General features: G+C 46.1%; 330 protein-coding genes, 1 tRNA gene and 4 pseudogenes (1 of these 335 running past the window's edge). 84 read left to right on the forward strand and 251 right to left on the reverse strand.

All coding sequences use genetic code 11. The features are described 5' to 3' along the window. The 20 genes and pseudogenes from MHH92_RS28680 to lspA form a co-directional block, all read right to left on the reverse strand. A protein-coding gene (locus tag MHH92_RS28680) for an ABC transporter substrate-binding protein (protein WP_047840843.1) crosses the window boundary here: on the reverse strand, positions 1-967 show its 5' portion. The gene continues 83 nt to the left of window position 1, outside the view; the window shows 967 of its 1,050 coding nt (coding positions 1-967); its start codon is at positions 965-967; its stop codon lies beyond the left edge, outside the window. Between the two features lie 418 nt (positions 968-1,385). Next, on the reverse strand, positions 1,386-1,598 hold the full coding sequence (locus MHH92_RS28685) for a hypothetical protein (protein ID WP_340907409.1): 213 nt from the start codon (positions 1,596-1,598) through the stop codon (positions 1,386-1,388). 118 nt (positions 1,599-1,716) lie between these two features. Continuing rightward, positions 1,717-2,622, reverse strand: a complete 906-nt coding sequence (locus MHH92_RS28690; protein WP_253504028.1) for an Rpn family recombination-promoting nuclease/putative transposase — start codon at positions 2,620-2,622, stop codon at positions 1,717-1,719. 196 nt (positions 2,623-2,818) lie between these two features. Continuing rightward, positions 2,819-3,466 (reverse strand): helix-turn-helix transcriptional regulator, encoded by a 648-nt coding sequence (locus tag MHH92_RS28695; RefSeq protein WP_081745846.1) that lies wholly within the window; start codon positions 3,464-3,466, stop codon positions 2,819-2,821. 12 nt (positions 3,467-3,478) lie between these two features. Next, positions 3,479-4,366 carry an oxygen-dependent tRNA uridine(34) hydroxylase TrhO gene (gene trhO, locus MHH92_RS28700; RefSeq protein WP_036606654.1) on the reverse strand — a complete coding sequence of 296 codons (888 nt, stop codon included), beginning with the start codon at positions 4,364-4,366 and terminating at the stop codon, positions 3,479-3,481. Positions 4,367-4,605: 239 nt separating this feature from the next. Continuing rightward, complete coding sequence (locus MHH92_RS28705) at positions 4,606-5,712, reverse strand: TolB family protein (protein WP_340907410.1); 1,107 nt, start codon at positions 5,710-5,712, stop codon at positions 4,606-4,608. Positions 5,713-5,772: 60 nt separating this feature from the next. After that, positions 5,773-7,278: a sensor histidine kinase gene (locus MHH92_RS28710; RefSeq protein ID WP_340907411.1), complete on the reverse strand. Its 1,506-nt coding sequence runs from the start codon at positions 7,276-7,278 to the stop codon at positions 5,773-5,775. After that, positions 7,275-7,985, reverse strand: a complete 711-nt coding sequence (locus MHH92_RS28715) for a response regulator transcription factor (RefSeq protein WP_340907412.1) — start codon at positions 7,983-7,985, stop codon at positions 7,275-7,277. Before MHH92_RS28715 ends, MHH92_RS28710 begins: the two co-directional genes overlap by 4 nt. A 396-nt stretch (positions 7,986-8,381) precedes the next feature. Continuing rightward, positions 8,382-9,220: pseudogene (locus MHH92_RS28720) on the reverse strand (Rpn family recombination-promoting nuclease/putative transposase). Positions 9,221-9,305: 85 nt separating this feature from the next. Further along, complete coding sequence (locus MHH92_RS28725) at positions 9,306-10,202, reverse strand: helix-turn-helix transcriptional regulator (RefSeq protein ID WP_084650287.1); 897 nt, start codon at positions 10,200-10,202, stop codon at positions 9,306-9,308. 249 nt (positions 10,203-10,451) lie between these two features. Further along, the gene (locus tag MHH92_RS28730; RefSeq protein WP_036671595.1) at positions 10,452-11,861 is read right to left on the reverse strand and encodes an MATE family efflux transporter; all 1,410 of its coding nucleotides are present in this window, start codon (positions 11,859-11,861) and stop codon (positions 10,452-10,454) included. 236 nt (positions 11,862-12,097) lie between these two features. After that, positions 12,098-12,961, reverse strand: a complete 864-nt coding sequence (locus MHH92_RS28735; RefSeq protein WP_307417033.1) for a carbohydrate ABC transporter permease — start codon at positions 12,959-12,961, stop codon at positions 12,098-12,100. Positions 12,962-13,015: 54 nt separating this feature from the next. Beyond that, entirely contained in the window at positions 13,016-13,897 is an 882-nt protein-coding gene (locus tag MHH92_RS28740; protein ID WP_036606643.1) for a carbohydrate ABC transporter permease, read from the reverse strand. A gap of 38 nt (positions 13,898-13,935) precedes the next feature. After that, on the reverse strand, positions 13,936-15,255 hold the full coding sequence (locus tag MHH92_RS28745) for an extracellular solute-binding protein (RefSeq protein WP_340907413.1): 1,320 nt from the start codon (positions 15,253-15,255) through the stop codon (positions 13,936-13,938). A 114-nt stretch (positions 15,256-15,369) separates the two neighbouring features. Beyond that, the gene (locus MHH92_RS28750; RefSeq protein ID WP_340907414.1) at positions 15,370-16,164 is read right to left on the reverse strand and encodes a response regulator transcription factor; all 795 of its coding nucleotides are present in this window, start codon (positions 16,162-16,164) and stop codon (positions 15,370-15,372) included. Further along, positions 16,154-17,917 (reverse strand): cache domain-containing sensor histidine kinase, encoded by a 1,764-nt coding sequence (locus MHH92_RS28755; protein WP_340907415.1) that lies wholly within the window; start codon positions 17,915-17,917, stop codon positions 16,154-16,156. Before MHH92_RS28755 ends, MHH92_RS28750 begins: the two co-directional genes overlap by 11 nt. A gap of 357 nt (positions 17,918-18,274) precedes the next feature. Continuing rightward, positions 18,275-19,102 (reverse strand): carbohydrate ABC transporter permease, encoded by an 828-nt coding sequence (locus tag MHH92_RS28760; RefSeq protein WP_133386229.1) that lies wholly within the window; start codon positions 19,100-19,102, stop codon positions 18,275-18,277. Then, complete coding sequence (locus MHH92_RS28765; RefSeq protein ID WP_036606633.1) at positions 19,102-19,968, reverse strand: carbohydrate ABC transporter permease; 867 nt, start codon at positions 19,966-19,968, stop codon at positions 19,102-19,104. The genes MHH92_RS28760 and MHH92_RS28765 overlap by 1 nt, the downstream gene beginning before the upstream one ends. Positions 19,969-19,992: 24 nt before the next feature. Then, positions 19,993-21,183, reverse strand: coding sequence for an ABC transporter substrate-binding protein (locus MHH92_RS28770; RefSeq protein WP_425320289.1), 1,191 nt, complete (start codon positions 21,181-21,183; stop codon positions 19,993-19,995). A 310-nt stretch (positions 21,184-21,493) separates the two neighbouring features. Continuing rightward, on the reverse strand, positions 21,494-21,985 hold the full coding sequence (gene lspA / locus MHH92_RS28775) for a signal peptidase II (protein ID WP_036606631.1): 492 nt from the start codon (positions 21,983-21,985) through the stop codon (positions 21,494-21,496). Between the two features lie 178 nt (positions 21,986-22,163). On the opposite strand from lspA, the gene MHH92_RS28780 reads away from it, so the two are divergent. Then, a complete protein-coding gene (locus MHH92_RS28780; protein ID WP_253504051.1) occupies positions 22,164-22,691 on the forward strand; it encodes a heme-degrading domain-containing protein in 528 nt (175 codons plus the stop codon). Positions 22,692-22,768: 77 nt separating this feature from the next. Here the strand turns inward: MHH92_RS28780 and MHH92_RS28785 are convergent, their stop codons facing one another. The 10 genes from MHH92_RS28785 to MHH92_RS28830 all read right to left on the reverse strand — a co-directional run bounded on the left by MHH92_RS28785 (position 22,769) and on the right by MHH92_RS28830 (position 31,553). After that, entirely contained in the window at positions 22,769-23,716 is a 948-nt protein-coding gene (locus MHH92_RS28785) for a nucleoside hydrolase (protein ID WP_253504054.1), read from the reverse strand. A gap of 57 nt (positions 23,717-23,773) precedes the next feature. After that, positions 23,774-24,178 (reverse strand): DUF350 domain-containing protein, encoded by a 405-nt coding sequence (locus MHH92_RS28790; protein WP_017691702.1) that lies wholly within the window; start codon positions 24,176-24,178, stop codon positions 23,774-23,776. Continuing rightward, the gene (locus MHH92_RS28795; protein WP_253504057.1) at positions 24,160-25,560 is read right to left on the reverse strand and encodes a glutathionylspermidine synthase family protein; all 1,401 of its coding nucleotides are present in this window, start codon (positions 25,558-25,560) and stop codon (positions 24,160-24,162) included. Before MHH92_RS28795 ends, MHH92_RS28790 begins: the two co-directional genes overlap by 19 nt. A gap of 4 nt (positions 25,561-25,564) precedes the next feature. Then, positions 25,565-25,849 (reverse strand): hypothetical protein, encoded by a 285-nt coding sequence (locus MHH92_RS28800; RefSeq protein ID WP_036671603.1) that lies wholly within the window; start codon positions 25,847-25,849, stop codon positions 25,565-25,567. Beyond that, complete coding sequence (locus MHH92_RS28805; RefSeq protein ID WP_084650295.1) at positions 25,849-26,316, reverse strand: hypothetical protein; 468 nt, start codon at positions 26,314-26,316, stop codon at positions 25,849-25,851. Before MHH92_RS28805 ends, MHH92_RS28800 begins: the two co-directional genes overlap by 1 nt. 443 nt (positions 26,317-26,759) lie before the next feature. Beyond that, on the reverse strand, positions 26,760-28,841 hold the full coding sequence (gene abc-f, locus MHH92_RS28810) for a ribosomal protection-like ABC-F family protein (RefSeq protein WP_340907416.1): 2,082 nt from the start codon (positions 28,839-28,841) through the stop codon (positions 26,760-26,762). A gap of 98 nt (positions 28,842-28,939) precedes the next feature. Further along, positions 28,940-29,101, reverse strand: coding sequence for a hypothetical protein (locus MHH92_RS28815; RefSeq protein ID WP_017691697.1), 162 nt, complete (start codon positions 29,099-29,101; stop codon positions 28,940-28,942). Between the two features lie 113 nt (positions 29,102-29,214). Continuing rightward, complete coding sequence (locus MHH92_RS28820; RefSeq protein WP_036606621.1) at positions 29,215-29,499, reverse strand: YesK family protein; 285 nt, start codon at positions 29,497-29,499, stop codon at positions 29,215-29,217. A 53-nt stretch (positions 29,500-29,552) separates the two neighbouring features. Further along, positions 29,553-30,551 carry a glycosyltransferase gene (locus MHH92_RS28825; protein ID WP_340907420.1) on the reverse strand — a complete coding sequence of 333 codons (999 nt, stop codon included), beginning with the start codon at positions 30,549-30,551 and terminating at the stop codon, positions 29,553-29,555. 18 nt (positions 30,552-30,569) lie between these two features. Then, positions 30,570-31,553 carry an aminoglycoside phosphotransferase family protein gene (locus tag MHH92_RS28830; RefSeq protein WP_340907422.1) on the reverse strand — a complete coding sequence of 328 codons (984 nt, stop codon included), beginning with the start codon at positions 31,551-31,553 and terminating at the stop codon, positions 30,570-30,572. A 160-nt stretch (positions 31,554-31,713) separates the two neighbouring features. Here MHH92_RS28830 and MHH92_RS28835 point away from each other — a divergent pair, with 160 nt between their 5' ends. Next, on the forward strand, positions 31,714-32,304 hold the full coding sequence (locus MHH92_RS28835; RefSeq protein ID WP_340907424.1) for a TetR/AcrR family transcriptional regulator: 591 nt from the start codon (positions 31,714-31,716) through the stop codon (positions 32,302-32,304). Positions 32,305-32,614: 310 nt separating this feature from the next. Further along, positions 32,615-33,193, forward strand: a complete 579-nt coding sequence (locus tag MHH92_RS28840) for an NAD(P)H-dependent oxidoreductase (protein ID WP_036671608.1) — start codon at positions 32,615-32,617, stop codon at positions 33,191-33,193. A 578-nt stretch (positions 33,194-33,771) separates the two neighbouring features. Here the strand turns inward: MHH92_RS28840 and nikE are convergent. From nikE to MHH92_RS28890, 10 genes and pseudogenes are all read right to left on the reverse strand, one after another. Continuing rightward, positions 33,772-34,572: a nickel import ATP-binding protein NikE gene (gene nikE, locus MHH92_RS28845; RefSeq protein ID WP_340907425.1), complete on the reverse strand. Its 801-nt coding sequence runs from the start codon at positions 34,570-34,572 to the stop codon at positions 33,772-33,774. A gap of 161 nt (positions 34,573-34,733) precedes the next feature. Further along, positions 34,734-35,540 (reverse strand): nickel import ATP-binding protein NikD, encoded by an 807-nt coding sequence (gene nikD, locus MHH92_RS28850; RefSeq protein WP_047840856.1) that lies wholly within the window; start codon positions 35,538-35,540, stop codon positions 34,734-34,736. 39 nt (positions 35,541-35,579) lie between these two features. Next, on the reverse strand, positions 35,580-36,410 hold the full coding sequence (nikC, locus tag MHH92_RS28855) for a nickel ABC transporter permease subunit NikC (protein WP_047840857.1): 831 nt from the start codon (positions 36,408-36,410) through the stop codon (positions 35,580-35,582). Beyond that, entirely contained in the window at positions 36,407-37,351 is a 945-nt protein-coding gene (gene nikB, locus MHH92_RS28860; protein WP_340907427.1) for a nickel ABC transporter permease subunit NikB, read from the reverse strand. Before nikB (MHH92_RS28860) ends, nikC (MHH92_RS28855) begins: the two co-directional genes overlap by 4 nt. A 74-nt stretch (positions 37,352-37,425) precedes the next feature. Then, positions 37,426-39,060 (reverse strand): nickel ABC transporter substrate-binding protein, encoded by a 1,635-nt coding sequence (gene nikA, locus MHH92_RS28865; RefSeq protein WP_340907428.1) that lies wholly within the window; start codon positions 39,058-39,060, stop codon positions 37,426-37,428. Between the two features lie 296 nt (positions 39,061-39,356). Further along, positions 39,357-40,306: pseudogene (locus MHH92_RS28870) on the reverse strand (glycoside hydrolase family 113). Positions 40,307-40,311: 5 nt separating this feature from the next. After that, on the reverse strand, positions 40,312-41,349 hold the full coding sequence (locus MHH92_RS28875) for a glycoside hydrolase family 130 protein (RefSeq protein WP_340907429.1): 1,038 nt from the start codon (positions 41,347-41,349) through the stop codon (positions 40,312-40,314). Positions 41,350-41,578: 229 nt separating this feature from the next. Further along, positions 41,579-42,412 carry a carbohydrate ABC transporter permease gene (locus MHH92_RS28880; protein ID WP_036606605.1) on the reverse strand — a complete coding sequence of 278 codons (834 nt, stop codon included), beginning with the start codon at positions 42,410-42,412 and terminating at the stop codon, positions 41,579-41,581. A 2-nt stretch (positions 42,413-42,414) separates the two neighbouring features. Continuing rightward, positions 42,415-43,302 carry a carbohydrate ABC transporter permease gene (locus MHH92_RS28885; RefSeq protein ID WP_340907430.1) on the reverse strand — a complete coding sequence of 296 codons (888 nt, stop codon included), beginning with the start codon at positions 43,300-43,302 and terminating at the stop codon, positions 42,415-42,417. 189 nt (positions 43,303-43,491) lie between these two features. After that, the gene (locus tag MHH92_RS28890; protein WP_100528225.1) at positions 43,492-44,805 is read right to left on the reverse strand and encodes an ABC transporter substrate-binding protein; all 1,314 of its coding nucleotides are present in this window, start codon (positions 44,803-44,805) and stop codon (positions 43,492-43,494) included. Positions 44,806-45,256: 451 nt separating this feature from the next. Here MHH92_RS28890 and MHH92_RS28895 point away from each other — a divergent pair, with 451 nt between their 5' ends. From MHH92_RS28895 to MHH92_RS28905, 3 genes are all read left to right on the forward strand, one after another. Further along, a complete protein-coding gene (locus MHH92_RS28895; protein WP_340907432.1) occupies positions 45,257-46,447 on the forward strand; it encodes an AGE family epimerase/isomerase in 1,191 nt (396 codons plus the stop codon). Beyond that, positions 46,444-47,628, forward strand: coding sequence for a glycoside hydrolase family 130 protein (locus MHH92_RS28900; protein ID WP_340907433.1), 1,185 nt, complete (start codon positions 46,444-46,446; stop codon positions 47,626-47,628). The genes MHH92_RS28895 and MHH92_RS28900 overlap by 4 nt, the downstream gene beginning before the upstream one ends. A 138-nt stretch (positions 47,629-47,766) precedes the next feature. Beyond that, positions 47,767-48,843 (forward strand): substrate-binding domain-containing protein, encoded by a 1,077-nt coding sequence (locus MHH92_RS28905; RefSeq protein ID WP_340907434.1) that lies wholly within the window; start codon positions 47,767-47,769, stop codon positions 48,841-48,843. A 75-nt stretch (positions 48,844-48,918) separates the two neighbouring features. Here MHH92_RS28905 and MHH92_RS28910 read toward each other — a convergent pair whose 3' ends face one another. Continuing rightward, positions 48,919-49,596 carry a hypothetical protein gene (locus MHH92_RS28910; RefSeq protein ID WP_340907435.1) on the reverse strand — a complete coding sequence of 226 codons (678 nt, stop codon included), beginning with the start codon at positions 49,594-49,596 and terminating at the stop codon, positions 48,919-48,921. Between the two features lie 325 nt (positions 49,597-49,921). Continuing rightward, positions 49,922-51,349: a pectate lyase family protein gene (locus tag MHH92_RS28915; RefSeq protein ID WP_307415667.1), complete on the reverse strand. Its 1,428-nt coding sequence runs from the start codon at positions 51,347-51,349 to the stop codon at positions 49,922-49,924. Between the two features lie 1,123 nt (positions 51,350-52,472). On the opposite strand from MHH92_RS28915, the gene MHH92_RS28920 reads away from it, so the two are divergent. Next, the gene (locus MHH92_RS28920) at positions 52,473-52,625 is read left to right on the forward strand and encodes a hypothetical protein (RefSeq protein ID WP_253504100.1); all 153 of its coding nucleotides are present in this window, start codon (positions 52,473-52,475) and stop codon (positions 52,623-52,625) included. Between the two features lie 571 nt (positions 52,626-53,196). Further along, positions 53,197-53,661, forward strand: coding sequence for a hypothetical protein (locus MHH92_RS28925; RefSeq protein ID WP_253504103.1), 465 nt, complete (start codon positions 53,197-53,199; stop codon positions 53,659-53,661). Between the two features lie 511 nt (positions 53,662-54,172). On the opposite strand, the gene MHH92_RS28930 is transcribed toward MHH92_RS28925, so the two are convergent. Then, positions 54,173-54,640: a hypothetical protein gene (locus MHH92_RS28930; protein WP_340907438.1), complete on the reverse strand. Its 468-nt coding sequence runs from the start codon at positions 54,638-54,640 to the stop codon at positions 54,173-54,175. 366 nt (positions 54,641-55,006) lie between these two features. Next, a complete protein-coding gene (locus MHH92_RS28935) occupies positions 55,007-56,191 on the reverse strand; it encodes an acyltransferase family protein (RefSeq protein ID WP_253504109.1) in 1,185 nt (394 codons plus the stop codon). A gap of 57 nt (positions 56,192-56,248) precedes the next feature. Between MHH92_RS28935 and MHH92_RS30670 the strand changes: the two genes are divergently transcribed. After that, the gene (locus tag MHH92_RS30670; protein WP_354437621.1) at positions 56,249-56,512 is read left to right on the forward strand and encodes a Fic family protein; all 264 of its coding nucleotides are present in this window, start codon (positions 56,249-56,251) and stop codon (positions 56,510-56,512) included. A 284-nt stretch (positions 56,513-56,796) separates the two neighbouring features. Here MHH92_RS30670 and MHH92_RS28940 read toward each other — a convergent pair whose 3' ends face one another. Continuing rightward, positions 56,797-57,312 carry a DUF2179 domain-containing protein gene (locus MHH92_RS28940; protein WP_253504113.1) on the reverse strand — a complete coding sequence of 172 codons (516 nt, stop codon included), beginning with the start codon at positions 57,310-57,312 and terminating at the stop codon, positions 56,797-56,799. A 346-nt stretch (positions 57,313-57,658) separates the two neighbouring features. Between MHH92_RS28940 and MHH92_RS28945 the strand changes: the two genes are divergently transcribed. Beyond that, positions 57,659-58,873 carry a Leu/Phe/Val dehydrogenase gene (locus MHH92_RS28945; protein ID WP_340907440.1) on the forward strand — a complete coding sequence of 405 codons (1,215 nt, stop codon included), beginning with the start codon at positions 57,659-57,661 and terminating at the stop codon, positions 58,871-58,873. Between the two features lie 369 nt (positions 58,874-59,242). Here the strand turns inward: MHH92_RS28945 and MHH92_RS28950 are convergent, their stop codons facing one another. The 10 genes from MHH92_RS28950 to MHH92_RS28995 all read right to left on the reverse strand — a co-directional run bounded on the left by MHH92_RS28950 (position 59,243) and on the right by MHH92_RS28995 (position 70,560). Further along, positions 59,243-60,910, reverse strand: coding sequence for a hypothetical protein (locus MHH92_RS28950; RefSeq protein ID WP_340907441.1), 1,668 nt, complete (start codon positions 60,908-60,910; stop codon positions 59,243-59,245). 1 nt (position 60,911) lies between these two features. Continuing rightward, entirely contained in the window at positions 60,912-61,697 is a 786-nt protein-coding gene (locus MHH92_RS28955) for an ABC transporter ATP-binding protein (RefSeq protein WP_036606587.1), read from the reverse strand. A gap of 232 nt (positions 61,698-61,929) precedes the next feature. Then, positions 61,930-63,438, reverse strand: a complete 1,509-nt coding sequence (locus MHH92_RS28960; RefSeq protein WP_340907442.1) for an RICIN domain-containing protein — start codon at positions 63,436-63,438, stop codon at positions 61,930-61,932. A 361-nt stretch (positions 63,439-63,799) separates the two neighbouring features. Next, on the reverse strand, positions 63,800-64,429 hold the full coding sequence (locus MHH92_RS28965) for a PepSY domain-containing protein (RefSeq protein WP_180361726.1): 630 nt from the start codon (positions 64,427-64,429) through the stop codon (positions 63,800-63,802). A 238-nt stretch (positions 64,430-64,667) separates the two neighbouring features. Continuing rightward, a complete protein-coding gene (locus MHH92_RS28970) occupies positions 64,668-65,468 on the reverse strand; it encodes a PepSY domain-containing protein (protein ID WP_340907443.1) in 801 nt (266 codons plus the stop codon). A gap of 297 nt (positions 65,469-65,765) precedes the next feature. Further along, positions 65,766-67,142, reverse strand: a complete 1,377-nt coding sequence (locus tag MHH92_RS28975) for a sensor histidine kinase (protein ID WP_340907444.1) — start codon at positions 67,140-67,142, stop codon at positions 65,766-65,768. Continuing rightward, positions 67,139-67,891: a response regulator transcription factor gene (locus tag MHH92_RS28980; protein WP_340907445.1), complete on the reverse strand. Its 753-nt coding sequence runs from the start codon at positions 67,889-67,891 to the stop codon at positions 67,139-67,141. Before MHH92_RS28980 ends, MHH92_RS28975 begins: the two co-directional genes overlap by 4 nt. A 55-nt stretch (positions 67,892-67,946) precedes the next feature. After that, positions 67,947-68,591 (reverse strand): SDR family oxidoreductase, encoded by a 645-nt coding sequence (locus MHH92_RS28985; protein WP_340907446.1) that lies wholly within the window; start codon positions 68,589-68,591, stop codon positions 67,947-67,949. A gap of 316 nt (positions 68,592-68,907) precedes the next feature. Further along, the gene (locus MHH92_RS28990) at positions 68,908-70,089 is read right to left on the reverse strand and encodes an NAD(P)/FAD-dependent oxidoreductase (RefSeq protein ID WP_036606574.1); all 1,182 of its coding nucleotides are present in this window, start codon (positions 70,087-70,089) and stop codon (positions 68,908-68,910) included. Positions 70,090-70,113: 24 nt separating this feature from the next. Continuing rightward, a complete protein-coding gene (locus MHH92_RS28995) occupies positions 70,114-70,560 on the reverse strand; it encodes a DUF1641 domain-containing protein (RefSeq protein WP_017691658.1) in 447 nt (148 codons plus the stop codon). A 685-nt stretch (positions 70,561-71,245) separates the two neighbouring features. Here MHH92_RS28995 and MHH92_RS29000 point away from each other — a divergent pair. Beyond that, positions 71,246-71,422: a CsbD family protein gene (locus MHH92_RS29000; protein ID WP_074092719.1), complete on the forward strand. Its 177-nt coding sequence runs from the start codon at positions 71,246-71,248 to the stop codon at positions 71,420-71,422. Between the two features lie 165 nt (positions 71,423-71,587). Here the strand turns inward: MHH92_RS29000 and MHH92_RS29005 are convergent, their stop codons facing one another. Next, positions 71,588-72,589: an NAD-dependent epimerase/dehydratase family protein gene (locus tag MHH92_RS29005; RefSeq protein ID WP_340907448.1), complete on the reverse strand. Its 1,002-nt coding sequence runs from the start codon at positions 72,587-72,589 to the stop codon at positions 71,588-71,590. Positions 72,590-72,741: 152 nt separating this feature from the next. On the opposite strand from MHH92_RS29005, the gene MHH92_RS29010 reads away from it, so the two are divergent. Further along, positions 72,742-73,260 carry a cupin domain-containing protein gene (locus MHH92_RS29010; RefSeq protein ID WP_340907449.1) on the forward strand — a complete coding sequence of 173 codons (519 nt, stop codon included), beginning with the start codon at positions 72,742-72,744 and terminating at the stop codon, positions 73,258-73,260. Between the two features lie 282 nt (positions 73,261-73,542). On the opposite strand, the gene MHH92_RS29015 is transcribed toward MHH92_RS29010, so the two are convergent. From MHH92_RS29015 to MHH92_RS29045, 7 genes are all read right to left on the reverse strand, one after another. Beyond that, complete coding sequence (locus MHH92_RS29015; protein ID WP_076320116.1) at positions 73,543-74,202, reverse strand: TVP38/TMEM64 family protein; 660 nt, start codon at positions 74,200-74,202, stop codon at positions 73,543-73,545. Between the two features lie 267 nt (positions 74,203-74,469). Then, a complete protein-coding gene (locus MHH92_RS30675) occupies positions 74,470-76,116 on the reverse strand; it encodes an HNH endonuclease (protein WP_445744691.1) in 1,647 nt (548 codons plus the stop codon). Positions 76,117-76,498: 382 nt separating this feature from the next. Continuing rightward, a complete protein-coding gene (locus MHH92_RS29025) occupies positions 76,499-77,671 on the reverse strand; it encodes an acyltransferase (RefSeq protein WP_105600407.1) in 1,173 nt (390 codons plus the stop codon). 281 nt (positions 77,672-77,952) lie between these two features. Next, positions 77,953-79,299 carry a cryptochrome/photolyase family protein gene (locus MHH92_RS29030; protein ID WP_340907451.1) on the reverse strand — a complete coding sequence of 449 codons (1,347 nt, stop codon included), beginning with the start codon at positions 79,297-79,299 and terminating at the stop codon, positions 77,953-77,955. A gap of 36 nt (positions 79,300-79,335) precedes the next feature. Then, on the reverse strand, positions 79,336-80,499 hold the full coding sequence (locus MHH92_RS29035; protein WP_340907452.1) for a response regulator: 1,164 nt from the start codon (positions 80,497-80,499) through the stop codon (positions 79,336-79,338). A gap of 99 nt (positions 80,500-80,598) precedes the next feature. After that, a complete protein-coding gene (locus MHH92_RS29040) occupies positions 80,599-83,694 on the reverse strand; it encodes an ATP-binding protein (protein WP_253504154.1) in 3,096 nt (1,031 codons plus the stop codon). A gap of 240 nt (positions 83,695-83,934) precedes the next feature. Then, complete coding sequence (locus MHH92_RS29045) at positions 83,935-84,363, reverse strand: SRPBCC family protein (protein ID WP_253504157.1); 429 nt, start codon at positions 84,361-84,363, stop codon at positions 83,935-83,937. A gap of 227 nt (positions 84,364-84,590) precedes the next feature. Between MHH92_RS29045 and MHH92_RS29050 the strand changes: the two genes are divergently transcribed. Further along, complete coding sequence (locus MHH92_RS29050; protein ID WP_253504161.1) at positions 84,591-85,358, forward strand: class I SAM-dependent methyltransferase; 768 nt, start codon at positions 84,591-84,593, stop codon at positions 85,356-85,358. Positions 85,359-85,635: 277 nt separating this feature from the next. On the opposite strand, the gene MHH92_RS29055 is transcribed toward MHH92_RS29050, so the two are convergent. Both MHH92_RS29055 and MHH92_RS29060 read right to left on the reverse strand, forming a co-directional pair. Further along, on the reverse strand, positions 85,636-86,670 hold the full coding sequence (locus tag MHH92_RS29055; RefSeq protein WP_017691643.1) for an NADH:flavin oxidoreductase/NADH oxidase: 1,035 nt from the start codon (positions 86,668-86,670) through the stop codon (positions 85,636-85,638). Between the two features lie 48 nt (positions 86,671-86,718). Further along, the gene (locus tag MHH92_RS29060) at positions 86,719-86,910 is read right to left on the reverse strand and encodes a tautomerase family protein (RefSeq protein ID WP_017691642.1); all 192 of its coding nucleotides are present in this window, start codon (positions 86,908-86,910) and stop codon (positions 86,719-86,721) included. A 444-nt stretch (positions 86,911-87,354) separates the two neighbouring features. On the opposite strand from MHH92_RS29060, the gene pepT reads away from it, so the two are divergent. Continuing rightward, a complete protein-coding gene (pepT, locus tag MHH92_RS29065) occupies positions 87,355-88,593 on the forward strand; it encodes a peptidase T (protein ID WP_340907454.1) in 1,239 nt (412 codons plus the stop codon). Positions 88,594-88,729: 136 nt separating this feature from the next. Here pepT and MHH92_RS29070 read toward each other — a convergent pair whose 3' ends face one another. Then, a complete protein-coding gene (locus tag MHH92_RS29070; protein ID WP_340907455.1) occupies positions 88,730-89,422 on the reverse strand; it encodes a Crp/Fnr family transcriptional regulator in 693 nt (230 codons plus the stop codon). 663 nt (positions 89,423-90,085) lie between these two features. Between MHH92_RS29070 and MHH92_RS30680 the strand changes: the two genes are divergently transcribed. Next, complete coding sequence (locus MHH92_RS30680) at positions 90,086-90,544, forward strand: methyl-accepting chemotaxis protein (protein WP_445254972.1); 459 nt, start codon at positions 90,086-90,088, stop codon at positions 90,542-90,544. A 146-nt stretch (positions 90,545-90,690) separates the two neighbouring features. Here the strand turns inward: MHH92_RS30680 and MHH92_RS29080 are convergent, their stop codons facing one another. Continuing rightward, positions 90,691-92,127 (reverse strand): alanine/glycine:cation symporter family protein, encoded by a 1,437-nt coding sequence (locus MHH92_RS29080; RefSeq protein WP_076251914.1) that lies wholly within the window; start codon positions 92,125-92,127, stop codon positions 90,691-90,693. A gap of 329 nt (positions 92,128-92,456) precedes the next feature. Between MHH92_RS29080 and MHH92_RS29085 the strand changes: the two genes are divergently transcribed. Then, positions 92,457-93,386 (forward strand): response regulator, encoded by a 930-nt coding sequence (locus MHH92_RS29085; protein ID WP_340907804.1) that lies wholly within the window; start codon positions 92,457-92,459, stop codon positions 93,384-93,386. 173 nt (positions 93,387-93,559) lie between these two features. On the opposite strand, the gene MHH92_RS29090 is transcribed toward MHH92_RS29085, so the two are convergent. Next, entirely contained in the window at positions 93,560-93,736 is a 177-nt protein-coding gene (locus MHH92_RS29090) for an aspartyl-phosphate phosphatase Spo0E family protein (RefSeq protein ID WP_017691636.1), read from the reverse strand. 435 nt (positions 93,737-94,171) lie between these two features. Between MHH92_RS29090 and MHH92_RS29095 the strand changes: the two genes are divergently transcribed. Together MHH92_RS29095 and MHH92_RS29100 are read left to right on the forward strand one after the other, a co-directional pair. Further along, complete coding sequence (locus MHH92_RS29095; protein ID WP_253504178.1) at positions 94,172-94,795, forward strand: acetate uptake transporter; 624 nt, start codon at positions 94,172-94,174, stop codon at positions 94,793-94,795. 402 nt (positions 94,796-95,197) lie between these two features. Next, positions 95,198-95,710, forward strand: coding sequence for an acyl-CoA thioesterase (locus MHH92_RS29100; RefSeq protein ID WP_026081401.1), 513 nt, complete (start codon positions 95,198-95,200; stop codon positions 95,708-95,710). A gap of 39 nt (positions 95,711-95,749) precedes the next feature. Here MHH92_RS29100 and MHH92_RS29105 read toward each other — a convergent pair whose 3' ends face one another. Both MHH92_RS29105 and MHH92_RS29110 read right to left on the reverse strand, forming a co-directional pair. Beyond that, positions 95,750-96,826 (reverse strand): anthranilate phosphoribosyltransferase, encoded by a 1,077-nt coding sequence (locus MHH92_RS29105; RefSeq protein ID WP_253504181.1) that lies wholly within the window; start codon positions 96,824-96,826, stop codon positions 95,750-95,752. Positions 96,827-96,844: 18 nt separating this feature from the next. Then, positions 96,845-97,438 carry an ANTAR domain-containing response regulator gene (locus MHH92_RS29110; protein WP_100528196.1) on the reverse strand — a complete coding sequence of 198 codons (594 nt, stop codon included), beginning with the start codon at positions 97,436-97,438 and terminating at the stop codon, positions 96,845-96,847. 590 nt (positions 97,439-98,028) lie between these two features. On the opposite strand from MHH92_RS29110, the gene nirB reads away from it, so the two are divergent. Genes nirB through cobA form a run of 4 tightly spaced genes read left to right on the forward strand, consistent with a single transcriptional unit; the run spans position 98,029 to position 102,490 of the window. Then, a complete protein-coding gene (gene nirB, locus MHH92_RS29115) occupies positions 98,029-100,470 on the forward strand; it encodes a nitrite reductase large subunit NirB (RefSeq protein ID WP_340907459.1) in 2,442 nt (813 codons plus the stop codon). Positions 100,471-100,486: 16 nt separating this feature from the next. Further along, complete coding sequence (gene nirD, locus MHH92_RS29120) at positions 100,487-100,804, forward strand: nitrite reductase small subunit NirD (protein WP_036612155.1); 318 nt, start codon at positions 100,487-100,489, stop codon at positions 100,802-100,804. A 37-nt stretch (positions 100,805-100,841) separates the two neighbouring features. Beyond that, positions 100,842-101,723, forward strand: coding sequence for a formate/nitrite transporter family protein (locus tag MHH92_RS29125; RefSeq protein WP_340907460.1), 882 nt, complete (start codon positions 100,842-100,844; stop codon positions 101,721-101,723). Beyond that, on the forward strand, positions 101,720-102,490 hold the full coding sequence (cobA, locus tag MHH92_RS29130; protein ID WP_340907461.1) for a uroporphyrinogen-III C-methyltransferase: 771 nt from the start codon (positions 101,720-101,722) through the stop codon (positions 102,488-102,490). Before MHH92_RS29125 ends, cobA begins: the two co-directional genes overlap by 4 nt. 9 nt (positions 102,491-102,499) lie before the next feature. Here the strand turns inward: cobA and MHH92_RS29135 are convergent, their stop codons facing one another. Further along, positions 102,500-103,138, reverse strand: a complete 639-nt coding sequence (locus tag MHH92_RS29135; protein ID WP_100528192.1) for a TetR/AcrR family transcriptional regulator — start codon at positions 103,136-103,138, stop codon at positions 102,500-102,502. A gap of 195 nt (positions 103,139-103,333) precedes the next feature. Between MHH92_RS29135 and MHH92_RS29140 the strand changes: the two genes are divergently transcribed. After that, positions 103,334-104,101 carry an SDR family NAD(P)-dependent oxidoreductase gene (locus tag MHH92_RS29140; RefSeq protein ID WP_036612166.1) on the forward strand — a complete coding sequence of 256 codons (768 nt, stop codon included), beginning with the start codon at positions 103,334-103,336 and terminating at the stop codon, positions 104,099-104,101. A 471-nt stretch (positions 104,102-104,572) separates the two neighbouring features. On the opposite strand, the gene MHH92_RS29145 is transcribed toward MHH92_RS29140, so the two are convergent. From MHH92_RS29145 to MHH92_RS29155, 3 genes are all read right to left on the reverse strand, one after another. Beyond that, on the reverse strand, positions 104,573-104,860 hold the full coding sequence (locus MHH92_RS29145) for a hypothetical protein (RefSeq protein ID WP_445744692.1): 288 nt from the start codon (positions 104,858-104,860) through the stop codon (positions 104,573-104,575). A gap of 138 nt (positions 104,861-104,998) precedes the next feature. Then, positions 104,999-106,348 carry a sensor histidine kinase gene (locus MHH92_RS29150; protein WP_253504195.1) on the reverse strand — a complete coding sequence of 450 codons (1,350 nt, stop codon included), beginning with the start codon at positions 106,346-106,348 and terminating at the stop codon, positions 104,999-105,001. Continuing rightward, positions 106,348-107,025, reverse strand: a complete 678-nt coding sequence (locus MHH92_RS29155) for a response regulator transcription factor (RefSeq protein WP_036612327.1) — start codon at positions 107,023-107,025, stop codon at positions 106,348-106,350. Before MHH92_RS29155 ends, MHH92_RS29150 begins: the two co-directional genes overlap by 1 nt. Before the next feature lie 253 nt (positions 107,026-107,278). Here MHH92_RS29155 and MHH92_RS29160 point away from each other — a divergent pair, with 253 nt between their 5' ends. Genes MHH92_RS29160 through MHH92_RS29170 form a run of 3 tightly spaced genes read left to right on the forward strand, consistent with a single transcriptional unit; the run spans position 107,279 to position 111,113 of the window. Continuing rightward, entirely contained in the window at positions 107,279-108,097 is an 819-nt protein-coding gene (locus tag MHH92_RS29160) for a polyphosphate polymerase domain-containing protein (protein ID WP_253504198.1), read from the forward strand. After that, positions 108,090-108,770 carry a DUF4956 domain-containing protein gene (locus MHH92_RS29165; RefSeq protein WP_253504201.1) on the forward strand — a complete coding sequence of 227 codons (681 nt, stop codon included), beginning with the start codon at positions 108,090-108,092 and terminating at the stop codon, positions 108,768-108,770. The genes MHH92_RS29160 and MHH92_RS29165 overlap by 8 nt, the downstream gene beginning before the upstream one ends. A 27-nt stretch (positions 108,771-108,797) precedes the next feature. Continuing rightward, positions 108,798-111,113 carry a carbohydrate-binding domain-containing protein gene (locus MHH92_RS29170; protein WP_340907462.1) on the forward strand — a complete coding sequence of 772 codons (2,316 nt, stop codon included), beginning with the start codon at positions 108,798-108,800 and terminating at the stop codon, positions 111,111-111,113. 231 nt (positions 111,114-111,344) lie between these two features. Here MHH92_RS29170 and MHH92_RS29175 read toward each other — a convergent pair whose 3' ends face one another. Both MHH92_RS29175 and MHH92_RS29180 read right to left on the reverse strand, forming a co-directional pair. Next, positions 111,345-111,923: a class I SAM-dependent methyltransferase gene (locus tag MHH92_RS29175; RefSeq protein WP_253504208.1), complete on the reverse strand. Its 579-nt coding sequence runs from the start codon at positions 111,921-111,923 to the stop codon at positions 111,345-111,347. Positions 111,924-111,949: 26 nt separating this feature from the next. Beyond that, positions 111,950-112,621, reverse strand: coding sequence for an FHA domain-containing protein (locus MHH92_RS29180; protein ID WP_036671661.1), 672 nt, complete (start codon positions 112,619-112,621; stop codon positions 111,950-111,952). A 233-nt stretch (positions 112,622-112,854) separates the two neighbouring features. Here MHH92_RS29180 and MHH92_RS29185 point away from each other — a divergent pair, with 233 nt between their 5' ends. Then, positions 112,855-113,010 (forward strand): hypothetical protein, encoded by a 156-nt coding sequence (locus MHH92_RS29185; protein ID WP_165980318.1) that lies wholly within the window; start codon positions 112,855-112,857, stop codon positions 113,008-113,010. A gap of 379 nt (positions 113,011-113,389) precedes the next feature. Here the strand turns inward: MHH92_RS29185 and MHH92_RS29190 are convergent, their stop codons facing one another. Continuing rightward, positions 113,390-115,978 carry a DUF2339 domain-containing protein gene (locus MHH92_RS29190; protein ID WP_340907463.1) on the reverse strand — a complete coding sequence of 863 codons (2,589 nt, stop codon included), beginning with the start codon at positions 115,976-115,978 and terminating at the stop codon, positions 113,390-113,392. 189 nt (positions 115,979-116,167) lie between these two features. Beyond that, positions 116,168-117,211, reverse strand: coding sequence for an LCP family protein (locus MHH92_RS29195; protein ID WP_340028094.1), 1,044 nt, complete (start codon positions 117,209-117,211; stop codon positions 116,168-116,170). 295 nt (positions 117,212-117,506) lie between these two features. Here MHH92_RS29195 and MHH92_RS29200 point away from each other — a divergent pair, with 295 nt between their 5' ends. Continuing rightward, a complete protein-coding gene (locus tag MHH92_RS29200; RefSeq protein ID WP_253504216.1) occupies positions 117,507-118,481 on the forward strand; it encodes an aldo/keto reductase in 975 nt (324 codons plus the stop codon). 144 nt (positions 118,482-118,625) lie between these two features. Here the strand turns inward: MHH92_RS29200 and MHH92_RS29205 are convergent, their stop codons facing one another. The 3 genes from MHH92_RS29205 to MHH92_RS29215 all read right to left on the reverse strand — a co-directional run bounded on the left by MHH92_RS29205 (position 118,626) and on the right by MHH92_RS29215 (position 120,289). Beyond that, positions 118,626-119,087 carry a MarR family winged helix-turn-helix transcriptional regulator gene (locus MHH92_RS29205; RefSeq protein ID WP_036612197.1) on the reverse strand — a complete coding sequence of 154 codons (462 nt, stop codon included), beginning with the start codon at positions 119,085-119,087 and terminating at the stop codon, positions 118,626-118,628. A gap of 132 nt (positions 119,088-119,219) precedes the next feature. Further along, positions 119,220-119,897 (reverse strand): TIGR00266 family protein, encoded by a 678-nt coding sequence (locus tag MHH92_RS29210; protein WP_340907464.1) that lies wholly within the window; start codon positions 119,895-119,897, stop codon positions 119,220-119,222. Continuing rightward, on the reverse strand, positions 119,894-120,289 hold the full coding sequence (locus tag MHH92_RS29215) for a winged helix-turn-helix transcriptional regulator (protein ID WP_017691613.1): 396 nt from the start codon (positions 120,287-120,289) through the stop codon (positions 119,894-119,896). The genes MHH92_RS29210 and MHH92_RS29215 overlap by 4 nt, the downstream gene beginning before the upstream one ends. A 164-nt stretch (positions 120,290-120,453) precedes the next feature. Here MHH92_RS29215 and MHH92_RS29220 point away from each other — a divergent pair, with 164 nt between their 5' ends. From MHH92_RS29220 to MHH92_RS29250, 7 genes are all read left to right on the forward strand, one after another. Beyond that, positions 120,454-121,668, forward strand: coding sequence for an MFS transporter (locus tag MHH92_RS29220; protein WP_340907465.1), 1,215 nt, complete (start codon positions 120,454-120,456; stop codon positions 121,666-121,668). A gap of 195 nt (positions 121,669-121,863) precedes the next feature. Beyond that, positions 121,864-122,721: an aldo/keto reductase gene (locus tag MHH92_RS29225; protein WP_340907466.1), complete on the forward strand. Its 858-nt coding sequence runs from the start codon at positions 121,864-121,866 to the stop codon at positions 122,719-122,721. A gap of 574 nt (positions 122,722-123,295) precedes the next feature. Continuing rightward, positions 123,296-124,006, forward strand: coding sequence for a response regulator transcription factor (locus MHH92_RS29230; RefSeq protein WP_221819997.1), 711 nt, complete (start codon positions 123,296-123,298; stop codon positions 124,004-124,006). After that, on the forward strand, positions 124,003-125,004 hold the full coding sequence (locus MHH92_RS29235; RefSeq protein ID WP_221819999.1) for a sensor histidine kinase: 1,002 nt from the start codon (positions 124,003-124,005) through the stop codon (positions 125,002-125,004). The genes MHH92_RS29230 and MHH92_RS29235 overlap by 4 nt, the downstream gene beginning before the upstream one ends. A 97-nt stretch (positions 125,005-125,101) precedes the next feature. Beyond that, complete coding sequence (locus MHH92_RS29240) at positions 125,102-125,872, forward strand: ABC transporter ATP-binding protein (RefSeq protein WP_221820000.1); 771 nt, start codon at positions 125,102-125,104, stop codon at positions 125,870-125,872. Further along, positions 125,847-127,742: an FtsX-like permease family protein gene (locus tag MHH92_RS29245; RefSeq protein ID WP_221820001.1), complete on the forward strand. Its 1,896-nt coding sequence runs from the start codon at positions 125,847-125,849 to the stop codon at positions 127,740-127,742. Before MHH92_RS29240 ends, MHH92_RS29245 begins: the two co-directional genes overlap by 26 nt. A 541-nt stretch (positions 127,743-128,283) precedes the next feature. Next, complete coding sequence (locus tag MHH92_RS29250; protein WP_260632680.1) at positions 128,284-128,856, forward strand: undecaprenyl-diphosphatase; 573 nt, start codon at positions 128,284-128,286, stop codon at positions 128,854-128,856. Between the two features lie 448 nt (positions 128,857-129,304). Here the strand turns inward: MHH92_RS29250 and MHH92_RS29255 are convergent, their stop codons facing one another. The 5 genes from MHH92_RS29255 to MHH92_RS29275 form a co-directional block, all read right to left on the reverse strand. After that, positions 129,305-130,045, reverse strand: coding sequence for an ABC transporter permease (locus MHH92_RS29255; protein ID WP_221820002.1), 741 nt, complete (start codon positions 130,043-130,045; stop codon positions 129,305-129,307). Then, positions 130,042-130,998, reverse strand: a complete 957-nt coding sequence (locus tag MHH92_RS29260; RefSeq protein ID WP_340907469.1) for an ABC transporter ATP-binding protein — start codon at positions 130,996-130,998, stop codon at positions 130,042-130,044. Before MHH92_RS29260 ends, MHH92_RS29255 begins: the two co-directional genes overlap by 4 nt. Before the next feature lie 228 nt (positions 130,999-131,226). Continuing rightward, positions 131,227-133,368: a peptidase domain-containing ABC transporter gene (locus MHH92_RS29265; protein WP_221820004.1), complete on the reverse strand. Its 2,142-nt coding sequence runs from the start codon at positions 133,366-133,368 to the stop codon at positions 131,227-131,229. 31 nt (positions 133,369-133,399) lie between these two features. Further along, entirely contained in the window at positions 133,400-136,483 is a 3,084-nt protein-coding gene (locus MHH92_RS29270) for a type 2 lanthipeptide synthetase LanM family protein (protein ID WP_221820005.1), read from the reverse strand. A gap of 233 nt (positions 136,484-136,716) precedes the next feature. Further along, positions 136,717-136,908: a hypothetical protein gene (locus MHH92_RS29275; protein WP_221820006.1), complete on the reverse strand. Its 192-nt coding sequence runs from the start codon at positions 136,906-136,908 to the stop codon at positions 136,717-136,719. A 323-nt stretch (positions 136,909-137,231) separates the two neighbouring features. Between MHH92_RS29275 and MHH92_RS29280 the strand changes: the two genes are divergently transcribed. Continuing rightward, entirely contained in the window at positions 137,232-137,513 is a 282-nt protein-coding gene (locus MHH92_RS29280) for an HTH domain-containing protein (protein WP_221820007.1), read from the forward strand. Beyond that, positions 137,474-137,679: pseudogene (locus MHH92_RS29285) on the forward strand (IS3 family transposase); the annotation flags it as partial. The gene MHH92_RS29280 and the pseudogene MHH92_RS29285, both read left to right, overlap by 40 nt. Positions 137,680-137,848: 169 nt before the next feature. On the opposite strand, the gene MHH92_RS29290 reads toward MHH92_RS29285, so the two are convergent. From MHH92_RS29290 to MHH92_RS29330, 9 genes are all read right to left on the reverse strand, one after another. Next, positions 137,849-139,948 (reverse strand): glycosyl hydrolase family 18 protein, encoded by a 2,100-nt coding sequence (locus MHH92_RS29290; protein ID WP_340907472.1) that lies wholly within the window; start codon positions 139,946-139,948, stop codon positions 137,849-137,851. Continuing rightward, on the reverse strand, positions 139,949-141,520 hold the full coding sequence (locus MHH92_RS29295; protein ID WP_253504235.1) for a chitinase: 1,572 nt from the start codon (positions 141,518-141,520) through the stop codon (positions 139,949-139,951). It abuts the gene before it with no gap. A 375-nt stretch (positions 141,521-141,895) separates the two neighbouring features. Continuing rightward, complete coding sequence (locus tag MHH92_RS29300; RefSeq protein ID WP_152682962.1) at positions 141,896-142,960, reverse strand: pectinesterase family protein; 1,065 nt, start codon at positions 142,958-142,960, stop codon at positions 141,896-141,898. After that, on the reverse strand, positions 142,957-144,069 hold the full coding sequence (locus MHH92_RS29305; RefSeq protein WP_340907474.1) for a glycoside hydrolase family 88/105 protein: 1,113 nt from the start codon (positions 144,067-144,069) through the stop codon (positions 142,957-142,959). The genes MHH92_RS29300 and MHH92_RS29305 overlap by 4 nt, the downstream gene beginning before the upstream one ends. A gap of 84 nt (positions 144,070-144,153) precedes the next feature. Further along, positions 144,154-145,122, reverse strand: coding sequence for a LacI family DNA-binding transcriptional regulator (locus tag MHH92_RS29310; RefSeq protein WP_340907475.1), 969 nt, complete (start codon positions 145,120-145,122; stop codon positions 144,154-144,156). Between the two features lie 40 nt (positions 145,123-145,162). After that, a complete protein-coding gene (locus MHH92_RS29315) occupies positions 145,163-146,758 on the reverse strand; it encodes an extracellular solute-binding protein (RefSeq protein WP_340907476.1) in 1,596 nt (531 codons plus the stop codon). A gap of 68 nt (positions 146,759-146,826) precedes the next feature. Continuing rightward, a complete protein-coding gene (locus MHH92_RS29320) occupies positions 146,827-147,708 on the reverse strand; it encodes a carbohydrate ABC transporter permease (RefSeq protein WP_036612222.1) in 882 nt (293 codons plus the stop codon). Between the two features lie 29 nt (positions 147,709-147,737). Continuing rightward, entirely contained in the window at positions 147,738-148,643 is a 906-nt protein-coding gene (locus MHH92_RS29325; RefSeq protein WP_340907807.1) for an ABC transporter permease, read from the reverse strand. Positions 148,644-149,012: 369 nt separating this feature from the next. Beyond that, entirely contained in the window at positions 149,013-149,816 is an 804-nt protein-coding gene (locus MHH92_RS29330; protein WP_340907477.1) for an AraC family transcriptional regulator, read from the reverse strand. Between the two features lie 117 nt (positions 149,817-149,933). Between MHH92_RS29330 and MHH92_RS29335 the strand changes: the two genes are divergently transcribed. Next, complete coding sequence (locus tag MHH92_RS29335) at positions 149,934-151,157, forward strand: MFS transporter (protein WP_253504248.1); 1,224 nt, start codon at positions 149,934-149,936, stop codon at positions 151,155-151,157. A gap of 78 nt (positions 151,158-151,235) precedes the next feature. Next, positions 151,236-152,017 (forward strand): annotated as a pseudogene (locus MHH92_RS29340) (ABC transporter ATP-binding protein). A gap of 199 nt (positions 152,018-152,216) precedes the next feature. Here the strand turns inward: MHH92_RS29340 and MHH92_RS29345 are convergent. From MHH92_RS29345 to MHH92_RS29365, 5 genes are all read right to left on the reverse strand, one after another. Continuing rightward, positions 152,217-152,945, reverse strand: coding sequence for a class I SAM-dependent DNA methyltransferase (locus tag MHH92_RS29345; protein ID WP_253504252.1), 729 nt, complete (start codon positions 152,943-152,945; stop codon positions 152,217-152,219). A gap of 146 nt (positions 152,946-153,091) precedes the next feature. Beyond that, a complete protein-coding gene (locus tag MHH92_RS29350; protein WP_036612238.1) occupies positions 153,092-154,387 on the reverse strand; it encodes a glycosyltransferase family 2 protein in 1,296 nt (431 codons plus the stop codon). Between the two features lie 160 nt (positions 154,388-154,547). Beyond that, a complete protein-coding gene (locus tag MHH92_RS29355) occupies positions 154,548-155,423 on the reverse strand; it encodes a diguanylate cyclase domain-containing protein (RefSeq protein ID WP_036612242.1) in 876 nt (291 codons plus the stop codon). A gap of 112 nt (positions 155,424-155,535) precedes the next feature. Further along, complete coding sequence (locus MHH92_RS29360; RefSeq protein WP_340907479.1) at positions 155,536-156,645, reverse strand: glycosyl hydrolase family 8; 1,110 nt, start codon at positions 156,643-156,645, stop codon at positions 155,536-155,538. A gap of 101 nt (positions 156,646-156,746) precedes the next feature. Further along, on the reverse strand, positions 156,747-157,187 hold the full coding sequence (locus tag MHH92_RS29365) for a MarR family winged helix-turn-helix transcriptional regulator (RefSeq protein ID WP_253509335.1): 441 nt from the start codon (positions 157,185-157,187) through the stop codon (positions 156,747-156,749). 212 nt (positions 157,188-157,399) lie between these two features. Here MHH92_RS29365 and MHH92_RS29370 point away from each other — a divergent pair, with 212 nt between their 5' ends. Beyond that, complete coding sequence (locus MHH92_RS29370; RefSeq protein WP_340907480.1) at positions 157,400-157,840, forward strand: GNAT family N-acetyltransferase; 441 nt, start codon at positions 157,400-157,402, stop codon at positions 157,838-157,840. Between the two features lie 169 nt (positions 157,841-158,009). On the opposite strand, the gene rlmN is transcribed toward MHH92_RS29370, so the two are convergent. The 3 genes from rlmN to greA all read right to left on the reverse strand — a co-directional run bounded on the left by rlmN (position 158,010) and on the right by greA (position 161,397). Further along, positions 158,010-159,104: a 23S rRNA (adenine(2503)-C(2))-methyltransferase RlmN gene (gene rlmN / locus MHH92_RS29375; protein WP_339190626.1), complete on the reverse strand. Its 1,095-nt coding sequence runs from the start codon at positions 159,102-159,104 to the stop codon at positions 158,010-158,012. A gap of 179 nt (positions 159,105-159,283) precedes the next feature. Beyond that, positions 159,284-160,639 carry a sodium-dependent transporter gene (locus MHH92_RS29380; protein WP_340907481.1) on the reverse strand — a complete coding sequence of 452 codons (1,356 nt, stop codon included), beginning with the start codon at positions 160,637-160,639 and terminating at the stop codon, positions 159,284-159,286. Positions 160,640-160,920: 281 nt separating this feature from the next. Continuing rightward, the gene (greA, locus tag MHH92_RS29385; RefSeq protein WP_047840913.1) at positions 160,921-161,397 is read right to left on the reverse strand and encodes a transcription elongation factor GreA; all 477 of its coding nucleotides are present in this window, start codon (positions 161,395-161,397) and stop codon (positions 160,921-160,923) included. A 290-nt stretch (positions 161,398-161,687) separates the two neighbouring features. Here greA and MHH92_RS29390 point away from each other — a divergent pair, with 290 nt between their 5' ends. Together MHH92_RS29390 and MHH92_RS29395 are read left to right on the forward strand one after the other, a co-directional pair. Next, positions 161,688-162,560, forward strand: coding sequence for an arylamine N-acetyltransferase family protein (locus MHH92_RS29390; RefSeq protein WP_340907484.1), 873 nt, complete (start codon positions 161,688-161,690; stop codon positions 162,558-162,560). A gap of 160 nt (positions 162,561-162,720) precedes the next feature. Further along, positions 162,721-163,407 carry a 4'-phosphopantetheinyl transferase family protein gene (locus MHH92_RS29395; RefSeq protein ID WP_340907485.1) on the forward strand — a complete coding sequence of 229 codons (687 nt, stop codon included), beginning with the start codon at positions 162,721-162,723 and terminating at the stop codon, positions 163,405-163,407. A 167-nt stretch (positions 163,408-163,574) separates the two neighbouring features. Here the strand turns inward: MHH92_RS29395 and MHH92_RS29400 are convergent, their stop codons facing one another. Together MHH92_RS29400 and MHH92_RS29405 are read right to left on the reverse strand one after the other, a co-directional pair. Continuing rightward, positions 163,575-164,321 carry a Bax inhibitor-1/YccA family protein gene (locus MHH92_RS29400; RefSeq protein ID WP_036612268.1) on the reverse strand — a complete coding sequence of 249 codons (747 nt, stop codon included), beginning with the start codon at positions 164,319-164,321 and terminating at the stop codon, positions 163,575-163,577. Between the two features lie 208 nt (positions 164,322-164,529). After that, positions 164,530-164,886 (reverse strand): nucleotide excision repair endonuclease, encoded by a 357-nt coding sequence (locus MHH92_RS29405; RefSeq protein WP_036612270.1) that lies wholly within the window; start codon positions 164,884-164,886, stop codon positions 164,530-164,532. Between the two features lie 672 nt (positions 164,887-165,558). Between MHH92_RS29405 and pdxR the strand changes: the two genes are divergently transcribed. The 3 genes from pdxR to MHH92_RS29420 are packed head-to-tail and all read left to right on the forward strand — an operon-like array spanning position 165,559 to position 168,398. Continuing rightward, positions 165,559-167,010: a MocR-like pyridoxine biosynthesis transcription factor PdxR gene (gene pdxR / locus MHH92_RS29410; RefSeq protein ID WP_340907486.1), complete on the forward strand. Its 1,452-nt coding sequence runs from the start codon at positions 165,559-165,561 to the stop codon at positions 167,008-167,010. Positions 167,011-167,022: 12 nt separating this feature from the next. Continuing rightward, positions 167,023-167,943 carry a D-alanine--D-alanine ligase gene (locus MHH92_RS29415; RefSeq protein ID WP_340907487.1) on the forward strand — a complete coding sequence of 307 codons (921 nt, stop codon included), beginning with the start codon at positions 167,023-167,025 and terminating at the stop codon, positions 167,941-167,943. Continuing rightward, on the forward strand, positions 167,940-168,398 hold the full coding sequence (locus tag MHH92_RS29420) for a GNAT family N-acetyltransferase (protein WP_235193849.1): 459 nt from the start codon (positions 167,940-167,942) through the stop codon (positions 168,396-168,398). The genes MHH92_RS29415 and MHH92_RS29420 overlap by 4 nt, the downstream gene beginning before the upstream one ends. Before the next feature lie 131 nt (positions 168,399-168,529). On the opposite strand, the gene MHH92_RS29425 is transcribed toward MHH92_RS29420, so the two are convergent. From MHH92_RS29425 to MHH92_RS29440, 4 genes are all read right to left on the reverse strand, one after another. Next, positions 168,530-169,315 carry a glucose 1-dehydrogenase gene (locus tag MHH92_RS29425; protein WP_076251972.1) on the reverse strand — a complete coding sequence of 262 codons (786 nt, stop codon included), beginning with the start codon at positions 169,313-169,315 and terminating at the stop codon, positions 168,530-168,532. Positions 169,316-169,539: 224 nt separating this feature from the next. Then, positions 169,540-171,048 carry a copper amine oxidase N-terminal domain-containing protein gene (locus MHH92_RS29430; protein WP_340907489.1) on the reverse strand — a complete coding sequence of 503 codons (1,509 nt, stop codon included), beginning with the start codon at positions 171,046-171,048 and terminating at the stop codon, positions 169,540-169,542. Positions 171,049-171,256: 208 nt separating this feature from the next. Next, complete coding sequence (locus MHH92_RS29435) at positions 171,257-171,385, reverse strand: hypothetical protein (RefSeq protein WP_017691584.1); 129 nt, start codon at positions 171,383-171,385, stop codon at positions 171,257-171,259. A 136-nt stretch (positions 171,386-171,521) separates the two neighbouring features. Beyond that, positions 171,522-171,989, reverse strand: coding sequence for a YfbM family protein (locus tag MHH92_RS29440; protein ID WP_253504274.1), 468 nt, complete (start codon positions 171,987-171,989; stop codon positions 171,522-171,524). A 96-nt stretch (positions 171,990-172,085) separates the two neighbouring features. Between MHH92_RS29440 and MHH92_RS29445 the strand changes: the two genes are divergently transcribed. Continuing rightward, entirely contained in the window at positions 172,086-172,550 is a 465-nt protein-coding gene (locus tag MHH92_RS29445; protein WP_047840920.1) for a DUF4385 domain-containing protein, read from the forward strand. A gap of 104 nt (positions 172,551-172,654) precedes the next feature. Next, a complete protein-coding gene (locus MHH92_RS29450; protein ID WP_127550249.1) occupies positions 172,655-173,962 on the forward strand; it encodes a VWA domain-containing protein in 1,308 nt (435 codons plus the stop codon). A 22-nt stretch (positions 173,963-173,984) separates the two neighbouring features. On the opposite strand, the gene MHH92_RS29455 is transcribed toward MHH92_RS29450, so the two are convergent. After that, the gene (locus tag MHH92_RS29455; protein ID WP_253504277.1) at positions 173,985-174,800 is read right to left on the reverse strand and encodes an SDR family NAD(P)-dependent oxidoreductase; all 816 of its coding nucleotides are present in this window, start codon (positions 174,798-174,800) and stop codon (positions 173,985-173,987) included. Between the two features lie 249 nt (positions 174,801-175,049). On the opposite strand from MHH92_RS29455, the gene MHH92_RS29460 reads away from it, so the two are divergent. Beyond that, positions 175,050-175,709: a TetR/AcrR family transcriptional regulator gene (locus MHH92_RS29460; protein WP_340907491.1), complete on the forward strand. Its 660-nt coding sequence runs from the start codon at positions 175,050-175,052 to the stop codon at positions 175,707-175,709. Positions 175,710-175,841: 132 nt separating this feature from the next. Here the strand turns inward: MHH92_RS29460 and MHH92_RS29465 are convergent, their stop codons facing one another. From MHH92_RS29465 to MHH92_RS29475, 3 genes are all read right to left on the reverse strand, one after another. Beyond that, positions 175,842-176,903 carry an LLM class flavin-dependent oxidoreductase gene (locus MHH92_RS29465; RefSeq protein ID WP_340907492.1) on the reverse strand — a complete coding sequence of 354 codons (1,062 nt, stop codon included), beginning with the start codon at positions 176,901-176,903 and terminating at the stop codon, positions 175,842-175,844. A gap of 141 nt (positions 176,904-177,044) precedes the next feature. Then, positions 177,045-177,857: a class I SAM-dependent methyltransferase gene (locus MHH92_RS29470; RefSeq protein ID WP_340907493.1), complete on the reverse strand. Its 813-nt coding sequence runs from the start codon at positions 177,855-177,857 to the stop codon at positions 177,045-177,047. A gap of 148 nt (positions 177,858-178,005) precedes the next feature. After that, positions 178,006-178,347: a zinc ribbon domain-containing protein YjdM gene (locus tag MHH92_RS29475; RefSeq protein ID WP_017691576.1), complete on the reverse strand. Its 342-nt coding sequence runs from the start codon at positions 178,345-178,347 to the stop codon at positions 178,006-178,008. A gap of 235 nt (positions 178,348-178,582) precedes the next feature. On the opposite strand from MHH92_RS29475, the gene MHH92_RS29480 reads away from it, so the two are divergent. Next, positions 178,583-179,734: a VanZ family protein gene (locus MHH92_RS29480; protein WP_340907494.1), complete on the forward strand. Its 1,152-nt coding sequence runs from the start codon at positions 178,583-178,585 to the stop codon at positions 179,732-179,734. A 164-nt stretch (positions 179,735-179,898) separates the two neighbouring features. Here the strand turns inward: MHH92_RS29480 and MHH92_RS29485 are convergent, their stop codons facing one another. The 7 genes from MHH92_RS29485 to MHH92_RS29515 form a co-directional block, all read right to left on the reverse strand. Then, the gene (locus MHH92_RS29485) at positions 179,899-181,356 is read right to left on the reverse strand and encodes a carboxylesterase/lipase family protein (RefSeq protein WP_340907496.1); all 1,458 of its coding nucleotides are present in this window, start codon (positions 181,354-181,356) and stop codon (positions 179,899-179,901) included. 288 nt (positions 181,357-181,644) lie between these two features. Continuing rightward, positions 181,645-182,739 (reverse strand): metallophosphoesterase family protein, encoded by a 1,095-nt coding sequence (locus MHH92_RS29490; RefSeq protein WP_340907497.1) that lies wholly within the window; start codon positions 182,737-182,739, stop codon positions 181,645-181,647. Continuing rightward, positions 182,739-183,077: a DMT family transporter gene (locus MHH92_RS29495; RefSeq protein WP_340907498.1), complete on the reverse strand. Its 339-nt coding sequence runs from the start codon at positions 183,075-183,077 to the stop codon at positions 182,739-182,741. The genes MHH92_RS29490 and MHH92_RS29495 overlap by 1 nt, the downstream gene beginning before the upstream one ends. Continuing rightward, the gene (locus tag MHH92_RS29500) at positions 183,074-183,844 is read right to left on the reverse strand and encodes an HAD family hydrolase (RefSeq protein WP_340907499.1); all 771 of its coding nucleotides are present in this window, start codon (positions 183,842-183,844) and stop codon (positions 183,074-183,076) included. The genes MHH92_RS29495 and MHH92_RS29500 overlap by 4 nt, the downstream gene beginning before the upstream one ends. A gap of 160 nt (positions 183,845-184,004) precedes the next feature. Next, positions 184,005-185,378 (reverse strand): ABC transporter substrate-binding protein, encoded by a 1,374-nt coding sequence (locus MHH92_RS29505; RefSeq protein ID WP_340907501.1) that lies wholly within the window; start codon positions 185,376-185,378, stop codon positions 184,005-184,007. Positions 185,379-185,415: 37 nt separating this feature from the next. Further along, on the reverse strand, positions 185,416-186,261 hold the full coding sequence (locus MHH92_RS29510; RefSeq protein ID WP_340907502.1) for a carbohydrate ABC transporter permease: 846 nt from the start codon (positions 186,259-186,261) through the stop codon (positions 185,416-185,418). Between the two features lie 59 nt (positions 186,262-186,320). Next, complete coding sequence (locus tag MHH92_RS29515) at positions 186,321-187,196, reverse strand: carbohydrate ABC transporter permease (protein ID WP_036612319.1); 876 nt, start codon at positions 187,194-187,196, stop codon at positions 186,321-186,323. A 198-nt stretch (positions 187,197-187,394) separates the two neighbouring features. Between MHH92_RS29515 and MHH92_RS29520 the strand changes: the two genes are divergently transcribed. Continuing rightward, positions 187,395-187,967, forward strand: coding sequence for a GbsR/MarR family transcriptional regulator (locus MHH92_RS29520; RefSeq protein ID WP_340907504.1), 573 nt, complete (start codon positions 187,395-187,397; stop codon positions 187,965-187,967). Between the two features lie 238 nt (positions 187,968-188,205). On the opposite strand, the gene MHH92_RS29525 is transcribed toward MHH92_RS29520, so the two are convergent. Both MHH92_RS29525 and MHH92_RS29530 read right to left on the reverse strand, forming a co-directional pair. Continuing rightward, complete coding sequence (locus tag MHH92_RS29525; RefSeq protein WP_340907505.1) at positions 188,206-192,165, reverse strand: DUF4073 domain-containing protein; 3,960 nt, start codon at positions 192,163-192,165, stop codon at positions 188,206-188,208. Between the two features lie 384 nt (positions 192,166-192,549). After that, entirely contained in the window at positions 192,550-193,365 is an 816-nt protein-coding gene (locus MHH92_RS29530; RefSeq protein WP_340907506.1) for an S-layer homology domain-containing protein, read from the reverse strand. 66 nt (positions 193,366-193,431) lie between these two features. Here MHH92_RS29530 and MHH92_RS29535 point away from each other — a divergent pair, with 66 nt between their 5' ends. Both MHH92_RS29535 and MHH92_RS29540 read left to right on the forward strand, forming a co-directional pair. After that, positions 193,432-193,785, forward strand: a complete 354-nt coding sequence (locus tag MHH92_RS29535; protein ID WP_289390695.1) for a winged helix-turn-helix transcriptional regulator — start codon at positions 193,432-193,434, stop codon at positions 193,783-193,785. Between the two features lie 145 nt (positions 193,786-193,930). Further along, on the forward strand, positions 193,931-194,977 hold the full coding sequence (locus MHH92_RS29540) for a CdaR family transcriptional regulator (protein ID WP_340907507.1): 1,047 nt from the start codon (positions 193,931-193,933) through the stop codon (positions 194,975-194,977). 135 nt (positions 194,978-195,112) lie between these two features. Here the strand turns inward: MHH92_RS29540 and MHH92_RS29545 are convergent, their stop codons facing one another. The 3 genes from MHH92_RS29545 to MHH92_RS29555 all read right to left on the reverse strand — a co-directional run bounded on the left by MHH92_RS29545 (position 195,113) and on the right by MHH92_RS29555 (position 198,553). Next, positions 195,113-196,279, reverse strand: coding sequence for a glycerate kinase (locus tag MHH92_RS29545; RefSeq protein ID WP_340907508.1), 1,167 nt, complete (start codon positions 196,277-196,279; stop codon positions 195,113-195,115). A gap of 22 nt (positions 196,280-196,301) precedes the next feature. After that, positions 196,302-197,597, reverse strand: a complete 1,296-nt coding sequence (locus tag MHH92_RS29550) for a GntP family permease (protein ID WP_133386323.1) — start codon at positions 197,595-197,597, stop codon at positions 196,302-196,304. Between the two features lie 521 nt (positions 197,598-198,118). Then, a complete protein-coding gene (locus tag MHH92_RS29555; protein ID WP_340907510.1) occupies positions 198,119-198,553 on the reverse strand; it encodes an Lrp/AsnC family transcriptional regulator in 435 nt (144 codons plus the stop codon). 161 nt (positions 198,554-198,714) lie between these two features. On the opposite strand from MHH92_RS29555, the gene MHH92_RS29560 reads away from it, so the two are divergent. Continuing rightward, the gene (locus tag MHH92_RS29560; RefSeq protein ID WP_340907512.1) at positions 198,715-199,176 is read left to right on the forward strand and encodes a VOC family protein; all 462 of its coding nucleotides are present in this window, start codon (positions 198,715-198,717) and stop codon (positions 199,174-199,176) included. A 90-nt stretch (positions 199,177-199,266) separates the two neighbouring features. Here the strand turns inward: MHH92_RS29560 and MHH92_RS29565 are convergent, their stop codons facing one another. After that, positions 199,267-199,821, reverse strand: a complete 555-nt coding sequence (locus MHH92_RS29565) for a hypothetical protein (RefSeq protein ID WP_133386325.1) — start codon at positions 199,819-199,821, stop codon at positions 199,267-199,269. A gap of 96 nt (positions 199,822-199,917) precedes the next feature. Between MHH92_RS29565 and MHH92_RS29570 the strand changes: the two genes are divergently transcribed. Further along, positions 199,918-200,835: a phosphatidate cytidylyltransferase gene (locus MHH92_RS29570; protein ID WP_076213755.1), complete on the forward strand. Its 918-nt coding sequence runs from the start codon at positions 199,918-199,920 to the stop codon at positions 200,833-200,835. Positions 200,836-200,942: 107 nt separating this feature from the next. Here MHH92_RS29570 and MHH92_RS29575 read toward each other — a convergent pair whose 3' ends face one another. Together MHH92_RS29575 and MHH92_RS29580 are read right to left on the reverse strand one after the other, a co-directional pair. Continuing rightward, entirely contained in the window at positions 200,943-201,515 is a 573-nt protein-coding gene (locus MHH92_RS29575) for a hypothetical protein (RefSeq protein WP_127550223.1), read from the reverse strand. Positions 201,516-201,692: 177 nt separating this feature from the next. Further along, positions 201,693-202,070 carry a LysM peptidoglycan-binding domain-containing protein gene (locus MHH92_RS29580; protein WP_076252012.1) on the reverse strand — a complete coding sequence of 126 codons (378 nt, stop codon included), beginning with the start codon at positions 202,068-202,070 and terminating at the stop codon, positions 201,693-201,695. Between the two features lie 305 nt (positions 202,071-202,375). On the opposite strand from MHH92_RS29580, the gene MHH92_RS29585 reads away from it, so the two are divergent. The 3 genes from MHH92_RS29585 (at position 202,376) to MHH92_RS29595 (ending at position 204,848) form a co-directional block, all read left to right on the forward strand. Next, positions 202,376-203,428: a bifunctional transcriptional activator/DNA repair enzyme AdaA gene (locus MHH92_RS29585; protein WP_340907514.1), complete on the forward strand. Its 1,053-nt coding sequence runs from the start codon at positions 202,376-202,378 to the stop codon at positions 203,426-203,428. Positions 203,429-203,505: 77 nt separating this feature from the next. Continuing rightward, on the forward strand, positions 203,506-204,279 hold the full coding sequence (locus MHH92_RS29590) for an isocitrate lyase/PEP mutase family protein (protein ID WP_340907516.1): 774 nt from the start codon (positions 203,506-203,508) through the stop codon (positions 204,277-204,279). Positions 204,280-204,329: 50 nt separating this feature from the next. Then, positions 204,330-204,848: a hypothetical protein gene (locus MHH92_RS29595; protein WP_340907517.1), complete on the forward strand. Its 519-nt coding sequence runs from the start codon at positions 204,330-204,332 to the stop codon at positions 204,846-204,848. Positions 204,849-205,009: 161 nt separating this feature from the next. Here MHH92_RS29595 and MHH92_RS29600 read toward each other — a convergent pair whose 3' ends face one another. The 7 genes from MHH92_RS29600 to MHH92_RS29630 all read right to left on the reverse strand — a co-directional run bounded on the left by MHH92_RS29600 (position 205,010) and on the right by MHH92_RS29630 (position 211,095). Then, entirely contained in the window at positions 205,010-205,708 is a 699-nt protein-coding gene (locus tag MHH92_RS29600; RefSeq protein ID WP_340907518.1) for a hypothetical protein, read from the reverse strand. Then, positions 205,705-206,580: an ABC transporter ATP-binding protein gene (locus tag MHH92_RS29605; protein WP_339190588.1), complete on the reverse strand. Its 876-nt coding sequence runs from the start codon at positions 206,578-206,580 to the stop codon at positions 205,705-205,707. The genes MHH92_RS29600 and MHH92_RS29605 overlap by 4 nt, the downstream gene beginning before the upstream one ends. After that, positions 206,577-206,957, reverse strand: a complete 381-nt coding sequence (locus MHH92_RS29610) for a GntR family transcriptional regulator (RefSeq protein ID WP_036611682.1) — start codon at positions 206,955-206,957, stop codon at positions 206,577-206,579. Before MHH92_RS29610 ends, MHH92_RS29605 begins: the two co-directional genes overlap by 4 nt. Before the next feature lie 99 nt (positions 206,958-207,056). Then, positions 207,057-207,227 (reverse strand): aspartyl-phosphate phosphatase Spo0E family protein, encoded by a 171-nt coding sequence (locus MHH92_RS29615; protein ID WP_017691550.1) that lies wholly within the window; start codon positions 207,225-207,227, stop codon positions 207,057-207,059. A 257-nt stretch (positions 207,228-207,484) separates the two neighbouring features. Then, positions 207,485-208,867 carry a transcriptional regulator gene (locus tag MHH92_RS29620; RefSeq protein ID WP_253504394.1) on the reverse strand — a complete coding sequence of 461 codons (1,383 nt, stop codon included), beginning with the start codon at positions 208,865-208,867 and terminating at the stop codon, positions 207,485-207,487. 272 nt (positions 208,868-209,139) lie between these two features. Then, positions 209,140-210,057, reverse strand: a complete 918-nt coding sequence (locus MHH92_RS29625) for an aldo/keto reductase (RefSeq protein ID WP_017691548.1) — start codon at positions 210,055-210,057, stop codon at positions 209,140-209,142. A gap of 147 nt (positions 210,058-210,204) precedes the next feature. Then, positions 210,205-211,095 (reverse strand): diacylglycerol/lipid kinase family protein, encoded by an 891-nt coding sequence (locus tag MHH92_RS29630; RefSeq protein WP_340907810.1) that lies wholly within the window; start codon positions 211,093-211,095, stop codon positions 210,205-210,207. A 380-nt stretch (positions 211,096-211,475) separates the two neighbouring features. On the opposite strand from MHH92_RS29630, the gene MHH92_RS29635 reads away from it, so the two are divergent. The 3 genes from MHH92_RS29635 to MHH92_RS29645 all read left to right on the forward strand — a co-directional run bounded on the left by MHH92_RS29635 (position 211,476) and on the right by MHH92_RS29645 (position 216,118). Next, a complete protein-coding gene (locus MHH92_RS29635; protein WP_340907521.1) occupies positions 211,476-212,993 on the forward strand; it encodes a leucine-rich repeat domain-containing protein in 1,518 nt (505 codons plus the stop codon). Between the two features lie 310 nt (positions 212,994-213,303). Then, the gene (locus MHH92_RS29640) at positions 213,304-214,644 is read left to right on the forward strand and encodes a glycoside hydrolase family 30 protein (RefSeq protein WP_340907522.1); all 1,341 of its coding nucleotides are present in this window, start codon (positions 213,304-213,306) and stop codon (positions 214,642-214,644) included. A 313-nt stretch (positions 214,645-214,957) separates the two neighbouring features. Then, on the forward strand, positions 214,958-216,118 hold the full coding sequence (locus MHH92_RS29645) for an MFS transporter (RefSeq protein WP_340907523.1): 1,161 nt from the start codon (positions 214,958-214,960) through the stop codon (positions 216,116-216,118). A gap of 137 nt (positions 216,119-216,255) precedes the next feature. On the opposite strand, the gene MHH92_RS29650 is transcribed toward MHH92_RS29645, so the two are convergent. Then, positions 216,256-217,218: an endo-1,4-beta-xylanase gene (locus tag MHH92_RS29650; RefSeq protein WP_047840948.1), complete on the reverse strand. Its 963-nt coding sequence runs from the start codon at positions 217,216-217,218 to the stop codon at positions 216,256-216,258. 425 nt (positions 217,219-217,643) lie between these two features. Between MHH92_RS29650 and MHH92_RS29655 the strand changes: the two genes are divergently transcribed. Further along, positions 217,644-219,773 (forward strand): 5'-nucleotidase C-terminal domain-containing protein, encoded by a 2,130-nt coding sequence (locus MHH92_RS29655; protein WP_445744724.1) that lies wholly within the window; start codon positions 217,644-217,646, stop codon positions 219,771-219,773. A 144-nt stretch (positions 219,774-219,917) separates the two neighbouring features. On the opposite strand, the gene MHH92_RS29660 is transcribed toward MHH92_RS29655, so the two are convergent. Together MHH92_RS29660 and MHH92_RS29665 are read right to left on the reverse strand one after the other, a co-directional pair. Beyond that, the gene (locus tag MHH92_RS29660) at positions 219,918-220,604 is read right to left on the reverse strand and encodes a hypothetical protein (protein WP_340907525.1); all 687 of its coding nucleotides are present in this window, start codon (positions 220,602-220,604) and stop codon (positions 219,918-219,920) included. Between the two features lie 53 nt (positions 220,605-220,657). Then, on the reverse strand, positions 220,658-221,590 hold the full coding sequence (locus MHH92_RS29665; protein ID WP_340907527.1) for a macrolide 2'-phosphotransferase: 933 nt from the start codon (positions 221,588-221,590) through the stop codon (positions 220,658-220,660). Positions 221,591-222,022: 432 nt separating this feature from the next. Between MHH92_RS29665 and MHH92_RS29670 the strand changes: the two genes are divergently transcribed. Then, on the forward strand, positions 222,023-222,379 hold the full coding sequence (locus tag MHH92_RS29670; protein ID WP_339284834.1) for a hypothetical protein: 357 nt from the start codon (positions 222,023-222,025) through the stop codon (positions 222,377-222,379). A gap of 222 nt (positions 222,380-222,601) precedes the next feature. Then, positions 222,602-224,047, forward strand: coding sequence for a DEAD/DEAH box helicase (locus MHH92_RS29675; protein ID WP_076320241.1), 1,446 nt, complete (start codon positions 222,602-222,604; stop codon positions 224,045-224,047). A gap of 265 nt (positions 224,048-224,312) precedes the next feature. Here MHH92_RS29675 and MHH92_RS29680 read toward each other — a convergent pair whose 3' ends face one another. Further along, a complete protein-coding gene (locus MHH92_RS29680; RefSeq protein WP_340907529.1) occupies positions 224,313-224,552 on the reverse strand; it encodes a hypothetical protein in 240 nt (79 codons plus the stop codon). Positions 224,553-225,012: 460 nt separating this feature from the next. Next, complete coding sequence (locus tag MHH92_RS29685) at positions 225,013-226,425, reverse strand: DKNYY domain-containing protein (protein ID WP_076320242.1); 1,413 nt, start codon at positions 226,423-226,425, stop codon at positions 225,013-225,015. 245 nt (positions 226,426-226,670) lie between these two features. Between MHH92_RS29685 and MHH92_RS29690 the strand changes: the two genes are divergently transcribed. Next, on the forward strand, positions 226,671-228,539 hold the full coding sequence (locus tag MHH92_RS29690; RefSeq protein ID WP_340907530.1) for an AbfB domain-containing protein: 1,869 nt from the start codon (positions 226,671-226,673) through the stop codon (positions 228,537-228,539). Positions 228,540-228,671: 132 nt separating this feature from the next. Here MHH92_RS29690 and MHH92_RS29695 read toward each other — a convergent pair whose 3' ends face one another. Then, entirely contained in the window at positions 228,672-229,286 is a 615-nt protein-coding gene (locus MHH92_RS29695) for a flavin reductase family protein (RefSeq protein WP_445744693.1), read from the reverse strand. A gap of 147 nt (positions 229,287-229,433) precedes the next feature. On the opposite strand from MHH92_RS29695, the gene MHH92_RS29700 reads away from it, so the two are divergent. Next, positions 229,434-229,787 (forward strand): winged helix-turn-helix transcriptional regulator, encoded by a 354-nt coding sequence (locus tag MHH92_RS29700; RefSeq protein WP_253504424.1) that lies wholly within the window; start codon positions 229,434-229,436, stop codon positions 229,785-229,787. A gap of 73 nt (positions 229,788-229,860) precedes the next feature. Here the strand turns inward: MHH92_RS29700 and MHH92_RS29705 are convergent, their stop codons facing one another. From MHH92_RS29705 to MHH92_RS29725, 5 genes are all read right to left on the reverse strand, one after another. Beyond that, positions 229,861-237,006 carry an InlB B-repeat-containing protein gene (locus MHH92_RS29705; RefSeq protein ID WP_340907532.1) on the reverse strand — a complete coding sequence of 2,382 codons (7,146 nt, stop codon included), beginning with the start codon at positions 237,004-237,006 and terminating at the stop codon, positions 229,861-229,863. A 372-nt stretch (positions 237,007-237,378) separates the two neighbouring features. Next, on the reverse strand, positions 237,379-238,188 hold the full coding sequence (gene minD / locus MHH92_RS29710; protein WP_253504430.1) for a septum site-determining protein MinD: 810 nt from the start codon (positions 238,186-238,188) through the stop codon (positions 237,379-237,381). 403 nt (positions 238,189-238,591) lie between these two features. Continuing rightward, on the reverse strand, positions 238,592-239,290 hold the full coding sequence (locus MHH92_RS29715; protein ID WP_253504433.1) for a response regulator transcription factor: 699 nt from the start codon (positions 239,288-239,290) through the stop codon (positions 238,592-238,594). 4 nt (positions 239,291-239,294) lie between these two features. Continuing rightward, positions 239,295-241,442 (reverse strand): ATP-binding protein, encoded by a 2,148-nt coding sequence (locus tag MHH92_RS29720; protein ID WP_340907533.1) that lies wholly within the window; start codon positions 241,440-241,442, stop codon positions 239,295-239,297. Positions 241,443-241,710: 268 nt separating this feature from the next. Then, positions 241,711-242,304 (reverse strand): hypothetical protein, encoded by a 594-nt coding sequence (locus MHH92_RS29725; RefSeq protein ID WP_253504439.1) that lies wholly within the window; start codon positions 242,302-242,304, stop codon positions 241,711-241,713. Positions 242,305-242,572: 268 nt separating this feature from the next. Between MHH92_RS29725 and MHH92_RS29730 the strand changes: the two genes are divergently transcribed. Further along, complete coding sequence (locus MHH92_RS29730; RefSeq protein ID WP_253504441.1) at positions 242,573-243,433, forward strand: GNAT family N-acetyltransferase; 861 nt, start codon at positions 242,573-242,575, stop codon at positions 243,431-243,433. A gap of 47 nt (positions 243,434-243,480) precedes the next feature. Here the strand turns inward: MHH92_RS29730 and MHH92_RS29735 are convergent, their stop codons facing one another. From MHH92_RS29735 to MHH92_RS29750, 4 genes are all read right to left on the reverse strand, one after another. Continuing rightward, positions 243,481-244,035: a hypothetical protein gene (locus MHH92_RS29735; RefSeq protein ID WP_340907535.1), complete on the reverse strand. Its 555-nt coding sequence runs from the start codon at positions 244,033-244,035 to the stop codon at positions 243,481-243,483. A gap of 185 nt (positions 244,036-244,220) precedes the next feature. Then, entirely contained in the window at positions 244,221-244,490 is a 270-nt protein-coding gene (locus MHH92_RS29740) for a CD3324 family protein (protein ID WP_253504449.1), read from the reverse strand. Positions 244,491-244,762: 272 nt separating this feature from the next. Continuing rightward, complete coding sequence (locus tag MHH92_RS29745; RefSeq protein WP_100526694.1) at positions 244,763-245,689, reverse strand: oxidoreductase; 927 nt, start codon at positions 245,687-245,689, stop codon at positions 244,763-244,765. A gap of 60 nt (positions 245,690-245,749) precedes the next feature. After that, entirely contained in the window at positions 245,750-246,658 is a 909-nt protein-coding gene (locus tag MHH92_RS29750; RefSeq protein ID WP_340907537.1) for a helix-turn-helix transcriptional regulator, read from the reverse strand. A 69-nt stretch (positions 246,659-246,727) separates the two neighbouring features. On the opposite strand from MHH92_RS29750, the gene MHH92_RS29755 reads away from it, so the two are divergent. Further along, positions 246,728-247,294, forward strand: a complete 567-nt coding sequence (locus MHH92_RS29755) for a dihydrofolate reductase family protein (RefSeq protein WP_340907538.1) — start codon at positions 246,728-246,730, stop codon at positions 247,292-247,294. A 153-nt stretch (positions 247,295-247,447) separates the two neighbouring features. Here MHH92_RS29755 and MHH92_RS29760 read toward each other — a convergent pair whose 3' ends face one another. Both MHH92_RS29760 and MHH92_RS29765 read right to left on the reverse strand, forming a co-directional pair. Continuing rightward, positions 247,448-248,572, reverse strand: coding sequence for an SGNH/GDSL hydrolase family protein (locus MHH92_RS29760; RefSeq protein ID WP_340907539.1), 1,125 nt, complete (start codon positions 248,570-248,572; stop codon positions 247,448-247,450). 64 nt (positions 248,573-248,636) lie between these two features. Next, positions 248,637-249,005 carry a DUF4180 domain-containing protein gene (locus MHH92_RS29765; protein WP_340907540.1) on the reverse strand — a complete coding sequence of 123 codons (369 nt, stop codon included), beginning with the start codon at positions 249,003-249,005 and terminating at the stop codon, positions 248,637-248,639. 212 nt (positions 249,006-249,217) lie between these two features. Between MHH92_RS29765 and MHH92_RS29770 the strand changes: the two genes are divergently transcribed. Beyond that, positions 249,218-249,835 (forward strand): NUDIX hydrolase, encoded by a 618-nt coding sequence (locus MHH92_RS29770; protein WP_076252058.1) that lies wholly within the window; start codon positions 249,218-249,220, stop codon positions 249,833-249,835. 109 nt (positions 249,836-249,944) lie between these two features. Here the strand turns inward: MHH92_RS29770 and MHH92_RS29775 are convergent, their stop codons facing one another. The 4 genes from MHH92_RS29775 to MHH92_RS29790 form a co-directional block, all read right to left on the reverse strand. Next, positions 249,945-250,838 carry a response regulator gene (locus MHH92_RS29775; protein WP_340907541.1) on the reverse strand — a complete coding sequence of 298 codons (894 nt, stop codon included), beginning with the start codon at positions 250,836-250,838 and terminating at the stop codon, positions 249,945-249,947. Continuing rightward, positions 250,810-252,129, reverse strand: coding sequence for an ATP-binding protein (locus MHH92_RS29780; protein WP_340907542.1), 1,320 nt, complete (start codon positions 252,127-252,129; stop codon positions 250,810-250,812). Before MHH92_RS29780 ends, MHH92_RS29775 begins: the two co-directional genes overlap by 29 nt. Positions 252,130-252,297: 168 nt before the next feature. Next, positions 252,298-255,438, reverse strand: a complete 3,141-nt coding sequence (locus MHH92_RS29785) for a hybrid sensor histidine kinase/response regulator (RefSeq protein WP_340907543.1) — start codon at positions 255,436-255,438, stop codon at positions 252,298-252,300. Continuing rightward, the gene (locus MHH92_RS29790; RefSeq protein ID WP_339787661.1) at positions 255,435-256,598 is read right to left on the reverse strand and encodes a response regulator; all 1,164 of its coding nucleotides are present in this window, start codon (positions 256,596-256,598) and stop codon (positions 255,435-255,437) included. Before MHH92_RS29790 ends, MHH92_RS29785 begins: the two co-directional genes overlap by 4 nt. Positions 256,599-256,773: 175 nt before the next feature. Between MHH92_RS29790 and MHH92_RS29795 the strand changes: the two genes are divergently transcribed. Both MHH92_RS29795 and MHH92_RS29800 read left to right on the forward strand, forming a co-directional pair. Continuing rightward, a complete protein-coding gene (locus MHH92_RS29795; RefSeq protein ID WP_340907544.1) occupies positions 256,774-257,271 on the forward strand; it encodes a DinB family protein in 498 nt (165 codons plus the stop codon). 247 nt (positions 257,272-257,518) lie between these two features. Further along, positions 257,519-258,589 carry an SDR family oxidoreductase gene (locus MHH92_RS29800; protein ID WP_340907545.1) on the forward strand — a complete coding sequence of 357 codons (1,071 nt, stop codon included), beginning with the start codon at positions 257,519-257,521 and terminating at the stop codon, positions 258,587-258,589. A 60-nt stretch (positions 258,590-258,649) separates the two neighbouring features. On the opposite strand, the gene MHH92_RS29805 is transcribed toward MHH92_RS29800, so the two are convergent. The 8 genes from MHH92_RS29805 to MHH92_RS29840 form a co-directional block, all read right to left on the reverse strand. Next, positions 258,650-259,021, reverse strand: coding sequence for a winged helix-turn-helix transcriptional regulator (locus tag MHH92_RS29805; protein WP_340907546.1), 372 nt, complete (start codon positions 259,019-259,021; stop codon positions 258,650-258,652). Positions 259,022-259,075: 54 nt separating this feature from the next. Further along, entirely contained in the window at positions 259,076-260,020 is a 945-nt protein-coding gene (locus MHH92_RS29810; protein ID WP_340907547.1) for an SMI1/KNR4 family protein, read from the reverse strand. Between the two features lie 214 nt (positions 260,021-260,234). Then, entirely contained in the window at positions 260,235-261,092 is an 858-nt protein-coding gene (locus tag MHH92_RS29815; protein WP_340907549.1) for a polysaccharide lyase family protein, read from the reverse strand. Beyond that, positions 261,089-261,859: a rhamnogalacturonan lyase B N-terminal domain-containing protein gene (locus tag MHH92_RS29820; protein WP_340907550.1), complete on the reverse strand. Its 771-nt coding sequence runs from the start codon at positions 261,857-261,859 to the stop codon at positions 261,089-261,091. Before MHH92_RS29820 ends, MHH92_RS29815 begins: the two co-directional genes overlap by 4 nt. 350 nt (positions 261,860-262,209) lie before the next feature. After that, the gene (locus MHH92_RS29825) at positions 262,210-263,082 is read right to left on the reverse strand and encodes an AraC family transcriptional regulator (protein ID WP_340907551.1); all 873 of its coding nucleotides are present in this window, start codon (positions 263,080-263,082) and stop codon (positions 262,210-262,212) included. Between the two features lie 169 nt (positions 263,083-263,251). Continuing rightward, the gene (locus tag MHH92_RS29830; protein WP_253504497.1) at positions 263,252-265,360 is read right to left on the reverse strand and encodes a TerD family protein; all 2,109 of its coding nucleotides are present in this window, start codon (positions 265,358-265,360) and stop codon (positions 263,252-263,254) included. Positions 265,361-265,699: 339 nt separating this feature from the next. Then, the gene (locus tag MHH92_RS29835) at positions 265,700-269,722 is read right to left on the reverse strand and encodes an S-layer homology domain-containing protein (protein WP_340907553.1); all 4,023 of its coding nucleotides are present in this window, start codon (positions 269,720-269,722) and stop codon (positions 265,700-265,702) included. Between the two features lie 177 nt (positions 269,723-269,899). Further along, a complete protein-coding gene (locus MHH92_RS29840; protein ID WP_253504502.1) occupies positions 269,900-271,036 on the reverse strand; it encodes a response regulator in 1,137 nt (378 codons plus the stop codon). 177 nt (positions 271,037-271,213) lie between these two features. Here MHH92_RS29840 and MHH92_RS29845 point away from each other — a divergent pair, with 177 nt between their 5' ends. Then, positions 271,214-274,294, forward strand: a complete 3,081-nt coding sequence (locus tag MHH92_RS29845; protein ID WP_253504505.1) for a hybrid sensor histidine kinase/response regulator — start codon at positions 271,214-271,216, stop codon at positions 274,292-274,294. 247 nt (positions 274,295-274,541) lie between these two features. On the opposite strand, the gene MHH92_RS29850 is transcribed toward MHH92_RS29845, so the two are convergent. The 10 genes from MHH92_RS29850 to MHH92_RS29895 form a co-directional block, all read right to left on the reverse strand. Continuing rightward, positions 274,542-276,047 carry a malate:quinone oxidoreductase gene (locus MHH92_RS29850; RefSeq protein WP_076252082.1) on the reverse strand — a complete coding sequence of 502 codons (1,506 nt, stop codon included), beginning with the start codon at positions 276,045-276,047 and terminating at the stop codon, positions 274,542-274,544. Positions 276,048-276,425: 378 nt separating this feature from the next. Then, a complete protein-coding gene (locus MHH92_RS29855; protein ID WP_340907554.1) occupies positions 276,426-277,397 on the reverse strand; it encodes an ABC transporter ATP-binding protein in 972 nt (323 codons plus the stop codon). After that, a complete protein-coding gene (locus tag MHH92_RS29860; RefSeq protein WP_253504508.1) occupies positions 277,394-278,194 on the reverse strand; it encodes an ABC transporter ATP-binding protein in 801 nt (266 codons plus the stop codon). Before MHH92_RS29860 ends, MHH92_RS29855 begins: the two co-directional genes overlap by 4 nt. Then, positions 278,191-279,045: a nickel transporter permease gene (gene nikC, locus MHH92_RS29865; RefSeq protein WP_036611792.1), complete on the reverse strand. Its 855-nt coding sequence runs from the start codon at positions 279,043-279,045 to the stop codon at positions 278,191-278,193. Before nikC (MHH92_RS29865) ends, MHH92_RS29860 begins: the two co-directional genes overlap by 4 nt. Next, positions 279,042-279,989, reverse strand: coding sequence for a nickel ABC transporter permease (nikB, locus tag MHH92_RS29870; RefSeq protein WP_253504511.1), 948 nt, complete (start codon positions 279,987-279,989; stop codon positions 279,042-279,044). Before nikB (MHH92_RS29870) ends, nikC (MHH92_RS29865) begins: the two co-directional genes overlap by 4 nt. After that, on the reverse strand, positions 279,989-281,539 hold the full coding sequence (gene nikA, locus MHH92_RS29875) for a nickel ABC transporter substrate-binding protein (RefSeq protein ID WP_340907555.1): 1,551 nt from the start codon (positions 281,537-281,539) through the stop codon (positions 279,989-279,991). The genes nikB (MHH92_RS29870) and nikA (MHH92_RS29875) overlap by 1 nt, the downstream gene beginning before the upstream one ends. A gap of 235 nt (positions 281,540-281,774) precedes the next feature. Continuing rightward, entirely contained in the window at positions 281,775-282,296 is a 522-nt protein-coding gene (locus tag MHH92_RS29880; protein WP_340907556.1) for an SUKH-4 family immunity protein, read from the reverse strand. A 4-nt stretch (positions 282,297-282,300) separates the two neighbouring features. Beyond that, positions 282,301-283,569: a WXG100 family type VII secretion target gene (locus MHH92_RS29885; protein ID WP_340907557.1), complete on the reverse strand. Its 1,269-nt coding sequence runs from the start codon at positions 283,567-283,569 to the stop codon at positions 282,301-282,303. Positions 283,570-283,812: 243 nt separating this feature from the next. Then, positions 283,813-284,646, reverse strand: a complete 834-nt coding sequence (locus tag MHH92_RS29890; protein WP_340907558.1) for a hypothetical protein — start codon at positions 284,644-284,646, stop codon at positions 283,813-283,815. Between the two features lie 96 nt (positions 284,647-284,742). After that, positions 284,743-285,549, reverse strand: coding sequence for a DNA-binding protein (locus tag MHH92_RS29895; protein ID WP_340907559.1), 807 nt, complete (start codon positions 285,547-285,549; stop codon positions 284,743-284,745). Between the two features lie 219 nt (positions 285,550-285,768). Here MHH92_RS29895 and MHH92_RS29900 point away from each other — a divergent pair, with 219 nt between their 5' ends. Continuing rightward, positions 285,769-286,119: a helix-turn-helix domain-containing protein gene (locus tag MHH92_RS29900; RefSeq protein ID WP_340907560.1), complete on the forward strand. Its 351-nt coding sequence runs from the start codon at positions 285,769-285,771 to the stop codon at positions 286,117-286,119. A 171-nt stretch (positions 286,120-286,290) separates the two neighbouring features. Here MHH92_RS29900 and MHH92_RS29905 read toward each other — a convergent pair whose 3' ends face one another. The 8 genes from MHH92_RS29905 to MHH92_RS29940 form a co-directional block, all read right to left on the reverse strand. Continuing rightward, positions 286,291-287,343 carry a hypothetical protein gene (locus MHH92_RS29905; RefSeq protein WP_340907561.1) on the reverse strand — a complete coding sequence of 351 codons (1,053 nt, stop codon included), beginning with the start codon at positions 287,341-287,343 and terminating at the stop codon, positions 286,291-286,293. Then, the gene (locus tag MHH92_RS29910; RefSeq protein WP_340907562.1) at positions 287,327-287,836 is read right to left on the reverse strand and encodes a hypothetical protein; all 510 of its coding nucleotides are present in this window, start codon (positions 287,834-287,836) and stop codon (positions 287,327-287,329) included. Before MHH92_RS29910 ends, MHH92_RS29905 begins: the two co-directional genes overlap by 17 nt. A gap of 8 nt (positions 287,837-287,844) precedes the next feature. Beyond that, positions 287,845-289,053 carry a hypothetical protein gene (locus tag MHH92_RS29915; protein ID WP_340907563.1) on the reverse strand — a complete coding sequence of 403 codons (1,209 nt, stop codon included), beginning with the start codon at positions 289,051-289,053 and terminating at the stop codon, positions 287,845-287,847. Between the two features lie 346 nt (positions 289,054-289,399). Continuing rightward, a complete protein-coding gene (locus MHH92_RS29920) occupies positions 289,400-291,088 on the reverse strand; it encodes a histidine kinase N-terminal 7TM domain-containing diguanylate cyclase (protein WP_340907564.1) in 1,689 nt (562 codons plus the stop codon). A 335-nt stretch (positions 291,089-291,423) separates the two neighbouring features. Beyond that, complete coding sequence (locus MHH92_RS29925) at positions 291,424-292,194, reverse strand: AAC(3) family N-acetyltransferase (protein WP_340907565.1); 771 nt, start codon at positions 292,192-292,194, stop codon at positions 291,424-291,426. Between the two features lie 160 nt (positions 292,195-292,354). After that, positions 292,355-293,773 carry an L-arabinose isomerase gene (araA, locus tag MHH92_RS29930; RefSeq protein WP_340907566.1) on the reverse strand — a complete coding sequence of 473 codons (1,419 nt, stop codon included), beginning with the start codon at positions 293,771-293,773 and terminating at the stop codon, positions 292,355-292,357. A 275-nt stretch (positions 293,774-294,048) separates the two neighbouring features. Next, entirely contained in the window at positions 294,049-294,744 is a 696-nt protein-coding gene (locus MHH92_RS29935) for an L-ribulose-5-phosphate 4-epimerase (protein WP_036611813.1), read from the reverse strand. Between the two features lies 1 nt (position 294,745). Continuing rightward, positions 294,746-296,362 carry a xylulokinase gene (locus tag MHH92_RS29940; RefSeq protein WP_340907567.1) on the reverse strand — a complete coding sequence of 539 codons (1,617 nt, stop codon included), beginning with the start codon at positions 296,360-296,362 and terminating at the stop codon, positions 294,746-294,748. A gap of 441 nt (positions 296,363-296,803) precedes the next feature. Between MHH92_RS29940 and MHH92_RS29945 the strand changes: the two genes are divergently transcribed. Continuing rightward, positions 296,804-297,895 (forward strand): GntR family transcriptional regulator, encoded by a 1,092-nt coding sequence (locus MHH92_RS29945; protein WP_340907811.1) that lies wholly within the window; start codon positions 296,804-296,806, stop codon positions 297,893-297,895. Positions 297,896-298,051: 156 nt separating this feature from the next. Here MHH92_RS29945 and MHH92_RS29950 read toward each other — a convergent pair whose 3' ends face one another. From MHH92_RS29950 to MHH92_RS29975, 5 genes are all read right to left on the reverse strand, one after another. Next, on the reverse strand, positions 298,052-298,816 hold the full coding sequence (locus MHH92_RS29950; protein ID WP_340907568.1) for a leucine-rich repeat domain-containing protein: 765 nt from the start codon (positions 298,814-298,816) through the stop codon (positions 298,052-298,054). Positions 298,817-299,382: 566 nt separating this feature from the next. Then, entirely contained in the window at positions 299,383-300,522 is a 1,140-nt protein-coding gene (locus tag MHH92_RS29960; protein WP_340907569.1) for a 5-methyltetrahydropteroyltriglutamate--homocysteine S-methyltransferase, read from the reverse strand. Positions 300,523-300,741: 219 nt separating this feature from the next. Next, entirely contained in the window at positions 300,742-302,595 is a 1,854-nt protein-coding gene (locus MHH92_RS29965; protein ID WP_340907570.1) for a hypothetical protein, read from the reverse strand. Between the two features lie 11 nt (positions 302,596-302,606). Then, a complete protein-coding gene (locus MHH92_RS29970; RefSeq protein WP_340907571.1) occupies positions 302,607-304,898 on the reverse strand; it encodes a glycosyltransferase family 2 protein in 2,292 nt (763 codons plus the stop codon). Continuing rightward, a complete protein-coding gene (locus tag MHH92_RS29975) occupies positions 304,898-305,992 on the reverse strand; it encodes a bifunctional glycosyltransferase family 2/GtrA family protein (protein WP_340907572.1) in 1,095 nt (364 codons plus the stop codon). Before MHH92_RS29975 ends, MHH92_RS29970 begins: the two co-directional genes overlap by 1 nt. Before the next feature lie 452 nt (positions 305,993-306,444). On the opposite strand from MHH92_RS29975, the gene MHH92_RS29980 reads away from it, so the two are divergent. After that, on the forward strand, positions 306,445-307,167 hold the full coding sequence (locus MHH92_RS29980; RefSeq protein ID WP_340907573.1) for a YheC/YheD family protein: 723 nt from the start codon (positions 306,445-306,447) through the stop codon (positions 307,165-307,167). A gap of 83 nt (positions 307,168-307,250) precedes the next feature. Here the strand turns inward: MHH92_RS29980 and MHH92_RS29985 are convergent, their stop codons facing one another. From MHH92_RS29985 to MHH92_RS30025, 9 genes are all read right to left on the reverse strand, one after another. After that, a complete protein-coding gene (locus MHH92_RS29985) occupies positions 307,251-307,592 on the reverse strand; it encodes a hypothetical protein (RefSeq protein WP_047841001.1) in 342 nt (113 codons plus the stop codon). Positions 307,593-307,849: 257 nt separating this feature from the next. After that, the gene (locus tag MHH92_RS29990; protein WP_340907575.1) at positions 307,850-308,410 is read right to left on the reverse strand and encodes a DUF4303 domain-containing protein; all 561 of its coding nucleotides are present in this window, start codon (positions 308,408-308,410) and stop codon (positions 307,850-307,852) included. 28 nt (positions 308,411-308,438) lie between these two features. Beyond that, positions 308,439-308,717 (reverse strand): hypothetical protein, encoded by a 279-nt coding sequence (locus MHH92_RS29995; RefSeq protein ID WP_036611832.1) that lies wholly within the window; start codon positions 308,715-308,717, stop codon positions 308,439-308,441. An 11-nt stretch (positions 308,718-308,728) separates the two neighbouring features. Continuing rightward, complete coding sequence (locus MHH92_RS30000) at positions 308,729-309,346, reverse strand: hypothetical protein (RefSeq protein WP_076329313.1); 618 nt, start codon at positions 309,344-309,346, stop codon at positions 308,729-308,731. A gap of 336 nt (positions 309,347-309,682) precedes the next feature. After that, positions 309,683-310,228, reverse strand: a complete 546-nt coding sequence (locus MHH92_RS30005) for a 50S ribosomal protein L25 (protein WP_340907576.1) — start codon at positions 310,226-310,228, stop codon at positions 309,683-309,685. Between the two features lie 375 nt (positions 310,229-310,603). Next, positions 310,604-311,380 (reverse strand): class B sortase, encoded by a 777-nt coding sequence (gene srtB / locus MHH92_RS30010; RefSeq protein WP_340907577.1) that lies wholly within the window; start codon positions 311,378-311,380, stop codon positions 310,604-310,606. A 23-nt stretch (positions 311,381-311,403) separates the two neighbouring features. Then, a complete protein-coding gene (locus MHH92_RS30015; RefSeq protein ID WP_340907578.1) occupies positions 311,404-317,454 on the reverse strand; it encodes a DUF7601 domain-containing protein in 6,051 nt (2,016 codons plus the stop codon). 386 nt (positions 317,455-317,840) lie between these two features. Beyond that, a complete protein-coding gene (locus MHH92_RS30020; RefSeq protein ID WP_340907579.1) occupies positions 317,841-319,964 on the reverse strand; it encodes a 5'-nucleotidase C-terminal domain-containing protein in 2,124 nt (707 codons plus the stop codon). Between the two features lie 262 nt (positions 319,965-320,226). After that, positions 320,227-322,602 (reverse strand): Ig-like domain-containing protein, encoded by a 2,376-nt coding sequence (locus MHH92_RS30025; protein ID WP_340907580.1) that lies wholly within the window; start codon positions 322,600-322,602, stop codon positions 320,227-320,229. A gap of 484 nt (positions 322,603-323,086) precedes the next feature. On the opposite strand from MHH92_RS30025, the gene MHH92_RS30030 reads away from it, so the two are divergent. Then, positions 323,087-323,713: a hypothetical protein gene (locus MHH92_RS30030; RefSeq protein WP_340907581.1), complete on the forward strand. Its 627-nt coding sequence runs from the start codon at positions 323,087-323,089 to the stop codon at positions 323,711-323,713. A 213-nt stretch (positions 323,714-323,926) separates the two neighbouring features. On the opposite strand, the gene MHH92_RS30035 is transcribed toward MHH92_RS30030, so the two are convergent. Continuing rightward, a complete protein-coding gene (locus MHH92_RS30035) occupies positions 323,927-330,217 on the reverse strand; it encodes an Ig-like domain-containing protein (protein ID WP_340907583.1) in 6,291 nt (2,096 codons plus the stop codon). A 406-nt stretch (positions 330,218-330,623) separates the two neighbouring features. Here MHH92_RS30035 and MHH92_RS30040 point away from each other — a divergent pair, with 406 nt between their 5' ends. Next, positions 330,624-331,589, forward strand: a complete 966-nt coding sequence (locus tag MHH92_RS30040; RefSeq protein ID WP_340907584.1) for a YndJ family transporter — start codon at positions 330,624-330,626, stop codon at positions 331,587-331,589. A gap of 91 nt (positions 331,590-331,680) precedes the next feature. Continuing rightward, a complete protein-coding gene (locus MHH92_RS30045; RefSeq protein ID WP_091035293.1) occupies positions 331,681-332,133 on the forward strand; it encodes a HEAT repeat domain-containing protein in 453 nt (150 codons plus the stop codon). 160 nt (positions 332,134-332,293) lie between these two features. Here the strand turns inward: MHH92_RS30045 and MHH92_RS30050 are convergent, their stop codons facing one another. Beyond that, positions 332,294-333,784 carry an aldehyde dehydrogenase family protein gene (locus MHH92_RS30050; protein ID WP_340907585.1) on the reverse strand — a complete coding sequence of 497 codons (1,491 nt, stop codon included), beginning with the start codon at positions 333,782-333,784 and terminating at the stop codon, positions 332,294-332,296. 29 nt (positions 333,785-333,813) lie between these two features. Next, positions 333,814-334,899: a 5-methyltetrahydropteroyltriglutamate--homocysteine S-methyltransferase gene (locus MHH92_RS30055; protein ID WP_340907586.1), complete on the reverse strand. Its 1,086-nt coding sequence runs from the start codon at positions 334,897-334,899 to the stop codon at positions 333,814-333,816. Positions 334,900-335,099: 200 nt separating this feature from the next. Between MHH92_RS30055 and MHH92_RS30060 the strand changes: the two genes are divergently transcribed. Next, positions 335,100-335,315 (forward strand): SDR family NAD(P)-dependent oxidoreductase, encoded by a 216-nt coding sequence (locus MHH92_RS30060; RefSeq protein ID WP_340907587.1) that lies wholly within the window; start codon positions 335,100-335,102, stop codon positions 335,313-335,315. A gap of 664 nt (positions 335,316-335,979) precedes the next feature. On the opposite strand, the gene MHH92_RS30065 is transcribed toward MHH92_RS30060, so the two are convergent. The 9 genes from MHH92_RS30065 to MHH92_RS30105 all read right to left on the reverse strand — a co-directional run bounded on the left by MHH92_RS30065 (position 335,980) and on the right by MHH92_RS30105 (position 347,616). Then, positions 335,980-339,711, reverse strand: a complete 3,732-nt coding sequence (locus MHH92_RS30065) for a restriction endonuclease (RefSeq protein ID WP_340907588.1) — start codon at positions 339,709-339,711, stop codon at positions 335,980-335,982. 372 nt (positions 339,712-340,083) lie between these two features. Next, positions 340,084-340,569, reverse strand: a complete 486-nt coding sequence (locus tag MHH92_RS30070) for a hypothetical protein (RefSeq protein WP_445744694.1) — start codon at positions 340,567-340,569, stop codon at positions 340,084-340,086. Between the two features lie 129 nt (positions 340,570-340,698). Then, a complete protein-coding gene (locus MHH92_RS30075; protein ID WP_340907589.1) occupies positions 340,699-341,325 on the reverse strand; it encodes a DUF2306 domain-containing protein in 627 nt (208 codons plus the stop codon). A gap of 195 nt (positions 341,326-341,520) precedes the next feature. Further along, positions 341,521-342,480, reverse strand: coding sequence for an SDR family oxidoreductase (locus tag MHH92_RS30080; RefSeq protein ID WP_340907590.1), 960 nt, complete (start codon positions 342,478-342,480; stop codon positions 341,521-341,523). Positions 342,481-342,661: 181 nt separating this feature from the next. Continuing rightward, positions 342,662-343,624 (reverse strand): AraC family transcriptional regulator, encoded by a 963-nt coding sequence (locus MHH92_RS30085; RefSeq protein WP_340907812.1) that lies wholly within the window; start codon positions 343,622-343,624, stop codon positions 342,662-342,664. 196 nt (positions 343,625-343,820) lie between these two features. Next, the gene (gene rlmH, locus MHH92_RS30090; protein WP_017691463.1) at positions 343,821-344,300 is read right to left on the reverse strand and encodes a 23S rRNA (pseudouridine(1915)-N(3))-methyltransferase RlmH; all 480 of its coding nucleotides are present in this window, start codon (positions 344,298-344,300) and stop codon (positions 343,821-343,823) included. A 687-nt stretch (positions 344,301-344,987) separates the two neighbouring features. Further along, complete coding sequence (locus MHH92_RS30095) at positions 344,988-345,155, reverse strand: CxxH/CxxC protein (RefSeq protein ID WP_017691462.1); 168 nt, start codon at positions 345,153-345,155, stop codon at positions 344,988-344,990. 340 nt (positions 345,156-345,495) lie between these two features. After that, positions 345,496-346,020 (reverse strand): hypothetical protein, encoded by a 525-nt coding sequence (locus MHH92_RS30100; RefSeq protein ID WP_340907591.1) that lies wholly within the window; start codon positions 346,018-346,020, stop codon positions 345,496-345,498. A gap of 318 nt (positions 346,021-346,338) precedes the next feature. After that, a complete protein-coding gene (locus MHH92_RS30105; protein ID WP_315938927.1) occupies positions 346,339-347,616 on the reverse strand; it encodes a S1C family serine protease in 1,278 nt (425 codons plus the stop codon). Positions 347,617-348,378: 762 nt separating this feature from the next. Here MHH92_RS30105 and MHH92_RS30110 point away from each other — a divergent pair. Beyond that, complete coding sequence (locus MHH92_RS30110) at positions 348,379-348,591, forward strand: hypothetical protein (RefSeq protein WP_036611899.1); 213 nt, start codon at positions 348,379-348,381, stop codon at positions 348,589-348,591. On the opposite strand, the gene MHH92_RS30115 is transcribed toward MHH92_RS30110, so the two are convergent. From MHH92_RS30115 to rpsF, 27 genes are all read right to left on the reverse strand, one after another. Beyond that, positions 348,560-349,366 (reverse strand): MBL fold metallo-hydrolase, encoded by an 807-nt coding sequence (locus tag MHH92_RS30115; RefSeq protein ID WP_036671861.1) that lies wholly within the window; start codon positions 349,364-349,366, stop codon positions 348,560-348,562. The two genes, MHH92_RS30110 and MHH92_RS30115, sit on opposite strands and share 32 nt — an antisense overlap. Before the next feature lie 6 nt (positions 349,367-349,372). Beyond that, positions 349,373-350,116 (reverse strand): two-component system regulatory protein YycI, encoded by a 744-nt coding sequence (gene yycI / locus MHH92_RS30120; protein ID WP_017691456.1) that lies wholly within the window; start codon positions 350,114-350,116, stop codon positions 349,373-349,375. Positions 350,117-350,389: 273 nt separating this feature from the next. Then, positions 350,390-351,670, reverse strand: coding sequence for a YycH family regulatory protein (locus MHH92_RS30125; RefSeq protein ID WP_091035267.1), 1,281 nt, complete (start codon positions 351,668-351,670; stop codon positions 350,390-350,392). Continuing rightward, complete coding sequence (gene walK / locus MHH92_RS30130; protein ID WP_036671863.1) at positions 351,654-353,504, reverse strand: cell wall metabolism sensor histidine kinase WalK; 1,851 nt, start codon at positions 353,502-353,504, stop codon at positions 351,654-351,656. Before walK ends, MHH92_RS30125 begins: the two co-directional genes overlap by 17 nt. After that, positions 353,504-354,226, reverse strand: a complete 723-nt coding sequence (yycF, locus tag MHH92_RS30135) for a response regulator YycF (protein ID WP_074092884.1) — start codon at positions 354,224-354,226, stop codon at positions 353,504-353,506. Before yycF ends, walK begins: the two co-directional genes overlap by 1 nt. A 247-nt stretch (positions 354,227-354,473) precedes the next feature. Continuing rightward, the gene (locus MHH92_RS30140; protein WP_091035266.1) at positions 354,474-356,006 is read right to left on the reverse strand and encodes a peptidoglycan DD-metalloendopeptidase family protein; all 1,533 of its coding nucleotides are present in this window, start codon (positions 356,004-356,006) and stop codon (positions 354,474-354,476) included. Between the two features lie 486 nt (positions 356,007-356,492). After that, positions 356,493-357,302 (reverse strand): class I SAM-dependent methyltransferase, encoded by an 810-nt coding sequence (locus MHH92_RS30145; RefSeq protein ID WP_256332360.1) that lies wholly within the window; start codon positions 357,300-357,302, stop codon positions 356,493-356,495. 284 nt (positions 357,303-357,586) lie between these two features. Continuing rightward, a complete protein-coding gene (locus MHH92_RS30150; RefSeq protein ID WP_340907594.1) occupies positions 357,587-358,354 on the reverse strand; it encodes a hypothetical protein in 768 nt (255 codons plus the stop codon). A gap of 222 nt (positions 358,355-358,576) precedes the next feature. After that, positions 358,577-359,863 carry an adenylosuccinate synthase gene (locus tag MHH92_RS30155; RefSeq protein WP_036671866.1) on the reverse strand — a complete coding sequence of 429 codons (1,287 nt, stop codon included), beginning with the start codon at positions 359,861-359,863 and terminating at the stop codon, positions 358,577-358,579. A 444-nt stretch (positions 359,864-360,307) separates the two neighbouring features. Beyond that, the gene (gene dnaB / locus MHH92_RS30160; protein ID WP_036611922.1) at positions 360,308-361,669 is read right to left on the reverse strand and encodes a replicative DNA helicase; all 1,362 of its coding nucleotides are present in this window, start codon (positions 361,667-361,669) and stop codon (positions 360,308-360,310) included. A 1-nt stretch (position 361,670) separates the two neighbouring features. Continuing rightward, the gene (rplI, locus tag MHH92_RS30165; protein ID WP_036611925.1) at positions 361,671-362,114 is read right to left on the reverse strand and encodes a 50S ribosomal protein L9; all 444 of its coding nucleotides are present in this window, start codon (positions 362,112-362,114) and stop codon (positions 361,671-361,673) included. After that, positions 362,111-364,102, reverse strand: coding sequence for a DHH family phosphoesterase (locus MHH92_RS30170; protein ID WP_253504618.1), 1,992 nt, complete (start codon positions 364,100-364,102; stop codon positions 362,111-362,113). Before MHH92_RS30170 ends, rplI begins: the two co-directional genes overlap by 4 nt. An 11-nt stretch (positions 364,103-364,113) precedes the next feature. Beyond that, a complete protein-coding gene (locus MHH92_RS30175; protein WP_036612044.1) occupies positions 364,114-365,025 on the reverse strand; it encodes a DUF2232 domain-containing protein in 912 nt (303 codons plus the stop codon). 5 nt (positions 365,026-365,030) lie between these two features. Continuing rightward, positions 365,031-365,333: a MazG-like family protein gene (locus MHH92_RS30180; RefSeq protein WP_036611930.1), complete on the reverse strand. Its 303-nt coding sequence runs from the start codon at positions 365,331-365,333 to the stop codon at positions 365,031-365,033. Positions 365,334-365,598: 265 nt separating this feature from the next. Beyond that, positions 365,599-366,024, reverse strand: a complete 426-nt coding sequence (locus MHH92_RS30185) for a CBS domain-containing protein (RefSeq protein WP_017691444.1) — start codon at positions 366,022-366,024, stop codon at positions 365,599-365,601. A 184-nt stretch (positions 366,025-366,208) separates the two neighbouring features. Further along, the gene (locus tag MHH92_RS30190; RefSeq protein ID WP_036671869.1) at positions 366,209-367,243 is read right to left on the reverse strand and encodes an LCP family protein; all 1,035 of its coding nucleotides are present in this window, start codon (positions 367,241-367,243) and stop codon (positions 366,209-366,211) included. A 242-nt stretch (positions 367,244-367,485) separates the two neighbouring features. Then, entirely contained in the window at positions 367,486-369,072 is a 1,587-nt protein-coding gene (locus MHH92_RS30195; protein ID WP_340907813.1) for an MFS transporter, read from the reverse strand. Positions 369,073-369,323: 251 nt separating this feature from the next. Then, on the reverse strand, positions 369,324-370,229 hold the full coding sequence (locus MHH92_RS30200) for a D-alanyl-D-alanine carboxypeptidase family protein (RefSeq protein WP_340907596.1): 906 nt from the start codon (positions 370,227-370,229) through the stop codon (positions 369,324-369,326). 254 nt (positions 370,230-370,483) lie between these two features. Beyond that, positions 370,484-372,310 (reverse strand): oligopeptide ABC transporter substrate-binding protein, encoded by a 1,827-nt coding sequence (locus tag MHH92_RS30205; RefSeq protein WP_340907597.1) that lies wholly within the window; start codon positions 372,308-372,310, stop codon positions 370,484-370,486. A 19-nt stretch (positions 372,311-372,329) separates the two neighbouring features. Beyond that, a complete protein-coding gene (locus MHH92_RS30210; protein WP_036611941.1) occupies positions 372,330-373,235 on the reverse strand; it encodes an ABC transporter permease in 906 nt (301 codons plus the stop codon). Positions 373,236-373,264: 29 nt separating this feature from the next. Then, positions 373,265-374,227, reverse strand: coding sequence for an oligopeptide ABC transporter permease (gene opp4B / locus MHH92_RS30215; protein ID WP_169482677.1), 963 nt, complete (start codon positions 374,225-374,227; stop codon positions 373,265-373,267). 7 nt (positions 374,228-374,234) lie between these two features. After that, positions 374,235-375,167: an ABC transporter ATP-binding protein gene (locus tag MHH92_RS30220; RefSeq protein ID WP_340907598.1), complete on the reverse strand. Its 933-nt coding sequence runs from the start codon at positions 375,165-375,167 to the stop codon at positions 374,235-374,237. Between the two features lie 14 nt (positions 375,168-375,181). Next, positions 375,182-376,171, reverse strand: coding sequence for an ABC transporter ATP-binding protein (locus MHH92_RS30225; RefSeq protein ID WP_036612047.1), 990 nt, complete (start codon positions 376,169-376,171; stop codon positions 375,182-375,184). Between the two features lie 725 nt (positions 376,172-376,896). Beyond that, a complete protein-coding gene (locus MHH92_RS30230; protein WP_340907599.1) occupies positions 376,897-377,490 on the reverse strand; it encodes a M15 family metallopeptidase in 594 nt (197 codons plus the stop codon). A gap of 228 nt (positions 377,491-377,718) precedes the next feature. Further along, complete coding sequence (gene rpsR, locus MHH92_RS30235) at positions 377,719-377,991, reverse strand: 30S ribosomal protein S18 (protein WP_017691433.1); 273 nt, start codon at positions 377,989-377,991, stop codon at positions 377,719-377,721. Between the two features lie 56 nt (positions 377,992-378,047). Beyond that, positions 378,048-378,533 carry a single-stranded DNA-binding protein gene (ssb, locus tag MHH92_RS30240; protein WP_017691432.1) on the reverse strand — a complete coding sequence of 162 codons (486 nt, stop codon included), beginning with the start codon at positions 378,531-378,533 and terminating at the stop codon, positions 378,048-378,050. Between the two features lie 48 nt (positions 378,534-378,581). Continuing rightward, complete coding sequence (gene rpsF, locus MHH92_RS30245) at positions 378,582-378,875, reverse strand: 30S ribosomal protein S6 (RefSeq protein WP_036611944.1); 294 nt, start codon at positions 378,873-378,875, stop codon at positions 378,582-378,584. 202 nt (positions 378,876-379,077) lie between these two features. On the opposite strand from rpsF, the gene MHH92_RS30250 reads away from it, so the two are divergent. Next, positions 379,078-379,272 carry a YjzC family protein gene (locus MHH92_RS30250; RefSeq protein ID WP_036671877.1) on the forward strand — a complete coding sequence of 65 codons (195 nt, stop codon included), beginning with the start codon at positions 379,078-379,080 and terminating at the stop codon, positions 379,270-379,272. A gap of 438 nt (positions 379,273-379,710) precedes the next feature. Here the strand turns inward: MHH92_RS30250 and MHH92_RS30255 are convergent. The 4 genes from MHH92_RS30255 to MHH92_RS30270 all read right to left on the reverse strand — a co-directional run bounded on the left by MHH92_RS30255 (position 379,711) and on the right by MHH92_RS30270 (position 381,323). Continuing rightward, a tRNA-Ser gene (locus tag MHH92_RS30255) sits at positions 379,711-379,801 on the reverse strand. Between the two features lie 103 nt (positions 379,802-379,904). Then, a complete protein-coding gene (locus tag MHH92_RS30260; protein ID WP_036611950.1) occupies positions 379,905-380,114 on the reverse strand; it encodes a DUF951 domain-containing protein in 210 nt (69 codons plus the stop codon). Continuing rightward, on the reverse strand, positions 380,104-381,045 hold the full coding sequence (locus MHH92_RS30265) for a mechanosensitive ion channel family protein (protein WP_340907601.1): 942 nt from the start codon (positions 381,043-381,045) through the stop codon (positions 380,104-380,106). The genes MHH92_RS30260 and MHH92_RS30265 overlap by 11 nt, the downstream gene beginning before the upstream one ends. 14 nt (positions 381,046-381,059) lie before the next feature. After that, positions 381,060-381,323: a DUF3343 domain-containing protein gene (locus tag MHH92_RS30270; RefSeq protein WP_017691427.1), complete on the reverse strand. Its 264-nt coding sequence runs from the start codon at positions 381,321-381,323 to the stop codon at positions 381,060-381,062. Positions 381,324-381,440: 117 nt separating this feature from the next. Here MHH92_RS30270 and yyaC point away from each other — a divergent pair, with 117 nt between their 5' ends. Further along, complete coding sequence (gene yyaC, locus MHH92_RS30275) at positions 381,441-382,046, forward strand: spore protease YyaC (protein ID WP_036611957.1); 606 nt, start codon at positions 381,441-381,443, stop codon at positions 382,044-382,046. Here the strand turns inward: yyaC and MHH92_RS30280 are convergent. The 12 genes from MHH92_RS30280 to rpmH all read right to left on the reverse strand — a co-directional run bounded on the left by MHH92_RS30280 (position 382,021) and on the right by rpmH (position 394,017). Then, the gene (locus MHH92_RS30280; RefSeq protein WP_036611960.1) at positions 382,021-382,521 is read right to left on the reverse strand and encodes a DUF4446 family protein; all 501 of its coding nucleotides are present in this window, start codon (positions 382,519-382,521) and stop codon (positions 382,021-382,023) included. The genes yyaC and MHH92_RS30280 overlap by 26 nt on opposite strands. A gap of 140 nt (positions 382,522-382,661) precedes the next feature. Further along, the gene (locus MHH92_RS30285; RefSeq protein ID WP_340907602.1) at positions 382,662-383,816 is read right to left on the reverse strand and encodes an aminotransferase class V-fold PLP-dependent enzyme; all 1,155 of its coding nucleotides are present in this window, start codon (positions 383,814-383,816) and stop codon (positions 382,662-382,664) included. A gap of 161 nt (positions 383,817-383,977) precedes the next feature. After that, positions 383,978-384,823 (reverse strand): ParB/RepB/Spo0J family partition protein, encoded by an 846-nt coding sequence (locus MHH92_RS30290; protein WP_036611964.1) that lies wholly within the window; start codon positions 384,821-384,823, stop codon positions 383,978-383,980. Next, positions 384,816-385,577: a ParA family protein gene (locus tag MHH92_RS30295; RefSeq protein WP_036611966.1), complete on the reverse strand. Its 762-nt coding sequence runs from the start codon at positions 385,575-385,577 to the stop codon at positions 384,816-384,818. The genes MHH92_RS30290 and MHH92_RS30295 overlap by 8 nt, the downstream gene beginning before the upstream one ends. A 189-nt stretch (positions 385,578-385,766) precedes the next feature. Continuing rightward, positions 385,767-386,585 carry a nucleoid occlusion protein gene (gene noc, locus MHH92_RS30300; protein ID WP_036611968.1) on the reverse strand — a complete coding sequence of 273 codons (819 nt, stop codon included), beginning with the start codon at positions 386,583-386,585 and terminating at the stop codon, positions 385,767-385,769. 515 nt (positions 386,586-387,100) lie between these two features. Next, positions 387,101-387,823, reverse strand: coding sequence for a 16S rRNA (guanine(527)-N(7))-methyltransferase RsmG (gene rsmG / locus MHH92_RS30305; protein WP_036611970.1), 723 nt, complete (start codon positions 387,821-387,823; stop codon positions 387,101-387,103). Further along, positions 387,823-389,712 carry a tRNA uridine-5-carboxymethylaminomethyl(34) synthesis enzyme MnmG gene (gene mnmG, locus MHH92_RS30310; RefSeq protein ID WP_036611972.1) on the reverse strand — a complete coding sequence of 630 codons (1,890 nt, stop codon included), beginning with the start codon at positions 389,710-389,712 and terminating at the stop codon, positions 387,823-387,825. Before mnmG ends, rsmG begins: the two co-directional genes overlap by 1 nt. 222 nt (positions 389,713-389,934) lie before the next feature. Further along, positions 389,935-391,311 (reverse strand): tRNA uridine-5-carboxymethylaminomethyl(34) synthesis GTPase MnmE, encoded by a 1,377-nt coding sequence (mnmE, locus tag MHH92_RS30315; RefSeq protein WP_036671881.1) that lies wholly within the window; start codon positions 391,309-391,311, stop codon positions 389,935-389,937. Positions 391,312-391,521: 210 nt separating this feature from the next. Then, entirely contained in the window at positions 391,522-392,223 is a 702-nt protein-coding gene (gene jag, locus MHH92_RS30320) for an RNA-binding cell elongation regulator Jag/EloR (protein WP_036611977.1), read from the reverse strand. Further along, entirely contained in the window at positions 392,220-393,098 is an 879-nt protein-coding gene (locus MHH92_RS30325; RefSeq protein ID WP_036611979.1) for a YidC/Oxa1 family membrane protein insertase, read from the reverse strand. The genes jag and MHH92_RS30325 overlap by 4 nt, the downstream gene beginning before the upstream one ends. Positions 393,099-393,173: 75 nt before the next feature. Next, positions 393,174-393,524 carry a ribonuclease P protein component gene (rnpA, locus tag MHH92_RS30330; protein WP_036611981.1) on the reverse strand — a complete coding sequence of 117 codons (351 nt, stop codon included), beginning with the start codon at positions 393,522-393,524 and terminating at the stop codon, positions 393,174-393,176. Positions 393,525-393,882: 358 nt separating this feature from the next. Beyond that, on the reverse strand, positions 393,883-394,017 hold the full coding sequence (rpmH, locus tag MHH92_RS30335; protein WP_017691413.1) for a 50S ribosomal protein L34: 135 nt from the start codon (positions 394,015-394,017) through the stop codon (positions 393,883-393,885). A gap of 576 nt (positions 394,018-394,593) precedes the next feature. On the opposite strand from rpmH, the gene MHH92_RS30340 reads away from it, so the two are divergent. From MHH92_RS30340 to gntK, 3 genes are all read left to right on the forward strand, one after another. Then, positions 394,594-395,268 carry a GntR family transcriptional regulator gene (locus tag MHH92_RS30340; RefSeq protein WP_340907603.1) on the forward strand — a complete coding sequence of 225 codons (675 nt, stop codon included), beginning with the start codon at positions 394,594-394,596 and terminating at the stop codon, positions 395,266-395,268. A 210-nt stretch (positions 395,269-395,478) separates the two neighbouring features. Then, on the forward strand, positions 395,479-396,840 hold the full coding sequence (locus MHH92_RS30345) for a GntT/GntP/DsdX family permease (RefSeq protein ID WP_340907604.1): 1,362 nt from the start codon (positions 395,479-395,481) through the stop codon (positions 396,838-396,840). 66 nt (positions 396,841-396,906) lie between these two features. Continuing rightward, entirely contained in the window at positions 396,907-398,454 is a 1,548-nt protein-coding gene (gntK, locus tag MHH92_RS30350) for a gluconokinase (protein WP_253504621.1), read from the forward strand. The last annotated feature ends 872 nt before the right edge of the window (positions 398,455-399,326 follow it).

Genomic DNA, 399,326 nt, shown 5'->3' on the forward strand with positions numbered 1-399,326 from the left:
TCAGGTTCAGGATCAGATCCAGTTTGTCCGGAACGGTGACTTTCATATCACCAGGTTTTGTACCATTTTTCAGAATGTCCGCGGCCATCTCACCAACCTGATATCCATGGTCATAATATTTGAAGCCAACGGTTGCAAAAGCTCCTTTTTCAACAGTATCCCGATCACTGGAGAAGAACGGAATTTTATTACTGTTTGCCGTTTGGATGATCGTATCCACCGCACTCACGACAGAGTTATCAAGCGTGATGTAGAAGGCGTCTACTTTGCCAACAAGAGAATCCGTAGCCTGTTTTACTTCAGATGTATTCGTAACTGGTGCTTTCACCAGCTTGATATTATGTGTTGCCAGCGCTTTTTCAGCGTTATCTGCCATAACCACCGCATTTGGTTCACCTTCGTTAATGACCAAGCCCACCGTTTTCACATCCGGTAGATTTTTAGCGATAAAGTCAGCCAATTGTACAATAGCCTCCGGATTCGTATCCGATGCACCTGTAACATTGCCGCCCGGCTTGTCCATATCGGTCACCAGTTTGGCACCCAACGGGTCCGTTACCGCTGCGAACAGCAATGGCTTGTCCTTCACTTGTTGAGCCAGAGCCAGCGCAGATGGTGTTGCGATGCCGAGTACGAGATCATTTTTGGAATCACCTGAGATTTTCTGTGCAATGGACAGGTTGTTCGTCGAATCACCTTGCGCGTTATTGTAATCGATTTTGAGGTTCTTGTTCTCTTCAATGCCCGCTTCCTTCAGGGCCGCGATGAATCCTTCACGTGTAGCATCCAGAGATGGATGTTCAACAATCTGCGAGATGGCAATCTGATATGATTTTTCCTCGCTGCCTCCACCTGTTGTAGTCCCTGATCCTTCGGATTCCGAGCCTGTACCGCTGTTATTTCCGCAACCTGCTGCAACGATCATTGAAGCAACCATCATCAGTGACATCCAAAATTTCTTTTTCATGTGTGAGAACCCCTCTCCATCTTATAAAATGTGGTTACCCTTATCGAGATTCCATTGACACGATAGGGCGGGACAAAACAAACGCTTCAACGCATTGTTGCTTTGATCGACAAAAGCAGACAAATATAGACTTTTCTCATGCGACTGAAGTCCATGACCCGTGTTGGTGTTTTATTGTTCCCCTAATATTAAGGGGCGTCCCGATATCCGTCAATGGTTGAACCGCTTCCAATTTACTTTCATCGTATGGTTGTGATAGAAAACATTACATAAAACATAAAAACCACCTACATTGTTCTGTAGATGGTCGCCATGGGTACAGCAAAATAAGGTCCTACTCATGAAAGTGGAGTATGAAGTCTTCTTCTAATCTCGTCCACAAGTATTGTTTTCTCCGCTTCTGATATGGCATCCGCGATCAATTTGCGACCGCAACAAGCTTAATCCAGGGTTCGATATCTGCAAAGCCAATACCGGACAACTTCTCATACTCCTTCATAAAGATGCGAATGCTGGACGCTCTGGTAACATCAAGAACAACCGTCGCTTCATGTGGCAGATGCGGGGGCAGTATGGCGTTGGGTAATTGATCCAACTGGGCAATCACGGCAGCTTTCTCCGCTCCAGACAAGTATTGTGCTTCATCATGAGATTTTTCAAATTTAAAATTTTCAAAAAAAAGAGGCCTCCCTCCCAATGTACTTTGGGTATGGTCGCCTTATATCAATCAAAGGATAGCTCCAGAGTGCTTATTCCTTTTCTTTTTGCAGTTCCTCTAGTTCAGATGGAGTTAGCCCGGTAGCCTTAATAATCGTAGCCTGATCAAGACCTAAAGTGAGCATATTCATTGCGATTTTTCGCTTGCTCTCAGCTTCACCTTCTTTGATCCCTTCTTCGATTCCTTTTTGAATTCCTTCCTCCATGCCTTTCTTGAGACCCTCTTCTCGTGCGCCCTCAATCATGGAAGCTTCGTCCCATAGAAATTTCTGACGGTCGATATATCGTTGACGTGCTTGCTCATCCTGGCTCAGAAACTCCAATACACTCATGGCTTTTTTCAAAGCCGGTTCGGGTTCGTGCATCATTAACGCCTCCCAGCTTGATTTAGTCATTCCTTTCAGAAATAACAGCCAACGCACCAATCCATCCTTTATTTGAATATTTTCATCATTCAGCTTTGGTATTTCCATAAAATGAATCTCTATAACATCCGTCAACGGAATATCAGTATGGTCTTCTCTTAAATGAAATACGTTGTGGTACTGATCATTAGCGAGCATTTTGAAATTAACAATGTTGATCGCTACGCATTTTTTGAGTTGACTATATCTCTGTCCTTCAAGTAATTGTCCGGAATATTGTTTACCCCAATAGAACAAAGTCCTCTTCTCTAAATCATACTGATTAAACAACTGCATTTCAACATTAATTAGCTCACCTTGATCTGTTTTGGCCCGTATGTCCAGTATGGACTGTTTATCTCTCGGTGTATCCTTGTCCAGATAAGGGTTGATTAACACAATCTCGGTCAGTAAAGATTCACCTGCATTTTTGAAGGTATGATTCAGAAAAGCCAAAAGAACATCCTTATTCTCTTCACTTCCAAAGATTCGTTTAAACACATAATCGTTCTTGGGATCAAGCAACTCTGTCATTATTATTCACTCCTACGCGCAAAATGGACAGGATATATCTGCTGAAGTATAAGCAAATATAAGGATGCGAACATGCACTGGATGTTCGTTCCATTATAACACGCATCGCCATACGTAAATAGCGTTTATACGTAATTCATTACCAAAAAAAGAGACTATTTCGACGAATCGAAACAATCTCTTGTGTATAAACCAATTAATTCCCCGACGCTTCGCGAATCTCATACTTGCACCTTTTGCCGCCATCGGCGTAACATTCTGTGCGCTCTACCTCAGCTTGAAGTAGCGAGCGAAACAGTTCCAGTTCACAGCGGCAAGCCTGCTTGTAGACACTCGCGACTTGTACAATCGGGCAGTTCATTTCCGTAATGACGTAAGTTCCATCGTCTTCTCTGGACGCATCCGCCATATATCCGTTGGCATTCTGGATTCGCGCGAGTTCCTCCACCCGTCCGGCCAGATCCTGGCCCTCCATCTGTGGCAATCCGCTACGAAGCAGTTTGTCCCGGCGACTCTCGAACAATGCATCCACCACACCGCTACCGGCAGAGTCAGACAATTCTTCAAGCAATTCCAGCGTAAGGGACGAATATGATTTTGGAAAAAAGCTGTCCCCGCGTACCGTCAATTGGTACACCGAGGACGGACGTCCGGCCGTAGCCCGGGCCTCCCGAACCTCAATCCAGCCGTCCTGCTCCAGTGCCGTCAGATGACGGCGAATGGCCATGCCGGTCAGACCCAGATCAGCTGTCATTTCCCTCGCGGTCAATGTACCTTGCTGCTTCAGCATGAACAAAATCCGTTCACGCGTCGTTCGTTCCTCTTCGCGCTTCACGATCAGCACCTGCTCTCCTGCTTATGCGTGTACCGGTGCTGCCTCCCGGCAGGCATCCGAGCAAAAGCGGTTATGCGTCTCTTCGCAATCCTCACAGCTTACATGCTGCAGGTTGCAGGTTGGACAATTAATATATCGGTCATGTGTCGTTCCACAGTGATAACAGCTAGCAATGACAATATCCTCTTCTGTCCGGTTAATCGGTACAGAGATGCGCTCGTCAAACACGTAACACTTGCCATCGAACAGATGGCCTTGTACTTCCGGATCTTTACCGTACGTGACAATACCGCCGTCCAATTGAGCCACATCCTGGAATCCTTCATTGATCATGAACCCGGTCAGCTTCTCGCAGCGAATGCCGCCAGTACAGTAGGTAATAATCGTTTTGTCTTTCATGTCACCCAGGTTCTCCCGAATCCACTCCGGAAACTCACGGAACGACTCCACATCTGGACGGATGGCCCCGCGGAAATGACCAATTTCGTATTCATAATCATTGCGACCATCGATAACGATAACGTCATCACGTTGTAGATGTTCATGGAACTCTTTCGGCGAAAGGCGTTTGCCGCTAGTCACATTTGGGTCAAGTTCATCTTCCACACGGAAGGTTACCAGCTCTGCTTTGTGACGAACAAAGATTTTTTTGAACGCATGCTCCTCGACATCATCAATCTTGAACACCATGTCGCTGAATAGCGGATTAGCCAGCATGTCTTTCATGTACTGTTCCGTCTGTTCTGGCGTTCCGGATACCGTACCGTTAATGCCTTCGGATGCGATCAGAATACGGCCTTTCACACCAAGGTCCTTACAGTATTGCAGATGCTCTTGTGTAAACGTCTCGGGGTCTTCAATCTTCACGAACTTATAATATAAAAGCACGCGGTACGCGCTGTTACACATGTATATCACCTGTTCCTATTCCATGTTGTTATTAGCCGGATCATCCGGCAAGACGACTACGTTGCACCCTTACTGTTAAAAAGAAAATAAACAGCCGCCCGAAACATCGTCTCGAACTGCTGCCTGACATTCGACTTTTATTCCTGCATTCTAGTTTATCGGAAGCGGAACAGCTTAGTCAATATAAATGTATAGAAAGGCATGAAAGATATGGAACATATCTTTCTGCACCATTCACCCTATTCCGAGATCGTAATGACCGAGGTTACAAAGTGATACGATTCATTCTCCAATACCGCCTGCGATAACAGGATTTTATTTCCTTTCGGGCTCCAGGCGAGTGGGTCAGAAGCGTTGTCCATATCCGCCGAGATCTGGAACTGTTCTGCTGACTCCGTGTTGGAGACAAACAGCCCTTTCTCATTATCATTCTCGGAATTGATCGTATACGCAATCTTGGAATCATCACCCGACCAGCTTGTGCCGAAAATCTGTGTACCTCTGGCAAGCGTGGCCTTCTCATTGCCTTCCAGATCGGTGAGCACCAGCGCCCGTTTGGTATCCGCCGTTCTTTTCACAATCGCAAGCCTTGTTCCATCATTAGATGGGATGACCCACTCCACACTCTTCAGCACCTGTTTTACGTCACCCGTCTTCGCATCGTATGCATTCAACTGGCCGTCTTCGCCCGTAATATAATAGAGCATATCGCCTGACACCTTGATACTCCGTACATTGAAATTACCTGTTTCCACCAGTACCTTTGTTGTACCGTCCACACTTGCCGAGATCAGATCACCCTTCATATTAGGGAAAACGACATGTTCATTATCCAGCCATGCGCCTTCTTGGATAAATCCATCCTCCTTGCCAGCAGGGGTTGTCTCCCCGTTATGCAGGTTCAGGAAGTAGCCTTTGCCCGTATTTTCCTCCGGTTCCCGGTAAAACAGATACTGACCATCCGGTGACACCAGCGGTGCACCCAGACTGGCTTCACTTTCCTTGAGCGGCGTGTCGGTGCCTTTCGTCAGATCATACATATATAAGTTGTGCGGGTATCTTTCCTGACCTTCAACCGTGACGGGTTTCAAGGACTTGTTCTCTTTGTCGGATACAATCCAATCATCACTTAGCCATGCGATCCCGCGCATATTCGGAAATTTATCAATTTTCTCCAGCTTGAAGCTCTGGTACACGGACGTGTTAGTATTATCTTTTACCGTAATATCCGTGCCCGTTTTCCCACCTTGTGCGTTGCCCCCCGGCTCCGTTGTTCCCCCGCATGCCGCTGTCGTTAACAGGGCAATGGCTCCGAACGTGCCCAAAGCTGCTTGTTTCCAATTCATGATGGTCCCCCCTGGTTTCTCTTGCTATAGACCAAGCATACACATCGCATACTTCCAAAGTTATTCAGACTTGTTTCGAACTTGTAAACTTGAATCAGCCAAAGGGAACATGAGCTGGAACGTCACACCTTCCCCATCTTCTGGATCACTCGACAGCAGGGTGATTGTACCGCCCTGTTTTTCAACAAACTGCTTCACGAGAGATAGCCCCAGTCCGGTTCCGCCGGTTTTTCTGGCTCTGTCTTTGTTCACCGTGTAAAAGGGGTCAAAAATCTTCTCCCGCGCCTCTGCCGGAATCGGCGTACCCGAGTTATAGATCCGAATAACCGCTTGACGCTCCTGCATCCGGAGTTCATTCTTCACCCGGATCACACCATCCGGAACGTTATATTTGATGGCATTATCCAGCATATTGATGAAAATATGCATAAGACTCTCCCGATCGCTGCGGATCACCGCCGGTTCAAGATCCAGTTCCATGTTCAGCCCAAATTTCTCGGCTTTCCCCCGCATCCGGCCACAGGCATCCTTCAGCAGAGCGCTGACCTCTACATCTTCGGCCTGGTTCTCGAAGTCATACTTCTCCAGGGCAGATAAATGTAAGACTTTCTCGACCATCTCGTACAGCCGCTCCGTTTCTTTGCCAATGTTACTTGTGGCATCATCAAGCAGTTGCGGATCATCCTTATACATGTCGAGCAGCTCCACATAGGCTTTGATCGACGTCAGTGGTGTCTTGAATTCATGGCTGATGTTACCGATATATTGTTTCTGCTGCTGTTCCAGCGCCTGAAGTTTCTCAATCGCCAGTTGAAGCTTCTGCTGCTCCGCATGCATAGCTGTGATATTTTGTTGGATCGATGTACTCATATAATAGATGCCCTGCCCCAGCTCCCCCAACTCATCCTTGCGTTTTAAAGGAGACTCCGTAATGTAATTCCCTTCGCGAATGGAATCTGCGGATCTCTTCAGTCGGGTAATCGCAACGGCAAACCGATTGTAGAACAGATAACCTAATATGAAGCTCAGCGCAACAACGGTAATTCCTGCCCATATGAACAATTGAAGGATGCGAGTATAGAATTCATGGTAGCTTTGGACCGGATATTGCATCCATACAGCACCCATCTGTCCATCCGGACCGTCCAACGGTGCCGCATAGAGCAAGGTATCCCCTTGTTCATGATAGGCAATTTTATTTTGCAGTGCATAGTTGAGCGTATCCTGAACAATCGCACTCTCCCCAGAGCTGATCGATGAACCGACTTGCTGGCCCTTCATATCATAGAGAGCAATTGGCAATCCGGTAGAGTTGGCCAGTTCCTGTGCAAGCCTACGGCCGTTTTGTTGTAAAAAAACGTCCTGTTCAAGATGAACGGACTCCGTGTAGTAGGACTGTCGCACATTCAGATTCACCAGCCGTGTCTGCTGTGATAAAATACCTTCAATCTGTGACTGTTGATTGCGTTCAATACCACGCAGGACCAGTGAACTAAGCACAACCACCGTTAGGATAAGCAATGCTGCCAGAAAAACACTGAACTTCAGCTTGATGCTGACTCTCATATGGCCCCGCCTGTTTCAGGTGCAGATGCTTTGTAGCCAATCCCGTATACGGTCTGTAATTTTTGCTGATCCGTATCTCCAATTTTTTTACGCAAACGCTGGATGTGAATGTCCACGGTCCGTGTCCCACCCGCATACTCCATGCCCCAGACCCGGTCCAGCAGGTCGTCTCGTGTGTACACACGCTCGGGATTGGACATGAGAATGGTCAGCAGGTCGAACTCTTTTGGTGTCAGATCCAACTTCTCCTCATTCACGGTCACCGTGCGGTGAGCAACATGAATACGCAGTGTGCCATTCACGATGGCCTGATTCTTCGAATTGTCAGGTGGTGGACTGCTTTTCTCGACACGGCGCATCAATGCTTTTACCCTTGCGAGCAGTTCACGGATCTCGAATGGTTTGGTCATGTAATCATCGGCGCCCATTTCCAGGCCAACGATTTTGTCCACGATATCATTTTTGACGGTCAGCAAAATAATGCCGATATCCTCGCGGTCCTCCAGCCTCCGGCATACCCCGTATCCATCGAGCCTGGGCATCATCACGTCCAGAATCATGACCTGTGGGTGAAACGATGCGACCTTAACCAAGGCCTCTTCGCCGTCACTCGCAGTATCTACTTCATATCCTTCGCGCCGCAGCGCGTAAGCAATGGCACTGACAATACTTGATTCGTCATCTACCACGAGCACTTTTTTATTCATAGGGTTCATCCTCTACGTTACACGAGATAACTTCAAGTGCAGTACCGTCTTCTGATCGCTGTTATCCCCAGATTTCTTTAATCCCCTTCTTCCAAAGGGGAAATCCGGTGATAAAGGGCGTAGCATATGCTTCCGAAGTAGCTTTCTGACAGAAAGCTTTGAACTTCGTTTCTTCAGACTGGTTCTGCACTCTTCGTTTTCGTGTAAATATTCAGTTCTTTTTTATTTATGTTAGCAAGGTCTTTGCGATTTAGCTATGGATGAGTTTGCAATTTGTATGAGAAGCTTTCATCCTCTCAGCTTGGACTTGGCTCTACTTTCTTTATACCCCAATGACGACAAAAAGAGCCAACCCGTGATTGGATCAGCCCTTAATCTATAGATTCCCGTTTCATGTTACTGTTTAGGCAATAACTTCTTAATTTCATCTTCAGAGAGTCCAGATGCTTTAACTATAGCAGAGAGATCTACGCCAAGTGTGAGTAACTCACGAGCCATTTCTCTCTTGCCTTCAGCCGCTCCTTCAGCTCGTGCGCCTTCAATCATTGATTTTTCGTCACTCAATGCTTTCATTCGAGCATCGTAGGCCATTCTGGTGGACGCATCCTCACTCAGAAATTCCAGCGTATCCATCGCCTTTTTCAACATCGGTTCATTCATGGCCAGCACCTCCCAGTTTGATGTATCTATTCCTTTAAGGAATAATAACCAATTCACGAGTCCGCCTTTTTCCATCGGAACAGAATACTCATCCAATTTGGTTAGTTCCATCACATGTATTTCGATATCATCCGTCAAACCAATACCTGTATGATCTTCTCGTAAATGAAAAACATTGTGATATCGCTCATTATCCAGACAGGAGTAGTTGAGTATATTAATAGTCACGCATTTTTTGAGTAGACTATAGTTTTCACCCTTTTTTTATCTGATGAAAGTACATCTCACTCCAATAAAACAACGTCCTTTTCTCCATGTTATACGGGTTAAACAGCTGCATTTCAATGTTAATTAGTTTGCCTTCTAACGTCTTTGCTTTAATATCCAGAATGGATTGTTTATCCTCTGGACTATCCTTATCTGTATACGTGTTAACCACAGTGATCTCCGTAAGAGGAGATTCGCCGGTCTCTATAAACGTGCTGCAGAAAAGCTAACAAAACATCTTTGTTTTGCTCACTTCCAAAAATGCGTTTGAACACAAAACCTACTCGTGGATCGAGTAATTCCGTCACTCAGCATCAGCTCCATTCTCACCAGCATTATATCATAATTCCCATATAGCCTCAGCTTGATAATGGATCTGCACTTAAATTGCATTTACTCCTCAAATGACAGATTCAGCGGCTCGTCCGACATCTCGTATTCTGTCTCCATATGTGTCAGCGGTGTGTTCAGATCAACCTCCTCGAAGCGGAAGCTGTCGACCCACACTTTTCCTTTACCGTTCAAAATAACCCCGAATGAGATGACCGCGCTGCCCTCCGGCACATCAAGCACAATACTATACTGATTCCATGGCTGCGTACCCGTAATTGGCCGATCATGCATGTTATCAAATTGAAGTACATCATGCACGTTATTATCCACACGCATCCATAATCCGCAGAACGCATCCACATGCTCGGTCTTCACAAATCCCGATAACTTCATCCGCTTACCCACATACTTGTCCGCTCTGAACTGTTGCATCATTGTTGCAAACTCGTTGGGCTCCATTGGCGTAACGGCCTTCAAATATCCTGATGCTTTTCCCTGATGCACTTCGGCCGGATCAATGCCCATCTCATAATTCTGCGGGTGACTCCCGGTTAACATCCAACCTGTAATTGTTGACGTCTGGTTCATCTGTAATTCTCCTCCTCTGGTTCTTCCTTCGAATAATTTCAGATCGAACAATTTGCGAAAACGTCCTGGTGGCATGCCATATAATTTGCGGAATGCACGGGTGAAGGCTTCCTGACTCTCAAAACCACATGCCAGGGCGATGTCCAAAATGCCCGCATCCGTCGATCGGAGGGTGGTGGACGCCAGACTCATCCGACGGTTTCGGATATAATCCACCACGGTCATGCCCACCTCATTACGGAAAATTCGATGGTAGTGATATGGCGACAACAACGCCTCGGATGCCACTTCTTCCAGCCCAATCTGCTCATGCAGATGAGTCTCAATATAGAACAAACTTTGCTGAATCATTGCACGGTAACGGCTCAACTGAGGTAAAGCCCCCTTCCATATCCTTACTATACGTGAAGGATGTCATCGTCGTTTTGATCATTTTTGCTATCTTCACTTTGGTTGGCCTCTATCCCGAACGAAAAAAAGAGCCAATCACGGATGGAATCCTTTCCGTAATTGACTCTTCTGGGAACCCGCCGCCCTGTGGCTACTCTAGAGCCACTTCATTGATTTACAACAGGTTCATTTATCTATTTGCTTTATCTATTTGCACAACATTCTTCGTCAGACAGCTGGTACCGGCTGTGCACCAACCTCTTCGTCATCATGCTCCACCAGTTCATGTTTCTCCCAAGCTCTACTCTTCCAGCGGAAGTACATAATGACCGCGCGGGTCCACTCATCCGCCGCAATGGCAAGCCATACACCAGCGAGCCCCAGATGAAGCTTGAATATGAGCAGGTATCCCAGTGGCAGACTCATGCAGACCATGGAGATCAGACCCATGTATACCGGGAACTTTGCATCCCCTGCCGCACGCAGGGAACCAATGATCACTATATTGCAGGTACGCCCAGTTTCGAGCAAAAGACTGAGCAAAATCACTTGAGCCCCCAGCTTGATAATTTCCGGATTATCCGTAAATATGCTCATCAGCGGCACACGGAAAAAAATGATGATTACATCAATGATAACCGTGGCCAGAAGGGCCCATTTTACACTGTCAAAAACACGTTTGTACGCATCGTCTTTACGCCGCGCACCCACAAGCCGACCTACAATGATCGATGTCCCCATACCAATCGCCATGCTGAACAAGTAGATATAGCTGGAGATATTACCCGCATACTGCTTGGTTGCCATAGCTTCTGCGCCCAGATAGGTCACATACAGCGTGAACACGAGCTGGCAGGAATGATATACCATGGATTCCATCGCAGACGGAATGCCAATCCGCAGAATTTTGCCAATGAATTTCTTAGACAACTTAATGTAGTATTCAAAATCCACCCGTACCTCGCTCACACGATACAACAACCAGAAGAAGATCAGAAGGCAGATAAAACGGCTTCCCACCGTGGAGATCGCTGCCCCTTCCACCCCAAGCTTCGGCAGGCCGAAGTGTCCAAAGATCAATGCATAGTTACCAACAACGTGAATCACGTTCATGAATACAGCAACATACATCGTTTCTTTGGTGTAACCATGTGTACGAATCGTCGCAGCCAGCGCATTAATGAGCGCCTGAAGGAAGATACCGCCACCAACGATATTTATATACGAACGGGCAAAATCATAAATTTCGCCTTGAATGTTCAGGAGTGATAACAAATGTCCTCCGAACAGAAGGAAGATTCCGCTCAGGACCAGACCTACGATAAGATTCAGTGTGATCGCATTACCCGTAACTTGTGCTGCTTCACTTAACTTTTTGGATCCGATATATTGTGCGACTACAATCGCAGCACCATGTCCAATGACTTCCAATACAAGGATAGCGATAGAAATAATCTGATTGGCTGCTCCAACGCCGGAGACCGCATTATCGGATACCGAGCTGAGCATGAGCGTATCCACGCTCCCCATCAACATAAATAAGAAGAGTTCCAAGAAAATAGGCCATGTAAGTCGAATCAGATTCAGATCCTTGGCATCAGAACGAAGGGACTCTTTGGTTGAGGATATTGCTGTCATTTTCTCACCTTTCCCATGTGGGCTTTAATTCTTAGGGTATGTTAGCACAGGTGGTTTGAAAATGCAGTAGTTTTGCGAAAATAGTTGAAAGTTTTTTGTAATTCCATAAATAGGTATTTTCACTGCTTTCATAAAGCCCCATTTCCGTAAGCTTATCAGAGGTTTCAGAAGACAAAAAAGGCCCCTCCCAACTCGCTTTTAAGCAAGTAATGGAAGGACCTTGGACCCTCAACCTTTTAACCTTTAACAGAACCCGCAGCAATGCCCTCCACAATTCGATTACTCAAGATGAGAAAAGCAATCAGGATTGGCATAATGCTAATCATCAGCGTTGCACCAATGGCTCCCCAATCCGTTGTATATTGACCGATAAAGTTCTGTACACCAACAGTCAGGGTTTTGTACGAATCTGTACTGATGAACGTATTAACAAAGATGAATTCATTCCAGTTATAGATCATGTTGATGATCGCCGTTGTGGAAATGACCGAAGACGTCATTGGCAGCACAATCCGAAAGAAAATCCGATGCACGGAGCAACCATCCATCACTGCGGCTTCTTCCACTTCTCGGGGAAGCGCGTAGTAGAATCCAAGTAGAATCATAATGGTTATTGGCATATTAAAGGCAATATAAGACAAGATGACTGACAAAGGATGATCTGTGAGATGAAGCTTCAGGAACAAGCTGAACAAAGGGATCAACGTGGAGTGTACTGGGATCATCAGACCTACCATAAATAGCCCCAGCACCAGCGAACGACCCTTCCAGCGCATACGTGTAATGGCAAAGGTCACCAGACTGGCAAACAGCACGGTGACCACCACCGAGACCACCGTAATCCATACACTGTTGAAGAAGTACAAGCTGATATTTCCCTCTGTCCATACCTTGACATAGTTTTCCCAACGCGGAGTAGCAGGAAGGGAAAAAGGCGCCATGTCGAATACTTCCTGATTATTTTTAAGCGAGAATAACAGTAGCCATACCAAAGGTAAAATTTGCAGCAAAGCTACCAGGGACAAGAGGAAATACAGCAGAACATATCCGAATCTCCTTAACCACGCCGAACCTCGGCCTGTCCCCGGGTAAGTTGGCAATCTAACGGCCGTATCCGTCTTCACCGGGATAGACCTCCTTTCATTTCACTTACGTCAGGAATACTGGATCGTATCTTTGGATGCCGTCGCTTTACGAAGCAGCCAGGTAACAAGCAGACAGATCAAGAGCAGGAAGAACCCTACAGCACTGCCGTAACCAAAGTCGAAGCTACGGAACGCCTGACGATACATATAGGAGGCCATCACTTCGCTGGAGCCATTCGGTCCGCCATCGGTCATCACGTAGATGAGGTCAAAATACTTGAGTGAGCCCACCACTGCCAGTACCACAGTCACCTTGATGACTTCTGTAATAAGGGGCAGCTTGATTCGAAAAGCGATCTGCCAAGGGCTTGCCCCATCAATCCGGGCTGCTTCCACCAGAGATTCCGGAATATTTTTGAGGGCCGCATAATAGATCAAAATATAGAAGCCTGCATACTGCCATAGAATCGGTACGAATAGTGCATACAACACCAGGGATGGCTCCGCCAGCCAAGCTGGCGGATTGCTGAAGCCGATCGCTTCCAGAAAGGTGTTCAGTACACCATTGCTGGGATGATAGATCTTCAGCCATAACTGGGCGATCGCGACCGAAGACAGCAGCATCGGGATCAAATATATTTTGCGGAACAGATTGGCACCCTTGATCTTGCCTGACAGCACCAAAGCAATCATCAGATAACCGATCAGACTCAGCGCAGAGAACAATGCAAGCAAAAAAGTATGGTTCGCACTCTGCCAGAATGTCCCGTCTTGAAGCAGTCTGGCGTAATTATCCAATCCAATAAAGGTCATTGCACCGATCCCGTCCCATTGCATCAACCCATAATATCCGGTGAGCACGATCGGGATGTAAACCAAGACCAGCAGCAGAAGCAGTGCAGGAAGCACGTACAACGCAGCAACGAGACGGTTGGACATGACTTTGTCCATCACATTATCCTCCCTTCAAGCGTTCAAACGTGTGTACGTCAATTGCCTTTATCAATTGCAGCCTGATGATTCTTCACAAAGTCCTCCGGTGTTACCGCTTTGCCAAACAATGCCTGAATCATGTCCAGATGGGCCTGAGCGGCTGCCGGTTTCATCTGTACGTCTGCAAAGAGCGTAAGGCTGCTGGCCTGATTCAATTCGTTGAGCAGGTCAATATAGAGCTGTGGCAACTGTACTGCCGCCGTATCCACTTTGGTAGCCGGGATGACGCCTGCTTCAGTTACCGAACTTTCACCCCATTTTTCCACAAAGTATTGCACAAACTTCTGCGCTTCTTCCTTCACTTTGGAGTTCTGGGCCACGAACAACCCTACACCTGGACCACCTACCCAGCTGTTAATATCGCTCTTGCCATCTTCCATTGTTGGGAATTTGAAAAATCCGATTTTGTCCTTAAATTCCTGCGGGATGTCCGGGTTAGTCGTGAAGTTTGGCAGTTCCCAGGTGCCCATCAGATACATGGCAGCTTTTTCGTTCATGAATTCGGATTTGCCCTCATCGTTAGACAACCCGTTGAAACCTTTGTTGAAGGCATTCATATCCACCAGTTTTTGTACCTCGGCAGCAGCTTGAGTCAGCGCAGGATCGTCAAACTTGCCAGAGCCATTGATGGCCTTTTCCAATGCATCTCCACCTAACCGATTCGCCAGATACATATACCAGAGCGAGCCAGTCCAGCGGTCTTTATTGCCCAGTGCGATCGGAACCTCACCGTTCTCTGTCAGTGTCTTCAGCACACTCAGGAATTCATCGTACGTTGCTGGCGGCTGCAAGTTATATTTTGCAAAAATGGCTTTGTTATAATAAATGGGGGAGATATTCAACTCGATTGGTAGCGCATATGTTTTGCCGTCTATCGCATAAGCTTCGGTTGTTCCGGCTATGAATTTCTCGCCCAGCGAGTCACTCAGCAGATCATCGACCGGTGCGAACAGGTTCCCCTTCACATAAGGCTCCAGAAATCCGGCAGCCCAAGTTACACCAACATCGGGAAGTTCATTGGATGCCGACAGAATTTTCAATTTGTTCTTATATTGTTCATTCTCCAGCACTTCCTGCTTAATGGTTACATTCGGATGATCCGTCTGATACTGCTTGATGATATCGTTGACCAGTTTGTTTTGCTGTGCGGAACTGCCTGCTGGCCAGAGGTGCATGAATTTGAGGGTTACTTTCCCATCTGTGCCGTTGCTGCCTGTTTCACCCTCTTCATCCGAACTTGAACTGTTACATCCGGATAAAACTACGGCGAGAACCAGCGTCCATGACAGAAGAATGGCCATCGTCTTTTTGCTCATTATTCCAACCCCCTTGGTTTTTTCGGTTAATGTAACCGCTTTAACCAAATTGTAACACGGGCTCATCACACCTATAAGACCAGAACAATTTGGAAAAACTCCACTTTTTTGAGGTTATTTGTTATTTCGTTCAGATAGGGAATGCCGATATTTGCTTGGACTTAGCCCCTCAAGGCTTTTAAATACTGTGATAAAATACTTATCCGTCTGATAACCCACCTGTTCCGCAATCTCCGAGATTGGCATCGTTGTCTGCACAAGCAACTCCTTCGCCCGCTGAATGCGTTTGCGGGTAAGGTATTCACTAAAATTGATGCCGATCTGTTCCTTAAACAATACGCTGAAGTAACTGGAGTTGAGATGGAGTAAATCAGCGATTTCACGCATGGTTACATGTTCACCCAGATGAGTATCCACATAGGTCAAAGCTTCACTGATCTGGCTATTTAGCCTCTGATCCCCTCGCTCCTTAACATCCAGCAGCTTGGGGTCAACCATTTCTTGCATCGTTTGAATACGTCGTTGTTGTTCGCTGAACTTTAGGGCTTTTTCGACGGTCTGCAGCAATTGTTCCTTATCAATCGGTTTCAACATATACTCTACAACACCCAACTTAATGGCCTGCTGGGCGTATTGAAAATCGGCATGCCCCGACATAATCAGGACAACAGGCTTGTTCGAAAAGTGCTGAATGGCTTCAATCAGAGACAAGCCAGAGAATTCCGGCATGCGAACATCCGTTATTAACAGATCTGCCGGCTTTTTCTTGAGCCATTCCACAGCCTCGACGCCACTTTCTGCAGTCTGAATATGATTTCGTCCTGCCGACCATCCTTCCAGTGTTTTGCGAATACCCTCTCTTGTACGCGGCTCATCATCAACGATAAGAATCGTTTTGTCATGAATCATGTGCACCCTCCGTTTCCTTGGGAATCTCAAAGCAAATGACAGTTCCTTGCCCAACCTTACTTGTTATGGAAAGCCTGCAACGTTCGCCAAGTTGGCTGCCAAAGTAAAGCTTCAGTCGCCGATGTACGTTGATTAAACCTACGCCTGTACCCTTGTTAGATACAGCGGGCCCGCCATGTAAAGCATGAATGACAGATTGAAGCCGTAATTCATCCATACCGGGACCATCATCCCGAACCTCAATGCGAACCAGATTTTTCTCGGTCGAAGCATCCACATGGACGCTTATCTTTCCCGGGCCCAGTTTACTTTCAACCCCATGAAGAATCGCATTTTCAACTAAGGGCTGTATAAGCAGTTTCGGTATTGCGACCTTACGCACCGCATCACTCAGCTGAATCTCCCATTGCATTCTCTCTCCCAACCGCATCTGCATAATTTGAAGATAACGCTCGGCGTGTTCCAGCTCGTCGGCAATCGTAACCCATTCATCCTGCTGCGAACTGGAGATGATGTAGCGAAATAATCGGGACATCGCCACCACCATACGTGCCATCTCCTCGTCTCCCTTCTCCTCAAGGGACCAATAGAACGCTTCCAGCGTGTTGAATAGAAAATGGGGATTAATCTGAGATTGCAACGCCTTCAACTCGGCCCGGGACTGCATGACCTCCTTCTCATGAACCACACGGGTCAATTCATTCTGCCTGTAGACCATCTGGTTATATACGTCGTTGAGTTCATTGATCTCCATCGTAGAGCTAACCATTAGATTAGGTCTCATTGCTCCCGGCTGTGCACTGCGCATGGCCCTCATCAGACGTATGAGCGGACGTGTAATCATTGTGGACAGAAAGAAGGACATGATAAGGAACAGAACAACACCAATCATTCCCGAAACGAGCAGCGCCGTTCTCAAGATGGATACACCTTCCGTTGTCTCCCGCAGCGGGGTCAGGACAGCAAGTGTCCATCCCGTTAACTCCGATTTTTGCCGGACGACGATATAGGATTCCTCCCCGTTCTGCACGACTGATCCACTGTCCAATATGGCTTTGGGATCGAGATTGATCTCCAGATCGGAAGTCACCACTTCGCCCACCCCATCCAAGAGCATGATAGAGTCCTGCGAACCATCTGCCCCATTCGAATCATTGAGTTGAAAAAAACTGCGCTGCATCCGCACCACCACATAACCTCCATGTTCAAAAGAATGATCCAGGAGGTTAATCCGTCGAATAGCTAGAAGCACACCCGGATCTTCAGGGTCAGCACCTGCCCATACCAGTCTGCCTTTTCCTTCATCCGCCAGGTTGATCCAGTTGCGCTCCACTCTGAGATCGAGGGATCGGTCATCCATCGGAAAGATGCGGTTATAACCCGTGGTGTATATCTCCATACTCTGCGCTCCGTTGATGAAAGACTGATAACTGCCTGCAATCTGCAAGAGAGCTTGGCGCTGATTAAAGGTTGCCGGGTTGCCTTGCTTCTCATCGCTAAGCAGACGCTGCACGTATGAATCATCCGCCACTTGGGCGGTCAGCGAATTCACTTGTGCAATGAGTGCATCCAATCTGCCACTGGCTTGGACGGCGGTTTGGTGAATATGTTTCTCCGCATTGCTTTTCAGCAAAGCAGCTACCCGATCATAAGCCGTTATGCCTGCGAGCAGCAGAACAACAAGCATCACCATAACAAAACCAATGAAGATCTGATTGCGAAGTGAGTTAAAATGTCCTTTTTTCCCGTGCAACTTCCCCATTCTCCTCTCTTTTTGGCATGTAAAAGAACCCACCACCTTACGCCCGTGCTCTTGAAGACTGGGTACAAACGATGCCGGATTTATCTACGATTCAGTTTTTCTCGTTAAAGCGCTTGCATAATTGAACCTTAATTTTCTTCTCACTATCTTTGTTTACCGATTAAACTAACGACTAAAAAATAGCATAGTTTTACAGGTTAATCAATCCTCCCGAAGAGTTCTCAAACGTTAAATGACAAGGATCAAAAAAAGAGAGGGGACTTTTAAAGTCCACCTCTCTTTGTTCATATTCCTTCACATTTGTCCATTCCTTTTACATCTATCTTTTTCTTCCCCACACAACTTCAGTTATTTCACGGACCCTTGGGTAACCCCGTTGATGATCCACTTCTGTGCAAACAGGTAGATGATAATCATCGGAAGCAACGCGAGCAGGTAGGATGCAAACGCAAGGTTAAATTCAGTATTAAACTGTCCTTGGAATACATACTGTACCAGCGGCAGCGTGTACTGTCCTGGATCACTGATAATAATGAGTGGCAGCAAGAAGTCGTTGTACGTGGACAGACAAGTCAGAATACCAACCGTGGCACTGATGGGTGCCATGAGAGGGAAAATGATTTTCCAGAACGTGCCCCAGGTTGTCGCCCCATCCACAAATGCCGCTTCCTCCAGCGCTACCGGAATGGAACGGATGTATCCAACGTACACAAATACGTTAAATGCCAGGCCATATACCGTGTGCAGCAAGATCAGACCTACCAGATTTGTCATCTCTAGCGATGCTGTCAGCTTAACAATCGGCAGCATGATGATTGGAAATGGGATGAACATCGCACTGACGAAGTAATAATAGAGTCCTTTGAAAAACTTGCGTTTCTCCATATTCCGCGCAATCGCATAGGCCACCATCGAGTTACTGAGCAACGTCAAGAGCACAGTTGATGCGGTAACGATTGCACTGTTACGGAACGATTGGAAGAAGTTTGTCATGTCGATGGCTCTCGCGAAATTCTCCCAGTGAAGTGTCGTCGGAATGGCAAAGACCGATTGGGCCATCTGTTCCGGATTTTTCAAAGCTATTGTAACGGTCATATACAATGGGAACAGGATAAACAGGGTACCCAGCACAACGAGCAGCATAACGAGCCAATTGATTCGTGTACGACCTCTCATTACAGATCCATCTCCCTTCTTTGCAGGAACCGGATTTGCAGAATTGAAATCACCGCAATAACGATGAAGTAAATAACCGAGTTCGCAGATTGATATGCATATTCGCCGCCTTCAAATCCTCCGGTGTAGATCAGATGGGAGATGGACTGCGTCGCCCGTCCGGGACCACCGTTGGTCAAGGCTACGATTTGGTCGAAGACCATAAGCGAGTTTTTCATCGCAAGCACCATATTAATGGTGAAGAAAGGTGCAATCAGCGGGAATGTAATACTCCAGAATTCACGCCATTTGCCTGCACCGTCGAGGTTGGATGCCTCGTATAGTGTCGTTGGTATCGTTTGCAGACCAGCCAAATACAGAATCGTATTCAGGGCCACGGATTGCCATACTGCAACAATGACGATACCAATCCAAGCCAGACTCTCGCTGCCAAGAATGTTGGTGGATAGCGCGTTGATGCCCAGATTTTGTCCCCAGATCGGGAATACGTTGGAGAACAGGTAGTTAAATATGTAACCTACGATCAGCACACTCAGAATATTGGGCAGGAAGTAGATGCCGCGGAAAAAGTTACGGAACTTGATCTTGGCATTCAGCCCGAGTGCAATGAGCAGGCTTAGGATATTGGTCAGGATCGTCACCACGATCGCGAACTTGAACGTAAACCAGTAGGCATTACCTACATTGTCATCCTGGAACAAGTTGAAATAGTTTTTGAAACCAACAAAATCATATTCTTTCCCGAATCCGTTATAATTCGTAAATGAATAATAGATGCCCTGGAGGGCCGGCAGCGTCATAAATACAAAGAACAATACAACCGCCGGAACCGTCATCCAGTAATAGGGTGCGATACGCTTGTTCATACTCCATCCTCCTTCTGACAAGGCTTAGCGCCGATTAGCAACCTTGTCCCATTCTTTGTCGAGTGTATCTAGATAGTTGTCGATGTTTTGGTTCTGCAAAAAGGACTGAACGATGGAATTCAGCTGCACCGCAGCCGGAATATAGTGATCGGGAAAGTCAATAACCTTGCCCTGCTCGATATATGGCATCAATTCCTGTACGGCAGGATCATCCTGCTTCACACCTTCTACCGCAGAGAACAGCGTCTGTTCGTCAATATATCTTCCGATATTTTCAGGCTCTAATAGAAACGCAATAAACGTCTCTGCCTGCTCGCGATTAGGCGTGTCCGCCGCAATGGTAAACAGGGAGTCGATCCCGTTCACCAGCTTGATCTCGCTGGCATCGTTACCCGTAGGGAATGGGAAAAAACCGATATCCACATTTGGATTCGCTTTGCGAATCTCCGAGATGGCCCAGGTTCCCTGGATGTACATAAAGGCTTCACCGTTGGCAAAAGCACGGTTACCGTCCGAATAAGCTTTACCAAAGTTATCGCCGTGACCGTACTTCATGAGTTCCAGCTGCTTCTCGGCTACCTCGCGGTACTTCTCTTTGAACGTCACTTTGTTATCTCGCCGCTCTTGGTAGAAATCAATACCAACCAGATTGGAGGCTAGTGCATTGAACGGCAGGCTCGTCTGCCAGTCATCCTTGTATGTGAAGTAAAATGGAATCTCACCTGCATCCTTAATCTTTTGGGCGGTTGCAATGAGTTCATCCCACGTCTTGGGCACGTCCAATCCCATTTCCTTAAACAGCGTTTTGTTGTACATGATGCCGTTTGCATTAGTCGCGTAAGGAATACCTGTCACTTCGTCCATGCCTGTGAGATCATTCAGCATTTGTATGTAGTTCGGATCAATCGTCTGGAGTAATGTGCTATCCGTCAGATCGGTGAAAATGTCACTCTGAGCCAGAATGGAATAGGTGTCGGTTGCCCCCATGGCCATAATATCCGGAATATCATTTTTGACGACACGCGTCTTCAGTACTGTCTCCGCATCGGGCGGATTCACCTGTGTCACTTGGATATCGTCATGCTCCGCATTAAACGTTTTAATTAATTCATCAAAGGTTGTTTTGGCTTCAGGCTTGTTCTGGAAAAATTCAATCTGCACTTTGCCATTCGCGCTATCTCCACTGGTACAGGAAGATAAAAGTACAGCCATCATTCCACACAGCAACATTGTCCCGAGAGCCTTGGTAAGCGTTGTTCTCATGTTGTACCTCCCTCAGCTTTATACGTAAGAATTTACCCATTCAGATGGTGAAATAACCATTTGGTTAATCCTTCCAATCCGACTTCAATCTGAATGGATGATATACGTCTTTATTATTTCTAAAACGGTTTCGATAAAAATGAATCAAGGCAGTTCTTCCCATGACCTGAATCAGGCATAACAAAAAGGACACTGGATGATATCCAATGCCCCTCATTTTTTCAGCTTATATTCAGCCACTGTAACGCTTTTATCCAACCTATTACGAACGTTCTGCTTTCGGCAAAGCATTACGTAAACGCTTGGCCCGATAACTCTGATATGCACGAATCAACATACCGATGATGATCATGACCACACCGATGTTAATTGCGACATCAGCGAGATTCAAAATCCCGCGTCCTGACGGAAATACGAGGAAATCCGTTACCCGGGCATAAATAAATCGATCGATCGCATTTCCTAAAGCCCCACCGACCATAAAACCCGCGCCTGCTTGCATCCAGAAACCGCGAATCTCACCTTTACTCCGGTAATACAGCATGCCTGCTATGAACAGAACAGCAATCACACCGAACAGACGCGCATTTCCCTGAAACATGCTGCCCGCCATTCCACTGTTCTCGTAATGCTGTAACTGCATGCCCGAGTTACCCAGTCTCATGACGTCGCCAACTTCCATATACATCCTCACTGCAATCTTGGTTCCCTGGTCCACCAAAGTCACCAGCAGTGCTACAAAATAAAACAGCATCGTGCTTCTCCTCCTGCCTACGTAGCAATAACTTATTTTAACTTTAAGAGTTATGTATATTAGGTTCCCTTCACTTTAACACAGCCGATGTACGGTCTCCAAATGAACGGTCTTTAACCACGCAAATAACGTCCACTAACATCGTTCAGACTGCATCCAGAAGGGACTACACCAATCCATGTCGAATGTAGACATCAATCATATACGTAAAGGGGATGCCTGTAATTTGAACCTGACCACGACAGAGAAATTAAAGGAAATGCAACAGGAAGAAAAGGACTTGGTATTTGACACATTTGATTCTGAAACAGCACTCCAACTTGGCCTGCATCTGGTCGAAGAAGCGAAGCGTCGCTCCCAAGCCGTGACCATCGACGTTACCCTAAAGGGACATCGTCTCTTTTTGCATGCGATGGAAGGCACTCATCCCGACAACGAAGACTGGATTCGCCGCAAGAACAACGTGGTGAATCATTTCTCCTCCAGTTCTTGGCATACCGCCCTGCGGTTGAGAAGTGAAAACCAGACACTTGAGCAAGACTTCAATCTGCCTTCATCGGACTATGTCCTGGCCGGTGGCGCTTTCCCGCTGATTCTGAAAAATGAGGGACAAGTCGGCACTATTACAGTATCGGGTTTGCCTGATGAGGAAGACCATGATCTGGTCACGACCGGCATCCACTCGTTTTTGTTGCTGCAAGATTAGATTAAAATGAGCAAAAAAAATCCGTACCTGGGATAGGCACGGATTTTCTTCTTTTTCCTGTAGTTAAATTCCTGCGTTTATTGGATCGCTGAGAGAACGTCCAGCAGCATGGATTTGAATTTTGGCCGATCAATGGCTTCACAGACACGTACATTCGGCTCTTTGCCAAAACGTCCGTTGATATCAACCACACTGTATCCACGTGTCAGTTCTCCTGCCGCTTCCACATCCACATAATATTGACCCGACTTGGTCATGATGGATTCATCTGCCGCAACAGCCATCAGTAACGTATCGGGATGAGTGGTGCCATTGAGTTTATGTACCGACTTGTTGAACTGCATAACCACTTTGTTGATAGCGGTGAAGAAATCGGCACCCGATGTACCCAGAGCCGCAATCTCTGCATGATCGTCATCGTCCATCACTGAATATTGCGTGCACATCTCCCAGCCAACCATCGTAATAGGAATGCCTGCATGCAGTACAATTTTCGCTGCTTCCGGGTCCACGTAGAAGTTATACTCCGCTGCCGGTGTGATATTGCCCAGTGCATTATTCGTTCCGCCCATGATGTACAGGTGAGCAATCTCCGGAATAATCGTGGGGTCTTTCTGGATCGCCATCGCAATATTGGTCAGCGGGGCAATCGCCAGAAGTTCAATTTCACCCGGATGTGCATGCACCTTCTCAATGATAAAATCAACCGCGTGACGGCTCTCGGGACGCTGATCCGCCTTCGGAAAATGCGCGCCGCCCATGCCATCATCGCCATGCACATCTTCCACTGTGCGGTGCTGAGCTTTTCCGTAGGCCATTAGCGGACGCTCGCAACCTTTATACACAGGCACCTTGCCGCCATGTCCAGCAACCTGTACCGTGTACAGGGCATTTTCAACCTCCTGGTCGAATTGTACGTTACCGCCCGTAATGGTGATGCCTTCCACCTGAAAGTGATGCAATGCCGTCAGGATCGCAATCGTATCGTCTCCTGCTGTATCTGTATCGATGATGACTCTTCTCATGATGCCGCGCTCCTTCTTCCTTTTGATAGTAAACTCCATAAAACACTATGTCTTATTTTACATCAAAAACGTACCAATGACGATGGAAACGCCGATGATAATCGAACGCAGCAGCTGGGCTACCGCCATATTGCCTCGTGCAATTTCGTCACACACCCGCATCTTCGGAATCAGGAAATCAAATATAATATAGACCAGGCACAGCACAATAATTCCAAACGCCGACCACAGCAGCATATCCAACCACGAATGCGTCGAGAAAGATACCATGCCCACAATAATACACAGTCCCAGTAATTTGCTGCCCATGTACATGCCTGCCGCCTCGTTACCTTTGGCGATTTCCTCACTATCGTTATACCGGGTCAATTTGCTAAAAGCGAAATATCCACATACCAATACCACCAGCAGAATGCCTACACCCACCGCCACATTCACGAGGTTTAATCCCAAGTTTTCCATTCCTTTTCCTCCTCATCATTCATCCGTTCACGAACTGTAGCCGCGCAATAATAGGCCATATCTCCAGTTACTTTCTCCCCGACCCGTGGTAGCAACCCAGCCAAACGCCCACCGATAACAAACACCCCTGTAAGCAGATAACCACTGTACGCTCCATCTTCCGTCTCGATCACGGCCTGTTCCATCGGAACCAGCTGCTGATAGATTTTGGGCTGATTTTCGTAATAAGCTGTAATTTCTTCATCCTCGTCCGTTGCCCCAGATGCAAGATTGGATTCCAGCGCCTCGTTAAGAGGATGCTCCATATCCTGCTTTCCAAATGCATTGTCCGTTCCACCCTCCAGCAAAAGAGTTCCTCTGCCTTCGCGCCCCCAATAACTCTTGGCTACATATGATATGGCGTTCAGCTCGAAGGGCTCAGATGAAAAATAGGTGGGCAGCAGATATCGGGAAATCACGTCCATCTCTGCTTCATCAAAGAGGGTAAACCCGCAATACTCCGGGGTTTGCTCGTTCCGCTCATAGAGCGACCAGATCGCCGCCATGAAGCCTTTACTCTGCATCAGTACATGCTGAACAGGATTCATCAGGCCCAGTCGTCCTTCACGTACAAGTTCAAGCAGTGCAGCACCAATGTCCACCCCTGTCGTCTCATCCCGATCATCGATCAGATACTCCAGTGGATAAAGGCGATACAATAGGTTAATCTCCCGCCCCCGATGGTAAAGCGCCTCCCCCGGAACAATCTCCAGTTCTTCCAGTGGAGCATAGAAGACTTCGTATCCGGCTTCCTGACAACGTTTCATCAGGTATTCCGTATTTGTTCGATCTTCGACATGTTCGCCAAAAGAAGTGAATGTCACCGGACCCTTTAATCCCTGCTCTGCATAGAATTCGAGCCATATCCTGAAACACTCCCGAATACGTGTATCCATCTCGGCAGATGGTGCAGTTAGCGTAGCATCCTCAGCAATATCGACCAGAATACCTTCCAATGCAGCAGCCTCCGGTATACCCGTTGGGGTGTCCGTATTATTTTCAATACACTTGGGCCCAGCTTCTCCAATAATCCAGTCCTGACGGGTAATGCCTCCAGTTACCAACTCCATACGTGCCGCCGGGATAAGCCCCGGATGGATACCCAACTGATGCTCTAAAAAAGAATCCGGCATATATTGCTGGATAAATCGCATCACTTTACAGTAAATGCCGTCTACCGCCTGGGCTGCGGTACGCAGCTCTTGTACCTCCGAGGGAGAATAAACCGTTAATGCAGGCACACAATATTGTTTCCCATACATTCGATGATATGGAATCTGTTGTTCCGTTTCGCCCTGAAATACCTCTTCGTGACTTAACGGCAGTTGAACCACTTGCCTCATCCGGTTATCCTCCCGAGCTACGGAAGAAGCTACCGAAGCCGCTTGATTTGGACTTGGATTTGCTATAGGAGCTGTTACTATCCTTGTTGCTTCGATAAGACGACCCACCGTAGTAATAGTGCCCACTGCTGGAATCATATTCACATCCGGTATCATACTCCGGGTCACATTCATCATTGTTGCTGCCACAACCGGATAACACGGCAGGAACCGCCAGCATCAGGGAGAAAGCAACCAGCTTTGCTTTTGACCCGGGTTTCGATGCTTGCCCCCGCTCTTGGTCACTCATCACAGATCCACCTCTTTCATATAAAACAACACTTTCTTGCGATCTGCATCCAGCACGGAATACAGGAACTCATACGTCTTGCCACTGCGAACCATGTAATGGTCCAGCAGTTGCTCGGCAAGCTCCATCGTATAGGTGGATGACGCTGTGAGCTCCAACTCCTGAAATGATCTTCCATTCCACAGCATATACTCTGCACTGTACATGGAGGACATTTTGCACATTGCCAGCGCAGCGTCCGCAATCGCCGCACCGTACACATCCGGCATCTGTTGCTCATACGCCGTTACATATACTGCATGTTCCCGCCCATCCTGGCATTCATTGGACAGATGCGCCCAGAGTTTGTTTTTCACCAAGGTGGCATCCACCAGTTTGCGCATGAACAGTTCATCTCGTGTGACTGAAGTCTGTTCCAGCACCCCTGTCTCCGCTTGTCGATCATCCGACCAACTCCGATACGTCAATGAATAATAGATACCGATAACCTCCCTTTTTGCGAGCTCTTAGGTGAGCCGTTTCAATTCATACAAACGTATTTAACGCATCAGAAGGAAAAAAGTTACACTAGTGAATCAATTTCATAGTACCTTTAGCTGCTTCAAATCAAGGCTAGACATAGATCAAAATGGTTTAATTTGTCTATGTCTAGTTACAAAACTTCATTTTTAGTGATTTATGAAATTGATTCTATTCACCATGACATGTAAAAAAGCTACTGTTCGAGGCACTGTTGATGATGCTACATTATGTGGTTTAACTAAAATAGAACAGGTTTTCACGCCCTTTTCTGGATCAACGAAGCTCGGCTAACAAGTGGATTCAACTTTTGGTACGCAATCCAGTTCAAAAAGGCCGGAGAAGATTCTCCGACCTCGTTTGTTCAATCTTATGCTCATGCCATTCGGACTTATAACTCAGCCCACTGAGCCAATACATCATTATATTCAGCGGACAATTGCTCGCGATCATTCCAGATTTGTTCCAGTTCAATCGGATTGTTCTGCACCATTTCCAACTGTTGATCCAGCACCTGAATCTCTGCCTCAAGACGAGCCAACGTCTGTTCCAGCTTCTCCGCAGATTGTTGGTTGCCACTGCCACTTCTATGTTTCGATGCAGTTGCTGCCGAAGGAGTCAACGCCTTACCTGATTCAGTAGAAGCTTTATGATCATGACTTCCACCGGCAGCTACAACAGTGGATCCGTTCATTGTTGAGGTTGCTCCTGGCTTCTTCCCTGATCTGGCAGTCCCGCCGGGCACGGACGTTAACCCTGACTTCATCTCTGACTTGGCGTTCCCACGAGAAGAAACGCCCACGCCTGCTGTAGCCTGAGTTGTCGCCGCCGCACGAGCTTGCAAATCAAGCTTCTTCTCACGATACGCCTCATAGTCTCCCAGATAAGCGGTCATCTGACCGTCCTCCAGTTCCCAGACACGGGAAGCGAGGCGATTGACGAAGTACCGATCATGCGAGATGGCAAGTACAGTTCCTTCAAAATCAACCAAGGACTCTTCCAGCGCTTCTCTGGATGCGATATCCAGATGGTTGGTTGGCTCATCGAGCAACAGTACATTGGGTTTACGTTGCACCAGAAGAGCTAGCCGCAGACGCGTCCATTCCCCGCCAGATAATTGCCCGACAGAGCGGAATACATCCGCTCCATAGAACAAATATCGTGCCAGAATTCCGCGAGCCTCTCCCTCTTCCACGCCTGCTTCTAGACGGAAGTATTCGAGTACATTCAGCTTTGGATTCGTAGGTTCCTCCTGTTGAGCCAGATACCCGACATCCACACGCGCCCCCCACTCCAGCTTGCCCGCATTGGGCTGCTCGTCACCAAGCAACAGCTTGAACAGTGTCGTCTTGCCGGAGCCATTGCGGCCAATGAGTGCAATTTTATCTCCATATTCCAGCAGACCCGAGACCCCGTGCAGGATTTCACGCTCACCATAGCTCTTCTCGACCTGTTCCAATACCGCTACCCGTTTACCCGTTCGATCCGTAGGACGCACATCGAACTCGGCATTTCGGCGCTCCAGTACAGGACGCTTCACCTGTTCCATCCGCTCGATGGCTTTACGCATAGAAGCCGCCCGTCTGAAGAACTTTTCATTCCCACCAACTCGGCCCCACTCCTCTAACTGGCGGATCGTTTCCTTCATTTTTTTGATAAGCTTCTGCTGCTCCTTGAACTCCTCGAATTGCTGCAACAGCCGTTGTTCCTTCACTTTCATATATTCCGTATAACCGCCAGCAGACGTTTCTGCTTCTCCATCCTCCAGCTCCAGTGTTCGATTCACGACCCGATCCAGAAAATAGCGATCATGCGAGATCAGGACAATGGTGCCGGGATATTCACGTAAAAATCCTTCCAGCCACTCGACCCGCTCCAGATCAAGATGGTTTGTCGGCTCATCCAGCAATAACAGGTCGGGTCTTACGATTAGCTGTGAAGCCAGCACCACCCGAGTCTGCTCCCCACCTGACAGGGAACCAAAGCGCCAACCATAATGCACCTTGGCGATATCCAGACCGTCCGCCACCTGATCGATCCGGGCATCCATTTCGTATCCACCCTCACGCTCGAACTGGTCTTGCAGTGCCGCGTAGCGTTTCAGCAGGCGCTCCAATTGATTAGGGTCTGCTGCACATGCCGGATCGGACATCTGCTGCTCCATTTCCTTCATTTGCGTGCGACATATCATGAGCTCCTTGAATCCAAGACTCAATACATCCAGTACGGTATGGTCATCCAATCCTTCTGGGACCTGAGCCACGTAACCCATTCGTGTATCTTTCTTGATCATCAATTGCCCTTCATCCGGCTTGTTCAGTCTTGCCATTAGGCGCATAAGTGTGGTCTTGCCGCTTCCGTTGCGGCCGATCAGGGCGACCTTGTCACCTTCCATAATTTCAAACGTAATGCCGTCCAGCACCAGATGTGCTCCGTGGTATTGAGTCAGTTGTTGCGCGCTAATCATCATCATAATAAGGTTCCTCCTATGGTATGGAAGATCCTGACCGCAACACAAAAAGAGCCGCAGGAGGTTAGCTCCGCGGCCCTTCAGAATTCAAGCAATATCGCTTATCGTCCGAATGAGGTCAAGGCAGGCATCTTCTCGCAAATGTTAACTTCCGTATATTCAAAATTGGACAGACTTCTCCCGTTGGTCAGAAAAGTATGAACAATGCCAGCCATAGCAATCGGCAGCTGGCTAATACGGTTGTTAAGCATCTCGTGATTCACCTGTCTTCACCTCCCTTGTCATAATTAATGTCAATATATCACAGACGAATGCGTTTCCGCAACCATCCCTTCGCCCAATTCAATCATACTGTACAGTAGTTTCATTCTTACGCTTAATTCCTGCCCCGTCGCCGAAGCATTACATCCCTGATTGCCACCGTAATAAGTGTTAACATTCCCGAGGTACCCAGTGATGCGCCGAGCAGGGCATATCCGATGCCGTTCCACCCGCCAATATCGATGCTGATCATGATTACAACGGCACCGCCGAGCAAGGCCACACATGGCAATATATATTGAACCCACGTCATTCGCCGTCCTTGCAATCGGTAAATAAGCCATTCAATCAGCAGCAGCACCGCCCACATTCCCAATGTCCACAAGATCAGTACTTCCATAAGGTTCCCCTCCTGTTGCTGGATGGATTAAGCCCTTTGTTACAGACCTTACGTTACTTCAACCAATCCGAGAAAAAGTGTCGGTACCCTTCTTTCATCTTCGTGCGCGAAAAAGCACCATACGCATACTCCCGGTTGTCTTCTGACACACTGCGCGGCGCAGCCGCAGCCATGTTCACCAGTTCAAACCAGTTATCCTCGTTGCCTGCAAATGCATGCGTGGATCGAATATGACCGTAGCAAGCATGCTCCGGTTTCACGACCATTTTGCCCATTGCCATCGCTTCCGTCAGCGGCATCGCAAACGTATCAAAGGCCGAACAGTTCCAATACACCTTGGATGAGTTCATCAACGTAAATATCTCATCCTGCGTGAGCGCAAACTTCAGCTTCACGTTGGAAGGAATGTCGTACTTCTTCATGGTTTCCTTATAGCGTACACCGCCAAACACCATATATACTTCCTTGTCCTGGTTCTGCCGAGCGTATTCCAGCACCAGATCTGGGCGGCGGTTCGCCTCATCCCGACCGATCCAGAGCACCCGATTATGCACAACCTGACTCGGATCATAGTGCCGGTTCGCCAGCTCTTCGCTAAAGCCAATCGGAATAACATTCACGTCATGTACACCGAAATTGCGACCCAGTTCTGTTTTCAAAAACTCCGTCTGTACAATTGCTTTATCCACCATCGTATAAAATGGCTTCATCATCTCATATCCTGTTAGCGCGGGATCGGGAAAACTGTGCGGGAACAATACACTCTTCGGTAAGAACATCTTCAAAAACGTAAACCCGGATACGGTGTAGATGACATGCTCTATATTTTGGCTATGAATCTGGTCCAGCACGATATCGTAGTTCACCAGGTCACCTTTCTCATGCTCATAACCCGGCAACCAGTCGTATCCGCTGACATGACGCTCCGGCGAGATGAACACGATATCAACACCCAACTCCAGACCAATCTGCTTCAGCCGATCCGCAAATACGCGTGGCCCCTGTGCTTCCGTGAATTGAATTTTACGCATAACAAGTCCGACTTTACGCAAGCTTCTCACCCCTCATTTCTATTCCTCACGCATGTGCCTCATGCACTGTTCCAGCGTCGCTGCCGTCTCATGCCACTGGTTACGCAACTGTTCCTTCGGCCACACACATTTCTCACTTCTCAGGTCACCATCAATCAAACGCAGCATCCAGAGTGAGAATACAATAGCATAGGCGTTGTACCATTCTGCAAAAGAAACCCGTTCAATCTGCACGCCGAGGCTCCCAAGTTTGTCCAAATAAACATCCATGACCCGCTCTCGCAATACAGGCGTAACCGTTCTGGGAAACAGCGGATGCGAGAGATCAACTAGGTGATATATATCCCACAGTGGCGTATTCAGATGGGCATGCTCCCAGTCCAAGATGACCAGTCTGCCGTCCACCTCCGCCATGTTACCTGGATGCAGGTCTCCGTGACACAAAACAGTAGGAAGTTCTTCCTCTGCCGTGAGGATCAACCTGGTGATCTTATCCCAATCGGATGCGGATAGTTGCATATCCAATCTGGATAACAGTTCATCGGTAGATTGCCTATGCATTTGCAACTCATCCAACATTGTGCGAATGGACGGTTTCTGGCCCACGCGAGGCAGCTCACTCCAATCCGTAACAGGCAATGCATGCCATGCTGCCATATGTGCCGCTGCGCCGAGCATCGTCGCTTCTTGCGAATCATGCACCAGTTGCCCCAGATCCTCGTAGATCATCCAGCTCTGTGCTGGAGCAATGGTAAGATCCGACGCTGCAATGAGTTGCGGATAGATTGGTGGTAAGCCAGACATCACACGCTCGTACATCCATCGTTCCCGTCCATGCTGTACAGGATTCGTCAACGGTTTGAAAATATAACTTTCACCGCTAGGAACAGTGAATCGCTCCACATATCGTCCGTTCATTCCTTTATACAACTGTTCACGGCTTGTTATATAGTGATCATTCAGCATTCCTTCGGGCGTCACCCAGCTGTATGCATCCAACTCTTCGTTCACGCTACCCACCATCCATTTCGTTCTTCCTGCTGCTCCGATTATGATTTCTATTCATCATACGTTGCCACTCACAAGCCTGCAAGCTTTGGTCGTAAGCGCTTATTCAGCGTATCAAATCAGAGGTTCAAAAGTGCTTGTTGCATTTTAGTTAGTAATCACTTACTATACAATCATGAAGAACAAATCTCATGTGGATAGCAAAAAGAAAGATATCCTACAAGCGGCGATGCGCTTGTTCGCAACCAAAGGCGTTGACGGCATATCCGTCAAAGAGATCGGTGACGCCGCCGGAGTAACCGATGCGGCGATCTACAAACATTTTAAAAACAAGGATGCCGTTGCCCTAGAAGCCTTCACCCAATACTGTGTCGACTATACTGCACTGATTGACGGGTATGTTCGACAGGAAGGTCCGGTGTTGGAACGCTTCAAGCAACTGGTTACCGAGGTTCTCCATCTGCATGATGAAGATCCCTACGGACTGCTGCTGATTTCACAGAATCATGAAATATTCATTGAAGCCGGAAGCAGCGAGGATTACCGTCAGCCATTGGATGCGTTAATGGATCTGATCGATCAGGGAATGATGCGGGGCGAACTGCCTCAGCAGGATTCACGGCTCACAGCCGTGCTGGTGATCGGTGCAATTACACGTATGGCGGTCTCCAGTATGCAAGGTGAACTACCGGAGCTGTTGGTACCTTATACGGGGGAAACGGTTCACAGACTTGCATCGATGTTAGGGCAGGTACCCAAGGAGTAACAATGGAAATGGGATGAAGCTAGAAATGGATTAGCGGAGCGTAGGGAAAACGACGTGAGCAACTACATTGTTTCCGAAGGAAACAACCTTCGTAAGTTTCCGCTTATCTCAGCTGAATCCCATATTCGATGCGGATGATGCCGCTAGACATGATTCGTAAACAAAAGCGGACTTGTTGAATAACTTCTAAAGAGAATCGTCAGCATACCATTAGGATATACAGATGGATTACCGGGTCATACGTGACCTTTTCTTTTTGCACATGAGGTTAGTGTTCATTAACTAAAATAGTCAGGACGTGTCATCTTCCATGAAGAAAATACTAATTATTCAAGGCAATCCCGTCTCCCCCAGTTACAACGGCGCACTAGCCGAGGCTTACCGTAAAGGTGCTGTGCAGGCTGGTGCTGACGTCCGCATGATCACCCTGAACGAGTTGGCGTTCAACATGAATCTGGAGGGAGGATATCGTAATAAACTTCCACTTGAACCAGATTTGCTACAGGCCCAAGAAGCGATTAAGTGGGCCGAGCATCTCGTATGGGTATTCCCAATTTGGTGGGGAGGACCGCCTGCCCTGCTGAAAGGTTTCGTTGACCGAATCTTCATGCCAGGTTACGCCTTCAAGTATCAAAAAGGAAAACCTTTCCCGGATCAACTGCTCAAAGGCCGCACCGCTCGCATGATCACCACGATGGATGGTCCGAGCTGGTACTTCAAATGGTTCCAAGGTGAGCCTGCACATAAAATGATGAAAATCTCCACATTTGCACTGACTGGCATCAAACCTGTGCGGATAACACCTGTAGATCAAGTTGGTAAAAAGTCAGATGAACAGAGAAAGAATTGGCTTGATAAGATTGAGCAGCTTGGGCGGAAGATGGGGTAAAGATTTCTGCAAGAAAGCCTCATGGGAAGTATATACTTCTCTCCAGATTTTCACGTTTTAAGTTAAATCAAAAATCTGTGGATACGCGCAATTTGAAGGTAGTCCTGTAATCCACGAGTGGTGCAATTGTAATTATAGTCTGACTTATAACAGAAAGCAGAAACGTGCCTATTCCCAGTTACAAAAAAAGGGTTGTCCCCTACGTCTTGAACAAGACGTAGGGGACAACCCTTTTAGTATTCATTATGATCTAACGAACCGTAAACACGCTATTAGCGCCATTTCCGATAAGTCTGAGGTTTAACGAATCGTAGACGCATTATTTCCTCGATCTGTGTATCATTTGGAGGTTTTAAACTAGTTTGCACCGGAATAACTTCACTGAGGTTCGTTACATTTTGCATTCCACGCTAAATCGCCATTTAACACTCACTCGGTTCGTTAGCGACCTGCACTTAGAGAGACAAGTCCACACTACAGGTCAGCTTGATACGCCAATCGCCCGCCTTTGGAAAGTCGACTTCGCAACCAACAGTAATGAAATGGAAACAGCCATCTACAACCATACAAGCAACGCATTACCCAAACGAAATACGATCTGATGGATGCTCAGGCAAAATAGCTGTAACCAACTGCTGCACAGCCGGATGATCCGACTGCATTACGGAATCGCCGGCATCACCGCTATAGACAATCCTGCCCTGATCCATCACGGCAATGCGGTCACAGATCGTCATGGCGGCACGAATATCATGTGTGATAAAAAGGTACGACAACCCGTACGATGCTCTTAACTCAGCCAATAAGGATAGGATTTGTGTCTGGTGCACCATATCCAGGCTGCTAATCGATTCGTCCAGTACGATTAACTTCGGCTTGAGCGCGATGGCTCGTGCGATGTTGACCCTCTGTAATTGGCCACCGCTGAACTGGTGCGGAAGCTTGTTTGCATCCTCTGGTGTAAGTCCGACCTGCTCAAGCAGTTGTCCAACCACAAGAAGTTGTTCTTTTGCCGACAAACGCTCGTAATTATCCAGCGGCTCACCGATGATCTGCGCGGCAGTCATAAGCGGATTCACAGCCGAATAACAGTCCTGGAACACGACCTGCAGATCGCGCCGTAATCCCTTAAGCACGGGTTTGCTGGATCGATAGATATCCTGACCCTGAAATAAAACCTGACCCTGGCTGGGCTTCTCCAGACCAAGAATGATTTTACCCAAGGTACTTTTACCTGCCCCGCTCGTACCCAGGAGCCCCAGACACACACCCTTTTCGATCGTAAGTGAGATATCTGCCAGCACAGGAGGACGCGCTCCCGAACGATCCAGCCAGTTGCGTTTGCCATAGCTATGGCTTACTTCACGTACCTGAAGCATCAGGTCACCCTCCTCTTTTGTACTTGGCAGAAGCAATCTCCGAAGAAGCTGAAATTACACATCACCATGTTCATTCCACCCCTACGCCTACCCACTCAAAACACAGTGTATTCCCGCTCTACACATACACTCACTGAACAATTCAACTCATCTGTCATTCGCTATCGTCCTAAATACATACTGGGTCTGGCATTTAACAACATCCGTGTATACTCATGCTGCGGGTGATCGAACAGTTGGTACACATCCGCCTGCTCCACAATTCGCCCCTTCTGCATGACCGCGACTTCATCCGCCATTTGCGAGATCACGCCCAGATCGTGGGAGATGAGCAAGATGGATGTGCCATACTCCGTACGTAGCCGATCCAATTCCTGAAGCACCTTGAACTGATTCACGACATCCAGTGCCGTCGTTGGTTCATCAGCAATAACCAAAGCCGGTCGCAGGCACATCGATATGGCGATCATCACACGCTGCAACATACCGCCACTCAGTTGGAAGGGATATCGCTTCATCAGTTTAGCTGGTTCGGGTAAGTTCATATCTGCCAAGGCAGCAATGGCCCGCTCCCTGGCAGCTGCTTTGGACATTCCCGTATGCGTACGCAAGGTTTCAATGAATTGAGATCCAATCGTATATACGGGTGTAAAAGCATTCATCGGATTCTGCATAATAAATCCGATTTCCTTGCCGCGGATGCGCCGCATCTCCTCACCTGACAACGAGCCAAGCTCCCGTCCATTCAGGTGGATGCTGCCCGACACTTCCATCCTGCGCGGATCAAGCAGATGGAGCAACGCGTTACATGTAACGGTCTTACCGCTGCCACTCTCACCGACGAGACCGAAGACACGACCTTTTTTTAATTCAAAATCAATGGGCTCCAGTAACGGGACTGAACCCTCCGCTGTTCTTAGATTCACTTGCAGACCACGAACTTCGAGTACCTTCGCTGCATCATCCATCGTTACGTTCACCCCTCATATGCCTTCGATTCCGAACCACTACCTTTTTGCAATGCCATAACGCTCGGATAACGCTTCTCCCAAAATGTTGAACGTAATGACTACGAGCAGAATCAATGCCCCCGGGTAGATCATCAACTCCGGATGACTGCGAATATAACCTGTCCCCTCATGAATCATAGCGCCCCATTCTGCATTCGGTGGTTGAATACCGAGTCCCAGGAAAGACAGAGCAGATATATCCATAATCGCCCACCCCATCTCCAGAGTACCCATCACAACGATCGGACGTTGCACGTTGGGGATGATATGTTTCCGAATAATCGTCCACGAAGAGGAGCCGCTAATCCGCGCCGCTGCGATGAAGTTCCGTTCTTTCAGACTAACGACCATGTTCCGGCAGATACGTGCATAATACACCCACTGTACCATCATGAGTGCTAGAAGCACCTGCATCAAACCTGGACCAAAGATCCCTACAATACCGAGCACCAGCACCAGATTCGGAAACGCCATAATGCCTTCACACAAGCGCATCAACAGACTGTCCACCCAACCACCAAGGTAACCGGAGATTGAACCTATAATGACACCTATGAGCAAAGATGACAGGAAGATCAGGGTAGCAAATCCAAGCGACACTCTCGCTCCATACATCAGCCTAGTGAGATTGTCGCGTCCCAGATGATCCGTTCCGAGCCAATGCTCAAGCGATGGACTCGCCAGCTTCTGCAACAGATTCACCTTCACCGGGTCATGAGGAGCAATCCATGGGGCTAATAACGCGATCACGAAGAAAAGCAATATGATCACCGAGCATATCTGGATGGCTCTCTGCCCTTTAAATACCGCACGCCATTTGTTTATCAATGTTCTGCCCGTCCTTTCGCTGAAATCCGTGGGTCCATAACGAGCTGCACCAGATCAACGAGCAGATTGCATACGATGAACAGGCAGGCCGCCAGGAAGACATAACATTGAATAACGGGAATATCCCGATTAAATATCGCATCGACAAAATAACGTCCGAACCCAGGCCAGGAAAACACCTGCTCTACAATAATGGTGCCTGTGAGCAGCTTGCCCATACTCATCCCCATTCCTGTAATAAGGGGCGATATGGCGATTTTCAGGACATGCTTGAGCATAATCACTCTTTCGCGAATCCCGCGTGTTCTCGCATACTGTACATATGTCTCCTGCAATTGCTCCAGTACACTGGAACGTAACAATCGGGTGTAGACCGCAATAAGAATCAAGGAGAGAGTAATCGTAGGCAGAACCAGATTCTCCCACGATCCACGCCCCTCCACAGGTAGCCAGTCCAGCTTCACCGAGAAAAAGAAGATCAGCAAGTAACCGAGCCAGAATTGCGGAATAGATGCTCCTAAATAGGAAATCGCACGGCTGACCATGTCAATCCAGCTATTCTTATACACCGCGGCCAGTATTCCCAATGGAATACTCACCAAAGCGGATAACAGCATACTCCAGAAGGCTAGTTCAGCCGTAGCGGGAAGCCTTAGTTTCACTTCATCCCATACGGGTTTGTTGGTGAGATATGAGGTGCCAAAGTCGAGCTTGGCAATCTTCTGAATCGTATGCACATACTGGGTTAATAAAGGCTGATCCAGACCGAACTCATGCCGCTTTTGCGCAAGCAGCTCCGGTGTTGGATAGATATGAGCGGCTGTCAGATAAGCCTCGGCCGGATCAACTGGTGAAATATGAATAAGCGCAAAGGTAACGAGTGTAGCGATAAAAACGATAGGAATGATCGCGATCATTCGTTTCCCGATATAACTGATCAACAAACTTCCTCCCTTTTATCAAGCTACATGACCTTGCCAAGGCTTTACCACTCCGAAATTAAAGTAAATACAACTTATTGGTTGCCCAATTCAATGCCTACAAACGGATTCTCATCACGGTTCGCCGGGAAAATAAAGTTGGAAATTTTCTTCTGATATACCGCCGTTTTCTTAACATACGAGATGGGGACAATCGCCGATTGTTCCTGAAGTGTTGTCAGGATAGAGCCATACAGCTCCTGACGTTTCGTCTCATCTGTTGATGATAGTGCGGCATGTACCTGCTCGTCCAGTTCCTTTTTCATCGGCAAGGCACTGAGCGTCTCAGAGATACCAAATCCAGGGCTCGCTACAACGTTAATGAAGGAATGTGGATCATACGGTGCGCCATAGTTGTACCAGAAATACAGGTCAAAATCATTGGCTTTCAAACGTTTGATCTGTACCGTCAGTTCCAGCCCAGTGAGGTTTACCTTAACCCCAAGCTCGCTCCATTCCGCCTGAATGGTCTCAGCCATCGCTTTCTGAATCGGGTCCGTCTTGTCAAAAATCATTTCGAATTCAAGCTGTTGGCCGTCTTTCTCACGAACGCTACCATTCGTAGGCATCTTCCAACCCGCTTCATCCAATAAAGCTTTGGATTGTTCCACATTATATTCGATCGGTTTCAGGTCAACATTGGTGTATGGGTAGTTTTTGGATAGTGCCGTATCTGCCGGTTCTTCCAGACCCAGAGTGATGCCTTCCACCATCGCTTTTTTGTTAAATCCTTGCTGGAGCGCCATCCGTACTCTGAGATCAGACAGCTTCGGATTGGAGGAATTCAGCAGCAGATCTCGCGTACCTACCGGATCAGACAGCTGACTCACATATTTATCGTTGTCACGAAGCTGTTGGAACGCATCCAGACTGATCATACCTTCACCATAGATCAGGTCGAGATCACCTTTTTCAAAAGCAAGCACGCGGGTTTCTGCATCAGGGATGATCTTAACCGTAATCTGATCCACCTTCGGTGCGGTTCCCCAATAATTCGGGTTGCGTTTGAAAACAGCATATTCGTCCTGCTTGTAATCAGCCAGCATCCACGGGCCCGTTCCAACTGGCTCTTTGATGCCTTGGGATGTATCTCCGTCATCCGGGAATCCGGCTTCACCCAGGAAGCGGAAAGGACGAACCACAGACAAATCCTGAAGAACAGGATAATACGGCTCTGTGAGTGTCATGCGGAAAGTCTGATCGTCCACAACCTCGGTCTTGTCGAGCACACCTACAATGCCCAGCCAGCTATGTGTATCTTTATTTTTCATTACAGCATCAAAATTCTTTTTCACAATCTCAGCATTAAATGGTGTACCATCTGAGAATTTCACACCTTGGCGAAGCTTGAATGTATATACTTTGCCGTCATCGGAGATTGTCCATGATTCTGCCAGCGCAGGTTCCAGTTTTCCGTCCTTCTGGTAACTGATCAGTGGCTCATAGAGCATCGATTGGGCAAATAATTGCGAAGGATTGTACGTATGCGGATTCATTGTACCGATATCACGTGGCCATGACATCGTAATCGACTTCGTAGACGTTTGATCCGAAGCAGCAGATGAGGATTCATCTCCACTTCCTGTATTGCTGCAACCCACAATAACGAATAACAACAAGAGCATAGTTGCCAGCGTGAGGGCCGAAGATTTGCGATGTTGTACAGACATGAATGTTGAACCCCTTTTCTCTATTTTATGATAATGATTATCATATTCATCCATTAAGAATAGGCAGGAGCCCACCTTTTGTCAACAAAATTCGACATAGTATGCATCACTACTAAATATGCCAAAAAAGCCCTTCCTGTGGGAGGAAGAGCCTCTCGACCTGCATATGAATCACAACTGCAAAAATAAGTTCCACCATAATCTGTTATTCCTTGCTCACAGCAAGGTAATCACGAAAGTACATATGGAGATATATCACTGAGATTCATCATCACATACGCCTTCTTGTTTCTCGTTTAAACTTCTACAGCGATTCCCTCATAGAACCGACGAATTACCTGCTCCGCTGGCTTGCCGTACACTCCATATCCGTCATCGGTCAGCGCATCCTTCTCCGCGTGTAAATGTGCGCTCCAATCCCATAGACCGAATCCACGTACCCAGTCACGCTGACTGACATGCCGGAACATCGCCTCATAGAAACGCTCTTGTTCCTCCGTATTCACTTCGCCTTCCAGTCCCCAATCGTTTGGTACCTGGGCTGATCCACTGCGGCTGGGACAACCTGCTTCCGCAAAGAAAAAGGGTTTGCCATAGGGAGCAATCACCTGTTCAATTCGATCCAGCTGTGCCTCCCAATCTCCGATGGGATAATAACCACTGGAAGAGATCACGTCCACAGCATCCCACCACTTCACATGATCTTCCTGATATTTGTCCGTGTTGTATGACACCAGTCCCGTATACACTTCACGCACACCAGCGATCACCTCGCGCCACTCTTGATCCCGACGCTCGGATTGCACCATCTCACAGCCAACGATGAACATTTCACACTTTTCCTGCTCTGCAATCGCTGCATAATGCTTCTGAAATGCCGTGTAGCTGCGGAACCAATCCTTCCACTTTGGCTCACACGGCACATCGATATCAAAAAAGTTAATGTGTGCACGCCATGTGCCATCGGTACAGTTGACGGTTGGTTTCAGAATGACACGCAGCCCGAGTGTACGGGCATAACGAATCATGTCCACCAGTTCATCATCATCCACCAGATGTGTGCCCCGATACTTGACCTCTACCGCCTGCGGATGATCCTGATGTGCCGCCAGTGCAAAAATAACATGAGAACTGCCTAACTGCCTGTACGTTCGGCCATCAGGCGCAAAGATTCTTTGGCTTCCGGCTTACGGAAGTCGCCCCTGCCACTCATCCAGCCAAATGTAAATCCCTTGATATAATCCATATGCATTACAGCTTGCCCTCTTCATGGTCTCCTGCGATGACTTCATCCGTCTCGATCACATAGTTCACGATCTCTTCGATGGTCGTGTACGCCACGCCCACATAAGTATCGGCAGCGCCATAATAGATGGCGATACGTCCGGTATCGGCATCATGCAGTGTTGCACACGGGAAGATGACGTTATCAACGAAGCCTTGTTCTTCATACCATTTTTCCGGTGTCAGCACAAAGTTGGAGGAACGATATTTTACTTTGGATGGCTCATCCAGATCCAGAATAACCGCACCCATGCTATATACCAATCCATTACAGGTTCCCGTGACGCCGTGGTAAAACATCAGCCAACCTTCGGACGTTTCGATCGGAGCAGGACCGCCGCCAATTTTGACCGATTGCCACCAGCCTTGGCCGCCTTTGCTCATCACATGACGGTGCTTGCCCCAATACACAAGATCCGGGCTTTCACTCAGGAAGATGTCCCCGAATGGCGTATGTCCACTGTCACTTGGTCTGGACAACATTACATAGTTATCGTTGATTTTGCGTGGAAATAACACTCCATTACGGTTGAATGGCAGCATTGGATTTTCGAGGCGGACAAATGTTTTGAAGTCATCTGTTTTGGCCAGACCCAGTGCTGCACCGTAGAAGTCTGTACACCAGATGATGTAATACGTGTCTTCGACTTTGACCAAACGTGGATCGTACGCATAGTTCGGCATAAACGGATCGCCATTTTCATCTACAAATGCAATGCGTTCCTCTTCAATTGTCCACTCCAGACCATCTTCGCTTGCGCCCATGTGAAGGTGTGGACGTCCATTAACGGTTTCTGCGCGGAATACCCCAATGAATTTTCCTTCATACGGTACAACGGCACTGTTGAAAATGCGGGCAACACCTCTGACCGGGTTACGCGGAACCACCGGGTTGGCCGAATGTCTCCATACCGGGCCTTCCGTTCCCTCCGGTTTGTTCTCCCAAGGCATATTCGGCAAAGCGTCCCCAACAATGTGTACGTTTTTTGTTTCAGCAACTGACATTTTCATTTCTCCCTTCGGTTAGGCTTTATGAAATGAATACTTAAAATTGCACTAGACTACTTTGATGACAGAACAACCTTCCGATCGCCGTTATCCCCAGATTTTTTTTGATCCCCTTATAAAAGGGAAAAATCCGGTTATAAATGCGAACACTCCGTTTCTCCAGCTTTTTTCTGTCCTCTTCGTTCCTGTGTATTCTCATATGCATTTCATATAGCCTTTCGTTTTTTTATTTAACAGAGCCTTGCGCGAAGCCATTGTAGATGTACTTCTGTAACAAAAGGAAGATGATCATCGTTGGAATAATGGCGATCATGATACCGGCGCTGATGACCTCCCACTGCGATCCGAACGGTCCCTTGAATTTGAACAAGGCGGTGGATATGACCTGTAGATCGGTCTTTGGCATGTACAGGAACGGTGTGTAGAAGTCGTTATAGATGTTCACGCCCTTCACGATAATGACCGTTACAATGGCCGGTTTCAGCAGTGGCAGAATGATTTTCCAGTAGATCGTGAAGTACGAAGCGCCGTCCAGCATGGCGGACTCATCTAATGCACTTGAGATGGAGCCCAGGAATTGCAGGAAGATATAAACCGCGATGATATCTGTACCCAGGTACATCACGATGGCCGCCCAGCGTGTGTTAAACAGGTCGAGCGCGTTGATGATCTGGAATGTGGCGACCTGTGTTGTAACACTTGGAATCAGCGTAGCCAGCAGGAATGCCGCGACCATGATTTTCTTGCCCTTGAATTTGAACCGATCCAACACATACGCGATCATGGAGCCCGTTAAGGTCGCTCCTATAATAGAGATGATCAGAATAATAATGGTATTTTTGAAACCAACCAGCATATTGCCATCCACAAAAGCTTTCGCATAGTTCGCAAAATTCAGCCAGTTGGCTGGTGGGGCAAGCGGGCTGCTGGTAGCGTATTCCGCATTCGTTTTGAGAGATGCAAACAGGATGACCACGATGGGTAACAGCGCGATAAACGCCGCAAGCACCAGGGAAGCATATTTAACCACGCTCGCAAGGGTGTATTTGAGTTGTGTCACGTTTATTCCTCCCCTTTCATGGTGACGCGCTGCACAAGCGTAACGAGAATAACGATTAAGAGCAGCACCACAGCCATGGCGGATGCCAGTCCCAGCTTGCCGTATTTAAACGCCAAATGAACCGTCTGGATTACAAATGTCATACTGCCGTTGGAACCATCGGTCATGATATATGGAATATCGAACGCACTAATTGCGCCGCTAATCGCCAAGATCAGGTTGAGCTGCAGGATACGTGTAATGCTTGGCAGGATGATGTGGCGGAATTGCTGCCAGCGATTGGCGCCATCAATATCGGATGCTTCATACACATCCTTTGGAATGGAGGAGATTGCACCCAGGAAAATGATAAAGTTGAAGCCCATGTATCTCCATACCGATGCACCTGCGAGTGACACGTTGATAATATTCGGATTACCGAGCCAGAGCTGCGTGTATTGTCCCAGCCCTACAGCATGCATGAGCATATCGAGTGTACCGTCCGGTTTGAAGAAAAAGAGGAAGATAAAACCGATGGCTACCCCATTCAGCAAATAAGGGAAAAACAGTATGCCTTTGAAAAAGTTTTTGCCTCGGACTTTGAAACTCAGAATCGTGGCAAAGTAAAGCGCCAAGCCCATCTGTACAAACGTAGCCACGAAGTAGTACAAGCTGACAATAAATACTTTGAAGTACTCCGGATCACTGAATATGCGCGTATAGTTCTCAAAGCCAACATAATCAAACCCTTTGCTATATCCGTTCCAATCAGTGAAACTGTATTTGAACATGTTGATGACTGGTAAGTATGCAAACGTGAACAGCAACGCCAGCGGAATAATTGAGAAGGCACAGATGATAAATATGCGTTGCGCTGAGTAACCCCAATTCGAAACCTTTAAGTACTTCATGCTCTCCACACCTCCAAGCGGTTCACCCGCCTATATATCGAAAGACTCCCATCCAATGGAATTCCTGCGGAATAACTGCCGGGGGAAGAGCATGGGCATCCTGCTTTCAAATACCACATGCTCCATTCTTATATGGATTCCTATATCCCCGCAGTCCATTCATCACCTGATCCACTTACGTTAATCCAATTATTTCGTGAGTTCTGCTCTTGCTTTGACCCACTTGTCGTTCAGATCTTTCATGATGTCGTCATACGATTCCTTGCGGTTCCCAATACCTGCTTCGATAATGCGTTTCTTGAAGTCAGGCTGCCAGAGGCCGATTTCGCCTTCGTTATCAATCTTGTCGACCAGACCTTCCTGACCTTCTTTGGCAGGTGTAAGCGTGGAGAATTTCACATCTTTATATTGATCCAAAATCGGTGGCAATTCAGCATTCTTGTCTGCATCCATACCGCCGCCCTGTTCAACTGCGTAGTTCGATTTCGCCAGGAACCAGTCAATCCAGGCTTTGGCAGCAGGTTTGTTCTCACTGTTTACGTTCATGCCGATGTTATAGTCGGCGGAGAGCGGAACCACAACCTCACTAGCATTGGTTGGGAAAGGTAAGAATCCAATGTCGTCCGGGGTATCCGTCATGCCTTGGATCTGTGTGATGGCCCAAGAGCCCAGTGCCATTGTGGCAATTTTGCCTTTGGCAAGATCAGCTTTGGAGCTTTCCCAGTCGGTTGTTGTTGGATCTTTCTCGATTAGACCGTTCTTGGCTGCATCATAGAGGACTTTGTACAGTTCATAGTGCGGCTGACCAGGCACAAAATTCTCATCTGTGTTCGGTTGGTCCACGTTAACGTAATCCACACTGCCTGCAACGGTTGGCAGATCCGATTCCCATTGGGTGAGAGCCCAGCCGGATGCATAGTTGGTGTAGAGCGGAACCGCATCTGTATTGTCTTTGACCAGTTGAAGCGCAGCCTGGAATTGCTCCGGTGTTTTGGGAACTTCCATAATGCCTGCGTCTTTGAAGACCTGTTTGTTATAAATGATTCCGGAGAACGTAATTACGGTAGGAATACCGTACACCTGACCATCCACCATGCGTTCTTCAATAGCGGTGTATTTGTCTTTCAATTCATCGTACGTGCCGAGCGGCTCGAAAAAGTCCGGGATATCTGCGATCGGAACACTGGTCGGGATCATCAGTACGTCACCATAATCCTTGGTGCTCATACGGATTTTCACTTGTCCTTCATAGTCGGCCAGCGCCTGAAAGTTTACTTTTACATCGGGGTATTCCTTGTTGAATTCTGCCGCATAGTCTTTGAACACGGTATCCACAATATCTGTCCGTTGCGTCAGAACGGTTATTTCACCTTTGATATCTGCCGGATCTGTACTGATCTCCTCCCCTGCCTGCGAAGATCCACCTCCGGATGAACATGCAGCAAGTAGTGAAGTGATGAGCAGCATCGTCAGCAACATCATCCAACCTTTGTTTTTTCTCAATTGTTTCGACCCCTCTCTTAAGTTAATTAAGTTATCGTTAAGGTTACAAAATGAATTCTATTATGGTAACGCTTACCTGTCAATTAAATTATTTATAACTTAACAATAAAATTTGCGATGCATTTCGTTGACATCTGTTTTTCAGAGCACTAATATTATTTAATAAAGTTACCGTTAACTTAACTATATATATTGATTAAACATTTACACGAAACGTAGAGGACAGAAAGAACCTGAAGAAGCGGAGCGTTCGTCTAAAAGCTTTCTGAAAGAAAGCTACATCGGAAGCATACGCTATCACCGGAATTTCACCTTTGAAAAAGGGAATCAAAAAAATCTGGGGATAACAGCGATCGGAAGGTTATTCTGTCATCGGAGTGGCCAGTGTAAATATTCTTTAGTTCAATTTATATATTAAGATTTATGTAACACGTTGAAGGAGCGCTCACTTATGAATACAAAAACAACCGAACTTCAATCTGAAATTAAGGCGCATTGGGAAAAGCAGATTTTACCCTTCTGGTCCAACCTTAAAGATACAACCCACGGTGGATTCTACGGCTGGGTTGGCAATGATCTTCAAGTGAATCAACAGGCGCCCAAAGGCGGGATCGCCACGGCACGGCAACTTTGGTCTTTTGCAGCAGCCTATCGGGTAACCGGAAACGAAAGATGGCGCAATCACGCGGAGCACGCCTATCGTTTTCTCGCTGACCATGTGGTGGATACCGAATATGGCGGTATGTACTGGATGGTAGATTACACAGGGGAAGCGCTGGACACGAGCAAACATGTGTATACGCAATCATTCGGCGTGTATTCACTCAGTGAGTACTATCGTGCAACCAGGGATGCTTCTGCATTGGAACTTGCGAAAACGCTTTTTGCTCTAATCGAGGATAAAGGTTTGGATGCCGAACTACCTGCGTACAAGGAACAATTTGATCGCACATGGAGGGAACAGCCTAATGAAATGCTGAGCGAAAACGGGGTGATTGCGGATTACACAATGAATACGCATATCCATGTGCTGGAGGCCTACACCACGCTCTATCGCGTGTGGCCGGATCAACAAGTGAAGGCGGCGCTGGAACGCCTGCTCGGGATTTTATATGAACGGGTGTATGACCAAGACACCAAGTTTCTCGGGGTATTTTTCAACAAACATTGGGAATCCATCATTGACCTGCGCTCGTTCGGACATGACATTGAAGCCAGCTGGCTGATCGACGAAGCACTGAAAGTTCTAGGGCTGGAACAACATCCGGAGTATGCGGCGATGGTAACGGATATTGCCTATAACATCTCCAATGTAGCCGTGAATGCGGATGGTTCCCTGTTAAATGAACAAGAAGGTGAACATATCGATGAGAAGCGAATTTGGTGGGTTCAAGCTGAGGCGATGGTCGGTTTCTATAATGCATATCAGCGTACAGGTGATCCACTGTTTCTGGAGAGAGTGGAACGCTTGTGGACCTATACAAAAGAAAACATCATTGATCAGCGCGCTGGTGGGGAATGGTACTGGTCGGTTGATGGAAACGGAACACCGGACCAGAGCGAGATTGCTGGACCGTGGAAATGCCCGTATCACAATAGCAGATTCTGTATTGAACTAATTGAGAGGATGGGATCAGAATGATACACCCGAAATACAAGGAGTTACTGGAAAAACAGGAGCAGCTGCTTACTCGCCCTAATGAGATCAATTCTTCCTTCTACAACGGCGTATATGACCGGTATCAATATCCGGTAATCACTCGCCATCACGTACCACTGCATTGGAGATTCGATCTGAATGAGACGACCAACCCGCATTTCATGGAACGCCTGGGCATTAACGCAACACTGAATCCGGGAGCCATCTATTTCAATGGCAAATACATCATGGTCATCCGTACGGAAGGATTGGATCGCAAATCAATCTTTGCACTCGCCGAGAGTGACAATGGAATTGACGGGTTCCGTTTCACGGGTAAACCATTGGTCTGGAATGATATCGATGCGGATGAAACCAATCAGTATGATATGCGCCTTGTTCAACATGAGGATGGCTGGATCTATGGCATCTATTGCTCGGAACGCAAAGACCCGGAGGCTCCTGCATTTGATACATCCAGCGCAGTTGCACAGGCAGGACTGGTTCGTACACGGGATCTTACAAGCTGGGAACGGTTGCCCAACATCACAACGAATTCCCCTCAACAGCGCAATGTCGTATTGCACCCGGAATTCGTGGATGGAAAGTATGCCTTCTACACCCGTCCACAAGACGGATTCATCTCAACAGGTAGCGGCGGCGGAATCGCCTTCGGTGTGTGTGAGGATATCTTGAACCCGGTCATTCATGAAGAGACCATTATCGACGAACGGCAATATCATACGGTATATGAGGTCAAAAACGGTCAAGGCCCTGCTCCGCTCAAGACGGATCGTGGCTGGATTCACATTGCTCATGGAGTTCGGAACACCGCAGCAGGCCTGCGTTACGTGTTATACACCTTCGCTACGGATCTGAATGATCCGGCGCGTATGATCGCCAAGCCGGGCGGCCACTTCATTGCCCCTTATGACGACGAGCGTGTAGGCGATGTGTCCAATGTTATTTTCTGCAACGGTGCTGTGGTCAATGAGCAGGAAGAAGTCTTTATCTATTACGCTTCCAGTGATACCCGCTGTCATGTGGCAACAACCACGCTGGAAAAACTAGTTGATTATACGTTTAATACACCGGCTGATCCATATCGTTCCTTGGACTGTGCCAGCCAGCGGGGTCAGCTGATAGAACAGAATGAGAAGCTTTTACAGAAACAATTGACATAACATCGGTAGAGCGTCCTCTCATGCAAGCCTGAAATATGCTGAAAATAGCGAACAACAGCCAGAATTGCTTTATTCCAAGTTGGTAACGATGTATACTGATATGGATTGTTATTATGTGCGGAGAAAGCGCTCATCATAATGACAGCACATTGTGCCTATACCGGCTTGAAGGAGGCGACCATACTGAAGAACAATATCACCATGCGGGATATCGCCGACAGGCTCGGGGTCAGCAGTGTGACCGTCTCGAAAGCATTGAATGATAAAGATGGCGTGAGTGGCGAATTAAAGGAAAAAATTAAAGTGCTTGCTGTTGAAATGGGCTATCGGTATAATGCTGCTGCCCGTTCCATGAAGGAAGGCTTAACCCATAATATTGGCGTAATTATCCCGGAGCGTTTTACCGGGCCTACGCAGTCGTTCTATGTACGCGTGTTCCAGCGCATCACCAAACATCTGGAGGAACAGGGCTACTACGGTATTCTGCACATTCTGAATGTGGAGGATGAGGAAGAATTAACGTTGCCCAAGCTGTACAGTGACAACAAGGTCGATGGTTTCATCGTGCTCGGACAGATCAGCAAAGAGTATATTGAACTGGTGCGATCGATGGAAGTTCCCAAAATGTTTCTCGACTTCTACGATGAACATTCGGACATCGATTCCGTTGTTACCGATAACTTTTACGCTGCCTATGAGCTGACGAACTATCTGGTTCAGCAGGGTCACCGTAACATTGCTTATGTAGGGAACCTGTATTCCACGAGCAGCATCCAGGACCGATTCCTCGGGTACTACAAATCCTTGCTGGAACATCGCTTGCCGATGAATCCGGATATGGTTCTGAATGATCGGGATGAACGGGGTACGTTTATTGAGATTGATCTGCCGGAACAGCTGCCAACCGCTTTTGTATGCAACTGTGATCAGGTCGCTCATCTGCTCGTTCAGAAACTGACTTCCATGGATATTCAGGTGCCTGGCCAATGCTCTGTTGTTGGTTTTGATAATGATATCTATGCGATGCTCTCCGATCCCAAGCTCACAACTGTTGAAGTGGATGTGGAACAGATGGCACGCACGGCAGTTCAGTCCATGCTCAAAAAGGTCGACAACCCAAACCGCAGTTTCGGCCGTGTACACGTGAAAGGCAACATCATCTATCGTGAATCGGTAAGTGCTGTGTCTGCCTCATCAGATACTATGGATATCTGAATTAAAAAATGAAATAAACGAACACAGATGACTGGCCTTTATCTTACTGGCCAGTCTTTTCTGATGCATTGGAGCTTAACGACAGCGATGATCTGTTGAATTTTTCAAAAATGTAGTCGTTCTCCAAATCGAGAGGATGAGGATCAGCTCATACACATTGGTTAAAGTACCGGTTTCCACTGGCAGGGAGATTAACTGCCCTACAAACAACAAGGCAGTTCCAACAAACAGCCAAACCCATTTATGTTTGAAAAGAACGACCAGGCTAACAAATAACAGAACAAGCCCCACGATGATCACCATCATCGGCGGACCTCCATGAGCTTCTGCCATATATCTCAGTACTCCATACTCTTCTATAACCTTGAGATTTTTAACCTCGGATAAAGTAAAACCTACAATCTGGTAGATAACCAAACCTAAAGTTATCAGCCATGCCACCACACTCGTTATACTTCTATTGGCAAACTTGGCACCTGAGCTGCGCAAGATATGGTAGCCAACAAGAATAAGGGTAGGGGTAGCAAAGGCATGTAGCCAAAATCGAAGGCTACTGAGGACCATTAACACTTCCCCATCCCCTATCAAATTACCTACAGCAATAATTCCATTGTCATATGCCAAGCTGAACGCTACGAATAGCTGAAAACTGGAATACGCGAGCCATTGCTTCCTCTGGGTTAAATCGACGGCCATCCAAACAACAAGTATCAAATAAACAAGAGTAAGTGCGGAATATATCCATACATCCAAGCTGCTTCACCATCCTTATGGGTCAATTCTAATAAATTATATTTACCGGTAAATAAAATTACAAGGCGTACTTGTATAAATGGTTAATTTGTCATAAGTTACTTACAAAGGTAATGAAGATAAATAAAGATTTACAACGATCACCTGGGAGACCAACATATGCTGTAGCTGGAGATGATCCACTTTTACAAGAAATCATTCTTCTATAGGCCACCAAACTGTTTATGGAGCTAAATTATATAAAAAGAGCACTCACGGCTATCGTAGCTGCAGGAGCACTCTTTTCCTTATTTGAAGAACGTAAAAGCAACAGGTTACTCTGATATCAATAACTTGTCTTCAACCAATTGTCCTTGGACCAGGTCAGTTTACCCGAACCAGCGCCATTGGAAGCCGTGAGGCGAGCATTCAACGTAGATGGATCATCCGTGGTATAGCTGTAAGGTAGTGTCGAGAAGCCGTTCCACGAGAACGATTTCACCACGGCCGGGATTGGCGCCAGCGGACTGCCAGACGTATCACTGCTGCCACGGAATGAGCTTCCATCCAAAGAATACATGGTATCGGTCACTCTGATTTTGCCGGTATAGGTTGGATCTGCCGGATCGGTCTGATTGTTGCGCACAGGATACAGCACGTCCTTGATGACTGATTTCTCAACTAATACGGCTCCGCTCTCTGTGGAGATTGCCCCATTGCCAATGATATCGAACTTATAACCTTTGGACGCAATCGCTGTTGCCATCGCCGTTGTAATTTTGGCTTTAGCGGCACGTGCCCCTGTCGAATCCATCACGATGTTGTATGCATGTGCGTTGCCTCCACGCAGGCGTGGCATCCGGTCCTGAATATCTTTGTAGAGATTATGGTGCAGCGTCATGGACAGGTTGGCATTAGCCGATTCCAGGCTGGTCGAACCGACCAGATGTCCTTTCTTTTGTGGTCCCGAGATGGCGATAATATCGGCTTTGCTGAGACCTACAGCACTGCTGCGCAGGTAGTTATACATGGGATAGGAAGCCTTGTTTGCTTCCAATTCGTTAATCTGCTGGGTAACCCAGCTGTTCGAGCTGCCGTCATCCCCTTTGAAGAGGGACCAGGAGATGGTCACGCCGCTGGTTCCTTTTTTCGAATCGACGAGTCCGTCATAGGCTTTATTAAATGTGCAGTGATCAATCCATACGTTGCTGTTCTCCTCCAGGGTGATGTAATCCCAATCGTTCTTGTCGTAATCACCTTTGGTGGATTCATCCCATTCCCATAACTCATCAAATTCCAGATTGCGGATGATGACATTTGAGCTTCGTTTCACGCTGATCGCAGCGTGTTTGATCTTGGAACCATTGGCGGAGAAAATCGTGAGTCCATTGAAACCATCAATCGTGAGCTTGCTAACACCGGTCTGTTTTAATACGGGATGCGTCAGTGCATCATTATGCTTGGCAAAAGGAGAAGTCTGCGCTGCGCTCGGAATTTCATTCCATCCCAGATTCAGATCGTTCATGATCTCAACAACTTTGACACCGGAGTTCTTTTTCAGCGCCAATGCCAGATCGGTCGCATTATACACTTTCTTATACGTGGCTGTGTTTGATTCGCTAATGATGCCGCCGCCCGCGTTCCCTTGGGAGAAGCCTGTAAGATTGTAGTCTGCGTTACCCGCTGCCTGCACACTTGCCGGGCCGGACAATAAAGTTAACCCCAACGTTAGAGCCAGGGCTGTGCTGCATAAGCTTCGAAATTTAGTTTTCATCAATTCCATTCCTCCCAATATATAATGATTACATTCGCCCATCGCTCCATGCTAAGTTACGAAGGACATGTCCTCAATGTAAATGTTGTAAGCGATTACAACAATAATCCCTATCTCAGGTCTAGGGGTGAACGGCTGTAGCTGCGTGGATGGTACTGTAAGCAACCTGAAATCGTATGTACTTAACTTGGGTGTGGCAAAATAAAGAAGATAAGCGAAAGTATACCGGAATTAAATCTTGCTGATTTGAAGTTGCTTTGGGAATGTATGCGAAATGCTCACCTAAACTTGCAATATCCTAGGATTATATATGCTCTATACCACGTATGTTGAATAACCAATAAAAGGTAGGGAAGAACCGCATTCCCGTAAAATGTTTGTATCCCTACAAACTCCGAAAGGCGGCGATTCCATGAAAAACCCTACCTAATTTCTTTCGTTTCTTCATTCCTTTCTCTCTGCCGAAAAAGTTGCACAGGCTGTCAAAGATGCGAATAGCAGGATAAATCACGCCAATTTTCAGTTCATTGATTACTTGGGTTCTAGACACTTTCGACTGTACACGGGTGGGTAAATTATCGAAGCGGAGCCGACTTAAGCCAATCAACAGGAGTATCAGTGACACACTATTCCCGTATTTCCACGAAAGCGGCCAAGGTTCATTTTGTGGTATTCAAAGAGCTATTTCACCAATTGGTTGCTCAAAAAAATCGACGTTTTCGTCGGTAGCTTGCTTTTCCCAAAGAACTACTCTTGTTAGATTCGACAACGATTACCGTAGGGGAAACTCGTCTACCTTGGGCTCATACCACGGTAAAAAGCAGGTATCAAGCTCCATGATGCCTTACGAGAAAGTAAACATTTGCCTCCAAAGGTCCTAGAAACGCTGGGATCGCTCCATGATGGGCCGATCTCAGAGCAGTTAGTACATCCCAATTTCATTATGGTGGTGATGGATCGGTTTAAAACTAGCAACCAATCTTATGTGGTACAGCTCAGGGAAAACGTTTGTTTGCACCAACCGCTTGCCCTGCACAGACATCCCTCGCGGGATTCAGGCGTAATCTGGGACATCTCATGCTAGTTAGGTACACCCAAAAATCGTAGCCGGGAGTGTCATCGAGTGGTGATTTTTCATGATTTTGAGGGTCGAGAAATTCGATTGGCTACCGATCTGATCAAGGTGCGTAGCGAGCAAATTGCACAAATGTATAAAGCTCGCTGGCAAATTGAAGTTTTTCTTCCGCTGGATCAAGTAAAATTTGAATTTGCCTAACTTATTTGGAACAACGGAAACTGCCGTTTACGGTCAGCTATACGGCCCTTTAATCGCTTATGTTATCCTCAAAAGTCTCTTCGAGTCGGCAAAAATGACCGTGCCCAAGCATGTAGAGCTTTCATTTATTCGTTTTTTCGGTTGTGCCCTACGGAACAATTGCCCATCGAATGGAGAATGGTTATGCAACTGAACCATTTTTTAGGTTCGCCTTTTCACCATAATGGATTTACATAAATAGGATATTCAACAGGCGTGTTCTTGTTTATAAAGGTTATAGAACATCGTATGCAAAGAGGTGTATCATAGAGTCATATCTATATAAATTGAACTATTCATTTACACAGAAACGGAGAGGACAGAAAAAACCTGGAAAAGCGAAACGTTCGCCTTTATCACCGAATTTTCCCCATGAGAAAAGGGAATCCAAAAAATCTGGGGATAACAGCGCTTGGAAGGTTATTCTGTCATCGGAGTGTTCAGTGTAAAATCTTTAGTTCAACTTATATAGCAGGTTAATTCTGATGGAATTCTATAAGAAATTTATTATATTGAAAGGAATGTTAAATGAATGAAAAGAAAAGTTCTAGTCATTATTGGTATCATTGGATTGTTTATATCACTTATTATTGGAGTTTCTATTGCTTGGGAAAATAATATTGATTTAAAACTTGAAGAGGAAAATGAAATTATTGAAATCAGTCCTAATACATCTGAGGAAACACAAACTCTAAATTGGGATTTAACAGGTCATCAAGTGGACCCTGTGAAAGATTATTTTGTGACAATTGGATATCCACACATTAAACTTAATGTAAAAAATACAGGAACACACTCTTTTAGAGTAGAAGTAAAGCACAATAGTAAGAATACGGTTATTTTTGATGAAAACATTGCAACAGGTGCAACAGTAGAGTTCATAAATAATGATCTTATGCCGCTTGTTCCTTCAGGTGCATACACAGTAACTATTTATGGTGGATCAGGATTACCCAAAGGACAAGTTCTTCTTACCCAATCAAAGGTCCCTTATTAAAAATGCTTCTTATGAACAATAGAAAAGGAAGAACTATTAGGATTTATATCGTCATTTTGAGCATCTGAAGCAGTATACAGAGTTAGTCCAAACTAACGGGAAAACTGGAATTGAATTAGAAGGAAACGTCAGTTCAATATAAGCAAGAAGGCAGTCGACCATTGTGGTAGACTGCCTTTATTCAACTAACGGGATGGACAGTTCCATCTGTACGATAAAATCTCATTAGAGTGTTGGTAAATTAAATAAGTATTTATTTTGATTATTCACTTGTTTCTACCATTATCTTGGATCGAGAAATTCTCTCTCTCGCACGCACTAGTCTGAATGTCCGCATTTTCAACTATCTGTATTTATATCTAAACAATTGCACAGAATCGCTCACGAATCTTTCTCAAAAATAAACTGTGATGCTTTACTTAAAAATCTATCATTACAGAAATGAAAAGAGGGTTGGCCCTCCGTCATTATTTATGACTTTTGGGTCAGCCCTCTTGTGAGATTATAACACTTACCATGGAGTGTCAGAAGCTTTTAGTACAACTGTTCCTTTTGGCACAGCAGTTCCACCGTAAATAGTTACTGTGTATGTACCTGAAGGAACAAGCGGATTAGCATCGTTGTTTATGAAATTTACTCCTTTTCCATCTGCAGCGACGGTTTTATTAAAGATAATTGTACCCTTAGTATTATGCTTTACTTCAACTCTAAAAGATTTTGACCCTGTATTTTTAGCATACAGATTAATATGTGGATATCCAATATCTATTGTCCATGGTTTAGAAGGGTCAGCAGTGGTGTTTTTGGTTAAATCCCAATTCAGCGTATTTTTTTGGACTGCATACGGAGTAAATATATTATCCTCAGTCCCTACTTCAGATACTGTATTTACATTTGCTGAAGCCGCACCAGCAACTCCAGTAATAAGAGAAATAGATAATACACTAGAACCAATAATCTGCATGAATTTGTTTGTCATTAACTTAACTTCCTTTCAATTCTATATATATGTGTGTGTTTCTCAATACATCAATACTATAACATAAAAATATAAATTCTACCAAATAACCAATAATACGACATATTTAGACAAACATCTTAGGTATCAAGATCTAATTTCATTATCTGTTTTTATTAAATTTATCCCAAAAAAGTAAATTTTATTCTTTGGCAAGTATTCTATCAATAAGTTCACGTTTAATGAGTCAATTGTTTAAGTTTCTCCGCCCTGAAATTCTAAAAATGGCTCTCTCTTTATAAAGAATAAAAACTTTTGATTTTCACAAAAAGAATCTATAGATTGCAAAAAAAACAGAATCGTTAGTTCCGACTCTATGTTTTTGTGTTATATGGTCATCTTTTTTTCAACTTTTCGAGCTAATTTTAATGCGCCTTGATCGATATATTTCATATAATAATGCGAAAAAATAAATAAGGGAACCATGGAAACCAGAAATGTAATCGCATAGGCTAAATTGTAACTGATATAATGAATTACTTTACTAAACAGGAACGCAGAGAATGTATTTAGGAAAGTGAAGTGAATGAGATAAAGAGAAAATGAAATCTGTCCTAAATAAACAAAAGGTTTCCATCCAAACACATGCTGCAATACTTTTGAACGAAGCAGAGCAAACAATATTAAAGCAGAACCTAGGGTTCGGGCAAGAAGTCGTGGGTCGATGTCAATTTGACCCCATTCATTAATGTTTTCAATTAACACTTCTATAGGAGCGTACATAGTCCCCAATAATGAAGTATAGGGCGCCGAGCCTAGGTAAACCCCCATTAAAAGCACAAGTACTTTCAATATTTTACTTTGGACCCACTTGTGCTTGAGTAGATCGGCAAGCAGCATTCCCCATAAAAATGCGACAAAATAGGTTTGAATAAGAGCAATGGATAAGACCACATATACAATCCATCTTTTTTTAACTCGTCCAAATAACGAAAGAAAACCGAAAATCAGAAAAGATCCTAATAGCTCATAGCTCATTGTCCAAAGGACTGGATTATAAGGATGTGCTTCAAAACGGAAAAACGGATCATATATAGCAGCTTTGATAACGGTATATATATTAGTATCTAATGCGTAGTAGTTTTTTTTCATATCAGTCCATGTTGTATCCCATATATCTTGGAGATGAAAGGCATTCGTACTAATTGCTAGATACACAAGCAATACGGACATCGCTGCTGGCACTGCAAGCCGAATGTACCTTCGCAGTGCGCTGGAACGTAACAATTTCAGAAAAGTCTCACTATCGAGCGCTTCTTCATACATTTTGACACTGAGCACGTAACCACTTAGAACAAAAAACAAACAAACGGCAAATTGTCCATTATAAAATAAATTAATTGGAGAAATTCCGTACCAAGTATCCCATGCAAAATGAGCTTGTTCCGCTCTTCCACTTAATGCAGCTGGATAAAATACTTGTATGTAGTGCGAAATTACCACGGCAAATGCAGCGAGACCCCTAAGGCCATCCAAATAGAATAGCTTTTTCCCAAATTTCTCTTTATTCATTTTTACCTCTCTTTTTCCATTAATTAGGCCTATTATAACATGTGATACTGCACGAATGTGCTGATTAATTCTAGAGAGGTTTCCAAAAGGCCCGAAAAAGACATTGTCGTTGCGATCGGGAAATTATTGAATTTCATGAATAATCATGAGGATATTCCTCTAATGATCAGAGTAGCCATCAGTCATTATTTTTATGGCTATGTACACCCGTTTTATGATGGCAATGGAAGATCCTCGCGCTTCATTAGCAGTTTAATATCTAACAGATGTTCTGGGGAAAATATGTACACTTTCGCTATCAAGAGGGTGCAACACCTTTAGAACCAAATACCTTGAGGCTTTTGAAATAACAAACAGCATTCGAAGCTGTGGAGAACTGAATTTTTTCATCGGGTGCTTTCTGGAAATTATCCTCAATACACTGAATCAAATGAACGGGGAATTGAAGAAAAAAATGAAAGAACTTCTAGACCTATCTCTTATTGAAAAAAGAGGTGAGCGGCCAGCCTATTATCATATTAGCCAGAGATATTTTGAAGAGTGACTCCTCCACTTCTATACCCAACTGAAAGAGCAGGACTGCAATGATGCAGACCTGCTCTATTTTACCTTTTGATGGAACGTGTCCAGAAGCCGCCATGGAACTGTTTGGGCTCCACGGTAATAACAAATGCTTTGGGGTCCAGATCGAGAATCGTCTGGTAGAGCAATTTCTGGTTTTTACGTTTTGCCAGAATCTCCATCACGAGTCGATCTCCATCACGTCCACTACCCACCCAGGCCGTAACGCCGTACCCTTTGTCCCGCAGGGCATTCGCAACGTTGCTTCCCAGCTGGTTACAGATGACTTTAACGGTAACGTAACCGAGGGCAATCTTCTCTTCGATCCAGGCCCCGAGTAATACACCGAGTCCATAACCTACCGCGTAGACGATCAAGGCAGAAGGCTGGGTCAGATATTTGAGCACCAGATTCAGACCGAGTACATAGATCACAATCTCACCCATGCTGATCAGCGCGGCGATATATTTCTGTCCTTTGAGTGTCAGAATCATCCGGAGTGTATAAGCGGATACGTACACAATCTGGATCAAAAAGATAAATACCAATATTTTAAACAATCACAATCCCTCTTTCCTGGCCTTCACAACGGAATTGGCCCTTTGCTGCATATACTCGACGATTTCGTATCATCTATGCTTCCTGTATGTTCGCTCTATCTCCATCATTGGACGTTATACCCTCATTCTAAACGGTTGGATGTAAATCCGTAGGCATTTTCTGCTCTCTGGCATGCCGGAACTGCCATTATAGAACCGTTTGTACCGATTATCAACCCGGCGGAGGTCCCAGGGTCGAAAATCGGTACCTGTGAATATGCTGTATCATCATAAAGCCAAGCACGCTGGCACAGGATATTAGGTCAAAACCAGGATGGATGGGTCAAAACAAAAAGGGGGTACCGTCATGCAGCTATGGCAGGAGATGGAGCGAGAAGGCATGGAGGAACTCATTTTTTGCCATGATGCAGATAGTGGATTGAGGGCGGTCATTGCCATTCATAACACGGTCCTTGGACCTGCGCTCGGCGGATGTCGCTACTGGACGTATGCGTCCGAGGAAGAAGCTGTTCGGGATGCTGTGAAACTTGCCAAAGGCATGACGTACAAAAATGCAATCTCCGGACTGCCGTATGGTGGCGGGAAAGTGGTCATATGGGATGTACCTTTTGCGAAGAATGCAAAACCGGATGAGGATGGTTGCGGATCTCAAAGTGTTGAGCAGGTCGCTGGAGATCTAGGGGTAGAGCAGCAAAAGGGCGCTGCCGCTGAACGGAAAGTCGCCGCTGATGAGATGACACATCCACAAGATAAAAGTCTGGATACGGACGTATCCAAGCGTGCGCAGCGCTTTCGCGCACTGGGTCGTTGTCTGGAGCGGCTGAACGGGCGGTACGTGACTGGTCTTGATCTGGGTACTACGGCGACAGACATGGACCAGATCCGACTGGAGACCGCACATGTGACGGACACCACCGGTTCACTTGGGGCGCAGGATGACTTCACTGCCGAGATGACCGCCTACGGCGTACACATCGGCATTGTGACCTCGCTGCGCCAGCAAGGCATTGCATCTTTGCAGGGCATTCCCGTTGCCGTCCAGGGACTGGGCAAGGTCGGGTATGCCCTGTGCCGTTACCTGCATGCAGCCGGGGCACGGCTCATTGTGGCAGACGTTGTACCGGAGCGTGTACAACGTGCCCTTGTGCAGTTCAGCGGCGCCATCTCGGCCGATCCGGCCCATATTCACGCCGCTGGCTGCAAGGTCTTCGCCCCCTGTGCCCTAGGGGGCGTACTTACCCCGGCAACGGTGGAGGAGCTGCGCTGCTCCATCGTTGCCGGGGCGGCCAACAACCAGCTGAGTGAACGACAGCTGGTTGCAGGCCGCATGCAGGCGCGCGGCATCCTGTACGCGCCTGATTATGTGCTCAACGCAGGCGGGATCATCTCCACCGCCTACGAGCTGGAAGGCGCCGGGCCTGACCTGATCCGCCAAAAGGTGGCGGGGATTGCAGGCACGCTGAGCAAGGTATACGCAGAAGCTACGCAATCTGCGATCTCCACAGCCGATGCAGCCGATCGGCTAGCGGAATCCATCCTCCGCTCAGGCCATACAAGATAGGGTGCCTCCTCCCGGGGAACCTCCATTGCTTTACTTCATTCTAACGAACCTGATACACGCTATTTGGTCCTTTTAGCATGAATCTAATATCTAACGAATCTTAGGCACGTTATTGTGCCTAGTTTGGTTCTTTTTCAAGCTAAATAGCTACTTTTCCGAAGGATAGCGTTCCTGAGGTTCGTTAGAATTTATATTTCAGATTTTCACCCTGAATAGGTTGTCTCAGGTTCGTTAGCGCTGCGGGCAAAGGTTTCTTTGGGGTAGTATCGCCTATCAAAAAGAGCTAACCTCGACATCAGCGTCTAGGTTAGCTCTTTTACCCTCTCTTATCGTTTAGCGCTCTTACGCTCTTACTCTACTACTCTATTCTCAAACTGCAACCGGCCTCTTCTTCGCTGTCTTCTTCTCTCGAAACAGCAGCGTCCACAGCAACACATTCGCTACGATCAGTAGCGCACCATAGATCCATACGCCCCCTGATACCGAGCGGAAAAAGACATGGACTCCCCATAACATGGCAAGCACAGGGAGGGCGGCGAATACATACCAGCCATCACTTTGCTGCGCCATACTGAAGGATTGGGAGAACGGTGGCTTACGCAGCAACAACTTGCCTGCCAGTGGGACAAGCGCCGTAGCTGTAAGCATAATAATTGCAATATCCGGCAGTATCCGTAATCCAAATGTCCAGGTGAACAGAATGGCATTTGCCAGAAATATAGGCAGAAACATGTTGCACAAGAAAGCCTTCAGAGCGCCTTTATACAACGCGCTATCATTCGCCATCGGTGCAGCGCGAAAGGTCCAGAACGCCTTGTATTGTCCTGAAAATTTCAGCATGACCACCACCGTTACAACCAACATCAGCACGATGTAAAAGGTGTATACAAACGAACTTTGTCTAAACTCCGCCCAACTAGAAGATTGCAATTCAGTAAACCAAAATATATAAGGTAAAACAAATGATAAACCAAGCGATGGATACACCTTCAGCTTGAATTCCCGTTCATTACGCATCATGCTGGCTGACAGACGGAAGCAAGCCTGCTCTTCTCTCGAACGACTGACCACCTTGGAGATCAACCGATCCCATCTTCCACGTCTGCGTCCGGTGGACTGGCCCGAATGTGCCATTTTTTCCAAATACAATTCAAAGGAAGGCATAAGCTTCACATATACGATCATACTCACCACAGGAACCAAGACTGCCAGTGCTGTGAACGTATAGATCCACACATTCCCGCCCCCTGCAAATATCCATTCATATGCAGCCGCATACCATAATGGAGGTAACAGCAACTGCCACCAAGCCGGGGTAAATACCATACCAAAGTCAATAATGCTGAACGAACGAATGACCAGCTGATAACCGATCGCAATCCCCACGGAAAGCAGAATTTGCACCATATTGATCATATCCTTCAGCTTCTCACCATCCAGAAACTTCATCATGAACAGATAGATCAGAGACGTTGTCACCAGAATCAGCATATTGATCAGAATCAGTTCCACAAGGAAGATCAGAAAGAATCCGATCCCATGCGTTACCAACGCAGCAATTAGCGGTATACCGGTTAATGAACCTGTCAGTAATAGCAGGTATACGCCCGCATGGATGGCTCGGGCCATCCCCACCGTTCGTCCATTAACGGGCTTGGTCATAATAATATTACGATCCCGAATGTCCAGCAGCACGGAGGAAAAATCCGAGATCATGGACGTCATGATCATAAACATTAATATGCCAAACACAAGGCCCATCTGAAGCATGAAATGCCCCGTATCCCAGACGATGAAGGGAACCATCATCAGTCCCATTAATCCATACAACCATAAAGATCGAAGAAACTGATTACCTTCCTTGCGCTCCTTTTTTCCTGAATTGTTGGATAAAATAGTAGGTACTCTGCGTTGATCCATCTGGAACTTCACTCGCAAGATCAGGCGCAGTACATCATAATCCGCCCCTGTTCTGGCGATGAGCGGACGAAAGCGATCCAGAATCTTGAGTGTGCGGAAGTCGGAGGATTCCTCCATATCAGTACACCTCCTGCACAATGGATACAAAACGCTCCGCAATGGCTTTATGTTCATTGAAGCCTGTCAATTGATTGAATACTTCCTCCAGCGTGCCTTCCATGGATTGCTGTTGGAGCTGCTTGAACGTACCGTCTGCCACTACGCGTCCTTCAGCGATCAGTACAATTCGACTGCTGATCTTCTCCACCACATCCATGATGTGTGACGAATAGAAGATCGTTGTGCCTTTGGCTGACAATTGTGACAAAATCTCTTTGACCACCATCACACTATTGGCATCCAATCCGCTGAGCGGTTCATCCAGAAACAACAGATCCGGGTCATGCAGCAGCGCAGAGATCAACAGCACTTTTTGACGCATACCTTTGGAAAAGGATGCAATGCGGGAATGATATGATTTTTCCATTCCAAAACAATCCATCAATAGCTTTGCTTTGTAATCCGCATCCTCATAGGACATACCGTATAACTCTCCCGTAAAAGTCAGATACTCCGCAGGCGTTAATTGTTCGTACAATTCCGCCACCTCCGGAACATAGCCGATTCTGCGTTTATACTCTACATCGCCATCCGCAATATCTTTACCAAAGATTCGCACCGTGCCTACATATCCTTCAACCAGCCCGAGTAAAATCTTAACCGTCGTACTTTTGCCAGCCCCGTTTGGACCAATATATCCAATCATCTCACCGCGATTCACTTCCAGATCGATGCCGTTCAGCACATAACGTCCGTTGTATCTCATACGCAAGCTTTCAATTGATAGCACTTGTTGTTCACTCACTTCGTTATCCAGCTCCTGTCTCTATCTTTTTCTACAATTCTACTAGTTTACCACAGATTGGGATGGTAATGACCGGAATAGGTCACGATATCAGCCATCAACTGGATATCCCCTTCGAGTAAAAGCATCACGTAACATGCGTGAATACATCACAAAGCCCCTATCCCACCTTATGGTAAGAGACAAGGGCTTCCACTTTATGTTGAATCTTATTTTCTAATATCTAAAAGTCTTACTGCACCTTAACAATCTGAAAATGTTGATTCGTGCCGCCATTATCCGTCCACTGGATGGCCGCAGCCCCATCTGCCAGGGATTGACTGGAGATGTCCAAGACCTTGCCTGTACTGCGGTTCTTCAGTTTATAATAACCACCACCTACATGGACAAGCTGCCACTGTTGGCTGGCCCAACCGCCATCATTCCACTGTTCAATGACAGCCCCATCGGTCGTGGCACCATTCTCCACACCAATTAGCTTGCCACTGGAACGGTTGATGATTTTGACATAACCGCCACCCGCATCGGTAATCTGCCACTGTTGACTTGTCATCCCCCCATCTGCTCGCTGCTCCAGATCCGCACCGTTGGCGGAAGAACCCCCAATGACATTTAGCAATTTGTTACTCTTACGGCTAATCAGGTGATATGAAGCATTCGGGTCCCAGACATCCGGTGTACTCACTCCGGTCACAGTCCCTGTTGCTGTATCAATCGTAATACTGCTGGCCCAGTTCATCGCCAGACTGGTTGCACTCGGGAATGAAAGTGGCAGCCAGACATACTTGGAATCCTGCACCGGTCCGCTCCATGCACCAGCCCAGCGATCACCCATGTAGAGATAGGATGTGGTCTGTGAACCTTCTACTGGAACAACATAGGTGGATTGAGAACCATACGTTGTGCTGTCTCCAAAATTGCTTAGGCCGCTCCATGTGCCTGTAATACTGGAGGCTGTCGCATATTTGGCCTGATTTGGATTCCAGCCGGTCGCACCCGAGGTGATCAGGAAGTAGACGCCGTCTTTTTTGAATAGGGCTGGTGCTTCACGATATTGTCCAGGCCACAGCGTTGTGACTAGGGATTCCACACCCAGAAAATCCGGGGTCAGCTTATATATATTCAGATCAGCATTCACTCGGGTCGCAGAGATCAGATAAGCGGTTCCGTTATCGTTGTATACCGTCATGTCTCTGGAATCATACCCAAGTGGACGATAACTGCCCACATATGTGTAATTGCCATCCACCGTATTCGAAGTAGCTACCGCCACTCGGGCCTCGCCATAATCCAGACCATTCTCCTTGTGCATCCACAGCACATATTTGCCGGTAGCACTGTTGTAGATGACCTTTGGGCGTTCAATGTTAGAGATATTTAGCTCGGCTGCCGAGCTGCTGGTCAGCACATCATTACGATACTCCCAGTTCTTCAGATCCGATGAACGATACACGGACACTGCCTTGAACGTTCCATTCGTATTACGATTCTCTCCAAACCAGTAATAATACCCATTTGCCTTGATCATCCCGCCCCCATGAGCATGAACGACATTGCCATTAGTATCCTTGAACTGTACCCCGTTCGTTACACTGAGCGGAGCAGCTGAAGCATTCGGTCCGGGTGCGAGCAGCATACCTATTGATTGCAGCGCCAAAACCAACACAAGCAAATAACTTAAGCGGCGGGTAAAGCGACGTGAATATGTATTCTTTTTCAACCATCCATCGTTCATAGCCATATCGTAATGCACCTCCATGTTTTTTTGAAGCGCTCACATAAAATAAAATCGATATGTCTCATCTGCCTCCGATCGATGATGCATTTCAGCATTAGAATTCCTGGCAATACTGGCTGGGCGTTCACCTCCCTGATTCCGATTGTATCCGCCACGTCCCTGCTCGAATAGTGAACAATCCGGCGGAAGATGTACAATTTTATACTCCGCTCTCTCCATAAACAGCAAAAAGACGCTTCCCCCGAAGCGTCCTCTGCTATACCTGCCCCGCCCCTCCATGATGTAACGATCTCTAGCTGTGTGCGGCTGTTCATAGGCAGGTTTTTTATATGATGTTTTATCGGCGTATACTCGCCCTTATTGCTTAATCTTGGTCGTCAAAATCCTGGTCAAACGATAACACTTTACCTGTGTTGGCATCAATATCTACATCTGCTTCACCTTGAGCAGTTCTCAGTTCGATCTCATACACATAGCGACCATCATCATGATCCAGCTCGACTTTGGTTACTTTACCACCCGTAACTTGTTTCAACGCAATGTTTGAAGCTTGGGATGCCGTCAATTTGACCTGCTTGGAAGCAGAGTTATTAGATGTGTTGCCTGTTACAGTACCTTTATAATCGTCGTCATCATCGTAGTCATCATCATTCACGACCGCAAGGATTTTGCCTGTATAAGCATCCAGACGAACAACAACATCATTGGTTCCTTTTCTGTCGATCTCAACTTCATAGAACGTTTGGCCGTTTCTACGCTCCAGATCCACGTCATCCACTTTACCATCGGCTGCTTTTAACGCCAACGCTTTCGCTTGGGATGCATTCAGCATTTTACCTGTGCTGTTCTGATTCTGTGTTGCAGATTGTGTTGTTGACGTTGGTGTAGTTTGCACCGATTGTCCGTTCACATTCCCGCTAGCCGCTACGGCCGATCCACCAAGTAATACTGCTGCTGACAAGCTACCAATCCAAAGTTTATGTTTGTTCATCATCATCATTCATCTCCTCGTTGTTGTTGTTTCGTTCTCGTCTACATTTATAGAATAACCTGCAGGAATGAGAGATCAGCGAGAGTTAGATTAGAATTTGATGAGAAAATGAAGAGAATGCTCATTTAATGAGTGTTCATTATGTATGTAATCTAAAAGAAATGAAAAAGATGACCCCTACATTAGGAATCATCTATCCAACAAGGTGTAACTCTATATTCAATGGATTCCTGTACAAATGTTAATCATCGTCCTCATCCCAAGTCACCGAACGAATTGCTCCTGAGATGGCATTCACTTGCACAATAGCCTCCCGGCCATCCTCCAAATCAATTTCAACCAAATAATATGGATCCCCGCTGTTGGTTCCACGCAGTTCGATGTCGTCCACTTCCCCCGGAACCTCCGCAAGTGCCTTCTGTTTGGCTTGTTTCTCGCTCAGAAACTGAGGTTTGGGATCATCCTTGGTTGGTTCAGTTGTCGGGGCTGCTATTGTTTTGGAAGCTATCGTCTCTCCCGTGTATGGATCAATCGTGAGTTCTTCACGACTGTTATCCTTTGCCTTCACTACCGCGGTGTATACCGGACTGCCTTGCTGCTCCACAAGTTCAAGCGAGACCAATTGGTTATCTGTCTGTTGTTTTAACAACGCCGTCTTGATCTGCTCGCGGCTCCATAACGTCTTCTCTTCCGCTTGCGGGTTCGACTCCAGCCGTTTAATGGAATTCACAGCAGCTGTAACGGCATCCACTTGCACATCATATAGGCCGGTCTCCGAACGGAGCTGCATGATATACGTCCCGTCCTTCAACGTCGAATTTACAATCTCTCCTGGATATTGATCAAGCACCGATTGTGCTGCCGCATCTGCCGTAAGTACCGCACCAGTCGATTGCCAAGGCTTCCACCACACCACAACTGCCACAATCAGCACAACGAGAAGCCCTGCACCCCACCAGAGTGACCTTCGCGATTTTGCCCATCCGCTGTTCCCCTGTTCATGCCGTTTCATCTCCGGTGGTCGCTGCTCATGTTCTGTCATCACGTTTCCCCCTTATAACTCTCCCAATAGCCCGAGTTTATCTGTTATATATTCGGTCTGAGTTTAGTTTCCAATGGCTACTACATAAAATGAACTAATCTTTTACACAGTAACGGAGAGGACAGAAAAAACCTGAAAAAGCGAAGCGTTCGCCTTTATCCCCGGATTTTCCCCTTGAGAAAAGGGATTCAAAAAATCTGGGGATAACAGCGATTGGAAGGTTGTTCTGTCATCGTAGTGTCAGTGTGAACAATCTTTAGTTCAGTTTATTTAGTATATAAGAGAAGAATGAGAATTTCATGAGAGAGGCCTGTTCTGAACCGATAAAGGCAAAATAATTGAAGCCTCGGTGCCTTCACCCTCGGTGCTGGTCAGTTCGATCCGTGCTCCAACTGCTCCTGCAAGCTCTTTGGCGAGTGACAATCCCAGACCTGAACCACTTGCCCCTAAGCTGCGTGTTCTGGCCGGATCAACCCGGTAGAATCGGTCAAATACCTTCTCCAGCTCGTCCTCCCGCATACCAATCCCGGTATCCACAATCCGAATACGGCACTCTTGCCCCTTGGCTTCCAGCCTGACTTCAATTGCATCCTCACTATACTTCCGGGCATTATCCAGCAAAATAAACAAAAGCTGCTTCAGCTTACTCTCATCGCTGATCGCCCAGATTGGACCTGGATCTTCACACCGGACTTCACGGTGATAGGCTTCGCGAAACGCACGTGTGGAGTCTGTAGCCAGTCTCGTGATATCCACACGCTCCAACTGTACATTCCACTGCTCTGGCTGCTTCGCGAGCAGTAACAGTTGCTCGGTCATCTCTCGCATGCGAACCGATTCGGACAGAATCGCTTCCACCGCTTCATCAAATACCTCGGGCTTCTCTTTTCCTCGCCGCTGTAGCAGACTGGCGTAGCTCTCAATAATGGTTAGCGGTGTTTTGAGCTCATGAGATGCATCGGATACAAATCGCTCCTGTCGCTCAAAGTTGGATTCGAGCAGATCCATCATCCGGTTGAACGTCTGTCCCATCGTTTTCAGTTCATCCTTAGACCCTTCCTCCAGTGGAAGACGCTTGAATTGGCCACTGGACTGAATGTCACTCATTGTACGTGTCATCTGCTGAATCGGTCTGGTCATCCGATTCGCCAGAATCCGGCTGGAGATAATGGCTGGAATGAGAGCAATAATCGTGACCGCCACAAGCACAGTTCGAAGTACAGACAGACGATTCTCCGTCTCTGCAATGCTCTCGGTGACCTGTACATTCACCACCTCGCCATCAGGCCAGATGACCGGGACTGATACCCACACATAACCAATCTGCTCAACTTGGGTATACTCCGATTTCTTCTCACTTTCGTACTTATAGGGCAGCTTGCTCAGCTGCTCAGAAGCTGCTGTTGTCGTCACTGGGGAACTGGTGCCGTCTTCATTAACAATCCGGAGCATGCCGTTCACAGGCGCGTAGGCCCGTAACAAGTCATCCGGCGGAATGGAGCCGGCAGACTGACGCACTCCTTTGACAATAGACTCCGCTTCCGCTTCCACCCGATTAACCTCGTTATCAATCGACATTCGTTCAAACACGATGTAGACCGACAGGTTCACCGCGATTAACAGCACAGCAAATAATACAGACGAATATCCGTAGATTTTACTGCGCAGGCTCATAACTGTTCCTTCAGGACGTATCCTACGCCCCGTACGGTATGTATTAAGGGTGGTGTGAATCCGTTATCCACCTTTTTGCGCACATAACGGATGTACACATCCACCACATTAGTATCTCCATAATAATCATATCCCCACACGGTCTGCACAATCTGGTCACGACTGAGCACCTGACGTTGATTCTGAAGCAGATACACGAGCAGGTCGAACTCACGTGGAGTAAGCTCAATGGCCACACCATCTCGGGATACCTCTCGCGTTCCTTCATTTAGTTTCAACCCGGCAGCCGTCAACCAGCCTGCCTCAGCTTCAGCCTGATGCCCAGAAGAGTCAGTCCCTGTATCAGCAGGTGTAGAAGAAGCGGAAGAAACAACAGACGCCACTGCACTAAGCCGCAATGCAGCCCGAACTCTCGCAAGTAGCTCTTCAATCTGGAACGGTTTGGTGATGTAGTCATTGGCTCCGAGATCCAGGCCGGATACTTTGTCTTCTACAGAATCTTTGGCAGTGAGCATAATGATCGGAACCGTAGCATCTTTGGCCCGAACTCGCCGCAACACTTCAATTCCACTCAGACCAGGCAACATCACATCCAGCAGAATCAGATCCCATTGTCCGTCTGCATACTTCTCCAATCCTTCTGTTCCACTGCCTGCCTTGCCTACCTGATATCCCTCATACTGTAGCTCCAGTTCCAGCAGACGTGCTATTTTGGGCTCATCCTCTATGACCAGCACGGCTTCGTTCATGCAGCGCTCCCCCTCATCCCCATCATTTCATTCTCCCGTTATCTTACAATAACATTTACAATTTGCCCAAGGCATCTTCAACGGGATGCTCCCCGGCAACCAGATCAAAGGCCATCCGGTACGTCTTCTCTTCCTGCAAAGAAGCCACGATTACACGGGCTACATCTTCACGTGGGATGCTCCCCGGCTCCAGATCGGTTCCAACTGCAATCTTGCCTGTGCCCGGTTCATTCTTGAGACCACCTGGACGTATAATCGTGTAATTGAGATCACTTGCAAACAACACACGATCCGCATAATGCTTCGCCACGTAATAAGGCTTAATGGACTCTGACCATTTCTCCCGTTGATCTGCGCCATACGCACTGACCAGAATATATCTGGAGATTCCTTGCTGCTCTGCGGCTTCCATCGTTTTCACCGCACCGTCAAGATCAATCAGCAGTGTTTTGTCCTGACCGGTAGATCCGCCAGAACCCGCCGTAAACACAATCGCATTATGATCCTTCATTGCCTCAGCCAAGTCCTCCACACTACCCTCCAGGTCACCAATTACCACATCTGCACCGAGTTCCTTCAGTGCATCCGCCTGCTCCGGTTTGCGGATCATAGCCGTTACTTTATGTTTGCCTTCCTGTGCCAGCTGCTCCACCACAAACTTACCGATTTGTCCATTTGCTCCTATAACTAAAACGTTCATACGTCATTCTCCTCTCAGTTGAACGGTCTGCTTGTTGTTGCTCCCCGTTCCTTTTATTTAAAGATGCTCATCCTATAATTTAAACGAAAGCCGGCGCTTCTAAGCGCCGGCTTCCAGGTTCATGTCCGTTCAGTACATCTATGAAATGTGAAGTCTTCCGTTGCTCCATTAATATGCCATATCCCTTAGGTAATTTATACGCGACCTCACATCGACTACTTCTGCCGCATCTTTTTTCCATCTGAATATCTGTTATTCTTTGTAATCGTGACAACCAAAAAGGACGCCCAAAGGGCGCCCTTGAATGGCATTAAGATTAGTAAGCCAGTGCGAACAAACCGTGAATATGAGCCAGGTAACGGATGTTACTTGCTTCTTTCATCATGGTTGCAGGCAGACCTTTCAGACGAGTCTGGTTGCCACCGATCATGCCGACAGCATCTTTACGACCCAGACTTCCCAGCGTACCGGAGAATACTGGTGTGAAGGATTCCATTGCGCCACCTTTGAACATAACGCCCAAGTTGTGACCAATAGTCTCACCCATTTGCCAAGCCAATTGTGCTGTTGGAGGGTAAGGGCGAGCGCCTTCGCTAGGGAAGACCACTGCGCTGTCACCAGCAACAAACACGTCTTTGTGAGAAGTAGATTGCAGAACTTCCGTAACTTTCGCACGGCCACGATCCACTTCAATTCCGCTGTTAGCAACAACAGCGTTGCCTTGTACGCCACCTGTCCATACGAGTGTGTTCGTAGGGATGGAGCTGCCGTCTTTCAGCAGAACTTCGTTTTCTTTCATCTCGGTAATCGCTACGCCAACGATGAAGTTAACGCCACGTTTCTCAAGACTTGATTTAGCACGTTCAACCAGCTCTGGCGGGAATCCTGCCAGGATGGAAGGACCTGCTTCAACTGTGTACAGGGATACTTCTTTGAAGTCGATGCCTTTTTCTTGACATACAGCAGGAAGCAGGTCAGCGAATTCGCCAACAAGCTCAATACCTGTCAAGCCGCCGCCACCAATAACAAACGTAGCGTCTGCTTTGTTGCCGGACTGTTTGTAAGCATCAAGACGTGCTTCAACGTGTGCACGAATACGGTTTGCATCGCTAACCGATTTGAGCGTGAAGCTGTACTCTTGCAATCCCGGAATTCCGAAGAATGCCGTTTCGCTGCCCAAGGCAACGACAAGTGCATCATAAGAGTATGTGGAGCCGCTGGTCATCAGAACTTTTTTCTCGTCCGGCTTAATTGTATCCACCGTATCGATTTTCAAGTTCACGTTTTTGCCACGCAGCAATTTTTCAAGTGGAAGAGCAACTGCTTGTTCAGCAATGCTTCCCGCTGCAAGACGGTGCAGTTCCGTGATAATTTGGTGTGTAGGGTAACGGTTCACGACAGTAATTGTCGCTTCTTCCGGAGACAAGTATTGACGCGCAGTCAATGCAGTCAACAGACCGCCGTATCCTCCACCCAAGATCAAAATTTGCTTCGACATATCCATCCTCCGTTCTTCTAAGTCTTAACGTTTCGGTTGTTGACGCTCGTTCAAGATGCTCAAGAAAGATTGAGCAAAACGAAGCGATTGTTGTACGTTTGGATCTTTAAGCATTTTCAGCATAGCGAACAAGCCAACTGAAGTTTGCTCTGTTTGCGCACGGTCATTGGCTTCGATGGCAGCAGAAGCTACACCTTTAGCTTTGTCTACAACAGGCTTAGCGAACTCGCCCATTGCGCTCATTGTGTCGCTGATCAGAACTTTGTCTGTTGCTACACTTTGTGCAAAGTCATAAGCTTTTGTCATAGCAGTAACCATTTCAGCCAATTTAGGCAGGTTCTCCACCAGAACGGTTAAAGACTCCTGTACCTCAGGCTTCATCAGTTGATCCAGAACGTCCAAGGACTGGCGCTCGGAAACGTTGGCACCTTCTGTAACTGGCACCTCTTGTTGAGTAGGCGATTGTGACATAAGAGAAAGTCCTCCTTTACTTTGGGATAGAAGTCCGCGACTTTCATGATGCCTGTCAAGCAGAGCCGAACCACAAAATACATCGAATACATTTAAATGTACCAAATTTCACACAATAGGATGAGCGTAGCTCAGGGCCACTCCCATATCATGCATTGTATCTTGGATCTATTGCGGACAACATGTGTTGACGCACAAAACGACAAGCAGGCCGAAACCGAACTCTATACCCTTATATTACACCTCTTACACATGAACATGAAAAAGAAATTTTTTACACTTGTGAAGATATTGTGAACATTGTAACAAAATCGATTTTTTTGTCAACCCATTCAGGCAAGCTAACGCCGCCGATCCTCCTGTCCAAGATCCGTATTCCTACCACATGTGGTATTAAGACAAGATCACATATGACCAGATGTGCGATATGTACACAAGGAAGGATTCGCTTATCCAAATGTTCAGGAATTGTTTTCCAATATCACAATTTTCATGCAACGAAATTGGTCACTGTCGTTATTATGCAGCGTTGGGCTCAGCCTTATTCCATCATTGAGACATCTTTTCTATTTCAAGTATGAACCTCTTGCGTCACGAATGCAAAACTTGGAACAAAGCCATTGCGTTTAGAATGCGGACATCCCGGTTAATAAGGACTACACCAGAAACGAAGGAGATGTTCGATATGAGTAATTCAACTGGCGACAAAATCAAAGCAGGCGTAAATAAAGCCAAAGGCGAAGTGAAGGATCAGATCGGTAATGCAACCAACAACAGATCCCTTCAGGCTGAGGGTAAAAAAGACAAAGCCAAAGGTGCTGTACAGGATAAAATTGCCGACATTAAAAAAGATCATCACTAGATCCTTTTAATGTGAGGTCCAACAGCACGAAGATTTCGTGCAATAGATTATTTTAAAATAGCCTGACCGTCCGTGTTCGGAAGCTATCCGAAAATGAGACGGAGGCGCAAAAAAGCCAAGGAAGGTGTTACTCAATACACCCTTCCCTGGCTTTTTTTGTTCATTTTATACTGCTGGAACTGCGTATCTTGCCATATCGATAATGAAACTGCGCGTTTCCCTTGTTGTATGGTATTCACGGCTGAACTGTCTGACCCATTCGGGATGTTCCTGATACCAACGGAAGGTTTTTTCCAATCCCTTTTCCAACGTGGTTTGTGGTAACCAACCCAATTCCGCTCGCAATCTGCCTGAATGTACGACCAGACTCGACCCTCTGGACTGGGTTGGTTCTTGCTCCCGAATCTCTACAGCAGCTACGGATCGATCCATTGGTTTCAATATCTCCCCGATCTCCTGCATGGTTGTTCCAAGCCCTGTTGATATGTTGTAGACCTGTCCGTCTTTGCCTTTCAGCATGATCTGTTCAATGGCCCGGAGGGCATCATCTACATACAAGAAATCACGCACTGCCGATCCCTGAATATCCAGAGGCAGTCCGTCCAACATCCGACCAAAATTTCGGGGAATAATACGGTCTGGCAACTGCCATGGACCATAGAGGTTGGTCAAACGAAAGAGTTTGACTGGAAGCTGGTAACATTGAGCATAGGAGTGAGCCAGCATTTCACACGCAACTTTGGACGCGGAATAAGGTGAGACAGGTGCATACGGATCTGATTCATGATAGACTCTGCCCCAATCGCCGCCATACACTTCAACGGATGAAGCCAGCAAGACTGGAATGTGATGTTCCGTAGCATATTGCAGGATAGACTGTGTGCTAAGTGTATTATTGCGGAAAACTTCCCCTGGCTGATGATACGAATAATCCACGTGTGGCATGGCAGCCAGATGGATAATGTAATCTGTTCCTGGAGGTAGATGAATCCGGTCCGATGCAAGGTCACAACAGATGAACGGCATCTCATGCAGAGGAGAGATATGAACAAGCCTCTGACAATAATCATCCCGATCCAGAAGGGTAATTTGATGCCCCTTTTGCGCCAAATACTGTGAAAGATTAAATCCCACAAATCCAGAAGCCCCTGTAATAACAATGTTCACACACGATTCCCCCTTGCGATTTATACAACGAGTGCAATGAAGAGAGTATATGTACTGAGTATAACCTTAAAATGATACATTTTGTATCATTTTACAATTGTTTTTTGTTCGTCCTTGAGTTTATCGGGTAATTTATAGTGAGGTGATGTGAGATGAATGAACGGAAAAAGGACATAGAGACGTTATTCCTTCAGGATGACGGTGTAATTCCCAATCATCCGACCCTGCCTGTGCTTTTGTATAAGAACGTATGGGCTGAAGAGGCCCTTCACGCAGAATCGTTGCTGAACCGTAATGGATGGGGAAATAGCTGGTTGAATGGTGTGTTCAATTATCATCATTATCATAGTAATGCTCATGAGGCTCTTGCTGTGGTGAGTGGATTCGTGAAACTGATTTTAGGCGGAGAAAATGGTCAGAAAGTTTACCTTCAAACAGGCGACGTTGTCGTGCTTCCCGCTGGAACAGGGCATAAACGTCTGGAGTCCAGCACTGATTTTCGTATTGCCGGTGCTTATCCGGGCGGCATGAGTTACAACACACGCAAAGGTGAGGAAGGCGACCGTGCCAAGGCTCTTCAGGAAATCCGAGAGGTTCCGATCCCGGATACCGATCCCGTCTATGGGCAGCACGGACCGCTACTAGAAATCTGGAATGGGAAGAAATCATAATACAAATGAAGATCATAAAGACGAGTGTTATTGGACAATGCACAGGAGAAGTCGTTCCAGTAATCAAGCATGAAAAATAGACTGTTCCCCGGACAAGTAGGAGAATCATGCCGGAGTACAGTCTATATGTTTTTCTTTAATTTCTAATCTATCGCACGCCAGCAAATTTTAGTTCCGCTCCATACTCGCAAGTCGGATACTGTAGTACCTCATCGCATGTGGCCTACCTTCCATCTCAGGTAATTCATAAATACCAAACAGATATACCACTGTACCCCCAAACTAGGAGGAGATCGATTTTCCAGCGGGTTGATTCAGATCATGTAGATCTTCACCATCAGACGATGACCGGGTAAAGTGTCGCTCCAGTTTGCGGCTTGCCCACAGGGATACCGCAATAAACAGCAATACGCCTACCCAGCGTATTGGGTGCTCCAGAAATTGTTCCACATTGGAACCGATATACGTAACAGAGAAGATCATGATCGCTTTACCACAGCCCACCGCAAGCAGGAAAGATAATAATCGCATTCGTGCGATACCTGCCGCCACGTTAATAATGACAAACGGACCTACCGGGAAGATACTCAGCAGAAAAACATAACTGAATGCATTCCTTCGAATCCATACCATGCTGCGTTGCACACGAGGTTTGCGTGCCCATCGCTCTACAAAAGCGGATTTCCCAATCTCCCGTACGATCAGGAACGTAACGGTACAACCGAGGACCATACCGATCCATGAATATATAAATCCTGCCCACAGACCATATACCGCACCGTTTACGCCCACAATCAACAGCGTTGGAAGTGGTGGTACAAATGATTTCATAAACGTAAGCAAAATTCCCGGTAACGGGCCCAGGGAGCGAAACTTCTCCAGCCAGAAACGAATATTTTCTTCCGTAATATAGGACATAATGTCTAATGCTGCCGGGGTCATCTGCATCCATCCAATCTATACAGTCTAAGTTCTCAGGTTTGATGTTCACTATACATTTCATCATTCCTATGGATGATGAAGCTTCTTTAGTAACTCCCTCCCAGTATAACGTACATCTTCGATGAACACCGTTGTCAATTTGAAGAAATTATTGCACAGCGAACTGACTTCCCACCCCAATCAAAATTAAATCAAAAAAGCACACCTCGACCTCTGTGGTCTTGGTGTGCTCTTTATATCAAAACCCCGATTCCATCTTCGGGGCATTTATCCTTCTTCCAGCTGTGCTTCCTGCATGGCCAGTTCAATCAATTCTGCCTGGTGGGCAGCATTCCATTCGGGAATACCGGAACGCATGAACTCTTCGGCATCCATCGCTGCTTTGGACTGGTTGCACAGATTACAGGCGCAGACACAGTTGAGCGGAGTGGTATGTCCACCTTTGGCACGCGGCAGCAGATGGTCAATTGTATCTCCATACGATCCACAGAAGTAACAGGTGTAGTGATCCCGAGTCAGAATAAACCGTTTGAAATCCTTGTTGCTGAACAATCGGCGAATCGTGTACCGATTGACCACCACAGCGGCTTTTTCCTTCACCAGCGTGACCGCCAGCTCCATGTCCACTTCCTGATGCCAGCGTCTGCCTTTGTCCGTCTTACCTCTCATCCGTACCATGCCTTGCCGGTTGGTCCGGAGCGAAGCCGGATCTTCCGGGTCGATAGCGACCGGGGCCGACGGGGTCTGGCGGCGGGGACGGCCATCCGTGCCAGCCCCGTGACTACGGCTGGCGTGCGCGGGTCGCTGCCCGGATGCAACGCGGGCAGCGTCTTCGCCGCTCGCCTTGGGCGCACGCTCCTTGCGCGCCTGGCGCGGCTTGGACCCTGGCGAGCCAGGCTGGCGCACGGGCGCAGGAGGCCCTGCCTCCGCAGCAGCCCCCGGCGCTTGCCCGGGCTCGCGCCCGGTGGCGGCAGGCTGTGCCTCCGCCGCCGTAGGCGCAGCGACCGTGGTGGCAGCGCCACGGTCGCTCAGGGCCGGCGCATGGGCCTCAGCAGCTACGCTGCGGGCCTGCCCTGCGCCGGGCGCGAGCGCGGCAGCACGCTTGCGGCGCCGCTTGCGCTTGCGTTTGGCTGCGGTCGGTTGATCCACAGCCATGGGCTCTGCTGCCGGGCCTTGCGGCTCAGCCGGCAGCAGAGCCTGGTGGGCCGCCGCAGTCTGCTCGGCGGCCTGCACTGCAGCGGCTGCTCGCGCGCCAGCCCGCTGTGCACTGCCTTTTTCATTCGCAGTAGCATGCCCGTGCGAATGCCCTTCTTCCCCACGCCAATGCTCACCTGGTTGTGGCTCATCTCCTACCTCACCCGCCAAACCATCATGCTCCAGACTCGTATCTCTCAGCTCATTGCCCGTTATGCTCTCTGATCGCTTGCTCTTCCTCCGTCTTCTCCTCTTCTTCCGAATACCCGAAGAAGAGGGTGAGGAAGTCACCAAGTCAGCATGTTCATCGTCATCCGAAGATGACGATGAACATGCTGACGGTTGAGACAACAGACTTCTGTCAGACTCAGACACCGTAGCTGATCCCTGCTCCATACCATGGGAGGTACGACCTGCCTCATCTCTCGCAGATGCAGAGGGTCTGGCAGTAACAGCACGTGTCTCCAAGCCATCCCGTTGATGCTCGATCCGTTCATTCGTTCGTCCGCTCACGCTTGAACCTGACTCGTGGTCAGCCTGTCCACCAAGCTGGCGACAGCTGCGGCAGGCTCCACGCCTGGCTCCGGGACCTGCCCGCTTTCCGGTTCTGCGCCGGAATTCGGACATCGGCCGCTGTTGTCCGCAATACATACACGTTTTGCTCAGTCGCGCTTCTTGTTCCGTCTTTCCTTGCCGGAAAGGGGCTGGACCCGTCTCCATGTTGTCACCTCGGTTCCGTATGAATCCGGTTTCTTTCTATTGTATCACATCTGCTCGTGAACACCCTCATGGCCATAGGCCTGATAATCTTTCGAGTTGTACTCCTGTGTCTGTTCACTGCATTCGTGAAGAATGTGTTCCACATATTCCAATATATCCTGCATCGGTCTCCCGCATTTTTCGCATGTTGTCATTATATTCACCTTAATCCTGTTATCCATAATGTATTATCGTTCCGCCTTATGATTACCCCGCATACATGAAAAAGAAACACTCGTTCCCCACATCCAGCATATCTGTATAGACGAAAAAACCGCTTCCCGCTCTCCCCTAAGGTCGACCAAGAAACGGTTTATTATTCCTGTGTTGGAAATGTATCTTATCAAACGTCCAGTTGGCCCGAGTTCTGTTGTGGGACGAGACGTGGTTTGGGTTTTGGCAGATTGCCAAAGATGACCCATGCATATGGAACAAACCTTGCCGTCAATCCAACGACGATCCACGAAGCGATTAGAGCTACACCGAATCCTCCGGCATACCACAGATGCACTAACCAAGAAACACCTGTTTGCGGTGGAAATTCACGATACACCAGCAGGAAGAAGGGATGGATCAGATAGATGCCAAAGGACAATGCCCCAAGCCGATTCAGCGGCTTGACGATGAGTGAAGGCCCTTTGCGATAGAGCAGATAGGCAATCTGGATAAGCACCAGCGCACAAGCAAAGGTATGCACATTCCAGAAGAATTCATACCACAGTGTGTTATACGTTGCGATCTTCAGACGCAGCAGGTAATAGATATACACATGGCCAAGTCCGGCAATGATCCAGACCGCCCAGAGCAGAATCCATGAAGCTACGCGTCCTTTGGTTGCATTGGCCCGACTGATGACAAACCATTGCTTGATTTTAGGGAAATATACCCCGATAAAAGCACCCAGCATGAAATAGGAAAAGTATGAGAACGCCCAGCTTCCCTTGTTGGGTACCTGGAATCCATATTTATTACTTACGATGAATGCCCATTGAATCAATAGTCCAATCGGAACAGACCATTTCACCACAGAAGGATATTTCTTAAGCAACCATAACACCAATGGGAATAACAGATAAAATTGCATGTTAATAAACACAAAGTACAGATGTGTATAGGCTTTACCTGTAAACAATTTCGTGATAAAACTTACTGCCGATTCGCCGAAAGGTCGGCCCTGATAATGCGTGAAATGCAGCAACACAAAATACATTAATGAAAAAAGGAAATAAGGAAGCAAAATATACACAAATCTTTTCTTGTAGAAGTTACTCACGAGTTTCTTATCCAGTGGACGTGAATAATAGTTATAGAACAGTACAAAACTGCTCATAAAAATAAAGGTTGGCGTACCATATTTCATAAAGATATTAATAAAGTTGTACAGCCAGTAGTAGCCTGAACCCGTCATGTCCACCGTCGCATAGGACGTGGAATGCACGCACAGTACGCCGATAATTGCCATGGCACGCACCAGATTCAGTTCTGGAATTCGCTCTCTTTTCAGTGTTTCACTCATGTTTACGTTTCTCCTTAATGTGTTCGTCAATATGTCAGATATGACTTAATACAATAAAGCTCTCTATCTATTAAAAGCCATAATGCTTAAGATGGATAGTCCATTTTCTTAACAATTCCTAAATTTTCAACACATTTCACACTATTTTCATGTCTATATATGTAAAAAAGACCGCGAGTACGCGGTCTGTGGAACATCCTGCTCTCAACCAAATGAATATTGGATCAACCGGATGAGAATGGTAAATTTGGGTTTGGGCATACATCCCGCCCTGACTGAGTCTACTTCGCACGACTCGCCAGAATCTGTTTATACACGTCAATAGCTGCCTGTCTCGATGCCTTCAGATCAACAATGGCATCCTTGCGCGGCTGATGGATGTCCTTGCTATGCAGATCCTTCAATTCAGGCAACCACTTGCGAATATAATCACCTTGCGGATCATACTTCTCGGATTGTGTTACCGGATTGTTCACGCGAAAATACGGAGCCGCATTCTCCCCAAGCGAGGCACACCATAACCAGTTACCTCGGTTTTGAATGTTATCATAGTCACGCAGCTTACGCCTGAAATAAGCTTCGCCCAAGGTGAATGGGCATTGCAGGTTTTTGGTGAGAAACATTGCCGTGAGAATCCGCAGCCGGTTTGGCATATGTCCGGTTTCATTCAGTTCCGTCATCGCTGCATCAATAATCGGAATGCCTGTCTCCGCCTTGCACCACCGTTCAAAGTAATCATCATGGAGAGCCGAGAGATCGTACACCTTTTCATATGTAAAATAGTGACTCTCATAGACCGCCCGATACAGATAGAAATCGCGGAAGCACAACTGCCTGATCCATTCCCCAGCCTCAGCCGTGCGACTCGCCGCATCATACATTTTGCGAATGGATACAGCTCCCACAGCTACGTAAGAACTGAGATGACTCGGCTCGTACGCCTCATATTCATCCCGATGATCCCCGTATTCAGCAATTCGATCCGACAAAAATTGATCCAACAGCAGATGCGGGTCCTCGTCATTCGAACCACTGCCCTCCAGCAACTCCGGAGGTACCTGCATTGCATCCGGCCATTCAATCTGACGATCACTCACCTTCAACGCTGCAACCGTTGTTGCCGAAGGAGGGTTGGGATGTTCATTCATGAATTCCACCCAACGCCGATGAAAAGCCGCAAATACTTTATAAGGATCCGACTTGCCTGTAAAATTGGCAAATCCATTCAGATCCATCAACAGATGATCCGTCAGTTGTGTGAACGAAACCTCATGCGCCTCACTGACTTTGCGTATGGCCCTATCCCGCTCGATTGCATATGGCGTCATGTCCCGATGGACCACAATTTCGTCAATCTCACCTTTGAATTCGTTCAGGATGAATTCAACCACTTCAGCCGGTTTGCCATAAGCAACATGCAGTTTTCGTTTGGCTTCAAGATAACGTCTGCCTAATTCCGCTGCATGCTGCCTGAAATTCACACCGCTGTGTTCCTTCTCTCGGCCTTGCCGCAGGAGGAATGCATCATAGATGAGAACATGCACACTCTCTTCTTGGTTTTCCCGCAAATAATCGAATGCGGCCAGATCATCCGTACGCAAGTCTTTGCGGTGTATGAATAGCTTCATGCCTCACCCTCCTGTCTGAACTTACGTTACATACGTTTATTTGTCCGTCAGGTTCTGATATAACCTGCTTGTTTCGGGCTCGGGCTGATACCCCAGATCCTCATTTAATGTCAATGTAAATGTATGATATAAACGAAGTATGCCTTGCTGATCATCCATGGATGCATACACTTCCATCATGAGTCGGCAGATTTCTTCCGAATAAGGCTCCCGTTCCTGCAATATCGTTAATTGCTCAATCGCTTCCTTGCCACGACCATGCTCCATGTCCCATCTCGCGATATCCATAACCAGCCCTGTATACTTGCGTCTGAGTTCCCTTGCTTTGGCCTGTGCCCAACGATAGTCATGCTCTTCCAGATAATCGCCACGATAAAGCGGAATCATATGCCTCAAGTCATCGACATTGTCTGATGTGATGACGTTGTAGACCATGGATTTTTCAAATTGGTCCACATCACTTACCAGATTGCCTGCTAACAGACGATAACGGTTCATATTGTACTCCAGCTTGCCCGTCATGTTCCATTCCTTAAGCAGCTTTCGAATCTGGTACACGGATGTATGTAGATGGGTTAATCCCTTTTCCTGGGAAACATCACCCCATAACTTATCCAACAAAATCTCCTTGCTTACCCATTCTTCCCTGTGATGGAACAAAAAAGCAAACAATTCCTGTGATTTGGTTGTGCGCCACTTATGTTTCTTGGCACCCTGATCCAAACTTCTGTAGATATCCAGATGTTTGAACGTAAGCAGCCCCGGAACTTCAGTATCCAACTCCACAGGTACGGGTTCCGATCCCTTTACCTCGGCGGTGGCTGCAACTTGGGAATGATGCGACATTATGCCCGCGATTCGATCAACGGTTTTGGCCAATCGGGCGGAGCTTACCGGTTTCAGTACATAATCCAGTGCATGCAGCTCAAATGCTTCCACTGCATGGTCCGCATATGCCGTAACAAAGATAATACGAATACTCTGATCCAATTGCTGTATATATTCAGCCGCTTCCAGGCCATTCATCTCGGGCATTCCAATGTCCAAAAATACAACATCTACACGTTCCTTTGCCAGAAAATGCAGACCATCACGAGCTGTTGAAAAACATTGCACGGGTGTAATTCTTCCGTCCGTTCGTAGTAGTCGCTCCAGATGAAGCTGCGCTGGCTTCTCATCATCGATCACAATGGCTCTCACCGTTCTTTTAGCCTCCTGCTATGAAAGATTCAATAGGAATACCGATTTTATCGGCATCCGCTTATTAGTCTGTTAACCATAATTGCTTAACTCGGCACACTAATTGGAATAATCCACCTTTTGCACAGGGATACGGAATCGGATCTGCGTGCCTTTACCCACATGGCTATGAATCTCCAGTCCCTGACCATAGAGAGCCATCAGACGACGGTTTATATTTTGCAGCCCGACACCCCCCGGACCTTCGGTGCGCCCAGACTTGACCTGAGCCATACGCTCAGGAGGGATACCTACTCCATCATCTTGAACCTGTACGACCACATGCTCGCTCTCTTTGAAAACCCTAAGGTGAACTGTCCCGCCGGCTGCCCGCTCCATCACGCCGTGGCGAATGGCATTCTCCACAAGCGGCTGAATACTGAGAGGTGGCAGATATAGATGCACGTCCGATTCCACCTCATACTCGACCACCAGTCTTTCCTCAAATCTGGCCTGTTCCAGATGCACATATGACTCCACCAATTCCAGCTCTTTGGTCAAAGGAACAAGCTGCTCCCTGTTCTGGAAGTCAAAACTTCCGCGCAGGTAATGACTCAATTCAATCAGCAGATCGGTTGCTTTGTCCGGATTGACTGCACAGGTCGCGATAATGACATTGAGTGCATTATATAGAAAGTGCGGCTTAATCTGGGCCTGCAAAAAGGCCATTTCGGTCCGAATAGCTTCCTGCACAGAACTCCGCATCTCAATTAATGTCCGAACTCTGGCGCGCAATTCACCAGCATCCACCGGTTTGCTCAGGAAGTCATTGGCTCCCGCCTGGAATCCGTGTTTGATATCCTCAGGCAACCCGCGGGCGGTCAGCATCAGAATCGGTAACTCCGACAAGGAACTGTGCTCGCGCAGTTTTCGACATAACTCAAGCCCGGACATCTTAGGCATCATCCAGTCCGTAATAACAAGATCAATGGACGGGAACTCCTCACGGAGTTTCAATGCAGTGGACCCGCTGTCCGCTGCGAGCACGCGATATCGTTCCGTCGATAACAGATTCAGCAATACCTGTCGATTGACGGGATCATCGTCTACAATCAGAATCGTATGCTCCGCTTCCGTAAGATCATCCTGCTCATCTGACTCTCTTGTCACAAGCTCCTTCGCCCCTGCCCCCTGTGCAGCAACATATCGGGCGGCAGCTGGTTTCGAATGAGATTTCAGCAGCGGCAACTTCATAACAGGCAGGGTGAAATGAAAGGTCGAACCTTGCCCCGGTTCCGATTCAACCCAGATCTCACCACCGCCAAGCTCAACGAGTTTTCGCGTAATGCTCAGACCCAGTCCCGTTCCATTATTCAATCGCTCGATCGTGCCGTTACTCTGCTCATACGCCTGGAAGATATCCTCCTGTTTGTCCAAGGCAATGCCTACCCCTGTATCAGCAACCGATACCTTCACCCAATCCCCTTCAACACTGGCGTACAATCGAATCTCACCCTGCTCAGTGTACTTATAGGCGTTACCCAGCAAGTTATACAGAACTTGCCTTAGGCGATCTTCGTCTGCCTCAACAAGTGGCAACGACTGGGGCCATTGCTGAATCAATATTACTGGCTTATCCTCAAACGTGAAACCTGAGACTTCAACCACAGTACGAGCAACGGATTCCAGATCAACAGGTACCCGTTTCAACTCGATCTCACTATTTTTTAATTTGGAAAAATCCAAAATATCGTTAACCAGCAGTGAAAGGCGCTTGCCGGTTGAAGTAATCATGGACAGATTTTTGGCTTGCTTGGGCGTGACTGCTCCGGCCGCCCCTTCCAGCATGGATTGCGCAATATTAATGATGCCATGCAGGGGAGTTCGCAACTCATGAGACGTATTCGCCATGAACTCGTCCTTCAGGCTGTCGATGGCCAGCAAACGCTCCGATAGTGCTTCCACGTCTCGAAATGATTGTGCGAAGCGGATTGCGGTCACTATCATCTGGGCAAATACAAATAATAAAAGTTCAATCAGCGCAAAGAACGCTGTGTCTAGGGTAGTGAACGCACCAAGCGTATACAACACAACAACCATGAGTATGCTCATCATGCTCACCAGTGCAAAGTGGCTGTCATTCGGCCGTCCTTTCAACCAATAGAACATGGCTCGCAGCGTATAGAACATGACAACAAGTGAGATCAGCAACATGGGAAGCTCAAGAGACGAGAAAAGCGTCGGAGGGAGCGTAATACCCACAATGGTCTGGGTAATGATCAGCACTACAGCCAGACGAACAAACCACTGATGAACTGCTCCTGGCACACGGGCATCCATATACCGAAGCAAAAAGTAATAGGCAAAGGCTGAACTAAGGAGCTGAATACGAAGTATCTCATTATTGGTCAGGAACGGTACAAACGTACCCAGTAACTTCTCCCCATGTGTCAGAGCGTACACCGCACCAGAAAGGCTGAATAATCCGAGAAAACGAAGTTCCTTCTCCGTACGTCGTAATCTGAACAGAAGTAGAAAAAAGGCGGCTGGCAAGATAAAACCGAATAAGGCCATCAGATCCTTGAGCCAACCTTGTTGCTGGCTTTTCAGAATACTATGCTCGTCTCCAAACAAAATGGGCGCTACAATGCCCCCAGACGAGTAACTATAATTCGATACCTGGATGATAATATCAGCCGTGTTGCCCTCAATGGACGTGAATCCTGTAAAGGGCAGATTTAATTGTATATCTGTCGCCTTGGTCTTTCCTGGCAGGCCTTTGCCGCCAATCTCTTTACCATCAATAAATACCCGGTGGGCCATGCGTATATTCTGCGTGCGTATACCATAATCGTTTTTCATCGTTTGGGGTGTAAGCTGAACTTGCAAATGATAGGTTCCATACCCATGGGCCTGCCCCAAAGATTTGTTCCATCGGGCAGGAACTTGAGTGCCCGACGAAGCCGGCAAAGGCTTGCGACCGGATACACTTGCTTCAATATCTGCCGGGCTCAGCAACTGCCCAGGGTAGAAATCCCAGACACCCTTTAGAGACGCTGCACCCTTGCGATCAAAGTCCCATTGGGTCAGGTCAATTTTCCCATCTGTAGCCTGGGGGTTAATCCGCTCGCTAATTAACGTCTGGGCGATCCAACCCAGTGGAACAATGACAATACATATGAAGCTTATGGTCAGCATAATCCAGTGTTTTCTCATCTATGTATTCCTTCCATCCACAATGGCGAGAGACGTCTAATTCTGTCGATTTATCACTATAATTCATGTTACACGTTTCTGGTGCTCACGGAAATAGTTTCCGTATCATAATCGGTCAAATTCGTTATAATTTGAAGGATCTCTATCTGTTTCCGTCAGCTCTTGGTACACCAAGGAACCCCATGCCGAATTTCACCGGAATGAACGGGCGAAATGGCCTGGGGTTGATTGAATGGAGATTTATTTAACAACTTGGGCAAGCTTCTGAACGATTCCGGCCCATCCCTGTTCCATACGTTCGCGTACGATAGCGTGGGCCTGTCCAAACTCGGTCAGTTTATCCGCATCCCAACCGCTGTGAATCAGTGTGAAATCCGTACCTTCGGGCTGTTCATTCAGTTCGAACGTCAACGTCCAGTCCTTCCCCCAGCGGAATGACAGCTTGTGCAGCGGAAGAACTTCCGTCACCTGACATGGTGATTGGCCGAAGGGGCCTGCTTCCAATATAAACTCGTGACCTTCCACGGGTTCCAGATTGCCTGGCATGAACCAGGTTCTCAGTCCCTGCTCGGTCGAGACCATCTCCCACACTTTCTCTACAGGTGCATGGAGCATAAGTTTCTGCCGGATATCTGGCAGTGCACTTGATGAACTTGATGATGAATCCATTCGAATCACCTCCTTATACATTTCATTTCGTATAACTACCCGAATAGAAGTTGACCTCCGCTTTATCCCCACCCTATAATTGGAACATATTACATAAAAGGTGCGTGATTCCTATGATAGTCTGCTCTGAAAATTCCAATTCCAACCGTTGTCGGAAGGGATAATCCTGCTCACTCCCCTTCCACGTTTTCATTTTAATACATTTACATGTGGGGGACACCTATACTATGTCATTCAGTTATTACGGTCCATTATGCACCGCCGTTTATGATCTCACGAAACCTGTGGGACACTCCTTGGGAGGAGACATTGAATTCTATCGCCATTATCTTCAGCGCTGCAATGGACGTATCCTTGAAGCCATGTCAGGATCAGGCCGAGTGCTCATTCCTTTGCTTGAAGCAGGCTTGAAGGTGGATGGAATTGATTATTCGACCGATATGATCAACTCTTGCCGTTCTCGTTGTATGGAGCGGGCATTACCCATGCCTGAGCTATTCGTTGCCGATCTGGAGAAGCTTGACCTTCCATATCGATACGAGGCAATTATCATTCCCGGAGGTTCTCTGCTCCTCATCCAAGACAGACAGGCGTCGATTAACGCATTACGTAATCTATTTCAGCATTTAGAACCCGGCGGCAGGCTCGTGTTTGATCTGTTTCTGCCCGATGTGACACAACCCTCTTCTGTAGAAACATCAACCGTTTCATTACCCGATGGTGATACGATCACGGTAGAAGTGAAAACCATTGAAGTGAACCTTCTTCAACAGTACAAAGTAAGTCTCATTCGCTATGAGCAATGGCATCAGGGTGCTCTTGTTGCTACGGAACTGCAACAGCTTACCTTGCGCTGGTACGGCATAGAAGAGTTACGCCTAATTCTCGAACACATTGGTTTCTCTGACATTAAAGTGTACGCCGATTTCAACCCGAATCAGCCACCTACACAGTCGAATCAAAAATTCGTATACGAAGCGACTCGAAGAGCGTAGTCATCCGTAATTGGATGGATATGCTGATGCTTCTCACTATAAAAAAATTAGGCCACAGCAAAGGTTATCCCCTGCTGTGGCCTATTTTACTATATAAAATTTGCAATAACATTTACATGAGAACGCAGAGGGCAGAAATAGCCTGAAGAAGCGGAGCGTTCGCCTTTATCCTCAGATTTTCACCTTTGAAAAAGTGAATCAAAAAATCTGAGGATAACAGCGATCGGAAGGTTATTCTGTCATCAGAGTGGCAAGTGTAAGTATAATTTGGAGCAGATTAGTATCCACGAGAATATTGCTCCGCAATGGCAGCTTGATCCTTGCTGACACCCAGTTCCAGAGCGGCATGGTTCGCCCAGTACGGGTCACGCAGCATGCCTCTACCAACCGCGACCAGATCCGCATCGCCGTTGCCAATAACCGCTTGAGCCAATGCTGCATCCTCCAGCATACCCACTGCGATTACAGGAACGTTCAGTTCTTCACGGAAACGACGGGCAAATGGTACCTGATACCCCGGGTAGTTCCCCGGTTTCCGCTGTCCGGAAGGACCTTCGCCACCTGAACTGATATGGAACATGTCCACGCCTGCATCTTGGTAGGCACGAGCGATATTGATCGTGTGGTCGATGTCGTATCCACCATCCGCGTATTCTACAGCCGAAATCCGCAAAATCAGCGGCATATCTGCGGGCATTTCTTTTTTCACTGCACGAATGACTTCTACGCCAAAACGGGACAGATCCTGCCCATATACATCCTCACGATGGTTCATCAGCGGGGAATGGAACTGGTGGATCAGGTATCCATGTGCACCGTGCAGCTCAATGGTATCTACTCCAGCCTGCACTGCGCGGCGAACACCGTCTGCGAACTTTTGCACCATAGCTTCTACTTCTTCCGTACTTAACGCGCGTGGTTCCTTGTACTTTTCTCCCGGGAATGTAACTACCGATGGGGCAACCGGCTGCGGAGCATCCTCTGCTTTTCGTCCCGCATGTGCGATCTGAATAGCTACTTTGGAGCCGTAGGCATGGATTCCATCTACAAGTTTGGTGAAGGCCGGCACATGCTCATCTGACCATATCCCCAAGTCATTGTCGGTAATGCGTCCATCCGGATCTACATCGGTCATCTCGATTACAATCAGTCCTGTCCCTCCAACCGCACGGCTCACATAGTGAACCTGATGCCAATCGTTCGGAATGCCATCCTTCGCAGTGACAGAATATTGGCACATCGGTGCCATGACGACACGGTTATTTAATTGCAGGCTCTTGAATTGATAGGGCGAAAATAATTGTTCAGTCATTAATGTTACATCTCCTGTTCCATGATCATGATATATATGAACCCTTACTTATTTGTCTAAGTCCGAAAACAGTTTTCCGTTCTTGCCGTAATTGTCCTTCTCCAAATCCTCAATGAAGATAAAGACTTTGCTCGGATCAACATCCAGTGTCTCACAAGCCACCTGAGTCATACGTTCAATCAACTGACGTTTCTGCTCGACCGACTTGCCTTCCAGTACCTTAACCGTGATAAATGGCATGTCTTGAACACATCCTTTCTTCATCATTTATTATGAACCTCAGTTATAGAAATACAAGTACGTACATTTTTGTGACCTAGTACCCTTTTTGATACCTAGAAATCGTCATATTTCGGTTCTGCCCCATTCTGGAAATGACTGCAAAACATGATATGATAACCGTAGAGAACCACAATAATTACTATACCCAATTTACATAAGTTGTGACTAACGGTTACACGATAACGGAGAGGGCAGAAATAACCTGTAGAAGCGGAGCTAAAAGCTTTCTGCAAGAAAGCTGCATCGAAAGCATACGCTATCCTCAGATTTTCACCTTTGTAAAAGTGGATCAAAAAATATCTGGGGATAACAGCGATCAGAAGGTTATTCTGGCCTCGTAGTGGATCAGTGTAAAACAAGTAGTTCAACTTATATACTACTCAAGCTAGGGAGAGGTTATATATGAAAGATATATTAATTCAAAGACTGAGTACTTATGTTCAGATGGATACCCAATCCGATGAAAATAGCGAGACATGCCCTTCCACACCCGGCCAACTAGCCTTGGGCAAACTGCTCGTTGAGGAATGTACCTCCATTGGTCTGCAAGATGTGACGATGGATGAGAATGGTTATGTCATGGCTACACTGCCATCCAATACCGACAAGGATGTTCCTGTAATTGGTTTCCTGGCTCACCTCGATACAGCCACCGACTTTACTGGCAAAAATGTCAAACCACAGGTTATCGATAACTATGACGGTGCTGATATTGTGCTGAACTCGGAACTGGATGTCGTACTGTCCAACAAGGATTTCCCGGAACTGCACGAGTATAAAGGCCACACCCTGATCACAACCGATGGTACAACGTTGCTTGGTGCAGATAATAAGGCAGGCATTGCCGAGATCATGACGGCGATGGCCTATCTGATTGAACACCCGGAAGTGAAACACGGTAAGATTCGGGTTGCTTTTACCCCGGATGAAGAGATTGGCCGTGGACCGCACAAGTTTGACGTAGCTGCTTTTGGAGCTAAATATGCGTACACGGTTGATGGCGGACCGCTTGGTGAGCTGGAATACGAGAGCTTTAACGCAGCTGCCGCCAAAATTACCGTACGAGGCACCAATGTGCATCCCGGAACAGCGAAGGATAAAATGGTGAACTCCCTGAAAATTGCGATGGAATTGAATCGACGCCTGCCTGTGGAGGAAGCTCCTGAATTCACGGACGGTTATGATGGTTTCTATCATCTATTGTCTTTGGAGGGTGACGTTGAGCTGACAAAGATGAGTTACATCATCCGTGATTTCGACCGGGCGAAGTTTGAAGAGCGCAAAACAAATCTGCTCCATATCGCAAACGAACTGAAGACCAAGTATGGAGAGAAAAGCATCACGGTTGAATTGAATGACCAGTACTATAACATGCGTGAGAAAATTGAACCCGTACGCCAGATCGTCGACATTGCCCATGAAGCCATGACCCGACTGGACATCGAACCTGTTATTCGCCCCATTCGGGGAGGAACAGATGGTTCCCAGCTATCCTATATGGGCATGCCAACACCAAATATCTTCACTGGTGGTGAGAACTACCACGGCAAATTCGAATATGTATCGGTAGACAATATGGTGAAGGCCACCCGTGTCATTGTAGAGATCGCTCAATTGTTTGAGCAACACGGAGATATCTAATCCACTTGAAGTGCAGAGCAAAAAGAGCACCCCTCGGTATATTCGGGAGGGTGCTTTTTGTTGTGCCGTATTGTATTTTATTGTGTCGCGTCATGTCGCTTAGATATGCAGGCTTGGTCTTTATTTTATAATGCCATCACTCATATATATTGCCTCCTGCGATGACACGCAACTGTTCCAGATCACAGATCACTAGCTTTCGCTGCACTTTGCGAATAATATCTCGTTTACACAGATCTTGAACAACTCTATTAAGATGTCTATAGCTGGTGCCCAGCATATCGGCCAGTTCGGTGAGCTTGGAGGTCTGGATCTCTTCCGAAGAAGACTCGTCCTGGCCCATTGTGGACAACAGATAGCTGGCAAATCGGCTCTCGACCGGATATAACATATTCAGACTCGACAGGTTGGAAAAGGTATACAATTTGTGCGTAACTTGACTCAACATAAAGTGGAGAAACTTAGGGTTCTCTGCATACGTATTCTGGAGAGCTCGATAGCTGATACCCAGCAGCAGGCTTTTGCTCACAGACTCTACCGTATTCATAGCCTCCTTGCCATTTACCAGTTCCAAATCTCCCACAAGCGCAAGTGGTGTACTGAAACGAAGTAACAGAGACTTGCCGTTAGGCAGGGTGGTATAGATCTTGAGCTTGCCCTGCACGAGAAAATACAACCGCTCGGGTCGTTCACCTTTGGTACATATCATCTCGCCCTTTGCAGCCTCAAGTAGTCGCAACTCAGCGAGCGCAGGCTCGCCCAGCACCTGATCCAACCCGTTCTCACGGGCGAGTTGCCGCACAAGTCCAAAGTCCATAATTTCTTTCATTCCGACTTCCCTCCGTTGCCCTATATAATGTACACAAAAGGACACATGTCCTATATTCGATATACATCCGTACAAATATCTTGATATAAAAATAGTTACAACTAACACTTATATCCAATAAATCATTTTAGATGGGAAATATTTTAAAATTTAATCATAAAATGTTCATTCTTTCATGCAAAATGCCGTTCACGAAAAGTCATTTCCGTCCGATGAAAGATAGAGCATTCCATAGATCGTTAAAAATAATACATTCAAATATTGAAAGGATGGTCCTCTTCCATGAACGTTGTAGATGCCCTGCTTAAAGTAATGCCTTATATCAGCCTGATCCTCAGAGAACCAGCTAGTTTAACTCTTTACGATCACGAAAAAGTATTAGATGTCATTATGACAGATAAATTTGATCTTGGTTTTGAAAAAGGAATGTCACTCTTGGAATCGTATCAAAACTTTGCCATCTTAAAAAATGGAAGAGAAGCGACCCTTGCTACTCTCTCCAAGGAAGTTTATGGTATCGAACTGGATATTCTGAACATTCCGATCTTTGATGATCACCAGAAAGTTGTTGCTGTTTTCTGTGTATCTTACGACCAATCTAACCAGAACCAACTTGAAGACATTATACAAGAAAATCAAACCATCAATGGTAACCTCGTTGATATGGTGCAGCATGTCGCCGCTCATGCCGAAGAATTGCAAGCAACCAGTGAGCAGATCTTGCAGAACACAAGACTTGCTGTTCAGAACTCTTCCCAAATCAACAAAGTAGCCGGATTCATTCGTGAAATCTCTGAGCAAACCAACTTGCTCGGCCTGAATGCCGCTATTGAAGCCGCTCGCGTTGGTGAAGCCGGTGCCGGCTTCGGTGTGGTTGCTTCCGAAGTACGCAAACTCTCTGTGGATGCCAAACAAGCTACAAGTGATATCGATACCAGTCTGAGAGATGTGCAACAGGTCATCAAACAGATGGAAGTTGAAGTCTCCCAGATTGCAGCCTCTTCACAGGAACAAGCAACGCTTGTAGCATCCTTTACGGATGTGATTGAGCAGCTTAATGAAACAGGGGAACGAATGAAAACTCTATCCGAACAACTGATCAGCTATTCCGTTAAAAATTAATCAAAATATATCTTTGATGAACTTTGGCTAGTGCAAAGATACATTTTATATGCAACAAACAGGACTCGGGTTGCCCATGATGGATAATCCAAGTCCTGTTGTTTGTTGTGCCCATTTTATATAACCAACTACGTTCAGATAAAATCTTAATTGGCTACATGTATTGATTTATCTCCAATAACTTCTTCTTCCGACTGCCAGCATTCCACTTCACCCGGAATATGAATCCGGTCCCGGGTAAAGACGGGATCACGACCTTCAGCCTTCTGTTTCTTGTAGTCCTTCAACGCTTCGAAAGTCACCTTGGACAGCATCAAAATTGCAATCAGGTTCACCACCACCATGAGCCCCATGAACAGGTCCGCCAAATCCCATACCAGCTGTACTTTGGCTACCGCACCAAACACCACCATCGCGATAACGCAAATGCGGTATACCCACAGCCAAACTTTGTTGGATTTGATAAACTCAATGTTAGTTTCTCCATAGTAATAATTTCCAATTAGTGTACTGAAAGCAAACAGGAACACCATAACCGCCAGGAATCCCGATGCCCATGAACCAATATGTACACTTAATGCAGCCTGAGTTAATTCAATGCCACCCAGATTGGAACCTTTGTATACCCCGGATAGCAAAATAATCATGGCAGTGCTTGTACATATCACTAACGTATCTGTCAGCACGCCAAACGCCTGAATAAGTCCCTGTTTCACCGGATGTGTTGTATCCGCCGTTGCAGCAGCATTCGGGGCGCTACCCATGCCCGCCTCATTGGAGAACAATCCGCGTTTCACACCGTTCATCAGTGCAGCGCCCAACGTTCCGCCAGCAACCTGTTCGATGCCAAAGGCATTTTTGACGATCAACGCTATCATGGCCGGAAGCTGGGTAATATTCGCCAGCACCACAAAAGCCGCTACCCCAATGTACAATACGGCCAGTACAACAACGATGTATTCCGATGCTTTTGCAATCCGTTTGACACCGCCCATGATAATTCCTGCAAATATCACAGCCATAATGATACCCACAGTTAACCGATCCGTGCCAAATGAGTTCTCAAATGCAACGGTAATCGTGTTAGACTGCACCGCATTAAAGACCAAACCGAAAGAAAGCGTAATGAGAATGGCAAATAAAATTCCCATCCAGCGTTTGCCCAACCCACGTTCCATATAATATGCCGGACCCCCGCGGAATCCGCCCTTATCCTTCACTTTATAGATCTGAGCCAATGTACTCTCCACAAAACTGGAGGCTGACCCGATTATTGCAATGATCCACATCCAGAATATAGCCCCAGGTCCACCCAGTGCAATAGCCAGTGCGATACCGGTAATATTCCCTGTACCTACACGGGCCGCCATACTAATACAGAACGCCTGAAAAGGTGAAATTTTGCCTGGTTCCTTGCTTTTTGGCTCTCGAAGCACCTTCACCATATCTCCAATCATGCGGAATTGCATGAATCGGGTCTTGGTGGTGAAGTATATACCACATACTACCAATAATATAATTAACACTTTGGACCATAGAAAATCATTGAAAATGACGACAATATCTTGTATTGTTTGCTCCATCGGTATGCCCCTTTTTATGGTGTATTTCAAGCACAGAGATGGTTACGGGAAAAGTTTGTACCATTCTGCACAACACTAGCCCCAGACTTCGGGATGTTACTTATACTACAAGGGCATCTACGGAAATCGACAAATACCTACATGCAATTTCTACATTTATTTTAAAAATGGGCTTTGATTGCCCAATCATTGTCATTTAACCTGACATGTCAGGTTCTATGCAAGAAGGAAAGGAACGATTACACTGGAACGAGAGTTCATGGCGGCGTTAGCCGCCTTTACCATAGATTTATCAATCACACCATTCGCAGAGAAAGGGAATGACTGACATGCGTTATTTTATCGTGGATGATGATCCTGGCGTTCGTTCCATGTTGATGGATATTATTGAGGATGAAGGCCTTGGCGATATTGCCGGGGAAGCTGAGGACGGAGCACATATTCACGCGGAACTGTTGGAGCTGCATAAGGTGGATGTCCTATTGATTGATCTGCTGATGCCACAACGAGACGGGATTCAGACTGTGCGTGCGCTTGAAGGAAGGTTCGAGGGCAAGATCGTCATGATCTCCCAGATCGAGTCGAAAAATATGATCGGAGAAGCCTATTCACTAGGCATTGAATATTATATTACGAAGCCGATTAACCGGTTGGAGATTCTATCTGTTCTGCGGCTGGTAAGCGAAAGGCTTCGGATGCAGCAATCCATCGCAGATATTCAGCGGACATTGCAGGGACTGTCCGGTTTGCATCCTAACGAGCGCACCGCGGCTCCGGTTCCGGACAAAACAATCACGACAGCAGGACATTTCCTGCTGTCCGAGATGGGCATGATCGGCGAAGCAGGCAGCAGAGATCTGCTGGACATGCTGGAATATCTGGAGCAGGTAGAGACAGAGGAGCATAAGCTGTCCCCCTATACGTTCCCATCGCTCAAAGACATCTTCCAGAATGTAGCGATACGTAAACTGGGAGAAGACGCCTCTCTCGCAGAGGTGAACAAGGAGATCAAGGCATCGGAACAACGTGTTCGCCGGGCCATCTTCCAGACTCTGAGCCATGTGGTTTCTCTGGGATTAACAGATTATACACATCCCAAGTTCGAGAACTATGCATCCAAATTTTTCGATTTCACCGAAATTCGTAAGAAAATGCTGGAGCTGCAAAACAACGTGGAACCTTCCTTGTCCCAGACACGCATTAATACAAAAAAATTTGTGCAGGTCCTTTATTTGGAAGCCAAACGATTGCTGCATTAAACAGATGCATGATGGATAAGATGCAAAAACAAACGGGCATGAATATTACGCCGGTAGGATACCGCCTCTTCAACTGAGGCTGTCTATATCGGCTATATTCATGCCCGTCTGTACGATCAAGCGTTACAATCTATGTGATTTGTTCCGTGTATAAAATCAAAATCGCTTTGGGTTCAGGCCCGTGAATGGTTTCGGCTAATTCGGTTATACTCATTAATCAATTCGTCCAATGCCATAGACTGCCGAATCACATCGGGATGCCCAAGACCACCCTTGTTATGCTCTACCAGCATATGAAGGTTATGTCTGGCCTTCTCTATTTTATTTTTCAAATCCAAACTCATAACCATGACCCCTGATACCTCCTTATTCTGTGAACCATTTTAGTTTTTCCTGTCAATCTATAGTTGGATTAACATATGGCATAGGAGACAAGGATGTTTTGTATTCTTCTCCAAATTTTGATAAAGATTATTTTATCACACTAGAGCCTATCCGAAAATGGCTGATATGACGCAATTTTAGTGGTATCACCGAGGGTTGGATTCTAACGTCTGGCCTCATCATTCACGGCCAGAACGGATTGTGTCGTAAATGTGTATATTGAAAAAACAAAAAGTCTATTGGTTCGAAAGGTAATAAAATCCCTTTCCATAATGGGGTCATTCAGGTACAATAGGGCGATGTGTGTGTCCGGACCCGGCGGATACAAATGATGTAATGTAGAGGACGGCCAACGACGGCCATTGATCCTGATTTGATATTATTGGAGGCTTATCATCACCATGCAGACCGATTCACAGACTAAAGTCAAAATTGTTAACGCCGATCCCAGCGCAATGGGATTATTTGGGTTGGCTATCGTAACCCTGGTCGCTTCTTCCCAAAAGCTTGGCATTACAGAAGGACTTAGCTACGCTATTCCTTGGGCGATCTTTTTGGGTGCTTTTGCCCAGTTATTCGCATGTATTCAAGATTCCAAACGCAACAATACCTTTGGCACAACAGCTTTTGGCGCGTACGCATTCTTCTGGTTTGCCATGGCTGCCAACTGGATGATCAAAATGGGCGTATTTGGCTCCACTCTCGCTGAACAGGCCGATGGCAAGCAGCTCGGATTTGCTTTTGCCGGATACCTCGTATTCACCCTGTTCATGACGATTGGTGCTATTGAAGCGAATAAAGTATTGCTTGTCATCTTCATTCTGATTGACTTCCTGTTCCTTGGCTTGACCTTTGACGCTTTCGGCGTAGCTCCTCACATTTTCCACACCATTGCAGCATACGCTGAACTGGCGATCGGAATTGTGTCCCTGTATGGTACAGGTGCTTCGGTACTGAACGCTCACTTCGGTTATGCGTTCTTGCCGATCGGCAAACCGTCCGGCATTTTCAAACCCAAGGCTTAATATACAGCAGTAAACCGCCAGCGCGCCGGTCCGCGCCTGGCGGTTTTTTTGCAGTCCAACTTCAATGAACTACGAATCCGACCAACACTTATACTAAGGGATGCTATATAAGTCAAACTAAACATTTACACAGAACGTAGAGGATAGAAATAACTTGAAGAAACGGGGTGGTCGCCTTTATCCCCGGATTTTTTCTTTATAAAAAGGAATCATAAAAATCTGGGGATAACAGCGATCGGAGAGTTGTTCTATCATCGGAGTGGCCAGTGTAAATAATCTTTAGTTGAACTTATATAGATCAGAAGTAGACCCTTCAACACCTGAAATGAAATGTCACAGCAGCCATACTGTCAGGAGGAAAAAAGCATGAGAGAGATACCGAAACCAACGGAGATGGATCAGGTGGAGAAAAAATATGTACGCGAAACACGTTGTTTCAAGACGGCACGGGTGTTCCCAACCGATGTCAACAATCATAATACACTGTTCGGTGGCAAGCTGATGTCCTACATCGATGATATTGCATCCATTGCCGCTTCCAAGCTATGCCGGGTCAATACTGTAACGGCTTCAACCGACTCTGTCGATTTCCTGTACCCGATTAATCCAACGGATTCGGTTACGCTTGAATCGTTCGCGTCCTGGACAGGACGAAGTTCCATGGAGATTTTTGTGAAAGTGATTCGAGAGGATCTGAAGACCGGAGAAAAGAAAATTGCAGCGACGGCATTTCTGACCTTTGTGGCCTTGGACGAAAATAATCGCAAACTGATCGTACCCCGCATTATCCCGGAGACGGAAGAAGAGAAGAAACTATACGAGACCGCTCCGGATCGGGCGGCCATGCGGAAACAACGGCGGGAAGAGAGCAAGAAATTCGCTGACTTCCTGACCGTTACTTATCCTTGGGAATAAACACGCTAAACAATAACAAGATTGAACACTAGCATTACATTATCTGGACGATGCCGGATAGATGGACACCGCTCTGCTATCCGGCAGTTCACCACCCATGGAGACACACCACTGCTGATAGATGCGATACGCTGCACCGCTCTCCAGCAAGCCCTGACAAGTGTATATGCCCTCTTCGATGGAATTGACACGCCCCGCCGCGTATAAGCGGAAACCTCCATTTAACAAGACCTGATTCACAAAAGCAATATGACCCTCACCGCTTAACACACTTTCCGCCACTTCAAGCTGCTTCGCAGCCGTCCAGACCAGTTCCGGCACGGGCATATCCAGTTCATAGGCTGCAGGATCGACCAGTTCCAGCTTCATATCGCCGTCTTCCACGGCGTATACGCGGGTTGGCCGATCAATATACAGATCCTCAGAACCTTCCATCCCCTGTACAACATAAGCACGCCGATAGTTAAACCGGGTGAGCAACTTCGCAATCCGATCCAGAAAGGTATTATGAAACACACCAAACACCAAATACGGTGAATGGTTATAATCAATCAGTTTCTCTGCTGTGTTAAACACCGTTCTAAAACCCAACTCTTCCCGTAACGGACGAAGCTTACGAAGAGGTTCGCACCAATCCTCGGAGGATACGTACATGACACCCGAACGCAATGCAGCGCTCCGGGCATCTTCCCGATCCATCTTGTGTGTATCAATGCCCACTTCCTTCAAAAGTACAGACAACGTGACACCCCACTTGGGTGGTAAAGGATCACTCCCGTGCAAAGTCACCGGCAACCCGGCCGCCGCGAGTACAAACGCAACCGGAAACGTGGCCATGAACGACTTTGTCCGTCCATCATAAGGACCCGCACAGTCCAATCCATCCTGAAATATGGAGAAACGTTCCGCACTGTTACGACAAGCATGAACAAAAGCTTCCAGTTCCTCAACGTTTTCCATTTTCATACGTTCAGCCATTAGAAACGCAGCCGTCTGGGCAGGGGAAACCTCCTGTTTCAGGATTTTCTCTGCAACGGTCAGTGCTTCTGTATAATTCAGATCACGCGAGCCTCGTTTCCCACGTCCGACCTCTCGGAGTATCTGAGACATATCCATGGAGAATCCTCCTTCCAATTAAGACTGGAGCAGTTGATGGGCCTTCACAATCGCTGTGGCTACATCGACCATCCGTTTGCGTTCATCCATCGCTTTCTTGCGTAACAGGTCATAGGCTTCGGCCTCCGAGATCTGCTTCAGATCACTAAGGATAGCCTTCGCCATATCAATCCACTTCCGATCCTCCAGCCTGGATTGCAACTGCTTCCGTTCCTGCTCCCACTGTTTGCGTTCCATGTAGCGTCGGGCTGCAAAGTGAAGAGTCCAGTGAATCTCGGACCCAGTCATGGATGGTGTAAGTATTCCATCAAATGATGTTTCGACCTCGCAGGATTCTGCGGAGGAAGAGGCTGTATCTGGCGCGCACCACCAAAGCAGCGGTGAATCCGACTTCCCCTTTCCCAGGCAGTTCACCCAGTACTCCACATCAGCCAGCGACAGATGTAAAATGGACGCTTCGGCCGCACGAGCTAGCTTCACCGCTTCCGCTTCACTGCCCGCCACCTGTACATGGTACCCGTTTGCTCCCAGCAGCCTCTCCGGTGTCAGAGGGATTGCATCGGATGAGGCAGCTATCGTTGGTTGAACACGGATGACCAATAAAGATCGCATGATGGATCAATCCCTCCCCTATTGCTATAATCAGAGTCCACATCATTTAAGACGTTAATACATGAAAGCAATAAACATGTTACATTACCTAACAAAAATTAAGTAGTGACGATTATGCGTCTTATTTTTAACATTAGAATGATCTTTTCATGCCTCATCATGTTGCAATTAAAAAGGGTGAAACACTATACATGGCACCTTTTCTACAGTATTTATCGTATCTAGCGTGCTAACGTTATCTAGAAGCCTTTAAACTAAGAAGATATACTCGTAAAACTTCGTCGTCCATTCGATATTCCAATAAACTCATGTAAACATAATTAACTTTAAATTTCAAATACTTTTTTATGTTAACTATCTTGACATGGTTAGATCGATCTTTTATAGTTAAGCCATAACAACTCCATATTTGAATCGATCACAGTTACAACGGCGTAGCTGGTTGAAACGGCAATGAAGCCTGTTTTGCAATCTCGGAGCAAGGGATGCGTATGTATATGCGCAGTCCTCCGAGGCATAACAGGCTTTTTCGATTTTAGAGACAAGGTTTTGAGGCATTTTGCAGAATGGACCTAAGGGGGCTAATCATAATGAGTACAACGAAAAAACTGGTGCTGGTCGGCAATGGCATGGCGGGAATCCGCACAATCGAACATATCCTTAAGCTTGCTCCATACGCTTATGAAATTACAGTCTTCGGCGCAGAGCCGCATCCCAACTACAACCGTATCATGTTATCTTCCGTACTGGCTGGCGGAACATCCATCGAGGATATCGTAATCAATGAGTGGAGCTGGTACGAAGATAACGGCATTCGGGTGTACCCGGGTGACCCGGTCGTTCAGATCGATACCAAGCACAAGGAAGTTGTATCTCAAAATGGTGTACGCGCAGCCTATGATGAGCTGATTATGGCAACCGGTTCACAAGCGTTCATCCTCCCTCTTCCCGGCGCTAACAAGGAAGGCGTGATCGGTTTCCGCGATATTAAAGACTGCGAGACCATGATGGCAGCATCACAAAAGTATCGCAAAGCTGCCGTCATTGGAGGTGGATTGCTAGGACTGGAAGCAGCGCGGGGGCTGCTCAATCTGGGCATGGACGTCACAGTCATCCATATTAACGGTCATCTGATGGACCGGAACCTAGATTTGCCGGCAGGTCTGATGCTCCAGCGTGAGCTTGAAGAACAGGGCATGAAGTTCCTTTTGAACAAACATACCGAAGAAATCACAGGCAAACAACGAGTAAAAGCCATTCGTTTTACTGATCAAACGGTGCTTGAAGCGGATCTGGTTGTCATGGCTGTCGGGATTCGCCCTCAGATTGAACTGGCTCGCAATACCGGCCTCGATGTGAATCGTGGAGTCATTGTAGATGATTATATGCATACCAGCATCCCTAGTATATCTGCCGTCGGCGAATGTGCAGAACACCGCGGTATTGCCTACGGACTGGTTGCTCCATTATATGAACAAGGTATGGTGCTCGCAAAACGCCTGGCTGGCGCGGCAACCGAAGGATACGAAGGTTCAGTCACTTCTACCAAACTGAAAGTATCCGGTGTGGACGTATTCTCTGCCGGACAATTCAAAGACGCTGCGGACACTCGCAGCATTCGTATTCAGGATGACGTTGATGGTGTGTACAAAAAGATGGTGATCAAAGACGGACAGCTGATCGGAGCTGTATTGTTCGGGGATACCACAGACGGCGCTTCTCTATTTTCCCTCATTAAGAGTGGTGAGAACATCAGTGGTCGGGAGAAAGAAATTTTGCTCGGTGTACCTTCCGGTGGTTCAGGCTCCGGCCCATCTGTCGCAGAACGCATGGCGAGTATGCCGGATGACGAGATCGTCTGTGGTTGTAACGGTGTGACCAAATCTTCCATTGGAGACGCCGTTCTGAATAAAGGCTGTAATACACTCGGTGCAATCAAATCCTGTACCAAAGCTTCCGCTTCTTGCGGTGGGTGCAAACCTATTATCGAAAACCTGCTCACATATTATGCTGGTGATAATGTAGGCGAACAAACCAAAGAAGGCATCTGTGGCTGCACATCCTATGATCGGGATGAGATTGTTGCACAGATCAAGGAAATGGGTCTCAAAAGCGTTAAAGAAGTCATGAATGTTCTCGGTTGGAATGAACCGGAAGGTTGCTCCAAGTGCCGCCCTTCCCTCAACTATTATCTCGGGATGATCTGGCCGGCTGAATACACAGATGAGCGTGTATCCAAATTCACCAATGAACGTTATCACGCCAATATCCAGAAAGACGGTACCTACTCCGTTATTCCACGGATCTATGGTGGTGTCACTTCCCCGGCGGAATTGATCAAGATTGCAACTGTCGCAGAGAAATACGATGTGCCGTTGGTGAAATTCACGGGTGGGCAACGACTCGATCTGCTCGGTGTACAGAAAGAGAACCTGCCGAAGATCTGGGAGGAACTCGATATGCCTTCCGGTTTTGGTTATGGCAAGGCGCTTCGTACGGTGAAGACTTGTGTAGGTAATACGTTCTGCCGATTCGGCACACAAGATTCCATTGAGATGGGTATTCGTCTGGAGAAAAAACTCGACAAGATGGTGGCTCCGGCCAAAGTGAAACTCGCTGTCTCCGGATGTCCGCGGAACTGTGCTGAAGCGACCATCAAGGATCTGGGTGTTGTCGCCATTGATGGCGCTTGGGAGATTCATGTTGGCGGTAACGCGGGAGTCAAGGTTCGTGCAGCCGAGTTGCTCTGTACGGTGAAGACCGATGCGGAAGTGGAAGAGTGGACTTACTCTTACCTGCAATATTATAGAGAGAACGCAAAATGGAATGAGAGAACAGCGGCTTGGATTGAACGGGTTGGTCTGGATCATGTGAAGGAAGCATTGGCGGATCGGGATGTACGTCTCGCTCTGGTTGAACGTCTGGAAGTTACACTGGGTCACACGGTTGATCCTTGGAAAGAAATCATTCAAGACGAGAAATTACGTAAAAACTTCACCCCACTGTCCGGTGCCGAGCCGGTAACCCACTAGAAGAGGAGGAACAGCGATGAACAAATTCCGGATTGGACACCTTGCAGATATTGATGAAAAGGGAGCACGGACCTTCCTGATACAGGATACCGAAATTGCAGTCTTCAAACTGAGCGACGGAAGTCTGCACGCCGTCGAGAATCGCTGCCCTCACAAGGGCGGCAAGCTGTCGGAAGGCATGGTGTGCGGGACAGCGGTTCATTGTCCTTTGCATGATTGGAAGATTGATCTGCGTAACGGTAAGGTACACGAGCCGGATGAAGGCTGCTTGAATACCTACAAAACAGAAGTGGACGGCAACAGTGGAGAAATCTTCATCACAATTGCGGGTTAAAGGCTAGAGATACCCTGACATCAAGGAGGCGTGCGCTATGGATTTTGTTAAACCTGCAGAAGTGCTGCAATCGATGGTCGAAGCTGGTGAGAGCAAAGCCAGAATGAATCGGGTACAGATGCTGATCCGCGGTTTTCTGGCGGGGGCTATCCTTGCCTTTGCAACCACACTGGCATATACCGCTGTATCTCAAACTTCCGTTGGTTTGGCAGGTGCACTGATATTCCCGGCGGGATTTGTCATCATTATTCTGCTGGGTCTCGAATTGGTGACAGGAAACTTTGCGATGCTTCCACTCGCAGTGTTGAAACGCAGAATTACATGGATGGATATGCTCCGAAATTATTTTTGGGTGATCACAGGACATCTGCTCGGATGTGCATTCTATGCTCTGTTATACGGCATGACCATTACCAAGATGGGTACGGATATGAGCAACCCTCTGATTCAAACGCTGATCCAGACCAGTGAAGCCAAAACATTGGGATATCAGCATTTGGGCGGAGCAGGCATTGTACTGGTGATCATCAAGGCCATTCTATGTAACTGGATGGTCGCACTCGGGGCAGTGATGGCGATGACATCCACTTCTACTCTGGGTAAAATCGTAGCGATGTGGCTGCCCATTACCATATTTTTCGCTCAGGGATTTGAGCATGCTGTGGTAAATATGTTCGTCATTCCGGCAGGCATGATGCTCGGCGCACAGGTGAGTGTCGCTGACTGGTGGCTGTGGAATCAGATCCCGGTGTTGTTGGGTAACCTCATTGGCGGAGCTGTATTTACAGGCCTCGGTCTATATGCTGCACACCACTGGGGAAATCCGGTGAAGCTATCGACGAAACTGGCAACCATTCAGGGTGGTCGTTCAGGATTAGCAAGTTCCGATGCTGGACCGAAACTGGGGACACGATCATGAGTCGGGGCCTGGTTAGTATTGTTGGCGCTGGTCCTGGAGATCCGGATCTGATTACGGTAAAAGCCCTGAAACGCATTCAGTCCGCAGATGTCATTATGTATGATCGGCTTGTGAATGATCAATTGCTCGCTGAGGCTCGCGAAGGAGCACTCCGCATCTACTGCGGCAAGGCTCCAGGCCTTCATTCCATGAGTCAGGAGATGATTGGACGGATGCTTGCTGCTCATGCGGCGGAAGGCAAACAAGTCGTAAGACTCAAGGGTGGCGATCCGTTCATCTTTGGCCGTGGTGGTGAAGAAGCGCTTGTGCTGGCGGAAGCAGGGATTGCATTTGAGATCATTCCTGGCATCACTTCAGCTGTAGGTACATCCGCTTCATCCCTTATTCCCTTAACCCATCGCGGGGTTGCTTCATCCTTCGCATGTGTCACGGGAACCGGCAGTGATGGAAGTGTATCTTCGGTCCGCTGGGACCTGCTCGCTCATAGTGTGGATACACTGGTCATCTACATGGGTATTAGCCAACTGCCCCAGATTCAACATGAATTGCTTCACCATGGCAAAAGCGGACACACCCCTGCGGCTTTAATCGAACGGGGAACCACTTCGGAGGAACGGATTATTACCGGCACACTTGCCGAACTCCATTCCCTCGCCAAGTCGCATCAAGTGAATAATCCCGCATTAATCATGATCGGAGAGTCGGTCCTGATCCGCGAACAGCTGCTTCAGATGCAACAGGCCGCGAACGCCTCCATGACCGGATAATCCGGTACTTTAATCTAACAGCATACGCTCGTGAATAGTCCGACCCTTCTGCCCTGGTTCAATCAGCAGACGGGTCGGTTTGATGTTAATCAGCGCCGTAAGCTGCTCTCCCATATAATGCGCAGAATACTTGAATCCAATCTCCGCCCAATGCATGATTACCCCTACCGTTGCAGATACCAGATAACTTAGCATGATGTCGTAATTAATCGTCCACTCACTATCCTCGGTCACCAATACAAAATCTTCGGTTAGATACGTTCTAAACATATTGCACAGCCGGGAGCTCATATCTGAATGCATCGTTATTAATGCACGAAAGATATCCTGATGGGCTTCAATATATTCGAATACAGGCATCGTGGATGGTAGCAATGCAGTCATGTCCACTTCCGTAAGCTGTGCGTATGGTTCTGCATAAGCTCGCCCCACTCCCTGCATGAAATCATCCAGAATGAACTGCAACAACTCCGGTTTGCCGGGAAAATGTAAATAGAAGGTTCCCCGGTTGTAATCCGCCCGTTCCGTAATATCCCGGATTGTGAGGGCATCCGCTCCCTTTTCTAATATCAAAGAAACCGCCGCAGCGATGATCGCATCCTGCGTTCTTCGTGCTCTCCGGTCCTGAGGATGTTCAATGATCAACATTTTCGCCTCCTTTGTTCATTATTTTAATATAAATGAACACCGCTTACACCTCTGTCCGATAGCTGACATATGCGCTGTCAATGATTATTGTCACATTGCTATGTATATCTTAACATTGAGACAGGAAAGATAGACGACAGGTTGAAACTTTTTTTGAGAAATACCTGCCAATAATGAATAAGGAGCGGATAGTTCATGAGTACATCTTATACACATACAGCCGTTATTACAGGAGCAGCTGGAGGCATTGGTAAAGAATTGGCACGCCGCCTGGCTGAGCGCAAAATCAATTTGGTTCTGGTGGACCTGAATGAAGAAGCCATCCAGCAGACGATTACTGATCTGAACCTCGACAAAGAGCACGTCATCGCCGTAAAAGCGAACGTATCCCAAGAAGCAGACGTGAAAAACTATGTGCAAAAAGCATTGGATGCTTTTGGTCGAATCGATTATTTTGCCAACAATGCTGGGATTGAAGGTCCAACAGGACTGATCGAAGACCTGAGTGTTGAAGCACTCGACACTGTATATAACGTCAACATTCGTGGGGTATTCCTGGGTCTGCAAAATGTCATTCCGGTTATGAAAAAACAAAAATCCGGTGCGATTCTTAATACCTCTTCCCTCGCGGGTCTGATGGGTGCACCTGCTGTGTCTCCATATATTATGTCCAAACATGCCGTAGTTGGTCTCACGCGTACCGCTGCAAATGAATTGGCACCTTATAATATCCGGGTTAACGCTGTATTGCCAGGTACAATCAATACACGCATGATGCGCCAGATCGAAGCAAATTCCGGTAACGTGGAAGACTATCAATCAGCAACCGTGTCCAGCATTCCAATGGGCCGTTATGGTGAACCGGAAGAAGTCGCTGCGGTAATGAACTTCCTGTTGTCCGAAGAAGCATCTTATGTAACAGCTTCCCTTTACACCGTAGATGGCGGTATGGTGGGTCAATAAGAAGCTATAAACGGTGGGATTGATAGGGATTGGGTCGATAGAACTTCAAGTCCATCCTTAAAAAAGTTATACCGACAGGTATTCCCGAAGGAATGCCTGGTCACTACAATCTAAAAAAGGCCTCAACACCACAGTATTGTGGAGTTGAGGTCTTTTTGACAGTTCAACACTTGCCATGCATTAGGCTGCATCTGTGAGATTTCACTTTTGAAACAGCCATTTAACGCCTCGTTGCACCATGTGATCACTCTAAGTTACTCTAACGAACCTAGGGCACCTTATTTCGGCAAAAAGCGCTTATTTCCCGAACTAACGAATCTCAGACACGCTAATTCCGCGGAAATGCTTTAACTGCATGGGAAAGTCCTAAAATCCATAGAATAACGTGTCTGAGATTCGTTACATTCCCAATCGAGCGAGAAATGCCCGAATAGCGCGTGTGAGATTCGTTAGATTTTGCCTACACTTAACTTAATCGACGTATCCCGCGTGACCCTTGTCCATCAAGTAGTCCATCTCAGCATCCAGGATGCCTTCCACGGTCAACTCATCCAGCTTCACATCTTTACGACTAAGGATGTAGTCAGCCAGATCATCGCCGTCAATATCCACATCGTTACCTTTGGAATTCTCATGCGCCTTGTTGATGTACGCTTGCTCATGCTTCAACACAAGAGCGATGTTCGCCTGGCTTGCCTTCGTTTTATCTGCAATATACTGCATCATTTCTTGTTCATTAATTGCATTTGCTTCTGCCACGTTCAGTTCATCTCCTTGATTCATACATACTGTTGCCATTGTAGCATAGGTTAACCCATTACAGGCAGAACTTATGCCTGAGAACGATTATAGAGCGGGAGCGAAGGATTAGTGTGGAGCTCGCTCATCACTCCGCCCTTACGACAACCGCACGTAAAATGTAGCACCCTCTCCAACTACACTTCGAGCATACACCTCTCCTTTGTGCTGATCCACAATGGAACGAGCAATCGCCAGACCCAGACCATGCCCACCATGCTTGCGGGCTCTTGAAGAATCCGTACGATAGAATCGATCGAAGATCCGATCCAGATGTTCGGGTGCAATGCCTTCACCTGTGTTGGATACGGCCAGCATGACATCATTATTCTGTTTCTGGAGGGTGACGTTTACGGCGCCTTTTGGACCGGAATACTTCACAGCATTATCGAGCAGGATCAGAATGACCTGTTTGATCTGCTCACTGTTCCCATGCACCGTAAGGTTCGGCTCAATGTTGTAATCGAGGGAGATGTTTTTCTCAAAGATAACGGCCTCCATCGGCAAAATAATACTTTCTACTGCATCACTCATATTAAACTTCGCGTAAATCATCGTGGAGCGTGAGTCGTCCATCTGTGTCAGATAGAGCAGATCATTCGTAAGTCCGGTCATGCGCTCGGTTTCCGACTTGATATAGTGCAGCCACTTCGCTTGGTTCGCTATGGTATCCTCCTGATTCGCAAGCAGTACGTCAGCGTTGGTATTGATGATCGCCAGAGGTGTCTTCAGCTCATGTGAAGCATCACCGATGAATTGTTTTTGCTTCTCAAACGCTTCTCTGACGGGTGCAATAGAGCGATTCGCAAAATAACGGCTCAGGAAGTAGATCACAATCAGCATGACCAGTCCAACAATAGCAAATGTATAGATCAGATTCGTCAGAATACCTTGTTGTGCCGTCACATCAATAAATACGATCATATGCCCTTCACCGCTCGGATCAACCACATAGGCCCAGTCCGTTCCATCCAGCGCAAATTGTCCCGTCTGCCGTTCCGAATCACCAACTTTATTCTGGTTAACCTTTTGCAACGCCTCGGTGTAGAACGTATCTTCCATATCAAAGCGGGAATGCGTATCCGTAATCTTCCACTGGTCATCCGTCTTAATCATGAACGAAACGGAACGTGCCGGAGGTGAGTTGGGATCACCTCCCGGTCCTCCATTATCACCACCCATGGTATCGGAAGGAAACGAATCTGAACCAGAACTTGAACCAGAGCCTGTACTACCCCCTGTACCGGAACCCTGCCCTTCCCCGCGCGGCATCTTGGATGAATTATAAGGACTGTGATAGAAATCAGACACCTTGTACAACTCCATATTGGTCTCACGTTGCACATTCTGATAAGTAATCGTATAGATCGTCGCAAATGCCACCAGCATCATAATGGAGATGGACACCAGATTCACGATCAAGAATCGATTTCGAAGTTTCTTGAACATCAGGACGTCACCTCAAGCACATACCCCACACCCCGAATCGTGTTAATGCGGACGGCAGAGTTCAGGAAGGTTAATTTTTTGCGTAAAAAAGAGATATATACTTCCACATTGTTATACTCCACTTCCGAATCAAAGCCCCATAACTTCTCAATAATCTGCTCTTTGGAGGTAATCGCCTGTTTGCGGGCAATCAACAGCTCCAGCAGTTCATTCTCCTTCAGATTCAGCTTGATCTCCTTCCCCTGAACACTCAGCTTCAACTGAGTTGTATTCAGCTCAATATCACCGAATTTCAGTCCATCCTCGGGAACCACTTCGCCCTTCCGTCGTAAGGCTGCACGAATCCGGGCCAGCAATTCCTCTGTGGCAAAAGGCTTGGCGATATAATCATCGGCACCATAATCGAGGCCTGTGACTTTGTCCGATAGTTCACCTTTCGCAGTAAGCAGAATGACAGGCGTATGATTGCCTTCACTGCGAAGTTTCTTCAGGACGGTGATCCCGTCCATCTCCGGCATCATGATGTCGAGTAGTAACAGGTCGTAGATGCCGCTCTGCGCATAATCCAATCCTGATCTGCCGTCGTGGACCATGTCCACGGAGTAGTTGTTTTTTTTCAAAATCTGCGATACAGCCTCTGCCAAATGAACCTCATCTTCCGCAATTAATATTCTCATCATCTATTCATTCCTCTGCTTGAATTATTTCTCTCAATGGACTTGTTTTATATGTTCTTATTCTATCAATCAAACCTTGAATCAATCTTAATTCATTTTGTGTATGCGCACTATTATAGGAAGATTAAAAAATGTTAACGCAATGTAAAACCATTTAAGATTCATTCAAGGTTGGGGCTCTAAGATACAGACATGGAAGCAATACACGATGCAACAAAACATACAACCCACCAACGAAAGGAATGAGTCCCACATGGCTATTGAAGTATTCAACCGATATGAGAGCAAGTACCTTCTGACGGATGAGCAGTACGCACATTTCTACAATGACCTGCTGAAATACATGGAGCTGGATGCCTACAACAAGAAACATGAGTACTACTCCATTAGTAACCTGTACTTCGACACTCCACAAGATTCGCTGATCCGCGCCAGTCTCTCCAAACCAAAATACAAGGAGAAGCTGAGACTGCGAGCTTATGGAATCCCTGAAGAGAATGCCAGAGTGTATCTGGAGATCAAAAAGAAAGTATTTGGCCTGGTGAACAAGCGCAGAACAGCTTTGAAGCTGGATGAAGCATATGAATTCGTCCGTTCGGGACAGGCGCCGGAGCTCGCGGATTACATGAACAAACAAGTTGTCGAAGAGATCAAATATTTTCTTCGGGTATACGATCTGGAACCGAAAGTGTATCTGGCATATGAACGCAAAGCACTCTTCGACAAGAACAGCCGCGATCTTCGCATTACCTTTGACACCAACATTCGTAGCCGCAGATATGATCTGAAGCTGGAACAGGGAGATTACGGTGAACCGCTGGTGAAGGACGGTCGATGGCTGATGGAAGTGAAGGCCGAGAAAACCGTTCCGATGTGGCTGTCGCAACTGCTATCTGAACATGGGCTGTATCGTACCGGATTCTCCAAATACGGCAACGAGTTCAGACATCTCGCGAGAACAACCAACCTGAATTACCAGACCGAGCGCATTCTTGTACCAGGTACCGATTTCAACCCATCCATAGAACAAGATAAAACGATTATAGAAAGAGAGCGTGTCCTATATGCTTGATTCACTGTTCAGTTCAGCCCTAACCGATACCAACCTGACGTTTAACAACGCAGTCATAACCATTGGTCTTGCCATTATTCTGGGGTTAATCATCAGCCTCACGTACATGAAGACTAACCAAAGAACATACTCCCAAAGCTTCACCTTAACAATGGTCGTCCTACCCGTTATTGTCGCCATTATCATCCTGCTCATCGGCAGCAACATCGCTCGAGCATTCAGCTTGGCAGGTGCCTTCTCGATCATCCGATTCCGAAGTGCCCCTGGTGATCCAAAAGACATTGCTTACGTATTGTTCACGATGGCTTCCGGTCTTGCCTGCGGTGTAGGCGCTTTTGGATACGCGGTGCTGTTCACCATTATCCTGTGTGTACTCATGTTTGTTCTGAGTCGCTTCAACTTTGGTGGCAAGAAAAGTCAGCTGAAAACGCTGAAAGTTACCATCCCTGAGAACTTGAGTTATGAAGAAGCACTTAATGAAGTGTTCCATACATTCAGCGTACCTTTTGATCTGAAAAAAATCAGAACGACCGAACTCGGCAGTCTGTATGAGCTGGTCTACAGTGTAACCATTCACGAAAGTGTTAGCCAAAAGGAATTCCTCGACGCCATCCGTACACGGAACGGCAACCTGGATATCTCCTTAACCATGAGTCCAACAACGGAATATTAATTTTTAATTCGAAGGGAACGATCCAATATGAAGAAAAACATGATAACAGGTAGCAAACTTTGGTCCATCGCCATGATTACCAGCCTACTCGCAGCATGCAGTTCACCAGCAACCACAAGCACAACGGCCAATGCCGCAACGTCAACGACAGGAACAACCAAAACGGTATCTGTCAGCGAGCAAACTTCTGTAAAATACGCCGATCTGGTCTCTCTGGATGCTGACGATACAAATATTAGCTGGAGTGAGGCAGATTCCACAGCGATTAAGCTGAACGGAACAACTGCAACGGTAACCGGTTCGGGCGCCAAAGCAGCGAATGGTTCGGTAACCATCTCTGAAGCAGGTACTTATGTACTTAGCGGTGAGCTAACGGATGGCCAGATCGTGGTCAACGTTGCCGATAAAGGCACCGTACATCTCGTATTAAACGGAGCAACAATTCATGATAATGACAGTGCCGCGATCTACATTCAGAAGGCTGGTAAAGCAGTGATTACACTCGAAAAAGGAACCAAGAATACCGTTTCCGATGGTAAAACGTATGTGTACGCCGACGCTACGACAGATGAGCCTGATGCTGCAATCTTCAGCAAAGCAGATCTTACATTCAATGGTGCAGGTCAATTGACCGTCACAGGTAACTATAATGAAGGTATTACGAGCAAGGATGATCTGAAGATCATTAGTGGTAACATCCGTGTCAAAGCAGCCGATGACGGCATCAAAGGTAAAGATATGGTCGCCATTCAAGCCGGTACGATTACCATTGAAGCCGAAGGCGACGGCATTAAATCAACCAATGATACAGATACCACCAAAGGTTACGTTGCCATCGCAGGAGGTACCTTCGATATCCAAAGTGGCAACGACGGTATTCAAGCTGAAACCGCACTTGTTGCGGATGGCGGCACATACAACATTGTAACGGGCGGCGGTAGCGTCAATGCACCAGCCAAAGTAGAAGAAGGTCCATTTGGCGGCGGTGGCGGTGGATGGGGTGGCGGCACACCTCCAACGGATATGGGCACACCACCAGATGGCGAACCTCCTGCAGATATACCGGAGATGCCTAATAACAGCGGTACGAATGCAGGTGCTAATACAAACGGCGCAGAAGCATCCAACTCTGCCAACACAACAACAACAACAACAACAACAACGGATAACAATGCCGATGCTGACACAGCTACAACAGCAACGGAGTCCACAAGTGCCAAAGCGCTCAAAGCAGGTACAGATCTTACGGTTAATGGCGGTACGTATACCATTGATTCCATGGATGATTCCCTGCACAGCAACAATAACGTCACAGTTAACGACGGAACATTCAACATTGAATCTGGTGATGATGGCATTCATGCCGATCAGGCCCTTACGATCAACGGTGGAACCATCACCATTGCGAAGAGCTATGAAGGACTTGAAGGTGCAATCATCACCCTGAACGATGGGGATGTGGATGTAACGGCATCCGATGATGGCGTAAATGCTGCAGGTGGCGAGACGGAGACAGCTACGAATACAGCGGCAAGTACAGATAGCGCGACTACAGCAACCGATGCAACAACGACATCGAACATCTCTGTAACCGAAACGACAGGCACAACATCGACTACCGATCAGGCATCCCAAGGTACAGCTGTTAATCAGCAAGGGCGTGGACCGGGCGGTATGGGTGGTGCAGCAGCAAGCAATAACGAGTTCCACATTAACGGCGGTACACTCACGGTGAACGCAGGTGGTGACGGACTGGATTCCAATGGTTCCATTAACATGACTGGCGGAACGGTTATTGTGAACGGACCGACGAATAGCGGCAACGGAGCATTGGATTATGACGGTACATTTGAAATCAGCGGTGGGTACCTCGTGGCTGCCGGAAGCTCTGGTATGGCACAAGGAACATCCGATGCATCTACGCAAAACACCATTGTGATGACATTCCCTACAACACAAAAAGCTGGAACACTTGTACATGTACAAGATAGCGAAGGCAACAACATTCTGACGTTTGCACCAGCAAAAGATTATCAAACCGTGGTTGTCAGCTCACCGGATCTTGCGAAAGATGGTTCATATGTAATCTACTCCGGTGGTACATCTACAGGTAAAGCTGTGGACGGACTCTATACAGACGGTACCTATAGTGGCGGAACTCAAGTAGTTGCATTCCAATCGACCAGTAATGTAACTTGGGTGAATGAATCTGGTGTAACTACAGCCAATTCAGGTATGAGTGGTCCAGGAGGAGGTCGTGGTCAAGGCGGCTTTGGCGGTAGAAATCGGACGCAATCCGGTACAACCTCCGAGAGTACGGGCACTACCGATTCTGCAAAATAATACGTGCGGTAAGTAATAATCAAGCAATCTCTTGCCCCAACTCAAAGGCGAGACAAAAAGGCCCCGAATCACTTCATAGTGAGTTCGGAGCCTTTTTCGTATCCTCATTCTTACGTGGTATCTGCATTACTATGATATGGAGCACACTCTTTCATCCATTAACGTTATGGCAGAAGGTTTACAGCACTCCAGCTGAGCAAAAACCTGGTGATCACTTTCCTGTTCTTTTCTTTAAAAGGAATACACATACACCTTGGTGCGCAAGGCATCCCGGCAAGTAATGGTACGCAGCGGTTCTTTTCCTGGCAGGGCAAAACAGACGCTAATCACCTTGGCACCCGGCGGAAGCTCTCGACTGAACTTGTCCAGAAGCCGGGTCATGGCTCCCGGGAACAGATAACAAATTACACAATCTGCATGTTCATAGGAACTGGTGTAGATGTCTCCGCGCATGAAGCGCAGCCTTCCCTTGAGAGAGTGCTTGTTTCCCTTGGCTCGACGTAAGCGAACACTGAGATAGGCAATTATTTGGGAAGACCATAAGGGAATTCTCGAATTCTCAATCCCGGTCAGCCTTTTGCCAGGGCAATGCCTTACAACATCCAGTCCCAATGTACCCCATCCGGAGCCAGCTTCGAGCACATCCCCGTACCCTGGAATGCGGTTCACCTCCTGAATGACCACCTGCCTGACACGGCCAGATGTGGGCATCGGCGAAATCCCGTTTTTCCAACTGACAAGTACGATGGATATGACACCTATCAATGTCACCACGGCAATCAGCCATGGAATCAAGTAAATGATGAACATGAACTCATCCCTTTGTTATCACTCATTCATTCCGGCACATGAGACTTCATATATACACCCTTTTTATAAACGGACTTGATGGTAAAATGTACACCCAGCTTGCGATTCGTCCGATAGATTAGCGAGTTAATCTCGTCGATCCCTACCGCTTCACTCTCCAGCATGCTCCGCTCCGGCCACACCTGAGCCACAATCTGTTCCCTTGTCACAAAGTGGTCCAGTTGACTATACAGCAGCTTGAACAGCTGATACTCCTTCTTGGACAGCGGAATCTCCACTTCGCCGATCTGCACGGTTTGCAGGTGATCCAGTAAACGTACGCCCTCACCCAGCAGATCCGACACACGATATTCCCTCGTCTCTCCAAGATCACCTTCCGTGCGAAGCTGGATCAGGCCGTTGACCAACGTCAGGCTGTCTCCTTCGCCAAACGGATATTTCTCATAGGGAACGAGGCGCTGCCCGTTCAGTTCGGTTCCATTTTTGCTATCCAGATCTTCGATCCATAACTGTTGCTGTACATCATAATGAATGCGGCAATGCCGCTTCGATATCATCTGATTATAAACAGACAAGTCCAATTCACTACCGCCTGTGTAACGTCCCACCGTAATGGAGCGACCTTGGCTTACATAAGCGAATGAGCCGTCACTTTCCTGTCCTGGCGTACGAATGACGATTTTTGCCGTCTCCCGCATGTTATTCTCCCACCTTCAATGATCACTCACTCGATCTCTATAAACATTTCATAACAATAATGATAAGATCATCAGATTTGTTCCATTGTTTGCACCGCTATAGTTCAATATAGTGGTATACAGGAACGATTTATGTTCGGTTCTACTTACTCTACTATACCAGACGTTGTGCTTTTTTTCTCATGGCGGCCGGATGTCTACTTTAGCTCATTCAACAAGAGAGGTACCTTCCTATGAACAAAAAAAATATTTTCATATACGTGTTGCTCGCCTTTGCCCTGTCCATGACATTAACCGTGCTCTCCCGTATGAATGATGATGGCGGAGAATCACTGAAAGGCACATCGGCTTCCGAAACCTCATGGTTACAAATGAAGATCCAACCCTAAGTCTACTCTATTATAACGTGATCTCTGCGTAAAACGTTTCACGAATGTCATATTAGGCTAAGCCATAGACTAACATCAATAAGGCCCCAGATTGCTGGTCACAGCAGCCCGGAGCCTCATTTTAATACAAAAAATCTATATTACATGACTTATTTCCCAAAGCGAAGTGAAGTGGACAGCGGACATTCCCAACATCTCACCCACACTCACATCAATGCCGCTTCTTTCTCGCGCCGAATTTCCTCGAGCCATACACGACAAGAGCTACAGGGCCAGCAATCCATAACAGTTGCCAAAGCATGATTTTCAGGTCGAATCCCATTTCAAGAACCCCTCCCCATATGATCGCAAAGGTAACTACAGTCGTTCAACACCCAAATCAGTCTTGGTCTTCCTCCGGCACAGTCGGTTCGTCGTCAGGCTTCGCTGTCACTCTGGACTGTACTTCTTCCATCCGGCTGGACACCTTCTGATACAGGTAAGAGATCCCAAGCAATAGTACGCCGAAGCTGAAATAGGCAAAGATTTTGCTGCCTGAGGTAAGCATCCCCACATCATAGAACACCATCTTCCCCGTAGCGAACAACGTTAGGCCAAGGCCGAGGCGCCGAATCATGACATATTTTCTACGGAATCCATAGGCAATATAGAGAATCGCCAGCAGCAGATAGATCAGGCTGAACATCAGCCCCACATCACCCCACTGGAACTGAATCGTCAGGAATACGGTGATGACACCGAGCAAATACACCCCTGCGATAACCGGGTACCATTCAATGCTCTTGAACTGCCCGCGGATGCCTGCAATCAGCAGATCCCTTCCTGCAAAGAATACCCCTACGTTAAAGATAATTAACACCAGCAAACCAACAATCTCCGCCGCCGTATGCTGTTGAACTTCCGGCTGAAGCGCTGGCATGGTTAAGGTTACGGCCAGTGCAATACAGCAGCCAATAGCATGCAAGAAAGTGGTATACACCTGCACGTATTGATCACGCAGCAGCTTCACCTTGTTCAGTCCATAGGCCAACGCAATGGTGAGCGCTGCGAACATGAGTAACTTGTAGAACATGTATAACAGGAACGTCCCATCGACAGCTCTGGTATACAATTCATTCGACTCATACAGCACGTATAACCACAGATTCGCAAGTGTCACATACTTGAATCCGTTCAGAAAACCCAGCTCCAGCGGGCTGTAATTAAATCTCTCTCTGGAAGATGAGTTGCTGTGAACTGCCCAGGCATAATACAGTGTAATAAGCACAGTTCCCAGCGTGATGCTGGAGTACTTTAACATAAAGTACGAACGTTCCCCGATGAAGAATAACGCCAGCAGATCGTAGTACACAAAAGTGATTAGACATAGAAGCACGATACCCCATCCGGCACGTTCCACCGACTTGAGCCGTTTCATATGTCCGAGCGTAACCAACAGAACCCCTTCGATTAACCAACCCATCGATAACCACTTGGCCCCGAATTGGAACGGAATAATCAGAATGGCGAACGTCAGGGAAGTGACATAAAAGAGCAGAATCGTCTGTTTCTCCTGAGCCATATGGCGCTGAACGAATCGTGCGAGGCCCAGATACACCACACAGAAGATCAACGCCAGCAAACCCTGAGCATCATTCCAACCAGCCACATCAAATAATACGTATAACATCAGACAGCTCATGCTCGTATTCATGGCGAGTAGAGCGAAATCCCACCAGGTTAACTTCATCCGGTGTTTGAACGGATATGCCAGCGTAATGCCCAGATATAATGCAAACGTCACAATGGAATACAACATGCCAATTTTCTCACTTGGCGACAGCCATAAGAGGATGAGCATGGATGGTGTGTTAAACAGGAAACTGATATAGTGCACCACCGGCCACCGTTTGCCAAACGAAATGAACACAATAATGCCGTTTAAGAGCAGCAGATAGATCATGGCTACATAGACAGCCGGACCTTCAAGTCCGAACGAGAACATGTAGGAGAATAACGGAAGATATCCGCCTACCAAACCTAGTGAACAGATGGTCTTCGACTGGTATCTCAAGGACAACAATACGGAGATTGCCGATACCAATACAGACAGGGCAAGTCCCGTATATAACCCGATAATATGCAGTAAAAAGTAACTATAGAAGACGGAGCCGAACAACACGGATATCCCACCGCCGAGCAGCCCCATCGCAAACGTCTGCCTTTTCCGGCGGAACAGCCACTCTCCTCCGGCGAGCATCAGAGCACCGAGCAGGAAAAAGGCTCCGCTCTTCATCTCGTCATTAAACCAAGTGGAGTACGAGTAACGGAACGCTGCTCCAACCCCCAGAATGAGGAGCAAGATGGCTACCTTGTTGATCCAGCTGAGTCCAATCTTCATCTCCATGCGATTCTGCTTGATCCGGCGTTGAATAGTCTCTTCGCTCAACCCTTCCTCCGCCATATGCTCATATCCACGTTCCATGTGCCCACGCAGAGCCTCTTCTCTATCCCGTACGGCTCGTCTGTGCGATTCAATACGCTCATTCACCTCTGCCGCAAGGTAAGCAATCCTCTCCTTCACCTCATCGGAATCCTCTTGCAACTCCTGTGTGGCCTGGTTGTACAGCGCGTTTAGATTGGATTTGGTTCGATGTTCATGGAATGCAATTCGATCATTATGTACCGCTGTTTTCCCTTGAAAATAGGTCTCCATCTTCTCCCGCGATACCCGGATCAGATTCAGCTTCTCATCCAGCATCTGTTCCGATAACGCCATGCGAAGACGTGCATTCTCTTCTTCCATCTTGCGTGAGCGATGTTCGAGCTGTTGCAGCTTGAGCTTGTGGGCTTCGTACTGTTCCTGCAGCTGTTCATTCTGAACGATGAGGTCATCGGACTGGTATTCCTGGAGCAAGGCGTGATACTCCTTCGCCAGTTGCTTTTGTTGCTCCTGAACCTGTTGAAGCCGATCCTTAAACTCCTTCATGAGCTTCCTCCGTTGGTTGATGTTTAATCTTTTCCCTATATTTTACTATATGTATGCCATAAAAAGAGGTTTAAACATTAGATATATCTGTGCAATATTTCATCCGTAGGATCTCAAACGCAAAAAAGCCGGGAAGCAACTGCTTCGCCGGACTTATATTCATATGAGCATTTGCACAAGAATCGATGCTTATGCCGCATCACTCGTCTCCGATTGGTCCGCTGACTCGGGCTCAATTATCTCGGTCGCATCTGGGTCCAGCCAACTGGCGATCATGCCACGCACATATTGCAGATCGTCCTCAGACAGATCGTAGTACCATGTGCCACTGCGCGTTGCACCCTCACCCTTCAGCATGTAATTGCTGATCGTTGGTATGCTATCTTTCATATATAAGGACTCGGCAAATTTCACGATAAAGTCCGAGGTCATGTTGGTTGTAAAATTCGATCCGGCAATCTGGATTACGTCCGGGATCTTGGTCAAATTTTTGACTTCCAGCGCACGATTCATGAAGGCACTTAGGAAAATCCGGTGACGCATCGTCCGATTGAAATCGGAGTCCTCCCGGTAACGCACATATCCAAGCGCTTCTTCACCGCTATAGATTGGTTTATTCGCTTCAACAAACAGCTTCTCATGAATTTTGAGCTTGTTCTCAATATTTTTCTTGATTGGCAGTTCAACGCCACCCACCGCATCAACAATATCCTTGAGCCCGTTAAAATTAATCGCGGCATAGAAATCCACTTTGTTCCCCAGCAAATTCTCCACCGTATCCATCGCCATCTTGGCTTCACCGTGGGCATATGCTGAGTTGATCTTCGACTTCACATCCCGGCCGACAATCTCGGTATAGGAATCACGTGGAATGGACAGCAGCAGCACTTTATTGTCTTCTGGACGCACAACGGAATAGATGATGGTATCCGAACGGCTTGGTTCGTTATCGCGTTGGTCAATCCCTAGCAGCAAGAGCGAGAACGGGTCCGTATGTTCCACAACAGGGGCATCCTTATCACCAGCTGGTACAAAGGAGTCATCCAAGGCTTCCTTCACCGTAGCTGAAGCGAACAAATTAAAGGCAAACACGACGAGTTGCTTTTGATAGATAAATCCGAGTCCTCCCAACACAAGCAGCACACTTAGGGTGATGATTAATGGCTTTTTCCATTTCTTATTCGGTTTCTTCGGCTTCCGTCTTGTTAAATGTGCGGCACTGTTTTCCATCATATCTCCTTTAATAACGGGTTCTTAGAATCATTTAACTATATTAATAACACGTTTTCAATAGATTACGTTATAATCTGCTATACAAATGCATGTTCAAAAAGTCTGATTTTCAGTACCGAGAAGATGGAATGAAGCTAGAAATGGAGTAGCGGAGCGTAGGGAAAACTACGTGAGCAACGGACATTTCGGCTGAATTTCATATTCGATGCTGATGATGCCGCCAGGCATCATTCGTAATCAAAAGTGGACTTTTTGAACTACCTCTACAAAACGAATAGAGAAGGAGCGATGAATGATGGAGTATCGACGTTTGGGCAATAGTGGTTTGCGTGTGTCGGCACTGGGACTTGGCACCAATGCGTTTGGCAAACGCGCGGATGAAGCAGCTTCTACCCGCATTATTCATGCAGCGATGGATCAGGGCATCAACTTTATCGATACCGCCAATATCTACGCAGGCACGGAATCGGAACGCATTATTGGACAGGCTCTCACAGGTCGACGGGAAAACGCGGTGCTTGCTACCAAAGCCGGATTACCCCGGCATGATGGTCCTCATGGGCGGGGTTCCTCCCGCTACCATCTGCAACAAGAGCTGGAACATAGCCTGCGGCGCCTGCAAACGGATTATGTGGATCTGTACCAGATCCATACTTTTGATCCGCATACACCACTGGATGAGACACTGCGCACACTGGATGATATGGTCACTTCCGGCAAAGTCCGTTACATCGGAGCCTCCAACTACGCAGCCTGGGAGCTGATGAAAGCTCTGGGCATCAGTGAACAGAAAGATTATGTGCGCTACATCTCCACCCAAACCAGCTACTCCCTGGCAGACCGTACGCCTGAGTTGGAACTGGTACCGATGTGTCTCGATCAGGGTGTAGGCATTATCCCGTATTTCCCGCTGGCAGGTGGTATTCTGACCGGTAAATATAACGGACAGACCAGTGTTCCTTCTGGTTCCAGAGCAGACACTGATCCGTCCTTCAACCGTTTCCTGCTGGAGCATAATATCCAACTGAGTGAACAAGTGAGTGCTAAAGCTGCCTCATATGGTTGCTCCCCGAGTGTGCTGTCACTCGCATGGCTACTGACACGTCCAGCTGTATCCACAGTGATTGTGGGCGCTACACGCACCGAACAGCTGGAACATAATCTGGCTAGTCTGGACATGTCACTGCCCGATGAACTGTTGGCCGATCTGGACCAGATCAGTGACTCTTTCCGTCGCCGCGAGCCGTTTGCATCCTATCGAATCGATTGAGCAACCGAAATAGACCTCCCGACAAGATGAAGTCAGGAGGTCTATTTGTATTTTACAGAGGCGCTATAATTATTAATAATCAGAAAATTTTCCAGTTCCACTACATTCTGTAGTTTAATAAATTAAAAAAAGATATATTACGGATCAACTCTCTGTTTTTTGGCGAAGAAACTCCTGCATGATCTCCAAATACTCTCCCTTACGTTCATCCAAAGTTTCGAAAAATGCCTTGTCCGATTCCTCGACCAGATGGATTCCCTCCACAGCCAATCGGGTTCCTTCTTCCGTTGTTGTGATAATATTGGCACGCGTATCTGTCTGATGACGAGCGCGGGTAATTAATCCCCTTTTTTCAAGCGCACGTAGAACCTGAGAAGTCACGTTAACATCCACCTTGGCAAACTGAGCAATTTGAACCTGAGTCACTCCCTTGCCTTCCTCATCGTGTTCATTGAGCCATAAACAGGCGTGCAATAATACAAATTGAGGTTGTGTCAGTTCGAGGGGCTCCAGCACCCTGCGTACTTCCTTTTGCCACATGGCTGTTACCTGCCATAACAGATATCCCGGACTTTCTTGTGCGTTTTTATACCGTGAGCTTGTCATCTCATACCTCCATGATGTGCGACCTTATGCAACAGAATATATACCCGTCAGTCAATGAAGTAAATCCATTATTCATATAACGATGATGGAAACATATCCGTTGCAACTCTGTGTGTTCTTTCTTAAAAAAAATTAGCGCGCAGGTATAAACTGCTTCACCCATTGTCCGAATCCTTGCGGATTGCGGCTCTGTATAAGAATAGTTCCTTCTCCCCGGAACCGACATACCAGTCCTTCTCCACTTGTTACACTGGATAACCAGCCCTGTGAAGCTTTCTCAATACGGTAATCTACATAATGAGGCCATGCCACCAAATGGGCGTTATCCACGATCATTTCTTCACCTGCTGCCAGATTAACCGCATGGATTGCACCATAGGAAGACAGAAATACAGTGCCACGTCCACTGATCTCAATAATGAAGAAACCTTCTCCCGAAAAGAGACCTTTTTTCAGGTTTTGCATTTTGGTATTCACCTGAATGCCCTCGGTTCCTGCCAGAAATCCGTCTTTCTGCACATAAAGTGAATAGGAACCGTCCAATTCAACAGCTTCTACATCGCCCATGCTTGAAGGTGAGAGCAGAATCTCTGCCGATCCGCCCGCAGCCGTCAGTTCCTGAAAGAAAAACTTCTCCCCGCTCAACATCCGACCGAACCCGGCAAACATCCCACCTTCTGCTGAACCCTTCAGTTCAACCGTAGGAGTCATAGATACCATCGCACCACTCTCGGCCTTGAACCGCTCTCCCCGCTGCAAATGTACCTTGAGCATCGCAAAAGCACCATCATATAAAATCTCATAGTTCACGGTTGCACCAGCTCCCTATTGTCAGAGTTAAAATCATTGAGTCCATTATCTTCCAGAACTGCTGATTTGTCTCCGTATTCCTTCACAATATGTTGATCTCCCCAATTACAGAGCGCATTGAGAATCGGTTCAAGACTTCTCCCGTAATCACTCAATTCGTATTCTACTTTGGGAGGGACCTGATTATATACGATGCGGTTTACGATTCCGTCGTTTTCAAGCTCTCTCAGCTGCTGTGTTAACATTTTCTGTGTAATTGCGGGCATAATACGCTTGAGATCACTGGTTCGTCTTTTCCCATGTGTCAGATGACAGAGAATCACGCATTTCCACTTGCCACCGATCACCTCTAGGGTAGCTTCAACCGAGATGTTATATTTTTTTCTAACCATAACTTGCTTCCTCCCTGATGAATTGAATTACATCCGTCGCATGCTGTATAGGCACCAAAAAGTACGTAGGGTACTAAAAAGTACGTACTATTCAATCTATACCGAATAACTCATAATAGCATTTGCCGGTACGTAAATCTACATTCTGGGGAGTTGAGCAAGAAATGTTACAAGATTCAAAACGCAGCACATGGGCATTGCTTGCGCTGGCCATTAGTGCATTCGCGATCGGTACCACAGAGTTTATCAGCGTTGGGCTACTGCCCCTCATTGCAGATAACCTGGGCATTTCCGTAACTACTGCGGGACTGACCGTTACTTTATATGCATTAGGCGTTACCTTTGGGGCTCCTGTTCTGACCTCACTGACGTCTACCATATCACGCAAAACGCTACTGCTTGCCATCATGATTGTCTTCATTGCGGGTAACACGTTGGCTGCACTATCGACGGGCATCACCATGTTACTCATTGCACGAGTAGTGTCCGCTCTGGCACACGGGGTGTTCATGTCCATTGGCTCCACGATTGCAGCCGATCTGGTACCTGCCAACCGTAGGGCGAGTGCCATTGCCATCATGTTCTCCGGTCTAACCATTGCCACAGTAACCGGTGTACCTCTCGGTACACTCATTGGTCAACATTGGGGCTGGCGCGCCGCCTTTATCCTGATTGTTGTGGTTGGCATCGTTGCAATGATCGGTAACCTGATACTCGTGCCATCCACGTTGAAGCGAGGAACACGGACGGCATTTCGGGATCAGCTGAAGCTCGTTACAGGTGGACGCTTGCTGCTTGCTTTTGCCATCACGGCTGTTGGGTACGGAGGAACATTTGTTGTCTTTACGTATCTGTCCCCGTTGTTGCATGATATTAGCGGTTATTCCGAGAAAACAGTAGCGTTCATTCTGTTGTTGTACGGAATCGCCATTGCTGTTGGCAACATCATCGGCGGCAGAGCAGCCAATCGCAACCCGCTCAAGGCGCTCTTCTACATGTTCATCATTCAGACCATCATTCTCGGCGTGATGTACTTCACCGTCCCGTTTAAGTTGGCAGCACTGCTCACCATTATGGGTATGGGCCTGCTCGCTTTCATGAATGTGCCTGGTCTTCAGATGTACGTTGTAACCTTGGCTGAACGATATGCACCACAGGCCAAGGATGTAGCCTCAGCCTTTAACATCGCCGCATTTAATGCAGGGATCGCTATAGGTGCCTATTTGGGTGGAGTGATCAATGATTCCATCGGTTTGATTCACACGACATGGGTCGGTGCCTTGATGGTTCTCGTAGCTGTAATTCTGACCGCTTGGGCTAAAATGCTGGAAAGCAAGGATCAACATGCATCAGTCGAAATGGAGAAAGCTTCGTGCTAATTTCCATCCGACCATAGGTCTCACTCTTATATATATCAGTTCCAGCCTTCGAGGGGAACCGGTTTCACAATGTATTTTATTATACTATAATACGTTGAACCCAATTTGATCTACTATGATTTAATTTTGTATGATAAAACAACAAAAATTCAGCTTAATATAACTGATTTTTACACAATTTAAGGAGGAAATCTCATGACAACAGCTCAAACTGCACAACATTTACAATCCACAGTAACTCTGCATAACGGTGTTTCTATGCCTTGGTTCGGACTTGGTGTATTTAAGGTAGAAGAAGGATCTGAACTGATTGAAGCCGTGAAAAATGCGATTAAACATGGATACCGCAGCATTGATACTGCTGCAATATACGGCAATGAAGCCGGTGTTGGTCAAGCGATTGCAGAAGCTTTGCAAGAAAACAACCTGAAACGCGAAGAACTGTTTGTTACATCTAAAGTATGGAATGCAGACCTTGGATATGAAGAGACACTTGCCGCTTTTGATACCACATTGAACAAACTGGGACTGGAATACCTTGACCTGTATCTGATTCATTGGCCTAAGACAGGCAAATACAAAGCAGCCTGGAAAGCAATCGAGGAACTGTACGCGGCTGGTCGCATTAAAGCTATTGGTGTAAGCAACTTCCAGATTCATCATCTCGAAGACCTGATGCAGGATGCCAAAGTGAAACCGATGGTCAATCAGGTGGAATACCACCCTCGCCTGACTCAGGTTGAGCTTAAAGCTTTCTGTGAGAAGCATGGTATCCAGCTTGAAGCTTGGTCTCCTCTAATGCAAGGTCAACTGTTGGACAACCCAGTGCTTACGGCGATTGCTTCAGACAAAGGCAAATCGGTTGCACAAGTCATCCTGCGTTGGGATCTGCAAAATGGAGTCATTACTATTCCGAAGTCCACCAAGGAAAACCGGATTATTGAGAATTCCTCCATCTTCGACTTTGAACTTTCAAATGAAGAGATGGATCAGATCAGTGCTCTGAACGAAGATGTACGTGTTGGACCTGACCCGGACAACTTCGATTTCTAAATTGAAGTTGTCCACATGATTCAGGGTTGATTTACAGCAAAAATAAGTAGGGCAAAACCTCCAACTCTCATTATGTACGAGAGTTGGAGGTTTTTTGACGTGGATTCACATCAAAGCCGATATTTCTATAAAGTCTGTTCTAAGCATACGCACTTTCGAATTATGTACTCCACTCCCTGTGCCTTGGATCAGAACAATGACAACTTCATCTTCCCCATCTGCATCTAAATCAACGACCGATATTTGAGGATAAAAGGAGGGATTTGCTACATTGCCCCATTTGAAGGTTTTCGTTTCACCATTTATTACGATCTGCTGAATTTTAGCTGCCTCGCCTTCCAAATCCTTAAGGTTAACGTCAGTAAATTATATCCATTATAGCGAATGTTGTTCGTTCTCCTATCCTTAGATTTGATGGGCTTGTAACGATTATCAGCAATTATGTTTATGTTAATATAGAGACAGTCGCCCCATTCACTACCTCGGCTGCGAGCGGGTATGCCGCGCTAGGGGCAAGTGGAGCAAACAAACTGTGCTTCTTATGGACACGATGACGCAGAGGAGGAGAGTTGCAATGTATCGCATATGGATTGTGGAGGACGATCCGAATTTGGCTTCGCTTTTACAGGCTTGTCTGGAAAAGTACAACTTAACAGCGCAGTACGCGGACGATTTTGAAGATATAATGGCGCAGTTTCAGCATTACGAGCCCCATCTTGTACTGCTGGATGTCAATCTGCCGAGTTACGACGGGTATTACTGGTGCCGGCAGATCCGCAAAGTGTCTACCTGTCCGATCATCTTCATCAGCGCCCGCTCAGGCGATATGGATCAGGTAATGGCGCTGGAGTACGGAGCCGATGACTATATGACCAAGCCGTTTCACCATGAGTTGGTCATTGCCAAGGTGCGCAGCCAGTTGCGGCGGGTGTACGGTGAATATGCGGGGGATGCGCGGGAGAAAATGGTCGAGCAAGGCGGGCTCGCCCTCTATCCGGAGCGGCTGGAGCTGAAGTGGCGGGGCGCGACTGTCGCATTGGCGCGCAAGGAGGCGGATCTGCTGGACCTGCTGCTTCTACGCTACCCGCTGGTCGTTACCCGCGAAGCACTGCTGGATAGGCTGTGGGACGATCAGCAGTTCGTGGACGAGAACACACTGAACGTGAACATCGCGCGTGCCCGCAAGAAACTTCAGGAGATCGCGGTTGCGGGCAGTATCGAGACGGTGCGCGGGTCCGGATACAAGCTAGTGCTGGAAACGGACGAATTGGGTGAACCCAAATGAAGCTACTAATCCGTGAGCATTGGCCCATGTTTGTTATGCATCTTGTTCAGTTGACGCTGGTTGTGGCGATCTACTGGCTTGACGGCTATCGCAACGTGTACACCGCCCTCTATTCGATATTTCTTGGCATGGTCACCTTGCTAGTTTATACTGGTTGGCGCTATATCAGCCATCGCAAGATGTACGATCGGCTTGCGGAGCCGCTAAATGAGCTGGATAAGTCTGCGGCTGGTTCCGGCAACAGTGCCCCCATCGCGCAGGCAGTCGACCAACTGCTGCAGGCGCAGTATGCACTGTACATGACTCGTATCACAGAGATGGAGCGGCGCCGCCGTGAGCATTCGACATTCATTACCCAATGGGTCCACCAGATGAAAACGCCGCTTTCGGTTATCCACCTGCTGACCGAAAACGAGAGCGACCGGCGGCAGGTCGACATCCGCGACGAAGCAGACCGAATCCAGTGGGGGCTAGAGACAGTACTGCACGCGACCCGGTTGGAGACGTTTGAGGAGGATTTCCAAGCGGCGCATGTGCCACTTAAACGTGTTGTGCGAAAAACGGTCAATGAACACAAGCGGCTGTTCATTGTCAATAATCTATACCCTCAAGTTCAGATGGACGATGAACTGACGGTGCCGACCGACGAGAAGTGGATCGGGTTCGTATTGACCCAATTGCTGTCGAACGCGATCAAATACTCTGCTGGCTGCGGCCGGACCGTCGCCATTCGCGCCTGGCGGCAAGGCGCGAAGACGGTGCTGGAGGTGGCAGACGAAGGCATCGGTATTCCGCTAGCCGACTTAAAGCGGGTGACTCGGCCGTTCTACACTGGTGAGAGCGGCCGCAAGTTCAGGGAGTCGACGGGAATGGGGCTGCATCTGGCACAAGAAGTTTGCAACCGACTGGGCCACGAGCTGGAGATCGATTCTACCGTTGACGTTGGCACCCGGGTGCGGGTTTATTTCTTGACTGCGGTCAAGCTTACATCGATGTAAGCTAAATGTAATCTTCGTCGATTGGTTTGCTCGGCGAGCCCGCCGTATACTTGAGGTGGAGAACAAGAAATCACCAGCTACATGAAGGAGCGAGGATATGGAACTTCTGCGAACAACTCATCTGGGCAAGATTTACAGCGGCCAGGTCATGCACCGGGCACTCGGCGATATATCGTTCAGCGTCGAGAAGGGCGAGTTTGTCGGCATTATGGGGCCATCGGGCAGCGGCAAGACGACGCTACTACAGTTGATCGCGACGATCGACAATCCGACTTCCGGTGAAGTGCTCATCGACGGCCAGAACCCACACCAATTGGGCCACAACGCGCTCGCCCGGTTCCGCCGACAACAGCTTGGATTTATTTTTCAAGACTACAATCTGCTTAACACACTGACAATTTTAGAAAATATCGTGCTGCCACTGACGCTGGAAGGTGAGAAGGTGCGCACGATGGAGGAGAAGGCGCAGAGAATCGCTGACAGGCTTGGGATCGCCTCCATTCTGGACAAGTGGCCCTATGAAGTATCTGGCGGACAGGCGCAGAGAACGGCCATCGCCCGGGCGATCATTCACGAGCCGAAGCTGCTGCTGGCTGATGAACCGACAGGTAACCTCGACTCCAAATCATCTCGGGACGTTATGGAGACGCTGACGGCGATCAACCGGGCGGACGGGGCGACAATGCTGCTTGTCACGCATGACGCGCTAGCGGCCAGCTACTGTCACCGTGTGCTGTTCATCAAGGACGGTGAACTCTACAACGAGATTCACCGCGGGGACAGCCAGCAGGCGTTCTTCCAAAAAATCATCGATGTACTGTCACTGCTTGGAGGGAATGCGCATGACCTTTCAACAATTCGCGTTTAATAACGTCATGCGCAACAAACGCCTGTACATAGCGTATTTTCTCAGCAGCGCATTTGCGGTGATGGTGTTTTTCGTCTATGGCGTTTTCGCCTTTCATCCGGGGCTGGCAACGAGAGAAATCGGCAGTCCGGTAACGATCGGATTACTAGTGGCGCAGATGCTCATCTACCTATTCTCATTCTTCTTTGTCCTTTATTCAATGAGCGCTTTTATCAAGTCGCGCAGCCGAGAGTTCGGATTGCTGGTCATGTTCGGCATCACCAATATGCAGCTCCGGAGGCTCGTATTTATCGAAAATATTGTGATTGGTTTCGGCGCCACGCTGACTGGCGTCGCGTCCGGGCTGGTACTATCCAAGATATTGTTGCTTGCGGCGGAGTCGCTGATTGGGATGGAGGAAGAGCTCCCCTTCTACATGCCGTACCGAGCGCTCGTTCTGACCTTTGCCGCGTTCATGCTGCTTTTTCTGGGCATCTCGCTATTCACGGTGCTGTTCTTTCGTGGCAACAAGCTGATTGACCTACTCAAAGGATCCACCAAGCCCCGGCCTGAGCCCCGCGCTTCGATCTGGCTGTCACTCGCGTCGCTCGCACTGATCGGTTGTGGATATGGTGTGTCGCTGGTCGTCGAAGGCTTGATGGTCGTGTATGCATTGCTGCCAGTGACAGTGGCGGTCGTCGTCGGGACGTACTTTTTGTTCACTCAATTGAGCGTATATACGATCCGCGGCTTGAAGCACAACCGGAGGCTATACTGGCGACGAACGAACTTGTTGTTTTTCAACGATCTTGCATATCGGATGAAGGACAATGCCCGCACTTTTTTCCTTGTGACGATCCTGTCGACTGTCGCTTTCTCAGCAATCGGTGCCCTAGTCGGGTTCAAGACGATCCTTACTGAGTCGATTGAAAAACCGTTCGCCTTTGAATATATCTCGTATGCGGGGAACTCTCCGGAACAGGCCGCCTCGGCGGTGGATGTGATCGAACATAAACTTTTCGTGGAGGGAATTCCCTTCACGAAGCTACAGGCCGAGCTGCGCTCTTACAAACGAGCCGAGAGCAACGAAACGGTGATGATCGTCAGCGAGTCAATGTACAACACATTTGCCGTTGTCGCCGGGGATCAGAAGTTGAAACTAGGAGCGAACGAAGCGGCTATCGTCCAGTACAACTCAATAGACGGAAGAGGCGAATCCTTCGACGAGCAGGAGCTGGCCGTGGAAGGCGGCGGAAAACCACTGTTGATCACACAGAGTGCCTCCTTCTTAATGTCGGAGTACATGTCGAAGTACAACAAGTACTATGTCATGAATGATGACCGCTACGAGCAGCTGCCAGAGCCGCAATCGTCCGAGGGCTACTATGTGTTCGCAGTCAGTGACTGGAAGGCGACAGAAGCAGTCGGCCAGCAGCTGAACAATGAGATTGGCCACTCCAAGAATGATAGCTTCTTCTCACTCGCGTTCCACATCAAGCAGTTGCTTCAGAGCTATAGCGCAGTGATGTTCGTTGGGTTGTTCGTTGGCGTGGTATTCTTTGTGGCGTCCGGCAGCTTCCTCTATTTCCGACTGTACACGGATCTGGATGATGACAAGGCGAAGTACGCTTCAATCATGAAGCTCGGGCTGACCAGCCGTGAGCTGTCGAAGATCGTCACTCGCCAGATGGCTATTCTGTTCTTCCTGCCGATTGCCATCGCGCTCATTCACGGTGCAGTGGCACTGACGGCACTGCAGGGCATGTTCAATTTTTCGCTCATCAAAGAGTCGATAATCGTGTTGAGTGCATTCGCGATCATTCAAATCGTGTACTTCCTAGTTATCCGCAGCGGCTATTTGCGGCAGCTTCGGTCCGGTGGAACCGGATAATCTCGTATTAAAGAACGGTTACAAGGGGACGATTTGTACGACCTGTTCATGCAAAGAGACAGAAGAGTATAGCAGATTGCCGATAGAGGACGTCCTGTAAACGTATTATCGTAATGTTGATATTCCTGTTTTTCGGGATTACGTCATGTGGCGTCATCTAACAGCTAAGAATCGGTATTATGTTGGGTGAAGTTAGCTGTTTCTATTGTCGGCCCCGACGATGTTTATTACAACATGCGCAAAAAAACTAACTGCGTGTAAACCATTATTTTTACAGTTGTGTTTGAGATGGCGAATATAGTATCGCAAACTATGACTATAAAGCGATTTTTCCATAGTCAGTCGTGCATTTGATTGCGGAGTTCCTGCATACCCTTCGTTCTACTCCTATGTGTCTCTTTATGCTGCTGCCGTTAGGACTAGTGGCAACAATTGCCTACTTCAAAAAAATGGATAATCACTGAGGTAGGCTGGTTGGAGTTCTCCATTGTAAGTTGGAAATTCAGGTGGAGGTGGGATTTTGTTTCAATGGGATATTGATATGTTCCGGACGATTAATGATCTGGGCAAACAGTTTACTTTTCTGAATCCAGCTGCTGTATTTGTGGCGGAATATATGCTGTATGTACTAGCGTTAACAATGCTTGTTTATTGGTTCACCCGCAGCAGCCGGAATCGGATGATGGTTATCCAGGCAGGGCTTGCTTTTGTTCTGGCAGAGATCATCGGTAAATTGGTAGGCAAGTTTTATGAGCATTATCAGCCGTTCGCGGTATTGCCAAATGTCAACAAACTCCTAAACCATGATATAGATAATTCTTTTCCGAGCGATCATACGATTTTGTTTTTTTCCATCTCTGTCTCCTTCTGGCTTGTCCGGAGAAAGGGTGGGTGGCTCTGGCTGGCGCTTGCTTGTTGTGGTGCTGTCTCCCGCGTTTGGGTTGGAGTTCATTATCCAATAGATATCGCAGTGGGAGCGTTGATTGGCATCATTTCAGCTTTGTTCATCTATTGGTTGGCACCAAAGCTTGGGATTATCAGGCGGTTTCTGGCTTTATATGAAAAAATGGAACAGCGCGTATTACCTGTCCAACGTAAGTCTGGTAGTATGTAAATTCCCGCCAGTACCAGGTTTGTTACGATATGTCGAAACAATTGCTATGTATCTGGTCTTAAACAAAAATGCGCAAAACGTACACTGTGTAATTAAATCCAGTAAACTCACCGATTTCCGTACACTAAGGAACGCAGCACAAAGCCAATTATATGGTATTTCTTCTTGTTATTCAGGCCAAACCAACCAAGGAGAAATAAGCAGGTATTATCTTTAGTGGTTTGTAGCGCACAATAAAAAGCGGTAGCAGGTCTAGAACTTCTTGGTTCCTAGATTGGCTACTGCTTTTTTTACGAGTCTTTAATAAGTGGATTTATGATTTTGATCCCTTTATTTTGCCGAATGATTGTTCCTTTCAGCGTAAAGTACAAAAAAAAGCCTAGTTATGTTGGCTATCATAGCCACAAGGCTTCAAGTCATCCTACAGCCCTTAAGCTCCGAATGATATTTATTCTGCCCCTCTCTCCTTAACGAAGAACCATAATCCAATTGCAAAGAAAAATATAATATAGATGATGTCTATCATTAACGATATAGGTAAGCCAACTAATTCTGATTTATGTTGTGATGTGCTCCAGTAGACACTTAAATCATCGTGATGAATGAATAGAATGTGCGTCCATGATATGGATAAAAGGCTATTTTCAAATATTAACTGAAAAAAGTATAACACTAAGCTTCCGCCTACCCCGAAAGCAGCTGATCTCGTCCATACGCCTATAAATGACGCTAAGCTTGCATATAGGCAGCATTGCAATACGAGAGCTCCGATAATGTATATAACAACTGTCATGTCCCCCCATTGAATGTTTTGTGGAACTGCTAAGAGATTTAATACCAAAGAAATCAGGAATATACTAAAAACACCCGAACTGATGAGCAAGATCATCGCAACAATTTTGGCAAAATACAACCGTAAGCGCGAAGAAGTATGCAGAAATAGCTGTTTCAGAGTACCATAATGATACTCATCCGTCCAAATAAGAGGGGACATAACTATCGCCCAAGGTAAAATAACAAGCATTCCCGATAAACTAAGCAAAGAACCTACCATTTGAGCCACTGTAACATCAGCCTCAAGACCACTGATGTACGACGAAGACAACAGTAACGTCATCACAATAAAACCAAGGTGTGAAAAAATAAAGACTTTTTTATTCACTATCTTCAAACATTCATTCCATATCAACTTAACTCACCCCCATCTTGCACAGTTGTCCATTCTAAAAACTTATCCTCTAAACTGGTATGTGCCTGGAACACCCGATGAACGTTCACATTAGCATCACATAATGTTCGGATGAGCTTTGGAACTTGACCTTCATCAATAGCTATTGTAATAGTATACAGGTGGTTGGATAATTTATCCAATTGCTTATATTCCAATGCATTTTGATCATGCCTATACAAGTTGGCCATAACTTCTCTTGTTCGCTCAATGTTATCAATATGAAGAGTAATACAGAAGAAGTCATCATTTATACCCTTACCAATTTGCTGTTCTGTCACTAAACGACCATGCTGTATAATGATCACTCTGCGCGCCATCTGCTCGATCTCTGATAGTTGATGGCTAGAGATTACAATTGCTACTCCCAAGTCGGCAGCTATTCGATTTAAGTAGTTTCGTGTTTCCCGCACACCAGCAGGATCGAGTGCATTCATTGGCTCATCCAAAACTAGCAACTTTGGCTTACGTAGTAGTGCTTGTGCTATACCCAGTCTTTGCTTCATTCCCATGGAGTATGTGCCTACTCGCTGCTTAAGCGCATATTCTATCCCGACCAGGCTAGCCACCTCTGACAGCCACTCTTTACTTGCATTTCTGTGCAACCGCTGATATTGGCGTAGATTTTCATATCCGCTTAAATATGGATAGAATGCAGGGGCTTCAATCACGGCCCCCACATTAGGGAGGGCTTTAGAGAAATTAGTCTTAATGCTATAACCTGCGATATGAATGTCCCCGGCACTTACTTTGCTTAGACCAACCATCATCTTCATCGTGGTTGTCTTGCCCGCTCCATTGGCACCAAGTAGTCCGATAATCTCCCCTGCTGCCACATCAAACGATATGTCTTGTACAATCAACTTGCCCTTAATTTCTTTCGTTAGGTGTTTTACCGATAATATCGTTTTCAAATGTCTCCCTCCTCAATGTATCTGTGCAACTCAATTTTGTTTAATTCAACAAGAAAATCCTTTATATTACAGATTGTAATATACTTTACAGCATCTTATCTAGAAAATAAAAAGAGCCCATGGTCTAATCCGTGTAGAATAAAGTCACAAACAACTACATTCACACAGGAGAATAAGTCCATGAGATCCTCACATCTACTTGATTGAAAACCCGCCATATAAAAACAGTTATGAACTCATTTCTTGATAGTAATATTGATAATAGCTTGAAGTATGTAACAACTGATTGTGATTTCCTACATCACAAACCCTTCCATTCTCCAAGACAATAATCATGTCACTGTTCATAACGGTCGATAACCGATGGGCAATCACAATTCGTGTGCATTTAATACTTGATAAATATGCATCTACTCGAGCCTCAGTTATATGATCCAATGCACTCGTTGCTTCATCTAATACAAGTATTGATGGGTTATTTAAAATTGCCTTGGCTAAGGCGATTCTTTGTCGTTGTCCTCCTGAAATATTTCTACCCATTTCAGCTAAAACTGTCTGATATTGCATCGGCATCGACATAATTTCATCGTGAATATTTGCTGCTTTTGCTGCCCGCACTACTTCATTCATAGTTACACCATCCTGGTGCATGACAATATTATCAAAAACACTACGATTGAATAATGATATATCCTGCGGCACTATCCCCATCTGTTTACGTACGTATTGCATGTCCAAATCCGATGTTCCATAACCATCATAGTATACCTCACCGGATATCGGGGCAAATAACCCAATTATCAAATGAGCTAAAGTTGATTTTCCAGAGCCAGATTGTCCAATAATGGCTATCTTCTGTCCTAATTTGATGTGTAATGAAATGTCATTTATAACGATCGGACTATACTTTGAATAGGAATAGCTAACATGTGATAGTCTGATGTCACCTAGTACTTTTAATTGCAGTTTACCTTCATTCTGCTCAGGTGGAGCTTCCAACACGTCATGAATTCGTTTCAAAATAGTAGTCGTAAGAATATATGAATTTATCGTATTCATGAGGCTTGATGATGTAGTAAAAAGAAGAGTCGCAATCGCTTGAAATGAGACAACCATACCAACAGTCATAGAACTGTATTCCCCTGTAATTAACATAACGCCGATACTTAGCACAACGAGTGGTGACATAAATTGCAATCCATTGCTAATTGTTGTAATGTAGCTATTCAGATTTTCCTTACGGCGGTATACTTGCAATAAATGTTTGAATTTATTAAGCCATTGGGAATATACTTGTTGTTCTGTCCCTGATATTTTCACACCCATAATACCGTACAGCATCTCTGTCTGCACTGCTTGTACTTCTGTCGTAGCCACCACTTGTTGCTGATTAATCTCGGCTACATATTGTTTAGTGAAAATTACTAACAAAATATTTATACTCACAAGCAAAAATACAATCATCGCAAGCAATGGAGATATGAACAACATATAACCAGACAATACAAATAACATGAAGCTATCCAATATACCTGTAATCAGAGCGCCTGACAGCTGATTTCGAATTGTGACCAAGCTATTCATTCGAAAAAGCATGTCCCCATACGAGCGCAGTAAGAAGAACGGAAAAGGTAACTTCAATAAATGTGAAAAAAAGCGTGTCTGCATCTCATAGTCCAAAGCATTGTGTAATCGAACCAAAACACGACTGCGCACGAATGTAATTATCATGTAAGCAAGTAGAAAACTGACTACAGATATAAAAATCATTATAGATAAACTGGATTTTTTAGGGATCATAACTTCATCAATAACATGCTTCATGAATAAAGGCATACCTATAACTATGAATTGCAAAGCTAGTGTAATAAGAAAAACATATACAAACAGATTTTTATGCGCTTTTACATGGACTAAAACATCTAACCAAATATTTGGGCTTTTCTCAATGTCGATTTGTTCGGTTAACCCCACTGTCATTAAAAATCCAGAAAATTGCTCGCTGAAATTCTTTAATGACAGCTTAATTCTCCCAAAACGTGGGTCAACAATACGGGCATAATTATTATCTATCTTTTCCAAAACTACAAAATGACCTTGGTTCCAATGCAGAATGGCTGGTAAAGAAACTTGCTGTAATTGAAATTGATCAATATGTTCAATGCGATAAGCTTTTACATCATAGCCTAAGCTCACAGCAATTTTCTTTAGTTGCAACAGCGTTGTACCATCTCGTCCAACGTCTGCCCGTTCACGTAGGCGAGATAATGAAATCTCTTTCTTATGGTATGCAGATATCATTGCAAGGCAACAAAGTCCACACTCTGACTGATGCATCTGCTCGACATAGGGTACACGCCGACGAGCCATTACATTCTCTCCCTTCTACTTTGATTTAAGATCACACAGTTAGCCTTGAGATGGAAGGGAAGAATTTATCATTTTCCAGGTTTAAAATATTAGGAACTCTTTCCGGAAATGCCTGTTTTAATAGCCCAAATCCAATACCCGAAAGACCACCCATTAATCCTTTAATATCAAATGCACGATGGACACCTGTGTTATTCCATGGTTGATCATTTAGAAGTCTGAGCAGATACGCTCTGACTATATTGATAGTATCCTCATTACGCTCCAAAACTGAATTAGCATAAAGTAATATTTCCAATTGTCCAAAATCACCATGACAATAGACAGGTTCTGTCCCAAAGCCTAATTTAAGAGTTGTTTCAAGCGCAATATTAATCTCTTGATCAATATGTGCATCCCAATATCCATTTTCCAACAATCGTAGTCGAGATAATAATATACCCGGTGCACCATGACACCATGTTACCCTTGCGGTATCATTAGGAGTAATCCAATTTTTCAATTCAGCACTATAGTTTGCACGCTCATACTGTAAACCTTTTTCAATATATTCAATGTACTTTTTATGTTGAGTGACCCTATATAACGATGATAATGAAGCAATAATTCCAGATACGCCATGGGAATACCCTACATAAGGCTTACTATTTGGTGTTGTCAACCAAATCATACTACCATCTGGCAAGGTTTGAGCATTCTGAAGCAAATGTTCAGCGCATTTCTCTGCACCTTGTAGCGCCTGTTTCCATCCGGTTCCATGATATACATGTAAAAGCACATCAATAGCTCCAGCTGCACCACCGATATAATCGAATGAGGTATCTTTATCAATGAGGTTACAGTAATAAGGAAGAAATTCTTTAACAGTTTGTAGTAAATCTTCATCATTCCATAAGCGTGATAATTGATAGGTAGTAAATACGCCACCACCAATGCTACCAACTTCAAATACCCCAACGTTTAACGATACATCATTTGATTGATACGTATTTCTCATAATTTCAATCAACGGCTGCAAAGCTTTTCGGGCCATATCTTTATAATTGTTATTTGTAGTTAGTTCAGATAAATAACCCAAAAATAAAGCAATTCCGCCATTCCCATTATAAAGATCATTTCCTACAGGAACGAGTCTCAGTTTTCTTTCATCCTCACTATTGGCTACTAAGCCAATCCATGTTATATCATCAGCTGCTGGACTTGAAGATATAACTGCTGATTGAACTAAACTTTCTCCAATTGAAATAGCTAATTGGACATACTCGTCTTTCCAATTAGACCCTAACACGTCGTTTGATTTTATAAATTGAATTTCAGGAAAACAATAAGTATAAAGATCAGGCTTAGATGACAAAACAGACATATTTAATAACTGTAACTGTTCTTTTAGGTCCTTCTCGCCCATTTTATCGATTTTGTTTATTACAACCTCTATACCTGATTGTTCAAATAACTGAGGGATTCGTTCATTATTAGATGACCAAGCATCTCTTTCGGACGGAGAAGTGTAAAAGATAGGGATATCCCCGTCTTCAATATCACGCATCTCGTGGGAAACAAATTTTAAATGTTTAGGATCGGCTAAGCATTGTAACCATAATCGATGCAAAACAACTTTACGATCTAATTCATCTCGTAATAAGTCAGGATGGTATAGGGTACGCATTAATTCACCATACGCTCTAGTATCTCGCACGATTACTCTAACTCTAACATCATCAAACTCTCGGATCATTTCTTTCAGTCTGTGCTTGTTTTCCATCATAATCCTGTAAGCTTGAGCAAAACCTTGTTCAATGTCGTCAATATAACGATAACTATCTACAACTTCATTATTATAATATGGAAGATTATAGGTCTTACTAGATTCTCCCTCCCCTTTTTCTAACCTCATTCGGTCTGTCCCTCTGTGAGTGAGATTCAGTACATTTGGTACTTTTTTTCCACCGTGTCCGAAAATACCACTGATGTCTATACCGGAGTACGTATCTGACTTAAAAATGTACTGTGGTAACATGCCAGAAGACATCACAGAATGAGATATAATTTCATATGCATGGCCACTGGCGTTATGTTCAAATTTCTTCGTACTTATATGTCTATGAAATAAGGATTCTAGATCAATTACAACAGGGCTAGATCCATGCGCAATAATATTCTCATAATGGAAGTCTGTGGCGTTAAACATATACATTATAGCCAAATTTACGCCCATGTTTTTGTAAAATCCACTAATTTCCTCAGTGGAATTGCACTCAGAATGCTCTACAAACTCTGTCCAGCCATAACTTCCACAATCTAAATTTTTTATCATTTTTGTGTGAGGAACGCCAAAATGCTGCATCCAAGACAAAATTTTGTAATATTCTTTATCAACTCTTAATGAACGAGGTTTATATACTAATTTGCCTCCTGTTGTAAACTCTAGAATCGTTACACTTCGTCCATCATGAGTATCACCTGCCCCAATATGTAACTGGACAAGCTTACCGAACTGGTTGACATCAGGCATATGTGAAACAATTTTTGGATAGTCAGCCTTGAACCTATCTAACACTTCACTAACATGGGCTGTCCATTTTTCAGTTATACGAAGCAATGAACGTATTAACACTGGGTATTCATTGGCCAATTGTCTTAAATACTCTTTATCATGTAGCAAATTTTCAAAGTACTGGTACCTCTGTTCTGGAGTTTCTCCTCTCAAAAGTCCCTGATTACTTAATACATTCAATTCCAATATTAAAGTTTTGTAACTGCAATCCATGATTCTTTCGAATAAAGAAGAAAGTAGCCTTTTAAAAAAAGAACTACTTGTATGTAAAATACGAGAATCTGAATCACTGATGTTTTCTTCCAATTTATTGATAGCAAGTAAGAGGAAACGTTCAGTAAATCCCCAAAATTCAGGCGGAGTAGCGGGAATATATTCATCCATTGAGTCAATTAGCAACAAATTTTCCCATTTCAATTCCCATGATGAGTCAATTTTTTTTATATTTGAAATAGTATCGACTTCTAAATTTGACACTTCTTTGAGACTTTTTTCCAAATATTCTTCTTTATCATAGAAAAATTTTGCCCAATATTTTATCTTTTCACTAGTATTTATCAATGTATAATAACAACCTTTCGATAATTTAGAAGAAACAGATAATTGATATACCTACATGGATAAGAGGGCATTTCTAGCTGTATCCTCGGCAGCATCATTTATAATGCTCCGATAATATCAGCAGAATGCCCTCCTTATAAAATCCATGTCAAACCTAACTGCATTATCATTCTGTTACTACCGTGTATCAACTAGCCCAATGATTGCAATAACATTTAAATTTCAGCTGTTTATTAACATACCCATGTCCATCCTGGGGTACAATCAGCCGTAATGCTCTTAACACAATTACCATCTGTAAAGCCTTGTGCCTGAGCACCACCAGCCACTGTATCCATCTCAGTGTCTGTCAATTCAGATAGCACACTTCCTACTGGATTATATGTAGCTGCATTAGTATTTTCCATTTGATTTTTCAATTTCATAGTTTTCACCTCCTTTCATAACTCATCCTGCTCAGCAGGGTATTCATTGTTCAATATGATAATAGTGTTCCAATTGGTTCTTAAGTACCAATTACTTATATGGGCAATATTACCATATGTATTTATGGAAGTAAATAGATTTAATAGATATATTTAAAAATATTTAGATATAATAAGTTTATTTGGAGATTCATATACATTTATATCGAAATTTAGTAGTTATACATTTCAAATTTTTTAACCTCATGAAGCTAATTAAAGGACTGATCCTAAAGAAACTAAAATCAATCACATAAAATTCTTTGAATACGAGATTGCTCAGAATGAGCAAAGGATTTAGCGAAGTAGAGCAACTTTCTGTAAACCTCTATGTGAAATCTGTATCGACCAAGGGAATAGCGTATACGGACGAATTCAAACAAATCTTTATTGCATCGAATCAACAAGGACAGCTGCCCAGAGAAACTTTTGAGTCTTGTGGATTCGATGTTCAGATCATCGACATGACCCGGATTAACGCCGCAGCCGACCAACGGAGAGCAAGTTACCAGGAACAAGGAGAACAGGAACTCACTACACTCATCCAGATTTTCAGAAGACAGTGAAACGTATGGGGCTTGGTCAATCGATGTCCAGACGAGGGAACTGCTGGGATACTGCACCGCAGGAGTCGTTCTTTGATCATTTTAAGGATGAAATCTCGTTAAAGAACTGCGCCAAACGGGATGAAGCCAAACAAGAAGTTAAAGCCTATATGTCTACTACAACCACTGGACTAAAGATCCCTAGTGTTGGCTTGTTGGCCTCAGCCTACCTTTTGCCGGATGCTAACTACGGCGAGTGTTTCATTCACATGAGAGAAAAACCACCGGATCAAAGATCGGCGGTTTTTCGTGTCTACTGCACGTTTCAATTCAAAATGTGGTAATCCATTTTTTAACTATTGAACCTGCCACAATGCAGGGACATTGGATGGTTCCCACCCAGACAAGGATGTGTGGGACTGCAAACATTTATACGTCTTACCGCTATAGGTGACCAGCTGTCCTACAGTATAGGCTGTATTCGCCTGCCAGGCGGAAACGCCCGGATTTGTCGTTCCTGCTGTTGTTTTCACGGTCACCGCATTGCTCGCAGCAGAACCATTCCCCGCCGCATCCTTTGCTTTTACCGTAAATGTATACGAGGTATCCGCTGCAAGCCCACTGATCGTTGCTGTCGTTCCCGTCACGGATGTCGCCAGAGCCGCTCCGTTGTACACATCATAACTCGTTACACCCACGTTATCCGTAGATGCCGCCCAGCTCAGCGTTATGCTGGATATTGTTTGCGCGGTTGATGCCAGATTCGTCGGTGCAGTTGGTGCTTGCGTATCACCTCCCGGTTGAGTCGTAGTGCTCACGTTTACAACATTACTGGCTGCAGACAGATTGCCTGCCGCATCTTTTGCTTTGATCGTGAAAGTATAGGAAGTACCCGCGGACAGGCCGCTGATTGTTGCGGTCGTTCCGTTGACGGAGGCAGCAAGATTGGCACCATTGTAGACGTTATACCCAGTAACCCCCACATTATCCGTTGAAGCATTCCAGGCCAGCGTCACCGAATTGGCCATCACACCTGTCGAGCGGGCATTACCGGGTACACTTGGCGCCGTCGTATCTGCTGGAGGCACTGTACCTCCAGTAGGCAGATCGGCTTTCAGTTTATTTTGGAGTGTTTTGTTCCGGTCACCGCTAAGCTCCCAGAACATCGCTCCGCCGAGTCCTTTGCTTTTGATATAAGCGGTTTTATATCCAATAGACTCCGCATCGTCATAGCTAATAAATCGCTTGTTGGTCGCATTATAGAGATATGGCACCTTGGCAATGTCATTCCAGTAACGCGTGTACCCGTTTTTGTTAATGTAGTTAGTCTCCAGATCATAAAAATCAAAGGAGCCTGCTTCCCATGTTCCAACGGAAGAACCTCCCGCGCAGGTCTGATACTGGCCATTACTCGCCTGTGCGCATCCATCCCAGCCACGTCCATAGAACGGAACACCAAGCACAAGTTTAGCGGCTGGTACGCCTGCATTCAAATGTCCTTGTGCTCCGGTAGCCACATTAAATGTATTGGCATCTGGCACCCCAGCAGCCGAAGCCGCAGGGTCATAGTTCAACGGCGCGTTATGCGCGCTGACTTTTTGCCAGGCCCCGTTAAAATCGTATGTCATAATATTAATCCAGTCGACGATGGCAGCTATATTGGCAAGCTCAGTATTCGCAGCATAGGTCGTCGATGCACCGCTTGCAATCGTAAGCAGATACTTCTTGCCGTCCACAGCTCCGGCAGCATCCAGCTTCTCACGGATTTTGCTCAGAAGCAGTGTGTAATTTTGCTTATCCTCAGGACGTTTGCTATTACCATCAAGTCCGCCTGATACCGGATACTCCCAGTCCAGATCTACTCCGTCAAAATTGTATTTCCGCAGGAAGTCGACGGCAGAGTTTGCAAATACCTCTCGCGTTGCAGCAGTCGCAGCTACATCAGAGAAGCGGTTGGACCATGTCCATCCTCCCACGGAGATGATTGTCTTCAGATTAGGATTGATCTGTTTCAGCTTGTTAAGCTGATTGATATTGCCTGCAATGGGCTGATCCCACGTATCCCCTGCAAATGTCTTTCCGGTATCGATCCATGGATCGCCAAGCACAATCGTTCCATTCGGTACATTGATTGTCTGGCTCTTCTCATTCTGACACGTCCAGGTCACCGGGTTAGGGCCCGAAGGGTCCGGATTTCCATGAACACCATTCCAGCAAATATCGGCAAACGCATAGTTGATATGCGTGACTTTGGTTGGGTCGATGTCCGTTACATTATAGTTTCTCCCATACGCAGCCCAGGACGGGTAGTAACCAACAATTTTATAAGAATCTGCAGCTGCTGCCGTAGCGGGTTGGAGCACAAAGGAAGGAATAATGACGGATAAGAGCAGGGATAGACCCAGGAGAAACTTTGCGGTTTTCTTGAAAGCAGTGTGTTTATTTAAATGTATCATCTAATACACAACCTCCTTTGTCGTTTGCGTGCTAAAACCATTCAGGAATGAACGATGTGCGCTCGAAAACTGGTTATTCGTATATGCATCCCAGTTGATTGACCAGGTCATAATCCCTTTTATCCCCGCATAGCCCGCAGGCTGGAGCAAGGTATAGGAACCGCCGTATGACACACCTTTGATTAGGTAATTCAGTGCCTTTTGCAGCTCGGCTGGCGTTGTATAACCACCTCCAGCAGCCTGCTGGGAAGCCGGTACACCGATGGCAATCTGATCCGGTCGTAAGGGACTAAAGAATGGGCCTGTGCTGCCGCCTACATGAAAGCCTTGAAGCAACATCTCCGCCATGGCCACATGGAAATCAGCTGTTCCCTGGGCGTAAGAGCGCCCATCCAGCCCCACCATGGAGCCCGTGTTATAGTGCTGCACATGAAGCAGGGTCAGGTCATTACGCAAGGCATGGATGACTGGCAAGTATGCTCCCCAAGGACCGCCGTAGCTCAGATATCCACCCTGTACATAGGCCGTCTCCGGCGCAGCCGTCAGGATGAAATTGGCGCCGAAGTGTGACTTAACCGCTTTCACGCCTTGGATGAGGTTAACAATTTTCGGTGTAGTTGGACTACGGAAATCGGTATCCCCTGCATTCAGAGACAGGGAGCTTCCTTCCAGATCGATATCTAGACCATTGAAACCATACGTGGAAATGATTGATTTTAACGAATCTTCGAACTGCTGTCTCTTGGTCGCATCGGTGAGCTCAATGGTACCGTTGGCTCCCCCCATGGATAGCAGTACTTTTTTCCCCTGGCTTTGCAGATAGGCAATATCGGATTTGAATTCGGCTACCGATGCATTGTATGGAGTAAAAGCAAGCGTTCCGCTGCCATGTGAAATCGGTTCGGCAAAGGAGACATTAATGACGTCATAGGCTGTTGATACGTTACGAAGTCTGATATTGGTTGAACCATTGTCGAAGTTATGCCAGTAGCCGATCAGCCATTTGCCGCCGGTTGGCCCAGGATTGGAAGATCCATTGGAAGTTGTCACACTGAGGGAGGTGCTCGCAGCGGATATATTGCCTGCGGCATCTTTGGCTTTTACCGTAAAAGCATAAGTCGTGCTAGCTGTCAGTCCAGTGACTACAGCTGTTGTAGTTGAAGTACCTGTCACAAGAACGCCGTTCCGGTACACCTCATACCCCGCCACGCCCACATTATCCGTGGATGCATTCCAGGAAAGACTCACGGAGGTGTTCGTGATGGAGGATGAAGTCAGACCCGCAGGAACAGAAGGTGGTGCCGTATCTGGCGTTGGCGTTTCCCCTCCCGAACCTTCCCCGACGTATTTCCACAACGCGGGCACAACAGAGGGCTCCCATCCGGTCAACGCCGTGTGGGCCTGAATACACTCATAATCTTTATTTTGATATGTTACGAGGTCTCCTTTCTTGTATGCGGTGCCTGCCTGCCACTGGGCGGCGGCATCGGCTCTCGGTGCAAACCACGAAATAAGTAGAAGAAATGTCAAAGCAAATGTAATGACCGGGCGGAATCGAACAGCTTGATTCAAGCAAAATCCCTCCTGTACTAAGGATACGTTCACCTTGCAAACAAAACTTCAATTGTCCACCTGCATCTGATCTGTGATCGATTAGAGCCAACCTCATTCAGCCATCTGATGTTGCGTGTCACTTCACTCCCTTCCCTTACCAAAGTGGACCTTCCCTCTCGTGTTCTTTTTTTGCAGACACCATCCAAATTTTACAGGGAATTTACAGATCCTCACCCTGTATTTAATCAGTAAACTGCAAAAGAGATAAGGGATAAAATAGTTCTATTGGGGGCGAAAAATGTAATATAGCGCACAAAAAAGGTTTTCGTTCAAGTCCTTAGGAGACTTGAACGAAAACCTATGTTAGATATTGCGCAGAGAAGAGGGCATATCTTACTGCCGCTGCTCCCCTCTCACTTCCAAAGGCTGCCATCCATCCACGCCGGACAGAATCAGAGGTACAGTGTACTCGGCCGCTTCCTGTTCGGTCAGTATTTTGGCCCAAGGCACACGATCAGCAGCACATCCGGCACCAGGCCCGGCGCTGTTATATTCCGCATACTGAACGGTCTGCTCTGCATCTGTCTTGTTCCAGTTGTGCCATCCCTCCCGCTTCACATGAGCGCCGATCCAGCAGTTCAGAAAACAGACTTTGGCATGATGACGCCACGGTCTGCCCAGATACACCGACTGCGGCGGAGCATTGCTGGTCAGATCACAGTCCAGAAACACATAGCCGTAACGCACATCCTCCGGCGTAGAGGCTGCGGTAATCCAACCGTTCACTTGTCCATCCGCAGCCTCCGCTTCAGTCAGGCGATTCTTCGTAAAGATCTCGCAGCCCTTAAACACCACCGTAGCCGAACCAAAAATAAAATCGATATCACCTTCGATGTAACAGTCCTCGAAATACTGCCGCAGTTTGCGCCGCTCGGCACCGTCGCGTGGCCCACCAAAATAACTGCGATCCATGGGCTGCTCAGGCAGCGGGCCGGTGAAGATCGTATCCTGGTGACCGATCAAACGACAGCGGCGAAAGACCGCCCGGTCTCCATCCACATAAACGGCCAGGGCCTGACCAACCTGCTTGCCCGGCCCGGCAGCATTTACGAAGGAAATCCCCTCTGCCGTGAAATCATCGGCACCAATGAAAGCCGTATAGGAATGAAACGTATGATATGGCGAACCATCCGGGAACTTCTTGAGTGCATGATCATCATACGTAATGATCGTCTGCTCCGCCCCCTCACCAATCAGGTGGATGCCCGGCTTCTCCATATGCAGCTTCTCATGATAGACACCAGCCTTCACTCGAATTGGAACGATTCCGATGCCATTCTCCGGCAGCGCATCAACTGCGGCCTGAATCGTCACATAATCCCCTGTCCCATCTGAAGCAACAGTCAGACAGGGAGCTGATGATTCCAATGCTGTATTTGGCAATCTCTGCTGCGTCATGGCAGTCGCTCCATTTCCAGTGCTGCCAGCAGAAGCGGAGCCACACCCATAAAGGAATCGCTTACAACCGCTTCGGTTACATAGTAGTTGTACGAGCCATCCCGATCCAGGCTTAGTCCTGCGCCATGACAGATCCCGTTTAACCGAACGCCGTCAGCCGTCTCCTCCACCAATCTGGAGGACAGTCCTTGCCATCCCTTCTCCGCCGTAGCTCTGAAATGTGGCTCCAGATACCTTAAGCGCACACCCTTCGCAAGTGCATATACAAACATGCTTGATCCGGATGCTTCCAGATAGTTGCCTTTGCGGAAGCCCTGATCCAGCACCTGGAACCATAACCCGCTCTCCTGCTCCTGCACGCGTACCAAAGCATGACACATCCGTTCGAAGATGCCGATGATGGTTCCGCGCTTTGGATGATTCACGGGGAAATGCTCCACGCTGTCTACAATCGCCATGGCATACCAGCCCATCGCCCGGCTCCAGAAGTGTGGCGAGCACCCTGTCGATGAATCTGCCCAGACCTGCTCCTTCGATTCATCCCAGCCATGATAGAGCAGCCCGGTCCGCGGATCACGGGTCTGGCGTTCGATCAGCAGAATCTGATGTGCCACTTCGTCCCACAGCTCAGGTCGATCAAACGTCTTGGCATACTCTGCAAGGAAAGGCGACGACATATACAATCCATCCAGCCACATCTGGAATGGATAGATTTTTTTGTGCCAGAAACCGCCCTCCGACGTGCGGGGTTGCCCTGCGAGCTGTGCTGCTAGGAGATGAGCTGCTTCTGCGTAACGCTGATCTTCAGCACCATCCAGTAATTCAAACAGGTTTTTCCCTTGATTAATCTGATCCAGATTATATTCTTCCAAAGTATAGGTGCCAATAGAGCCATCCGGCTGGATATACAGGTCCATATGTTTTTTCATAAAATCAACATACTCTTGTTTGCCATAATACTGCCCGGTTCGTGCCATCGCCATCAAGGTCATGCCTTCCACGTATGCCCATCGTCCCGAAGGGAACGCATGATAACCGTCCCCGTCACATTGCTGGATGATCGTTGCTGCAATTCGCTCAGACCAGGATAACTGTGTCTGTACCTGCATAAGCAATTCCTCCTTGAATGTTGTACTCACCTAATACATGTATGATTAAAGGATAACCGCTTCACTCTTCATAGGTTGCTGTCCTTATTGCCGGCACATTGCCGTTGAATTGCGAAGGTTCAGCTTGGGCTGAATAACCACCGGAACATCGACCTGTTCATCACGGATCAACGAGACAATCAACTCTGCTGCCTGCACGGCCAGTTCATCCAGAGGCGGGCCAATCGTCGTCAAGGCCACTTCGGCATACTGCATATCCGGCAGATCATCATACCCAATTAACGAGATATCGCGTGGAACGCTGTAACCTGCCTCAAGCAAAGCCCGGAGCGCACCTCGGGTGACTAGGTTGTTCAGTCCAATAAAAGCTGTTGGCGAATCCGCCCCAAACGCATGATTACGTATGGCAAAATACCCGTCTTCCCAGGAGGAATACGCTGGCAGCACATGGTCTTCGTTAAAAGCCAGACCCGTACGCTGCAACGCTTCCCGGTAACCCTCCAACTTGACGTGCTGGGAGTTGCCGATGAATCCGATTCGGCTGTGCCCCAGCGATTTCAGATGCTCCACTGCTTTGAACAGCCCTTCTTTGCGATCAATCTTGATGTAAGGAGAGTTCGGCGCTTCATCTGTACCCAGCACAAAACATGGCATGTTGAGTGTTGCGAACTTTTTCCAGAACATCTCCCGATTGTCCAGTGCATAGTCCCACAGAATACATCCGTCCACGCGCAGCTGGCTGAAGACATCCACGCCATCATCCGCCACAACCAGGATCATCTGATATCCCCGCTTCTTCAGCTCGGTGTGCAGACGGCCGGAGATGTTCGAGAATAACGGATTGCTCAGCTCATCCAGCACAAAACCGATGATGTTGCTCCTGCCGGTGGAGAGCTGCCGAGCCAACATATTTTTCCGATATTGATGTTTCTCCGCGACCGCAAGCACCTTCTGCTTTGTTGCCGGTTTGATTCGGGGATCATCATTCAGCGCCTTCGATACCGTGCTATAGCTCACCCCCGCCAATTTGGCAATGTCTTTAATGGTTATCAAAATCAATCAACACCTCTCATACGCCTAAAACCCTAATTTCCTATTTCTGTGCAGATTTATAACGATCATATTGTGCCTGTCTGCCCGCAATAACCTGCTCTATATTCATCTTCTTCAACGTCTCAATATAACTGTCAAACTGGTCCAGACTGGCGTCACCGCTAATAAACTTAAAGTTCATCTCTTCCACATATGTCGTGATGTCAGGCATCGCCATGCTTTCCACACTCGCTTCATCCGGCAGAGCATAGACAAACGGGAACGGTTCGCGCACATACGGCTCCAGTTCCTTATCCATCTTCGCATGCCAAGGGGCTACGACGGAATCAGCAGAATCGGTGGATTGGATGTTCGGCAGATTCACCGGACCAATGCCAAGCTTCTGGATGTATTCATTGTCCTTGCCTTTGTCCGTAAATGTCTTCACGCCATTCTCTTCCGTATACGTGTCATCCTTGATGCCCCACGTATAATACGTCTGTGCTTCCTCACTTACGGCATAGTCCAGGAAACGGAAAGCAAGTTCCGGATTTTTACTATCACGTGTAATGCCAAAGATGCCACTCACTGGTGTACGTCCTACATAGAACTGATCCCCATGCGGTCCTTTCAGTGGTAAAATGCCTTTGATGATCGGCTCTTCCGGATTGTAATCCTTGAATAACGGACTGTAGACCATCGACATATACCAGCTAAAATTAAACGTTGCTCCCGTCACATCCTGAGAGATGCGCGACGTGACCTGATCACTCGTCGTACTCGCATAATCCACCCCAAGCAGACCTTCCTTGTACAGTCCGTTTAGATAGGTCAAGTACTCCTTATAGGTAGACTCATAATAGCTGAAATGTACTTTGCCCTGATCGTCTGCATAGAACTGGTTGGACAGATCAAGTCCAAATGCCGGGCCAAAGGCCATTGACACAAATTTTGCTTCCATGGACAGCGGAATCTCATCGGCTTTTCCGTTGCCGTTCGGGTCATCTGTCTTGAATTTGCGCAGCATCGCCGTGAATTCATCCAGCGTGGTCGGCTCGCTTAATCCCAGTTTATCAAGCCAGCGCACATTGACCATAAATACCGGCATGTAGTTGCGGGTTAACGTCTGCTGTGGGATATAATACATTTTACCATCTGGCGTTGTTAAACTGGCTTTAACCGAAGGTGACTTTTCATATATTTTTTTGAGATTCACGCCGTATTTCTCTACCAGTTCATTAATCGGAATGAATAGACCGCTGTTAATGTACTTCATCAGCTGATCCTGATCCGGCAGGTACACGATATCGGGCAAGCCGGTACCAGCAGCCAGCCTCGGATTGACGGCATCCGCATAGTTCTGCGGCGGAATCAGATCCCAATCCACCGTCACACCAGCGTTGCTCTCAATTTTCTTCACGATGGCTGCGGTGGACAAGTCCACATTGGTCGTCCAAGCGTTGGTGCCGAGAATAGACAGTTTGGCATCCGGTTGATCCGTCACCGGCCCTGCTCCGGTATAATTGAAGGCTGGCTCCGAACTGGACGGGGTGCTCCCCGCATCGGTTCCCGCCCCTGTTCCGCCGCTACATCCCGCCAGGCTGATTGCCAGTATCGCTGCGATTACACTTTTTCTTCCTGCCCCTATAAATCTCATCCATCATTCCTCCTTGGTATGAACCATTTTGAACTCCCTTGAATGACATGACACTTAAGTAAGTAAAGCTATCCTTTCACGGCTCCGAGGGTGATCCCCTTAACGAAGTACCGTTGGATAAACGGGTAGATCGTAACAATAGGCAGAATGCTGACCACAATGGATACATAACGAACCTGAAGGGAGGAGACCGCCAGCGCACCGGATGTCATCGTACCGCCCATCTTCTGCATCACTTCCGGCGAAGCCATGATCAGCACTCTTCGCAGGAACATCTGTAAGGGCTGCATATCCTGTTTGCCCAGATATAATAGGGCCGTGAAAAAGTTGTTCCAGTGGAATACCGCGTAGTACAGCGTGAGCACAGCCAGTGTTGGCTTAATGATCGGAACCGCCAGACGATAAAGCATCGTCATCTCGTTGGCCCCGTCTATACTGGCACTTTCGAAAATTTCATTCGGAATGCCTTCGAAAGCTGAGCGGCAGATCATGACGTTAAACGTAATCACCAGCACAGGCAGCACCATAACCCAGCGGGTGTTGTACAGCCCAAGCGAGGTAATCAGCATGTAGACCGGAATGAGTCCACCCGAGAAATACATGGTGAAGGCGATGAAGAAATTCAGCTTGCGACGTAAGAAAAACTGCTGTCTGGATAATGGAAACGCCGCAAGACATGTTGCCACAATGTTCAGCAGTGTGCCTACCACGGTGTACCAGAGGGTGTTGTAGAACGAAACCCATAACTCCTTGTATTGCAGTACCATTTGGTAACCTGACAGGGTAAATCCAACGGGCCACAATACAACTTTTTGTTTGTCGATGGCATCCACCGAGCTGAATGAAATACTAATGACGTACAGAAAGGGATACAACGTGACAACAACCGCCAGTATGGTCAGCAGGTAGACACATCCGTAGAACAAACGGTCACTTCTCGATTTTTGCATACAGGTCTCCTTTGGTCCGGGGTATAGTCTTACCAGAGTGACATCTTGGTCAGGCGGCGGGTCATGGAATTGGCAGCAAAGACAAACACAAATGTGATAATAGAGTTAAACAAGCCGACCGCTGTGGCGAAGCCGTAATTCTGGCCCTCAATCCCCATCCGGTATACATAGGTGGACAAGACATCTGCCGTTTCGTAGGTGGCTCCGTTGTAGAGCAGATATACTTTCTCGAAACCTACACTCATAATGCCGCCAAGCGACAGAAGCAGAAGAATGACAATGGTTGGTTTGATACTGGGAAGGGTCAGGTGCCATAGCTCCTGGAATTTGTTGACGCCGTCGATTTTGCCGGAATCATACATCTCGGGGTCGATCCCCATAATGGCTGCAATGTAGATGATGGAGCTGAAGCCAAAGCTCTGCCAGATGTCGGAACTTGTGAAGATGGTACGGAACCAGCTCGCATCCATCATGAAGTTCACTTTTTCCATGCCAAGACTCGCGATGAGGGTGTTCACAATACCGTCTGTTGGTGACAGGAAGTTAATAATCATGCCGGCTACAACAACAGTGGAGATGAAGTGAGGAAGGTAAGTAACCGTCTGGGCAAATCGCTTGAATGTCCGGTTCTTGATCTCTACGATGCAGACAGCGAATAAAATCGGAATGGAGAAACCAAACAGGAGTGGCAGGAAGGCGAGCAGAAATGTGTTACGCAGCAGTCGCCAGAAGTAAATGGAATTCACAAACTGTTCGAACCAGCGCAGTCCCACCCACTCCCCGCTGAGCATGCCCTGCCCCGGCAAAAAATTACGAAATGCCAACAGCACGCCAGGCATCGGAAGGTACATGAAGATGAGGTAATACAGAAAGATAGGCGAAAACATCAGTAGCAAATACTTATCCCGTCTGATCAGGCTGAACAGCGTGGACATGCGTTTTTTCAACGTGAAACACTCCCCTTCGCTACATAATTACAACGTTTGAATTTTTGAATAAAAAGGAACTGTCATTCCACTGACACATTTGTTATTCATCTCATTCACATTTTGTAACAACCTATATCACTCTGCGTAATAACGAGATAACTAATTTGAAATAGTCCTCCTTACACCGTATTTCTTTCTTTTAAATACTTGCCATAACCATAATTACAACGTTGTAATTTTAATCTAAATGTATACGCTTACATAAACTTTTTCCCATCTTAGCAAAGTCTTCAATGTTTGGCAACAACAAAAATCAGTGACATGCTGTAACGTACTAAAATACAGTCTCGCATACGCGAGACTGCCCGTTAAAATCTAAATGTGATTCCGATATTCCATCGGTGTCATAACATACACTCGCTGAAAGGCTCTGTAAAACTGACTGACGCTGGAAAATCCCAGTTCATAACTGATTGTGGTCACTGAATCCGTTGTATGGCGAAGCCTCCTGGACGCTTCTTCTACGCGCAAATTCAGCAAATATTGATACGGTGTTGTTCCCGTAAGAGCCTTGAAAGAACGCATAAAATGATACCGGCTCTGATGCGCAACCATCGCCATCGAATCAATATCCATTGGACCTGTGTAGGCACTGTGAATGTAATCCAGCACTCGTTGGAGATGAGGGTCAATGAATGTACCGGGATTTACAGTCCTTTTTCCATTTTCCTGCCCCGTCAACATACGTCTTAGATACGTCTCAACCGCCAGTTCTGTTTCCTGCACTTGCAGCATTTCGGGCACATCATCTAACAAAATGGAATTCCAGCCTCGAAACAGACTGCTGATCTCAGCAGGATCAAAAGTCTGGGTAGGTCGAAACTCAGCTCGCCCCCCACTTAATTCCGCACCTTCTAAACTACCTAATGGCGGTTTACGGAACTTGATCACAATGACAGCCGAATCCGACCCTATCTCAAAATAATGCTCAGTCTGGGGATGAGCAATAATCCCTATCCCTGCTTTTAGCGGGTATGCATGCCGTTCCTGTACCAGATGACATTGGCCTCTGACCGGCAACGTTAGCTGATACCAGTCGTTATGTACATGCGGCTCATTCGCAAACCCTCCGGTAGCTTTCCATAATTCCAACCCATTTAGTGTCATGTTTAATTCCATCGTTTGCTCACCTGCTGACATTATAGCAAATCGTGCTCACTTTCCAAGCACTTTTCACAAAGACATGATCTACCCCCATCTTTTATCATAGAAAAAAATAATTCGAGGTGATCTCCCATGGCTCAGGCCACTTTAAGCAAAATGCAAATCAACTCCTCCGCCAATTGGGCACTCGCCGGAGTCAGCTTCGCCCATTTGCTGAATGATGCGATGCAGACAGTTGTTCCGTCTGCTTTCCCGTTATTCCAGCAGACCATGCAACTCAGTTTCGCCCAGATGGGCTGGATTGCCTTCACCCTGAATATTACCGCATCCGTCCTTCAGCCACTGGTCGGTTATATGTCAGACCGCAAGCCAATGCCGATCCTGCTTCCCGGAGGCATGTTATTCTCCCTGATCGGTGTTCTCGGCTTAGCCTTGTCTTCCGAGTTATGGATGCTGCTTGTTGCGGCAGCATTGATTGGTATAGGCTCATCCATCCTGCACCCCGAATCCTCACGCGTGGCTCATATGGCAGCCGGCCGTGGACGTGGAATGGCGCAGTCGATCTTCCAGGTGGGAGGCAACACAGGACAGGCCATTGCTCCATTACTGGTCGCCTTCATCCTGCTGCCACATGGGCAGCGTAGTTTTCTATGGCTGATGGGCTTTGCCCTGATCGGCATCTTCATTCAGTCTTTTGTCAGTCGTTGGTACAGAGACAAGCTTGCCGAGACTCGCATTCGTCAGCAACAGCCTCTAAAATCAAGCGGCGCAGAGCCAGTAACTCGGCCTGTGAGCAGAGGATTCATCGCTTTTACCATGGGTATCCTCATCCTGCTGCTGTTCTCCAAATTCGTATATATTGCAGGCATGACCGGGTACTACGCCTTCTATTACGCCGATGCATATGACTTGCCTCTCTCCCAGGCACAAATCTGTCTGTTTATTTTGCAATTTGCAGGTATGGTCGGAACCTTGCTCGGCGGCCCACTCGCTGACCGCTACGGACGCAAACCGATGATCTGGTTCTCCATTGCAGGCACTGCACCGTTTTCCCTGTTGCTACCTTATGCGGGACCCGTCTTGTCCATGGTATTATGCGGAATGATTGGACTCATCCTGATGTCCGGCTTCAGCGTCATCATTGTTTATGCGCAGGAATTGCTTCCTCGTCATATTGGAACGGTATCCGGATTGTTTTTTGGCCTATCGTTTGGCATGGCTGGACTTGGCTCGGTTGTGTTAGGTTCCTTAATTGACGTGACCAGCATTGCGTTTGTTATCAAGTTATGTTCGTTTTTGCCACTGCTTGGTGTGTGTGCTGTATTTCTGCGCAAGGACCAACCAAGAACAGCGTGATAACCGTTGAAACCTCACTGATTTTGTGACTACAATACATCTAGGACACTCGAGGATAACAGAAGGGAGGAATAACGCATGATTATTGATGTACAGCATGTCACTTGGAAAAGGGGACCACTTACCCTGCTGAACGATGTGAGCTGGCAGGTTAAGGATGGTGAACACTGGGCGTTGCTTGGCCTGAATGGCTCCGGCAAAACAACACTCCTGAACATGATCACCGGTTATCTCTGGCCGACCGAAGGCAAGATATCCGTGTTAGGCCATGAATATGGGGATGTGGATCTAAGGCAGCTCCGCAAATCCATCGGCTGGGTCAGTTCGTCTCTGCAAGAGAAATTGTACGGCACGGATCGCACACAGTATGTCGTGATCAGTGGCAAACACGCCACCATTGGCTTGTATGACAAGCTATCGGAGGATGTCTGGAACAAGCACAGGAATTGATGCAAACGCTGGGCTGTCAGCATCTATGGGATCGCGAATATCGTACCTGTTCTCAAGGGGAGAAACAGAAACTTCTTATTGCCCGAGCACTGATGGCCAATCCGCGCGTACTCATTCTGGACGAACCTTGCAATGGACTGGATCTGTTCTCAAGAGAGCGATTGCTGGAGAGCATCCGTGAATTATCACAGCGTCCAGATACCCCATCACTCATCTATGTCACCCATCATACCGAGGAAATATTGCCTGTCTTTAGTCACAGCCTCCTGCTTCGCCGGGGTGAAATAGTCCATAGCGGATTAACTAACAATCTGATGAACACCGAAGTGCTGAGTAACTTCTTCGAGGCACCTGTGGAAGTTGATCGGCACGGGGATCGTGTCTATGTCAGAGCTGCGGCGGATTCATAATTGCGGGGTTATACACAGCAAACGTAACATAGGTGTAGAAACATAACAGTAAAAGCCCAACATCTTATCCACATGTGGATAGATTTTGGGCTTTTCACTGCTATATCTAGTGTTATCCACCGTTTTCTGTGTAGAACTTTCTAATTTATGAGTATAACTTAGTTATGTCCTTCTATTTATCTATACGCTTTATCACTATCTACTTCCGGGCACTTAAAAACAGAAACAATGGAATACGCTGCCTGCGCAGATAGGTTTCCTCGTTTACAAAATAAGCACGTTGTGGTGCTGACTCACGTAAATGCTCTACATGGAACCCTGCCCGCTGCAATGCCATAAAGTAAGATTCAATGGAACGATGCATCTTTTTCACAGAACCGCCCAGCCACTGCTGCTCACGATATCCTTCTACAAAATACTGATCAACCACCCAATCCGTTCGCGTCCCGGAAGGTTGCAGTGTAGACGTGATCACAGGATGTTCTACCGAGAATATGAATGTGCCATTTTCATTTAACGTGTTATATATCTTGTGGAATAGGCTCTCCACATCCTCAATGTAGTGAACAGCCAGTCGGGATATAACCAGATCGTATGTACCTGCCGGATAGGTCCAGTCTTCCATGAATGCCTGTTCAATCTGTGCATTCGTGCCTTTAACCGATTCGTTAGCTGCCCGCACCATATTCAGTGAACCTTCAACTCCCGTGTAAGTTGTACCCTCTTGACCAGAACGGAGCAATTCTACGCCAAACCTCGCATCCCCGCAGCCAAGATCCAGTATGCTCTTGCCCGCAACGTCTCCGATCAGCTCTAGCATAACGGGTTTCTCTAACGTATCATTGGCATTCTCCTGCCACTGGCGGCGTTCCATATACTTCTCAAAGTTCGCCTCATTATCGTAAAACTCAGGTCCCCTGTAGCCCATTCCACACGCCTCCGTTTCCTTTATGCAACGTTCAATATGTACAGCCTGAAAAAGTATACATAATGCCAACCAATCTTTCCATAGTAAAAAAGACTGCCTTCTGAACGAATCCAGAAAACAGCCCTTCATTTATAAGTTGATGTTTCTCAGCCAAAACGCTGCGTTTTGTACCATTTGGTTTCTCTCCGGAATAGCTTATCTCCAATAAGCGAGATAAATGCTTTGACGGATATGACCAGAAATAACTGGGCATATGTGAAATAGGAGAGGCAGGCCACAATAAAATTCTGCGTATTGCTTTGCCCAATATCTGCTGAGAGTGCGAGATTAATTTGTAGTACATAAATGTAGTACATTAATGCCCATGCTATTACGAGATACACGTAAACATCCCCTGAGAACTGGAAGGGAGAAATGACATTCGGATTAAATAATGCAATAACCTGATACACTAGATTCGAGACAAAAATAATATCCGATACAATAATAGCGATCATAAACCAGAAATAACTTGCAGCATAGTACAGAACATGCAGTTTAATTCTCCAGCTAGTACGGTCAAATAAATGCTTCACATTGTCGATAACAACCTGGTAATTTCCCTTGGACCAGCGCTGGCGCTGTTTCATATATACCGATAATTGCTCAGGTTCCTGCTGGTAAGCCTCTGCTTGTGGCGCTAATGCAATAAGTTGACCCCGAGTAAGAATATCAAACGACACGGCCGTATCTTCCGTGATCGCATCAGGGTCCCATCCACCAATCTCACGGATCAGTGCTGCCTTGATAATATAGTTCGTACCAGGAATCGTGCCCAGTTTGAATAACTCCCATAGCCCCGTATGGTGAACACGTTGGACCGTTACAAGTTCCAGATTAATGCAACGGGAGAGAAAATTCTGACCCCGATTACGAGCTTTGTTTCGACCAAATACAGCACCATACTTCTCCGGGTTTTCCAATGCTTTTTGTGTCAAAAACATCAATGCATTCCGCTCAGGCGCCGCATCTGCGTCATAGATACATATCCATTCTCCCCACGCCAGTTCAAGGCCATCATTCAAAGCTCCCGACTTCCCACCTGTACCGGTACGCTCCAGAATGGTAAAGTCACGATCTGCATAACTCGTCTTGGCCTTGAGTTCCTTCAGGCGCTCTGCTGTATTATCTGTACAATTATCTGCAATAACAATAACTTGAACTTTATGCTCAGGGTAGTTCAGACGCAATATATGCTCAACGGTAGACACGATAACTACCCCTTCATTATGCGCAGGCACCATGACAGTCACAGTGGGGTAATCATCCATACTTTCAGGAATTTGAATTCCCTTTTTTTCTTGTTTGTTAATGAAACGAATAGCTCCAGCCATAATGACAATCGACTCGGTGACGGATATCCAAATACTGAGGATGGACATCAACAGCAGGAAATCAGCCATTCAATTTCCTCCGATCATATTTCCTGTTAATTTTCCCTCGAAAACGAAGAGTCGCAAAGGTTAATATAAGAATCGTAATGGCAAAGAAACTGCTAACTACAATACATAATGGAACAAACCATGTTAAATAATTCACAGAAATACTCCTCCCCCATAGCATCTAGATGTATTCACCAATGAGATCTGTCTCTGTGTTCCGTTCCAGTGCCGCAATAACAGCATCGATATCCTCATACTTACTGAATTGTTCCTTCTGGAATACCAGTGCACCCGATCGAATAACCGTCTGCAACTCATTTCCCTTTTTATCGATGATTTGCAGATCCATCATGGCTTTTTTGATCCGTTGTGTCAGGATGGGCAAGTACTCCACATTGGTCATTGGACAGATAATCACAAAGCGTCCTCGATCCACAAAAAATTTATAATCCTCAAACCGAATCTGCTTCTGTATGGTAGTGGATAGTTCAAGAAGGAACTGTGCATAACGTACGGAACCGAGTGATTCCAGTACCAACGGCAAAAACTCGATCTTGAACATCGCCATGCTGAATCCATATTGCTCCGAATAACGTCTAGCTAGATTACTTTGCTTAACAAGCGTATCCGCAAGTGCATCCTTATTGCCCAGGGAGGTATCCAGATCAATCTCCGGATTACGCTCCTGAAGCTCCTGCAGACGCTCCATGACACGCGCATTGCGCACAAGACTTGCCTTGATAAAAGCAGCCACAGCCACATTGGCTGGAATGAGCAGCCACCAAGAGAACGTAAGTACACTTACATCCGCGTAGGTAACAAGCCATACAAAATAAGAGACCAGATAGATAAATCCGGCGACGACAGATACCCCGACAGGTATCACAAAACCCAGGATCAGCGCTCCAAGCGACACAATGCTAAACACCACATCCAGTGTAGTATAACTCTGATTCATATAAATCTTAAGATAGACAACGAGCTGCTGGATTACGGCTAATCCAATCAAACTCGCATATCCCCATGCAATACGAAGGATGGGTGCTTTATTCCTCATAGGTTTCTTCTCTCCAGTAGATTGGTTAGTGATATTTCGAGTAAACAATATATGACATGAATAGACAAACATCATGTTAACACATTGTTGAATATATTAAATGACATTTTCATTACTTTTTAAGTAACTTTTGTAATTCAGTCTCCCCAAGCAAAGGAAACAGGTTATCAAACATATGTGTGTTTCCACTAAATACATATCCGCCTGGATAACTGGCGTCCAGACTACGCATGCTGATCATATGCTTATACAGCTGTTTCGCCCATTTTGGATCACCTGACTGAACCGCAAGCAGCATCGCGAGTCCATATACGGATGGAGATTGGTAAGATACCGCAGGTGTGCGAGTACTACGCTTATATTGTCCCGGCAGCTGATGACGGGTATTGAATTCTTTTTTCAAAAAAGCAATGAGCTTGTCCGGTTTGCGGCTGGTCGCAGTTAGATGGTTCGCTACGATCAGCTGATCAATCAGATTCACTGTGTCATCATATGTATACTCTTTCGTCCCCACATTGAATGTTTTTGGATAAAATATCCCGTCATCCGGCATACTCTTCAACATGGATTCGTACTTGGCATATGTGCCCGGCTCCAGCATTTCATGCTTCTCCATTAATTGGAGAGACGGTAGATCCACATAAACCAGGCTTAACATATCCGCGGAGTAACCATTGCCAAAATCGTGAAAATCAACATAATATCCTTTATTCTGAACCGACTGCGTCAGTGTACGGGAAATATCCGAGGCCGTTGCCAGTTTGGCTTCTCTTCCCTGTTGCCATTGATCTGCTGCCTTTAATAAGGCACCGACAATTCGGAAATCATCACCGAGCGCGTTGGTGGTCACGTGAGATTTTCCCTCAGCATCCAGCTTCCAGGCAATATATTTTTGCGGCATGAGGAAATAGGTCGTCAGCAGCTCATAGCTTTGCTCAAATAACGCCTGATCGTTCTTGGCTACAGCATATTGCATCCAAAGACCAAGTGATTCAGATAAAACCTCTCTGCCTGCTACGATATCCGCTTTTTCGGATGTGGCATCCTGCAAATAGGATGCAAGTAAACCATTGGGATTGGTCATATGATCTTGGACAAAGGATACTGTAGGGGATAATTCATTCATCACGAACCGCTCCTTCATGAAAATAATGAACGCTGCTGCAATACTGAACACCAATATGACCAACCACGTTACTGTTTTCCGGTTCATTCTCTTCATGATTCCCTCCTGTACTTTTGCTATTGTGAGATAATGACTCTGCTCCTTGAGATCGGTTCGGCTAGGGTCTGGGATGTAGGGGTCAAGGACAGAGGTATTGTTCATTCTGAGATATCCATGTAGGACCGCCGTCCGCCCTTTTTGACAAATTTCCAGTCTACCTCGATGTTGTGGCGCATTCGGCGGAGAAGCTTAACCGTGGTCTCTATCTCTTCATCCGTAAAGCCGTCCAGCGTCACCTGGTCGGAATGCTCGCCCTCTTTACGAATGAATTCCCATGCTTTCAGACCAGCTTCTGTCGGATATAACAACTTGTTCTTCTTATTGTCTATTGCCGACTGTTTGACAATAAATCCATCGGATTCGAGTTTGCTAATCGCTCTGGCCGCTGTCGTTCGATCTACTTTGATTAGTTCAGCCAGCTGGTTGGGAATAATGCCCGGATTCTCACATATGCGATAAAGATACAGATATTGGCCTCGGGACAAGTTCAGATGTTGAAATTCGACATTGCTGATCGAATCCAGACAGCGGGCAATCATGCCAATTTCACGCAACACTTCTTTTTTATCAGTCAATGCGCTCACGCCCTTTTATAAAATTGTTGCATTCACAACATAAATAGTGATATAACTACAGTTAAATTGAATTAAATTTTAACCATGATACTCACATCGAACGGCTGCAATGATTATGCTATATACCAGTTTATCATGCCCGGATATGATTACTATCGTCCAAAGGAGAAACATTCATGAATACAACGATTGTTGAAGTTACTAATCAGGAATTGCTCGATGCCTGCTTCGCCATTCGTACTGCTATTTTCGTCGAAGAACAAGGCGTACCCGCAGCGGACGAATTCGATGCTTATGATACATTAGACGCGGAGGCGCGCCACATTCTGCTCTACGTAGACGGTGTACCTGCTGCCTCCTCCAGACTGCGCATTGTGGAACAAGTTGCCAAATTGGAACGGATCTGTGTCATGCTTGATTACCGCAAACACGGCCTGGGCCGTGTGCTGATCGACAAACTGGAGCAGATGGCTGTTGCTGATGGTCTTGAGAAAGCCAAGCTGCACGCACAGGTACAAGCTTCCGGGTTCTACGAACGTCTCGGATATGCACCCGCGTCGGAAGTATTTATGGAAGATGGCATTCCCCATCTGCTGATGACCAAAAAACTGAAATAATGACATTCCAAAAAAACGCCTCCGTTATCACTTCTCAGTGATATACAGAGGCGTTTTGCATTCAGGCAACGCATTCGCGAACTCAACAACGGTAGGTGGAACGTACAAAGTACAGGCACTAATTATACAACCAAGTATCCTAACTTACTTGCCAGCTCCGCGTTGTATCTTATCCCAGTGCCAGACGGCCTGGTTCGGATTCGACAGCGTTGTTCTTCATTTGTTTACTGCGCAACTGTCCGCAAGCAGCATCGATATCCGTACCATGTTCCATACGTACAGTGGAGTTAATGTTGTTCTTTTTGAGCGTATCATAGAAGCCGAGAATCGACTCTTCTGTACTCCGTTGATACTGACTGTGCTCATCCACCGGGTTGTATGGGATCAGGTTCACACTGACCATACTTCTGCGACTGGATAACAGTTCAGCGAGCTCCGCGGCATGCTCACGTTGATCATTAACATCACGTAACAGGATGTACTCAAACATGATGCGTTTGTTGGTTTTAGCCAGATAATAATCCACCGCATCCATCAATTGCTCAATCGGGAAAGCCCGGTTGATCTTCATGATGTGTGTACGCAGTTCATTATTAGGTGCATGCAGAGAGATCGCCAGGTTAACCTGCAGACTGCTATCTGCAAATTCCTTGATTTTGTCCGGAAGGCCGCTCGTGGATACAGTTATCCGTTTGGCGGCAAGTGCCAATCCTTTGCGATCCTTGATAACTTCGATGAAATCACTCATGTGCTGGAAGTTGTCGAATGGTTCGCCAATCCCCATCACAACTACGTTGGTTACCCGTTCGTTTTGACCCGCTGCATCCAGATGTCGCTGCACATGCATAATCTGTTCCACAATCTCTCCAGCGGTCAGGTCTCGGCTCTTCTTGATCAGACCGCTCGCACAGAAACTACAGCCAATATTACAGCCCACTTGTGTGGTCACACAGACGGTAAGTCCGTATTTCTGCCGCATCAATACCGTCTCAATCAGGTTGCCGTCCTGCATCCGAAGCAGAAACTTCACGGTACCATCTGCCGATTCCTGCTTCACATGTTCGCTCAGCGAGTTCATGGTGAAATGCTCGGAGAGAACGTCCAGACATTCCTGACGGACATCGGTCATTGCAGGGAAATCGTGAACACGCTCTTGATATAACCATTCCCAGATCCGGGATGCACGGGATTTTTTCTGCCCATGCTCCGGTAGCCAGGAACGTAATTGCTCTAATGTTAATCCATATATGGATGATTTGTTCATTGTATAATCCTCTTTTCGCAAAAAAGCATATGGCTTATCGGTCCTACCCAAAAAACCTCTACTCCGTATTGTCCCAAAATTGACGAGGGAAAACAAGGGCTTTTGCATTTCTTCCAAGAGGTTTTATCCATGGTAAATCTGCACAACATACCATATTTCACCCTATCGGGTCTTCACCATTAGAAGTGAATGATGCCGGATGTATGCAATAGAACCAGCAGAACCAGGATCGGAGCTACGTAACGCAGCATGAACAGCCACACCCGGAACCATCCGGAACGCAGGCCGGAAGCTTCCGCAGCCGTTTTCCAGAAGTATCCGGCAAAAATCGTCACAAGCAGTCCACCTACAGGCAGTAGGATGTTGGATGCTACAAAGTCCATCCAGTCGAACACACTCTTCGATCCAATCGTCCATTCAGGCTGCAAGCCGAGCGACAATACCGAAGGAAGTCCCACGATAAAGACCGCTAGCGAGATAACCCATACCGCACGACTGCGGCTCCAGGACAAACGTTCCATGAAATATTTCACCGGAACTTCCAGCAAGGATACTGCTGACGTCAATGCCGCAATAGCCAGCAGGATGAAGAACAGTCCGCCAAACAAGAAGCCAAGTGGCATCGCCGAGAAGGCCGCCGGAAGTGCCACAAAGATCAGTGACGGTCCTTGGTCCGGTGCAATACCAAACGAGAATGTTGTTGGGAAGATGATCAGACCCGCAATGAATGCATAGATCAGGTCACCTGCACCAACGGCGACGGTTGCCGCACCGAGCGATTGATTTTTATCGACATACGAACCGTAGGTTACAAGAATACCCATCCCGAGTGACAGGGAGAAGAAGGCATGTCCAAGCGCTACCAGTGCTGATTCCGTTGTAAGCTGCGAGAAGTCCGGATTCAGGAAGAAGGATACCCCAGCACCTGCACCCGGCAATGTAACTGCACGAATCATCAGGATAATGAGCAGTACCAACATTGCTGGAATCAGTACCTTGTTAAACTTCTCGATTCCGTTAGATACCCCTTTGGCAACAATCCAGCCTGTGATTAGGACCGCGACCAGTTGCCACACGATCGGCATATAACCGCCTATGAAGGAGTCGAACTGTCCGGCATAATCCGGATTGTTAAACAATGTTCCACTGAATGACGTAATTGCATATTGCAGGGTCCAGCCTGCAATAATGACATAAAAAGAGAGGATGATAAAAGGAGTCAGTACTTGCAGCAAACCGGCTGCGAGCCAACCTTTATGTCCACCTGCTTTGATAAAAGCCGTAGCTGCACTACCTCTGCCACTGCGACCAATCGCAAGTTCAGCGAGAAGAACTGGCAAACCAATCAACAGCAAACAGACGATGAAGAGCAAGAAAAACGCAGCTCCTCCGTTCTCACCCGTAATGTACGGGAATTTCCACATGTTGCCCAGACCAACCGAACTACCAATGGCCGCCAGGATAAATCCAGCTTGGGAGAAACGTTCTCCTTTGCCAGCGTTGTCTTGATCTAGATTAGGCTTACTAAAATTCATCGTATCTACTCCATCACTTTAAAGTTTTCCCGTAATTATATACTACTGACCTTGTCAGGTCATTCGAAATTCGAAATTTGTCGAAATGTTATTTTTTTACATATAAAACATACGGAAATCTTCATCTCATAAGTTCCTTAAACACAGTATGTGATAAAGTCCGTTAGTCCAACCGTATAAAGTTTCAACAAATCCGTATTCCCAACCGTTCAAAGCCCAACAGAATCAAAAAGAGGTCCCCTCAGCCATTTGGATGACTGCGAAGCACCTCTCTTTTTGAATTACACTTTAATTTGAAGTAACTCGTACTTGATAACGCCCATCGGAGCATTGACATGAATGACGCTGCCCACTTCTTTGCCCATTATCTCCTTGCCCAGCGGGCTCTCGTACGAAATTTTATTATTCGCAACATCGGCCTCGGCAGGGCCAACCACTTTATATTCAATCTTCTCGGCGAACTCAATGTCATTAAGCAACACCGTCGATCCAATGCTCACTTTGTTGGAGTCTATATTGTCTGAAGAAATGACTCTTGCTTTTGTCAGCATCTTCTCCAAGATCAAAATTCGGGTCTCCATAAAGGCCTGATCATCTTTGGCTGAATGATACTCACTATTTTCCTTCAGGTCACCGTAACTGATCGCGAGTTTCAGACGAGCTGCCAATTCCTTACGCTTCACCGTCTTCAAATCCTTCAGTTCGTCCTCCAGCTTTTCCAAGCCTTCCTGTGTCAAAATCACTTCATCATTAGCCATTTTTCCATCTCCTAATCCTGCTATCTATCTATATTCTAACCTATATCCACTCCAAAGGGTTAGCATACCCCGGAAAAAGAAATAGCTCATCCATATATTGTATTCCAATGAAATCAGAACCATGTCCATCTCTTGAGATGAATTTCAAGGCTTTGTTCAATAATTGTACCGTTACAATCTTCTCAACTGATGATGTTGTTTTCATCCGTTCACTTTTACAATGAACTCAGGGCAGCAGAAGTTTATAAAAATTTGGGCTGCAGCCCACTATATGACGTGAGGTGATCTGAATGACTGAACTATTGAATACAGCTGAAATACAGGCCTATCTGAAACGGATCGGCATAGATGATATAAAGGAACCTACACTGGAATTCTTATTTGAACTCCAGCGAGCACATGTGCAATATTTATCCTGGCAAACGGTCGATATTTTTGCAGGTCGTCCTGCGGGAATCAGTCTTCAAGATTCAATTCAACTTATATTACAAGGACGCAGCGGCTACTGCTTTCATCTAAATGGTGCATTTAGTGTTCTTCTCCGCTCGCTGGGTTATACGGTTGATTGGCATCGCGGGGGAGTACAGCCTCATGGGGAACAACCCCGTGTGAACTCATTCCATCTCGGTCTATCTGTGCTTCTGCCAGATGCTGACCCGACAGTTGAGCGCTGGATTGTAGATGTAGGTCTGGGCGGAATGCCCTTTGAACCTCTGCCACTCCGTTATGGAACCTATGGTTCAGCTCCGTTTACGTACCAATTGATGCCATCATCTGTTGTGGCTGGGGGATGGCGGCTTGAGTACGAGCCGAATGGGCCAAGTGAAGGTGTGGACTATGCTCCTGAAGCAATTACCAGCCTGGAGGCGTTCATTCCCAAACATGAATTCTACAGTCGGGCGGCCGAATCACCTTGGCATAACGTATTTTTGCTTCGTCAGCGGAATGAGATCCGCAGTAATGAACTACGTGGATGTATGCTTCGAACACATGATATGGAAGGAATCCGGAAAAAGGAGATCCGGAATTATACCGAGTGGCGTAACGTATTAACTGAAATATTCCATGAACCCTTGGTGAATTACAGCGAACTGGAATGCCAAGATATGTGGGATCGAATACAGGCTGCGCATACAGAATGGAAACGAGTACAGGAAGCATGAAGAGGAAGATGCAGAACCTGAGGCCTTAACATAAAAAGCGAGACAACCGGCTTGCTTGTTAGGGGCATCCGTATAGTGATGATTTGGGAGTAAGAGTTGAGGGGACGTTCCATATAAAGGAAAGTTACTGAACTGCGCCGAATATGTCCTCAGGTGATTAATGATGATAACTATTCGTGTACTCCAAGTTCCAGAAGTATTGCCCGAGGCGAACTGGAACCAATTGCTATCGCAAGTTTCTGCGGAGCGACGTGCTCAGGCTTCGCGTTTTGTGCGTCAGGCTGACGCGTATCGCGCCGTGCTGGGAGAGATATTGACTCGTGTGACTTTGAGCATGTTAACTGGACTGAGACCTGCTGAGCTTTCATTTACCCGTAATTCCTACGGCAAACCTTCGCTCAGTCACCATTCGGATGTACAATTCAACGTCTCCCATTCTGGTGATTGGATTGCTCTGATCTCTGGCAGTACAGATGAACTTGGCGTGGATGTGGAAAAAATAGCTCCAATTGACATGCAGATTGCAGAGCGTTTCTTCTCCCCTAAGGAAAGCCAGTTCTTGGCCGCCGAGCCTGATGATCGTCGGCTGGAAACCTTCTACCGTCTATGGACGCTGAAGGAAAGTTATATCAAGGCAGTGGGTATGGGGTTGTCCATGCCACTGGATTCCTTCGCCATCCTTCCCAATGAGCGGGAAGATTGGCATTGCAAACAGGCCGGGACATATCTCTTTCTCAGTCAGCGACTGGATGATGGACATATGCTTGCAGCCTGTTCGGCTGGGGGAGAGCTGCCGAGCAAGCCGGAAATCATAACCTTAGAGGATCTGTATCCGGATTTAGTATAGAGTGGTGCTGGGCCTCAACGAGTTGGAATCAGTTGAGTTTTGTAAGAGGCCGCCATTAAGATAATCCTGCTAATGTTAATCAAAAAAGCTAACGACGTGAGTATCACGCGTTAGCTTTTTGGGCTTTATATTCACACTCCGTTTACGTCTCTGACGTATGGATAGGACTAGTCCCGACTCCGCAATTTGCCAAGCAGGCGGATGATCTCAATGTACAACCATACCAGCGTCACCATCAATCCAAATGCACCGTACCACTCCATATACTTGGGCGCACCACGTTCAGCACCACCCTCGATGAAGTCGAAATCAAGGACCAGATTGAGGGCAGCCACAATGACGATAACGACCGAAATACCGATGCCGATCAAGCTGTTATCATGCAGATAAGGAATTGAAATGCCGAAGAAACCCAGTACAAAGCTCAACAGATACATGATCATGATGCCGCCAGTTGCAGCAACAACGCCCAACTTGAAGTTCTCCGTAGCTTTGATCAATCTGGTTTTGTATGCCACCAGCAGAGCGATGAATACAGCCATGGTCAACAGAGCCGCCTGCAAGGTAATTCCGTTATACAGGGACTCATAGGTTGCAGAGAGTGCTCCCAAGAACAGTCCTTCTGCCACGGCATAGACAGGTACGAGATAAGGTGCCGCTACAGGTTTGAACGAAATCACAAGTGCCAGAATGAAACCAACGATTAATCCGCCATAAGCAAGCGGCATCACTTGTTGTCCGTTAAAGAACATCATCCAGGTTGCAAACGCACTGCCCAGCAGGATCACAAGCGTAATAAACGCTTTATTCACCGTGCCGTTGATCGTCATGTAATTCTGATACCGATCTTCTCCATATCCTCTGTTTTCAAACGTGCTGTCTTTAAGTGTAGGGTTACCGCTACGACCGATCAACACAATCACCTCTTCATATGTATTTGGTATATCTATGATACTAAGCTTGGGTTTACTACGTTTCAAATTCTACAAGCTACTCCCTCAAAAAGATCGGGATGGCACCAGAAGGAATCGGATGCAATCCTTCGATTACATCCTTACCCACTGGCGCAACACTTAGGACATATGTCCCAGACATTGCATGTTCATGTGCTTTTTAAGCGTCTTATTTGTACAAGACTTTATCTACATTGTATTTCGCACGCATCGTGTTGATGATATACGTCTCGTAAATTTCACGATCTACTGGATCTTCAACCAGGCATACTTCAATCTTCGTTACTTCTTCGCGGTGATTCTTGATTGGTGATACGGTATCTTCAAAATGCTTTTTGATGCGGGGTCTTAATTTTCGTGCTTTCCCGACAAATAACAATTCTCCAGCGGCATTGTAAAACATGAAAATCCCGCCTAGTTCCCGGGTAATCAGGTGAAAATCAGTAAATCCATAAATGTGGCTAAGCTGTGGATCAGCCTGCTTTGTGATGGTTACATCCGGTGTTGGCACGGTAATATTAATCAATAGGCTCACTTCCTCATTATCTATAGGTTTTCATCCTATCACATATTATAAAGGGACACCATTTCAATCTATATGAAGTACAATTCACGCAATTTTCGCTATTACGACAAATATTTCAAAAAAAAGGTTAACTTCCCTGATTCAAAGTGGTACTATAGGGGTATGAGGAAGAAATTGGGCACTGAGACATACGTCTTTATATCTACCTCCGTCTATTGTACCCTATGATTGAATATCTTTTTCATGCTGAATTCTGTTACGTGATCACGACAAGAGTACAGTTAGCAAGAACCCTAGCTTATAGATTGTGGATTCATCATCTAATCGACCCTTGCAGCAAGCAAACCTAGAAAGACCTAGATTCATGATTCACTGTAGTTTTATGTATCACCTAGAAAGCCTGCAATTATAGTCGTACTGAAGTTAATAGACACACGTAGAAGGTCAGATAGCTATCGATCCTAGAGAGACTAGTCATGCAATACAACTGTAGAAATTATAGCAGCAGTACTATAGAAAATGGATCAAGTTTCACCACCAGGCCCCGGCATACTGCCAGGGCTTTTTTGCGTTTGTGCGAACAACCAACCACACGCTCAGGGAAACAGAGGTATCGTGGTTCTTTCTGCGGGGTTTATAATATGGCAAGATACCAGTAGAGGGAGTGATGGGATGTATTCCGATCTGCAACTGACGGAGGACCGCCCTGTATATATACAAGTCAAAGATTATATGAAGCGATTGATGCTCAAAGGCGGCCTGCAAGCCAAACAAAAGCTGCCCTCGACCCGTGAACTCAGTACACTCATGAAGGTTAGTCGCAGCACGGTCCTGCTCGCTTATGCCGAGCTTGAAGATGAAGGTCTGATCTATGCAGTCAAAGGCAAGGGCAATTACGTCAGTGCCTCCATCAAAACACCTGAGGCAGCGGCGAGCTGGGAACTGGACTGGACGACAGAGGTAAGCGAGTATGCAATTCAGGCAGAGCAGTACGATCTGATGAAGCATGGCTCCGGAGCAGAGCGCGGTGAGATATCGTTTACCAGCATAGCACCGGATGAAAAGCTGTTTGATCTGCACAACGTGAAACGGGCTTTTCTGGATCGCATGTCACTTGAGGGCGAAGTACTGCTGAATTACGGATATGCGCAAGGATACAGACCGCTGATGAACTATTTACTACGTTATATGGAGAACAAAGGTGTTGACCTCCGTGGCAAGGACATTCTGATCACCAACGGATTCACGGAAGGTTTCGACCTGGTGCTTGGAGCGTTGCGCAAAAAAAGCGGAAAAGCGCTATGCGAGAATCCAACGCACCACACGGCGATTAAAAATCTAAAATTGCACCAGTTTCAACTGACCGGTGTGAACATGGAGCCGGATGGCCTGGACTTGAAGCAACTGGAACATGAACTTGAGGCAAGTCCATATGATCTGGCATATCTCGTGCCATCTTATCACAATCCAACCGGGATTGTGACGTCCCCTGCGAAACGGGTAGAGATCATCCGGTTGATGAACAAGTATCAGGTACCGATCATTGAAGACGGTTTTAACGAAGAATTGCGATATTCCGGTTCGCATGTCTCTCCCCTGATCGCCAGCATGGGCAAAGGCAATGGACTGGTGTATCTGGGCAGCTTCTCCAAAGTCCTGTTTCCAGGCCTACGAGTTGGTTGGATTATTGCGGATGCGGCGCTGATTGATTATCTGGAGAGTATGAAACGGGCACGCAGCATCCATACCTCCACGCTGGACCAATCATTATTGTATCAATATCTGAGCAACGGTAATTTCGAGAAATATTTGAAGCGTGCTCGCACGGAGTATAAGCGAAAATATGAATTGGTTGTGCGTTGCCTGAAGCAGCATCTGCCAATGTGCCGGATTTCCGGTGCGGGTGGTCTGCATCTGTTCGTGCAGTTCCCGTCCGAATACAGAACCCGTGAACTGCTGGAAGCCTGTAAAGTGAAAGGTGTAACGTTCACACCTGGGGATACCTTTTATCTGGAACCCGGTCAGGGTGTAAACACGATGCGTCTGGGTTTCTCCAGAGTCAGCGATGAGAATATACGTAAAGGCATTCGCATCATTGGCGAGACAGCAGCTCAAATGAGATAAGGAGGATTTCACATGAAAGTTGGCGTGATTATGGGCGGTACATCTTCAGAGCGGGATATTTCCCTGCTCACCGGACAGGAGATGATTGCAAACCTGAATAAAGACAAATACGAGGTTGTACCCATCGAGCTGAATACCAAGCGCGATCTAATCGACAAGTCAGCGGGGATCGATGTGGCACTGCTTGCCCTGCATGGAAAATACGGCGAAGACGGTACGGTCCAAGGCACATTAGAATCTCTGGGTATTCCCTACACAGGCTGTGGTGTGCTGGCAAGTAGTGTATGTATGGATAAAGACATGTCCAAACAGCTCATGCAGCATGCAGGTGTACTTACTGGAGAATGGCTGCGAGTGAGCCATATGGAGGAACTGTCCTCTATTGCTGTTCAACAATTAACGTACCCCGTGGTGGTCAAACCCAATTCAGGCGGTTCCAGCATCGGTACCCAAGTGGTGAAGGAAGCTTCCGCCCTGCCAACTGCTGTAGAGGCTGCCCTCGCCTGGGATGATACGGTCATGATTGAACAGTATATCGAAGGTGAGGAGATTACCTGTGCCATTCTGGATGGTAAGATGCTGCCGGTGATCTCCATTCGTTCGAGCGCCGAGTTTTTCGATTATGCCTCCAAATATGATGACCACGGGGCCGATGAGAAGGTTGTGCAATTACCTATGGACCTTCACCATCGCGTCGAAGCTGCGGCCTTGGCCTGTTATCAGGTGCTCAAATGTAGCGTCTACGCTCGCGTGGATATGATGATTCGGGAGGGCATGCCGTATGTGCTTGAAGTGAACACGCTGCCGGGTCTTACCCGTAACAGTCTGCTGCCCAAAAGTGCAGCTGCTGCAGGCATTTCTTTTGCAGAGCTGCTGGATACCATTATTGAACTTTCGTTGAAGGAAAGACCCAAGGAGGATACAACATTATGAGCCTGGATGTAACGATTAGACATAGCTCCACTACCGATCTGCAAGATATGGTCATTCTGATGGACCAACTTGGTTATCCCACCACGTACGCCGAGATGGAAGAGCGCTATACCCATATCTCTGCGGACGCAAACTTTACTACACTGGTTGCTGAAGCACGAGGCCGCGTAGTTGGACTGATCGGATTACAGACTTCTTATATGTATGAAAAAAACGGAAGACACTGCCGCATCTTGGCATTGGTTGTACACGACCAGTTCAGGGGCTCAGGCATCGGCCGTCAGCTCATTCTTGAAGCCGAACAATGGGCAGCCACGCATAACGTGGATTCCTTGTCTCTGAACAGTGGCAATCGCCCAGAACGTGAAGCTGCACATGAATTCTATCGCCAGATGGGCTTTACAGCCGGGAGTACCGGCTTTAGCAAAAAGCCGCAGATTCTACAGCACACTTAACCTGCCGGATACGGGATACGCCCCTTGAATATCAAACCAAAAAAAGAACGCCCCAATCCGCACATTGGCGAAAAAGGGCGTTCTTCAGTATATATCTATGTCGCATTGATGTGCTGTTGATGATTATGGGATCAATATTTGGCTGACTGCGCACCATCAATCGGAATAATGGCTCCATTGATAAACGGTGCTTCACCGGACAGCAGGAAGGCAACGAGACGCCCTACTTCCTTCGGTTCACCCAAGCGCTTCGCCGGGTTGTCCTTCACGAACTCTTTGGATGCTGACTCCCAGTCATTCGGATTGATCTGTTTGAACGAGCCGATAACCATATCTGTCAGAATGGCTCCGGGTGCAATTGCATTAACGCTGATCCCATGCTCGGCGTATTCAATCGCTGCATCTTTGGTCATGCCGGCTACGGCATGTTTGCTCGCTCCGTAGGCAACCAGGTTTGGCACGGCGCGAATCCCTCCAACAGAGGACGCGTTCACGATGTAGCCTTCTCCCTGTTTTTTCATCACAGGTAGAACGTGCTTCAACCCAAAAAATACACCCTTCAGATTGATATCGATAACTTTATTGAACATCTCCGTCTCGTAGTTCTCGATCAGGTTTTGCTTGCCTTCAATGCCTGCATTGTTGAAAAATGCATCGATACGCCCAAATTCATTGACCGTATCACTAACATACTTCTTCACAGCTTCTTCGTCCGATACGTCACCTTCAATTAACAGAAACTCGGCATGCTGTACCTCTTCCGAGATCACACGCTTGGTCTCTTCCAGCGCCTTCATGTTCACATCCACTAGGGCAAGCTTCGCCCCTTCACGTGCAACTTCCACAGCAGCTGATCGTCCAAGACCGGAGCCACCGCCTGTAATCAGTACCACTTTACCCGCAAATCGTTCAGTCATAATCCATAGACCTCCCTTTGCTGTTTTTGACATCCTCCATACGTAAATACCCATTTCTTCATTTGCTCTAATCTAACGGGGATCTGTTACAACCATCATCTCAACCGGATTAGTATTCTTCCGTATGGGCCCTGCCATTCCTCTGACCTGGTACGAAATGACAAAGAGGAGCACCTCTACTAGAGGCACTCCCCATGCATTTCATTATTTTAAGTCATAAGAAATTAAGGACGGTCAATGTAGATCCAGCCTGTTTCTTGTTCCTTATCTACAGTAGCTCCAAGGGATTCAGCCACAAAGCGCAGCGGCACATACGTCTTGCCGTCCTTGCCTACATAGGCGGATTCCACCATAGTCACTTCTTTACCAGCAACGGTTGCCTTCTTGGAACCTACGGTCAGGACAATCTCATCACCAGTGATGTCGTCAATGACAACGATTTGGTTCGAGCCTTTGGTCCATTTCACTTCAGCATCCAATTCTTCAGACACGTAGCGAAGCGGTACAAATGTTGTGTTCTTCACAGTGATCGCCCCAGCGTATTCATCATCCGGGAAGAGCACTACACTTTTACTCGTGATCCCAGCCTCATCTTTCAGCAATTGGTATGCGAGTGAATTGGAATCAAAATTGCGCAGCATCTGTCCAGGCGTAATATCATCCTTCATCAGATCCATAACGCCACCCGATACATCCACTTCATCAACTGCAACTGTGCCACCGATATTCCACTGTTCACTGTCTCCACTTACGGTTACAGATTTTACCGGCAGATCCTCAGAAGCAGGCAGCGCTACTTTCAGTTCAAAGTTTTGCTTGCGAATATCCAGTTTGCTGTCGAGATAGAAGTCCAATTTCAGTTTGGTTTCTGTGCCAAAGACCGTTTTGAATTCAGGGGTCTCATTCAACAGGTTGTTCAGCTCCTGATCATAATTGACCAGCATACTGTCCAGTCCTACTTTGATGATGGCATACAGAGACGCAACGGCTTCATCTTTCGATTCAGGAACGATCGAATTCAGCGTGTCGTCTCCCCCACCTTCTACCTCATTCACTGCTTCCAGTACAGGGTAGAACACATCGTACAGATCGCCAATCAGATCTTTCAGTCCTTGCTCATCCTTCGAAATACTCGTCAGGAATGGTTTAACCATGGCAAGCATCTCTTCACCACTAACTTCCAGATGCAGCTTGGAGAGGCTAAGTGCTTCACCATTCACGGATTCCTGTACCGGTGTTACGGAGATGTTCTTCGGATTGGACAGATGCTTCAGGACAAAAGAGAACAGTTTCGGGGAAATTTCCTCGAGTTGTTTCTCCAGAGCCTTCGTATCTACCATTGGAAGCGCCTGTGCATCCTGGAACGTATCCAGAGACATGTACAGCGGTTTCTGGGCTCCGTCCAGATCAATGACCAATTGGGACTCATTCATGGACACGTGGAAAGGTAACTTCGTTCCCTCCATGCTCAGTGTACCTTTGATCGATGCTGTCTTCGCATCTTTCATTTTGGCTTGATCAATATCCAGGGATATGGAGTTAATAAGTTCGATCATTTCAAGGTCTTTTTCTGTAGCAAATTCCTTAGCCGGTTCTATGTTTATATTCATGGATTGTCTGGATTCACCGGACTTGATACTCGCGCCATTGGCCATTGCTTTGCCAACGTCTACTCCACCCACAGCCTGACATCCTGTAAGAACAACCATTAAAAGTACTAGTGGCACTGCCATCCATTGGACTAACTTCCGATTCGTAATATGAACTCCTCCTTAGAAAAATATGGTTCAATTCCATTATGAAGGTATAGGTAATTCTTGTAAACGGATACGCAAAAAAATAAACCAAAAGGCCGGAGCATGTCCGACCTCTGGTCTATCTATATTTCAGCATATCGTATGTTTCGATAAAACATCCTGCTTCATTGTGCAATGCTGGGAGTTATTCTTGCTCCTGATCTTCTGCGAGTTTCTCATCCGTTTCTTCATCTTCCGCAGTTGCGGGAGTCTCGAATTGATCCGGCTCGTCCTCTTGAATCGCTTTGTTCTCTTCGTTCTGATCCTGTGTCATATCGCATTCCCTCTCTTCTACCGGATTGTCATGTCATCAAGGCCTGAGCCTTGTGTCTATCAATAACCCGAATAGGCGTAGTTCAAACCTGCCTCAGTGTCGGCCATAGAATCCCCATCATAATTTTAGTGCTCACTTAGAAAACATAAAAGATGATCCCGTTCCCACTTGCAGCCGTGGCCTGAAACAAGGCCTGGATATCATCCACAGTCTGAACGATCTCCTGAAATGTCTCTTCCGCATCCCAATCTTCCATGACTGGATAGACGCCTTCAGCGATCATCTGGTCCAGACTATACCGCTGCTTTAATTCTTCCGGTGTGAGCTGCTCCAATGCCATGTAGGCTTCCAGCACCTGCTCGTTACTCAGCAAAAACAAATCCATGTCCGAATAGTTTCCCACGTATTGCTCACCTGCGAGAGGTACCACAAAACCGAGAGGTGGTTCCCCCTGTACCAGGTTACCGTTCAGCGTGAACTGCAGCATCTGCCATGTTTTATCGATATCCAGATCCACTGCACAATCATGCACACTGACCTCACCTGACTTGATGGATTCAACTAGCTCCTTTGTTACCACAAGATATCTGCCGGACATTCCCATACCGTTATCCCTCCTGTGTAATTGATTCTGTTGTTCCCCATTAACCGTGCTTGTTGGTTCAGAATCGGGGTAATCCCTATCAAGGAGGGTGTATACATGAAAAAATTTGATTACAGTCTCAATTATGATGAGTTGGATCTGCGCAAACACCCTGAGCTGTACACCGTAGGCCGGGGAGAGCAGGGCGTTCTCATGGTTGAGCCATACAAGGGCGAGATTCTGCCACACTGGCGATTCAAAACACCCGAGATTGCGACGGAGTCATCGGAGAAAATCTATGAGCTATTTTTGGAGTATAAGAAAAAGGGTGATTTCGTCGGTATGGATATGGCTCGTAAATTTCTCCAGATGGGTTATACACGGGCCAGACGGTATACAAATCACAAAGGAGGACGCAAATACTCAAAAGAGGATGGCTCAATCTTACCCTATCAGAATGATAAGGTGAAGGCAGAAGCCGCGGCTATATTCAAAGCACAATGGGAGATTGCGAAGACCGATCCAGACTATGTGAAAATGAAGAAGGAGCATCGGGAAAAGTACGAGTCTGATGAAGCGTAGGATCAACGGTGAAAAGATTGACTTATGGAAACATTTGTCTCAGAATCGATCTTGTTACTGTACATTTTCAACCATTATATTGGAGAAGAGAGGCGCATCCGATTATGACAGATTCGTTTATCCACTTAAACACAGGCCAGAATATCAGTATCAACGAATCCACCCAACTTCAGGTAACCATTCAATGTACATCATCTCCTTCTCCCTTGGATGTTAGCTGCTTTATGGTGAATGAAGAGGGAAAAGTCCCATCTGACGACTATTTTGTATTTTATAATCAGACGGCCGATCCCCATCAAAGTGTACTTCTGCAACAGGCAGAGGAACTGAAATCCTCTTTTGTACTGGATACGAATAAATTACGGCAGGCCCCTGTGGAAAAGTGTGTGTTTACGGCTACTCTGGATGCGGGAGGTACTTTCGCCGATGTTCAGGCATGTCAGGCGATTGTACAAGCTGGTTCCCAGCAGATCACCTATGAGATCACAAAGGTCACTGCGGAAACAGCACTTATTCTCATTGAAATCTATAAGTATCGTGACGGGTTCAAAGTTCGTGCGATTGGACGAGGTTTCTTTGGTGGATTGCAGCCGCTGGCAGAGTCATTCGGTGTTGAAATTGAGAGTAACGACACCTCGGAAGCCGAACAAGTTCTTCTCACGGCACAAGCTGAAGTAGCAGCGGCCTCTCCAGAAGTCTTGGCACCTGTTGCCGCACCAAATACGAATCATCCGCCGCTTAACCTGACCAAGATCGATCTCCTCAAGCGTAAAGTAACCCTGTCTCTGCAAAAGAAAAAGATCGAACCTATACAGGCACGTGTTGCTGTCGTATTTGATGCGTCAGGCTCCATGTACCATCTGTATCGCAAAGGCATCGTGCAAGAAGCCTTCGAGCGTATCCTGGCAATTGCATCAGCGTTTGATGATAACGGTGAGTTGGACGTCTGGTTCTTCGCCAAAGACTTCTTGCGTGCACCTAGCGTCACCGCCAGGGATTTCGAGAATTATATTGAACGCACATATACGCTGGGAAGCAAAGGCGGTACCAATAACGAACCTCCTGTGATGCAGGATGTCATTCGCAAATATACGATCGAGGAACCCGATGTGAAAATTCCAACGTATATTATCTTTTTTAGCGATGGTGGAGTCAGTCAAAAAGGGAAAATCATGCGGCTTATTACCGAAAGTTCAACCAAAAACCTGTTCTGGCAATTTGTTGGCCTGGGACAAGCCAATTACGGTATCCTTGAAAAACTCGATGACATGACTGGACGTTTCATCGATAATGCTGACTTTTTTGCTCTCGACGATATCTCCAAGATCAGCGATGAAGAATTGTACGATCGTCTCCTCACTGAATTTCCAGGTTGGATAAAGGAAGCTCGGGCCAAAGGCATTTTGGCCTAAAGCTTTTACCCTATACCCCTAATCAGGCTTGTACTTTTTCTGCTTTACCATCCTTGGAACGTGGACGGAGCATACTTCCTACGATTCGCAACATCAACTTGCGTGGCACGAGGCGGGTGAACTGCGCTGTCCAGTAATTACCGGCCCCCGGCACAGCATAAGGTTTGCCTGACTCGAGTGCACTCATGGCCACCGCCACGACATGCTCAGGGGTATCACGTTTACCCACCGAGGCTTCATCAGCACCCACTACATCAAAGAACGAAGTCTCGGTTGAACCTGGGCATAGTGCCAAAAACTGAACGCCACGCTTCCTGTTTTCTTCGTATAATGCCTCTGTAAAAGAAAGTACAAATGCCTTCGTTGCTCCATACACAGCCATATACGGATCAGGTTGAAAGGCAGCCGTCGAAGAGACATTAATGACAGCACCATTTTTCTTCTGTAACATGCCTGGCAAGAAAAGATGCGTCATGTTTGTCAAGGCGAGCACGTTCAACATAATTTCCTCCTGTTGCCGGGAACCATCCAGTTGTTCAAAACATCCATGGGTAGCAAATCCCGCATTGTTGATCAGCATATCGATGTGTATTCTCCGATTCTGACATTCCTCATATATCCTCTGAGGTGCATCGACTTGAGACAAATCCGATACGATCACCTCAGCCCTTACTTGATATGTACGTTCTATGCGTTCTGCCAATTGATTCAGTTTGGACTCTGTTCTGGCCACCAGTACAATATTTTTACCCTTGGAAGCCATTTCGAGTGCAAAAACTTCCCCAATACCTGAAGAAGCACCTGTAATAAGTACCCATTGACGCTGTTCCTTTATCATCTCTCATCCATCCTCTGTGTATGATTTGAACACTTGTTTTCATAAGGAAACACTGTTTCTGTATAGAATCATCGTAACCAAAATCCATGACGCTGTCAAATGCATTTGTTAAATTTGGATCTAGAACGTTTTGCTCACTTACCAAACTCGGATTAAATTGACGTTATCCAACGTAAAACAGTAGAATGACCTTAAGAAAAGGAAACGTAGTTTCTGTTCAACAACAATACGGTTACGAGGATGAAATCAATGAAGGATCTTAATTCGGGTTCCACGGAATCTGCACATACGGTAACAACCTTTCAGGAAGCCAGACTGCAGCACTCGGATAATCTGCGGCAAAATATTGTGCATGCTGCTGCTGCTTTACTGCAAGAGCATGGACCGGAAGCCGTCACAGTACGCCGTGTAGCTGAACGCATGGAGTGCTCCACCAAAATCATATATAACCTCTTCGGCAAAAAAGAAGGGTTAGCCAAACATCTGTATTTAGAGGGATGCTCCCTCATGGCCCAGCGATTTGAAACTACACCCCGGCAGGCATCGTTCGAACAGTATTTCCGTGATCTGGCCTACGTCTACTGGGACTTCGGCATTTCTCAATCCAGCTTCTATCAGCTGATGTTTGGAGGATCTTTTTCCGAATTCAAACCAGATGGAGAAACCTTACAGGGAACAGCGACTGCACTTAAGCAAGTGTCTGCCTTAGTGGAGGTAGCCATTGAACAGGGAATGCTTCAGGTACAAGATCCCATGCTTGCAGTTCGGATGATCTGGGCTCCCTTACACGGTGTTATTCATCTGTATTTGGGAGGCCATATTGAGAGCGAAGAAGCTGCCAAAACCCTCTATGATCATACGTTATCCATGGTTATACACTCCCTTGTGAGTACATCTGCGAATGGATAAGCATTAAACCTGTGCTGTTTTAGATACTTTTAGAAGATAAACGAAAAAGGAGCAGACCCATTGGCGTAATACGCCTAGAGTTTGCTCCTTTATTTGGTTGACTCTATCTAGTTCCGTAACGGTTTCAGTCGATTAACGTGCCTCTTCGTTCTCAGCTTCCCAACGTGCAATTTCTTTGCGCACGATTGGAGCGACTTCTTTACCAAGTAGCTCGATTGCTCTCATAACCTCGTTGTGCGGCATTGTGCCGAGGGGGGTGTGCAACATGAAGCGTGTAATACCGACTTCTTTGCGCAGGTAAATAATTTTCTGAGCTACCGTCTCCACATCACCTACGTACAAAGCACCCTCTAGGCTACGCGCTGCATCAAATGTTGCACGGCTGTAGTGTCCCCATCCACGTTCACGGCCCAGTATGTTCATGACCGCTTGCGCTGGCGGGAAGAATTTCTCCACGGCTTCGTCTGTTGTATCGGCAATGAAGCCGTGAGAGTGAGAAGCAACGGTCAGCTTGGAAGCATCATGTCCTGCATGTGCAGCTGCTTTCTTGTACAGCTCCACCAGTGGTGCGAATTGCACCGGACGGCCACCAATAATGGCAAGCACCAGTGGCAAACCGAGCAGTCCTGCACGAACAACGGATTCCTGATTACCACCACTGCCAATCCATACCGGAAGTTTTTTCTGTACCGGGCGCGGGTAGATGCCCAGATTGTTAAAGGAAGGGCGATGTTTGCCTTCCCAAGTTACTTTTTCCGAATCACGCAGTTTGAGCAGCAAATCCAGTTTCTCGTCGAATAACTCATCGTAGTCGTTCAGATCATAGCCGAACAGTGGGAACGATTCGATAAATGATCCCCGCCCTGCCATAATCTCTGCACGCCCGTTCGAAATGCCGTCCAGTGTCGCAAAATCTTGATAGACCCGTACCGGATCATGCGATGACAGCACCGTTACAGCACTCGTCAGGCGAATATTCTTGGTCTGTGAAGCTGCGGCCGCCAGAATGACAGCTGGTGATGAAGCGGCGTAGTCAACACGATGATGTTCTCCCACGCCATATACATCCAGACCCACCTGATCTGCCAAAACTATCTCTTCAACAACATCTCGAATACGCTGTGCATGACTGATAAGTTCTCCTGTTTTTACATCCGGATTCGTCTCCACAAATGTACTAATTCCGATTTCCATTGTCTGTTCCTCCCTGTTATGAAGCGATCCGTTGTTCATCTTACCTATTGTAAGTAGATCACCTTTTGTTATGTATCTTAATATTGAACTATTTTGATGAAAAACACAAGTACCCCCTGTTTCCAGAGGGCACATTTATGTTTATTTCTTCCTCCCGATGTACAGCAGATGCGACGAGATTCCCAATATGGAAGGGTCTTTGGCAGCTTCAATCATATATTGCATGAGTTCATCATACTCGCCACGCTCTTTCCAGTATTGCTGCTGCTCGTCCGTAAGCATCGCTCTAAGGCTGGATGAACCAATCAAATCAACGGTTTCAAATCCATGTTGCTCCATGAAGGGCATAACGTCTTGAATATTAAAATAGTATGCTCCCGTAAATCGTCCTTGATCCTGATGATTGAATATACCCTTTTCCACAAAAGAATGGATTGCTGCCATGTTATCATTCGGTTTCCAGTGATGCGGAGATTGTAACGAATTGATACTCATGCGCATTCGGCTTTGTAAGGCTACAAACACCACGCCCCCTCGCTTGGTCACACGGTACAACTCCCGTACAGCAGCCTTGCGCTCTTCGTCTGTCTGCAGATGATATAGCGGCCCCAGCATGAGGGACGCATCGTACGTCTCGTCAGCCATACCGGAGAGCGAAGTGGCATCGAGAACATGGAACCCATCGAATTGCTGTGTCAAACCAAACTCCTGAGCCTTTTGCCTCGCAGTATCCACGGAGGAAGGTGTCAGATCCGATAAAGTGACCTTGTACCCCAGCTTCGCAAGCTCAATGGCATACTTTCCTGGTCCTGCGCCATTATCCAGAATACAACCAGTAGCGGGGAGATGTTCCCTGATGTAATGCATGTTAATGATGAATTCAATTGGTTCCCGCTCCAGTCTGCCCCACTCATCAAACCCGGAATAATATTCAATAATATGATCTCTCTTCATCGCTCTGACACCTGCCTCTTCTTATATGTAGACTACTCATCCATGTTCAAAAAAATTAAATTCCAACCAGTATATATCTACTAAATATTTCCTGTCAAACAAAAAACGTTCAATTCCCATTGAATGCGGAACTGAACGTTTCTCGATCTTATATCTTTTTCACAAACTCAGACTTCAACTTCATTGCACCCAAGCTGTCGATCTTGCAATCAATATCATGATCCCCATCAATCAGGCGGATATTCTTCACCTTCGTGCCCTGTTTAACTACAAGCGAGCTACCTTTTACCTTCAGATCTTTAATGACGGTAACGGTATCTCCATCACTTAGCACATTTCCGTTGGCATCGCGGATTACTTTTGCATCCTCTGCGTTATCATTGTCTGCTTCCAAAGACCATTCATGCGCACACTCCGGGCAAACCAACAGGTTACCATCCTCGTACGTGTACTCTGAATTACATTTGGGGCAGTTAGGCAAATTAGACATATGTATTAAACTCTCCATTCTACGATTGGCATTCCCGCAAGTATACGGGATTTCGACGGCATATTCCATACGCTTGGTCACTGCATGGATGGATTTAAACCAAATTTAAGGTTCATGCATCCCTCACTTTAAGGGTAACTACTTATGATGTAACTAATAGATACGCACTACACATACATGAATTTTAATGTCTCTATGACTGTTATTATATTTAATACCAAAGGAGTTCCTACTCATGTCCTCATATGTTTTCCCTGTGCAAATGGCTTTTTTGATCTTTGTTGTTGCGGCCATGTTTTTGCTGGTGCCGTGGCTGATCTATGGGTATCGTAAAGACGGTTTCTTCAGCTGGTCACGGTTTAGCATCAGCTTTTCGTTTATCTTTTATATTCTGGCCGCCTATTGCCTCGTCATTCTCCCGTTTCCGACTACGCAAGATACCTGTGCGCAGCAAGCCGCTGACACGATCTACTACAATCTGGTTCCATTCACTTTTGTCAAAGACATCATGAAGGAAACACCCATTGTATGGTCTCAGCCTTCCAGCTATCTCAGCATGATTCAGGGCAGAGCCTTTCTGCAAGTTCTATTTAACGTCCTGCTTCTCATGCCGCTGGGTGTATATATTCGTTATTTTTTTCAAAAGAGATCATTCTGGAAGTACGCCCTGCTTGGTGGATTCGGGCTTTCCTTATTCTTCGAGATCACTCAAATCACCGGATTCTACGGGTATTATAATTGTCCTTACCGCCTCTTCGATGTAGATGATCTGTTATTGAATACTTCGGGAGCAGTCATTGGATTTTTCACAGCGCCCATCCTGCTTGCTTTATTCCCATCACGTGCAAGCATTCAGGCGAAGAGTGAACAGATCGTGGAGCAAAACCGAGTGTATACTATGCCTCAATTGCTCGCGTTAATTATTGATGGAGTCGTTGTTGTCTTTCTTTCGAATCTAATCTCCATCTTTACAGCGTCTGATGTGATCAGTGATGCGCTAAGTACATCCATTGCTATGGTCATTGTGCTATTCTTCATCCCTTGGGTACGAAATGGGGTAACTCCAGGTTCGATTATCTTGCGATTCCGCTATGTAGATCGTCAGACCGGCACACCTACCAGTGAATCGTTATTTAAAAGATTTGCCGCACTCTATGTTCCATGGCTTCTCGTTACGATCATTCGCTTGGTCAACGATTATGCTTTTTCAGGTCATCAGGATGTTATGCTTCAGCCTTATCAAATGTGGATCTCCTTGGGGACATTCGGTATCTATATGTTAGTCTACGCCGTGCTCTTTGTTCATGTCTTGATCGTGCTCTTCTCCCGTGAAAAACGTTCCTTCTACTTCGATGAGGTGTCCCGCACACGTGCCTCTCGTAAATAATGTTTGGAGTATAACAAGGCATAATGTACCTCTAATTAGTGCTTACGTTCTGCTTATTATTCAGCCGGATTACAAAAAGAGGACGTTCATTATGAGAATGAACGTCCTCTTTTGATCGGGCGCATAGCAGTTATTCAGAGTATCCATTCAAATAATGGCCTGGGTTATAATCCTAACAGCTCTCGCTTGGCTGCATCCGGATCATGTACGACCTCAATCTCATGGTTGAAGATTAGTGTCGCACGATCCTGCTCATATTCAGGCCAGTTCACACCTGCAACTTCAGGTTGGCCATTCTTGGCAAAGGAAATCCAGGCATCCTGTACCTTGAGGGCAAGTGCCGCCGCAGCTTCATCCGGCTCTGCATTCATGAATTTGAGGACATGCAGTGTATTAAACACAAAGAACATCTCGATGCTGTGAATCGCTCTTTTTAACAAGGGATGTTCCGGCATCACCCAATCAAATCGATACATCCACACCGGGGCATACTTCTGCTGTGCCGCAGCATATTGCAGCGCTGACCGCCAGAAGTACATATCGGTCATCACTTGGGCTTGTCCATCTGCCGTTTTTGGATAACTATTCGCGATGGCTACCCGGTTCTCCAGATCTGGCGTCATAAAGTCTACGCCCTGAACCATATCGATTTCTTTTGAAAAAGGTACATGTGGCTGGATGAACAGCGCACCCTCGTGTAATGTCGTACCAATCAGCACCGGAATATCCTGCGCTGAGCCTTCACTCACTGCCTGAAGTGGCATCTGTGGTAGTGTATTCCCATCCAACACAGGTTGGAACAACAATGCCATGCCTGCACCGCTCTGCTGTTTGACCGTTTCACCCGCTGCAATAATCTGCTCTACAGGAATTGTATTTAACTTCTGCAGGTTGTCCCGGTCCACCCCAAGAATCTTTAACATCCCTTCCCGCAATGCTGCAGCTTGCTCTGCCGGCATGAACTGAGATGCACCGCTCTCCATAATGGCACGTTGGAACAGTCCTTTGGCCGCTGGCATCGCCATCAGTGCTGCAATACTCATGCTGCCTGCTGATTCGCCGAACACCGTAACTTGATCCGGGTTACCACCAAAAGCAGAGATATTATCCTTCACCCACTGTAATGCCGCAACCTGATCCAGCAGACCTGCATTGGATACATATGAATCACCTAATGGAGCCATATGCAGGAATCCCAAAGGTCCTAATCGGTAGTTGATCGTCACAACGATGACGTCCCCCCGAACCGCTAACTGTGTACCATCATACATCGGCTGGCTACCTGAACCTGTTACAAAGGATCCACCGTGAATCCATACCATGACCGGCAGTGGTGTTGCTCTTTTTCCCTTAGGTGCCCAGATGTTCAGATATAGACTATCTTCTGACTCATTCGGAATTTCTGTCTGGCCTTCTGGTTGATGATTTCGTGGTTGTATATTCTCAGGTCCAAATTGATTGGCCTGTCTGATTCCATCCCATGACTCGGGCTGTACCGGAGCCTTAAAACGCAGCGCACCTACTGGAGGTTTCGCATAAGGAATGCCTTTCCATACACTTGCATCGTGCAAAAGTTCGCCTTGAACGGTACCATATGTCGTTTGAACCTGAAGTTCTCTCATGCCGCTTCTACTTCCTCTCCGTAAATAGGTTAAATTAACGAGTACGTGCATATCATGTTTACTTATTTGAGTATAGTTTGTTGTCATACCTATTTACAACTTTACCCAACTCTAGCCTCCCCTGCTACGTTTCACGTGGAACTTTATGGGGTTGGAGATTCATTTTATCTGATACATATCCTTAAGATGGATACCAAAAAGGCCACCCTTTGAGCAATGTCAACAAGTTTAACTTGTCTTAATGGCATTGACCCTTAGAGTAACCTTTTCTTTTCACCACCCAAATAACTATCCTTTTACAGGATAACTTACCGTAAACTCAGCACCCTCAATCCATTCGCTCGTAACAAAGTTCCGCCCCTTTACAACCACTCGATCCATATAAACCTCCACATGAAGCCCTTCGCTGCCCTCCAGATGTTCATCCTGATCGGTCCATAGATAACCTACAGACGACGCATTGAACATCGTTGGCATGTGGCCTGCACCATCGTACATCGTATGCTGTGCCTCCAGTTGCCAATGGGTGTGACCCGAGAAGAGGATCGCTTGCGGATATTTGGCCAGAACGGCCTTGAGTTCAGCATCCTGATTCACACCATACCATCCCTGTTCCTTCAGCGATCCTGCTACCGTATCCATAAGCGGCTGGTGTAAGAATAGGAAGATGGGATGATCGAGTGTTGCATGCTCAGACAACTTCGCATCCAGCCACTCCAATTGTTCGAACGACATATCGCAATCCTTCGGATGAGGTTGCTCGGTGCCCAGGAATATATAATGATACCCATCAGTCCAATGGTCGTGGTAAGAGCCCTTCATGCCTGTCGTCCTTTCAAAATCACTTAATCGACGCTGCCACAACCCGGCGACAGTAATTGGTTCGACTCCTGAAGAGATCGGTCCCCCGTCTTGGTCCACCTGCTCCGAAGGTGCAGCAGACAACGTATAGGTTCCACCGGATAACTGCTCAATCAGTGCAGCTGATTCAGCAGCGGTTTGTTTAGTGACCAGCTCTATATCTGCTTCCTGCTCCAACAACTCGGCTACTTCATCCTCTTTCATCTCAAGCAAAACGATCGGCGGATCTTGCCATACCACGGCTCCAATATCATGATTACCTACCGTGTAACGAATATCCGGCAAACTCTCCGCATGTTGCTTCCATATGCGTTGCAACTCACGATATTCGCTCGGCAGCCCCCGATCTGTCACATCGCCCACATGCATAATCCCGCTGCTCCCCTGACTAAATGTAGCTATGTCGGCTAATGCTTGGTCCAGATGCCGGTTATGAATATGGTCTGCCTCATCTCGCACATGTGTGTCTGTAATGACCTGGAAGCTGGCAATAGGTTGCTCCGGTGTATGTTCATTTCTCATCAAGAATCACTCCATTTCAGTCCAATAATGCCAATCATAATAAAACCGATCCAGACCATCGACGTGAGCCGCAGACGTTCACCAAAATAGTAATGCCCTACGACGCCAATAAGCGTAATGCCCACGCCAGACCAGATCGCATAGGCCACAGCCAGCGGCATATACTTCACTGCAAAATTAAGAAATGTAAAGCTTGCGCCATAACAGACAAACATCAACACCGAAGGCCATAACCGCGAGAATCCATCCGATACTTTCAGCAAAATGGTAGCGCTCAGCTCCAGCCCGATGGCCAGTGCCAACAGTACCCAGCCCAAGTAGGCGTGACTGTTTGTCATCGATTCAGCCCACCATTCAGCAATTCATGGAAGGATTGAATCGTTCTATCCGCCAAGCGGATTTTTCCCGGTTCTCCAATGCCCATCCTGTACCCCGCACCAGCGGTTCGTGCCATCTCCATGTCTCCGTCCGTATCTCCAATGACCACGGTATACTGCACGGATACACCCAACCGTTCACAGGCAAGCAGTAGCATATCGGGAAAAGGTTTGCCCCGCTCCACCAGATCTGTACCAATCACCACGTCAAAAAAGGAATCCAGTCCCATCCACTGTAAATGTTTAATTGCACTGGGTGTATCATCTGCCGTCACGACACCCATAGCGACACCTTCGCTACGGCACTGTTCAAGGAATTCTTGAACTCCCGGTAACGGACGTGCCGGACGATGCTGTTCCATCTCTTCCTCCGCTCGCGCCAAACACTCCCGAACCATGATCTTGGCTTCCGCCCAGCTGAGACCCGCACGATATCCATGCCACGTCAGCACGGCATACACTTCATCCATCGTGCCCATCGCAAGTGGCCCCCGCACGTCATACCCATTCATCCGGCCTTGGTCATCGTGGAATGTACCCCAGATCTGTGGGAATTCCTCTGTATTGATACGAAGTCCCCTGGTCGCCAACTGGTCTCTGAAGTCGTTCAACACACAATCGGTCCAGAATCCCCACATGCCCGTAAAATCAAGTAATGTCCCGTCCTTGTCGAACAAAACGGCTTCAATCGGATTTGGTAATCCGTCCACATACATCTCATCTTGCATTGGTCAAACTCCTTGTCTGCAATCTTTATGAACGGAAAGGACGGTACAGCATGTACCGCCCTTTCCGCTTGAGTTACTTATAGTGATTATTGATACGTTATGTTTACAATCCGGTCAGTTTCACGACCGAGTCTCTTGGAAACAGTTCTTGTCGATATCGTTATTTCGTTACCCTATCCAGTTCCTTCTGTGCTTTCTCTTTCGCTTCCTTCAGCGCTTGTTCCGCTGGCATATTATTGATCTGTACCTGATCAGCTGCATCTTTCAATGCATCATTGATCTTGCCACCCGTTGGATCCTGGAATGGAGCCGAAGCGTGAGCTGCTTGTTGCAGTGGTACGGTGATCTGTGGATTTTCCTCACTGAACTTCATGAACTCTGGATCTTGTTGCGCAGATTGACGTACTGCAATATATCCGGTGTTCATGGACCATGAAGCTGTGTTCGAAGTTTCAGAGAAATACGTAAGCCATTTGTATGCTGCCTGTTGTTGTTCAGGCGTTGCAGCTGACGGAATACCTGCCGAAATGGCACTTGCTACCGGTTTTCCTTCACCAATACCTTCCCAGCCTGGTTGTTGCATCGCAGCGACTACGCTAAAGTCCAAGTCACCTTGGTCACCACTAGATCCGGTATAACCTGCTGCTTTATTTTTCATCACATCATCAATCGTTTTGTACCAGTACTCCCAGCCCTGACCTCCATAGTGAATGCCCATAATCTTGTCTTCGTTGATCCATTTACGGAACAAGTCCCATGTCTCGATCCATTCCGGAGAGTCGATCATAACGGTTTTGCCATCGTCGCTAAGAATCTTTCCGCCCTTACCCAGCACGGCATCAATCATATTATCTCTCCCCCACATCGGTTCCCAACCGTAGAAGGTGGTCTTGCCATTCTCTTGTTTGCTCATCTTCGTAGCCGCCTCAGCCAGCTTCTCCCATGTCGTCAGAGTTGCTGGGTCGATTCCGTTCTCCTTGAACGTATCCATACGGTAATACATGATCTGAGTTGTACCGTACATTGGCAAAAAGTATTGCTTTCCATCCACCTGTCCCTGGTTCAGGAATGTCTGAATGAAATCAGCTTTCTTAAAATTCGAATCAGCGGCAATCATCTCATCCATGGGTGCATAATATCCTTTACGTGCCCAGTCTATATTGGAGCTGAGTACAGCGGCTGGAACCTTTTTGGAAGCAATTGCTGCTTGCAGCTTCTGTTCAGTTTCCGTGTAATCTGCTTGTACAATCCCTTTTACAACGACTTCGTTCTGGGAGGAGTTGAACGCATCAATCGTCTTTTTCATGTTATCGCCCAGATTACCACCCAGACCATACCAGAACTCAATCTCCACCGGATCTTTCGCCTGAGCTTCGGTTCCACTGGCAGCAGCCGTCGTGCCTGATTCTGCGGGTGCTTGTGTTCCACAAGCGGTCAGCAGTGCAAAGCTGGTCGCAAGTACCAGCGACATGCCACCCTTCCAGTTCAACCTCAATCTCTTTTTCCATGTCATGCTTGCCTGACTCCAATTCATTGTTGTTCCTCCCGTTTTAGGTGAATGGTGATTCATATCAGTTCTTGTTCACACCAGCCGTAATATTCACGCTCTGCATGATCGTCTTCTGGGTGAACAGGAAGAGAATAAGTAGGGGTGCGATGGTGAAGGCACTCGCAGCCATAATCTGTGGCCAAGCCAGTCCATATGCCCCGCCTTCTACAAAGAAGCTGCGCAGACCCGCCGATACCAGCTGTAAATCAGGGTCTTTGGTGATGAGCATAGGCCAAAAATAGTTGTTGTACTGTTCAATAAACGTAATCAGCACCATCACGGCGAAGCTTGAGCGAACAAGCGGCGTGATAATCGTCCAGAGAATCCGGAAGTGAGATGCACCGTCCAGCTGTCCGGCTTCCACCAATTCATGAGATACCTGCATGAACGCCTGCCGGATCAGGAAGATCGAGAACACGCTGACACAGTTGGATACAATCAAGCCTGTGTAGGAATCCAGCAGGTTAAGTTCGCTAAGTACCAGGTAACTAGGCAGATACACGGCCGTACTCGGTATCATATAACCCACCAGAATCAGGGATGTCAGTACACCTTTGAGACGGAATTTCATATGTGTCAGGGCGTACGCCATCATACTGGAGTTGACGATCTGAAATAGACAGATGGCTAAAGCCACCCCGGTACTGTTCAGGATGTAACGGGCAAATGGTGTCGCATTCCAGGCATCCACATAATTGCTCCACAGGAACGTCTCCGGCCAGAAGGTCGGCGGAAACTGCCAGATCTCATCATTGGTTTTGAATCCGCTAATGACCATCCAATAGAAGGGAAAGGCTGTACCCAGCGCGATAATGGCTAACAGAAGGTAGCGGATTAATTTACTTATTTTAAAATTCGGTTGTGACACGTTCTGCAACTCCTTGCGCTTCATCCGTTTAGACTTTTTGTTGGGCAATGTCATTGTCATTAGTAGTGCACCAGACGTCTGCCAAGCAGGAAGGATACTCCCGAGAGCAACACGCAGATCAGAATGATCACAACGGCGATGGACGAAGCTTCACCTACGTTAAAGGATTCGAATGCAGACTGGTAATACATGTACAGCAACGTTCTCGTTGATCCCGCCGGTCCACCCTGCGTCATGACATTGATCTGGTCATAGGCTTGCAAGGACTGGATGGTAAGAATAATTGAGAGAAAAAACGTCGTTGGTGAGATCAGCGGCAATGTGATACTTCTGAACTTATCCCAACCGTTTGCACCATCGATTGAAGCTGCTTCGAGCAGATCGGAAGGTAGATTTCGTAGTGCAACGAGATAAAATACCATCGCCCACCCAATCGACTTCCAGAGCGTGACGATCAGAACAGCAACCAATGCCCAGTCCGCGTCACGCAACCAGCCAATGGGTGATACGCCAACCCAGCCCAGCATAAGATTAGCGAGTCCCACTTCTGGCTCAAAGATCCAGGACCACGCAATGGACACCGCAACTGTCGGGGTGACCCAAGGTGAGAAGAGTAATGTCCGGAAGATTCCGGATGATTTGATCTTGCTATTCATGAGCATCGCAAGTGCCAATCCGCCCACAATAGTTGGGATTACACTCCCCAGTCCGAATAACAAGGTGACTTTCAATGACCTATAGAATTCAGAGTTTGTCAGCAGATAACTGTAATTGTCCAAACCAACAAACAGCTTATTCGGGCTCATAAAGTCCCAATCGGTGAAACTGAGATAAACGATATATCCCAGAGGTCCCAGCCAGAAGATCAGCAATGGGATTAGAGCTGGCAGCGTGAATAGTACCGCCTCAGACTCCCTCCATAGTTTTAAACGCAAATCCCCCACCCCTTACTGTCCAATTTTTCTTTAATGATTGGGAATTTTTGAGTATAATCAGCTTTATATTTATTCTGTACAAAATTGATTGTACACTCGTATTGAAAATTCTAATTCCGGCTTATGTTAAAATTGGAGCAAGTCATGTAAAATATGAGGCAGCTAGTGGGAACGCTATCATAAACCAGAGGTGACATTGTGGGAAAAGAAACCGCCGGGAACCCGAATCATTCTTCGTTACCTGATCGGCATGCGCTGAGGGAGAGAGTCATTGAGGCCATCGCCAATACGATGGATCTATATGGGGTTAATCATACGTTTGGCAAATTATACGGCATCATGTATTTTGAGGATCGACCGATGACACTTGAAGAGATGAAAAACTCGATGAATATGAGCAAGAGCAACATGAGCTATGCGGTTCGTTCGCTTACAGAATCACAGATGATCTATAAACTGGAGGAAAAGAAGGAGCGCCAGGATCAATATCTGGCTGAGACCGACTTCTATCGTACGTTCCAGAATTTCTTTGGAGCCAAGCTCCAACGGGAAGTAGATGTCATGTTAGAAGGCATTCGTGAGGTCATTCCTGACCTGTCGACAATGATCCTTTCGGAACATACCTCGTCCAAAGATCGAGATGATGCACTGCGTGATCTGCACAAACTCCAACATGCGGAGCAATACTACGTCTGGTTACAAGGATTCGTGGATCAGTTGCGGGATGGTAAGTTTTACGAGAATGCTTCACACACGCCCGATAAAGAGTAGTACAACTTCGTAAACAGAATAACTAATGGGTGATCAAGCGCTAACAAACCTAGACGATCTGACGTACCATTGTTGAGTCACACTAAACCGCAAAAAAGAGCTGTTCCTAGCCAATGTATGGCTTTTGGAACAGCTCTTTTTTTATTCTATCAATTGTATCGTCATATCCTATCCGTCATTAGGGGTTCTCTTTTCCATATGCTACTGCGTTAATGACCCCTTTTTTCTTTTAAAAATATTACTTTTGCGCTGCAGCTTCGATATCTGCATATGCCCAGTGTGTTGCTGGCACATCACTGAACGTTGGCGTAGCTGCGCCAGTTAGTGGTGTGCGGTTGAACAATACATTCAGCACTTTCACCGCTTCAGCACGCGTCAGCTTACTATCGGGTTTGAATGTACCATCGTTGTAACCAACCATCAAGCCAGCAGATTGCACGTATGCAATCGCATCTACTGCCCACAGGTCTGCGGATACATCTGTGAAGGAAACTTCTGTAACTGTCGTCGTAGCGCTCGCTTGTTGCTGCATCCAGCGATACGCAATCGTTGCCATCTGTGCACGGGTGATCGAACCTTCCGGTGCAAATTGGGTGTTACTCATGCCGTTCATGATGCCAGCGGATTGAGCCTTTTGAATCTCACTTGTTGCCCAGTGTGTCGCAGATAAATCCTTGTAGCTCACGCTATCCACGGAACTTGCTACTTCAGTTGGAAGATTGCGAGCCAGCATGGCTGCCATCTGTGCACGTGTTACGAATGCATCCGGGCGGAAATCCGCACCAAATCCTTGGATGTACGGTTGATGTGTACTTTGTGAAGCTTTCAGTCCATCCACAACAACGAGGGTGAACGTACTGAATTTGGTTACGGTAAACTCGATGCCTTCGCTGTTATCCGCGAATTTCACCAATTTGCCTTGAATCAATTCTTTTGTGCCGTCACTATGCTCGATATAGATCGCCAGGTTGTCCAATGCTTGCTGACGAGCAGCCGGATCGTTTGGCAGACTGTCACGCAGTGGCAACGTGAGTGTCACTTCGCGGCTCTGCATATTCGTGTCGATCTCTACCGGACGAGCCAGTACACGAACATTCGTATTCGGAGCAACTTGTTGAATGAGTTGCTCTTTCTTCGCACGCTCTTCAACTTCTTTGCGCTCCGATTCCTTTTTCAAAGGTACAACGCGGAAGTATAAGTCTTGATCGAATCCAGCGATAGAATTCGTTGGAACGGAAATCACTACATTTTCAGTGGAGATTTCAAGTTTCAGCGAACCATCATTCAATTCTTTTACCGCTGCCTTAGGCAGTTCAATACGTGTCTCAGACACGGCATCTTTGGTGTCTGGGATGACAATACGTGCGGTGTTCATGTTTAATTGCTTCGCTTTTTCCACCGATTCCTTGGCAATCGCTTCGGTCATCTTCACCAGATCTTTAATCATGCCGTTGGTTTCGGTTGTACGTGTGATTGGTGTCTTGGTCAAGTTGGTGCCATTTGCACCATTAACGTCAACCACGATCTGCTCTTGTTTCGTTGTTGGTCCAGGTGTAGACGTTACTGGTGTAGATCCTGTACCTCCACCGCCATTTGATGGTGTAGGTGTAGGCGTAATAATAATGATTTGGTCGAAGAAACGATCGAATGCTGTCTGCACTTCGCTAATACTGCTATATCCGTTAGCAGACTTGCGATCAAGCATCCATTGAGCCAGTTTTCCCATTCGAGTATCATCTTCTACTAGATCCTTCATAGCATTCAACTTAAGTAGGAATGGTTCGAAAGGCTCCATCATCTCAGTAGATTGCTGGAAGCTGTATAGCATCAGCATGGCTTTCTTCATCTCGCTAACGTCTATAGCATCATTAATGTAGGAATAATTCATGACTAACATTAATGAAGCACCGTATACCTGTTCAATTGAAAGATCCGAACCCTGAAACAGACGTTTTGCAGTATAAGCAAGCAACTCTTTATCCACATTGGATGCATTTAAATATTTTTGACCTAACTCTTTAAACATTTCCATCCCTGGATATTCAAAGTACTCTGTTGACTCAACAAAAAGGGAATAGAACTCATTCAAATGCTGTTGGAAAAGAATCTTGTCTGTTTGTTTGATCGTCTGGATGCCTTTATACCCAATTTCTACAGCATATTGCACTTGTTTCTTAAGATCGTAGGCATAGTCAATCGGTAAAAAGGTCATTACCACATTAGCTATGGCTTTCTTCTCCTCAGGTTGGAGAATGTCAAAGCCAGCCGGAAGATCCAACCATTCCGGTTGAGTAATTGCCCCGAGTATAGCATCAGTATTCTTCGTAGCTCTCGCTTCGTTGATAACTCTCAAAGGATCTGCTGGATTAAAGAACTGATCAAAAGTTTTTTGGATGTTTTTATAGTTTTCATAACCACCAACTGGACGCTTATCAATCATCCATTGGGCAAGTTTTCTATATGTCGCATAATCTATGCTATCCACTTTGTCCATGTTAAGCGGAAACTCTACCATATATTTGATAGTACTAGGGAGATTGTTATACTGTGTTGATTCCTTCTGTACTAAACGTAGACGTACCAAAGCATTATACATCTTGGTTTGATTAGTTACATCATTGATTGCATTGTAAGTAGATAACGACGTAGAAAGTTGATCTCTGTTCTGATATGAAGGAATTTCATCACGCATTGAGTAAAATTTCATGCGGTATGCAAAAATTTGTTTATCTACAACAGACAAATTTTCATACGTTTTCCCTACTTTATATAGTGATTGAATACTTGGGTCGAGGTTTATGCTAAAAACTTCAGGTAAATTTAATAATTTGGAAAAATAAGCATTGATATTCTCCTCAACATCAGTCAGTGCAGGTTTATTAAAGAGGTTTCGTGGTTCTACAGCCATATCAAGTACATATTGCACTTGTCCTTTACTCACATATCCTTTTGCCCCATTCATTAAAGTGACAAATACAGCTACAGATTCTTTCTCATCGTTGCTCCAATCACTGAAATCTACAGGCAGTTCGAGTCCTAACGCGGAATCTTGAATTTCGCTAAGGACACCTTCTACATCTTCATTACTCTTAGCTAGATTCAATGATTCAAGCGGGTCTGTTTCTTTATTCTCTGTAAAGATTAAAATCTCATAGAGACTTGCGGCATTACTTTCGTTTGCTTTAACACGAACCCATACCGTTTTATTCCCTTTGAATTCGGGTGGGTTAGTGGTGCTGTAATCAAACCAATTCTCGCCATTATTCTGAGTGTATTCCATAGTATCATCCGCACCAACAATGACATTGACATCATCATCTACGGTTACTAACGGTGCTGCCGAATTAAAGAACTGATCGAAACTTTTTTGGATATCTTCTATTGAAGCAAAGCCACCTTGCGGCATCTTTTCAATCATCCAATTAGCCAGTTCTGTCATTTGTTCCGAGTCTTCCTGAATAGATTTCAATTTATCAAAATCCAATGGATAGGCTACTGCACCAGATTCAGGGTTATCATCAATAAACTCATCAATGGACCCTTTAAAGAACTGGTTAAAGTTCAACGTCTCTAACATCAATTCCTCGACTTTTGCTTTATTGATTTCAGGATACCCGGTTATCCCATATATTACTTGGAAAAATGCGTTGTCTAACTCAGTTGATCCCTCACTACCATGAAATGCAATTAAGGTCATTTGGATAAAATGAGAAATTATTTGTCGATCAACACCGCTCATTTCTTCATACTTCACACCCGATTTATACATCATTTCTGTGGTGTCATTGGTGAAGTGGTTTTTAGACTGGCTCAACAGACTGTAGACCAGATCCATTTGCAATTGTATAGCAAACAAGTCCGTATTACTGATTAAAATCATGCCTTGATATGCCAAGTTAAAAGTATATTCTAATTGTTCCTCACTAGAATACGCTTCCCCTTTTGGCAAAGTAGCCACCAATCTCGCTATCGCTTCTTTCTCTTGTATAGACAACCCAGAGTAACCAAGTGGCAAAGTCACAATCAGGTTCCCTTCCAGTACCTCCTGTATTTCGCTAACAGATCCCTCGCTGATTGCATAATTTAACTTCTCCAAAGGTGTCATCGGATTCGCTTGAACAGGTACTACAGCGACAACTTGGATTAACATCAGCAACACCAGTACCGCACTGATTATTTTCCTCGCATATGTTTTCATTATTTCCTCCTTGAGCCTCCCAGCTCGAATCATTTATACTTTTCATTCTAGTACTTTGGTCTGAACGGATTCTGAACAATTGGCGTAAAATCGCGAAAAAACATTAAAATTCCGTATTTTTTTCGTGATTTTTCAACAATCCCCCTATGAAATTCATCTTTTCTTGCATTTTTCTGTAATTATTTTAATCTATAGACCCATGCATTTCTTCTCAGCATGTAGAATTTTACGAGGAATGCGAAAACGAAAGTGAGTGAGTATGTTAATCTTTAGGACTCGTTACAGCAAAGTTTCTGTCTAATACATTCATTGGATTGTATTCAAGTTCGTTAAACTGCAAAAGGCCACCCCCAAGGATGGCCTTCTTTATCTACTTTGATATTATTACTGCGCTGCAGCTTCAATATCTGCATATGCCCAGTGTGTTGCTGGTACATCACTGAACGTTGGCGTAACTGCGCCAGTTAGAGGTGTGCGGTTGAACAATACATTCAACACTTTCACCGCTTCCGCACGCGTCAGCTTACTGTCCGGTTTAAATGTGCCATCGTTGTAACCAACCATCAGGCCAGCGGATTGCACGTATACAATCGCCTCTGCTGCCCACAGGTCTGCGGATACGTCTGTGAAGGAAACTGCTGGACCATTCACTGTTGTATTACTCGCTTGTTGCTGCATCCAGCGATACGCAATCGTTGCCATCTGTGCACGGGTGATCGAACCTTCCGGTGCAAATTGAGTGTTGCTCATGCCGTTCATGACGCCAGCGGATTGAGCTTTTTGAATGTCACTTGTTGCCCAGTGTGTCGCAGATACATCCTTGTAGCTCACGCTATTCGCTGAACCTGCTACTTCAGTTGGAAGATTGCGAGCCAGCATAGCTGCCATCTGTGCACGTGTTACGAAGGCATCCGGACGGAAATCTGTACCGAAACCTTGGATGTACGGCGGATGTGCACTTTGTGAAGCTTTCAGTCCATCCACAACAACGAGAGTGAACGTACTGAATTTGGTTACGGTAAATTCGATGCCTTCGCTGTTATCTGCGAGTTTCACCAATTTGCCTTGAATCAATTCTTTTGTGCCGTCACTGTGTTCGATATAGATCGCCAGGTTGTCCAATGCTTGCTGACGAGCAGCCGGATCGGTTGGCAGACTGTCACGCAGTGGCAAAGTCAACGTCACTTCGCGGCTCTGCATATTCGTTTCGATCTCTACTGGGCGAGCCAGTACACGCACATTCGTGTTTGGAGCAATCTGTTGAATATGGATTTACAAGAACCCAGGTTACAGGGAGTATTAACAACGCTGGACACCATTAATGGGAAGTGGAAACCCCTTATCTTGTTTATTTTATTAAAGGAAGGTACGAAACGATTTGGTGAACTACGACGCATGATTCCTGATGTAGCCCAAGGCACGTTAACGAAACAACTACGCGAGCTGGAGCAGGATCGAATTATTGTGCGTACGCTCTATGGGGATGTTCCACCGAAGGTGGAATACAGCCTGTCCGAACACGGCCAGACCATTGGTGCGTTATTGGACGGCATGTGTGGTTGGGGCAAAGCACATCTGAACTATTTGAACAGTACACAAGGTACCACTATGGATACATGAACACCTTCAATTCGAACTGTCGTGCTTGTGTAAGCCTTACCATTCCTCTATAATTTCGTTCAGATGCACAATATGGGTATCGGGCGGAATGATCATCAGAGAAGATGTACATTTTGCACGATGAGATGGAAGGGGAGGAGCTTCGTTGTTGCAGCTTTCGGAAAAACAGGCACAGGATATCGTAGATAAAATGATGCAAGACATTCCATACAACATCAACATCATGAATGAGCATGGCATTATTATTGGAAGTGGTCAGAAGGAACGTGTGGGCACAGTTCATCAGGGCGCTGTCCGCGCATTAACGACAGGAAGCATGATTGAGGTTTGGCAGGATGGCATACTTGAGAAGATGGGCACCAACGAACCGATTCTAATCAATCAGCAGCATGTCGGGGTCATTGGCATATCCGGTCATCCAGATGAAGTTCGGCCTTTCTGCAACATCGTACGCACCACTGTTTCTCTCCTGATCGAACAACGTAATCAATTGGAAAATATGGCCCATGAAGCTTCACGTAAAAAAGCCTTTATCGAACGACTGCTGAACCAATCTGGTTCCTACTCACAAAAGGTCAAAAAGGAAGCCCTGCAATACCGTATTGATCTGCAATTGCCAACCATTCTTCTATATGTCCGTCTCCCCAAAAACTCCTTGGCCGCTGAGACGGAGGTTAACCGCATATTGCTCCAAGTCCCTTCATTCTCTATTGAAGGTGATGGTGATGATCAGATTATTCTGATCCAGAATGAAGTAGACGTTGATCGGATAATCCAGCGTTTGAGACAGATCACACCCACAGCATTCATCGCCGTCAGCCAAAAAGAAGCGAATATCGCCACCGGTTATGAACAGGCCCGGTCTGTGATGAACATTCTGCTGGCGCTTCAGCCAGACTCACCGATCATTCGGTATGAGGATGTACCCTTTCTGGTACGATTCAGTGCAGCTGATCTAACAGCTCATGCCAATATCGTCAGCAAACTTGAGGATACAGCTGACCTGCTGGATACGCTCCGCAGTTTTATCCAACATAACGGCAGTATGACCACGACAGCAGACCATCTCAATATTCACCGCAATACCCTTCAATATCGGCTCAAACGCATACAGACTCTTACGGGCAAAGACCCCCGTAATTTGCTGGAACTCATTGAACTTACACATGGACTACTCGCGTTCTACCAATAGCGTCAGAACAGCTTCGAGAATAGCAAAAGACGAGACACAGATCACCTGATTTCAGGCATATCCGTATCCCGTCTTTTTTACATTGCATTCCAATACGATCACGTAACTCCCCGTACGATCCCGATCGTCACTGATCTAAGATAGTAGACCCAGTTTCAACACCCTGGCAATATTCTCGGTTGTACGCTCCACATTCTCAGGGCCTTCTTGCAATAACCGCTCCAGATCTGCTGCCCCGGGCACAATACCAAATATGGCATCAATGCCTTCCCCGTACAGGGTGTCGATTCCTTCGCCCACACAACCTGCAATGGCAATTACAGGTTTACCCGCTTCCTTGGCTGCCCGAGCAACGCCATAGGGGGTCTTGCCAAATTTCGTTTGAAAGTCGATACCGCCTTCGCCCGTAAATACGACATCCGCAGCAATTAATTTTTCACGCAACTCAGTGTATTCAATGACAATTTCAATGCCTTTACGCAACACTGCCTGTGTAAAAATCAAGAGTCCCGCACCCAGCCCGCCAGCCGCTCCGGCACCTGGCATATCACGGATATCTTTGTGCAACTGCTGTTTCACCACATCTGCATAATGGGACAGGTTCGCATCCAGTTGCTCAACCATCTCTGGGGTAGCCCCTTTTTGTGGCCCAAACACCCTTGATGCGCCATGCTCCCCACAGAGCGGATTGGTCACATCACAGGCGACAATGAACTCCACTTCCTGCAAACGCACATCCAGACCGGATACATCAATCTGAGCCAGTTGATCCAAAGCCCCGCCACCCCGCGCAAGCGGCTGACCCTGTTCATCCAGAAATTTCGCGCCAAGCGCTTCAGCCATGCCGGCACCACCATCGTTAGTTGCACTGCCACCAATGCCGATGATGATTTTGCGTATGCCAAGGTCCAGACAAGCTCGAATCAACTCTCCCGTTCCATAGGTTGTCGTCTGTAGCGGATCTCGGGTTTCTTTGGTTACGAGATGTATGCCACTGGCCGATGCCATCTCGATGGCCGCCGTTGATCCGTCACCCAAAATGCCATACTGGGCAGTCACTGTCTGACCCAATGGTCCGCTTACCTCTTGCTGGTGAAGGGAACCGCCGGAAGCATCCACAAGGGACTGCACCGTGCCTTCCCCACCATCCGCCATGGGTACATGAATATATCCTGCGGTCGGATATATTTTACGCAATCCTTTTTCCATCGCGATACATACTTCTTTCGCTGTCATGCTTTCTTTAAACGAATCCGGTGCCAGAACAAATGTCTTCTCTCTAGTCCCTACAGTTTCTCTCATCTCTCTCACTCCATCCGTTAGATTAAAGGATAAATCCGTACAGTAACGTCGCTACGATAGCCATCGTGCCACCCACAATTGCCTCATATGGAATCACGCCCATCCGCTGACGAATCGTCATCTTCATGCTATCAGCCGACACGTGGAAGTAATTGCCCTGTGGCAGGGAATCAATGACAGTCGCACCCGTGTGCACCATAACTGCCGCTGCAAGCGGTGCCGTACCCATGTTCAGGATGGCATCACCGAAGGAGCCCGTTGCTAGAATAACACCTGTTGACGTCGAGGCCGTCGCTGCCGCCATCAAAATACCCGCGATTGGTGCGAGGAAGGTACCGGATATTCCAGAGGCTTCAATCAGACCCACCACCTGACCTGACAGATCTGAAGCAGAGATGAGCCCTGCTATTCCGCCTGCACCTACCAGAATGAGCACAGTTGCGGTCATTTTGTTTAATCCCGCGGTTGTATACTTCACAATATTTCTGCCTTGCCCCATCGCCAGCATACCGATGATGCCTGCAATCGGCAGAATGTACATCGCATCCACTTTAAAAGTAGACAATGCTTCAATGCCCGCAATAGAACCGATGGGATTAATCATCAATAGGATGATCGCAACCAAAGGGGCAACAATGGCTTTGCCAAGTGGTGGATACTTCGATGTATCTACATTGCCCTGTTCGGCTTCCTGATCAGAAACCATAACCCCTTTGTTCTTGAGCATTGAAGCTACAAGAACAGTTACAATCAAACCGCAGATGGCTGGAATTACGCCTGCCAGCATAACGTTGCTCAGATCCAGATCGAATCCTCGCGCTGCTGCAATGGTATTGGGATTCGGGGAGATAATGTTTCCCGCCTTGCCTCCACCGGATAAGGCCAGCAGCAATGCCAATTTGGATATACCCATTTTATTACCTACAGACAATGCAATCGGTGCAACGATCAACACGGCTACGGGGATAAATACACCAACTGCGGTAATGATCATCGTAGCCAGCGCCAAGGCGAGAATGGCTTTGCTGCCGCCAAATTTCCGTACAATTGCCTGCGCTATCGTCTCTGCTGCTCCCGATTCCATCATCACACCCGCAAGCACCCCGGCTGCCAGTACACGCAGTACGGTTCCCATGACACTTTGTGTGCCATCTACCAGTATATTTACGGTCTCTTCCAGGTTAGCGCCGCCAATTAAAGCGCCTACAATTGCACCCAGAAATAAAGAATAGACCGGATTCAGCTTCCTCAAAATTAAAATGATGGCAATAGCCAGTCCTGCCAGCGCGCCAATCCAGCTAATTGTTAATGGTTCCATTGTCAATTGCCCCCCATACACTTGTTGAACACGCTTTCATTATAGTTGCTGGAGGCGAGAATAAATATTGATGAAAGGACGAAATTCATTGTGCATTTGCACAATACGAAGGACAGACTATCCTCATCATCACCCTAGAGTACGTTTTCAAAGCTGAAACCCAAGCGAACGGGATTCAAATCCTTCCTCTCACTCACTATTGGAGCAAAGGGTGAAACCGAGCGCTAAAAATCTGAGACGTCTTATTGAGCGGTTAGAAGCGTCCTCAGAAATCTAAAGAACCTGAGACACGTTATATCTGAATAAATAGCCGTTTGCAGCGTTTTTATCAAGGGATTGCGGGAAATAACGTGTCTAGTGTTCCTTACATTTTCAAAAGAAGGCCAAGAGGCCAAATAAGACGTCCTGTGTTCCTTAGAAAATCGTTCACTCATTCGCGGGATCAGCCCGGCTTGGGCTTCGAGACTTTTGGGGCACTAACATCCACACTTGTATAGCTTGCCTGACCTTGAAGATACAACCTAGAGGAGAACACGGTTTTCCATAATATTTTTCATGCTGATATGGGATTTCGAGGGTCCCATCTTCACCAGTGAATCCTGGAACTCGGCAAGTTCTTCAATGGACGCCGTCTGTACCTTGATCAGATAGTTATACTCACCGCTAATCCGATAAACGTCCGTGACTTCGATGGCCTGTTCACAGAACTGGACCAACTCGTCGCAATGCTCTGTTTTGAGCAAAATAAACGTCGTGGTTCCACGGTTTAACCGGGCCAGATTATAGATGGTTGAATATCCCGTTATCACACCTCTTTCCTCCAGTTTCAGGATTCTTTCCTTAACCGAAGGTTGGGACATGTTAATTTCTTTGCTTATCTGTGCAACGGGGATACGTGCATGATGTTGCAGCAAACGCATAATCTGCTGATCGATCTCATCTATCATATGTTCCATTTGTAAGACCTCCGAGTCATGACCTTATTTAATAAGGTTATCCTGATAAATTAGCTAAAAATAGTTAGATTTCATCTCATTATATCCTTTGATATTGTATGGTTCCAATGCGATATCAGCCCTATAATTTAAACTACAATCTGAAGAAGGAGCGATGTAATGTGAGTGTTATTGGACTTGCACATGTGGCAATTCAGGCCCGAAATTATAAAGATACCCTGGCGTTTTATACAAAAGTATTGGGATTCAAGGTCGGTCACTCCTGGAGTTTGCCTTCCTTCCACATTACCGAGGCATGTATGCTGATCTCTCCGGATCAGCGCACCTGCATTGAGGTATTTGACCCAAAAGCCGTCATTCCCGCCGAGGGTGAACCTGCCACCTCTCCTGAAGCGGTCCGGCACGGCGCACTGTTACATTTCGCCTTTTACGTGCACGATGTAGAAGATATCTATCAGCGAGCGCTCGCTCATGGAGCCAAGGCCTACGTTGAACCGGATTGGATATCGCTTGGCGAACCTGCACTTCGGGTTAGAAATGCGCTCGTCCACAGTCCGAATGGTGAAGTGATTGAATTCCTCGAAGAGGTTAATTTCGACCGATCCTTACCATCATCTATATGAAGTACACAAACAGCCTGTTGCCTCGTCATCCGTGGCAGCAGGCTATTTCATGATTGGATTTGCTTGGCAAGCATCAGCATACGCACTACCCTACTCTTGCTCTGCATTCCCCAGCGTATACTCGCGTAGCTTTCCTTCATAAACCAGTTGCAATCGTTCACTCTGGCGAAAATCATCCGGTGTCACCAGCGCCGGCAGCTTATTCCACAATTTGATTCCCGAACGCTGTAAAATCTCGGCTACAAATTGGGAGCAGAAGTAGGAGTTGCTGAACTCCACCGGTTCCTTGAGCGTAATGCCAATCACGCCGAGCAGATTGTACATATATTTCTGACGGCTGCGGATGAAGATGTGCAGCACACGTTTCATCTTTTCCACTTCACGATCGGTCACCTGAAGCTTGTATATGACACATGTGGTATTGGGATACTTGCTGTATGTACCTGTCTGTATATCTTCCTTCACAAACCCGCCATTCAGCGGATTGCTCGGATGCTTGCGGCCGAAGCTGTACAGCTCGGTTAACTCCCGGTCAAATGAGATCGATGCGTGATTATATGGCGCTCGGGTATAACTCTGAATAACCTTGGTAAACAGCGTTCCTGTATTCGTAAGCAGGATATAGATGGAGCGTTCATCTGTCATAACAAAATTTCCCCTTATCAAGTTGGCACTATTCCTTCATAATAACATAGGTACCCTATAATGGAATCTTACTTTGAATAAGCAGGTGATCGGTACGTGAGCAGTTCACTCTTTACACTAACGTTAATCTTCACAGCTTTACTTGTGATACATATCGTGTACAAAATTATTGCGAAGCTTCAGCCAAGCAAAGACTATTCAGGCATCGGCCAAAAAATCAAAACCTGGTGGGGTATGTTTGTGATATTCTGCCTCGCTACCCTTTTTAACCCCATCGTGTCCCTGATCTCCCTCATGGTGCTTGCATTCTTCTCACTCAAAGAATACTTCTCCATGATTCGCAGTACACGTAAAGCCGACCGCAGGCTGTTCCTGTGGGCGTATCTGGCGATTCCGGTTCAGTTCTACTGGATCTACATTGGATGGTATGGCATGTTTATCGTGTTTATTCCACTATATGTGTTCCTGGTGCTGCCCTTGCCACGCCTAATTAACAAAGGTACGGTCGGGTTCCTGCGCAGTGTCAGCTCCACACAATGGGGACTAATGCTGATGGTGTTTGGACTGAGCCACCTGGCCTATTTCCCTTTCGCCACACCGGAGTACGGCTCCAAGCTGGTGCTGTTCTTGGTCGTGTTAACACAGCTTAATGATGTGGTGCATTATCTGGTCTCTCTTTATCTGGGCAAACGAAAAGTGGTGCCTACCGCCAATCCTTTTGTCACCTGGGAAGGGTTCGCGTGTGCATTTATTGTAACAACAGCTACGTCTTATTTCATCCATCCCTACCTGACGCCATTTGATTGGAAATTCTCGCTGTTCATCGGGGTATTGATCAGTCTGGCCGGATTCTTTGGCAGTCTGACGGTGTCTGTACTGAAGCGCGATCTGTTAATTGGAGATGACAACAAGTTCGATTCGCTCAAAAAAAGCTACCTGAGCCGGGTCGACAGCCTGACCTATACCTCGCCGGTTATGTTCCACGTGGTCCGTTATTTCTTTGACTTTATGTAGCAACAGATAGATCGGCGATCTTGTAATCATGGATGTCAAAAAAAGCAGCCCAAGTGGCTGCTTTTCCTTTTCACTAGGCTCATGACGGAGCCTTAATCATATGCGTGCTACTTCAACGTAATTTCTTTCTCGGACATGATTTCGTTCCCCTCATCATTTGTGAAGACAAATGTCGCTTTGCCCCGCTCGCCCTTCATCTCATCCGAATAGATAAAGCCGGAGAATTGTCCATTGCCGCTAAAGTAAAACCCCTCTTCACCATTTCCACCATGTTCAATGGCTTCCTGTAGTGAATTCACAATCGTCACCGTGTTAGACGTCCACCGCATCTCCGTTAGTGTATACCCCTTCGGAACCTGTTTAATTCCAAAATCAAAGCTGTTACCCTCGCTCGGTTTCTCCGACTGGTCAATGACGATATCAATCTGCTCAGACGGTTCAGTGGATTCCGATTGAGCTGTAGGCTTGCCCTCATCACCACTGGCACTGCCTTGGCTATTGTTATTCTTCGCATCCGCATTCGGTACAGAGTTTTCTCCAGCTTCCTCTACGGGTTGCTTCGATTCCGGATAGGCATGTTCCTGAACCGATTCACCACTAGTGCCACAGGCACTGACGAATAGCGAAATACAGAGCACAGACATGCAAAGTACAGATTTCTTTATATTTATTTTCATCATCTGATTCTCCCTTCATCCATCTTCAGCACGTATATCCAACACACCACTTACTAATCACTACACCATATTGTCCCTCATGAAGCTCCATTATATGTAAATGATTAATAAATTCAGTATGTAACTGCACCTCGATGAGTAAAAAAAGAACTCTGTTCATGACGTCATGCACCGTTTATTTTATCGATCAAACCCAGGCAAGACCAACACTTGTCCAATCTGAATGGCGTTATGCTCGATTTTGTTCACTTTCTTGATTGCTTCTACATACACACGAGTGTCCATCTGCTGAGGTTTATGTGCCAATGAAATGCCCCACAGTGTATCTCCCTGAGATACAACGATCTGGTCCCCCGACAACAATTGCTCATCTCCGGCAAATGCAGTGAATACAGCACTACACCCTATGATTATAATTAGAGTTATAGTGACGATCTTCATTAGCCAGGTTGGCGTCTTCACACGCTGCATGAATTGATCTTTGACATACATGGTGCGGGACTCGGACGTTTTGGTATAAACGGATTCATAAATACTTTTGTACGTAGAATATCTCATTCTAGTCGACCTCCAGACTTTCATTCCGCTAATCTTTAATTTCATGTTTACCTATGTATTTTTCCTATAACAATGAATTATTAATAACTCACTTTTTTCACTATATAGGTATCTTTGCCTAAGTCACCCTACTCTGATAGGTCTATACTACCAGTTCACTCTAAACAAATTCTGAACAACCGAATTTCAATGTTATATCCGATTTAATCTATCCAATATTCATGCCTGATTTTCGGCGATGCTTGCTGCAACGTTTTTCTATAATAGGTATAGATAAAGATTCTAATGAGTAAGGACGTGCCCCCATGATTTCTGCTGATCTGAAGGAACAATATTACGAGGCGCTTGTGGCCAAGGATTCGGAATACGAGGGTTTATTCTATGTTGGAGTCCGAACCACAGGTGTGTTCTGTCGTCCCACATGCCCTGCGCGAAAGCCAAAATTCGAAAACTGCGAATTCTATGAGACGGCTCAACAGGCACTTCTGGCCTCTTATCGCCCTTGCCAGCGCTGTCGTCCACTTTCTCACCCTAACCAAGTATCCGATGTCGTTCGCATATTAGTGGAAGCTGTGGAGAAAAATCCGGAGAAACGCTGGAAAGGACAGGATTTCAAGGCCCTCTCCATCGATGAATCCACGGCGCGCCGTCAGTTCAAGAAGCGGTTCGGCATGACCTTTGTCGAATATGCTCGCGCCCGACGCATGGGTCTTGCCCTGAAAAATATTCGCTCCGGCCGCACCGTGATTGACAGCCAATTATCTACTGGATATGAATCAAGCAGCGGCTTCCGCGATGCCTTTTCACGGATCATGGGTGCCGCCCCTACACAAGTCGATGAAGGACATGTCCTAAAAGCGTCCTGGATTGACACCCGCCTCGGCCCGATGATGGCTATTGCTGATGAGGAGTCGCTATATTTACTGGAATTTGTGGACCGCAGAGGTCTGGAACGCGAAGTTGAGCGTCTGCGCAAACGAACCAAATCAGCGATTGTACCCGGCACTACAGCTCCCATCCAGTCCATTGAGCGTGAACTAAACGAGTACTTTCAAGGTATTCGGACAGCATTCGACACACCGTTGTTCTGTTTAGGAACACCATTCCAAAAGCGTGTGTGGGACGAGTTGCTGGCCATTCCGGCTGGTGAAACGAGGTCATATCAAGAGATTGCAAATGCACTGGGAAAACCGACTGCTTGCCGAGCTGTGGCACAGGCGAATGGAGCCAATCAGCTTGCGATTGTGATTCCATGTCACCGTGTAATCAATGCCAGTGGTGAGTTGGGCGGATACGGCGGAGGATTAACTCGCAAAAACTGGCTGTTGACTCACGAGAAACAAAAAAAGGGTAGCTGAAAAACAGAATGAAGTAATGAAGTACGAATCAAATGTCCAAAGGAATGCATGATATAACAAAGGGGAGTCAACATAATATGAGTACCTTAGAAGAAAAAGCAGCGTTGTTCCAACAATACCATGTGAAAGGAAAACCACTTGTTCTGGTCAATGTATGGGATGCCGGAAGCGCACAAGCCATCCAATCCGCTGGAGCAACGGCCATTGCTACCGGAAGCTGGTCCGTTGCTGCGGCCCACGGTGAACACGACGGTGAAGCCATGTCATTCCATCTGGTGCTTGCCAATCTCGCACGGATTACAGCGAGCGTGGATCTGCCTGTAACGATCGATATAGAGGGAGGGTATGGGAGGTCTGTGTCAGAAGTGAAGCAAAATATCCTGCAAGTCATCGATCATGGTGCTGTAGGAATCAACATTGAAGATCAACTTCCCGCTGGCTTGGGATTGTACACTGTGGAGGAGCAATGCCCGAGATTGTCCGCCGCCTGGGAAGCTGCGCAGCAGGCAGGCATCCCGTTGTTCATTAACGCCCGCACAGATATTTTTCTGCAACATGCACCTGAACACCATAACCACTCTCTCCTGGAGGAAGCACTTATACGTTCGAGCCATTATGCAGATGCAGGAGCCAGTGGTCTGTTTGTACCCGGTTTGCAGGATCACCAACTGATTCAGGAATTGTGTGAGCGTTCACCGCTGCCAATTAACGTTATGGTTACGTCTCCTGAGCCTTCACCAAAACAGCTTGCCACACTGGGTGTAGCACGTGTAAGTTACGGGCCATATCCCTATCTGCAAGTTATGGAACACCTAAAAGAACTGGGGAGAAACATTTTATCGGGAAATTAACAGGAGGGCATGTTATAATCACCTCTATTGAACATTTACAGGAGGCAATTATGCTTAACGTGGAACAAAAGCTAGAAGTGCTACAATCGTATCCCCAACTGCAACGCAAAGATGTTTCTCTCGGTCGAGTTAATTTCCACTACGAGGATAGTGCGTATGATAAAAAAATTGTTGCTCTCCATATTCATCCTAACGGAAACGGTTATATCTATGCAGGGCTATTGCCTAACTATGAGACCGATGCTAAAGGATTCGTCAATATTCGTGATTACTCCGAAGCAGATCTGCGCACATTGTTAGATGAAACAATCCAAGCGATGTCTCACAATCCCAACGCAGTTGAATTTAATGAACCAGAACAAGTAAAAGCTGCTGCTCCTGCATTGTCTACAATCTCTACGGGTGGCGGAACGTGGATCGATGAAGATGGACATACGCTGACTTTAAAATACGAAGATGACATGTGGTATGTATATTCCGGTGATAATCTGGATATGGCTTTTGAGTCACGTAGCGAAGCCGGCGAGTACCTCAAAGACGAAGGATTCAAACCGCAGGCTCAAGCTTAAGGGATGCACCTTCATTTGGAATTGCGTATAAAGATTGTTGAATAGGTAAATCCAATGATTTAGGATGATACAAAAAACACGAGGCGTGTTCGCACTCGTGTTTTCTAATTTCGGAGATTTCGCTTAGATTCCTTGCCCAGTTCCTTTATAACTGTTTCCTGTCAGTCTTTTTTGGATTTCATGGTAAGCGGCGCATTCTTCATCATCGGGTACGTAGATAGAAGTAGCGCACCACCAATACACCCCAGAACGGTAAACAATGTCATCATATTCACACTCGCAAACCACTTCATCCACTCCCCAAGATCTGCGAAGACAACGATCAGAGTGATCATTAGGCCTACCCCAAAGAACATAATGAAGAAGTTACGCATCCCCAAGCGCATCCAACAAACCGTTGGGAAGACAGAGATTCCCAGTACAAGAAAGCCGCACATCAGATCGATCCACAGGTAGGATAAGAAATGATATTCACTTGAATACAACATGCCCGGTTGATAAAGGGTTACGTCAACAATTCCTTTTTCCTGAAGCAGGTGTAAGAGGAAATACGCCACATGCAGAATGATCATGGTGCCTGCAACCATCCATACCGAATTCATATAGAAGGATTTCATGAATTGAATTCGTGTACTGCCCATACCAATCGCAACCGGAAACAGTGTAATCATTCCCCCGATGGCAAACGTACATATCCCTCCGTACATGGGACCAAACAGTTGCGTAGCATACGAGACATCAAATATGAAGCCAATGGCCAGATATACAACGGCGAGCATTAGAGCGATGGATGAAAAAATGCCCAGATACAAACGCATATCATCGCGAATCAGTCGATTCGTACCTTTTACTGCGTTCATGGCTTAACCCCCTCTTGATTACGGGTCCTGTTAACCAAATAATCTTGCAATGTCGCTTTCTCAATGGAAAGCCCCTGTGAATGAGCGATATCCTTCCACATTTTCGAGTAGGGCTCATCAATCATCACTTTTACAGTCGATCCCATCTGGGAAGACTCTATAACTTTAACACCTGCTGTGACTCGGTTGATATCGTCAATTCCCCCTGTTAGAAGAACCCCTTTTTCACGCATCTCTTCCATCGGTTGATTTAACAACACCTCTCCGGCTTGCAAAACGATAAGGGACTCGCACAAAGGCTGAATCTCCTCAATATGATGACTGGATATGAGAATCAGACGCGGGTTATCTTCATAACTTTCCAGTAGCGCATTGTAGAAGAATTTACGCTTCTCAGCATCGAGTCCATTGGTAGGTTCATCCAGAATGGTTATCTTTGCATTACTGGCAAGACCCAATATAATCTGGGCAGCAGTCTTCATGCCTTTCGAAAATTTAACGATCTTTTTCTTCGCCGGTAGTTCGAACACATCGATTAAACGTTCCGCCAAATCCTGATTCCACTGCGGATGAAAATATTGCCCCATTTGAACCATGTCACTAACTGTCCAGTTTTTCCCTAGGGGGTGATTCTCCTGGATGTAACACAGATGCTCTTGGGCAGCCAGATTATTATAGGGGTCTTGACCCATGATCTGAACGGTTCCACTGTCCGGGCGGTTATGCCCTGCAAGTAAACTCATCATGGTTGTTTTACCCGCTCCATTTCTTCCCCAGATTGCACTAATGATGGGCTCACTCTCATGTAGCGTAACCTGGTTCAGAACGGGCGTCTTCTGGTAGCTGTAGTTGACCTGCTCCATATGAATCATAACTCACTCTCCTTATCCTTCTTGCCACGAATCAGATCAATGATCATGTCTTCATTCATGTGAATCCGTCTGGCTTCTTCAAGTAAAGGCTTGATGTATTCTTCATAAAAATCTTGCTTCCGTTCAACGAGCAATGCTTCTCTTGCTCCCTTTGCAACAAACATTCCAACACCTCGCTGTTTGTATATAATCCCCTTGTCCACGAGTTCCTGCAGTCCTTTGCGGGCTGTAGCCGGATTGATATTGTAGAAGCGTGACAGTTCATTGGTTGAGGGAACCTGTTCTTCCACCTTCAATCTGCCCTCCACAATATCGTCCATAATCATCGTAGCAATCTGATGAAAAATAGGCTGAGATTCATCCAAAGTCGATTTCATGTGCTTCCAACTTTCATACGTATTCATTGGTCAGTTAGTCGGTTAGTTACTCATGTAACTAACTATAGTATACAAAGACGCAAATGTAAATAGGCGAACTTAATTCATCGCCTTTCCTACCTTTGCTCTGTTGTATTGATTAATAAGCCCGTCCAGGACTACGGATTGCTGGATCACTTCCGGATGAAGCAGACTACCGTATTCCATATGCATGCGATATAACAACTGTCTGGCATCTTCGATCCGTGATATCAAATCCAGGCGATCCATAGTACCCCTCCTTTTTGTCATATTTTAGTGTATTATGCCAATCATAAGCGCATGTGAGATACGACATACTTATTCTTCCACTTTGATACACAAAAAAAGAACGCTTCTGAAATGAATTCAGAAGCGTTCTTTACTTTTATTAAGTTCCAAATCCATGATCAGCGGGTCTCATAATTTCGGGGTTCGGGCTTTCGGGATTCGGGCTTTCCTTGCCTGGGACAGGTTCCGTAGCAGGAGCTACGATGAATACAACGATACTACAGGTAGCTATCAGCAAAGCCAACTTTCTCTTCATTGAGTTTCTGCACCTCACTAATTATCATTTTGTATTGCTGTTTCGCCGTCTCAGATGCAAATTCCCGGTATTGCTCAAACAGTCCGACACCTCTAAGCATACCTCGTCCACTGCTAATTTCAATAGAAAATTTTAAACTATCTAGCACAAATTCTATACCTAAATGATACTCGTCTTTCTTTAAATAATATGCACCCAAATCTGCTAAAAGTCGTAAATATCGATCATCCGTAACTTGTCTGCTTACTTTACCAATTCGGTTACTCTGTTCCTGATAAGTGAAGTAGGATTCATACTGTTTGAGAACATGATCAATATCCTTATCATAGCGATTAGCCGCCGTTACAATATCACAAAGCGCTGGGAATATCTCATTTTCCTTCGTCGAGATATACGCCAGGTAATCTGGTAATACCTCAAACTGTCCACCCATTAAATGATATATATATCGATTAGCTTCAGCCCATTCTTGAAACTGATTCATAACGACGATTTCATCTTTATCCGGGTTCCTCACCCAGCGATTATCCGAATATAAAGAAACATATTTAAGTGCCCCAGTGTAGTCCTTCAATTGATAACAGGCACTTCCTGCAGCTAGATCGGAGTATAGAATATAGAAAACAATTGGTCTTTTTGTCTCTTCTTGTTTCCGTCGGCCATTCATCTCATAATGGATGGACGCTTTTATTTTCAATTTTTCAGATAACTCCTGAACCTTGTCCCATCTATGCAATGCTCCAAAAGCATTAATCAGTTCGTTAAGCGCATCCAATTGATAGCGCTCATCCAGCCGATCCACATAATATTCGAACCGAGATGCAATAATCAGATTCCGGTGCTGATCATTGGTCAGTCCCAACCGGAACAGTCGATACTGACAGAGTGCAAGTCGCTCGGAATGTTGCATTTTCTCGCTTTCAGCAATGTTTTCATATAGAAGAATGGCAGGTTTGAATTTACCCGCTTGGTAGAACTCTTCAGCCACATCAAATAACAAAGGAATATAGGAAAGATTATCCATCATCAGACGAATAACCTCTTCAATACAATCCAACTTGTCCAACTCGGCACAGCGATGAAGGAAGGGTCCCAGTCTTCGCCAGTCCGGGGTCGCGTGTACAAAACACTCGTCTATGTATAACTCATAGAAGTAACCTTCTTCCAGTCTCATGGCGGAAGTAATGCGATCCAACTGCTGCATGGCAATAGGTCGATTTTTATTCAAAATATTGCTGAGCGTACCCGAATTAATCCCTGACGTTTCCGAAAAATGACTAATGGACATCTGTTCACGCTTCAGATAACTTTCCAAGTGATCGCGTATCGTGGTTGTCGACTCCAAACGAACACCACCCTCCAAAATAAAAAACATAAACGGGATTATCGGTATGCAAAAGTAATTATATGTAATTAGAAAGTATCGGTCAATATAATAATTTCAACTAATTTGTATTAAAACCATTTTAATCCTTTTATAAAACGGACAATCCTATCCTTATTTTATATCGGAAACACGTCTGGCATCAAACCTGAAATTAGACAAAAAACACGAGCCATCTACGGGCTCGTGCTCTCAACTGACTCAGCAGTCAGTATACTCACTATAACTTGGATTTAAGGCAGTATATTACCTGCCGCACGGTAAATTTCATACCACTCTGGACGAGTGAGATGAACATCTCCTGCTTTTACACAGTCTTGCAGACGTTCAATGTTCATCGTGCCTGTCACAGGTTGCATCTGCGCAGGGTGACGAAGCAACCATGCGATTGCAATCGTTGTATTGCTCACGTCATACTTCGCAGCAATCTCGTCAATCTTTGCATTCAATTCCGGGAACTTGTCGCTACCCAGGAATACACCTTCGAAGAATCCGTACTGGAACGGGGACCACGGCTGAATAGTGATATCATGCAGACGACAGTAATCAAGAATGCTACCGTCACGGTTAACCGCGGCATCGTTCTCCATGTTCACGTTGATGCCACTGTCAATCATCGTCGTATTGGTAATACTCATCTGTAACTGGTTGGCTACCAGTGGCTGTTTCACGTATTTTTTCAACAATTCGATCTGGTTCGGATTCTGGTTGGATACCCCGAAGTGACGCACTTTACCTTCGCGCTCCAGTTGATCAAAGGCTTCAGCCACTTCCTCCGGCTCAACCAATGTATCTGGACGGTGCAGAAGCAGAACGTCAAGATATTCCGTTTTCAGACGTTGCAGGATACCATCGACTGAATTCAGGATGTGCTCTTTGGAGAAATCAAACATGCCTTTGCGGATACCGCATTTGGATTGAAGAATCATATTTTCACGAACTTGGGGATTCATCTGTACCGCTTCGGCGAAGATCTCCTCACATGTTCCTGTACCATAAATGTCGGCATGGTCAAAGAAATTCGCGCCAACCTCCATTGCAGAACGAACAAAATGTTCGGCTTCCTTACCGTCTAGTGAATTAATCCGCATGCAGCCCACCGCGACTACAGGTACTTCTAGTGCGCTGCTGCCCAATTTAATGGTTCTCAAGATGTTTTCCCTCCATATTCGAATATTATCGTGTATCTTACCTTTGATTGTGACATATATCTGCAATCGGTTTCAATAGCTTTATCCTACATTCATATGGAGAAATGATAGGTTCTTCATTCCAGCCTATAGATCCAAAAGAATAAGTTATACTTCTTCCGGTATGATAACCTCAATATGCCTTGGCAGGACACGGATATGAATCGGCAGGGCAGGACCTTCTTCCCCATCTACATTGGTGCGAATGGCTTCGTCTGAGCGAACATGAACTTCTTTGGCTGTAAAATAGTCCACGTCCTTATGGTCTTTCAGACTACCAAATAACAGGGAAGTGCCCAGGGTCAGACTGTTGAACACACTGATATTACGAACAACAAAACAATGTATCAGACCATCGTCCACCTCTGCATCCGGAGACAACTTCTCGAATCCTCCGACCGAGTTGGTCAGCGCCGCCAGAAAAAGTGGCGATTCCCCCTCCCAGAACTGTCCATCATATTCGATGGTTAGATGATTGGCTGGTGTATTCACCAGGTCTTTCAAGCCTTCTTTGAGATATGCAAATGATCCCAACTTCGACTTCTCTTCCGAGGATACGGAGAACAAAGCTTCTGCCAAAGAACCCGCAGCCACAACGTTGGCAAACAGGCGATCATTGATTTTCCCCAGATCCACGATATGGGTCTGATTCGAACGTAACTGCCTAATGGCTTCTTCCGGGTCAAGCGAGATATTCAGCGCACGCGCAAAATCATTCACCGTACCTAGCGGTACCACGCCCAATCGGGGACGATGATCCTGATCCATCATGCCGTTAATCGTCTCATGCAGTGTACCGTCGCCTCCGATGGAGATGACCAGATCACAGCCGTCTTTGCAGGCGCTCAGACAGTAGTTGGTGGCATCACCTTCCCCGGCCGTCTCATTAACCACCACCTCATACTGCTGTGACTCCAGAATTTCTCTGACTTGGGACACATACTGCTCGGCCTCTTCCTTACCTGACGATGGATTACTAATGATCATGGCTTGGCGCATACTCACATCTTCCCCTCCAAATTGGCATCTTTACTTCATCTTTACCCTTTTCAAGGGTGGGTTGAATAGGGTCTGCGGGAGATGTTTTATTTTTTTTGATAAACATGTCTCTGAAGAGTGCAGAGCAGGGTTTGTTTCATATAGAATAGAAGTAGAGAAATACCCATTACGAAATTCCTTGTTCCTTTTTCCCGTTGACGGGTTAATAACTATAGATGTGCTTTGAGCCGAACCTGTATATGTTAAACTCTTCAATTCACACTGAACACTCCGTGGGCAGAACAACCTTCCGGTCGCTTTTATCGTGTAGATACTATACTTAACTAACTCAATCTGTTCGGATTATTTTATAATTCTAAAAATCGGAGGGAATGCATGCAATGAGAAGAATGACGCTATTATTTCTAGTATTCATCCTTAGTCTCGGGGCATCGGGGCAAGCCATGGCTTACACAACTACGGACTTGGGCGAGGGAATCATTGAAGATCCCGCTTTGGAGGACGGACTGAAGTTAATCCTGAACAAACCTCTGGATATGCCATTAACTTCAACGGATCTGGAGCAGCTTGAGGTGGTAGATCTGAGCAATGCAGGTATTCACAGCCTGTCCGGTCTCGAATATGCAACCAATCTGACTCACCTCCGATTATATGGGAATGAGATTGAGGATCTCACACCGCTGGCGCACCTAACCCAGCTTCGCGAGATCGATGTTCGCAATAATTACATTACATCCATAGATGCACTTACTGAATTAAAAGACTTGGGACGGCTGTATATCAGCAACAATTCCATTTCTTCCATAGAGGTTGTACGTGGGTTCAACCGATTACATACGTTCCACGCCAGTGGTAACCAGATTGCCAGTCTTGCGGCCCTCTCGGATGCGGATGCACTGAAGTGGCTTGAGATCTCGAACAATACGATTAACGATCTGACACCGCTCATGGGTAAAACCCGGCTCCAACAACTCAATGTAGCAAACAACCAGGTTCAGACGCTGGACGTACTGGCTGAATTGCCAAATACACTGCGGAATCTGAATGTGGCAGGTAATCAAATCACGGATCTGACACCACTGGAGCACATGACACGGCTTCGGACACTTGATATCTCCGGTAACCAAGTACAACACCTCAAGGGGCTTGAGGGACTGACTGGGCTGAAGGAGCTGAATGCAGAATCCAATCAGATCTATGATCTGGAACCTCTTCGGCAACTATCCAGCCTGGACGTATTAAAATTATCCAACAACCGGGTGTGGGATCTGACACCGATCGCAGGTTTTACGTTTACCCGTGATCAGTCAGCGACAAATGTTATACAGGATATCTCGGCGTCTACCTCGTTATCCTCGGGTATTCAGACGTCTGTCTCAGAGGTTGAGCCTGCCGGACTCACGGTGCAGAACAATTATCTGGATGTTGTGAGTGGCAGTCATACAATGCAGCTTCTGAATCGGATGAATGTGCGGGAGCAGAAACGAACGCCCCAGGGCAGCTTTCAGCGTCTAATCGAAGGGTCTACCACCGCCTATGTTGGGGATCGTGCTTATGCACTGGATGCTGCACCTTTTATCGATGAAGGCCGGACCTATGTGCCTCTGCGTTTTGTCTCGGAGCAGTTAAATGCCCGTGTGAACTGGAACAGCGGTACCCGCGAAGCTGTGATCACACAGAATGACAAGACTATCCGCTGGAGCGTGGGTAACAAACAAGTTGTCGTGAATGATACACTTGCGAACAATGATGCTCCTCTTCTGATGAAAGATGGTAAAGCTTTTGTACCGGTTCGCTTCATCTCGGAGCAATTCAATACCTCTGTTGGTTACATCGGAAGCAGCAAAACGATTCTGATTTTTGAAAATAAACAACTTGGTGAGAGTGTACAGCCTTAAGTTGTGTCTCACGTTCATTTGCAGCCATAAGAGAATATGAGAAACATAGCGAAAGTCCCCGTCTGAACGATCAGCGGGGATTTTGTTGTGCCATGACAGTTGTATTATGACATTGGATAATGGTATATGGACATCGCCGATCACAAGCAAATACAGCATACGATCTGTCTATGCGAATACGAACTCGTGATACTCCATCTTCGATTAGGGTAAATTTCACACGGTTTAGCATATCTTCTTTTGCCGTGGGAGTTGTTATACTGAACGTAATATATATGACAACTGAGGTTCAAGCGAGGAGGAAATTCACATGACATTCACACTCACTGGTTATTCCACAACCCAAGACAGCCCGTGGAGAGAGCTATCTTTTGTGCCAACTAATGAAAGCGCTAACCTAAAACTAACGGGTGAACAGCACCAACTTGTGGAAGGGTTTGGCGGATGTTTTAACGAGCTTGGTTATATTGCTTTGTCCCACTTAAATGAGGAGCAGCGCCATGAGGTACTTCACTCTCTCTTCCATCCGGAGGGTGAGCACAAGTTTAACATATGTCGCCTGCCGATCGGCGCAAGTGATTATGCAGAACAGTGGTACAGCCACAATGAAGTGGATGGCGACGTGGTCATGGAACATTTTTCAATCAAACGTGATTTCAAATATCTGATTCCTTACATCAAGGAAGCTCTAAGTTATAACCCGAACCTGCAATTCTTCGCCTCCCCATGGAGTCCGCCAACGTGGATGAAGTCGCCCAAAGCCTATAACTATGGCACGCTTCGTTGGGAGAAAGATATTCTGGAGGCCTACGCCCTGTATTTCGTAAAATTTGTACAGGCTTACCGTGACGCAGGCATTACGATCCATCAGGTGCATGTGCAGAACGAAGTGATTGCAGATCAGAAATTTCCTTCTTGCATGTGGACAGGCGAGCAGCTTCGTGAGTTCATCGCCGATTATCTGGGCCCGGCTTTTGACCAACACGGTCTGGATACGGAAATCTGGCTGGGAACGATCAACGCCCCTGATCCATGGGAAGAATTAATCAAGAAAAAAACAAACGACTTCGACGAATACGCCGGACTTGTCCTGAGTGATCCAAAGGCCTATTCCTATATCAAAGGTGTTGGGTATCAATGGGCAGGCAAAAATGCCATTCAACGTACCTCGGCAAGTTATCCAGAGCTGCGTTATATGCAGACTGAGAACGAATGCGGTGATGGCAACAACTCATGGAACTATGCCAAATATGTATATAACCTCTACCAGCATTACTTCAGCAACGGAGTGAACGCGTACATCTACTGGAACATGGTTCTGGAACCCAAAGGCCGCAGCACATGGGGCTGGGAGCAGAACTCCATGATCACTGTAGATCCGGACAATAAGGAGGTTACTCGGAACCCCGAGTATTATGTGATGAAACACTTCGCGCATCATATTGTTCATGGTGCTCGAAGAGTCGGCCTGTCTGGCGCATGGAGCGGGAAATCCGTTGCTTTCCGCAACCCGGATAACAGTCTCGTGATTGTCATCAACAATCCATTCCAGGACCGTCGTGACCTGTATCTAACCCTTGAAGAAGGACAGACCCTACACATGGAGCTGGAAGCCGATTCATTCAACAGCATGGTTATTCAACCGAAATAACTAATCCAACACATCGTTAAAAACGCGGACATCAATAGCGTCAGGCCCCAAGGATTCCCTGGGCCGGCGCTATTTTTTTTATGGGCCAGACCATGCTTATTGTCAGCATGATTACTCCTGTAGAACACAAGCAGAAGACAACTTAAAGATATGACGTTTCACCTTTTATATTTACAAATCTATAAATCTAGATATAATGTAATCCAGAGAACTTACTCTCATGTCCATCACATTATAGGAGGAAAGGCAGTCCCATTTTAGAATATCATATCTACTTTTCTGTATATTTAAATCAATTGGAGGTACGCTTTACATGAAATCACAACAGGTCAACCCGCTCCTTATCCTGATTCTGGCACTCGGTGTATTCGGGATCATAACAACAGAAATGGGAATTGTGGGTGTACTGCCTCAGGTTGCGCATAAATTCAACATTACAGCTGCACAGGCAGGTTGGCTGGTCAGTATATTTGCGCTGGTCGTAGCCATTGCGGGTCCCTTTCTCACCTTGCTGGCGTCCGGAATTAATCGCAAAATCATCCTTTTGACTGCTGTGCTGATGTTTGCCATTTCAAACGTGGTCTATGCCTACGCCACAACATTTGATACCATGCTTATCTTCCGTATCATTCCCGCGTTATTCCATCCCGTCTTCTTTTCCGTAGCCCTGGTCACCAGTGCCCAACTTGTTCCGGCAGAGAAAAGCAGTCAGGCCGTCGCCAAAGTATTCACCGGAGTTACCGCGGGCTTTGCCTTTGGCGTGCCACTGACATCGTATCTTGCTGAACGCCTATCCCTCGAAATCGCCTTCCTGTTTGGAGCGATGGTTAGTGTGGTCGCTTTTATCGGCATATGGATCTGGTTACCCTCGATGCCCGTGAAGGAAAAGATGTCCTATGGCAAGCAGCTCGGTATTCTGCGCAAACCTGGATTATGGCTGAATGTTGCCGCAGTCATTTTTATATTCGCCGCCATGTTCTCCGTATACAGCTATTTCGCCGAGTATCTTGGACAAGTCACCCAAATGAGTGGATCATGGATCAGTGTCATGCTTACCGTCTTTGGTGTTGTCATGATCATCGGAAATTTGGGGTTTGGACAGTTTCTGCGTAAGAGCATGGTCCGCACTGTCCTCATGTTCCCGCTGCTGTATGTAGCAGCTTACGCACTCGTCTATTGGGCCGGTCCCCACTTCGTGTGGATGATTATTGTAGTCATCCTCTGGGCATCCGTGCATTCAGGAGGATTAATTGTAAGCCAAACCTGGTTAACCGCTGAAGCGCAGGACGCGCCTGAATTCGGCAACAGCTTGTATGTATCCTTTTCTAACCTCGGTATTACCTTGGGTACTGCCATCGGCGGCTGGTTCATCGCGAACCTTGGAATACATCAGCTGATCTGGAGCGGAATGATCTTTGCACTGATCGCTTTTGTATTGGTTTGGATTAAAATTAAATGTTTCCCTGCACCATAAATTGCCGAACACTGTTGAGAGAAAGCACTAACACAAATAGCGCCATATTCCCATGCTTAACATGTAGAACAGGCGCTATTTGGTGTTATATGATTACCGGATTTACAAAGGATGCTCCGACTCGTCAAAACGCACGCTTAAGGATTGTTCGCCAGGTAATTTCTCAGCCATTGCATAGCCGGACGTTCTGTACCGTTGCTATTGACCAAGTGAGAGCCAGCCTGCCAGGTTTGATTCTGGTTGTAACCCCACAGCGTCACACCTTTAACAGCAGAGTGTTTCCACAGCACAGGGAATTTCTGCTGATAACGTTGCAATTGTGTATTATCGTCACCTGTCATATCCAGCTCGGATACATAGATTGGTAGCCCTGTAGCCGCAAGCTTGTTCAGTACCGTGTTCATTGTGTTCACAGAAACGTTGTCCATATTGAAGTAATGCGCCTGGATTCCAATACCATCAACTAGACCTCTGTTTTTCAAAAGGTTGATAATCTGGATATATTGGTCCGCTTTAGCAGGATCACCGATAATACCATATTCATTAATTAACAATTTGGAGTTAGGGAAGGCTTGTCTCGCCTGTTGGAATGACCAGATAACCCAATCCCAACCCGTTGCCCCATCTCCACCAATGGCATTGCGATAGGATGGTTTCGCATGCAGAGGTTCATTCACCACATCAACGAAGGCAGACTTCGAATACCGCTGTCCTGCAGCTTTAATCCATTGTGTCACTTCAGCCTTCTGATCTGCGGCTGAGAGACTGTTAATCCAATTTGGCTGTTGATTTCCCCATACGAGCGTATGGAATTTGAACGGAAATCCGTTGTTGTTAGCATAGTTGTAGGCCATGTCCGCCTGGCCCCAATTCATTACGTTGCGTGTGCCTTCAATAGCATCCCACTTGGTTGAGTTCTCCGGAGTTACCTGATTCCAATATGGGCTAAAATTCGAAGGAACCTGGTTGGCAATAATATTGCCCAGAAATTTGCTACCTTTCGCCAAACCAGCACTCACACTACCAACCGCAACAGAAGCAGCGAGAATCCCTACCAATGCCAGTGAGCCGACTGTTTTGAACCACTTAGACTTAATCAATGATTTTCCTCCTTAGTATTGTTTTTTGTAAAGCGCTTACAAACATCATTTTACTGGATAATTTTGGTTTTTAACACCTGTCAAATTATAGTATTTTATTGCAAAAAAATAGATTTAAATGCTTTTTCTGAAGTTATTCATAGATTCACTCTCTTAAATCCAACATAACTCTTACATTGGAGTTTACATTCACCAGATGTTTATCTAGTATGAAATGATACATATCTTTACACACACTAGATAACAAGGGAGATTACAACATGCGCAAAATTTCAACGAAACGTTTCGCCGGATGGCCTTTATCGTTCCTCTTATGTGCCTCCATTTTGTTCGCCCCTTTTGCTTCCACTCCGGTTCAGGCTGCTGAGGCAGACAAGGAGACCAAGATTACGTTGCTGGGTACATCGGATATACATGGTCGATTCATGCCGTGGGACTATGCTCTGGACGGTCCAAATCCAACCGGAAGCATGACACAGCTCTACACCATTGTGAAAAAAGTCCGTGCTGAGAATCCCAACACGATCCTGCTGGATGCAGGAGACATGATTCAGGATAACTCGGCTGAGTTGTTCAATGATCAACCTCAATCTCCCATGATGGTTGCAATGAACGAAATGAAATATGACGCATGGGTTATGGGTAACCATGAGTTTAACTTTGGACTGGACGTACTGGAGAAGATCTCTTCCCAATTCAATGGACAGCCTCTCGTGGGTAACATTTTCAAAGAAAACGGCGACCGCTACATGCCTGCCTATACGATTATCGAGAAAGACGGAATCAAAGTGGGTGTTATCGGAATGAACACACCTATGATTACCGAGTTTGAAAAAGGGACCGATCACCTGGACGGCATCATCGTCAAAGATCCTGTGGAAGAGACCAAGAAGGCCATTGCTGAGCTGAAAGGCAAAGTCGATGTCATGGTTGGACTCATGCATATGGGATTGGATAACGAGAACGGAAATCCGGGAACCGGAGTGACGGATATCGCCAACGCCAACCCGGAGCTGGCTGCCATTTTTGCCGGACACATGCATACCTTGATTGAATCCCAAACGGTTAACGGCGTATTGATCTCCGAACCGAATAAATATGGCTCACATATCTCTCGAATTGATCTGACATTTGAAAAAGATGGCGACAAAGTTGTGCTGAAAAGCAAAGAAGCTCAAGCACTCGCTGTAAAAGCAGCAGACGGAACGTATGAAGTCTCCGATCCTGCGCTGGAAGAGACTTTGCACCCATTCCACGAGTTCGCTCGTGCCGATGCCAACATTGAAGTGGCTGAACTGAAAGGAACGAACCTGGTCCCTGCTGATGAGATTAAGGGTATCCCTGCGGTGCAGATCCAGGAAACACCTTTGTCTGATTTTTTCACCGAAGTGATGTTGCATTACAGTGATGCCGATGTGGTCGCGCACCAGATTGATAACGACAAAGCCAAGCTGGATGTAGGCCCGATCAAGAAAAAGGATATTGCATTCAACTACCAATACACCTTTGGTGAAGTGACCGTATATGAAGTTACCGGACGCGATCTGATGGATTATATGGAGTGGTCTGCGGGGTACTTCAACTCCACACGCCCGGGTGATGTGACCGTCAGCTTTGATCCGAAACGACGTGCTTCCAAATACAGCACCGATGATTTCTTCGGCGGCGTAACGTATGAGATTGACCTGACCAAACCATACGGCAGTCGGATTACAAATCTCAAGTACAGCAACGGTACGACAGTAAAAGAAGACGATACGTTAAAACTTGGCATGAACGCCTATCGAATGGAAGCCCTGATTGCCAAAGGTGGCGCCATGGAAGGGCGTAAGTTCAAGCAACTCTGGTCCTCCAAGGACGCCTCGGCATTTGGTGAGATTCAAGGCACGATTCGCAACCTGTCCATCGCCTATCTGAAAGATGTCATGAAAGGCGTCTACGAACCGAAGATTCAACACAACTGGAAAATCACTGGCGTAGACCTGACTGCACCGGAGCGTGCAGATATAGTGGAGTTAATTAACGATGGCATTATGTCTGTGCCAACAACAGAAGATGGCAAGTACACCAACATTGCCTCCATTAACATTTTGGATACGGTGACTCAGGAAGAGATTGATACGCTATCTGCCAAAGCAGATGTGAGTGCGGCACAATTCGCAGGCGTGAAAACCAAGGGAGCGTTCTATCAACAGCTGAACAAAGCTCGCAAAGCGGCAGGCAATGGCGAGGGAGCAACTACTCCTACACCTGAGAAGCCGACAACGCCAACGAAACCAAAACCAACACCGACTCCAGGCACGTCGAAACCTGGTAAACCATCAACACCAAGCACGGGTAAACCGGATACCGCCAACAAAGGCAAACAAGCCAAGGTTACTGCGGCTTACCTGAACGTACGCGCTGGCGCTTCATCCAAAGCGAAGGTCGTTGCTGCCGTACCGAAAGGCACCCTGCTTGAGGTGATCAGTACAGACAAGTATGGCTGGGTAAAAGTGAAGCTGGATGGACGTGTAGCATTTGTATACGGAAAATACGTGAGTATTTTGAAATAAGTAAAATCGTTACGCACTACGCTTAACGAAAAAGAAAAAGGGCGATTCTCCCATGGAACTCATGGTCGGGATCGCCCTTTGTTATGTTAAACGAATGGTTATGCGTATGGCCCTTCCTCTACTGCTCTAGGGGAATGAAGTCATTTAGCCTTGTGGTTGGTTCTTGATTTTATCCATAAAAGCGTTCAGCTGGATGCCATTCGTTTGTTCCATAAAATCACGCAATTCCTCCGATTCCCCCTCGTAGGCGGCAAGTACGTAGTCATCATCGACAATATAGTACGTGCCGTAGCGAGTGAATGAATATCCTCCCTGCTGTTCTCCGGTCGTCCCCTTTTTGACTACAGCGATAATCTTCATACCTGGTTTAAGTTCAGGCTCCACACCTGCAAAGTCAGCATTGTAAAAGAGAAACGTATCCTTTTCTACATCCTCACCTGTTACAACCTTATCCACCTTCACCTTGTAAGTAATGAATTCAGGCTTGTAGGGTACAAGACCAGCAGCCCGATCCTTTTCTGCAAAATCACCCTCAGGCGTGCCCGGTTCGGCAGGCAAATCCACGCTAAAATTCGGAAGGCTACTCTCAACCTCTGCTACAATAACGGAGTCCGCAAAATCCATGATCTCTCTGAAACTTACTTCTCTGATATTGATCATCACCGGGGTGTCAGTAGATAGCGGGTATTCCCTCCTCAATTCTTCCATCCGCTCTGGCGACAGCCTTTTTCCTGCGCCTTCATGTGAGTTGGTAAAAGGGGCCGAGCAACCGGCTAAACTAACCGTCAGTACAATGTTTATTAACCATCGCGTCTTACCCTCTCGTGCCACATATCCACCTCCCCTCATCCGACATACTTAGATTTACACCTTCACTGGAGCACCTAATCCCGCCTCACATCCCAGTTTGCCAGCATGCCTCTCGCCATTTCCATCGTCGACTCTTCCCCTGTGGTTAGAGCAAACTTGGCAACCAGTGCCGGGTAAGCAGCCCATTGTTCCCGAATATGCTCAAACATCTGAGGCCATGTCCTTCCCCCTGCCTTCTCGTATCGCTTCAGCAGATCGCGCAATCCATCATCTTGGAAAAGTCCATAAAGGATTACAAAATCCTTACCCGGATCAGCGATCTCCGCTTCCGTCCAGTCGATGAGTCCGGTTACCCGCTGTGTATCATCGACAATGATATGCGGCGGGTGCAGATCACCGTGATTAAACGTCGAGTGCTTCGGCCAATAGCTACCTACAGACAGCCACACCGTCCAGCGTTCCGCCAGTTGGTCCGGTACCGTAAAATTCTTTTTAATTTCCTCTATATTTGCCGCAAACTCTTTGCGAGCTTCCATAAGCGTCTTGATCCGAACTCCGCCCTTGGCCGCCTCCTCAGGATCAATGTTGTGCAATGCGGCAAGTGTAGCAGCCAGTGAATCCAGGAACTCGTCAGACAAGGTCTCCTGCGGGAAACGCCACGCATATCCTGCGCCAGCAGGATCTACCACTGCAATCGGGTCGCCATCCAATAGTGGATAAGCGATAAGTTCGGGCGTGCAGATTCGCCAGTCCGGCACCTGTGCCGGAACACTCCTCCGGACTACATCCAGTACTCTACGTTCATTCTCGGCACGCCCCCATACATCTTTACGCCGCGGCTGACGCAGAACCCACTTTTGTCCACTTATATCAGTGGCGAAGGCTACCCGGAAGTCCATCCCGGACTCATTCATTTCCATCGATTCCTTGCGGATTTGAAGCCCATTTTGTTCAGCCAGCAACCATATATCCTGTGTGAAATCCACTTGTTCATTTGAATTTGTCATATCTAAACCTCCCCTTTTCCTTGGAAAAATAAAAAGCACAGACATTCATGCCTGTGCTTTCGATTTCGGAATAGGGCTATACCTATTTTTGCGCATCCCCATAGTGGTACATCAAAGAACCACTCTTATGCAAGAGTGTCCACTACAAATAACGGCATACGTGTAAACAGGCAAACTTCTCCCGATGATCTGCACACAGGCAGTGAAACAGCAAGCGCAAGCAAACGTTCCGCTACTATCTCAATCGAAAAAAATTTACCACACGTATCCCTCCGTTCAGTAAGTTAACTATATGCTAACATATTCCAATTTTCAGTACCAGACTGAATCGAATGATTTTGGTTCTTTTTTATTGATATACAGGAACTTCGTCACCTCAGGTAACGTCCATAGTTATAGATGCATTAAAAAGGATGAGAGGTGAGTAACCCGATGTCCATTGTACGAAGATTATTCGTATTCCCGTTTATCTTGCTTCTGCTAACGCTCGGATGCGCAGATAAATCCGAGGAACAAGGGAAAGAGAAGCCACATGTGCGAGGAATTATTACGGATTTTGAGGAAGAAAGAGGTCAGGTACTCATCGAAAATAAAGAAGATGGCGGTGTTGATTCTGGACCGATTTGGGTCTCGCTCAGCAAGGACGCCGAACTCATCATCGAAGAAGAGATTGTCACCGTCTCTTTGGGTGAAACACTCGTTGGTCGAAATGCAGAAGTATGGATCAATGGAGTTATTGATCAATCTTACCCTCCCCAAACCAAAGCTGTAAAAATGGTCATTCATTAACACCAAGCATATACGCCGATACATTTCGTTTCACGTGGAACGTTATGATACACATACGAACAGCAACGGGTGGTTGCTACTAAAATCGGAAATGATGAAAACAATTTACACACTTGAAGCATTTACTCCGTTAGCCTGCCTGCATATAGAGTATAATGAAGAGGTATACGATAAATGTACGGTGCAATAATTGTACAAAAACTAACGCAAAAGAGGTAAACGATGAGCGAGCAACAATTTAAAGATTATGGACTTGGTGAAGAGATCGTAAAAGCACTGGACAGTCTGGGCTATGAGACACCAACCGAGGTACAGACTAAAGTTATTCCGGTAGCACTGGAGAATCAGGATCTTGTGGTCAAATCACAGACAGGTAGTGGTAAAACAGCTGCTTACGGCATTCCACTTTGCGAGCTGGTGGATTGGAATGAGAACAAGCCACAGGCTTTGATTCTTACACCAACCCGGGAACTGGCTTTGCAGGTTAACGAAGATATTACGAATATCGGCCGCTTTAAGCGTATTAAAGCAACCGCACTATACGGACAGTCCCCTTTTCATATCCAAAAAGCAGAGTTAAAACAAAGAACCCACGTGGCTGTTGGTACACCAGGTCGGGTACTGGATCATATCGAACGAGGCACGCTGCCACTCGAACGGATCGCGTATCTCGTCATTGACGAAGCCGATGAGATGCTGAATATGGGCTTTATTGAGACGGTACAGTCCATCATTCAGAAACTGCCGCAGGAGCGAGTAACGATGTTGTTCTCCGCTACATTCCCTGAAGATGTAGCCAAGCTGTCACGCAAATACATGAACAAACCGGTGGAGATCGAGATCAAGGCAAGTGGACTGACAACAGCCACGATTGAACATGCTGTGATTAACGTACCCGAGGTGAACAAAACCGCACTGCTTCAAGACTTGTTTATTGTGGAAAATCCGGATAGCTGCATTGTGTTCTGCCGTACGCAGGAGAATGTGGACAAACTGTTCCGTGTCATGGCTGACCTTGACTACCCAGCAGATCGTATCCATGGTGGTATGGAGCAGGATGAGCGGATCGAAGTAATGAACGCATTCCGACGCGGACAATTCCGCTATCTGATCGCGACGGATGTAGCCGCACGTGGTATTGATATCACGAATATTACCCATGTCATCAACTACGATATTCCTTTGGAAAAAGAGGGATATGTTCACCGTACAGGCCGTACGGGTCGCGCAGGCAAAACAGGTAAAGCCATTACGTTGATTACACCGAAAGATGGCAGACGTCTCGCCGAGATTGAATCCTATATTGGATTCGAAATCCCTGTTGTGAAAGCACCTTCCGAAGAAGCTGTAGATCGCCGCAGAGAAGATTTTGAGAAACGATTGAAGATTGTTCCTGAACGCAAAAAGGACAAGCGTGAACAGCTGAACCAACAGATCATGAAGCTGAACTTTAACGGAGGCAAGAAAAAGAAACTTCGTGCCGTTGACTTTGTAGGTACCATCGCCAAGCTCGAAGGGGTAACCGCAGACGATATCGGGATCATTACGATTCTGGATAATGTGACGGATGTAGAGATCCTGAACGGCAAAGGCCCACTCGTACTGGAGCTCATGCAGAATACAACGATCAAAAAGATGCAGCTCAAGGTTCGCAAAGGCCATAAATAGATTGAGAACTTGCGTAGAATCATAGGGATAAATTCGATTTACTTTCCTATATCTATCGCTATGCCCTCCTATACGCTTTAAAAAAAGACAAGCAGACCTGATAACATGATGTTATGACAGGTCTGCTTGTTAGGCATGCCAACATCGCCCCTCTCTTCATTCCACCTTCCTCTCGAACCCGTTTGTTCATCTTCTACCCCCAGAGAATATCCATTGCGTTCCACGTAGGTCTTAGCACCAAATCTCCATCTGTCTGCTATGAGGGTTATCCTACACCATCACTTTCTAACAAGGAGTAAAAATTATCGCGGTCTTCTTCATCGAATTTTCCAAGCGCCCGTACCCTAATAAATTCATGTCCACCAAACATGTCAATTTCCTCGCCGCAATTATTGTAGAGTGCGATCATATGTCCATCCCGATTCAGCTCCATATACCCGTAACAAGTTGCCTCTGGTGCTTCGCCGTTTAAGAGTAAAAATCTGATTTTATCCACGCTGTTCATGCAGATCTCCTTTCCTTATTTCTTATTAATGTTAAGAATATTTTACGTAACACCAGATGAATTGGAAAAAGCGATCTCACCCTGCATACCGGGATATACATTCCTATTTAGCAAGCATGAGGGGGGAACACTCGCTAAATCGTTCATTCTCACATTATCTCTTGACGTGATGCGATTTTGGGATTATTATAACGTGCCGGTTTATCAACAAGATAAATCAAATAAAAGGCTGACTTTTCGAGTGTGTTGGCACCGAATCATCAGCCTGTTGTGCAGATCATGAAAGATAAAGAATAATTTTATGTTATTGGTGATAAGAAATGGATAACTATAACAACGATAAAGTATGACATGATGCTAGACTAAGATCTCCGAGTAGGAGGGCTTGTTCGTTTCACCTTAGAGATGGTACTAGTGGCTGTACCACAAGTAAAAGCATTTTCTATAAAGACTGGGGTTTTTACCTCTTCTTTTTCCGCACTGTACCGCCTTCCACCGTATACCGGAATAGCGCATCTTCCGCGCCCCCGTAATCATCCGTAACCTGAAACGTCGCTGCATCTCCTGACTTGTATACACTCCCCGTCAAAAAACTGAACACCACATGCTCATCTTTGCCCCAATATGGATTCAGCATGACAAATGTACTGCCGCTCACGCCCTTTACCGTGCGGTTGCCATTGGCATTATATAGACCATTCTGGTCCATTGCCCAACTCTGGGGATCGGCATCGAATAGATGTGTAAAGCTGGCACGATCGATATGTTTATTCGGTTTACCCCATAGATACACCCGATCGGCATCCACAGCCCAGCTCCCGGAAGGTGTTATTAACTCAAACGTCGATGCATCCGTCCCCTTGATCATCTGAAGCACATCGTCTGGATGACCGAAAGGCTGACTTGTCCGAACAACCTCTGCACGATACACATGTTGCTGATCCTTCGAAAGTCCAAGATGCTCCGTCCCGGCAAACACTTCAAACTGCCGGGCATCTGCCTCGTCGACACGATATCCGTTGTAATACACATGATTGCGGTCACGTCCAAAAGGTCCACCTAGCGGCTGGAACGTATCCGGGTCTGCTCCCTTGAGGACGCGCCACTGAAAATAAACACGTTCCCGGTCCCGTGCAAACTGCTCATCCAGTGGTTCAAAGGTATTTCTGTCCGCTCCACGAACAAAGTTGAATACCGCTTTTGCTTCTCGATGTGGGGTACCGCCCCATTCTGTTCTATAAAAAATAGACGACGCAGTCTCATACCAATTCCCTGTGAGCTGCGTAGCGCCCTCTGCACTGTGAGCATAATGCACATGCCACCAGCCATGTACGTCGGGATGATGTTCTTGCAGCCATGCCCTCACCTCATCCTTTTCCCCATTCGCATAACGAAGAGAGCTGGACAGATGGAACAGATGGTCCTTGTCGGTACAATAGTCGTGATGAGCAATCACAGAGTTCGTATCGATATTCTCTAATAGATGAAAATGCGTGCTGCTCTTTACATATAAATAACGTTGGTCCTGAGCAAAGTAGGGCGTATCCGGCAACAGCCGAAAGCTGCTCGGATCGGAGTTAGGCACGGCCTGATCTTCCAGATAGACATACTGAGAGTCGCAGCAGTAATCTTCATCGATCACACGAAAAGCTTCCGTATCCCGACTAAACAAACTCGCCTTATTCTTGCGGGCATTGAACCACCATATTCCCTGATGATCACGCAGATAGGCGAAGGTCAACCATCCCTTTTGATAAGTAGAGATGACTTCAAAATCCTGAGCGGTAATGCCTCCCTTAATCGGAGTGTTCGTTCCATCCTCGTCATTATGCAATTTCACTTGAAGGTCCTCATCTACAATAAACTTGTTCATGACGGTCCACCCTCCAACCATGATGTGAATTCAGTCTAGCTTTATTTTAGCGCGTGTACCTGATTCTCTCTACATCATCTCATATGATATTTAGGAATATTTCCTCCGCTCTCACCGCTCAGCCATGATGAAATGAAGGTTTGTTCAGCAATGGATGGATTGTTCACTTGAAAAAGAGTCTAGCCGAACTACAATATAAATGAAAGCGCTACATTTTATCTGATATCTTTCGGGAGGTGTATGTAATGGGTAACAGGAAAGCCCTCTGGTTTCTGGTCTTTGCACTCACGTTCACCCTGTTTGGACTTCATCCTGAACGGACAAGCGCAGCAAGTGTCACAATAACCAACGGTACCGATTGGCTCGATACCGCAGGCAACCCCATCCATGCGAATAGTGGCAACATTCTGCAGGTAGGCTCGACGTATTATCTGTACGGTGAACATGCGGTGGGCGGCAGGTTTGACAGCGTGAACGTCTACACCTCCACTGATCTGAAGAACTGGACTTTCAGCAATGCCATCCTGACGAAAGATTCCGCGACCGAGCTGGCCTCCAGCAAGATCGAACGCCCCAAAGTCATCTATAACGCCTCCACCAACCAGTATGTGCTCTGGGCACACTATGAGAACGGTACGGACTACAACCTCGGGCGTGTAGCGGTCGCAACAAGTAATACCCCGAATGGCAAATTCACCTATGAGGGCAGTTTCCGCCCAATGAATTATGAATCCCGTGACATGACCGTCTTTGTTGATACAGATGGATCAGGTTATCTGGTTACTGCTTCACGCAAAAATGGCGGTGCCAATGATACGATGGCTATTTTCAAAATGAATGCAAGTTACACCGGAATACAATCCTTCGAGGGCTGGCTGTTCGAGAATGCCTATCGTGAAGCGCCTGCTGTTGTGAAAAAAGGAAACCGTTACTACCTCTTCACCTCCCAAGCCGCTGGCTGGTATCCGAATCAGGGTGCTTATGCTACAGCCACTTCCATGACGGGTCCATGGACTGCGCTTACGCCATATGGCAATCCATCTGCCTTTGGTTCGCAGATTCATGATATTGCCACGATTACAGGCAACAACACCACATCCTACATCTACATGGCGGATCGCTGGAATCCGATGAACCTCGGAGAGCACAAACATATCTGGCTGCCGCTAACCTTGAATGATTCGAACGGAACAGTATCACTGGAGTGGTATACAACGTGGAATATCGACGCAGTAACGGGTGTGGTAACACCGCCTCCTCTCGTCAATCATGCCCAAGGCAAAACAGCTACCGCCAGCTCCACAGCCTCCGGCTCATCTGCATCCAGTGTCAATGATGGCAACTACCAGACTTCATGGGTGGCTTCCTCCAATAGCTGGCCTGCCTGGTGGCAGGTGGACTTCGGCACACCAAAGACGATCACCGAGATCGACACGTCCTGGTTTATGTATAAAGGTTCCGAAGGGTACTACAAATACAAAATTGAAATTAGCAACGATGGTGTCAATTACTCCACCTTGGATCGCACCAACAATCTGACCTATGGCTTTACAACAGATGCTGTGCATTTCACAGCCCGTTATGTACGGATTAATATGGTGAACGCGGTCTTGTGGAATAATCCGGGTAACTGGTACACCCCAACCCTGCACGAGGTAAAAATGTTGGGTCCTGCAACACCGGAAGCCACAGGTTACAGTCGGTTCAGTTCACACAACGTTCCGGATCGATACATCCGTCATGCCAACTACACGGCTCGCGTGGATGCCAACGTCTCCCCTGTTCTGGATTCCCAGTTCCGCGTCGTACCGGGTCTTGCCAGCTCCACAGGAATCTCGCTTGAGTCCATTAACTTCCCAGGCTACTTTCTGAAGCGTAATGCCAGCAACAAAATTGTACTTGAAGCTTACGCCAACACCGCCGCCTATAAGGGAGATGCTACGTTCCTAAGCAGTCCTGGTTGGGCTGATAGCACCAAAGTATCCCTTCAATCGTACAGTCAGCCCGGATATTACATCCGGCATTATGATTACGTGTTACAGCTCGATGCCATCAACGCATCTAGCAGCTCGACGGTGAAGAGTGACGCCACGTTTGGGCGAACCAATTTCTAAGCAAAATACTTGGAGTTGAGGATGAGTCATCTACATCTACAATTCGAGGAAAGGCCGTTTTTTCAGGAGTCACAACTGAAGAAGCGGTTTTTTCTGCTGCACGGTTTCAGATATAGATGACGTAACCCCATCTCAGACTGAAAATGCAGGTTTCATTAGAGCGAAATCGCCAGCCAGACTGGCTAGTGGTTGCCAGCTCTCTATCGCTATTTTATAATGACCGGCATATGCCTCTGCACCCACCCGTACATGCTCTACTTTTCCAAGAACCACATGATCTGTACCCACCTCGATAATACGATCCAGTGTAAGTTCAAAAGCAATCGGAGATTCGAGCACGGAAGGTACATCTACACGTATGCCTGCCTTGGGTGTAACCCCCGCCAGTTGAAATTCATCTTCTCCCGAAGCTACATCTGCTGACGAACGCTGCATGGACGCTGCAAGTACAGCGGGAACTACATTGATCAAAAACTCTCCCGTCTCTCGTATATTGACGAGTGTATCCTTCACTGTTCCTTCTCTCTCACCTACACCAGGCCCAATGGATAGGAGCAGCGTCGCCGGATTGCGTGAAGCAACGGTAAAAAAACTAAATGGAGCGAGGTTAAGCACACCCTCCATACTTCGCGTAGAAACCCAGGCAATAGGCCGTGGTACCACGGAACCGATCATCAATTTATACATTTCATCTATGGTGATATCACCTGTTGCAAACTCAAATACATTGTTTTTTTCCAATGACACTCGCTCCTTTTCCCCATTCCAACAGAAGCTCCTTCGGTTTACAAAGCCCCATGGGAAACATATAGTTGGTATAAGAATATACACTTGTTCACCACAAAAAAAGTACGCACTTTGAAGTGCGTACCTGCATAAAGGAGCTTATTCGTGATGGGTAACCCGAGTAAAAACCCAGCGGAAACACTCACCCCATTCGACTACACCCTATCCATTATCGGCGGAAAGTGGAAGATGAAAATCATGTATCAACTTGCCTTTCATGGGGTCACACGCTACGGGGAACTCAAAAGGCGTGTCCCCGGGATCACGTACAAGGTATTAACCTCTCAACTGAACGATTTGGAACATGAAGGTGTGATAAAACGAGTGGAGTATGATCAAACTCCGCCCAAAGTGGAGTATTCCTTAACCCCCCGAGGCAAGAGTCTGATGCCCATTCTGGAGGAAATCTGCAAATGGGGTGTGCATAACGTGCCGGAGACGCAAACGCTGCATGAATTATAGTGAATTACGGAATATATGCAAAAAAGCCTACTCCGATGGGAGTAGGCTCTTCTGCCAGTCTGATCTATCCAAGTTATTTGAAATTAGGATCAAACTTCATCATGTTCATTTTACCTTGTTCCTTATAACTCACATAGATATTATCGGTGCTGTCTATGGTGATGTCTAGCTGAAGAACATCACCAGCGGAGAATCCGGCAGACCCTACGGGTCTCCAATCCAAACTCTCGTATTTCTTCACAGTCACCCTGTTGCCATTTGCAGCATCTCGATAAGCAACGTAAGGCGTTCCTTCGCTGTCAAAGGCCATATCTATGCTTCCTTCTTGAGATGAACCGACCAAGAATTCGGGAGTACTCACCTTCTCCCATGCTGTATCTTCTGACGGAATGGTGTGCGGATATTTCCACATTTCAACAACGTTGGAGCTGCTGAGATAGATCATATAAGGTACGCCAGATGGATCAAGCGCGGATGCAGCATCCATATTTGCAGATGTTGGATATGGATATAATTTAGGATCCAATTGTATCCATGACCCATCTTCCAAGCTATATCCTGTTGCCACAGGGCTAACAGATGACCTGAATGGAGCAAATAAATACATGCCATTGTTTGGTAATGGTTCAAGGAAGGCTCTAAGACCTGCGAATGCCTGTATTCTCGCTTCTTGTTTCCATCCACTACCTTCATGATAACTCCATGACATAAGCATTGACGGTTCCGCAGCATTACCGACCAAAATACCTCTAAACATCAGAAAAGGATTATCATCCTTATCGAAGGTAATGAAGAAGCTATCATTAACTTTATCCACTTTTCTGCTCGTCTTTCCATCATTCCAACTGAAATCAGAGATAGTAGATACTGGTCTCCACCACTTATGTTCATCATTATAATTCTTAAAGCTTACTTTACCTGAGCTATTCTTATAAGCAACATAAAGCTTGTCCTTACTGTCTATTCCGAGCGATATAGCTGAGCTCCCTAATCCTCCCGCTTTTTCAAGATCGCTTTGATTGCCAAAGGACTGCCACTTGCCTCCCTTAAATTGCATCACAAACACTTCGTAATTGTCCTTTATATAAGCCACGTAAGGAGTCCCTTGACTGTCGAAGATGACATTGGACTTACTATTCAAATCCAACAAGTCACCTACTTGCAGCCACGATGTCATCGTCCACTTCGCGTACAGGGTGATGTTTGACGTCACCGGCGTCATGAAGTCGTAGGCGATCTTCAGATCGCGATCGCTGTACCAACCTTCAAATCGATACCCTGCCCACTTCAGCGCAGCAGGTGCCACAGCTTTGTCGCCAGTAACCACCGTCTGACTACCTACTGCTGCCCCACCGTTACTGTCAAAGTCCACCGTGCGGCTGTTAAATGTCCACTTCGCGTACAGCGTGAGGTTACCCGTCACCGATGTCGTGAAGCTGTAGGATTCATTCAGTCCGGCGTCGCTGTACCAACCGTTAAACACGTAACCGTCCCTCGTCGGTACGGCAGGCTCCGTAGCATTGCCGCCGTTTTGCATATTCTGTTCAGCCACCAGTGATCCGCCGTTACTGTTGAAGGTGACCGTATATATAGCCGTCCACTTCGCGTACAGCGTGAGGTTATTCATCACAGATGTCATGAAGCTGTAGGATTCATTCAGACCAGCATCGCTATACCAGCCTTCAAATACATGCCCTGCACGGGTCGGTGCGTCAGGAACTGCTGCCGTGTCACCTTCACTCACGGACTGACTGCTCACCGACGATCCGTTGTTACTGTTGAAGCTCACTGTGTAGCTGTTCTTCGTCCACTTCGCGTACAGCATCACATTGGCCATTACACCTTCTGTGAAACCATAAGGTATCATCAATTCGCTATCGCTATACCAGCCATCGAACGTATACCCTTCCAGCATCGGAGCGCCAGGAGCAGTAGCCACAGCACCTTCATTCACAGTCTGTTCTGTGACCAACGATCCGCCGTTACTCTCGAAAGTTACAGTGTAGGTATTCGGTACATATACCGTCCACTTCGCGTACAATGTCAGGTTTCCCGTAACCACCATAGTCGTGAAATTGTAGGCGTTCATTAGCTCACTATCGCTGTACCAGCCGCTAAACACATAGCCGTCTTTCGTCGGAGGGGCAGGAGCCATAGCCTTGACGCCTTCATTCACTGTTTGGGCATCTACTACCGACCCTTCATTACTCTCGAAGCTTATCGTGTAAGGGATCAGCCACTTCGCATACAGTGTGAGATCCGCCGTCACCGCTGCAGCGAAGTCGTAAGCATTCGTCAACGTGTTATCACTATACCAGCCGCCGAATACATAACCATCTTTCGTCGGTTCAGTCGGCGTACTAATCGTGGCGCCAAACCCTACAGTCTGAGCCGGCACTTCTTCGGACCCACCGTTACTGTCGAAATTTACAGTGTAGTCGTTAATTGCCCACTGAGCGGTAAACTGGACATCTTCGGCAGGCATCGTGGTCGGAGGCGTTGGCGACCAACCCGTAAAGCTATATCCCTGCCATGTCGGAGTGCCTAGACGCAACAGCATCGTCGCTCCGAAAGGAACATTATCCGTTTTATTTGTTGCCCCAGAACCGTTATAATCAACCGTCATTTGGTATACATCACGCTTATAATATACCTTCAACGCCGTTTTGCCGTTGCTCGTGATTAGATCCGTCAGTACCGAAATGCTGTCGTCCCGCACGAAGCCATCATAGGATCTCGGCTTGACATCCGCCAAATTCGCCTCGGTACCCGTAACTCCACGATACGATTCCGTATCTGCAACCGTATAGGTGTCACTTCCGATATTTTGCAGCAAGTACACGACCTGATAAGGCGTACCCTCTCTCCCCGTCCACTTCGCTGTATACGTAGTATCCTCAATCGGCATTGTACTTGGAGCTTCTGGCGACCAACCGGCAAACGTATATCCCTGCCTTGTCGGCACAGGTATACGAGCAGCAATGTTCTTGCCAACGGCTTCCGTTAGCGAGATTTGGGGCGCACCGGCATAACCCCCAGCGAAGGTCATCTTTCGATTCTCCGGATAGTAATTAACTCTTACGACTGTAGAGCCGTCACCCTTGATTAATACGCCGCTCACCGTTCCGGTCGCATAGCCTTGCTCCTTAAACCTGTCGGAGCTGATTCGTATCTCCGTGTCCGTTGTTCCAGTCATATTTTCCGTATCTACAGGCGGAGCTTGCATCCTGCTGTTCGGGTCTAGCACATAATACTCAACGGTATACGGCGTATTCTTGTTCGCAATCCAGTGCGCGTACAGTTTCCGATCCTCTGCAGCCATTCGGCTCGGAATCGTGATTTTCGTGCCGCCGGAAGCGGCCGTATACCAGCCGTCAAAGGTATATCCTGGATATACCGGGGTGACCACGCTGATTGGCGCGTTATACGGAGCCGCCACAACCTGGGTCACTCCGCCGTTCTGCGGATCCAGCTGAAGGATGTAGTCACCCACTCTGGCAAGCCAGCTTAACTGAATCGTACGCTTGAGAGGCTCGGACATGAACGACGCCGGTGCCCCCTTCCAGGTGATAACCAGATTGCCATCACTCACCTGAATGTTCTTGTCCACCACTTCAATCATCCCGTTTGCTGCGTCATACTTGAAGTTAGGATTGTCCACCTGAATATCGAAATTCGAGCGATCATACGCCTGTTCATCCGTATCGCCTGTCTTCAAATCAAAGGTATTCATCGTGACCCACAACTCCGGTACAGCGATGGATGACGCAGAACCCGCCATGTTCACTTTGAGCGACTTATCCTGTGGATAGGCGAAGTCGTAGACGTTCTGTTCTTCTCCAATCGTATACAGTGGCCACTCTTCATCGACCAGCTCTACGCCGCCGGAAAGCCCGCCATCACCTAATTGAGCGCCGAGTTCGACCTCCAAATAGATACCGATCTCAACGAACAGGGCGCCTAAAGACTTCGTGGTCTTCACCCCGCTAATATTTTTCAATTGATAATAGAAGTAGCCCCACAGATTCACATACACACCGGGCTCTACAGCAAGCCCGATACTATTCAACTTGACGCTTCCAATCCCCGCTTTGACCTCCATATGAATACCAGCTCGTAAACCGATCGTCCCCATCACATAGAAGGTAAATTGGTAATCTCCGTCTCCCGGCAAGCTAACCGTATTGCTTGAACCACTGAAACTCAATACGCGCAAGCTAACCGAGTAGCGCTTGGCCATCTTATAGTAGAAATCTGCCCCCACCGTCAGGTTCACCTGGGCGCTGACCACAAACTCCGCTTCAAATTTGACTTCTACAATACCTAAAGCCACGCGTACGCTCTTTTCAAAGAGCTCTTTCTTGATTAACGGAACCCACTCCGTGTCTTGCTCCAACATCTCTTGATACTTTTCCTTCAACGATTCCGCATCTACGGCAGTATCCTGCACACCCGCCATTACCGCTTTAATCTGTGTCGCAATGTCCTGAACCTTTCCCAACCTGCCAGCGTTCTTCTCGCCCACCCAGTCATTCAGTGCATCATTTAACTTATCGTGTTCAACGAGAGCTATCTCTGCCGTGATGTTCATTCCGGTATAGCTATAAGCATCCAGATTCGCCGTAATTACATAATCATCAATGCTGTACCAGTAAGGAATCCCCCACTTTTTCAGCCAGTGCCCTCTCATATCCCCATTAATACCGAGGTCCAGGCTCATCTCCTGAACGAATGTACCCGTCATATGGATGACAAGATCGCTGTCTTCATTGATATTGACAACAATATCGGCACCCACTTGTAATGTAGCGCTTACGCCTGAGGTTCGGCCGTCAATATTCTTCAGCCTCGTGCCGAGTGAAGCAACAACGGTCAGATTCTCCACACTTACCCGGCTCCCTTTACCGGACGCTAGGGAGGACTGAGCCTTGATCTCCTGAATTTCCTTCGTCTCCATGGCGATGTCAGACAGATAATCCGCTGCTTCATTGACGAATCCGCTGTCTCTCGCTTGCTGCTCAATTTGCTCTTCGAGCTGTGCAATCTGTTCTTCCGACAACAGATCGTCACCGTCAATTGATTGCTTCTGATAGATGTTGAAGGCATTCTCAATATCTTCAATGGTGGCATCGGTATACGTAATGACGTCCATCTCCGCCTCGGGCGTAATCGACGTAATACGTCCATAACCGGTTACCTTAGAACCTTCTTCGGCGAATTCACCTTCATAGAACCCGATAAAGTCTCCCACATCAACCGTGGTCAGTTCATCCAAACCAAAGGGCTCGTACAAGCCGTCACTGTAGTTCATCGCGGTATGATCGACCGTGATGGAGTGGTTACTGGGATCTCCATCCGTATCTGCCTCTACGCTCACCGGTAGCACATCTGGCTTGAGCAACACTTGTTTGGCATCTGCGTGATCATAGGTATAGATGCTATCATCTACCGACGTGATCTGGACATAGGCCACATCACCATCGTCTTCACCAGTCGTTTCGACTGTGCGCAGTTCGGGACTAACTCCCTCATAGATGGCTACGGTATCACCGACTTGAATCACCGTGCCAGTGCTTCCGGTGTACTTGAACGTTCCACTACTCGCATTCACTTCGGCGAGTGCATTCTCGCCGCCTACCGTCGTCGTAACGACTGAAATCGCGGGCGAATCGACATCTGCTCCATTTATCATCATATCCGTGACATCCGTGAACGGAATGTAGATCATGTTCGGATTGAGTGGAACATTCATGACTTCTTGTTTAGCAACGCTAAATACATAAATACTTGTCGTCGCGTCTTGGCCTTGGAAGGACAAGCTGTCATCCGTCAACGTAAGTTGATATGTGTTACCTTCAACGAACTTGCCGTTTTCGGCTGCTGACGATACCGTGAAAACTCCGTTCCCGCCAGAGACGGTAACCCCTTCGAATTCGGGATTCGCCGTATCCACGAAGGTCATCCCCTCTTTGACCTGGGATTCCGTTAGACTGCCCGATGAATCCTGCACCTTAATGGTGAAGTTCGGCGCGACATCCAGTACCGAATAGCTTGGTACGCTCTGTACGGCACGATCTATGCTATCCGTATACTTTGCATACAACTTTGTATCCGCGTTCAGGGTGCTGCCGCTTGCGAAGATGAGTGAAAGATCACTATCCGCAAACCACCCTTGGAAAATGTAACCTTCCTTTGTTGGGGCAGGCAGGTTATTTAGGACCTGGCCTTTTCGTACCGTCTGCGCAGCAACTGCCGTGCCTCCGTTGCTCTCAAACGTGAGCGTATACGCAGTGGAACCCGTGCCTGGGTTACCTCCGTTATCTCCAGGCGTTCCGCCACCACTATTACCGCCGGATGTTGGTGTCACCGGCGATGTCGGTGTCGGTGTTGGTGTTGGTGTTGGTGTTGGTGTTGGTGTTGGTGTTGGTGTTGGTGTTGGTGTTGGTGTTGGTGTTGGTGTTGGTGTTGGAATAGGCGTCACCAGCGTTTGATTCTGATTTTTCCACGCCTCTACAACCGCGTTGTTGCGCATGAAGAGAGCCGCTGCTTCCGCGCGAGTCGCTTGTGCACGCGGATTGAAGTTCCCCTTTTCGTCCCCGGTGAACACACCGGCTTGCCACAGCTTGATGACCGCGTCAGCCGCCCAAGGCGATACATTCCCGAGATCGCCCGGCTCTGTCGTGACCGGATTCTCGGTCTGATAAGGGATCTGTTCGCTTTCGAAATACCGCAACGTCATCGTCGCCATTTGCTCCCGAGATACGGTAGCATCCGGCGAATATTTCCGATCCCCCGTGCCATCGGTAATTCCCTTCTTAACCGCCCATTCGACATATGGCGCATACCAGCTGCCCGCCTGTACATCGGCAAAGCTCGAAGTGGAGTACGCCCCGGCATCGACTCCGGCCATCCGCCCGAGTGCCGTCACATACATGGCACGTGTCATTGTCCCCTTAGGAGAGAAGCTTCTCGCGTTCGTTCCGCTGAATATGCCCTTCTCCTGCACATGGACGACTGCATCATAGAACCAGTCGGTGGGACTCACATCCTGGAATCCACTGGATGTGGTTACTTTTGTCATCTGCATCGGCAGTTCAGCCGCTACTGCCGATTGCGCTGGTAATAGGGGCACGGCAGAAACTATTAAGCTGATCACCAGCATCCACATCAGGATCTGCCGGCTCACCTTCCATCCCTGTCTTACTTTCTTCACTTTCATTCATCCCTTCTATGTATAGATCAAACTAAAAAAGACCATCCAAAATTCGACTGCTTTAAGGTACGATAATGCCAACTTTACAGATTGAATTCGTTCACCGACCTTTCTTATCAGTCGCAGTCGAATTGTGACACCAATACATGCAAATTATGTCGTTTTTTCTTCCGTATTTTATCATGCGAGATAGGGGCGCTTGTGAATTATAAAGAAAACTTTATGTAAGCAACTACTTGCAAGTGAGAACATCAATGACATCAAAAATAGCGGCGTAGGGAAGGTAACTCCCACACCACAATTTTTTATGAATTCCTAAGCTAGTCTGCAATCCATTCCAGATGATTCGCGTGTGTACGATTCACCTAGCAGAATCGACTATAACGAACTGCTCTTCCCCCAACGCAGTCTTTGAGGAAGTGAAAAAATACTAATATGCCTCTTGGGTTTCAATGAGATAAAAGGCTCCTGCTGATTCTTCGCCACATTGTGGGCGATATGCCTGAAGCGCAGCCCGCTTTCGAACTCGGGATTAAGCGCAATCGGGATGCCCTTATGTACGGAACGTATAATTTCTACATCGGCATGGATCACGCCAATCACACCGATATTGAGAATATCGATAATATCCTGCATCTTTACCGTTGCCGAACGGGCTTCCTGTCCGTCGGCCATATTAATGATGAGCTGTGGCGGAGCCGGAATCATATCTTCTAATAATCCGATTACGCGATCCGCGTCCTGAAGCGATGTACGATGAGGCGTAGTAACGACAATAGCCTCATCTGCTGCCAAAGCCGCATTCCAGAATCCATTTTCAATGCCTGCCGGCGAATCGATCAGCACATAATCATAGTTCTGGGCTATTTGCTGCACAACCTCGCCAAAAACTTGCGGATCATCGTGATGAACCGTGTCGTTACTACAGGAGATAAAGGACAAGGTACTGATTCGCTTATCTTTGACGATCACTTGATGTAAAGTACATCGACCCGTCAGAAAATCGGAAATATGATACCTTACCCTATTGCTCAAACCAAGCGGAATATCCAGATTTCTCAATCCAAAATCAGCGTCGATCAGGCAAACGCTGCTCCCCGATAAGGCAAGGGCAGTCCCGAGATTAGCTGTGACCGTTGTCTTGCCAACTCCACCTTTCCCTGATGTGATACATATAACTCGTGCCATCGGAGCCACTTCCTTCTTCAAGTACTAATGCGGGACAGCAATACAACCATTTCTTCACGTATTATCGTTTGATCCGGCTCGAATGAACGTCCTCTTAGCTAATAATCAGTTACAATTTGATGAAATATGTCGTTATATCGACCAATGTGATTTTATCATGATGGATTATCCTACTTGAGAAACCTAAAGAAAACTTTAAATCCGTGCGTATTGGATCGTTTAATTCTTCAGAGAGATGGCACATTATTTTGACGAGGATGGAAAAGCGCAGACTGGTGTTGAGGAATTCAATATCTTGAGTCGATTACGAAGCTAGTGGAAAGAACAAAAAATGGGCCAATAGCGTCAGTTACTGCTCCAACGCCATTTTCCCATTTATAATAGACTACCCATACTGCTATATTCATGCTTGTGACGTACTGTTAGAAACCAGCATATATCCGCTCCCCCGAACCGTAATGATTCGCTCGGGGTCGGCAGGGTCAGACTCAATTTTTTTGCGTAAATTACTGATATGTACAGCAACCGTTCTCGTATCCTCCAGACTTTCCATTCCCCAGATGATTTGAAACAACGTATCGACACTGACGACACGATTCACGTTTTGTGCCATATAGGACAGCAGACTGAACTCTTTTTTCGATAAAAAGATAGGTTTGCTCCCCGTGTTGACGGACTGTGTATAGAAATCCAGTGTCAGACCCGGTAACTCCAGCAGTTGTTCCCTTCTGCCCGTCGACACTCTACGAAGATGCGCCTTGATCTTGGCCATGAGCACTCCCGGACTGAACGGCTTGGTCACATAATCGTCGCCACCATAGGATAATGCGCTAATTTTCACTTCGTCTTCCTCCTGGCTGCTCAGGAACATGATCGGTGCGCTGGTCAAGTTACGCGCGTTCCTGCACCAATCAATGCCGTTTTCATTAGCCAGCAATATATCGAGTACAATCAAATCCGGCTCGAACGATGTAAGCAGCTCCATCGCTGCTGCCCCGTTATGACTGTAGGTGGAGATAAACCCTTCCCGGTCGCAATACACCTGAACAATCTCGCATATATGGGGATCATCATCAACGATCAATATTTTGTGCGTGTGCATTCCATTATCTCCTTCCTTCATTCTCGATACAAGGAAGCGTTACATAGAATGTCGCCCCCAGCTTACCATCGCTAGCCGCTCGAACCGTCCCTCCATGTGCGAATACGATTTCCCTGCAAATCGCTAGCCCTAGCCCACTGCCTTCTATTCCGTTCCCCATGCCCGGCTGATCGTATCTGTAATTACGTTCGAAGATTTGCTCAAGCTGATCCGGTGGAATACCCATTCCAGAATCCTGTATGCTAATGATCGCATGGCGAGAGTGATGTACCTCGTCTACACCTAGCGCAATACGGACCAGCCCTCCCCCGGAGGTGAACTTCATCGCATTTGACACTAGATTAAATAAGGCCTGTTCTACTCTTTTGGTATCCATCTCCACAACAAGCAAGTTAGGTTGCTGATCCTCCACATCTCCGATATCCAGTATGAAATCTAATCCTGCGTCACGCACAACCAACTCATATTGTTCGAAAAAATCACGCAAGAAGGTAATCATCTGAACCGGCTCCATTCGGTACGAGACTTGTCCGGTCTCCAAATGTGACAAGAAAGACAATTCCTCGATCATGCGGTTAATTCTTATCGTGTTCTCACGGATATACTTCAGATATTGTTCATTGCGTTCCGGCTTGACCCTGTCCTGTATAGCTTCTACATACCCAAGCATGCTGGACAGCGGCATACGCAGATCATGCGTAATGTAGGCAAGAAGCTTCTTCCTCCCTTGCTCGGAGTGAAGCAACCGGTCATACGAAGTGCGGAGATCATCATGAGCTGTAGATAAGGCCTGAGTTCGCTCCTGCACGGTCCGTTCCAGATTCAGATTCATTTCGATCAGCTTGTCGTTAGCGTCCTGCAACTCACGTGATATTTTCTCCTCATTGGATGCCGTCCTCGTAAATCTCGAAGAAAGCAGAACCATCTGTGCCATCGTAAATATCAATAAGCCAAGCGGGGATGTATTTCCGATCAGCGACCAACCGTTGTAATATAAAAAATCGTTGACTACCGTGACCAAAGTAATCACCGACACCAGCAGGAAGATCAACGCTCCCTCCATACGTCGCACAGCCGCTTGAACCAGTCCAATCATCAGATAAACCATATGTAGAACAACCATAACACCGATCATTAGGAGAAATTTCGTATATATAATTGCAGGGGTTACCACCACAAGGATACAGAATGCACCAGTTACGACCCGGGTGCCAAGACGAAACCATCGCGATACATAATTCGGAAAAATACAATCAAAATACATGGTGATGATATAACCACTGACACAAAGAATCAAATATTCGATCTTGAACTGCAATTCCCAAGCAAAATGAGGCAACCACTGTGTAAAGATAAGCTCGCCGTTGAACAAGGATCGAATACCAAGCAGTACAGTAAACAGGCCAAAGTATAACGGAGCTCTATCCTTACGTCGCAGCATGAACAACAGCAGGTTATACAAGCCGATCACTAGCAAACTTGCCGTGATGAACATATCCCTGGCAAGATTCAGATTGGTCTGGGTCGTTAGTACGTCACTTCCACCCAGCTCGATATCCTTGGTAATGCCGCCCCGATGATGTTGGAAGTTGGATACTTGCATGACCAGCTCTAACGTGTCGCTTTCAGGCTGAAAATACACCAGCTTTGTTTCCAATTGCGGGGTCATGCTGTGCTTGTCCTGACCAACCTCACCAACTTCTGCCAGCAGCTCGCCATTGACCCATAATTTGTACGCATTAAAAATGCTAGACAGCCGCAGAGCAAGCATCTCATCTCGATCCTGCTCGCTTAGATGAACGACCAGTCCAAAGGTTGCATAGCCTGTACCGCTCAGCCGCTGACCTTCTAACGGGTAGCCCAGCCAGGAGCTTGGGATGTTAATCCAGTGGTCCTGATTTCCTCCCCTTGCCGAACGAACCCGCATATCCTCAGGCGACAGCAGTTCTTGCCAATAGAACGCCCACTTCCCTGTTAATTTTTGCGGATTCGTACTAAGTTGAGCCTGCGTTAAATCCAGAATACCTTCTTCACTTTGGAGCCTAGGAGAGTCCGGCGAAGAGAGAACGACATAGCCTGTAACCAAACCAATAACAGCAGCAATGATATACAACCAAACCTTACGAGAACCGACTCGGAGAATCTCCCTCATGATGAACCCAACCCCATTCTACAAGAGCGCAATAAGTAAGTTGATCATCCAAATAATATCATCATTACAGGAGAATGTACCCTGCAAATTTCTTGCAGGTGTCGATAGCTAACATCGCGATGAGACCCTTTTGACGACACGCGCTTAGCTAGGTACTCCACCACAAAAAAAGTACGCACTTTGAAGTGCGTACTGATATGAAGAGCTTATTCGTAATGGATAATTCGAGCACAACCCCTATGTGCCGGAATCACAGACACTTCATGAACTATAGAGAACTATTGATGATGTCTGCGAATGCATCCCTGTTGTACGTATCATCCTGAATGCGCCATTCTCCCTGATCCTGCAAAAAGGTGATATCGCCCGATAGCGGAATGGACTTGAACTCCTTGCCGTTCTTGTCTGTAAATTTCAGATCAAGCGTGTATTCCACCAGAATCCAGTCGCTCTTGTTATCTTTGATCTTGGTTTGTATATTTTCTGGATGCAGTTTCGCTTGTTCGATGTGTGCAACCTGAAGAGGCAAGACAATATATCGATTAGCCATATAAGCCTCATAATTCCTGGAGGTCAGGAATGGCCTCATCGTGTCTCCTTTGGCCAATAACCCTTCCATCTCTAACGTATCCTCATAGTCCTTGCCATCCACAGTGAGTTCTGTTGTCTTATACTCCAGTGACATTTCGAGCGCTTGTTGCTGCTCCTCCGCAGTCGCCTTCTGGTCCTCCGTATTAATTGGCTGCTCCGTTGCTGGTGGAGTGACGGGTTCAGTGCTTTCCGCTGGTTCAGATGATGTACATCCCATTAACATGGCGGCGGAAAGAAATAATATCCCCATCACAGATGCCAACTTGCGCATGGTTAATCCCTCCCTTTCTCGTCAGTATTACTCTCAATTATCCCTTCAATAGGATATAATGTCCAGTTATTGGGCGCATCTGAACAGACACCCAGTGAATTACATCCATTGGGTGTCATCTTCATCATAGATTGTGTTATAGTCGTCGGGAAGTGATTTGGAGGAGATAATAATGATGATCAAAATTACAACTGGACCAACTCTCGAAGGATAGCGCCTGCGGGTCCAATAACTGCGTGTTTCCTTCAACATTGAAGGTGTGAAAGCTATGTCAACTTATCAAGTCGTTCCCATGGTCTATAACTCCAAGGAACAGATTGAAGCAATTATTTTACTCGAACAACAATGTAAACAGCTTGATTCCATTCATCTGAAAGCAGACCTTGACCATATCAGTAAAAAAGACGGAGACCATGCACTCCTCTGTTATCGCGACGGTGAATTGGCAGGACTCCTCAGTTGGTATGCTTCTGACGTCGTAACCGGAAATATTAACGCCATCGTACATCCGCATTATCGTCGCCAAGGTGTGTTCAGCAGCCTACTGAAACGGGCCATCTTGGACATGAAACCACAGGGAATCAACCAACTCAGTTATCGCGTTCCTCAGGGTTTATCTCCGGGTGTTCTTACTGCCCAATCCCTTGGAGCCATTTATGATCGCGCCGAGTACTCGATGCAACTTGTGAATGAGGTCCTTTCGGTTGTGGAGCCACCTGAACTAACGTTGTCCGTGGCAGAAACCGAGGATATGGAATTTATGGTCACTTGCTCCTCCCAAGCCTTTGGAGATTCGGAGGACTGGACACGCGAGTACTTTATGCAAACGAATGAACCCAGCCGAGTCACCTATATTGCATGGCAGAATCAACTGCCTGTTGGGCTGGTACGGGTCAACTCCATTAATGCAACAACCGCATTTATTCATAACTTCTGTATCTTGCCTGCTTATCAGGGACAGAAACTGGGGCGCACTGCGCTTAGCATCCTGGTGAATCTCCTAAGGAAACAAAGTTACACAGATATCCGCTTATCCGTTGTTACCGAGAACAAACGTGCTTTGAATCTGTACCGCAGTGTTGGTTTTGAAGTGAATTCTGAGTATCACTATTTCAACGGTAGTGTATAAAAGGCAGTGGAGAGAGATCGTTTTCCTCAAAGGGAGACGGTCTCTCTTTATATATTGGAGAATTGAAAAATCAATTTATAACCATCGAACGTTTGCCCGTACATTTCCCGATAGTTACCTTTAGTATAATGATTCACTGTTTTCCGCCAGAAAGATTGGCCAATCTTATTTTTCTCCGATGGATTGGTGAACAACTCCCAGTTTCCTATAAACATTCCGAAGATCGTCGATGCCGCGTGTTCAGCAACGCCTACACCTCGAAACGGCTGCATCAGAAAGAAGTCATGTACAAAGAAATTCGTGCCTTGTGAACAATATGGCGGAGTAGCTATGAACGCAAAACCTGCCGGTATGCCATCCACAATCATGAGGAACGGATAAAGACACTCCGGTTTTTCCCACCATATGTTCTGTACATCATACTGATCCTGTAACGTTTTGTAATCAGGACTTGGCTCAAAAATGCCATGTTCGTTCGGGGTATGCTCTCCACCCAGACCATAATGTCCGGATAGATCATGAAGGTATAGCGGGTACATATTTTTAATCACATACGCCTCGTCTTTATTCGTTAATTTCACTTCTATATTCATATTATTCATATTCACCAACCTTACCAGATGATTTAAGGAGTTATTTTCAAGAACTCTCAACGCATATCCTTGTACCGTCAAATGAATTGTACGCGTAATTAACAACCTCGAATATGTAAAAAAGCTTTAATAACTATTCTTTATTCTTACAGGAAAAAGCCACATTCGATTGCTCGAACATGGCTTTTATAGTTTCATCCCTTTTTGCAATACACGATTTTCTTGATGCTATCGATGGATAAACAGTATTGATCCCCAAGCTGATCGATGGTTGTTCCGGCAGCAAAAAGCTGGCGGATCTCGTCGTTCCGCTCCCTGACAATCCTTCTGCCACCCGAATTCTCGCCCCACTTCTTGTGGGCATCCTTGGGCCTCGGAATATAGATCAAGCCACCAGAGATATGACGCTGTATTTCTTTGAGTAATTCTTCCGGGAAGATTGTATCCGCATTAATATATTTCACGTTGCTCCACTCCTTAAAAGTTAAAATCTTTAAGGCAGCAGAGTCGTACAATGAACACATTGGATATGCACTACAATGATATGGCGGAAAAGAATTTCAAGCTCTATGCAAACAACCGCCGTTGTTCATCACATGGACTCTGCATAGAGCGGGTCGTGAAACTTCTTATGAAACGAATCATGGTAGCCCCCCATTCAGTTAATCTTATTTTGTGCTGAAGAACTTTTAACTGTCTATTCCATAATAAGGTTTACTTTCCTTAATGGCAAAATCTACACGTCGAATCTGTAATATACCCCTGTTAATTCTTCTGATACGCTCCATAGCTTGTTTGAAATGTTAGCGTCATATAATTTTTCGATGATCTTAGCGCTCTTGGGATAGCCCTTAGTGCCGCCCATACCGCTGGGAGCAATATACTCCCCTCCCGTGATCGTCGGATCTGCTGCAGCATATAAGGTAGGTAATGCCCCCATATGTGCCGGTTGACTAATGATTTTCAAAAGACTGCGCATGAATATATTGGTCTGTTTCCCCGAACCGAAGGAAAATAGATTGGTATGCGAAATTCCTGGATGAGCGGCGATACTCATGGAATCAATATGGGCGGAATTAAATTTATTCTGCAGCTCTCTCGCAAACATCAGATTGGCTAGCTTGCTTTGACTGTAGAACTTCATGGGATTATATCCTTTGGAGCCATCTAAATTATTAAAATCAATCGCACCATTATGAGCTGCCATACTACTTACAGTGACTACTCTCGATTTCGGAGTAGAGATCAATCGAGGCAATAGTAGACCCGTAAGCGCAAAATGGCCTAGATGATTACTACCAAACTGTAATTCAAAGCCATCTTTCGTTAACTGGAATGGAGGGTTCATAATTCCTGCATTATTAACGAGAATGGACAAAGAATCGTATTGCTCAAGAAAAGCGGCTGCGAACTTACGGATACTAGCTAAATCGCTAAGGTCGAGCTGCATAACGATTACCTCTCCAGCTACATGCACAGACGACTTTATTTTATTAGCTGCCTTTTCACCTTTTTCCAGATTACGAACTGCAAGGATGACTTTTGCGCCTTTTTCAGCTAACGCTAATGCCGTTTCATACCCTAACCCGCCGTTCGAACCGGTCACAATCACTACTTTATCGGATACAGTCGGGATGATGTCTTTAGTCCAAACTTCGCTCATTTGTCTACACACCTTTCTTATCTCTTCCTTGATACCCTAATATCCAGCGTTTGAAAGCTCTTATCCCCCACCATACTGGCTTAAACTCCGTTCCAGCATCCCTCTAACCTGCTGCTGTAGTTCGAGCGGAGACACCACCTTCACTTCCGGCCCATAGGAGAGTAACTTTCGTGCTGTAAAAGAGAACTCTTCAGGCGGAATCAGTCCGCGCCACTCATGGCCTTCAACCGACTTGAACAACACATCTGACGCAGCAACCCTTGCTCCAAATTCCGTGAATTGCAGCACCACTTCTACGCTTGCTCTATCTTCTTTGGCATCTAGCCATGCCTTCAGACTCGGAACAGATTCATCCACCGATTCCATAACCGTCAACTGCTGCATGCGATCCACCCGATACAATAACACGCGGTCCTTATTTCGGGCTGGCATGTACCAATGTCCCTGCTCATAGTAGATGCCATAGGGAAAGACCTGGACTTTTTTATGCCCACCGCGGGCATGATACATAAATTCGATTTCTCTCTTTTCTACCGCTGCACTCAATATCTCGGTTGTTAAAGGCTCGGAATGCCCACCGGGGTGCTGGACAAAGGTGATATGCTCTCTCATTTGCATAATCAGATCCTGTACGTCTTCGGGCAAAGTAGAGAAATACTGCTCAGCCAGATGTTCACGCATGGATCCATATGGAAAATCCGGGACTTGCTGTAGATATTCCAGCATCATAAATAGCCCTAATGCCTCCTGCTGTGTCAGTTGAAGAGGTGGCAAAATCCGATTGGGCAACACCCGGTATCCACCGTTCACGCCAACTTCTGTGTACAAAGGAAAACCCAGCGCCTGCAATGCATCCAGGTCACGCTGAATCGTACGAACCGATACGTCGAACCGTTCTGCCAGTTCCCGGGCAGTGAACTTTTGTCTGGAATCCATCAGGCGCATGATAGCCAGTTTTCGATGATTCATGTATTCAACATCCTAACTACGTCAACTTTTGTCATAGTTAAAGTGTATCATACATTGTAGAAGGGAGCGATGAACATGTCTGATAACAAAACAATTTTGTACATTGCTATGAGTTTGGATGGATATATCGCAAGACTGGATGGTTCGGTCGATTGGTTATTTGATGTGGAGGGTGATGGTGGAGACAACGGGTATGCTGCCTTTTATGAAACGATCGGTAGCGTTGTTATGGGACGTTATACGTATGAAGAGGTGCTCACACTTTCCGAAGATTTCCCCTATGCAGATCGGCCAACATATGTGCTTTCCCGCTCGGAACAGCCGCCCGCTCCGCATGTACAGTTTACAACTGAGGCGGTAGAGACACTCATTCCCCGGTTAAAACAAACTTCTGATGGAGACGTGTGGATTGTGGGTGGCGGCATATTGGTTCAAGCTGTGTTAGCAAAAAAATTATTGGATGAGATTGAAGTCGCTATCATTCCCAAGATTCTTGGCGAAGGCATCCCCTTATTCCCGACAGGCACTGTGCCAAGTCAATTCAAAATGGTCCGAACCCAGACGCTGGGACAGATCATTTCGATTCGTTATGAGGTACAGAACAGCGGCCCAGCGGACACACTTTCGAATGTCTAGATAAGTAGAAGGGAAAAAGACCATTCTTATGATGAAGGAACCTCATCAAGTTAGACACCATCTAACCACTGGGGTACCCGTTCATGAAAGAGTGGTCTTTCCATTACCATGTATCAAGTATCAAGTATCAAGTATCAAGTATCAAGTATCAAGTTATCCTATCAATCCTCGTACATATTCCGCTAACACCTCTGCCGTCCTACGATGAGATAAATCGCCAGGATGGGTACGCGCCCCTACCGTCTCTTCGGTTGTATCAGGAAGCTGGATGATTGAGACCTTACGATCTCCTGTCCCCTTTGTATACGCATCAACCGCGCGGTAGATGGCAGGCATCATGGGAAAACCAAGCATGCCATAAGCCCATACGAGTTGTGCATCCGGATTGTTTTTCCGAAGTTTGAACAGGAACTGCTCCACCGCTTTCTCAAAAGCGGTCAGATCTTCTTCATGATACGTACCATCTTCGTTCAAACGCTGCTTGTACACCTTGCCCGTGTCGGGGTCTTTCCACTCCGGTGACTGAAATGCACCCCCATCATTGCTGCCCAGGTTCACGACCACCACATCCGGCCGCCACGAACCAAAATCATGCTGATCTCCTGCACCGAGCGCTTCGTTACGCTCACCAGTAAGCAAGCCACAGACCTGTTCGTAATACTCGGGGATGTTCCCCTTTGGATTATTATCCCAACTTGTCAGCACACCCCAGCCACTTTGCGAGATGACCCGGTATTCTGCATTCAATGCCTCTGCTGTCATAAACGTATAATTATGTATGGCGCTAAACCACATCGGAATCCAATCTTCCTCCGCTTTAGCTCCAATCGCACCTTCTCCAGATGTAATACTGTCACCAATGAACTCGATCTTGTACGGTTTTTCCTGCACAGGCAGGAACGCTCCATCCGATTTCAACGCATGAATCTGCAAGGCACAACCCGGGTCACCACTCATCGCTTGAACATCTTTGACGATCCGTACATTCTTCACCACATCTGCGTTCATACCTCGGAATACACAGACCCAGTACCTTCCCGCCATTAACATCTGTCTGCTCACCGGAACACCGTTGATCAGAATGCTGATCCATGACTCATACATGTCATACTGCGACTCTACTTCAACCCATAGTTCGGAGCCCTGTACATTGAGTTCGACTGCACTCCCCGTCCAAAATAACGTCAACGGCGACAACTCTCCAGTTATTCTGCCATGCACTTTAAGATTTCCGATCTCAGGCAGAGCATATACCTTTGAATTCTCATTAGATATCACGGTGCAAACCTCCTACGTTTGGCTCAAATTATAAGCAGGCTCTCTACATGCCTCGGATGTACGCTTAACTGATATTATGCAACTTTTGAAGCGCTTCCTCTTTGTTTTTCAAAAAGAAAACATGCTTGCCATTGTTGCACTCATAGATGAAATCTCTCAGGCTCTTGCTGTTATGTCCTTCGAAATCTCCCACAATAGCAAGCTTAACATGATAGTTCACGTATTTCTGCAAAATGTCGCCTGCAAGCTTGGTTTTCAGTTCGAAGAACTCTTCCGTGATGTTCGATTTGTCGATAATGAGCTTATCGGCATCATCGCTATACCTTACCGAAGCCATCAAATCCAGTGCATCTTGAGCATTGTTGATGACGATGCCATCACTTTCAATAATGGCGACCTTGGAATTGCCTTGTTGATCAATAGTTATGTTCATTTCACTTTCTCCTCTTCTGGACATCGTTTCTTTATAATATCTCGCAGTTCTATATTAAAAAGCAATATTTGTAGAGTGCGTTTAATCATTAGTGTGATTCCCTAAATTTGAGTTGTCCTTTCTTAGTAGTTATAGACTGTAATTCATATGATATAATGGGGTTATTTCCTAACTAAACTAAATCTCGTGACTTGCGAAGAAAAGAGGAGTCCATGGACACAAAGTGGCTAGAATGGGCAAAACAGATTCAAGCTATCTCACAAACAGGTTTAACCTATGCCAAGGATGTTTATGATATCGAGCGATACGAGGAATTGAGGCGCATTAGTATTGATATCTTAAGCAACTATACTTCTGTTAACAAAGAGAAAATATCACTTACATTTGCAAGTGATTCAGGTTACGCAACGCCTAAAGTCGATATTCGCGGTGTTGTTTTCAGGGAAAACAAAGTGCTTTTGGTTCGAGAGAAATTAGATGGGGCATGGGCATTACCAGGGGGATGGAGTGACATCGGCCTATCACCATCAGAAGTAGCTGTGAAAGAAATTAAAGAAGAATCCGGTTTTGATGTTGTACCGATGCGGTTGTTAGCAGTATTGGACAAAAAATTCCATGGACACCCACCTGAGCCTTATCACGTATATAAGATGTTTATCCGCTGTGACATTGTGGGAGGGCATGCGGAAACAGGTGTAGAAACCAGCGCAGTTGATTTTTTTGCTATCGACGCTTTACCTGAATTATCATTGGAAAGAAATACGCTGGAACAAATTAAAATCATGTTCGAATTTCTTGAACAACCAGATAAAGAAGTAATTCTGGATTAAAATAATACCCCCTTCAGCTTGCCCGTCTTTGGTGAAGGTGACCTCGACACCGCCGATGGTCACCTTCCCGGGTTTTCATATCCTCCAACAGACAGAGGCATATGATGCCTCAATTATTCATCTTTTCAAGCGTCTCCATATAGAACACAAGCAGGAACTTTTTGATATTAACCTTGCCTTTGTCACCTGTCTGATCTTCTTCCATGGCTCTCATCTTCATTCGAACATCCTGGAAGTCAAAGTAGAGTGGCGCATAATGCTCAAACTTGTGGTTGCTATAATCGGTGAGTCCAATCGAAGCCATGTTGGTCAGTGCGGCAATTACCGTTCTGCGAATGCGTTGTTCCATCGCCTTGCTCTCTTTCTCCACGTCCTTGGGCGTAGACTTGTACGTCTTGGCCACCGCTTCATACGACTCCTTCAGCGGCGGCCACTCCGCGACCTGCTTCTGGTCAATTGCATACTCCATAAGGGCCACAATATCCTTGCTTCCACTTTCTCCGATGATCCCCAGATCCATCAGAATGCTTCTTGCCGCATCTCGCACCGTACGACCTTGAGCAGGGGCCGGCGCTTCCACCAGATTCAATCGAGCCATCGACTGCTTGATCTCCAGCACGTAACGTTCGTACTTCCACTGTTCATTCACTTTGCTGAGCACATGCTCCACTTCCACCCGATTAATCGGTTTATGAATGAAGAATTCAATGCCGTTCTGGTAGGCCGCTCCTACCATCTCCTTGTTCTCCACCTGAGAGATCATGATAAATTTCCCGGTATATCCGCTCTGCTTCAGCTTCGCCACCGTTTCAATTCCGTCCTGATCCGGCATCAGCAGATCAATCAGCACCACATCGGGACGCAGATCCATGATCATCCGTGCTCCTTCTATGCCACCCTCCGCCATACCCGCAAGCTCGCCGATTCCACAGGATTCAATGATATCATGCAGCATACTCCGGCTCACTACATCATCATCCACGATCATGATAGAAAGTGTCATCGACATCGGCCCCCTTGATTAGATTCATTTTGGGAATAGTTATAGCGAATGTTGTCCCTGTCTCTCCTTGAGGCGCCGACTCTACCTTAATTTGTCCCGCCAACGACTGAACGATATCACGTACATGGGACAGGCCAATGCCCGTCGCGGCAATGCCGACTTCATTGAACTTTGTTGTATAGCCCGGTTCGAAGATAACATCCCGTTTGGCTTCAGGTACGCCTTTTCCAGTATCCATCACGACGAAATGCACGTCATCTTCCTGCTCATACACACGAATTCGGATCGTCCCGTCACGCTCAATCGCCTCTACCGCATTGGCAATCAGGTTATTCATTACCGTTAGAAGAGGAATGTAATACGGAGACTCACAATCATACTGTTGCTCGATGTCGATCTCGACCTGCTTATGCAGCATCTCACTATATTTTCGGTTTGCTTTACTGGCAAAGTTCAGCACTTCGGATAAGCTCATGTTAACCGCTTTTTCGTTATCATACAGCTTCAGCAGACCCGCGAGAATGCGTTGTGAATCCTTCTTCACTTCATGAATCTGCTGAGCGATGCCCAGCGTGCGCTGACTGTATTGATTCATGTCGTGCTCTCGGAGATCGCGATATAGATCATAGCTGTCTGCCGTAATGCCTTCGATCGTATTCATCGCTTTCTTGAGGTAAAAAACCTCGCCATACAGACCCGAGTTCACACTCAGCATCTGCTCCATCCGCTTCTCCTGTTCTGCATGTAAAAGCCGCATCTGCCTCACCGCAAAGCTGTTATAGAGCCCAATCACAAAGTAACTTCGCAGACCGCCTACCACAAGCAGATACAACCATTCCTTCATATAAAAGATATTGGTCCCGCTTAACATTCCGCGAAGAAGAAGCTCAACAAGATTAGAGGAGAAATCGATACATGTGATTAACCCGCCGAGCAGAAGAGGCTGCATCTCATGGAATCGATGCTTGAACCTGCTAAGCCCATAGGCAAAGACCACATAATACACGCCTGCTCCCAGGTTGTCCCGCATGCTTTCCAGAATGGACACGGTCTGTACATGATTGATGAGATCTGCCGACTGAAACAGGAAACTTGCGATGCCTGTCAGGATTCCTGTCTTCACATAAGACAAGTGTGGCATGATCATCAGCAGAAATAAAAGGATGCTAACCCCCAGCCCGATTCGGAAGTAATCTTCCCGGAACGGATTTATCTTGAATTGCGCCCCTACCGCAGTGGCAAAGGCAATGGCCGTCATCTGTACATTCTCATTTTTGACCCAATTGCGCATCGATCTTTTCACCCACTATAACAACGTTTAGCGCGCAATGCCGGAAACCGCGCTTCTAATGTTAAATATACTAACATATGAAAGATGCATTAGAAATAATTAAAATTAGGGAATGAACATGCAATCAACACAAAAAGGCCGGAAGTCTTCACTTCTGCGGCCTTTTCCTTATATCTCGTCCGGAATATCAAATGATACCATCGTGCCCTCACCCGGCTCACTTACGATTGATAATCCCTGACCATACCGTTGCAACAATCTGCGGTTTGTATTCACAATGCCTATTCCACCTTTTCCACCTGGCGTAGCATGTAACAGCTCTGCAACCTTCTCCGGTTCCATTCCTTTGCCATTATCCTTCACTTCAATACGGGTATAACCCTCATGGCGAGTAATGGACAGGCATACTGTCCCACCCACATTTCGGCTTAATAACCCGTGTCTGACGGCATTTTCGATCAAGGGTTGAATCGATAGCGGCGGTAGAAGTAACGGAAGGTCGGGCTCTACGTTTAATACCACCGACAATCGATCTTCAAATCGTGTTTTTTCAATAAAAAGATAAGCTTCCACGAGCTCCAGCTCGTATGATAATTTCACCAGTTCCCCTGTATTGAGATAGTTGAAGCTGATCCGTAAATAGGATGAAAAAGCTTCCCCAAGCTTCCGCATATGCTCTGTATCAATATCACTTAAAACCATAAGTGAATTCAGCGTATTGAACAGGAAGTGGGGCTGGATCTGAGCCTGCAAATAAGCAGCTTCCATGCGTAAGCGCTCCTGGATGGACTGATTTAACATGGTCAATGCACGTATTCGATATTTCAGCTCCAACGCATCTACAGGCTTCGTGACATAATCATTTGCCCCCGATGCAAAACCGGTATATATATCCGGTGGCTGGCTTCGCGCAGTCAACAATAACACCGGAAGCTCAGACATCGAGAATTGTTCCCTCACCTTCTGGGTTAACTCATATCCGGACATATTGGGCATCATCACATCCGTAATGAGCAGATCCCACTGGCGTGTGCCGAGCAGTTCCATCGCTTCCTGACCCGAACCTGCTGTAGTTATATCATATGGTTCCGTCGAAAGAATGCTGACCAGCACATCCAGATTCACCGGATCATCATCGACAGCCAGAACGGTGGCTTTCCCCTCTTTTAACAACGGAGCCATCTCTGCTGTCGCCAAGGCTTCCGCGTCCCCCATATCTGGGCGGGGTAACAGGAATCCGTTAGGTGCATCTTCCATCATCTCCGCGGCCTGTTCCCATATCAGGGGAAGTTGTGACTGAGCCTGATGGGTGGATTCATTCGCGAGCGGCAGATTGAAACTGAATACCGAGCCCTTTCCGAGTTCCGAGTGAACCGTAAGTGTCCCCCCGTGCAGTTCTACGAGCTCTTTGCAGATGTTCAGTCCAAGTCCGATGCCTTGTCCATCGCTGATGCCATACGACCCTTGTTCATACGGAAGGAAAATGCGCATCCGCGTGTCCTCATCCATGCCAATACCCGTATCCGTCACATGAATCAGAGCATGTCCTTCGCGAATGTCGGCACTTACGGAGATCGTTCCTTCCTCTGTATGTTTAAGCGCGTTATGCAGCAGGTTATACAAAATCTGAACGAGCCTTTCTTCATCAGCAATAACCAGTGGGAACGATTCCGGAATCTCCATATGAAGGCGGACTGGTTTTCGTTCTGCCATGAATTGCAGCATGGCGATAATGCCAGGCACAACCGACTGTATGGAAAGAGGCTCCTGACGTAACACAATGCGGTGCTCCTTCAGCCGGACTACATCCAGTAGATCACCAAGGAGATGCGACATCCGGCGACCGATCGTAATCAGCAACTCCATATCCTCCAGGCTCCGTTCATCCAGCCTGTTTTTCTCTCGGGTGACCACGTTGTGAGCGATGTTAATGATCCCGTGCAGTGGAGTCCGCAGTTCATGTGATGTATTCGCCAAGAACTGATCTTTAATTTTGTCGCCCTTCTGCAGCTCTGTATTCAGCTTCATATTCTCCTTGGCATTCCTGAAGTATTTCTTGAACCAATAGGCGGAGAAGCCGGTAATGGCAAAGATGATATCAATGGGATAATAGACGGTTGTCACATCTTTCGATGTCTCACTTGTACTCCACAACATGTTGGATATAATGCCTCCAGCGGTCAGGAGTAGGAAAACCATATCTCGATCAGCCTGTTTCCTAAAGAGCATGACACCTACAATGTACAGGAACCAGAGAGAAGAGACGAGAAAGAACACGTCGATAAAAGAATAATAAACCATGGCATAGACAACGTGAATTGGCGCCGCCAGAATAACAGCAATATAAGCTATTGTCGTGACAATGCCTAATTGAAGGATCTTTGTTCGTGTATGTATCAAGGTCAATCTCTGGAACAACAGCAGAATACAAGCATTTTGCAGCAGCAGACAGATCAGACGAAGCTTGATCCCCCATGTATAGTTAATAGGGAGCCATAACATCAGAATGTTATCATGACCTACCATAACCACAATGCCCACAGATAGGGTTAATATAGCTGCGACGAGCAAGGCCCGCTCCTGGGGGTTGAACACAAACAGAATACAGGCATACATGCCATGAAGTAATAAAACGAGAAAAATGGCCATTTGAAAACCGATGGAATACCAACGTGCGTAATCAACCGCCGCCTGGGAACCGAAGCGAACGGGTTTGCCAATCCCGCCGATATACGGGCTATCATAATTGGCTACACGAATGAGTAATTCAATCTCTGTTGCGCCTTCATCTTCATAGGATGCCGTATAAGAGGTACTTCTTGGTTCATAGGTATCCGCATCCTCCGACACCTTCCCCATTCCGCCCACGACATTGCCATTGATTTCAATTTCAGATGAACTTCGGATGTTTCTGAACCAAAAGGTGACAGGGACCTGGAGCGGATCAGTCAGCACACGCAATCGATATGTGGCATATCCAAGTGAACTCTCCTGATCTGGGTTCTCAGCCTTCCAATCTCCCGGAACCTGGACCACATCCGCCGCATGTGCTCGTCCCTCATCCACAATATCCTTCCTGGTCAGTAATTCATTCGAATATAGTTCCCATTCTCCGTTCAGATACATTACTGGCACTTGTTCCAGATCAACACCTCGCAAATCAACTACACCATTCACAGCTTGATGATTGTCCAAGGCAGGGAAGAACTGCGACCAGACCCAGCGCATGCCGACCAATGCCACTAAAATGATCGACAGGATCAGAACGTACTTGAAACGTCTTACGGGATTTGTATGTCGTACATTCATTGGTTACGTTGCCCTGACTTGATCAAACCGAGCTTCCAGTCCCTGTACCATTCGCGAACCTCTTCACTGATCGGTATCTCCAAATCTTGCTCCATTCTGGTGGTTAAGAGACGATACTGCTCCTCCACACCGAGATCGTTGTGCATTTCATCATATAACTTCATTAGAATAAAATAACTTTCTTCCTCATCCGGAAGCATATGCTGGATACGTTGTGTACTCTCGACCACTTTTTCCGCCAGCCCATGCTGCTGGTAATACAGACTTAGTTGTCTCATATGATACAGCCACAGATAGCGTAATCTTTCCCGCTCAGGTTCAGCCCACATGTATTCATAATTGCCAAGATAGGTACCCTTATATAGATGAAGCGCTTGCTCATAGGCATGAACCGTACTTGCGTCTACGACTTTCCATTGCCTGATTTCCCGTTCCCACTGCTCACTATCCAACTGAGCCTCACCCAGTTCGAGTCGATAGCCTGCCTCCAGGTGTCCACTCTGAATCGTGATCATATCCATGTTGCAAGTTTTCAGGGTTTGGCGGACATGATACATCGCAGTGTAAAGTTGGTGTGCCGTCTTCTCCTCTTCCATTCCCGGCCACAGAAGCTCCAGCAGAACACTGCGATGGATAACCTGGTTCCGGTGGTGAAGCAAGTATGCAAACAGCTCCTGCGCCTTGCTTGTACGCCATTTGGCAACCTGAATATCCTTTCCTGGAAGCTTAAACTGAATCTGATTAAAACATAAAATTAAAGGTACATTTGTATCCTTTGACCGCTGCTCCCGTTTTACGCTCAGTTTCTCCCGGACTCGGCTCACTGTCTGCTTCAATCGATCCTTTTGGATGGGCTTCATCACATAGTCCAAAGCCTGTAGTTCGAAAGCATGCACCGCATATTGATCGTAACTGGTCACAAATATAATTTCGATACCCGGTGTTGCCGCCTGAATCTGTCTTCCCAGATCCATACCATCCATCTCCGGCATATGAATATCCAGAAATACAACATCAGGACGGTGTTCCACAATACCTGCCACAGCCTCTGTTGGATTCATATATGTAGCGATAATTTCAATGCCGCTTACTTCTTTTTCTAGTGATTTTTGAAGGCCTATCAACGCTAGACGTTCGTCGTCAACCAATATCACTTTCACAGGAGCTTCCTCCTCGACCCTGAGGTCTTGAGATTTATTTTCACTATTATATCATAGGCATTTTAAGTATTTAGGGTTCTTGGTTATCCATTTTTAATTTTTAGCAATTTAATTGTATAATACTAAATAGAAGACAGGTTATCAGATCCAGTCTTGGAAGAGAGGAAGGTACCATATGTCAGATGTTAATCAAAGCTTTGGGCAAGCCCTTGTCAAATCATTAGTGGGGGAACGCGGTCATATCCGTATCGCTCGTGCTCTGCCCGATATCGATGTCACACTTGCTGCTCGTACGCACGATGCCATGCCATATACAATTTATCAGTTGGTGAAGCACATGCATTATTGGCAGAAATTCATGCTCGATCACTTGGAAGGACGCAAACCACAGCTCCCTGCTAACGTGAGTGAGAGCTGGCCTGAGGAGAAGGGTCCACAGGACGAAGCCACGTGGAAGGCAGATATTCAGGCATTCTTGGATGGAGTTGATCAAGCCGTAGCCATTGCCGAAAATGTACAATTAGATGATCCACTGCTCTATTTCCCGGGTGAAACTAAAGCAGGACTTCTGCGCAATATCGCATCCCATAACTCGTACCATCTGGGTGAGATTGTTCTGCTGCGTCGCTTCTACGGCGCATGGCCGCCTTCAGGTGGCGGATATCCGGCGTAAACCATATTTACGACAGATCTATTGAACGAATATACAGACACATCTAAGCTGTGAAAGGACGGTTGTTCCTTTTACAGCTTCTTGTGGTTATAGGCAAGTAACATCCATTGAAGTGCAATTATAACGCTCATATCCTGTACCAGGCTCATATATTACTTCAAAGTACGTATATGACTTTGAAGTGCGTACTTCTCATCCTTCTTTTTCTGACCCACAATATGAACAGAAGAAGAGAGGAGCATGTCCATTGAAACCCGAACAATCCGTTACCCGTTACACCGCACTTGTCATTGGTGCTGGAGGTGTCATTGGAAGAAACCTTATTGATTATCTCATGACACTTCCCGAGTGGAATGTGATTGGTGTATCTCGCCGCGGAGGGGAAGATGCCCCTGGATTACGTTATATATCAGCTGATTTACTGAACGAAGCAGACACACAAGACAAACTAAGTCATTTAACGACGGTTACGCATATTTTCTACGCCGCGTATCAGGATCGCCCAACTTGGGCCGAATTGGTACAGCCCAACCTGGCCATGCTGGTCAATGTGGTGAATACCATCGAACCGATCGCTCCAAATCTCCAACATATTAGCCTAATGCAAGGGTATAAAGTGTACGGTGCACATCTGGGGCCATTCAAAACACCTGCCAAAGAAACAGACGCATATCATATGCCCCCTGAATTCAATGTCGATCAGCAACAGTTTCTCGAGGATCGACAACCCGGAAGCAGCTGGACCTGGTCAGCCCTGCGCCCTTCTGTTGTATGTGGATTTGCCCTGGGTAATCCAATGAACCTTGCCATGGTTATTGGCGTGTATGCGTCTATCTCCAAGGAGCTTGGCTTGCCATTACGATTTCCCGGGAAACCAGGAGCGTATCAATCGCTTCTTGAAATGACTGATGCAACATTGCTGGCTCATGCAACCGTATGGGCAGCAACCGATCCGCGATGTGCCAATCAGGCATTTAATATCACCAATGGCGATCTGTTTCGCTGGAACGAGCTATGGCCCAGAATCGCTGCATTTTTCGAATTGGAAACTGCACCTCCACTCCCCCTCTCACTTGCAAAAGTGATGGCAGATAAAGAAAATCTTTGGAATTCCATGATTGAAAAATATGATTTGGTAAACACCCCATATGAGGATGTCTCTTCCTGGGCATTTGGTGACTTTGTCTTCTCGTGGGATTACGATTTCTTCGCAGATGGTTCCAAAGCTCGCCGCTTCGGATTTCATGAATTCATTGACACGGAGGCTATGTTTATGGATATTTTCAGAAATCTACGTGATCGCAAGATCCTTCCGTAAAGTAGATAAAATGCAAAATAAGCCGATTCCTGAATTGCAGAATCGGCTTATATAAGTCCCTCAACGGTCAGTAGTTGGCGGCTTAAACAGAATTTTCCCTCGATCACCATATACATTCTCCACGTGTATATCGCCCCACCTACACATCAGATGAAGAATCTCTTTAAGACTCCATCCATACTCTGTTAACTCATACTCCACTTTAGGAGGAACCTGGTGATGTGAAATACGGGCAATAACCCCGGCCTCCGTTAGTTCACCAAGTTGCTGAGTCAACACTTTCTGGGTGATCGCGGGGATCAGTTTCATCAGCTCACCATTACGTTTCTTGCCAAAGGTAAGATGGAATAGAATAACAGGCTTCCACTTTCCCCCAATTACTTCAAGAAAAGCTTCAACTGCGGTGTTATATACTTTGAGCGGTTCCTCCATATCACCTTCTGTCTCCCTTCCACACAACAGTTTAATGAGTCTCTGTCGAGTTTTTTAGACTTCTGGTGTCATCAGCCCTTGGATAAACGTCTCAAAGTTCGGTGCCAGCGGAATGATCTCTTTGGGATTCTCCCTCTTCACATAAACGACCTCAGGTTCTCCATCATTACCGAATGAACGATAATCAAGCATGACAACCCCCGACTCCGAAGGAGATACCGCGATGACCACACCAATCTCCGGATAACCTTCACGTTCAATCAAATTCCAGCTGCCTTGTATACCCGCTAGCGTGCGAGGCTTCTCACGGCCAATACCCAGAATGCCTTCAATTTCAACATAATCCGTAGCTCCCGTATCTGTGTTCGCCACAGGGAAATAACGATTGTACGGAATACCACCGTTATGTAGCTTCATCATCTCAATGTAGGAAGCCGGAAGTCGGAACACCAATTGCTCCTCCACAGAGTCAATGAGACCCTCACTTGGAGGATTGGACACATAGTGCTCCAGTGCCTGCTCACTATCGTTCCAGAATTCGCCGGATTCCGGTCTGGGAACCGCTTCAAAGGTCGCTACAACGTCAACGGGTACGCGGAATTCTTCAACAGTCTCTGAATCCGTTTCAACTTCAGGTTCAGACGGCTCCTCCATTTTGCTTCGAATCCATCCCAGAAACTCCAGCGTATCTTCATCCTCGGGGTCCAATTCATCCGCTCTTTCAAATGCCTGCAGCGCATGCGCATATTGCTCCAGATAATAATAAGCCAGTCCAATCCGATAATGCCAAAGCGGGTCGCCTGTGCCCTCTTTGGCAACCGTCAGGAATTGTTCAACCGCTTCTTCATACCGTTCCAGGTTATTTAGCGCTCGTCCCAAATGGTTAACCAGCTCATAATCCCTTTCTTCCACAGGAATTGCTTGAATTGCATCTACAATTTCCTGAAATTCATCTTCTTCATGCCACTCTTGCAATTGAACCAACAGATCGTCTCTCATTCTCTTTTCCTCCCCGTTCATTCACTCATGATTACGTATTGAAAATTATACCACTATCCGGATCACCATCTCCAGCAAAGCAAGATCCTTAGGGATATCATGAATCGATATCTTTCCATTTCGGATGACAAAGCTAAAAGAGGTAACCTGAACCCGGTTAAGAAAACCAGGCAGGCTACCTCCTTTATTCCTTCCACTATATTGAATTCTTAAATCAATTCAGCAACTCAACACAATCGTAGACCCAACCTGCACTTAACCAGTTCCCCAAGTCACTGGAACCACTGATCGGCGTAATTGTGATGGTATTGGAACCATTCACGAAGTAGGATGCTGGAACATTCCAGCTAAAGGTTGTGTTGTTGCCACGATACGTACCAATGGTGAAACTACGAGAATTGGGCTGTGAAGATGCGGCAGGATTAGTTAATGCATGTCCATTAACCGTTACGCTAGGTCTGCCATTATTGTAAGCTGCGGTAATACCGATGTTGAGCGTATGAGAAGATGCCGCTTGAGATGCATTCAAATTAAACGTTATTGTGGTTGGAGAATTCTGACCACGGAACTGGATTGCCGGGAATCGATTGGTCGCGCTACCGGTAGCATAGGTGACAGGTCCCCAGCTTGGATTCCGACTATCGGATGGGTGACGAATCGGAATTGTCTGTCCATTCAGGAACTCCCGTGGTGTACCATCCCAGTTACCGATTCGCCAGATGTTAGAGGCTTTGCTTGGGTCATTGTTGATCGTACGTGTATTCAATGTCGTCGTTTGTCCTGCCGTGACATTAACCGTTTCCGTATATACGGCTAGTTCTCCCTTATAAGCTGTCATAGTGTACGTGCCCGGGAGCATGCTGTATTTGGCTGCTGCCCCACTTGAAGACGCCCCCACCCAATACTGGGCATTGCTATTGGCGAACCCAATTGTATATGCATAACCCGTATCCATCCCGGAGAGGCCATTAAGCACCACGTTCCCCCGACTGGATACCCAACCCTGCAGATTCAGACCAGACATCCAACTGAAGTCGGGTACACTTGGCGTACCTCCCGTTGTGAAGATCAAGCGTACGGCCCATGCAGACCCAGGCGCCAACTCTCCGTCTGTGCATGTCCCGAGTTCATATAATTATATACTTCTGTCTCTGTTCCACTTTGGAACTGGATGTCGCGGAAGAATGGACCACCAGAGCTTTTTTCCCGATTGCCGTAGGCCATAAATACACCGACGCCATTACCCGTAACTCCACGAACCGATAAATCTTTGGCCTGATCATTACCATAATATTTAGAGGCACTCTGACCGTTTGCGAAACCAAATACATCCTGACTCTCGATTGCGCCTGAGTTACCTCGATTATTGGAATTCGCCGGAACACCTGTCAACACACTACCATTACCGCGGAAAATGTATCGCAGCTCCCCGATCGAAGGTTGAGCCGTGATATGCGTTGCCATGTATATGATATTCTCGCCACCACGCGAAGCATAATAGTGAGTCAGTGTGCTTGTGGATACCGTGATTAACACGGTTGATCCTGAAGGAGAGGTATTCCACGTCACATTGGCGGAGGAACCCAAACCTGAACCGATGTGTGATCCTCTATTGCTGTTCAGCTCCGTACCGTTCATTTTGGCTGAGATAATATCGCCATTGGTTTTGTTCACCACATAGACTAATCCTGATCCGGTGTTTACTTCAATTCTGGAGCCGTTATCGGTCACATTAATGGTTGCCGCGTGTCCGGTAGATGCAGGGTATACAACAGCTGTTGCGATCATAACGACAATTAAAAACAAACCAAGCGCCTTTCTCACTATACTTTTGGTCATGAGTAAATCCCTCCTTGGAATTCATTTAATAAAGCGCTTACATTACAATGTATAATAACTGACACTTCCGTCTCATATCGATATGTCTGCTATGTGAGCCTGCCCATAATCAATGGAATGTTATGTCTTCGTGCGTATAGAATAGAGTCAACACTTCATGTAAACCTGATCTCCACCCCCTTCTTAAATCACTCTTCTACATACAAGTATTCTTACAATTCCAATAAAATAATACCATTATATTACATATATTTGCAATGAAAACGGCTCGTATATCCGATAGCAAATTCTGAAAACAAAAAACGCAGCTTCAAAAAGCTGCGCCCGCAGATACCAAGCTAGAGACATTATCATCTCTTCCGAATAGGTATCCATATCTCACTTCTATATTGCTCTACAGTAACATCCTTGTGCTCGTTCCATAACATTTCCGGACCCTCACTCAGCTCATAGTCCGATGAAGGAAACCACTCCGCGTAGATTCGGCCCCACACCTCCTGAAGCGTGCTTGGAAACGGACCCACGACGGTAAATACTGCCCACGTTGAAGCAGGAACCTCAAGCTGTTCCAGTCCTTCAGGCGTATCTTTTGTCGTAGCTGCGCCAATGTAATGATCCAGTTCTCCCTGTTCCGCCATCCGCCCCTCACTGAAATGGGCTGAAGCACTGATTAAGCCCAGAGGTTGGACGTTCGATGCCCCCTTGATCGTATCAATCAATTCCGTTGTAAGACTCTGGTACATCGCAGCGATATCCGGATTTACCCCTTGGAATACAATCGGCACCCTTTTACGAATACCCACGATTCGAAAATCCTCTTTGTCTTCAATGCGGTAGTTCATTTCGCTTCCTCCTTGAATGGTCAGTTGAAATGTCATCCGTGGGAAGGCTTTAAGGGATGGGCCATGGTTTCGCGCTTCGGAGGGCGTAGTGCCATGCATGCTTTGAAATGCCCTAGTGAAAGAATCCGGCGATGCATACCCGTACTTCAGCGCAATATCAATGATTTTGCTGTCACTGTGGCTTAACTCCATGGCTGCAAGTGTCAAGCGACGGCGTCGAATATATTCCGAGAGTGTTACACCACTAAGAAAAGAGAACATGCGTGTAAAATGATACTCCGAGCAGCAGGCAATCCGGGAAATCTCCTTCATGTCCACGACATCCATCAGATGCTCCTCAATATAATTCAAGGCTTCATTTAACCGCCTCAGCGTATCCATATCATCCCTCCCACGTTAATTTAAGCTTAGCAAAGTCATTCTCTTTGCATCCGACATTACCTGCACCATTCTGTAGGCTCTTTGCATTTAAACCAGAAAAAAAGAGCAGCATCAGCTACTCTTTTCTAACTTTGATATTCACATATCACCAGTAGTCAAGTCAAACAGGTCAAACCAGATACTCCGCCATAATCTGCTCGATATCATAGGGTGTAATACCTTGATCGACCGAATAGATTGTATCCGCCTGATCTATTGTATCCACCAGTTCTCCTCTAGCTTTGGCGTGGAGCATGAACAAGTCGTGCAGATCGGGTTTGCGTAAAGTCGTTAGTGCTTTGCCCATCAGCACGATACCTTTTTGATTCCCCTCTACGTTATTGTAGTAATCCGGATATCTAGTCAGCGCCAGGTCTGTCCAGATGACGGTACGTTCAACCAGGTCCATAATGACAGGGATCGCAATCTGCGTATCCGCGGTAATATCGATTTTGTTCGCTACGGTAGACGGTTCGAAAATCTCGCCAGACCCCGGCTTCTTCCTCATCATCCAGCCCACAAAACATTCGGGCAGATCACAATACGGATGACTTGTAAACGAAAGCAGTGTTGCCACCACATATCGCCCACCATAGGCCACGATGGATGGAATATGCAGATCAATGAACTCACTTGCTCCGTTAGGTGCAGTCACGATATCTCCGCTATGGACAGCCTTATAGTTAGAGGATCGCAGATTCGTATAGGAAATATGCTCCACATAGTTCCAGTCCTTATCGTACATCACCGCAGACAAGTCAATGTCCACGCGCCCTGTAGACTTTCCATCCACGTCCCCCTCTTTCCACCAGTTGAAGAAACGAATGGTATCACCCTCTGCCATCGGCACACGACTTCCACGAACGATGGTATGCAGAGCCTTGCTCGCTGATCTCTGGGAAAAGGGTACCAGATAATCATGAAGCTGTGGATCGACATAGGTCTTCCCAAGCGGGGAAAGGTTAGCGAATCGTTCTACCAGTGCCTGCTCGCACAATTGTACGACATCCTGACACGTCACTTCATCGATCTCTGGCAGCTCATTCGGAACAGCAAAAGCTTTGGCTACATTGCCTTTCGGGAAGAAGACACGCAGATCCTGCGGTTCATTACGGTGGGCAAAATGCTGTCTCACCTGCAATAACACCGGGGTAGATACTTGCTCCAGTACCTCACCAAATGCGAGCAGCACATACGCTTCATCTTCGGTCATCCGCAACAAGTGATCCAGTCTTCTCGCAAATTCACCTGGACGCTGTGACAACAGATCAATCAGACTCCAGACATTCCGATATTGGAAGGCAAGCTCCACACTTCCGTTGAAGGTCGAATAAGGCTTATTATTACGCAAAATATCAAAGGCTTCTTCGCATCGTGGATACCGAAGCTTATATTCCGAAGGATGCAGAATTTCGCCAAGGCGAATCCAGCGATCCTTATATCGCAGCATATCCTCCGTCATGGAGCCACACTGCTCCAATAATCCGAGCAAAAGGCGTCTCTCGCGGCGTTTGAATTTCCGGAAGGGAGAAGCCGCAGCGAGGCTAACATCACCATCGGACCAGGCAACAGCCAGACGCAGGACATCACTTGCCGTTTTGAAATACGGACCGATCCGGTCGACGTTCGCTTTTTCATGCTTCAACAGCGAGGCGACCACAAAGCCCACATTTTCTTTGAACGGAATCTCAGTGGGTAATAGCGCATCCACGTCTTCCGGGTCTGCATGCTCCAATACTGTGTCGATATCCGCCTTGTCTGTTTCCGAGATGGAACCTTTTGCTTCAATGATTTGACGGATGAGTGTCTGGAATGCTTGCTGGTTTCCCAAACCAATGACTTTCAAGTCCGTCTTCTCCAGCAAAGGCATTCGCTCCAGAGATTGTTGATCCGGACAGACCACAGTCAGGTTGGTCAGATAATGAATAATCGCATTGAGATATAACTCGGCCTCATCTGCTTTCATCACCTGCATTGGGAATCCTGCATACATCGGTGTGTACTTCACATGTGCGCCGACCATGACTCTTAGATCAGCCACGAGTTGATGATACACTGTTTCAAATTGTTCCTTGGACAGCTGCCGCATCGCCTGCATTAACTCATCCGAGAAGGTGTATCCGAGTGCTTCAATATTTTTGAGGGCAGTCGCCAGGTGTGTCTTAGGCAACTGTTGCTTCCCTTCGTTTGATTCGATAATAAGTTTGTTTGCTCTGCGCAAATAGATTGTATTGTTCATGATAAAAGAGTCCAGGAAAGCCACATCCCTATATAACGTGAAAGGTTAGGGTTAGAAGGAAGGAATGTGATAGCCTGGACGCCTCCTCTCTGAAATAAAATCTTCAGGAGAGCTGCGACCCTATGATCTCCAATGATTGTAGAAGGAAGGATCGCAATAGCCTGAAGGCCAGCAGTTCAAAGTTTGTCACCCGAACCTCTGGTGAACCCATCATCTCAGATTCCACGATCTGCCAACAGGGCGAAAGTATTACGACGTGAATTTAAGAATTTAATGAAAATAGAAAAAAGCCTTTGCCGACCCCCAATGTCAGCAAAGGCTTTTCATTTTAAATTGTGTTTATTGATCAATCAAGTTGGTTACTTTCAACATTCTTGCAATCAATGCAGTGACCTCAGCACGGGTCATCGTGGTCTTCGGACTCAGCACTTCTGGCCCATTACCTTGGATGATCCCCGCTGTAATCAACTGGGCTACATCTTCCTTGGCCCAATTCGATACATCGGCTGCATCACTGTAACGTTCCAGTTCAGAGTTCATCTGATCCGGGCTAATTGCCGCTTCCGGCTCAATCAGACGGTAGGCACGAGCAACCATAGCAAATCCTTGCTCACGTGTGATCTCCTGATTACCGTTGAAGTTCCCATTATCGTAACCGCGAACGATACCGAATTCATTTGCAAGGGCTACCGCAGAGCGGAACCATGCGGAATCGTTAACGTCAGGGAATAGATTCTGTGGTGCATCCTGACGCATTAAGCCCAGTCCAAGCACAACAATCTCGGCAAACTCAGAACGAGTAACCTGACGGTTCGGTGAGAATGTGTTATCTCCGTTACCTTGCAGATCTAATCTCGCAGCGATGTTGTTCACATCAGTTTTGCCCCAATGGGATCTGGCATCTTCAAAATCCTGCGGGTTCCAGATAACCGAGTAACTTCCGCTGCTACGCAAGTCATTAATGAGTGCGTAGTAACGACTACTGATCTTCGTGACAACCGTTGGTACATGGAAGATGCTACCGTCCGGATTAATGATTACACCTGTAGTAATCCGGTTCGGATCGATACCTTCCGGAAGTGCAATATACTTCGGTGCATAACCGTTCAGCTGGCCGGATCGCACGGTCTGTCCATCTTTCGTAAACGTCAGATCCAGATCAACCGGTGTGACAAGTAGCTCGTATCCTTGGGATGCGGCTCTTGTCTCGGCGCTGTCAATCAAGGCATCCGAGGAACGTGCGATATCAACATGGACATCAATATCATTCAACGCTGCATTACCAAGCTGTCTGGACACACCATTCACGTCCATTTTACCGCCAGGTACCGGATAGATTGCCAGCGGATTGCTAATGTTTAGTTTGGAACCTTGATCCACCAATTGTTTCAGTGTTTCCAGGGTTAAACCGTCCACCTTCATATCCCCATCATTCGGTGAATGAATGGCGAACTGCTGGCCTGTGCCTTGTGACATGGCAACATTCAGCTTGGCTGGATCAACTTGAACCAATGTTTCTTTGTTATTAGATGGTTTGGATGTAGCAAATGGTTGATGGCTACCATCCCGTGTTGTTTCCAAATTATCCTTCACAGGTGCCGGAGTTGGCGTTGGTACTGGCGCAGGTGTAGGTGCTGGTGTGCTTCCACCGTTACCTCCCGTATTTCCACCGCCGCCATTGTTGCCTCCACCATTGTTACCATTGTCACTGGATGCTCTAGTCACGTTGATTTTATACGCCGTAACATTTCCAAGTGAATCGGTTACTCTAACAACGATCTTATTCCCACCGACTTGAAGCGGTAGATTCTCACTTACAGTACTACTTGAAACCTCGTTCCATTCTCCATCTCCAACAGCTATTTCAATCTTCGCAAGTGGATCAAGTGCCGTTGGCGTGAGCTGGAATTGATATACGCTATTCGGCACAGAGATGGTGTACGTGTCTTTCGCCGGATCAAAGGCCGGGGACAAGCTTCCCACGGAAGGGACCAGCGTCTGCAACGTAGATGCATCTGTACCAATTACTTTGGTAAGTCCCGTTCTTGCATCAGTCAGATCCTGAAGTGCCTTGTCTACCTGCGCTTGATTCGCTGTCAGATCATTAAGCACTCGATTTGCTTCATTCATCGCATCTTTGAGTGCTTCCCAGCTCGCTGGTGTGTACGCTGACTCTTCCAGGCTTTCACCTGTAATTTCAGTTACTTTCGCTTGCAAAACTGATTTATCTACAACTGGTACAGATGTTGTAGGGATTAGGCCCGTTCTTGCATCAGTCAGATCCAAAAGAACCTTGTTTACCTGCGCTTGGGTCGCTGTCAGATCATTAAGCACTCGATTTGCTTCATTCATCGCATCTTTGAGTGCTTCCCAGCTCGCTGGTGTGTACGCTGACTCTTCCAGGCTTTCACCTGTAATTTCAGTTACTTTCGCTTGCAAAACTGATTTATCTACAACGGGTACAAATGTTGTAGGGATTAGGCCCGTTCTTGCATCAGTCAGATCCTGAAGTGCCTTGTCTACCTGCGCTTGATTCGCTGTCGGATCATTCAACACTCGCTCTGCTTCATTCATCGCATTATCCAGTGCTGTCCAGCTCGCTGGTGTGTACTCCTCTTCGTCCAGTTCGCCTGTTTCGATATTACCGTTAATCTCATCGATTTTGGCTTTCAACTTCGCCTTATCAATAACATCATAACTTTTCGAATTCGACTCTTCTGAATCTGAATAGGCTGGATTGTTCGTCTTCGCTGTTACTGTCACTTTGTAGGTGCCAACTTCTAGCGATGGTACCAATTGCGACAGGTTAAGCGCCATTCCGGTTACTTCCACCGTCCGCTTCGTGCCGTCTTCCAGTTCGATTGTTACTTCATATTTATCTGCATGTGCAACTGCTTCCCATGTCAACTCATCGTCGGTCAGTGTGACGTCGGGTACCGTCAAAGGAGTAGCAGCAGTTGCAATGGTAAAGTACGAGTTCGGACCAAAACTAGAGGTATTCAGGGTTAATTGGCCATTCTCAATTAAATGTAATGAGTTTGGATTACCAAATTTAGCATCATCGCTGATCACAACATATTGAGGCAACGCCGGGTTACCTCCCGTTTCGTCTACCTGAAGTGTAATCTGTGATTCAGTCCAGTTTGCTTTCTGTACCTTGTAGATACGCTCCATCCCAAGCATTTTTTTCTCATCTTTCGTAATCGGTGTTTTGAATTCAGTACTTGCTCCATTGTCACCAAACGTAAAGAAAGAAGAATCCTTTGAGAATTCATTTTTATTTGCAGAATTGGTATCCTCAACACTGTTGCCCAATGCAATCGTCAACGCAGATCCCTGTTCCTGCGCTTTGGCTTGTTTCTGCATCAATCCGCTCTGATCATCTCGACCGATGCTTGTAATGCGATGGGTATAGACTGCGTTCTCCTGGGCATCCCAGATCGTAGCCATGTTTGAATCGACATATGAATTGGCTTTCGTCTGATCAAGCGTATAGCCGTATTTGATCGCCAGATATGTGCTGACTTTTTGGCGTTCTGCGTCCGTAAGAGCATGGTCAAATACGATGATTTCTTCAATCGTACCCTGCCAATATCCACTATTGGACGCAGTTGCCGGAATTAGCTTACCAACTACGGCTCCGTCCGAGTTACCAGTATTCCACGCCTTATTAAGTTCTTTTCCCCAACCACCCAGTTCCTGTACCTGCTTCATTTTACTGTACAATCTAGCTATATTCGTTCCAGTGTCTCCACCTGTCCAAGTAACAAATAGCTCGGTCGGGAATGTCATTTCCATAAACTTGTTGGGAGTGTATAAAGTCTGATTACTGTCACTGTTAAATGTTGTCAAGCCGCCCCTTGCGTCAACTTGAAGCATCCCCATACCCGTATAACCACCCGTTTGTACTCCCCATGAAATAACATAATTGATGCCATCAGTTTTATTGGTTTTACTAACGGTAATGATCGATCTGGGACTCTTCCCTTGAGGAAGCTTACTTACATCCAGATTCATAAAACTACTCGTGCCGTTATATTCCAATACCGGATTGAAATTGATATTATGACTCTTATCATCCCAATAGGTCGGTTGATTAGCTTCCGTACTTTGGGTTGCGTTGTTTATTTTACTGCCTTGATCTTCCCAGATACTCACCTTTTCGCCGCTGGCAACTCCGCTTACCCGCTCTGGTCGTAGCCATAGTGAAGGGGATCCAACTCCGCCCGGACCAACAGGAGTCTGGTTAGTTGCCTCCGCTTGAGCCAAACTCATGGGCAACGTTCCAATCGCTAGAATAAAGGAAAGAACCAGCATGGAAATTCTTTGCCATGGTTTCTTCCGGATTTTTGCTGTGTACATAGTTTCCTCCTACTTAATATGTTATTTTTGGACTGCTTACTGACTCAAAACATCATATCTACCCTCATCTTGCTTATTCTACACATGGCCTCTTACCAAACTCTTACCAAACCTTTCACTAGCAAATACAACAAAAAACAGCCTTGCAAATGAAGCTGCAAGGCTGTATATTTCCAATTAACTATTCGAATTTTTCCATTGTTGGTACCATAACTCAACTTCTAGGCCAGGGCGTATACCTGCCTCTTGTTCTAAAGCGATAACCAACTGATTATATTGAGCGACCACAGGATCTTTATTGCCTAATCGATCGTAGGTCTTCATTAAGGCCAGTCCGACTTCCTCCAATGATGGTTCGAATTGCTGTACCCGGTAATATAACGTGAGTGCTTCCGTATTCTGTCCCAGTTCGATGTAATATTGTGCAAGTTGCATGGCATGATTACGCCATAGTGCATGCAAGCGCTGACGCTCCAGTTCAGCCCATACGTAATCGTCCTCACCATAATATTTGCCTTCATATTGATCTGAGGTCTGCCGATGTTCAGTTATTGTAGACGAAGATAATAGAGGCAATCGGGTAAGACGACTCTCCCATTCTTCCGCATCAATCCTGAATTCACCCGTTTCCAACAGATAACCAAACTGTTGATAACGAATGACCATCTTGTCCTCACCCATGAATTCGTTCATCATGCTGCGTAAGCGATGGATCCCACTGTGCAGATTGGATATACCTCTCCGCTCATCCAACTCTGGCCACAACAGTTCAAGTAGCGTATCCCGCTTAATTGGTTTGTTCCGATGGTGGAGCAAATAGGCGAATAACTCTCTAATCTTGGTTGTTCTGAACTTCATATGTTTTGGCGGCTCATTTGGGTGCACTTGGACTTGAAGCATCCCCAGACAACGGATCATCATGGATGGCCCTTCTGTTATATTCAGACTTGCTGACACCGTTCGGCGTTGATACATCTTCATCGTTTTTTCCAAACGGTCACGCGTTACAGGCTTCATAATATAGTCCAGCACTTCAAGCCCATAGGCCGTCAGTGCATGTTCGTTATATGCGGTTGTGAAAATAACTTCTGTTCCAGGAGAAACCTCATGGATACGTTCGGTCGCCTCGATCCCGTTCATCCCCGGCATTTGAACGTCCATGAAGACGATTTCCGGCAGATGAATTTCGATCTGATCTATGGCTTCCTGTGCCGTCAGAAAAGAGCCGATAACTTCGCAATCCTCTCTCTCTTGCAACAGTTTGTTCAACCTGCTCAGAGCGAGATATTCATCATCTACCAAAATCACTCTCATATGCACAACTCCTCTGGCTCACTGATCACCCTTTAATCTATAATTTTACCATAAATCCTAACGTGGGACCGCTATCATTTAAATATAGAATCTATGTTCCGGTATTCAAAAAAATGTTCATCTTTGGCAGAGGGCATGCAGGAATTTGAAGTAAACTGTCGAAAACTAAAGTCTGCCATGAAACCAATAACCTATAAAAAGATACCCCGTTATGTAGTGCTGTCGATTCTATTCCTGACTATTTTGCTTGGCTTTCGCTGGATATGGTCCGAGACTTTCACTATACCCGCACATCCTGAACCCATTGAAGGCTTGTTAGACCTTCGAGGCTGGGACCTCGCCAACACTTCACCCATATCCCTGGATGGAGAATGGGAGTTTTATCCCCAGACGTTAATCTCTAATCGTGACGTGAAAATAGCGGATAACCCATCCACACCGATTCAAGTTCCCGGTGACTGGCGTGATGCATTACCACAATCCTCATCGTCGTTTGGATATGGGACATACCATCTTCGCATACTTTTAGATCCATCTGTGGAGGAAGTCTCTCTCTGGGCTCAGAAAATCCAGACATCATCGATCATCGAGATGAACGGGACCATTGTTGCCGAATTCGGCCAACCTGCCACTCATGCCGAAGCCTATCGACCAGAAAGGACTGCATTTACAACTTCCTATGTGCTTGACGGTTCTACCGAACTCAATCTTTTGGTGCAGACAGCCAATTTTGACGATCCTTATAGCGGAGGGATCACGCGCTCACTCTATTTTGGTTCTCCAGAAGCCATTGGCAGTGAACGAGGATTGTCTATCGATCTGCAAAAGATCACGTTCGCCATACTGATTTTGCACAGCCTATACGCTTTTGTCATGTTTCTGTTTATCCGGAAGGAACGAGCTCTGCTGACGTTCTCGATGCTAACACTGGTAGCTGCCCTAACGGTCGCTTCCGACCATGACAATCTGTTATTAAGTTGGATTCCTCTCAACTTCACTTGGATCGTTAAGGCCAAAGCGTTGTCCTATCCGTTGTTCGCATTCTTTCTTTTACAAATGGCTAAAAGCTTCTCCCATAATCTACAATGGCGTAAACTGTTCCGCATCTATGCCAGCGTGCTTGGCGTTTACTGTTTATTTTTGCTCGTCGCACCAGTGACCCTGATCTATCATGTACTTGAGATTGGGCTCTCTGATTTCCTTTATCTGTTTGCCATCGGCTGGTCGGTGTACCTATTCTTCCGAATGGCAGCCGAGAAACGAAGCGACGCAAGCTTTTTGCTCTTTGCGGCTACTAGTAGCCTATCAAGCGTGTTATGGGGAATTGTGAACTCACATAGCGAAATTACCAACGTGTATTATCCGATCGATGTGATCGCGGCCATGTTTGGCTTCTCCGCCTATTGGTTCAGAAAATACTTCCGCAATTCAAGTGAGATCGAGAAGTTGTACGAACAGCTCAAAGAGGAGGATCGCCAGAAGGATCAGTTTCTTGTGAATACAGCTCATGAATTGCGTACACCGCTGCACGGGATCATCAATATCGCCGAGAGCATCGCGGTCCGTGAACGTCGTAAATCAGGTGGGCAGCAGGCAGAGGACATGAAGCTGTTAGTTACCATCGGCCGACGCATGTCCCAACTGGTGGATGACCTCCTTGATGTCATTCGTTTGAAAGAAAAACGTATTACGCTTCAGAAGAAACCTTTATCTCTTGCCTCTGTCATTCCAGGCGTGATCGGTATGTTCCGATTCATGGCAGAGGGCAAGCCCATCCATATGCAGGTGGATATTCCTGAATCACTGCCGTTGATTCAGGCTGATGAGAGAAGACTTGTTCAGGTGCTCTACAACCTGTTGCATAATGCACTCAAATTTACCGATGAGGGTACAATTACCGTGTCCGTTCGGGAACATGGAGAGTACGTCTTGATTCAAGTTTCAGATACAGGTGTTGGTATGAGTGAGGAGATACAACAGCGAATATTCGAGGCGTATGAACAAGGGACCCCAGAGGCTCGTTTAAGCGGAGGAATCGGCCTCGGTCTCAATATCAGCAGGCAGCTCACAGAACTCCATGGCGGCCAACTCACCGTGCAATCCGCACCGGGGCAAGGATCGACCTTCCAGATCTCGCTTCCACGGGAAGACACCGCATCGTTATCGGACCAGACTGAGCAGCAATGGGACGCTCACAGCTTCGATGAAATTGCGATTGCAGAGCCGCAGCAGCAGACCGTCTCTCAAGATAAGACTGCCGCAAGAATTCTTGCCGTCGATGATGATCCTGTAAACCTGCGAGTACTGATCTCCATGCTTGCGAATGAACCGTATCATATTCAACCCGCTGCCTCGGCGCTTGAGGCACTTGAATTATTGGATAAGGAGCCTTGGGACTTACTGATTGCCGATGTCATGATGCCTCATATGTCCGGTTATGAATTGACAGAGAACGTACGCAAGCGTTATTCGGTATCGGAGCTCCCCATCCTGTTGCTGACGGCCCGTAACGAACCAGCGGATGTATACGCCGGATTCATGGCCGGTGCTACGGACTATGTCACCAAGCCCGTGGATGCCGTTGAATTAAGGCATCGCATCGGGTCTCTGATCGTACTGAAACAATCCATTGATGAGAGACTGCGCATGGAGGCTGCTTACTTACAAGCACAGATTCAGCCCCATTTTCTTTTTAATACGCTCAATTCAATCATGGTTCTTAGTGAGATGGACACGGAGCGAATGCAGAAACTGGGCGATGCTTTTATCGAGTATCTTCAGACCAGCTTTCATTTTGTCAATTCGGAGAAAATGGTTGAGGTCACTCATGAGTTGGATCTCTCCCGCGCCTATCTCTACATTGAGAAAGAACGATTCATGAATCGGTTGAACGTCATCTGGGATATTCCCGATGATCTTGATCTATCCCTGCCGCCACTCACCATTCAACCGCTCATTGAGAATGCTGTTCGACATGGTATTCTCAGTAAAGTTGAGGGTGGAACCGTGCATATCCGAATCATCAACCAAACAGCGTCCACCTTGATTGAGATCGAGGATGACGGTGTGGGGATGCAGCCCGAGCAGATCGAACGGGCACTAGCGTGGCCCAAGAAAGGTCCCGGTGGAACTGGAGGCATTGGATTAACCAATACACATCGCCGGTTGACCCAGATGTACGGACAAGGTTTGACCATCGTCAGCTCGCCGGGCCAAGGTACGAAAGTTTCCTTTGTCATCCCTTTGGACCGCAGTTGAGAGCCTGAGCATTAAGATCGTTCTATAACTCTACAGCGGCATATTATTCGATCCATATCCGTTTGCTCTGTGTAAGGTCTACGGGGAAAGCGATGATAGCGGACATGTTCAAGTTCAAGCCCAGGCTCGAGTTCAAGTTCAGGTTCTGATATACCAAATAAACCAAAAGAGAGCTAAGCACAGGGTTCGTCCCGGCTTAGCTCTCTTTTCTATGACTTCATTATGATCTAACACAATAAGCTAAACGTTATACGTGCAGGACATGTTTTTCATCCGATAATCCCAGTGCCTTGGCTGTTGAAGAATGAACCTCTTTGAGAAGATCCAAGTTCTCCACAAGGGATATGCCGTAGGAAGGAATCATTTCCTTGATCTTTGGCTCCCATGCCTCCATATGCTGCGGGAAGCACCGCTGAAGGATCTCAAGCATGACCTGAACGGCAGTGGATGCACCCGGTGATGCACCTAACAGAGCCGCAATCGTTCCATCTGCAGACGTGACCACTTCCGTACCAAATTGGAGCGTACCCTTGCCACCCTGGACGGTATCCTTGATCACCTGCACACGCTGCCCCGCCAGAACCATATCCCAATCCTCGCTCTTCGCACCCGGAACAAAGTCACGTAATTCTGCCATACGTTGCTCTTTGGATAACATCAGTTGTTGGATCAGGTATTTGGTCAAAGAAATTTCTTTGACACCTGCTGCGAGCATCGTAAGCAGATTGTGCATCTTAACAGACGTGATTAAGTCGGCATTGGAACCCGTCTTCAGGAACTTCGGCGAGAACCCGGCAAACGGTCCGAACAGCAGTGATTTTTTATTGTCGATAAAACGGGTATCCAGATGAGGAACGGACATAGGCGGAGCCCCTACCGAAGCCTTGCCATATACTTTGGCGTGATGCTGTTCCACGACTTTTTGATTTTTGCACACCATAAAGATCCCACTGACCGGGAATCCGCCGATATGTTTACCTTCCGGAATGCCCGTCTTCTGGAGCAAATGCAGACTTCCGCCGCCCGCGCCGATGAAGACGAATTTTGCCTTATGGCGTTCGACTGCACCACTCTTCAGGTTTTTCACGGATAATTCCCATTGTCCATCGCTGGTGCGTTTCATATTCTTCACGCTATGTTGGTAGTGGACGCCCACTTGTTGTTCCTTCAAATGTTTGATCAGCATACGCGTTAAAGCACCAAAGTTAACGTCCGTACCGGAGTCAATTTTGGTCGCTGCAACAGGTTCATTACTGGTACGATCTTTCATCATCAGCGGCATCCATTTCGCCAGCTCTTTCTTGTCATCCGAGAATTCCATGCCTGCGAACAACGGGTGATTCGACAAGGAGTCATAACGTCTTTTCAAAAACTGGACATTGCTCTCTCCGTGTACATAACTCAAATGGGGAATCGGCATAATGAAGTCCCGCGGATTACGAATCAGACGGCTATTGACGAGATAGGACCAAAATTGCTTTGAGATCTGAAATTGTTCATTCACTTTAATCGCTTTGCTAATATCTACGGTTCCGTCTGGTCGTTCAACGGTATAGTTAAGTTCGCACAATGCAGCATGCCCGGTTCCGGCATTATTCCATTCGTTGGAGCTTTCCTCTCCTGCAGTGGCTAGCTTTTCGAAAACCTTAATATTCCAGTCTGGTGCCAATTCTTTTAGCAAAGTTCCCAAAGTTGCACTCATAATTCCGGCACCAATCAAGATAACATCTGTACTCGTTTGTCCCTGGCTCATGTCTACCGTCCTTATATCCTATATTTGCCAAAAGGATGTAAGCGTTATCGATTTGGCATTTGCAGCAAGCCCATTCTTGAACGGGATCGCACCTTCTCTGAATGATTATAACCTTGATCTAGTGTATCAATAATATAGAGCAATTTAAATATGCAATTTCAAGATATTTGCTATTCCATCAGTATACGCTAGTTTACATCGGAACGTTAGCCCGGTTATAGGCCTGAAAGATATATTTGTTCAAAACAAAGAAAGGAACCCGGTTTTAGGGGAACTTTGGTGATGAAATGGATGCACTAAAAGCCGCTCTCGAATCTCTTCGTAAGGCGGCTTCATATATAAATTAACGATTACCACCCCCGGCGTCTCCGGGAGTACTCAGAAGATCGAAATTAATTCTTTCGTATACGGATGGCGTTCTTCAGCGAACAACGCTTCTGCGTCAAAGCGGTCAACGATCTGACCTTCCCGCATAACGATGATACGCTGGCTCATGCGATGTACCGCGGCCAAGTCATGCGAGATGAACACGTATGAAAGACCAAGCGATGTCCGCAGATCGGTGAGCAACTGCAAAACTGCTCCTTGCGAGATCACGTCCAGGCTGGCCGTCGGTTCATCCAGAACAACAACGTCAGGCTCAATGCCAATGGCACGCGCGATCGTGACGCGCTGACGCTGTCCACCACTTAACTCGTGCGGATATCGTCCAGCCATATCGCTTGGAAGCTCGACCGCTTCAAGCAACTTTTGGACGTAAGCCTCCTTCGACGTGTAGGTAAAGTGGGACAGCTCGGCGTTCCGTCCAAGTTGTTCGTACGGATCAATTAACGAATCGGCAATCTTGAGCTTCGGGTTTAGTGCTGCCATTGGATTCTGGAAAACAATCTGAATCTTCCGGCGATGTGGCCGCAACCTTCGGCCGCTCAGCCGTGCAATATCCTGTCCACCCAGTGTAATCGAGCCTGTATCTGCATCTTCAATCCGTAGCAGACAGCGGGCGAGCGTACTCTTGCCGCACCCGCTCTCGCCAACCAGGCCAAGGCATTCGCCGTGGTTCAGGGTGAAGGAAATATCGTTCACAGCCGGTCGGTCTGCACCTGCATACGTTCGGCTCAGATGTTCCACGTGAAGCACAGGATTGCCTGGGATGCTGAGCGATGAAGCATTGCCTGTACCCGTGGTATCTATATCAGCATCTGTATCTGCATGATCTGTTTCGGTAGTAGTTATGACTGTACTGTCTGTGTCTGTATGGTTTACGTCTTTTGCAAAATCGTGGCTTCGCACACCAGATTCTTCTTCGGACTGCACGAGTCCACGGTGGTCATCATTTGCGGTCATCTTCATTCCGTTCCCGCCTCCTTCAATCCCGACTTCAGTGAGCGACTCAGGACGGGAGCCGCATCAATCAGCTGGCGCGTATATTCATGCTGGGGATGATCAAGAATGCGATGTTTCCCGCCAGATTCGACGATCTGCCCTTCCTTCATCACAGCCAAGCGGTTGGCATAGCGACGTACATGGCGCCAATCGTGTGTGATAAACAGAATAGCACAGCCCGTCTCCGCTTGCTTGCGTGCCAGCAACTCCAATACGCGATGCCCGGAGACACTATCGAGTGCCGTTGTTGCTTCGTCAGCGATCAGCAGACGAGGTGAGAGCATCAGCGAGGTGGCAATCGAGGCCCGCTGAAGCTGTCCACCGCTCAACTGGAACGGATAGCGGCGTAGCAATTCAGCGCCAAGGCCAACCGATTCCAGCGCTTCCTCCGCTCGTTTCTTGCGGATGGCAGAAGACTTTTCCCCATGTACCTTCTGGTATTCATCAAAGTGCCCACCAATACTGCGAAATGGCGTAAATGCTCCCTGGTAGTCTTGAAAAATGTATGAGATGCGGCTTCCCCGCAGGGCGCGCATCTCCTTTGGCTTCCGTTCGAGCAGGTTGCTGCCCTCGAACATGACTCGCCCCGACGCATGCAGGTTGGGCGGCAGCAGACGACCAATGGCTTGCGAGAGTAAGCTTTTGCCGCTACCACTCTGTCCAACCAATGCCATGAACTCGCCTTCGCGAACAGCCAGAGAGACTTGATCTACAATCGTACGATCCCGAGTGGAGATACTCAGTTCCTCAATGGAGAGAATCATGGCTGCACCTCCTTCTTCACGTCAAACCGGTCTCTTAGATAGTCACCCAGCATGTTGGCAAGCAGCACTACCGAGACAATGGCAAGACCCGGATAGATCATCAGCTCCGGCCGAGACTGGAAGTACGGCCGTGAGTCGTTCAGCATCGCACCCCATTCAGGTGTTGGCGGCTGTGCGCCAAGGCCGATGTAGGACAATGATGAGATGAGCAGGATGATTTTACCCAGATCAAGACTGGCCAGCACAAGCACATGGCCTGCGATATGCGGAAGCAGATGTTTTCTCATGATACGACCGTCCGAAAGTCCGTTGGTCCGGGCGATGCGAATGTAATCCTTTTGGGACTCCGATAAAACCGTACTTCGAACTAGACGGGCATAGCTGACCCACTTTACGATCACAATCGCCAATACCAGATTACCGATTCCCGCGCCAAGCAAGCCACTTAGCACAATCGCCACGATGGTATCAGGGAAAGCAAGAAAGGCATCAGCAATCCGCATGAACAGCTTATCGACCCAGCCACGTTTGTAACCCGCGATCAAACCAAACGGAATGCCAATCAGCAATGCAGCACCGAGTGCCAGCAGACTATAACCCAGTGTTTGGCCGCCGCCAAGCAGCAGACGTGTCAGTACATCGCGGCCCAGATGGTCGGTGCCGAACGGATGGAGAGCACTTGCGCCCTGCAATCGTCCGCGCAGATCGGTTAAGGTGTGATCATGTTTCAGAACTAAAAAGGCATATACCGAGGCCGCGATGACTAGAAGTGCAAATAGCAAACCAACGATCGCCTGCCAGCTATGTTTTTTAGATTTTGTAGGTGGAATGGGCAGGGGTATGGTTTTCATCGGTGGGCCTCCTTTTCCTTCAGTTTCATTTCGGGATTCAAATAACGATAAGATAGATCAACCGCCGTATTCACGAGGAATACCACAATAGCCATGATCAGGATGTAACCCTGGATCAGTGGATAATCACGCTGGCGGATGGCATCAACGACAAGCTTGCCAATACCCGGATAAGCGAACAACACTTCAATCACAACAACTCCGCCAATCAGGCTACCGAGACTGACGCCGAATACTGTAATGACAGGCGGCAGACTGTGCCGGAAGGCGTGAAGCATGAAGATCCGGCCTTCGGATAACCCTCTTGCCCTGGCGGATCGAACGAACTCCTGGCTAAGGGAATCTAGCAGGCTGGAACGCAAAAGACGCACATAAACGCTGGAGATGGCAAGTCCCAGCGTCAGAGATGGCAGAATAAGCGATGTGAATCCATCCCGGCCCATGGTCGGCAGATTGCCAAAGCGTACGCCGAACGTGTCGATGAGGATCAGACCCAGCCAGAAGCTTGGCACCGCCGCACCCACAATGGAGAGCATGCGGCTGCCGCGGTCAATCCAACTGCCACGATGGAGCGCTGATAGCGAGCCGAGCGGGATAGCTATAACGAGCATGACCAACAGTGCGCCAATCGTCAGTTCAGCCGTGGCTGGCAGCGCACGCATCAGGGTCTGCATGACGGGCTGACCTGTCGAGTACGATACGCCGAAGTCGAGTCGAACAAAATCGAGCAACCAGTTGCCGAACTGGACAGGAAGCGAATCATTGAAGCCCATTTCCTCGCGCACAGCTTCCACCTGTTCCTGACTAACAGACAGTTCGTCCACATTCAGGATCGTCAGCACGGGATCACCAGGAGCCAGACGAATGAACAGGAAACTTACAAACATAATGAACAACAGAAAGATAAATACCTCAAGGAACTTCCGAAGCAAAATGCGAAACATTACATCACATCCAGCTTATTGGTAATCATGTAATATTCACTGCGAGTGGTAACCCAATTCTTGATCTTCTTGCCATTATAGGCAACGATCGTACCTGGATGCAGCACGAATGAATTCAGCACGTTGTCATGCACATAGTTGGCTGCCTTCTCGGCAAGCTCTGCGCGCTTCTCCGGTGCAACTGTGAGATTCAGTTCGTCGATGATCTTGGTCAGTTCCGGATCTTCCGATCCACTGAAGTTAAGAGCACCCTTCGGATGGTACGTCGCATTCAGGTAATAACCAGCATCCCCACGCGGAGCCGTCAAATTACTGTACGTTGCAATATCCCAGTCGCGGTTGGATGCCATATAGTCTTCCGGGGTGTCTATCTGACGGATCTGCACGTCAATACCGATCTTCTTCGCATCAGATTGGAACACTTGAGCAATTAGTGGCAGATCAGCACGGGCTGAATATGTCAGCAGCGTCAGCTGCAATGGTTTGCCATCCTTGGTCATCACGCCGTTTTGCTGCGTGTACCCTGCTTCGTTGAGATATTTTACAGCGACATCAGCTCCGGATTCCGTTGCTGTATCCGTATAGGTTGGTGCGAATGGCAGCGATGGCAGGAACGGCCCGATGGCTGCTTCACCATAGCCGAGCAGGATCGTGTCGACGATACCCTGACGGTCAATCAGCGCGTCCAGTGCACGACGAACATTGAGGTCCTTCATACTCTCCCGCTGCATGTTCATCGTTAGCTGATGCACGCGGAATGTCGATGTGGACTCAACCGTCATGCCGTCCATCGCTTTGAGCGATTCGAGGCTTTCGACTTCCGGACGGTATACGATATCTACCTGCCCAGATTTGAGCGCTAGTGTGCGGGCATTGGCATCTTCATTGAATGAGAACGTGATGGAATCCAGAGGCGATGCTCCGTCCCAATATTCATCATAGCGATCCAGTTGTAGCTTGCTGCCTGGGGTAAAAGAGGTCAGTTTGAACGGGCCCGTACCAATGGGCTTGTTCACAATGTCCGGTTCACTCACGTCGATAATCGCCGTGTTGGGGTTCACCAGTTCCGAAGCGAACTCCGGGAACGGCTGAGTTGTGGTGATCTCCAATCTGTCGCCCTCGGCTTCAATCGTATCAATCTTCAGCGCGTTCTGGATCGCTACATTCTCTTCCAGCGCCCGCTCAAGGGATGCCTTAACGGATTCGCCTGTCATCGGCTTGCCGTTCTGGAAGGTCACGTCATCTCGCAGGTCGATCGTCCAATGCTGACCGTCTTCGCTCTCCCAGCTCTCGGCGAGCCATGGAGCAACCGTCAAGTTCTCTTCATCGAGACGAACCAGCGTTTCCGTAATGCCCGCGCGCAGCGGCACATAGCTGGAATCCACATTTGGATCTAGCGAACTGGTGGAGAAGTTATATAGGAAGTGAACATTTTTATTATCGTTGGATGGTTGCGCAGCGGGACTGGACTCAGATGATCCGCAGGCGCTCAACAGTCCAGCGCTCAAGGCCAAGGAGACCAGCGCTAGCAGTGGCGTCTTTTTATTCAAGGTAATGCCCCTCTCTCTTAATCGTAATCATTATGATCTAAACAATGAGTATTATCATATCGTAATGATTACGTTTTGACAAGAGTTATATTGGTGTTAGAACGAGAAAGAATCCGACTCTCGGATGAGAGCGGATTCTTCATGTTTTTTGTTACATATGAGGGCTTTATTATGGTTATTTTCTTTACGATCCGGGATTGTTTACAGGTAGAACCATGCAGGGTTTCTCGAAGAGTTACAATCCAGTTTCGTAGTCTTCCAGCATATGTGACCAGTAACCTTCGACATTCTTCATTGCTATCGGATCAATCTTCTCAAAATAACCACGAAGTGCTCTGGCATACTCATCTGAGATATATGTACCTTCCAGTCTCATTTTAGTTGCCAGTTCACTTCTAATTAGATGAAACAAAAAGAAGGTTCCCAAATTCTTATTGAGCATATATACGTTGGACTTATCCAATGATGATGTTGCGAAAAACATATCGCTCCCTTGTTTTAGATAGAGACCATACGAGTCACGCATACCATAACTTGCGAAGTGACCAATCTGAATATATTCCTCTCCTTCAATAACTTTCACTTGGAAAGCTTCAGATTCATAAAAGGAAAAATCATCATATTGTTCTGGAACTCCTATGTCGATTAAAAAATGAGCATTCTCTTCAGTTACTCCCCAAGCTTTTAGTTTAGTATAGTCATAATTTATTATATCCGATTCATAGTAGTCCTTTATCTCTACGATATCAAAATCCATGCTCTCATTCCTCCAACTTTTTTATAGCTTGAGCTAGAGCGGCGTTCCCTCTGTCTCTAGAAGCTTTATCTCCGTACTCAACGCTGTAGGTTACTTCAGTGCCTGGGAGCTCATTAGCAAGTAACTCTTTGCAATTATGACCACCAAGATTACAAGGCTCTCTCTCAGTATAAACACGATGTACCGTGTATGTTTGCCCATTTTTCTCAGCAACATTTTTTTCCTCTACCAAAACCATTTCCGAGTGTACTTTTTTAACATCTACTTTTCCACTTGGTTTCACTATTGTGCGTTCAGTGCTCTCAAAGATCTTTTGACTACGAACACCATTTACTTCAATGTCAGCTACTACAAGATTCCTTAAATCAAACACTTTATTTTTCACTCTATATTGTTGCGCCTTTGAACTTAAATCGCTCTCTCCGTAACCAACTTGAGTCGGAATCTTTGTACCAAGTCCTCTATCACCTGAAGTAGGTTTAACTGTACTTTCCGGAGTTTTTCCCTGTTTAATACTATTCTTCGCCTTAGCAGCCTCAATATGCTGTTTAATCTTCGCCACAGCAGGATTAGAAGCAGGCAATCGATAAGGCCCTTTACTACCCGGCATGCTCCCACGAACCATCTGGAGCGCCATGAATATCTGACTAAACTTCAGAGAGGTCACCATCATCTGAGCATACTTATCGGATACAGGCTCTCCTGTCGTAGGATGAATGCCCATCTCAAATGCCTTGATCTGTAACGCAAAAATATCTTCTCCAGGCGGTTCAACGCTCACAGCTTGCATGCGATTAAAGTCCAGATTTCCCTGATCCCTCTGATAAGCCTGAAGAGCAGCCTGGTCCGCAACACCATTCTCGTTGACAGGCATCCATACCCACTTACCAAACATATTGACTTGCGCCATCCGATAGCCCTTATCACCCGAATTTGAATCACCTGATGATTTGGTCATCATAGCTGCGGCACCGACTGCTCCAAACGCACCACCCAGACTTCCCTTCTGAGCATCTGCATCTTGGAAACGCGTGGCGATATCCTTCAATTCTTTGGATGTGTTCACCATACTCTCCAGCGCTTTATCCAGTATAGGTCGCGACTGCTCGAACTCATAGTAAAATCGCTCCTGCGTCGCACCCATCCACATCATCTGAACGAACATGATCTGTCTCGTCAGATCACTTCGTATACTCTCCAACTGTTGTCTGGCTTGATCCACCTGATTCGATACGTGATGTAGTTGTTCAGGGGTAACTTTGATTGTACTCATACGTTTCTCCGCTCATTTGAAATAGGATTATCCTATGTTAGCAGAAGTGTAATATGTAAACTATCCGGCTAACATCCTGATTTCACCATGGTAAAAACACAAACTGTGCTCCTCATCGGTGCTATGGTCCTATATGCATATACCCATTTCTGTGGACCTCTTAAGAAGTTCATCGTCACTCTCCTACAGTTATAACAGAAGATGCCGGAGGAGAGTGATGATGGTGGTCTTTAATAGAGGTTTTTAACTCTGAGAATTCTGAGGTCTGTTAAACGATTTCTTTCTAACATAACTCATATAAAAAATGAATAATAAGAATATGCAAGAAACGACATACCAAACTTTTGTAAATATAAATACTATTGGCGTAACACAAAAAATAATAAACAATGGCCAATTATATCCCTTGTGATTGAATCTGCCCTTCATAAATCCTTCACTGATAATTGCGCATAAAAGAATAAAATAAATAGTGAGATCAAAAAATAGTAACACTATCTCAATACCTTCTAATGCTGATCTTGCTGTAAAAAGGGAACTGATAAAAAACAATACTACAAAAAGTAGAATGAATATAAGATAAGTATGAAAAACAGGTGTTAAAAAAGGAGCTACTTTAGACTTTGCGAAGTTCTCAATACTTACCATAAGATCACCGCTACTATCACTAGTGATTATAGGATTGATTTGTTCACTTTTTAACAACGCAATTTCTTTATTAAGCTCCTTTCGAAAATTGATCATAGCAGCTCTCTGATCAAATGAATTATTTTCTTCTTTCATTTTATTAAAATTCTCAACTAATCTAGGAGGAAATAATACTGAGGCTTTTGAAATTTTCTCCACTGAAAGAAAAAAATCGCTTCTATTATTTATGTATTTGTAAACTTCCATTTCAGCTTCAGTATAGATTTCTAATGCCTTCTCAAAACGTTGTTGATCTATCTTCCTGTTTTCCAAATAATTTGTTCTTAACTCTTTGTACATCCAAACCATAAAAATAATAAAAACGGTGGCCAAGGTAGTACTGATATCTCTAGCAAATAATTCTTTAATTAAATCAATAAAATGACTCATTTAAACGCCTCCCGTAATATATTCCTGAATAATCATACGCATATTACGGGAGAATGGTAACCTGATATTATTTTATATTCAAATCTTATAGAATTCTCAACAACCAGCACTCTCTAAAATCACCCGATACCGCCCAATCTGCTCCTCCGTCGCCTCTTCCCGCAATGATTCCAACAATGCTGTGCACCTTATAAAATACCGATCCATCCCAAGCTTATCCGCTAACCGAATAGCCTGCAAAATGAACTCCAATGCCTCCTGTGGTCTTCCCATCCACTGTTCATACAAAGCCCGCTGATAACAGTAATGGTACATATTATCGTTGTTTGAAGAATCTATTTCTCTGCCATCGCCCTGTATCTGATTCTCGAACACATATAAAACCCGATCAATCTGCCACCTATGCCGCACTGCTGCCTCTGTAATCACTCTCAGACCTGCCAAACCTTCCTCCGGATGCTCAAGCAAAAAGTCCACAAACTCCTCCAGCAGCTCCACCTGCCCGGCTTCAATCTCAAGAGCGTACCGATTCACCTGTGCCTTATGCTTAAACTCCTGCACCACCTGAATACCCACCTCATCCAGATCCTCCATCCATTCCAGATCTGCATATTGATCGATACAAGCCCTCGCCTGATCAACCTGTACCATCTTCTGGTGAGCCATACCCCGCATCAAATGACTGAACCCGTAATAGTAAACCAAGGGCCGCTCGATGTGTATATGTGGTGCAGGTACTCCCTTTGACTGATACTCCTGCCGCTCTTCATGAATCGACTGAACACATTGATATAACATGTCCGCCCTCTCCATTACCTTGTTCCAATTTTCAAAAGCCACAGCCATGTCCAACATTTCAACAATGATGTCCGGTTTGAGTGATTTTAGGATAGATTTACGCAAAGAGAAGCCCTCCCTCTATATAGGTTACGTTAGGCTATTAAACCAAGTCATTTATGCCTTGCATAAAGTATCCTATTTATTTTCTTTTAGAAACTACAAAGAAGTAGTACAATAAATCTAATATAGTACTTAATCAAAGTTTTTTCAATATTTTTTACTGCCTTTATAACCCTGCTAATTACTTCAATACTCTCCTAACCTTTAGGAGAGGTGGTTAATATGACAACATTACGAAATTCGGTAGGAGAACGGATTAGAGCAATTCGTAAGGCGAAGGGTTTAACACAACAGCAACTTGCAGAACTTTCAGGATTGGATGATGCATATGTTGGTTCATTGGAAAGAGGAGAGCGCAATTTTTCAATTGATACATTGGAAAAAATTATTATAGGTTTGAAAGTTTCCCCTTATGATGTGCTAAGTCGTGATTACAGTGAAAATGAGGAGTTATTATTACGGAGGAGAGCAGTAGATGAATATTCTTCATTGATTAATGATATAAGTATAAAAGATGTTGATAGAATCAAACGTATGATAAAAGAACTCCGAGAAGTTTTAATCAAGAGTTAGGTTCTTTCACAAGCCATAGATATACTCATTCCAAATTATAGACAAAACAAAGTAGAGTGACAAACACCCTCCTTTGTTTTAGTTATTCAATTTTTAGTGATCTAATTCTATTTATTTCACTTTTATAAGCTGTTTACTATTATTCTATCTTTTAATCATATTTTCAGTCGTTCATTTATTTTTTAATTTCAGTTTATAGGTATACTTCTTATTATCTCTACAAAGAATTAGCATACTCCCTCTACTTTTCATAAGAAGAGAATTTTCACCATCCAAAGAGTGTATGATAAATCTACTTAGACTTGTTTTAACTTGTTCTGTAGTGTAATCCATTTTAACTTGGCAAGATACAGGTTGAAGCTTTTTCTTGAATCCTTTCATGTAAACCATTGATGAGCTTTCATCTAAATTATTAAAGTCATTCAATATTGATTGGGGATTAACAATCACTTCTTTATTCCACCATTTATAAAGAGTTCTAGAAATTTCATATTCACTACTTGTCATACCTCTACTGATATTCAACTTTATGATTATATAAGTTCGCGTATCAACTTTAAGATTGTACAAAATATGATAATCTGAAATAGGGATAGCTTGATTTAAGTTTAGTTTTATATTAGTTGTAACAAGCGGAATAGTTAATTGAATATTTTGTATCTGATTATAATACTTGTTATAGCCCTCTGTGTCTCTAATTTCAAAAACTTTGTTATAGTTTTCAAGAGGGCAACCTTTGTTTTTTATTTTTATAGGTACTCGCTTCTTTATTACAAAAAACATTATTGGTAATGCAACTAACAAAACAATAAAAATTGAGGTTGCGGAAATAACAGTAATTGTATCTGTGTTTGATAATTTCAACTCCATACCGGATACGTAGCTGATACCAGCGATACTCCATAATAATATTAAGAAACCGCAAATTATACTAAACATTGTAATCGCAAAATTAAAAAAGGCACTATTGCCTCCAACGTAAACCATTTTTTTAAAAATAGATTGAATTTCAAATAAGTCGAAGTCTGTCTTAGCAAGCTTATCTTTTATTCTCCATAGGGATTCATTTGCATTCTCTGCATTTTTATCATAGTACTGAGCAAAAATTATAGTAGTCAACGGAACAAAAGCTGCAATTATTGCTGTTAATCCATTTATGTACATATAACCATAGTTGGTCATGCCAGTAAAAAAGTCTTTGATTAGTTCAAATATTACATCCATCGAGCACCTCTGTATATAAATCAATTATAGTTTTAACAATCGCATCGTTGTTAGTTATAGAAAATTGAACAACACCATTTGTCATAAAACTAACCAAATGTCGACTCTGAGTTTGATAATCACTTAGTAAAAAGGAAGGCCCTGTAATGGGATCTACCTTATAATCAAAGACACAATCTGATCTCAGCACCTTTTCACAATGAAAAGGAACACGAAGAATTTCTATCTCATTATTTAAATTTTTTTGCATAAATTCAATTAAATTAAGAATATTGTTAATCGTCCCTGTGAAACAGGCTATCTTATTTTTTTGTAAATAATGTACTGGAAATGAAAAGGCATGTATAATGGTTTTCCCCCATGAATACGTGCCTTCTCCATCAGCCGAAATATACAGTCTAGAATATGAATTTTCAGTGGTTGTCTCAATAAAGGTTGGTAAATTTATCTCTTGTTCAATACGAATTAAAATAAAAGAACCAACATACTGCACTTGATCACCTACAATCCGAATGTTCTAGTTAAGTAATCTTCCATAATCAATTTATCGTTTGGGAGTATATCACCTAATGCTGTACGAACCTCAGTCAAAATATCACGAACCATCTGTTGATCCTGAGCTGGGATATTGGGTAACCTGGTTCTTATAGCATTTATCGCATTAGATACTGTAACAGAACTCCTTAATGCTGTTCTTATTATTGATTCAATATCCATAGCGGCATCAGTTTTTTTGTACACACCACTAGTTTGTTCTCCAAATTGCAATTTAAACCCCGTTCTAAAATCAAACAAAATTTCACCAGTCATATCCGCGGCCTGTCTACTATTTAAATGTGCAACACTAACTAGGAAGTGGGTTATTCTGTCTCCTCTATAAATCCTATTAACTACATCAGCGTCTTGTATTAAATGATTACCACCAAGTTGAGCGTGCTTCACTCTAGGTGCATCTTCATTGTTAAAGGATATTGACAATAAATCATTCAAAACGAAATTATTTCTATTTAACTCCACCAAAATAAGTGTAATAGCCAAAATTGTTAAAGGAGAGAATCTATCATTTGCAACTAAATTTGGCATTTGTTCGGACTCAGACTCGACGTTTATCTGAGAGATTGAAATTGTTGTTCCGATCACTCCATTGATTATTTTAGCAATAAGTTTTGCTGCTTTAAGATACCCAGTATTTATGATTGCTTTTTTCTTTTTTATATTAACATAAACTGGGATTTGTCCACTAACCAAAATAGTTTTTGTTCTCGCTCCACTTACAATGTCTTTTTCAAATTCCTTAAATCTCATCTTTATAGTTACATCTTCAGCTGTATCATCAATAGTGATACTTTGCTCAGGTAAAAAATCAAACATATCGCGTTGAATTGGATCTTTGAAAAGTCTCCTAATTTGTTTTAGAATTTCGTCAAAAGAAGCGTTTGTTGGCAAGTTCACGTCATACATTTGATACGGTGTACCTAATGAGTACCTGTCATGAAGAATTTCAATTATCTCTATAAAGATTTTCTCTTCTTGATCAGGCTTTCCAATAGTATAGGAAATTACCTCTAATAAAAGCTCTTCAGACTCCTGTGCAACCATTGTATGATCGTAATTAGTCGCAAAGTACTCCTTAATAACTTCTATCTTTTTAATTTTATTATGTGCCATCTTATAACGATACGTTTTACTAAATTGATCCAATGTATACATGTCATTCCCCCTGTTTTTAGGTACTTATTCCTACAAAGTTCGATGTTTTCCATCATATTCCTTCATTTTAGGAAAAATACTTACAGAAAAGACATGTGTCTACAGTTTTGAATGATACTTAATATAACACTTTAAACACCTACCATTTAGTTCTATTTTCAAAAAAAACAAAACAAAAAGAGAACTTATGTTCTCATTTTAACACATTATTATACATTTTTCAATTGATCCTTACATCCTAAAGTAAAAAGGCACTCAAATTGAGTGCCTAATTAGTAAGATTCAGAAACAATAAACATTCACAAATAGTATCCATCCACTACAAAGTTCATTTCCCGCGAATACACTATATATTTGCAAACGCCGCAAACTCAATCCGATTACGCCCATTCTGCTTCGCCTGATACAATGCCTTATCCACCGCTGCAAACAGCTGGGTCAAATACCCCTCCGGATTGTCCGGCACATGCACAACTTCAAAATCCTCAAAGGACAGAATCCCAATACTAATCGTAATCGACACCTGCATAATCTCGTGATCCACCTCAATGTGGTTGGACTCCACAGCTGTTCTCACACGCTCTGCGATTTGGTTCGCCAGATCATGCTCCGTATGCGGAAGGTAGATCATGAACTCTTCCCCACCATAACGCGTCAGAATATCGGTACTGCGAATCGATTGTTTGACCGCCTCCGCTGTGCGAACAAGCACTTCATCCCCGATGACGTGTCCGTAGCGATCATTGATTGCTTTGAAGTAGTCGATATCGAGCAGCAGGAGAGAGAATGGTGTTTTGTATTGAATATTGGTAATAACCTCGTGATTCAGATGTTGGGTCAGATAACGACGGTTGTAACAGTTGGTTAAACTGTCCGTCAGGGCGAGTTCCTCCAGTTTACGATTGGCCTCGGATAACTCCTGACGGATTAGGTCTAGCGCCTGATTTCGCTCCTGAAGCGTTACGTTCTGGCGATTCATCTCCTTTACATAGAAGCGCTCCTGCGAGACATCCTGGAACGTAAGAATATGACCGATCGGCACAAGAGCCGAATCCACAATCGGAGACGATTGCAGGATATAGTGCCGGATATTGTTGTCCCGCTCCACGATCACTTCAATGTGAGAGAGGGTATTTTCCTTTTTCTTATAGTGATTCACGAACTCCCGGCAGCTGCCCACAACATGAACAGACTCCAGAAAGGCTTCCATATCAAAAGAATCCCCCACATGCAGATCCATAAAGGATCGAGAGGCTTTGTTCGCTTCAACAATGACTTCATTCTCATCCAGTACCAGGATGCCATATGGAATGGTATTGATTACGTCCTCATGGGCGATGGAGACCAGATCGAACACATTGTATCTTTTAATCACATAGACAAAGAACAGGTCCGACAGAAAGATCCCCAGCGAAGTCATGCCAGGAATGATCGGCAACCAGCGGGCTAGAACGACATTCAGAATCGCATCAATCGTTGCAAACACAGCCAACACCAAGATGCCCCACAGGGTGATTCTCACCTGTTTTTTGATCATGGCAGACGTCTGCGAAGAATACACCGCCCGGAATAGAACCACGAGAGAAGTCAAGAAATAACTCACCAGAATAGTCATCACAACCCAGAACCAAAGGCCGTAATCCCGCTCGATGTACCCGCCCTCCAGTGGAATGACGAACTCGTTCCATGGATTAGCGACCACACCTATAGCCCCGATCACCGCAGGGACAAATAGCAGAAAAGTTCCTTTTGCACTCAGACGCTCTGAATAACCGGTAATAAAGATCGTCAGTAGAAGCCACCCGCTCCCAAGCAAGGAGACCGCAACGAAAGATAAGGTAACGTAGAACAATTGCAGACCGGAATCATCCGTGAGCGTACTCGCAAATTGACAGAAAGGCCAGAGCATCATCAACCCGTGAAACAAAAAGTACACTTTATGTAAGTTCGTAATTCTAACCGTAGCAAACACATATACACCTACACCAAACAATAGGACAAATAAAAAGAGATCATACCATACTAAAGGGTTCACGAATCTTCTCCTTCTTAGATGCTACAATGACAACGTGGTTGTTCATGATTCTATGTGATACTTATATATAACTTCAATAAACACCTATACAATTCTGCTACGCCAAACTTATTGGTTAATTTAACCATATCTTATCACACCACCATAAGGGTGAGTAGCCCATACACTGGAAGTCCGACCAACCTCTGATCGAAATGCTGATCTATTTCTGATTATTTATGAATGCTTTTGAAGGTTTAGAGTACAAACAGGAGAGGAGATCATCTGCTCAGGAGATATTCGGATATCATCAAGTGATCGATATTGAGCCATCCGGCTATCGGACGGCCCTTATATCATTCGGTTACTGCATTTAGAGGGAGATTGTCCGTGAATAGATCGGGGTTATGCTTGAGCATCTCCGTAATTACCTCTGCTGTCTTAGCCGCATCACACACTCTTACGACCGCATCGCCGAGCTTTCCTTTACGCATCGCACCTTCGCGAACCAATACCTCATCTACTTTCCAGAAATGCTCTGACCATGGCAACCCACAATGTCTGCGGGATGGTACTGAAATCTGGCTTCCATCTGGTAAAACCGTATACAGCATCTCATGCTCGTCCGTCATTCTGCCAGGTATGTCCACCCACTCTTCGACCCCGTGGATAAATGTATTCCGCTTCAAGTCAACGCCTACTAACAAGATCGTCGCTTTCCGATCAAGCAGTTTCCCCCATGCTGAACCTCTCGCACACGGTGTATCGAAGAGATGATCGTCCTTCGTAAATGCCTCTGCGTCCCTTCCCAGTGCCGCTACCGAATGCGTAGGGTGCCATGAACGAACTACGCCCGGACGTTTACGAAAAAGTTCAGGAAGAATACCCACACAACAGGAAGAAGTTTCCATGTGGAACACTGGGTTATCCGCATTAATGGTAGACCACGTATGAGTGGGAAGCACCAACAATCCCTCTTTCATATAGTCGCTAAAGGCATCCAACACCGTGTCTGCTCCACCTTCAACCTCGCCTATACTTTTCATTGAAGAGTGAATGAGCACCGTGCCTTGCCTATCCACACCAAGCTGTTCTAGTTGCTGCATCAAGCTTTCTTTTGTATACATGTCCTTCCTCCTTCATTTCTTATCCCTTTTCGATGAAAAAGCAAATCCTTGCTCAGCTTCACATCATGCTTCTCAGCATAACAAACAAAGGGCCGAGGGTTAACCCCCGGCCACAGAGAAAAAAATTGTATGAGTTCAGGCAGTAGCTGCCAATCCACTTTTACTTAATAATAACGTACTCCAGATTCACCAGCTTCGCATACGTCACGATCTGATCTGTGGTCAGGTTCAAGGATACAACCGTATGGTGACCACCACCATTTTCGATCCATGCTTTCACTCCATCCTGGAAGTTTGGCTTCACGCTCCACAGAACACGTGCTACCGGCAGGTTAGGTGCTGGAACGGTTGGTTCAAAAGCAGATACTTCGTTGATCAGCAGTTTGTAATGTGTACCGAAGTCTGCCATGGATACCACGACACCTTCGCCTGCTTTACCATCGAATACAAGACGTGCCGGATCTTCACGATCGCCAATGCCCAGTGGGGACACGATGATTCTCGGTTTGGTGCTGGCAAGTGTCGGATCTACTTCAAGCATGTGAGATTGAAGAATCGCTTCCTGTCCAGTAGCCATCTCGTATGTGTAATCTTCCATGAAACCCGTGTTCTCGTTATGGGCCATGATTTTTAGCAAGCGATCCAGCGCAGCTGTTTTCCAGTCACCCTCACCGGCAAATCCGTACCCTTGAGCCATCAGGCGTTGTACAGCCAGACCCGGAAGCTGTTTCATGCCATGCAGATCCTCGAAGTTCGTAGTGAAGGCACTGTAACCACCTTCGTCCAGGAAACGTTTGATCGCAATTTCATAACTCGCTTGCACACGTACACTGGCTTCCCAAGCTTCCTTGCTGTTCGTGCCGTAATCGAATTCGTAGAGTTCTCCATACTGAGCGATCAAATCATCGATTTCCTGCTCTGTTACAGCGTTCACGTATTGAACGAGGTCGCCAATGCCGAAGTAATCAACGGTCCATCCGAATTGGATCTGTGCTTCAACTTTATCACCTTCGGTTACGCCCACGTTGCGCATGTTGTCACCGAAGCGCGCTACTTTGATGTTAAAGCTCTCATTATAAGCTACCGCTACGTCCATCCAGTCAGCAACCTGTTGTTGCACTTCTGGGCGCTCCCAGTAGCCAACAACAATTTTATTTTGTTTTCTCAGACGGGCATTAATGAAGCCATATTCGCGGTCACCGTGTGCCGCTTGGTTCAAGTTCATGAAGTCCATATCGATGGTTGCCCAAGGAATGCTTTCGTTGAATTGGGTTGCCAAGTGCAGCAAAGGTTTTTGCAGCAATTTTGTACCACGAATCCACATTTTCGCCGGGGAGAACGTATGCATCCACGTAATCACACCTGCTACTTCGTCGCGATAGTTCACTTCTTTCATCGTGCTTGTGATTTTATCTGCGCTTACCGCCAGATCCTGTAATACGAGCGGGTACGGCAGTACGCCACTTGCATTAAGAGCATCCGTAATTTTCTGTGCGTTGGCTTTTACTTCACCCAGTGCTTCTTCTCCGTACAAGTGCTGTGAACCGACCACAAACCAGAATTCTTTTGCTGCTGACATATAATCATCCTCATTTCATTATTTTATAGTTGAACATTTGGGTTTACACTATAACACTGCGATTGCAGTACCATCTTCCGATCGCTGGTTATCCCCGGATTTCTTTGATCAATTTTAATAAGGATGATATCCGGTTATAAAGGCGAGCGCTTCGCTTCTACAGATTGGTACTGCACTCTCCGTTATCGTGTAAAAGTTTGATACAACTTCATTGGTAGTAGTAACAAACAACTTATTCGCTTGAATTATTATCAACCGATCGCTACATAACCTAATTACTTCTGTCCGTAATACGCGTCTTTTCCGTGTTTTCGCAGATAGTGTTTATCCAAAATGCCTTGTGGCAGTTCTTTCGCGAAGTTATTCAATTGCCGCGCGTACAGATTCATTTTGCACACTTCCTCCAGCACGACACTGTTTACCACCGCAGACTTGGCATCTTTCCCCCACGTAAACGGTGCGTGACCATGGAGCAACACTGCTGGAACAGCCATAACATCAATCCCACGCTGTTCAAACGTTTCAATAATGACGCGTCCTGTCTCTGCTTCGTATCCACGATCAACCTCGTCCTGGTTCAGGAAACGTGCACAAGGCACCGCCCCATAGAACGTGTCCGCATGTGTGGTTCCCATAACAGGGACGTCCAGTCCGGCTTGCGCCCAGATAGTCGCCCACGTGGAGTGTGTGTGCACGATGCCACCAATCTCCGAGTAATGCTTATATAGTACGGCATGAGTTGCGGTATCTGAGGAAGGTCTCATCTCACCCTCCACCACGTTACCGTCCAGATCAACCACAACCATGTCGCTTGCTTTCATCGTATCGTAGCTGACGCCACTTGGTTTGATCACGAACAGACCGCTTTCCCGATCGATTGCACTGACGTTACCCCATGTGAATTTTACAAGTCCGTGCTTTGGCAGTTCCAGATTCGCCTGGAATACCTCTTCTTTCAGTTGTTCTAACATGTTATTCCCTCCCGTTCTCTACCAGATGATCTACAGCTGATTGCTCAATCGCAAGCCCATTCCGGTAGCGTTCGATAAATGCTTCAAACCCTTTCACATCCGATGCATCCGGCGCCACTTCGACACCCTCCACATCGTTAAAGACTTTCTGCTCCAGGAACACATCCAGGCTCTCCTCTTGATCCTTGTTGATCATGTAGGAAGCCAGAAGCGCCATGCCCCATGCGCCGCCTTCACCAGCGGTAGACATCACCGACACCGGCACGTTCATCGCAGCAGCTACAATCCGTTGTCCGACGACAGGGGTCTTGAACAGGCCACCATGCGCCAAAATACTGTCAATGGCTACATTCTCTTCCTCCGTCAAAATGTCCATACCCAACTTGAGTGCACCGAAGGCACTGAACAGATGTGTCCGCATGAAGTTTGCCAGATTGAAGTTGCTTTCCGGGGAGCGGACGAACAATGGACGGCCTTTCTCAAGTCCCGTAATGTTCTCACCTGAGTAGTAACCGTAGCTGAGCAAGCCACCACCATCAGGGTCTGCCTCCAAAGCCTTGTTAAACAACACGCTAAACAACTTGGCGTTATCCACTTCATATCCCATTGCTTGAGAGAATTCACGGAACAGTCCAACCCATGCGTTGATATCACTGGAACAGTTGTTGGCATGCACCATCCCTACTGGACTGCCATCCGGCGTGGTGACCATATCGATCTCGGGATACACTTTGGATAATTCCTTCTCCAGTACGATCATCGCAAATACGGATGTGCCGACGGAGATGTTCCCCGTACGTTTTCTCACGCTATTTGTTGCCACCATACCCGTTCCGGCATCGCCTTCTGGCGGGCAGAGCGGAATGCCTGCTTGCAGATCTTGCGAAGGGTCGAGCAGCTTGGCTCCCGCTTCCGTCAATGCACCTGCATTTTCACCAGCGAGATATACCTTGGGCAGAAGGTCCTCGACTTTCCACGGATAACCTTTGCCTGCGATCTGTTCATCGAACTGTTGGATCATAGATGGGTGATAATTATGTGTAGACTCGTCAATTGGGAAAATGCCTGAAGCATCGCCGATCCCAATCGCCTTATTGCCTGTCAGCAACCAGTGGATGTATCCAGCCAGGGTTGTCAGATGATCGATCTGTGGCACATGCACCTCTTCGTTCAAAATCGCTTGATACAAGTGGGCAATGCTCCAGCGTTCCGGAATATTGAATTGCAGAAGTTCCGTTAGCTCTCTTGCGGCTGCTCCCGTCGTAGCGTTACGCCACGTGCGGAAAGGGACCAACAGTTCACCCACGCTATCCAAAGCGATATATCCGTGCATCATGGCCGAGAATCCGATAGAACCGACCGTTCGCAGCGTGATTCCGTATTTCTGTTCCACATCTTGCTTCATCTCACGATAAGCCGTTTGCAGACCTGTGATGATATCCTCCTGGTTGTACGTCCAATATCCATCTTTCAGGAGGTTCTCCCATTCATAACTGCCTGACGCGATGGTCTCAAAACGCTCGTCAATCAACACCGCCTTAATCCGCGTTGATCCAAATTCAATTCCGAGCGAAGTAGCGCCCTTGGTAATGGCTTCTTTCAAGTCCAATTGACTCATAATCACGTGTATCCCCTCTCCGGTCGCGATTTCACATCCTAAAGGATGCATATATAAGGTGAAGCTTCTACTTATGGCAGTAGCTAATAATGAATTTTGTATAAGAGGTGGTTCAAAAAGTCTGTGTTTTCAAAGAATGCGCTTTCCTTTTCTGACAGCCTTAGTATATTTTTTGTACGTACATTTGTCAATAATATATAATAGTTATACTTACAAAGGACACATAATGTGCTCATTTTGACCATTCAAAGGTCTTATATGGCTATAAAAAGGCTATGCTGTAAGGTACACCTCCATCCAAAAAGGCTGGATATGTACGGTTTATTTCGAAAAATGTTCGGTTTTATTTTCATCCTATCTGAATCATGCTAAAATATGTACGTACAACTATTTGAACAACTACGTTTATATAGATGAGTAACGATGAAAGAAGTGGACTACGTGAAGCCAAAATATCAGGTCATCATTGATGATATAAAGAGTCATATCCTTTCGGGGACATATAGCATAGGCGAACAGATCCCCACCGAGTTGGCATTACAGGAAAGCTACACCGTAAGTCGCCAGACGGTGCGGAAGGCTATTTTGGAGTTATCGAACGAAGGGTTTTTACGAAGCGAAAAGGGTTCAGGAACTTACGTTAGCAATCAGTATCGATCACGATCAGGTGGCCATACGTCTAAGAAAACGATTGGTGTGATCACGACATACATCTCGGATTACATCTTTCCGTCCATCATTCGCGGTATTGAGAGTCGTCTGAATGAGGACAACTACTCGTTACTGCTGGCCAGTACTAATAATGATGTAGCGCAGGAGAAAAAAGCCCTCGAAATGATGCTCTCCTACGGCGTGGATGGCCTGATTGTCGAACCGACCAAAAGTAATCTCTACAATCCCAACATTGCATACTACTTATCGTTCAAAGAGCAGGATGTGCCGTTTACGATGATTAATGCATTTTATGAGGAGCTGGAGGTTCCGTTCTTCTGCCTGGATGACGTGCAATCCAGTTATCTTGCCACACGTGAATTGATCGCCAAAGGCCATACCCAGATCGGCATTATTGCCAAAATGGATGATCTACAGGGCAAGTACCGGATGAAGGGGTACATCAAGGCACTGGGTGAAGCGAAGTTACGGTTCCATCCTGAGCAAGTACTTTCCTTTGATACTGCATCGAAACCGGGTTTATCCTCTAATGTAGCAACGTATCTGGACGAAAACAGGGATTCGCTCACCGCGATCGTCTGTTACAACGATGAGGTGGGACTGGAGGTCGTGAACGCCTGCAGGCAACTGGGCATCTCGATCCCGGATGAGTTATCCATCATTGGGCAGGACAATTCGTACATCGCCAAGAACGCCAACATTAGGCTAACAACGCTAACCCATCCCCAAGAGCAAATGGGCCGCGATGCTGCCGACTGGGTGATCAAGAATCTGCAAGGCAAAAAGGATCTGCCAACAAACACCTACTATCAGCCGGTGCTGGTTGAGGGAGAGACGGTGAAGGAGATCGTAGTGGAATAATATTGTTGTGGGACGGGCGTTAAGTTGTTACCGAGCGTTTCTGTCCAACATAATTAAAGAAGGCCGTCAGAATATCTGCGGCCTTCTTTGTTTTGTTCAATATAATGAGGGATTAACCTTTTCGTATATATACATATACATCTTCTCTAATCGAAACTACTTCGCCTGATCCGCTTCTTCGCTTACCAGACCTACAAGGACGCCTTTCTTCTCCAAATTTTTCACAACCTGCTCCGCACGCTCATTCAACGGATTGTTAGCCAAATATACCTCTGTTAGATGTGGGATGGTTTCGAGCACTGAAATATCCTCAATGAGGTTATCTTCTACATATAGATACTCCAAGGTCGGATGGTTCTTGAAAGGTGTCAGATCTTGAATTTTATTATCATCCATAATGACCCATTCCAACTTTAATTTCTGAAGGGGACTTAGATCGGTCACCTGATTCCCACTGGCGAGTAAACTGGTCAGCTTACGCATATTTTTCAATGGAGCCAGGCTTTTTATTTTGTTATTGTCCATAACCAGATTTTGCAGATTAGTCAGACCTAAAAGTGGTGAGATATCTGCAATCTGATTGCCTTCAACAGCTAAGAACATCAATTTTTTCAACTTGTTGAGTGGCTTAATATTTTTTATATTTTGACCAGGCAAGAATAAATCCGTCATATTAACGGCATGTTCAAGCCCTTGCAGATTAGAAATCTTACTTTTTGTTTCCATAGCATATATGGATTTTAATTTTTTCAAATCGGCAGCCTTTATTTCCTTCTTAGCCGACATCTTCAAATCTGCTCGAATAACTTTGGCCAAGACCGGGTCCTTAATAAGCGACGACGCAGCCAAAACGCTCGTTGCCGGTAATAATACAAAAACCAAACAAAGTACGATCAACTTTTTGATGAATTGATTATGCATGTAGAATCTCCTTACATTATTTAATAATACAAATATACCATGATCTGGAATGTAATACATGGATATTATTTTCATCCTAATTTAATAGAACCCCTCCTGCTCTCATCCTATAACTGTTCCGTTAAGAACGGATAATAGACTACTTCATCAAGGAATGTAACCCTCTGTGCTTCATACCGGAAAACTTGTGGCTGAGGGTAAACCTGCAGAGGTGATAACCGCCCCGCAGGTCAAAGACATTTTCGGATTGGAATGTACGGTCATAGAAGACCCCGTTTCGGGATCACCGATGGTAGCGCCTAAAGGACGATATCATGCGAAATAGACGAATAGCGGCAGTTGAGACAAAGATCCTTTTGTCCTAACTGTCGCTATTTTAATTTTGGTCCACCACACCTCTTCCTCAGTCATGCCGCTTCCCTGATCCGTTATTCGCATTTCCACCCATTGCTTCACTCTCTTGGCTGTTATGGGCTCTGATCAAACATCCACTCTACAATGAGGACTACACCAAAAAGCCATACGGATGATGGTCCGTACGGCTAAGATGAATGACGCTGCAAATGTTACTTCCAGAGCTCTTCAGCAATTTCCTTAATGAAAGCAAGCTTGCGCCATTGCTGTTCCTCGGTCAGATGGTTGCCTTCTTCCGTGGAAGCGAAGCCGCATTGTGGGCTCAGGCAGATTCGATCCAGATCAACATATTGTGTAGCTTCCTCAATCCGTTTCAGGATGTCTTCCTTGTTCTCCAACTCTCCGAATTTGGAAGAGAAGAGGCCAAGTACAACCTGCTGATTGTCCTTCAGGAAACGAAGTGGCTTGAAGTCACCAGCCCGTTCCGTATCAAACTCCAGATAGAAGCCCGAATAGTTATCGATGCTCAGAAGTGTTTGCGCAATCGGCTCATAACCGCCACCGACTCCTGCAAATGTCGAAACATAATTACCGCGGCAGACATGAGTGGTTACCACGAGGTCCTCCGGCAGGCCAGATACCACTTCTTCGTTCAGTTTTGCAAGTTCGTTGGCATAATCTTCCACATTGACACCAATCTGCTCCATTACTGTGATGAACTGTTGGTCACACAGTGCACCCCACGTGCAATCATCAATCTGGATGCTGCGGCAGCCGGCTTCATAGAAAGCCAGGATGGATGCTTTGTACGCTCCGACAATGTCCGAGAGAAGCTCTTGACGGTTCGGATAGATGGCCTGTGTGCTTTCCTTATTATCTGCCCGGTCTAATTCGAATAGGAACTGTGCAGCCGCTGGGATGGATTGACGAGCAACAACGTCTTCCCCAGCTGCTTCTTTCAAGAAGGCATAATGCGCTACAAATGGATGACTGCTATAGCTGATTTTGCCGCTCAGACGAGCTGTTTCCGGTCTGGATGTCGCACCGTTGAATCGATATCCCTCATCAATGATTGTCCGCTCTACACCATCCAGTCCCCAGAAGAAGTCCAGATGCCACCAAGAGCGGCGGAATTCGCCGTCCGTTACAGCCTGAAGTCCAACCTCTTTTTGCTTCTGTACAAGTTTCACAATCTCGGCATTCTCCACTTCATTCAACTGTTCCGTGGTAATTTCGCCGTTTTGGTATTTTAATCGGGCATCCTTCAACGCACTCGGGCGCAGGAAACTGCCAACAATATCATATCGAAATGGAGTGACTGTTCGTTGTTTAGGTTCTGTTTGTATGCTCATAGTTTAATCTCCCCGTTTATCATTATAGAATTAAATATAACATATCCGATCGGAATAGCTGTTCTACGAAAGAGTTATAGCCCGCTATAGGTATTAGCTATAGCGGGCTATATTATAGGTATTAGCTATAGCGGGCTATATTTAAGGAGACTCTATATACAATCATGTATCAATCTTACCTGACCGGATACCCGGAACAGGATCTCAACATCTATGACCTCAAGTCAACGTAAGAACGATCTGATCCCCGGAACGGATGATTTTGTAGATACCCTCCTGCATGTCGATGCCATAATGCTTTTTCAGCAACCACTTGGCGTTGAGATCGGTCTCGACGACCACTAGATAATCGTAGCCGCTCAGAAGGTTGTCCATATTATCCTCATAGAACAACACAATCCCGTCCACATGAGGAGCATACAAGAAATACTTCCCTACATATTGCATGTAATAGTTCGTGACCTGTTGGTCCCTGTCTGAGGCGTAGAAGAGATATCTGTTATTATCCTCTTGCCCACCTGAGTACCACCGATCACCAGTAACCGCATGAATCTTGTAAGGGAGCGTTGTATCATAGCTTTGGGCGATAGACACGATACCATTATATTCGGACAAAAGGATGGTGGCCGCAACCGCCATACAGCCGATAATGCCTTTTTGATAATGACCTTTCGTCTCAACCGTCTTAAAAGATTGATAATCTGGTACTTCACCGATCCGATAGTGGAATGAGCGCTCCAGGTCGATCGCAGCGCACAACACCAGCCCACCGGCGAACAGCACCACGATACTCGATGCATAACGCTCAAATCCAGCCAGGCCAATTGCTTCATCCAATGGCATGGAGAAGAGATACAACGCCAGAATACCCGCATAGTACAGTAACAGAACAACGTCCAAAGCAATTAATGCTTTCCACAAGTTCCACTTCTTCTTGAGCACGACAATGACAAATACAGAAGCTGCGATTGCGATAAGTTGAAAAAGTACAATGCCGAGCACAGGCCTGGACGTGATATCTATGCTTGATTTCAAGAAGAGCGTCAGAATCTCCCATTTCTGTTCTCCCGTCTTGCCTGCTTTGATCACCGCGGCTGTTCCCTCGAACTTGTTATCAATCCCTTGGAATACCGTCGCCATTCGCCAGCTCCAGCCGAAATACGGAAGTAATGAACCACCAATGGTACCCAGCACAGCCAGTCCGACTTTCCAGTTCGAGCGCTGCCCATTTCTCAACCACGTATACACCAGGAAGATCAGGCCGATCGCGGCGAAAATAATACCCGTGCTTTTGATGATGGTCAGCAATCCGGCAAGCGGAAGAACAACAATACATGCCTTTTTGATCTTATGACGATATTGGTAAATCACCGCCAGGATCGCGAGTGCGTAGATCGGAAGCAAGAAATCCACGAGGAGATTGGTGATCCGAATCGTCAGATTGAAAAAAGAAAGCGTAGATAACCCGAGTCCGAGAAAAGCGTACAGAAGAAAACGTTTCTTCTCTGAAACAATGCCAAACATGGCATAAAAACATGAAAAGATAAGCAGACCTTGTGCCAAAAGCATCACGGACTGGGAATGCCCCATGAAGCGACAGACATAATAAATAAATGACGAAGTCCCAAGCGGATAGTTTTTAAAATCAATCAGATTGGAGCCTGGCGTCGGAAAGGCATTTGTACTCAACATCTGCTTCAATACAATAGCCCAGTGCGAGAAATTATCGTAGTGTGTCAATTGACTTTGGAACAGAATCAGCAAAAAGATGAACGTTCCGCCCAGAAAAGAAAACTGAAATAACGAGAACAATACATTCGGCTTGGTCCCTCGTCGGACAGCTCGAACCAGCGTATCTCTAAAAAGAAACAAGCCGAGTATCATCACGATAATACTTCCTATAAAGAGCTGGCCTGCCAAGCCAGCGAAATATACGATGCAAGCAATCGAGGAAAACACAAATACAGGGATAAACTCCCAACGTAGTGCAAGTATCTTCCGAACAAACTGCATATAACCAACAAAGGAGATTATCAATAAAACTCCCATCACAAAATGAAGCACAATGAGCATCTTTGTCTCTCCTAACCCTCTCTGGTGGAACGATCGGAATGTGGCTCAATCAAATCAGTCAACAATTGGTCGATCAGGCCCTTCTCTACAATATCATCGATATTCTCCACCGAGAGGAGCACTTCGCGCTCACGGGCTGTCGTTTTTCCCGTATGTTGCAGAATGACTTCAATATTACTCTTCGTATAAAAAGTAACCACCCCTCCCGAAGCAATATCCCCATGGAAACCCGTCGCGGAAAAGAAACGATAATTGAAGCTGCGCAGTGTACAGCTAGCACCATTGGTGAAATGAACTGGAAGCTGAAGGGAAAGCCGCGGCATTTTTCGCTGATCCGATCTGGGTTGAACAATCCGTTTTTTCACATTACGTAACATATCGTCATAAGCCGTATCCCACAGATTCATCTGCTCTGGCAAGGAGTGTTTACGGTCGTAGATGATTTGCATATATTGGCGGTTATCATGTTCATCGACCGGCTGAACCGTTGCCGAGTAACGCCAGCCCTCTCCATCCTGTTTCACATAAACGATGACTGCATCGAGTTTGGCCTCATAGCGCTCGGTTTTGACGACCAGAGAGATGATCTTCTGCTCAGCCAAATAAATGGGATAAGGGACATAGAAGGCAATCCCTTGTTCAGATACATCCACCGTTTTGGCCTGATACCGCAGATTGTTGGCTTGGTCGTGAATCGTGACATCTTCCTGCGCCCGAATCCGTTCTGTCTCCCGATACGCACGACGGCCAATCATGAAGAACAGGGCGTAACATAGTGCGATCATGTTATGAATCAGCCAGAAAATAATGATACTGCTGAAGAACAGCGCAATGCCGTACTTGCCATTGACATACCGAATCACGGCTGCAATGGAAAGCAACAGCAGGAAGATATGCGGAAGTGCATATAACAGAGCAGACATCCATTGTCGACCGCTCGCTCTGCTTTTGTTGGTAACTTTGAACTCTTTCTCACGAATACCCAGTGTCTCCAGGAGAACCGGCCAGATCAGATAAGGCATAAATATGGTATCGATAACCTGACTCCATCGCTGATTCCGAATATTGCTGGACAGATATCGCATGGATAGACTATAGAAGAAATAAGATGGAAGCCAGAATATTAAGATTTGCCAGAAGGTTGTATTTACAATCTGGAAGTCGAATAACGCAAACAAAATAGGCGCCAAAATGAAAATCAAGCGGTTAAAGAAGGACCACCAGTATAAGAAACTACTCAAGTAGGTCACTCTCGTCCAGAAAGGAAGCTTCCCAGATAAGGGTGCACGCGTATTCTGCAGGCTCTGAATGATACCCCTTGCCCAGCGAATCCGTTGTTTAATCATGCTCTTCACTGTTGTTGTTGTCTGCCCGGCAGCTTGAACTTCTTGAGTCGCATAGGTAATATAACCTTCCTGCTGCAAGCGGATGCTTGTCTCAAAGTCCTCGGTGATCGTATTAAGCGGAAAACCTCCGATGTCTTCCATACCCTGCCGGGAAATGATCGTATTACTTCCTGTATAGGCTACCGCATTGGAGGCATTACGCAGGATGTTTACTTCTCTGGAGAAGAAATCCTGTTCATTAGGAATGCCTTGCTCTGCATACAGGTTAAACTGGAATAGATCCGGATTGTAGAAGCTTTGCGGGGTCTGTACCAGACCAAGCTTGAACTTAGGGTCCATCTCGTCCTCTCGGCGAGGACGCCATACCTCATCCTCCTTAATAAACGTGGAGAGCATGAAATAGGGTACCGTTTTCATCAAAAAGGTGTGCTGTGGAATCATATCCGCATCAAACGTTGCAATGAGCGGCGAAGAGCTTTTGCTCAGTGCATTGTTCAGATTACCAGACTTGGCATCCTTGTTTCCGGGGAACCCCAGATACCCCACGCCAAACTGTTTGGCAAGCTCCTCCACCTCTGGTCTCGCTCCATCGTCACAGAGATAGATATGAACCTTCTGCTTGTCCGGGTAATCCATGAACGTACAGGCATTAACGGTTTTATATAACAGATCAACGGGCTCATTATGCGTAGCAATAAATACATCCACATCCGGATAATACTCCGGCGGAACGATTGGAAAATCGAGCTGTGTACGTTCTTTTTGCATCTTTTGAAAGAATAATTCAAAGGTTGTCAGTACGGTGACCGTTTCAGCCACAATCAGCAGCATACCAAAAATGACGTTCAGAACGCCCTCACCCCATGGCAACGTAAAGAACGTACGCCATACCAAATAAATCGACATCAGGATCATCGTGATGACAAAAAAGATATTCTGCCTTTTTTCGTTTTGCACTACAACTGCTTCCTCCTTGCTGCAAATACCCATCTTCGCTGCAATTGGAAACTGAGCAGGAACAGCAAGGCATCACAGACGAATTTCGCCAATTTCTCATCTACGAAGAGAACGGTATGGAATATATATACACCGGTACTGGAAAGCAAGATCACTACTCCGCATAACGTCAGATAGCGCCATAGACTTCCCTGGCTATCCTCCTTGCGGAATACAAAGTGTCTGTTCAGTACATAGTTGACCACAATGGAAATCACTCTCGCAATCACGGTTGCAAGCAGAATTCTTAAATAGTGCTGCTCACCCAACATGGGCCGCAATGCGTCGATCAAAAACCAGGCGATACCCAAATCAACAACAGAACTGGCCACAGATGATGAAATGAACCGCAGGAAATTGGAGAACAACACACCCATTACTCGGGCACTATCCTGGATTGCTTTAAAATGAGTTCCCACATTGCCATTTTCATAAATGACTTGGATTGGCGTGGTATGAATCGGTATGCCAGACTGAATGCACGAGATGAGCATCTGAAGCTCATATTCAAACCGAGTGCCGCGAACATCCTGCATAAACGCAAGTAACCCTGGACCGAAGGCACGAAGCCCAGTCTGGGTATCTGATAGCTTTTTACCATACAGCATGGCAAAAATAAAGGAGGTCATCCGATTGCCTAACAGGGACTTTGGCGGTATATTCCCCTCGCTGAAGTTCCTTACCCCGAGCACCAATGAGTCCGGATAAATCCTTGCTTCTTGGGCTATGCGGTAAACATCCTCAGCTACGTGTTGTCCGTCTGAATCAGCGGTTACGACGAAGGAAGATGCGTCGAATTGCTTCCCAATATACTCAAATCCGGTCTTGAGTGCCGCACCCTTCCCCTGATTTTCCGTATGTGTCAGCAGAGCACAACCGTTCTCACGAAGCTCCTCGAAAATCGACTGGTAGGCCTCACCTGATCCGTCGTCCACAATAACAATATTGGTCAAGCCATACTCTCGCAATTGCCGTACATAGGCTGGAAGTCTCTCATCCGGTTCAAGTGATGGAATGAGGATGATCGTTTCGCCGTTTTGTTTACCTATAATCATCCTGATAAGCCTCAATTCGACATATTTCAACAATTTTTTTGAATATTGTGAGTATAACATCGAAAAGTCATACAGTAAACGAATAATTTGTATATATATTGGTAAAAAAGTCGCACTTTTCATAAGCTAATTCATAGGTAAAAAGTGCTAGTAGAGGGTCAGTCTAGTACTACTCAAACCATTTCACATATGGCTCTTGTTTCAGTACATGTACCAGCACGGCATGCCGTTATCCACGGTGGTGATAGAAGTGAGCCTGCGTATCCAGAAGCCACTCAAAGCGTGAATGAGCGCCTTCCCAGAATGCAGTAATTTTCGCAAAAGTTCATCTTCTGTCTCCATCGACCGATTGGACATGCATCGACTTACAAATCTGGACGAATGGTCACTTATGCGAATCACGAATTTGAATTAGAATTACCATAGACGATTAAAAAAAGGCTGTGATTCCAATGTTATTCGAAAGAGACAAATGGTTGCAGTATGGCATTCTGCGCGATGAGCCCTCTCTCGCTGAACGGTTGCCAGAAACACAGTTGCTTGAGAAGGATACGTTAACGAAGATGCTTCTTCAGTATCCCAGCGTTGTACTGAAACCTCGTAATGGCAGTTACGGAAGGGGTATCCTGTTCATTAAACGAAGCGGTGCAAATGCTTATCGTATTCAAAATGAAAATAACACAGTCACCATGAGAGACAACGAGCAGTTACTCGAATGGTTCGAACAAACAATCAAAAGTGATGAGTATATTGTCCAAAAGCGTCTGCAGCTTGCTCAAATTAAACACAGGCCCTTCGACATTCGGATCATGGTTCAGCGCAAAAAGAGTTCCTCGTCCACTTGGACCGTGACAGGTTCCTATGCTAAAGTCGCTGCACAAGGATACCAAGTCACCAATGTGAATAACCGCCCCATTCCCGTTTTTAAAGCACTGAGACTGGCTCGAATTGGAGATCGGCGCTTACTTGTCAGAGCGGAACAAGTTGCACGATTAGCTGCCAAACGATTGGGAGAGCATTACCCTATGCTTAGACAAGTCGGGTTCGATATAGCCATCGACAAGAAACGGCGAATTTGGATTATCGAAGGAAATTATCAACCAGCCTTACGGCCTTTCCGACTTTTGAAAGATTCCTCGATGCACCGCAGAATATTATGGTACAAAGAACATTAAAACGAAAAAAGACGACCTGCCTGCTAGCCCGGCAAGTCGTCTCTTCATGTTTCGTGCCTAATCTCGATATTAACCCTCTTCGGTTATTTCCGGCATTTTCTAATCGCACTTGTAACACGTGTCACTCGGAACTGATTTACCCCTACCTGTATAATGGCGAACTGGCTGTACGAAGTACCAGAAGAGGTATACGGTTCAGCCTCAATATTTCCACTCGGTGTTCTAACCGTCGCGGTGATTCTAGTTACCAGGCACACACCACGGTCGGAAGATCTCCAAGTCTCGTCACGCTGAACACTATATCTATCGTTGCTACAAAAGATGGATGCATACTCCACTACTCCACTCGCATTAAACGAAGTAGAGTTATAGATCTGAACAGGGTCATAACCACCTCTAGGTGCTCCAGGTCTTCTATTTCCCATTCTCAAAACCTCCTTTTTTATTGATAATCTATTAAATGCAATTAAATAGTTTTGGTGAGGTATAAATGTGGACAAGGCAGAAAAAGTGTGTTTGTCCGAGGGTCGCAGACATAAAAAAGAACCACCCTTTCATGTGCAAAGGTGGTTCGAGAATTATAGTCCTATTATCATAATCATCTTATTCAGCCAATTGAGCCGAAACGGTACATTATAGAAGGTCAAATAGAAGGTCAAAACTCCCTAAATTGCAGATGCTTCTATTCTGCCGCCTCCGCCAACCATGCTTGCATAGCCGGAGATTCCACCCGATTCAAACGTAAGGCAATTTCGGTATTGATCTTATCCGGCGGCATGACTTCAACAAGGACACATACGGACTCTCGTGGTTGATTTAAGGCAAACACGCCTTCATCATCGAGCATTTTCATCGCCAGCTCCATGGCGTTCAGCCTCAAATCCAACTCGCGATTCCAATCATCATTCTCCAGTTCCGCAATGAAAGGACGCTCGTTATATCGTTGTTTGACATCGGCAAAGTGATCATCCCCAAAACAACAATAGGGCGAATCCGCATACGACCATTTGATGAGATCCGCAATCGTGGATACCGGCGTATCACTTTCCTCTGCTTGTCTAGCCGATTCCAACGCCAAAGCTTCCCACGACCATGCAGAAATGCTTGGCGCATGTCCTTCGCCAGTAGTGTATAACGTACAATAATAGTAACGTTCACCATTTTCAAAAAGGGTGCAAAAAGACTTTCTGGCGGCAGCAGCGATCTCTATGGCCAGTGTCTCTATTTCTTGCATTGGCTTCATGAATAGAGTTCCCCTTTCCATTCGTTGATCATTTGCCCCTTCGATATGAATTGGCTATTTGGACTAGATACCAGACACCTGCACCCACAAGGGCAGCAAACACCAGATTGATACAGCCGAACACGATGAGTGACTTTGCTTGGCCTGGACCAATCCGGAAAGCGGTAACAAGCTGGAAGACAGCCGGTAGCAAAAATGCCAGCCAGGAGATGGTTATAAGCTTTTCTGTTCTGAAACTCCACCATACTGCGGAACATGAGGCAACTAGTAGTACCCAGGTACAGATAATATTTAGGGCGAACGTCATTTCAGCCCCTCCTATTTGCCATGAATCACAAGTCTATATTTACTGAAGATCCACGATTGGCTCAATTTGTGCATTGCATCATGGCTTATACGCACAGAGGGCTTTTGCTCCTTCATCGCATCTGCATCAAGGGCTGAGAAGCGAAGGGGTTTGGTCATTTTTTTGATAGAGTCTCTGATTTCATCGAAAAACGCATAGGTCAGTGGCTTATGGTCCCGGATATCCTCATATATATAGTACTTTCCTTTTTCATCTTCCAAATTAACTTGGAAACCTTTCGGAAATGAAATCAAGATACACGGCAGTTCATCCTCTGCCCATTGTCCGTGATATGGAAAAGAAACCCCTTCATTTCTCACAAAAAATCCTGAACTTTCTTGATCCGATGCAATAGAAATAGAGTAAACAAAGAAGGGATGGATGTCATCTCTCTTTTCTCCTGCCACAAAATACTGATAGAACGTCTGATACTCCTCGTACACCTGATTATAATCATGCTCTGTTCGGGCAGCATTGGTACGATGGAATTGCGCTTGCCGATGCTCCAAAAGCTGCAAAAGGCTTTTAAACTCTTCAGGAGTGATGAAGAATCTCAGTTTATAGAATCCGCTATTCTTTAATTTGTCCATTTCTTTTCGCTCACCGCCCTGTTTAGAAATGTTATGCCAATGACCTTAGCAGTTCGGGTTCAACTATATATGTATCTTATTTCCATTATAGTGATTACCTTTCCTGAGTCTACCTACTTTACACCTGAATTTTGCAGATGAACTTTGAAAGGGTAGCGAAATATCAGGATCATTGCGCCTGTACGCGAGCAAAAGACATACGTGAGGTGAATTCCAGACTACCCGCCTTATAAGGATGGGAGCACGCCAACATCTCGTAATCAGCACAAATTAGCCGTACGGATGATCACCCGTACGGCTAATTTTGAATTATTCAGCTTTAAAAATTTGGAATTGTTAAGGTTTAACTACAGAGAGTAGAGACTCATTCCCCTCAGAGATCACCGTCACATCTGGTGCAAACGTAGCATCACTTACATGTAACGTTTCTCCAAGTTCCATAGCACAAATGTCAAATTCAATCGACGTTGGCAAGTGTCTCGGCAATGCCTCCACTTCAATAGAAGATAATTGAACTTGCACGACTCCGCCCTGTTTTGTGCCAATCGGTGTGCCATTGAACTTCACAGGAATTTTAGTACGCAGGATCTCATTGGTCTGCACCTGCTGAAAATCCACATGAAGTAAATCCCGTGTAACTGGATCACGCTGGAGATCTTCCAACAATACAGTCAATGAGCCTTTCTCTTCAAACTGCAGTTCGATAAAACCAGACGTACCCTGCTTCAACCATTTTTGAAATTGTATTGTTGGAATATGAATCATTTCATTCTCCGTATTTTTGCCAAAAACAATACCTGGCAAACGCCCGGATTTACGTAAATCCCTAAGTCGGGATGTATTTAATGGAATGCGGTTCTCCGCTTGAAAACTAGTAGTCATGCTATGTTCGCTCCTCTTTATTAAATGATATTTTCACATTTTTCATACTCATCCAACCATCCCCTGTTGGGGCTAAAGAGAGAAACATAGCATCACCACCTCCATATACGATCCAATTGATTTTAAAATACATTTAATGTAAGCACCCATAATATACATGAAGGCACTCTACTCCGAAGAGTAGAATGCCTATGGGATGCTTCAACCCTATCATAGAAACATCAATTTGTCGATTTAAACCGCCCTTTCCCATTTTGACGACTGGAACAGGCCTTCATGTCCATGAGCACCTTATTTCGGGGACAAGAAAAATCGCGTCCTCTAAGGAGAGAATGCGAGATAAAGCAGATTGATTTTGTGTTTCAGAATCGTCAATTAACGCTTTCGAGCCACCACCGCTAACCTACCGTTTTCGGTTGAATACTCGCATGTGGACAGCACAATAAGCTTGTCACCATACTGTGCTGTTACACCTGTGTCATAAAGAGAGAGTTGTTTGATATTCTGAACATATGAATCGAACTCGGCGGGCGTACTTACATTCTCAATCTGGTAGTATTTAAACACGTCGTCCGATTTGCGATAAACTTTTGACAGAATAACGGCAACAATCTCATACTCTTCCTTTTCGTAAAGCGTGCTGAACTGGAACGTCGCATGTTCTTGATAGAAGCTTTCGTTCCTGTACTTCATTAAATCTTTAAACATCCAACCACTTTTCATGTGATGTCCATGAATCAGCAAAATGTCCGAACTATTAGCCCGGCTAGACTCGTCCAAAAAAGGAAGACCACCTTGGTTTCCATTTTTATCAAAATCATGATTGAGATAGTACTCCGAATCCTGTGGGCTCTGCATGACCGGGTACTCAATTCGGGTACCGTCAATCTTCAGCCAGCCGACGATGTCTGAGTTCCTCTCGTAAAGATCTCGAAATTCGGGAAGCATAACCGGCTCATTGCCTTTATTGAACAAAAGGGAGGGGATTGCATCCCCTCCACCTTGTTCTGATCCTTCTTTCCAAACCTTTGTTAACTCTTCGATTTTCTGCTTCTCGGCATAGTCTCGCAAGAAAGTCCTCGCAAGACTGACAAGTGAAAATACCAACACAAGCAAGGAAACAGCGATAAGAATTTTTTTAGTTTTGCTCATTTTTCTTACCGCCTTCCCTTCCATTACTGGATGTGCTTTTTCTTCTTGTACCCGAGTAGACAGAACCCAATCGTCATTAAGGACATCAGCGCCAAAATCATATACAAGAATGGCGATACGCTGTTATCTCCAGTTTTCGGAGCATCGTCCAACTCGTTGCTATCGTTCTTAAGCTGATCGTTACCATTGCCTGGTTCAGGCGTTACGGTACCTGGTTCAGGCGTTACCGTGCCTGGTTCAGGCGTTACAGTGCCTGGTTCAGGTGTTACGGTGCCTGGTTCAGGCGTTACCGTGCCTGGTTCAGGCGTTACCGTGCCCGGCTCAGGCGTTACAGTGCCCGGTTCAGGCGTTACGGTCCCTGGACCAGGCGTTACGGTGCCCGGATCTGGCGTTACCGTGCCTGGATCTGGCGTTACCGTGCCCGGATCTGGCGTTACGGTCCCTGGACCAGGCGTTACGGTGCCGCCTCCATTGTTACCATTGCCGCCACCAGAACTAATTGGCTTCATTGGCACATCGTACCTGACAATGTCAAAATCGACTGAAATGGTACCACTTGTATGCGTTTCGTATCCGTCTTTCGTTACGATCAGATAGTAATCCGCTTCAGGAAACACCATGTACGCATAGAAGCCATCTGCATCACTACTCTGCTCCGGGCTCTCGTTGTCGTACGGCGGGAAATTTGGAACCTTTGGAAGCGTTACTTTCGTACCCGGAGTGCGGCCGTTATCTCTATTACGCTGCGTATCCGCATAATACAGTGTAACTTTGGCTCCATCAATTTTCTTGCCAGTGACGGCATCTCCTGTCGTTTCATCATAGACCGTACCGTAAGGGTCGACTAACTCCTCTGAAATATTCAGCTCTCCGTTAGCTTTAACGTCAAGTTGCGCCACTTTGAGGAGCAATTCCTCGCCGGTCTCAGCTTGATAGCGAACTTCCATTGTGTACTTCTGCTCGCTTAGCCCTTCCACAGAGAAAGTTCCATTCGACGCCATAGGAAATGCTTTAGGTTGGCCGTTTTCCTTAACATAGATGCCATCCTTGTCTTTCAAATAGATATGCATCTGGCTAGTCAACAAATCGTTGAATAGCACTGTTGTTCCATCCAATTGTTTGAACAGAATGATCCCCACGGCCGTAATGTCCGCTGGAACAGTCTCGTCCGTTACACTGCTGTTCACATTTGCTTTCTGCGTAAACTCAACAGGTACATCCTTACCGCCTACCCGATACATCTTCGTATATCTGATCGTATAGTCGGTATCCGCTACGGCTGGAATTGAATATTCACCCTTCTCATTCGTCTGCGTCTGAATCTCTTCGCCTGTCTTCAGATCGGTTACCGTAATCGGTGCATTCGGAATGACTTCTCCTGTGTTATTGTTACGCAACACGCCTTCCAGATACGGTCGGGTATTGGCAAAATGTGCTTCAGACCATTTTTTCTCTGGAATAGTGCCAATGTGAATGAGACTCTCTGGATCAGTCACATAGCCATCTTCCGTATAATCATCTTGGGTCACTTTGTACTGAAGATTGGTTGGAAGCCCTTGGACAATGAGCGTCTGTCCATCTGTAAGCTCAAAGCTCTCACCGCTCTTGATCATACCCTTACTGCCGTCTGATTTCTCATAGACGTAGGATTCGTCCGATCCCTCGCCGGTGAAGGCAACCGTGTACTTAAACAGCTTCTTCTTGTCTTCATCTTTGCCTTTAACTGTGTTGCTGATTAATAGGCCGCCCTTCAAGACTCGTACGTTCGTGAATGGGGCATCTTCATCAATGCCTTTCATGACCCCGGTATAGTACCGTTCTTCAGGAGTAGTCATGTATTCATCGGTTGTGTAATCTTGTTGGGTAACTGTGTATTTCAGATTCTTAGGCAGACCCAAAATATCCAGTGCCTCTCCATCCTTAAGGCGGAATTTACCGCCGGACTTGATCGAACCTGTGCTGCCGTCCGTCTTCAAGTAAGAGTAACTTTCCTCTTTGCCTGTATCCTCAAAGTTGACGGTGTACTCGAACTCCTTCGTTTTATCGCCGCCGTTGCCCATGACCGTATTGCTGATGGTCAGCTTGTTAACGGTCCGTTCATTGATGAAGTCCGCTTTGTGATCACCTTTATTCACGATTGAGCCAGACAGCTCTCTCGTACCCGGTATCGTCGTATAACCGTCAACGGATGTATAATCAGCCTCGGTTACGGTATAGACCAGATCCGCAGGCAAGGCTGGGAACGTCACAGATTCCCCGTGCTTAAGGGTAATCTTGCCTCCGCTCTTGATCGTGCCGAACGTATCATCCGACTTCTTATAGGTATACTCTCTGTCCTTACCTACGCCGGTGATGGTCACGGTGTACTCGAACTCTTTGTCCGGATCACTGCCGTTGCCTTCCACCTTATTGGTAATGGTCAGCTTGCCTTGTGCCGGTGTAGGCACGATCAGCGGATTATCAGAGGTTAATTTCACCCCGTCTACCCAGATGGGCTTCCCTGGCGTATTCCCTACATATACTTGGTATACTCTTGTAGTTGGCAGCCAAGTATTGGTGTCAATATAGGTTTCTTTCAGCTCATAATACCCTGGATCAGGGAATAGCAGATTAAGTTTCCCTCCGCTATCGGTTTTTCCTTTGGTGATTATAGTTCCGCCGTCTTTCTTATAGAGTGTAAACTCTACGTCTTTTAGCGGATTGCCATTGGGATCTACCTTTTTCAGAGGCAACAGAGCATTGGAACTTGAACTGCCGGCCACGTCCGAACTGTCCAGCGTACTTTCGCTTCTGGCACTGACAGATTTCAGATTGTCATCGCCCTCCAGTTTTACCTCGTTGCCCATTGTGTCTCCAGCTTTCGCTTTAGATGGATCAACTTCTGTTTGGTACACAAACTGGTAAAGCTGATTAGGGTCGTCCATTTTAAATGTTAGAACCGTAGCGCCACCCGTGCCTGGTGCAGCTTCTACTTGAACTTCAGCATTCGGGTCGCTGAGGTCCAGTGCTGCGCCCTCTCGTTCAAGAGTGCCGCTTGCGGTCAATTTAGCAGGATAGACTGCCATACTAGGTGATGTCAGCACAAGCTTTCCGTTTTCTTCATAACGCAAATTCATGCCTGCACCCAGGGTATCCTGCAAATAAACACCCTGCTTCATGTTAAATGGCGGGGTATAGTTCACCGTCCATTCCAGCACTCCTGGAACTGGCTTAGTTACCGACTTTCCAAGGGTCTGAATAGGTACAATAACTTTGCGCTGTTCGGTGACAACCTTCTCCACTCCACCCCATGTCATATGAAGGTCGGCTTTGTTATACAGCACCTGTTTGTCCGTGCCGTTGATGGTGTATTCCTCTAAATACTTCTGCAGAGCATCATTGGAAGGTCTTGCCTTCACCAGAATGATATAAGGACTTTCCAACTTGGAGAAGGTGAAAGTACCCTCGTTTCCAATGTGTGAAAAATGGACTACATGAGAACTGGTACCTGGTTCAATTAGAGTTCTAGCATCGTTTCTAACACCATATTCTGTTCCTGCACCATTGTCCGAAAATCCTTTCCAAAGCTCAAAGTCCTTAGTTTCAGAGAAAGGAACGAATTCCCAGCCTTCGGGAAGTGTATCCACTAACTTAATATTACTAATGACTCGATTACCGCCATCCTTAGCCATTTCTTCTGTGTTATATCCAGGCATATTTACCCCTAAACGGAATGTGACCGTTTTGGTTGTCCTGTCATAGCCAGAAATTGTCCATGCTTCATTGTTATCATTTCTAATGTAACTGCTAACGTTATTCGGCGTCACATTGTCAAAAGTACCATCTACTTTTAATGGCCTCGAAGCAAAGAGCATATCCTTGTTCAACATATGCATGTGTAGGTTGGCGCTGTTATCTGCTTTTTTTACGGTTTCGCCATCAATGAGCAAAGCCCGATTCGAAACAGTTTTCCCTGCGTTAATATCCTGTCTGAAGAGAATGTTCGGGTTGGTCTCAAGTGCACGGAAGCTGAAGGATGCCGCTTCTTCGGTGTATCCGGTCACCTTGATCAAATCCGCCACCACTTTACCGTCCACGGTTAATGGAATAGCTTTCATCGTCAATCCGGTTGCATTCGACTTCAGAGTTCCCGCTTTGTACTGCTTCCAAAGCTGCGCAGAAGTGATATTTGCTTTAATTTTCGCAATTGTCTCCGCACTCACCTCGCTGGTTTCATCTACAGCGTTGTCCAAGACGTTCAAGTCACCGCCATGCACAAGGACATCGTATACTACCGCGTTAGGTAAGGCATACTGTGGTGCTAGATTAACGGTCCACGTGATACTGCCCAGGTTATAATCCTCGGTTGATACTGCGCCTGTTTTTGTAAACGTGTGTGCGCCAATGCTGACGACTGCCTCATCTGTCACCGCAATAGGTCTTTTACCCGTCATTACATCGTTGTTCTGTATAACCCCTGGTGTATCCAAATTCCAGTTGGCACGAGGGTCAATTTGGAAGCTGGAACCACTTATCGCCTTGCTTTTAATCAACAATTCGACTTTTCCGTTAATATCCCCGAAGGAATACACGCCGTTTGAATCTGGTGTAATTGGCGTTTCTTCAGATACAGCGCCATCTACCCATGTCTGCCATGCAGCCGATTCAAATTCCAGCCCAGCCGGTAATACATTTGTGATGGTAAAGTCCTTTAACTCTTTTTTATTATATTGGTTAACCGCGATCTTCCATGTAATGGTTTCATTCGCATGGTCATACGAAGCGCTGGCTTGAATCCAGTCGGGAGCAAAAGAAATCTCCTGACCTGCCTGTACCAACATGTTGTTGTCCTGTCTCAGTTCCACTTTGCCATTCATGTCCCGGTAGCTGCGACCAAGATTGTTTGGCGGATTCCGATGTTCGTAATAATAAGCTTCCTTTGGAATCCATGTTTTATATTCAACCTTTGGATCTAGACCTGTTCCCTGCGGAAATATGTAAGTCAGCGATCCGTCGGCCCCAATGACTGGCGTTACATTTTGGCCGTTTACTTTGAATGAACCCTCCTTATAGATACCACGGACATTTCCAAAACCCGTATTATAAGTGGCTGGATTCGTATAGAATGTCTTCCCGTCTAACGGCAATTTGACTGTTTTATCAAACTGATCGAATGCAGAGACGTTTGACTCCCAAGTAATTGCACCTTCAACCAATTGCGCTGGCTGAATCCCGCGGTAACCATACTGATCCCACCTGATCATTCCAGGCGAGCTTAAAGTAATGTTATACTCTGCTGTAACATCTGGGTTCTCTAGCTGATATGCACCACCAAAGATGTTGATCGGCTTTTTATCGCCATACGCTAGTCCCGTTATATCTGCATTGGCAGTAGATTCAAAGCTGAAGGCAATACCTCGTCCAACACCATTGAAAAAATTATCTTCACCGTTAAATACAATCTTGATGCTATTTGGAGTGAAATAGGCGGTGCCCAGCTGTTTTGTACCTGATTCCGTCTGTGCATTCAAGGTTTTAGTAGCTGTTGGCAGCACCACTTCCTTGAAGTAATCTTCTCTTTTCAGCTCGATCCAGTCACCCTTTTGGATGTATTTCTCAGGATCTGCATTAGTGGGATTTGGGTCATCACCATTCACTGGTACCTTGAGACCTTCCGATTTGAGCGTAAAGGGCTGTCTACCCTGAATAATACCGTTTGGATTAATAACAGCATTCCCCTGCGTCACTTCCAGCGGAAAGGTTGAATTGGATTCCATAAATACCGCTGTTTTGTCCGTTGGGACTGCCGCCATCGCTACGAAACTATTCGGTGCATCGTACACTGCCTCAGGTACCGAAAGCGGTTCCTCTTGCACTGCCTCAGGTTCCGAAAGCGGTTCGTCGTTCACTGCCTCAGGTACCGAAAGTGGTTCGTCGGCACTCGGTGAGTCAGATTCAATGACGGCTTCCATTTCGGAATCGGTTGGCACACTCTCCGCATATGCGGCGGTGGAGTATATCACTGTCTGCAAGACGAGCAACATTGCCAGAAATAAAGACAATAACGGTTTACCTATATTGCGTTTTTGTTTCAAACGAAAATCTCCTCCACTTCTAAAATTTTTGCAGCAACCAGAAACTTTTTCCCTTTCCTTTGGCCATTCCATCCTTACAACAGAAACTGATAAAATTCATCAAGTTCATATGGCTTGCCTTACCATTTTACTTTAGAGCCCTTACCAAATTCTGAACACTAAACGGTAACCAAACCATAGAGCCAATTAAGACATAGATTTCTCCATAGAATCGTGGATTTTAAGCATAAAAAAACATCCTAAATTGGGATATGGCATTCTCCTGGATAAACCCTTTTCACCAATTAAAGAACTACTTGATGAGAGGGTTTATCCGTAGAGGAATGCTCATTCGCCCGATAGGATGTGTTTCTCTGTTTTAATATAAAGTTTGAATAAGTTCTACATTATGAAGCTTTTGCTGCAACAACCTTTTCAATCAATGCTTTTGCATCGTTAGTTGTAAGACCATGTTTAGGTTGAAGTGATTTTTTATCTGTTCCAGCAAAAATACCTTTGTCAATCAGTTTTGCCATAGGTTTAATTGCATAAGCAGACACGGATTTACCATCTTCGAAACTAGCAATAATTGTAGCAGCGTCTTTATCAGTCGCTTGATCTTTTACCAATTTAGCAAGAATGGTAGCAGCTTCTTCACGCGTGATATCCCGATCAGGATAGAAGTTTCCGCCAAAACCTTGAATGAATCCAGCATGCGTAGCTTCAGCAATCGCATCTGCATATGCAGCATTAGCCGCAACATCCTTGAATGCAGGTGCTGTCGCTACTTCGTTAAGTTTCAACATGTCGACCAGAGCACTTACAAATTCAGCACGAGAAATGACTTCTGTTGTTACAGGTGTTTCTGTTGGCTCGGTAGATGCAGCCAGGTTTGTGATACGTCCTTCATTTTTAGCTTCGATGCTACCGCCTTTATACGTATCTACGATGTACTGGTAGAATACATCCAGATCGATAGGACCTGCCAGGGATGATTTAGCATCCAGCAGCACTTTATAGTTATCTCCACCTGCAGCCATAAAGTTGTTAACTACAGCCGTATATGTTTTTGCAGGATCAATAGGTGTACCATCTTCAAGACTAAGACCAGTAACACGTTCTGCGACCGGCTTATTGAAATCTGCAGTGTATTTCAAACCAGAGATTTGAAGTGTTTTGGTATTAGGTGTACCGTCAGCGTTGGTACCCCATTGTTGTTGCAACAAAGTTTTAATTTGTTCGCCAGTCAGTTCCAGCTTCACTAGAGTGTTACCGAACGGTTGGATTTTGGCAAGATCAGCAAAGGTTACATCGCCTTGTGGCAGATCCGCACGAATACCGCCTGGATTCATAAATGCAAAGTCAGCAGCACTTGCCTTATCCCCAAAGTCTGCTTCACGCATTGAATCTGCAATGAGGTTTCCTAGAGGGGCTTCGTTATTATAAGCATCTGTACGAGTGACGGAACCATCCGTTGTACCTACTGGCTTCGTCAGCTCAGGATGCTTGTCCAATGATTTTTTAATAATAGCTAAAGATTCAGGGTCTTCTTTTACACCCTCTTGGAAAGTCGTTGTAACAGTCGCTGATTTTTCAGTTACATCCCCGGTAGCAGGGTCAATCATCAACTTGATATCTTCAAACGCCGTACCATAGGAATAAGCTTGAACGATCAACTTTCCATTCACTTCACCGTTAGCCAATGCATGATTGTCACCTGCAACGATAACGTCAACAGGGGAATCCGCCGGTAAAGCTTTTGCCAGATCAGCTGCTTCTCCAGTAGTTACGCCTTCTTTGGTTGTTGCTGGATCATGTGCCAAAACAATGATCGTTTCTACGCCTTGGTCTTGCAATTCTTTAGCATATTTATTAACGGCTTCCACTTCTTCTTCTGGGCTTAAGAAACGTACGCCAGCTGTCCCAGATGGAGATACTTTGGCAGGTGTGGATTTCGTGACTAGTCCGATAAATCCAATTTTGACTCCGCCCACTTCTTTAATCACATACGGCTTAATCAATGTTTTTCCTGTGGCAGTTTCAATCACGTTTGCATTGACGTAATCAAATTTTGCACCCGCATGCGTTACTTTTCCTTCTTTTGGATCAAGGCCACCAAAGATTTGTGCTTTCAAAGCAGCGACACCTTGGTCAAATTCATGATTACCCAAGGAGCCTACATCAAAGCCCATCATATTCATCCATTCCATGGTAGGCTCGTCACGATCCAAAGATGAGGCTGGAGCAGATGCACCAACAGAGTCTCCATTATGGAAGAGTAGGGAGTGTTCATATTTGGCTTGCGCTTCTTTGAGGTAGGTTGCTAGAATTGGAGCCGTTCCTGCCTTCTTATCACCCACCATTGATGTGGTATCTAACTGACCGTGGAAATCATTGATTCCAATCAAGTGTACTTCTACATCGTTACCTGCGGCAGAGACAGAACCCGCTGCGCCCAATAGTTGCGTGAGTAATAGTGCAGCAGTAGCTACACGCAGTGTGCTTTTACCCAAAACTTTTTTCCAAAACATGAATGAAAAAACCCCTCTCCAATTTTAGATCCTGAGATATTTTACCATAGTTCAATTCATAAAAATCATTAAATATATAAAATGTATGTAAAAATTTTGGGAGATTTATAGAGGAGATGCATAGTTACTACTAGCTAAAAATAAAGACACCCTACAGGGTGCCTTTATTTCCTTCATATAATTGCTCAGAACACTCAACTGCAAGAGTATCTTTCACCCCAATTTCCTCTCTATAGAGGTAGAGATGTTTCTCTGTTAATTACTATTCTGCTTTGGTTTTATCTAACATGTTCATCAATATAACAACAGCCTCTGCTCTGGTGGTTGGTGATTTAGGTTTAAAATCGTTGTTACCCATACCTTCGACAAGGCCAAGTTTCTTCAAGGCTGCCACAGAGGTTTTTGCCCAAACAGGAATAGATTTCTCATCTGAAAAAGACGTTGCATCATTTCCTATAGTAGATACCTTGAGCGCATTCGCAACCATCACTACCATCTCGGCACGTGTTATATTGGCGTTCGGCCGGAACGTGTCATCCGGATAACCGCTAAGAATGCCTTCTTGCACGGCTTGCGAGACTGCCATTTTGGCCCAAGTTCCGATCTCGGTTTTATCTGAGAATACCAGTTCCACTTCTGTTTTTTGTAAATTCAACGCACCCATCAGCATGACTGAGAACTCGGCACGTGTGACGTTCTTCCCCGGATTGAACGTTCCATCCGGATAACCGTTGATGATGCCGTTGCTTGAAGCTTGTTTAATTCTTGCTTCAGCCCAGTGTCCCGAGATATCGCTAAAACCAGGTTCCGTGGTGGGTTCAACTGGATTATTCAAGACCGGCTTTCCGCTGGTTTTGTCTACAACCAGGACGGCGAACTTCGTAAAGTGATTGACCTCGACTATGATTTGGTTCCCTTTTATAATACCGCCATCCACTTTCTCCCATGCCTTATTCACTTCATCATAATAAAATACAGCTGCCGAATGATGACTCTCAAGACCTGATGAATCAAATGTAAATGTCATTTTTACCGGCTTGAGAAAGTTCTCTGTGAAATTCTTCAGAAGCTCAAATACCGGGCTGGCCAGAATCTCTTTATTTCTTAGCAGAGTTTCGGTATCAGATACTTTATCAATCGACAAAGTCAGTTCTTGAGGTGATCCTCCTGCTGGAATTGAGATTTGAATCTCCTTGCCCAAGCTAACAACGCCTGACTTACCCATCGGAACGGTTATTTTACCCGTTGTTGAAGTGACTATATTGTCTATCGGAGCCGTTGGTGCAGAAGGAGTACTCGGACTTGTTGTTTGTACGGGCTGTACAGTGAAAACTGAATACGGATTGGACTCCGTTATACCCTGTCCTGCATTACCAGCACCGTTGGACACTCCATTATTCTGAAGGGTGATGACATTGACCGATTTGCTCACGTTAGCTTGAGGTGTTAACGTAGCTGTCCACGTCACGCCCCCATCGGATGAATGAACAGCACTCAGGGTACCGTTCGCAACCGTCAGATCCGCATTATCAAAACCCGACACAGCCTCAGAGAATGTGATCGTTACCGCTGATGTTTTGCCACTGGTCAGCGTTGTATCGGCTACAACAATCGTTGCCGTTGGTTGGGCGGTATAAACCGTATAATTATTCGAATCCGTCGTACCCGTTCCGGCATTGCCTGCAACATCACTGATGCCTGTATTATCAAGCGTAATGATATTCGTTCCATCCGTAATACCAACAGTCGGCGTCAATATCGCGGTCCATGTAACGCCTCCATCGGTAGAGCTAACGGCACTCAGGGTACCGTTTGCAACGGTAAGGTCGTCATTGGTAAAGCCTGTAACTGCTTCGGAAAACGTAAAGGTAACCTGCGATGTCTTCCCGGCAGTCAGTGCAGCATCGGCTACGAAAATCATTGCTGTGGGCCTTACTGTATCGATTGCGAAGTTATTTGAGTCTGTTGTTCCTATGCCTTCAATGCCGCCTTGATTCTCCACACCCGTATTATCGAGTGTAATCTTGTTGGTTCCAGCAGTCATGCCTACAGGCGGGGTTAGTTCTGCTGTATAGCTAATATTATCATTGGTGGCTAGATTTTGAATTGTTCCATTCGTCACCGCAAGGTCTGCGACGGTAAAACCTGTCACGGCCTCAGAGAATGTGATCGTTACCTGTGATGTCTTACCAATGGTCAGTGTTGTATCGGCTACAACAATCGTTGCCGTTGGCCGAGCGGTATAGACCTCATAATTATTCGAAGTGGTCGTTCCTATACCTACACTACGGTCCTGATTCATCACACCCCCATTGTCGAGAGTAATGACGTTGGTTGCATCTGTAGTGTCGGGTTTAGGTGTGAGAGTTGCGGTCCACGTAATGCCTCCATCAGAAGAGACAGGTGCAGTCAGTGTGCCGTTCGGAACGGTTAAGTCTCCATAATCCAACCCTTGTACCGCTTCCGAGAACGTAAAGGTTACCTTTGATGTACTGCCAATTCTCAGCAGCGTATTATCCATTGTGATTGTTGACGTTGGAGCCGCTGCATACACCTTATCCGATGGTTTTAAGTACAACAGTCCTGTAATGAGAGACAAGACCAGAATCATGCTCCCTATCCTTTTGCCAAAATTCATATGACCCTCCTCGTATCTTTCCTCTGGATGAAAAAAACCATCTGAAACTCTTTTGAAATACCTCAAATTCAATCTAATCAATCATTCGACACATTCGTCCAAATTCCTATATCCACAAATAAAAATAAATCGTTTGCCACAGCAGAACTACTAACTGCAAGTCGAGAGTGAGACTAGTTAAAAGTATTCATTTATACCTTCAACTATCGAACAGATAGATGTTAATAGAAAATTATGTATTTTATCTTTTTAGTTGATATAATGGGATAAAAAGTCATATTCGTTTCGTGATCACATGTACGAGCAGTTATGATAGCAAGCTTCCGCGGACCCCCAACTCCCTCAACTCTAGTTAACACATATCCATTTACATACGATGTATTCAAGCAACTTACTGCCTATTAAAGGAGGTGACCCCGGAGAGCATTATATATCGCGATTTTCCCTATAACTACCACTTATAAAGAACATAGGAGCGTGTCCAATGAACAGACAACTTTTCCCCAGATCTTTTCGAATTCTTATGGCTTGCTTGTTGATTCTTGCATTTGCTGTACCAGCAACGGCCTCTGCTGGCTATCTTGGTGATAAGCTCACGATCGGCCAAAACATGGCAAAGGGTGACTATCTCACCTCCCAAGATGGTAGATTTTCAGCCATTTGGCAAAATGACGGGAACTTCGTTATCTATCAAAACGGTTCTTCTCTCTGGAGTAGCGGTACCAGTAACAGTGGGGCTCTCACGTTCAAGTTTGAACCACAATACGGTAAACCTGTCATGTATAAATATGGCATGAAATATCAAGACGTTTACCAATATGGTTATCGTTATGGTTTCAACCCGGCTACAGGTAAATTCGAATATTATACCGGTTGGGGATGGGATAAAGTTTTGGTGATCGATACTTCTGTACAGGTAGCTGCTTGGTCTCCCAATACCACCTCATGGATTCCAGGTCATCACGGGAGCAGCTTACCGGCTAACACAACAGGTGATACACTGGTCATGCAAAGTGATGGGAATTTAGTTCTCTATAACACAACCCTGACCAATAGCAATTATCCGAATAGTTGGATTCCTGTCTGGGCTTCGAATACGGGCGGGCGTTAAAAGGGAAACGAACTCGAATGTACAGAAAGACAAAAAAGAGTCGCATGATTTGCGGCTCTTTTTTGTGTCTAACGTTTTTGGGTCCACTCACCAATATGTATGTACATAACCAGATAGCAAAAAAATCTGAGGAATCTAATGAGATCCCTCAGATTAGTTTAAGATAGCGTGCACTTACTTATTACTAAGTTTGAGTGTATTCACGATGCAAAATTACCACAGATCTTCCGGGATATACTTGATCATCGTTTCCGAGCCATCTTCATTGATTTTATACGTATGGGTTCTTGTGGCTTCCTCGACATGTCCATATGACCATTTGTCCAAACGGTTGTCCGGATATGAAGGTTCTGCTCCAGTCAGAGGACCTCTATACAGCATCCCATTAATCATCTTAACGGCTTCCTCTCGGGTAATCTGACTTCCAGGTTGGAAAGAAGCATCCTTATACCCTGATACGATACCGAAACGGAAAACTTCATCGATAGACTGCTCCGCCCAGTTCCCCTCAATATCTGTAAACGAGCTGATTCTCAAAGTATGGTCCATCTTGAGTTCTTTGGCAACGCCGAGATAACGAGCAATGGCTGTCGCTAGCTCTGCTCTTGTAATGGGCTGATCCGGTCTGAATGTAAGATCCGCATAGCCTTTGAATATCCCTTTATTTGCAACTGCTTCGATATAATCGGCACCCCAGTAATCCGTAGCGACATCGCTGTACAGCTTGATGTGTCGAACCTCATCTTGCAAATGAAGTGTCCGGGCAAAAATAGCTGCAATCTCTGCACGAGTGATGAGCTTTTCAGGTTTCACATTACCGTCTGGGTACCCCATAATATATCGATCATGTTTGTGCTCATAACGGTTAGAGTACAACATCACTTTAATCAAGGACGTATCGTCTTGCGTATTCACAAGCGTAAGCTTATGATCTGAGCCAACAACAGCCGTAACAGAAGCATAGTTCTCGCCTTCGGTCATTTCGTTAACCTTTAGTTTAAACGTCAATTGGCCACGTGTGTCTCCTGCCAGCTTACCAACAATCCATTTTATTTCTTGGCCCGTAACGACGCCGCCGTTTGCATCAACTAAACTCATTCCCGCCGGGATAGTAGCTTTAACATACAAGCCATCAGCCTCAGTCAACGTTTTATTGGCGTAAATCACGGTGAAGGTTAGAATATCGTCTTCTCTGCCCTTCATTTTGTCCACAAGGATAGCTGTGGCAAGATCAATGGGCTTGGTCGTTATGGTCTTCGGTGGTGCAGGCTCAGTCGTTGTGACTGGTGGCCCTACAGGATCAGTCGTTACAACTGGAGAGCCCCCTCCGTTGGATGACGGCAGTGGCGTCATGCTAAAGTCGTACAGCACGATCTCCGTACCTACATGAATTAGCGGCTGGTTCGTATCGACAACTCTGCTGTCGAAATTCTTATATCCTGCCTTGGTCGCGGTTAAGTAGTAGTCCGTATGCGGAAATACCATGAACGCATACTGCCCAGTCGCATCACTCGTCTGCGGGTTCGCGTTATCCGCTGGCGGGAAGCTGCTCACAGGTGGCAAGTTGACCACCGTTCCGTTGCTGTAATGAAGTGTAACGATTGCACCGGATATTGGATGACCCGTCACGGAATCGGTAATTGTACCGTAGGGGTCAATGAGCACCTCACTAATGCTGATTTGTCCGTCTGAACTGATTTCAATATCAGCATGACCAACAACAACAGGTTGTGTTCCACCGCCCGGGAGCGGAATGTTATAGATGACATCGGCAGTGTAGATGCCCTTAAGTACACTGTCGATATTGAATATTCCATTGGAATCAATTTGGCCTGTATGAGTCCCATTGCCGTCATTGATCAACACCGTGTAACCGCCGCCCACAGTTCCGTTGAGTGCCAGGGAGCCACCCTGCGATGTTTCCACCAAGACAACACCAGAGACTGTTTTATTCCCCTCAAAGGATCGACCATCCACACTAGCATTTACTGGAACACTCTGATTAAACGTGACGGATTTTTTCTGTCCACCAATCTCTACTTGCTTTGTAATGGATACATTGTATGTCACATTACCCTGCGGTATAGCTAGGGTGTATGCCCCATCGCCCGCTGTAACTGCAACAGCATGAAAATCAGTAATACCATCACCATCAAAATCTTTGCTCACTTTAATCAAAGCGCCTGCTACGGGGTGACCCGCTTGGTCTGTGACAATACCCGTAATAACACCAGGGGTGATCGTAATATGAATCGTATCACTCACATAGAGATCTCTTGGGCTGTCAGAAACCGTTGCCGTTAATGGTATAGATGCAGATTCCGTACCGCCAAGTATAGCCGCCGTGAAGGTTGTAGTTGCGATTCCGTGTGCGTCCGTCAAGACGCTTATCGTATTCAAGTCCCCAGCAAAATGGCCGTATGTTGTATCCGGCACTTTAAATACAACTTGGACCCCTGCCTGAGGATTACCCTCTTTATCAGTCACCACCGCCTTAAAGACAGATGTTGACGTGCCGTTACCAAGTATGGACGATGGGTTGGCCGTCAACGTCATTTCAAACTCGACAAGCTCAAAGTCCTGGATGACAACTCCATTCGTATTAACGTTGACCGTGGATACTGAGATTTCTCGATGAGCCAAGCTGTACTTATCGCTAATCACTTCTAGAATATATTTATTGATCACGACATTTTCAAAATTATATTTACCATTTGAACCTGTCGTGAACCGCTCCTTTTCCTTACCTGCAAGGTCACGTAAAATGACTGTCGCCCCGGATACCGGGTCTCCGGTTTTCTTATCCGTCACCGTTCCAACAATGCTCGGGTTGGTAATTGTGATCGTCACCGTAGCTATGTTGGACTGACCTGTTCCGTCAGAAGCTTGATACGTGAACGTCACACTTCCTGATGCTTCCTCTTTTGCCTCAAACGTGAATGAGCCATCCGAGTTGGCCGTCAGCGTACCCTTGCTTGCGTCGCTAACTGAACTAATATTCACTGCTGTGAGCGTATCATTCCCTGCGCTAGTGTCATTGAGTAAAATTCCTTTTTCCGCCGGGACAGTAAGTTTACCCCCTCTTGCAACCTGATAGCTGTCATTCTCGGCAACTGGCACCGCTCTGAATTTTGCATAATAGTCTCCGGCTGTCTGAACAGTAAAGGTGTATGACGCATCCGTGCTTACTGGAATGCCTGTGCCTTCTTCGTTCTCATACCATCCCACGAATGAATAGCCCAGACTTGGGTTAGCCGCAATTGTTGCCGATTCGCCAAGCCCATAAGCATCGTCACCATTAGTCGTGCCCCCGACATTTCCAATGACATGTGTATTGATTGGCAACGTAATTGTGATCGTCACCGTAGCTACACTCGAATAAACGGTTCCGTCAAAGGCTTGATAGGTAAACGTAACATTACCGGAAGCATTCTCCTCCGCAATGAACGTGAACGATCCGTCAGGGCTCACATTCAGCGTGCCCATGCTTGGATCACTGATTGAGCTGACATTCATCGCCGTAAGCGGATGATTCTCATCATCGGTATCGTTCGTGAGTATACCTGCCTCAACTGGAACAGTGAGCGTATCTCCACTCTTAATGCGATAGGTGTCATTCTCCGCAATAGGCTCATGCGTAGAAACTGGTAGAGTAATCGCAATCGTCACCGTAGCTACGTTTGACTGGGCGATGCCATTGTCTGCTTGGTAAGTAAACGTAACGTTACCGGACGCTTCCTCATCTGCCACGAATGTGAATGATCCGTCAGGACTTACATTCAGAGTGCCCTTGCTCGGGTCGCTGACAGAGCTGATAGCCCCCGCCGTAAGTGGACGTCCCTCCGCATCCGTATCGTTCATCAAGATGCCCTCTAGTGCCGAAACGGTGAGCGTATCTCCTCTTAAGACACTATACGTGTCATTCTCCGCGACTGGCAGCATAACATATTTAGCATAATAGCCTACATCCGTCTGAACGGTAAACGTATATGCTGCACTTGTACTTACTGGAGTACCTGTACCTGCTTGGTTGTCATACCATCCCACGAATGCATATCCTTGATCTGCGCTTGCCTTAATTGTTGCTGAGTCACCAATATTGTAGGTATTATCCCCTTCAGTCGTGCCTCCAATGGCTTCGATGACATGCGTGGTGACCACAGCTATTGTCACATCCGTTACATTGGTAGTTACTGTATTAGAGCCAAGATTCATCCCCGAAATTACAGCATTGTCGCTGATCACAGTTTGCGGTGTACCTGGTGCCGTTTTCGTGAAGCTCAGCACCTTACTACTATTCGCGGGTACATCAATTCCCGTTTGTGTTTGGCCCTCACTGGTGACACTAAGACCTGTTTTTGTCGTATTCGTATAGTTATAGATTGTAACTGTGTAGTCTATAGATCCGTTGGTCTGAACCGTTGTGGGACCTGTCTTGTCAATCCCCATCTTCAGATCAAGCTTACCGTTGTTTCCAAGTTTCATCGTCGCTCTTCCATTATTCAGTGACTCCTCGGTTACATAAGTTGCACCAATTCCATCTGTTTTGGAGATCGTCTGCTTACTCGTTAAAGCAAGATAGTAAGGGCTGTCCGTAGGCGGGAAGAAATAAGCTGCTGTTTTGGCCCCATCCATGGCATTACCTAAATTCAAGTAGCGAGATATGTTTCCTACATTATTGGGAGATACCTGAAAAGTAGGTTTTACTTTATAGTTGAGTGCAAATGAACCGTCTGTTGGTGCACTATATTCTCCCGACTTTGGGCTTGTCCGGTTCTTGAAGCGATAAATATGCCGTTGCATATCTTCCGCGTCGATATACCAAGTGAGACTGGTAACACCTGCGACTGTCTTAATGACGGCTTTACTTCCGTATCCAGCAAATTGATACGCTGTACCGCCATTTATCGTTGTATTTGCATCCACCGTTGCGACAGCGTCACCGATTTTCAACGTGGACAGATCAACATTAAAGTCCTCGCTGATTTCGTCTGCAACAACAATTGCACTTGCTATATCGGCTGTCTCTGAGCCAAGATCGGTAGTCTCCGGTATATTGAGAAGCGGAAGTATGGTCGTAGTAGCTTCTACATCATTGGCCAACCCAGCAAAAGCTGAACTGACAATGTCATAGGTTGGAGCGAATGTGTAATAATTACTGTAGACAAAAGAATCTGCGTAGTTAAAACCATTTGGCCCCTGAGCAGCATACGTTTTCAGCTTGTCATAGGTATTCTTTGCCGTACCATAGTTATAACTACTGTCTTCCTTATTATCGTTGACTCTTTTCGGGTCAAGACCTGCCCATGCATAGACTGGCTGGCTACCACTATACGGTCCGTTAATTGCCGTTGTGGAACCCAGTCCCACTGTATACACTTTGGCCTTAGTGGATTCTCCTCCATTGTATGCAGTGTACTGATTATCTAAAAGACCCTTCATGTATGCGCCCGTGAGTATAGTCAACGCAGCAATTTCCGGATCACCTGTATTGGCCAGACTGGTACCGGCAGTAGCTGGTACGTATTTGGTACCATCAGTGCCACTCTGATTGTAGTTTGCAATCGTTGTAGCTTCGGTTACTGCATTTTGAAATTCCGTTTCAAACGATTTGCCTTTGGGCGAAGTATACCATGCCTTCTTGGCATGAATTGCCGCCCCATCTGATAGAAGGAACAAGTAAGGCTGGCGCTTAGGTCCCGTGCCCTTAGTTCCAACACTGCTCATCGTCTTAGAGACGCCATACATGATACCGTCCTGCGTTGGCGTACCTGCCCCTAGCGAGACTGGCGACTTCGTTCCAACGGCCGTACCATCCTTGACTAGATTGCTGTTCAATGTGATGTTTTGGTTCGATGTTGCATATTTCAAATAATCTTCCGTTCCATGTCCTGAACTAAATACGTAGTGTCCTAGTTCCATAAACGTGCCGAGGTGGTTGGAGCTAGCCGATCCTCCAAACCAATAAACCGCAACGCGGTTATTGGGATTGGCATCCATGACTGTGCGGATTGCATCGTTGGCTGCCTTGGCCATCGCTTCCACACGATAGTACACACCAGGTCCACCTGCTGTTTCTGCTATTTCTCTCCCATTTAGATTTCCCATAGACGAACTCATGTCCAAAATAAAGGTTACGTCCGCCGCAGGACCGTCAGCATTGCCGCTCCCTCCGATACCTGGATTGGTCGAATTTGCGGTCATATATTCTTGTGCTAACGCTGACAATTTGACATTAAAACTGCCATCACCCTCTGCCGTAACGCTCTTGTCAGTCCAAATACGTCCGTCTGATGCCGCTGTGCCAAAACCGCTAGGTGGCGCATCCGTCACCGGGTCGGCAGTTAACTTGACTTGGTACTGGTCGTAGTTCGTCTCCGCCATAGTCGGAGCGATTGCCGCATTGGCCACTGAGCCGTCTAAAGGAGTAAGACCACTAAGCCCAAATATTAGACAGACCGTGAGCGCAATTGAAATAAATTTTCTAAAGCCATCGTTGTTCATATCTAGTGCCTCCGTACAAAATTGAAATATAATGATCCCTAATACAGCAAACTTCTTGTGTTTCTTCGTCTATAACCTACACTGTTCAAAAAGAACTATAGCAACATTTATTACCTTCTTCCCGTCTCCAGATTTGTTGCGAATTTTAGTATAATCATTAACTCTAAACAAAAACTGAACAAGAATGTGATGACAGTTGCCCTTGCCTGGTTGAATCACAAAAAATGCATTAATTTTATTGGGATTTGAAGAATGAAGTCTTGTTATTGAGGGGATTTATTCTTATATATCTACATATAACTGTGTTAATCTACTAGAAGGAGAATTGCCGTTCTATACTAATTAAACGCGACATAACTGAATGCAGGCAGATCTTACGATAGACGTAGGTTAGAAAGGAAGCCCCATGAATAGTTCCTTGAAGCAACTCATGAAATCACCCGCATTTCCCGGTGGTATCATAACCATTCTGATATTTTATCTGGATTACTTTCCATTCGAACTTGTTGAAAAATTTCTACTGTTTGCGGCTTTCGTTATTGTGCCTCTTGTGATTTTACTTTTGGATCATGACGCGAAGAATACATATCAACGATTGATGTATGCCGCTATGAAGTGGCTTCAATTTCCCGCTGCGCTTCTTACTCTAGCTTCGGTAATGAGTAGTAAGATGTGGGGGTTAGAAAGTACGGCAATCCCAGGAATTCTGTCCCTTGGGTGGCTACTGTTCACACTGCTGCTTGGCATCTATGGCTTGACCACTATTGTGATCGCTAAAGGAAAAGCAGCGGAAATAGCAATTGGTGCGGGGCTCGTTTATTTTTTCATCGGAGGCATTTGGTTTACCTTATATCAATATCAATTGAACCTCTTTCAAGCTAATCCTGCAACGCACGCGTTAAGCTCGGTTCACTTTCATTTCTCATCTGCAATCGTTCCAATTTTCATTGGTGAACTGGGACGCATCATGACGAAGAAAAGCTGGTACCCCTGGGTTGTTGCCATCGATATCATCGGACCCATCTTGATTGCTATTGGTATGATTTTCTCCAAGCCGATTGAATACATTGGTGTCGCTTTGTTTGCCTGTAATATTGTGGTTTACACCGCTTATCTCCTTACTTACTTGAGGAAAAACGCTTTGGATATTAAGGCAACCATCTTTTTAGGCCTTTCTTGCCTAGCCTTTTACACGGTGGTCGTCATTTCCATCTTCTATCCGTTACTGAAAAATATGTACTCATTAACCATACGCGATTTCATTCCCATTTACGGAGCTCTGCATGCGTTTGGTTTTGTCTTATGTGGACTGATTGGTTGGGTGTTCATGGTAGACTTCGTTAAGGAAAAGGCTAACCAATCGGCTTCATAGGAGTAGTTTAGTCAGGTTCGTGCTATAATAGTGATCACATAAATAACATTCATCATTCTGCCGAGATGGCGATGATTAAGGAGATTGAATTTTGACGAACAACCATGAAGTTGGAGCAGTGAACGAACTACCGGAGAACTTTGAAGAGCTCAAACGAGCGGCTAACCGTACGTCAAGCTGGAGAGACAGACTGAATGCGGTGAACGAATTGGGAAACTGGGATACAGCCCCTACCATTAAGTTACTTCAGCATGTTTTGAAAAATGATCAAGTGTTCCAGGTGCGTGAAGCTGCATATCACAAGCTGAAACAGTTGGATGAAGATGTACAAATGCCTGCCAAAAACAAAGGCGAGCTGTTTAAAGGTACTAACAAAATTTTGCTGCGGATCAAAAAAAGCCTTCCTGAAGGTCACACATTTGAGGAATTTAAGGAAAAACTGCAAAAGACACGTCTGGATCTCTATGATACTTACGAGGGCGACAAAGATGCTGAGTTCGACGCCTGGCTCCATGGAATTTGGGAGACACTAGGTAGAAGATAGCCGCCATTCACCGTATAATAGCTGAATAAAAAGCCACTCCAAAAAATGGAGTGGCTTCTTTATTTCTTATTATTTTGATTGTCACCAGAGTAAAGTTAGAACCTACATTTAATTTCACATGTACATGCCCTGTACGATGCGAAGTTATGTGATATAAAATTTATTCAGGTATATAAGGAAGATCCAGTGTCTTCGGAACGTTGATGACATGTTTTTCTGTATACGTGCGGATCCCTTCGGCGCCGTATTCACGGCCAATACCAGATTGCTTAAAGCCACCGAAAGGGAACCGAACGTCAAGACCCTGAACAGCAGCTGTATTGATCATGGTCGTTCCAGCTTCGAGTTGACGTGCGACGGAGATGGCATCCTCTTCTTTCCCCCAGACAGAACTCGTCAATCCATATATGCTTTCATTGTGTAGATGAATAACCTGCTCTTCATCGTCAAATGGAAGAATCGGAACCGTAGGACCAAACTGTTCCTCCACTACAATCGGATCATGAACATCGCAACCTAAGACAAGCGTAGGTTGTAGGTAGTAACCTTGGTCAAACAGCTTCTGATCAAGAATTTGACCGAGAGGGATGACCTTAGCCCCGCGCTTTTGTGCATCTTCAACCAAGCCAAGCACGTAATCTTTCTGCTTCAGGTTATTAACCGGACCTACTGTCGTATTCGAATCAAATGGATCACCGATTCGAATCCAGCGATTAGCCGCCTCGATATATTTTTCCACAAACGCATCATAAATAGAACGGTGTACATATACACGTTTGGCGATCATACAGATCTGTCCTGTTGTCAAAAAATTAGAAATGACAATCCGGCGCATGGCTCGCTCATCATGTACATCAAAGCTTTCCAAGAAGATCGCCGCATCATTGCCGCCAAGCTCAAGTGTCATATCCTTAATCGTTTCCGAAGCTGCTTTGATAATATGCTTAGCGGTCGCGGTTCCACCTGTAAAGGCGATTTTAGTAACATGAGGATTACTAGTCAGTTCAACGCCCACATCTGCATCACCATGAACGACATTGATTACACCAGCCGGGAACTCACTCGCAATAATCTCTGCCACCTTCGCTGCCGCCAGCGGTGCAAATGGACTGGGTTTAAGCACAATCGTGTTGCCCGCAAGCAAGGCAGGAGCGATCTTAATGGTAGATAAAGCAATGGGATAGTTCCATGGACTAATCGCTGCCACCACACCCATTGGATCATAGGTAAGAATCGTTTTACCATTCTCATGCTCTTTGATCTCTTCCTGTAGAGCCGATTTGGCTTCATTACAAGCAAACTCCATCCACATTAACGAAACATAAATTTCACCGTGTGCATCATATAGGGGCTTGCCATGCTCTCTGGACAGCAAATGAACAATTTCATTTTCAGCTGCTCTAATCTTCTCGATCGCCTTGCGCATCATAATAATGCGTTCATCAATGGGGGTCTGCTTCCATGTTTTAAAAGCCCCTGCCGCCGCTTCAATCGCTTCAACGGCTTGTTCTTTCGTAGTGACAGGGAAATAACCTACGATCTCAGTTGGGTTTGTCGGATTCTCTTTTGCTACCTGCGAAAGGGATTTTACATTCTGACCATTAATGAACGCTTCAACTATAATTGTCTCTTGGTCTGCTTGAATTGTCATTTTACATCCCCCTCCGTTATTTAAATGGATTAATTCCAAACTTCTTCTGCAATTCCCTTCACATAACGAAGTTTACGCCATTGCTGTTCTTCCGTTAAAATATTGCCTTCTTCTGTAGATGAAAAGCCACATTGTGGACTCAAACAAAGTTGCTCAAGTGGTACATAGGTTGCCGCCTCTGCAATCCGAGCTTTAATGTGTTCTTTATCCTCTAACTCGCCTGTTTTCGATGTGAGTAAACCAAGCACGATTTTCAAATCTTTTCGATTCACATATTTTAATGGCTCGAAACCACCTGAGCGCTCATCATCAAATTCTAAAAATAAACCATCTACGTTTAAGCCTCCAAAGATAACTTCAGAAGCGTAATCATAACCACCCGTTGAGAAATAGTTCGATTTATAGTTACCACGACAAATATGCATCGTCACAACTAAATCTGCGGGTTTATGAGCCAATGTTTCGTTAATCATTCGCTGCATCGTTTTCAACTCTTCTGCCGGTTCCAGACCTTTGGCGCGCAGCTTATCGTGACCAGCGTCTGAGAATAGGTCTGCCCAAGCTGTATCATCTAATTGCAGATATCGACATCCCGCATCATAGAAGGCTTGAATGGCTTTTTGATACGCCGCAATCGTATCCTGAAGGAATTGCTCACGGTCCGTATAGATATTGGCGTCATTTTCTAACCGATATAGAAGCATGTTTGGACTTGGAATAGTCTGTTTCGCCACTGCGTCACCTGCATGTTTTTTCAAAAACTCAAAATCCTGAACAAAGGGATGACTCGAGAAATCGACTTTACCAATAACACGAATTCCGCCCTTGCGCGTTTGCATATTGTGGAATTTCGGTCCGTCTATTTGCTCATATAGCTCTACGCCATCCAAGCCACCCAGAAAATCAAAATGCCACCAGCTTCTACGGAATTCACCATCCGTAACTGCAGATACACCATTCTCCTTCTGCTTTTCAATAATTCGAATAATCTCTTTATCTTCCACAGCTCTTAATTCTTCATATGTGATGTTGCCTGATTTATATTGTTCACGTGCCTGACTTAAATCTGCAGGACGTAGAAAGCTACCTACATGATCATTACGAAATGGTATCATAACTATTTCTCCTTCTAACTTTTTATTCTAATGAGTATAGCATGATGAAAAGGAATGCTTGTTATATGAAAAAAGCATGGCTAGTCATAGCTTTTAATAATAGCTAAAAGGCCAGACCTGTTGATTATCCAATAACAGCTTGAAAAGAGGCCTTAAAAAATGTCCGAATCATAAACCACAAAGCACGTAGTAGCCACGGGATGCGTTCACCTGAAAAAGAAACTGAGTTAATTACATTACATAATGTGTTTGTGCTTAGGCTCGATGTTGAGAAAGAAGATACGATTCAACCTGCGTTAACGGAAGCTATTGGGTGGTTTGGTAAGATTGATGTTCTCCTGAATAATGCCGGGTGTGGAACAATGGATCATATCGAAGTATTCACGGAGAGCAGATTCGAAGACAGCTTTAAGTGAATGTGTTTGGTCTGGTCCGAATAACAAAAGCCATGCTACCACACTTTAGATATAATCAAGAAGGTCTGCTAATCAATAACTCTTCCATGGGTAGAAAAGTAACCTTTTATAAAAATGTCACTGTATCATTTATCCAAATTTGCAGTTGAGGATTTATCTGAGTCAGTATCGTATAAATTAGCCTCACAAAATATCAAAATCGAGCTAATTGAACTGGAGCTATTCAAACGGATTCTGGCGGAAGATCTATAGAGTTCTACTATAATGAAGCATTAACAGACTACATTCCAAAAGAATTTAGTGGGACAAAACAACAACTGTTTACACTTCACCTCCGGGAGGAAATAGTTGCGGATACCATATACCAAGCGTCCATACATTGTGCAAATTAATTCCGATATGTAAACCCAAATATCTAACGAATATAGTCCAACATTTTTTCTTGAAAATGTAACCGGCATAATAGCGAAAAAAACACAAAAAGAGCATGCCGTAGCGCGTAGCTACTCCTTTTTGTGTTTTTATTTTAAATTCTGAACCGTTCTGAACATGAAAAAGGTGGTATCGCCTAACACTAGAGAATTAGACTAGAAGACATTTTTAAGATCTTGTCACTTGTATTATGAAAGTGTTCTTAATCTTACTCTCAATAAACTCTTTTACACTAAAAAATGGCTCCATTTTTCTTTAATACATCAACTTTAGAAGATGTTAACCCTGAAGAGTTTACAAACTCACACCCACTTAAATCATCAAGATGCAAATATCTATTTAGTAATTGTAATGTTCCTAAATCTACAGCCAATAATTCCCTACTGTTTAATATATATATAATAGTCCCATCATAATTAAATTTTATTTCTCTAACAGAATAAAAATAATCATCGTAATCCTCTTTTGCTATTGTATTATTCTCGCATATAATAGTCTTAATTTTAAACTTATTGTGTAATTCTTTGGTGCTGTAGTTATAAATAAAAATTTCGTCTTTCACCGAAACAGCAATAAATTCACCACTTCCGTTAATGGTAAGATGCTTGCAATCTTGTAGAACAATCTCGAATAGTTTCTCCTGTGAATAAGTTTCAAATATTTTAATTGACGTTTCATCACTAATTGCAAACTGATCTAAATATGGGTGAAAAGTAGCATAATATTTAACTAAGTTATTTTTCTCTTTTGGGAGTTTTTCAAAAAATACCTTCTCATTAGTATTGAGATTCCACAAAATAAACTCATCAAATCCAGAACTAAGAAGATAATTCTCCGAATAATTCAGAGATAACCGGTCAGCATTATAAAAGCATTCTAAAGCTTTTATTTCTTCACAACTATTAAGATCATACAAATAGATGTAAGAGTTATTACATCCTGCATAGAGAATATTGGATTTTTTTGAAAACAAAAACTTGCCCGTCCACCAATTTTTTGACTCACTTGCAGTAGGATTAATATATGGCTCAACTTCTAAAGTTTTGTGAAGAGAAAGGTTCCCAATTGAGCGAATTTTTACTTTTCCCCAATCAGAGTGTGCAATAACTCTTGTGTTTGTATTGATACTAACATTCCACGCCGGATCATTCACTCTCTCTTTAACTTGGAAAGACTCAAGGTCAAGAACCAATAAGTGATCCGGAGATCCTAAAACAATAGTTCCACTTACTTCGTCAATATCTAGATCATCAATTTGATAGGAATTAAATTTAAAATTATCTAAATTTGTATTTCTAAAAGATGCGCCTTCATAAATGTTTGATTCTCTGTCAAATACGAAACTACCCAAATTAGCATTTTGTAAATCGCAATTGTCAAATAGTGTATTTTTGAAAACTCCATAAGTGCTTAATAGTTTCTTACCGATTTCAGGCTCATTTAGTCTATATTTTGGATTGTATGGTATAGAGAAATTTCTTAGTGATAAGTCTGACAAATCCTTATTGGAAAAATAATCATTTTTAAAGGATAATAGCAAAAGTACAATATTATTTGTTAAATAGTTAACTTCTTCAAATGTTTTTTTTCTACACTGATCTAGTAATTTCAAAAGTTTTAATTCAACTTCTTCCCCATCAAATTTAATAATATCCATCATTAGATCTAGAATCACTTTTGTAAGCGGAAGTTTACCAAATGATTGGATGATGTACAAAATATCTTCTTGCTCGAAATATCTTAATTTAAGTTTTTCATCCATATATTCATTTTTATTTCTATTAAAGTACGAAGACCACGTGTAATTTTGATTTACTAATTCTTGATCTTCGTTTATGCGGAGCCTCGCACATTCTGTAAAATCATCTGGTAGAATTCCTAGTTCCGCTACAAACTTATATGCAACAAAAAATTCTAAAAATGACTTATGAGCAGGTTTATAGTTACCATCCTCTTCATCTATTATCAAAATAGTCTGCCCTCTCAAGTCGTATCTCCAGTAGTCAATTTCCTTGTCATCTAAGTTAAATAGGCGATTTATAACATTGGGGAATTCTTTATAATTAATAGTCAACTTATCGTTCGAAATCATCTCCCAAGATAATTCGCATAAAAAGTAGAGTTTGTCTGCTAAGGAAGTAAATGTCCTTACTTGCTTAATATCTCTCTCCATCTTACGTTGTATCGCATACAAATAAATTCTGGCCATATCTACAGGTTTATTATCTTCAATATCTTTTATTGCATCTATAATTAAATCAATCATTATAGGACGAGCTAATAAATCCTTAATTTCCTCGTTATTTATTAACTTATTTACTACTTCGGGGTTAGTATGCAGAGACAATACCTTTCGTAGTTGTTCATCATTAAATTTTAACAACTGTAGTACCTCAAATTGGGGACTTTCACCTGTTAAAAATTTTGTTGATTCTTTTAATTCAGCATTTAGCAATGATCTTCCCTCTTTTATTTGGGGAAAATGTTCATTTCTACATGAGAGAACAACCTTTGAGTTTCCATTAATGACACTTGCAAGCTCCCAAAAATTATCTATCATTTTTTGCTTATTTACTTTATCTGCCATCTCATCAAATCCATCAAATATAAGAAGTAACTTACCCATTTTATTTAATTGCATGAATGCTGAAAATGCGCCCTTTACTTCAATTTTGTGAAGTCGAAAGAAAAAATCAGAAATTAGTGTGTCGACTTTCATAGCTTTTGAATAATCCCTAAGATAAATTAATATCGGGATCCTTGGACGGGGAAAGTTTGTCTTCTTTGCTTCTTTATATTTATTTATCATTTTCCATGTATAATATAAGCAAAACCATGATTTCCCAGTTCCGAATTCTCCAAGAATAGAGATATGTTCTTTTTGGTTATCTTGTTGCCAATAGTCTATATATCTTTCTAACCCCCCATCTTCTTCATCGTAAACATTTTTCGCTTCAAAAAGTTTAGTCCGTTCATCTATTTCCATCTTTTCACAGTACAGTGGTATGTAATTTTTTTCTATTTTTTTACCCATTATCTCCGTTTCGATCCAATCAAAGTAATTAGATAAATCAATTGTTTCTTCAATGAGTTGATCGAAATTATAACAAATATAGCTACGAGATCCTGATACGCTTTCGGAATAGTCTTTTGCTGCCTTAGTCACATTTGAAGTTGAAACCACCCAACCCTCGTCACAATCATGGTACTTTGTTAGGTGTTCTAACTCTTTTACATGTTTTACTTTTATTTGTGATGTTATACCATAGACTAGAACATCTAATGTCCTCCGTCTTTCAGGAATTTTTATCACAAAAACAAAGAAACTATCGTTTTCAATATTTAAATTATCAAAAGTGTAATCCAGAGCATGGAACCAATCTTTTAACTCAATATTGAATTTTTTTAAATTACTCAATTCTTTTATTACTGCCGAAGCAGCCTCTCCGTTTGATAAAAGCTTAACTACTTCTTTCAAATCTGTTGGTATAGTCTCCTCCAAATATTCCTCAAAAAACCACTTTAATAAATTCACAACTGCAATCTTCGTGATATTTACATGACCAATATTTATAAAATCTTCTGCGCTGTTAGGGTCATGAGATGCCGGGTTTCCATGTGTCCTAACTGTTTCAAGGTAGGAAGCCACTCTATGCCTTGTGCGTTTATTTGTAATAATAATGAAATTTATTGGATTCTCACATGTGATAATTTGAGACAATTTGGATAAATCTAATTCTCTAATTCTACCGTTTACCGAAGATCCATCAACTTTTTTCTTTCCTAAAATAATATCGGACCCAAGCTGTTCTCCAAAGTGATCATATATAACCGCTTTGCTTATTGCTTCTGCTGACTTCCTTGCATTATTACAAACATCCTCAGCAACATTATCTGAGAATGTTTGAGATGCTACTTTTATTAAATCTGATATTTTTTCTACTAGTTTCATATTTATCGACATTATATAACCTCCTAATGACTTTTTATATTTCAATAGAGCTCAGTTAAAAGAAAAAATTACACACTTTGTTTATGTTCTATTTTTACTTTCAATATCCTTTTTTTATATTATTAGTTTATTAACTAGACTTACAACGCAAAATTCTTTTTCCATTAGATACTCACCCTACTTGTGGTACGGTTCATCGTAACATCTAGCGAAATCAGGAGAATTGCCAAAAACCTGCTACAGGTTGTTGTATCTCGGTGGCCCTTATCATGGCAAAGATATATAGTGATCCAAAACCAAAAGGATAATTGTATTCGTGTTGAACCAACGTTTCGGGGTAACCATCTTCATCGACTTGAAATAAAAAAGAAAATGACTCCGCCATCAAATTCGTAAAATAATAGTCTTCATTTTGAATAAGTCTCGGGTTTCCCCTACTTTGATCAAAAAAGACTGGTCCATTGATTTCTGGTCATTGCTTAGTGTCCCGTCTGAGATGGTGTGTTTTTTAAGGCCTGGGTTAGTAAACATCTCTTTGATGTTTTCAGTTGAAATGGGGTGCTCAATTACCTTGATCGAGCAATTAGGATACATATTGTTTTTCAAATACTCCTCATAGTCTTCAGGGATGAAGATCGAAATCATGTTCTCCGTTTTAAAAGGATGGACGAGGCTCAAGTAAAAAAGATATTTTTGTTTACCTTCATGGATGAGGTCGTCTTGATCATCAAAAAATTGAGGTGCATTTCCGCCGATCCAGCCTGCCCCCTGATCTTTCGATAGGTCAGATTCGGCATAATAGAGAATACTCTCTGTTCGCTCAACCAAAACCTTCATTTGATTGTCCAAAAATAGACCTAAGTACTTCATTGCGACATCGATCTTATTTCTCTTCTATTGATTCAGATTCCTCAGCGAATACCTCTGAACTGATTCGATTAATTCTCATTGTACAGAAGGAGCGCGTTTAGCGTTCCTTCTGTAGCTGGCAGTTGTAAATCATTGCCGCTGCCGCAACCTCATTCTGGAAATCACGGCTTCTATGACGAGCAGATTAGGAATCCAACAAACCCAAGCGACAACCCGAAACCCCGCCTCGAAATCGCCAAGCAGAAGATTCAGCGGCGCTAACCAGAATCGAAGCGTAACAGCTGCAAGAGTAAGCGCATAACTGCGAAGCATCCATGCTTTATGAGCTTGGATGTCTTTCGCCATAATTTTTCTCGTTGCAATAAGCGTCGTCGCAACCCACAATACATCGAGCGACATGAACCCAAGCCCGGCAATCCAACCTCCCGTGGCAAAAAGGGATAAATACACACTCACGATCCCACTAATTGTAATCGAAAGAACATATCCATACCCCATTAGGCGATGCCAACGTTTCCTATCATTCGTTGGCTTCATAAATAGTTGAAAGGATCCTATGATCAAGGCAAATATCGCGGTAACAATATGGATGTATAGTACATATATCCATGGTTTGAGTTCAAAATTCGGCTTTTGCAATTTGAAAGAGACAAGTCCTGCATCACTAGCTTTAAGCACGCCATACTGAACAATTGCGTATCCGGCAATCGAAAATGCAAGAATGAGAACGAGTGCCCGAATCATCTTATTTCCCATTTGAATTATCCTCCTCCGTTGATGCACCGTGAAGCTGTTGTCCCTTTAAACCCTATAGTGGCTATAGAGTCAATACCGATCTTCTCGATTAAGGCATCGGCCAGAAAGGGACGTACAAATTCAACGCTTGTCGTGGTCAAGTTTCCTGCCGTACTTTTGGTGCAAACGGATCTTCGCTTCCTCCCAGCTTTACAGTTAGAAATAATGCCCCTTCCGAATATCATCTAAAAGGGTAGGATGTACTGGTTTCCATCCTAAACGCTCCTGCGTCAACGCACTGGACGCCGGATTATCCGTTTTCGTGAAGGGTGCAAGCCATCCGAAATGTTTACCTGCTTCTTCAACCCCAATACCTTGGACCGGCAAGTTCAAATGTAGGCCCAAAGCCGTGGCGATCTCTTGAAATGGAATGCCCTCTTCGCTCACTGCATGAAACCGGGACCCTGCCGGAGCTTGTTCTAAGGCGAGTCTAAAAAGGCGCGCCGCATCCAGTAGATGCACGGATGGCCAACGGTTGTTACCGGAGCCTGTATAGGCGGAGAACCCCTTCTTGCGAGCGATGTTCACCAGATTTGGGAACAAGCCCGTCTTATCGCCTTCACCGTGTACGATCGGTGGGAGGCGTACAATCGAGGAACGTATCCCACGATTTGCCAAGTCTAGGGTGGTATGTTCTGAAATGATGCGTAATCCACCTTGCGATTGAGGATCCCCAGCGCTGGCCTCCGTTCCGAGACGGCCGGGAGTAAGCGTCATCGTAGGCATCGCGACGACAAGCGCCCGGTCACCGGCGGGTAAGGAGGTGCCAAGTGTCTCGATGGCTCGCCTATCGATCTCAATTGCAGCCTTCATAAATCGCATCACTACATGACGAGGATTCCCTCCGAATAAAACCCTAAGCCGAGTTGGAAGGCCCGCATGCGAGAACTTGTGGAAGAAGGCCAAATGAATGACCCCGTCTACTGCAGTAGCCACTTTGCGCAAGCCTGCTAAATCCTCAATCGAACCGACTTGAACCTGGGCACCCAGTGCCGTAAGCCGTTTGCCGGCTTTTTCAGAACGGGCAAGACCAACCACTTGATGACCGGCATCCAGCAGTTCGCGAACGACCGCCCCTCCGATGAAGCCTGTCGCCCCTGTAACCAATACACGCATTTTCAGAAATCCCCTTTCCTATCGATAGGATGTTTACTCTTAGTATAGGGGATTGACTACTGCGGTCTTTGCCTTTTCCGTCGGAGTTTTTGCCTGATTCAACAGATTCCGCCGCTTAAAAAGGAAAAATCCGCTAGGCTCTATGCCCGCGGAAATTCGAAAAGCCGTTTACATGTGCGTTTCACTTCAACTTTTGCTGGTCCTGACGCCACCTTGTGATATCTCTAGTTGGAGGACACCCAAAAAATCGGCTGTAATCGCGACTAAATTGGGAATCGCTCAAATAGCCTACACGCCGGCTCGCCGTAGTTGCGTCAATGGAGCTGGATAACATTAGACGCCTCGCCTCTTGCAGGCGCAGCACCTTTTGATATTGCAGAGGGCTCATCGCAGTAGCCGATCTGAAATACTCGCGAAACGACGATTCGCTCATATGGACCAGCTCCGCCAAATCCGCCACTTTCAACGGCTGAGAAAAGTTATTTTGGAGCCAATCAATCGCTTTTGCAACCTGCTGCATGCCCGATTCCGCCAGAACAGTCTCGGCAACATAAACACCGATTGGGCTACGGAGGATGCGGATATAAATCTCGTCTTTCACCAATGGAGCCAGCATTTGAGCATCATCAGGAGAGGACAGGCAAGCCATCAATCTTGCAGCGGCGTTCATCATGGCCAAGTCTGCTTCGATGACATAGCACGCACTGCGATTGCGAACCTCCGGTAAACCATTAGGAAATACCATCGGCAGCAACGAAGCAATCCTTTGCGGATCGAGGTATAGACCTATCCCCAAGAACGGTATTTGGGGGCTGGCCTGCATGATTTTCATCGCAACAGGCAAGGCAACGGGGGCAATATACATTCGCGAAGCACCATACTCATAAGCATCCTTGCCTACGGTAATTCGCTTTTTCCCTTGCGCTGCAATGCAGATTGCCGGCGAGAACATAGTGTGAACATCATCCGCCGCTTCTACTTGCGAATATCGGTTCACATAAAGACCATGGATCGGTGAAGCATAGGTCCCATCCTGCGAAGTATGCGTGTAAATCAAACTTGCCAACCGAGCTGCTTCACTATCTAGCGCTGAATTGGCATCATCTAATACAGATACATCCTCATATTTATAGTAATTGTCCATGTTCACAAGCAACTTCTTCCCCCTCAGATGTAACGGGATGATAGGCATGTTCATGATACCACAGGCGCATCCAGAAAGCTTAAGCATTAAAGTTAAATTAGCATGGATATCTCAAGTCTACCCTTCTGCAAGTCCGAGGGGATTCCCTGCTAGCACGAAGCGGACAGCATTTCTCGCTATCGCCTCCCAATGTGCTTTACTTATGGTACGGTTCCCCCCGATTTATCTTCACCGCGCGATAAATCTGCTCCACCAATACCAGCCGCATAAGCTGATGCGGCAGGGTCATGCGCCCGAAGCTCAAGCGCTGCTTCGCACGGCGCAACACCTCATCGGAGAGCCCGTGGCTTCCTCCGATGACAAACACGACATGGCTCGTCCCATACGTGCCGAGCTTGTCGATCTCCAATGCCAGCTCTTCGGAACTCCAGAGCTGGCCATCCAATGCGAGCGCGACAACATGCGCCTCGCTCTTCACATGTGCGAGGATGCGTTCGCCCTCGCGCTCTTTTACCGCCCGAACCTCAGCTTCGCTCAGGGTATCGGGGGCCTTTTCGTCTGCGACCTCGATCATCTGAAACTTGATGTACGGGGCGAGACGCTTGGCATATTCCTGAATGCCCAGCGTGAGATACTTTTCCTTCAATTTGCCTACGCCAATAATCTGAATAAACACGAAAAATCATTCCTCCTAAATTATCTTGCTTGCACAATATTCTTTCTATAAGTAAGAAGCTTCACAGCATCGTTTGTTCCAACTGTAGTATACCTACATATCTCTCCAATTCTAACGAATCCCACACACCTTATTCAGCCTCATTTCGGCTCCTTTAAAATCTAACGAATCTGAAACACGCTATCCCACTAAAAACGAGCCTTCCCCACCTCTTTCGAGACCATTTCAGCAATATAACGTGTCTACGATTCGTTAGATTTCAACCAGGCGGTATTTGCCCCGAATAAGGTCTGTCAGGTTCTTTAGAGTTACTCCACCCAACCCAGCCACGCCACCGTCCCTACCGACAACGCCGTTACCCAAATTCTACTTTCCCCCAAGCCCGAGCTTCCATTTCTATTACCTACACACCTTGCACGTCTGCTACAACCTGGCTCACCCCAACTCAGAACTCGGCTCGGCGCCTACCTAGCTTAATCTTCTCCTACTGTCCTACTCCACCTTCATCCCCCACAACCCTCGCCAACGCCACGCTGCCTAACAACCACCACCAATTCCCCCACAAAGACAAAAAGAGCGCTAATCACGCTCTCCTTGGCTTCTTGCTGTGATGTTCATACCGGATGGAAAGTCAGCCAGAAGCGCCACCTATAGTCACGCCTCCGGCCATCTAAGTCCTACAGTACGCTAAACGACGAGGAATTCCGCGTGCTGTTCGCACTCTGCGCACTTCGCAGGCGGGTCCCAATCGGCAAATTCCGTCTCCTTCAGATCAACGATATCTGGAGCGTCCTCATACTCATCGACAAACATGTCGATGGCAATGTCCACGTGTTCTTTGCATACAACGTACATCCGTTAAGCATCCTTTCTGTAACCAGCTATGTTCCCGATTCACAACCGCTTATCCCATTACAGGATAGCCACTTCTCAGTTCTATCACACCTGCCGCCGAAAAGAAACCCCCAGCCCTAATTTATCGTACCCAACATCCACCAAACCTCTCCATTCGCCGTAAAAGAACACAAAAAGCATCCTTTCCAGATCCCTCTACGGTACCTGAAAAGAATGCTCCTGTAACAGTAACAATCCAATTCACATAGCGAATGAATCTTGCTCCTGCGCCTGAATTACGAATACAGAGTTACTTATTGCCCTGTTCCATTCTATGAATGTCTTCTATCCTAAACGCTTTTTAATTCAATCCCGACTGCGCCTTCGTCAACAGCTTCCCGCCTTGAAAAGCAATAACCGCATTGGCACCATTGCCAGCTGTGCCCTTATAGTTGTACACCACCATATTCTCCGCTTCACTCAGCGCTTCACCTTCACCACCAAGGATCTCGATGACATCTTCCACCGACATGCCAACCTCAAGCTTCTCATACTGGGCAAACGTAATCAGTACCCCATCGCCTTTCCCGGCCGATCCATTGTTTCCCGATGCTACAGGCGTTTGACCACCAGCCCCACCTGCAGCAATCACATTTGTACTCAGCTCATTCAACTTGGTCTCAAGTGCTGCGATCTTTTGCTCCTGCTCAACGCTCTTGGCTCCCTGCTCCACCAGTTTCTTCTCTAGGCCAGCAATCTTCTCCTGCAAAGCACTTGTATCTACAGATGCTCCTGTCGTAGCTACCTCAGACCCACAGGCGGACAACATAAACAGGGACAGAGCCAAACTCGTTCCACCAAGCATCTTTTTCTTCAAATGTTTCATCAATAATACCCCTTCCATTCTGAAATAAAATTAGATCGACAAACAGATGTTATTGCATCAGCGACCGTCTCCAACATATTGACAACAGTTTACCACAGCCCTAGTCTTATGTATCTGCTCCTTTGGCTCCGGGTCTAACTGATCATGAGAATATAAAAAAGGTTGATCTACTCATTTACTGTCGAACGAACACGCCCACCCATAGCGTAATGCTCATCATCCAACAACTAAAAAAGAGTGGTCAGTTGATCTGATCACTCTTCTAGCATTCCCTATTTCAATCCACGCAACAGTATAGGCTCGCTCGCTGAACTTCCCTTACTCCGGTTTATCAGTCAGCTTCACCGATACTTTCTCAGCTTTGCCATCCCGGTAGAAGGTCACTTCAATCGTATCCCCAATCTTCTTCTGATCGTACAGATACTTCCGCAGATCCAGCGTGGAGGTAATTTTTTGCCCATCAAATTCCGTAATGACATCATTCAGCTTCATACCTGCTTCGGATGCCGGACCGGATGCTTCCAACACAACCACACCGCTGTCCACGTGAGATGGCAGCTTCAGATCCTTGCGCTGCTCGTCATCCAGTGGTGCATATGGGTTGCTCAGATCGACCGTGTACACGCCCAGGTATGGACGAGATACTTTGCCGTTCAGTAGCAGGGAATCTACCGTTTTCATCACTTCGTTCATCGGAATGGCAAAGCCGAGACCTTCAACACCCGTATCCGAGATCTTCATCGTGTTGATGCCGACCACTTTGCCGTTCAGATCGACCAATGCACCACCGCTATTGCCTTCATTAATCGCCGCATCCGTCTGAATTACGTTTTGCTCCCAGTCGTATACTCCATCCTGATTAATCGATACCGGTAGAATACGATCCGTGTAACTGACAATACCGGATGTCAGCGTACCGCCCAGACCGAGCGGGTTCCCGATCGCCAGCACCGTTTGACCGCGCTGAAGTTTGCTGGAATCACCGATCTCCGCGACTGCACCCAGCCCTTTATCTTCTGCGGATAGTACAGCAATGTCGCTCACACGGTCCTTACCGACCAGCTTCGCTTTGTGTGTCTCCCCGTCTACGGTCACAATCTCCAGATCACTCGCACCCTCCACGACGTGGTGGTTGGTCATGATATAGGCCTTGCCATCTTCCTTCTTGAAAATGACCCCTGAGCCCAGCGCCGAATCTTCCATCGACAGACTGCTACCCGTTTTATGGTTCACAATGCTCACCACGGAAGGACGAACGTGTGCTGCTGCCTGAATAATCCGATCGTATGGATCAGCTGCCTGCGCTGTCTGTGCACCGCCTCCACCACCGTTACCCGTAGCATTAGCCAGCGGTAACGAAGCGGGCTGGGTGATGAAGCTAAACAGCATGACGGTCACGATGGAGCTGATCACCGAGCTAATCACAGCTACCTTCACTGTGGAACTTATTCCCGTACGCGATCTGCGCGGATTGCTCCAGCGGTCACGTCCACGTGCTCTGCCTCCAGGGCGGATGATCTGAAGTTTGCCTTTCTGTTCAGGTTCGGCGCGTCTTGATACTTTGGTTGAATAAAAATCGTCTCCAAACAATCCCATCGTGATCCTCTCCCCTTCGTTGTCACGCATCAAGACCCTGACTGCCGCCTAAGTTGTCGCATGGTTCAACGATGGTGTTCTTACGCTACCCCACTCCAGCCACAGCCGAGCTTCCGATCGCTGTTACTCACAAATTTTTTTTGTTTCTTTTTCCTAGGTAAAATTTGTTCATAGCATATGCTTCCGAAGTAGCTTTCTTTCAGAAAGCTTTCAGGCGATCGCTTCGCTTCTCCAGCCTCGTTCTGTGTCTTTCGTTACGTGCGTACCGTAAATAACCTCTCGGTTTCCCATGCTTTTTTGCATTTTTATAAAATGGTCTTGCATATCGCCGCATCCCGGCATCAAATCAAGATACAGCGTCTATGTACAACAGAACGGACACGCCATTCTGTCAGTGACTCTATCAATCATGCTCTCGCATTCTATGACATGCCATTTCACACGCAAAACAGCCAAAATCACAATGCTCCTCATATACTAAACACGTCAAATCACAAAAAGTTGCATATTTACGAAAATTAAAGCAAATTTCCGCTATAACGCGCTTAACAATAAAGGCCCATAGTATCTATCACCACAAAATCCGGTCCGCTAAGCGCCATTTTGGCAAATTTGAAGAACTTTTTCACCCCTGTATAGTCACAGGTTCAGCATACACGTCTCATCACACAAATGTTAGCGGCAAAAAGAGGAATGTTTTCCATCAAGCCTGACTACAATAATAGTAAAAGACAATTCAAAGCTTCATAGAGGAGGATATATATGGATCGCACACGTACACTCACAGCCATGGATGAAGTTCATATGGCGGCCAAGCTGGCCGATCTCAAAGAAGAACACTATCGCAACACACTTGCACTCAGTACCATCATCGAACTGCTTATTGATAAAGGCATTCTGACCCGCGAGGAAGTCGAGCGCAAAGCCGCCGAACTCGACAGCTTTATGGCTCACCCACCCTATCCCATGGCGTAGGACGGTCATAATACGTATCACAGAGTTTGAACTCATGATCCCGATAAAAACATCCACGGCTCTCCATCGCGTCGCGCACCGACATTTTCGCCAAGTCCATCATATTATGATCTCGGCTAAGATGTGCCAGATACGTGCGCTTGATGCGTCCGTTCATCAGTTCACTAAGCGCTGCCCCTGCTGCTTCGTTCGACAAATGCCCAATGTCACTCAAAATCCGGCGCTTGGTGTTCCATGGATAACGCCCCATACGCAGCAATTCGACATCATGATTCGCCTCCAGCACCAGCACGTCAGAATCGGAGATTGCATCGCGAACCTTGTCGCTCATGTACCCGAGATCCGTTGCAACAGACAGCTTCTCCGTACCATCATCGAATGTGTACCCTACCGGCTCAGCCGCGTCATGCGAGATCCCGAAGGATTCCACGCGCAGTGACCCAAAATCATGCTTTTCACCCGTCTCAAATACCCTCCGGTTTTCCTCTGGAATCGCCCCAACCGACTTCTCCAGTGCCGCCCACGTATTTAGATTCGCGTAGATTGGTAAATTATATTTCCGAGACATCGCGCCTAGTCCTTTAATGTGGTCGGAATGTTCATGTGTAACCAGAATCCCGTCCAGTTCTGCCCCAGAAATCTCCCTTTCCTGAAACAGTGCATCCAATCGCTTCGCACTAAGACCCGCGTCAATCATGAGAGATGTGCCCCCATGTTGTATGACTGTGGCATTACCTGTCGAACCGCTGGATAACACGGTAAAATATATCCCCATAACGCATTACTCCCCTGGTTTGTCTGTCTTGGGACTGAATACATCCCCACTGATGCCCTGCACGTACAACACTTCGCCACTTTCCAGCACGAACCGCCATGCCGGCATCGCTACCTGTATATCTGAATTGAACAACTGGCCGTAATAGCCCAGCTGAATATCTTTGACAATTGCATCATTTGGCAAAAAGTTCTCGATCAGCGTTCCCAGCGCCTTCGACGCCGGAAGCACCTGCTGATCGCTCTCCTCTGCGGTCGTAATCCGCACTGGAGTTTGACGGTAACCCGTTATTTTCTGGTCGCTGTAGAATAGCTCCAGACTCACATTAAAGAGCGGCCATTTGCCATCCACCAGTGGGTGAAGCACAAAAGCCCCATCCTCGGCCATCAGCTGATCCAGCCGGTATGTCCCAATCTGTGGAATCTCACGCTGTAATGCATCTTCCAGTTCACTCTGCGAGAAGATCAACTTGCTATCTACAGGCTGTTCCAGCTCCATATCTACGCCCGCCTTGTCCTCTTCAATGAACTCATAGGACAACTTTGGCAGCTTCGGCGTTTCATTCGGAATTGGAGCCAGCACCTGAATGCCCTTTTCTTCCATCGCCTGCTGTGTATTATCTGCCAGCGAGGTGAAGTCCAGATTGGCTCCGGCCGTCTCTCGCGCATCCATCCAGATCTGGTATCCCAGCACCAGATTGAGCAGCAGAAAGGCATAGATCAACACATTTTTCGCCCGTCCCCAATCCAAAACATTCACCTCCGTCCATTTGATAAAGCAACTAATATCACACTGGCCCACTCCGCGGTCAGAACAACCTTCCGATCGCTGTTATCCCCAGATTTCTTGATTCCCTTTTCCTAAGGGAGAAATCCGGCGATAAAGGCGAAGCGTATGCTTTCGATGCAGCTTTCTTTCAGAAAGCTTTTGGCTTCGCTTCTACAGCTTTTTTCTGCCCTCTCCGTTATCGTGTGATCTTACACCTCGCTCGGATATCGAATGACTCCATTACCCTACAACCCATCAAGAAACGGTAGTCTCCTCACCATTTCCGAATCGAATAACCCATACCGGAATCAGCTTTAGTCCGTCCTCAATCGAAGAAGGACGATAAGCCGGGTACACGTCCACAACCTGGCGATTCTCACCTGCCACCTTTTTAATAAGAGCTTTCAGCTTGTCTCCGCCAGGCAACTTTACCGATTTCTTCGTCTCTGCACCTTCGTTCAGGTATTCCAGTGATCGTTCATAGCTGGATACCGTCTCCTGCTGCATCTCCATGGTGATCGTGCCAAAGCGGAACTGCATGGAATCCATAATCGGATAGCTGCCATAATACTGTTGAAATTCAAGCCGCGTCTTGCTGTCGGCGGTCTCCAGCATCATGCGCGACCGGCCTTTCCAGCCGCCATGCTGATTCACAAAATCAACCGCAGACAGCGCATCCTTCGCGGGGTCAATCTGTCCCGCAGGCGGTGCGGCCGGATCGGTGTAACTGATCCAGCGTTGTTCCTGTTTTACTTGCAGACTACGTTTACTATCCGTGTAGATCTCCGATCCATCTTTTTCCCGGATGTTCCGGGTCATACTTGGATCGAAGAACAGACTTCGTTGCATCTGCTCAACCGTGAACTGACCTGTCGGCACATCGGCTTCAATCGTCTCCAGAGCTTCCGCCGGGATATAATACCCGCCGTCCATCAACGTATATGGCGTCCAGTTCGTACCGAAGTCAACATGCTGCTGCACGTCTTGTACTGTCAGGTCTGCCTGCGTTGCCTCGTATACCACGTCTCCCTTGGCGCTAAAGAACAGCGCATGGGCCTTTGTTTCATTTTTGGACGTATAGATCGAGATTCGGTTAATGGTCTCCCCTTGGAACAAGGAATCCGTCCCAAGCCTCATCACCCGCTGTAACAATGCTACGGGAATGCCTTCTTTGAACGATAGCTCAAACCCAGGGTTCTCCTTGCGAATCTGATCCCAGTTCACCGATTGCACACTGCGGCGCTGAAAATCATCGAAAGCACGCCCCTGTAACCGTGAATAGATCAACTGATAGAACGTATTGCCAGGGTAAAACACCGTATGTTTATCCTCACCCAGATGAATAATCATCTGATCGGGGAAGATCAATTCTTCAATATTGCGTTCCTGACCCATATTTTCCGTCTTCACATAATTCGTCTCTGACGTCACGATGGAATCCCCGCCTCCGGGCAAACGGTAGATCAGGAAATAACTCTGAACCAGACTGGCTACAACAAGGGCAGCAAGCACCAAGGATTTAATCCGTTCCTTCACGGTGCTCACCCCCTTTCTCACGCATCGGCAGTGTGAACGTTACTGTCGTGCCCACGTCTACCTCAGACTCCAGAGAGATGCTACCATCATGCGCCTTCACAATTTCCCGGGCAATGGACAGTCCTAATCCTGTGCCTCCCATACTGCGGGAACGAGCCTTGTCCACCCGATAAAATCGCTCAAAAATGCGATCCAGATCGCGCTGTGGGATACCCATTCCGGTATCCGATACCGAGATGGCAAGTGCATGTTCATCACTGCGTCTAGCTGCAATCGTAATGGTGCCGCCTTCCAATGTATATTTCAGCGCATTAGACACGACATTATCCAGCACCTGATCAATCTGATCGCGATCCAGCGGAACAGCCGGAATATCATTCTCTACAGACAGCACAGGCTGAATATCCTTCTGATGCATCTGGAACGAGAATCGATCCGTCACTTCCTCCAGCATTTCCAGGATGTCTGTTGGCTGTTTACGTAGCAAAGCCTCTTTGGAATCAAGCCGCGATAAATGCAGCAGATCCGTAACCAGTCGTATCATTCGCTCCGTCTCGTTCTGAATAACACCCACGAAACGACCGGCAAGCTGTGGATCTTCCAATGCACCGTCATCCAGTGCTTCCGCGTAACTCTTGATCGTGGTCAGTGGTGTACGCAGTTCATGGGATACATTGGCTACGAATTCACGCCGGGATGCTTCAAGTTCTTCCTGCTCGGTAACATCCTGAAGTACGGCAATGGTACCCGTGATTCCCCGTTCACGCCGATGAACCGGTGTGAACGTCATCCGAATGACCACAGGCTCTTCTTGTCCTGCGGGTGCAATCTGCAGCAACGTTGAACCTGTGAAACCACTCGCGAGAGCTTCCGCATCTTCCGGATCAATGCCGAGTAATATGGCAAAGTGTCTTCCTTCAATATCCGCAGGATGCATACCCAGAATGCTGCTGGCACGACGGTTTACGAGAATGACTTTACCATACTCATCCGTAGCCACCACACCATCACTCATATTCGTCAGAATGGAAGTCAACTTCTCCTTCTCCTCTTCATTCAGTGAAAGTGCATCCCGAAGCCTGCTGGTCATATAGTTAAAAGCCCGACTGAGCTGACCAATCTCATCCGTGCCAAATACAGGTGTCTGCTGATCAAAGTTACCTTCTGCGACCGCTGTCGCTCTCCGAGTCACTTCCTTAATCGGCTGCGTTATCGTATGGGACAAGATCACGCCAAGTACCGCCGTTAACACCAAGGCAATCAAAATGCCGGAGATAAAGATTTTGTTGATTCCCTCCATCGTGGAATACAGCTCGTTCATGGACGCCGCGATGTAGACCGCGCCAATGATCTTGCCGCCGGACAGCACCGGCTTGGCGACGACCTTTTTGCGAACATTATCCTCGTCCACGATGTATTCCTCATTATCCCGAATGCCTTGCAGCGCACGGCTGACCACGGTCTGGGTGTTTTTGCGCCCTACATAATCCGAATGTGAACTTAGCGAGGTCGTGAGTACCTTGCCGCTGGCATCCAACACCTGAATCTCGGCACCGTTAATGTTGAACAGGTTGTTCACCAGCACACGCAGATTTTCCGTTTTGTCCTCGCCGGCCTCTGCTTCTCCACCCGCCATCGTCTCCCCCACGAGAACCGATAGCATCTCCGCACGCGCCTGCAAGTCTTCCGTAAAGTTACTTGTCAGCGAGTTCTTCATCGCGCTAACAAAATAAACACCGATCAATTGCATCGCAATCAGAATCAGCAGTACATAGATAATGATTAATTTCGCCTGAATCGTTCGAAAGAACGAGAATCGCGCGAATCGGCCCATTATATCCCCACGCTTTTGGCACTGCGCACGAGATAACCGAGCCCGCGGCGTGTCAGAATCGTTTCCGGTTTGCTCGGATTCTCCTCAATCTTCTCACGCAGACGACGAATCGTAACATCCACGGTACGTACATCGCCGAAATATTCATATCCCCACACCGCTTGCAGCAGATGCTCCCGTGTCATAACCTTGCCGGAATGCTTCGCCATATAATAGAGAAGTTCGTACTCACGGTGGGTCAGATCGAGCGGTTCCCCGCCTTTGTAAGCCGTATACATGTCCATATCAAACGCCAGATCAAATAGCCGCATGACCTGCTTTTCCTCATCTTCCGGCGCTTCGGCCGTTATCGCAAGCTTTTGCCGTCTGCGCATCTGTGCCTTCACCCGTGCAAGCAGCTCACGCGTACTGAATGGCTTCGTCACGTAATCATCCGCACCCAGTTCCAGTCCAAGCACCTTGTCGATCTCGCCATCTTTGGCGGTAAGCATGATGATCGGCATCTCCAGATGAGCGCGCACCTCACGACAGACATCCATACCGTCCTTGCCCGGGAGCATCAGATCCAGCAGCATCAGATCCGGTTTCTCGGATAACGCCAGTTCAACCGCACGAATGCCATCAAATGCGCAGATGACCTCGTACCCCTCTTTTTCCAAATTAAACTTCAGAATGTCCGCGATGGGTTGTTCATCGTCCACCACCAAAATCTTCCCCTGCATCGGCTAAGTTCACCCCTATATCCTGCTTAATCCGCGTTAGCGTTTATATCTCTCTTCTATGTTTAGCTTGTACCAAGCCTGCTTGATTTGTTTCTCTAGTTTGTTGTTTATACTCTATAGTTTAACATACCTGAAGCACCGTCACATCCCGATCAGGGGCTTGGAAGGTCTTTCTTCTGAAAATTTTTTACAGCAGCAAAAAACAAGGCCAGCATTATAGCCAACCTTGCTCTACTTAAGCTCTATATTAGTTCAGATACGTTAACGGATTTTCTACCGTTCCATTCTTAATAATCTCAAAATGCAGATGTGTTCCAGTCGAACGACCCGTGTTGCCCATAACGCCGATACTCTCGCCTTTTTCAACCACTTGTCCAACCTTAACGCCAATGCTGTTCAAATGTCCATACAATGTTTCGTATCCGTTACGGTGGTTAATAATGATGACATTACCATAACCACTTTTCTGTCCTGCAAAAGTAATTACACCCTCATCAGACGCTTTCACATCGCGGTTACCTACCAGATCGACACCTTTGTGCTGGCGACCCCAACGTTGTCCAAAGCTGCTGCTCATCGTTGCATTTGATACCGGCCAAGCAAATTCACCTGTGCCCTCACCAACAACTTTTGTTCCGCTAAGGACCACTTCAGTTACAGCTGCTTTAATCACTTCCTGACCAAGCCACTCTTCCTGAACCACTTCACCATTTTCTTTCGTTATACGGTACTGCATGCTTTTTAAGCCACTTTGTCCTGGGCGCACGACTTTAGTTGTACCAGCTTTCAACTCGGCACTTTTGCGCACTTCCACTTGTGGTTTGATCTCAATCTGTTCAACAACCTGCTCAACCGATTTAACGGTTACCGCCGGTTTTGGAACGGTCAAGGTCAGTTCGTCTCCGATTTGAAGCGACGTTTCCTTGATGCCCGGATTATGCTGGCGAATCTCGCTTTGTGTAATTTCATACTTGGCGGCGATTGAAGAGATCGTATCTCCTTCACGAACCACATAAGTTACAGGCGCGTCTTTACCAACGGTTAAAGCTTTAACCGCCTCGGACACATCCCATATTTTGTTTGGATCAGCCTTCACCACATCCGTCGCAACATCTTCCTTGATACCTACCGACTTCAGGGTTGTGCTTGGTCCCTCGTCTTTCTTCGAGGAGTTAGCCGATACCGACTTCGTCTTAAGCGAACTTCGCACAGCCGATGCCGATATGTATTTGCTTTGCACTTGTTCCAGGATTGCATCAGCTGTTGCCTGATCCTTCACAATACCAATGACTTCACCGTCTACCTTGAGCTCCACACCTTTGGCGTAGGCTGTCAGCATGTCACCCAGTTTGTCCAGCGTCTCGTCACTGTTTACTTCAGGTTTGTACGCTCTTACCGTTTCGGTTGTGATGCCATCCGTGTTCAGCACCATCTCTGCATCCGGATATTTATGTTGATATTCCTCAGTTTTGTCTGTAAATAGTTGTTGTAATTGTGCCTCATCTGCAATGGTACCAATCTCGCTACCTTTAACCATGACTTTATAGTACGGTACGGTGTTTGCAGTAACATACTGTTTGCCTGCGAACCCGAGCGATGCTGCGATGAATACACCACATGCTGCTGTAATGATCCATTTGCGCGAGGCCAGAACGCGCTTCTTATTCACACTGAAGGTGGACATGCTCATGTTGTTTTTGTCTTCGGCCGTCCGGTGTTCCCCGGATTGTTCGTGTACCCGGTCTTTGCCCGGTTGGCGTATGCCTCTGAAACCTTTCATGATTCTCTCCTTTTCAGCACTTCTCAGTTCGCATTTCTGTCAAGACATCACCCGTCGTGTCTGTCCCATGCTCGTTGATACTTGTATTGGGTGTCCGCAAAATCAGGACTTTAGCTGCGCTCGTAAAAGTGTCAAAATTTTAACCTTTTATCACACCCGTATACTTTAACACAGGTTTTACACTCATTTCAACTCTACACGTCACACCGCAAAGCCACGCCCCGCTTGGTTTACCTGAATTATCCATAAGATAGTACGGCTGGTCCATCACCCATTATGCCTCAACATCCGCTGTACTATGTACTTTTGTTCGCAAATTAAGACTAGGTTCTAAGACCCAGTGAAATATGCTTTATTTTTCATAAAAATACATATAAAATCCCTCACCAGATCAACTCTGATAAGGGATTACGTAAACAACCTGATTGTGGTTTATCTTAAACTGGATTTCATCCCATGCCACAATAGAAATTAACTTTTATGTCTCTATTCTTTGACTGCAAGAATTACAAATCGCTTCTGCTGTACTTCCCAGAATCCATTTTGCTCCATCTCCGTATGAATATACATTAATGGCTCACGGAACTGTTCTACCTTGAAATCAGGTACTTGCCACGGGATGGTCTTTAGATAATATACCAGTGCCCCTATATCATAGAAACGCTGCGCGGGAGTTGCTTCCCGTTGCTCCAGAATACGGAATCCACACTGTTCCAGCTGAAGAACAGCACGATCCAGCTCCCATCCAGCGTAATCCACGGGCATAGGAATGCCGAGCAGATCATTGATCTCCCTGCAATCTGACCAACCTACCTGTTGAGTCAGAAACAGTCCACCTACCGATAGAATCCGCCTAACTTCCTGCTCATCATACGACTCATGCCGATTAAGAATCAGATCGAATTCCCCGTCTACAAAAGGAAGTTGCGAATCATCAGTCACCGGAAGCACCTTCACACCTAACGGCTGTAATCGTTCCTCTGCAATCGGTATATTCGGAAGATAACCTTCGGTCGCACATGTGTATGGAGGAAGTGGAAGGAGTCTGGACAGCATTTCTCCTCCACCAGTCCCCATGTCGAGCAATCGTTCTGTTTGATTCAACAATCGGCGCGCCATCGTTCCATAGGACCAAGGCAACATTCCGCTCTGAAGTCGTTCACTCCCTGTTACATAGCTAAAATCCCAGCCACTAAACGGCTGCTCCGCCTCTTGCAGGCCTTGCTCGTATCGCTCATTCGTCGCCTCGGTAAACTTTTTTACTGATGGTTCTGAATTAGAATGATATAAGTTCATGTTCAATACAACCTCCAATTAGTGTATTCATAAACACAAGTCCATCGGATCTCTTGAATGCACACATGAACGGAGGTCCACGAATTGGACTGGAGGTTTCCGCAATATTACCTGAACGTTTTTATATGTTGTGCTCTTTACCTTTATATTTCATACACTGTACCCTCCTACAGGCATTTCCAGTATTTATTTAAATAAATTATATTCAATCACCATCGACAAGTCCATTACATTATGAATCAGGCGATACCCGTCTATGAGTACGCCTGCTTTACCTTCCAATCTTATTCTGTTTGCAGTACTTCCATCAGGTTGTCGTACTCTTCACTGGTCAGGTACTTCGAGATCACCTGTTCAATCTCACGCAGTTCCTGTTCCGTTAGGCCACCTTCCATGGCGCCTGAGATCTGCTGCATTTCTTTCTGCGGCAGCTTGTTCATGAGCAGGCTGAAGATTTTTTCTTTCTCCTCTGCTGGCAGCTTGTCCTTCGCTCCTGTAATGTCATCCGGTGATACAACAATGGCATCATTGCCTGAAGAAGCACCGCCGCTGGCCGCTCCGGTTCCATTACCTGAAGCTGAACCACTACCCTGATCTGTTCCTGAGTCATTACCCGTGCCCGTATCCACCCCATTGCCTGCACTTGTGCCTGAGTTTGATCCTACGGTTGTATCTGTACCTGAACCTTCCTCTGTGCCCTCGTTTGAGCCGCTCCCTTGAGGCGCATTCTTGCCTGCATCTACGCCAGATTGACCGCCCTCCGTTCCATTCCCCATAACTGAAACAGCATCTTCCGGAACCTGCTCTTCGTCCGCTCCTGTCGGCTGATCTGTCGTCTCATTTCCTGATTTGTTCCCCTCGCTGGTTTTACCGCCCAAGGCACCTTGGAACATGGCAGTTAACCCCATGGGTTGACCTTCCCACTGAATATTGAAACTCGCGAGTAGCGACTTCGCATATGACTGTACAATTAATCCGGTCGTGAGCAGTGTCAGTGAACTGACCAGCAACACGGTTAGCACGATTTTGACAAACCACACAAGCAACTTCATTCCGTTCTCTCCCTCCGATTATCCCACCCGTCTGACATGCGCATGTCGGGGTCTGTGACTCTACTGTTAACCAGTATTGACGGAAATCTCGGGATTATATCCGATAAACATACAAAAAACCTCCAGTCATCGCTATAAAAGCAACAACTGGAGGCTTAACAAGCCTAAGTCTGCAGACAATTCTATTTTATAATTCAAGAAACAATCTCTCTATTTCTTCGATTACTCGTAGATTGGAAGAACTTGATTCGTTTGCTCACGGTTACGACCAACGGAGAAGATGGCAATTGGAATGCCTGTCAGTTCAGAAACACGTTTTACATAATTCTGTGTGTTCACTGGCAGGTCTTCGAGTTTCTTCGCTCCAGTGATATCTTCGCTCCAGCCTGGCATCTCTTCGTATACCGCTTCACATTCTGCCAGCATTTTGAGGCTTGCCGGATAGTGTGTGATGACCTCGCCGCGGAATTTGTATCCTGTGCAGATTTTTACGGTTTCCAGACCTGTCATTACGTCCAGAGAGTTCAGGGACAGACCTGTGATTCCACTGACACGGCGCGCGTGGCGAACAACAACACTATCGAACCAACCTACACGACGTGGACGTCCAGTTACCGTACCGTACTCATGTCCAGTCTCACGGATTTGGTCACCGATTGCATCATGCAATTCCGTAGGGAATGGGCCATCTCCTACACGGGTTGTGTAAGCTTTCGCTACCCCAATGACTTGCTGAATACGAGCCGGGCCTACGCCAGAACCGATACATACGCCACCTGCGGACGGATTGGATGATGTAACAAATGGATAAGTTCCTTGATCAAGGTCCAACATAACGCCTTGTGCGCCTTCAAACAATACCTTTTTGTCCTCATCAATATATTCATTAAGAACAACAGATGTATCACGTACGTAAGGACGCAGAATTTCAGCATATCCGAGGTAATCTTGCAGAATCTCTTCAACATCAACAGGCTGACCGCCGTAGACTTGCTCGATGACACGGTTCTTTTCTTTGACCAGATGACGCAGTTTCAGTTCGAAATCTTCAGCATCCAGCAGGTCAACCATCCGAATACCAATACGAGCTGATTTGTCCATGTAACATGGGCCAATTCCTTTGCCAGTCGTACCGATTTTGTTCGGACCTTTGCTCTCTTCTTCCAGTGCATCCAATACCATGTGATATGGCAGGATGATATGTGCGCGCTCACTAATGGACAGGTTCTTGGTTGTGAAATCATTGTCATGAATATAGTTAATTTCTTCGATGAGTGCCTTCGGGTTGATAACCATTCCGTTACCAATAACACACGCTTTATCCGTGTAGAAAATCCCTGATGGAATCATCGTCAGTTTATATTTTTTGTTATCAATCAGAATTGTATGACCCGCATTGTTACCACCTTGATAACGAGCCACCACATCAGCGCTCTCCGCCAAATAATCCGTGATTTTACCTTTTCCTTCGTCTCCCCATTGCGTTCCCACTACAACTACCGTTGACATAGTTAACATTCCTCCGTGGGTGCCTTGCGCACCTTTGTATTGGTCTGTCCGTCCTCTATCCCGGCAGGCATGTTACGCAATAAACCGACTGAGAAGCGTGCTAACGGACAGTAAAAATGTCCTTCCGTTACATTCAAGGGAAGGTTTGCGCTGCTTTAACGCAGCAGTATTAGTGTACCAGTACCCTTTTTCAAAGTCAAATCAAATGGCGAACAATTAGATATAGTACAACTGTAATGTTCGGGATTTACCCATTATATCAACACAAAAAACCGGAGACATCAGTCCAAGCTTGCTTGACTGCTATCACCGGTTCAAGGATACCCATTTCAATGTGAATCTATATCTGGTATTTATAAGAGATGTTTGAGTTCAGTTACTCTAATGGTTGATCTTCGGGACAGACGATTTTGCTTCTTGATCGAAGCTGTCAGCACCTGCCCGTTACATCGCGAAGGCGTCATTGTGCGCCCTCTCGTAATTGACGAATTTATTAAAGTTTTTCAGGAAGACCAGTTCTACCGTACCTACCGGACCGTTACGCTGTTTGGCGATAATGATCTCAATAATATTTTTCTTCTCGGTCTCCTGGTTGTAGTAGTCATCACGGTACAGGAACGCTACGATGTCGGCATCTTGCTCGATCGAACCCGATTCCCGCAAGTCACTCATCATCGGACGTTTATCCTGACGTTGCTCTACACCCCGGCTCAGCTGGGACAAGGCAATAACCGGAACTTCCAGTTCCCGGCCAATCTGTTTCAGTGTACGTGAAATCTCGGATACCTCTTGTTGACGGTTCTCCCCTGCTTTACCACGTCCACTAATCAGTTGAAGATAGTCGATCAGGATCATGCCAAGGCCTTTCTCTTTCTTCAGACGACGGCATTTGGCACGAATATCGGCTACGGTAATCCCTGGCGTATCATCTATGAAGATGTTGGCTTCTGACAAAGCTGCAATACCCATCGTCAGCTTCTGCCAGTCTTCATCACCCTTGAAGTCACCCATACGCATAACACTCGCATCCAGGTTGGCTTCCGCACAGATCATACGTTGCACCAACTGGGCGGCTGACATCTCCAGACTGAAGATGGCTACCGTCTCCTGGGCCCGAATGGCTACGTTCTGAGCGATATTCAGGGCAAAGGCCGTCTTACCTACGGAAGGACGGGCCGCTACAATGATCAAGTCACTGCGCTGGAATCCAGCAGTCATCTTGTCCAGATCGATAAACCCGGACGGAATACCTGTCGTTGTACCCTTATTCTGATGAAGTGTTTCCACACGATCGAATACTTCCATCAGTACGTCCTGAATGGCTATAAAACCACTACTGGAGCGACGGTTGGATATCTCCAGAATGCGACGTTCAGCTTCTCCAAGCATCGCTGCAACATCTTCACCGCCCGTATATCCTTCGCTCACGATCTGTGTTGCCGTACGAATCAGACGACGCAGCATCGATTTCTCTTCGATAATCTGAGCGTAATAGTCTACGTTCGCGGCTGTAGGTACACCATGGGCTAGCTTCGCCAGATAACTAACGCCCCCGATGTCCTCCAGCTCACCTTTATCCTTCAGAAGCGAAGTCAGTGTCACGAGGTCAATCGGTTGATTTCCCTCACCAAGCTGGATCATCGCTTCAAAGATTAATTGATGGGGTTTATCATAGAAATCCTCGGTTTGCACCCGTTCCATCGCTGTAATCAGGGCCTCGCCCTGCAACAGGATTGCACCCAGCACGGCCTGTTCGGCTTCCAGGTTCTGCGGGGGAATCCGGTCGAATAACATTTCTCCGCCCATCTTACTCTTCCGTTACCTGTACCTTCAAGGTTGCCTTCACTTCAGGGTGAACCTTGACAGTTACTTGTGTTACGCCGAGTGTACGAATAGGCTCGTCCAGCTCAATTTTGCGTTTGTCTACTTTCAGACCCTTTTTAGACAAAGCTTCTGCGATCTGTTTGCTAGTAATGGCGCCAAACAGACGACCACCTTCGCCGGACTTGGCTTTCAGTTCAGTTACTTCTGCTTCCAGCTTTTTCGCAAGTGCTTCCGCTTCCGCTTTCTCTTCCTGTTTGAGTCTTTCTTCAGCCGCCTTCTGGTTGTCCAGTGTCTTCATGTTGCCGTCTGTTGCCAGACGTGCGATTCCCCGTGGCAATAAGAAGTTCTGTGCGTAACCCTCAGATACTTCTTTCACTTGCCCTTTCTTGCCTTGACCCTTCATATCTTTTATAAAAATGACTTTCATTCGAACAGCCCCTCTTCCTTTTCGATTTCAGCCAGTACGTTCGTCAGCCGTTTTTCTGCCTCTCCAAGCGTTCCTTCAAGCTGCACGGCAGCATTCGTCAAATGTCCGCCACCGCCCAGTCGTTCCATGACAACTTGAACATTCATGCGCCCCAGCGATCTCGCGCTGATGCCAATCAGTCCATCCGGACGCTCACTAATCACAAATGAAGCGACCACGTCAGTCATGTTCAGCAATGTATCCGCCACCTGGGCGATCATCATCTGTGAAATCTTGCTACCAGGGTCTGTGACCGCCAGCGCAATGTTTCCATATACCATTTTAGCATGCTTTATGATTTCTGCCTTAGCAATATATTCTGACAGATCCTCTTTCATCAACCGCTGGATCATAATGGTGTCCGCACCGCTACGGCGCAAGAAACCTGCCGCTTCGAACGTTCTGGACCCCGTGTGCAGTGCAAAATGCTTCGTATCCACCGTAATCCCGGCAAGTAGAGCCGTAGCTTCTAGCGGAGTGAATTGTACCTTATCATGAATGTATTGCAAGAGTTCGGTTACCAATTCGGCAGCAGAGGACGCATAAGGTTCCAGATAGATCAACACTGCGTCATTGATGAACTCTTCACCCCGGCGATGGTGATCCACAACTACGACACGGGTAGCAGACTGTACCAGTTTTGGCTCCATGGTCATGGAGGCCTTATGAGTATCCACCACCACCAGTAACGTGTGCTCGGTCATCATCTGGGTTGCCTGTTCCGGTGATACAAATGCTTTGGACAACTTCTCGTCCTTGTTCACTTGCTCCATCATGCGTTCAATCGATGGATTCATTCCATCCAGAACAATTCGGGCCTCCACATTGTACAGACTGGCCGCTTTCCACACTCCGATGGATGCGCCGATCGCGTCCATATCCGGAATTTTGTGCCCCATGATGAGCACCCGGTCGCTCTCCTGCATGAGATCACGCAGCGCGTGTGCAATAACGCGGGCTCTTACCCGTGTCCGTTTCTCCACTGCGTTAGACTTGCCGCCATAGAAAGACAGGCGTTGTCCGGACTTCACGGCAGCCTGATCACCCCCACGTCCAAGTGCCATGTCCAGGCTGGACTGTGCCAGTTCTCCCATCTCACTGATGCTATCCGATCCAAACGCCAGTCCAACACTGAGTGTCATTGGCACTTTGAGGTCAGCAGTCATCTCCCGAACTTCATCCAAAATGACAAATCGGCTCTGCTCCAGTTCCTGCAAAGACTTATGATTCAGCATCAACAGATAACGATCAGAAGACAGGCGGCGCAGGTACACTTCGTACCGCTTGGCCCAAGACGTAATTTCGCTGGTCACTCGAGCAATCAGCGCTGTACGCTGTTGATCGTCCATGCCTTGGGCAGCTTCGTCCAGATTATCCAGAACGAGAATTCCCAATGCAAGGCGTTCATTTTCATATTTATCACGAAGAATGGCTAGCTCCGTAATCTCGTATACATATACATACCGCTCCTGCGGGTTATGAATAACTCCATAATGCCGATCATCCAACTGGAATTCGTCATGCAACTCCTTGGATGAATGTTCCTTCGTCCCATCCTTCTTCTCTTTAGGCTGAGGAAGTTTGGGAAACATATTAAGTAGCGGATTACCCACCATTGTCTTCTCCTGGAACATCTCCGCGACAAAGCGGTTATGCCACTCTACCGTACGATCTTCGCTGTACAGCACAATTCCGAATGGAAGCATGCTGACCGCTTCCCCCTCCATCCGTTTGATCCGAATAGATAGGCCATTAATGTAGTCGTTAAGCTCACGGCGGAACGCGAGCTCCGCCTTAATCATGACGATTCCCAGCGCCGAAGCCAGTATCAGACTAATCAAACCAAGCGTCCAGTTATAAATGGTAACGAACATAACGAGCAACAGCAGCAGTATGAACGCCCATACGGTATAGTAGCCGTGCCAGCGTTTCTTCAGAAATTTAGGCATGACTCATCACCCTATCGTTTTGATTTCGATATTGCCTCACGAAGCGGGAACGCCAGATCGATAATTCCGATAATCCGAAGCGGACCAATGAAGAAGACCGCAGCCGCCAGGAAATATGGTATAACCGGATTCCATTTCTTTGTATGTGAGAGAAAGAAGAAGAAACCGATCGCTTGAATCATGAAGCCCAGATTAATTAACGGCGACAGATTCATGGCAATCATAGTCCAGTATGTTCCATCACTTTGTCTGGAGATCACTTCGATCAACAGAGCAAGGAAATAATACCAGATCAACGCACGCGGCATACGCCATTCTCTCGCTGGTGGAAGCTTCGATACCACCACACCCATCACGTTCAGAATCGGACGAGCAATGGCGTGTGTAATGAAGGCCATTACCATAGACGTGACAACGAGAGCAAACGGAATCATAAGCTGTGTTTGTTTGGCAACATCCTCGGTCATCTCAGGTGTCCATGCAAATCCGTTGATCATCTGATTCGATGTATTGGTTAACGGTTCAATGGTCAATTTGACCACATCTTCAATATAACTGGACAGGTCGAATTGGAAAATGACACTGCCGACTAAGAGCAACAACAAGTATTCTGCCAACATCATGCCACTTCCCGCCATCAGAGCGAACAGGGCCGATTTGCGTGTTTTATACGCGTGACCCATAACGATTGCAGGCAGGGTAAAGATGAGCAATAGTAACAGATAGATGGGGTGGAATACGACCAAAATAACGGCTACGGGCACGAGATGCCATATAAATGATTTTAAAGATAATGAAGCATACAAAATAACTCCCGGAATCATCATAAAAAATATGGCAAGTACCGATAAAGGAGTTAACAGCGAAAGTAGCAAGAGCAGATAGACTGCGCTCCAAACAGCTGATTTAAAGCTAAATTTCAACAAATTCACCTCTTACGCATATGATCTTCTAGCGAGGAAATATCCTGGTACCAGTCTTCAAGCTGGTGACCTTCCTGTTTATGCTTTTTCAACTTCTCAACTAGCAGTGCATCCAGATCCTTGAAAGGAATACCGAGCCTGCGGCCCAATATGTAACTACTCATAATCAAACTGGCAAGACTGTCCCCGATTCGAGTTGTACTGCCTTCCCATAACGCCTTGAATAATCGGGATACCTGATCAAGCACTTCGGTTTTCAGCCATTCAATCACTTTAGCGCGTTTGGCTACATCCAGTTCTTTAGGCATATTGGCGAAAGTCACTCTCCCCCGAAAAAGCTTTATTCTCGATTATAGCATAAAAAGAGGGCCCGCAAAATTACCCCAAAAAACGGAGAAGTTCTCCGAAACTGATGTCAGGTACTTATGCGGAGTCCTCCGTACATCCTATCGACCTATATATTTGTAAAAAACTTCGAATCCGCCCCTGATTTAGGACTTCTTAAGTTTAACATGATACCGGACGGCTGTGATTATCCCTCATGACACAATAATGTTTAAATTCGTAACAGTCTTACTTAGCCTTGATCGATTCTTTGGCTACAATGCCCTCGCAGTACTCAATAATTTGACTCCGTCTGACAATACCAATGAACCGATCCATATCATCGACCACAGGAACAAAGTTCTGAACTTTAGCCAGATTAATCAGGTCCTCCATGTTGGCGTTAATGGATACAGGTTTAATATCCAAGCGAAGGGGAACATCCTTGAGCAAGAACTTTGAAGCGTTTTCAAATGAAATCTTTCCCTCGGCATTCTTCATATACCACAGTAAGTCGCCTTCGGTAACCGTACCAATATATTTGCCCTCTTTATTCAAAATGGGTACCGCCGTAAAACGATGATATTCCATCCGTTCCAACGTTTGCCGCAGCGTAGAATCCGACGTCACGCACGTAACCTCTTGTTTGGGTAGCAGAAAAAATGCGATGTTCATACCCTTGTGTATCCTCCTTGTGAATTTCTTCGTTCAACTTATCTCGCTCAACTTATATTATACGGATCAGAACGCAGGATGTTCCAAAAGGATAATAGTTCTCAATACAAAGAAAAAAAACAGCAGCCCGCGAATAAACGTACTGCTGATTGTGGTCTACAACACATCATTGGTATGGAATTGGTTATTCAATCTTTTGCCGGTCAGGGATCATGACTTCACCGGCTGGGGTCGATTGATCCATCCAGTTGTTAATCAGCTCTTTGGCATATTGGACATCTTTCTCGTCAGCCTGACCATAATAGATACCGTCTTTTTTCATTCCCTCACCCAGAATGGTGAAGCTTGAAATCTGCGGTTTCTCCTGAGTAAGCACTTGTTTGGCCAGATCAATAATAAAAGAAGCTCGCATATCCGTCTGGAAGCTGTCTCCCATGATCTGAATCAATTCGGGAATTTTGGCGATTTGATTCAAATTCAGCATCTCATTCGCCATCGCGTTCAGGAAAATCTGCTGCCGCTTGGTACGATTAAAATCGCTATCCTCACGGTATCTTACATAATACAGTGCTTCCTGCCCGTCATAGATCGGCTTACCGCCTTCAATCGTGAATTGCACATGATCCGGATTCTTGTTCACAATGTCCTCATCAATTGGCAGTTTTACACCACCAAGCGCATCAACCACTTTTTTGATTCCGTCGAAGTTGATTGTTGCATAATAACCCACATCAGCATCAAGGAATTTCTCCACCGTATTGATGGACATATTCTCCCCACCAAAAGCGTAGGCATGCGCCAGCTTATCATAATCATCTTCGCCGTCCTTGTTGGCATCCCGTCCTACAATCTGCACATACGTATCACGTGGAATGGATACCAACAGCACACGGGATTCCTTGGGACGAACTACAGCATAGATGACGGTATCGGAACGTCCACGCGTTTTCTCATAGGCGCGTTTGTCCGAACCTAACAGTAATACGGAGAAAGGTTCCTTACGGTATACCGTTGGATCAGGCGTGTTGTTGCCTTCTTGCGGTACATAAGAACGGGATAACTGATCTTCTACCGAACCGGCGAGAAACAGATCAAATGCCGCTACAGCCAGTTGCTGACGGAACAAATAACCTCCGATTAACAAAACAACAAGCGAAACGAGCGTTATATATAGGCCTTTTCTTCTTTTCTTCTTCTTATCTTTAGTTCTGCTTTTCATCCATCGATTCCTTCTTCACTATCGAAATGATAATCCATAATACCAATTAAACGTCTGAGATGTCTTGTGACTCGGTGTTCACTGAAGTTTTCTCTCTCTTGAATCAAGACACCGCTTACGCTCGTTCTATTGTAATCATTGCGAGAGCAAGAAAAGTTACAATCCGGTTAAATTGAAAAGAACAGCGACTCCTTTTTAGCTACAAAAGGTGCACTGTTCTCTTCATTTCTAACGTTATCGAATCAGTTTGTGGATATACTTTCCACATGTTGGATCTTCTCTTTTTGACGCAGACGTCCCGTTATAAGCGCAGCTACCAGCGTAAGCACACTGAATACCACCGCAGACCAGAAAAGGCCATTGTAACCCTGCCCTGTCGTTTGATGCACTGCCTGGAGCAACACATCACGGATGCCTTCATCAGGAATCTGGGACAGGCCCTCTGTCAGACTGGAGACATCACTCCCTGCTGCTCCACCCGATGCATATTGCTCCAGCATCTCCGGAGGCACCTGAATTCCTTTGTCAGCGAATCCTGCCTGAATGTTGGACCCCAGATTAATGAAAGAACGTGCCAGGAATCCAGCGAAAATCGTAGGTGCAATAGCCATCGCCATCTGGCGGAATAACGAGCTGGTCGCTACCGCGATGCCTTTGTTGTTTTCTCCCGCCTGTTCCGTGACAAGTACGTTAACTGGCGCACCAAGCATCATGCCGAAACCGATACCTACGAGTGTACTCGCGATGACAAATTGCCAGATATGCTCCACCCATAGCGGGAACAGCAGGAATCCAATGGCAGATAGCAGCCCCGCAACCGATAAAGTCCAGATCGGCCCTTTGCGGTCAACGAGGTATCCACCTCCACCTGCCCCGATGCCGGATGCCAGCGCGAGTGGAGTAAACCAGTACCCGGAAGCTGTATTGGATACGCCGAGATATTGTTCAACAAATCCGGGAATAAAGATCACCGAGGCCAGAATGGCTCCGGAGAAAAAGGCAATCAACAGCGTCCAGCGAAAGGACGCAATGCCCAGAAGCTGTGTCGATACAACAGGTTCACGTTCAGATCCTTCCAGCCTTTTTTCCATGAAGTAAAAGAGTACCAGAATGATCACACCTGCCAAGAAAAAGCCGTAGAACATCGGTGATCCCAGGCTTTGAAGCATGTTCACACCGTCCAGATTGCTAAAGCTATACATTAAACTGAGTACACCCAACGTTAGGACAGCAATACCGCTCCAGTCCACTGCTGCACGATTCAGTTCCTGCTCTTCCTGAATAAATCGAATACCTGCTATGAATAGCAGAATGGCGATAGGCACGTTAATCAGGAATAACCAATGCCAGTTGCCAGTCAGATCCAGTATAAAAGCACCGACATTGGGTCCCAAGATAGCGGCAACACCATTCATCCCTCCCAGCAGACCCAAGGCTGTACCTTGTCGCTCCGCCGGGAACTTGCTTAATACATATGAGCTGGCAATGATAAAAATCCCACCACCGCCCAAAGCTTGAATGACACGAGCAATCAGGAAAAAGGTAAACGATGTGCTCAGCGCGACAAGCAGGGACCCGATCCCAAACAACGCCACTTCAATCAAAAATAGTTTCTTGCGACCATAACGGTCCGACAGTTTGCCTGCAATAGGTACACTCACCGCAAGCCCAAGCGTGTAAAGCGTAATCGTCCATGCTCCCCATGTTGGCGACACACCAAATGATGCATTTAAGGTGGTCAGTGAAGAGGTGATGATCCCGTTATCCAGCGCAGCCATAAATACCCCTATGGCAAACAAGACTAGCGGCCATTTCATTTGTTTTTGCATCATAAGTTACCTCCCGATCAGATCGTAAATTCAGTATCGTACAGTTGGTTTGGTACATATATATTAAACTGAATTGAATAATAATGACTCACTGGTCATTTTAAAACAAAAGAAAACCATATGTCAATTTAATAATATGATTATATGGATCAATTTACCTCTAATTCGATAAAATAGAGCTACCACATGTTCAGTTGAACCTGCGGACAGCCCTCATATCTTATCTAACGTACTAACGCTTGCGTAATGCTTCAATAATCTGGTCTGACTCGGTTTCCCGAAAAACCATAGTTGAATAACTTCCGAGTCTCCACAAAACGCCCTTCACGAGTATCTGTTCCAAATACAACTGATATCAGTCTTTTGCCATCACGTTCAGCTGTCCCCACAAAATGATATCCGGAATCTTCATCATACCCGGTCTTCAATCCGTCATTCCCATCGTAAGCATACGGCCCACCAATGGAGGACAACATCCAGTTCGTGTTGCTCATGTACATCCCTTTTTGGTGCATTGATACTTGCATTTGACTGGAGATTCTTAAAATCTCGGGATGGTTATTCAGCAGATATCGCGCTAGCTTGCATGCATCTATAGCCGTCATTAAGGTCTGCCCTTGTATTTCCATCGGACGGTTAGGACCAAGCAACTTTTCACTGAGGCCCGTTGAATTCGTGAATTGTGTTTCCTTAGAAAGTCCAATCTGAGTTGCCTTCTGATTCATCTGTTGCACGAACTTCTGCTCTGTACCACTGATATGTTCAGCCAGAGCAACCGCTGCATCATTGGCTGAATAGACAGCTACGATCTCGAACAACTCCTGAACGGTGAACTGCTCTCCCTGTTTCAGGGTCAGTTGACTACCCCCCACGGAGCTGGCATACAGACTCACATTAACAAGATCATTCCAGCCTATATCACCATTGATCACGGCCTCCATTACTAACAGTTCTGTCATCAACTTACTGACGCCTGCCGGAGCAATCTCTTCGGAGCCGTTAAAATCCATTAAGATCTGTTCAGAGTTCATATCCATTAGTACCGCAGATTCAGCTTTAATTCCCGGTTTGCCTACCAGCATGTCCGGTTTCACACCCAAATATATAATAAGCAAGAGAGCTAGCAGCATACCTGCCCGTTTCCACCATTTTTTCATAAGATGATCACCTCTTACCTATATAGACGAAGTAAAGAGGCATTTTGTCTGCACTTTTTTGAAAAAAAGTTAAATTTTTTTTATTTTTTGGTTACAAAAAAAACATGAACCCCATACACCCATGCCAGAGTGTACAGAATCCATGTTTTTAAAGACACTTTTTATTCATTTTCCCAGGAGAATTCTTCATTAATAATCTAGCAACCGGCTTCTTAAAGGACCCCAATCCTTACAGCTGCTAATTTAAGAATGTGTTACTGAGCTACAACTGCTTTGTCTGCATTAACTTGCAGGTCGCTCAGGTAAACGCCTGTTCCATCACCAATCGCATAGTTCATTACACGTTTGTTAACGGGTGCTACAACTGCACGATACAGTGTAGGGAATACAGGAACTTCATCTACCATGTATTGTTGCCATTGATTGTAGATCTCTTTACGCTTGTCTACATCAAATGCTTCAGCTGAGATACCTTGTGCCAGCAATTTGTCATTCTCTTCGCTGGAGAATCTGGAGAAGTTGTAGAGTGCATCGCGGCCATACAGACCAGATGGATCTACGTCAATACCAACGCCCCATGCTGCTTGATACACATCAATGTTTGGATCATCTTTACCTGTGTTACCTACACGGTCATAGAAGCTGTTGAACTCAACCATTTCCAGATTTACTTTCAAACCAATAGCTGCCCATGATTGAACATAATAACGAGCCAATGGTTCAGCTGTGTCTCCACCAGTCATGGATACAAAGTTGATTTCGAGTGGTGTTCCATCCGGATTCGTACGGAATTCACCATCCAGTTTGTAACCAGCTTCGTCGAGCAATGCTTTCGCTGCTTCTGGATCATATGCTACACCCGGATTGTTGGAATCATGGAATTCTGGGTGAGACGGTGGAATCAGGGTTGTTGCATTCCAACGCAGACCATTATAGAAACGTTTACCTACTTGATCGTTATCTACAGCCATCCACATGGCTTTACGCAACTTTTTGTCGCCCATTTTTGCTTCGGCATTGCTTACAACTTTTCCGTTCTCTTCATCCCACGTACCCAGTTTGAAACCGATGTACGTATAAGCACGATCGATTGTACCCAGGAATTCTACGTTGGACAGGTTAGCATTGTCTTTGTATTGATCTGTCGGGAATGCATCCACAAGGTCTACTCCGCCAGATTTCAGTTCTTGAACAACCGTTGTCGGGTTGATAACTTTCAGAGTTACACCATCCAGTTTTGGAGCTCCACGCCAGTAATCATCGTTTTTAACAAAAGTTACAGACTCACCTGGAGTGATCACATCCACTTTAAATGGACCAAAACCAATTGGTTTTTCACGTACTTCTTTGGAAGAAGACATTTTTGCTACATCCATATCACCGAAGATATGTTTAGCCAGAGGATACGTCCATACGCCACCTGTCAGCAGGGACGGAGTAGATTCTTTATACGTAATGCTGATTTGTTTGTCGCTCAGCACTTTAATACCAGAGATTGTTTTTGCTTTTCCAGCATGATACTCGTCCATACCTACTACACTAGTGAAGTTGGAGTCGTAACGTGGACCATCATACGCTTTGTTACCGATCACTTCATAAGCAAACTGCAGATCTTCAGCCGTTACCGGCTTGCCATCATGCCAGTTTACATTGTCGCGAATGGTCAGTGTGAACGTTTTACCATCTTCGGAAGTCTCATATGTTGCAGCACCATCATTGGTGTACACATAGTCTTTATCCCAAGTCAGCAAGCCTTCATCAAACCATTGAAGAACCTGTGCATCCGGGTTACCGGAATAGAAGTTAAAGTTCAGTGTACCTTCAAAAGCAGTATCCGATACAAGTCCGAATGTAATCGATCCACCCTCGATCGCAGTACCCTCATTCGTTTTGACATTGTTGAAGTCTTCAATGGAGTAAACGCCCTCTTCATTAGCAGGTTTTTCCTCCGTTTTTCCCTCTTCTGTGTTGGAAGCTGGAGCTGGAGTAGCTGCTTCTTTCTCAGAGCACGCTGCGAGCACCAATACAAAGACCAACATCATCGTGAAAAATAGTCCCCGTGAAAATAATCCCTTTTTCATGAACCTTTCCTCCCTTTTTTTAACCTCTTCTTTGTCTTGCATCAGTCGCACGCTTTAGGGCTTGACCGACATTATTTATACTCAACATCAATACCAGAATCAGTACCGATGCGGGTAGCCATATCCACCATCTGGATTCCAGGGTTTGCGGATTACGTGCATAACTTACGAGTGTTCCAAGACTAGGCGTACTTTCGGGAAAACCAAACCCGAGGAAAGACAGCCCGGATTCGAGGCCAATGTTGGCAGCGAGATTCAATGTCATCGTTACGATGATAATGGAACTCAGATTCGGAAGAACCTGTGAGAGCATAATCTTCAGATGAGAAGAGCCCAATGTTTTTGAAGCTTTTACATAATCCAGTTCCCGTTCCTGTAATGCTTTGGAGCGAATCAACCTGGCGATACCCATCCAGAGAAATGCCGTCATGATTAGAGAGAACGAGATGATATTGTATTTCGGTACTGCCGTAACAAACGCGATAACAATCATCAACATCGGAAGGATCATGAAGAAATCAACAACACGCATAAACAGGTTGTCTATCATTCCACCGAAATAACCGGATAAAAGGCCAATTAAGATACCTATGAAGCCAGTCATTAACGTTACGATAATTCCAATGGTCAGGGAGTTACGTGTACCGATGACCAGTTGGCCAAATACATCACGACCTCCATAGTCCGTTCCAAGCCAATATTTCGCGGATGGTGGTTCATATAAGGCAAACAGATCCACGCGTACGATATCATCCTGATTCAGAATGAGAGACGTGCCATATACCAGCAACATGACCAAGCCCAAGAAAATGAGCGAGATTAGTGCCACCTTATCTCTGACAAGCTCCCTCCATAAAATACTCAAGCTGGAGGGGCTTTTATCAACCTTTTGTGAAGTTACAACTACCTCGTTGGCCTTGCTCATCTTGTTTTCACCCCGAAATCTTCAAGTTCTTACTTGATCCGTATACGTGGATCTACAATTCCTAGAATTATGTCAGACAGCAATGCCCCGAGAATGGAAGCTACGCCATACAACAATACGAGTGCAGTCACAACGCTGAAGTCACGCAATGAGATGGAACTCAGGAACAACTGCCCCATACCTGGATAACTGAATATACTTTCAATAAATACCGTACCTCCGATAAGCCCTGTAATCTCATATCCGAAGAACGCGGCGATAGGTAATAGTGAGTTCCTCAAGATATGCCTGTTGTAGATCCGGGATTCCGAGGCGCCTTTGGCTCTGGCAGTAATAACGAATTCCTTATGCTTGATATCAATGATTTCACTACGTAAATATTGAACCGTAGATACCGTTGTAATCAGTGCCATGGATAGTGCCGGCAATAATAGATGATAGAACTTACTCATTACGTAGCTGAATGTGCCTGGTGTAAGTCCCGGCGCAACGCTACCTCCTGTCGGGAACCAGCCGAAGTGGAATCCGAAGATCCATACCATCACCAGTGCGAAGATGAACAATGGTGCGGCAAAGCCCAGATAGGTGTATCCCGTGATCAACCGATCAGACCAGGTATCGTTGTAACGACCGCTGATGATACCCAGTGGAATAGCGATCAGGTATGTCAGTACAAGTGTCGCCAGTGCGAGCCAGAATGTGTTTGCTACACGCTGACCGATCAAGTCGGTAACCGGCATTTTGAAACGGAAGGATTGTCCAAAATCACCTTGGACGGCGTTTTTAATCCAGTCCCAATATTGCACATACCAGGGATTATTCAATCCCAGTCTCTCTCGCTGGGCTTCCAATGCTTTGGGATCAACGCTTGGATCAAGTAATCCCGTTAGTGCATCGCCAGGCATGGCCTTGGCCATCAGAAAGACCAAAAGACTTAGTAAAAAGATCTGAGGGATCATTATGATAATTCTGCGTACTATCGTTTTCCACATATGGCCTTCAACCTTTCTGAGGTAGAGCTACTCGGTGAGTATCGGAAATGGATTTGAGCGAGTATGCAAGCCCTTCCTCATCAAAGAAATTTCGGTATGAATGTTCATACTCGGATTTGACCTGTTGACGGAAGACTACCATTTCCTCTCGTTTGGTTGGGTCCATATCCGGAATGGCTGCAATAAGACGTTTGGTATAGATGTGTTGCGGATTCTCAAAAATATCATTTGTTGTGCCCTGTTCCACATATCGACCTTTATACATAATTCCAATCTCATCACACATATGACGGATGATACCCAGATCGTGACTGATGAACAGATAGGTCAGATTTAATTCTTTTTGAATTTCCTGCATGAAGTTGAGTACCTGAGCCTGTACCGATACATCGAGTGCAGATACAGGTTCATCCGCGATAATTAGCTTCGGCTTCAGTGCAATAGCCCGTGCAATGCCGATCCGTTGACGCTGCCCCCCTGAGAATTCATGCGGATATTTGTAGATTGATTCCGGACTCAAGCCAACCTTTTCAAGTAATTCTCTTACTTGTCTTTTCTCCTCGGTGGCTGTCAGACGCTCATAGTTACGAAACGGCTCAGCAATAATATCGATAACCCGCTTCTTTGGATTCAGTGATGAATATGGGTCTTGAAAAATCATTTGTACATCCCGCTGGAGCTGCCTGTTCTTACGTCGCTCCGTAGCCAGATTTTTGCCGTTAAACAGGATCTTTCCGTCAGTGACATGGTTTAGCCCAATAATGGCTCTGCCTGTTGTTGTTTTTCCTGAACCTGATTCGCCAACCAGACCATAAGTCTGTCCTTCTTCAATGGAGAAGCTAACATCATCAACAGCCTTTACACTGCCAATTTCCCGTTTAAGCAATCCACCGCGAATCGGAAAGTGTATCTTGAGCCCTTCTACTTCGAGTAATGCCATTATGTTATTCCTCCTCAGCTTTGGTCAGGGAAATGAAAGTGCTGGTAACAGGTACACCGTACAAAGTGACCTGGTGCAATTTCATGCATCTGTGGGTTCTCTTCATGAGCCGATTCACTAATCCATGGAATTCGGGCTTTGAATCTGCACCCTTTGCGAGGAAGATTTTTGAGTGATGGTACGATGCCTTGGATGACATGTAATTTGGATCTTTCTTCAGACAGGGTGGGAATAGAGTTCAACAATGAGCGGGTATATGGATGCTTCGCATCGTTCATCAATGTGAAGATATCTGCGATTTCAACAATTTCACCTGCATACATAACTGCTACGCGATCAGCCATCTCAGCAACGACACCCAGATCATGTGTAATCAGAATAATGCCTGCGTTAATTTCACTCTTCAGATCACGGATCAGCTCCAGAATCTGTAGTTGAATCGTAACGTCAAGCGCCGTCGTTGGTTCATCGGCTATGAGTAATTCCGGTTTGTTGGCAATCGCAATGGCAATAACAATTCTCTGTCTCATACCACCAGATAGTTCGTGGGGATACTGCTTGTATATTTGTTCGGGACGTGGAATCCCTACCTGATTCAATAAGTGAATGACCTTTTCTCTCTTCTCTCTGGAAGACAGCTTGGACTGATGAAGTGTGAGAATCTCTTCAATCTGTTCACCAATAATCATTAGAGGATTTAGTGCGGACAATGGGTCCTGAAAAATCATGCCCATTTCTTTGCCGCGTAGCTTGTTTAACTTGCTTGGGGAGATGTTGGCAATATCTTGTCCTTTATAGAGAATCTGGCCTTCGATCTTTGCTTTGTTATGCAAACCCATAAGAGAGAATGCAAAAGCACTTTTACCTGACCCGGATTCACCTACAATCGCCAATACTTCATTTTTCTTCACCGTAAGGTTAACGTGATCCACTGCTGCATAATAGTCATCTTCAATTCTGAATGATGTTGTTAGATTTCTGACTTCCAATAGCTCTGTATTCAAATCAATCACCCTAACCCCATAATTTCCGTAGATTGTATTCGTGTGTAGAAATGCATCCACTGTATATTTCCAAGTTCTTGAAGATAACGAACAATAGCTTATACAAAATACCAAATTGTTAGGAGAAACAAGTTTAAGAGACTTATATTTAGACCATTGGTCAATTAATGTTGATAATTCCTAGCGGAATTATATATCAAAATAATTAATGTAATCATACGTGTAATTTTAGCTAACGTCAATGCTTATTTTGAGATTTTTGGTATAAATGTTTTTTATACTACAGATTTGGATATTAGTAATACTATAAAGGCTTATAGCAGGGAATTTGAGAGGCGTTATCTTGTTTTTGGCTGTGAGGAATACATAGGCAATTGGTCAAAGTAACATATACATAACATACTAGTTACATCTAGTGTATGTGTATGCTTTGTATTAAGTAGACAATCTTAATTTTGCGTGAGGTAAATGTTATATATATGAGTGATGATTATATCTCGATCTATAGCTGAATTTTATTTAATCAGAGCCGTTATGCTTACAATTGAAATAATATGTGCGATCAAAGTAAAAAATCTAGTTAATCTAGTATAGTTTTATTTATTTGCTAATGTAAAGACCAAATTGTCATCTTTTATCATTTATTTTACAAAAGAAAGAAAAAAGCCCTGCATAATGCAGAGCTTATCTAATAATTATTCATTTAAGTGTATATATAACACCTTTTACTGAGAGTGAGGAGGTCTTTTACCACGTTTTAACTCATTAATACTCAAACCAAAATCCATCTGCAAGTGAGGATAGTCCGGAAAGTTTGCCCAATCTCCACCCCAAGTGAAACCTAACTCTTTGGCGAGGTCCACAACTTCCATCCAGTCTGCCTTGCCATTGCCGTTATCATCCCGTTCCATATCCCACACCACATCACCCTCAGGCGTCCTCAATGCAAAATCAATTGCTAATCCGTAGTTATGATATGACTCACCACCACGCGCATTAGTAACGATATTGCCTGCGCTTGAGCGTCCTTGGTTGAATAGTGCATCTTGCTCCTCAGAACTTCGGTAACCGTGGGTGATAACAATCTCTATTCCACGTCTCGCTGCCTTACGTACCAATAATTTCTCATTCTCTGCAACCACAGGATGTAGGCCGGTGATTGGCAGAGCTTCTTGGATTGTTGTCCCGGGCCACATATTATCTATATCACCTTTTTGCTGTAACCACACATATATAATGGAAAGTAAAAGAGTAGCTATAATCCAGGTTTTTAGACTTCTCTTTTTTCTCTGTTTGCCTTTACGTTTGGATGTATTCATATCCACTCCTGGTGTTTATTCTGAAATAAACAGCTATTCCTGCTGCCTGTACCTTTTCAGTAGATTAGACTCTATTATAATTCATTTGAGCCTTGAATGCTTCTATCACCACAGTATTGAATTGTTCCATTTGTTAGAGTGGATCTGTTATTTCTATTACTTCTATTGATATATACAAAAAAGCAGCCGGCTATAAGCCGACTGCTTCGTATGCAAGCTGAGTAAAAACTACTCAGTTGTGTATGGCAATAATGCGATTTGACGGGAGCGTTTGATTGCAATCGTCAGCATGCGTTGATATTTAGCGCTAGTACCTGTTACACGGCGTGGCAAAATTTTTCCACGTTCGCTGATAAATTTACGAAGCAAGTCCGTATCTTTATAATCGATGTGAGTAATTTTGTTAGCTGTGAAGAAGCACACTTTACGACGTTTATTACGGCCGCCACGACGTGCCGGTCTTTTATCGTTGTCTCCGCCTTCTCTTTGCTTGAAGCCCATGCTTTTCAGTCCTTTCCTATCATGTAACCCATATCTCCTAAGAGTATCAGTTCATGTTAAAATGGCAAATCATCATCCGATATATCAATCGGTTTTCCGTCATCGGAAAAAGGATCCTGATTGTTGCTACGCGAATTATTGTTATTGTTCGCGCGTCCGCCGCCTCCATAAGAAGGCTCTTCACGCATTGGTTGCCCACCGCCGCCACCGCTATTATCACGGTTAGCTGACTCCAAGAAACGGACATTATCGGCAATGACTTCGGTCACGTATACACGTTTTCCTTCGTTATTCTCGTAGTTCCGTACTTGAATGCGTCCTTCGACTGCAGCCAGGCGTCCTTTGCGCAAGTAGTTCGCACAGGTCTCGGCAAGCTGTCTCCAGGTTACGACCGGAATGAAATCGGCTTCCTTTTCTCCCCCTTGGCTTGTAAACGGTCTGTCTACTGCCAAAGTAAATTGCGTAACTGCCACTCCTGCTGGAGTGTAGCGCAACTCAGGATCCCGGGTTAACCGTCCGATCAGAATGACACGGTTCAACAATGTAATCCCCTCCTTCAGAGCGTATTGGTGCGTTAATCACGAGTAGTCTTAAGCAGACTTAACGTCGTTGGTAATGAGATAACGAATTACTTCGTCAGAAATCTTCATGAGACGCTCAAGTTCAGTTACAACTGCTGGTTCAGCAGTGAAATGTACCAGAACATAAAAACCATCACGGAATTTCTTGATCTCATACGCAAGACGGCGTTTACCCATAACGTCGTGAGCTGTAACTTCACCACCGCCGTTGGAGATGATGCCTTGGAATTTATCGACTGTAGCTTGAACAACTTCTTGCTCAATGTCAGGACGAATAATGTACATCACTTCATATTTGCGCATAATTTTCACCTCCTTATGGACTCTGGCCCTCAATCTAGGTTGAGAGCAAGGAACGAGCACAAACTCGAACTATATTAATATAACAAATACCGAGTCAAAGTGCAAGCAAACGTTCCCTGTACATATTGGCACATGATCAGCCCGGCTATGGAGCACACTACAGAAGTAACAAAGTAACATAATCTGCAGAGGAGGTTTTATCATGGGTGAAAAAACCGAGTTTGAACCAGGAGACAAAGCCCCAAACGATGGAGAGTACACGGAAGTTGGGGAAAAAAGCTTTGTCACGGAAATTCAGAACCCAAAGCGGGTAACGTTGCAAAAAGGTGAAGCTTTTCCCGAAACAAGCAATCATAATCGCAAGTGGAAGAAGCTGACCAAAGCCCGCGTCCATTAATCGCAATACTTTTTTACGATCCATGTATATAAAACGGAATAAAGCACATAATACAATCAGGCGGTGCACGAGAGAGGTGTGGTTCCGTTGGACAACGAAGCCGATCATTCGCTGTTGGAGATTCATCACGTAATTTAAGAAGCAAGTGGTTATGTGTAGTAAGGCCCTTCGTCTGAAGCACGCGTATTGCTACGTGCAGTACACCAAGTGTCTGATTGTTACGACCGATTGTTTCCTAACAAACAAATGCACCGCCGGATAAAGAGCCCTTCGGGGCTCTTTGTTTTTCGTTCGAGTCATTAATGATGCATCTGATATGGATACATGTTCAATACATATTCGATAAAACGTTATACCAAAAAAGACTTTCCTAATGGAAAGTCTTCTTATCGATCTTTTTATTAAACTCAATGTGTATTGAGTAAATTACAATTGAAGTGGCGGAAAGGGTGGGATTCGAACCCACGCACGCTGTGACACGCCTAACTGATTTCGAGTCAGCCCCCTTGGGCCTCTTGGGTACCTTTCCGCAGCAATATTGATTATAGCATGATCATTTACAGAACGCAACACTCCTACGGAGCCTGCATGTAAACGTTATTACGCATACTGCATACCGAATTATTGCAAGATCAGGATTCAGTGGAATCTTCGGCTGAACGCAGTACCTTCTTCATGTTTTTCTCGAATTTCGCTCTTGGAATCAACACGCTGTGTTTACATCCGACACACTTGATCCGAATATCCATACCCATACGAATGATCTCCATCTCATTGCTGCCACAGGGATGCTGCTTCTTCATCTGCACGATATCCCCAAGCTGGAAACTTTTACGCTCCACCTGTGCCATCCCCCTCATCTTTCTCCAAAGCTACTGCCTGTTCCAATACAGCTTGATTGCTCATCTCATGATACTCCAGCGTTTTTTTCACATCGCCCTGAATCTGACGTTCCACCGAAGCACGAGAGTTAGGCATACATTCAGCCACAATTCGCACCACATACTCAGATGTAGACATCGACTGTATACCGAGCACATCCGGCACCTTCACAATATTTAGGTCACGCTCTTCGATCCCGACCAAAGACTTTTTAACCAGATGTACTGACTCATCGAGACTTAAGTCCGCCTTCATCGGAATATCCACTACAGCCAGCGAATTCGACATGGAGTAGTTCGTTACACTTGCAATCGCCCCGTTTGGGATAATGTGCACTTCACCTTGCCAGCTGACCAGTTTGGTAGTTCTAAGTCCGATCACTTCAACCGTTCCCTTGTAGGTTCCTGTCTGAATAACATCCCCCACAGCGAACTGGTCCTCCAATATAATGAAGAAACCGGTAATAACATCCTTGACCAGACCCTGTGCACCAAAACCAATGGCAAGCCCGAGCACACCGGCACTAGCGAGTAGCGGTCCAACTTGGATATTGATCTCAGATAACAGTAGCAGAATCATAATGAAATTACATGTTATGGAGGTCGCATTTTTCAACAGTTCCCCTACGGTTACGAATCTGCGTGGATTCACGCGAATCTTGCCTTCCTGCTTGCGTTCCATGGAACGATCTATAATTCGATAGACTACCTTAATGACAATACGGGTGATGATAAAAATAATGATGATCCGGATTGAGCTGAACATAATGTTAAGCCACATTTCTGGATCTGCAATTTTGTTCCAGACTTTATCCGTCCAACGAAGGGCTTCATCCACGGCGGCTACCGGACCGCTAGCTGTAATCCCTTGAGCAAACTGAAATGACAACATTCATCATCCCTCCTCTACATCGGTATGTTATCATAGCTATCTTCTGTTTTGAAATAGAGGCCTCGGATCTCTACGAACTCGTTACGAATGATCTTCTGTACTCGCTCCAGATCCTCTTTTGGAAACTGAATACATAGCGCACACCCTGCTGTAATTTCTTTTGGTGTAGGGAACAAATCAATCTCTATCTCGGCAAACTCCAGCAGCATTTCAGCACGCAGTGCCTGCTGGGTTGAATCAAATGCAATCAGCATCCAATCGTTAATCCATTCGTCCATGTTCGGCTCCTTTCGCCATACGTCCAACCCTAGAGAAAAAGCTTGTCCTCGTGAAGTATAAAACGCTCTACCTTTCCATATACTGTTACTACTATTCCAAGGGAAAGGATAGATCCTATGAATCCTACTTCGCGTTCCTTTTCATCACAAGACATGACCAGTTTGAAAATCCCCCATACCGATCCAGGTATTCACTCAGCCATTACCCATCGTTTAATGTTCCATCTCTACAAAGCCCATTCTCTGCAAAATGTAGTGATTGTCTGCATCGGCACAGATCGCTCAACAGGCGACTGCCTTGGTCCTCTGGTCGGATCAGCCCTTTCCAAGTGGGACAGCCCTTTATTCCATCTATATGGTACCTTGGATGAACCAGTCCATGCGATGAACCTGCAAGATACACTCCACAACATACAGAAAACACACCATAACCCTTATGTGATTGGCATTGACGCATGTCTCGGACAATCATCCAGTGTAGGATGCATTCAAGTTGTGAATGGCCCACTCAAGCCGGGTGCGGGGGTAAATAAAGAATTACCGCCGGTCGGCGATATCCATCTGACAGGTATCGTTAACGTCGGCGGCTTTATGGAATACTTTGTTCTACAGAACACACGGCTCAGTCTTGTTATGCGCATGTCCGAGATTATATCCAGCAGTCTGTACTCGGCCATCCGGGAATGGCATACACGTTCTACTCTGCTTGCTGTGCCAGAGTAATAGCTTCCTTTTCCTCTGGGGACAGAGTATACGTGGACTCTCCCCCTTTAAGAGGTTTGGCATATACGTAAGAACCGTCACGGTTATATATCCCCGTAAGGATCATGCCATCCTGGCTATCGTTAATCATGGCCATTGAGAAGCTCAGATCACTGCCACGCTCTCCATATGCATTGTACCTTTTCACGCCAACTTTACCTTGAATGCGGGTCAGCTTTTGCATGACAACTTGCAGCTGATTCGTTTGCAGTTTGTGTTCATCCTCAATGCTGTCCATCTGAATTTTCAGATTAACCAGCAACGATTCCAGGTCCTCTACTCCACTGCCAGCCATCATGGCTTCATATTTACGTTTAAACTTTCGTAACTTTGCCCCTTGAACAATACTCACAATCAGCAAGATCACCGTAAGTAATGCCATTCCGCCAATAATCCATAACAGCTGTTCCAGAATCAGCTCGTTTAATTCAGCCATGTAATTGCAACTACCCCTCTATATTTTTGATCAGATTAACGTCTGTCCTGTAATATTATCATTCTTTATAAATCAACCCGATATCCATAAGCTTAATCAAGCAACCCGATATCAAATGAGTTCATCATTTCAACTCTAATCTAGTCTGCCCCAGTCAATTCCAACACTGCCTTAACGAGTGCTTCCACATGTTCTCTAGTTGAATTGTACCCCACACTGGCCCTTACTGCTCCGGTAGCGGTTGTACCAGCAGATTCGTGTGCAAGCGGTGTGCAATGAAAACCGGAGCGAACCGCAATCCCATAATTCCGATCTAAACGGAAGGCGAGTTGTGCTGAATCATACCCATCTACAGTAAAAGATACTAATCCGGTGCGTGGCTGTCCAATCTCTGGACCAAGCATTCGTATACCCTTAACGGATGACAGCCCATCCATTATATGTTGGGTCAGTTCCCACTCATGTTGGTAGATGAACGCTGGTGTCATCTCAAGTACATGTTTCACACCCGCATTCAGCCCTGCGATCCCGACTGTATTCGGTGTCCCCGCTTCATACCGATCAGGACGCACCTTTGGCTGCTCAAGAGCTTCTGACTGACTTCCTGTTCCTCCATGAAGTAAAGGCTCTATATCGAGCTCTGGAGCAATGTACAAGCCCCCTGTACCCTGAGGACCAAGCAGTCCCTTATGCCCTGGAAAAGCCAACATATCAATGCCCAATTGTTGTACATTCACAGGCATAACCCCAGCACTCTGAGCTGCATCTACCAATAAGATCGCCTGATGTTTACGACATAGGAGCGATATTTCTCCAATAGGAAGAATACTGCCAAGCAGATTCGAACTATGTGTACATACCACCAATCTGGTATTGGAACGAAACATACGTTCCATTTGCATCAGATCAATGGCGCCCGAAGCATCAACAGGTACATAATCAATCTCTACATTTCGGAGTCTTCGCATGTACTCCAGTGGTCGTCTGACTGAGTTATGTTCAGCCATGGTGGCAATCACATGGTCGCACTCTCTGATCGAGCCTTGAATAGCTAGATTTAGCGCTTCTGTCGTATTTGATCCGAATGCAATATCATTCGCATTTTTGATTCCAAAGATATTGGATATGGATTTTCTCGCCTCGAACAATACACGACTTGCCTGAACAGCCATACGGTGACTTCCTCTGCCAGGATTAGCTCCGGCAATCTCCAATGCACTCAACATCGCATCACCGACAGCAGGTGGTTTGGGCCAAGATGTTGCTGCATGATCTAGATAGATAACTCCCTCCACCTCACAACCACCTCTGTCCTATAAATTAATAATTCGCCTGCACATACTGCACATATAACCCTATAAACAAAGAATGACATATCGTTTCTCCATGGTACAGAGGCGATATGTCATGACATGAGTAAGCCCCGCATGTTGTTAATGAATCATAGACCCGACTGTTATTGTAACAATTCCAATAGCCGTTCCAGATCCTGTTGACTGTAGTAGTTGAGCTCAATTTTACCTTTATCTTTATTGTGCTTGATTTTCACTGTGGTTTTGAAACGTTCACGAAGAGATTCTTCCAATGTATCAATGAATGGATCTTTCTTTTTTAACTTCGATTTGGCTTTAGCCTCACCTGTTTTGGAGCGATCCAGTTGTTGAACAGCTTCCTCCAACTCACGTACACTCCATTGCTGATCAATGGTCTGTTTTGCAAGCTGCTTCACTATAACCTCGTCTTTAACACCTACGATCGCACGTGCATGTCCCATAGATAATGTTCCACGTGAAACATGGTCTTTTACTTCTTCGGGCAATGATAACAGACGCAAGAAGTTAGCAATGTGAGAACGTGATTTACCTACTTTTACAGACAACTCTTCCTGAGTCAACGCGAATTGATCCATTAACCCCTGATAAGCAACTGCAACTTCCATGGCGTTCAGATTCTCCCGTTGCAGATTCTCAATCAACGCAATCTCCATTACCTGCTGATCACTGAAGTTGCGGACTACAGCCGGTACCGTGGCATTACCACAATATTGCGAAGCTCTGAACCGTCGTTCTCCGGCGATAATCTCATAACCTCGTAATACAGGACGAACAATAATGGGTTGTATGACACCATGCTGACGAATGGACTCAGCCAGTTCATGTATTGCGCCCTCATCAAATACTTTACGTGGTTGATAGGGGTTAGCCCGCAGTTGACTAATCGGGATTTCTACGACTTTATCATCGTCATTAATTGAAAGCGAAGGAATGAGGGCATCAAGACCTTTTCCAAGCCGCTTACTCATAAGAAATCACTTCCTTTGCGAGCTCTAAATACACTTCCGCCCCTCTTGAACGAGGGTCATACGTGATAATGGATTGACCATGAGATGGTGCTTCACTAAGCCGTACGTTACGCGGAATAATCGTTTGATATACTTTTTGTTGAAAATACTTTTTCACTTCTTCAATTACCTGAATTCCCAGATTGGTCCGTGCATCAAACATCGTCAGCAATACCCCTTCAATCTGCAGGGAGGTATTCAGATGTTTCTGTACAAGACGAACTGTATTAAGCAACTGGCTTAATCCTTCAAGTGCATAATACTCACACTGAATCGGAATGATCACCGAATCGGAAGCAGTCAACGAATTGATCGTTAACATACCAAGAGAGGGTGGACAATCGATCAGTATGTAATCATAGTTTTTTTTCACCATGGCGAGTGATTTTTTCAGGCGAACTTCCCGTGATATCGTGGACACCAATTCGATCTCGGCTCCGGCAAGCTGAATCGTTGCAGGTATGATATGAAGGCCTTCAATCTGAGTCTCCAAAATTGCTTCTTGAGGAGGAACCTCATTAATAATGACATCATATATACAATTAGCCACATCTGCTTTATTGATTCCGACTCCGCTGGTTGTATTCCCCTGAGGGTCAATATCGACAAGCAATACTCTTTTCCCGAGTGAAGCCAGTCCTGCACCCAAGTTAACAGATGTCGTCGTTTTCCCCACACCGCCCTTTTGATTTGCTACGGCCATAATCTTAGACAATTACTTCACCTCAAATAAAATAGGAGTCTTTTCTGTAGGTTGTGAGATATTGTTAACAAAAAGCAGGCGGCTATCGTCCACACAAACAACAACTACCGTTCCATCAATATACCGACCGTTCTTTAAACATGTCAGACCTAACTTGCTTTATAGACATAAAAAGCGGCCCATTGCCGCCATAAGCTTCAATTATTTGCGTTTTGGAATATGGATAACGATCTCATAATGATCCTCATGGTCTGCTTCTTTTGTTTTGATGTCCAGACCAGAGCCAGTTACCATATCAATGGATTGGCGAATTGTATTAAGTGCAAGCCTTACATCCTTGGTAAAGGAAACACGTCTAGATTTTTTAATCTTGGAAGATTCCTTGTAGAAGGCAACACGTGCCTCTGTCTGTTTCACATTCAATTCTTTTTCGATAATCTCACCGAGCAACTTCATCTGCAGTTCTTCCGTATCCAGAGAAAGTAATGCCCTTGCATGCCGTTCAGAAATTTTGCGTTCCATCAATGCGGCCTTAATGCCGTCCGGAAGCTGTAACAACCGAATTTTGTTCGCGATGGTTGACTGGCTTTTGCCGAGTCGTTGTGCCAGACTTTCCTGTGTCAATTGATGCAAGTCGATCAGCTTCTGATAAGCGACAGCTTCCTCAATGGAAGTCAATCCTTCACGCTGCAAGTTCTCAATCAGTGCAATGGATGCGGCCTGAGAGTCGTTGAATTCACGCACAATAGCCGGAATCGTATCCAAACCCAATTTTCGAACTGCACGCCAGCGACGTTCCCCGGCAATAATCTCATATGATCCATTTCGCACGCGAACGACAATGGGCTGAATTACACCATGTGTTTTGATCGTCTGCAACAACTCATCAATTTTATCATCATCAAAAATAGTACGGGGTTGATATGGGCTGCTCACAATTTCATTAACCGGAATCTGTTTGATCTCATCTCCGTTATTGCGCTCCGCCAAACCAAACAACTTCGAAAATTGTTCTTTCATTCCGCAGATTACCACCTAGTTTCGTAATAGCTCCCACAGTCTTTGCAGGTGCTTCTTATTCAATAAGCGACCTTTCACATGCATCGTTCTTGGAATAAGTTTTGCCTTTCATAACGCTTTCTGTCATGCAACATCGAACGCATATCCATCTATCTATACATATAATCTATGATCGCTGTGACCCAGGATCGGATACTTCTATTCTATCATCTTTTCTATCATAATCCTATGCTTACCTATTCTTTAAACTCTGCTAATTTTCCTGCTTTTTCTTTGTGAATATTGGAAATATGACGACTTGCACACATTCAATTAATGAAATTGTTCATGAGTTACTGTGCGTAAAATTCATTAATACAGGTTCTTTAAAAGATATGTAATACGAAGTATCTGTAATGTTGATCCAGTCCTCCATTTTAGAAAACAAAAAAAAGAGAATGTTTCACGTGAAACATCCTCTTCATCCATGTCTAAAATTCTATTTTGTTTTGACTTACTTCAAAACCATCACGCAACTATATCAGCGGAGTCTTCATTGGAGTACCTGGTTTGCGCGGATACTTATATGGTGTCTTATCAAATTTCTGAATCAGAATGATGTGACGCTCTGATTCTTCAACCGGCAGCTGGAAAGGATGAACGGCCTTAACCCGTCCTTTCAGCTGATTGAAGCTGAACTCCGCTTCCTTCATTTCTTCACGCGGGTCTCCGCCCTTCATGGCAGCGAATATTCCACTTTTACGAACAAACGGAAGGCAGAATTCATTCAGCACAGCCAGCTTGGCTACTGCACGCGCTGTAACGAGATCGTAGCTGTCACGATACCCTTCTTTGCGTCCAATCTCTTCAGCACGTCCATGGACCAATTCCACATCAGTCAGACCAAGGATATCTACCACATGCTGTAGAAAGCCAATACGTTTATTTAATGAATCAATGATCGTAAGCTTAATATGCGGGAAACAGATCTTCAGTGGTAATCCCGGAAAGCCCGCTCCTGACCCAATGTCAGCAAGCTTATTCACTTTGGTCATGTCAGTATAAAAGGCCAGCGATACCGAATCATAGAAATGCTTGGTATACACTTGCTCCCGATCCGTGATACCGGTCAGATTCATCTTTTCATTCCAGGATACCAGTTCCTGATAATACAGTTCGAATTGCTCCAATTGGAGTTCTCCCAGCTCTAATCCATGTTTCTTTAAGCGCCGCTGCAGTTGCTGTTGAATATCGTCCATTATTGTCCCCTTGCTGCGGTTACACGGTTATAATGCTCCAGGTAGACCAGCAGAATGGAGATGTCGGCAGGAGTAACTCCAGCAATACGAGAAGCCTGACCAATCGAGATTGGACGAATCGTAGCGAGCTTCTGTTTGGCTTCCATAGCAAGACCATGAATCTCATCATATACGATAGTGTCCGGAATTTTCTTTTTCTCCATCTTTTGCAAACGTTCCACGTGGATCAATTGTTTCTCAATATAACCCGCATATTTAATTTGTATTTCCACTTGTTCTTTCATATCTGCTGTCAGTTCTACCTCAGATGGTGAGAGCTGTTCAATCAGTTCATACCCCAGCTCCGGGCGACGCAGCAAGGTAAGCAACGTACTGCCATCCTGAATAGGTGTAGATCCGTACTCTTCCAGCTTGGCATTCACTTCAACCGGGCGAGCTTTAGCCACTTTCAGACGTGCGACTTCCTGCTCGACTTTCGCCTTTTTATCCAGGAATTTCGCATAACGCTCTTCAGGGATCAGGCCAATGTCATGTCCGATTTCCGTCAAACGCATATCTGCATTATCATGGCGAAGCAACAGACGATACTCAGCGCGTGAAGTCAACAGACGATACGGTTCATTTGTACCCTTTGTCACCAGATCATCAATCAGCACGCCAATATAACCTTGGGAACGATCCAGTATTACCGGCTCTTTCCCCTGTACTTTGAGTGCAGCGTTGATTCCAGCCATAACACCTTGTCCTGCTGCTTCTTCATAACCGGAGGTACCATTAATCTGACCCGCCGTAAACAGACCTGGTAGACGTTTAGTTTCCAGTGATGGCCACAATTGTGTAGGCACCATCGCATCGTATTCAATCGCATAACCATTACGCATCATTTCCACTTTTTCCATACCTGGAATTGAACGCAGCATAGCCAGTTGAACGTCTTCTGGCATACTCGTAGACAACCCCTGTACGTAATACTCGGATGTGTTCTTGCCTTCCGGCTCAAGGAATATCTGATGTTTCGGCTTGTCGCTGAAACGAACAATTTTATCTTCAATGGAAGGGCAATAACGTGGTCCGGTTCCTTCAATAAGCCCCGAGAACATTGGAGCACGATGCAGATTATCATTAATAATCTGATGTGTATCCACAGATGTATACGTCAACCAGCAAGGCAACTGCTCATTATCGGAAGATTCTGTTTCATAGGAAAAGAACTTCGGCTTGTCATCACCAGGCTGAATTTCGGTTTTGCTAAAATCAATCGTATCCTTATGCACACGTGGTGGTGTCCCCGTTTTGAAACGAACCAGATCAAAGCCCAGTTCACGCAGATTCTCTGACAATTTAAGAGAGGGTTGTTGATTGTTCGGTCCACTCTCATACATCAACTCGCCCATAATCACTTTGCCGCGCAAGTATGTGCCTGTCGTTAGAACGACTGCTTTAGCCCGATACTCTGTTCCGGTCTGAGTCACAACGCCTACACATTTTCCGTCTTCAACGATCAGTGAATCAACCATACCCTGACGCATCGTCAGATTACGTTCATTCTCCATTGTTTCCTTCATTTTATGCTGGTAGGAGAATTTATCTGCCTGAGCACGAAGCGCGTGAACAGCAGGCCCTTTACCCGTGTTAAGCATCCGCATCTGAATAAAGGTTTTATCGATATTCCGTCCCATTTCTCCACCAAGTGCATCAATCTCACGGACAACATGTCCTTTAGCCGGTCCCCCAATAGATGGGTTACAAGGCATAAAAGCCACCATATCCAGATTGATCGTAATCATTAGTGTTTTGGACCCCATACGAGCTGCGGCCAGCGCGGATTCCACACCAGCATGCCCTGCACCAACGACGATTACATCATAACTGCCGCCATCAAAAGCCATTCCCGTTTACCTCCTTATTCCGCTGCATTTGGTGTAACTCACGCAGACGGATCATGTTCTACAATAATGAAACTACTTCTAACCGTTCATCGGAACTTGCATTCCTATCTATATGAAACCAACACGTAATGGCTACAATATCATTCTATCCTTTGACAACAGGCAGAAATTGTACCTCTCCATCATACACTACGATTTAACTCAATCGGCAGTATATTATTTTTACTTTCCTAGACAGAACTGGGAGAAAATCTGATCAATTAATGCATCATGTGCTGTATCTCCAACAATCTCGCCCAAATGCTCCCACGCCAAACGAACATCAATCTGAATCATATCGATCGGAATGAACTGCTCTGCTGCTTCATAGGCATCCACCAGGGACTGCTTCGCTTTTTTGAGCAAAGCAATATGACGCACATTACTGACATAGGTCAGATCTGCGGACTCCAGTTTACCACTGAAGAATAAAGTAGAGATGGCATCTTCCAGTCGATCCACACCCAGATCATCTTTCACCGACATCGGTACAAGCCGTTCTTCCGGAATGTAACGAAGCAACACGTCACGTTCTACCTGTGGCGTTAAGTCCATTTTATTCATAATGATTATCGATTGTCTACCGCGGATTTGTTCCAATAATTCAATCTCATCGGGATGAAGTGGCTCCGCAGCATTCACAACCATCAAGATCAGATCGGCTTCACTTACGGCAGAACGAGAGCGTTCTACCCCAATCTTCTCTACAACGTCCATTGTTTCCCGGATTCCTGCCGTATCCAGCAATTTCAGTGGGATATTATTGATCGTAATGAACTCCTCGATTACATCACGAGTTGTTCCTGGAATGTCCGTGACGATGGCCCGGTTGTCTTGCGCAAGTGTATTCATCAATGAGGATTTACCTACGTTAGGTCGTCCAACGATAGCCGTCGTGATACCTTCTCGCAGGATCTTACCTTGCTCTGCTGTAGTAAGCAATTTATCAATTTCAGTCATAACCTGACTGGACTTTTCTTTAATAAAATCAGACGTTAACGACTCCACATCATGCTCGGGATAATCGATATTTACTTCAATATGAGCCAGTGTTTCCACCAATGTATATCGTAGATCACGCAACTTGGAAGACAGTTTGCCTTCAACCTGTTTCAATGCAACCGAGAAAGCTCGGTCCGACTTGGAACGAATAAGATCCATGACACCTTCCGCCTGAGACAGGTCAATCCGCCCATTAAGGAAAGCACGCTTCGTGAACTCACCGGGTTCAGCCAGACGAATATCAAGCTGCAACAACAGGTCCATGACCCGTTTAACAGACACTACACCGCCATGCGCACTAATCTCCACGACATCTTCTGTTGTGAACGAGCGCGGTGCTCGCATGACCGTAACCAATACTTCCTCAATCTTTTCCCCATTAACGGGATCTATGATATGACCATAATGAACCGTGTGAGATGCTGCCTGAGTTAAAGGGGTTTTGCTGCGAAAAATCTTTTCCGTCTCCGACACTGCTTCCGGGCCGCTGACCCGGATCACGGCGATACCCGCCTCTCCGACAGCCGTTGATATCGCTGTGATCGTATCACTGATCATAGTTATCTCTCCTTGCTCTATTTTAAATTGCCGTCCCTCTGGGGACGCCATATCCATTTTCAAATCTATTAATGATATATCATATGACATGTTGCTTATCGTATTAAGTCCACTCTTTACTTGTTCTACGCACCTTACCAAATTGCTTCTGTACGAAAAAAGCAATGGCTTCTGCACCGGGCAGGAAGCCATTGCGTCTTCAATTTCGTGTTATTTCGTCGTAATAACCACACGCCGATTAGGCTCCTCGCCCTTACTTAACGTCTTAATCTGCGGGTGGTTTTGCAGTTTTGCATGGATGACTTTTCGTTCGAGCGGAGGCATTGGTTCCAGTACAACTTCCTTACCGGTACGGATTGCTTGTCCAGCCAACCGTTCAGCCAGATCCTCCAGTGTCTTCCGCCGACGTTGACGGAAATTCTCCGCGTCGAGCACAATTCGAACGAAGCTTTCCGAATATCGGTTCGCTACAATGTTCGTTAGATACTGAAGCGCATCCAGCGTCTGTCCACGTCTGCCAATAATCATGCCCAGATCTTCGCCGGCAATATTGAAGATATGTCCATCCCGCTGTTTTTTGATATGCACTTCAACATCCAGTCCCATACCTGCTGCGACCTCTTTCAAGAAAGCAGCCGCTTCTTCATAGGGATTTTTAGCTGCAACATCCTCGAGTAATGCATCCACTTCAGATTTGTATGCAGCTGGCTTGATCGGCTGTGGAACAACTTCCGGTACAGGCAATAATTTCACTTCAACTTTGGCCGCCCTCACCCCGAACAAACCCAGGAATCCTTTTGACGGCTGCTCTAACACTTGTATCTCGACCTTGTCCCGACTTACGCCAAGCTCGGTCAATCCTTGGTTTACAGCATCTTCAACGGTTTTTCCTGACGTAATGACTTTGGTCATTTCGATTTTTTGGCCCCTTTCGACCCTTTCCCAGAGACGGTCGCTTTGCCACCGTTTTTGCGTTTAGCTCCATTTTTGGAAGAGCTATTCTGCTTCACGTTGACCTCAGCCACGATTTTATCATTATTCCGGTAAAGGAAATAGTTTTGCACGATCGTGTAGATGTTACTGTAGAACCAGTACAGCGGAAGTGCTGACGGGAACTGATAAGACATCACAAAGATCAAAATCGGGTACACCCACAGCATAAACTGCATCGGACCCACTTGCTGTGCAGGATTCATACGCATCATCATCCATGTTTGAATGAATGTTGTGATGGCAGCCAGCACTGGCAAAATAAACAGGTGATCGGGTGATCCGAGCTGGAGCCACAAGAAATCATGCGTTCTCAGACTGGAGTTTCCGTAAATTGAGTTATAAAGTGCGATGTAAATCGGCATCTGAATGATAAGTGGCAGACAACCGGCCATCGGATTAACTTTGTTCTCCTGGAACAACTTCATCGTTTCTTGCTGAACTTTCTCAGGTGTATCTTTAAACTTGGCTTGAATCTCCTTCAGCTGCGGCTGAATGGCCTGCATAGCTTTGGAGCTACGGACTTGTTTCATTGTTAGTGGTAAAATCAATGTCCGTACAATAAGCACCATCACGAGGACGGCCAGTCCATATTCACCTTTGAACCAGTTGGCGAATGTATCCAGCGCCAGTGAGAACCAGTACACAACATTGGCTTGCCAAAAAGAATCACTATTCTTTAGATCTTCCGTAGTAACCCCGGCTCCTTGTGGAGTACATCCGGCGAGCACAGTGACCATTGCAATGACTGCAATGAGGAGAATCCACTTCCCCTTTGATGTCTTCAATCGCGACACTTCATAACCCCTCTCTTAACCAATCCATTCCATCGTAAAATCATACCATAATTAGGAGGACAAATAAACCGAAGCTTACCGCTTGCTCGACTTCAAAAGAGAGCCCTTTCGCATCGCATGTAGCAGGCTTTTTTCCATTTCCTTATAGGGCATGTCCAGTGCACCTTTTCTGACGATAAAAATCAGATCCATCTGCGTGACGATCTCATGCTCATGATGACGAACAATTTCCTTGATCATGCGTCTCATCCGGTTGCGTACGACAGCGTTTCCGATTTTCTTGCTGCATGATACGCCGACCCGAAATTGTTCCGTATCTTTACGGCGACAGCCATACACCACGAATTGATGATTGGCAAACGATTTCCCATACCGGTATACGCGACTAAAGTCCGCCCGGTTTCGTAGACGCAGTCTTTTATACACGGCGCTTCTCCTTGCTCTTCTCCACCAATGTTATTGACGGAGGCCTCATTACTGATTTAGTATAGGCTTTCTTGAATGACGGTAAACCGCCTTGGCGACAACTTCATTTGGGATGATTGTTAATCAGCTACTTGAACTGATCCGCATTCATCCGGGATGAATGTTGATTGGCCATTTAAACCTATCAACGATTCATCATTATATAAGGTAAGTTTTCGAAAAATGGAAAACTCACTCAACATACATTCGTGTGTGTTCAGCACTTTTTCGCAGACCATTCAGACCTGATCTGTAGCAGCATCCAGTCTGATTTGAGCTAATTAAGAAAAAAAAGACCACCTCGGTGGTCTTCAATGCATTAAGCACTCAGGTTTTTACGGCCTTTAAGGCGACGTGCGGCCAAAATTTTACGGCCGTTGCTCGTGCTCATTCTTTTCCGGAAACCATGAACTTTTTTACGTTTGCTAACGTTCGGTTTGAATGTAGGTCTCAATGTATTGCACCTCCTCACAAGGAAATACTTATGTGATGAATCACTTTCATCTTCACAGAAAACACCTTTATATATTTAACCATGATCACCTGGAAAAGTCAACTGCAAGACGCAAGGCTTCTCCCTCTTTTATATACACTCTTCATCCCCCCCATAGTAATGACCACAGTCCTTTCACTTCAATACCAATATCAAGCCCCGAAGAGAGTCCTGAAAGTTATCCCCAGACCCTGATCAGATCACCATATTCCAGCTTTTATAGTTATCCACACCCTCCAATACCTATTATCTCCTTCATTTCATCCTGTTTAAAGTTATTCACATGTGGATAATGATTATAGGCTATTAATATCGTCATATTCTAATCCGGTTGTATCCGCTTCAATTAAGGTTTACAAGCTTTTGAGAAAGGTGTAGGATAAAAATCACATCTTGTATACAAGTAGTCCTTTGAAAAAAACATTAGCCGTTAGCTTGTAGCTACAGACTATGGATTGAACTGAATGTCCAGTCCGCAAAATAGTTATGCTATGATCAGTAATGAACTGATTACTTATTAATAGGAGCGTTAGCCATATGTTATTTCCTTCTTCCTGGCTCCAAGGGGCTTCCCGTGGTGAAGCCATTGCCTGCGAATTAAGGCTGCGGATCATCAGCGGTACCCTTCGACCTGGAGAGATTTTGTCGGAAAACCGAATTGCGGCTGATTTTGACAGCAGTCGTTCACCTGTCCGTGAAGCGTTACGAACATTGTCCAATGAAGGACTTATTCGACTTGAACGTATGGGGGTCGTTGTCATTGGACTACGAATCAAGGATGTTGAAGAATTGTATGATGTCCGTTTCCTGATTGAAAGTTTTGTGCAGCAGCGACTTGCTGGTGATGTCCCAGAATCATTAATCACCCAGCTGCGTAACGTGATCGACAAAATGCAACTTGCTGGACGGCATCAGGACGCCGTCGAATTCGCCTATCAGGATCTCGTTTTCCACGAGACCATCATTGAAGCTGCTCAGCATTCCCGTATTTCACATCTATGGAAGAGTATTCGATATGTTGTGATGACCGTTATGCTGCTCACAACGCGCAGAGTATTTGTTCAAGGTGAGCAGAAAGTAAGCGCTGTAATTGAGAAACACCTTTTGCTCGTTGAAGCACTTGAATCAGGTGACAAGGTACTCATTCAGGCTGGAGTCCGCACATATTTCCAAGATTCTGGAAAAACTCTGCACCAAAGCTTTGATTCCTAATGGGTGCAAGGCGTTTGCAATCATATCCGTCGTGAATGATTGCGGCTTAACTTGTCGACAAGTATACAAAATGCGATTTTGTTTTAAATTTGGGCATGATAAAACTACATTTTTCGCCAACACCTTCTGCGGTACTGGTACACATTTAATTGTTGACGATAATTTCACTTGTAAGCGTTCTATATCAGAAATAAAGGAGCACACAACATCATGAGCACTCTTTTTGGACTATCCCACAATGCAACATTATTGGTTTGGACGTTAATTGCGATCGTTTTTCTGATCGTTTTGATCTCCAAGTATAAATGGAATCCCTTTATCACCCTACTGTTGTCCGCATTAATGCTCGGTTTGCTTACAGGCATGAAACCTGCCGATGTGATCTCTTCCATTACCGGGGGACTTGGCGGCACACTTGGAACCATCGCAATTGTTATTGCTCTCGGTACGATGCTTGGTAAGATGATGGCCGAATCTGGCGGTGCCGAGCGCATTGCAACTACATTGGTTGATCGGTTCGGTGTGAAACGTGTGCACTGGGCCATGATGATTGTTGGATTTATCGTTGGTATTCCCGTTTTCTTCGAAGTTGGCGTGATTTTGATGATCCCCATCATTTTTACCGTTGCACGTAAAACCAACATGTCTTTGCTGCAGATTGGTATTCCCATTTTGGCGGGTCTGTCGACTGTACACGGTTTGGTTCCACCCCATCCAGCGCCAATGATAGCGATTGAAGCTTTCAGCGCGGATCTGGGTAAAACCATTTTGTACTCCCTTATTGTTGGTATTCCTACAGCGATTATTGCAGGTCCTTTGTTTGGTAAATTTATTGGTAAAAGAATACACACCGAACCACCAGCAGAACTGGCTGAACAATTCGCAACCAAAACAAACAGCAACATGCCTGGGTTTGGTATTACCCTGTTTACCATATTGCTGCCGGTCATTTTGATGCTGATTGGTTCCATAGCAAGCATCATTGACCCAAATGCCACGAGCGGTTTCACCGTTTTCAGTGAATTTATCGGTCATGAGATCATTGCTTTGCTCATTTCAGTTGTATTTGCCCTCTTTTCACTCGGCTTTGCACGTGGATTCACCAAACACGATATTTCCCGTTTCACCAGTGAATGTCTGGCGCCTACGGCGACCATCATTCTCATTATTGGCGGAGGCGGTGCCTTCAAACAGGTATTGATCAATAGTGGTGTAGGTAACGCCATTGCTGAAGTCGCTACCCATGCCAACATCAACGTGATCCTGTTTGCCTGGCTTGTCGCTGGGCTCATTCGTGTAGCTACCGGTTCAGCAACCGTAGCCATGACAACAGCCGCCGGTATTGTCGCTCCAGTGCTTGCACTCATACCAGGGGCCAATATTGAGCTGGTTGTACTCGCCACAGGTGCGGGGTCACTCATCTTGTCTCATGTAAACGATGCAGGATTCTGGATGATCAAAGAATTCTTTAATATGAGCGTTTCCCAGACATTGAAAACGTGGACCGTTATGGAAACACTATTATCTGTAGTGGGACTGATCTTTATTTTGCTCCTGAGTACAGTGGTATAAATGGAGTATCTATAGTAGAAAGAAATTAAAATCTCATCGCTTTCTGGAGAAAGAAGGATTAAATACATGAACAACTATATGATTGGGATCGATATTGGTACCACCAGTACCAAATCCGTATTATTTACTGAGCAAGGCTCTGTCGTCAGTACCTCAACGCAGGAATATCCTTTGTATACCCCAGCACCCGATGTTGCCGAGCAGGACCCTGAAGAGATTGTACAGGCGGCCCTCCGCTCTGTACGAGGAGTCATGGATCAGAGTGGTGTTGCTGCCGAGCAGATCCTGTTTGTATCCTGCAGCTCGGCTATGCATAGTGTCATTGCCATGGGACAGGATAATAAACCCTTAACCCGTTGCATCACCTGGGCGGATAATCGAAGTGCAGCTTGGTCTGCCAAGCTGCAAGAGAATGGATTGGGCCATCGCATCTATCTGCGCACAGGTACACCGATCCATCCCATGTCACCGCTGACCAAATTAATGTGGCTGCGCCACGATGAACCTGAACTTTTTGAGAGTACCGCCAAATTTATTTCGATTAAAGAATATCTGTTCTTCCGTCTATTCGGACAATATGTCGTCGACCATTCCATCGCTTCCTGCACAGGTTTGCTCAATCTGGAACAACTGGACTGGGACGCAGAGGCCCTTGAGGTTGCAGGCATTACACCCGACCATCTCTCGAAGCTTGTACCTACAACACATATATTAGAAGGAATGAATCACCAATCGGCTGAAAAAATGGCCCTCTCCCCCTCCACGCCCTTTGTTATTGGCGCAAGTGATGGGGTTTTATCCAATCTCGGCGTGAACGCCATTGAACCTGGTGTTGTCGCAGCAACCATCGGAACCAGCGGGGCCATTCGCACTGTCGTGGACCGTCCGGTTACCGATCCCAAAGGTCGAACCTTCTGTTATGCCCTCACAGAGAATCTTTGGGTCATTGGTGGACCTGTGAATAACGGTGGCATGCTGTTTCGTTGGGTGCGGGATGAATTCGCCGCGTCTGAAGTGGAGACAGCGAAACGACTTGGCATCAATTCCTATGATGTACTGACCAAAATTGCCGAACGTGTCCGGCCGGGATCGGAAGGACTTCTGTTTCATCCGTACCTTTCGGGCGAACGTGCCCCTTTATGGAATCCGGATGCCCGTGGTTCCTTTTTTGGCTTAACACTCCATCACCAAAAAGAGCATATGATCCGTGCTGTCCTGGAAGGGGTTATTTTCAACCTATATACGGTACTGCTCGCCATGGAAGAACAGATTGGGCAACCTACCTCCATTCAAGCCACAGGTGGGTTTGCACGTTCTCCTCTCTGGCGCCAGATGATGTCTGATATTTTCAATCAGGAAGTGGTTGTGCCCGAGAGCTTCGAAAGTTCCTGTCTGGGTGCCGTCGTGCTTGGTTTGTACGCTACAGGGCGGATCCAATCGCTTCATGCCGTTTCTTCCATGGTCGGTACAACGCATCGACATACCCCTGTCAAAGAGAATGCTGTACTCTACCAAGAGCTGCTGCCCATCTTTATTCGGATCTCTCGCAAACTGGAAGAGGAATACGCAGATATCGCTGAATTCCAGCGTAAGATGTCCCTTCCCCGTCTCTAAATCATTAATCCATACTTCGTCCCTGCACCAAAAAAAAGAGGGTGTCCTCTAAAACCAAAAATCGGTTTTAGAGGACACCCTCTTTTGCTATACACGCATAATCTATCCTTTGATTTCATATTATACATTCATACACTTCAACCTCCATATTCGATCATCAGCTTACCTCTTGATCCTCATAATTCTCATTACATATGTCTCAAAATGAAGTCATCTATGTCCATTATTCTTATACATTCCATCACAGAATTACCATCTACTTAGAAAATACACCACTGATCTTGTTCAATTAAAAGCATGAGTTTACTCCCCCTCTCCGTCTCCCATCCAGATACTGAATTCGTCGCTTTCACCATCGCCCCATTGGCAAGAAAAACACGAGGGTGAGAGGTCACTCTTTTTCCGATCTCAATCATGCTCCATTTTCACTTCACGGTTATCCACAGACAGGTTATTCACAAACGAAGAATACTTTTACACACAATTTGGCATCATTTGACGGATAACCTGTGTATAAGACATTTTTGGTTTTTGGGTCATTCTGTCGAAAATTAAACAGTTTATAAACAATATATTGTGTTGTGACTAAAAATTATACACAAGTTATTGAATTTGTGGATAAAATCACGCGATACGTTGAAATGCGGGGTTTCTTTTGCTATGATTGTATTACTTTTGGATGTGAATATGTGATCTGACCCATAATATTATCAACAGCCTGTGGATAAAGTTGTGAACAATTTTCCGTTGTTCATACTTTTTTTGTTTTCGACCTGCGGGGGTTTGGGGATAAATTCAACAATATATCTCGTATTTCGACACTGCATCATGGCTTAAGCCACACTTGGAACATGTAAAAGGAGTGACAGTCT

It is taken from the genome of Paenibacillus sp. FSL M7-1414 (assembly GCF_038003195.1).
Lineage (GTDB): Bacteria > Bacillota > Bacilli > Paenibacillales > Paenibacillaceae > Paenibacillus > Paenibacillus amylolyticus.

What these genes read in the sequence shown, in the direction of transcription:
- MHH92_RS28690 (WP_253504028.1), bottom strand. Translation starts at nt 2,622, where the DNA reads ATGACAGAGTTGCTTGATCCCAAGAACGATTATGTGTTTAAACGAATC.
- trhO (WP_036606654.1), bottom strand. Translation starts at nt 4,366, where the DNA reads ATGTGTAACAGCGCGTACCGCGTGCTTTTATATTATAAGTTCGTGAAG.
- MHH92_RS28705 (WP_340907410.1), bottom strand. Translation starts at nt 5,712, where the DNA reads ATGAATTGGAAACAAGCAGCTTTGGGCACGTTCGGAGCCATTGCCCTG.
- MHH92_RS28710 (WP_340907411.1), bottom strand. Translation starts at nt 7,278, where the DNA reads ATGAGAGTCAGCATCAAGCTGAAGTTCAGTGTTTTTCTGGCAGCATTG.
- MHH92_RS28715 (WP_340907412.1), bottom strand. Translation starts at nt 7,985, where the DNA reads ATGAATAAAAAAGTGCTCGTGGTAGATGACGAATCAAGTATTGTCAGT.
- MHH92_RS28730 (WP_036671595.1), bottom strand. Translation starts at nt 11,861, where the DNA reads ATGACAGCAATATCCTCAACCAAAGAGTCCCTTCGTTCTGATGCCAAG.
- MHH92_RS28740 (WP_036606643.1), bottom strand. Translation starts at nt 13,897, where the DNA reads ATGGACAAAGTCATGTCCAACCGTCTCGTTGCTGCGTTGTACGTGCTT.
- MHH92_RS28745 (WP_340907413.1), bottom strand. Translation starts at nt 15,255, where the DNA reads ATGAGCAAAAAGACGATGGCCATTCTTCTGTCATGGACGCTGGTTCTC.
- MHH92_RS28750 (WP_340907414.1), bottom strand. Translation starts at nt 16,164, where the DNA reads ATGATTCATGACAAAACGATTCTTATCGTTGATGATGAGCCGCGTACA.
- MHH92_RS28760 (WP_133386229.1), bottom strand. Translation starts at nt 19,102, where the DNA reads ATGAGAGGTCGTACACGAATCAATTGGCTCGTTATGCTGCTCGTTGTG.
- MHH92_RS28765 (WP_036606633.1), bottom strand. Translation starts at nt 19,968, where the DNA reads ATGAACAAGCGTATCGCACCCTATTACTGGATGACGGTTCCGGCGGTT.
- MHH92_RS28770 (WP_425320289.1), bottom strand. Translation starts at nt 21,183, where the DNA reads ATGATGGCTGTACTTTTATCTTCCTGTACCAGTGGAGATAGCGCGAAT.
- lspA (WP_036606631.1), bottom strand. Translation starts at nt 21,985, where the DNA reads ATGCTGTTTTATTTTGTAGCACTGCTGGTGACTTTGGTGGACCAGGGA.
- MHH92_RS28780 (WP_253504051.1), top strand. Translation starts at nt 22,164, where the DNA reads ATGTCGAATGTAGACATCAATCATATACGTAAAGGGGATGCCTGTAAT.
- MHH92_RS28785 (WP_253504054.1), bottom strand. Translation starts at nt 23,716, where the DNA reads ATGAGAAGAGTCATCATCGATACAGATACAGCAGGAGACGATACGATT.
- MHH92_RS28790 (WP_017691702.1), bottom strand. Translation starts at nt 24,178, where the DNA reads ATGGAAAACTTGGGATTAAACCTCGTGAATGTGGCGGTGGGTGTAGGC.
- MHH92_RS28795 (WP_253504057.1), bottom strand. Translation starts at nt 25,560, where the DNA reads ATGAGGCAAGTGGTTCAACTGCCGTTAAGTCACGAAGAGGTATTTCAG.
- MHH92_RS28800 (WP_036671603.1), bottom strand. Translation starts at nt 25,849, where the DNA reads ATGAGTGACCAAGAGCGGGGGCAAGCATCGAAACCCGGGTCAAAAGCA.
- abc-f (WP_340907416.1), bottom strand. Translation starts at nt 28,841, where the DNA reads ATGATGATGATTAGCGCGCAACAACTGACTCAATACCACGGAGCACAT.
- MHH92_RS28820 (WP_036606621.1), bottom strand. Translation starts at nt 29,499, where the DNA reads ATGGAAGTACTGATCTTGTGGACATTGGGAATGTGGGCGGTGCTGCTG.
- MHH92_RS28830 (WP_340907422.1), bottom strand. Translation starts at nt 31,553, where the DNA reads ATGGTGGGTAGCGTGAACGAAGAGTTGGATGCATACAGCTGGGTGACG.
- MHH92_RS28835 (WP_340907424.1), top strand. Translation starts at nt 31,714, where the DNA reads ATGAAGAACAAATCTCATGTGGATAGCAAAAAGAAAGATATCCTACAA.
- MHH92_RS28840 (WP_036671608.1), top strand. Translation starts at nt 32,615, where the DNA reads ATGAAGAAAATACTAATTATTCAAGGCAATCCCGTCTCCCCCAGTTAC.
- nikE (WP_340907425.1), bottom strand. Translation starts at nt 34,572, where the DNA reads ATGCTTCAGGTACGTGAAGTAAGCCATAGCTATGGCAAACGCAACTGG.
- nikD (WP_047840856.1), bottom strand. Translation starts at nt 35,540, where the DNA reads ATGGATGATGCAGCGAAGGTACTCGAAGTTCGTGGTCTGCAAGTGAAT.
- nikA (WP_340907428.1), bottom strand. Translation starts at nt 39,060, where the DNA reads ATGTCTGTACAACATCGCAAATCTTCGGCCCTCACGCTGGCAACTATG.
- MHH92_RS28875 (WP_340907429.1), bottom strand. Translation starts at nt 41,349, where the DNA reads ATGTCAGTTGCTGAAACAAAAAACGTACACATTGTTGGGGACGCTTTG.
- MHH92_RS28885 (WP_340907430.1), bottom strand. Translation starts at nt 43,302, where the DNA reads ATGAAGTACTTAAAGGTTTCGAATTGGGGTTACTCAGCGCAACGCATA.
- MHH92_RS28895 (WP_340907432.1), top strand. Translation starts at nt 45,257, where the DNA reads ATGAATACAAAAACAACCGAACTTCAATCTGAAATTAAGGCGCATTGG.
- MHH92_RS28900 (WP_340907433.1), top strand. Translation starts at nt 46,444, where the DNA reads ATGATACACCCGAAATACAAGGAGTTACTGGAAAAACAGGAGCAGCTG.
- MHH92_RS28905 (WP_340907434.1), top strand. Translation starts at nt 47,767, where the DNA reads ATGACAGCACATTGTGCCTATACCGGCTTGAAGGAGGCGACCATACTG.
- MHH92_RS28915 (WP_307415667.1), bottom strand. Translation starts at nt 51,349, where the DNA reads ATGAAAACTAAATTTCGAAGCTTATGCAGCACAGCCCTGGCTCTAACG.
- MHH92_RS28925 (WP_253504103.1), top strand. Translation starts at nt 53,197, where the DNA reads ATGAAAAGAAAAGTTCTAGTCATTATTGGTATCATTGGATTGTTTATA.
- MHH92_RS28930 (WP_340907438.1), bottom strand. Translation starts at nt 54,640, where the DNA reads ATGACAAACAAATTCATGCAGATTATTGGTTCTAGTGTATTATCTATT.
- MHH92_RS28935 (WP_253504109.1), bottom strand. Translation starts at nt 56,191, where the DNA reads ATGAATAAAGAGAAATTTGGGAAAAAGCTATTCTATTTGGATGGCCTT.
- MHH92_RS28945 (WP_340907440.1), top strand. Translation starts at nt 57,659, where the DNA reads ATGCAGCTATGGCAGGAGATGGAGCGAGAAGGCATGGAGGAACTCATT.
- MHH92_RS28950 (WP_340907441.1), bottom strand. Translation starts at nt 60,910, where the DNA reads ATGGAGGAATCCTCCGACTTCCGCACACTCAAGATTCTGGATCGCTTT.
- MHH92_RS28960 (WP_340907442.1), bottom strand. Translation starts at nt 63,438, where the DNA reads ATGGCTATGAACGATGGATGGTTGAAAAAGAATACATATTCACGTCGC.
- MHH92_RS28965 (WP_180361726.1), bottom strand. Translation starts at nt 64,429, where the DNA reads ATGATGAACAAACATAAACTTTGGATTGGTAGCTTGTCAGCAGCAGTA.
- MHH92_RS28970 (WP_340907443.1), bottom strand. Translation starts at nt 65,468, where the DNA reads ATGACAGAACATGAGCAGCGACCACCGGAGATGAAACGGCATGAACAG.
- MHH92_RS28975 (WP_340907444.1), bottom strand. Translation starts at nt 67,142, where the DNA reads ATGAGCCTGCGCAGTAAAATCTACGGATATTCGTCTGTATTATTTGCT.
- MHH92_RS28980 (WP_340907445.1), bottom strand. Translation starts at nt 67,891, where the DNA reads ATGAACGAAGCCGTGCTGGTCATAGAGGATGAGCCCAAAATAGCACGT.
- MHH92_RS28985 (WP_340907446.1), bottom strand. Translation starts at nt 68,591, where the DNA reads ATGAACGTTTTAGTTATAGGAGCAAATGGACAAATCGGTAAGTTTGTG.
- MHH92_RS28990 (WP_036606574.1), bottom strand. Translation starts at nt 70,089, where the DNA reads ATGTCGAAGCAAATTTTGATCTTGGGTGGAGGATACGGCGGTCTGTTG.
- MHH92_RS28995 (WP_017691658.1), bottom strand. Translation starts at nt 70,560, where the DNA reads ATGTCACAATCGCCTACTCAACAAGAGGTGCCAGTTACAGAAGGTGCC.
- MHH92_RS29000 (WP_074092719.1), top strand. Translation starts at nt 71,246, where the DNA reads ATGAGTAATTCAACTGGCGACAAAATCAAAGCAGGCGTAAATAAAGCC.
- MHH92_RS29010 (WP_340907449.1), top strand. Translation starts at nt 72,742, where the DNA reads ATGAATGAACGGAAAAAGGACATAGAGACGTTATTCCTTCAGGATGAC.
- MHH92_RS29015 (WP_076320116.1), bottom strand. Translation starts at nt 74,202, where the DNA reads ATGACCCCGGCAGCATTAGACATTATGTCCTATATTACGGAAGAAAAT.
- MHH92_RS30675 (WP_445744691.1), bottom strand. Translation starts at nt 76,116, where the DNA reads ATGGAGACGGGTCCAGCCCCTTTCCGGCAAGGAAAGACGGAACAAGAA.
- MHH92_RS29025 (WP_105600407.1), bottom strand. Translation starts at nt 77,671, where the DNA reads ATGAGTGAAACACTGAAAAGAGAGCGAATTCCAGAACTGAATCTGGTG.
- MHH92_RS29030 (WP_340907451.1), bottom strand. Translation starts at nt 79,299, where the DNA reads ATGAAGCTATTCATACACCGCAAAGACTTGCGTACGGATGATCTGGCC.
- MHH92_RS29040 (WP_253504154.1), bottom strand. Translation starts at nt 83,694, where the DNA reads ATGAGAAAACACTGGATTATGCTGACCATAAGCTTCATATGTATTGTC.
- MHH92_RS29045 (WP_253504157.1), bottom strand. Translation starts at nt 84,363, where the DNA reads ATGGATTCATCATCAAGTTCATCAAGTGCACTGCCAGATATCCGGCAG.
- MHH92_RS29050 (WP_253504161.1), top strand. Translation starts at nt 84,591, where the DNA reads ATGTCATTCAGTTATTACGGTCCATTATGCACCGCCGTTTATGATCTC.
- MHH92_RS29055 (WP_017691643.1), bottom strand. Translation starts at nt 86,670, where the DNA reads ATGACTGAACAATTATTTTCGCCCTATCAATTCAAGAGCCTGCAATTA.
- MHH92_RS29060 (WP_017691642.1), bottom strand. Translation starts at nt 86,910, where the DNA reads ATGCCATTTATCACGGTTAAGGTACTGGAAGGCAAGTCGGTCGAGCAG.
- pepT (WP_340907454.1), top strand. Translation starts at nt 87,355, where the DNA reads ATGAAAGATATATTAATTCAAAGACTGAGTACTTATGTTCAGATGGAT.
- MHH92_RS29070 (WP_340907455.1), bottom strand. Translation starts at nt 89,422, where the DNA reads ATGAAAGAAATTATGGACTTTGGACTTGTGCGGCAACTCGCCCGTGAG.
- MHH92_RS30680 (WP_445254972.1), top strand. Translation starts at nt 90,086, where the DNA reads ATGGTGCAGCATGTCGCCGCTCATGCCGAAGAATTGCAAGCAACCAGT.
- MHH92_RS29080 (WP_076251914.1), bottom strand. Translation starts at nt 92,127, where the DNA reads ATGGAGCAAACAATACAAGATATTGTCGTCATTTTCAATGATTTTCTA.
- MHH92_RS29085 (WP_340907804.1), top strand. Translation starts at nt 92,457, where the DNA reads ATGCGTTATTTTATCGTGGATGATGATCCTGGCGTTCGTTCCATGTTG.
- MHH92_RS29090 (WP_017691636.1), bottom strand. Translation starts at nt 93,736, where the DNA reads ATGGTTATGAGTTTGGATTTGAAAAATAAAATAGAGAAGGCCAGACAT.
- MHH92_RS29095 (WP_253504178.1), top strand. Translation starts at nt 94,172, where the DNA reads ATGCAGACCGATTCACAGACTAAAGTCAAAATTGTTAACGCCGATCCC.
- MHH92_RS29105 (WP_253504181.1), bottom strand. Translation starts at nt 96,826, where the DNA reads ATGGATATGTCTCAGATACTCCGAGAGGTCGGACGTGGGAAACGAGGC.
- MHH92_RS29110 (WP_100528196.1), bottom strand. Translation starts at nt 97,438, where the DNA reads ATGCGATCTTTATTGGTCATCCGTGTTCAACCAACGATAGCTGCCTCA.
- nirB (WP_340907459.1), top strand. Translation starts at nt 98,029, where the DNA reads ATGAGTACAACGAAAAAACTGGTGCTGGTCGGCAATGGCATGGCGGGA.
- nirD (WP_036612155.1), top strand. Translation starts at nt 100,487, where the DNA reads ATGAACAAATTCCGGATTGGACACCTTGCAGATATTGATGAAAAGGGA.
- MHH92_RS29125 (WP_340907460.1), top strand. Translation starts at nt 100,842, where the DNA reads ATGGATTTTGTTAAACCTGCAGAAGTGCTGCAATCGATGGTCGAAGCT.
- cobA (WP_340907461.1), top strand. Translation starts at nt 101,720, where the DNA reads ATGAGTCGGGGCCTGGTTAGTATTGTTGGCGCTGGTCCTGGAGATCCG.
- MHH92_RS29135 (WP_100528192.1), bottom strand. Translation starts at nt 103,138, where the DNA reads ATGTTGATCATTGAACATCCTCAGGACCGGAGAGCACGAAGAACGCAG.
- MHH92_RS29140 (WP_036612166.1), top strand. Translation starts at nt 103,334, where the DNA reads ATGAGTACATCTTATACACATACAGCCGTTATTACAGGAGCAGCTGGA.
- MHH92_RS29150 (WP_253504195.1), bottom strand. Translation starts at nt 106,348, where the DNA reads ATGTTCAAGAAACTTCGAAATCGATTCTTGATCGTGAATCTGGTGTCC.
- MHH92_RS29155 (WP_036612327.1), bottom strand. Translation starts at nt 107,025, where the DNA reads ATGAGAATATTAATTGCGGAAGATGAGGTTCATTTGGCAGAGGCTGTA.
- MHH92_RS29160 (WP_253504198.1), top strand. Translation starts at nt 107,279, where the DNA reads ATGGCTATTGAAGTATTCAACCGATATGAGAGCAAGTACCTTCTGACG.
- MHH92_RS29165 (WP_253504201.1), top strand. Translation starts at nt 108,090, where the DNA reads ATGCTTGATTCACTGTTCAGTTCAGCCCTAACCGATACCAACCTGACG.
- MHH92_RS29170 (WP_340907462.1), top strand. Translation starts at nt 108,798, where the DNA reads ATGAAGAAAAACATGATAACAGGTAGCAAACTTTGGTCCATCGCCATG.
- MHH92_RS29175 (WP_253504208.1), bottom strand. Translation starts at nt 111,923, where the DNA reads ATGTTCATCATTTACTTGATTCCATGGCTGATTGCCGTGGTGACATTG.
- MHH92_RS29180 (WP_036671661.1), bottom strand. Translation starts at nt 112,621, where the DNA reads ATGCGGGAGACGGCAAAAATCGTCATTCGTACGCCAGGACAGGAAAGT.
- MHH92_RS29185 (WP_165980318.1), top strand. Translation starts at nt 112,855, where the DNA reads ATGAACAAAAAAAATATTTTCATATACGTGTTGCTCGCCTTTGCCCTG.
- MHH92_RS29190 (WP_340907463.1), bottom strand. Translation starts at nt 115,978, where the DNA reads ATGAAGGAGTTTAAGGATCGGCTTCAACAGGTTCAGGAGCAACAAAAG.
- MHH92_RS29195 (WP_340028094.1), bottom strand. Translation starts at nt 117,211, where the DNA reads ATGATGGAAAACAGTGCCGCACATTTAACAAGACGGAAGCCGAAGAAA.
- MHH92_RS29200 (WP_253504216.1), top strand. Translation starts at nt 117,507, where the DNA reads ATGGAGTATCGACGTTTGGGCAATAGTGGTTTGCGTGTGTCGGCACTG.
- MHH92_RS29205 (WP_036612197.1), bottom strand. Translation starts at nt 119,087, where the DNA reads ATGACAAGCTCACGGTATAAAAACGCACAAGAAAGTCCGGGATATCTG.
- MHH92_RS29215 (WP_017691613.1), bottom strand. Translation starts at nt 120,289, where the DNA reads ATGGTTAGAAAAAAATATAACATCTCGGTTGAAGCTACCCTAGAGGTG.
- MHH92_RS29220 (WP_340907465.1), top strand. Translation starts at nt 120,454, where the DNA reads ATGTTACAAGATTCAAAACGCAGCACATGGGCATTGCTTGCGCTGGCC.
- MHH92_RS29225 (WP_340907466.1), top strand. Translation starts at nt 121,864, where the DNA reads ATGACAACAGCTCAAACTGCACAACATTTACAATCCACAGTAACTCTG.
- MHH92_RS29230 (WP_221819997.1), top strand. Translation starts at nt 123,296, where the DNA reads ATGTATCGCATATGGATTGTGGAGGACGATCCGAATTTGGCTTCGCTT.
- MHH92_RS29235 (WP_221819999.1), top strand. Translation starts at nt 124,003, where the DNA reads ATGAAGCTACTAATCCGTGAGCATTGGCCCATGTTTGTTATGCATCTT.
- MHH92_RS29240 (WP_221820000.1), top strand. Translation starts at nt 125,102, where the DNA reads ATGGAACTTCTGCGAACAACTCATCTGGGCAAGATTTACAGCGGCCAG.
- MHH92_RS29245 (WP_221820001.1), top strand. Translation starts at nt 125,847, where the DNA reads ATGACCTTTCAACAATTCGCGTTTAATAACGTCATGCGCAACAAACGC.
- MHH92_RS29250 (WP_260632680.1), top strand. Translation starts at nt 128,284, where the DNA reads ATGTTCCGGACGATTAATGATCTGGGCAAACAGTTTACTTTTCTGAAT.
- MHH92_RS29265 (WP_221820004.1), bottom strand. Translation starts at nt 133,368, where the DNA reads ATGGCTCGTCGGCGTGTACCCTATGTCGAGCAGATGCATCAGTCAGAG.
- MHH92_RS29275 (WP_221820006.1), bottom strand. Translation starts at nt 136,908, where the DNA reads ATGAAATTGAAAAATCAAATGGAAAATACTAATGCAGCTACATATAAT.
- MHH92_RS29280 (WP_221820007.1), top strand. Translation starts at nt 137,232, where the DNA reads ATGAGCAAAGGATTTAGCGAAGTAGAGCAACTTTCTGTAAACCTCTAT.
- MHH92_RS29290 (WP_340907472.1), bottom strand. Translation starts at nt 139,948, where the DNA reads ATGATACATTTAAATAAACACACTGCTTTCAAGAAAACCGCAAAGTTT.
- MHH92_RS29300 (WP_152682962.1), bottom strand. Translation starts at nt 142,960, where the DNA reads ATGACGCAGCAGAGATTGCCAAATACAGCATTGGAATCATCAGCTCCC.
- MHH92_RS29305 (WP_340907474.1), bottom strand. Translation starts at nt 144,069, where the DNA reads ATGCAGGTACAGACACAGTTATCCTGGTCTGAGCGAATTGCAGCAACG.
- MHH92_RS29315 (WP_340907476.1), bottom strand. Translation starts at nt 146,758, where the DNA reads ATGAGATTTATAGGGGCAGGAAGAAAAAGTGTAATCGCAGCGATACTG.
- MHH92_RS29320 (WP_036612222.1), bottom strand. Translation starts at nt 147,708, where the DNA reads ATGCAAAAATCGAGAAGTGACCGTTTGTTCTACGGATGTGTCTACCTG.
- MHH92_RS29325 (WP_340907807.1), bottom strand. Translation starts at nt 148,643, where the DNA reads ATGTCCACGCTGTTCAGCCTGATCAGACGGGATAAGTATTTGCTACTG.
- MHH92_RS29330 (WP_340907477.1), bottom strand. Translation starts at nt 149,816, where the DNA reads ATGGAATTAAACATGACACTAAATGGGTTGGAATTATGGAAAGCTACC.
- MHH92_RS29335 (WP_253504248.1), top strand. Translation starts at nt 149,934, where the DNA reads ATGGCTCAGGCCACTTTAAGCAAAATGCAAATCAACTCCTCCGCCAAT.
- MHH92_RS29345 (WP_253504252.1), bottom strand. Translation starts at nt 152,945, where the DNA reads ATGGGCTACAGGGGACCTGAGTTTTACGATAATGAGGCGAACTTTGAG.
- MHH92_RS29350 (WP_036612238.1), bottom strand. Translation starts at nt 154,387, where the DNA reads ATGGCTGATTTCCTGCTGTTGATGTCCATCCTCAGTATTTGGATATCC.
- MHH92_RS29355 (WP_036612242.1), bottom strand. Translation starts at nt 155,423, where the DNA reads ATGAGGAATAAAGCACCCATCCTTCGTATTGCATGGGGATATGCGAGT.
- MHH92_RS29360 (WP_340907479.1), bottom strand. Translation starts at nt 156,645, where the DNA reads ATGAAGAGAATGAACCGGAAAACAGTAACGTGGTTGGTCATATTGGTG.
- MHH92_RS29365 (WP_253509335.1), bottom strand. Translation starts at nt 157,187, where the DNA reads ATGATTGCCCGCTGTCTGGATTCGATCAGCAATGTCGAATTTCAACAT.
- MHH92_RS29370 (WP_340907480.1), top strand. Translation starts at nt 157,400, where the DNA reads ATGAATACAACGATTGTTGAAGTTACTAATCAGGAATTGCTCGATGCC.
- rlmN (WP_339190626.1), bottom strand. Translation starts at nt 159,104, where the DNA reads ATGAACAAATCATCCATATATGGATTAACATTAGAGCAATTACGTTCC.
- MHH92_RS29380 (WP_340907481.1), bottom strand. Translation starts at nt 160,639, where the DNA reads ATGAATTTTAGTAAGCCTAATCTAGATCAAGACAACGCTGGCAAAGGA.
- greA (WP_047840913.1), bottom strand. Translation starts at nt 161,397, where the DNA reads ATGGCTAATGATGAAGTGATTTTGACACAGGAAGGCTTGGAAAAGCTG.
- MHH92_RS29390 (WP_340907484.1), top strand. Translation starts at nt 161,688, where the DNA reads ATGACTGAACTATTGAATACAGCTGAAATACAGGCCTATCTGAAACGG.
- MHH92_RS29395 (WP_340907485.1), top strand. Translation starts at nt 162,721, where the DNA reads ATGATGATAACTATTCGTGTACTCCAAGTTCCAGAAGTATTGCCCGAG.
- pdxR (WP_340907486.1), top strand. Translation starts at nt 165,559, where the DNA reads ATGTATTCCGATCTGCAACTGACGGAGGACCGCCCTGTATATATACAA.
- MHH92_RS29415 (WP_340907487.1), top strand. Translation starts at nt 167,023, where the DNA reads ATGAAAGTTGGCGTGATTATGGGCGGTACATCTTCAGAGCGGGATATT.
- MHH92_RS29420 (WP_235193849.1), top strand. Translation starts at nt 167,940, where the DNA reads ATGAGCCTGGATGTAACGATTAGACATAGCTCCACTACCGATCTGCAA.
- MHH92_RS29425 (WP_076251972.1), bottom strand. Translation starts at nt 169,315, where the DNA reads ATGACTGAACGATTTGCGGGTAAAGTGGTACTGATTACAGGCGGTGGC.
- MHH92_RS29430 (WP_340907489.1), bottom strand. Translation starts at nt 171,048, where the DNA reads ATGGCAGTGCCACTAGTACTTTTAATGGTTGTTCTTACAGGATGTCAG.
- MHH92_RS29435 (WP_017691584.1), bottom strand. Translation starts at nt 171,385, where the DNA reads ATGACACAGGATCAGAACGAAGAGAACAAAGCGATTCAAGAGGACGAG.
- MHH92_RS29440 (WP_253504274.1), bottom strand. Translation starts at nt 171,989, where the DNA reads ATGGGAATGTCCGGCAGATATCTTGTGGTAACAAAGGAGCTAGTTGAA.
- MHH92_RS29445 (WP_047840920.1), top strand. Translation starts at nt 172,086, where the DNA reads ATGAAAAAATTTGATTACAGTCTCAATTATGATGAGTTGGATCTGCGC.
- MHH92_RS29450 (WP_127550249.1), top strand. Translation starts at nt 172,655, where the DNA reads ATGACAGATTCGTTTATCCACTTAAACACAGGCCAGAATATCAGTATC.
- MHH92_RS29455 (WP_253504277.1), bottom strand. Translation starts at nt 174,800, where the DNA reads ATGATAAAGGAACAGCGTCAATGGGTACTTATTACAGGTGCTTCTTCA.
- MHH92_RS29460 (WP_340907491.1), top strand. Translation starts at nt 175,050, where the DNA reads ATGAAGGATCTTAATTCGGGTTCCACGGAATCTGCACATACGGTAACA.
- MHH92_RS29465 (WP_340907492.1), bottom strand. Translation starts at nt 176,903, where the DNA reads ATGGAAATCGGAATTAGTACATTTGTGGAGACGAATCCGGATGTAAAA.
- MHH92_RS29470 (WP_340907493.1), bottom strand. Translation starts at nt 177,857, where the DNA reads ATGAAGAGAGATCATATTATTGAATATTATTCCGGGTTTGATGAGTGG.
- MHH92_RS29475 (WP_017691576.1), bottom strand. Translation starts at nt 178,347, where the DNA reads ATGTCTAATTTGCCTAACTGCCCCAAATGTAATTCAGAGTACACGTAC.
- MHH92_RS29480 (WP_340907494.1), top strand. Translation starts at nt 178,583, where the DNA reads ATGTCCTCATATGTTTTCCCTGTGCAAATGGCTTTTTTGATCTTTGTT.
- MHH92_RS29485 (WP_340907496.1), bottom strand. Translation starts at nt 181,356, where the DNA reads ATGAGAGAACTTCAGGTTCAAACGACATATGGTACCGTTCAAGGCGAA.
- MHH92_RS29490 (WP_340907497.1), bottom strand. Translation starts at nt 182,739, where the DNA reads ATGAGAAATGAACATACACCGGAGCAACCTATTGCCAGCTTCCAGGTC.
- MHH92_RS29495 (WP_340907498.1), bottom strand. Translation starts at nt 183,077, where the DNA reads ATGACAAACAGTCACGCCTACTTGGGCTGGGTACTGTTGGCACTGGCC.
- MHH92_RS29500 (WP_340907499.1), bottom strand. Translation starts at nt 183,844, where the DNA reads ATGCAAGATGAGATGTATGTGGACGGATTACCAAATCCGATTGAAGCC.
- MHH92_RS29505 (WP_340907501.1), bottom strand. Translation starts at nt 185,378, where the DNA reads ATGAATTGGAGTCAGGCAAGCATGACATGGAAAAAGAGATTGAGGTTG.
- MHH92_RS29525 (WP_340907505.1), bottom strand. Translation starts at nt 192,165, where the DNA reads ATGAAAACATATGCGAGGAAAATAATCAGTGCGGTACTGGTGTTGCTG.
- MHH92_RS29530 (WP_340907506.1), bottom strand. Translation starts at nt 193,365, where the DNA reads ATGCAGAGCCGCGAAGTGACGTTGACTTTGCCACTGCGTGACAGTCTG.
- MHH92_RS29535 (WP_289390695.1), top strand. Translation starts at nt 193,432, where the DNA reads ATGGATTTACAAGAACCCAGGTTACAGGGAGTATTAACAACGCTGGAC.
- MHH92_RS29545 (WP_340907508.1), bottom strand. Translation starts at nt 196,279, where the DNA reads ATGAGAGAAACTGTAGGGACTAGAGAGAAGACATTTGTTCTGGCACCG.
- MHH92_RS29550 (WP_133386323.1), bottom strand. Translation starts at nt 197,597, where the DNA reads ATGGAACCATTAACAATTAGCTGGATTGGCGCGCTGGCAGGACTGGCT.
- MHH92_RS29555 (WP_340907510.1), bottom strand. Translation starts at nt 198,553, where the DNA reads ATGGAACATATGATAGATGAGATCGATCAGCAGATTATGCGTTTGCTG.
- MHH92_RS29565 (WP_133386325.1), bottom strand. Translation starts at nt 199,821, where the DNA reads ATGACAGATGAACGCTCCATCTATATCCTGCTTACGAATACAGGAACG.
- MHH92_RS29575 (WP_127550223.1), bottom strand. Translation starts at nt 201,515, where the DNA reads ATGATGAAAATAAATATAAAGAAATCTGTACTTTGCATGTCTGTGCTC.
- MHH92_RS29580 (WP_076252012.1), bottom strand. Translation starts at nt 202,070, where the DNA reads ATGAGATATTCTACGTACAAAAGTATTTATGAATCCGTTTATACCAAA.
- MHH92_RS29585 (WP_340907514.1), top strand. Translation starts at nt 202,376, where the DNA reads ATGATTTCTGCTGATCTGAAGGAACAATATTACGAGGCGCTTGTGGCC.
- MHH92_RS29590 (WP_340907516.1), top strand. Translation starts at nt 203,506, where the DNA reads ATGAGTACCTTAGAAGAAAAAGCAGCGTTGTTCCAACAATACCATGTG.
- MHH92_RS29595 (WP_340907517.1), top strand. Translation starts at nt 204,330, where the DNA reads ATGCTTAACGTGGAACAAAAGCTAGAAGTGCTACAATCGTATCCCCAA.
- MHH92_RS29600 (WP_340907518.1), bottom strand. Translation starts at nt 205,708, where the DNA reads ATGAACGCAGTAAAAGGTACGAATCGACTGATTCGCGATGATATGCGT.
- MHH92_RS29605 (WP_339190588.1), bottom strand. Translation starts at nt 206,580, where the DNA reads ATGATTCATATGGAGCAGGTCAACTACAGCTACCAGAAGACGCCCGTT.
- MHH92_RS29610 (WP_036611682.1), bottom strand. Translation starts at nt 206,957, where the DNA reads ATGAAATCGACTTTGGATGAATCTCAGCCTATTTTTCATCAGATTGCT.
- MHH92_RS29615 (WP_017691550.1), bottom strand. Translation starts at nt 207,227, where the DNA reads ATGGATCGCCTGGATTTGATATCACGGATCGAAGATGCCAGACAGTTG.
- MHH92_RS29630 (WP_340907810.1), bottom strand. Translation starts at nt 211,095, where the DNA reads ATGCGCCAAGCCATGATCATTAGTAATCCATCGTCAGGTAAGGAAGAG.
- MHH92_RS29635 (WP_340907521.1), top strand. Translation starts at nt 211,476, where the DNA reads ATGAGAAGAATGACGCTATTATTTCTAGTATTCATCCTTAGTCTCGGG.
- MHH92_RS29640 (WP_340907522.1), top strand. Translation starts at nt 213,304, where the DNA reads ATGACATTCACACTCACTGGTTATTCCACAACCCAAGACAGCCCGTGG.
- MHH92_RS29645 (WP_340907523.1), top strand. Translation starts at nt 214,958, where the DNA reads ATGAAATCACAACAGGTCAACCCGCTCCTTATCCTGATTCTGGCACTC.
- MHH92_RS29655 (WP_445744724.1), top strand. Translation starts at nt 217,644, where the DNA reads ATGCCGTGGGACTATGCTCTGGACGGTCCAAATCCAACCGGAAGCATG.
- MHH92_RS29665 (WP_340907527.1), bottom strand. Translation starts at nt 221,590, where the DNA reads ATGACAAATTCAAATGAACAAGTGGATTTCACACAGGATATATGGTTG.
- MHH92_RS29670 (WP_339284834.1), top strand. Translation starts at nt 222,023, where the DNA reads ATGTCCATTGTACGAAGATTATTCGTATTCCCGTTTATCTTGCTTCTG.
- MHH92_RS29675 (WP_076320241.1), top strand. Translation starts at nt 222,602, where the DNA reads ATGAGCGAGCAACAATTTAAAGATTATGGACTTGGTGAAGAGATCGTA.
- MHH92_RS29680 (WP_340907529.1), bottom strand. Translation starts at nt 224,552, where the DNA reads ATGAACAGCGTGGATAAAATCAGATTTTTACTCTTAAACGGCGAAGCA.
- MHH92_RS29685 (WP_076320242.1), bottom strand. Translation starts at nt 226,425, where the DNA reads ATGAACAAGTTTATTGTAGATGAGGACCTTCAAGTGAAATTGCATAAT.
- MHH92_RS29690 (WP_340907530.1), top strand. Translation starts at nt 226,671, where the DNA reads ATGGGTAACAGGAAAGCCCTCTGGTTTCTGGTCTTTGCACTCACGTTC.
- MHH92_RS29700 (WP_253504424.1), top strand. Translation starts at nt 229,434, where the DNA reads ATGGGTAACCCGAGTAAAAACCCAGCGGAAACACTCACCCCATTCGAC.
- MHH92_RS29705 (WP_340907532.1), bottom strand. Translation starts at nt 237,006, where the DNA reads ATGAAAGTGAAGAAAGTAAGACAGGGATGGAAGGTGAGCCGGCAGATC.
- minD (WP_253504430.1), bottom strand. Translation starts at nt 238,188, where the DNA reads ATGGCACGAGTTATATGTATCACATCAGGGAAAGGTGGAGTTGGCAAG.
- MHH92_RS29715 (WP_253504433.1), bottom strand. Translation starts at nt 239,290, where the DNA reads ATGCACACGCACAAAATATTGATCGTTGATGATGATCCCCATATATGC.
- MHH92_RS29720 (WP_340907533.1), bottom strand. Translation starts at nt 241,442, where the DNA reads ATGAGGGAGATTCTCCGAGTCGGTTCTCGTAAGGTTTGGTTGTATATC.
- MHH92_RS29725 (WP_253504439.1), bottom strand. Translation starts at nt 242,304, where the DNA reads ATGCGCAAGTTGGCATCTGTGATGGGGATATTATTTCTTTCCGCCGCC.
- MHH92_RS29730 (WP_253504441.1), top strand. Translation starts at nt 242,573, where the DNA reads ATGTCAACTTATCAAGTCGTTCCCATGGTCTATAACTCCAAGGAACAG.
- MHH92_RS29735 (WP_340907535.1), bottom strand. Translation starts at nt 244,035, where the DNA reads ATGAATAATATGAATATAGAAGTGAAATTAACGAATAAAGACGAGGCG.
- MHH92_RS29745 (WP_100526694.1), bottom strand. Translation starts at nt 245,689, where the DNA reads ATGAGCGAAGTTTGGACTAAAGACATCATCCCGACTGTATCCGATAAA.
- MHH92_RS29750 (WP_340907537.1), bottom strand. Translation starts at nt 246,658, where the DNA reads ATGAATCATCGAAAACTGGCTATCATGCGCCTGATGGATTCCAGACAA.
- MHH92_RS29755 (WP_340907538.1), top strand. Translation starts at nt 246,728, where the DNA reads ATGAACATGTCTGATAACAAAACAATTTTGTACATTGCTATGAGTTTG.
- MHH92_RS29765 (WP_340907540.1), bottom strand. Translation starts at nt 249,005, where the DNA reads ATGAACATAACTATTGATCAACAAGGCAATTCCAAGGTCGCCATTATT.
- MHH92_RS29770 (WP_076252058.1), top strand. Translation starts at nt 249,218, where the DNA reads ATGGACACAAAGTGGCTAGAATGGGCAAAACAGATTCAAGCTATCTCA.
- MHH92_RS29775 (WP_340907541.1), bottom strand. Translation starts at nt 250,838, where the DNA reads ATGACACTTTCTATCATGATCGTGGATGATGATGTAGTGAGCCGGAGT.
- MHH92_RS29780 (WP_340907542.1), bottom strand. Translation starts at nt 252,129, where the DNA reads ATGCGCAATTGGGTCAAAAATGAGAATGTACAGATGACGGCCATTGCC.
- MHH92_RS29785 (WP_340907543.1), bottom strand. Translation starts at nt 255,438, where the DNA reads ATGAATGTACGACATACAAATCCCGTAAGACGTTTCAAGTACGTTCTG.
- MHH92_RS29795 (WP_340907544.1), top strand. Translation starts at nt 256,774, where the DNA reads ATGTCAGATGTTAATCAAAGCTTTGGGCAAGCCCTTGTCAAATCATTA.
- MHH92_RS29805 (WP_340907546.1), bottom strand. Translation starts at nt 259,021, where the DNA reads ATGGAGGAACCGCTCAAAGTATATAACACCGCAGTTGAAGCTTTTCTT.
- MHH92_RS29810 (WP_340907547.1), bottom strand. Translation starts at nt 260,020, where the DNA reads ATGAGAGACGATCTGTTGGTTCAATTGCAAGAGTGGCATGAAGAAGAT.
- MHH92_RS29820 (WP_340907550.1), bottom strand. Translation starts at nt 261,859, where the DNA reads ATGACCAAAAGTATAGTGAGAAAGGCGCTTGGTTTGTTTTTAATTGTC.
- MHH92_RS29825 (WP_340907551.1), bottom strand. Translation starts at nt 263,082, where the DNA reads ATGGATACGCTGAGGCGGTTAAATGAAGCCTTGAATTATATTGAGGAG.
- MHH92_RS29830 (WP_253504497.1), bottom strand. Translation starts at nt 265,360, where the DNA reads ATGAACAATACAATCTATTTGCGCAGAGCAAACAAACTTATTATCGAA.
- MHH92_RS29835 (WP_340907553.1), bottom strand. Translation starts at nt 269,722, where the DNA reads ATGTACACAGCAAAAATCCGGAAGAAACCATGGCAAAGAATTTCCATG.
- MHH92_RS29840 (WP_253504502.1), bottom strand. Translation starts at nt 271,036, where the DNA reads ATGAGAGTGATTTTGGTAGATGATGAATATCTCGCTCTGAGCAGGTTG.
- MHH92_RS29845 (WP_253504505.1), top strand. Translation starts at nt 271,214, where the DNA reads ATGAAACCAATAACCTATAAAAAGATACCCCGTTATGTAGTGCTGTCG.
- MHH92_RS29850 (WP_076252082.1), bottom strand. Translation starts at nt 276,047, where the DNA reads ATGAGCCAGGGACAAACGAGTACAGATGTTATCTTGATTGGTGCCGGA.
- MHH92_RS29855 (WP_340907554.1), bottom strand. Translation starts at nt 277,397, where the DNA reads ATGAAGATGACCGCAAATGATGACCACCGTGGACTCGTGCAGTCCGAA.
- MHH92_RS29860 (WP_253504508.1), bottom strand. Translation starts at nt 278,194, where the DNA reads ATGATTCTCTCCATTGAGGAACTGAGTATCTCCACTCGGGATCGTACG.
- nikC (WP_036611792.1), bottom strand. Translation starts at nt 279,045, where the DNA reads ATGAAAACCATACCCCTGCCCATTCCACCTACAAAATCTAAAAAACAT.
- nikB (WP_253504511.1), bottom strand. Translation starts at nt 279,989, where the DNA reads ATGTTTCGCATTTTGCTTCGGAAGTTCCTTGAGGTATTTATCTTTCTG.
- MHH92_RS29880 (WP_340907556.1), bottom strand. Translation starts at nt 282,296, where the DNA reads ATGGATTTTGATATCGTAGAGATAAAGGACTACTATGAATCGGATATA.
- MHH92_RS29885 (WP_340907557.1), bottom strand. Translation starts at nt 283,569, where the DNA reads ATGAGTACAATCAAAGTTACCCCTGAACAACTACATCACGTATCGAAT.
- MHH92_RS29890 (WP_340907558.1), bottom strand. Translation starts at nt 284,646, where the DNA reads ATGAGTCATTTTATTGATTTAATTAAAGAATTATTTGCTAGAGATATC.
- MHH92_RS29900 (WP_340907560.1), top strand. Translation starts at nt 285,769, where the DNA reads ATGACAACATTACGAAATTCGGTAGGAGAACGGATTAGAGCAATTCGT.
- MHH92_RS29905 (WP_340907561.1), bottom strand. Translation starts at nt 287,343, where the DNA reads ATGGATGTAATATTTGAACTAATCAAAGACTTTTTTACTGGCATGACC.
- MHH92_RS29915 (WP_340907563.1), bottom strand. Translation starts at nt 289,053, where the DNA reads ATGTATACATTGGATCAATTTAGTAAAACGTATCGTTATAAGATGGCA.
- MHH92_RS29925 (WP_340907565.1), bottom strand. Translation starts at nt 292,194, where the DNA reads ATGTATACAAAAGAAAGCTTGATGCAGCAACTAGAACAGCTTGGTGTG.
- araA (WP_340907566.1), bottom strand. Translation starts at nt 293,773, where the DNA reads ATGTCAGCAGCAAAAGAATTCTGGTTTGTGGTCGGTTCACAGCACTTG.
- MHH92_RS29935 (WP_036611813.1), bottom strand. Translation starts at nt 294,744, where the DNA reads ATGTTAGAACAACTGAAAGAAGAGGTATTCCAGGCGAATCTGGAACTG.
- MHH92_RS29940 (WP_340907567.1), bottom strand. Translation starts at nt 296,362, where the DNA reads ATGAGTCAATTGGACTTGAAAGAAGCCATTACCAAGGGCGCTACTTCG.
- MHH92_RS29950 (WP_340907568.1), bottom strand. Translation starts at nt 298,816, where the DNA reads ATGCATAATCAATTCATCAAAAAGTTGATCGTACTTTGTTTGGTTTTT.
- MHH92_RS29960 (WP_340907569.1), bottom strand. Translation starts at nt 300,522, where the DNA reads ATGAGCATACAAACAGAACCTAAACAACGAACAGTCACTCCATTTCGA.
- MHH92_RS29965 (WP_340907570.1), bottom strand. Translation starts at nt 302,595, where the DNA reads ATGCTCATTGTGCTTCATTTTGTGATGGGAGTTTTATTGATAATCTCC.
- MHH92_RS29975 (WP_340907572.1), bottom strand. Translation starts at nt 305,992, where the DNA reads ATGATTATAGGTAAACAAAACGGCGAAACGATCATCCTCATTCCATCA.
- MHH92_RS29980 (WP_340907573.1), top strand. Translation starts at nt 306,445, where the DNA reads ATGTTATTCGAAAGAGACAAATGGTTGCAGTATGGCATTCTGCGCGAT.
- MHH92_RS29985 (WP_047841001.1), bottom strand. Translation starts at nt 307,592, where the DNA reads ATGGGAAATAGAAGACCTGGAGCACCTAGAGGTGGTTATGACCCTGTT.
- MHH92_RS29990 (WP_340907575.1), bottom strand. Translation starts at nt 308,410, where the DNA reads ATGAAGCCAATGCAAGAAATAGAGACACTGGCCATAGAGATCGCTGCT.
- MHH92_RS29995 (WP_036611832.1), bottom strand. Translation starts at nt 308,717, where the DNA reads ATGACGTTCGCCCTAAATATTATCTGTACCTGGGTACTACTAGTTGCC.
- MHH92_RS30000 (WP_076329313.1), bottom strand. Translation starts at nt 309,346, where the DNA reads ATGGACAAATTAAAGAATAGCGGATTCTATAAACTGAGATTCTTCATC.
- MHH92_RS30005 (WP_340907576.1), bottom strand. Translation starts at nt 310,228, where the DNA reads ATGACTACTAGTTTTCAAGCGGAGAACCGCATTCCATTAAATACATCC.
- srtB (WP_340907577.1), bottom strand. Translation starts at nt 311,380, where the DNA reads ATGAGCAAAACTAAAAAAATTCTTATCGCTGTTTCCTTGCTTGTGTTG.
- MHH92_RS30020 (WP_340907579.1), bottom strand. Translation starts at nt 319,964, where the DNA reads ATGTTTTGGAAAAAAGTTTTGGGTAAAAGCACACTGCGTGTAGCTACT.
- MHH92_RS30025 (WP_340907580.1), bottom strand. Translation starts at nt 322,602, where the DNA reads ATGAATTTTGGCAAAAGGATAGGGAGCATGATTCTGGTCTTGTCTCTC.
- MHH92_RS30030 (WP_340907581.1), top strand. Translation starts at nt 323,087, where the DNA reads ATGAACAGACAACTTTTCCCCAGATCTTTTCGAATTCTTATGGCTTGC.
- MHH92_RS30035 (WP_340907583.1), bottom strand. Translation starts at nt 330,217, where the DNA reads ATGAACAACGATGGCTTTAGAAAATTTATTTCAATTGCGCTCACGGTC.
- MHH92_RS30040 (WP_340907584.1), top strand. Translation starts at nt 330,624, where the DNA reads ATGAATAGTTCCTTGAAGCAACTCATGAAATCACCCGCATTTCCCGGT.
- MHH92_RS30050 (WP_340907585.1), bottom strand. Translation starts at nt 333,784, where the DNA reads ATGACAATTCAAGCAGACCAAGAGACAATTATAGTTGAAGCGTTCATT.
- MHH92_RS30055 (WP_340907586.1), bottom strand. Translation starts at nt 334,899, where the DNA reads ATGATACCATTTCGTAATGATCATGTAGGTAGCTTTCTACGTCCTGCA.
- MHH92_RS30060 (WP_340907587.1), top strand. Translation starts at nt 335,100, where the DNA reads ATGCGTTCACCTGAAAAAGAAACTGAGTTAATTACATTACATAATGTG.
- MHH92_RS30065 (WP_340907588.1), bottom strand. Translation starts at nt 339,711, where the DNA reads ATGTCGATAAATATGAAACTAGTAGAAAAAATATCAGATTTAATAAAA.
- MHH92_RS30070 (WP_445744694.1), bottom strand. Translation starts at nt 340,569, where the DNA reads ATGAAGTACTTAGGTCTATTTTTGGACAATCAAATGAAGGTTTTGGTT.
- MHH92_RS30075 (WP_340907589.1), bottom strand. Translation starts at nt 341,325, where the DNA reads ATGGGAAATAAGATGATTCGGGCACTCGTTCTCATTCTTGCATTTTCG.
- MHH92_RS30080 (WP_340907590.1), bottom strand. Translation starts at nt 342,480, where the DNA reads ATGCGTGTATTGGTTACAGGGGCGACAGGCTTCATCGGAGGGGCGGTC.
- MHH92_RS30085 (WP_340907812.1), bottom strand. Translation starts at nt 343,624, where the DNA reads ATGGACAATTACTATAAATATGAGGATGTATCTGTATTAGATGATGCC.
- MHH92_RS30095 (WP_017691462.1), bottom strand. Translation starts at nt 345,155, where the DNA reads ATGTACGTTGTATGCAAAGAACACGTGGACATTGCCATCGACATGTTT.
- MHH92_RS30100 (WP_340907591.1), bottom strand. Translation starts at nt 346,020, where the DNA reads ATGAAACATTTGAAGAAAAAGATGCTTGGTGGAACGAGTTTGGCTCTG.
- MHH92_RS30105 (WP_315938927.1), bottom strand. Translation starts at nt 347,616, where the DNA reads ATGGGATTGTTTGGAGACGATTTTTATTCAACCAAAGTATCAAGACGC.
- MHH92_RS30110 (WP_036611899.1), top strand. Translation starts at nt 348,379, where the DNA reads ATGGATCGCACACGTACACTCACAGCCATGGATGAAGTTCATATGGCG.
- MHH92_RS30115 (WP_036671861.1), bottom strand. Translation starts at nt 349,366, where the DNA reads ATGGGGATATATTTTACCGTGTTATCCAGCGGTTCGACAGGTAATGCC.
- walK (WP_036671863.1), bottom strand. Translation starts at nt 353,504, where the DNA reads ATGGGCCGATTCGCGCGATTCTCGTTCTTTCGAACGATTCAGGCGAAA.
- yycF (WP_074092884.1), bottom strand. Translation starts at nt 354,226, where the DNA reads ATGCAGGGGAAGATTTTGGTGGTGGACGATGAACAACCCATCGCGGAC.
- MHH92_RS30140 (WP_091035266.1), bottom strand. Translation starts at nt 356,006, where the DNA reads ATGAAAGGTTTCAGAGGCATACGCCAACCGGGCAAAGACCGGGTACAC.
- MHH92_RS30145 (WP_256332360.1), bottom strand. Translation starts at nt 357,302, where the DNA reads ATGAACTTATATCATTCTAATTCAGAACCATCAGTAAAAAAGTTTACC.
- MHH92_RS30150 (WP_340907594.1), bottom strand. Translation starts at nt 358,354, where the DNA reads ATGAAGTTGCTTGTGTGGTTTGTCAAAATCGTGCTAACCGTGTTGCTG.
- MHH92_RS30155 (WP_036671866.1), bottom strand. Translation starts at nt 359,863, where the DNA reads ATGTCAACGGTAGTTGTAGTGGGAACGCAATGGGGAGACGAAGGAAAA.
- dnaB (WP_036611922.1), bottom strand. Translation starts at nt 361,669, where the DNA reads ATGGGCGGAGAAATGTTATTCGACCGGATTCCCCCGCAGAACCTGGAA.
- rplI (WP_036611925.1), bottom strand. Translation starts at nt 362,114, where the DNA reads ATGAAAGTCATTTTTATAAAAGATATGAAGGGTCAAGGCAAGAAAGGG.
- MHH92_RS30170 (WP_253504618.1), bottom strand. Translation starts at nt 364,102, where the DNA reads ATGCCTAAATTTCTGAAGAAACGCTGGCACGGCTACTATACCGTATGG.
- MHH92_RS30180 (WP_036611930.1), bottom strand. Translation starts at nt 365,333, where the DNA reads ATGCCTAAAGAACTGGATGTAGCCAAACGCGCTAAAGTGATTGAATGG.
- MHH92_RS30185 (WP_017691444.1), bottom strand. Translation starts at nt 366,024, where the DNA reads ATGAACATCGCATTTTTTCTGCTACCCAAACAAGAGGTTACGTGCGTG.
- MHH92_RS30190 (WP_036671869.1), bottom strand. Translation starts at nt 367,243, where the DNA reads ATGAAAAGCAGAACTAAAGATAAGAAGAAGAAAAGAAGAAAAGGCCTA.
- MHH92_RS30195 (WP_340907813.1), bottom strand. Translation starts at nt 369,072, where the DNA reads ATGCAAAAACAAATGAAATGGCCGCTAGTCTTGTTTGCCATAGGGGTA.
- MHH92_RS30200 (WP_340907596.1), bottom strand. Translation starts at nt 370,229, where the DNA reads ATGAAAAAATGGTGGAAACGGGCAGGTATGCTGCTAGCTCTCTTGCTT.
- MHH92_RS30205 (WP_340907597.1), bottom strand. Translation starts at nt 372,310, where the DNA reads ATGAAAAAGGGATTATTTTCACGGGGACTATTTTTCACGATGATGTTG.
- MHH92_RS30210 (WP_036611941.1), bottom strand. Translation starts at nt 373,235, where the DNA reads ATGAGCAAGGCCAACGAGGTAGTTGTAACTTCACAAAAGGTTGATAAA.
- opp4B (WP_169482677.1), bottom strand. Translation starts at nt 374,227, where the DNA reads ATGTGGAAAACGATAGTACGCAGAATTATCATAATGATCCCTCAGATC.
- MHH92_RS30220 (WP_340907598.1), bottom strand. Translation starts at nt 375,167, where the DNA reads ATGGCATTACTCGAAGTAGAAGGGCTCAAGATACACTTTCCGATTCGC.
- MHH92_RS30230 (WP_340907599.1), bottom strand. Translation starts at nt 377,490, where the DNA reads ATGAATACATCCAAACGTAAAGGCAAACAGAGAAAAAAGAGAAGTCTA.
- rpsR (WP_017691433.1), bottom strand. Translation starts at nt 377,991, where the DNA reads ATGGGCTTCAAGCAAAGAGAAGGCGGAGACAACGATAAAAGACCGGCA.
- rpsF (WP_036611944.1), bottom strand. Translation starts at nt 378,875, where the DNA reads ATGCGCAAATATGAAGTGATGTACATTATTCGTCCTGACATTGAGCAA.
- MHH92_RS30250 (WP_036671877.1), top strand. Translation starts at nt 379,078, where the DNA reads ATGGGTGAAAAAACCGAGTTTGAACCAGGAGACAAAGCCCCAAACGAT.
- MHH92_RS30265 (WP_340907601.1), bottom strand. Translation starts at nt 381,045, where the DNA reads ATGTTGTCATTTCAGTTTGCTCAAGGGATTACAGCTAGCGGTCCGGTA.
- MHH92_RS30270 (WP_017691427.1), bottom strand. Translation starts at nt 381,323, where the DNA reads ATGGACGAATGGATTAACGATTGGATGCTGATTGCATTTGATTCAACC.
- yyaC (WP_036611957.1), top strand. Translation starts at nt 381,441, where the DNA reads ATGAATCCTACTTCGCGTTCCTTTTCATCACAAGACATGACCAGTTTG.
- MHH92_RS30280 (WP_036611960.1), bottom strand. Translation starts at nt 382,521, where the DNA reads ATGGCTGAATTAAACGAGCTGATTCTGGAACAGCTGTTATGGATTATT.
- MHH92_RS30290 (WP_036611964.1), bottom strand. Translation starts at nt 384,823, where the DNA reads ATGAGTAAGCGGCTTGGAAAAGGTCTTGATGCCCTCATTCCTTCGCTT.
- noc (WP_036611968.1), bottom strand. Translation starts at nt 386,585, where the DNA reads ATGAAAGAACAATTTTCGAAGTTGTTTGGTTTGGCGGAGCGCAATAAC.
- rsmG (WP_036611970.1), bottom strand. Translation starts at nt 387,823, where the DNA reads ATGGACGATATTCAACAGCAACTGCAGCGGCGCTTAAAGAAACATGGA.
- mnmG (WP_036611972.1), bottom strand. Translation starts at nt 389,712, where the DNA reads ATGGCTTTTGATGGCGGCAGTTATGATGTAATCGTCGTTGGTGCAGGG.
- mnmE (WP_036671881.1), bottom strand. Translation starts at nt 391,311, where the DNA reads ATGATCAGTGATACGATCACAGCGATATCAACGGCTGTCGGAGAGGCG.
- jag (WP_036611977.1), bottom strand. Translation starts at nt 392,223, where the DNA reads ATGACCAAAGTCATTACGTCAGGAAAAACCGTTGAAGATGCTGTAAAC.
- MHH92_RS30340 (WP_340907603.1), top strand. Translation starts at nt 394,594, where the DNA reads ATGTTATTTCCTTCTTCCTGGCTCCAAGGGGCTTCCCGTGGTGAAGCC.
- MHH92_RS30345 (WP_340907604.1), top strand. Translation starts at nt 395,479, where the DNA reads ATGAGCACTCTTTTTGGACTATCCCACAATGCAACATTATTGGTTTGG.
- gntK (WP_253504621.1), top strand. Translation starts at nt 396,907, where the DNA reads ATGAACAACTATATGATTGGGATCGATATTGGTACCACCAGTACCAAA.